This is a genomic window from Sphingobacterium zeae (genome assembly GCF_030818895.1).
GTDB classification, from domain to species: Bacteria; Bacteroidota; Bacteroidia; order Sphingobacteriales; family Sphingobacteriaceae; genus Sphingobacterium; species Sphingobacterium zeae.
The window spans coordinates 230,687-692,059 of record NZ_JAUTBA010000001.1; the positions used below are offsets into that span (position 1 = coordinate 230,687).

Annotated in this window: 394 protein-coding genes, 9 tRNA genes, 3 rRNA genes and 2 pseudogenes (1 of these 408 running past the window's edge); 223 read left to right on the plus strand and 185 right to left on the minus strand. The window is 39.7% G+C overall.

Annotated features, from left to right (window positions below; translation table 11 throughout):
* Positions 1–32: 32 nt before the first annotated feature.
* The 3 genes from QE382_RS00970 to uvrA form a co-directional block, all read right to left on the minus strand.
* Positions 33–473, minus strand: coding sequence for an RrF2 family transcriptional regulator (locus tag QE382_RS00970; protein ID WP_307184325.1), 441 nt, complete (start codon positions 471–473; stop codon positions 33–35).
* A gap of 143 nt (positions 474–616) precedes the next feature.
* Positions 617–2,260: an alkaline phosphatase PafA gene (gene pafA / locus QE382_RS00975; RefSeq protein ID WP_307184326.1), complete on the minus strand. Its 1,644-nt coding sequence runs from the start codon at positions 2,258–2,260 to the stop codon at positions 617–619.
* A gap of 140 nt (positions 2,261–2,400) precedes the next feature.
* Positions 2,401–5,202 carry an excinuclease ABC subunit UvrA gene (gene uvrA / locus QE382_RS00980; protein WP_307184327.1) on the minus strand — a complete coding sequence of 934 codons (2,802 nt, stop codon included), beginning with the start codon at positions 5,200–5,202 and terminating at the stop codon, positions 2,401–2,403.
* Positions 5,203–5,622: 420 nt separating this feature from the next.
* On the opposite strand from uvrA, the gene QE382_RS00985 reads away from it, so the two are divergent.
* Entirely contained in the window at positions 5,623–6,129 is a 507-nt protein-coding gene (locus tag QE382_RS00985) for an ecotin (RefSeq protein ID WP_307184328.1), read from the plus strand.
* A 99-nt stretch (positions 6,130–6,228) separates the two neighbouring features.
* On the opposite strand, the gene typA is transcribed toward QE382_RS00985, so the two are convergent.
* From typA to QE382_RS01005, 4 genes are all read right to left on the minus strand, one after another.
* Positions 6,229–8,034: a translational GTPase TypA gene (gene typA / locus QE382_RS00990; protein WP_112375271.1), complete on the minus strand. Its 1,806-nt coding sequence runs from the start codon at positions 8,032–8,034 to the stop codon at positions 6,229–6,231.
* Positions 8,035–8,112: 78 nt separating this feature from the next.
* On the minus strand, positions 8,113–9,303 hold the full coding sequence (gene kbl / locus QE382_RS00995; protein ID WP_307184329.1) for a glycine C-acetyltransferase: 1,191 nt from the start codon (positions 9,301–9,303) through the stop codon (positions 8,113–8,115).
* Positions 9,304–9,562: 259 nt separating this feature from the next.
* Positions 9,563–10,810: an ABC transporter permease gene (locus tag QE382_RS01000; protein WP_307184330.1), complete on the minus strand. Its 1,248-nt coding sequence runs from the start codon at positions 10,808–10,810 to the stop codon at positions 9,563–9,565.
* 155 nt (positions 10,811–10,965) lie between these two features.
* Positions 10,966–11,391 carry a DUF2147 domain-containing protein gene (locus QE382_RS01005; protein WP_293880058.1) on the minus strand — a complete coding sequence of 142 codons (426 nt, stop codon included), beginning with the start codon at positions 11,389–11,391 and terminating at the stop codon, positions 10,966–10,968.
* Between the two features lie 270 nt (positions 11,392–11,661).
* Here QE382_RS01005 and QE382_RS01010 point away from each other — a divergent pair, with 270 nt between their 5' ends.
* Both QE382_RS01010 and QE382_RS01015 read left to right on the plus strand, forming a co-directional pair.
* Entirely contained in the window at positions 11,662–12,003 is a 342-nt protein-coding gene (locus QE382_RS01010; RefSeq protein ID WP_307184331.1) for a phage holin family protein, read from the plus strand.
* A gap of 169 nt (positions 12,004–12,172) precedes the next feature.
* Positions 12,173–14,089 (plus strand): heavy metal translocating P-type ATPase, encoded by a 1,917-nt coding sequence (locus QE382_RS01015; protein WP_307184332.1) that lies wholly within the window; start codon positions 12,173–12,175, stop codon positions 14,087–14,089.
* Positions 14,090–14,257: 168 nt separating this feature from the next.
* Here the strand turns inward: QE382_RS01015 and pgi are convergent, their stop codons facing one another.
* On the minus strand, positions 14,258–15,925 hold the full coding sequence (gene pgi / locus QE382_RS01020; RefSeq protein WP_307184333.1) for a glucose-6-phosphate isomerase: 1,668 nt from the start codon (positions 15,923–15,925) through the stop codon (positions 14,258–14,260).
* 214 nt (positions 15,926–16,139) lie between these two features.
* Here pgi and prfB point away from each other — a divergent pair.
* The 3 genes from prfB to QE382_RS01035 all read left to right on the plus strand — a co-directional run bounded on the left by prfB (position 16,140) and on the right by QE382_RS01035 (position 20,425).
* Positions 16,140–17,223 (plus strand): peptide chain release factor 2 gene (prfB, locus tag QE382_RS01025; protein WP_307184334.1). Its coding sequence is split into 2 segments (ribosomal slippage): positions 16,140–16,199 and positions 16,201–17,223, totalling 1,083 coding nucleotides; the frame shifts between segments, so codons are not numbered across the junction.
* 420 nt (positions 17,224–17,643) lie between these two features.
* Complete coding sequence (locus QE382_RS01030) at positions 17,644–19,089, plus strand: glycosyltransferase family 2 protein (protein ID WP_307184335.1); 1,446 nt, start codon at positions 17,644–17,646, stop codon at positions 19,087–19,089.
* 34 nt (positions 19,090–19,123) lie between these two features.
* Positions 19,124–20,425, plus strand: coding sequence for a nucleotide sugar dehydrogenase (locus QE382_RS01035; protein ID WP_307184336.1), 1,302 nt, complete (start codon positions 19,124–19,126; stop codon positions 20,423–20,425).
* Positions 20,426–20,535: 110 nt separating this feature from the next.
* On the opposite strand, the gene QE382_RS01040 is transcribed toward QE382_RS01035, so the two are convergent.
* From QE382_RS01040 to QE382_RS01075, 8 genes are all read right to left on the minus strand, one after another.
* Positions 20,536–21,174: a carbonic anhydrase family protein gene (locus QE382_RS01040; RefSeq protein ID WP_294185561.1), complete on the minus strand. Its 639-nt coding sequence runs from the start codon at positions 21,172–21,174 to the stop codon at positions 20,536–20,538.
* Between the two features lie 305 nt (positions 21,175–21,479).
* Complete coding sequence (locus QE382_RS01045) at positions 21,480–21,809, minus strand: hypothetical protein (RefSeq protein WP_307184337.1); 330 nt, start codon at positions 21,807–21,809, stop codon at positions 21,480–21,482.
* Between the two features lie 210 nt (positions 21,810–22,019).
* Positions 22,020–22,562 (minus strand): hypothetical protein, encoded by a 543-nt coding sequence (locus tag QE382_RS01050; RefSeq protein ID WP_307184338.1) that lies wholly within the window; start codon positions 22,560–22,562, stop codon positions 22,020–22,022.
* Positions 22,540–23,160 carry an RNA polymerase sigma factor gene (locus QE382_RS01055; protein ID WP_307184339.1) on the minus strand — a complete coding sequence of 207 codons (621 nt, stop codon included), beginning with the start codon at positions 23,158–23,160 and terminating at the stop codon, positions 22,540–22,542. The genes QE382_RS01050 and QE382_RS01055 overlap by 23 nt, the downstream gene beginning before the upstream one ends.
* A 17-nt stretch (positions 23,161–23,177) precedes the next feature.
* Positions 23,178–23,654, minus strand: a complete 477-nt coding sequence (locus QE382_RS01060) for a LolA-like protein (protein WP_307184340.1) — start codon at positions 23,652–23,654, stop codon at positions 23,178–23,180.
* 160 nt (positions 23,655–23,814) lie between these two features.
* Complete coding sequence (locus QE382_RS01065; RefSeq protein ID WP_307184341.1) at positions 23,815–24,198, minus strand: site-specific integrase; 384 nt, start codon at positions 24,196–24,198, stop codon at positions 23,815–23,817.
* Positions 24,140–24,757: a phage integrase SAM-like domain-containing protein gene (locus QE382_RS01070; RefSeq protein WP_307184342.1), complete on the minus strand. Its 618-nt coding sequence runs from the start codon at positions 24,755–24,757 to the stop codon at positions 24,140–24,142. Before QE382_RS01070 ends, QE382_RS01065 begins: the two co-directional genes overlap by 59 nt.
* A gap of 247 nt (positions 24,758–25,004) precedes the next feature.
* Positions 25,005–25,076 (minus strand) — tRNA-Glu (locus QE382_RS01075).
* A gap of 140 nt (positions 25,077–25,216) precedes the next feature.
* On the opposite strand from QE382_RS01075, the gene QE382_RS01080 reads away from it, so the two are divergent.
* On the plus strand, positions 25,217–27,733 hold the full coding sequence (locus QE382_RS01080) for a family 20 glycosylhydrolase (protein WP_307184343.1): 2,517 nt from the start codon (positions 25,217–25,219) through the stop codon (positions 27,731–27,733).
* A 133-nt stretch (positions 27,734–27,866) separates the two neighbouring features.
* Here the strand turns inward: QE382_RS01080 and nagB are convergent, their stop codons facing one another.
* Entirely contained in the window at positions 27,867–29,795 is a 1,929-nt protein-coding gene (gene nagB, locus QE382_RS01085; RefSeq protein ID WP_307184344.1) for a glucosamine-6-phosphate deaminase, read from the minus strand.
* Positions 29,796–29,938: 143 nt separating this feature from the next.
* Positions 29,939–31,087 carry a methionine aminotransferase gene (locus tag QE382_RS01090; RefSeq protein ID WP_307184345.1) on the minus strand — a complete coding sequence of 383 codons (1,149 nt, stop codon included), beginning with the start codon at positions 31,085–31,087 and terminating at the stop codon, positions 29,939–29,941.
* 72 nt (positions 31,088–31,159) lie between these two features.
* On the opposite strand from QE382_RS01090, the gene QE382_RS01095 reads away from it, so the two are divergent.
* Positions 31,160–31,843 carry a peroxiredoxin family protein gene (locus tag QE382_RS01095; protein WP_307184346.1) on the plus strand — a complete coding sequence of 228 codons (684 nt, stop codon included), beginning with the start codon at positions 31,160–31,162 and terminating at the stop codon, positions 31,841–31,843.
* A 186-nt stretch (positions 31,844–32,029) separates the two neighbouring features.
* Here QE382_RS01095 and radA read toward each other — a convergent pair whose 3' ends face one another.
* From radA to QE382_RS01110, 3 genes are all read right to left on the minus strand, one after another.
* Positions 32,030–33,415, minus strand: a complete 1,386-nt coding sequence (gene radA, locus QE382_RS01100; RefSeq protein WP_293956209.1) for a DNA repair protein RadA — start codon at positions 33,413–33,415, stop codon at positions 32,030–32,032.
* 143 nt (positions 33,416–33,558) lie between these two features.
* Entirely contained in the window at positions 33,559–34,719 is a 1,161-nt protein-coding gene (locus tag QE382_RS01105) for a dipeptidase (protein WP_307184347.1), read from the minus strand.
* Positions 34,716–36,440, minus strand: a complete 1,725-nt coding sequence (locus QE382_RS01110; protein ID WP_307184348.1) for a serine hydrolase domain-containing protein — start codon at positions 36,438–36,440, stop codon at positions 34,716–34,718. The genes QE382_RS01105 and QE382_RS01110 overlap by 4 nt, the downstream gene beginning before the upstream one ends.
* 229 nt (positions 36,441–36,669) lie before the next feature.
* On the opposite strand from QE382_RS01110, the gene xseA reads away from it, so the two are divergent.
* Together xseA and xseB are read left to right on the plus strand one after the other, a co-directional pair.
* A complete protein-coding gene (gene xseA / locus QE382_RS01115) occupies positions 36,670–37,956 on the plus strand; it encodes an exodeoxyribonuclease VII large subunit (RefSeq protein WP_307184349.1) in 1,287 nt (428 codons plus the stop codon).
* Positions 37,957–37,996: 40 nt separating this feature from the next.
* A complete protein-coding gene (gene xseB, locus QE382_RS01120; RefSeq protein WP_293956213.1) occupies positions 37,997–38,218 on the plus strand; it encodes an exodeoxyribonuclease VII small subunit in 222 nt (73 codons plus the stop codon).
* Positions 38,219–38,320: 102 nt separating this feature from the next.
* Here xseB and QE382_RS01125 read toward each other — a convergent pair whose 3' ends face one another.
* From QE382_RS01125 to QE382_RS01145, 5 genes are read right to left on the minus strand one after another with little or no spacing between them, the layout of a single operon-like run.
* Positions 38,321–39,067: an aspartate/glutamate racemase family protein gene (locus tag QE382_RS01125; protein ID WP_307184350.1), complete on the minus strand. Its 747-nt coding sequence runs from the start codon at positions 39,065–39,067 to the stop codon at positions 38,321–38,323.
* 56 nt (positions 39,068–39,123) lie between these two features.
* Positions 39,124–40,107, minus strand: coding sequence for a DUF4973 domain-containing protein (locus tag QE382_RS01130; protein ID WP_307184351.1), 984 nt, complete (start codon positions 40,105–40,107; stop codon positions 39,124–39,126).
* Between the two features lie 15 nt (positions 40,108–40,122).
* A complete protein-coding gene (locus QE382_RS01135; RefSeq protein WP_307184352.1) occupies positions 40,123–42,180 on the minus strand; it encodes a RagB/SusD family nutrient uptake outer membrane protein in 2,058 nt (685 codons plus the stop codon).
* Positions 42,181–42,191: 11 nt separating this feature from the next.
* A complete protein-coding gene (locus QE382_RS01140) occupies positions 42,192–45,305 on the minus strand; it encodes a SusC/RagA family TonB-linked outer membrane protein (RefSeq protein ID WP_307184353.1) in 3,114 nt (1,037 codons plus the stop codon).
* 11 nt (positions 45,306–45,316) lie between these two features.
* Positions 45,317–46,774 (minus strand): IPT/TIG domain-containing protein, encoded by a 1,458-nt coding sequence (locus QE382_RS01145; protein WP_307184354.1) that lies wholly within the window; start codon positions 46,772–46,774, stop codon positions 45,317–45,319.
* A 693-nt stretch (positions 46,775–47,467) separates the two neighbouring features.
* Here QE382_RS01145 and QE382_RS01150 point away from each other — a divergent pair.
* Positions 47,468–48,139, plus strand: coding sequence for a DUF6624 domain-containing protein (locus tag QE382_RS01150; RefSeq protein ID WP_307184355.1), 672 nt, complete (start codon positions 47,468–47,470; stop codon positions 48,137–48,139).
* A gap of 315 nt (positions 48,140–48,454) precedes the next feature.
* Entirely contained in the window at positions 48,455–49,399 is a 945-nt protein-coding gene (locus tag QE382_RS01155; RefSeq protein WP_209577083.1) for a class I SAM-dependent methyltransferase, read from the plus strand.
* Positions 49,400–49,539: 140 nt separating this feature from the next.
* On the opposite strand, the gene QE382_RS01160 is transcribed toward QE382_RS01155, so the two are convergent.
* The 3 genes from QE382_RS01160 to QE382_RS01170 all read right to left on the minus strand — a co-directional run bounded on the left by QE382_RS01160 (position 49,540) and on the right by QE382_RS01170 (position 50,486).
* Positions 49,540–49,782, minus strand: a complete 243-nt coding sequence (locus QE382_RS01160) for a DUF3253 domain-containing protein (RefSeq protein WP_209577081.1) — start codon at positions 49,780–49,782, stop codon at positions 49,540–49,542.
* 91 nt (positions 49,783–49,873) lie between these two features.
* A complete protein-coding gene (locus QE382_RS01165) occupies positions 49,874–50,014 on the minus strand; it encodes a DUF2256 domain-containing protein (RefSeq protein WP_209577080.1) in 141 nt (46 codons plus the stop codon).
* The gene (locus QE382_RS01170; protein ID WP_209577079.1) at positions 50,001–50,486 is read right to left on the minus strand and encodes a DUF4385 domain-containing protein; all 486 of its coding nucleotides are present in this window, start codon (positions 50,484–50,486) and stop codon (positions 50,001–50,003) included. Before QE382_RS01170 ends, QE382_RS01165 begins: the two co-directional genes overlap by 14 nt.
* A 695-nt stretch (positions 50,487–51,181) precedes the next feature.
* Between QE382_RS01170 and QE382_RS01175 the strand changes: the two genes are divergently transcribed.
* The 12 genes and pseudogenes from QE382_RS01175 (at position 51,182) to QE382_RS01230 (ending at position 66,707) form a co-directional block, all read left to right on the plus strand.
* Positions 51,182–51,799: a hypothetical protein gene (locus QE382_RS01175; protein ID WP_209577078.1), complete on the plus strand. Its 618-nt coding sequence runs from the start codon at positions 51,182–51,184 to the stop codon at positions 51,797–51,799.
* Between the two features lie 352 nt (positions 51,800–52,151).
* Positions 52,152–52,922: pseudogene (locus QE382_RS01180) on the plus strand (IS1595 family transposase); the annotation flags it as partial.
* A 126-nt stretch (positions 52,923–53,048) separates the two neighbouring features.
* Positions 53,049–53,909 carry an ROK family protein gene (locus QE382_RS01185; protein WP_104384678.1) on the plus strand — a complete coding sequence of 287 codons (861 nt, stop codon included), beginning with the start codon at positions 53,049–53,051 and terminating at the stop codon, positions 53,907–53,909.
* Complete coding sequence (locus QE382_RS01190; RefSeq protein ID WP_104384679.1) at positions 53,906–55,183, plus strand: sugar porter family MFS transporter; 1,278 nt, start codon at positions 53,906–53,908, stop codon at positions 55,181–55,183. Before QE382_RS01185 ends, QE382_RS01190 begins: the two co-directional genes overlap by 4 nt.
* Positions 55,184–55,345: 162 nt before the next feature.
* Entirely contained in the window at positions 55,346–56,521 is a 1,176-nt protein-coding gene (locus tag QE382_RS01195; RefSeq protein ID WP_233789471.1) for a beta-1,2-mannosidase, read from the plus strand.
* A 72-nt stretch (positions 56,522–56,593) separates the two neighbouring features.
* Positions 56,594–59,740 carry a SusC/RagA family TonB-linked outer membrane protein gene (locus QE382_RS01200; RefSeq protein ID WP_104384680.1) on the plus strand — a complete coding sequence of 1,049 codons (3,147 nt, stop codon included), beginning with the start codon at positions 56,594–56,596 and terminating at the stop codon, positions 59,738–59,740.
* Between the two features lie 13 nt (positions 59,741–59,753).
* A complete protein-coding gene (locus QE382_RS01205; RefSeq protein ID WP_199768724.1) occupies positions 59,754–61,652 on the plus strand; it encodes a RagB/SusD family nutrient uptake outer membrane protein in 1,899 nt (632 codons plus the stop codon).
* A gap of 26 nt (positions 61,653–61,678) precedes the next feature.
* Entirely contained in the window at positions 61,679–62,383 is a 705-nt protein-coding gene (locus QE382_RS01210; protein WP_199768725.1) for a DUF3823 domain-containing protein, read from the plus strand.
* Positions 62,384–62,423: 40 nt separating this feature from the next.
* Complete coding sequence (locus tag QE382_RS01215; protein WP_158656028.1) at positions 62,424–63,230, plus strand: endonuclease/exonuclease/phosphatase family protein; 807 nt, start codon at positions 62,424–62,426, stop codon at positions 63,228–63,230.
* 19 nt (positions 63,231–63,249) lie between these two features.
* A complete protein-coding gene (locus QE382_RS01220; protein ID WP_209577076.1) occupies positions 63,250–64,581 on the plus strand; it encodes an IPT/TIG domain-containing protein in 1,332 nt (443 codons plus the stop codon).
* 47 nt (positions 64,582–64,628) lie between these two features.
* Positions 64,629–65,453, plus strand: a complete 825-nt coding sequence (locus tag QE382_RS01225; RefSeq protein WP_199768726.1) for an endonuclease/exonuclease/phosphatase family protein — start codon at positions 64,629–64,631, stop codon at positions 65,451–65,453.
* Positions 65,454–65,507: 54 nt separating this feature from the next.
* Entirely contained in the window at positions 65,508–66,707 is a 1,200-nt protein-coding gene (locus QE382_RS01230) for an endonuclease/exonuclease/phosphatase family protein (RefSeq protein WP_104384683.1), read from the plus strand.
* Positions 66,708–66,834: 127 nt separating this feature from the next.
* On the opposite strand, the gene QE382_RS01235 is transcribed toward QE382_RS01230, so the two are convergent.
* Both QE382_RS01235 and QE382_RS01240 read right to left on the minus strand, forming a co-directional pair.
* Positions 66,835–67,860, minus strand: coding sequence for a LacI family DNA-binding transcriptional regulator (locus QE382_RS01235; RefSeq protein ID WP_104384684.1), 1,026 nt, complete (start codon positions 67,858–67,860; stop codon positions 66,835–66,837).
* 433 nt (positions 67,861–68,293) lie between these two features.
* Positions 68,294–68,989 carry a hypothetical protein gene (locus QE382_RS01240; protein ID WP_307184356.1) on the minus strand — a complete coding sequence of 232 codons (696 nt, stop codon included), beginning with the start codon at positions 68,987–68,989 and terminating at the stop codon, positions 68,294–68,296.
* Positions 68,990–69,110: 121 nt separating this feature from the next.
* Between QE382_RS01240 and QE382_RS01245 the strand changes: the two genes are divergently transcribed.
* The 5 genes from QE382_RS01245 (at position 69,111) to QE382_RS01265 (ending at position 72,122) form a co-directional block, all read left to right on the plus strand.
* Positions 69,111–69,863: a hypothetical protein gene (locus tag QE382_RS01245; protein WP_209577072.1), complete on the plus strand. Its 753-nt coding sequence runs from the start codon at positions 69,111–69,113 to the stop codon at positions 69,861–69,863.
* Between the two features lie 134 nt (positions 69,864–69,997).
* On the plus strand, positions 69,998–70,276 hold the full coding sequence (locus tag QE382_RS01250; RefSeq protein WP_209577070.1) for a helix-turn-helix domain-containing protein: 279 nt from the start codon (positions 69,998–70,000) through the stop codon (positions 70,274–70,276).
* Complete coding sequence (locus tag QE382_RS01255) at positions 70,269–70,586, plus strand: hypothetical protein (protein ID WP_209577067.1); 318 nt, start codon at positions 70,269–70,271, stop codon at positions 70,584–70,586. Before QE382_RS01250 ends, QE382_RS01255 begins: the two co-directional genes overlap by 8 nt.
* Entirely contained in the window at positions 70,579–71,133 is a 555-nt protein-coding gene (locus QE382_RS01260; protein ID WP_209577065.1) for a BfmA/BtgA family mobilization protein, read from the plus strand. The genes QE382_RS01255 and QE382_RS01260 overlap by 8 nt, the downstream gene beginning before the upstream one ends.
* Before the next feature lie 8 nt (positions 71,134–71,141).
* Entirely contained in the window at positions 71,142–72,122 is a 981-nt protein-coding gene (locus tag QE382_RS01265; protein WP_209577064.1) for a DUF5712 family protein, read from the plus strand.
* A gap of 251 nt (positions 72,123–72,373) precedes the next feature.
* Here the strand turns inward: QE382_RS01265 and QE382_RS01270 are convergent, their stop codons facing one another.
* Both QE382_RS01270 and QE382_RS01275 read right to left on the minus strand, forming a co-directional pair.
* Positions 72,374–73,582, minus strand: coding sequence for a hypothetical protein (locus tag QE382_RS01270; RefSeq protein WP_307184357.1), 1,209 nt, complete (start codon positions 73,580–73,582; stop codon positions 72,374–72,376).
* Between the two features lie 192 nt (positions 73,583–73,774).
* Entirely contained in the window at positions 73,775–74,143 is a 369-nt protein-coding gene (locus QE382_RS01275; protein WP_209577060.1) for a helix-turn-helix domain-containing protein, read from the minus strand.
* Positions 74,144–74,804: 661 nt separating this feature from the next.
* Between QE382_RS01275 and QE382_RS01280 the strand changes: the two genes are divergently transcribed.
* Genes QE382_RS01280 through QE382_RS01290 form a run of 3 tightly spaced genes read left to right on the plus strand, consistent with a single transcriptional unit; the run spans position 74,805 to position 80,150 of the window.
* The gene (locus QE382_RS01280; protein ID WP_209577058.1) at positions 74,805–75,611 is read left to right on the plus strand and encodes a TlpA family protein disulfide reductase; all 807 of its coding nucleotides are present in this window, start codon (positions 74,805–74,807) and stop codon (positions 75,609–75,611) included.
* The gene (locus QE382_RS01285; RefSeq protein ID WP_104384694.1) at positions 75,608–78,805 is read left to right on the plus strand and encodes a SusC/RagA family TonB-linked outer membrane protein; all 3,198 of its coding nucleotides are present in this window, start codon (positions 75,608–75,610) and stop codon (positions 78,803–78,805) included. The genes QE382_RS01280 and QE382_RS01285 overlap by 4 nt, the downstream gene beginning before the upstream one ends.
* A 10-nt stretch (positions 78,806–78,815) precedes the next feature.
* On the plus strand, positions 78,816–80,150 hold the full coding sequence (locus tag QE382_RS01290) for a RagB/SusD family nutrient uptake outer membrane protein (RefSeq protein WP_104384695.1): 1,335 nt from the start codon (positions 78,816–78,818) through the stop codon (positions 80,148–80,150).
* Between the two features lie 76 nt (positions 80,151–80,226).
* On the opposite strand, the gene QE382_RS01295 is transcribed toward QE382_RS01290, so the two are convergent.
* From QE382_RS01295 to QE382_RS01305, 3 genes are all read right to left on the minus strand, one after another.
* Positions 80,227–80,568 (minus strand): hypothetical protein, encoded by a 342-nt coding sequence (locus QE382_RS01295; RefSeq protein WP_104384696.1) that lies wholly within the window; start codon positions 80,566–80,568, stop codon positions 80,227–80,229.
* Positions 80,569–80,708: 140 nt separating this feature from the next.
* Positions 80,709–81,179, minus strand: a complete 471-nt coding sequence (locus QE382_RS01300) for a MauE/DoxX family redox-associated membrane protein (RefSeq protein ID WP_104384697.1) — start codon at positions 81,177–81,179, stop codon at positions 80,709–80,711.
* A 191-nt stretch (positions 81,180–81,370) separates the two neighbouring features.
* Positions 81,371–82,327: a helix-turn-helix transcriptional regulator gene (locus tag QE382_RS01305; RefSeq protein ID WP_104384698.1), complete on the minus strand. Its 957-nt coding sequence runs from the start codon at positions 82,325–82,327 to the stop codon at positions 81,371–81,373.
* Between the two features lie 359 nt (positions 82,328–82,686).
* On the opposite strand from QE382_RS01305, the gene QE382_RS01310 reads away from it, so the two are divergent.
* Entirely contained in the window at positions 82,687–82,968 is a 282-nt protein-coding gene (locus QE382_RS01310; RefSeq protein ID WP_307184358.1) for a hypothetical protein, read from the plus strand.
* A 180-nt stretch (positions 82,969–83,148) separates the two neighbouring features.
* Here QE382_RS01310 and QE382_RS01315 read toward each other — a convergent pair whose 3' ends face one another.
* Positions 83,149–83,481 carry a helix-hairpin-helix domain-containing protein gene (locus QE382_RS01315; RefSeq protein WP_307184359.1) on the minus strand — a complete coding sequence of 111 codons (333 nt, stop codon included), beginning with the start codon at positions 83,479–83,481 and terminating at the stop codon, positions 83,149–83,151.
* A gap of 316 nt (positions 83,482–83,797) precedes the next feature.
* On the opposite strand from QE382_RS01315, the gene QE382_RS01320 reads away from it, so the two are divergent.
* Entirely contained in the window at positions 83,798–84,415 is a 618-nt protein-coding gene (locus tag QE382_RS01320) for a hypothetical protein (RefSeq protein WP_307184360.1), read from the plus strand.
* A 109-nt stretch (positions 84,416–84,524) separates the two neighbouring features.
* Here the strand turns inward: QE382_RS01320 and QE382_RS01325 are convergent.
* Together QE382_RS01325 and purD are read right to left on the minus strand one after the other, a co-directional pair.
* Positions 84,525–84,596 (minus strand) — tRNA-Glu (locus tag QE382_RS01325).
* 86 nt (positions 84,597–84,682) lie between these two features.
* Positions 84,683–85,957 (minus strand): phosphoribosylamine--glycine ligase, encoded by a 1,275-nt coding sequence (purD, locus tag QE382_RS01330; protein ID WP_293880109.1) that lies wholly within the window; start codon positions 85,955–85,957, stop codon positions 84,683–84,685.
* A 122-nt stretch (positions 85,958–86,079) separates the two neighbouring features.
* On the opposite strand from purD, the gene QE382_RS01335 reads away from it, so the two are divergent.
* The 7 genes from QE382_RS01335 to QE382_RS01365 all read left to right on the plus strand — a co-directional run bounded on the left by QE382_RS01335 (position 86,080) and on the right by QE382_RS01365 (position 93,969).
* Positions 86,080–88,764, plus strand: a complete 2,685-nt coding sequence (locus QE382_RS01335; RefSeq protein WP_307184361.1) for a carboxypeptidase-like regulatory domain-containing protein — start codon at positions 86,080–86,082, stop codon at positions 88,762–88,764.
* 35 nt (positions 88,765–88,799) lie between these two features.
* Positions 88,800–89,564 (plus strand): enoyl-CoA hydratase/isomerase family protein, encoded by a 765-nt coding sequence (locus QE382_RS01340; RefSeq protein ID WP_307184362.1) that lies wholly within the window; start codon positions 88,800–88,802, stop codon positions 89,562–89,564.
* Positions 89,565–89,581: 17 nt separating this feature from the next.
* Complete coding sequence (locus QE382_RS01345) at positions 89,582–89,911, plus strand: hypothetical protein (protein ID WP_307184363.1); 330 nt, start codon at positions 89,582–89,584, stop codon at positions 89,909–89,911.
* Positions 89,912–89,960: 49 nt separating this feature from the next.
* Positions 89,961–90,266: a hypothetical protein gene (locus tag QE382_RS01350; RefSeq protein WP_307184364.1), complete on the plus strand. Its 306-nt coding sequence runs from the start codon at positions 89,961–89,963 to the stop codon at positions 90,264–90,266.
* Positions 90,267–90,298: 32 nt separating this feature from the next.
* The gene (locus QE382_RS01355) at positions 90,299–92,035 is read left to right on the plus strand and encodes a phospho-sugar mutase (RefSeq protein ID WP_307184365.1); all 1,737 of its coding nucleotides are present in this window, start codon (positions 90,299–90,301) and stop codon (positions 92,033–92,035) included.
* Entirely contained in the window at positions 92,035–92,577 is a 543-nt protein-coding gene (locus QE382_RS01360; RefSeq protein WP_307184366.1) for an NUDIX hydrolase, read from the plus strand. Before QE382_RS01355 ends, QE382_RS01360 begins: the two co-directional genes overlap by 1 nt.
* Before the next feature lie 78 nt (positions 92,578–92,655).
* A complete protein-coding gene (locus QE382_RS01365; RefSeq protein ID WP_307184367.1) occupies positions 92,656–93,969 on the plus strand; it encodes a nicotinamide mononucleotide adenylyltransferase in 1,314 nt (437 codons plus the stop codon).
* A 205-nt stretch (positions 93,970–94,174) separates the two neighbouring features.
* Here QE382_RS01365 and QE382_RS01370 read toward each other — a convergent pair whose 3' ends face one another.
* Together QE382_RS01370 and gcvP are read right to left on the minus strand one after the other, a co-directional pair.
* Positions 94,175–95,002: an N-acetylmuramoyl-L-alanine amidase gene (locus QE382_RS01370; RefSeq protein WP_307184368.1), complete on the minus strand. Its 828-nt coding sequence runs from the start codon at positions 95,000–95,002 to the stop codon at positions 94,175–94,177.
* Positions 95,003–95,269: 267 nt separating this feature from the next.
* Entirely contained in the window at positions 95,270–98,143 is a 2,874-nt protein-coding gene (gene gcvP / locus QE382_RS01375; protein ID WP_307184369.1) for an aminomethyl-transferring glycine dehydrogenase, read from the minus strand.
* Positions 98,144–98,718: 575 nt separating this feature from the next.
* Here gcvP and ctlX point away from each other — a divergent pair.
* Positions 98,719–99,669 carry a citrulline utilization hydrolase CtlX gene (ctlX, locus tag QE382_RS01380; RefSeq protein ID WP_307184370.1) on the plus strand — a complete coding sequence of 317 codons (951 nt, stop codon included), beginning with the start codon at positions 98,719–98,721 and terminating at the stop codon, positions 99,667–99,669.
* A gap of 160 nt (positions 99,670–99,829) precedes the next feature.
* On the opposite strand, the gene QE382_RS01385 is transcribed toward ctlX, so the two are convergent.
* From QE382_RS01385 to rpmB, 7 genes are all read right to left on the minus strand, one after another.
* Positions 99,830–103,009 carry a TonB-dependent receptor gene (locus QE382_RS01385; RefSeq protein ID WP_307184371.1) on the minus strand — a complete coding sequence of 1,060 codons (3,180 nt, stop codon included), beginning with the start codon at positions 103,007–103,009 and terminating at the stop codon, positions 99,830–99,832.
* Positions 103,010–103,266: 257 nt separating this feature from the next.
* Positions 103,267–104,856, minus strand: coding sequence for a bacillithiol biosynthesis cysteine-adding enzyme BshC (bshC, locus tag QE382_RS01390; RefSeq protein ID WP_307184372.1), 1,590 nt, complete (start codon positions 104,854–104,856; stop codon positions 103,267–103,269).
* A 364-nt stretch (positions 104,857–105,220) separates the two neighbouring features.
* Positions 105,221–106,558 carry a 30S ribosomal protein S12 methylthiotransferase RimO gene (gene rimO, locus QE382_RS01395; RefSeq protein WP_307184373.1) on the minus strand — a complete coding sequence of 446 codons (1,338 nt, stop codon included), beginning with the start codon at positions 106,556–106,558 and terminating at the stop codon, positions 105,221–105,223.
* 18 nt (positions 106,559–106,576) lie between these two features.
* Entirely contained in the window at positions 106,577–107,539 is a 963-nt protein-coding gene (gene ftsY / locus QE382_RS01400) for a signal recognition particle-docking protein FtsY (protein ID WP_307184374.1), read from the minus strand.
* A 138-nt stretch (positions 107,540–107,677) separates the two neighbouring features.
* Complete coding sequence (locus QE382_RS01405; protein WP_070562566.1) at positions 107,678–107,839, minus strand: DUF4295 domain-containing protein; 162 nt, start codon at positions 107,837–107,839, stop codon at positions 107,678–107,680.
* A gap of 51 nt (positions 107,840–107,890) precedes the next feature.
* Positions 107,891–108,073, minus strand: a complete 183-nt coding sequence (rpmG, locus tag QE382_RS01410) for a 50S ribosomal protein L33 (protein WP_002998409.1) — start codon at positions 108,071–108,073, stop codon at positions 107,891–107,893.
* Positions 108,074–108,148: 75 nt separating this feature from the next.
* Complete coding sequence (gene rpmB, locus QE382_RS01415) at positions 108,149–108,382, minus strand: 50S ribosomal protein L28 (RefSeq protein WP_046672597.1); 234 nt, start codon at positions 108,380–108,382, stop codon at positions 108,149–108,151.
* Positions 108,383–108,599: 217 nt separating this feature from the next.
* Between rpmB and QE382_RS01420 the strand changes: the two genes are divergently transcribed.
* The 3 genes from QE382_RS01420 to QE382_RS01430 all read left to right on the plus strand — a co-directional run bounded on the left by QE382_RS01420 (position 108,600) and on the right by QE382_RS01430 (position 110,326).
* Positions 108,600–108,845 carry a signal peptidase gene (locus QE382_RS01420; protein WP_307184377.1) on the plus strand — a complete coding sequence of 82 codons (246 nt, stop codon included), beginning with the start codon at positions 108,600–108,602 and terminating at the stop codon, positions 108,843–108,845.
* Positions 108,835–109,347 (plus strand): DNA repair protein RecO, encoded by a 513-nt coding sequence (recO, locus tag QE382_RS01425; protein WP_307184378.1) that lies wholly within the window; start codon positions 108,835–108,837, stop codon positions 109,345–109,347. The genes QE382_RS01420 and recO overlap by 11 nt, the downstream gene beginning before the upstream one ends.
* A gap of 451 nt (positions 109,348–109,798) precedes the next feature.
* Positions 109,799–110,326 (plus strand): DUF805 domain-containing protein, encoded by a 528-nt coding sequence (locus QE382_RS01430; RefSeq protein WP_307184379.1) that lies wholly within the window; start codon positions 109,799–109,801, stop codon positions 110,324–110,326.
* A gap of 61 nt (positions 110,327–110,387) precedes the next feature.
* On the opposite strand, the gene QE382_RS01435 is transcribed toward QE382_RS01430, so the two are convergent.
* Both QE382_RS01435 and QE382_RS01440 read right to left on the minus strand, forming a co-directional pair.
* Positions 110,388–110,588 (minus strand): quinol oxidase subunit 4, encoded by a 201-nt coding sequence (locus tag QE382_RS01435; protein WP_307184380.1) that lies wholly within the window; start codon positions 110,586–110,588, stop codon positions 110,388–110,390.
* Between the two features lie 168 nt (positions 110,589–110,756).
* Positions 110,757–110,948, minus strand: a complete 192-nt coding sequence (locus QE382_RS01440) for a cold-shock protein (RefSeq protein WP_209577023.1) — start codon at positions 110,946–110,948, stop codon at positions 110,757–110,759.
* Positions 110,949–111,110: 162 nt separating this feature from the next.
* Here QE382_RS01440 and QE382_RS01445 point away from each other — a divergent pair, with 162 nt between their 5' ends.
* The 5 genes from QE382_RS01445 (at position 111,111) to gcvT (ending at position 114,783) form a co-directional block, all read left to right on the plus strand.
* Positions 111,111–111,827, plus strand: coding sequence for an SIMPL domain-containing protein (locus QE382_RS01445; protein ID WP_307184381.1), 717 nt, complete (start codon positions 111,111–111,113; stop codon positions 111,825–111,827).
* A gap of 2 nt (positions 111,828–111,829) precedes the next feature.
* Positions 111,830–112,321 (plus strand): DUF4112 domain-containing protein, encoded by a 492-nt coding sequence (locus QE382_RS01450; protein ID WP_307184382.1) that lies wholly within the window; start codon positions 111,830–111,832, stop codon positions 112,319–112,321.
* Positions 112,322–112,457: 136 nt separating this feature from the next.
* Positions 112,458–112,826 (plus strand): hypothetical protein, encoded by a 369-nt coding sequence (locus tag QE382_RS01455; protein ID WP_307184383.1) that lies wholly within the window; start codon positions 112,458–112,460, stop codon positions 112,824–112,826.
* Between the two features lies 1 nt (position 112,827).
* Complete coding sequence (locus tag QE382_RS01460; RefSeq protein ID WP_307184384.1) at positions 112,828–113,526, plus strand: pseudouridine synthase; 699 nt, start codon at positions 112,828–112,830, stop codon at positions 113,524–113,526.
* Between the two features lie 174 nt (positions 113,527–113,700).
* Positions 113,701–114,783, plus strand: coding sequence for a glycine cleavage system aminomethyltransferase GcvT (gene gcvT, locus QE382_RS01465; protein ID WP_307184385.1), 1,083 nt, complete (start codon positions 113,701–113,703; stop codon positions 114,781–114,783).
* Positions 114,784–114,816: 33 nt separating this feature from the next.
* On the opposite strand, the gene QE382_RS01470 is transcribed toward gcvT, so the two are convergent.
* The 3 genes from QE382_RS01470 to QE382_RS01480 are packed head-to-tail and all read right to left on the minus strand — an operon-like array spanning position 114,817 to position 115,664.
* Positions 114,817–115,047 carry a DUF6358 family protein gene (locus QE382_RS01470; RefSeq protein ID WP_307184386.1) on the minus strand — a complete coding sequence of 77 codons (231 nt, stop codon included), beginning with the start codon at positions 115,045–115,047 and terminating at the stop codon, positions 114,817–114,819.
* 1 nt (position 115,048) lies between these two features.
* Positions 115,049–115,348 carry a PLDc N-terminal domain-containing protein gene (locus tag QE382_RS01475; protein ID WP_307184387.1) on the minus strand — a complete coding sequence of 100 codons (300 nt, stop codon included), beginning with the start codon at positions 115,346–115,348 and terminating at the stop codon, positions 115,049–115,051.
* Position 115,349: 1 nt separating this feature from the next.
* Positions 115,350–115,664 carry a rhodanese-like domain-containing protein gene (locus QE382_RS01480; protein ID WP_209577005.1) on the minus strand — a complete coding sequence of 105 codons (315 nt, stop codon included), beginning with the start codon at positions 115,662–115,664 and terminating at the stop codon, positions 115,350–115,352.
* A gap of 98 nt (positions 115,665–115,762) precedes the next feature.
* Between QE382_RS01480 and QE382_RS01485 the strand changes: the two genes are divergently transcribed.
* Entirely contained in the window at positions 115,763–117,067 is a 1,305-nt protein-coding gene (locus QE382_RS01485) for a M20/M25/M40 family metallo-hydrolase (RefSeq protein ID WP_307184388.1), read from the plus strand.
* Here QE382_RS01485 and QE382_RS01490 read toward each other — a convergent pair.
* The 8 genes from QE382_RS01490 to surE all read right to left on the minus strand — a co-directional run bounded on the left by QE382_RS01490 (position 117,064) and on the right by surE (position 125,344).
* Positions 117,064–117,564, minus strand: a complete 501-nt coding sequence (locus QE382_RS01490; protein ID WP_307184389.1) for a GNAT family N-acetyltransferase — start codon at positions 117,562–117,564, stop codon at positions 117,064–117,066. The genes QE382_RS01485 and QE382_RS01490 overlap by 4 nt on opposite strands.
* A complete protein-coding gene (locus QE382_RS01495) occupies positions 117,561–118,139 on the minus strand; it encodes a hypothetical protein (RefSeq protein ID WP_307184390.1) in 579 nt (192 codons plus the stop codon). Before QE382_RS01495 ends, QE382_RS01490 begins: the two co-directional genes overlap by 4 nt.
* Before the next feature lie 9 nt (positions 118,140–118,148).
* The gene (locus QE382_RS01500) at positions 118,149–119,339 is read right to left on the minus strand and encodes a M20 metallopeptidase family protein (protein ID WP_307184391.1); all 1,191 of its coding nucleotides are present in this window, start codon (positions 119,337–119,339) and stop codon (positions 118,149–118,151) included.
* A 15-nt stretch (positions 119,340–119,354) separates the two neighbouring features.
* Entirely contained in the window at positions 119,355–119,813 is a 459-nt protein-coding gene (locus QE382_RS01505) for an SPOR domain-containing protein (RefSeq protein WP_307184392.1), read from the minus strand.
* Between the two features lie 20 nt (positions 119,814–119,833).
* Positions 119,834–123,121 (minus strand): preprotein translocase subunit SecA, encoded by a 3,288-nt coding sequence (gene secA, locus QE382_RS01510; protein WP_307184393.1) that lies wholly within the window; start codon positions 123,119–123,121, stop codon positions 119,834–119,836.
* A 256-nt stretch (positions 123,122–123,377) separates the two neighbouring features.
* Positions 123,378–124,247 carry a 1,4-dihydroxy-6-naphtoate synthase gene (locus QE382_RS01515; RefSeq protein WP_307184394.1) on the minus strand — a complete coding sequence of 290 codons (870 nt, stop codon included), beginning with the start codon at positions 124,245–124,247 and terminating at the stop codon, positions 123,378–123,380.
* Between the two features lie 46 nt (positions 124,248–124,293).
* Positions 124,294–124,554, minus strand: a complete 261-nt coding sequence (locus QE382_RS01520; protein ID WP_307184395.1) for a hypothetical protein — start codon at positions 124,552–124,554, stop codon at positions 124,294–124,296.
* Positions 124,544–125,344, minus strand: coding sequence for a 5'/3'-nucleotidase SurE (gene surE, locus QE382_RS01525; protein ID WP_293955906.1), 801 nt, complete (start codon positions 125,342–125,344; stop codon positions 124,544–124,546). The genes QE382_RS01520 and surE overlap by 11 nt, the downstream gene beginning before the upstream one ends.
* Positions 125,345–125,810: 466 nt before the next feature.
* Between surE and kduI the strand changes: the two genes are divergently transcribed.
* The 3 genes from kduI to QE382_RS01540 are packed head-to-tail and all read left to right on the plus strand — an operon-like array spanning position 125,811 to position 128,549.
* Entirely contained in the window at positions 125,811–126,656 is an 846-nt protein-coding gene (gene kduI, locus QE382_RS01530; protein WP_307184396.1) for a 5-dehydro-4-deoxy-D-glucuronate isomerase, read from the plus strand.
* 1 nt (position 126,657) lies between these two features.
* A complete protein-coding gene (locus QE382_RS01535) occupies positions 126,658–127,779 on the plus strand; it encodes a BT3233 family polysaccharide utilization protein (protein ID WP_307184397.1) in 1,122 nt (373 codons plus the stop codon).
* A gap of 5 nt (positions 127,780–127,784) precedes the next feature.
* Positions 127,785–128,549 carry an SDR family oxidoreductase gene (locus QE382_RS01540; RefSeq protein WP_307188003.1) on the plus strand — a complete coding sequence of 255 codons (765 nt, stop codon included), beginning with the start codon at positions 127,785–127,787 and terminating at the stop codon, positions 128,547–128,549.
* A gap of 82 nt (positions 128,550–128,631) precedes the next feature.
* On the opposite strand, the gene QE382_RS01545 is transcribed toward QE382_RS01540, so the two are convergent.
* From QE382_RS01545 to dnaN, 9 genes are all read right to left on the minus strand, one after another.
* On the minus strand, positions 128,632–129,495 hold the full coding sequence (locus QE382_RS01545) for an SUMF1/EgtB/PvdO family nonheme iron enzyme (protein ID WP_307184398.1): 864 nt from the start codon (positions 129,493–129,495) through the stop codon (positions 128,632–128,634).
* A gap of 97 nt (positions 129,496–129,592) precedes the next feature.
* The gene (locus QE382_RS01550) at positions 129,593–130,348 is read right to left on the minus strand and encodes a hypothetical protein (RefSeq protein WP_307184399.1); all 756 of its coding nucleotides are present in this window, start codon (positions 130,346–130,348) and stop codon (positions 129,593–129,595) included.
* A 186-nt stretch (positions 130,349–130,534) separates the two neighbouring features.
* Positions 130,535–131,110: a nicotinate (nicotinamide) nucleotide adenylyltransferase gene (gene nadD / locus QE382_RS01555; RefSeq protein ID WP_209576976.1), complete on the minus strand. Its 576-nt coding sequence runs from the start codon at positions 131,108–131,110 to the stop codon at positions 130,535–130,537.
* Between the two features lie 4 nt (positions 131,111–131,114).
* Entirely contained in the window at positions 131,115–131,684 is a 570-nt protein-coding gene (gene gmk / locus QE382_RS01560) for a guanylate kinase (RefSeq protein ID WP_209576974.1), read from the minus strand.
* A 2-nt stretch (positions 131,685–131,686) separates the two neighbouring features.
* On the minus strand, positions 131,687–132,562 hold the full coding sequence (locus tag QE382_RS01565; protein ID WP_307184400.1) for a YicC/YloC family endoribonuclease: 876 nt from the start codon (positions 132,560–132,562) through the stop codon (positions 131,687–131,689).
* Positions 132,563–132,646: 84 nt separating this feature from the next.
* The gene (locus tag QE382_RS01570) at positions 132,647–133,219 is read right to left on the minus strand and encodes a CAP domain-containing protein (RefSeq protein ID WP_307184401.1); all 573 of its coding nucleotides are present in this window, start codon (positions 133,217–133,219) and stop codon (positions 132,647–132,649) included.
* 280 nt (positions 133,220–133,499) lie between these two features.
* A complete protein-coding gene (locus QE382_RS01575) occupies positions 133,500–134,147 on the minus strand; it encodes a DedA family protein (protein ID WP_307184402.1) in 648 nt (215 codons plus the stop codon).
* 24 nt (positions 134,148–134,171) lie between these two features.
* Positions 134,172–134,834: a DedA family protein gene (locus QE382_RS01580; protein ID WP_307184403.1), complete on the minus strand. Its 663-nt coding sequence runs from the start codon at positions 134,832–134,834 to the stop codon at positions 134,172–134,174.
* 13 nt (positions 134,835–134,847) lie between these two features.
* Positions 134,848–135,969: a DNA polymerase III subunit beta gene (gene dnaN / locus QE382_RS01585; RefSeq protein WP_088159749.1), complete on the minus strand. Its 1,122-nt coding sequence runs from the start codon at positions 135,967–135,969 to the stop codon at positions 134,848–134,850.
* Positions 135,970–136,178: 209 nt separating this feature from the next.
* Here dnaN and QE382_RS01590 point away from each other — a divergent pair, with 209 nt between their 5' ends.
* The 5 genes from QE382_RS01590 to QE382_RS01610 all read left to right on the plus strand — a co-directional run bounded on the left by QE382_RS01590 (position 136,179) and on the right by QE382_RS01610 (position 140,785).
* Positions 136,179–137,324: a DNA polymerase III subunit gene (locus QE382_RS01590; protein WP_307184404.1), complete on the plus strand. Its 1,146-nt coding sequence runs from the start codon at positions 136,179–136,181 to the stop codon at positions 137,322–137,324.
* 6 nt (positions 137,325–137,330) lie between these two features.
* Positions 137,331–138,707 (plus strand): PSP1 domain-containing protein, encoded by a 1,377-nt coding sequence (locus QE382_RS01595; RefSeq protein ID WP_307184405.1) that lies wholly within the window; start codon positions 137,331–137,333, stop codon positions 138,705–138,707.
* A 52-nt stretch (positions 138,708–138,759) separates the two neighbouring features.
* Positions 138,760–139,230 (plus strand): gliding motility lipoprotein GldH, encoded by a 471-nt coding sequence (locus tag QE382_RS01600; protein ID WP_307184406.1) that lies wholly within the window; start codon positions 138,760–138,762, stop codon positions 139,228–139,230.
* Positions 139,227–140,276, plus strand: a complete 1,050-nt coding sequence (lpxK, locus tag QE382_RS01605) for a tetraacyldisaccharide 4'-kinase (protein WP_307184407.1) — start codon at positions 139,227–139,229, stop codon at positions 140,274–140,276. The genes QE382_RS01600 and lpxK overlap by 4 nt, the downstream gene beginning before the upstream one ends.
* A 146-nt stretch (positions 140,277–140,422) precedes the next feature.
* Positions 140,423–140,785, plus strand: coding sequence for a hypothetical protein (locus QE382_RS01610; protein ID WP_307184408.1), 363 nt, complete (start codon positions 140,423–140,425; stop codon positions 140,783–140,785).
* A gap of 94 nt (positions 140,786–140,879) precedes the next feature.
* On the opposite strand, the gene dnaA is transcribed toward QE382_RS01610, so the two are convergent.
* Together dnaA and dxs are read right to left on the minus strand one after the other, a co-directional pair.
* Positions 140,880–142,304 carry a chromosomal replication initiator protein DnaA gene (dnaA, locus tag QE382_RS01615; protein ID WP_307184409.1) on the minus strand — a complete coding sequence of 475 codons (1,425 nt, stop codon included), beginning with the start codon at positions 142,302–142,304 and terminating at the stop codon, positions 140,880–140,882.
* 539 nt (positions 142,305–142,843) lie between these two features.
* The gene (gene dxs, locus QE382_RS01620; RefSeq protein WP_307184410.1) at positions 142,844–144,772 is read right to left on the minus strand and encodes a 1-deoxy-D-xylulose-5-phosphate synthase; all 1,929 of its coding nucleotides are present in this window, start codon (positions 144,770–144,772) and stop codon (positions 142,844–142,846) included.
* A gap of 158 nt (positions 144,773–144,930) precedes the next feature.
* Between dxs and QE382_RS01625 the strand changes: the two genes are divergently transcribed.
* Entirely contained in the window at positions 144,931–145,719 is a 789-nt protein-coding gene (locus QE382_RS01625) for a segregation and condensation protein A (RefSeq protein WP_307184411.1), read from the plus strand.
* A gap of 28 nt (positions 145,720–145,747) precedes the next feature.
* Here QE382_RS01625 and thiL read toward each other — a convergent pair whose 3' ends face one another.
* Together thiL and nadA are read right to left on the minus strand one after the other, a co-directional pair.
* On the minus strand, positions 145,748–146,800 hold the full coding sequence (gene thiL, locus QE382_RS01630) for a thiamine-phosphate kinase (RefSeq protein ID WP_307184412.1): 1,053 nt from the start codon (positions 146,798–146,800) through the stop codon (positions 145,748–145,750).
* Positions 146,801–147,017: 217 nt separating this feature from the next.
* A complete protein-coding gene (nadA, locus tag QE382_RS01635; protein WP_307184413.1) occupies positions 147,018–148,013 on the minus strand; it encodes a quinolinate synthase NadA in 996 nt (331 codons plus the stop codon).
* A 3,067-nt stretch (positions 148,014–151,080) separates the two neighbouring features.
* On the opposite strand from nadA, the gene nadB reads away from it, so the two are divergent.
* Positions 151,081–152,673 (plus strand): L-aspartate oxidase, encoded by a 1,593-nt coding sequence (nadB, locus tag QE382_RS01640; RefSeq protein WP_307184414.1) that lies wholly within the window; start codon positions 151,081–151,083, stop codon positions 152,671–152,673.
* A gap of 5 nt (positions 152,674–152,678) precedes the next feature.
* Positions 152,679–153,185 (plus strand): gamma carbonic anhydrase family protein, encoded by a 507-nt coding sequence (locus QE382_RS01645; RefSeq protein WP_307184415.1) that lies wholly within the window; start codon positions 152,679–152,681, stop codon positions 153,183–153,185.
* Between the two features lie 47 nt (positions 153,186–153,232).
* Here the strand turns inward: QE382_RS01645 and QE382_RS01650 are convergent, their stop codons facing one another.
* The 4 genes from QE382_RS01650 to apaG form a co-directional block, all read right to left on the minus strand.
* Entirely contained in the window at positions 153,233–154,912 is a 1,680-nt protein-coding gene (locus QE382_RS01650) for an Ig-like domain-containing protein (RefSeq protein ID WP_209576958.1), read from the minus strand.
* 78 nt (positions 154,913–154,990) lie between these two features.
* Complete coding sequence (mnmG, locus tag QE382_RS01655) at positions 154,991–156,850, minus strand: tRNA uridine-5-carboxymethylaminomethyl(34) synthesis enzyme MnmG (RefSeq protein WP_307184416.1); 1,860 nt, start codon at positions 156,848–156,850, stop codon at positions 154,991–154,993.
* A gap of 92 nt (positions 156,851–156,942) precedes the next feature.
* A complete protein-coding gene (locus QE382_RS01660) occupies positions 156,943–158,808 on the minus strand; it encodes an ABC-F family ATP-binding cassette domain-containing protein (RefSeq protein ID WP_307184417.1) in 1,866 nt (621 codons plus the stop codon).
* Positions 158,809–159,159: 351 nt separating this feature from the next.
* Positions 159,160–159,546: a Co2+/Mg2+ efflux facilitator ApaG/CorD gene (gene apaG, locus QE382_RS01665; protein WP_307184418.1), complete on the minus strand. Its 387-nt coding sequence runs from the start codon at positions 159,544–159,546 to the stop codon at positions 159,160–159,162.
* Positions 159,547–159,695: 149 nt separating this feature from the next.
* Between apaG and QE382_RS01670 the strand changes: the two genes are divergently transcribed.
* From QE382_RS01670 to QE382_RS01715, 10 genes are all read left to right on the plus strand, one after another.
* Complete coding sequence (locus tag QE382_RS01670) at positions 159,696–160,406, plus strand: SAM-dependent methyltransferase (protein WP_307184419.1); 711 nt, start codon at positions 159,696–159,698, stop codon at positions 160,404–160,406.
* Positions 160,407–160,611: 205 nt separating this feature from the next.
* On the plus strand, positions 160,612–161,373 hold the full coding sequence (locus QE382_RS01675; RefSeq protein WP_307184420.1) for an alpha/beta fold hydrolase: 762 nt from the start codon (positions 160,612–160,614) through the stop codon (positions 161,371–161,373).
* A 15-nt stretch (positions 161,374–161,388) separates the two neighbouring features.
* Positions 161,389–161,874: a hypothetical protein gene (locus QE382_RS01680; RefSeq protein ID WP_307184421.1), complete on the plus strand. Its 486-nt coding sequence runs from the start codon at positions 161,389–161,391 to the stop codon at positions 161,872–161,874.
* Positions 161,864–162,964 carry a Nif3-like dinuclear metal center hexameric protein gene (locus tag QE382_RS01685; RefSeq protein ID WP_307184422.1) on the plus strand — a complete coding sequence of 367 codons (1,101 nt, stop codon included), beginning with the start codon at positions 161,864–161,866 and terminating at the stop codon, positions 162,962–162,964. The genes QE382_RS01680 and QE382_RS01685 overlap by 11 nt, the downstream gene beginning before the upstream one ends.
* Positions 162,964–163,716 (plus strand): zinc ribbon domain-containing protein, encoded by a 753-nt coding sequence (locus QE382_RS01690; RefSeq protein ID WP_293955868.1) that lies wholly within the window; start codon positions 162,964–162,966, stop codon positions 163,714–163,716. The genes QE382_RS01685 and QE382_RS01690 overlap by 1 nt, the downstream gene beginning before the upstream one ends.
* A gap of 142 nt (positions 163,717–163,858) precedes the next feature.
* Positions 163,859–167,176, plus strand: coding sequence for a S41 family peptidase (locus tag QE382_RS01695; protein WP_307184423.1), 3,318 nt, complete (start codon positions 163,859–163,861; stop codon positions 167,174–167,176).
* A gap of 284 nt (positions 167,177–167,460) precedes the next feature.
* Positions 167,461–168,264 (plus strand): CPBP family intramembrane glutamic endopeptidase, encoded by an 804-nt coding sequence (locus QE382_RS01700; RefSeq protein ID WP_307184424.1) that lies wholly within the window; start codon positions 167,461–167,463, stop codon positions 168,262–168,264.
* Entirely contained in the window at positions 168,239–168,454 is a 216-nt protein-coding gene (locus tag QE382_RS01705; RefSeq protein ID WP_307184425.1) for a putative signal transducing protein, read from the plus strand. Before QE382_RS01700 ends, QE382_RS01705 begins: the two co-directional genes overlap by 26 nt.
* Complete coding sequence (locus QE382_RS01710) at positions 168,451–169,251, plus strand: phosphatidate cytidylyltransferase (RefSeq protein WP_307184426.1); 801 nt, start codon at positions 168,451–168,453, stop codon at positions 169,249–169,251. The genes QE382_RS01705 and QE382_RS01710 overlap by 4 nt, the downstream gene beginning before the upstream one ends.
* A gap of 7 nt (positions 169,252–169,258) precedes the next feature.
* Complete coding sequence (locus tag QE382_RS01715; protein ID WP_307184427.1) at positions 169,259–169,930, plus strand: DUF2461 domain-containing protein; 672 nt, start codon at positions 169,259–169,261, stop codon at positions 169,928–169,930.
* Here the strand turns inward: QE382_RS01715 and QE382_RS01720 are convergent, their stop codons facing one another.
* Complete coding sequence (locus tag QE382_RS01720; RefSeq protein WP_307184428.1) at positions 169,931–171,127, minus strand: anhydro-N-acetylmuramic acid kinase; 1,197 nt, start codon at positions 171,125–171,127, stop codon at positions 169,931–169,933.
* A 100-nt stretch (positions 171,128–171,227) separates the two neighbouring features.
* On the opposite strand from QE382_RS01720, the gene gcvH reads away from it, so the two are divergent.
* Positions 171,228–171,608 (plus strand): glycine cleavage system protein GcvH, encoded by a 381-nt coding sequence (gene gcvH / locus QE382_RS01725; protein ID WP_293886491.1) that lies wholly within the window; start codon positions 171,228–171,230, stop codon positions 171,606–171,608.
* Between the two features lie 64 nt (positions 171,609–171,672).
* On the opposite strand, the gene QE382_RS01730 is transcribed toward gcvH, so the two are convergent.
* From QE382_RS01730 to mqnB, 3 genes are all read right to left on the minus strand, one after another.
* Entirely contained in the window at positions 171,673–172,428 is a 756-nt protein-coding gene (locus tag QE382_RS01730; RefSeq protein WP_307184429.1) for a DUF6263 family protein, read from the minus strand.
* A gap of 107 nt (positions 172,429–172,535) precedes the next feature.
* Complete coding sequence (locus tag QE382_RS01735; RefSeq protein ID WP_293880276.1) at positions 172,536–173,522, minus strand: pyruvate dehydrogenase complex E1 component subunit beta; 987 nt, start codon at positions 173,520–173,522, stop codon at positions 172,536–172,538.
* Positions 173,523–173,645: 123 nt separating this feature from the next.
* Entirely contained in the window at positions 173,646–174,287 is a 642-nt protein-coding gene (gene mqnB, locus QE382_RS01740) for a futalosine hydrolase (protein ID WP_307184430.1), read from the minus strand.
* Positions 174,288–174,875: 588 nt separating this feature from the next.
* Here mqnB and QE382_RS01745 point away from each other — a divergent pair.
* The 8 genes from QE382_RS01745 (at position 174,876) to QE382_RS01780 (ending at position 180,972) form a co-directional block, all read left to right on the plus strand.
* Positions 174,876–175,289 (plus strand): 6-pyruvoyl trahydropterin synthase family protein, encoded by a 414-nt coding sequence (locus tag QE382_RS01745; RefSeq protein WP_209576927.1) that lies wholly within the window; start codon positions 174,876–174,878, stop codon positions 175,287–175,289.
* Positions 175,290–175,317: 28 nt separating this feature from the next.
* Complete coding sequence (gene folE / locus QE382_RS01750; protein ID WP_209576925.1) at positions 175,318–175,947, plus strand: GTP cyclohydrolase I FolE; 630 nt, start codon at positions 175,318–175,320, stop codon at positions 175,945–175,947.
* 238 nt (positions 175,948–176,185) lie between these two features.
* A complete protein-coding gene (locus QE382_RS01755) occupies positions 176,186–176,821 on the plus strand; it encodes an O-methyltransferase (RefSeq protein ID WP_307188004.1) in 636 nt (211 codons plus the stop codon).
* 22 nt (positions 176,822–176,843) lie between these two features.
* A complete protein-coding gene (locus QE382_RS01760) occupies positions 176,844–177,368 on the plus strand; it encodes a glucosaminidase domain-containing protein (RefSeq protein WP_293886488.1) in 525 nt (174 codons plus the stop codon).
* A gap of 22 nt (positions 177,369–177,390) precedes the next feature.
* The gene (locus QE382_RS01765; RefSeq protein WP_307184431.1) at positions 177,391–178,224 is read left to right on the plus strand and encodes a glucosaminidase domain-containing protein; all 834 of its coding nucleotides are present in this window, start codon (positions 177,391–177,393) and stop codon (positions 178,222–178,224) included.
* 61 nt (positions 178,225–178,285) lie between these two features.
* Complete coding sequence (locus tag QE382_RS01770) at positions 178,286–179,047, plus strand: hypothetical protein (RefSeq protein WP_307184432.1); 762 nt, start codon at positions 178,286–178,288, stop codon at positions 179,045–179,047.
* Between the two features lie 21 nt (positions 179,048–179,068).
* The gene (locus tag QE382_RS01775) at positions 179,069–180,106 is read left to right on the plus strand and encodes a DUF3078 domain-containing protein (protein ID WP_307184433.1); all 1,038 of its coding nucleotides are present in this window, start codon (positions 179,069–179,071) and stop codon (positions 180,104–180,106) included.
* Entirely contained in the window at positions 180,106–180,972 is an 867-nt protein-coding gene (locus QE382_RS01780; RefSeq protein WP_307184434.1) for an N-acetylmuramoyl-L-alanine amidase, read from the plus strand. Before QE382_RS01775 ends, QE382_RS01780 begins: the two co-directional genes overlap by 1 nt.
* 27 nt (positions 180,973–180,999) lie before the next feature.
* Here the strand turns inward: QE382_RS01780 and QE382_RS01785 are convergent, their stop codons facing one another.
* The 6 genes from QE382_RS01785 to QE382_RS01810 form a co-directional block, all read right to left on the minus strand.
* The gene (locus QE382_RS01785; RefSeq protein ID WP_307184436.1) at positions 181,000–182,712 is read right to left on the minus strand and encodes a sodium:solute symporter family protein; all 1,713 of its coding nucleotides are present in this window, start codon (positions 182,710–182,712) and stop codon (positions 181,000–181,002) included.
* 94 nt (positions 182,713–182,806) lie between these two features.
* Positions 182,807–183,016 carry a hypothetical protein gene (locus tag QE382_RS01790; protein ID WP_075990403.1) on the minus strand — a complete coding sequence of 70 codons (210 nt, stop codon included), beginning with the start codon at positions 183,014–183,016 and terminating at the stop codon, positions 182,807–182,809.
* Between the two features lie 7 nt (positions 183,017–183,023).
* Entirely contained in the window at positions 183,024–185,477 is a 2,454-nt protein-coding gene (locus QE382_RS01795; protein ID WP_307184437.1) for a PIG-L family deacetylase, read from the minus strand.
* Positions 185,478–186,127: 650 nt separating this feature from the next.
* A complete protein-coding gene (locus tag QE382_RS01800) occupies positions 186,128–186,382 on the minus strand; it encodes a DUF6952 family protein (protein ID WP_209576910.1) in 255 nt (84 codons plus the stop codon).
* Positions 186,363–186,677, minus strand: coding sequence for a thioredoxin family protein (locus QE382_RS01805; RefSeq protein ID WP_209576908.1), 315 nt, complete (start codon positions 186,675–186,677; stop codon positions 186,363–186,365). The genes QE382_RS01800 and QE382_RS01805 overlap by 20 nt, the downstream gene beginning before the upstream one ends.
* A gap of 84 nt (positions 186,678–186,761) precedes the next feature.
* Complete coding sequence (locus QE382_RS01810) at positions 186,762–187,394, minus strand: peroxiredoxin (RefSeq protein ID WP_307184438.1); 633 nt, start codon at positions 187,392–187,394, stop codon at positions 186,762–186,764.
* Between the two features lie 287 nt (positions 187,395–187,681).
* Here QE382_RS01810 and QE382_RS01815 point away from each other — a divergent pair.
* From QE382_RS01815 to QE382_RS01825, 3 genes are all read left to right on the plus strand, one after another.
* Positions 187,682–187,762: transfer RNA gene (locus tag QE382_RS01815), tRNA-Tyr, on the plus strand.
* Positions 187,763–187,998: 236 nt separating this feature from the next.
* Positions 187,999–188,070 (plus strand) — tRNA-Arg (locus QE382_RS01820).
* Positions 188,071–188,236: 166 nt separating this feature from the next.
* On the plus strand, positions 188,237–188,911 hold the full coding sequence (locus tag QE382_RS01825; protein ID WP_307184439.1) for a phosphatase PAP2 family protein: 675 nt from the start codon (positions 188,237–188,239) through the stop codon (positions 188,909–188,911).
* Positions 188,912–188,944: 33 nt separating this feature from the next.
* On the opposite strand, the gene QE382_RS01830 is transcribed toward QE382_RS01825, so the two are convergent.
* Positions 188,945–190,132: an MFS transporter gene (locus QE382_RS01830; protein WP_307184440.1), complete on the minus strand. Its 1,188-nt coding sequence runs from the start codon at positions 190,130–190,132 to the stop codon at positions 188,945–188,947.
* Between the two features lie 271 nt (positions 190,133–190,403).
* Here QE382_RS01830 and QE382_RS01835 point away from each other — a divergent pair, with 271 nt between their 5' ends.
* The 4 genes from QE382_RS01835 (at position 190,404) to QE382_RS01850 (ending at position 195,567) form a co-directional block, all read left to right on the plus strand.
* Positions 190,404–193,607, plus strand: a complete 3,204-nt coding sequence (locus QE382_RS01835) for a S41 family peptidase (RefSeq protein WP_307184441.1) — start codon at positions 190,404–190,406, stop codon at positions 193,605–193,607.
* A 278-nt stretch (positions 193,608–193,885) separates the two neighbouring features.
* Positions 193,886–194,647 carry a peptidase associated/transthyretin-like domain-containing protein gene (locus QE382_RS01840; protein WP_307184442.1) on the plus strand — a complete coding sequence of 254 codons (762 nt, stop codon included), beginning with the start codon at positions 193,886–193,888 and terminating at the stop codon, positions 194,645–194,647.
* 138 nt (positions 194,648–194,785) lie between these two features.
* Positions 194,786–194,858: transfer RNA gene (locus tag QE382_RS01845), tRNA-Lys, on the plus strand.
* Positions 194,859–195,102: 244 nt separating this feature from the next.
* Complete coding sequence (locus QE382_RS01850) at positions 195,103–195,567, plus strand: response regulator (protein ID WP_209576897.1); 465 nt, start codon at positions 195,103–195,105, stop codon at positions 195,565–195,567.
* 98 nt (positions 195,568–195,665) lie between these two features.
* On the opposite strand, the gene QE382_RS01855 is transcribed toward QE382_RS01850, so the two are convergent.
* The 5 genes from QE382_RS01855 to QE382_RS01875 form a co-directional block, all read right to left on the minus strand.
* Positions 195,666–196,751 carry a hybrid sensor histidine kinase/response regulator gene (locus QE382_RS01855; protein ID WP_307184443.1) on the minus strand — a complete coding sequence of 362 codons (1,086 nt, stop codon included), beginning with the start codon at positions 196,749–196,751 and terminating at the stop codon, positions 195,666–195,668.
* Positions 196,752–196,832: 81 nt separating this feature from the next.
* The gene (locus QE382_RS01860; RefSeq protein WP_307184444.1) at positions 196,833–198,974 is read right to left on the minus strand and encodes a sensor histidine kinase; all 2,142 of its coding nucleotides are present in this window, start codon (positions 198,972–198,974) and stop codon (positions 196,833–196,835) included.
* A 9-nt stretch (positions 198,975–198,983) separates the two neighbouring features.
* Positions 198,984–199,748 carry a methyltransferase domain-containing protein gene (locus tag QE382_RS01865; RefSeq protein WP_307184445.1) on the minus strand — a complete coding sequence of 255 codons (765 nt, stop codon included), beginning with the start codon at positions 199,746–199,748 and terminating at the stop codon, positions 198,984–198,986.
* Positions 199,748–200,557 carry a hypothetical protein gene (locus QE382_RS01870; protein ID WP_307184446.1) on the minus strand — a complete coding sequence of 270 codons (810 nt, stop codon included), beginning with the start codon at positions 200,555–200,557 and terminating at the stop codon, positions 199,748–199,750. The genes QE382_RS01865 and QE382_RS01870 overlap by 1 nt, the downstream gene beginning before the upstream one ends.
* A 229-nt stretch (positions 200,558–200,786) precedes the next feature.
* The gene (locus QE382_RS01875; RefSeq protein WP_307184447.1) at positions 200,787–202,121 is read right to left on the minus strand and encodes a metal-dependent hydrolase family protein; all 1,335 of its coding nucleotides are present in this window, start codon (positions 202,119–202,121) and stop codon (positions 200,787–200,789) included.
* Between the two features lie 209 nt (positions 202,122–202,330).
* On the opposite strand from QE382_RS01875, the gene QE382_RS01880 reads away from it, so the two are divergent.
* The 5 genes from QE382_RS01880 to QE382_RS01900 all read left to right on the plus strand — a co-directional run bounded on the left by QE382_RS01880 (position 202,331) and on the right by QE382_RS01900 (position 206,462).
* Positions 202,331–203,191, plus strand: coding sequence for a LytTR family DNA-binding domain-containing protein (locus QE382_RS01880; protein ID WP_307184448.1), 861 nt, complete (start codon positions 202,331–202,333; stop codon positions 203,189–203,191).
* 102 nt (positions 203,192–203,293) lie between these two features.
* A complete protein-coding gene (locus QE382_RS01885) occupies positions 203,294–204,076 on the plus strand; it encodes a CPBP family intramembrane glutamic endopeptidase (RefSeq protein ID WP_307184449.1) in 783 nt (260 codons plus the stop codon).
* A 179-nt stretch (positions 204,077–204,255) separates the two neighbouring features.
* Positions 204,256–205,386, plus strand: coding sequence for an SH3 domain-containing protein (locus tag QE382_RS01890; RefSeq protein ID WP_307184450.1), 1,131 nt, complete (start codon positions 204,256–204,258; stop codon positions 205,384–205,386).
* A gap of 127 nt (positions 205,387–205,513) precedes the next feature.
* A complete protein-coding gene (locus QE382_RS01895) occupies positions 205,514–205,990 on the plus strand; it encodes a hypothetical protein (protein WP_307184451.1) in 477 nt (158 codons plus the stop codon).
* A gap of 7 nt (positions 205,991–205,997) precedes the next feature.
* The gene (locus QE382_RS01900) at positions 205,998–206,462 is read left to right on the plus strand and encodes a hypothetical protein (RefSeq protein ID WP_307184452.1); all 465 of its coding nucleotides are present in this window, start codon (positions 205,998–206,000) and stop codon (positions 206,460–206,462) included.
* A gap of 127 nt (positions 206,463–206,589) precedes the next feature.
* Here the strand turns inward: QE382_RS01900 and QE382_RS01905 are convergent, their stop codons facing one another.
* The 4 genes from QE382_RS01905 to QE382_RS01920 all read right to left on the minus strand — a co-directional run bounded on the left by QE382_RS01905 (position 206,590) and on the right by QE382_RS01920 (position 211,386).
* Positions 206,590–207,339 carry a LytR/AlgR family response regulator transcription factor gene (locus tag QE382_RS01905; protein ID WP_307184453.1) on the minus strand — a complete coding sequence of 250 codons (750 nt, stop codon included), beginning with the start codon at positions 207,337–207,339 and terminating at the stop codon, positions 206,590–206,592.
* Between the two features lie 57 nt (positions 207,340–207,396).
* Positions 207,397–208,485, minus strand: a complete 1,089-nt coding sequence (locus tag QE382_RS01910) for a sensor histidine kinase (RefSeq protein WP_307184454.1) — start codon at positions 208,483–208,485, stop codon at positions 207,397–207,399.
* Between the two features lie 6 nt (positions 208,486–208,491).
* Positions 208,492–209,106 (minus strand): tetratricopeptide repeat protein, encoded by a 615-nt coding sequence (locus tag QE382_RS01915; RefSeq protein WP_307184455.1) that lies wholly within the window; start codon positions 209,104–209,106, stop codon positions 208,492–208,494.
* Positions 209,107–209,238: 132 nt separating this feature from the next.
* On the minus strand, positions 209,239–211,386 hold the full coding sequence (locus QE382_RS01920; RefSeq protein WP_307184456.1) for a TonB-dependent receptor: 2,148 nt from the start codon (positions 211,384–211,386) through the stop codon (positions 209,239–209,241).
* 406 nt (positions 211,387–211,792) lie between these two features.
* On the opposite strand from QE382_RS01920, the gene QE382_RS01925 reads away from it, so the two are divergent.
* From QE382_RS01925 to QE382_RS01940, 4 genes are all read left to right on the plus strand, one after another.
* Complete coding sequence (locus tag QE382_RS01925; RefSeq protein ID WP_307184457.1) at positions 211,793–212,839, plus strand: PLP-dependent aminotransferase family protein; 1,047 nt, start codon at positions 211,793–211,795, stop codon at positions 212,837–212,839.
* Positions 212,840–213,087: 248 nt separating this feature from the next.
* On the plus strand, positions 213,088–213,372 hold the full coding sequence (locus QE382_RS01930) for an HU family DNA-binding protein (protein ID WP_046673299.1): 285 nt from the start codon (positions 213,088–213,090) through the stop codon (positions 213,370–213,372).
* Positions 213,373–213,390: 18 nt separating this feature from the next.
* Positions 213,391–214,227 carry a tetratricopeptide repeat protein gene (locus QE382_RS01935; protein ID WP_307184458.1) on the plus strand — a complete coding sequence of 279 codons (837 nt, stop codon included), beginning with the start codon at positions 213,391–213,393 and terminating at the stop codon, positions 214,225–214,227.
* Positions 214,228–214,531: 304 nt separating this feature from the next.
* Entirely contained in the window at positions 214,532–216,085 is a 1,554-nt protein-coding gene (locus QE382_RS01940; protein WP_307184459.1) for an Rne/Rng family ribonuclease, read from the plus strand.
* 77 nt (positions 216,086–216,162) lie between these two features.
* Here the strand turns inward: QE382_RS01940 and miaA are convergent, their stop codons facing one another.
* The 3 genes from miaA to QE382_RS01955 all read right to left on the minus strand — a co-directional run bounded on the left by miaA (position 216,163) and on the right by QE382_RS01955 (position 219,076).
* Positions 216,163–217,062: a tRNA (adenosine(37)-N6)-dimethylallyltransferase MiaA gene (miaA, locus tag QE382_RS01945; RefSeq protein ID WP_307184460.1), complete on the minus strand. Its 900-nt coding sequence runs from the start codon at positions 217,060–217,062 to the stop codon at positions 216,163–216,165.
* Positions 217,059–218,231, minus strand: a complete 1,173-nt coding sequence (locus QE382_RS01950) for a Gfo/Idh/MocA family protein (protein ID WP_307184461.1) — start codon at positions 218,229–218,231, stop codon at positions 217,059–217,061. The genes miaA and QE382_RS01950 overlap by 4 nt, the downstream gene beginning before the upstream one ends.
* A gap of 65 nt (positions 218,232–218,296) precedes the next feature.
* Positions 218,297–219,076, minus strand: a complete 780-nt coding sequence (locus tag QE382_RS01955; RefSeq protein ID WP_307184462.1) for a hypothetical protein — start codon at positions 219,074–219,076, stop codon at positions 218,297–218,299.
* Positions 219,077–219,341: 265 nt separating this feature from the next.
* Here QE382_RS01955 and def (QE382_RS01960) point away from each other — a divergent pair, with 265 nt between their 5' ends.
* Entirely contained in the window at positions 219,342–219,923 is a 582-nt protein-coding gene (def, locus tag QE382_RS01960) for a peptide deformylase (protein ID WP_307184463.1), read from the plus strand.
* A gap of 165 nt (positions 219,924–220,088) precedes the next feature.
* Here def (QE382_RS01960) and QE382_RS01965 read toward each other — a convergent pair whose 3' ends face one another.
* From QE382_RS01965 to QE382_RS01985, 5 genes are all read right to left on the minus strand, one after another.
* Positions 220,089–220,700 (minus strand): trimeric intracellular cation channel family protein, encoded by a 612-nt coding sequence (locus tag QE382_RS01965; protein WP_307184464.1) that lies wholly within the window; start codon positions 220,698–220,700, stop codon positions 220,089–220,091.
* Between the two features lie 341 nt (positions 220,701–221,041).
* Positions 221,042–223,642, minus strand: a complete 2,601-nt coding sequence (locus QE382_RS01970; RefSeq protein WP_307184465.1) for a BamA/TamA family outer membrane protein — start codon at positions 223,640–223,642, stop codon at positions 221,042–221,044.
* A gap of 2 nt (positions 223,643–223,644) precedes the next feature.
* The gene (locus tag QE382_RS01975; RefSeq protein ID WP_307184466.1) at positions 223,645–224,538 is read right to left on the minus strand and encodes a hypothetical protein; all 894 of its coding nucleotides are present in this window, start codon (positions 224,536–224,538) and stop codon (positions 223,645–223,647) included.
* A 98-nt stretch (positions 224,539–224,636) separates the two neighbouring features.
* Positions 224,637–226,682, minus strand: a complete 2,046-nt coding sequence (ppk1, locus tag QE382_RS01980; RefSeq protein ID WP_307184467.1) for a polyphosphate kinase 1 — start codon at positions 226,680–226,682, stop codon at positions 224,637–224,639.
* Between the two features lie 158 nt (positions 226,683–226,840).
* The gene (locus QE382_RS01985) at positions 226,841–228,025 is read right to left on the minus strand and encodes a Pycsar system effector family protein (protein ID WP_307184468.1); all 1,185 of its coding nucleotides are present in this window, start codon (positions 228,023–228,025) and stop codon (positions 226,841–226,843) included.
* 398 nt (positions 228,026–228,423) lie between these two features.
* On the opposite strand from QE382_RS01985, the gene QE382_RS01990 reads away from it, so the two are divergent.
* The 6 genes from QE382_RS01990 to rrf all read left to right on the plus strand — a co-directional run bounded on the left by QE382_RS01990 (position 228,424) and on the right by rrf (position 234,263).
* Positions 228,424–228,597 (plus strand): hypothetical protein, encoded by a 174-nt coding sequence (locus QE382_RS01990; RefSeq protein WP_307184469.1) that lies wholly within the window; start codon positions 228,424–228,426, stop codon positions 228,595–228,597.
* Positions 228,598–229,097: 500 nt separating this feature from the next.
* A 16S ribosomal RNA gene (locus QE382_RS01995) occupies positions 229,098–230,627 on the plus strand.
* A 125-nt stretch (positions 230,628–230,752) separates the two neighbouring features.
* Positions 230,753–230,826: transfer RNA gene (locus tag QE382_RS02000), tRNA-Ile, on the plus strand.
* A gap of 11 nt (positions 230,827–230,837) precedes the next feature.
* A tRNA-Ala gene (locus QE382_RS02005) sits at positions 230,838–230,911 on the plus strand.
* 231 nt (positions 230,912–231,142) lie between these two features.
* Positions 231,143–234,026 (plus strand): 23S ribosomal RNA (locus QE382_RS02010).
* Positions 234,027–234,151: 125 nt separating this feature from the next.
* Positions 234,152–234,263, plus strand: a 5S ribosomal RNA gene (gene rrf, locus QE382_RS02015).
* The 16S, 23S and 5S rRNA genes sit together here with 2 tRNA genes alongside, the layout of an rRNA operon.
* A 566-nt stretch (positions 234,264–234,829) precedes the next feature.
* On the opposite strand, the gene QE382_RS02020 is transcribed toward rrf, so the two are convergent.
* On the minus strand, positions 234,830–235,216 hold the full coding sequence (locus tag QE382_RS02020; RefSeq protein WP_307184470.1) for an SRPBCC domain-containing protein: 387 nt from the start codon (positions 235,214–235,216) through the stop codon (positions 234,830–234,832).
* 88 nt (positions 235,217–235,304) lie between these two features.
* Here QE382_RS02020 and QE382_RS02025 point away from each other — a divergent pair, with 88 nt between their 5' ends.
* On the plus strand, positions 235,305–236,672 hold the full coding sequence (locus tag QE382_RS02025; protein ID WP_307184471.1) for an RsmB/NOP family class I SAM-dependent RNA methyltransferase: 1,368 nt from the start codon (positions 235,305–235,307) through the stop codon (positions 236,670–236,672).
* 58 nt (positions 236,673–236,730) lie between these two features.
* On the opposite strand, the gene coaBC is transcribed toward QE382_RS02025, so the two are convergent.
* From coaBC to QE382_RS02040, 3 genes are read right to left on the minus strand one after another with little or no spacing between them, the layout of a single operon-like run.
* Positions 236,731–237,927: a bifunctional phosphopantothenoylcysteine decarboxylase/phosphopantothenate--cysteine ligase CoaBC gene (gene coaBC / locus QE382_RS02030; RefSeq protein WP_307184472.1), complete on the minus strand. Its 1,197-nt coding sequence runs from the start codon at positions 237,925–237,927 to the stop codon at positions 236,731–236,733.
* Between the two features lie 10 nt (positions 237,928–237,937).
* On the minus strand, positions 237,938–238,267 hold the full coding sequence (locus tag QE382_RS02035; RefSeq protein ID WP_075990346.1) for a DNA-directed RNA polymerase subunit omega: 330 nt from the start codon (positions 238,265–238,267) through the stop codon (positions 237,938–237,940).
* The gene (locus tag QE382_RS02040; RefSeq protein ID WP_307184473.1) at positions 238,251–239,180 is read right to left on the minus strand and encodes an outer membrane protein assembly factor BamD; all 930 of its coding nucleotides are present in this window, start codon (positions 239,178–239,180) and stop codon (positions 238,251–238,253) included. The genes QE382_RS02035 and QE382_RS02040 overlap by 17 nt, the downstream gene beginning before the upstream one ends.
* Positions 239,181–239,422: 242 nt before the next feature.
* On the opposite strand from QE382_RS02040, the gene QE382_RS02045 reads away from it, so the two are divergent.
* The gene (locus QE382_RS02045; protein ID WP_307188005.1) at positions 239,423–239,698 is read left to right on the plus strand and encodes a NifU family protein; all 276 of its coding nucleotides are present in this window, start codon (positions 239,423–239,425) and stop codon (positions 239,696–239,698) included.
* A 57-nt stretch (positions 239,699–239,755) separates the two neighbouring features.
* On the plus strand, positions 239,756–240,403 hold the full coding sequence (locus QE382_RS02050) for a hypothetical protein (protein ID WP_307184474.1): 648 nt from the start codon (positions 239,756–239,758) through the stop codon (positions 240,401–240,403).
* Here the strand turns inward: QE382_RS02050 and QE382_RS02055 are convergent.
* From QE382_RS02055 to polA, 11 genes are all read right to left on the minus strand, one after another.
* Positions 240,400–241,629, minus strand: a complete 1,230-nt coding sequence (locus QE382_RS02055) for an FtsX-like permease family protein (RefSeq protein ID WP_307184475.1) — start codon at positions 241,627–241,629, stop codon at positions 240,400–240,402. The two genes, QE382_RS02050 and QE382_RS02055, sit on opposite strands and share 4 nt — an antisense overlap.
* A 5-nt stretch (positions 241,630–241,634) precedes the next feature.
* Complete coding sequence (locus tag QE382_RS02060) at positions 241,635–242,276, minus strand: MBL fold metallo-hydrolase (RefSeq protein ID WP_307184476.1); 642 nt, start codon at positions 242,274–242,276, stop codon at positions 241,635–241,637.
* Between the two features lie 44 nt (positions 242,277–242,320).
* Complete coding sequence (locus tag QE382_RS02065) at positions 242,321–243,067, minus strand: shikimate dehydrogenase family protein (RefSeq protein WP_307184477.1); 747 nt, start codon at positions 243,065–243,067, stop codon at positions 242,321–242,323.
* A 98-nt stretch (positions 243,068–243,165) separates the two neighbouring features.
* On the minus strand, positions 243,166–244,578 hold the full coding sequence (locus QE382_RS02070) for a tetratricopeptide repeat protein (RefSeq protein ID WP_307184478.1): 1,413 nt from the start codon (positions 244,576–244,578) through the stop codon (positions 243,166–243,168).
* A gap of 181 nt (positions 244,579–244,759) precedes the next feature.
* Positions 244,760–246,148: an OmpA family protein gene (locus QE382_RS02075; RefSeq protein ID WP_293957337.1), complete on the minus strand. Its 1,389-nt coding sequence runs from the start codon at positions 246,146–246,148 to the stop codon at positions 244,760–244,762.
* A gap of 243 nt (positions 246,149–246,391) precedes the next feature.
* On the minus strand, positions 246,392–247,402 hold the full coding sequence (locus QE382_RS02080) for an inorganic phosphate transporter (protein ID WP_307184479.1): 1,011 nt from the start codon (positions 247,400–247,402) through the stop codon (positions 246,392–246,394).
* A gap of 36 nt (positions 247,403–247,438) precedes the next feature.
* A complete protein-coding gene (locus QE382_RS02085; RefSeq protein ID WP_209582087.1) occupies positions 247,439–248,086 on the minus strand; it encodes a DUF47 domain-containing protein in 648 nt (215 codons plus the stop codon).
* An 89-nt stretch (positions 248,087–248,175) separates the two neighbouring features.
* A complete protein-coding gene (locus QE382_RS02090; RefSeq protein WP_307184480.1) occupies positions 248,176–249,213 on the minus strand; it encodes a sensor histidine kinase in 1,038 nt (345 codons plus the stop codon).
* 63 nt (positions 249,214–249,276) lie between these two features.
* Positions 249,277–249,930, minus strand: a complete 654-nt coding sequence (locus QE382_RS02095; protein WP_307184481.1) for a phosphatidylserine decarboxylase family protein — start codon at positions 249,928–249,930, stop codon at positions 249,277–249,279.
* A gap of 24 nt (positions 249,931–249,954) precedes the next feature.
* Positions 249,955–251,085, minus strand: a complete 1,131-nt coding sequence (locus QE382_RS02100; protein WP_307184482.1) for a toxin-antitoxin system YwqK family antitoxin — start codon at positions 251,083–251,085, stop codon at positions 249,955–249,957.
* 4 nt (positions 251,086–251,089) lie between these two features.
* Positions 251,090–253,891, minus strand: coding sequence for a DNA polymerase I (gene polA, locus QE382_RS02105; protein WP_307184484.1), 2,802 nt, complete (start codon positions 253,889–253,891; stop codon positions 251,090–251,092).
* A 107-nt stretch (positions 253,892–253,998) separates the two neighbouring features.
* Here polA and rsgA point away from each other — a divergent pair, with 107 nt between their 5' ends.
* Positions 253,999–254,919, plus strand: a complete 921-nt coding sequence (rsgA, locus tag QE382_RS02110; RefSeq protein ID WP_307184485.1) for a ribosome small subunit-dependent GTPase A — start codon at positions 253,999–254,001, stop codon at positions 254,917–254,919.
* A gap of 125 nt (positions 254,920–255,044) precedes the next feature.
* Here rsgA and QE382_RS02115 read toward each other — a convergent pair whose 3' ends face one another.
* The gene (locus QE382_RS02115) at positions 255,045–257,492 is read right to left on the minus strand and encodes a hypothetical protein (protein ID WP_307184486.1); all 2,448 of its coding nucleotides are present in this window, start codon (positions 257,490–257,492) and stop codon (positions 255,045–255,047) included.
* A complete protein-coding gene (locus QE382_RS02120) occupies positions 257,458–258,495 on the minus strand; it encodes a hypothetical protein (protein ID WP_307184487.1) in 1,038 nt (345 codons plus the stop codon). Before QE382_RS02120 ends, QE382_RS02115 begins: the two co-directional genes overlap by 35 nt.
* A gap of 95 nt (positions 258,496–258,590) precedes the next feature.
* On the opposite strand from QE382_RS02120, the gene QE382_RS02125 reads away from it, so the two are divergent.
* From QE382_RS02125 to QE382_RS02155, 7 genes are all read left to right on the plus strand, one after another.
* Complete coding sequence (locus QE382_RS02125; RefSeq protein WP_307184488.1) at positions 258,591–260,486, plus strand: AsmA family protein; 1,896 nt, start codon at positions 258,591–258,593, stop codon at positions 260,484–260,486.
* Positions 260,487–260,604: 118 nt separating this feature from the next.
* Positions 260,605–262,395: a TrkH family potassium uptake protein gene (locus QE382_RS02130; RefSeq protein WP_307184489.1), complete on the plus strand. Its 1,791-nt coding sequence runs from the start codon at positions 260,605–260,607 to the stop codon at positions 262,393–262,395.
* A 126-nt stretch (positions 262,396–262,521) separates the two neighbouring features.
* Positions 262,522–262,917 carry a potassium channel family protein gene (locus tag QE382_RS02135; RefSeq protein WP_307184490.1) on the plus strand — a complete coding sequence of 132 codons (396 nt, stop codon included), beginning with the start codon at positions 262,522–262,524 and terminating at the stop codon, positions 262,915–262,917.
* The gene (locus QE382_RS02140; RefSeq protein ID WP_307184491.1) at positions 262,871–263,209 is read left to right on the plus strand and encodes a potassium channel family protein; all 339 of its coding nucleotides are present in this window, start codon (positions 262,871–262,873) and stop codon (positions 263,207–263,209) included. Before QE382_RS02135 ends, QE382_RS02140 begins: the two co-directional genes overlap by 47 nt.
* A 3-nt stretch (positions 263,210–263,212) precedes the next feature.
* Entirely contained in the window at positions 263,213–263,533 is a 321-nt protein-coding gene (locus QE382_RS02145) for a YbjQ family protein (RefSeq protein WP_209582059.1), read from the plus strand.
* A gap of 323 nt (positions 263,534–263,856) precedes the next feature.
* Positions 263,857–264,873 (plus strand): hypothetical protein, encoded by a 1,017-nt coding sequence (locus QE382_RS02150; protein WP_307184492.1) that lies wholly within the window; start codon positions 263,857–263,859, stop codon positions 264,871–264,873.
* Positions 264,851–266,338, plus strand: a complete 1,488-nt coding sequence (locus QE382_RS02155; protein WP_307184493.1) for a YfhO family protein — start codon at positions 264,851–264,853, stop codon at positions 266,336–266,338. Before QE382_RS02150 ends, QE382_RS02155 begins: the two co-directional genes overlap by 23 nt.
* Positions 266,339–266,368: 30 nt before the next feature.
* Here QE382_RS02155 and rnhB read toward each other — a convergent pair whose 3' ends face one another.
* Positions 266,369–266,965, minus strand: coding sequence for a ribonuclease HII (gene rnhB, locus QE382_RS02160; RefSeq protein ID WP_209582056.1), 597 nt, complete (start codon positions 266,963–266,965; stop codon positions 266,369–266,371).
* A gap of 261 nt (positions 266,966–267,226) precedes the next feature.
* Between rnhB and QE382_RS02165 the strand changes: the two genes are divergently transcribed.
* The 3 genes from QE382_RS02165 (at position 267,227) to fabD (ending at position 272,550) form a co-directional block, all read left to right on the plus strand.
* Positions 267,227–270,064: an outer membrane beta-barrel protein gene (locus QE382_RS02165; RefSeq protein WP_307184494.1), complete on the plus strand. Its 2,838-nt coding sequence runs from the start codon at positions 267,227–267,229 to the stop codon at positions 270,062–270,064.
* Positions 270,065–270,201: 137 nt separating this feature from the next.
* Positions 270,202–271,485: a M16 family metallopeptidase gene (locus QE382_RS02170; RefSeq protein ID WP_307184495.1), complete on the plus strand. Its 1,284-nt coding sequence runs from the start codon at positions 270,202–270,204 to the stop codon at positions 271,483–271,485.
* Between the two features lie 174 nt (positions 271,486–271,659).
* Positions 271,660–272,550 (plus strand): ACP S-malonyltransferase, encoded by an 891-nt coding sequence (gene fabD / locus QE382_RS02175; RefSeq protein WP_307184496.1) that lies wholly within the window; start codon positions 271,660–271,662, stop codon positions 272,548–272,550.
* Between the two features lie 271 nt (positions 272,551–272,821).
* Here fabD and QE382_RS02180 read toward each other — a convergent pair whose 3' ends face one another.
* On the minus strand, positions 272,822–273,553 hold the full coding sequence (locus tag QE382_RS02180) for an RDD family protein (RefSeq protein ID WP_307184497.1): 732 nt from the start codon (positions 273,551–273,553) through the stop codon (positions 272,822–272,824).
* Between the two features lie 116 nt (positions 273,554–273,669).
* On the opposite strand from QE382_RS02180, the gene QE382_RS02185 reads away from it, so the two are divergent.
* From QE382_RS02185 to QE382_RS02215, 7 genes are read left to right on the plus strand one after another with little or no spacing between them, the layout of a single operon-like run.
* The gene (locus QE382_RS02185; RefSeq protein ID WP_294348648.1) at positions 273,670–274,632 is read left to right on the plus strand and encodes a stage II sporulation protein M; all 963 of its coding nucleotides are present in this window, start codon (positions 273,670–273,672) and stop codon (positions 274,630–274,632) included.
* Complete coding sequence (locus QE382_RS02190; RefSeq protein WP_307184498.1) at positions 274,623–275,357, plus strand: ABC transporter permease; 735 nt, start codon at positions 274,623–274,625, stop codon at positions 275,355–275,357. The genes QE382_RS02185 and QE382_RS02190 overlap by 10 nt, the downstream gene beginning before the upstream one ends.
* A 28-nt stretch (positions 275,358–275,385) precedes the next feature.
* Complete coding sequence (locus tag QE382_RS02195; protein WP_307184499.1) at positions 275,386–275,535, plus strand: hypothetical protein; 150 nt, start codon at positions 275,386–275,388, stop codon at positions 275,533–275,535.
* Positions 275,536–275,569: 34 nt separating this feature from the next.
* Positions 275,570–276,406: a DUF4129 domain-containing protein gene (locus tag QE382_RS02200; protein ID WP_307184500.1), complete on the plus strand. Its 837-nt coding sequence runs from the start codon at positions 275,570–275,572 to the stop codon at positions 276,404–276,406.
* Positions 276,403–277,596 (plus strand): DUF4350 domain-containing protein, encoded by a 1,194-nt coding sequence (locus tag QE382_RS02205; RefSeq protein WP_307184501.1) that lies wholly within the window; start codon positions 276,403–276,405, stop codon positions 277,594–277,596. The genes QE382_RS02200 and QE382_RS02205 overlap by 4 nt, the downstream gene beginning before the upstream one ends.
* Complete coding sequence (locus QE382_RS02210; RefSeq protein ID WP_307184502.1) at positions 277,593–278,582, plus strand: AAA family ATPase; 990 nt, start codon at positions 277,593–277,595, stop codon at positions 278,580–278,582. Before QE382_RS02205 ends, QE382_RS02210 begins: the two co-directional genes overlap by 4 nt.
* Positions 278,582–279,910: a DUF58 domain-containing protein gene (locus QE382_RS02215; RefSeq protein ID WP_307184503.1), complete on the plus strand. Its 1,329-nt coding sequence runs from the start codon at positions 278,582–278,584 to the stop codon at positions 279,908–279,910. Before QE382_RS02210 ends, QE382_RS02215 begins: the two co-directional genes overlap by 1 nt.
* On the opposite strand, the gene QE382_RS02220 is transcribed toward QE382_RS02215, so the two are convergent.
* Together QE382_RS02220 and metK are read right to left on the minus strand one after the other, a co-directional pair.
* Positions 279,903–280,307, minus strand: a complete 405-nt coding sequence (locus QE382_RS02220; RefSeq protein WP_307184504.1) for a Dabb family protein — start codon at positions 280,305–280,307, stop codon at positions 279,903–279,905. The two genes, QE382_RS02215 and QE382_RS02220, sit on opposite strands and share 8 nt — an antisense overlap.
* A gap of 168 nt (positions 280,308–280,475) precedes the next feature.
* Complete coding sequence (gene metK, locus QE382_RS02225) at positions 280,476–281,729, minus strand: methionine adenosyltransferase (RefSeq protein WP_307184505.1); 1,254 nt, start codon at positions 281,727–281,729, stop codon at positions 280,476–280,478.
* 303 nt (positions 281,730–282,032) lie between these two features.
* On the opposite strand from metK, the gene QE382_RS02230 reads away from it, so the two are divergent.
* The 28 genes from QE382_RS02230 to QE382_RS02365 all read left to right on the plus strand — a co-directional run bounded on the left by QE382_RS02230 (position 282,033) and on the right by QE382_RS02365 (position 310,750).
* Positions 282,033–282,911, plus strand: a complete 879-nt coding sequence (locus tag QE382_RS02230; protein ID WP_307184506.1) for a diacylglycerol/lipid kinase family protein — start codon at positions 282,033–282,035, stop codon at positions 282,909–282,911.
* Between the two features lie 4 nt (positions 282,912–282,915).
* Entirely contained in the window at positions 282,916–283,266 is a 351-nt protein-coding gene (locus QE382_RS02235) for a translation initiation factor (protein WP_293957311.1), read from the plus strand.
* 431 nt (positions 283,267–283,697) lie between these two features.
* The gene (locus QE382_RS02240; protein ID WP_209578290.1) at positions 283,698–284,522 is read left to right on the plus strand and encodes a MotA/TolQ/ExbB proton channel family protein; all 825 of its coding nucleotides are present in this window, start codon (positions 283,698–283,700) and stop codon (positions 284,520–284,522) included.
* A gap of 110 nt (positions 284,523–284,632) precedes the next feature.
* Entirely contained in the window at positions 284,633–285,295 is a 663-nt protein-coding gene (locus tag QE382_RS02245) for an ExbD/TolR family protein (protein WP_293957310.1), read from the plus strand.
* 24 nt (positions 285,296–285,319) lie between these two features.
* Complete coding sequence (locus QE382_RS02250; RefSeq protein ID WP_293957309.1) at positions 285,320–285,877, plus strand: ExbD/TolR family protein; 558 nt, start codon at positions 285,320–285,322, stop codon at positions 285,875–285,877.
* A 31-nt stretch (positions 285,878–285,908) separates the two neighbouring features.
* Positions 285,909–286,796 (plus strand): energy transducer TonB, encoded by an 888-nt coding sequence (locus QE382_RS02255; protein WP_307184507.1) that lies wholly within the window; start codon positions 285,909–285,911, stop codon positions 286,794–286,796.
* Between the two features lie 328 nt (positions 286,797–287,124).
* On the plus strand, positions 287,125–288,051 hold the full coding sequence (locus QE382_RS02260) for a PstS family phosphate ABC transporter substrate-binding protein (protein ID WP_307184508.1): 927 nt from the start codon (positions 287,125–287,127) through the stop codon (positions 288,049–288,051).
* Between the two features lie 25 nt (positions 288,052–288,076).
* The gene (locus QE382_RS02265; protein WP_307184509.1) at positions 288,077–289,852 is read left to right on the plus strand and encodes a tetratricopeptide repeat protein; all 1,776 of its coding nucleotides are present in this window, start codon (positions 288,077–288,079) and stop codon (positions 289,850–289,852) included.
* 144 nt (positions 289,853–289,996) lie between these two features.
* Positions 289,997–290,371, plus strand: a complete 375-nt coding sequence (locus QE382_RS02270; RefSeq protein ID WP_307184510.1) for an NADH-quinone oxidoreductase subunit A — start codon at positions 289,997–289,999, stop codon at positions 290,369–290,371.
* Between the two features lie 58 nt (positions 290,372–290,429).
* Complete coding sequence (locus tag QE382_RS02275) at positions 290,430–290,981, plus strand: NADH-quinone oxidoreductase subunit B (protein ID WP_046673075.1); 552 nt, start codon at positions 290,430–290,432, stop codon at positions 290,979–290,981.
* Positions 290,982–290,984: 3 nt separating this feature from the next.
* Positions 290,985–291,479, plus strand: coding sequence for an NADH-quinone oxidoreductase subunit C (locus QE382_RS02280; RefSeq protein ID WP_307184511.1), 495 nt, complete (start codon positions 290,985–290,987; stop codon positions 291,477–291,479).
* Between the two features lie 10 nt (positions 291,480–291,489).
* Positions 291,490–292,725: an NADH-quinone oxidoreductase subunit D gene (locus tag QE382_RS02285; RefSeq protein ID WP_294186083.1), complete on the plus strand. Its 1,236-nt coding sequence runs from the start codon at positions 291,490–291,492 to the stop codon at positions 292,723–292,725.
* A complete protein-coding gene (locus QE382_RS02290; protein WP_307184512.1) occupies positions 292,718–293,239 on the plus strand; it encodes an NADH-quinone oxidoreductase subunit NuoE family protein in 522 nt (173 codons plus the stop codon). The genes QE382_RS02285 and QE382_RS02290 overlap by 8 nt, the downstream gene beginning before the upstream one ends.
* 1 nt (position 293,240) lies before the next feature.
* The gene (gene nuoF / locus QE382_RS02295; protein ID WP_307184513.1) at positions 293,241–294,596 is read left to right on the plus strand and encodes an NADH-quinone oxidoreductase subunit NuoF; all 1,356 of its coding nucleotides are present in this window, start codon (positions 293,241–293,243) and stop codon (positions 294,594–294,596) included.
* Between the two features lie 30 nt (positions 294,597–294,626).
* Positions 294,627–295,646 carry an NADH-quinone oxidoreductase subunit G gene (locus QE382_RS02300; protein WP_307184514.1) on the plus strand — a complete coding sequence of 340 codons (1,020 nt, stop codon included), beginning with the start codon at positions 294,627–294,629 and terminating at the stop codon, positions 295,644–295,646.
* An 8-nt stretch (positions 295,647–295,654) separates the two neighbouring features.
* Positions 295,655–296,695 (plus strand): NADH-quinone oxidoreductase subunit NuoH, encoded by a 1,041-nt coding sequence (nuoH, locus tag QE382_RS02305; RefSeq protein WP_307184515.1) that lies wholly within the window; start codon positions 295,655–295,657, stop codon positions 296,693–296,695.
* Between the two features lie 12 nt (positions 296,696–296,707).
* Positions 296,708–297,217: a NuoI/complex I 23 kDa subunit family protein gene (locus QE382_RS02310; protein WP_294186073.1), complete on the plus strand. Its 510-nt coding sequence runs from the start codon at positions 296,708–296,710 to the stop codon at positions 297,215–297,217.
* Between the two features lie 11 nt (positions 297,218–297,228).
* Complete coding sequence (locus QE382_RS02315; RefSeq protein WP_209578303.1) at positions 297,229–297,726, plus strand: NADH-quinone oxidoreductase subunit J family protein; 498 nt, start codon at positions 297,229–297,231, stop codon at positions 297,724–297,726.
* Positions 297,726–298,055, plus strand: coding sequence for an NADH-quinone oxidoreductase subunit NuoK (gene nuoK, locus QE382_RS02320; protein ID WP_209578304.1), 330 nt, complete (start codon positions 297,726–297,728; stop codon positions 298,053–298,055). Before QE382_RS02315 ends, nuoK begins: the two co-directional genes overlap by 1 nt.
* Before the next feature lie 19 nt (positions 298,056–298,074).
* Complete coding sequence (nuoL, locus tag QE382_RS02325; RefSeq protein WP_307184516.1) at positions 298,075–299,994, plus strand: NADH-quinone oxidoreductase subunit L; 1,920 nt, start codon at positions 298,075–298,077, stop codon at positions 299,992–299,994.
* Between the two features lie 14 nt (positions 299,995–300,008).
* Positions 300,009–301,451 carry a complex I subunit 4 family protein gene (locus QE382_RS02330; protein WP_307184517.1) on the plus strand — a complete coding sequence of 481 codons (1,443 nt, stop codon included), beginning with the start codon at positions 300,009–300,011 and terminating at the stop codon, positions 301,449–301,451.
* Positions 301,452–301,468: 17 nt separating this feature from the next.
* Positions 301,469–302,845 carry an NADH-quinone oxidoreductase subunit N gene (locus QE382_RS02335; RefSeq protein WP_307184518.1) on the plus strand — a complete coding sequence of 459 codons (1,377 nt, stop codon included), beginning with the start codon at positions 301,469–301,471 and terminating at the stop codon, positions 302,843–302,845.
* A gap of 206 nt (positions 302,846–303,051) precedes the next feature.
* Entirely contained in the window at positions 303,052–305,592 is a 2,541-nt protein-coding gene (locus QE382_RS02340) for a DUF5686 family protein (protein ID WP_307184519.1), read from the plus strand.
* A 4-nt stretch (positions 305,593–305,596) separates the two neighbouring features.
* On the plus strand, positions 305,597–306,376 hold the full coding sequence (locus tag QE382_RS02345) for an enoyl-CoA hydratase/isomerase family protein (RefSeq protein ID WP_307184520.1): 780 nt from the start codon (positions 305,597–305,599) through the stop codon (positions 306,374–306,376).
* Between the two features lie 151 nt (positions 306,377–306,527).
* Positions 306,528–307,724, plus strand: coding sequence for an ankyrin repeat domain-containing protein (locus QE382_RS02350; protein ID WP_307184521.1), 1,197 nt, complete (start codon positions 306,528–306,530; stop codon positions 307,722–307,724).
* Between the two features lie 17 nt (positions 307,725–307,741).
* Positions 307,742–309,088 carry an ankyrin repeat domain-containing protein gene (locus tag QE382_RS02355; RefSeq protein ID WP_307184522.1) on the plus strand — a complete coding sequence of 449 codons (1,347 nt, stop codon included), beginning with the start codon at positions 307,742–307,744 and terminating at the stop codon, positions 309,086–309,088.
* A 332-nt stretch (positions 309,089–309,420) separates the two neighbouring features.
* A complete protein-coding gene (locus QE382_RS02360) occupies positions 309,421–309,774 on the plus strand; it encodes an ISAon1 family transposase N-terminal region protein (RefSeq protein ID WP_307184523.1) in 354 nt (117 codons plus the stop codon).
* Positions 309,767–310,750: an ISAon1 family transposase gene (locus QE382_RS02365; RefSeq protein ID WP_370877871.1), complete on the plus strand. Its 984-nt coding sequence runs from the start codon at positions 309,767–309,769 to the stop codon at positions 310,748–310,750. Before QE382_RS02360 ends, QE382_RS02365 begins: the two co-directional genes overlap by 8 nt.
* A 113-nt stretch (positions 310,751–310,863) precedes the next feature.
* Here QE382_RS02365 and QE382_RS02370 read toward each other — a convergent pair.
* Both QE382_RS02370 and QE382_RS02375 read right to left on the minus strand, forming a co-directional pair.
* Positions 310,864–310,935 (minus strand) — tRNA-Glu (locus tag QE382_RS02370).
* Positions 310,936–311,036: 101 nt separating this feature from the next.
* Positions 311,037–311,687 carry a 4'-phosphopantetheinyl transferase family protein gene (locus tag QE382_RS02375; RefSeq protein ID WP_307184524.1) on the minus strand — a complete coding sequence of 217 codons (651 nt, stop codon included), beginning with the start codon at positions 311,685–311,687 and terminating at the stop codon, positions 311,037–311,039.
* Positions 311,688–311,805: 118 nt separating this feature from the next.
* Here QE382_RS02375 and dcd point away from each other — a divergent pair, with 118 nt between their 5' ends.
* Both dcd and QE382_RS02385 read left to right on the plus strand, forming a co-directional pair.
* Positions 311,806–312,342, plus strand: a complete 537-nt coding sequence (gene dcd, locus QE382_RS02380; RefSeq protein ID WP_307184525.1) for a dCTP deaminase — start codon at positions 311,806–311,808, stop codon at positions 312,340–312,342.
* Positions 312,342–313,451: an MBL fold metallo-hydrolase gene (locus QE382_RS02385; RefSeq protein WP_307184527.1), complete on the plus strand. Its 1,110-nt coding sequence runs from the start codon at positions 312,342–312,344 to the stop codon at positions 313,449–313,451. Before dcd ends, QE382_RS02385 begins: the two co-directional genes overlap by 1 nt.
* Positions 313,452–313,455: 4 nt before the next feature.
* Here the strand turns inward: QE382_RS02385 and QE382_RS02390 are convergent, their stop codons facing one another.
* Complete coding sequence (locus QE382_RS02390) at positions 313,456–314,691, minus strand: glycosyltransferase (protein ID WP_307184528.1); 1,236 nt, start codon at positions 314,689–314,691, stop codon at positions 313,456–313,458.
* Between the two features lie 123 nt (positions 314,692–314,814).
* On the opposite strand from QE382_RS02390, the gene QE382_RS02395 reads away from it, so the two are divergent.
* The 6 genes from QE382_RS02395 (at position 314,815) to QE382_RS02420 (ending at position 321,878) form a co-directional block, all read left to right on the plus strand.
* The gene (locus tag QE382_RS02395) at positions 314,815–317,409 is read left to right on the plus strand and encodes a phosphatidylglycerol lysyltransferase domain-containing protein (protein ID WP_307184529.1); all 2,595 of its coding nucleotides are present in this window, start codon (positions 314,815–314,817) and stop codon (positions 317,407–317,409) included.
* 21 nt (positions 317,410–317,430) lie between these two features.
* A complete protein-coding gene (locus QE382_RS02400; protein WP_307184530.1) occupies positions 317,431–318,099 on the plus strand; it encodes an AcvB/VirJ family lysyl-phosphatidylglycerol hydrolase in 669 nt (222 codons plus the stop codon).
* A 173-nt stretch (positions 318,100–318,272) separates the two neighbouring features.
* Positions 318,273–319,313, plus strand: coding sequence for an LLM class flavin-dependent oxidoreductase (locus QE382_RS02405; protein WP_307184531.1), 1,041 nt, complete (start codon positions 318,273–318,275; stop codon positions 319,311–319,313).
* Positions 319,314–319,382: 69 nt separating this feature from the next.
* Positions 319,383–319,964 (plus strand): MiaE family protein, encoded by a 582-nt coding sequence (locus tag QE382_RS02410; protein ID WP_307184532.1) that lies wholly within the window; start codon positions 319,383–319,385, stop codon positions 319,962–319,964.
* A gap of 103 nt (positions 319,965–320,067) precedes the next feature.
* The gene (rlmN, locus tag QE382_RS02415) at positions 320,068–321,138 is read left to right on the plus strand and encodes a dual-specificity RNA methyltransferase RlmN (RefSeq protein WP_370877872.1); all 1,071 of its coding nucleotides are present in this window, start codon (positions 320,068–320,070) and stop codon (positions 321,136–321,138) included.
* A gap of 41 nt (positions 321,139–321,179) precedes the next feature.
* On the plus strand, positions 321,180–321,878 hold the full coding sequence (locus QE382_RS02420; protein WP_307184533.1) for a ComF family protein: 699 nt from the start codon (positions 321,180–321,182) through the stop codon (positions 321,876–321,878).
* A gap of 155 nt (positions 321,879–322,033) precedes the next feature.
* Here the strand turns inward: QE382_RS02420 and QE382_RS02425 are convergent, their stop codons facing one another.
* The gene (locus tag QE382_RS02425; protein WP_293957282.1) at positions 322,034–322,417 is read right to left on the minus strand and encodes a VanZ family protein; all 384 of its coding nucleotides are present in this window, start codon (positions 322,415–322,417) and stop codon (positions 322,034–322,036) included.
* A gap of 153 nt (positions 322,418–322,570) precedes the next feature.
* On the opposite strand from QE382_RS02425, the gene QE382_RS02430 reads away from it, so the two are divergent.
* The 3 genes from QE382_RS02430 to QE382_RS02440 all read left to right on the plus strand — a co-directional run bounded on the left by QE382_RS02430 (position 322,571) and on the right by QE382_RS02440 (position 327,144).
* The gene (locus QE382_RS02430; protein WP_307184534.1) at positions 322,571–322,939 is read left to right on the plus strand and encodes a PadR family transcriptional regulator; all 369 of its coding nucleotides are present in this window, start codon (positions 322,571–322,573) and stop codon (positions 322,937–322,939) included.
* Positions 322,932–324,602 carry a PspC domain-containing protein gene (locus QE382_RS02435; RefSeq protein ID WP_307184536.1) on the plus strand — a complete coding sequence of 557 codons (1,671 nt, stop codon included), beginning with the start codon at positions 322,932–322,934 and terminating at the stop codon, positions 324,600–324,602. Before QE382_RS02430 ends, QE382_RS02435 begins: the two co-directional genes overlap by 8 nt.
* A 133-nt stretch (positions 324,603–324,735) precedes the next feature.
* Positions 324,736–327,144 carry a TonB dependent receptor gene (locus QE382_RS02440; protein WP_307184537.1) on the plus strand — a complete coding sequence of 803 codons (2,409 nt, stop codon included), beginning with the start codon at positions 324,736–324,738 and terminating at the stop codon, positions 327,142–327,144.
* An 83-nt stretch (positions 327,145–327,227) separates the two neighbouring features.
* Here QE382_RS02440 and QE382_RS02445 read toward each other — a convergent pair whose 3' ends face one another.
* Complete coding sequence (locus QE382_RS02445; protein ID WP_307184538.1) at positions 327,228–328,238, minus strand: LacI family DNA-binding transcriptional regulator; 1,011 nt, start codon at positions 328,236–328,238, stop codon at positions 327,228–327,230.
* A gap of 218 nt (positions 328,239–328,456) precedes the next feature.
* Here QE382_RS02445 and QE382_RS02450 point away from each other — a divergent pair, with 218 nt between their 5' ends.
* The 4 genes from QE382_RS02450 (at position 328,457) to QE382_RS02465 (ending at position 335,851) form a co-directional block, all read left to right on the plus strand.
* Positions 328,457–331,651 carry a SusC/RagA family TonB-linked outer membrane protein gene (locus QE382_RS02450; RefSeq protein WP_307184539.1) on the plus strand — a complete coding sequence of 1,065 codons (3,195 nt, stop codon included), beginning with the start codon at positions 328,457–328,459 and terminating at the stop codon, positions 331,649–331,651.
* A 4-nt stretch (positions 331,652–331,655) separates the two neighbouring features.
* Positions 331,656–333,437, plus strand: a complete 1,782-nt coding sequence (locus QE382_RS02455) for a RagB/SusD family nutrient uptake outer membrane protein (protein ID WP_307184540.1) — start codon at positions 331,656–331,658, stop codon at positions 333,435–333,437.
* A gap of 16 nt (positions 333,438–333,453) precedes the next feature.
* Positions 333,454–335,013 carry a DUF5123 domain-containing protein gene (locus tag QE382_RS02460; RefSeq protein WP_307184541.1) on the plus strand — a complete coding sequence of 520 codons (1,560 nt, stop codon included), beginning with the start codon at positions 333,454–333,456 and terminating at the stop codon, positions 335,011–335,013.
* A 70-nt stretch (positions 335,014–335,083) separates the two neighbouring features.
* The gene (locus tag QE382_RS02465) at positions 335,084–335,851 is read left to right on the plus strand and encodes a rhamnogalacturonan acetylesterase (protein ID WP_307184542.1); all 768 of its coding nucleotides are present in this window, start codon (positions 335,084–335,086) and stop codon (positions 335,849–335,851) included.
* Between the two features lie 143 nt (positions 335,852–335,994).
* On the opposite strand, the gene QE382_RS02470 is transcribed toward QE382_RS02465, so the two are convergent.
* The 12 genes from QE382_RS02470 to QE382_RS02525 all read right to left on the minus strand — a co-directional run bounded on the left by QE382_RS02470 (position 335,995) and on the right by QE382_RS02525 (position 351,297).
* On the minus strand, positions 335,995–337,614 hold the full coding sequence (locus tag QE382_RS02470) for an NADP-dependent glyceraldehyde-3-phosphate dehydrogenase (RefSeq protein ID WP_209578345.1): 1,620 nt from the start codon (positions 337,612–337,614) through the stop codon (positions 335,995–335,997).
* A gap of 71 nt (positions 337,615–337,685) precedes the next feature.
* Positions 337,686–339,128 carry an MFS transporter gene (locus QE382_RS02475; RefSeq protein ID WP_370877873.1) on the minus strand — a complete coding sequence of 481 codons (1,443 nt, stop codon included), beginning with the start codon at positions 339,126–339,128 and terminating at the stop codon, positions 337,686–337,688.
* Positions 339,129–339,225: 97 nt separating this feature from the next.
* Positions 339,226–339,873, minus strand: coding sequence for a beta/alpha barrel domain-containing protein (locus QE382_RS02480; protein ID WP_307184543.1), 648 nt, complete (start codon positions 339,871–339,873; stop codon positions 339,226–339,228).
* Positions 339,870–340,895: a sugar kinase gene (locus tag QE382_RS02485; RefSeq protein ID WP_307184544.1), complete on the minus strand. Its 1,026-nt coding sequence runs from the start codon at positions 340,893–340,895 to the stop codon at positions 339,870–339,872. The genes QE382_RS02480 and QE382_RS02485 overlap by 4 nt, the downstream gene beginning before the upstream one ends.
* 5 nt (positions 340,896–340,900) lie before the next feature.
* Entirely contained in the window at positions 340,901–342,301 is a 1,401-nt protein-coding gene (uxaC, locus tag QE382_RS02490; RefSeq protein ID WP_307184545.1) for a glucuronate isomerase, read from the minus strand.
* Between the two features lie 13 nt (positions 342,302–342,314).
* Positions 342,315–343,961: a UxaA family hydrolase gene (locus QE382_RS02495; RefSeq protein ID WP_307184546.1), complete on the minus strand. Its 1,647-nt coding sequence runs from the start codon at positions 343,959–343,961 to the stop codon at positions 342,315–342,317.
* Positions 343,962–344,054: 93 nt separating this feature from the next.
* Entirely contained in the window at positions 344,055–345,326 is a 1,272-nt protein-coding gene (locus QE382_RS02500; RefSeq protein ID WP_307184547.1) for a tagaturonate reductase, read from the minus strand.
* Positions 345,308–345,574 carry a hypothetical protein gene (locus tag QE382_RS02505; RefSeq protein ID WP_307184548.1) on the minus strand — a complete coding sequence of 89 codons (267 nt, stop codon included), beginning with the start codon at positions 345,572–345,574 and terminating at the stop codon, positions 345,308–345,310. Before QE382_RS02505 ends, QE382_RS02500 begins: the two co-directional genes overlap by 19 nt.
* A 16-nt stretch (positions 345,575–345,590) precedes the next feature.
* Positions 345,591–346,628 carry a pectate lyase gene (gene pelA / locus QE382_RS02510; RefSeq protein WP_307184549.1) on the minus strand — a complete coding sequence of 346 codons (1,038 nt, stop codon included), beginning with the start codon at positions 346,626–346,628 and terminating at the stop codon, positions 345,591–345,593.
* A 5-nt stretch (positions 346,629–346,633) separates the two neighbouring features.
* Positions 346,634–348,550, minus strand: a complete 1,917-nt coding sequence (locus QE382_RS02515; protein WP_307184550.1) for a glycoside hydrolase family 88/105 protein — start codon at positions 348,548–348,550, stop codon at positions 346,634–346,636.
* A 7-nt stretch (positions 348,551–348,557) separates the two neighbouring features.
* The gene (locus QE382_RS02520) at positions 348,558–350,228 is read right to left on the minus strand and encodes a glycoside hydrolase family 28 protein (protein WP_307184551.1); all 1,671 of its coding nucleotides are present in this window, start codon (positions 350,226–350,228) and stop codon (positions 348,558–348,560) included.
* An 88-nt stretch (positions 350,229–350,316) separates the two neighbouring features.
* On the minus strand, positions 350,317–351,297 hold the full coding sequence (locus QE382_RS02525) for a pectinesterase family protein (protein WP_307184552.1): 981 nt from the start codon (positions 351,295–351,297) through the stop codon (positions 350,317–350,319).
* 193 nt (positions 351,298–351,490) lie between these two features.
* On the opposite strand from QE382_RS02525, the gene QE382_RS02530 reads away from it, so the two are divergent.
* The 3 genes from QE382_RS02530 (at position 351,491) to QE382_RS02540 (ending at position 355,577) form a co-directional block, all read left to right on the plus strand.
* Positions 351,491–352,792 carry a UDP-N-acetylmuramoyl-tripeptide--D-alanyl-D-alanine ligase gene (locus QE382_RS02530; protein ID WP_307184553.1) on the plus strand — a complete coding sequence of 434 codons (1,302 nt, stop codon included), beginning with the start codon at positions 351,491–351,493 and terminating at the stop codon, positions 352,790–352,792.
* A 241-nt stretch (positions 352,793–353,033) separates the two neighbouring features.
* Positions 353,034–353,789 (plus strand): tRNA pseudouridine(38-40) synthase TruA, encoded by a 756-nt coding sequence (gene truA / locus QE382_RS02535; protein ID WP_307184554.1) that lies wholly within the window; start codon positions 353,034–353,036, stop codon positions 353,787–353,789.
* A 24-nt stretch (positions 353,790–353,813) separates the two neighbouring features.
* Complete coding sequence (locus QE382_RS02540; RefSeq protein WP_307184555.1) at positions 353,814–355,577, plus strand: ABC transporter ATP-binding protein; 1,764 nt, start codon at positions 353,814–353,816, stop codon at positions 355,575–355,577.
* Here the strand turns inward: QE382_RS02540 and QE382_RS02545 are convergent, their stop codons facing one another.
* Positions 355,578–356,099, minus strand: a complete 522-nt coding sequence (locus tag QE382_RS02545; RefSeq protein WP_307184556.1) for a PglD-related sugar-binding protein — start codon at positions 356,097–356,099, stop codon at positions 355,578–355,580.
* A gap of 189 nt (positions 356,100–356,288) precedes the next feature.
* Between QE382_RS02545 and QE382_RS02550 the strand changes: the two genes are divergently transcribed.
* Together QE382_RS02550 and QE382_RS02555 are read left to right on the plus strand one after the other, a co-directional pair.
* The gene (locus QE382_RS02550; RefSeq protein WP_209578370.1) at positions 356,289–356,771 is read left to right on the plus strand and encodes a DUF4293 domain-containing protein; all 483 of its coding nucleotides are present in this window, start codon (positions 356,289–356,291) and stop codon (positions 356,769–356,771) included.
* 66 nt (positions 356,772–356,837) lie between these two features.
* Positions 356,838–357,302 (plus strand): hypothetical protein, encoded by a 465-nt coding sequence (locus QE382_RS02555; protein WP_307184557.1) that lies wholly within the window; start codon positions 356,838–356,840, stop codon positions 357,300–357,302.
* Positions 357,303–357,371: 69 nt separating this feature from the next.
* On the opposite strand, the gene QE382_RS02560 is transcribed toward QE382_RS02555, so the two are convergent.
* Entirely contained in the window at positions 357,372–357,911 is a 540-nt protein-coding gene (locus QE382_RS02560; protein ID WP_209578373.1) for a tetratricopeptide repeat protein, read from the minus strand.
* A 205-nt stretch (positions 357,912–358,116) separates the two neighbouring features.
* On the opposite strand from QE382_RS02560, the gene ung reads away from it, so the two are divergent.
* Positions 358,117–358,791: a uracil-DNA glycosylase gene (gene ung / locus QE382_RS02565; protein WP_307184558.1), complete on the plus strand. Its 675-nt coding sequence runs from the start codon at positions 358,117–358,119 to the stop codon at positions 358,789–358,791.
* Between the two features lie 130 nt (positions 358,792–358,921).
* Here ung and QE382_RS02570 read toward each other — a convergent pair whose 3' ends face one another.
* Positions 358,922–359,392, minus strand: coding sequence for an Lrp/AsnC family transcriptional regulator (locus QE382_RS02570; RefSeq protein WP_046673117.1), 471 nt, complete (start codon positions 359,390–359,392; stop codon positions 358,922–358,924).
* Positions 359,393–359,723: 331 nt separating this feature from the next.
* Between QE382_RS02570 and sufB the strand changes: the two genes are divergently transcribed.
* From sufB to sufD, 3 genes are all read left to right on the plus strand, one after another.
* A complete protein-coding gene (sufB, locus tag QE382_RS02575; RefSeq protein WP_293957259.1) occupies positions 359,724–361,175 on the plus strand; it encodes a Fe-S cluster assembly protein SufB in 1,452 nt (483 codons plus the stop codon).
* Between the two features lie 63 nt (positions 361,176–361,238).
* On the plus strand, positions 361,239–361,997 hold the full coding sequence (gene sufC, locus QE382_RS02580) for a Fe-S cluster assembly ATPase SufC (protein WP_307184560.1): 759 nt from the start codon (positions 361,239–361,241) through the stop codon (positions 361,995–361,997).
* Positions 361,998–362,056: 59 nt separating this feature from the next.
* Positions 362,057–363,364: a Fe-S cluster assembly protein SufD gene (gene sufD / locus QE382_RS02585; protein WP_307184561.1), complete on the plus strand. Its 1,308-nt coding sequence runs from the start codon at positions 362,057–362,059 to the stop codon at positions 363,362–363,364.
* Between the two features lie 557 nt (positions 363,365–363,921).
* Here sufD and QE382_RS02590 read toward each other — a convergent pair.
* Both QE382_RS02590 and QE382_RS02595 read right to left on the minus strand, forming a co-directional pair.
* Positions 363,922–363,994 (minus strand) — tRNA-Gly (locus QE382_RS02590).
* A 59-nt stretch (positions 363,995–364,053) separates the two neighbouring features.
* Positions 364,054–365,598 (minus strand): NAD(P)/FAD-dependent oxidoreductase, encoded by a 1,545-nt coding sequence (locus QE382_RS02595; RefSeq protein WP_307184562.1) that lies wholly within the window; start codon positions 365,596–365,598, stop codon positions 364,054–364,056.
* A 166-nt stretch (positions 365,599–365,764) separates the two neighbouring features.
* Here QE382_RS02595 and QE382_RS02600 point away from each other — a divergent pair, with 166 nt between their 5' ends.
* The 5 genes from QE382_RS02600 to QE382_RS02620 all read left to right on the plus strand — a co-directional run bounded on the left by QE382_RS02600 (position 365,765) and on the right by QE382_RS02620 (position 369,641).
* Positions 365,765–366,343: a LemA family protein gene (locus QE382_RS02600; protein WP_209578555.1), complete on the plus strand. Its 579-nt coding sequence runs from the start codon at positions 365,765–365,767 to the stop codon at positions 366,341–366,343.
* 152 nt (positions 366,344–366,495) lie between these two features.
* Entirely contained in the window at positions 366,496–366,924 is a 429-nt protein-coding gene (locus QE382_RS02605; RefSeq protein WP_307184563.1) for a TPM domain-containing protein, read from the plus strand.
* 139 nt (positions 366,925–367,063) lie between these two features.
* The gene (locus tag QE382_RS02610; protein ID WP_307184564.1) at positions 367,064–367,867 is read left to right on the plus strand and encodes a TPM domain-containing protein; all 804 of its coding nucleotides are present in this window, start codon (positions 367,064–367,066) and stop codon (positions 367,865–367,867) included.
* Positions 367,868–367,941: 74 nt separating this feature from the next.
* The gene (locus tag QE382_RS02615; RefSeq protein ID WP_307184565.1) at positions 367,942–369,081 is read left to right on the plus strand and encodes a TlpA disulfide reductase family protein; all 1,140 of its coding nucleotides are present in this window, start codon (positions 367,942–367,944) and stop codon (positions 369,079–369,081) included.
* Positions 369,082–369,278: 197 nt separating this feature from the next.
* Complete coding sequence (locus QE382_RS02620; RefSeq protein ID WP_307184566.1) at positions 369,279–369,641, plus strand: hypothetical protein; 363 nt, start codon at positions 369,279–369,281, stop codon at positions 369,639–369,641.
* 194 nt (positions 369,642–369,835) lie between these two features.
* Here the strand turns inward: QE382_RS02620 and pfkA are convergent.
* The 4 genes and pseudogenes from pfkA to QE382_RS02640 all read right to left on the minus strand — a co-directional run bounded on the left by pfkA (position 369,836) and on the right by QE382_RS02640 (position 374,185).
* Positions 369,836–370,812 (minus strand): annotated as a pseudogene (pfkA, locus tag QE382_RS02625) (6-phosphofructokinase).
* Positions 370,813–371,014: 202 nt separating this feature from the next.
* Positions 371,015–372,721: a protein-disulfide reductase DsbD family protein gene (locus QE382_RS02630; RefSeq protein ID WP_307184567.1), complete on the minus strand. Its 1,707-nt coding sequence runs from the start codon at positions 372,719–372,721 to the stop codon at positions 371,015–371,017.
* Positions 372,722–372,807: 86 nt separating this feature from the next.
* Positions 372,808–373,257, minus strand: a complete 450-nt coding sequence (locus QE382_RS02635; RefSeq protein WP_307184568.1) for a protein-disulfide reductase DsbD N-terminal domain-containing protein — start codon at positions 373,255–373,257, stop codon at positions 372,808–372,810.
* A gap of 157 nt (positions 373,258–373,414) precedes the next feature.
* A complete protein-coding gene (locus QE382_RS02640) occupies positions 373,415–374,185 on the minus strand; it encodes a biotin--[acetyl-CoA-carboxylase] ligase (RefSeq protein ID WP_307184569.1) in 771 nt (256 codons plus the stop codon).
* A gap of 47 nt (positions 374,186–374,232) precedes the next feature.
* On the opposite strand from QE382_RS02640, the gene rsfS reads away from it, so the two are divergent.
* Genes rsfS through QE382_RS02660 form a run of 4 tightly spaced genes read left to right on the plus strand, consistent with a single transcriptional unit; the run spans position 374,233 to position 378,066 of the window.
* Entirely contained in the window at positions 374,233–374,607 is a 375-nt protein-coding gene (rsfS, locus tag QE382_RS02645) for a ribosome silencing factor (protein ID WP_293937979.1), read from the plus strand.
* 44 nt (positions 374,608–374,651) lie between these two features.
* Positions 374,652–376,733, plus strand: coding sequence for an ATP-dependent zinc metalloprotease FtsH (gene ftsH, locus QE382_RS02650; protein ID WP_307184570.1), 2,082 nt, complete (start codon positions 374,652–374,654; stop codon positions 376,731–376,733).
* 53 nt (positions 376,734–376,786) lie between these two features.
* Positions 376,787–377,434 (plus strand): LutC/YkgG family protein, encoded by a 648-nt coding sequence (locus QE382_RS02655; RefSeq protein ID WP_293885165.1) that lies wholly within the window; start codon positions 376,787–376,789, stop codon positions 377,432–377,434.
* Between the two features lie 8 nt (positions 377,435–377,442).
* Positions 377,443–378,066, plus strand: a complete 624-nt coding sequence (locus tag QE382_RS02660) for a rhomboid family intramembrane serine protease (protein WP_307184571.1) — start codon at positions 377,443–377,445, stop codon at positions 378,064–378,066.
* Here the strand turns inward: QE382_RS02660 and QE382_RS02665 are convergent.
* A complete protein-coding gene (locus QE382_RS02665; protein WP_307188008.1) occupies positions 378,063–379,607 on the minus strand; it encodes a YifB family Mg chelatase-like AAA ATPase in 1,545 nt (514 codons plus the stop codon). The genes QE382_RS02660 and QE382_RS02665 overlap by 4 nt on opposite strands.
* A gap of 235 nt (positions 379,608–379,842) precedes the next feature.
* Here QE382_RS02665 and QE382_RS02670 point away from each other — a divergent pair, with 235 nt between their 5' ends.
* The 3 genes from QE382_RS02670 (at position 379,843) to QE382_RS02680 (ending at position 381,212) form a co-directional block, all read left to right on the plus strand.
* Positions 379,843–380,112: a YtxH domain-containing protein gene (locus QE382_RS02670; RefSeq protein ID WP_070561440.1), complete on the plus strand. Its 270-nt coding sequence runs from the start codon at positions 379,843–379,845 to the stop codon at positions 380,110–380,112.
* A gap of 187 nt (positions 380,113–380,299) precedes the next feature.
* Entirely contained in the window at positions 380,300–380,719 is a 420-nt protein-coding gene (locus QE382_RS02675) for a hypothetical protein (protein ID WP_070561438.1), read from the plus strand.
* Positions 380,709–381,212: a hypothetical protein gene (locus QE382_RS02680; RefSeq protein WP_307184572.1), complete on the plus strand. Its 504-nt coding sequence runs from the start codon at positions 380,709–380,711 to the stop codon at positions 381,210–381,212. Before QE382_RS02675 ends, QE382_RS02680 begins: the two co-directional genes overlap by 11 nt.
* A gap of 16 nt (positions 381,213–381,228) precedes the next feature.
* On the opposite strand, the gene fcl is transcribed toward QE382_RS02680, so the two are convergent.
* Positions 381,229–382,164: a GDP-L-fucose synthase gene (fcl, locus tag QE382_RS02685; RefSeq protein ID WP_307184573.1), complete on the minus strand. Its 936-nt coding sequence runs from the start codon at positions 382,162–382,164 to the stop codon at positions 381,229–381,231.
* A 203-nt stretch (positions 382,165–382,367) separates the two neighbouring features.
* Here fcl and trmB point away from each other — a divergent pair, with 203 nt between their 5' ends.
* From trmB to QE382_RS02710, 5 genes are all read left to right on the plus strand, one after another.
* Positions 382,368–383,024: a tRNA (guanosine(46)-N7)-methyltransferase TrmB gene (gene trmB / locus QE382_RS02690; protein WP_307184574.1), complete on the plus strand. Its 657-nt coding sequence runs from the start codon at positions 382,368–382,370 to the stop codon at positions 383,022–383,024.
* 430 nt (positions 383,025–383,454) lie between these two features.
* Positions 383,455–386,718, plus strand: coding sequence for a SusC/RagA family TonB-linked outer membrane protein (locus tag QE382_RS02695; protein ID WP_307184575.1), 3,264 nt, complete (start codon positions 383,455–383,457; stop codon positions 386,716–386,718).
* Between the two features lie 12 nt (positions 386,719–386,730).
* Entirely contained in the window at positions 386,731–388,263 is a 1,533-nt protein-coding gene (locus QE382_RS02700) for a SusD/RagB family nutrient-binding outer membrane lipoprotein (RefSeq protein WP_307184576.1), read from the plus strand.
* A 10-nt stretch (positions 388,264–388,273) separates the two neighbouring features.
* Positions 388,274–389,800 (plus strand): DUF5689 domain-containing protein, encoded by a 1,527-nt coding sequence (locus QE382_RS02705; protein WP_307184577.1) that lies wholly within the window; start codon positions 388,274–388,276, stop codon positions 389,798–389,800.
* A gap of 126 nt (positions 389,801–389,926) precedes the next feature.
* Positions 389,927–390,622, plus strand: coding sequence for a DUF937 domain-containing protein (locus QE382_RS02710; RefSeq protein ID WP_307184578.1), 696 nt, complete (start codon positions 389,927–389,929; stop codon positions 390,620–390,622).
* A 128-nt stretch (positions 390,623–390,750) separates the two neighbouring features.
* On the opposite strand, the gene trhO is transcribed toward QE382_RS02710, so the two are convergent.
* From trhO to QE382_RS02760, 10 genes are all read right to left on the minus strand, one after another.
* Positions 390,751–391,737: an oxygen-dependent tRNA uridine(34) hydroxylase TrhO gene (gene trhO / locus QE382_RS02715; RefSeq protein ID WP_307184579.1), complete on the minus strand. Its 987-nt coding sequence runs from the start codon at positions 391,735–391,737 to the stop codon at positions 390,751–390,753.
* A 95-nt stretch (positions 391,738–391,832) separates the two neighbouring features.
* Positions 391,833–392,048 (minus strand): DUF3820 family protein, encoded by a 216-nt coding sequence (locus tag QE382_RS02720; RefSeq protein WP_046673143.1) that lies wholly within the window; start codon positions 392,046–392,048, stop codon positions 391,833–391,835.
* Positions 392,048–392,803, minus strand: a complete 756-nt coding sequence (locus QE382_RS02725) for a glycosyltransferase family 2 protein (RefSeq protein ID WP_307184580.1) — start codon at positions 392,801–392,803, stop codon at positions 392,048–392,050. Before QE382_RS02725 ends, QE382_RS02720 begins: the two co-directional genes overlap by 1 nt.
* 6 nt (positions 392,804–392,809) lie before the next feature.
* A complete protein-coding gene (locus tag QE382_RS02730; protein ID WP_307184581.1) occupies positions 392,810–393,724 on the minus strand; it encodes a glycosyltransferase in 915 nt (304 codons plus the stop codon).
* Between the two features lie 3 nt (positions 393,725–393,727).
* Positions 393,728–394,600 carry a glycosyltransferase family 2 protein gene (locus tag QE382_RS02735; protein WP_307184582.1) on the minus strand — a complete coding sequence of 291 codons (873 nt, stop codon included), beginning with the start codon at positions 394,598–394,600 and terminating at the stop codon, positions 393,728–393,730.
* Entirely contained in the window at positions 394,601–396,061 is a 1,461-nt protein-coding gene (locus QE382_RS02740; RefSeq protein ID WP_307184583.1) for a lipopolysaccharide biosynthesis protein, read from the minus strand. It abuts the gene before it with no gap.
* Between the two features lie 23 nt (positions 396,062–396,084).
* The gene (locus QE382_RS02745) at positions 396,085–396,828 is read right to left on the minus strand and encodes a DeoR/GlpR family DNA-binding transcription regulator (RefSeq protein ID WP_046673148.1); all 744 of its coding nucleotides are present in this window, start codon (positions 396,826–396,828) and stop codon (positions 396,085–396,087) included.
* A 65-nt stretch (positions 396,829–396,893) separates the two neighbouring features.
* The gene (locus QE382_RS02750) at positions 396,894–397,976 is read right to left on the minus strand and encodes a hypothetical protein (protein ID WP_307184584.1); all 1,083 of its coding nucleotides are present in this window, start codon (positions 397,974–397,976) and stop codon (positions 396,894–396,896) included.
* Positions 397,977–398,096: 120 nt separating this feature from the next.
* Positions 398,097–398,822, minus strand: coding sequence for a YebC/PmpR family DNA-binding transcriptional regulator (locus QE382_RS02755; protein ID WP_209578414.1), 726 nt, complete (start codon positions 398,820–398,822; stop codon positions 398,097–398,099).
* A gap of 2 nt (positions 398,823–398,824) precedes the next feature.
* Complete coding sequence (locus QE382_RS02760) at positions 398,825–399,772, minus strand: NAD-dependent epimerase/dehydratase family protein (RefSeq protein WP_293889309.1); 948 nt, start codon at positions 399,770–399,772, stop codon at positions 398,825–398,827.
* A 574-nt stretch (positions 399,773–400,346) separates the two neighbouring features.
* Here QE382_RS02760 and QE382_RS02765 point away from each other — a divergent pair.
* Positions 400,347–401,336: an aspartate-semialdehyde dehydrogenase gene (locus QE382_RS02765; RefSeq protein ID WP_307184585.1), complete on the plus strand. Its 990-nt coding sequence runs from the start codon at positions 400,347–400,349 to the stop codon at positions 401,334–401,336.
* 120 nt (positions 401,337–401,456) lie between these two features.
* On the opposite strand, the gene def (QE382_RS02770) is transcribed toward QE382_RS02765, so the two are convergent.
* Positions 401,457–402,683, minus strand: a complete 1,227-nt coding sequence (gene def, locus QE382_RS02770; RefSeq protein WP_307184586.1) for a peptide deformylase — start codon at positions 402,681–402,683, stop codon at positions 401,457–401,459.
* Between the two features lie 629 nt (positions 402,684–403,312).
* Between def (QE382_RS02770) and ruvX the strand changes: the two genes are divergently transcribed.
* Together ruvX and ybeY are read left to right on the plus strand one after the other, a co-directional pair.
* Positions 403,313–403,726 (plus strand): Holliday junction resolvase RuvX, encoded by a 414-nt coding sequence (gene ruvX, locus QE382_RS02775; RefSeq protein ID WP_307184587.1) that lies wholly within the window; start codon positions 403,313–403,315, stop codon positions 403,724–403,726.
* A gap of 48 nt (positions 403,727–403,774) precedes the next feature.
* Complete coding sequence (gene ybeY, locus QE382_RS02780; RefSeq protein ID WP_307184588.1) at positions 403,775–404,203, plus strand: rRNA maturation RNase YbeY; 429 nt, start codon at positions 403,775–403,777, stop codon at positions 404,201–404,203.
* A gap of 144 nt (positions 404,204–404,347) precedes the next feature.
* On the opposite strand, the gene QE382_RS02785 is transcribed toward ybeY, so the two are convergent.
* The gene (locus tag QE382_RS02785) at positions 404,348–404,767 is read right to left on the minus strand and encodes a nucleoside-diphosphate kinase (protein WP_209578426.1); all 420 of its coding nucleotides are present in this window, start codon (positions 404,765–404,767) and stop codon (positions 404,348–404,350) included.
* Positions 404,768–405,046: 279 nt separating this feature from the next.
* On the opposite strand from QE382_RS02785, the gene QE382_RS02790 reads away from it, so the two are divergent.
* From QE382_RS02790 to galK, 5 genes are all read left to right on the plus strand, one after another.
* Entirely contained in the window at positions 405,047–405,895 is an 849-nt protein-coding gene (locus tag QE382_RS02790) for a 4-hydroxy-3-methylbut-2-enyl diphosphate reductase (RefSeq protein ID WP_293957227.1), read from the plus strand.
* A gap of 91 nt (positions 405,896–405,986) precedes the next feature.
* A complete protein-coding gene (gene hemH, locus QE382_RS02795; RefSeq protein WP_307184590.1) occupies positions 405,987–407,021 on the plus strand; it encodes a ferrochelatase in 1,035 nt (344 codons plus the stop codon).
* A gap of 12 nt (positions 407,022–407,033) precedes the next feature.
* Positions 407,034–408,308 carry a metallophosphoesterase gene (locus tag QE382_RS02800; protein WP_307184591.1) on the plus strand — a complete coding sequence of 425 codons (1,275 nt, stop codon included), beginning with the start codon at positions 407,034–407,036 and terminating at the stop codon, positions 408,306–408,308.
* 69 nt (positions 408,309–408,377) lie between these two features.
* Complete coding sequence (locus tag QE382_RS02805; protein WP_294348517.1) at positions 408,378–409,427, plus strand: UDP-glucose--hexose-1-phosphate uridylyltransferase; 1,050 nt, start codon at positions 408,378–408,380, stop codon at positions 409,425–409,427.
* Between the two features lies 1 nt (position 409,428).
* Entirely contained in the window at positions 409,429–410,580 is a 1,152-nt protein-coding gene (galK, locus tag QE382_RS02810; RefSeq protein ID WP_307184592.1) for a galactokinase, read from the plus strand.
* Between the two features lie 84 nt (positions 410,581–410,664).
* Here the strand turns inward: galK and QE382_RS02815 are convergent, their stop codons facing one another.
* The 5 genes from QE382_RS02815 to QE382_RS02835 form a co-directional block, all read right to left on the minus strand.
* Positions 410,665–411,855: a trans-sulfuration enzyme family protein gene (locus QE382_RS02815; RefSeq protein WP_307184593.1), complete on the minus strand. Its 1,191-nt coding sequence runs from the start codon at positions 411,853–411,855 to the stop codon at positions 410,665–410,667.
* A 199-nt stretch (positions 411,856–412,054) separates the two neighbouring features.
* Entirely contained in the window at positions 412,055–415,390 is a 3,336-nt protein-coding gene (gene mfd / locus QE382_RS02820) for a transcription-repair coupling factor (protein ID WP_307184594.1), read from the minus strand.
* Positions 415,391–415,809: 419 nt separating this feature from the next.
* A complete protein-coding gene (locus tag QE382_RS02825; protein WP_307184595.1) occupies positions 415,810–416,268 on the minus strand; it encodes a hypothetical protein in 459 nt (152 codons plus the stop codon).
* A gap of 80 nt (positions 416,269–416,348) precedes the next feature.
* Positions 416,349–417,641 carry an HAD-IB family phosphatase gene (locus QE382_RS02830; protein ID WP_307184596.1) on the minus strand — a complete coding sequence of 431 codons (1,293 nt, stop codon included), beginning with the start codon at positions 417,639–417,641 and terminating at the stop codon, positions 416,349–416,351.
* 174 nt (positions 417,642–417,815) lie between these two features.
* A complete protein-coding gene (locus QE382_RS02835) occupies positions 417,816–418,787 on the minus strand; it encodes an NAD-dependent epimerase/dehydratase family protein (protein ID WP_307184597.1) in 972 nt (323 codons plus the stop codon).
* Between the two features lie 106 nt (positions 418,788–418,893).
* On the opposite strand from QE382_RS02835, the gene QE382_RS02840 reads away from it, so the two are divergent.
* The gene (locus tag QE382_RS02840; protein ID WP_307184598.1) at positions 418,894–420,081 is read left to right on the plus strand and encodes a formimidoylglutamase; all 1,188 of its coding nucleotides are present in this window, start codon (positions 418,894–418,896) and stop codon (positions 420,079–420,081) included.
* 216 nt (positions 420,082–420,297) lie between these two features.
* Positions 420,298–421,620 (plus strand): DNA recombination protein RmuC, encoded by a 1,323-nt coding sequence (locus QE382_RS02845; RefSeq protein WP_293889316.1) that lies wholly within the window; start codon positions 420,298–420,300, stop codon positions 421,618–421,620.
* Positions 421,621–421,709: 89 nt separating this feature from the next.
* Here the strand turns inward: QE382_RS02845 and QE382_RS02850 are convergent, their stop codons facing one another.
* Complete coding sequence (locus tag QE382_RS02850; RefSeq protein ID WP_307184599.1) at positions 421,710–422,786, minus strand: DUF4407 domain-containing protein; 1,077 nt, start codon at positions 422,784–422,786, stop codon at positions 421,710–421,712.
* 168 nt (positions 422,787–422,954) lie between these two features.
* Between QE382_RS02850 and QE382_RS02855 the strand changes: the two genes are divergently transcribed.
* From QE382_RS02855 to QE382_RS02875, 5 genes are all read left to right on the plus strand, one after another.
* Entirely contained in the window at positions 422,955–425,066 is a 2,112-nt protein-coding gene (locus QE382_RS02855) for a M3 family metallopeptidase (RefSeq protein ID WP_307184600.1), read from the plus strand.
* Positions 425,067–425,320: 254 nt separating this feature from the next.
* On the plus strand, positions 425,321–425,506 hold the full coding sequence (locus QE382_RS02860) for a hypothetical protein (RefSeq protein ID WP_307184601.1): 186 nt from the start codon (positions 425,321–425,323) through the stop codon (positions 425,504–425,506).
* Between the two features lie 251 nt (positions 425,507–425,757).
* Entirely contained in the window at positions 425,758–427,761 is a 2,004-nt protein-coding gene (gene dnaG / locus QE382_RS02865) for a DNA primase (protein WP_307184602.1), read from the plus strand.
* 9 nt (positions 427,762–427,770) lie between these two features.
* A complete protein-coding gene (locus tag QE382_RS02870) occupies positions 427,771–428,127 on the plus strand; it encodes a YraN family protein (RefSeq protein WP_307184603.1) in 357 nt (118 codons plus the stop codon).
* Positions 428,128–428,157: 30 nt separating this feature from the next.
* The gene (locus QE382_RS02875) at positions 428,158–429,186 is read left to right on the plus strand and encodes a glutaminyl-peptide cyclotransferase (RefSeq protein ID WP_307184604.1); all 1,029 of its coding nucleotides are present in this window, start codon (positions 428,158–428,160) and stop codon (positions 429,184–429,186) included.
* 283 nt (positions 429,187–429,469) lie between these two features.
* Here the strand turns inward: QE382_RS02875 and QE382_RS02880 are convergent, their stop codons facing one another.
* From QE382_RS02880 to QE382_RS02890, 3 genes are read right to left on the minus strand one after another with little or no spacing between them, the layout of a single operon-like run.
* Positions 429,470–430,324, minus strand: coding sequence for a Kelch repeat-containing protein (locus QE382_RS02880; RefSeq protein ID WP_442475968.1), 855 nt, complete (start codon positions 430,322–430,324; stop codon positions 429,470–429,472).
* The gene (locus QE382_RS02885) at positions 430,284–430,493 is read right to left on the minus strand and encodes a hypothetical protein (RefSeq protein ID WP_307184606.1); all 210 of its coding nucleotides are present in this window, start codon (positions 430,491–430,493) and stop codon (positions 430,284–430,286) included. The genes QE382_RS02880 and QE382_RS02885 overlap by 41 nt, the downstream gene beginning before the upstream one ends.
* A 3-nt stretch (positions 430,494–430,496) precedes the next feature.
* The gene (locus QE382_RS02890; protein WP_307184607.1) at positions 430,497–431,858 is read right to left on the minus strand and encodes a DUF4270 family protein; all 1,362 of its coding nucleotides are present in this window, start codon (positions 431,856–431,858) and stop codon (positions 430,497–430,499) included.
* 119 nt (positions 431,859–431,977) lie between these two features.
* Here QE382_RS02890 and QE382_RS02895 point away from each other — a divergent pair, with 119 nt between their 5' ends.
* Together QE382_RS02895 and QE382_RS02900 are read left to right on the plus strand one after the other, a co-directional pair.
* Positions 431,978–433,411, plus strand: a complete 1,434-nt coding sequence (locus QE382_RS02895; RefSeq protein WP_307184608.1) for a sensor histidine kinase — start codon at positions 431,978–431,980, stop codon at positions 433,409–433,411.
* 121 nt (positions 433,412–433,532) lie between these two features.
* Complete coding sequence (locus QE382_RS02900) at positions 433,533–434,207, plus strand: response regulator transcription factor (protein ID WP_307184609.1); 675 nt, start codon at positions 433,533–433,535, stop codon at positions 434,205–434,207.
* Between the two features lie 41 nt (positions 434,208–434,248).
* Here the strand turns inward: QE382_RS02900 and QE382_RS02905 are convergent, their stop codons facing one another.
* Positions 434,249–436,990 carry a TonB-dependent receptor gene (locus tag QE382_RS02905; RefSeq protein ID WP_307184610.1) on the minus strand — a complete coding sequence of 914 codons (2,742 nt, stop codon included), beginning with the start codon at positions 436,988–436,990 and terminating at the stop codon, positions 434,249–434,251.
* Between the two features lie 217 nt (positions 436,991–437,207).
* Here QE382_RS02905 and QE382_RS02910 point away from each other — a divergent pair, with 217 nt between their 5' ends.
* Positions 437,208–437,750 (plus strand): TetR/AcrR family transcriptional regulator, encoded by a 543-nt coding sequence (locus QE382_RS02910; protein WP_293884240.1) that lies wholly within the window; start codon positions 437,208–437,210, stop codon positions 437,748–437,750.
* Positions 437,751–438,014: 264 nt separating this feature from the next.
* A complete protein-coding gene (locus QE382_RS02915; protein WP_307184611.1) occupies positions 438,015–439,721 on the plus strand; it encodes a glycoside hydrolase family 3 protein in 1,707 nt (568 codons plus the stop codon).
* A 94-nt stretch (positions 439,722–439,815) separates the two neighbouring features.
* Here the strand turns inward: QE382_RS02915 and QE382_RS02920 are convergent, their stop codons facing one another.
* Positions 439,816–441,363, minus strand: coding sequence for a glycoside hydrolase family 10-like protein (locus QE382_RS02920; protein ID WP_307184612.1), 1,548 nt, complete (start codon positions 441,361–441,363; stop codon positions 439,816–439,818).
* A 214-nt stretch (positions 441,364–441,577) separates the two neighbouring features.
* Here QE382_RS02920 and QE382_RS02925 point away from each other — a divergent pair, with 214 nt between their 5' ends.
* The 6 genes from QE382_RS02925 to QE382_RS02950 all read left to right on the plus strand — a co-directional run bounded on the left by QE382_RS02925 (position 441,578) and on the right by QE382_RS02950 (position 449,824).
* The gene (locus QE382_RS02925) at positions 441,578–443,005 is read left to right on the plus strand and encodes an L-serine ammonia-lyase (protein WP_307184613.1); all 1,428 of its coding nucleotides are present in this window, start codon (positions 441,578–441,580) and stop codon (positions 443,003–443,005) included.
* A 72-nt stretch (positions 443,006–443,077) separates the two neighbouring features.
* Complete coding sequence (locus QE382_RS02930; RefSeq protein WP_307184614.1) at positions 443,078–443,890, plus strand: MBL fold metallo-hydrolase; 813 nt, start codon at positions 443,078–443,080, stop codon at positions 443,888–443,890.
* Positions 443,891–444,268: 378 nt separating this feature from the next.
* A complete protein-coding gene (locus QE382_RS02935; RefSeq protein WP_307184615.1) occupies positions 444,269–444,985 on the plus strand; it encodes a DUF4198 domain-containing protein in 717 nt (238 codons plus the stop codon).
* Between the two features lie 111 nt (positions 444,986–445,096).
* Positions 445,097–447,523 (plus strand): TonB-dependent receptor, encoded by a 2,427-nt coding sequence (locus QE382_RS02940; protein ID WP_307184616.1) that lies wholly within the window; start codon positions 445,097–445,099, stop codon positions 447,521–447,523.
* Positions 447,524–447,895: 372 nt separating this feature from the next.
* On the plus strand, positions 447,896–448,174 hold the full coding sequence (locus QE382_RS02945) for a hypothetical protein (protein ID WP_307184617.1): 279 nt from the start codon (positions 447,896–447,898) through the stop codon (positions 448,172–448,174).
* A 6-nt stretch (positions 448,175–448,180) separates the two neighbouring features.
* Complete coding sequence (locus tag QE382_RS02950) at positions 448,181–449,824, plus strand: PepSY-associated TM helix domain-containing protein (protein WP_307184618.1); 1,644 nt, start codon at positions 448,181–448,183, stop codon at positions 449,822–449,824.
* Between the two features lie 194 nt (positions 449,825–450,018).
* Here QE382_RS02950 and QE382_RS02955 read toward each other — a convergent pair whose 3' ends face one another.
* Positions 450,019–451,434, minus strand: a complete 1,416-nt coding sequence (locus QE382_RS02955; RefSeq protein ID WP_307184619.1) for an aminotransferase-like domain-containing protein — start codon at positions 451,432–451,434, stop codon at positions 450,019–450,021.
* A 2-nt stretch (positions 451,435–451,436) separates the two neighbouring features.
* The gene (locus tag QE382_RS02960; RefSeq protein ID WP_307184620.1) at positions 451,437–451,808 is read right to left on the minus strand and encodes a hypothetical protein; all 372 of its coding nucleotides are present in this window, start codon (positions 451,806–451,808) and stop codon (positions 451,437–451,439) included.
* 399 nt (positions 451,809–452,207) lie between these two features.
* Here QE382_RS02960 and QE382_RS02965 point away from each other — a divergent pair, with 399 nt between their 5' ends.
* Complete coding sequence (locus QE382_RS02965; RefSeq protein WP_307184621.1) at positions 452,208–453,329, plus strand: ATP-binding protein; 1,122 nt, start codon at positions 452,208–452,210, stop codon at positions 453,327–453,329.
* Between the two features lie 46 nt (positions 453,330–453,375).
* On the opposite strand, the gene QE382_RS02970 is transcribed toward QE382_RS02965, so the two are convergent.
* Entirely contained in the window at positions 453,376–455,067 is a 1,692-nt protein-coding gene (locus QE382_RS02970; RefSeq protein WP_307184622.1) for a HEPN domain-containing protein, read from the minus strand.
* A 242-nt stretch (positions 455,068–455,309) separates the two neighbouring features.
* Complete coding sequence (locus QE382_RS02975; protein WP_307184623.1) at positions 455,310–456,086, minus strand: hypothetical protein; 777 nt, start codon at positions 456,084–456,086, stop codon at positions 455,310–455,312.
* Positions 456,087–456,267: 181 nt separating this feature from the next.
* Here QE382_RS02975 and QE382_RS02980 point away from each other — a divergent pair, with 181 nt between their 5' ends.
* From QE382_RS02980 to QE382_RS02990, 3 genes are all read left to right on the plus strand, one after another.
* A complete protein-coding gene (locus QE382_RS02980; protein WP_307184624.1) occupies positions 456,268–456,684 on the plus strand; it encodes a hypothetical protein in 417 nt (138 codons plus the stop codon).
* 31 nt (positions 456,685–456,715) lie between these two features.
* The gene (locus tag QE382_RS02985; RefSeq protein ID WP_307184625.1) at positions 456,716–457,096 is read left to right on the plus strand and encodes a hypothetical protein; all 381 of its coding nucleotides are present in this window, start codon (positions 456,716–456,718) and stop codon (positions 457,094–457,096) included.
* Between the two features lie 215 nt (positions 457,097–457,311).
* Entirely contained in the window at positions 457,312–458,532 is a 1,221-nt protein-coding gene (locus QE382_RS02990; protein ID WP_307184626.1) for an SH3 domain-containing protein, read from the plus strand.
* 181 nt (positions 458,533–458,713) lie between these two features.
* Here QE382_RS02990 and lipB read toward each other — a convergent pair whose 3' ends face one another.
* From lipB to recG, 3 genes are all read right to left on the minus strand, one after another.
* A complete protein-coding gene (gene lipB / locus QE382_RS02995; protein ID WP_307184627.1) occupies positions 458,714–459,409 on the minus strand; it encodes a lipoyl(octanoyl) transferase LipB in 696 nt (231 codons plus the stop codon).
* Positions 459,410–459,469: 60 nt separating this feature from the next.
* Positions 459,470–460,660 (minus strand): GTPase HflX, encoded by a 1,191-nt coding sequence (gene hflX, locus QE382_RS03000; RefSeq protein ID WP_307184628.1) that lies wholly within the window; start codon positions 460,658–460,660, stop codon positions 459,470–459,472.
* Positions 460,661–461,087: 427 nt separating this feature from the next.
* A protein-coding gene (gene recG, locus QE382_RS03005) for an ATP-dependent DNA helicase RecG (RefSeq protein WP_209578488.1) crosses the window boundary here: on the minus strand, positions 461,088–461,373 show its 3' portion. Its footprint extends 1,820 nt past the window's final position; only the last 286 of its 2,106 coding nucleotides appear in the window; its start codon lies off the right edge, out of view — the gene reads right to left on this strand; the stop codon is at positions 461,088–461,090.

The following is a 461,373-nucleotide window of genomic DNA, read 5'->3' on the forward strand; positions in this document are numbered from 1 at the left end:
CCATTCAAAATGAAAAAAATATTTTATTTTCTTTATTCTATATTTAAATTCAATTCTTTTTCCTTATTGATTAAATGGGCAATACTTGTATCATTCAATATCTGCAACATGGCATTTCTTACCTCAACGAACGTATCACGTATGCCACAGGCATGCTCTTGGGTACACTCCTCGCAGGAGCGGTAGAAATTTAAACTCACACAGGGTAGCAACGCGATAGGTCCATCGATCAAGCGCATAACCTGCGATAAGAAAACGTCCTCTGGCGCCTTGTTGAGACTATACCCGCCCCCAGCACCTTTCTTGCTATAGAGAATTCCGGCATTTCGCATTTCGAGCAGAATCTGTTCCAAAAATTTCTTGGGAATATTCTCTTCCTGCGCAATCTTTACGATTTGCATAGGCTCATTACCGTAGTTACGACCAAGCACCATCAGTGCCTTTATTGCATATTTTGTTTTTTTGGAAAGCATACTTTATTAACCCCCTGTTGAATCGCAAATTTACGTTTTTTATTCAATAGAATAAAACCCGCACCATTTCATGCGTAGAACAGCTGTAAACACCCAAACGGGGGTTCACTTCGCTATACTGGAAACGTATCTACTGCATTTTCTTATTGCCCCAATACCGCCGTGATGGGTTTTCCAATACTGCCATTTGGTTCGGTAATGTGCAAAAGTGCCGCAATTGTAGGTGCAATATCCACAATATGTACCTCTGTATTGGAAACTCCGGGCTTGATGCCCCAACCCATAAATACCAAAGGAATATGGGAATCGTAGGCAGACCAGGTACCATGGGTCGTACCGGTCGAGCGAGGCGTACCATCGTACCACTGTGGTTCGCAAACAATCTGGATAGCACCACTGCGCTTAAAGTTATAACCATTGATCATTTTTTCCCGAATAGGCGCTGGAATCATCAGGCTTTCACCCTTCTCCATATCAGCAACATAGGCCACGCCTTCGGTATGACGAAGTTCACGAATGATGGTCTCTTTTATTTTATCGCGATCCAACTGTAAAGAATCGATCAACTGATTGTTTAAATGAACCTGATAATTCATCATGCTTTTTACAAGCTTCTCTTGTCCAAATTTATCTTTAAGCGTCTTGTTAAGACCTGTGATAATCTGACGGGAATAGAAATAACCTCCATTTCCTTTCATATCCATAAAAAACCGAGAGTTATAGGAAGCGCCATGATCTGCAGTCAGGAAGAAGGTATAGTTTCCCTTACCCACGGTCTTATCCAGGTAGTTGAAGAAATCGGCAAGTTGTTTATCAAGCTGCAGATAGATATCTTCAATCTCCACCGCTGTCAATGAGTAACGGTGTCCGACGTAGTCTGTTGCTGAAAGGCTCACACAAAGGAAGTCGGTATTTTTAGTCGGGTTATTTCCCATCTGTTCATTTTTGATTGCTTCCATTGCCAGGTCCAAGGTAAACTGATTTCCCATTGGTGTGGTTTTGATCAGCTCATAGCCTTCGTCTTTCATCAGCTTAGAAGTTGCGCGCGGCAAAGTCGGTTTTTCTTCGCCAGGGTATTTACCTTCGTAAATATTATCATCTGCAATGCTGTTGGCAGCATAGGTACTAATATCATACATGGGCTTCCAGTCGCCTTTCAGGTATTTTTCAGCCAATTTTTTCTTGTTGAAGTCTACGACCCATTTTGGCAGTTTATCCATGTAGAAATTAGAGGTGATCCAATCACCTGATTTTGCTTCGAACCAATACGCCGCATCAGCGAAATGCCCCGCAGGCAGAATACCACCACGGTCTTTAATCGCGATACCGATCACTTTGGATTTAAAGTTAGAAGCGAGTTTCAATTGATCCGTTACAGTCGACGCAAGCAAATTACGTGGAGACTGCTGCCCTTCCTTGGCGGTAGTCCCTACACCAACAACATTATCGTCCTGCGTACAGTACATATTCTTACCCGTCTGTTCTTCGATCCAGTCATTACCTGCAATACCATGTATGGAGGGAACTGAGCCTGTATACACCGAACTGTGCCCAATGGCTGTGTATGTCGGAATATAGTTAATCAATGTATTTTCACAGGAAAATCCTTCTTTCAAAAGTCGTTTGAAACCATCATTTCCATATCGATCCGCAAAACGATATAAATAATCCCAACGCATTTGGTCCACCATCAGGCCGACAACCAATTTTGGTCTTTCCGGTTGCTGCGCCATGGACGAAAGCGCTGCTATTCCAAGGACGACACTTAAAAAAAATCTTTTAATCATAATTGTATTAAGTATTAAAATATTAGTTTTTTATTTAGTGTAAAGTATTCCATCAGACCTTAAAAAAGGAACAATAAATCGTAACATATTGGCAGCCCAGGTCTCCTGATATCGATTACTTCACTTCGCTAAAGTAGGGTTTAATCTTTTAAATATGCTTTTAAAAATTGACCTGTATAAGAATCTTTACAATGGATAAGTTCTTCCGGAAGACCCGCAAAGACTAGCTTTCCGCCTTTATTTCCACCCTCAGGACCAATATCGATCACCCAATCTGCCGATTTGATCATATCCATATTGTGCTCGATCACCAATATACTGTTGCCTAGGGCAATCAGTGCATCAAATGATTTCAATAACTTTTTAATATCCTGAAAGTGTAAGCCTGTTGTTGGCTCATCAAAGATAAAAAGTGTTTTCTTGCTGTTATTACCCTTAATGAGGAAAGAGGCCAGTTTAATCCGCTGTGCTTCACCGCCAGACAATGTACTTGACGATTGCCCGAGCTTAACGTAGCCTAATCCAACGTCCTGTAAAGGCTGCAATTTAGCCAATATTTTAGGCTGGTCTTCAAAGAATACAATCGCTTCATCAACACTCAGCTCGAGAACATCTGCGACAGACTTGTTCTTGTAATGTACATCAAGCACAAATTGTTTAAATCGTTTCCCTCCGCAGGCCTCACATGGTAAAACGATATCGGCCATAAATTGCATTTCAATTTTAACTTCACCTTCGCCCTGACAAACATCACAACGTCCACCTTCAACATTAAATGAAAATGCAGCAGGTTTCAATCCAGCAGCTTTGGCTGGCGCCTGATTGGCATATAAGGCCCTGATTTCATCCCAGGCTTTCACGTAAGTCACAGGGTTGGATCGCGAAGAACGACCGATCGGATTTTGATCGACCATTTCAACTTGTTCAACCTGGGTAATATCCCCCTCAATCGCATCATAGACGCCGGTCTGCTCGCCGGAGTAATTGCCGATCGACTTCTGCAGTGCTGGGTAAAGGATACGTTTGACCAACGAAGTCTTACCTGATCCCGAAACACCCGTTACCACAGTAAAGGTATTCAATGGGAATTGTACATCAATCCCTTGGAGGTTATTCTCATGTGCCCCTTTAATGGTTACGCTATTGGACCATGGACGGCATTTTTGGGGCGCTTCAATCTGGCTTTTGCCGCTGAGGTATTGACCCGTAAGACTTTTTGTGTCTTTCAGAATCTGCTGATATGTACCCGCAAAGACCATATCGCCGCCATTGATTCCCGCTTCCGGTCCGATATCGATCAGGTAATCGGCAGCTTCCATCATTTCCTGCTCATGCTCAACCACTACAACCGTATTGCCAACATCGCGGAGAGATTTCAGCACAGAAATCAGGCGCTGTGTATCACGTGGATGGAGCCCGATACTGGGTTCGTCCAACACATAGATAGAACCTACGAGCGAACTCCCTAATGAAGTAGCCAGGTTGATCCGCTGCGACTCACCGCCTGAAAGGGTATTCGACAGCCGGTTCAGCGTCAGATAACTTAATCCAACATCGCACAAAAATTGCAACCTGTTATTAATTTCAGCAAGAAGTCTTTTGGCAATGACCAACTCATTACCGACCAGCGGTAAAGTTTTAAAAAACTCCAAGGCTTCTTCAAGTGGCATCAATACGATATCGGTGATAGACTTGCCCCCAACTTTCACATAGGTAGCATCTTTTCGCAATCGGGTACCGCGGCAATCCGGGCAATCTGTTTTCCCACGGTAGCGCGATAACATCACACGGTATTGAATTTTATAGGTTTGGGCTTCAAGTTCTTCGAAGAACTGGGTAAGGCCTTCAAAATATTGATTTCCCGTCCACAGCAGCTCTTTCTGCGCGGTCGTCAGGTCCATGTATGCACGATGTATCGGGAAATCAAATTTCAGTGAACTTTTAACAAGTTTCTGTAGCCACTCGCCCATTTTCTCTCCTCGCCAGGGTGCAATCGCGCCATCGTAAACCGATCGGCTCTTGTCTGGAATAACAAGATCGGGATCAATACCAATGATCTTCCCGTAACCTTCACATCGGCGACAGGCACCATAAGGATTATTGAAACTGAAGAAATTTGGTGTAGGTTCTTCAAAGGTTATTCCATCAAGTTCAAATTTATGGGAGAAATGATGTCGCTTACCATTTTCCTCCATATAGAGCTCGCCTTTACCCTCGAAAAAACCTGTTTGGACCGAGTCAGAAAGTCGATTGACAGTATCATCGTCCTGTTCAATGCGAACCCGGTCGACGACAATAAGTACTTCACCATCCTGGAGGTCTTTGTTGGCGATGGACTTATCATCGATAATAGTTTCGATTTTCTGCATACTATCACCATAGAAGACACGCACAAAACCTTTCTGTAACAGGAGCGACAGTTCTTCCTTAAGTTTACGCCCATGGGAAGGTATAAGCGGAGCAAGAAGTGTCACCGTTGTCCCCTCTTCTAAATTCAACGCAAAATCCACCACTGAACTCACACTGTCTTTGGTCACCTCGCGGCCTGATACAGGAGAAATTGTCTTGCCGATCCGGGCATACAACAATTTCAAATAATCATAGATCTCAGTGGATGTCCCCACCGTCGAACGAGGGTTGGACGTAATGACGCGTTGTTCTATCGCAATCGCAGGAGCAATACCTTTGATGTAATCCACCTCCGGTTTATTCATCCGTCCCATAAACTGTCTTGCGTACGAAGAAAGACTCTCGACATAACGTCGTTGTCCTTCGGCGTAGAGCGTATCAAAAGCTAAGGATGATTTTCCTGAGCCCGACATTCCAGTGATAACAACTAATTTATTTTTTGGGATATCAACGTCAATATTCTTTAAGTTATTAACTCTTGCACCCTTTATCTGAATATATTCTTTTGGAGTGTGCTCCACCTGTTTACTCATAATAATCCTTATCTCACACAAAGTTACGTATTCTTGGCTGATTATATTCCTGCGAATTAAAAAGCTATTCGGTTTTCTATCACCTGAATTTCAAAAAAAGAGCTGCCGTTCTAAACTAGGCTAAAGTTTACCAAAAGGGTTCATCCTGGCAAATCACTAATTTTAAAATCTGCTTATAATGCAAAACATAATATTTCATTTAGTTTCCCAAACAATTATTTTTTTTTATTTTTCGTTTTACAATTAATCCTTTCGAAAACAATATAGTCCTATAGGTGTTAATCTTCTATAAAAATGTAGCATTTTTTGTAGACACAGCGTTTAAACAACGAATTAATTAAGGCATATTTGATATTATTGATTGAAAAACACAAAACAGATGAATAGCAAATATGTCTTTAAAAATCAAATAACAGTGATATGAAAAAAAATGTATTTCAAGTAATGATGCTATTAGTAATTACATTAGTATCCTCAACAACTATTAGTAAAGCGCAAATGGTTATCGACAAAATAGACTTAAGCATTTTTCCGAGCCCCGAAAAAGGGTATAAAAAAATGGTGATTGAAGTTCCCTATTCGGAAAGTGATAAAAACAAAAAAATAGAATTTTCGGTAGGGAAATGGATGGAAGTAGATGGATGTAACTCCTTTAACCTATCGGGCACGTTGGAGAAAAAGGATCTTCAAGGCTGGGGTTATGACTATTATGTATTCAAAACAAATGGCAATGTTGCCAGCACCATGATGGCTTGTCCAGACAAAGAAAAAAGAAACCTTTTTGTTTCGGCACAACCGGAGACTGTACGTTACAATGGCAGAATGCCGATTGTGGTTTATGTACCGGAAGCTTATGATGTGCAGTTCAAAATCTACACAACGGATGGTGACACCTACCGTGCAGCAGAGGTAAGAACAAAAAAGTAAACCGCTACAGCGATATACTGACTAAAACAAATCACAATGCAATAAAAAAGCCCTCGAACAATGTTCGGGGGCTTTTCTGTTATCGCTTTTCGCTATGGACTATTGAAATTTCTTCGCGTTTACTTTACGCTCGTTTTCAGTCAAATAGATTTTACGCAGACGCATTGATTGCGGTGTCACCTCAATATACTCGTCAGCTTGAATATACTCCATACATTCTTCCAAGGAGAATTTGATTGCTGGTGCAATACGTACGTTGTCGTCAGAACCAGAAGCACGCATATTTGTCAACTGTTTTCCTTTGGTAACGTTGATCGTTAAATCATTGTCACGGATGTGTTCACCTAGGATTTGTCCTTCATATACATCCACACCTGGATCTACGAAGAAACGACCACGGTCTTGTAACTTATCTATGGAGTATGCTGTTGTTGAACCTGTATCCAAAGAGATCAATACACCAGCCAAACGACCAGGAATTGTACCTTTCCAAGGCTCGTAACCTTTCAAACGGTGTGCCATAACAGCTTCACCAGCTGTTGCTGTCAACACGTTGTTACGTAAACCGATGATACCGCGAGAAGGGATAGAGAACTCAAGATGTTGCATATCTCCTCTAGCTTCCATAATCAACAACTCACCTTTACGTTGGGTCACCAACTCAATTACTTTTCCTGACACATCAGAAGGAACGTCAACAACAAGTTCTTCGATTGGCTCACATTTTTGACCATCAATTTCTTTGATGATAACTTGTGGCTGGCCTACTTGCAATTCATAACCTTCACGACGCATTGTTTCGATCAATACCGACAAGTGAAGGATACCACGTCCGTATACCAACCAAGCATCTGGAGACTCTGTAGGAACGACACGTAGTGCTAAGTTTTTCTCCAACTCTTTTTGTAAACGATCGTAGATGTTACGTGATGTTACCAATTTACCTTCTTTACCGAAGAAAGGAGAGTTATTTATGGTAAACAACATGTTCATTGTTGGTTCATCAATGCTGATAACTTCCAATTGCTCTGGATTTTCAAAATCTGCAATGGTATCACCGATATCGAAACCTTCGATACCAACTACGGCACAGATATCACCGGCACTTACTTCAGGCACTTTGATGCGGCCAAGGCCTTCAAATACCTGTAGTTCTTTTACACGTGATTTCACAACTTTTCCATCGCGTTTCACCAAAGAAACCGGTTGGTTTTCCTTGATCGTACCACGCGCAACACGACCGATAGCGATACGTCCTACGAACGTCGAATAATCCAATGATGTTACCTGCATTTGCAAAGTACCTTCAGAGACTTCTGGTGCAGGGATATATTTGATGATGGCTTCCAACAAGTCCGTGAAGTCTTCAGTACGATTTTTCCAATCTGTAGACATCCATCCTTGTTTTGAAGAACCGTACAATACTGGGAAGTCCAATTGCTCTTCAGTAGCACCTAAGTTGAAGAATAGGTCAAAAACATGTTCGTATACTTCTTCAGGACGACAGTTTTCTTTATCGACTTTATTGACAACGACGATAGGTTTGATACCTAATCCCAAAGCTTTACCTGTAACGAAACGTGTTTGAGGCATTGGTCCTTCGAAAGCATCGACCAATAGCACTACTCCATCAGCCATCTTCAATACACGCTCTACTTCACCACCGAAATCGGCGTGACCTGGGGTATCGATGATGTTGATTTTAACACCTTTATATGTTACTGATACGTTCTTAGATACAATAGTGATCCCGCGCTCACGCTCTAAATCATTATTGTCTAGGATTAATTCACCAGCATTTTCATTTTCTCTGAATTGATTGGTAAAATATAAAATTTTGTCTACAAGCGTAGTTTTACCGTGGTCGACGTGAGCGATGATCGCAATGTTTCTAATGTTTTGCATTGAGCAAGAATATTTTTATAAAATTTTAGGGTGCAAAGATAAACATTTTGCACCATAAAATTTATAACTATGTGTATTTTATTTAATTACACCTAATTCTTTACCTACTTTGGTAAAGGCGGCGATTGCTTTATCCAGGTGAGCAACTTCGTGTCCTGCCGAAATCTGCACACGGATACGGGCTTTTCCCTGAGGTACAACAGGATAGTAGAAACCAATCACATAAATTCCCTCGTCCAACATCTTGGATGCGAATTCTTGCGCTAATTTCGCGTCATAAAGCATTACAGGCACGATTGGGTGGAAACCTGGTTTGATATCAAATCCAGCAGCTGTCATTTTTTCACGGAAATAAGTTGTATTTGACTCCAATTTATCGCGCAATGCAGTTGTCTCACTCAGCATATCTAAAACCGCTACAGAAGCTCCTGCAATTGCTGGTGCCAAGGTATTCGAAAATAGGTATGGACGTGAACGCTGACGTAACAAATCGATGATTTCTTTTTTACCGGAAGTGAAACCACCAGAAGCACCGCCTAAGGCTTTGCCCAAAGTGCCCGTAATAATATCTACACGATCGATAACATTGAAAAGCTCGTGTGTACCACGTCCCGTTGCACCGATAAATCCAGTACAGTGCGATTCATCGATCATCACTAGCGCCTGGTATTTATCCGCAAGATCACAGATCTGATCCAATGGAGCTACAGATCCATCCATCGAAAACGCGCCATCTGTAACAATGATTTTATGTCTAGCACCAGATGCAGCCTGCAATTGTGCTTCCAAATCAGCCATATCTGCATTTTTATAACGGAAACGTTGTGCTTTACACAAACGAACACCGTCAATGATAGAGGCGTGATTCAATTCGTCAGAAATGATGGCATCTTCAGCACCAAATAAGGGTTCGAATACACCACCATTCGCGTCGAATGCTGCCGCATATAAAATAGTATCTTCTGTTCCGAGGAACTTTGAAATTTTTGCTTCTAATTCTTTATGCACATCTTGGGTTCCACAGATGAAACGTACGGAAGACATTCCATAACCATGTGTATCAATCGCTTTCTTAGCTGCTTCGATTACTTTGGGGTGCGAAGACAGACCCAAATAATTGTTAGCACAAAAATTGACAACTTCCTGTCCTGTACTCACTTTGATGTCTGCTCCTTGAGGGGTAACGATCACGCGCTCTTGTTTATACAATCCCGCTTCTTTGATTGCTTCCAATTCCTTTGCTAAAACTGGTTGTAATGTTGTGTACATAATTCGATTTTAATTTTTTTGTACAATATTACAGTTTTTTCATTGGAATAACTTGTGTTACCTTCCCAGATGGACATTATTCACAGAGAATTTATCCCAAATCAATGATTTGGTCATATTAAACCGATTGCATAAAATACGCTCTTGCCCCATCTCTGCGCTCCAATAAAAAAAACACGAATACGCGTAAAAGCCATCGTGTAACAACAAGTCTTATCTTTCTTAAAGGCAATTAAATTACTGAAAGCAGAGGGAAAGGTTATTCGTATCGTAGCGCATCGACTGGATCCAGTTTAGATGCTTTTGAAGCGGGGTAATAACCCGACAGCATACCGACTAGTCCACATACCGCAAAGCCCATAATAATCGCTCCCCACGGTATAATAAAAGATGTACCGAGCTGCAGGGCCAGGATATTACCGATCAGAATACCGATAAAAATTCCGGCAACACCACCTATCATGCAAATCACAATTGCTTCCATCAAAAATTGTTTACGGATAACACTCGGTGTTGCACCGATTGCCTTGCGTATGCCGATCTCGCGTGTCCGCTCAGTGACCGAAACAAGCATAATATTCATCAATCCGATTGAAGCGCCCACAAGGGTGATAAAGGCAATCACTACAGCTCCTAAAGTGACCATTGCCATGTTTTGCATCAGCATCTGGGCAACCGCATCGGACTTGGTGATTTCAAAATCATTGGTTTGCCTGGACGCCAATCCACGGATATTTCTAAACACGATAGTAGCTTCGCCAATAGCCGCTTCCAATCGCATAGGATCGTTGGAAGAAACCGTGATCACATAGGAGGGTTCGGCACCCTGCATCACTGACCTTGCCTTGATCAGCGGAATAAAACATGCCCTATCTCCCCCCATCCCCGCAGAGGAACCTTTACTTTTTAATACGCCGATAACCAAATAACGGATGTTGTTAACGGTAATAAACTGCCCCACCGGATCGATGATTTCATTGAAAAGCATTTTACTAACTTCACTGCCGATGATAATAACACCACTACCTGTTTCTACCTCTCTAGTGGAAAAATTACGGCCTTCGCTGATAACATAGCCTGATGTCTGTAGATAATTTTCATCGGTGCCTATCAGGCCGATATTGGGATTTGTTTTTTTGGATTGAAATTTTGCAGTCGTATTCCAGCTCACATTGGCACTGACTGATGTCAACGCGTTAAAGTGAAAATCTTGTTTAAATCGAGCGGACTGTGCATAGGTTATATTAGCGAAGACTTTGGAGCGCGTCCCCTCATTTCCGATGCGAACATTGAGCCCCCGGTTGCGAATGTTAAAAGAGTTTGACCCCATCGATGAAAAGGAATCTGTCAGCGAATTCTTCATGGCATCGATCGAGGTCAACACCCCTATAAGGGCCATCATTCCTATGGCAATAATCAGTGCTGTCAGAAATGTGCGCAGCTTATTCCCTACAATAGATTGTAGTGCAAGCTTGACATTCTCAACATAAGACATTTTTACGGCCATAAAGCTAATATTTAGGATTTGTAGGGATGAAAATACTGTAATTCCCGCACAAAACCAAAAAGGCAATTTACTGCCATGGAATAAATTGCCTTTTTGACTGAGACCGCAGCTGTGCATGCTAGCGGATTATGCCGATTTAGCGGCTATTACAGTTCTTAATGAATTCTTTTCCATGTCTCTGTACGACCGAGCAGGCTCACCCCCATATAGCCCCTGATATCAAGCTTATCTCCCTTAAGCGTCATCTTACAGCTATATGTTTTGCCTGATTTGGGATCGTAAATCTTTCCGTCGACGTAGGTACTTCCATCTTTTTCAAAATTGGTCAAGATCTCCAGGCCTTGTACGTTTCTACCCTGTAATGCTTTATCTGGATTTTTTATATCTTTCTTTGGCTGACCCGCTTCGTTGTTAGGAAATTTCAGCCAATACAGTTTACCAAAAAACTTATCGCCTTTTTTGTAAATTTCAACACGGCCTTCGCCACTTGGATTTTCCCATTTTCCGATGATGGGATCTGTTTGCGCAAATAATGTTACCGTAATCAGCAACATTAGGAATGACATCATAATTTTCTTCATGGGTTTATTATTTTTATGAGCAAGTGAAGCTCTGTATAAATTCTTTATAAATAAAGATAAGAAATATTTACTATGCTCGCATATATTCAATATAAAACTACAGTTAGTTACCAATAAAAAAATGATTATCCGATTCAGCCGCTACCCCATAAAAAAGCCTTTTCTTCGCAATACCCAGAATTCATTCGATAAATAAAGTTTGGCATTGGGTTTGCAACATTATAATCATATTATTTCTTTTTTAACTATTTACAAAAATTAGCACATATTATGAAATTTATTATTAGTCTTTTACTTACCGGGTTGGTCGTGGCAGTTGCCTGCTGGCTCGTCCCCGGCGCTCATGTTGCTGGATTTGGCTGGGCCATAGTTACCGGACTTGTTATTGGATTCGTCAATGCAACTGTGGGATCGATTCTACGGTTATTTACGTTCCCCTTAAATTGGCTGACACTGGGCTTGGTATCCTTTATTATTACTGTACTGATGGTTCTGCTTTCAGATTGGCTACTCGGTTCGAAATTTGATGTTGACGGATTCTGGACTGCGGCACTATTTGCCATCGTCGTTGCCCTATTAGAAATGATTGTTGGCAGTATGTCAAAAGATTAAAATACATTATATTACGTAGTTGAAGGTGTTCGAATCAATTGATACGAACGCCTTTTTTATTTCTTAAACCCAGCCTCAGCCTATTAACATCACATCCCTATCTGCAATCCTCTCGCTATTTACGGCAGAAATCGTTAAATTTAATTTTTTAAAAAGAAAACGCTGATATATGTGTGAACACAACCATGAGCATAGCAATGCCACACACGAGCACGCTCTTACCACGAAGGAGCAGCCTTGGTGGATTGCCCAGAGCAAATTGCTCATCGCTCTTGTCATCCTGCTTACTTTACTTCTATTGAAATATGCTTTCAAGATCACTCTTCCACCTGGCATCAGTTTAGCCTTAAATAGCATCGCTTACCTGCTTGCGGGAATACCTGTTATCCTGATGGCTTTCCGTAAGGCAAAAAGGGGGGATATTTTTAATGAATTCTTTTTGATGACTGTGGCGACCTTAGGGGCATTCGCTATTGGAGAATTTGAAGAGGGGGTTGCGGTAATGGTATTCTACCAAATCGGAGAATGGTTTCAGGACACCGCCGTAGACAATGCCAAGAAATCGATCAAATCACTCTTGGATATCCGTCCCGATACCGTTACTGTATTACGAAATGGCCAACAGCAACAGGTAAACCCAAAGACTGTCACAACTGGCGAAATCATCCTGGTAAAAGCGGGTGAAAAAGTGGCGCTCGATGGTAAGTTAAATACAGAAAAAGCCGCATTTAATACCGCCGCTTTGACGGGAGAGAGTAAACCTGATACAAAATATAGGGGTGAAACGGTTTTTGCGGGGATGATTAATTTGGAAACGGTTGTAGAAATCGAGGTCTCCAACAAATTTGAGGATAGCAAGTTGAGCAAAATCCTCGAAATGGTACAAGATGCTACAGCGCGTAAATCCAAAACGCAGTTGTTTATTGCCAAATTTGCCAAAGTATATGTCCCAATAATCTTTGGTCTTGCGCTATTGGTACTTATTGTGCCCCTATGCTTTGTGCAAGACTATAGTTTTAAGGACTGGTTCTATCGCAGTTTGGTCTTCTTGGTGATTAGCTGCCCCTGTGCGCTGGTTGTTTCTATCCCATTGGGGTATTTTGGAGGCATAGGCTTAGCCTCGCGAAACGGAATATTATTTAAGGGAGGCAACTTCCTCGATGCCATTACCGCAGTTGATACTGTAGTAATGGATAAAACAGGGACACTCACAGCGGGGGTATTTGAAGTAACGGAGGTTGTTGCAGTCAATGGAGATCCCCAAGAATTATTGGATTATGCAAAAGCGATAGAGGTACATTCCACACATCCCATTGCGAAGGCGATAGCCAGTTATAATCCAGGCAACACAGCCCTAAAAACGGAAAATATTCAGGAAATTGCAGGCCATGGACTTTGTGCTACGGTGAATGGAAAGCAAACACTAGCAGGCAACAGCAAGTTATTGGACAAATATAACATTAGCTACCCGGATGATTTGAGGAAAATGGTATATTCCATTGTGATGCTTGCCATCGACGGCAAATATGCCGGTTATATAACTGTTGCAGACCGGATTAAACCAGGATCGAAGGCCGTTATTCAGGCGATGCGTGCGGAAGGTCTTTATACGGTCATGTTATCTGGCGATAAAACAGCGGTAGTAAACGAGGTAGCCAAAGAGCTGGGACTGAACGAGGCCTATGGAGACCTCCTCCCCGAGGATAAGGTTAGCCATGTACAGCAACTGCTCGATCAAGGACGCCATGTTGCCTTTGCCGGTGATGGTGTGAATGATGCTCCAGTAGTTGCATTAGCACAGGTAGGCATCGCAATGGGTGGACTCGGCGCTGATGCGACGATAGAAACAGCTGATATTGTCATCCAGAACGATGAGCCAAACAAGATCTTATCTGCTATAAAAATCGGAAAAATAACCCGCAATATCGTCTGGCAGAATGTAATCTTGGCAATGGGCGTAAAGGTCATTGTTTTGATCCTTGGTGCCGGTGGTGTTGCAACACTTTGGGAAGCTGTCATAGCGGATGTGGGAGTCGCACTCTTGGCGATTTTGAATGCTATAAGAATACAGCATAAAGAAGTATGAAAATGAAGTTATCCAAGAAATTAGATCGTAATATCTATAGAAATTAGATCGTTGAAAAATACTTTAGTGAGATACAGCCATAATTAAAAAAAAGGGGGCTGTCCAAAAGTTGAACAGCCCCGCTTCCTATGTTTCATCCATGATCTATTTCAGATCGAGTAAGAAATTTTAGTCCCGCCAAGCCTTATACGCATTGATCAATCCATTGGTAGAAGAATCATGGCTTGAAACCGTGTTGTCATCACTTAATTCCGGAAGGATTTGATTGGCCAACTGTTTACCTAGTTCAACGCCCCATTGATCGAAACTATAGATGTTCCAGATGACGCCTTGCACAAAGATCTTATGTTCATAAAATGCAATAAGTCTTCCCAAAGTACGGGGGGTCATTTTTTTCAATAAGATGGAATTCGTCGGGCGATTACCAGAAAAAACTTTATAAGCTTTAAGTGCTTCTATATCTTGATCTGATTTCCCTGCTTTCTTGAGTTCGGCAACCACTTCTTCCGCTGTTTTACCATTCATTAGCGCCTCGGTCTGCGCAAAAAAATTGGACAGCAACAATTGATGATGATTTCCAATAGGATTAAGACTATTCGCAGGCGCAATAAAATCGCATGGTATCAACTTGGTCCCCTGATGAATTAATTGATAGAACGCATGCTGTCCGTTTGTACCGGGCTCACCCCAGATAATCGGTCCGGTTTGATATTGAACTTGTTCGCCATTCCTATCGATATATTTTCCATTACTTTCCATATCCCCTTGTTGGAAATAGGCAGCAAAACGGTGTAGGTATTGATCGTACGGAAGAATTGCATGACTTTCTGCTTGGAAAAAATTATTGTACCACACACCGAGCAACGCCAATATGACCGGAATATTGGATTCAAAAGAAGTTTCTTTGAAATGAACATCGGCATCGTAGGCACCTTTTAGTAGCTCCTCAAAACGATCAAAACCTATTGCCAGACTGATAGAAAGACCTATTGCTGACCAAAGCGAATAACGTCCGCCAACCCAGTCCCAAAATTCAAACATATTTTGGGTATCTATTCCAAAGCTTTGTACTGCTTGTGTATTGGTGCTCAATGCCGCAAAATGCTTAGCGACGTCTTGTTCAAGAGCGCCACTTGCCAAAAACCAGTCTTTGGCTGTATGGGCATTGGCCATCGTTTCCTGTGTGGTGAACGTCTTTGAAGCAATCAGAAACAACGTGGTTTCAGGATCAACAGCTTTCAAAGTTTCAGCAATATGTGTACCGTCCACATTGGAAACAAAATGTACATTTAAACGTGTTTTATAAGCCTTAAGTGCCTCTGTTACCATTACAGGACCAAGATCTGAACCGCCAATCCCGATATTGACCACATCGGTTATCTCCTTGCCAGTATATCCTTTCCACTGACCAGATAGGATGTTTTCTGTGAAAGCTCTCATCTGCGCCAATACACGTTTAACATCAGGCATCACATCTTGACCATCCACGTAAATGGGTTGATCAGACTGGTTCCGCAAGGCCGTGTGTAAAACTGGTCTATTCTCGGTGACATTAATACGCTCGCCCGAAAACATCGCCTCTATTGCCTCAGCAAGACCGCATTCCTCAGCCAGCCGCACCAAGAGTGCTCTCGTCTCTTCTGTAATGCTATTTTTGGAATAATCTAAAAGAATGTCTTCAAATGCTATTGAAAATCTATCGAAGCGTGCAGGATCTTCTGCAAAAAGTTGGCGTAGCTCTTTTAAATCATTACTATATGGCCCAAATAAAGATCCAAAATGCTGGGTAAGATCCTTAAAGGCTTGCGTCTGTGTAAAGTTAATTTTTGGAAACATCTGTTTTTACTAAAATATTTGTTTTAAACATCAATAAGAGCCTTCTGGATCGCTATAATACACGGATTGTAGCTTCTCAAATGAAGGCTTATTCTGCTGACAATACCAAAACTAAAAAAAAAAGGTCACATATCCCTATTTACCAACGGATATTCAACGTTAAGTTCTTGATAGGGGCATGAATTTATTAATTAAAATTTATACTTTAGCGGATATGACAAAAGAACAAATTCAAGACTTGAGGGATCGTGTGACTTCCCTGAGGAGGCATCTTTGACATCGATGCGCGCAAAGAAGAAATAGAAAGAGATCAAGCGATTACGCTGGAAGCAAGCTTTTGGGATGATTCCAAAGCGGCAGAGAAAATACTTCTGGCCATAAAAAACCAAAAGGTATGGACAGACAACTTCGACGAAGTCGCAGCGGCGGTTGAAGACGCCTATGTCATGTATGAATTCTACCAATCGGGCGATGCAAGCGAAAAGGAAGTGAACGACCAATATCAACTCGCTTTAGAAAAAGTCGAGGAGCTCGAATTTAAAAATATGCTTAGTGCTGAAGAAGATCAGCTGGATGCAATCTTACAGATTACTGCCGGCGCAGGCGGTACTGAAAGCTGCGACTGGGCTGCTATGCTGATGCGGATGTATATTATGTGGGGTGAGAAAAACGGTTATAAAGTAACCGAGCAAGATTCTCAGGAAGGTGATGTAGCCGGCATCAAGAGTGTTACTCTTCAGATATCCGGCGATTTTGCTTACGGCTACCTCAAGGGAGAAAACGGTGTACATAGGCTCGTCCGGATTTCCCCATTTGATTCCAACGCAAAACGCCATACCTCTTTTGCATCAGTCTATGTCTATCCCTTGATCGATGATAATATTGAGATCGATGTGAAAGATTCTGAAATTGAATGGGATACTTTCCGTTCTGGTGGTGCAGGTGGGCAGAACGTAAATAAAGTGGAAACCGCAGTTCGATTACACCACAAGCCTACGGGCATTATTATTAAGAATCAGGAATCCAGATCGCAATTACAAAATAAGGAAAATGCGATGCGTCTATTGAAATCACAGCTATATGAAATTGAAATGCGTAAACGCCAGGAAGCTACAGCTGCTATTGAAGGGAATAAGAAGAAAATCGAATGGGGTTCCCAAATTCGAAACTATGTTTTACATCCGTATAAATTAATTAAAGATTTACGCACAAATTACGAAACATCCAATACACAAGCAGTGTTAGACGGTGATCTCAATGATTTCCTGAAAAATTATCTCATGGAATTTGGCGGGTAAAAAAATAGAAAATTGATGATCCGAAAGACGCCCGCATTAGCGAGCGTCTTTTTTTTTGCCTTATCCTTTCCATTATAATGGTGGCCGTTTTGCTACACAGTTAGTGACAAAAACTGTCAATTTCGTTTAACAAAAAGATAGCAAATGTTAAAAAATCTTAAAAATCCATCCATTAGAATGAAGTCACATTTTAAGTAATTCCCTTTACAATTCAAAATCAAACAACTGAAAACCAATGTCTTACACATAATCTTTTTGTATCAATAACGTTACAATCATGGATTGCATCGTGTTTTTGGCATGAAATAAAGGCATGTGTTTTGCGTTTATGGAATCGTAATATTTTCATTACAAAAGATATCAGAAGCGATATCAAATTAAAGATTGAAAAAACGAATGTGTATCTAAAATAGAACGGTTATGAATTACATGAAAGAAAACTCGATCGTATCCAAGCAGATGACCACGCAATGGCAGCCTGCTGTATATGATGTAAATGCAGCAGAAAAGCGATCTGAAAATAAAGTTCGCAAAGAGGAAGAAAGTAACTTTGGTCCTAAAGAGTATGGTATCGTTGGAGCAACATTTTTCATTTTATTTGCGTCGGTATTTGGCGTATACATGCTTCAACCCGACTTTGATGCGTTACGTTTCCAACGTTTAGATAGTATCGGCGGTACATTTGTGATCGGATTAGGTATATTACTTGCCGTTATTGCTATCAGTTTTTTAATTTTTCTGATTGTACTCCATCGGAAATATAAGCCAATTGCATCGGTATCTGACGAAGAACTGCCTACATGTACTATCATTGTGCCAGCGTATAATGAAGGACAACTGGTATACGATACTTTACATAGCTTGGCAAACAGCGATTATCCAGAAAAAAAATTGCAAATTATCGCCATTGACGACGGTAGTAAGGATAACACTTTTGAGTGGATACAACGTGCCAAAACAGAACTTGGTGACCGCGTAGACATCTATAAACAGCCTAAGAACATGGGTAAAAGACATGCCCTATACCGTGGTTTTAAATTAGGGACCGGTGAGATCTTTATTACAGTTGACAGTGACTCTATTGTGAAGAAGGACACGATACGCAACATGGCAAGCCCTTTTGTAACCAATAAAGAGTGTGGTGCGGTAGCTGGAAATGTACGTGTATTAAACACTAAAAAAGCGATAATCCCTCGCATGCTTAACGTTAGCTTCGTATTTAGCTTTGAATTTGTACGTTCAGCACAAAGTATGTTGGGTACCGTCATGTGTACACCAGGAGCACTTTCGGGGTACCGCAAAGAAGCTGTCATGAATTGTTTAGAAGATTGGATAAACCAGACTTTCATGGGGCAGCCGTCTGATATCGGTGAAGATCGTGCGATGACAAATATGATTTTGAAACAAGGATATCATGTCTTATTTCAATCCAATGCATATGTTTATACGGACACACCTGTACGTTACAAAAATTTATATAAAATGTTTATTCGTTGGGAAAGAAGTAATGTACGTGAGAATATCGCCATGAGTAAATTTGCATTTAAGAATTTCCGTCAAGGTCCTAAATGGGGAGCGCGCATTTTATTGCTAATGCAATGGAAAAAAGTATTGTTATCTTATCCATTGCTATTGCTTATGCTTTGGACGGTATTTCATTATCCATTGATGTTCTTGAGTTCAACATTGGTTGGTATTTTAATATTCTCGAGTATTCAGGCATATTTCTTTGCCTCTAAAAATGCAAACGCCAAAGAAGCTTTCTGGGCTTATAGCTACAGTATATTCTATGCTTTCAGTTTATTTTGGATTACACCATATGCGATAGCAACGGCGGGACGTAGAGGTTGGTTGACAAGGGGATAAAATTAATGCAAAGAACGTATATTTACAGCTATATATGAGAGATTTTCAGGTAAAAAAAATTGCCGTCATCGGCCAAGGATATGTTGGGTTGCCATTGGCAATAGCATTTTCCGATTTTTTCCCGGTGATTGGATTTGATATCAATAAAACACGTATTGAAGAGCTTAAACAGGGGGTTGACCGTACCCTTGAGACTGATAAGAAAGAACTAGCTCGTGTTAGAGATTTGTATGTTACATCAAATCAAAGTAAGGGTTATGATGCGAGTAGTCTTACTGCAGATATTTCAGATGCGAATGTCTATATCGTTACAGTCCCAACTCCCATAGACCGCTATAATTCACCCGATCTATCACCAGTAATCGGAGCATCAAAAATGATTGGCGAATTGTTAAATCCTGGCGATCTTGTTATTTATGAATCGACAGTCTATCCCGGCTGTACAGAAGAGGAATGTATACCGGTTTTGGAGAAATATTCGGGATTAACATTCAATCAAGACTTTTATGTTGGTTATTCTCCTGAAAGGATTAATCCGGGCGATAAAGTTAACTCGCTTCAGAAAGTGGTAAAAGTAACTTCAGGAAGTACACCCGAAGCGGGGTTAGCAGTGGATGGACTATATAAAAAAATTATCGAGGCCGGAACCCACTTAGCTCCCTCAATTAAAGTAGCAGAAGCTGCCAAGGTAATCGAAAATGCACAGCGCGATGTAAATATTTCATTTATGAATGAGCTTGCATTGATCTTTGATCGTGTAGGTATAGATACACAGGATGTATTGGATGCTGCGGGCACAAAATATAATTTTCTCCGATTCAAGCCCGGACTAGTCGGTGGGCACTGTATATCGGTAGATCCCTATTATCTTGCTCAAAAAGCGACACAACTTGGTTATCATCCTCACGTTATATTATCTGGAAGGGAGGTCAATGATCAGATCGCTTCATTCATTGCTTCAAAAGTTGTGAAGCTGATGATTCAGAAAAACATCAAATTTGATGGAGCCAAAGCGCTGGTATTAGGTATTACATTCAAAGAAAATTGTCCTGATATACGAAACAGTAAGGTTATTGACATGATCCACGACCTTCAGGAGTTCGGGTTAAAGGTAGATGCCTACGATCCGTGGGTCAATGTGGAGGACGTAAAATCACATTTCAATATTGAATTGTTATCAACTCTTCCAGAAATTGGTGACTATGATGCTGTAATACTGGCCGTAGGTCATAGAGAATTTTTACACTTAGATCTCAGCAAACTGAAAAAGGAAAATTCTGTTGTATTTGATATCAAAGGAATACTTGATCGAAAATTAGTAGATGCACGATTGTAAGAATTCTGGTAGAAGATAGTTCAATTTCAATTAAAGTGGCGCCGCATCTAACTTTTCATTCGTTAGATACGGCGTTCCCTTTTTCTGTATCATCGAAGCCGATAGGCACACTAATACAACCAACTTACACTACCGGTTTCAACATCATAGTTGGCTCCGACTATTTTAATTTTACCCTCTTCTTCAAGTTTACGGAGAGTTGAACTTTGTCTACGGATGTCTCTAATCGCATGTTTGATGTTCTGCTGATTAAGCTTTTCAAGCAGCTCATTATTCTTTGATGAACGCTCTTCTCCCTCGTCTATCACTTCGTTAATGATCGGATCAAAATGATTAATTAAATGGTTTAGATTGTCCATCCCCATTCCTTCAATCTGCGCAGCGTCCAACCCTCCTTTTAATGCCCCGCATTTGGTATGACCAAGCACAACAACAAGTTTTGATCCCGCTACATTGCAACCAAATTCCATCGAACCTAAAATATCCTGATTGACAAAATTTCCTGCAATGCGAATACTGAAGATATCGCCCAATCCCTGATCAAATATAAGTTCTGCTGATGTGCGGCTATCGATGCAGCTCAGCACGACAGCAAATGGCCATTGCCCTTCGCGTGTAGCATTCACCTGTTCGAGAAGATCGCGGTTTGCTTTTAGGTTATTAACAAATCGCTGGTTTCCCTCCTTCAGGAAATCCAACGCCTTTTCTGGTGTAATCGTCGATTGTGTTTCGTACGTATGTGCCTTCATAAGATTTTATTATTTGGAATATTAAAAGTAAAATTAATATGTTACATTTTAATTACCAACAGGGCTAAATACGTGTAATTTTTACGGTTCGCTTAACAGCACTCTTGCCAGAATAAAGTAAAGGTCTTCATATGCCCATAGACAAGAATACTATCCACTTTGGCAAATAATACTGTGGGGAAAAGCAGTACACTTATTAATAGAAACCACCAATTTTTATTTAGTATGATGTTATCACTGTGTAAAAATTAAATTAAAGGCGACGTCACGCTTTAGATATGACGTCATGTTAAGATACTTTACTATTACTGAGTTTCACTATAAGTGATATCAATCACCTTGCCTAGGCCATCGAATGAATAATAGGTAGAAATGGGGCTCATTAAACCCGGAATACGTAAAAAGTCCAATGTACCGCTGTCATCTGGAAACGCTTCATCGTAGGTACCCACGATCACCGCATACCTCGGTGACGTATAGCGCGCTTCATTGGTCGCGGTGATACGCGACATCGTCCGGTTGGTTTTCAACATAGAGACTTTTCTGCTGCCATAATCCTTCACCATCTTTACTTGTTTGGTGTCCATGTCATATTGGTAAATTTTGCTACCCACACTGTAAAAAAAAGTATCCATACTGCTCATCCATGGTTAAATGATCGGCATCCTTTATCCCTGTCAGTCTATCGGTGACATCTTCCAGTGCGAATAACTGAGATAATATTTGAGTTTAGCGAACTAGGAGATTAAGAGAAAATCTCACTGTTATATAACTGTACAAAAACTTTCCCTCTGATTTTAAAATGCATCCTTCTCCGAAGGTATAACAATTAAAAACTAAAATAATTACAATAATGTTGCTTTAATTTTTTTTATTATAGGGCCATATTCGTGATCAATTTTCTTATTTACAACTTTAAAGAAATATCCGTAAAGCGCGGCAAATACCCCATAATAAAGGCCTAATATTCCTATGACTACCCTATCACTAAAGAACTTAAAAACCATAACGTGAATTCCTGAGGATAAGAATATGCAAAAGCCCAATGATGTAATTAAAAGAAGCATCTTTTTTGACTTAATCTGTTTATATATATTCTTTAGGTAGTCGAACGTCGCTTCATTTACTTGAGATTTCATATCTACAGCCTTTATACTGTAGTAATTATAACCAATTAAAAATATTGAGCCTAAAAATATCAGGCATATACCCAATACAGTTGATGAGCTTCCAATAGAAAAACTGTCATCGAATTTGGTTAAAATAACTAATATACAAATAATGATGACGCTCATAAAAGGAATAATAATCCATAGATTTACTTTGTGTTTCCGGTTGATTTTTTCTAAATCTGATTTAAAAAAATCAAAATTTTTGGTGTTTCTCATTTCTAGTTTTGTTAATTTTTATTCTTGATTTTATTCGATTTAATCTTACGCCTACATTACTTACAGTAATTCCGGTTATTTTCCCGATTTCTTCGTATTTCATACCTTCCAAATGTAAAATGATTAAAAGCCTATCAAAATCTTCGAGCATATTAATTTGATCGTATATAAACTCCAATTGCTGTTCTTTAATTACAGAAATATCTTCTGCAACTATTTCTGCATCCAATTCTTGCAAAATATTCGCATAATGAGATTTCAATTTTTTCTGCTTTCTGATATAAAGCAAACATGTATTCACCGTAATACGATAAATCCAAGTGCCAACAGAAGATATCTGTTTAAACGAATCAAATTTTTCCCAGATAATAATGCAAATTTCCTGAAAAATGTCCTTTGCATCATCATGATTTCCCACATAATTTAAACAGGTAGCATAAATCCTGTTTTTGAAATCATTAATCAATCCGGTTATAATCTCTTTTTTATCCATTTTAGGTTTAGATGCTAAATCAGAGGTTTTATTACATAACTTAAAAAAATTTTCTTTCGGTCTATTAATGATTAAAGCCTTAAATAAGTTTAAGGCTTTAATCATATATGAAAAAATGTTCTTTACTTTTTTGGAAAGTTAAAAATATTCATATTAATTTTTGGATTAATTTTTACCTTCGTAAAACTAAACAGCATAGTTACATTGCCTGTTTTTATTTCAGTGGCATTTGGAAGTAGGATACCCCCATACTTCTGGTAATCTGAATAATTCACTTCTCTGAATTTATCTCTAATTCTTTTAATTTGATAATTTTTGGCAGACATGTATATCTTTACACCATAGCCGTTTTTATATTTAACATACAGAACATAACATTCATCACCTTCAACTTTTTCCTTCCCAATCAAACTGATTTCATTTCCTTTTGCTTTATATTGATAAAGTGGTCCAGCTAAGTCGGTTTGATATAAGTAAGGTTCTATCTCATTTTTTTTTAGTACAGCAGCTTCTTTATTTTCAATATAAGGGTTAATCTGCCAGCCGCTATTATTTTTAATGGCAATAGGCATGGTCTTTCCCGGATACTTAGTTTGCATCTAATATGCACTGTTGTTTATCAAAACAATTTTCTGAGAAAACTCCATATTATTTGTCAAAAGAGTTTGGTCGAGTTCTACGCTTTCCAATTTTGCTAAATTCGATTCTCCCCCGATTACTTCTAAGTGTTTTTTGACAATTTCATCTACTGTTTGGGCCTTAGATTGATTTTGAAATAAGATCAATATGATAATTAAGGATATAGCTTGCTTTAGGAATTAGTGGAATATTTGATGATGTTTCGGTCTTTTCCCGGCTGATGAAGATCCAGAGTTTTCCGTCCACACCCTCGGCAATATCGGTCCATTTTAGCTTCTTCACATCTGCATAGGAAAGTCCTGTGTAGCAACAAAAGACAAAGATATCACGTACATGACCAAGCCTTGGTATCTTGAACAACTTTTCCTCTATCATCCTGAGTTCCGCATCTGTTAGAAACTCCTTCTCTTTGGCCTTTGCCTTGATCTTGTAGAAGGCAAACGGATCATCGGTGATCCATCTGTGCGCAATACAGATTTTGATGATCTTGCGCAGGTGTTTCATGTATTTCGCCACCGATACAGCTGAACACCCCATCGTTGCGCAAAAAGAATTCGTATCCGCTTACAAAACCATGGTCAAGCTTTCTTGTGTCGATATCCTGCGTCCTGTATTTTTCTTCAAGATACCCACTAACATGTGAAAGCGAGGTTTTATATCCTTTTAGCGTATTGGGCTTAAATCCATTACCTAAAAGTGCTTCCATCTGTTCGTTGTGCTCCTTGAATACATCCAAGAAGTTTTTGCGTTTGACATCTTTTCCCTGAAATCTAAGTTTAAGGGACTCTGCTGTAACTTCTTCTCCTGTCGCTATCATAGTGCTATGGATCGTACTTACTTTACTCACAAGTGTATCAAGATAACTATTGAGGGTTTTGACAGTCTCGGTGGTACCCTTTGCCCGATTGGCTTTGGAATTCCATTTGGAGGGATCACACTCCCGTCCTGTAGACACTTCTTTTGGGATACCATCGACTGTAATCCGCATGTAGATTGGCTTGGGGCCACTAACATAATTTTTTGGTTTCTTCAAGTAGAAGAGCAAGGAATAATTTGTACTCATGACAACATCATTTAAGTGAAACAAATGTAGCCTTGTAACTAAAACGGATCAAGTTGTTCTATTTTTAAATATGTTGATTTTTAACTAGTTAAACCATTTTCAGTGAGTCAGTATATGAGAGGAAATGACTCACTGAATGACTCACTTTTTTATTGGGAGTTCATATAGGTTTTGTAGATACTGAAAAACAAAAAAGCCTGCAAACATTTAATTTGCAGGCTTTTCTATGTGTTGACTTTTAGATCTGTAGCCCGTAGGGGAATCGAACCCCTGTTTCAAGAATGAAAATCTTGCGTCCTAACCCCTAGACGAACGGGCCGTTTTCTGTTTCGGTGTGCAAATATAGAAATATTTGTAAATCTGCCAAAATTATTCTATTTTTTTTATTCATTTTTTTTGAAATAGATTATAAAACTCGCTAGAATAGCTATATTTAAAGTCATTGAAAAAGTAACCAACATGACTAATTTTAAAAAAATTAAAAAACCGCTACTCTATGCTGGACTGGGCTTGGCCTTATTAAGTCAGGATGCCTATGCCCAAAAAACTGGAGCAATCGCCGATCAGCTGCAAATCACCTGGAGGGTTCAGGAAGGACAGCATATCCGTAAAAATCCGGTATCCACCATTATCTTAAAAAACAATGGAACAAGTGCTGTTCAACTCAATGACTGGAGCCTTTGGTTTAATTTTATCCGATCTATTGATCCTGAAAAGGTCGACAAACGTTTCGCAATAGACCACCGAAACGGCGATCTTTTTCAGGTTAGCTTTAAGAAAAATAATTTTGTATTGCCTGCTCAGGATAGTGTACACATCGATTTTATAACAACAGGGCTAGTCAATTACACCGATGGACCCATTGGTCTATACCTAAAAAATAACCATACTGGGCTGGCCACCAATATTTCAGATTATTCTGCTGTTAAAACTGCTCCTCAATCGGAAGCTGAAAAAACAGACTACTTCGCATATAAATACGACCAAAACAAGCTCGTAGAAGGTGTCACCGCACAAAGTATCATCCCCTTACCAAGCCACATTAGTGTCAACATCAACGAAAAGTTTAATGTGTCGACAGGTACAAAACTTTTTGTAGCTAATGAATTTGCTAGCGAAGCGAGATTCCTGACAGATTTCTTTTCAACATATTCAAGTATTAAGCTAACGGCTTCAACTAGCCCGCAGCGCGGTATTGAAATCGTAAAAGTTAACACCTTAAAACCCGAATCCTATCGATTATCAATTACTGCTGATGGTGTAAAAATAGAAGCTTCAGATAAAGCTGGTGCTTTCTATGCCATTCAATCATTAAAATCATTGATTAATCATAGTCAGTGGAATAAAACTACAAAATCCATTGCATTACCGCACAGCAATATTGAAGATTCCCCACGCTATGGATACCGCGGATTTATGCTGGATGCCGCCCGTAATTTTCATAGTAAGGCCGAGGTTTTAAGAATATTGGATCTCATGGCTGCTTACAAGTTGAATAAGTTCCATTTCCACTTCATTGACGACGAAGGGTGGCGCCTGGAAATTCCATCCCTCCCTGAACTAACCGCTGTCGGAGCCAACCGTTCGGCCAATTTTGACGATGGTAAAGCAATACAGCCCGCTTATGGATCTGGAGCGACGACCAAGCCGCACCAATTCTACAGTGTGAATGACTATATCGAAATTTTAAAATACGCTCAGGAACGACATATCGATGTGATCCCAGAGGTAGAAACACCTGGCCATGCTCGTGCAGCGATCAAAGCTATGCGTGCACGTTTTGCGCATTATTCAAAACTTGGCGATAAGCAAAAGGCAGAAGAATATTTACTGGATGATGCAGAAGACAAATCCGTTTACAACTCTGCACAAAACTGGAATGATAATGTTATGAATCCCGCGCTACCATCAACGTATCATTTTCTAAGCAAGGTGATCGATGAAATCAAAGCCATACACGATCAAGCTGGGGTTCCATTGAAAATTATCGATTTGGGAGGTGACGAAACGCCGAGTGGTGTTTGGGAAAAATCGCCAAAAATATTGGCTTTTATGAAGGAAAATAATATCGCCAATGTACTCGACGTATGGCCGCTGTATATTTCCAAGATTAATGCCCTGGTTCAAGAAAAAGGACTGACGATGTCGGGATGGGAAGAGATGGGCATGCGCAACAAAGGCAATGGCATGGTTGTAAATGCGGATCTGGGAAAATCAGGCATCCATTTAAATGTATGGAACAATCTGCCCGGACAAGGACAGGAAGACCTCGCCTATCGATTGGCCAATGCTGGCTACAAAGTTGTTTATACGAGTGCAGCAAATAATTACCTGGATATGTCATGGGATCGTGACTTTGCAGATCCGGGACATAGTTGGGTAGGCACTGTCAATCTGAATAGAACTTATTCCTTCTCCCCTGAAAATTTCTTCATCAACTTAAGAAAGGATGACACAGGAAAAGATTTTAGACCAGAGGCATACACCGATAAAGAACAGCTTACAGCGGAAGGGAAGAAAAATCTCCTCGGGATCAAAGGTGCTTTATGGTCAGAAAAGATCTCTACTGACCAGCGTCTCGAAGAAATGATATTTCCACGTTTAATCGCCATCGCCGATCGCGCCTGGGCCCCAGAACAAGCCTGGGAAAAAGGGAATTCTTTTGACGAAGCTACGTATCGCAAATCGTATACTGCCTTTATCAAAAAGCTGGGCGAGGATGAATTGAGAAAACTGGATAGGATAAATGGAGGCTATACTTATCGACTTCCAAAAATTGGAATTAAGAAAGAGGGCAACCAACTCCTTATCAATACCGATTACCCGGGTTTTAAAGTCTATTATAGCGACAACGGCAGTATGCCAACACAAAAATCCAAAATAGTGAATGGCCCGATATCATTCCAGCCTGGAAAGAAATACGTATTTAAAGTATATGATGCCAAAGGACGATCAGGCGATGTAATCAGCTACTAGTTTACAAAGTGCCCTATTATACTTATAGCGTACTTTTGAACTAATAATGAGGCCTTTATAAAAAAAATCCCTGCTTCGATCTTAAAGCAGGGATTTTTGTTTATAGATAGTCTCGCATATACGAACTAACGTGTTAATCAAATTTCCATCTTACGAAGGCTTCAATAGCCTCATAGTTCGCTAAACCTAATTGATCATATAAAGCTGCTGTTTCGCTCGTACGATCTTCTGCACGTACCCAGAATTCACGTGGATCATCACCTGGGAATACAGGTAAGTCTTTCTGAGACTGATGCTTAAAGATAGCCAAACGCTTGCGATAAACTTCTTGTGGAGATAAAGGAACAGCCATTTGGATTTCATGAATTGGATATTCATGCCATGCTCCTCGGTATAACCACAACCAGCAATCTTTGGTCCACTCATCTGTTTTGCTCAATCTATTTAATGCTTCAAACAAAATGTCAAAACATACTTTATGTGTACCATGCGGATCAGCAAAATCACCTGCAGCGAATACCTGATGTGGTTTTACATGACGCAATAACTCCATTGTCTGCTGGATATCATCTTCGAAAGATACATTTTTCGAAAACTTCTGTCTATCATAGAAAGGTAGATCCTGGAAGTGGATATTTTCATCCGGCAAACCTACTAAACGAGCTCCCGCGATTGCCTCCCCTTTACGGATCAATGCTTTGATTTTACGAACCAGTTCGGTGTCAATCTGATTCGGTTTTTTTGTTGCAAAAATTGCTCGTTCCTCATCGTAAATCCGACCAATCTGGGCAGCCTCTGAATCGGCTCCGATCTGTTTAGCGAGATCTTCGGCAAACTCCAGATAACGTACCACATCATCGTCCCAAACCGCTGTGTTACCACACGTCTGATAAGCAACATGTACATTGTGTCCTTGGTCTGCCAGACGAATAAATGTTCCTCCCATAGAGATCACATCATCATCAGGATGCGGAGAAAATACAATCACATTTTTCTTGGCTGGATTGGCTCGCTCAGGACGTTGTGAGTCGTCGACATTGGGTTTACCTCCAGGCCATCCAGTGATCGTATGCTGAAGTTCATTAAATATACGGATATTGATATTGTATGCAGGGCCAGTTTCTGTAACCAACTTCGCCATACCATGTGCATTATAATCCTCGTCGGTAAGTTTCAAGATTGGTTTCTTGATTTCTAACGCTAACCAAACAACAGCTTTCTTAATGAGCGAAGGCGTCCAAGTAACGTCTTCTGCCAACCAAGGAAGATCAAAACGTGTCAGCAACGAAGCAGCGGCTTCATCCAATATAAATTCAACATGGTCGGACAATTGAAGATAAGTTGCAGGAATCTCTGCGGAGATTTCACCTTCAACGGCTTTTTTAATGATCTCAGCTTTTGTTTCGGTCCAAGCCATTAAAATGATTTCTCTTGCCTTGAAGATTGTTCCCACTCCCATGGTAATTGCTTTTGTCGGTACATTTTCTTTTCCACCAAAAGCACGGGAAGCATCACGACGAGTCAAATCATCCAAGGTGACCACACGTGTGCCTGAATTAGGCGCAGAGCCTGGTTCATTGAAACCGATGTGGCCTGTACGGCCGATACCTAATAATTGAATATCTAAACCTCCTGCCGCTGTAATTTTCTGCTCGTAAGCCGCACAGAAAGCATTCACTTGGTCAGGAGCTAAGGTACCATCTGGAATATTTACATTTGCCGGATCGATATCTACGTGTTCGAACAAGTTTTTGTTCATAAAGGTAACATAGCTCTGATCGGCATCAGGTTGCATAGGATAGTATTCGTCAAGATTGAAGGTAATCACGTTCTTAAAGCTTAAACCTTCTTCTTTATGCAAGCGAATCAGTTCTTGGTAGACTTTTACCGGTGTGGCACCAGTAGCAAGGCCTAGAACAGCCTTCTCACCTTTCTCTTGCTTTGCACGAATAATTTCAGCTATACGATTTGCAACGTTTTTCGAAGCTGAATTTTGATCTGGATAGACGCTCACAGGGACTTTTTCGAAGCGTGTCTCTTCCAATAAATTTAATCTAGCCATTTTCTATGGGTATATTGATAAACGTGAATTACAAATTTATAAAATTAGTGACTCAAGTTGAAGTAAAATTTTAATAAAGTAGTTCTTTCTTAGCAATATTTTAAATAAAACCTTTTAGCTGTATTTTTAGCTTAGAAATAGCATTAAATTTGATTCAAAATCGCTATCGCATTTGCTAATGTTTCATCTTTCTTCGCAAAACAAACGCGCAAAACCTGCTGATTTGTCACTTCCTTATAGAATGCAGACAGTGGAATTGTCGCTATCTTATGTTGTGTCGTTAACGAGCAAGCAAATTCAAATTCCTCTTCATTGCTAATGCCACTATAATTTATATTCAAGAAATAAGTCCCTTCACACGGAAGAATCGTAAAGCGCGACCCCTTTAGCCCATCTCTCAGCAGATTTCTTTTACCCTCAAAAAAACTGGATAATTCCCGGATATAGCTAATATCTTCCAGATATTCAGCAATAGCAAACTGCATGGGTGCATTTACACTAAAAACATTAAATTGGTGAACCTTTCTAAATTCATGCGTCAGCTGCGGTGGCGCAACGCAATAGCCAATTTTCCAGCCGGTAGTATGCAACAACTTCCCGAATGAGGCGACAACAAAACTGCGTTCACGCAAAGTGGGTATTTCCAGTACCGACTGCGAAGATGCCCAGTCAAACACAATATGCTCGTATACCTCATCGCTCAGCAATAGGATGCTAGTCCCCTCCAATAGAGCGCCCAACTTAATCAGTTCTTCTTTACCCAATACTTTCCCCGTTGGATTATTCGGATTATTGATAATAATCAGCCGCGTTTTGCTATTCATTAAAGTTGCGACATAATCCCAGTCAATCCGAAAATCGGGCGCCAATAATCGGACGGGCACAACCTTACCGCCGAACAATTCGACTGTTGGTGCATAGCAATCGTATGCAGGTTCAAATATAATAACCTCATCCTCCGGTTTAACTACGGTAGCAATAGCCGTAAAAATGGCTTGCGTCCCCCCTGAGGTAATGGTTAATTGTTCCGTTGCATCGACTTCAACGTTATAAATCTGATCGTATTTTTTGACTATCGCATCCCGTAGGGCCTGTGCTCCAATCATTGGTGCATATTGGTTGTTTCCTTTTTCCATCGCCTTAGTAACCAATTTTACCAACCTCGGGTCGGTCTCAAAATCGGGAAAACCCTGGGAAAGATTTAATGCCTGATGCGCATTGGCCAGCGTTGTCATTTTGGTAAAAATCGTCGTACCGACATGTGGAAGTTTAGAGGTTAGGTTGAAGTTCATTTTTTGACATTTAATTAATCTACCAAATTAGTGGATTTTCTTATATTTGTAAATATATATAAGAATAGTAATATGATAAAATACATCACACTACTTTTTTTGATGCTGCCATTCTTCGGATTAGCGCAAAAAAAGGAACTTACCAAGGAAGAGTATATTGCGCGTGTTAAGGCTGCTCCCGATTCTATTTCGACGTTGGTTGACTTGCGTAGAGTCGGAGGTTATGATCCTGTTTACACAGAGCTGCAGACACTCTATAATTCCTTGAGCAATACTGTAAAAAACTCAAGTGAAGGGAAAGAGTTTCAAGAGTATTTAAATACGTTAGAAACGGTGCAAATTGGAAAAATAGCACCAGCATTTACCCAAAATGACACCAGCGGAAACCCCGTCAAACTTTCGGATTTTAAAGGGAGATATGTGCTTCTTGATTTTTGGGCATCCTGGTGTCCCGACTGTCGCGTAGAAAGTCCAGATCTTGTAAAAACATACCAACAATTCAAAGGTGAAAACTTTGAAATATTGGGAATATCCTTTGATAAGGACCGCAACTCCTGGATTAAGGCCATTCATGCCGATAAACTACACTGGAGACATGTTTCGGATCTAAAACGTTGGCAGAATGATGTCGGAACATTATACGGCGTAAAATCTATTCCCCAAAATGTCCTGATTGATCCCAATGGAAAAATTGTCGCGAAAAATTTACACGGTGATGCCTTACGTGCAAAATTGAAAGAAGTATTAAAAAAGTAGCCTATAGCTGATCAATTCAAATAAAAAGACCATGCACTTTTAAAGGCATGGTCTTTTTAGGTTTAACGACGACCGTGTTTCTCAAAAAAACTACAGCGAAAGGGGGACTCCACAAACTAATGGGTAAACGCTATCCCGTAATCCTTAATAGGCGCTTATTTACTAACCAAACAACATGCGCTTCTACTAACCAAACAAGGCACTGAATATATCCTCTAACTTGGCGACAGGCCGAATCGCAATATTATATTTTTTAGCGTCCAATCCTTTGGTATTGAATTTAGAAATAAATATACCATCAAAACCCAACTTTTCTGCCTCTTGTATTCTTTGTTCAATTCGATTTACAGCCCTGATCTCGCCCGATAAGCCAACCTCACCTGCAAAAGTCAGATTGGAGCGAATCGGTATATCTTGTTGTGAAGAAATAATCGCTACTACTACGGCCAGATCGATTGCAGGATCTTCCACGCGCAACCCACCGGCAATATTCAAAAATACATCCTGTGCGCTTAACCTAAAACCAAAGCGTTTCTCCAAAACGGCCAGAAGCATATTTAACCGTTTCGTGTCGTACCCAGTGGAAGAGCGTTGTGCTGTACCAAATGCTGAGTTACTTACCAGTGCCTGCACCTCGATCATCATAGGCCGCATCCCTTCGAGCATGGATGCAATGGAAACTCCACTAACCGGTTCGTCGCGTTGCGAAATCATAATCTCCGAAGGGTTAGAAACTTCTCTCAGTCCTGAACCCTGCATTTCATAAATCCCCAGTTCTGAAGCCGATCCAAAGCGATTTTTTACGGCACGCAAAATTCGGTAGACATGGTGACGATCGCCTTCAAATTGAAGGACGGTGTCCACCATATGCTCTAAAACCTTGGGACCAGCAATCGATCCATCCTTGGTGATGTGTCCCACAATAAAGACGGGAGTGCTCGTCTCCTTGGCAAACCGCAACAATTCGGCGGTACATTCGCGGACCTGAGAAACCGAACCCGGAGCGGATTCAATCTGTGCGGAATGTAATGTCTGTATCGAGTCAATAACAATGACATTGGGCTGTACCGTCTCGATCTGCTTGAAAATATTTTGCGTGGATGTTTCCGTCAGGATATAGCAATTCGCTTTGGATGATTGTGATAATCGCTCTGCGCGCATCTTGATCTGCTGCTCACTTTCCTCCCCCGAAATATAAAGTGTTTTGACTTGTGGAATGGATAAAGCTAACTGTAACATTAACGTTGACTTTCCAATGCCAGGTTCTCCACCGATAAGCACAAGTGACCCCGGAACAATGCCGCCACCAAGAACCCGATTAAACTCCTGATCAGGCGTGGATATACGAGACTCATCTTGGTAAACAATTTCGTGAATAATAGCCGCTTTATTCGCCCTTTTCGTATTGCCTCCAGTTGTAGAACTACGCCATTCGGGGACTTTTGAACTCCCTTTTTCGACCACTTCTTCAACAAAGCTATTCCATTGCTTACAGGAAGGACATTGTCCCATCCATTTGGGAGATTCATAGCCACAATTTTGACAGAAGTATGCTGATTTTGATTTTGCCATGCTACGAATTTACAAATTTATAGCCGTTAAAAGCGTAATGACGTGGCCGCAAGCATTACATCTTACCCAAGCTATTAGGCATACTTCAATAATGCGGCATGTATACTGGAACGGTACTGAAAAACCTTAAAAAAAAGAAGTGTTTATTCTTCATTTTCTTTTAAGATCCGTAAGAAATTTTGTCCCATGATCTTCGCTATATCCGCATGTGAATACCCTCGCTCCAGCAATGCTTTAGTCAATAGCGGCAACTTAGAAACATCTTCCAGACCTTGCGGTGAGGATTCTATGCCATCGAAGTCTGAGCCTACCGCAACGTGATCAATACCAACTTTTTTGACCAGATAATCGATATGATCCAATAATTTCGACAATGGAGCATCAGCCTGTCGCTGAAGTTCCTTTGGCAACTTTTCATACATAGACCAGGTACTCAGTTTTGATGTCCCATTATCACCAAATTTACTTAGATATAACTTCTTAAGCCTCGCATCATAGGCAGGATCCAAAAAACCCGAATAAAAATTTACACCAACCACACCCCCATTGCTTTTCAGCGCCTCCAATTGTGCATCTTTCAGGTTTCGGAAATGTGGACATAATTCAAAGGCATTACTATGGGAAACCAAGATTGGTTTCGTCGATACCGCAAGCACGTCATAAAAGGTCTGTTCGCCACCATGGGACAAATCAACCATCATGCCCAGTTCGTTCATCTTGCGGATAACTTTTCGACCTTTCTCCGTCAACCCTTTATCCTTGGGATCCATATCGTCCGATTCCATCGCGGCACAACTTGCCCAAGACAAATTATAGTTCCAGGTCAAGGTTAAATATTTGGCACCACGGGCGTACAGTTGCTCAAGATTATCCAGACTTTCTTCAATCATATTTCCACCTTCCACACCGATTAAAGCGGCAATTTTCCCTGTCTTTAATATCGATTCGATATCTCGTGAAGACTTTGCCAGACTTATTTTATCGGTATTTGCCGCAATCATTTTTTCCAGGGCATCTATTTGGTCATTTGCGTGCTTAAATGCGCCGGTTTTCCATTTCGCATCATCGGACCATACCGCAAATACCTGCACATCGACACCACCTTCCCGCAACCGCGGCAAATCAGTAGCACCTGTCTTTAACCGTTGACCAATATCTTTCCCCTGAAAAATGGATGCATAGATCACATCATTGTGTCCATCTACGACCACCAGATCGCGATGAAGCTGTTTATAGGCTTGGCAATATCCAATAGTATTCCCTGCTGTCATTGCTAGCCCTAGTAGCATGAGGCTCTTTATCATCGTTGACTTTCATTGATCGATTCATAAATAGCATCCTGAATTCTGCTTCTGATATTCAGATCCAAAAGCTTGGTACTCACCTGAGGGTGTACCCGATTGGACAAAAAGATATAGATCAATTGATTCTGCGGATCAACCCAGATACATGTTCCTGTATAGCCTGTGTGACCAAAGACGGAACTATTAGCGAACTTTGATGGATACTCATTTTTAGGATTGGGATCCCAACGGTCAAAACCTAATCCCCGGCGACTGCTTGTTGATTGCCTGGATGTAAATAAGTCAACTGTTTCCGTTTTAAAGTAGCGCTCTCCACCATACTCACCTCTATTTAATAACAGCTGGCCATAGATTGCCAAATCGTTTGCGGTAGCAAATAGTCCGGCATGCCCGGCAATACCTCCTGCCATTGCCGCACCCTGATCGTGTACATAGCCTTCTAACAATGTTTTCCGAAATGAGGTATCTTGTTCGGTAGGAACAATTTCATCTTTTGCAAAACGTATTCTGGGAAGATAACCAGCGCGCTTCATCCCTAATGGCCTATAGAAGTTTTCCTGGACGTAATCTTGCAGCGGCTCAGCCGTTTGATGTTCTGCAACTTCTTTCATCACATACATGCTGATATCACTATATACATAGTTTCCTGTGGGCTTTACCGGAGATTTTAGCATCTCTGGCCACATGAAATCACGGTAATAATCGTTGAGGATATAGCTATTATCCGCCATTTCTACTTGATGGTTAGCATCTGGAACTGAAACAACGTCTCCAGCTTTCAGATATTTATAAAAGGGAATAAAGGGTGTAAAACCGGCCTCGTGCAGCATGACGGAACGAAGCTTGATATCCTTCTTATTGGTATACTTTGCCTGCCATAGGTAATGCCCCATGGTACTATCCAAATTAATCACATTCCGCTCAGTAAGGCGCATAATGACAGGTGTTGTGCCGGCAATCTTACTGACAGATGCCAGATCAAAAATATCATTTGTTTTTGTTGGAATATCTTTGGAATAGGTATGGAATCCATAAGATTTCTCCAGCAGAACTTGTCCATCTTTAACAATCATGACAACTGCTCCAGGTGTCGCTTGCTTATCAATGGCTTCTTGGGCAATAGCATCAATTTTCTTGGTCAATTTCCCTAGATTCAGATGAGCGCTTGACGCAGAGCCATACTGCAGCCTTGTCTGTGTAGTTTTGACATCACCGGCAGTGATGGGAACTCCACCAAAAACTGACATTGCCACGTGACGTTGTCCAGTTTCTGAAAACGGGGCTAATAGTTCGATCAAGTCAGACGACATGCGCTCAGTTAGCCCCTTTTTGCTTTTTTCATTTTCGAAAAAATGACAAAGGATGACTTTCTTATTGTTCAATACAGCCTGTTTCAACTGGGCGAGACAATCTGCATCCAAGTCATCTTCCTTTCCAGCGACAATAATTGTATTATAGTATTTTATATCTTCATCAAATTTACTAAAATCAAAAACTCTAGTGTCTGCATAACGGGCCAACTGCTCTGTAAACACACTATATTTTACTGCATTGGGAACAACAACGGCGATGCGAAGCTGATCTAGGTGCCTCAAAGGCAGCAATTGATCGCGGTTATTAAACAGTATCGTTTCATTCTTAATAGTAGATTTATATTGAGCAAACAAAGGGCTAATACAGAACAAACCTGCAAATAACACCCCAAAAAATCCTTTTTTCATTCTGCTTTTATCGTTTTTTAGGTTTTATCAAATAAAAATACGAATTAAATGAACAAGGAATACAGGACGGTTAAAAAAAATCAACTTTGTTACGTTAAACGAGTCTCTGGATTAAAATCTCTTTTTCTTTTAACCTCGGTAGCACAAGAATCTTTAAGCGAATTGCAACTAGTCTTTGATTACTCGGTTACAGATTGCATCCTGAAGGTTTTTTCTGTAAGTTTGACTAATGCCAGAATTGATTCAAGATAAAACCATATTTTCCTTACTGGAAGTTAGCCGCAGTATCCAAAAGACACTTGCAGAACGGTATAAGAGTTTGTACTGGATTAAAGCGGAAATGAACAAGCTCAATCATTATACCCATTCTGGTCATTGTTATCCCGAGCTAGTCGAAAAACAGGACGGGAAAATTGTCGCTGAAATGCGGTCGATCTTATGGAAAACCGATTACAACCGTATCAACAACAGTTTTCTCAAGATTGCCCAAGAACCGCTACGAGAAGGAATTACGATGTTGTTTCAGGCAAGTATCTCCTATGATCCGATGTACGGATTGAGCCTGCGCATTGTCGACATCGATCCGACATTTACATTAGGCGAACTTGAAAAGGAGAAGTTGAACAGTATTCGAAAGTTGAAGGCAGAAGGAATCTATGAGTCGAATAAACTGTTGAACTTCCCGGCTGTTCCGAAGCGACTGGCGATCATTTCAGTGGAAACGAGTAAAGGGCTTTCTGATTTTTACAAGATTATCAATCAAAACCCTTGGGGTTACCGCATCGAATGCACACTCTTCCCCGCATTATTACAAGGTGACAAGTCAGTGCCTTCTATTATCAACCAGCTTGCTGTTATTGCCGATAAAATCAGTTTTTACGATGTCGTTGCCATTATCCGGGGCGGTGGTGGTGAAGTCGGCCTTTCTAGTTATAATAACTATTTACTGGCTCGGGCTATCGCGATGTTTCCCATTCCAGTATTAACCGGTATTGGACATTCAACAAATTATACGGTTAGCGAAATGGTCGCTTACAAGAATGCGATCACACCCAGTGAGCTCGCCGACTTTTTGATCCAAAAGTTTCACAATTTCGCTATTCCGGTCGATAAGGCAGCAGAGCGAATACAACAACTTATTGCTACTCGGTTTAAAGAAGAGCGCAACGTGCTATCTCAAACGGCAACGCATATTCAATGGGTCGGAAAAAGAGAAATACAAACCACTCGAACGGCCCTTCAGCAATTTCAGCATGAGCTTAGCGCCTTGATAAAATTGCGCTTTTACGAGCACCAGACAGCGCTGGCGCATACCGAGCGAATTATTCAGCTGGCTGATCCAATTCGATTATTAAAACAGGGTTTTTCAATTACCAAGGTGAATGGAAAACTGCTGCAGTCGATTACACAAGTATCACCCGGCGATATAATACAAACCATACTCGAAGATGGAGAATTGCTAAGCACAGCGAAGGATAAATTTCCAAAACAGGAATTAGACGAAGACGGTGCATAATTTAGCAATTGGTAAAAAAATTTAAAGAAAGCATAGCACAATGGAACAGAATTATACCTACACAGATGCCTTTAACGAGTTACAAACTATTGTAAGGGAAATTGAGAATGGTTCAACAAACATTGATGAACTGGCCGAAAAGATTAAAAGAGCCTCAGACCTTATTCAGGTCTGTAAAGCCAAATTAACGGCGACAGAGGACGAAGTGAATAGTTTATTACAAAAAATATCAGCAGCAGAAGAGACCAATGATCAAGAGTAGCTTCTGCAAGATCTGAAAGTCGGCAAAGTAGCGTTACAGCCAACATTTATTTTTGTTGGCTGTAATGCAGGTGCATAACTTAACAATTTTCAGCAGGGTGGATTACAATGGCTTTAATTTATCCGGAGCGACCGCACGAATGAGCGCACGCGCTAAAATTCTATTCGGGTCTATGATAATCATACCATTGTGATCTCGTTCCGGAATAGCCAAAGGTAACTCTGCACATCCCAAGATAATGACTTGTGCTCCCTTTTTCTTCAAGTCATCCATCGCCGATAATAAATCCTCCCTCGCCTTATTCGCAATCGGCACAGGCTGTGCTTTTATTCCATATTCAGCATCATAGATTGCATTGTTTACCTTTTCTTGCTCCGTTCCTTCTGGCGTGACGACATCAAAGCCCTTTTCAATAAAAGCCGCTCGATATAAACTATATAACTGCTCTCCTGCAGTAGAAATAACACCCACCATAGTATCAGGATAGTTCTCGTGCACAAATTGCACGGTCTCATGCACAATATGCAATAGTTGTAATGTACTTCCTGTGCGCGCAATTTCCGCTTTAATGAAAGAAAAAATAGGCTCTGCATGTACGATATTTGACGGAATTGCCGCTACGGTCGCGCCCGCTATTTCCAATTTCCGTAACACCGATGCGATGGCCTTTCCAGGATTTTCATTGGATGTATCCAATAAATACGCTTTCCGATCAGGGATCAAATGAGGACAAGAGAACAATAATAGCGGCAAGTGCTCCTGGTCGGATCTTGCCGCTGTTTCATCAATAATTTTTTTTGTAATATCCAGGCCGCTGTAAGGACCAAGTCCACCTACTATACCAATCATAATGCTATTTTTATATCCAAGATATAACCAATAGCATCAAAAATGGTTTGTAGAAATTACCATTCTATCGATTGATCCTCATCAGGAATCTGTGTATTTAACTGCCGCTCAAGGATCAATGACCCGGAGACCTTGAATTTGATCGCTGTAGTAGAAACCAAGGTATAATCGGTAAATTCATAGTCGACATTGTTTAAAGTAATATAACGATGTAATAAATAAGGACGAACAGCATCCATTTGTTCCGAAATAGTATAACTCGCATCTTTTTTGACAGCAAACTTCATATTTGGGTTTTCGGCTCTAAAAGTCACTCCGCCTGTTTCATTAAACGTTGCAAAGACTTTATAGTTTTTTCTGTCTTTACGATCTTCATCAATATTCCCCGCATAAAAGAAAATGGTATTTTCATCAACCACGTAGCTTCTTATTTGACTTTTCACAATCGGTGTTTCACTTTCATGCCCATCCATCACAACTTTTAAGGCTGTCCCGCTGTACGTTCCTGAATAATTATTAAATGGATTGACACGTAGTAATGCTTTTTTATAATGTTTTCTGGGATTGATTTTGTATTTAGCAGCAGGATCCTCCAAAATCGTCAGCGGAAGTACCCACTTTTCGGCCATATCAATTCCTTTCAACGAAAAATCAATAGCCATCAATGCTGTATTTTCCCCCGATTTTATATTCACTGTCTGAGGAATAGAAAAATAGCCGTTATCCAGCTGTTTGTAGTAAAAGTCTTGCCTAGTCTGAAAACGTTGGTAATTCAATATGCCCAACGTATCTGCATCAACCCCTACACGTACCTCAAGATTTCCATCATTTGTTGTCGATCCACTCACTTCCAGCGGCTGTAAAAACGTAGTTTTTTGTCTGTCTTTATAACGGACATAAATATTGGCGACTCCTTCACTTTCCAAAGGGGCCTTAAATGAGACATAATGTTCAAATTGCTCCTCTTTCCATTCGTCGTTGCAGGCATTGCAGGCGAATAACACCATCAGGAGCAAAAGCTGTATAGATGACTTTTTCATAAATTTTATAATTGATTAATCATTATAAGTCCAACCAGGATTTTGTGTTAAATTCTTGTTGCGTTTAAGTTCTGTATGGCTGATTGGCCAAAACCACATTTTGTCTGCGAAGGTTGTTTTCAGTGTCCAAATCGCAACCGGTTGGTAAAAGAGATCACGTTCTTTTTCATTCATCAAGACATTACAGCCATAAACCGGTAAGGCTTCTTCCACTGGAGCATCCATCCAGCGACGTAAATCATAATAACGTTGTCCCTCGCCCATCAGCTCGATGAAACGTTCACGCTTGATGGTACGACGCAGTTCATTTTTACTGCTGTATACACTTTCAGCGTAATCGGGAACTCCACCGCGGATCCGTACAGGCTGAATACCTTTTTTCATTTCAGCGATATCACGACTTATTGTATAACTTCCCCCGCGCCAGGATGAAATTGTAAAAGAACCGCTTAATTCATTCAATGCTTCGGCATACATTAATAATATGTCCGCGTAACGGATTGCAGGTTCTGCCTTGGGAACTACACGTGATCCAACACCACCTTCGTAAGTATCGCTCGGGTGAACAAACTTTTTAACCCCAAAACCCGTACGCAACCAATATCCATTGGCGGAGTTAAAGCCATTGCCTTTGGGATCTGCACTGTAATAAAACACTTGCTTATTACGATTTTCCTCTTTTGTCTCATTCAGTAGCGTCCAAAAACTTCCGCTGTAAGCTACTGAAGCGTAAAACCTCGGTTCACGATTCGCATATTGCAGAGAAGCACCTGCACGCAGTGGTCGGTATTTTTTTGCATTATAATCGTCCTGAGTAACATATCCCATACTTCTGTTTGAGCCATTACCTCGACCTATTTCCTTATCCTTACCCGGTACATCTGTACCATCACTCATATAATACGCATCAACGAGTTTCTGTGTCAGTCCATGGGTATTCCATCCTGTCGCCGAGCGTGGCAATTGATGAATAACCATTTGGTCAATCCCTTCATTGGGCTGGTTACTACCACGGGTAAATATCAGTTCGGGATTGCCTGAGGCAGACAACGTACCGTCGAAAACCTGTGCATATGATTTCATGGGGTCAATATTTGCCCACCCTTCGGGCCAGCTTTTAGCTGAAAAATTGTGATCTTCGGGAGGTTTGACGGTGGCATCGTCACCAGTCTCCTGAAAAGGTGCTGTATACAGCTTATACACGCCGAGCTCGATTACGTCTCGTGCGGCAGCTGCAGCTTTCGCCCATTTCTCTTCCTTGAATTCTACGGAAAGCAAGCGTTTGCCCTGTTTATCGACCAATAATGCTGCATAACCGGAGTTATTACCATTGGCCAATGGACTAGCGGCATAAAGTAACACTTTGGCACGAGCAGCTAAAGCCGCCCCAACAGTTGGCCGAGCAGAGCCGTCTTGTCCGCGCTTCATCCCTAAAGACTCCATTTCTTTAGCTGCCTGTAGCAATTCATCACTGATATAGCTTGCACACTCCTCATAGGTGCTTCGCGGAATCGCCAGATCATCATAGCTATCGGTATAATCCAGTCCTTCATCCGGCAACAGCGGAATGGGGCCATATTTACGGAGCAACAGCCAATAAAGGTATGCCCGTGCAAATCGTGCTTGGCCACGATAATCCGAAATTTCAGTTGCCGACATCTCGCTGTTCATGTATATGTTCTGAATGAAGGTCGACGCGTTACGAATGCCCCGGTAGGATTGCGTCCATGTGCCCTGTTTGTCACTTTCAGTATATTGGCCCATTTTGAACATATTGTAAGAGAGCTCATTTTTTGAGGGATCATAATCTCTATCTCGATCACCGTAATACATGTCGTCTGCAAAACAATGCGGCGTCATTCCTTTACTGGCAACATCAGCATTCTCTCCTTTAAACTCTTCAAATACATGCGCTAGCCATTCTTCCGAATATACCTTACTTTTAAAGGTCTTCTCTATATTAAGTCGATCCTTAAAATATTGATCCGATTTCAAATAATCCTTTTTGCAGGATGAGACAAAACTTGCTCCTAGCACAAGCAACATGGCCATGCATATTTTATTTCTTTGCATCTTTCTTGATTTTATAGGTTGACATTGATACCAAATGTAAACGACTTAGGTAATGGATAGTCTTCACCCCTCGGCGTCGCTAGCTCCGGATCCCAAAGTTTGAATTTTGACCAGGTCAGCAAATTTGAACCAACTAAAAACAAACGGATGCTATTGATTTTTATCCGGTTGGTCATTTGCTTTGGCAGGGTATACCCGATGTCCAAGGTTTTCAAACGAAGGTATTGCCCATTCTTCAACCAAAATGTTGACTCTCTAAAGTTATTCGGATTAGGACCGTAACTCAACCTCGGATAAGAAGCATTCGGGTTTTCTGTCGATGGATCACCGGATATATCAGCCGAAATCCAACGGTTATCGCCCATTACCCCCTTCAATACTTGTCCCCATTCACCTTCACTAAACGCATAAACTGTTTTTCCATAGGTAAAGAACGTCGATTTACCAGATCCCTGAAAGTGCACACTAATATCCAGGTTCTTCCAGCTTGCTGACGCCCCGACACCGTAGACTAGATTCGGACGTCTTGTTGCTCCGATAGCGACACGATCACCGTCGTCGATGATGCCATCACCATTAACATCCTTATATTTAATATCGCCTGGTTGGTAGTTGCCAAATGTTTGCTTAGGACTATTGCGTATGTCATCATAATCTTGGAATAGGCCTAAAGCAATGAGTCCTTTTGCCTGATCAACCCGATAGCCTTTTTGGTTTTGATAGCCATACACGTTATATTCCTCATCGATCTCCGTGATTTCATTCTTACTATAGGTAATATTACTTCTGGCAGTTAAATTGACTTCGCCCACTTTCTGGTTATATAGTAGGCGTCCATCAAAACCTCTTGATTTTACCGCTCCCACATTCGCGCTTGGTATAGATTCTAATCCTACCAGTGCAGGCAAATAATTTCGAGCCATATATATGCCCGTGCGTTCCTCATTGAAGAAATCTAAATTAACAACTATCTTATCTTTAAAAAGCGCCAGATCAAATCCCAGGTTCTTTTTAGTCGCCATCTCCCAGGTCACATTGGAGGAAGATACCTGACTATATTTCATTCCGCCATAGTATCGGTCGAAACCATAGTCTGCCCACTGATACCCCCCTTCGGGAATCCATACCTGGTCTTCAAAACGTCCGATTTCACTAATTGTCGATAGATAAGGGAAGCGTGCGCCACCGGATAACTGATCGTTACCTACTCTTCCCCAGGAGTACCGGATCTTGAACATATTCATCCACGAAATATTATCTTTCACAAATGGCTCTTCGCCGATATTCCAGGCTGCAGAAACCGCAGGAAAAAAACCATATTGTCGACCCGGGGCAAAATTTTCCGAACCATTATAGCCAAAATTAAAATCAGCGATGTAACGTGACTTCCAATTGTAGGTTACCCGGCCAGCTAAGGCCTGATTTCTTCTTGCAATTCCATTTTTGATATCATCGCCAAGATTGACTGTGCGAATAAGGGCATCACGGGTAAAACGCGCCACGGCACCAACAGTATGATTCCCGATACTACGATCATAGTTAAACATCATATCATAGAATTCGCGTCGCTCGCCACTGGCACTGCTGGCCTGATATAACTCTCGCGGATTTGAAATATGTGTAAAGATCAAATTACCATTCTCATCACGGGCGCGTTCTGCGCGCCATTGTTCAGGCCATTTACGTCGCGATATGGTATTATCGTTATTAGTATCATATCCAATAATTCCCCTAAAACGTAACCCCCTAGTTATAAAGTCAAAATTTTGTTCAATGGAAATATTGGTCTGTATATTGTTTTGCCAATTTTCATTGTATCCTGTCTGCGTAGCAACTACCCAAGGATTGGTCTGATTTCCTGTTCCAATGGCAGGAACATAACCATTTGAATAGATTACCGGCGTGCGAATGGGAGAATATCCGAATAACACACCCCAAAAATCATCGTCTCCTAAACCTGGACTATTTCTTTTATTGAGAGAGCCTGCAATACCTATTTTTAACACGGTACTTTTAGTTACGTTAATATCTGTATTCAACCGATAATTATACCTTTTGTAATTTGCGTTGGTATTGTAATCATTCCGTAGCGTTTCGTCGGTCTTATACATACCACCTTCATCGATATAACTTCCCGACAGAAAATAACGCGCTGTGGCTCCACCGCCTGTCATATTCAGATTCGCCCGGTAAGTCATCGCTCCGTCTTTGAGCAATAAATCTTTCCAATTTACATTGGGATAGAGATCCGGATCCAATCCCAAACGTAGTATTTCCAATTCTTCAGGTTGATAAATCGGGGCAAAATTTCGTGTAATACGTGCCTCGTTCAATAGATTTGCATAGGTAACGCCGTCTTCAAATTCAGGTGTAATGGTACGGCTATTATAGATATTCTCATCTTTAAAATTAATACTGATCTTACCATCTTTACCGCGCTTTGTTGTAATTAAAATGACACCATTTGCCCCTCTGGAACCGTAGATTGCGGTCACAGCGGCATCTTTCAGGATATTAATGGTTTCAATATCTTCGATATTAATGTCATTGATATTCCGCTCGATATTATCGACCAAAACAAGAGCAGAAGCGCCTCCACCAAAGGTCGAAATACCGCGGATCCAAAACTCAGTAATATTTTTTCCTGGCTGACCAGACTGCATCATACCTAAAACTCCGGGCGCATTTCCAATTAAAGCGTTACTAATACTCGATGTTGGATTTCCTTTCATCGTGTTGACGTCAACACTACTGGTCGCTGCAGTCGATGTCAGTGTTCTTTGTGTACCCGTACCGGTTACGACAACTTCATCGAGCACACTGGTCTCCGATTCATTCAGTGTCACATCGATAACGCGATTATCTTTCACCAGTATTTCCTGCTTTTTGTAACCAACAGATGAATAGACCAGCGTCTTGTATCGCTCTACTTTTATCCGATAACTCCCTTTATTATCTGTTGTTGTTCCTAACCCCGGCGCATCCTTCACAAAGATGCTGACACCAATAATTGGTGCCTTTTGGGCGTCGACAACGACACCCGTTACTTCCAAAACATCCTGTGCCAGCGCACCGAAAGTGGCACAGAGGAGTAACATACATGTAAATACTATTTTATTCATCATCTTATCACAGGTTAATCTTGGTTATTTTCATCCATCTCCTCTAACGCGATTTTACGGATGCGTCGATTCTCGCGGTCGCCAATATAAAAAGCTCCCTCTTGCTCATTGTAAGCGATACCTGATGGACGGTCAAATCTCGCTTCCTCTCTCAAATCACCATTGACATAACCATAAGGGTTGCTATTGAGGCTTGAGCTTCCCCGACCAGCAAATGTGGTTACAGCTCCCTCTGGTGTAAGCACACGAATCGCATGATTCATCTGGTCCGTAAAATAAAAGTCATACTGATCAGGTTTTCCCGCTTCTACGTAGGTTTGATTTTTCACGAATACACCTTGGTATGGTTCATTGACACGAGCGGACGACCCCACACCATCTTTGTACCCCGATTCCCTAACTTTTCCGCAAACCAGATAAGGCTGATTAAAACGTTTCTTTTCCCAATTGTAATCGGCACGCATCATATAGCCCTGGTTGATCACCAAGATGTAAGCATAGTTTCCACTGGGATGAATAATAGCCCGGTACTCCCATTGTGGATCCTGAATAACATAAAGAAACTCTGCCTTCGTTGTCTTATCTGTGAAATATTGATTGAGGTCAAAGCGGTAAAATTCCCCTTTCGCGTAGCTATTAAAGTACATTTCACCATTCACGGGATGAATGGATGCACCGTTGCATTGTTTACTTCTTGTCAGGACTTCCTTATCGAGGAAATTCCTTGCTCGCGAAAACAATAAGGTAGATTCATCATTTTCCCCACCACGGTCCTGCGAAACAATCATATAGTTGCCGTCTACAGAAAAGTCGACACTACGGGGGCGATCAAAATCCGAACGTTTTTTAGTAATTGTGCTATCCTCGAAATTGATCAGGTATAGGCCATTATTATTATCGAAGGTCATCCAAAGATGCTTGGGGTTTAGGGGATCAAACTTCATAAAAGAAGAAAGCCAAAAACCACTTGCCATCTTGGTCTGATCAGCATCTTTAAACTTCCCGTCTTTCCAAGGCTCATCGCCACGTGAATTTCGATAACCTGCCAGGGTCGACACCACCAATTTACGCTGATAGTCAAAAGGCTCTTGTGCCTTACCGATAACAGGCTTTTCTTGAGCGCCAACGCGCACTTCGATATCCCCTTTAAACGCCTGTTTTGGTACCAGACAATAAAGGGATTCACCCAAAGTGTTGATTACCACAGCCTTTTTACCCCCGATAAATACCTGCACATTTTTTGGATCGTTTCCAAAATTTTTCCCGTAAATCACCAGTCGTTGCCCCATACCACCTGATTTAGGCGCAAAGTCCGAGACAACAACAGGTTGTGAAGGATCAAAGGGCATACCCTCTGAAATGCTGCCAACATTATCATTCTTACAGCTTCCAAAGCCCAAAATAAGCACTGTAATGGCCCAAATCAACCGATTTAGGAATCCATTATTAGCCGCTATCTGTTTAGTTCTCATAAGGTTGTTAATTGATTAGAGTTTATTTTTATAAACATGAGTATATCACCTTCCATGAATCCTAGACTCACCGATTTGACACATATTCATTCGTTTTTTAGCAATACATACCAGCTATTCTAGGGTAATTTTAGGACGAACGGATTGATGCCCGCCCCATCATTGGGCGAACGCTTAATTTTGACGTATACATAATTGGTTATTTTTTAAAAAGCTAAATGGTATTAGCTATCCTAAGCTAAAAAAAGACTTTACGACAATAGTTTCAAAGTCTTTTGGTTTTTTAAATTTATAGTTCTAATAATTTTCTATTTGATTCCCGCTATTCATATTGACCTCCAACAATACCTTTCCCAAGGTCTGCATTAGCTTCTTCACAAAGAAGATGGATGATTAATTTATAACTCGATTTTCTAACTGCTTCTCTAAGGTTTTTTTCTTTCTATAATTGATTAATCAAATTTAGATATTGTAACGATTCTGATAGGATAGAATTATCTCAATAATATGCGGATTTGTATCATGACTACATTAAGCGGGGTAGTTAAAAAATGTTTTTTTTGATTAATTATTGTATTTGTTTTATATTAAGCTTTCGGAGATAATTTATTAAGCACTTTCAAAATCAACAGTGTTATATCTGCCAAAAACTGGATTATTTAAGCTTTAAGAATTCGGCCTCTCAAGATCACGATGAAAAATTTAGGTAAACTAATTGTTTTGTTTATTGCATTAATATTTGCGACCATAAATGCTTACGGTCAAATAGATACTGTTTTAAGAGACAAAATCATTCAAATGGCCAATAAAGATCAAGACTGGATGATGAATCCACCGAAAAATGTTCATGATAACAGTCAATTCTTTCAAAGAATGGAAGAGATATATCAAGAAAACTATGACGACGCAAAAGTGATTTTTTCAAAGTTTGGTTTTCCGGGATATAATAGGGTCGGGAAAGACGGATCGGATAAGTTTTGGCTGGTCGTACAACACTTGAATAAATGGCCGGATTTTCAAAAATTGGTACTAAAAAAGATGGAAGCTGAAGTAAAGAAAAAAAATGCTTCACCGGATAAGTACGCATATTTATTGGACCGAATAAATCTTAACAAGGGGGAATTGCAAATATATGGTACGCAGATTTGGTATGATGTCAGATATCACAGGACATTTCCATATCCAATTGTAGATATCAAAACAGTTAATAAGCGAAGAAAAGCTGTGGGTTTAGAAGCTCTCGAAATTTATTTGAATACCACAACAGAATCACATTTTGCACTAAGGGAATTTATAAATCTAAAATCCGGGGTCAAAAAACCTTGGCTTTATAAAGTTCCTTCACACATGTTTGGTAAATATTAAAATTGAATCAATGCATTGAAAAATACAATTCTCTTTTAAACAATGTTATTTTCGTTTCCAAAAATTATGGTTTGTGACCTTTAAATGTTCTAATTACGCTCATTATGCAAATTTATAGCACTTTAGCTAAATAAACGGAATATATACCCACGATATCTCCTACATTTTATATTGTTTACAATATTTTAATACGCCTGTAGCATTTTCAAATAATTATCCGTTACAATAAATAAACCTAAAATAAGGTTAAGACCAAGAGGGGATCATTTATTTGTCTGATCAATATCAGATAATGTAACTACTATAAACTTTATTATGGAAAATAATTTACAAAAACAGGATCTATTCAATGAACATAGCTATGACCTTCATGCCAATTGGTACAACAACCTCTATCCTGAAAAAGAACAAAAGGTAAAAGTAATCAATTCACTAAATAACTATAAAGGAAGTATAAATCACTGGCTGCAGGAACTTTTTTTCAAATGCCTCACTCCTTTCACGAAGGACAAAAATGCGAAATGGCTTACTCTTGGTGATGCTTATGGACATGACGCGCGCTACCTCCTGGACCAAAATATCCACCATGTCACCGCCAGTGATCTAGATGACAGTTTCCTGAAAATCTCCCATGAACAAGAATTTATTAAGGATTTCTCAGCCCAAAACGCTGAATCATTAACATTGGAAGACGATAGCGTAGATTATATACTCTGCAAGGAAAGCTACCACCACTTTCCCCGCCCCTACGCAGCACTCTACGAAATGATCCGAGTAGCCAGCAAAGCCATCATAATTATAGAACCGCAGGACCCGATATCCAAAATGCCAACCTTATTGTATTTAGCCAATCTGCTGGCAAGAATCAACGACAAAAAGATCAATAAGATCTGGAAAAATAGGTTTTCTTATGAAAGGGTGGGAAACTTTGTCTACAAAGTTTCAGAACGGGAATTTGAAAAATTCGCTGCCGGACTCAATCTTCCCATGATTGCTATAAAAAAACTTAATCCAAATTTTTGGTTTCCCGGAAGCGAACATATCAAAGCTGATAGAAAAGAGAAGGCTTTCAGGCGTATTCTTTTCCGAAAGAAAATACGTGATTTTTTTTCCCGTTGGGGTATAATGCCTAGTCAGACACTTTCCATTGCCGTTTTTAAGAATATGCCGAATGAATCCCTGAAGAAATCACTTATCGACGAAGGATATAGATTGATCGAGATCCCTAAAAACCCATATATTAAAAACCTGCCGTATTAATACCTTAGAAAGAGAGCTATGAAAGATTATTCTATATTATTTTTGGTATTAGTGATTTTTGTTTAGCGAATTCATGTAAAAAGGAGAAGAACCATTTGCGGGCAATGGGTCATTCTAGAGGCAGATTGAGTTTGATTACGCTAAGTTTTTCTTATACGAATGGGACCTTTTATATGATTGATATCAATGGTCTTTCCTTTTTGGGTGATTAAAACTTTCCCCTGCTTCTGCAATGAAATTGCTACATCAACAACTTCTTGCATATGTGCACGCCAATCCTTTGGAAAAAGTTCCCTGGCAATTTCAGAAGGACAGAATGTCTTTTCGCGACCACGGGCTTCGGCAGCTGATAAGATGCTTTCAATTATTGCCTCTTGCTTCATAGTGTAGTAACAGACAAAAGCTTCTTGAAGTTTTTAATAGAACACTTTAGGTATCGTTTTTAAGTATGTCGTAGAGTGAATAGACAAGTTATTATGTCTTCTTTTTTTTGCATTGCTCTGAACAATATTTGACGTCCTCCCAATTTTTCTCCCATTTTTTACGCCAGGTGAATAGCCTGCCACAGGCCGCGCAAATCTTCTGCGGTAGATTTTGCTTTTTAACCCCTTTCATCTTTCCATCGTTTTTTCATCGAACCGTATTGCACATTGGCTTCTGCCTGCTTCCATCGTTTATAGAACACTTCTGCCGCTGCAGCCTTCTCCCTATCACCCGTTCCACGTTCCAATAGCGCATAATCATCTTCTTTATCGTACTTTTTCCCTCCTTTATAGTTGGCGTAGCGACGTGCACGCGTGTATCCCATCTGCAGATACTTGCGTGCCATGTCTGCTCCAACAAAGTCATCCGCTTTTAGATAATTTTCGAACAAATTGAAAATCTTCTCACTGCTTTCCTCGGCAATGGCCTCAGTTTTAAAGCGCCAATAACGACCAATTTCCGATTTATACGGTTCACATATCAACACTCCCTGTTCTCCTTTACCAACTCGGTATTCGGCTGGTTTCAAACGATAATCAATATCGGGCTTCCACGGGTAGTGCTTTTTATCAAAGTTCAGGTAGCTCGGCTTTGGGGTGCTCATACGTATATTTTAGATTTTTACCTTTCTTTTAATAGGGCTGTGTGTTTTGTGCAAGTTTATGTTCACTATATTATGCTCATTTCATAAAGCTACCCCTATTTAGTTATGTAAAAAACTGCATTTCGGCCCAAATAGTTTGGCTAGAGCTACCTTATTTTGATTCTGCTCATTTTTTTGCAAACAAAATCAGCTCCTATAACCAGAACATTGATATACGGGAATCTCTACAGAACAAGGTGAGCCAACCTTGTCTCGAACGCTTCTCAAAGAAATCCAGAGGCGGTTTCAACGGCTATCCGACGGGGTAGCGATATCACATTCAGGGGACTGTTTCATCACTAACTCCCTATTAACTTCTACCTTTTATCGAATTGGACTCGGCTTTTAATCGGCTTTTCCTCGAATTTTTCCCGAGGCAGATCCGAAGCCCGCCCGAAGAAAGTTCGAGCAATGCTGGGAAAAGAGCAGGAATTGGTCGGGTATTGGTTGACTGTAGGTTTTAATCGCAGATATGGCATGGCTTCCCTTTTCTAATCGATAAATTAAATAATAAATTTCAAAATTATACCTACCAAAAGCGTCCCAATTAAAAAATCTTCTATCCCCACTACCGCAGCCCAAAAGCTAAGTCTCCATAGATTTTGAACTCATATTTAAGTTTCTTATTTTAGCCATTCAAAAACCGTTATTATGCCATGAAGAGAAACCGATTGATCCTTGTGTTCGTTTTTGCCCTATTGTTTGTTTCCTGCAAAAAAGAAAATTCTGGACAGGATATGACTAACCTCCTGAAAGGAAAATGGAACTTAAAAAGTTATGAAACTACCCTTTCCACCGGTGATAAAAATGGAAACAGTAATGTTCAGACAGACAACCTGCCTTACCAATATCTGATTTTTGATGGTCGTGACAGTGCTTCATTACGGTTGATGGAGCCGTATTTTATCGGTTCAATTAGTACCGAAGATGGCGGAAAATGGGATCTACCAGGCGCAGATGTAAGCATTAAAGACGGTAGCATCCAGACCAGAGAACCTATTTATTACCGCGAATATTATTATCAGGTCGCAGGAAACCATCTCTTGCTTAAGGAAAACAAGACATTTAATCCATCCGCATGGGTAGAGAAATGGGGAAACCCTGCGACAGGAATTGTCGATTCCCTCGCAGATTATTACCCAAAGCTTAGGAAAGATATAGATTGGTGGGATATATCCGTCGATGAAAATTCATTAAAATTGCAGCAGGAAATCAGCTATAGCGGCAAGGATAGCTTTCGTTCCAAAGTAATAATGGTCTTTTCAAGAGATTAGAGAAGGGCCACTATTTCTACCCGTATGCTCTGCAAGAAGAAGTTGAAAAACCAAAAAGCCTGCAAATATTTAATTTGCAGGCTTTTGTATGTGTTGACTTTTAGATCTGTAGCCCGTAGGGGAATCGAACCCTACTTACATTAATCTATTTATCAATAATTTACAAACCTATCAAGATCTAACTCCTCGAATAACTCACTGGTTTGACATACGTTTTAGTTGCAAGCGCTTTAAACTTTAAAATTAAGAAAATTCAAATAAATAAACTATTTATAATGAATTTTTCTTTGCAGCCTATTACTAAGAGACTATAATTTAGATCTTAAAGGTAAATCAATATTAGCGTTTAGGCAAATGGAGCTATGAGTGCAAGATTGCCATTTTAGGACCTCATTACGAAGCAGTGCGATAATGGAGAGTTTGAAGTTATTCTTCTTGATTTGGTACAAGACGATGTTTTTGATGAGTTGTACCAAGAAGGGGTTTTCGACCAATGAGATTCAGAAGCAACTGGGGCTAAAGCGTTACAAACCAGTCTGGGCCATGGTTCACGAAATACGTAGAACTATGCGTAACCGAGATTCAAGATATACCTTAGAAGGTAGGATAGAATTTGACGAAGGATATTTTTCTGTTGCGAGCAAGGAAATAAAAAGGGACAGGGTAAGCGGGCAAGCAAAACGTGGCTATCATGGCGGAAAGTGTAACTTTAGAAGATCTTTCTACAGGCAAAAAAGAGAAACGTCCGTTTTTTCAAGGCTAAAGTGATGGAAAGCCATTTTGGAAAAGAGATCAATGAAGTCGTCAAAGAATCAATAAATGATCCTGTATCGTATTTACGGATAAAAGTTCTTCTTATGTAGATATCCCTAGTTTTGTTGAATTACATATCACTGAAAAATCGGATGCCAAAACCATCAAAGAAACACTTAAATATGTGCGCATAGCGATCGTTAACGCAAAAAGGAAATTTGTTAGGAAACTATCATAAAATAATCAAAAGTATCTACAGCTGCACTTGGATGAGTTTATTTACAAGCTGAACAGAAAATATTTTGGTGATATACTTTTTGATAGACTCATTGTGGCAAATATTAATGCTGCTAAACGAAGAATCAGTTAGGAATATTATAAAAATCGTTAAAAAAAATAAAAAATATTTGTTTTTAAAATTTATATACTATATTCGCAATATATAGCAAAACCGGTTTTGCTATATCTTTTACTAATAACCAATTTTAAAAACAAAATGCCTCATACTGACAATTTATTTTTATGTGCTGATTTAGGCGGTACACATTGTTCATCGGGTCTTGTGCAGGTGTCATCTGGGTATGTCATTGACGGATCCTATTTCCGGGGGAATGTAAATAGCCATGCGGAAAGAGGGCAGATCTTGTCTGAGATAAAAGAAACGATTGATAAGACGCTGAGAGCAGCCACGGTTCGTCCATCCAAAATTTTTATATCCTGTCCCGGTCCTTTCGATTATGAAAATGGCATATCTTTAATGGACGGCATGAATAAATATCAAGCCCTGCTACATGTTAATCTAAAAAATTTTTTTTCGGCTATCACTGGTGTTGATGTAGCGTCGATCTACTTTTATAATGACGCTTCGGCCTTTCTGCTGGGTGAAGTTGTCAATAAAAAAATCGAAACTAAGCGGGTTGTAGGCCTGACCTTAGGAACAGGACTGGGCTCTTCGCTTTATGAAAATGGGACAATCGTAGATCTCAATTTAGGATCAGCAATATTTCATACAGGTATCGTTGAAGATGTGCTCTCAACCCGCGGGATGCTGTCGCATTTAAAAGAAGTATTTGGATCCGCGCCGGTAAGCAATATAAAAGACTTGGTACACCTGGATGGCCTGGATGAGTACAGAAAGGAAGCTTTTGGTTTCTTAAGCGAGCAGCTGGTTGCTTTCATTAAGGAATATATCTGTCCATTAAACCCTGACTCAATTATCATTGGAGGCAGTATTGCCAAAGCACACATCTATTTTTTTGATAAGCTCCGGTCTGCCCTTGATGTGGATCTGTCCATTGCATCATTTGATGAACGCAACTTATTTCTTGGATTAACCCTTAAGACATTTAGTATATGAAACCCATCTGGAAATTTACATTAATCGCTTCTTTGGGCGGCTTTTTGTTCGGTTTTGAAACAGCCGTCATCTCGGGTGCAGAACAGATTATACAGAAACTCTGGCATCTGGATGCTGTCCGTCATGGACTTACCGTATCGATCTCCCTGATCGGGACCATTATAGGAGCCATAGTCGCCGGACGTATGGCCGACCGTTATGGGCGCAAACCCGTGCTTTATTTTGTTGCCTCTTTATATCTGCTCTCGGCATTGGGCTGTGCATTAGCTTCCATATGGGAACTTTTCCTGCTCTTCCGTTTGCTGGGCGGACTTGCTGTCGGCATCAGCTCTGTGGTCGGACCGGTATATACGTCTGAAATAGCACCAGCAAAAGACCGGGGCAAACTTACAGGAACCTTTCAGATTATGATCGTACTTGGCATTTTTACTGCCTACCTGACCAATTTTCTCTTTATGAGCGTTGAATCTGGCGGCTGGCGATACATGCTCGGTATCATGGCGGTTCCTGCCCTATTATTTGTGCTCTTATTGAATCTCATTCCCGAAAGTCCCAGATGGCTGCTGCAGCGGGGACAGGCCGATAAAGCGCGTGCAAGTTATCTGCGGCTAGAAACGCCGGCTGAGATGTTGGGCAACCAGTCCCAAATACCAGCTAAAAATGTCAGCCTTTTTCAAAAAAGATATGCCAGGCCGATACTTTTTGCTGTTCTGCTGGCATTCTTCAATCAAATGACAGGGATCAATGCGATCTTATATTATGCCCCGCGGATCTTTGAAATGGCTGGTTTTAATGCAGAGCTGGCCTACCTTCAGCCTATTTTTATCGGCGGTACCAATTTGCTCTTCACCTTGGCCGGCATGAGCATTATCGATCGTTTTGGCCGGAAGAAATTGCTGCTGACGGGCGCAATCGGCATGTTCTTATTCCTGCTATTGGCTGCATTTGGCCTAAAAGGAGTAAATCCGCAGTTTTTACTTTTTTATATCATGGGCTTTATAGCATCTTTTGCCTTATCACAGGGGGCTGTTATCTGGGTGTTTCTGGCCGAAATTTTCCCCAATGAGGTCCGCGCACAAGGCTCTTCACTGGGAAGTACGACGCATTGGCTGTTCGCGGCCATTATATCCTGGGTGTTTCCCATTATCGTAGAAGGGAGCGTGCTCGGCGGTTATTATGTTTTTCTTTTTTATGCACTGATGGTCGTTGCTTCGTTCGTTTTTATCCTGTTTATGCCCGAAACGAAAGGTAAAGCACTTGAGGAAATAAATTGAGCCCTATCCATATTAAATAATTATTAATTCTCCATCATGATGCGATAGTGTAGTATAAACTTCTTAGTTTCGCTTTGCAAAACCGGTTTTCTATAGTCGTTTACTTGTTTTGATGACGATAAATATATTTTCAATAACACCCTATATTAAATTAGCTGAAATATGATAAAACAAATTAAAAATCTGTACAAGCCCCTATCCATAATGACGATTATGTTCACTTTTTGGGGCTGCAGCACGCAAAAACAACAAACCCATCCTGCCCAAGACTGGGTGATGGGCGGTTTTGTTCGTCCAATAGGAGTAAACCCAGTCATTGAGCCGGATAGTACGACAACTTTTATGGATCCCATGTATGGAAAAGCAGTGCACTGGGAGAATAATGACACTTTCAATCCTGCGGCCGTTGTAAAAGGCGATAGCATTTATGTGCTTTATCGGGCCGAAGATAAAACTGGTATAAAAATCGGACATCGGACTTCCCGGCTTGGACTTGCCTCGAGTGCGGATGGGACACATTTTAATCGCCGGCATACGCCTGTTTTTTATCCCGGAAATGATAGTCAGCGTGAATTTGAGTGGCCAGGCGGAACTGAGGATCCCCGGATAGCAGAAGCTGCGGATGGCACCTATGTGATGTTCTATACGCAGTGGAACCGAAAAGTACCCCGCTTGGGTGTGGCCACCTCAAGGGATCTTAAAAACTGGACGAAATATGGCCCTATTTTTAAAAAATCGAAAGTACTGCCTGACCTGGTCAACAGATCGCATAAATCAGCGTCGATCGTCACCAAACTGGAGCACGGCAAGCAGCTGATTGCTAAAGTAAACGGGAAGTACTGGATGTATTGGGGCGAGCATGGGGTATATGGCGCCACCTCAGACAATCTGGTAGATTGGGAACCGATTGTCGATGAAAGGGGTGAACTGAAAGCATTCATCTCTCCCAGGGAGGGGTATTTTGATAGTTCTTTAACCGAATGCGGCCCGCCAGCCATCCTGACAGATAAAGGAATCCTGCTATTGTACAACGGTAAAAACCATCCTGAAAAAGGAGATAAGCGGTTTAACAGAGGCACTTATTCGGCGGGGCAGGTTCTTTTCGACAGCAAAGATCCGGGTAAAGTATTGGCAAGGATGGACGTGCCTTTTTTAAGGCCCATGGAAGCGTTTGAAAAAAGCGGACAGTATGTAGACGGTACAGTGTTTATTGAAGGTCTTGTATATTTTCAGCAGAAATGGTTTCTCTACTATGGCTGCGCTGACTCAAAAGTAGGAGTGGCCATTTTTGATCCTGAGAAGCCAGCTGCTCTGGATCCGCTGCCTAAAGTGAAATAAGTTTAGATGTATATCGCCAAATTGAAGAACATCTACGTTTACAAAATAATAACCATATAGAAATCTTATAGTATGATACAGCGTGATTTGAATGTACCCTACAAAAAAGCTTTAAAAGCGAGCTTGTTAGGGATTGCACTAATGACATCCGCGGCTTACGGACATGAGCGTTGGGACAATAGTCCCATACACGTGTCCATTGCCAAAGCTCCCGTCCAGATAAACGGACAAGTTGTGGATGCCGCCAATAATCCGATTGCAGGAGCTACTGTACAAATAAAGCGTACGCCATCCATCGGAACCAGTACGGACGGTACTGGGAAATTTTCCATTGCAGCAGAACCCGATGAAACGCTGCTGATATCTGCCACTGGCTATAAAAGTCAGGAAATCATGCTGGGGGGAAGAACAAACTTATCCATTATATTGCAGGATAGTGTAGCGATGATGGACGAGGTGGTCGTGGTGGGATATGGTGTGCAGAAACGTGCTTCCGTAACAGGCGCTGTTGCTTCGATACAGGCCGATGAACTGATCAAAGTGAAAACACCGAATGTAACAAATATGCTGGCAGGCAGACTGCCGGGGATCCGCGCTGTACAGCGCAGCGGTGCTCCGGGCGATGATGGTGCCTCGGTGGATATCCGTGGATACGGCAGCATGCTTGTTATCGTCGACGGTGTACAACGGGATTTCGCGCAGGTCGATCCAAATGATATTGAATCTATATCGATATTAAAGGACGCTGCTGCTGCGGTGTACGGGTTTAAAGGCTCAAACGGAGTATTACTGGTCACCACCAAAAAAGGGACTAACGCGAAAACCAAAGTGGAATACAATGGGTATTATGGCATCCAGCAGGTAACCCGCTATCCACGCATGATGAACGCTTACGAATATGCATCACTGTATAATGAAGCGATCTATAACACCAATCCGTATACAGGGGTGCCTGCCTATAGCCAAGAACAGCTCGATAGTTATAAAAGCGGATCGCAAGGTACCGACTGGTGGGATGCCATGGTACGGAACAATGCTCCACAGAGTTCGCACAATGTCAGCATCTATGGCGGGAATGATAAGGTCAAATATTATAATTCCGTCGGATATGTAGATCAGGGGGGGATTTTGAGATCAGATGACTGGAACTTCAAAAGGTATAATTTACGTTCCAATATAGACCTGAATGTCGCGCCAAATTTTACGGTCGGATTTAAATTGACAGGGCGTCTTCAAGACCGTGAGAAACCATATGGCGCTGATGATCTGTTTACCCAGGCTCAGATGGCTATTCCGATTTATAATATTTATGCCAACAATAATCCGGATTACTGGCAGGCAATCGGAAATATGGCCAATCCTATCCATAGTTCCTACATTGATAATAGTGGCTATGAGTCACGCCTGAGAAGAGAGTTCAATGGCTCGCTGGACCTCAATTGGAAGCTGCCTTGGGTATCCGGTCTTTCATTGCGCGCCATGGTGGCTTATGACTACAAAAATAGCGAATGGAAAACCTGGCAAAAAGCTCTGAGCGATTACCAGTATAATCAGACGAATGAACAGTATACGGAGGTCGCTTTGCGAAAAAAGGCCAGTCTAGAGTCCAAGATGGAAAATCTGTATATGCCCACACAGCAGTATTCGATCAATTACAACCGTGTATTTGGACAAAAACATGATGTAAGCGGTTTACTGTTATGGGAGGCTTATCATGACCGCTTGACCGATATTCTAGGATTTAGGGAATCTTCCATCGGTATCATTGACGATATCAGTAAGGGGGACACCGAGAACCAGAATACAAGCGGCAAAAGTGTGGAAACGGCTCACGCTGGTCTTGTGGGACGGTTTAATTATGCCTATGATCGAAAATATCTGCTTGAACTGAATTTTCGCTATGATGGGTCTTATAAATTTCGACGCGACCGGAGATGGGGTTTTTTCCCGGGGGTATCGGCCGGCTGGCGGATTTCGGAAGAGAAATTCTTCAAGGAAAACCTCTCCCACTTTGACAATGTAAAAATCCGGGGTTCATACGCCAAAGTCGGCGATGAGGGAGATTTTTCTGCATTCCAATATCTGGATGGATATGTTTATGGCGGAAGTTATGTACTTGGGACTGGTGGCTTATCTTCGGGGCTGAGAAGCAGTGGGATGGCTAATCCTTGGTTGACATGGTATGAATCTAATATCATGAATTTAGGGTTTGAAGCTTCTTTTAAAAATGGATTGATCAATACCGAGTTCGACTGGTTTAGAAGGGAACGTTCTGGATTACCGGCGACAAGACAAGGTACTTTTCCGACAACATTTGGCGAGTCTATGCCACAGGAAAATCTAAATTCTGATATCAATACTGGATTTGAATGGACTGTCGGCCATAAAAACAAGATCGCTGATTTTGCCTATAATGTTTCGGCTAATTTTTCCGTTACACGGATTCGATATGGCTATGTTGAACGTGCCGCGTCAACCAATCTTTACGATAACTGGCAGAAAAATAATAACGATAGAAATAAAGATATCCGATGGGGAAAGACGGTCTTAGGCCAATTCTCATCTTATGAGGATATCTTAAACTCTCCCGTTCAGGATAATAATGGCAACCGTTCTCTGCTTCCGGGTGATTTAAAGTTCAAAGATGTAAATGGCGATGGGATCATAGACGGCAACGATGTGGAACCAATTGGGCACGGTGCAACGCCAAGAATGTATTATGGTCTTAATCTAGGAGCTAATTATAAGGGCTTTGACATGACGTTATTCTTTCAGGGGGCCGCAGGTCATGACATCTACATCAGCGGTGATATCCTCGATCCATTTATACAGCAGGGACTCGGCAATGGCTTTGCTTTTATGACCGACCGATGGCATCGAGCAGATCCTTCGGATCCCAATAGTGAGTGGATCCCCGGAACTATGCCGGCTGCTCGTGTAACAGGGCAGGTAGACAACAGATCCGATAACTCATGGTCCTTACATAAAGCGGATTATCTGCGCTTAAAAACTTTGGAAGTCGGATACTCGCTCCCAAAAAGCTGGATACAGTCTTTAAAAATTGACCGGTGCAGAATTTATTTCAATGCCAATAACTTGCTGACTTTTACGGGAAGCGATGAATTATTAAAAAATATCGACCCTGAAAGCAATCAAAGCCGATTACGTTATTATCCGCAATTGAGAACATTCAACTTGGGTGTTAATTTAGTTTTATAAAAACCGTTATACTATGAAAATGAAATATTTCAGTCCTCTCTTTGTGAGCTGTGCACTTACACTGAGTTTATATAGCTGTAATGATTATCTGGATCGGGAACTCACTAGCGGTGTCATAACTTCTGATTTGATCTGGGAAAGCCCGCAGGCGATACAGTCCGTGCTGGTCACCATGTACGATGAAGGATTAAGATTAGATGAATTTGACGACTGGTTTACAGGAAAATCTAATCTGCTCAACTTGACTTCCTTGTCGGACGAAGCCACAGGGGCGTACCAGAAGGATTATGCGTTCAGTAATGCCAATTCGATATATACCTATAGTGATTATGTATTTGAAGATCCGTTTGCGACCAGATACGTACAGATACGCCGCACCAACGACTTCCTCAAGAAGCTGAACGAGACTGCTGTCCTGAGTACGGAAGAAAAACGTGTGATCGACGCTGAAGCACGCTGGATAAGGGCAATGCAATATTTCGGACTGGTTAAACGCTATGGAGGAGTTCCTCTGCTGACAGCGCCGCAGGAATATGTGCCCGGAGATTTTGAAGGATTGCAGGTACCTAGAAATAAGGAGTCAGAAGTGTATGATTTTATTATCGCTGAGTGTAAGGCAATCAGTGATATCCTTCCCGCATCCAGAACTGCTGAAAGTAAATATAGGGCATCTAAAGGTGCCGCGCTTGCTCTATGTTCGCGAGCTGCGCTTTATGCTGGTTCAATTGCAAAATATGGTTCGAACGCCAATTTAAGCGGTGAGGCGGTCACACGTGGATACGTGGGAATAGCATCCAGTGAGGCAATGCGGTATTTTACGGAATCATACAATGCTTCAAAAGCATTGCTGGACGCAGGTACCTATAGCCTTTACAATAAAAATGCCGACAAAGCGGAGAATTTCTATGAACTGTTTTCCAAAAGTGTTAATGGTAATAATGGGGAATATATCTTTCAGAAAACATTCAATGTTTCAGCGGGAAAAGGTCACATGTGGGATAAGATGAATGCTCCTTTTTCCTATCGTGGTGACGGATGGGGATGTGGTGTAACTCCTACGCTTGAAATGGTCGAAGCATTTGAATACAGCGATGGAAGCCCCGGTAAATTGGCCTTAAAAAATACGGATGGGACACCACGTAGTTTTGATAGTCCCTATGATCTTTTCGCTGGCAAGGATCCGCGTCTATTTGCTTCCATCTATGTACCCGGAGCTCCTTTAAAGGGCAGCAAGGTCGAATGGATACGGGGGGTGATCAATGGACAAAATGGCTCGGGACAAAAATATCAGGCACAGAATCAGCCGGACAAAGATAATGTGGCTACAATCGATGGCGTGAGGTACAATACTTCAGGTAAAGATGGTGGTGCAGACGTGGGAGATGCTTCAAAAACGGGGTTTTATATGCGAAAGTTTTTTGATGAAACGCTTACGGATATGACTAATATTGATGCCAAACGCTCGGAAACACCTTGGGTAGTATTTCGCCTTGGTGAAATTTACCTCAATCTTGCCGAGGCCTGTGTAGAGCTCGGCGGAAGAGACGCAGAGGCTCTCCAGGCGGTTAATGCCATTCGTTCGCGGGCCGGGATCCAGCCTCTTGAAGCGATATCCACCGCTAAAGTAAGACAGGAGCGAAAGGTAGAGCTCGCTTTTGAAAAGCTGCGTTTTTGGGATCTCAAACGATGGCGGGTGGCCCATTTGGATGAATCTCAGGGCGGACTTACCAACTATAGGGGGACCGCATTATACCCTTGGTTCAATGTCAAAAGTAAGAAGTTTACTTTCGAAACCGGAGTTCCTCCTAAGCAAAAGAGATTATTTCTGGAAAGAAACTATTATATCCGCATCAGTCCGACGGACTTGAGCACAAACCCGCAACTGGTTCAGAATCCGGGATACGGTAATTAATTGAGATGTATAAAATTATGATAAATATGAAGAATATTTTTTTTATGCTCGGTGTTATGCTGATTGCTGTCATGAACAGTTGTGAAAATGAGATCGATAATCTGGAGGCTCCAAATGGCGGACTGCACGGAACCGTTTATGATATGGAAACAAACAAGCCTATTCCGCTGCCCGTGGAGGGATCGGGTGGCGTACTGGTTTCTTTATTTGAAATAGGGACAAATGCGACTGCTTCTGTCGATTTCAGAGCGAATGCAGACGGATCTTATACCAATAATAAAGTGTTTAACGGGAAGTATAGGGTGGTCGTAAATGGTCCTTTTATAGGGGTTTGTGAAGGCTATACCACGGTTAATGGGCAGACGCAGTACGATTTGAAAGCTACCCCTTTTTCCCGTATTGCAGCGTCGGCGACCATTTCCGCAAGAAATCAGGTCGAAATAGCATTTAAAGTCAATAAGGCGGATGAATCCTTTACGTTTACCAATGTATCTGTCATGTGGAACTATACACCGCGAGTAGATGAAAATAATGCTAATTATGTCACAAAGACCGCGAAAGGCAAAATAGAAGAAGGTACACATGTCTTTGAACTGGCCAATGACAAACAATTTGTCGAGAACTTCTACAAAATCAAGGCAAATGGCAACAAAATCTACGTCAGGGTAAGTGCGACGGTAAACGGTGTCGTGAATTATAGTGATACCATAGAATTGATAGCAAATGACTGATCAAATAACACGCAAAGTGAAACCTACAAAAAAGTCACTGATGAAAAAAATTATAACATTAAGTATCCTAGGTTTTTTATTGGCATCATGCAGTAAAAATGATACCAAGGTGGAAGAGCCACCTGTCACTGGTGTTTCTGTCAAAACTATGACTTACAACATCTATGCGGCGCAAAAAAGAGGCATTGAGGCCATCGCCGAAGTGATCAAGAAAAATGACCCCGAACTCGTAGGACTACAGGAGGTAGAGGTAAATTCTACCAATCTGAATTTTGATACTGGTAAACGACTTTCGGAACTCACGGGAATGCCTTATTATTATTTTGTTAAGGCACGTAACTTGGCACAAGGTGAGTATGGAAATTTGATCCTGTCTAAATTTCCCCTCAAAGAAACGAAAACATATTTGCTGGATGTACTTACATCGGAAGCCAATGCATACATTAGGGCGCTCGGAACTGTCAAGGTAAGCAAAGAAAATAAGGACTTTTATTTCGCCGTAACCCATCTGGACCATTTGTCCGATAATGCAAATAGGCTCCATCAAATTGATCTGATCCGCCAATATACCAAAGATCTTGCATTGCCGGTCATTCTGTCCGCAGATTTAAATGCCAAACCTACGGAAGAAGCCTATAAAGTGCTGACCAAATGGTTTACATCTGGGTGCCTCAATGGATATTGCGGTTTTACGGCTGGGACGCCTAAGCCTGATGGAACCATAGATTATCTGATGTATGCGCCTACAGATGCAGCAGTGACAGAGACATATGATGTTGATTATAGTTCTTATTCGCAATCTGATCATTTTCCGGTCGTTGCAAACTTTTTGATCAAAAATCCATAAAATTTTTACCTAACAAACCATGACAATAATTAGTTTTTTTAAACGGTCAGGTGCCAGAAACCTCTGCTTTGCGGCATTGATGGCATTCAGCATGGGCGTTGTGAGCTGTAATAAAGATCAAGGCAGTGACATGTCTTACCCTGATAAAACTGATGGGGCTCAAATTACACAGTATACGCCGATCTCCGGAGGGTCCGCAACTGAGATATCGCTGTACGGAAGCAACTTTGAAACAGATCTGACAAAAATTAAGGTGACCATAAATGATAAGGAAGCGGCGGTATTGAGTTCGAATGGACGTATCATTACGGCCCGCATTCCACAGAATGCCGGTTCTGGAAAAGTCAAATTGACCATTGGCGGGAAAGAATATATTTACAAACAGGCTTTTGAATATGGCTACCAGACTGTAGTCTATACGTACTTGGGAAGTACCAAGGACGATATGGATGGGGACTATGCCCAAGCCAAATTGTCGGGGCCACGATATTTGAAATGGAGCAAGGATAATGCGCTTTATTTTGTCGAAGAGGGGGCAAGCAGCCGAGATAACTTCGCAGCACTCCGTGTAGCATCAAATAACAATGTGACGACCTTACTCAAGGCTTCTGAAAGTACGCTGTTTGAACGCCTCCGGGCTTTTGACTTTTCAATGGATCAGAGTACATTGTTTCTTACTAATGACAATAACGCAAATGGCTCCATGGGCCTGGGCAAAATGACGAAATCTTCAGGTAAGTACAACAATTTGACAGCTTTGTCAGCGCAAGGGGGATTAACCACTGTCGCAACTAACCCAGTGACAGATGAGGTATTCGTGGGAGTATATTCCGGGGGAAAGATATGTCGATTAAAACCCGATGGTAGTCTGGAGGGACTGTTTGGTGTCAATTCAAAAAACGTGAATATCATGGACATCATTTTCTCTAAGGATGGTCAAACCATGTATATTTCTGGCGCTTACAATGCACACAGTGTTTATCGTGTTCCTTATGACATAAGCACCAAGAGTTTTGGAACAGTACAGGTACTTGCTGGACCAAATGCCAATACAACAGGGAATGCGGTGGGAAATGGAGAATCTGCCCGGTTTAACACTCCTGCACAGATGGATCTGGATAACGAAGGAAACTTATATGTTGCCGATCGTAAAAACCATTGCATTCGAAAAATTACGACCACCGGTACGGTAACTACTTACGCGGGTATTGCGGGTACAAATGGCCTGCAGAACGGAAACGCTTTATCAGCAAAATTTTATGAGCCCGAAGGCCTGCAATTTGGTCCTGACGGCGCATTGTACGTCGCTGACACCTGGAATCACGTTATTCGAAAAATAGTTATAGAATAACTAAAATATGTTTTACCAAATTCTTACTTAAATTAAAGAATAGGATCATGATGATAGCTTTGTCTAAAGCAAGAAATCTAAACTTGCGTCTTCTACTGTTTGCTTTAATCACTGCTGTTCTGGTGGCTGTAAGCGCGAATGAAACTTCTGCTCAAAAATTGAGCGGTGAAGTTGAGATCAAAACGATGACCTACAACATCTACAGTGCTCGAAAAATGGGTATTGAAGCTATTGCAGCGGTAATCAGAAAGGTCAACCCCGATGTGGTCTCTCTACAAGAAGTAGAACGCAATACCGATGTGAATCCGATGGATTTTCCAAAGGAAATAGCGGCGTTGACGGGAATGAAATATTATTTTTTTGCACATGCGCTCACCCTGAAGAAAGGAGACTATGGAAATGTTATCCTTTCAAAATATCCGCTTTTGCAAACAAAGTCCATTCATTTGGGGGTTGCTGATGATGGGGATGATACGCGATCTTTTGGATATGCGTTGCTGGAAAAGGATGGTAAACAGTTTTATTTCGCCACGACTCACCTGGGCTATAAAAAGGACGATGCCACCCGTTTAAAACAGATCAACGAGATTTTGAAGGAAATTAAAAATTTAAAGCAGCCGATCATTTTAGGGGCTGACTTGAATTCTCGGCCTAATTCGCAGACGATGCCGGCTTTGCAGAAATGGTTTACTTTGCCTTGTCAAATCTCAAATTGTGAATGGACCGTACCGACTCCAAAGCCTACATATACCTGTGACTGGTTAATATATGCACCTCACCAGGCTTTTGAAGTTAAGGACTACGCGGTTCAATTTTGGGCGGACAAAGAGTCAGACCACTATCCAGTTGTGGGAACATTTAATCTGAAATAGTCTTAGTGAACGCTATCGTCGTAATTGTTTCATGTTAACCAAAAGATATAAATTGTGAGAAAATTAATTTATGGACTGCAGCTGGCACTTCTGTCCGGCTGCATCTTTGCAGCTTGTGCGAAAGATTTAGCAAAGTCATCACCGGCTGACGAAACGCTGTCCTTACCAACCGAAGTACAAAGTTCAGCAACAATAGCCGGAAGCGGGGGGTACGTCATGATGACTTTTAATATCCGGCAGGATGCACCCGATGCGGGAAACCGTGCATGGACGGTCAGGCGATCTTTGGTCAAAGAAAGAATCTTGGAACATGACTGTGATATAGTCGGAGTTCAGGAAGCTTTAGGAAATCAGATGGACAATATGGCCTCAGATCTGCAAGGCTACAGCAAAGTGGGCACAGGACGAGAAGGAAATAGTTCTTCTGAGCACTCTGCCATATTTTATAAAAACACAAAATTTAATGCTTTGGAAAGCGGTACATTTTGGCTGGCGCCTGGAGCACCTACAGCTCCGGCCGGACCAGCCTGGGATGCTGCATACAAGCGCATCTGTACCTGGATAAAGCTTCAGGATAAACAGACGGCAATGATCTTTTATGTATTTAATACGCATTTTGATCATAAAGGTGCTGATGCTAAGGTTAATAGTGCGAATCTTTTGTTAACCTATATGCAAAACAAAATCGGCGATCTTCCGGCGGTACTGATGGGCGACCTAAATGCAAATCAAAATTCTGCCGCATATAGTGTGCTTAATAGTCCGTCATGGTTAGAAGAAAGCTGGAATATCGCTGGTTCTAAGTCGCCTGCATTACGTGTTACCGGTAATGGATGGAACATTAGCCCAAGCGGGGATAGTCAGATCGACCATATCTTTGTTACCGGTCAATGGTCAGTTTCCTCCAGGTTAGTCGATTGGTACCATAAAGATCCCGGAGGAATATTGCCTTCTGATCATTTTCCTGTTATTGCGCGACTACAAGTAGACGGGGTAAGTATTTTCAAAGATGCACACTATGGTGGTAAGGGAGTTTTCTTACCGAGAGGGACTTATAACTTAGCTGATCTCAATGCCCGAGGCATTGAAAATGACTGGGCATCTTCGGCTAGAGTACCAAATGGGCTTACTTTGACGATCTATGAACACCAGAATTTCTTAGGGATCAACTGGGTGTTGACGACGGATACACCACTGTTTTCTCAATTAACACCATCGGGCAATGATAAGGCCTCTTCAATGAAAGTGCAATAATAACTGATTACACTCTTTTTTTTAATAATCTTCTTTCGATTAGTTATTGCTACCTATCGGAAGAAGATTATTTTAGTACTCATGATATCTTAAATTTGAGGAGTCTTTTTTTCCCTTTAATACGATTCTATGTAAAACTTTTTCTTTCAGATGATTTTCTTGTTTTTATCACTGAGGGCAATACCACATGACTAGCATTATCCCTTGTTGGCTTTTCTATTTGCTTTAGCAATAATTTTATGATGTTATTACTTAGTTCTTCCAACGGCTGGCGTACGGCGGTGATCGTTGGAGAGATCAGGTTAAACGCCTCATGATCGTCAAAGGACACAATTCCGAAATCCGTTTTCGTGTTAGTCGTTAGGTTATTTATTGCAGCCAATCCTGCTAGACAAAGATAATTGGTTGCAAAGATGATAGCATCCAGTTCCGGATTATTCTCAAGAAAATCTTTAATAAGCTGCTGTTTGATTGCTTTTTTTGATTCAAACGGTATAAAGGCCACTTTAGAATCAATAGCTAATTTCACCATAACCTGTTCATAACCTGATAATCGCTCATGCATTTGGCTTTGTGTAGATTCGAGTGTAACGAATCCAATCTGACGAAAACCCCTATCATAAAGATGCATACAAGCTTCTATCGTTGCTTCCTTGTTGTTCGTTCCGACGAAATCTACCCCTTCGACCGGATCCCGATCAAATAGAACAATTGGGATATGTTCATCGACCATTTCTTTCACTATATTTTCTATTCCTTTGGTTGGCGCAATAATATAACCATCTAATTGGCTCCGTCTGAAAAAATTGATAATCTCAATGGCTGTATTGGTGTCACCGAGCGTACTACTATACATTATTCTATAACCTTTCGTTTTGGCTAGATTTTCGATCATAAGTGCTATTGGTCCAAAGAATGAGTCAGAAATATCTTCAACAATAAGTCCGATACTGTTGCTCCGTCCTGTTGCAAGGCTTTGCGCTAAGTGATGGGGATAAAAACGAACCTCTCTGACATAATCTAATACCTTAGTCTGTAATTCTTTACTGATGCGTCTCTCATCAGCTTTTCCGTTAATGATCAATGACACGGTTGACTTTGCAATATTTAAGTGTTTCGCAATGTCATTTATTGAGATCTTTTTATTTTCCATAAGTTCTGAAGCTTAAAAATATACATTTTTATTTCAAAAATGGAAGTTGAGTTGCATTTACACCCATTAATTTTGCAGAAACATTTCAATAGATAAATATATATAATTTGAATGCTAATCAAATTGTAAAGGAATTCAATTATCTTATTAAACAATTGTAAACCCCATAGTAGGACGAGACATTAGAGCAAGCAGAAGTTGGGCAGAGCCCTACTTTTCTTGCCCCATTCTCTAGAAATGGGGGTTAGAGTATCCTCCGGGGATACTCTCTTCGCTTAATACTTTCATTAAGCCCTTTTTTAGTATACTGCGCAGTATAGTTTATAATTCAATCCAACATGGGAAATAATAGGCTGTATATAGAATAGACAATATATCTATTAGGCTATCAATATAGATAAATATATCGCTGGTTATCTGAATAAGCATTCATTTAGCTATATCTGATGTAGCTTTTACCCCCCATCTCTTCGAATATGAAAACTTTGAACACAATTTTTGACAATAATTCCATCACTTGATTGGTTAAGGTGTTAAGCTCCAATCCCAAATACAACAAAGTTTCTCTTGCATCCCATTGGAACCCCATTCGCTGCAGAAGGCTGATCTGATGGTTTCCGATAGCGTTTCTATTTCTGAGAGTTTTTATTTTGGGAATTCGTAGGTATAACTTTCTACCGCTGGTAATTATGATACCAAGATCCTGTTCACTATCGAACATCAGTACGACTTTTTGAACTTCCTTCCGTTTCAATTTCTCTAGTAGATCAGCCAAAACCCTGGAAAAGGGCGAGTCTGGGTTCACATTACTATTCAGTCCCTCCAACTTCTTCTCGGCATCTCCTATCCACTGCTCGTAAAGTTCCCTTAATTTTTTTTGACCCGCCAATGAGCGATTCTTTTTATAGTGGGTAATCTGCCTAATCAGGATCTGTTTTTCACCATAATCGGGGTCAAGGATTGTCTGCAATATCTGTAACTCCCTATTGACCTGTCGCAACCTCTGTGCATAATAATCTGCCATCATATACTCCCATTCCTTAATGCTGGTAGAAATTAACTTTTTCAAGTCCCTTGCTTCCTTCTGGTACAATCCGATCAACATTTTTAATCTGTCTAAATCATGCATAGTATTGGTCGTTTACCAAATTTACTTATTGTTTCTCGTTAGAAGAGCGTCACCAGATAATATTATCCATATCCAAAGGATTGATTCATATCTATTGTGATGATTTTATTAAATTAGTTATATGACAGCAACTTACTTTAAAGCAAGAAAAGCGTTTGATTTCAATCCGAACCCTTTTGATTTAGGAAATATTTTGGGACTCAAAATGGGTTATGAAGACAATCACTTCCTGTTGAAGATCTATGGTCTAGAGAAAGGGGCTTTTAGTGACTATTACCGATACCATCTGAAATTTTATCTCTCCGGTAGCAACCGCTCAGAAAAGGAGTTCTTTTCCCATGCCTGGCATGTCGTTTCGGATAGGATAGATTATTTTAAGGGAAAGGATCCGTTTTCATCAAAGCACGCGCTCCATATCTCAAATATTAAGAAGCTGGGTGAATTCCTGGATTTCCTCGCACCGCTCGACAAATGGAACATCCGGCCCAATGACATGCTGCTAAAAGAGAAAGACGAAGAGATCGTAAAACTACGTTCAGAGCAAGAGATCTTACGGAACAAACTTGCCGATCTGGAGAAATATGAAGTCTCCGTAAAGCCAATGATACAGGACGACCATCTTCCCACATTTATCGATCTGCTGCAACAGATGAAAAACCTGTCCCTTCCCAACGGAAGAAAACTACTGGTCAGTGACCACGAAAGCCCATATTATAAAATGGTCTCAAAATATTTTGTCTACAATGGCAAAGATATACCGGTCAATACCGCCCGAAACTATTTTGTACAGAAAGACCCGAAAGATTCCATGAAAGGAGTCAGGATCCCGGAGGAAAAAAAACTGTTCGAGATTATTCCCAAAAATCAGAGTTAATGACAGTCCTGTCCGATTAATAAACATGACCAGCGCAGTCCAATGGTCATCCAAACCCCTCTCCCAGCCCCCAATTTTGTAGCACTGGCCCGGCATATAGCTGGATCCCATATTGTTCATAAAATTGGTTTACTATGCTACTAGACATTCTGACAAAAGAAGATTTACAGGTATTTAAAAAAGAGCTGCTCGATGAAATCAGACAGATCGTAAAAGGAAAGACCTTAGCGGAAAACGGAGAAAGAGAATGGCTCCGTAGCCGGGAGGTTAGAAAGAAACTGAACATATCCCCCGGAACATTGCAGAACCTTCGGATAACCGGGTTACTGCCCTTCAAAAAGATCGGCGGCAGTATGTATTATCGCAGTAGTGATGTAGATATGATGATGGAAGGAGGTGACGGCAATGGTTAATAATAAGCATGACCATAACTTTAGCGCTTATTTTAAATACATCACGCAGGATGATAGACTACTGCCTTCACATATCGGGCTTGTCATGGCCCTATGCTATTTTCAGCAGCAGGATAATTACAATGATTTTTTTCATTCTAGCCGCAGGAAACTGATGCATTTTTCGCGCATACGTTCCATTGCTACCTATCATAAATGCCTTTCCGAACTTGTCAGGTTTGGTTATCTTGAGTATATCCCCTCATGGCATCCGACCAGGGCAAGCAGGTTCAGGTTTATCATGGACAATATTCCCGACAGCAATGGCTAGGTCCGATGAAAACACAAGGTCCGTCCGCTTCCCCATGGAAGTGGACGGCAAACTCGAACATCTTTCCCTTAAACTCGGTCGGACAAAACGCCTGCTGGTGATACAGATGGTCGATTATTTCTACAGGAACAAGAAGGATCCGGCCGATCTGAACGATGAGGTGCTGAAAAAGGAACTTTCCAGTGGAGTAAGCCGTATACTTTCCTTTATCCGAAAGCAGGAAACCGACCTGTTGGTACCTGTCTATTCCATGCTGGATGAGCTGATTGCCATAAACAAACAGCAATCAGGAACGATAGACGTCATTTCTGATGAACAGCAGCAATCGTCAAAATTTCTGAAAGCAAATACGGAGTATCTCGGGAGCCTCGATAAAGTCCTTAAGAAATTACTTTTGGGGATCGCAGAAAAGCAGGAGCTAAAAGATAATTTCAGAAAGATCCTTGAACATTACATCAGTCAGCGGGAAACGCTTGGCTGGCCAGTATCCGCCGCCAGAAAGGAAGAACTGGCCAAACAGGTCCGGGAAGCACTGGATAATCTTTAGACATTGCTATGTATATCAACATCACAGACTCAGCGACGGGAGACAACAAAGGAAGCTGCGGGAATTTAGTTTCTTATCTTGAAAAGGAAAACCGCCTTGCCGAAAACAAAGTACCCCAGCATTGGTTCAATGGGGATAGCAATAACATCAGGCCTCATGAAGTCCGTATCGGTATAGATGGCAATGTCGCCAAGCTGGGAAAAGATGACAGTAAATTCTTCCTGATCAACATCAGCCCCAGCAGGAAAGAGATCGACTTTCTACTGGCTACCTATGGCGAGCAGGGCGCAAGGGAAAAGCTGAAAGAATATGCCGTAAGGATCATGGATGAATATGCACGCAATTTCAGGCGCCCGGGAATAGAAAACAATAAGGATCTTTTGTGGTTTGGCAAACTGGAAAACTACCGGTATTACATCCATAAGGACAGAGAGGTAAAAAATGGCACAAAAAAAGTGGGGGATCGTAAAGAAGGACCGCAGTTCCATGTACAGGTCATCGTTAGCAGAAAAGATTTAACAAACAGGATCAAGTTAAGTCCCCAGAACAGGTCACGTGGAAGGAATGTGGAACATTCAAAAAAAATGGGACAGTTTGACCAGATGGCTTTCAAACAGTCAGGTGAAACAGTTTTCGATAGGATGTTCGGCTTTGACCGAAAATTGAAAGATACACTGCTCTACGCAAATACGATGAAGAACGGAAATATTGACCAGCAGGCGGCACTGCATACACTTGACAGACAATTGAAGAACGGAGCAGATACAACAGGAGAAAATCAACAGAAGGAACCGATTCTTTCAAAGGTTGATTTAGAGAAATTTCCGCAGTTAACAGGACGGGTACCTTCATTTGCAGAAGCCGGTTGGGGGCTATTGGATATTTTACTTGCTCCAGCTCAGGATTTCGGAGGACATGATACCGTTGCTGCTGAGGAGGAAAGAAAAAGAAAGCGAAAAAAGAAAAACAGGGGTCGCGGTATGCGCTAACAATAAAGAATTTTATTCCATATATCTGGATATATAGACAACTGTACATATGGATATCTATTGTCGACGCAAAAGCAAATCTAGCCACGATGGTCCAAAGGTCAAGGGTTTAGTGAACGCTCAAGCACACTGCCCCTGCTAGCGCCCTTGACCCAATTGTACCATCTTGCCTTTTGGTGGCCTAAGCGCTGGCAATAGGATCGTATGTTCAAATCAAAGTACCGTTAAGAAGAAAAACTCTGGTATTTTCTTTATTTCAGCATAGCCATATAACGGTATATAAAATCAGGACTTTTGAGGCTCTCCTTTCCATGTTTATTGATCTGATCAGCATATTTCATCAAGGATCCACATCCAGCTTTGTTAAAGAGTTTGCGTAGCCCTTTATCTCCTGCAATATCGTAAAGCAAAAAAGCGTCCATGCAGTCTATCATCAGGTGCTTCCTGTCGAGCAATTTCAGGTTGGTCATCTCTTCAAGTTTATTGCCCTCTGGTGTTCCTGAGTTGGTCAGGAACAGGAAAGTCCGGATCAGCCACTTGTCCCGTTGGAGCGATATGACAAAGTAACCCACCTTGTGGGTAGCGAGATAACATTCCAGCAGCAAATAATCCTTTTTAACAATGGTACGGGCACTTCCTTCCCGTATTATATATCCAATATAGGCCTGCACGTATCCTCTCCAAAACACCGCACGCTCTTCAAAGCGGTCGAGTGCATGCTGCTGGGCATAGATTGGAAGCGGTATATCTTCATCAACATTGGTCAGTCCCAACTGGCTCGGTTTGATAGAAATCCAGTCAAATTCATCTATTTTGACCGGAGAGGGAACCCCCATACGGACTATTATCCTTTTCTTTCCGTCTATGTTCTGTAAAGTCGTGCTATGGACCAGCCGGTGAATATAGATTTCATTGGTCCCACCAAATTGTTCTATCGCCATCCGGTCAAAACTGAACCGTACTGTACCCCTGTAAAAATCATAGAGCTGTAGATCATTGATACTCATGATCTGTATAATATTCGTGCGCTGCTGACCAAACCACTCTGTCGTGGTAAAATAAGGCGCGAACACCTCCCGTAACTTGGAAAACCCTTTGATCCTCGTGCCCACTCTGTACTGTATATAATGAAGCAGGACAAGCGCATCAGTCAAAAAGCGTGCATAAGAGATCTTTTCTCCCAGCAGGGTTTCGATATATTGACTGCTGAGCAGTTCGGCCAAAGTTTGCTTATAATTTTTGAGCTCCTCTTCATTCATGACACGATTACCACGCAGGATCACCTTGATCTCGGGATATCTATATAGGTATAATAGTCGGAGGCTACTTTCAGGAAGAAGCTCAAAATATCCCTTGCCAACCATTTTTTCACAGATAATGCGTAACCTGTGGTAAAATACCCGACGGCGGGCCTGTTCCTTCTGGCCGTAACTGATTTTTCGATGGCTCGATTTAGTCATACCCCTCCATTTAACTTAAATTCTCGAAATATGAGATCCCTTCCTAATAAAAAGAGGATTTAAATATTCCTTAAGTTAATAAAAATCAGGTCAATTTCCAACATTTAGAAGTTGAAATGAGCTAATCCTGATGGATTCTATATCGTTAATGTCAATTATGCCTAGACTCCTAGTTATTATAAAAAGTCTATATTACTTTTTGCCTAGCTTTTGTTCCAGCTCAGCTATATATTTCCGCTGCAAGAGAAGAATTTCTTCGTTTTTGCCTAATAAGATATCCTTCAGATTTATCTGTTCATTGAGGTCATCTACTTTTTGTTCCCAATTACTGACTTCCAACTCTTTAAAAACTTTAAAAGGAGCATCTTGGTAATAATACGATAGAAAATCATGATTTAATACCAAAGCTATTTCCTTAAGGAGTTCTATATCAATTGTGGAACGTCTATATATACTTGCCACTCCTTGCTTAGTTTTGTTAATTTTATCACCTAATTGTTTCTGACTGATTCCCTGTTCAGTCGCAACTTTTTTTATTATCTGTCCAATGTTAATCTTCATAAGACAAATATTAGTTTACTAAAAATCTTAATTGACACCTGAAAGAATCTAATAAATTTACTTTCGGATGTTTTTATTTTACTTATTTAAATATTATTCTTATATTTGAATAGGAATTTGATAGTGCTTTACTAGTGGATCACATTTGAACAAGATTTGAACCCAATACATTAGCTATCGTTCTGGCTTTATTAAAGTATTGGTTAGTCCTCCCCAGGCAAAATAGGAAGCTAATCAAGGCAAGTGAAGCCCCATGTCGTGCATGTTAAATTTTATCATAAATTTGCATGATTGAGCGGCATGGTGTGCTCACTCGCTTTTCCGAACCTGCCTGGGGAGGGAGCGAGCAGAGGCCCATGTCGCTTAATTATTTTTTAGCCTCCTCGCTCATAACTTATAAAACAAGAAGTTATGATAGCATTAAAGAAACAATTACTTCAAAATTTAGCCTGTCCACCAGAATAACCCTACGGATACCTATATACCGTCCCTTCTGTTCCGGTCGAGTCCATCATAAATTTTCCAAGGGCTAAGGGATGGTTATTTTATAATTATAAGCCAAAAACAAACCAATTTTCTATCGAAAAATAAACGCAAATAGCGTAATGGGATAAATACGTCCTTTCGGTATCGGTAATTTCGATCATAAACAGACCAGATTATGTTCACACTCATACTATTACTAATAAAAGATATTATAAAAACACGTCTTTATAGGGAAAACAACCTGTTAAAGACGTTAACGGCGGTTTTCGTTTCTATGTTTAGTTTATGTTCCGCACAGTCCGTGGAAACACGGGCTGATGCCGGGCAATCCGCTAAGAAAATAACACGGGAGAACATTCCTTTTTTCGTCGATATAATCGACAAAAAGGAAAATTCACGGGAACAGTTAATGTACTATCCAAATGCCGATCTGGAGAAGTATCCGGTATTTCAGTATCGCGCAAAAATAGATAGAATAAGACCTTTAAAGGTCGGTAAAAATGTCCCCGACGAAATATGGGATCTGCCGGTCAGGATTGTTGGTGACATCCGGGGAAGAGATAGTATAACCCTGCGGGAACTTGCGGCAGATAAGATCCTCGTGCTCGATTTCTGGGCGAAATGGTGTTCTCCCTGCCTGAAATCCATGAATAAGTGGAAAGAACTACAGCCAAAATATAAAGGGGAGGTCCAGGTGGTCGGGCTGATGCTCGATTGGGATTACAAAGCCGAACTGATGATCCATAAAATGGGCTGGAATATGCCGCAGCTGATCGGACCGGAGGTATATTTACTGAATTACTATTTCTGCGGAACGCCAGTTACCGGTCCGTCAGCTTGGATCAACAAAGGCAAATTCATTGGCCTTTCTGATGCCAGGGCTGACAGCGAAAAAATTATCAATAACCTATTGCTCGGTCTACCACCCTCATTCTCGGAAAATGGAGACCGCAAACTAAAGAAGGGAAAGGAGGAGCTATGAAAAAAATAATACTCTTCTTTTTTTTAATCTCTTTTCTGGAAGGAAAAGCGCAGATAGCCGGAAAGATCATCGGAGAAAATAATATTCCGCTATCTGGAGCGACTGTGGCCCTCAAAGAGGCTAGGCAAACGATGCTGTCTGATGAAAATGGCCATTTTTCTTTCGGCAAAGTATCCTTTCCCGATACATTATCCGTCCGCTTTGTTGGATACATTGAACAGAAAGTCGCGGTAAATTCGGCAGGCCGGAATCTGCAAATCCGATTGGTCCATGCAACGCAGGCAATAAGTGAAGTACAGGTCGTAAACACAGGGTTTTACCAGATCCCCAAAGAAAGAGCTACCGGATCATTTACTACCATAAACAATGAGCTTTTAAACCGCTCTGTGGGAGCGAACATACTTGAAAGGCTCGACGGTGTTGCCTCAGGGGTTCAGTTTGTCACACCGAACGGAACAAAACCTTCGGATATCCGTGTTCGGGGCCTCGCAACGATCCAATCGGATGCCAGTCCACTGATCATCGTGGATAATTTCCCATACGATGGCGATATCACATCCATCAATCCGAATGACATAGATAATATTACAGTTCTAAAAGATGGAGCATCCGCTTCTATCTGGGGAGCACGTGCCGGCAATGGAGTGATCGTGATTACAACAAAAAAAGGGCGGTATAATCAGAAGGGAGTACTTTCCGTTAACAGCAATCTGTCCATCGGCCGGAAACCCGACCTGATGTACAGCCGAAACCGGCTGCCGAGTGAAACCGTAATGCAGATAGAAAAGGAAAAATACCTTCATGGCGGATTCTATATTGATACTGATAATCAGGTACCATTCCCCAGGTACGTGGAAATGCTGATCGCCCGGGACAATGGTTCCATGACGGAAGAGGAGTTTCTCGGCCAGGAGAATATGCTCAAGAAAACGGAAGTCAGAAAAGAGGCCATGCGGTACTTGTACCAGCCATCAGTCGTCCAGCAATATGCGCTGAATGCCCGCGGAGGGGGAGAAAATTATACTTATTTCCTATCGGGAGGCTATGACAAAAATAGGGGCGAAGTAATCGGAAATACAGGGAACCGTGTCAGCTTTAGTACACAGAACACGTTCAGGCCATTGAGGAACCTCGAGGTGATGAGTTCGGTGTGGTATAGTCAGCAGCATGGAAAAGAAAACGGGATCACCCTGAACGACCTAAAAGGACACGTAACAAGCGTAGGCCTGTCTCCTTATACAAGATTGATGGACGAAAACGGGAATCGCCTGACCCTGATAAAGGAATATCGCCAGAGCTATATTGATCGGGCCAAAGCTGATGGACTGCTGGACTGGGAGTACAATCCTTTACGGGAGCGTGACCTGATAGATAAACGTAGAAAAAGTGAGGAACTGCGGTTAAATGCCGGCCTCCGGTATGATTTTCTTCAAGATTTCCATCTGGACATTACTTATCAGTACACAAAAGGAAGTTCTTTTCGCAGTGTGTTATACGACAGGGACAGTTATTTTGTGCGGGATATGGTCAATCGTTTCACGCAGGATGACGGAAAAAAAATCATACCCTATGGTGGGATATTCATAAATGAATCCCCTGAATCGCTTCTGAGCCATTCGGCAAGGGGACAGCTGAACTATAACGGCAGTTATGGGAAAGACCATCAGGTCTCCGGGCTGATCGGCGGCGAGATACGGGAATTCAGGCGGACCATTACACCGGGCTCAACACTTTATGGCTACAATCCCGATATAGCAATGGGCCTGACAAATCTGGACTATTCGCAGGGCTACAACCTGCGTCCTGACAGCTACGGCTATATATCGTCTCCCGATTATACAAACAGAATTTTTGTGGACCGTTATCTTTCCTATTTCGGGAATGTGGGATATACCTTTAAAAAACGGTATATCCTTTCAGCCTCGCTGCGATGGGATGGCTCCAATCTTTTTGGTGTAAAGACAAATCAGAAAGGAACACCGCTGTATTCCCTTGGTACGAGCTGGGACATTTCGCAGGAAAACTGGTTTGCGGTAAGAAATCTGGAATATCTCCGGATACGGGCAACCTATGGCAGTGCCGGAAATGTCAATAAATCCGTGAGCGTATATCCAACGGTCAGGCACATGGGGGCCGACCTGACAACGGGGGTGGACAATGCTCAGATATTATCTGTCGGGAACCCGTCGCTCCGGTGGGAAAGAGTCAATACATTCAATATGGGCATTGATTTTCGTTCATTTGGAAATAGGCTGTCCGGTACTGCCGAATATTTCAGAAAGAACGCTTCCGACCTGATCGGCGAAGATATACTCCCCCCCAACACTGGTATTATTGAAGGTGGGAGCGCCAATAATTCCAGGCTTATAAATTATGCGGATCTGGTTACAAACGGGTATGAACTGCAGCTAAATTCCATAAATACGGATGGCAGGCTAAAATGGACCTCTGCACTTCTGCTGAATCTTGTCAGGAACCGTGTCACCAGATATGCGCAGAACAATAATGTGGTGATTTCCGATTACCTGGACGGAAAGGTTCCCGTAGCCGGCATGAGCAGGGACGCCATGTTCACTCTTCCATGGTATGGACTGGGCAATACGGACGGTCTGCCCATTGTATATGTTGATGGCAGGGAAAGCAGGGACTATACCAAATTTTATTCGGGGCTGGCTTTTAATGACCTAACAGCAGCGGGCCTAAGTGTGCCCCCATTCTATGGAACGCTCCGAAATGCCCTTAACTATAACGGGGTTGGCCTGGAATTTACATTGAGCTGGAAAACAGGCCATTCCTTTCGTGCAAATTCAATGAATTCCGGGGGCGAGTATACGCTTGACTATAATATGGATTATTTTAAGCGGTGGCAGAAACCCGGAGACGAAAACAGTACCGATGTTCCTGCCACTCAGGAGATCGGCAAAACCATTCCCTATTCGAATATCATATATAGCAATTCTGCCATATTGATCAAAAGGGGAGACCAGATCCGTCTTCAGGATATCCGGTTATTTTATGACCTGCCGATTTCGGTGGCAAAAAAGCTTAAATTCAATAATATGCGCTTCTATGCAATGGCACGTAACCTCGGTGTTTTATGGCAGTCCGGTGACCGCAGTGTTGATCCCGATTATTCCGGAGCGGAATATGTAGCGCCAAAAACAATCACATTGGGAATGCAATTGGACTTTTAATAAATACATTATGAAACAGATACTTTTTATATTCCCCTGCTGCTTTCTTTTTTTTGCCGGCTGTGGAAAGGATTTTCTGAATGAGAAAAGGGAGACCAATCAGGTTATACCAAGCAACATAAACGATTATCAGGCGATATTGGACAACAGTACCGTGATGAACAAACAGGCAGCATTCCGTCTGGTGTCCATCGGGTCTGATGAATATATTTATCCCGACGACGCATGGGAAACGCTGAGCCCAATATCCTATTTTTATTATAAAAACGGATACATCTGGGCCGATGATGTCTATGAAGGAAAACAGGTTGCAGACTGGAACAATGCTTATCAGGTGATTATGTATGCCAATCTCGCACTGGACATAAAGAAACTAAAACCTGATGCCCAAAACCTTGAGAGCTGGAAAAATATTCAGGGACAGGCGCTATTTCATCGTGCCTTTGCCTATTATCAACTGGCGCAGGCATTCTGCAGACCGTATGTCCCTGCAACAGCAAAGCTGGACAGGGCCATTCCATTACGTCTGGATTATGATGTAGCGGTCAGTCCGCAATACGGCAACCTTGAAGATATGTACGATAAAGTAATATCGGATCTGCTGGAAGCAGCCAGCCTGCTACCGGAAACAGCAGCTAATAATTATAGACCGTCGAGACTTTCATCGTACGCACTGCTGGCCAGAATTTTCAGGGAAATGGACCGTTGGGATCAGGCCCTTGAATATAGTGAAAAGATCCTTTCGGTAAAGAAAGACCTGCTTGACTATAACAAGATCAGCGGATCCCCTTCATATCCTTTTGACGCCATGAAAAAAGGAATGAAAAACAGCGAGATCCTTTTCTATTGCCAGTCCTTCGGAGCTCCCATTATGAGCAAGGGGATCGTCAGTGAAGATATCCTGAGGTCCTATGAACAAAATGATCTGAGAAAAGCCCTATTTTTTAAGAATGGGCGACGGTTTTATGGTTCCTATGCGGGAAGCATCTTCTTTAACGGACTGGCCCTGGATGAAGTTGTCCTGATCCGTGCTGAGGCCTATCTCAAAAAAGGCCTGCCCGAAAAAGCAAAAGATGACCTGGAGTTTCTACTGTCCCATCGGTATAGGAACGGCGATTTTGGCTCAATCGCCTCAGATGAAAATTCCCTTCGGGAGCGCATCGATGACGAACGGATAAAAGAACTTTATATGCGGGGAACCAGATGGTCGGACATCAGGAAACAGAACTTAACAGGTGACGATGGGATCACCCTGACACGTCAGGCAGGCGGAAAAACGTATTCACTGCTCCCTGATGATGCCCGATGGGTTTGGCAATGGCCGGACAGTGAGAAAAACTATTGATCAGAAATGATAGATGGCGGATAGCTATATCCGCCATCTAAAGGATCGGGCCCTGTGAAAAAATATGTTAATTTGCTTATTCCTCTTCTCTATAAACAGGTTCACCTACAAGGATCTTACCTTCTGTCTGTAGCTGGTAAGCATGGGCCAACGTATTGATCGGGCCGGTATAGGATTGTCTGTCGATAGGAACGGCACACATGTTACCTTCAGGCTCCTGACATTCAGTTCCGGGTGTTCCTCCGGGATAAGGACCGTCAATAACCTTGTTGGTATTGCCTGATCCATTATCGGAAACCTCAAACCATTGGAAAGTCAATCGCTTGCTTTCATGGTTTTTCCAGGAAACTGTCAGGGCCACAACTGATAGAAGTACCACTAATGCGCCAAAGTTCAAATTTTTAAATAATGATTTCATAACAAAAAATTTAATGGTTAGCATGCGCTGATTTCATCAGGCCCATTGCATGGCCTGCCCCATATACCATCCGAGGTCTTGGCCTGGGGATATTCCTTGATCTTGGCAGGGCAGACCTTCAACCTGCCTTATCGGCTGAGTTATGATAAGATGGTATCCTCCTTCCTGCCGAGATCGGAAACGACGTCTTTTTCCGTATGGCTTTTGTGGGCCGACACCCAATATATGATACCTATGGTAATAAATATGCTGTTCAGTGCAATATGCAGCCAGTGGTTGTTTGTCGGCCATATCCCAGCGCAGGCGCAGGGCGTATAACCGAGTACCCCCGAAACTCCAACCAAAAGATAGATAGTAAAAATAACAATCACGACCGTAGACAGCCTCAGGCCCAGTTTCGTTGTAGGTCTATATAGCAATATTAAGGTCAGGCCTATATACAAGGCCGGGAGTCCCCAAAGAAGCAGTTGCTCCATCCAGTAGGGAAATGACTGCAATGCCATTTCACTTTTGGTCGTATCCCAGCTACTGAGCTTGACAGCAGCTGTAACTCCCCAGAGCAGTAAAAAGCCGTATTGCGCGATAGTCTCTATTTTCTTTTTTGTTCTCATTTCCTTATTGTTTATATCGCTGTTCCCTATTCAGGGATAGCCGGTTACAAAACCTTTAATACAAAGTTCAGGTTTGGGTATAGCCTGAAAAAGGAAAAAACGGACAATTTTTGGAGACTTTTGATCAAAAATGTCCGTTTATTCCCTTTCTGGGTAACAAAAGAGATACAATAGAAAAGATCTACATGAGGTTATTTCTTTCCTCCATTTCGGTAGTAGCTACGATAGATACGTGAAAAGCTACCAAGATCCGTGTAGCCAACCAGGGAAAATACTTCTTTTTGGGTCAGTCCCTGTTCATCGATGAATTTTCGGGCCCTCTCCATTCTTAGCCTTACACAATAGTCATAGGGCGTAGTTCCAAATATGACCCTGAACTTTCTGCGAAAAGTTTTATCGCTCATCGGTAGATCCTGTAGCAGCGACTGGATATCAATTTCTGGATCTGTAAAATTTTTCATTATATATAATCCTGCCAGATAGATCCTGTCCAGTCCCGAGCTGACCAGCATTTCGTGGTAAGACTTCAAGACCATAGCAATCTTCTTGCGCATTTTGAGCTTGACGATCCCGATATTGGCATCATTGAAGTCCAGTATCTCGTCAAGTTCTTCTCCCAGCACATGATCAATCCTAAGGCGCGGAAGGATGCTGAACTGTCTATCGGAAAGCGCTATTTCACTTAACGCCTCCCATAGGACCCTATAGGGCCGGACAATACTTTCTGTCCATTTCGGATCAAATGAAATAATGAGAGCCTTTACTACAGACTCTTCTACAATTTCTCCTCGGTAGACTCCGGCCCTACTATGTGAGGGATAAAAACTGTTTTCGTTTGCCGTGGTAACTTCTGTACCATCTTCTGTTGAAAACCTGAGATCTCCCTGCATCGTAAATAAAAGGAACAGCCTGTCACGGTCCAACTGAAATCGAAGTCTGAAAGGTTCTTCTGTACGGATCTGTAAAAGCTCAATATGGTATTTTTTTAGGAGTAGCTTCTCACGGAGGACTTCTGCTTTCGGAAAAAAATACCTTAAGGACGAAGTTGCTGACTTCAAAGCATTTTCCGTCCAGTCAGCAGGACAGCTACCTAAATCAAGTACGGAAAGGGGCTCAGTGGGAAAAATAATATTAAAATGATCCGTCATAAACGCAAAAAAATAATTGTATACTGTTCTACTTGGACTACTTTAGGGGTACGAAATACATTAAATGTAGGGTGTTACATTTCACATTTGCAAATTTTTTCGATAAACAGACATTTCACCACTATAAGTTGCACGATTTCCTCGATATCTGCCTTTTTCGCACAGCCTTTCTCCTGACCTGACAACTGTCCGCTTCGTCTTCAGCAGCAAATTGGTTAGATTTAGGAAGCTGTTAATACCTATGATCGAAATAGGGAGTGACCTGAACATGCTGACAGGCAGAAAATATTTTCGAAGGATATTGCCTCAAAGGACCTATTTACAACCGAAGGGAATACAGAAAAACAAAACTTGTTTCTATGGCGACCAATAAAAAATGCAGGGAAACAGGAAAGGTGATATTTGCTTCATGGATAGAGGCCCGCCTCGTTATGCTCGACATTAAGTGGAACTACTTTTTCAAAAGGGACGAAACAGGCCGCCGCATCAAGCATCGGCAGGGACAGCCCGTACAGCGGCGGGCATATTACTGCACATGTTGCCGCGGGTACCACCTGACCAAATGGAAAAAATCAAATTTTAACTCCTATACCGAGAAAAAATGGAGAAGGGATAAATGGGAAGAAAATTTAGATTTATAAAAGCTTTGCCCCATACCATGACCCTTAATCACGATTGAAACGGCCACTGTGGAGGATGCATCGTAAAACGGCCATCCTTTTGGGACAGCCGCTTAAGGATTAGTTTATGGGGATTGTTTGAAAAAAAATATCAAATTACGCATTTCAAGGAAGTTTTCAAAACCCGGAATTAAAAGCTTCCTATTTCCCCAGCTGCTTGATGAAGTATACAATTTCGGAAAGGGATTTGTTTCCCAGTCCATCTATTGCTGCGAGCTTCTCATACGAACAGGCCATCAGTTCAGCAACGGTCATTATCCCATGCTTCTGGAGAGCACCCACAGTCTTTGCACTGATCTCCTGCCGAAAATAGTAAAGGTCGCTTTCAAGGATCACCTCATGGATATATTCATTGTCACCCAGAATCCGCCGCAGTTTCATGGAAAGATTTCGAAGCGAAATATAATCCATCTTTCGAAGATCGAGCCTCGTTTTCACACCATCCAGATAGATATCAATTTCGTGTTCTTTCATGTTTTCAGACGATTTGGTTATGTATTAATGGCTATCTGTTCCGACCGTTATCCTGTCCAAGATCAACATTTAAATTAGGTAAACTTGAATAATAATTCCAAATTTATTCGACCAACTCCCATTTGACCATAACCAATGATACAATATGCCCGATTACTTAAATTTTTAAGGCAAGCACTTCGCAATTTTACCGACAAAAAGAGTCTCATTAATAAGGTTCTGCATCTTCGCTATCGCAGTCCGGTACTTAAACCCTCATAGATTGTGAACTCCGGTTTAAATTATTTATTTTAGCCATTCAATCCTTAATTAGGCCATGAAGAGAAACCGATTGATCCTTTTATTCATTTTTCCCCTATTGTTTGTTTCCTGCAAAAAAGAAAATTCTGGTAAGGATATGACTGACCTCCTGAAAGGAAAATGGAACTTAAAAAGTTATGAAACTACCCTTTCCACGGGTGATAAAAATGGAAACAGTAATGTTCAGACAGACAACCTCCCGTACCAATATCTGAGTTTTGATGGACCTGACAGTGCTTCACTACGGTTAACGGTACCGTATTTTATCGGTTCAAGTAGTGCCAGCGATGGCGGAGAATGGAATCCTCCGGGCGCAGATGTAAGCATTAAAGACGGTAGAATCCAGACCAGAGAACCTATTTATTACCGCAAATATTATTATCAGGTCGCAGGAAACCATCTCTTGCTTAAGGAAAACAAGACATTTAATCCATCCGCCTGGGTAGAGAAATGGGGAAACCCTGCGACAGGAATTGTCGATTCCCTCGCAGATTATTACCCAAAGCTCAGGAAAGATATAGATTGGTGGGATATATCCGTCGATGAAAATTCATTAAAATTGCAGCAGGAAATCAGCTATAGCGGCAAGGATAGCTTTCGTTCCAAGGTAATAATGGTCTTTTCAAGAGATTAGAGAAGGGCCACTATTTCTACCCGTATACTCTGCAAGAAAAAGCTGAAAAACAAAAAAGCCTGCAAATTAAACATTTGCAGGCTTTTCTATGTGTTGACTTTTAGATCTGTAGCCCGTAGGGGAATCGAACCCCTGTTTCAAGAATGAAAATCTTGCGTCCTCACCCCTAGACGAACGGGCCTTTTAGGCAACTCCAATCACATTGTTGTTTTTGGAGTTGCAAATATAGACCTTAAAATCAGTATTCCAAAATTATTTTAATATTTTTTAAATAAGATCGAAACCGATATCTCTTCGGAAGTATTTTCCTTCAAAATAGATCCTGCCCGCATCTGCTGTAGCTTGTTGAAGAGCTTCAAACAGCGTATCTTGCAATGTGGTCACGGCAATGACACGTCCGCCTGCTGTGACGATCTTGCCCTCTACTTCCTTCGTACCTGCTTGAAATACGATGGATTCTTTGACATTTTCAATATTGGTGATCTCTTTTCCAGATTCATAATCTCCGGGGTAACCACCGGCAACCAACATCACTGTTACTGCAGTTTGAGGCGATACGGTATAAGAGCGTTGATCCAAATTGCCTTGAGCAACACCTTCCAATAAATCCAACAGATCCGATTCAATACGTGGCAATACGGATTCAGTTTCCGGATCCCCCATACGAACATTATATTCGATCACATAAGGTTCACCCTCCACATTCATCAGCCCAATGAAGATAAACCCTTTATAAGGAATACCATCCTTTTTAAGTCCCTCTACCGTTGGTCTGATAATGCGCTCTTCCACTTTATTCAAAAAAGTCTCATCCGCGAAAGGAACAGGAGATATCGACCCCATGCCTCCAGTGTTTAGACCTGTATCGCCTTCCCCAATACGTTTATAATCTTTTGCAGAAGGAAGCACTTTATACGAATTGCCATCTGTCAAAACAAAAACTGACAATTCAATTCCTTTTAAAAATTCTTCAACAACCACAACCCGGCTCGCTTCCCCAAATTTAGAATCTGCAATCATCGCCTTTAACTCAGCTTGAGCATCCTCTAGGGTCTCGCAAATCAGTACCCCTTTACCTGCAGCCAAACCATCCGCCTTCAGCACAATAGGTAATTTTTGCGTTTCAAGATACGCCAGCCCTTCGTCCAAGGATGTAGCATCAAAGGACCTCGAAGCTGCTGTAGGTACACCATGGCGATCCATAAACTGCTTTGAAAAATCTTTTGAGCCTTCCAGCTGAGCACCCTCCTGTTGCGGTCCTATAACGGGGATATGCTTTAAGTCTTCCCGGTTTAAGAAGTAATCATGAATACCTTTAACCAAGGGCTCCTCCGGACCTACCAGCACCATGTGCACATTATTTTCCAGAACGAAGGTAGCAAGAGCTGCAAAGTCAGTAACCTTAATATTTACATTCTGACCATACGCCCCCGTTCCTGCATTGCCTGGAGCAATAAACAATTGATCTAAACGTGGACTTTTCGACAATTTATAGGCAAAGGCCGATTCACGACCTCCTGAACCGATTATTAGGATATTCATAACACAAAGATATTTTTTTTATGCTAATTTAAGGTATCAGTTGATTTTAAATGGGACTAATATTTAATTTATAAATTGATTAAAGGAAAAATATTTTCTAATTTTCATGAAACATTAGTCATATGTATCCTAAATTACTGCTTTTAATAAATTTCCTGTTATTCGCTTTATTAGCACCGGCTCAGATCGATCAAACGCTACAAAAGCTAGAAACCTACCACGAACAACACGTGAAGGAAAAAATCTATCTCCATGTCGATAAAAATGACTATTCGGCAGGCGAAACGATCTGGTTCAAATTATACTGCACCACAGCTCCTTTTAACTATTTGAGCAATATCAGTAAAATAGCCAATATAGAATTGATCTCACCCACAAATAAAATTATTAAAAGCATCAAAATTCCGGTCACAATCGGCCTCGGCATAGGAGACCTCAACTTGCCGGATACACTGGAAGAAGGCTCCTATCGAATTAGATCATTCACCAGATGGATGCAAAATGACTCGACAGCTAATTTCTATGAGCGTGTCATTCCTGTCACAAATGGCCGATCGGATAATGTAATGACGAAAAGTAGCCTCATTAAAAACGGAACTGAAAACATCTTCCAGATCAATCTCAAAACCATCCAAGGAGCGCCCCTAATCAACAACAGCATTAGTTATACCCTACAACAAAATAATAACAAAGAAAAATCTGGGCGATTAAAATCAAATGAAAATGGCACCATATCACTGGAATTGAAAGATGACTTTAAGGGAGGAACGCTATCATTACAATTCCTTTCTCTAGACAAAAGACGTGTGTTAAAAAGTTTTATTATCCCTGACCCAAACAGCCAAAATAGCCTACAGATTTTCCCCGAGAGTGGTGATTTCGTCAATAACATCTTATGCAAAACAGGCTTCAAAACTCTCACACCTACAGGCTTAGGAAAAAAGGCAAAAATAACCGTAAAGGAGGAAAACCAAACGACCATTGCCGAATTTGAAACTAATTCATTGGGAATGGGAAGTATCCCCCTACTGCTGCAGACAGGAAAAAAATACATAGCCACGGCATTTTTTGAAGACGGATCTTCAACGAGCACTGCTTTGCCCGCTGTATTAAACTCGGGGTATGTGCTAACAGTAAATTCAGCACTAAAGGATAAGATTGCTGCCCAATTTTCCACGACGGATGATTTAGTCAATGGCGAAGAAATTTATTTAGTCGCGCAATATAATGGTCTTGTCTTCCATGCTGCCAAACAAAAATTAAATGCAGCAGAGGTCTTATTTAATATTCCGAAGAAAAACCTTCCGTCCGGTGTATTACAGCTAACCATTTTGAGCGCGCAAATGGCGCCCCTTGCAGAAAGGCTTGTATTTAACTACAATACCGAATCAACTTTACTGCCCGTTTCAATAGCTCTCAATAAATCTAGCTTCACGACCCGCGATAAGGTAACCGCAAACCTCAACGTCCACTACGACGATCGTGACACATCAAAAGTTGCCGCACTCTCGGCTTCGGTTGTCAACCTGAATAAGGTGGACTCTACAACAGACCGCTATTATTCGTCTATTGTCTCTGAACTCTTGCTGAAAGCTGATCTTCGCGGCTTTATCGAACGCCCCAATTATTACTTCGAGGATTTAACAAATATCAAGATTAACGATTTGGACAACCTCATGTTGATCCAAGGCTGGCGCAAATTGGATTGGAAAGGCTATGAAAATACCGCGCCCACATCGTTTCTTCCAGAAAAAGGACTTACGGTATCGGGAACCGTCAAGAAAACGGCGCGTAAGGCTGTTGTACCAAACGCTAAAGTAACCATTATACCCACAAGCAACATGTTGCTAAGTTTAGATACACTGACCGATGGAAATGGACGGTTTGCTTTTGACGAGCTATTCTTTGCTGATAGTGTCAAGTTTATTGTAACAGGCGATGGTCCCAAGGAGAAAAAAAGAGTGGATATTATCATCGACGAACCGCTTAACCCTTCACTAAATAAAAGTAAAGATCAACCACTGTTGATTAATGACATCAATACCAATCTGCTTACACAACTAAAAAATAGTCAACAATTTCTTGGCGAATTAGAAGCAGCAGGCATTATCCAGAAGAGTATCCGATTGGAAGAGGTTCAGGTCAATAGGGTAAGAACAACTAAAGCTGACAAGAATTCCAGAAACCTGAATGGTCCGGGAAACGCCGATCAAGTCATATCCGCTGAAGATCTTTCCGCATGTACAACACTGGAACAATGCCTTTCAGGACGATTAGTCGGTGTTATGTTTCGAAATGGTGTTCCGTATAGCACAAGGTCTATGGGATTAAATGGCGGTAACCCTATGCAAATTGTCCTTGATGGCATGTATATTGAAGCTGATCAAATTAATATGATTAATGTGGCAGATATCGCAAGTATAGAAGTGCTTCGTAGTATCGGCAATACGGCCATATATGGCATGTATGGCGCAAATGGTGTGATTGTGATAACAAGCAAATCGGGTGATGCGCTTTCTTCATCCTATACCCCTACAGGAATCGTCACAATTGTACCCAAGGGATTACATGTAAACCGAACTTTTTTCAAACCTCAATACGATGTGACAAACAAAAATGAACTACGACGTGATCTAAGAACGACAATCGCCTGGGAACCCAATCTGATTACTTCCAAAGACGGAAAAACACAGTTTGAATTTTTCACATCGGATGAACCGGGGAAATATAAAATAATTGTAGAAGGAATAAGCATGGATGGAAAAATTGCGCACTTCGAATATTTGATAGAGGTAAAACCACAATAGCAGCGCAAACAAATCGTTATCTTTAAAACAAGAATATGCAACATATTAAAACCACAATAGACGATCATATTTTAAGTATTTTCCTCGACAGAGGAAAGTCTAACGCCATCGACACGCAACTACTGAAGGAGCTGATCAATACATTGGAAGCATCCCAACAAAATGAAGCTATCTATGGCACCATATTGATTGGAAAGGAAAACTTCTTCAGCGCAGGACTCGATCTTATCACTTTATTCCAATATGATGAAGAACAAATTAGGGAGTTCTGGAATTTATTCCTAGAAGCGACATCACTTTTAGCTGCCTTTCCAAAACCGCTCGTTGCTGCAATATCAGGCCACAGCCCTGCTGGAGGGTGCGTACTCGCTCTTTGCTGCGATTACCGGATTATGGCCGAAGGTAATTTTGTAATTGGTCTCAATGAAATTCCTGTCGGGCTCATTGTCCCCGAAAGTATATTTGAGCTATATGCCTTTTGGATCGGAAAAAGAACTGCATATCAGAATTTGCTCGAGGGCAAACTGCTTTCTCCCGTAGAAGCCAAAAATCAGGGACTTGTAGACGATATTGTTCCGTCAAATATACTCTTCAATACAGCAACAAAAAAAATAAAACAGATTACACAGTTCAACCAAAAAACCTGGACGACATCAAAACTGAACTTCCGAAAGGAAATAATCCTTAAATTGCGCGAGAATAGAGAAGAGACAATCCAGCGTATTCTCGAACAGTGGTGGCTTCCGTCAACACGCTCTATTTTAAAGTCAATCATCGAAAACTTGACTTCAAAGAAGTAATTTAAAACAAAATCATCATGAGAAATGTCTTTTTCTTTATTCTTATTTGTTTCACAGCAGCAACTATCTCCTGTAGAAATAACAAAAAAGAAGATAAAGCTGTAAAAATCATTCAGGATTCAGTTCCTGTGGATACGATACAAAAACGCGATACTCTTGAAAAAGAAGTAAAGAAACAGAACTCAGAAACATTGGAAGAAGTGCTCGAAAAACTTGCAAAGGCTTATTCAGAACAAGACAGCAAAAACAATAAATTCGTATGTACATCCCAAATTGGGGATTTACATTATCTATCGCCCAGGCGCACTAGACTCTTATGTACATCAAAACAGTTTCAATTTTTCTAAACCCGTACCGGAATACCACGCGTATGAAAAGTTAATATACAAGGGACCATTGAAGTCAGGAAAACTACCTATTTTTGATTGTGGTACGATGAAATGGGAAAAACTCGGATTCTATTATGATAGAAAAACTCGACCGAATGAATTGTCGCAAACGGCAAAATTCATGAATGAAATTCTTGATGCCAAAATAAATAATACTGAAATGCAGCGCCTAAGAAATTTAGAATCCAGAAGTTATAGAGCCATCATGACCTCTGATGAGCACGAAGAACCATTTGTTTTTCATGTAACAAAAGAAGGCGAAAAATGGTTTATTACAGTGATAGACCGCGCCTATGCCGGATGCGATGCATAATACTTTGTACATTTTAGCCAAACTTAACGATAATGAAAAATTTAGATAAAGACATACAAAAGAAAATCGAAGATTGGTTAACCCCAAGTTTTGATGAAAGAACTCGACAAGAAGTTCAGGATTTAATCGACAGTAATGAGGAGACAGAACTTACCGATTCTTTTTACAAAGATCTGGAGTTTGGAACCGGAGGTTTGAGAGGCATTATGGGCGTAGGCTCCAATCGGATGAATAAGTATACGATTGGTAAGGCAACCCAAGGTCTGTCTAACTACCTCAAAAAACAGTTCCCAGACCAGGAGATCAAGGTAGCGGTATCTTATGATAGCCGCAATAATTCACAGGCTTTTGGGCAGCTGGTTGCCAACGTGTTTGCAGCCAACGGCATCAAAGTGCATCTTTTCACGTCTTTACGACCAACCCCCATGTTGTCCTTTGCCATCCGTCATTTTGGCTGTCAGAGCGGTGTGATGCTAACGGCTTCGCACAATCCAAAGGAATACAATGGTTATAAGGCCTACTGGAATGACGGCTGCCAGCTAACTGCCCCGCACGACAAAAATGTAATCGAGGAAGTAAATGCAATCCGCTCAGTCGATGACATCAAATTTGACGGAAATACACAAAATATCATTCCCGTCGGGGAAGAAATCGACCAGATCTACATCGACGCCAATAAAAAACTAAGCATTCATCCTGAAGCTGTATTAGCGCAAAAAGACTTAAAAATTGTTTTCTCTCCAATACACGGCACGGGCATTACCATAGTCCCTAAAATGCTAGCAGCCTGGGGCTTTGAAAATGTGTCCGTTGTTTCTGAGCAGGCTACTCCTGATGGCAACTTTCCAACGGTAATTTATCCGAACCCCGAAGAGGAAGATGCCATGGCCTTAGCGAAGAAAAAAGGGGAAGAAATTGATGCTGATCTTGTATTGGCAACAGACCCGGATGCTGACCGTGTGGGAATTGCCGTAAAAAATAACCAGGGACAGTTTCAGCTGCTCAATGGTAATCAGATCGGTAGTTTATTGATCTACTACGTCCTTAGCGCTAAAAGTGATCTTAAGCAGCTGGGATCAAATCCATATATTGTTAAAACGATTGTAACAACAAACCTGGAGGCAGACATTGCAGAACATTTTGGTGTGCCCTGCTATGAAACGCTCACTGGTTTTAAATATATTGGCGAACTGATGACCAAATTAGGCGATTCAGCAAACTATCTGGCGGGCGGGGAAGAAAGCTATGGTTACCTTGTCGGTGATCTTGTACGCGACAAGGATGCTCCCAACGCCTGTGCTTTTCTCGCCGAGATGACCGCCTATTTCAAATCAAAAGGCAAAACAGTCTATGAGGTACTCATGGATATCTATAAGGAATTTGGCTGCTACCAGGAAAAACTAATTTCTTTGACAAAAAAAGGAAAAGCTGGAGCCGAAGAAATTCAGGCGATGATGTCGGGATTACGCGCTAATTTACCGACTAGCCTCGGAGGTGTTCAGGTCAAGGAGATCCGTGATTATCAACTGTCCCAAACCACCGATATGCGTACCGGCGAGAAAACTGCGATCTCGTTGCCTAAATCGGATGTGCTGCAGTTCATCACAGTAGACGGTGACGTGATTTCGGCCCGCCCATCGGGTACTGAGCCTAAAATCAAATTCTACTGTTCTGTAAAAGAAAGCTTAAAAGATACCGCAGACTATGCCGATGTACAAAAAGCTTTAGAAGAGAAGGTCGACCGTATGATGAAAGATATCGTAAACTAATGGAAAAGTGGAAGCTATTATCTTCTGAATATATCTGTAAAGAACCTTGGGCGACGTTGCGAAGAGATGCATGTGAGCTCCCTGATGGAAGAATCAACGACCATTATTATGTACTGGAATATCCAGATTGGGTAAACATGGTCGGAATTACCGAGGAGAATGAGCTCCTGGTCATTAAACAATACCGCCACGGAGCCGGCATTATTTCATTGGAGATTCCCGCAGGAACGACAGAACCAGAAGAAGATCCGAGGAATGCAGCTGTGCGCGAGATGCTCGAAGAAACAGGCTATGCATTTGACAAGATGGAAGAGATCGCCACGCTTTATGCCAACCCCGCAACGAGTGGTAATATTACCTATACCTACCTAATGACAGGAGGTAAAAAAGTTCAGGAACAGGCATTGGATGAAAATGAGGAAATCGACGTCTATCTTATTCCACTCGAAGAGGCAAAAGAAATGCTATTGAACAACAAATTCAGTCAGGCATTACACGCTAGTGCTTTATTCTACGCTTTCAATAAATTAGGCTTGTTATAAAACAAGCCTAATTTTATTCTGTTTTTTTCCTTCATACTTTAATTTTCACTAGCCTTTTGATTTTTGTACCTTTGCATCATGGCAAGAGAAATTTTTGAAACTAAGCGAAAGGCCTTGAAAATAAATCTAAACCCAGAGATTTATGGTACTTTCGCAGAGATCGGTGCTGGACAGGAAGTCGCACGCAACTTTTTCAACGCAGGCGCCGCTTCAGGCACAATTGCTAAGACAATGTCCGCTTACGATATGGCATTTAGTGATGCAATTTATGGCGAAGAGGCCGATGGACGATATGTCAGCAGAACGCGGGTAAAAAAGATGCTCTCTCACGAGTTTAATCTTCTTACGCAAAGACTTCACGGCGATAAATATTGTAACAAAAAATTCTTTGCCTTTGCAGATACCGTAACAACACTCAATTTTACGAAGACCAATGAACCTCACGGTTGGATAGGGCTTCGATTTCAGCACGAAGTTGGCGGTCCTACCAATGACATCATTGTCCATGTTAGACTCCTAGACAGCGACAACCAATTGCAACAAAAGGTATTGGGCATCATTGGTGTCAATTTACTATTTGCTGCTTATTACTACGCGGAGAATGTGCAGACGATGATTGAATCATTAGTTGACAACCTTTCTGTTGGGTCTGTAGAAATTGACTTGGTCAAACTCAATGGGCCACTCTTTGAAAATGTCAACCAACGGCTCATTAACTTATATCTGATTGCAAAAGGATTTGCCAAAGCTGCAATTTTTCAACCTGATGGCAGAGCTGTACAAATCAAAGATTACCTGTACAAAAAGAACATTATTATACTCCGTACTAAATACCGCCAAAAATCTCTTCCAAACTTTGATCTTTTCAATCTTGCCGTTGAACAGTTCAAAAAAAACACGGGCGCCACAGACGCAGATACTATTGTATTAATTGAGGTCCTCATGGGAAATGTCTTGGAAGATACACATGAAATTACAGATCAGGATTTGCAAGAATTTGCTTCTAGAGCGGATGAATTATGTGCTACCGGAAACAATATTATCGTAAGCAACTTTAGAAGAAACAATCACTTGGCGGAGTTTATCAGTAACTTTAAGCCCAAACACATCGGTATTGCCACAAACGTTTACAATTTAAAGAATATTTTCAATTCCGATAATTATAATAAAGAACTATATACTAATGAGCTTCTCTCCTATATTTCGGGAATGTTCAATAAAAATGTGAAATTATACGCCTATCCTTACCTCCTTAAAAAAGAAAATAAGATTATTACCACGCATAATATGCCAGTTTCCGAAGAAGCCAAACCGCTCTTCGAATTTTTGATCAAAAATGGCTATATTATTGATATTGAAAATTACGACGAAAAATTTGTAAAAACCGTATAAGCGCAGACTATCTTTTAACTATTGATAATATAGCCCAATTGCGCAAATTGGGCTATATTATTTTTGCCCTACAATGAAGGCCGTAAACGTATTTACCGCTGTCCCGGATGAGCAAAACGCTTGAGTACATCAACGTCATCCGGGCTGGTTGGATAACGTTGGCTATTATCCAGTCTAAAAAATTAAAAAATAGCGTATTAGCTGACTACAAAAATTTCTTATAGATCGAATAGAGTATTTTAAGATCCTGATCACTCATGAACGCGGTATGAACATCCTGCTGGATGTAGTGAATCTTAAACGCCTTGATTGCCGCATCGACATTGCTTACGTCGTATCCGATGATACGTAATGCCATTTTAGGATTAAAGTCTGCCGGAGGCGTCTCTAAATAGTCTTCATACCAAAAACCGAAGCCTTGATCGGCCAACTTTTTCCATGGAAAACGCGATGGATCGTTTTTCCGAGTTGGAGCCAGATCCATATGTCCTATAAAATTGGCCTGCGGAATTCTGTAGGTCGTCTTTAAATAAGTCAACAACTGCATCAAGGCATTTATCTGTGCATCAGTCCAAGGATCGGTGGTCCCATTATTGTCCAGCTCGATGCCAATAGAAGAAGAATTAAGATCCGTATCGTTGCCCCATTTTCCTAATCCAGCATGATGCGCACGAAAGAGATTATTGACCATCTGCACGATTTTTCCATCTCTACCGACCACGTAATGGGAGCTTACACCTGCTTTCGCGGAATGAAATGTGCGAACGGTCTGTCCTAAAGAATCCTGAGCTGTATGATGAATAACGACAAAATTGGGTTTACGGATACCAAAATTAATCGATGCAATCCATTGTTGATCGTTGACATTCACCTTCTCTAATTGACCGGTAACAGGCGATTGTTTGTATAGTTTTGACAACTCCTTTGCCTGCTTCTTATATACCTTTTCAGTCTTCGCGTATTTCCCTCCCGCACAAGAGGCTAAGAAGACTGTCGCGACACAAAAATTGATGGATAATTTTAGTATGTTCATATTGAAATGTTTCAGCACAAACTAAGACAAATTTGCCAACAATACCAAATTTATTCCCCTTATACAGTTGCCTGCAGACGCACAACATCTTATTTTTATTCTCCTTCTCCTTCTCCTTCTCCTTCTCCTTCTCCTTCTCCTTCTCCCGAGGAACAAAAATGGTTGCTTGTCGTAAAAAGTTAAAGCTGTTATTTGAGCGCACATATCAAATGGCATAAAAAAAGGGCAATCCAACTTTGGACTGCCCTTTTCATATAGTATCCGAAATTATGCTTCGGCGTACTCTTCAATAGATGGACACGAACAGATTAATGTACGGTCACCTTGAGAATCATTTACACGTCCTACAGAAGGCCAGAATTTACGATCTCTAACATACTCCAACGGATATGCAGCTGTTTGACGACTGTAAGGTCTATCCCACTCATCTGCCGTTACAACCGAAGCGGTATGTGGTGCATGTTTCAGTACATTATTCGCTCGGTCTACCACCCCGGTTTCAACCGCAGCGATCTCTTCGCGGATAGCAACTAAAGCGTCACAGAAACGATCCAATTCAGCTTTAGACTCTGATTCGGTAGGCTCAACCATCAATGTTCCCGCAACAGGGAAAGAAACGGTCGGTGCGTGGAATCCATAGTCCATCAAACGTTTTGCAATATCTGCAACCTCAATACCAAAGTTTTTAAACCCGCGACAATCTAAGATCATTTCGTGTGCGCAACGTCCATTTTTACCCGAATAAAGTACTGGATAGGCGTTTTCCAAACGTGCTTTGATATAGTTTGCGTTTAATATGGCCGTTCTAGTTGCATTTGTGAGACCTTCGCCACCCATCATGGAGATGTAAGCATGCGAAATAAGTAAGATCGAAGCCGAACCAAATGGGGCTGCCGAAACAGCAGAGATACCTTCTTCACCAGAAGTAGAAACCACTTCGTGGTTAGGCAAGAAAGGAACCAGATGTTTTGCAACACCAATAGGTCCCATACCTGGGCCGCCACCACCGTGAGGAATACAAAATGTTTTATGGAGGTTTAAGTGACAAACATCGGCACCAATATGGCCTGGGCTTGTCAATCCAACCTGTGCATTCATGTTGGCTCCATCCATATAAACCTGTCCGCCATTAGCGTGTACGATTTCACAGACTTCAATGATAGACTCTTCAAATACACCGTGTGTAGATGGGTAAGTTACCATCAGTGAATTCAAGTTTGCAGCGTGTTCAGTCGCCTTCGCTCTTAAATCTGATATATCAATATTTCCAAATTCATCGCATTTTACGACAACCACTTTCAAGCCTGCCATAGAAGCAGACGCAGGGTTCGTTCCGTGCGCTGAAGCAGGGATCAAACAGATATTACGTCCGTGATCACCGCGGCTCTCATGGAAAGCGCGAATAACCATCAAACCCGCATACTCCCCTTGCGCCCCTGAGTTTGGTTGGAAACTCATCTTCGCAAAACCTGTAATCTCAGCTAACCAATCATTCAATTCGCCAATCATTTGCATATATCCAGAAGTTTGATCTGCTGGAGCAAATGGGTGCAAACCACCGAATCTAGCCCAAGTAACGGGTACCATTTCCGCTGTCGCATTTAATTTCATCGTACAAGAACCCAATGGAATCATTGAATGACAAAGTGATAAATCTTTTGCTTCCAACGATTTGATGTAACGTAACATCTCGTGTTCAGAGTGATAGCTATTAAAGTTTAGATGGGTTAAGTAAGCAGAAGTACGTACTAGATCGGCAGGGATTGAAGAACCTAAGTTTTCTTCCAATGTATCGAAATCGACATCATTCAATGTTTTACCTTGAATTTTAGCAAATACTTTGACGATTGTTTTGATATCTTCATAAGTCGTTGTTTCGTCGATAGCAATTGAAACTTCTGGACCATTATAATAAAAGTTCAATTCATTGTTTAACGCTTCAGATTTCAAAGCACCCGCGTGAGCACCTAAGTCTACCCGTAACGTATCAAAATATGCCGTATTCATTTGGCTATAGCCCAATGATTGCAATGCTTGATCCAAGAGATTCGCCAACGCATTGATGCGTGATGCGATATTTTTGATTCCTTGAGGTCCATGATACACGGCATAAAAAGAAGCCATAATCGCCAAAAGGGCTTGTGCAGTACAAATATTTGACGATGCTTTATCGCGGCGAATGTGCTGTTCACGCGTCTGTAAAGCCATACGCAATGCATATTTGCCATTCGAATCGGAAGTAACACCGATAATACGACCAGGAATGTTACGCTTAAAGCTATCGCGTGTCGCAAAATAGGCTGCATGAGGACCGCCAAAGCCCATTGGAACACCAAAGCGCTGCGAATTACCAACAACAACATCTGCGCCCCATTCTCCCGGAGGCGTCAATAAGGCTAAACTCATCAAATCTGCCGCAGCACACACAGTAATGTCCCTGGTGTGCGCTGACGCTGTAAACGATCTATAATCAACAATGGAACCGTCAGCTGCAGGATATTGAACGAATGCGGCAAATACATCATCTGTCAATTCAGATTCAGCAATAGCTGCAATTCTAAGCTCAATACCAAAAGACAAGGCACGGGTCTTTAATACATCAACCGTCTGCGTATAGGCATTATCAGATACCAAGAATACATTTGCCTCTTTATTTTTTCGAGCTGAATACAGCATAAACATCGCTTCAGCTGCAGCTGTAGCTTCATCCAACAGAGAAGCATTGGCAATTTCTAAACCAGTGAAATCACAAATTACAGTCTGGAAGTTCAATAATGCTTGCAACCTTCCTTGTGCAATCTCGGCCTGATAAGGAGTATACTGTGTATACCATCCTGGGTTTTCAAATACATTTCGTTGAATCACGCCCGGAAGGATTACATCGTAATAACCTTGACCAATAAAAGATTTAAAAACCTTATTTTTCTCAGCGATTTCCGCAATACGCTTTAAATAGGCGACCTCAGACAATGCTTTAGGAAGATTTAAAGGTTTTGGAGCACGAATTTGAGAAGGGACCGTTTGGTCAATAAGTTGGTCAATTGACGAAACGCCTAATTTGGCCAACATTTCATTCGCTTCAACTGGACTTGGGCCATTGTGGCGATTTTCGAATTTTTCTTGGAAGTGTATATTGCTCATGTGTGCAAAAAGTTAACGCTTATAGATAGTTAGCGACATAATAATTAGGCAATTAACTCTCTTATAAACAGTCGTTTTTTGGATGAGCAAAGATAGCAAAATAAATGACTGAAAACGAAGCAAAAAAGTGGTTAAAAAGTCAGTTTTACTGGACTATTAAAATGCAATCGATTGTCTTTAATACGTTATTTTTGGAATAAACACAAACATACCGATTGATCATTGTAAATATAGCAAACAACCGCGCGATCACTTGCTACAATTTTAAAAAAAATACGATTATATGCAGAGACGCCCATGAATCTTTTCCTGTACATTACCATTCTTTTTTGCAATGCCAATGAATTTTCAATAAATTAGTATATGTACCAATTGTAAAGTGGCTTCGAAATAACGATAGGTAGTTTTTGCCAAGAAATCCTGATATCAGAGAAGTATTCCGTTATCAAGAAATCTTAACGAAGAAACCAATATCCAGCGAGGTAAGCCCCTCTTTTGACAAATTATAAATGTTCAAAAAAAAATGAATATCATTTCTATTTAACAATATAACAGCGAAATAACGATTATAAATCATGAGAAAGCAGGTAACAGACAGTGTCCTTTTAGTAAGGCCGGCTGTCTTCCGTAAAAATGAACAGACTGCGGTCAACAACTTCTTCCAAAAGGATATCGAAAATCTCAGTATAGAAGAAGTCAACAAGGAAGCGCAAGGAGAGTTTGATGCGCTAGTACATGAATTGAAGTCACATGGAATTCTGGTGACTGTAATTCAGGACGACGAAAAATCAGAAAGTCCCGACAGTATCTTCCCCAACAATATTGTATCCTTTCATCAGGATGGAAAAATAATCTTCTATCCCATGTTCGCTCCAAATCGCCGAAAAGAACATTTATTGGATTTCGAAGGTCCATTGAAACAGAACGGCTATTACGTAAAACTGACCAAAGATTTGAGTGATGCTGAAAACAATAAACAATATTTGGAAGGGACCGGCGCACTTGTCCTCGACCGAGCCAACCGTGTAGCCTACTGCGCTTTGTCGGAAAGGGCAGACCGGGATATGCTCGATGAATATTGCAGGACCGAAAACTATACACCGGTTGTATTCCATGCTTTTCAAACGGTCAATGGACAACGGAAGCCTATCTATCACACCAATGTCGTGCTCGCCGTAGGTGAAGATTTTGCCATCTTATGTCCACAGGCAATTGACGATCCGTCTGAGCTAAACACCCTCTTGAAAAGCTTAAAGGAGACAGGCAAGGAGATTATAGAGATCAATGAAAGCCAGCTTGAATCTTTTGCGGCAAACTGCCTCCAAGTGAGAAATAAATATGGTAATCGTTTTATTGTCCTGAGCAATCAGGCATTATCTTCACTGACTTTGTACCAAACCGCGCAGTTAGAAAAGCATGGTAAAATCATTCACCAGGATCTCCATGTTATTGAAACATGCGGTGGGGGAAGTGTACGCCACATGATGGCCGAAGTTTTTCTTCCAAAAGAAAAAGTCATGAACTAGCCCTCGAGCATGATGATGCAGATAGGCTGCTTTTTTTAAAATAAGCCTATTTTGCCTAATCGGGATGATTTAATAGACAAATAGAATGCACCTAGGAGCGAGCAGAGGTTCCTAAGTGCATTTTATTTTCTAAAATATAGTGTTCTTATTTTTCATTCTTTTAGAACGAATACCGTAATCCCAATTGGAATTGATACGGGTTACCCGAAGGTGATACGATACCAGAATTGTTCACATTATAATTAAACTGTTGTTTCGTGACATCAAAAGGCAGCAATTTCTCTCCCGCGGCGTCCTTTCCGCCTAACGCATATAGATTTTGATTACCTAAAGACTCATTCACGCCCCAAGTCTTTTTGAATAAATTGGCAACGTTGAAAAGATCGCCCGATATTTCCAATGCGTGGTTTTTATATAAACTGAACTTTTTCGCAATTCTCAGGTCAATCAAACCGTAAAAACCATTCACACCACCATTACGTTCGGCTATTTTTCCTTCATATTTTTTGATAAAATCTTTAAGACTTTGACTCGCTTCTGGATTATTCAACAAATTATTCAGTCCTGTAATCAATTGTTTTGGCGTATTGGAACTGTTGGGATCAAAGATAAAGGCCAGATCATTGTCTCCCGCCACAAAGTCTCCATTTATATTTCCTCCGGCCAATAAACTATATCGTGTACCACCAATACCTGAGTAACGTACCCCCACACTAACGCCATAAAATGTTGGCAAGGTACCGTAGATCACAATCTTGTTGCGGAACTGATTGTTGGAATAGCTCATCTTGCTCAAATCGCGCGGATCGTCTTTCACAGCCAACGATAAGGTTGCTGTATTCGCCACGTTTCCGTTAAACGACGTATTATCTTTCGCATCATTCCAGGTATAGCTCACAGAGATCGATCCATCTCTGTAATATTGATAACTCGCATCCAATACAACGGCAAACTGATTCACTTTTCCTTCAGAATTCAATTCCAGTACACGTCCGAATTTATTGGAAATCCGTCCTTTTTTCCAATCTGGTGCTCCGTCAACAATCGATGCCGCGGGAACAAACACACCACGGTTATCTTCATTCGTCAATCTGAAAAACGGATCCTGAACCATGTTACGATCCACATACATGTAGTTGTTACGCCCTAAATTCATATATCCCGAAAGACTTGCTTTCAACTTTTCAGTAAAGAAATGTGTATAGGATACATTGGCCTTGTATACTACTGGAATTTTCGCATCAGGGCCATAGGTATTGATTGTAGGCACCTGAAATTGTGCTAAGGTCGGTGTTGTTGACGGATCTTTTCTGTACCCCACAAAATCAGGTGTGGGCACATCACTGCCACGAACATCCACCGTTGCAAAATGCTTCCCATCAAAAGTCAAATTGTTGATGGTCATATAATTGTTAATATCAGACGCAAAGACACCTGCTCCTACACGGAAAAAGTCCTTGCGCTCTTCATTCACATCCCAAGTCATCTGGAAACGAGGCTGTACCACAAAGGATTTTAACTTGTGATCTGTACGCACCCCCACTTCTTTCAGCAATTCCTCGTTTAGTGGAGAGGTCGGATAATGTCCGTAATCCAATCTTAGGCCAGCAACTAGATCCAATCCCTGCGCCAACTTCGTTTGTAATTGCCCATATACACCGGCGTTGAATATCTTACCGGCCACAGCTGGGTCACTTACCAAAGGAACCTCACGATAGTAAGCATATGGCTTCATGTCGTCAAAGTTTTGCATGGCCGTCTTTCCGTCACTCGGTCTAAAGTGAAAGCGACCATTAACTTCACTTCCATAAATAGAATTTGCATGGGTATACATCAAATCAACACCAAAGGTGTAATTGATATTGTCGGTACTATAATAAATATTATCAACAAGCTGAAATACATTGTTTTTAAATGATTCCTGCGCAAAACGATGTCCACCCAATTGCAGTGTGGTCTTTTTATCTTCTCCAGCTACCTTGGAGACGGCATCTTCCACAATTGCACGGGGAATATTTTGACTGGGTAAAAGATCTCCCGGACTACTTTTTTGATAGGTATAGAGATGCTGTACTTTCAATTCATTCGTTACCTTAGGGGAGATGGTCGTACGCAAAGTTGCCAATAGACTATTATCGATGTTTTTGTCATTCCCATAAGACTCATACAAGGTTATTGGTTTATTATCCTGCAAGCCCAACTTATTGTTGTCACTTGTGAAGTTATTTCGTACCGTCAATAGGTTATTTTCATTGATCTGCCAGTCAATTCGTCCAAAAATCGCATCAGACCCTCGCTTCTTATCAAATGCGCCATATTGCCGCTCATTGCCCAATCCGTATTTTTTACGTCCAATAGAGACAAACTCATCCAAGGTCGAGTTTGTCACATTAAATCTCTTCTCATCGGCTTCAGAATTGATATCGGCAATAATCAAGGGGCGGGCATCGCGCTGATGATCCCAGGCTATAAAATAATGCAATTTGTCTTTAATGATCGGACCGCCCAATGTAAATCCGTATTGATAGGTAGAGAAATCATTATTCCGTTTATTCCCCCTAATATCGTATGGACTGGACAACCAATCGGCCCTTGAATAAAGCCATGCGCTTCCGTGCGTTTGATTTGTTCCCTGTTTGGTAACCGCACTTACGGTTCCGCCTCCCGCTCTTCCGTAGGTCACGTCATACTGATTGGTAACCACTTTAAATTCACGAACGGCTTCTATTGAAATGGAGAAAGGAGCGCCACTACGGCTGGTTGTCGAACCTGCAGAAGTCGGATTTTTGGCATTCATACCATCAATGGTAAAATTGGTAGATGAACCCAGCTGGCCACCGATATTATCTCCCTTGCTTAGAGGAGACAGATCCATCAATGAAGTAAAATTGCGACCGTTAACAGGTAATTTGGCTATATCTTTTGCTGTAACAGCCGTAGCAGCACCGAGATTCTCGATTTTATTCTTTAGGGTACTTATTCCTGTTAATTCAACCGTTTCTAATACATTCGACGTATTTTGGATAGGAATGATCAGGCGGACAATATCGCCTTGATTTAAATTAAATCCCGAACGAACCTGTTCCCCATATCCTATATAAGTGACTTTGATTGTATATGGACCACCTAAAGGTAATTCCTTAAAGTTAAAATCCCCATTTGCATTGGTGGATGTCTTCGTTGTAAAGCCTGTTGATTCATTACGCACTTCAATGGAAGCGCCATGAACCCCTTTGTTGTGCTCGTCTGTGATCTTTCCGGAAAACCCTGCTTGCGTCGTTTGGGCATAAAGACCGGTTCCAAGCGCAACAGCACAGGTTGTGAGTAGAAATTCTTTCATTTAGTTGTTGATTTTTATAATGAAAGCAAAACTAAACTGAAACTATTAACAGAAACTAAACGAAGTATTATGAAATTATAAACAAAACATTTTAAAGCTTGTACACCTGAAATGCAATCAATCTGCCCACAAATAATGCACTATCGGAACATGCAATAAAACCTTACTTATCACGCTACACAGCCAGAAATTGAATGAAGATTCTTCGCCAATAACATCAAAAACACTTCAGAAAAAAGTCAGCCGAAGCTGACTTCCTAATACAAAATCGTAAACTTAAAATCCAAAGGATTAAAATATTTGTAAAGATCCTTAAAGAGGTTATCGCCATGTTTAATGTAAAGTAAAGCGAAATTCTCAGATCTTTCCTGCAGCCCTCCCCCCGGGAAGAGTTTTTCCTTAACATGATCGATATCGGTTAAAGCATGTTGGTGATTTCGCTTCTCGGCTTTCAACAGTTTTTTTTCTAAATTATTGATCGCTTTTTTTAACCGTGCTTTTACCGCCTCTGTACTCGGTCCTAAACTTGGATCAATTTTATGGGTTCGCAACTTTATCTTACCAAAAATGGCATTCAACTCCATCCATTCGTCATTGAGATTCAGACGTTCTTTGGTATGGCGCCGTACATATTCCTTCTTCAGCACTTCTGCTGAACGAAAGATACTCTTAAACGTCAGATCAACACGAAATAATTTAGCCGCTATTTTATCGTCTGTTATCATCGCGGAATTGCGTGGTATCAAAATTGGAAAATCCACCTGATAGTGGTCAAAGTTAGACTTTAATTGCATCCAATAGACCATTTCGGCCCCCCCGCCAATGTAAGCAAGATTAGGAAGTATAATTTCTTGATACATCGGACGCATAACCACGTTGGGACTGAACCGCTCAGGATAACGCTCGATTTCCTGCTCCAGCTCCGCCTTTGTAAAATAAATATTCCGATGCAATACTTCGTATCGACCATCAGCAGTGAGCACTAGGCGTTCTCTAAATTCATCCGTTAAATAAAAGAAATTAATTTCACGTGCATGTACTTGAGTAGAAAAACCTTTTGACTCCAACTCCTCCGATCGAGAAGTTATTGCCTTAAAGCTATTTTCAGAGAAGATATCTTCCTTAATAATTGGCTTGAACAGTTCCTTCAATTCCCGGTCATCCGCATCAATAATCAAAAGACCGTAAGACTTAAACAACTCATTGACCATATAACGTGTTGCATCGGCTAAACGATCATGGTTTAAATAGGCTTCTTCTACAATGCGTGTCAGCTTGGTCGAATTTTCGGAAAGCCCTAAAATATTGGTGTACTGTTTCACAGCATCAACGATTGTTGCGGTATCCATTCGCCCCGTAGCAGAAATAGCAGGAGTATCCCAACTAATTTTCTTACCGAAGACTTTCGTATGGTTGATTTCTTCAAAATCGTGATCTTCCGTCGCCATCCAATAAACTGGAATAAAATTTTTATCAGGGTGCTTGGCATGTAAATCTTCAGACAAACGTATTGCCGTCATGATTTTAAAAATAAAATACAAAGGCCCCGTAAAAATATTAAGCTGATGCCCAGTCGTAATGGTATAGGAATTCTGGTCGAGCAACAGTTCTATATTGGCCGCTACAGCAGGAGAATCCTGTAAGAGTTCGCCATACTGCTTTTTAAGACGGTCAACAAGAATCTCCCGGTATTCAAATTTCTTCTTTTCGTTCAATTGCTTTTCAAAACCGGCCCAGGTAGGCCAATTCCCAACAAAAGGTTTTAAGGCTTCATCATGTGCCAAATAGGCTAATAAAGTCTTGGAGAAGCTATTTGTTTCACTATATTCAATATAAGTTGCCTTCATCTGCAAGTTTTATTAATTATTCTCTATCCTTAATTGATAACGAAAATCCCCCAAAGCAAGCTGACATAGCAGTGCATCTTTTCGTTAAATAGAACCTATTTTCAATTTTTAATCAGAAGGCTGATTCACCCATGAAACGACAGGCTTTCTTGAATCTGATTTTAAACGGCTATAGATTGTTTAAAATGGGGATTGTACGCTTACAAATGTATCGAGTTTGCGTCGACAAAATAGTGAATTTTCACAAAAAGCTTCTCTAGCTTTTAAATTATATCATTTTACTGACAATTGCCTAGAAATAAACGGGCCTCCTTTGAATAAAGGAGGCCCGTTTATTTCTATTATCATCTATAAGCTTTTAAACTTATTTCCTTACAATTTCACCATATAGATCGAAATCTTCGGCACGGTCGATTTTTACCTGAACAAAATCACCAATACGTGCATAAGAATCTGCAGCAGGAATCAAGACCTCATTGTCAACCTCCGGGGAGTCGTATTCTGTGCGGCCAATAAAGTAATCGCCGTCTATACGATCAACCAGCACTTTATAAGTATGACCAACCTTAGACTGATTGATATCATAAGAAATCCCTTGCTGTACTTCCATGATCGCTTCGACACGCTCCTCTTTTACTTCCTGGGGCACATTATCCTCCAAAGTATGTGCGTGTGTTTTTTCTTCGTGAGAATAAGTAAAACAACCTAACCTGTCAAAACGAGTCTCTTCAACCCAGTCTAACATCTCCTGAAAGTCCTGTTCAGTTTCACCTGGATAACCACAAATTAATGTTGTACGCAAGGCGATATCCGGAACTTTGTCACGTATTGCATTGACAAGATCTATCTGTTTCTGTTTTGTTGTACCTCTGCGCATAGACTTCAACATCGGATCAGATATATGTTGCAGTGGCATATCCAAGTAATTACAGATATTTGAACGTTCATTCATGGCGTCCAAAATATCCATTGGGAACCCCGAAGGATAGGCGTACTGCAGTCTGATCCATTCGATACCATCGACATCAGATAAATGACGCATGAGATCAGAAAGATTACGCTTGCCATAGATGTCGAGGCCATAATAAGTTAGATCCTGTGCTATTAAAATTAATTCTTTGGTACCGTTCGAAGCAAGGAATTTAGCTTCTTTAACCAGATCGTCAATGGACTTGGAAACGTGCTTACCACGCATCAAAGGAATTGCACAGAAAGAACATGGGCGGTTACACCCCTCGGCAATTTTAAAATAAGAAAAATGAGAAGGTGTTGTCAATAGTCGCTCACCGAGCAATTCATGCCGATAATCAGCACCAATGGAAGACAATAGATCCGGCAGATCGTTCGTACCGAAAAAAGCATCAACATTCGGGATTTCAGACTGCAGCTCTGGTTTATACCGTTCTGAAAGGCAGCCGGTAACGATCACTTTATTGATTTTTCCTTGTTCTTTTAGATCCGAATATTGCAAGATGGCGTCAATAGATTCCTGCTTGGCATTATCAATAAAACCGCAGGTATTGATCACGACAATATCATTCGCCTGTATATTTGATGCTTCATGAACAACTTCCATCTGATTGCCTTTCAACTGGCCCATCAGAACTTCACTATCGTGAATATTTTTCGAACAGCCCAAGGTCACCACATTGACACGTGGTTTATTAACCAACGGGGCTGGTTTCGCGTATTTTGTCTTCATATAATTTGAAGGCAGACTCTATTTAAAAAGGGAGTCTACAAATTCCTTTTTGTTAAACAACTGAAGATCACCAATTTTCTCTCCTACACCAATATATTTCACGGGGATCTTAAATTGATCGGATATACCGATAACTACGCCCCCCTTAGCTGTTCCATCAAGCTTCGTCAATGCTAAGGCGTTCACATCTGTTGCTTGCGTAAATTGTGTACACTGCTCAATGGCATTTTGCCCTGTCGAGGCATCCAAAACCAACAAGATTTCATGTGGAGCCCCTGGAACAACCTTTTGCATAACATTCTTGATCTTAGTTAGCTCATGCATTAAGCCAACCTTATTATGCAAGCGCCCTGCCGTATCTATGATACAGACATCTTCACCATTTGCGACAGCGGATTTTACGGTATCATAAGCCACTGAAGCAGGGTCTGACCCCATGGCCTGAGCGACAACACGAACGCCAACACGCTCGCCCCATAATTTAAGTTGATCAACGGCTGCAGCACGAAAGGTATCCGCAGCACCCAATACAACTTTGCTGCCAGCTTGCTTCAGCTGATGAGCCAGTTTGCCAATAGTTGTTGTTTTACCAACCCCATTAACACCCACAACCATAATAACATAGGGCTTATGCTCACCATAATTGAAATGTTCGAAATCAGCGCTATTGTTCTCTGCCAGTAACGTTTGAATTTCCTCCTTCAAGAGATTATTTAGCTCTGAAGTAGAAACGTATTTATCTCGGGCAACACGGGCTTGTATGCGATCAATGATTTTTAAAGTCGTCGTAACCCCCACATCAGAAGTAACTAAAACTTCTTCCAGATTATCCAATACATCGTCGTCTACAGTTGACTTACCAACTACAGCTTTTGTAATCTTGGATAAAAAGCCTTCCTTTGTCTTTTCCAAACCCTTATCTAAGGCCTGTTCTTCTTCTTGTGTTTGCGGTTTTTTCTTAAAAAAATCAAATAATCCCATGGAATGTGTAGTGAAAATTGATGTCCAAATATAAACAAATGTCCTAAACAAAAAAAGCCCTTTCGGTAGGATACCAAAACGGCTATTTTTATCGAATTCTTTTTAAAGAAAAACTTTAAAAAAGGAAAATACTACTCGTTATTTTTGAGCTGCTGCAACTACGTCTTTCACTTTATCATTGTGAACCATACCTTCTTTGAAAGTATACGCGCCAGTTTTTGCAGATTTAGTAGTAATAATAACCTTTGTAAATTCTTTACCGCCACCTTTTTGTAACGATGCAACTGCTTTCTTTGCCATGGTATATTAATATTTTACTTAGCATCTCTTTCAAGTGCCAAGATATGTGACTTACTTAATTTCTTTATGAACAGTAACTTTTCTCAATACTGGGTTGAATTTTTTCAACTCTAAACGCTCAGTCGTGTTCTTTTTGTTTTTAGTAGTGATGTAACGAGACATTCCCGGAAGACCACTTTCTTTGTGTTCAGTACATTCTAAGATAACTTGTACTCTATTTCCTTTTTTAGCCATTGTTTTACTTTATTTTGAATCCTATTAGGATTGAAATTTCATGAATAATCTTAATGTAACAGGCGCGACAATCAATTAGATTGAGCCTTTAACGATAAATTTATTGATCGCTGCTGTAATCCCGTTCTTGTTGATAGTCTTGATAGCAGAAGTAGATACTTTCAACGTAATCCAACGATCTTCTTCTGGAATGTAAAAACGTTTAGTTTGTAAATTTGGATAGAATTTACGTTTAGTTTTAACGTTTGAGTGAGAAACGTTATTCCCTGTTAACGCCGCTTTGCCTGTTAAATCACAAATTCTTGACATGATATTATTTTTTTGTTGTCTTTATTACAATATGTTAATCCTTTGCACTCTCTGCAAAGAGTTTGCAAATATCTATATTTTTTTTTAGATAAGCAACAAGATAATTGGAATTATTTTTAAAAATAGTTCTACATAGGATGGGTATTGGCAAAAATAAAGGATTTTATTGTATTATATTTGCTCTGTAAAGAAAAATAGTTTTCAACAATTCACATTTATGAACAAATATCTTCGCAAGGGTATAAGGGAAATCATCATCGGTGTGGTACTGGTGATAGGGGGATATTATCTCATGGAACAACGCTCTAACTGGTATAAGCTCGCTATGCTGATTGGAGTAATTGTATTTAGTGCAGGCTTCCTCACTTTAATCTATCGCATGATTCGTAAGGTAGACCGAGATGCCCTTATCGAGATGCGTGAGGAAGGACATAAAAAAGATAAAGAAGGGAATGCTGAATAAAACTAGAGCTGTAGTCTTAAAAACAACAAATTATTCGGAAAGTAGTCTCGTTGCCCAACTATATACCGAACATTTTGGCATGCAATCTTATCTTATTGCCGGAGCAAGGAAGCCTAAAGGAAAAATCAAGGCCAATATTCTCCAACCTTTACATTTATTGGAAATAGTCGCCACACATAAAGATAATGGTTCGCTACAACGGATCTCTGAAGCACGTCAGGCACCCGCACTGCAAGAAATACCTTATGACATCGTCAAAAGTTCGTTGGCTCTTTTTCTGAATGAGATACTTTATAAAATACTGAAGGAACAAGAACATGACAGCTACCTTTTCGAATTTATTCATCAATCTATACTGTGGCTGGATCAAAGTCATTCAAACCTCGCCAATTTTCATCTCGTCTTTTTAATAAAACTCACACGCTTCCTTGGGTTTTATCCGGCCAAATCGAAACAAGTACTCCCGCTATTTCAATCTTCACGAAGCAACCTTTTCAAATAGCCTTCCTGAACATCCGCTTGTATTACAGGAACCACATACGTCTATATTCAGAAATTTAATCGAATCCGAATATTCAAATTGCGATCGAATTAAGATGACCAGCTCAGATAGACAATTTTTGCTAGAAAAAGTTCTTGATTTCTATCGCTTGCACCGTACAAATTTTAAAGAAATAAAATCCCTCTACATTCTCGAAGAGATTTTTCGATAATTAAGTCCAAGTTTCTTATTCAAAAGGTCCAACAGGCGCTCTTTGGATAACAGGAAATAAATATTATCCCAGAAACGTGAAACAACCAAAACAAGATATCCGGCAATTACCTACTTGGTAACGATCCGCTTGTCTCTAATAATTGTTCTATTGGATAAATTCTTGGTACATTTATTGTAACAAAGCTGAAATAACATATAGTTTACTAACATAATTTTCACCAAAAAAAGTATTAAAGATATGGAACTTAAAGAAGTCTTTTTAAAAGTTGTTCGAGACAACTACGCTAATTTTGAGGGTAGAGCCCGTCGAAAAGAATATTGGATGTTTGTTCTCGCTGTATTTGTCTTGTTTTTTGCACTCGGCATCGTTGGCGGTATTTTGTCGGTTGTAAGCGATACCTTAGCGGGTTTGTTTTATGGTATCATGGGGTTAGCGTATTTAGCGTTATTGATTCCAGCGATAGCAGTGACCGTAAGAAGACTTCATGATACAAACAAATCGGGCTGGTTTATACTGGTTTCCTTAATTCCATTTGTTGGAAGTCTATATTTACTTTACTTAGAAATTCTAGAGGGTGATAAAGGTCCAAACCAATATGGACCAGATCCTAAGGCTGTTGAAAATGCTTCAAATCATCCTTTTAATCAAAGCCAAGATCCATTTGGTTCTTCTCGTACGCAAGATCCATTTGGAAGTTCACAAATTGGAAGTTCGCAGCCTTCAAATCCAACACCGCCGCCACCTGACAAAGATCCCTTCGCTTAAATTCTAAAATCGTATAAAAAAAGCTTTCACAGGAATGTGAAAGCTTTTTTTTGCTGTTTTATTAATGTCTATGCTTTTTCTTTTGCTGCCCCGGAGCAAATTCCCGTGCAGACCGTTCTCCATAGTATTTTTTAGCTTGCCCTGGCGGCATTTTTTTCGGTCCACGTCCATGACCGTGACCGTGACTATGGTGTGTTGTATAACATGCCGACATCGAAATCATCATCACCGCAGAAAGAACTAATGCTAAAGTACGCTTCATTTTAAATTGAAATTTTAAGTACATTATAAACAATTATCAGTCCAAACTCAATTAGCAAAGCCTCAGTCTGATTTTTTGCTACCGAAAATCTTAAACAACCTGCTAAAAATAAAAAAAGCCTATGCTGTGCGCATAGGCTTTTTCACAATAAATATATCTTCAATCTAATTAGATAACTCTTACATTTACCGCATTAAGACCTTTACGGCCTTGTTCAACTTCGTAAGATACACTATCATTCTCACGAACTTTGTCTACTAATCCAGAAACGTGAACAAAAATTTCGCTCTCGCCTGAGTTAGGGATGATGAAACCGAAACCTTTGGTCTCATTAAAGAATTTTACTTTACCTTCTTGCATGGCACTATGTTATTAATTTCCCTAAAGGTATAGAAATAAAATCAAAAATTTTAACCTTTTTATTTTTTTTACCCGTTAAACTTTTTCATCAACTTTGGCTCCAATCTTGTAGCAATGCGATAATAGCAATCGTATTATTAGAAAAACTTTAAGACAAAAAATATGAAAAAAATAGTGTTAGGACTTGCCTTTTTAGGCTTTATGACTCAATTAAATGCACAACAAATGGTTAATAAAGAGTTTGTATCCACGGTGGGACGTGCAGAAGAAGAAGTAACTCCCGACATCATCTACATCGATGTGACGCTAAAAGAGTTTTATGAAAACGGTAACACCAAGAAAAAAGCTGCAATAGACAAATTAGAAAAAGATCTGTTTGATTCGGCAACAAAAGCTGGTATCAAAAAAGAAGATTTTACCATCCAAAACATCTGGAGCTACAATGTACCGGACAAAAAGAAAAAAGACACCGATATACTGCTTTCTAGACAATATCGTATTAAGGTAACCAACTTAAATAATTTGGATCAACTACTCGATGGCGTCGACAAAGCGGGTATCCAAAGTACTTATATCAGTGAGTACGATTACTCGAAGAAAAAAGAACTGGAAAAAAGCTTAAAGACCAAAGCAGTATTGGATGCCAAAGTTAATGCACAGATTTTAGCAGAAGCAGCAGGACAAAAAATCGGAAAGGCTATTGTATTGTCTGAAACACCGCAGCAGATTATCTTTGGCGTTCAGCCGATGATGCGCAATGCAATGTATAAAGGTGCAATGGAGCAAGCAGCAGATAGTGCTGGCAGTGGCGGACTTGACTTAAATATCAGACCAATGAAAGTGACAAGTGAGATCAGCGCTTCATTCGAATTATTGTAATCATGCATCGAGAGAAAACTCCCGCAGATAAATTAAAACAAATTGACCAAGATTTCGGTTGGATAGACCGAATATCTTGGTTAATGGATAATCAGTTTAAAATTGGAGGCTTTCGGTTTGGCCTAGATCCGCTATTAAACCTTATTCCCCTAGGCGGTGCGATAGCAGGCTTTGGCACATCTTTAATTCTTGTACTTGCCATGTGGCGTAACGGCGCCAGCCCCAAGCTCGTTATAAGGATGCTTTTGAACATCTCGCTGGACGCAATTCTAGGTAGCATTCCGCTACTCGGAAACTTGCTCGATTTCTTTAGCAAGGCCAACGAAAAGAACATCAAATTACTCAGACAACACTATTACGAAGGAAAGCATACCGGATCGGGCATTGGCATCATCATCACCATACTAATTGTTTTTTTCCTCCTCATCTCGGTTACATTATATCTTATTTGGATCTTTTTTTCTTGGGCTTTCTCACTTCTTAATGGCGTCTAGAAACTACTATTCTTAACACACTCCAACTAAAATCGCTTCCTTTCTGGGAAACAATTGCATATATCCAATATCTATTTAATAATTTTGATGTCGATAGTCATCCCGTATGATGTCAAAAACTTAATCCCGATTTAAAATGAGTAAAAAAAGAATATTTGCACTGATTGTAATAGCCGTCATGTTGACCGCTATTTTGACTAACCCAAGCAAAGAGGAGCACGAAAAGATTGTACGAGCTAAAGCTGAACAACTATTGAAAAGCCAGCTTCACGCAAAGGATCAGCAGTTCTTCGGATTGGGGATGCAGCTCTTTGGTAACGATATTGTCGATAAATTCATTCAGACCTCAGTCGTGGTTGACAACTACTACTTATTTTCCTTGACAAAAATCAAATGGCAAGGTACCGAACAGACCATCGGTGGAGGAGCTTTCAAACATATTTTGCTGAGTCCAAAAATCGATGAAAAAGCAGACGAAATTATTGCAGCACTCAAAAAGATCTAATATGCCTTTAGAAATACTCTACGAAGACGAATCTATCGTTGCCATCAACAAACCGCATGGACTATTGGTACACCGGTCTTCTATCGCGCGCGATGCTTCAGAATTTGCGCTACAGCTACTTCGGGACCAATTAGGGAAACCAGTTTATCCTGCACATCGTTTGGACAGGAAGACCGGGGGCATACTGCTATTTTCACTCAATAAGGAGACTGACCAATATTTACAAAAAAGTTTTCAGGAGCGTAAGGTCGACAAAAAATACCTCGCCGTCCTGAGGGGCTTCGCGCCAGCAGCAGGTCTGATTGATTATCCCTTGAAAAGAGACGATGGCACAACTCAGGAAGCACAGACATCTTTTCGTTTGCTTGCTCAAAGTGAGCTGTCCGTTTCTTACGGAAAATTTCCGACATCGCGATATAGTCTCGTCGAGGCCAATCCCATTACGGGACGTATGCATCAGTTGCGTCGCCATTTTGCGCATATCTTCCACCCTATTATTGGCGATCGTCCGCATGGATGCAATAAGCAAAACAAGTTTTGGAAAGAAACATACCAAATGGACACCATGCTCTTACATGCGTCGGAGCTCACCTTTAAACATCCTCTATCGGGTGAAGACGTGCATATCAAAGCGACCTTGCAAGCTGATTTCGCACGAGTATTGGATATACTAAACCTCAACGAAGTATGTTACAGCTAATTTTAGAAGCCGTCATCAGTATATCTGGCATTAATGCAGCTGCTGGGATTGCCTAGATAACCTAACCCGCTATTCCCTTAAAGCCAACAATTAAATCGATTGTTCTAAAATAGATTCACAGTGAGGAATCACGTATATTTTATTAAATTTGCAGCTGACTAAAACTTAATTTTTATGTTAAAAAATACCGCCCTTTCGGAGACGCACATTGCTTTAGGAGCAAAAATGGTTCCCTTTGCAGGCTTCAACATGCCGGTACAATATACGGGCATTAATGATGAGCACGAAACAGTTCGTACAGGTGTAGGAGTTTTTGATGTAAGCCATATGGGTGAATTCATCCTAAAAGGTGAAAAAGCCCTGGACCTACTTCAAAAAATCTCTTCCAATGATGTGTCAAAATTATACGATGGCAAAGTTCAATATGCTTATATCCCAAATGAAACTGGCGGTGTAGTTGATGACTTCCTAACTTACCGTATAGACGATAAAACGTATTTTTTGGTTGTAAACGCGTCGAATATTGAAAAAGATTGGAACTGGATATCAAAGTATAATACGGATGGTGTAGAGATGAAAAATATCTCAGATCAAACTTCCTTATTTGCTGTTCAAGGTCCTAAGGCTGCTGATGCACTTCAATCGCTGACCGATATCGAATTAGCTCCCATGGAATATTACACTTTTGCAAAAGGTACATTTGCGGGTGTAGCGAATGTTTTGGTCTCTGCAACAGGATATACTGGCGCTGGAGGTTTTGAAATCTATGTGGCCAATGAAGATGCTCAGAAAGTTTGGGACGCTATTTTTGAGGCGGGTAAGCCTTATGGAATCAAACCAATTGGTTTAGGGGCCCGCGATACCCTACGCTTAGAAATGGGCTTCTGTCTATATGGAAATGATATCGATGATAATACATCGCCTCTAGAAGGGGGCTTAGGGTGGGTAACGAAGTTTACAAAAGACTTTGTGAACGCTAAAGCACTCAAAGCAGAGAAAGAAACTGGTTTAAAGAACAAGCTCGTCGGTTTCGAAATGATTGACAGAGGCATCCCACGTCATGATTACGAAATTGTCGATGCCGATGGAAATGTAATTGGACGTGTGACTTCGGGAACGCAATCACCAACATTAAAAAAATCAATTGGATTGGGTTATGTGGATACAGCTTTTTCAAAAGATGGCACTGAAATCTTCATTCTCATCCGTAATCAAAAAATCAAAGCAAAAGTGACAAAACCACCATTTGTGAAGTAATAAAAAAAGCCTGCTTAAAGCAGGCTTTTTTTATTACTTCTTCTTTTGTTTTGCAGTAGTTTGCTGTTTACCATTCTCCTTCTGCTGAATAAGCGACCGAACTCTTTTGCTCAAAACCACACGCAGATAGATCAATACGACCAAAAAGGCAATAGACAATCCTGTTACCAGCATATTCCCGGCCTTATATCCTTCAAAACCACTGTAAATCAAAAATACAATGGCTAAACTTAAAACTATATTTAGAAAAAAATACTTTAACATATTATTTTTTTATTACGCCTAATACCCGTTCTCTCCATCCACCAAAGAAATAGAATGCTCCACCAACAATATTCAATAAAACAATTGCCAAAGCCATAACCATCCGTTCAGTATTGGAGATCGTTCTTGAAAGCATGATTTCCCGTAAAACCAAAATTACCCATAACAGCGATAATAAGATCGAAAGGCTCCCTAGTATAGGGAAAATACCAAGGTTAAATATTCGCGCCAACATAGCAACGCTGTAAAAAGCAAGACTAAACAGGAAAGCTTGTTTAGTCTGATGCTCTAAATTCTTCATCTTAATAAACGTCTAACTCGGGATCGATCTCTTCTTTCCAAGCCAGTATACCGCCTTTTAGATTTGCCAGGTTGTCAAAACCCTGTTGCTCCAATAACATGATTGCCTGCGCAGAACGTTTTCCTGAACGGCATTGTACGATAACTGGCTTATCCTTTGCGATCTTATCCGCCTCGATCAATATGCCCGAAAGGGGTATATTCAATCCATTGAGATTTGATACTTCATATTCAAACGGTTCGCGAACATCAATCAATTGAAAATCCTCGTTGTTATCGATTTTATTCTTTAATTCTTCTACAGATACTTCTTTCATTTTCAAACAATTTAATAGTCAAATATACTACATTTTTTCCGCCCTCTGTCCACTTATAGAATTTTCCTTATCTTCATGCAGATATTACTAAGCTTTATATGAATTCAATACCTAAAATTATTTTCTCCTTATCTTTGCTGGCAATTTCGGCAATTACCTATGGACAACAGGTTATTTCCAACCAGGAACGCCAAGATGTTAGCCGTATACTCACTACCTTGGCTGCTGACGGTATGCGTGGTAGGTCTGCGCTCGCCAAAGACATTGAAAAAGCAGCAGATTTTATTGCCGGCGAGATGAAAAGAATAGGTCTCACACCCTATGCGGAGCAAAGCTATAGACAATCTTTTGAACTAGATAAAATCTCTCCGTTGAGCAAATCTGCAACGGTAAATAACCAGATTATTCCTGTAGATCACATTATTTCACTTGGCCAACAGGTGGATTTGGAATGGGATAATAAAAGCGCTATAACTATTGTGAAAATAAAATCAGGTGATGATTTTTCGAAAGTATTTAGAGAACATTCTTTGTCCAAAGAAAATACACTTGTATTGGTGGATCCCTCTTTTGAAAACTATTTTGTCCGTTTTGGTCAAATGCTTAACGCTCCTAAATTTATCGAAGAGCCTACTGTACAGAAACCTTCAATTGTCTATCTCCTGACAAAGGAAATCCCGACAACTTATAAAATTCAGATTAAAAAGGCCCTTCAAAAATTTCCATTGTTTAATGTGGCGGGCATTATTCCTGGAAAAAGTAAGCCTAACGAATATGTCATCTTTTCGGGACATTACGACCATATAGGTATTCTTCCGGCTGTTGGCCAAGATTCCATTGCCAATGGAGCAGATGATGATGCCTCGGGCGTGACAGCAATGCTGACCCTCGCAGATTATTACAAAAAACAGAATAAGAATGAAAGAACGCTTATTTTCGTTGCCTTTACAGCAGAAGAACTGGGTATGTACGGCTCAAAATATTTTTCCAACCATATTGATGCCGATCAAGTAGTTGCCATGATCAATATGGAAATGATTGGAAAAGATTCAAAATTCGGCCCTAATACCGTGTACATTACCGGATACGATCAATCCAATCTGGGCCAATTGATGCAGGAGAATCTGAAAAATACGACCTTCAAATTCTACCCCGATCCTTATACTAAACAGAATCTGTTTTACCGAAGTGACAATGCAGTGCTTGCGGCCAAGGGGGTCCCGGCACATTCGTTCTCAACCTCCCAAATGGACAAGGATGAATACTATCACACCGTAAATGATGAAGTATCTACGCTAAACGTTCAAAATATCATCTCCAGTATAGAGGCTATCGCGATAGGTGCCTCAGGAATTGTAGAAGGCAGGCAAACACCTTCCCGCGTCGAAAAACTAAAAGATTAAGAAACAGCAGTCGCTTTGACTTCCTTTTGCATGACATAGTCGTTCAGTACATAGTCATAATAAGGAATATCAACGGTTTGAACTACTTTAAAGCCCTGCTTCAGATAAAAATGATAAGCAGGGTTATTCCTGTTTACATTCAGTTCAAGAATACCTCTTCCTTTTAAAACTGTTTTTTCTGAAGCGAACTCTATCAGTGTTTTTCCGAACCCTTTACCCTGTACACCAGGCATCAAGTAGAGTTTTTCGATACGTACGCGGTCTTCGAGCGTCTTCAATGCGATAAATCCTTGCCCGATACCATCTTCCTTCAATACATAAAAAAACTGACCATTGACCATACTTTCCGCAAGTCCTTCCACTGTATAATTTTTTTCCAGCATAAAGTCGATTTGATCTTGCGAAAGTACTTCAGCATAAGTAAGCGGCCAAATGATATAAGCCATATTGGAAATGCTTCTGATATCGCTTTGCTCCGCCAGTTCGATTGTTATCATGTGATCTTCTCTCCTATTAAAATGTATTTTACTTGGGAAAATTCAAGAATAAATAAGCCATCCTTTTCCATTTCGTATTCCTTATCGTTTATCTTGATCAATCCCGTATACTTATTATCTTCGTCCTTATCAGCGCTAACTATCAAAATTCGCTCGCCTTCTGCCTTCCATTTGGTAAACCCTGTTGTCACAAAATAATAACGAAAGCCGTTGGAAAAAAGGACAATATTGATCTGCTCAAGATAGGCCCGATAATAGCCTAAATCCAACTGATCCGAAACGATATTTACCGCTTTATATTGATGTGCTATAAGGTATTCGATCGCAGCTTTTAGAAAAGCAACATCATAAGAAATCACCTTCAGGTTCTCCTGAGACGCATCAATGGCATTTTTTGTAAAAACAATATCGAACTTATACCCTCGTGCATCCAGTAAATCCATTGTTCTTTCTTCGATTACAATGGTTGGGCTCCATTCCAACAGCTGGCCCAGATCCTCTTCATCAATAAGGAAGAGATCTTCAATCAGTAATGCCGGTTCCTGATTTTCTCGGACAATATGGTGCGATGACATGGGATGAATTTAATATCCGAGCCTACGCAAGGTGATGTAAGCCATTAATCCCGTGCTAATCTCCAAAGAAGCCTCATCCACGTCAAATGTGGGCGTATGTACAGCAGAAGATATCCCTCGTGCCGCATTACCTGTACCCAAACGATAAAAACAAGCGTCGATTTCCTGCGAATAATACGAAAAATCTTCCGCCGCAGGCCACAGATCCAAGTCAACAACGCTTTCTTTTCCAAGATATTCCTCTGCAAAAGCACGCGCACTTTTAGTGAGTTCAGGCTCATTGATTAGAAAGGGATATCCTTTACGAACTTCAAATTCACAGGTCGCCCCCATGCTTTCGGCGATTCCAACAGCAATTTTCACCATTCTTTCGTGGGCTTCAGCCCGCCATTTCTCGTCAAATGTGCGAAATGTACCTTCCAAATAAACCTGATCGGGGATAATATTTGTAGCCCCATTAGCCATTATCTTTCCAAAAGATAATACCGTTGGTGTACGCGGGTCTGCAAAGCGACTGGCTACCTGTTGCAAAGCGGTAATAATCTGAGCTGTGATCACAATGGGATCGATATTCTGATGTGGGTGAGCTCCGTGTCCGCCTCTTCCTTTTACAGTCATAAATAGTTCGTCGCATGAAGCCATATATTTACCTTCACGGAATCCAACTTTTCCCACTTCAATAAAAGGCATTACATGCTGTCCTATAATTGCCGATGGAGCAGGATCTTGTAACGCCCCTTCTTTTATCATCAAAGAGGCACCGCCTGGTAGGCGCTCCTCGCCGGGTTGGAAGATCAATTTGATGTTTCCTCCAAATTCAGCTTTTAGGCTATGCAATATTTTAGCTGTCCCCAAAAGAGAAGATGTATGTACATCATGGCCACAGGCATGCATTACTCCTGGGTTTTTGGATGCATATGAACGACCCTCCACTTCTTGAATGGGTAAAGCATCCATATCTGCACGCAATGCAATTACTTCATTGGAAGATAGGTTACCCGTGATTAAAGCGACAATCCCCGTATCTGCTTTAGTCTCATAGGGAATTCCCAATTGATCCAGCTGCGATTTTACAAAGGCCGAGGTATTGTATTCTTCAAAGGAAAGTTCAGGATTCTGATGAAGATGTCTACGATTGGAAACCGTATCTTCAAAATATTGATGAGCTAGGGCCAGGACTTTTTCTTTCGTACTTGCCATAAAAGGTTGATTGATTTATTGATAGACAAAAACGTTCTCCGAAAATACAAAGACATTGCTAAAATATTGACGTAACTCGCGCATGAAGGCATTTGCCTCCGATCGACTTCTAAAATCTCCTACCTTGACGCGATAATTGGGTTCATCATAGGTGATATAAGTATCAATATCTTTATACATGTTTCGGAAACGTGTCTGTTCCGAAAACGCTTGATTTCTGCTCGATCCAGCAAATATCTGGACACGGAAGCCTCTTACTTTGACCCGCGATGCCGCAGATCGGACAATGGGCTTAGAAGGTACTACTGTCGCTTTGCTTTCGACAGGATTGATTCCCATAGCTGCCCTGAAATTTTGAAGCTGTGTAATCAACGTATCTTTGGTTACAATTACTCCACCTTTTTCCTGCGCGTTCGCTTGAACAACAGAAAACAACACAAGTACATGTACGAAAATCAATCCTCTCTTCAGCATAGTTTAACCGTTCTTATCGATTAGTTATTTGCGCCGTGGCAATTTTTATATTTTTTTCCTGAACCACAAGGACACTCGTCATTGCGTCCAACCGTATTTTCATTACGAACAGGTTCTTTTGGTCCATCGTTCACATCTTCTTCACTGACACCTGTAGGTGATGTCAACTCCGCTTTTGTTTCAACAGTTTTAACTGGAGCCTGTTGCACTTGTCTTGCTTGCATTGAAGTCGGCTCTTGACCAGGGATCTCCCCTTTGAAAATAAAGCTTACCACATCCTTATTCATGGAAGCCAACATTCCTTTGAACAAATCAAATGCCTCCATTTTATAAATGATAATCGGATCTTTCTGTTCATAAACAGCATTCTGAACGGATTGTTTCAAATCATCCATTTCACGCAGGTGCTCTTTCCAAGCCTCATCGATTAAGGCCAAAACAATTCCTTTTTCAAAAGACTTAAAAACTTCTTTACCGTTGCTTTCAATCGCTTTTTTCAAATTGGCCGAAACCTGAATGCCACGGATACCATCGGTAAATGGAATGACTACGTTTTCGACAATTTGACCTCTTTCTGCATATACATTATTCAGAACAGGTACCGTCAAAGCACCAACGGCTTCAATTTTATGATGATAAGCATCGAGTGCATGCTCGAAAAGACGTTCCGTCAAGGCTTCAATTTTACCTTGAGCAAATTCTTCTGCGGTAATTTCTGGTGTGATTGCAAAAATACGGATTACTTCAATTTGAAAATCTTCGTAGTTACCTTGTTCTTTTGCTTCAACGACAATTTCTTCGGCTACATCAAAAATCATGTTGTTCAAATCCACGTCTAAACGTTCTCCAAACAAGGCGTTTTTTCGCTTTGAATAGATGACGGTACGTTGTGAATTCATGACATCGTCATACTCCAATAGGCGTTTACGGATCCCGAAGTTATTCTCTTCCACTTTACGTTGCGCACGCTCGATGGATTTGGTCAACATACTATGTTGCATCACTTCGCCCTCTTCGACTCCCATTTTCACCATGATGTTAGAAATCCGCTCCGAAGCAAATAAACGCATCAAGTTGTCTTCAAGTGAAACAAAGAATTGCGATGAACCTGGATCTCCTTGACGACCAGCACGACCACGTAACTGACGGTCAACACGACGAGATTCGTGTCTTTCGGTACCGATAATGGCAAGACCTCCAGCTTTTTTCACTTCCTCGGTCAATTTAATATCCGTACCACGACCAGCCATATTTGTAGCGATAGTCACCTGTCCGGGACGTCCAGCTTCAGCAACGATATCAGCTTCTTTTTGGTGTAACTTAGCATTCAAAACATTATGTTTGATCTTACGCAGTTGGAGCATACGACTTAACAACTCCGAAATCTCTACAGATGTCGTTCCGACCAATACTGGACGTCCTGCATCTGTCAATCGTTGAATTTCTTCGGCTACTGCATTGTATTTTTCACGCGCAGTACGATAAATCAAATCTTGACGGTCATCCCGTTGAGCCACACGATTGGTTGGAATCTCGACTACATCAAGTTTGTAAATTTCCCAAAGCTCACCAGCCTCGGTTGATGCCGTACCAGTCATACCCGAAAGCTTGTGGTACATGCGGAAATAGTTTTGCAATGTAATCGTTGCGTAAGTTTGTGTAGCATCTTCTACTTTCACATTTTCCTTTGCTTCGATCGCCTGGTGCAAGCCATCCGAGTAACGACGGCCGTCCATGATACGACCTGTTTGCTCATCAACAATTTTTACTTTACCTTCATCAACGATATATTCAACGTCATTTTCAAACAAGGTATAAGCTTTTAACAGCTGGTTGATCGAGTGAATACGCTCTGCTTTGATTGAATAATCACGCAACATGTCTTCTTTCTGAGCTGCCTTTTCTTCCAAAGTCAACGAAGACTTTTCAATTTCAGCAATTTCAGTACCAACATCTGGTAAAATAAAGAAGGAAGGATCCTCTCCAGTTGCTGTAATCAACTCGATACCTTTCTCTGTCAATTCTACTTGATTGTTCTTTTCGTCTATAACAAAATAAAGCTCTGCATCTACTTTAGGCATATTTTTATTTTGCTCCTGCATATAGTAATTCTCAACTTTTTGCAAGATAGATCGGTTTGCACCCTCACTTAAGAATTTGATTAAAGCTTTATTTTTAGGTAAACCTCTATAAGCTCTCAATAGTGCTAAACCACCGCCTTCAACATCAGAATCACCGGAGGCCAATGCTTTTTTAGCATCATTCAAAACGGTATTGATATATGCTTTCTGAACGTGCACCAAGCGCTCAATACGTGGTTTCAATTGGTAAAACTCATGTTGATCACCACGTGGAATTGGACCAGAGATAATCAAAGGCGTACGGGCATCATCAATCAATACGGAGTCAACCTCATCGACCATGGCAAAGTGTAATTTTCCTTGCACCAATGCGTCCGGAGTCTGAACCATATTATCACGTAAATAATCGAAACCAAACTCGTTATTCGTACCATATACGATATCCGATTGATAAGCTTTACGACGTTGCGGAGAATTTGGTTGATGTTTATCGATACAGTCAACAGATAGCCCGTGGAACTCAAATAATGGAGCATTCCACTCCGAGTCACGACGAGCAAGGTAATCGTTCACCGTTACGATGTGCACGCCTTGACCAGAAAGAGCATTTAAATAAGTAGGTAACGTTCCTACCAAGGTTTTACCCTCTCCCGTGGCCATCTCAGCGATTTTTCCGCTATGTAAGACAATACCACCAATCAATTGGACATCGTAATGAACCATGTTCCAAGTGACTTCAGTACCAGCTGCCATCCATTTGTTTTTCCAAATTGCTTTATCTCCATTGATGACAACATTTGGTTTGTAAACAGCCAGTTCTCTATCAAAATCGTTGGCAGTAACCTCTAATTCTTCGTTTTCCGTCAAACGTCTGGAAGTTTCTTTAACCACGGCAAATGCCTCCGGCAAAATATCCTTCAATACCTCTTCCAACTTCTTATCACGGTCTTTGGACAGTTTGTCCACTTGCTCGTAAATAGAAGTTTTCTTTGCCATATCATCCTCATCTTCTTCCGCTTCCTTCTTTAGCGAATCAATTTCTTGGTCAATATCTGCTAGGTAATTCTTAATTCTTTCTTTGAAATCAACGGTCTTGGCACGTAACTCGTCATTGGTTAGATTTGAAAGCTTCTCATATTCAGCTTTGATTTGGTCTACCACAGGCTGAATTCCCTTGATATCTCTCTCGGATTTACTTCCAAATAATTTACTTAAAAACTTTAACATAATTTTTTTTCTATCTCAACTTAAGATTTTGTACAATAATGACTCCAAAGTAAAATTGCAGACAATTTGACACTAATCGGGCAAATTTAGTTATTAGATATGATATCTAACAGCTTAGACCCATTTTTTTTACGTTATTTTTTTGAATATGTCAGTTCCCTAATGCTATCAGGAGGCCAAGATATATTTGTGTTCGTTTAGTGCTTTTTACAGGCTTTTTTGAACACAATATAAGGACCTACTGGTAGCAGCTAACTTATGACAAAAATAATTTCTTTTCCGAATGCGGTATAAAGCCAAGTTCCTGAGCCTTTTCAAACATCTTGGTAATTGCGTTACGTCCTTCAATGCCCAACGCTACTGAATATTTATTGACATAAAGTTCGATATGCTTGTACATCACCTCTTCACTCATTTCCTGTGCATGTGCGCGAATAAACTCAAGACCAGACTTTGGATTGGCAAATGCAAACTCCACACTATCTTTCAAGATTGCATTCAATGTATCTTTCACTTCTTCCGGTAGACTACGTTTTACAACAATTCCGCCAAGAGGAATCGGAAATTTTGTCGTTTTCTCCCAATAGTCCCCGAGATCGACAACTTTATGCAATCCTTTTTCCGCATAGGTGAATCTATTTTCGTGAATAATCAATCCTAAATCAATAGAACCATCCAATAAGGCGCCTTCGATATCAGAAAAAACCAGTTCTACTTTATTTTTCAATTCAGGGAAAGCCAAGCTCAATAAAAAATTAGCCGTTGTATATTTTCCTGGATAGCCAACTTTCAATTGATCGAATGCTTCCATGCTTTCTGCCCGTTCCAATTTTTGTTGCAGCAATTTTGCTAATTTGGGATCCTTGGTAATCAGCATAGGCCCCACACCGAAACCCAATGCGCTTCCCGCATCAAGTAATTCATAGTCCTCAACAGCATAGGCGAAAGCATGATAACTTAGTTTGGTAATATCAAGCTCGCCTTGAAAAGCTTTTAAGTTTAAGGTCTCCACATCGTGATATTCCACTTCAAAATCCAATCCCTTAGTATCTATCTTATGATGAATCAATGCATCAAAAATAAATGTATCATTGGGGCATGGAGAAAATCCTAATGTTAATTTCATGTTGTACAAATTTTTCCCATCAATCCGATGAGTTTTACAAATTTAATCAAACCGTAATTTTATGCGTTATCAGATAGATAATCATCGCCAAAAAAGTACTTGCAATAATTCCCTTTCCAAGATGATCGCTTCCCGACCGATAAGCAAAACGTAATAGCACTAAATTTATCAGTACGGCTATGGTATAGATAGCCATAGGCTTCTCGGGTAAAAAGTGAAGTGCAAGATCCGTGAAACGTACCAATACATGAGCCAATACTGGAAATGCAGCACCGATACCCAAACCTATCCAGAAATTATTTTTCACGTTTCCGACTGCTACTCTTTTCTTCAAGATGGTCAAAACTCCACGAATTCAGTTCAGGAATGGCATGATGCGCCGTCATATCAAACTGTGTAGGAACGACAGATACATAGCCATTGGCTAAAGCAAAACAATCGGTATCTTCCCCTCTGTCCTGCAACACAAATTTACCCGTTGTCCAGTAATAATCGCGATTATGTGGATCAATTCGTTCATCAAACTCTTCGACCCAATGCCCTCCAGCCTGCCTACAAATTTTAATGCCTTTAAAACCCGAAGTTTGTGGAAAATTGACATTCAACAGGGTATTTTTAGGAAGGCCGTTTGCCAGTACCTGTTCAGTAATAGATATCACATAAGGCCTGCAAGGGCTAAAATCAGCATCACGGGAAAAATTATCTAGCGAGAAGCCAATGGAAGGAATCCCTTCAATCGCTCCTTCTACCGCAGCAGACATGGTGCCGGAATACAACACATTAATGGAATTATTGAGACCATGATTAATGCCCGATACACAGATATCCGGCTTTTGACCTTTGAAAACTTTATTGACAGCAAGCTTAACACAATCTACCGGCGTCCCTGAACACTGATACATTTCAACCCCTTCATATAAATTGATTTTATCTAAACGTAACGGCCTGCCAAGTGTGATGGCGTGCCCCATACCAGATTGTGCAGAATCTGGAGCAACGACGACAACATTTCCTATTTTCTGCATTTCCTCCAACAACACCTTGATACCTGGCGCTGTGATACCATCGTCATTAACAACTAAAATATTGGGCTTCATATGTAAATTATTTTTTATTCATCGGGTCAGGGTGTATATCTACCTCATTGCGATATTTCTCTATTCCCATTTACGAAGTTAGTAAATCTGAAACCGAGATGTAAATAATATTCATACAACCACCAATTCTTCTTTCTAACTATGCGAATACTACCAACATCCTATCAAAATAATACCAAATCTACCATTAACCCCGCTATTCAATCATCTTTATAGGGTAGTAGCAGGGGGTTAACAGGGGCGTACCCCTGTTAACCCCCTGCTATCCCCCTGCAAACCCCCTGTTATTTCCTTGTTAATATAGGAATTGGTGGCAAGTTGTTATACAAACATCCGGGCGTTAAATAGAAGCATACTGAGCAAAAATAAAACCTAAAGGTGCTACGACATCGTTTGCGTAACATTGTATCGTTATTGATAAATATTAGCCTTAAATTTAGCATTCAAACAAAAAAATAATTCAGTTATGAGCGTTAATTTTGAATCCCGCTATGCAATAGGGCCCAAAGAATACAAAACTTTAGACACACAAGGATTAAGAGAAAATTTTCTAATTGAAAAAGTTTTTGAGGCAGATAAAATTCATTTTGTCTATACCCACTATGACCGCTATATGGCTGGAGGGGCGATGCCTGTCAGTTCAAAAATCAAATTAGAGACCATCTCGGCATTATTAAAAGAACCTTACTTCCTTTCGAGAAGAGAATTGGGTATTATCAATGTCGGAGGAAACGGCCAGGTCGAAGTTGACGGTGTTACCTACGATCTGAATACCAAAGAAGCGCTCTATATTGGACAGGGAGCTCAGGAAGTATATTTTTCAAGTAAAGATGCGGCGCAGCCCGCAAAGTTCTATTTAAACTCGACACCTGCACATTCCAGTTACCCTACTAAAAAAGTAACGAAAGAAGATGCAAATAAAATAGAATTGGGATCATTAGAAACGTCCAACCACCGCACAATTAATCAGATGTTATTAAACAAAGTGGTACAAACTTGTCAGTTACAGATGGGGATGACCGAGTTGAAGCCTGGGTCCGTATGGAATACCATGCCATCGCATACACACGATCGCCGTATGGAAGTTTATTTCTATTTTGAATTACCCGAAGGACAGGCTGTATCGCATTTCATGGGGCCTATTGATGAAACAAGACATATTTGGATGCAAAACGATCAAGCTGTCATTTCACCGCCATGGTCTATTCACTCAGGAGCGGGCACTTCAAATTACACCTTCATATGGGGCATGGCCGGCGAAAATCTAGATTATGATGATATGGACAAATGTGCTATTACCGAATTGAAGTGATATGAAAAAATTATTCGTATTAAGTTTAGCGCTTGGGCTTTCAACGGTTGCCTTATCGCAGAATAACAAAACAATTACCGTAAGCAACCCCAGTGCTAGCACTAGAACGGAGCTGATCAGTATTCCCTATGCAACCTTCGAAAAACATTTCGATCTAAAGGGTGCTGTGTTTACAATTGTCGATAAGGATCAAAAAGAATTCGCTTATCAGCTTGAAAAATTAGGAAAGACCACTGTACAAAACGTATTGATCCAGGTGGCCATCGCACCCAAAAGTTCCTTGACATTTGGTGTAAATGGCAGTAAGCCCACAGCATTTGCTGCCAAAACCTACGCGAGATATATCCCCGAGCGGAAGGATGATTTTGCTTGGGAAAATGACATTGCAGCATTCAGAGCCTATGGAAAGGCACTAGAGGGTAGTTCCGAAGATGCACAAGGTTTTGATTTTTGGGCAAAAAGGACCAATGATCTTGTTATTGATGAATGGTATAAAACCGGCGATTATCACGCTGATCACGGAAAAGGCTTAGACTATTATTCCGTCGGACAAACATTAGGGGTTGGCGACGCAACGCCATTCTTTGGCCAAGAGGTCGTGTACCATAAACATTATCGCCAGTACGAGGTATTAGATAATGGTCCATTACGCACTACATTCAAGCTTATTCATGAGCCTGAGCGTGTAAAAGGCCAGCAGTTACAAGTTGAAAAAACGATTTCTTTAGACGCTGGCAGCCAGTTAAATAAAATAAGCTATTCGATCAAAAACACAACGTCGGGTTCCACTCCAGTTGTGGTGGGAATCGCTAAAAGAAAAGAGGAAAAACCTCAAGTTTTAAACGATGAAAAAAATGGAATTTTAGCGTATTGGGAGCCTGCCGAAGGGGACAAGATTACAGGCACTGCAGTTATTCTTCCAGGTGTAAAGTATGTATTTAAGGATAGCCCAAAACAATTTTTACTAGCAACAACGGTGAAAAACAATAAACCCCTTATTTATTTTACAGGTGCTGCTTTCAACAAAGCTGGTAAAATAACAAGTTTTGACCAGTGGCAGTCCTATGTCAAAACATTCAGAAATAATTTAGATCAACCATTAACAATAAAATATTCAAAATAATGTCCATACTGCAATCTTTTGATTTGAGCGGAAAAGTAGCCTTGGTGACTGGCTGCAAAAGAGGAATTGGCAAGGCAATTGCCGAGGCATTGGCTGAAGCCGGAGCAGATATTATTGGGGTCTCAGCGACCTTAGAAATTGAAGGCTCTGCAGTAGAAAAATCCGTAAAAGCATTGGGCAAAAATTTCTATGCCTATCAGTGCGATTTTTCTAAGCGGACAGCGCTTTACAGCTTTATTGAGAAAGTAAAATCAGACCATCCAACGATCGATATTCTGTGTAACAATGCTGGAAATATACTCCGAAAACCAGCCGCTGAACATCCGGATGAATACTGGGATGAAATCATCGAAATCAATCAAAATGCGCAATTTATATTAACCCGCGAAATTGGGAAGGATATGATTTCACGTGGAACTGGAAAGATCATATTTACAGCGTCTTTATTAACGTTCCAAGGAGGTATCAATGTTCCAGGATATGCTGCCTCGAAAGGTGCCATAGGATCTATGGTCAAGGCTTTTGCTAATGAGTGGGCATCCAAAGGTGTCAATGTAAACGGATTCGCCCCAGGCTATATTGCTACGGACAATACCGAGGCCCTTAGAGAAGATCCCGAACGTTCGAAGTCCATTTTGAGTCGTATCCCTGCAGGCCGCTGGGGAACACCGGATGATTTTAAAGGACCGGCTGTATTCCTAGCTTCCAGAGCTTCCGACTATGTCCATGGAACCATTCTTACCGTAGATGGTGGTTGGATGGGGAGATAAATGATCAATCAATAGTAGATTAGTTTGTTTTAAAAGTCTTTATCTCTCGGGATAAAGGCTTTTTTCCTTAAAATGTCTGTTTTCAACGGCTATCAAGAACTTTCATGCCCGTCTTTGATCCAAAGGAATCATGAGAGTTTTTTACGGTTCTAAATCCCAGATTGCTAAACGATGCATTTGGATGTACAGAACCTATATAAACGGTATTGAAAGCTGCACAGCTATTTTTACTACACCACCAAGAGCCTCCACGGGCGTGGGCAACAGAACGGTCGCCATCTCTTTCAAGCCTTCCGGTGCAAAACTCAAAAACATTTCCGAAGATATCATAAAGCCCCCATGGATTGGGTTTGAATTTTCCAACAGGTGAAGTATAAAGATAACCATCGGAATAATCGGCTTTCAAATGATCTTTTCCATGCCAAACATTGGCATAATCGACCATATTCTCCTTAGTGAAACCGTCGAAATAGGGGCCTTCGCTTCCTGCCCTAGCCGCCACCTCCCATTCGTCAAAAGAGGGCAATCTGCAATCTGCCCATGTACAATAGGCCAGCACATCTTTATAGGAGATACAGGTAACAGGATGATCCATTTTGGTTTCGATTCCGCCGCGACTTATACCATTAGGAAAGCGCCAATAAGCCGTACTATCCTGTAGCCAACGAAACTCCGCCAAGCCAGGCTCAAAGACCATGGCATTGTGATAACGTTCCGCTAAGGTCTTATAGCCTGTAGCTAGAATAAATTTCTCAAATTCAGCGTTCGTCAGCTCAAACTCCGAGATCCAAAAGGAATCAATATGTACAACCCTTTTCGGATTTTCTACACTGCTTACTTCACCCAAATGATAATTTCCTGCTGGAATTTGGATATATTTTCCAGCTTGCGCTTCACAACGGAGATATAAAAAAATCATAGCGATCACATAGCACAGCTTTTTCATACTCCTTAGCATTTGTTATAACATACTTTCACTGCTTCTATACTATACCTTTTATTTGACCCTATTTATCATACTGCGATTTTTAAAACCGAATCGCTTATTTACCTTTTCTATCTTTGTAATAATTCAGGGCCCGTTTAAAGATCAAAGCCTCATTCTCTTTATTATAGTTTAGATAAGCGTAATAGTTGCTATTTTCACCATATAGCTTTGTAAAAGAAGTAGACGTTGTAAATTCCTGATATTCGCCACGCTTCATGAGTAACATCAGCAACGTCAACGCATCTTTATCTTTTGGTGTTTTCTTGGCATAATCAATAATAAAAGGTATCATTTCCCAAGCATTGATCTCCGCTAGTGCATGCTTATAATTTACTCCCATTCGTTTGCTCCGGAGCACAGATTCCTGGATAAGCTTCATTACTGAATCCCTATTTTCATTTAAAAAACCGGTCTGTCTTTGAGACCAGGAAGTTTCATTAAAACCGTCCAATAATGTTCCAAATATTTTTTTTTCCACTTGAGTCTGATACTCAGGTATAGCGCAATTCTGCGCATATAGTTCTGCATGAATCATGGTATAGGTAAACTTTTCGCGCAGTGATAACCTGCTGAAATCTGTTGCTGGAATGGCATTTATACTGGCATCGGTTGTTTCGTTATCTTCCTGAGGAATAATCTTGGCAATTAATGCTTTTACTTTGGTCAGACCATAGGGTGGTATGGTCATTTTACTACGCATTTCAATCGCAGCAGGATCCATATAAAGTTCATTTTCATCCTCTTGAGCCGTTTGCGCAGAAACATTCATCCAAAACAAGAAAGAAATAAAAAATAAAATTCCCCTTTTCATAACGTATGATTTGTTGTATTTTAAAAATAAAGAAATTATTGCTACAAAAACTATTCCTTTTATATGCTATTATCTGCTAGGTTCCGGTTCCGCCTACCGTATTTACAATGATCCCATGCTGTATAAAAAAAAGCCCCAGATTTAATGAAACCCGGGGATAGTATATTTTATGTATACGTTTATATATCAAGAATATAAACCTTTTTTATCGATAAACTCAATCACCTTTTGGGGTGTAAAAAATTGAATATTTTTATTTTCTTTAATGGCTCTTCGTAAAAAAGTAGATGACAATTCCATTAATGGAGTATCCGTCAGTGTGATAGCGGGGTGATCTTTAAATTTTTCGGTATCGTACCCAGGCCTTGGATAAACATAAATCTGATAATCACGCAAGATAATATCTGCATTCTTCCACTTCGCTAAAGAATCCAAATTATCTTGTCCCATGAGCAGTACAAATTCCCTGTTTGGATATTTTTCTTTAAGATGTGTTAATGTATCAATTGTATAGGACGGTATTGGTAAATGGAACTCAACATCACAGACCCGTAAATGATCACAATCTTCCAACGCTAGATTTAACATTTCTAATCGGTCGTATGGATCTGCCAAGGTAGATTTCTTTTTAAATGGATTCTGTGGAGAGACCACAAACCAAACTTCATCCAACCCAGTAAAATTGGCCATATAATTGGCTATAATCAAATGCCCTATGTGCACTGGATTAAAAGATCCGAAGAACAAACCAATCTTTCGCATGAATTTATTTATTGATAAATTCCATGACAATATCTTCAGCTTCGGCACAGGCTGTAGCTAAATCAAAATTCTTCAAGATAACATCAAATTTATTGGCATAGGTAAGTTCCAATTCGGCCTTAGCAAAGCGTTCTTTTAATTTATCCTCAGAATCCGTTCCTCTTCCTGTCAAACGTTCTTTAAGAACTTCCAGTGACGGCGGTTGGACGAAAATAGAAATCGCCTGTTCAGGAAATTTTGATTTTAAACGTAATCCACCGACGACATCGATATCAAAAATAACATGTTTACCCTCTTTCCAGATACGTTCTATTTCCGAACGCAAAGTTCCATAAAATGTTCCAGAATATACTTCTTCAAATTCAATGAACTCTTGTTTCGCTACTTTATGTAAAAATTCTTCTTTGGACATAAAATAGTAATCTTTTCCATTCACTTCCTGTCCTCTTGGGTCACGGGTACTTGCTGAAATGGAAAACTCGATCTTATCACCATGTTTACTTAAAAGATCTCTTACTATTGTTGTTTTTCCAGCTCCCGACGGTGCTGAGAAAATAATTAATTTACCGCTCATTCTTACAATACGTTGAGCAATTGCTCTTTTATTTTTTCCAATTCTTCTTTCATTCTGACCACAATCTGCTGAATGCTGGCATGATTTGCTTTAGAACCAAGGGTATTGATTTCCCGACCCATTTCTTGTGAAATAAAACCTAATTTTTTTCCGTTTGAATCGGCTGAATCAAACGCTTTCAAAAAGTAGTTGCAATGGGAACGCAGCCTGACTTTTTCTTCGGTCACATCCAATTTGTCGATGTAGTACACCAGTTCCTGTTCGAATCTATTTTGATCAACATTTTCTTTGCCAATGGTGTCATTCAAAAATTGCTCGATACGCTGTCTGATCAAAGGTATACGCTCAACTTCCAACAATTCTACTTCGGCAAGATAAGCTAAGATTAGCTCCGCGCGCTTTTTCAGGTCTCCGGCTAGTACATTTCCCTCATCCTCACGGAAGGTATTGAAGCGTTTTACGGCATCATAAAAAGCATCCATCAATACTTTAGCCTCTTCATCATCGACCGAATCATCATTGTTGGTAATTACCTCCGGCATATTTAATGCAAGTTCAAACAGATTGACATTCGTATCATTGAGTTCCACAGCAATTTGCTGCAACTGACTATAGTATTTTTTGAGTAAATCAGCATTAATGGAAGAAGCTTTAGCGGTTTGATCCGTGTATTCAACCATCACAGTCAGGTTCACTTTACCTCGCTCAATAAGTTTACTACATTCAGTACGCAGGGTCAATTCCTTGTCCGAAACGATTTTGGGCAAGCGAAGATTTAATTCAAGAAATTTTGAATTTAAGGACTTTATTTCGACACTATATTTGACTATACCGTTATCGGCAGATGCAGTGCCATATCCTGTCATGGATTTTATCATATGCAAAGGTATGACTTTTCAGTAAAAATTGAATACCCTAAAGGGATTAATTGCTGATACTCCCTAAATTAAGGCTCGTCTTATTTACCAATCGTGTTTAGCAATGATAACGACTAAGTAACTTTCATAGGGCTTTGCCCCTTTGCATTCGACATAACCAATTCCAATATCATATAAAGAAGCATTCCACTGATCCATACCCAATAAATGGGTACGGTGGTGATAGCCCGGAGACTCTTTTCCTATAATCAAAGCTTTAACCGCAGCTGTAGCGCTCGCTCGATTGGCAGCAATCGATTCAAAATTGTTTGCGCTTCGTTTTAATAACCATTCGGGATTAAGTTTATAACCGGCCTCTTCGATGAAATAATTAGGTCCGAAGCCCTCCGGCGATACGTGGTCAAAATACGAGCGCTTGGCCATATCTTTTGCGCGATAAACTGCAACCTCTGCCAACTGTTTATTCCAATTGAGTTTAGTCCGTTTTATCTTCTGCAAATTAAAAAGGTTCAGTTCTTTCGTATACTCCTCTGGATTTGTACGAATGTTATTCAATAGTTCATAGGCTTCCTGCGCTTGACGGTGATCGACAACAACACGCTGTGCTAAAGCGAACTGTGTAAAAAACATGGTGAATGCTAAAACCAAATAATTCATACCTAAATCGTTATTTTCATAAGCGCGTGATGCACAACTTTCTTGTATAAAGCAATATCCAGATCATTCACATTACCCTATTTAGATGCGAGCATGGATCAATCATACCGAAAAAAATGTCCCTCCAATGGTAGATACGAGTATACTGCCGATTTTATTTGCCTCGTTTACTCAAAAGCTTTTTAAAACAATCGCTCGGCCATCAACCTGAGTACTTCTCAAGTAACAATAATTCGTACTTACCCTTTAACCCTAAAAGACGATATTTAGTATGCAACGTTTAATCTTTTTTTGAATTTTTAGCCGATAAAAACTGTACAAGCATGGGTATTAAGCTCATAAAAATAACGGCCAAAATAACTAGCGAAAAATTATGCTTAAAAAATGGGATCTGCCCAAAATAATAACCAGAAAGCGTAAAAACTAATACCCATAATGCGCCGCCTAAAATATTGTATTTACCAAAGGTTTTGTAGGACATTCTGCCAATACCTGCTACAAATGGTGCAAAAGTCCTGACAATGGGAACAAATCGCGCATAAATAATGGTCCTCGTTCCGTGCTTCGCATAGAAATTTTGTGTTTTTTGAAGATAAGAAGGTCTGAATATCTTCGATCCTGAATTAAAGACCCTCATTCCTACATATTTACCAATTTCATAATTTACGAAATCTCCGGAAATAGCCGCAAGAATTAGGATCAAAACAATCAACAACAGAGAAATATGACAATCTGGAAGAGCGACGATAGCTCCCAAAGCAAATAAAACAGAATCTCCGGGTAAAAATGGGGTAACCACCAATCCTGTCTCTGCAAAGATGATTAAAAATAAAATCAGGTAGGTCCAATTTTCATAACTATTGATCAGCTGCAAAAGATGCTGATCAATATGCAATATAACATCTATGAATTGTGAAACGATTTCCATTTTCCATATATAAAAAAAGGAGTCTTATAAGACTCCTTTTTTTGATTTGATTTTTTCTTTTATTAGCTCAAAGATTATGGGCAATACAGATAAAAAAATAATGATCAATACCACTTTCGAGAAGTTTTCGCGTATAATAGAAAAATTCCCTAAAAAAAATCCAGCAAGGGTTATACCACCTACCCACAATACAGCTCCTACAACATTATAGGTGATGAAGGTACCATAATTCATCTTTCCAATACCACCCACGAAAGGAGCTAGCGTGCGAACAATTGGTACAAAACGCGCGATAACGATAGTTTTACTACCATATTTCTCATAAAAAGAATGCGTTTTGGCAATCTGCTCGTCTTTGACAACTTGCTTACCGAAGAGTTTAAATTTTGTTAGGCGCATACCAAAATGCTTTCCGATAGAATAATTCAGGGAATCACCTGAAACTGCAGCTACTAACAAGATAAAAATCATCAGCCATACATTAAGATCATTTGGCTGCGCGGCTAGCATACCCGCTGCAAATAATAAAGAATCTCCTGGCAAAAAAGGCATCACAACCACACCCGTTTCCACGAAAATAATAAGAAACAGAATAAGGTAGGTCCAAGTCTGATAATCATTGACTATTTCAACCAAATGTTTATCAATATGGAGAATAAAGTCTATAAGATGCGTAATTAGTTCCAAACCCTGACGAAGATTAAGCGTTGTTTAACATAACGGGCATCACCAACATCAAAATATCTTCATGATCTTCAGATACGGCCGGAATCAATAAACCGGCACGATTTGGCGTACTCATCTCCAAAACAACTTCTTCACTCTCTAAGTTATTTAACATCTCCACGAGGAATTTGGCGTTAAAACCAATTTCCATATCATCCCCTTCAAATTGACAGGATAAGCGTTCATGCGCTTCATTTGAGAAATCTAAATCTTCTGCAGAGATATGCAATTCACTTCCTGAGATCTTCAGACGAACCTGATGGGTTGTTTTATTAGCAAAAATCACCACACGTCTCAAGGTATTTAAAAACAATAATCGATCTACAGTTAACTTGTTAGGGTTGACTTGAGGGATTACAGCAGCATAATCTGGGTAACGTTCATCGATCAAACGACAGATCAAATTAATATTTCCAAAGCTAAAGAACGCATTGGTTTGATTATATTCTATAGATACGGTAACATCATCGGATGGTAGTGACGATTTAAGCAATGAGAGCGCCTTTTTCGGTAAAATAAGGGACGCTGGCTTCTCTGCACCAATATCCGTTCTCGAATAGCGCACCAATTTATGCGCATCAGTAGAAACAAACGTCACATTTTTTTCTGCTAATTGCACCAATACACCAGACATAGCCGGTCTTAATTCATCGTTACTGACAGCAAAGATCGTTTTACTGATAGCTTCAGACAAAATAGGTGCTGGCATCTGAATAACCGAACCATTATCGATGGAAGGAATTTTAGGAAAATCGTCCGCATTTTCTCCACTCAATTTATATTTTCCATCACCCGCACTGATCTCAATAGCCAAAGTATTCATGTCTACTGAAAATGCCACAGGTTGATCCGGCAAGGTTTTTAAAGTCTCAATCAATATCTTCGAAGGCATGGCTACTCTTCCTTCTTCTTTTGCTTCGATCTGTAAAGAGGTAACCATACTTGTTTGCAGATCTGTAGCAGAAATAGTCAAGTTATTGTCTTTTATTTCAAAAAGAAAGTTTTCCAAGATAGGCAAAACAGTACTTGTACTGGATGCGCCATTGATAGCTTGTAACTGCTTTAATAAAATTGATGTTGATACAATGAATCTCATTTCCTGAATACTAATTATTATGTGCAATAATACACAAATTAATCAATATTTTTCAGTTTTATAGGCTGCTTTCTTTCCACATAAACAGATTTCAGTAGCTCAAATAAGCATTTGTATTTCAATCAATAAGCACGGCACCACAAGTATAGAAAGCAAATTCGGCCGGATAAATCACAATATTTATTACATTTGTATAATAGCGGTATTGTATGCAGTTTAAAGAGATCATTGGGCATAAAGACATCAAAGAACATTTAGTTCGCACGGTTCAGGAAAATCGTGTGAGTCATGCGCAATTATTTCTTGGTCCCGAAGGTTCGGGCAGTCTTGCTTTAGCCTATGCATATGCGCAGTTTTTAAATTGCGAAAATCGACAGGAAACCGATAGTTGTGGCCAGTGCCCCTCCTGTAGAAAATATAACAAGCTGATCCATCCCGATCTACACATGTCGTACCCTTTTATAGCCAAACATAAGGAAGACACAGCAACAGATTATGCAGACAAGTGGAGAAAATCCTTTTTATCCAATCCATACATGGGATTGGAATATTGGCGCAGCCGATTGGATGCAGACAACAAACAAGTCAATATCAATATCGCCGAAGCCCATGCTATCATCAAGAAGTTAAGTCTCAAATCTTTTGAAGCTGATTATAAGGTTTTAATCATGTGGCTTCCTGAATACCTCGATACGCAAGGCAATGCCTTATTGAAGTTGATCGAAGAACCACCCGAGAAGACACTCTTTATCCTCGTTGCAGAAAATCAGGACAAAATATTAAATACAATCATATCGCGCACACAATTAGTCAAAATTAAAAAATTAGATCATAGTGAGGTCACGCTGCATCTAAAGAAAGCACATCAGCTTTCAGATCAAGAGGCAGCAGAAATTGCTTTTATTGCAGATGGAAATCTTCAGGAAGCAATGAACCTATTGCACGCGCAGACTAATAATCATTTTGGTATTTTAGTAAACTGGCTTCGTTTTATCGTCTCGGATGCTGGGACCAATATGATTTCTTTGGTGGAGGAAGAGCTATCAAAAATTGGTAGAGAAAACCAAAAAAGCTTTCTTTTTTATGCAATCAGTATGATGCGTCAAATCATATTAATCAAAGAGGGGCTTTCCAATCTCGTATTCTTACCTGCAAAAGAACTGGATTTTGTTCAGAAATTTGCAGTACATTATACCCTTGAACAAATTGAAGCAACTATAAATCTATTGGAGGAAACACATTATTTTATAGAAAGAAATGCAAATCCCAAAATATTATTTTTAGATTTATCTTTGCAGTTAACATTAATATACAAGTACAAAACGTTTCCGAAAGGAACTCAATATATAATATAGAAAACTATGGGATGTGGCAGTTGCTCATCCGGCGGAGGTTGCGGTACTACCACGGCAAATGGTACACCGGCAGGATGTCAGAACAATGGCTCTTGCATGACTAGCGGATGTAATAAATTAGATGTATATGACTGGCTTTCCGATATGGATATGCCTTCAAACTATAAACCATTTAATATCGTCGAAGTACGATTTAAGGGATCGCGAAAAGATTTCTTTATTAATGTAGACAATATCTACCTTGAAATGGGTGAGATGGTTGTTGTTGAACCCTCTACAGGGGGCTATGATGTCGGCCATGTCTCCTTAACAGGCGAATTGGTTAGACTACAGCTCAAAAAGAATAATGTTACCCCTGAAATGGTGACAAAGAAAATCTATCGGAAGCCTAATGAGGTTGATGTTGAGAAGTATAACGCGGCAAAAGATCTCGAATGGGAAACCATGCACAAGGCGCGCAAACTCGCCCTGGATCTGGGTTTATCGATGAAAATATCCGATGTCGATTATCAGGGGGATAAAACGAAGGCTACCTTCTATTATACCGCTGAGGGTCGTGTAGATTTCCGGGAGCTCATTAAAAAAATGGCTGAAGCGTTTAGGATACGCATTGAAATGCGCCAGATCGGTATGCGACAAGAAGCCAGTCGCCTTGGTGGGATTGGTTCATGCGGACGTGAACTCTGCTGTTCAACCTGGCTGACAGATTTTAAAACGGTATCCACATCGGCTGCACGTTATCAAAACTTATCCTTGAATACATTGAAGCTAGCTGGACAATGCGGAAAATTAAAATGTTGCCTCAATTATGAATTGGATAGCTATATGGATGCACTTAAGGATATTCCAAATAACATAGACCGCATCGAAACGCTAAAAGGAGTCGCATATCTTCAAAAAACTGATATCTTCAAAAAACTGATGTGGTTCTCGTTTCCTGGAGCAGAAAATTGGATTGCATTACCTGTTCAACAAGTCAGAGAATTTGTAGAAATGAATAAGCAGGGCATTAAACCGGAAGCAATTTCAAGTGTAATGGATACTGATGAAATCAAAGAAGAAAAAAATATCAAGCACGATTACGAGAATGTAGTCGGACAGGATAGCTTAACTCGACTTGATGATCGGAATAAAAGAAAGAAAAAGAGAAAATCCAAAAGCAATACTGGCAGACCTGAAAATAAGACTGGACAAAAAGCTGAAAAACCCGAACAGAGTGCATCAAAACAAAGTGGTAAACCTCCGCTAGCGACCGATGCGGTTAGCCCAATCGTGAATAAAGACAGCAAAGAAGGATCTAATAATAGGCCCAAAAAGCGTTTCAATCGTCATCGGAATAAAAACAAAGGCAGTAATAACAATAATACACCGAAAGCAGAATAAAAGAATATGCCTAATTTTAACCCATTAGGCATATTCTTTTATATAAATAGACATGAAACTCAAACGCACTCCTCTCCTCCTTGGTTTGTTATGTATTGGCATAGGGTATTCTTGTGACCAACCGTTTGTTATAAATGAAAATAAACCTATTGGTAATAAAGCTTGGCTAAATACATCATTGCCCAGTTTTCAATTTCATATCGCCGACAAAAACAAACGATATGATGTATTGATGGATGTCCGTCATACGCCAGAATATGCCTACTCCAACCTTTTTGTACTTATTTATCAACTCGGTCCAGATAAAAAGCAATACACTTTTCGTAAAGAAATAAAAATGGCCAGAGCTGATGGAAAATGGATAGGAAAATCTTCCGGCAGCTTGTACAATAATCAATCCGTCATCCATAAAGATTACCTATTTCCGGATACAGGAACTTATACTATTGCTATCGAACAGCACATGAAAGAAAATCCGTTGAAAGAAATTACAGACGTAGGGCTAACCGTTGTTCCAAAATGATAACCTTGTTACGATATCTATTATTTCCTTTTACGATGATCTATACGGTGGTAGTCTGGATAAGAAATAGATTATATGATCATAAGCTGCTTGCGTCGCGCTCTTTCAATATTCCAACTGTTGTTATAGGAAATCTTTCCGTAGGGGGAACGGGGAAAAGCCCAATGACTGAATTTGTGGTTTCTATCCTTAAGAGTCGCTATAAAACAGCTATACTCAGCCGAGGATATGGACGCCGTACAAAAGGTTTTTATCTAGTACAGACGGATTCAGTGGCCCTGGATGTCGGCGATGAGCCCTTACAATTCAAAAATAAATTTCCAGATGTCACAGTTGCAGTTTGTGAGGATCGTTGCACCGGAATTGAAAAACTTGAGTCCGCTCATCAACTTATTATTTTGGACGATGCGTATCAACATCGAAAATTATCACCACTTTTCAATATATTATTATTTGATTATCTATCGTTTTCACATCCTATGCTCGTATTTCCTACAGGAAATTTTAGGGATCTCCTTATTGAGGCTAAGCGTGCTCAGATCATAGCCATTACGAAATGTCCAATTGAACTTCCGACCAAAGACAAAAGACAAATAGAGAAGAAAATCAGGTATTATAACAAAGAAGCATTAATCGTATTTAGCTATATTGATTATCTTGAACCCATTGATAGTAAGGGAAGGGTAGTTGATATCAAAGGAAAAGACATTATTTTGGTCACTGGTATTGCCAAACCTGAACCGATGGTAGATTATCTCCAAGACAAAACGAATTCAATTACACATATCTCCTTTGGAGATCACCATTCCTTTAACGAATCTGATATTAATAAAATTGTAAAATCTTACCACAGTTTGACTAGTGGCAACAAGATCATATTGACAACTGAAAAAGACTTTCAACGTTTGAAACCTTTTAGAAAATACTTTGCTGCTATCAATTTGGTATACTTACCGATCGGACTTCGATTTCACGACGCGCTCCAACAGGACTTATTCTGTAAAAGACTGCATGATACAGTGAATCAAAGTGTTAATCAACCTTAAATTTTGTTAAGAGCAGCTGCTATACTAAACCTTTTCATCAAATTTATATTCTATATGAAAGCGGAGAAGCTCAAAAGTTCTTCTCGGTCTTTAATGAACAAATGATTGTGCCACGACAAACACTCATGATATAAACTATACAAACGATGAAAAAGAAAATTTTAATGGCAGTAGCATGTTTATTTTTAAGCGCTACAGGTGTTGTTTCCGCTCAACAGCGTCAGCAACGTAGTCCGGAAGAACACGCTAAAATGCGTGTAGAGCATTTAGACAAATTATTAAGCCTCAATCAAACCCAAAAAGATTCAATCTATAATCTTACGCTAAGTCAGGCTCAACAACGGGCTACACTAAGAAATGATGGTGGGGATAGAAAAGCGAATATGGAGAAATTTAAGCAACTTCAAGAGATGCAAGCTACTAAGATCAAATCATGGCTAACTCCTGAACAAGTTAAGTTATTTGATGAACAACAAGCAAAAATGAAAGAAAGAATGTCTAAACGCTAGAGTTTTCAATGAAATATAGAGCTTTTAGGTAAAAAAGCAGAAAGGGCCATCCATTTAGGATAGCCCTTTCTGCTTCTACTTAAAGTAATCGACATTAAGATTTTAACTTTTTCATAATGTCACTCACGTAAGTTTTGAATTTCTTGTCAGTTTCAATTAAATCCTCTACGGTTTGACAGGCATAAATAACAGTGGAGTGATCTCTTCCTCCGAAGAATGCTCCGATCGATTTGAGTGAAGATTTGGTATGTGCCTTTGCTAAATACATGGAAATTTGCCTGGCCTGCACGATTTCTCGCTTTCTAACTTTCGACTTTACCATATCCACAGGAACTTCAAAATACTCACAAACTAATTTTTGAATAAAATCCATTGAAATTTCTTTGTGTGTATTCTTTACAAAATTCTTCAACATCGATTTTGCTAACCCCAAATCGATCTCTTTCTTGTTCAATGTAGACTGAGCCAAAAGTGAAACCATTGCCCCTTCTAATTCACGAACACTGTTATCGATCTGTGTGGCGACGTATTCAACGACATTTTCTGGTAAGTCAATACCATCGGAATACATCTTCTTCTTCAAAATTGCCATCCTTGTCTCAAGATCCGGAATCTGAATATCTGCAGACAATCCCCATTTAAAACGACTAAGCAGACGCTCCTCCAAACCAGCCAAATCTTTAGGTGCTTTGTCTGAAGTCAAAATAATCTGCTTACCAGATTGATGCAAATGATTAAAAATATGGAAAAAGATATCCTGTGTTTTTTCTTTACCTGCAAAGTTGTGTACATCATCCATAATAATGACATCCATTGCCTGATAAAAGTTGACGAAATCATTGATTGTATTATTTTTCAATGAATCCACAAACTGTTGACAGAATTTCTCACACGACACATAAATGACCAGTTTATCGGGAAGATTTCTTTTGATCTCATTTCCGATTGCTTGAGCAAGGTGTGTCTTTCCCAAACCAACATCTCCATAAATCATCAACGGATTGAATGAAGTACCACCAGGCTTATTTGCGACAGCATATCCTGCTGATCGTGCAAGACGGTTACATTCACCTTCGATAAAATTTTCGAATGTATAGTTTTGATTCAATTGCGGATCAACCTGCAATTTTTTCAATCCAGGAATAACAAATGGATTTTTGATATCTCTATTTAAAGATACCGGTACAGGGATCGATTGCCTTTTCCCCTCTGCTCCATTGCCATTCGATGGAAGATTAGTCGTATAAGGATGAGAAGCTGAAGACTTCTCTACTACAATATTGTATTCCAATCTACCTTGTTCTCCTAAAAATTTCTTTACGGTCTTGCGAAGAATTCCCACATAGTGTTCTTCTAGCCACTCATAAAAAAATAAGCTAGGCACTTGAATAGTCAAAACGTCACCCTCCAAACGGACTGCTTTCACAGGTTCAAACCAGGTCCTGAAACTTTGTGCTGGTATATTATCTTTGATAATCGAAAGACAATTATTCCAGACACTTGAATACGTTTTTTCCATTCTAAAATTGTTAATAAGTTGATTTACAATACGCGACAAAAAATATGTTGATAACTTTCTCTGAGAACGAAGATGACAAAAAAATATCAGCTAAAAAACTAAAATATAAAATAATTAATAAACTATTATATGTCAGCAATTTACAGTGTAAAATTGTGGAAAACTAGCGCTAAAATTGATCTCTAAAAATAATTATTAACATTCCAAATTTATTTAAAAAAAAGAACCAAAAGATGTGTAAACTTACTACTTCTCGCTTCCTAAGGTGCTGATCTAAATTAACCAAAATAATAGCTATTTACAATCTTTGGTTCATATATTTTTAATAATAAATTCATAATAATTTAAAGCCAACTTAACATCATTGCTTATGTACATTTCACCAAATTAATACAGATCTATAAAATAAAAATCCGTATAAATAACCTGAAAGAAAAAACACATTGTAACATGTGATGTTCCTGATAAATTTAAAACTTGGAAAAATAAAAAAGGAGATCCATTTAGATCTCCTTTTTTATTTTTCAAGCGCATCGTTTTTATCCGACCATTGAACTGGTCAATTTTCCATCGCAAAGTTTTTTAGTTTCTGCTATGATTGCAGTTGCATCATAGCGTGCGTTCTTCCACTGAGCATTTTGTTCAGCATGTTCAATGATCTTATCTGGAATACCTAAACGAACCACTTGGCTGTGATATCCATGATCAGCCATAAATTCTAATATAGCGGAGCCTATCCCCCCCTGTAAACTTCCGTCTTCCACTGTAATAATCTTATTAAACTTCTTAAAGACTTGGTGGAGTAGGGATTCATCCAATGGCTTGGCAAACCTAAGATCATAATGTGCTGGATGTATACCTAATTCATTCAAATGCTGTACAGCTTTGACAGCTTCGTTTCCTATAGCTCCAAAACTTAAGATAGCAAGTTCTTCTCCCTCCGTTATAAGACGTCCTTTTCCAATTTCGATTTCCATAAATGGGCGGCGCCAATCTGGCATAACACCATTTCCTCTAGGATACCTGATGACAAAGGGTCCTTTGTTCGGCAATTGAGCTGTGTACATCAAATTACGTAATTCTTCCTCGTTCATTGGAGCAGAAACAGTCATATTTGGAACACAGCGCATAAATGCGATGTCATAAGCCCCATGGTGAGTGGCACCATCTGCTCCTACGACGCCCGCACGGTCCAAACAGAAAACGACGTTCAGATTCTGCAACGCAACATCGTGGATCACCTGATCATATGCGCGTTGCATAAACGACGAATAGATATTACAGAATGGCAATAATCCCTGAGTTGCTAGTCCCGCACTGAATGTGACAGCATGCTGTTCCGCTATACCCACATCAAAAGCACGTTCAGGCATAGCTTTCATCATAATATTCATAGAAGATCCTGATGGCATTGCAGGGGTTATCCCGACGATCTTATCATTTTGTTCTGCGAGTTCTACCAGGGTATGCCCAAAGACATCCTGAAACTTGGGAGCTACCGGTTTATCACTGAGCGATTTTTTGATCTCCCCCGTAATTTTGTCAAATAAACCAGGAGCATGCCACTTTGTCTGATCTTTTTCAGCCAGCGCAAAGCCCTTTCCTTTAACAGTTACTGCATGTAATAATTTGGGGCCTGGTATATGCTTAAGGTCTTCAAGCGTTTTTGCTAATTTCTTTACATCGTGCCCATCAACGGGGCCAAAATATCTAAAATTTAGCGATTCAAAGAGATTAGCATTCTTCAGTAAAGTTCCTTTTATACTTTTTTCTAATTTCTTGGCAATCCCTAAAGCGTTGGGACCAACTTCAGAAATCTTAGTTAATACTGCTGCTATATCGTCTCTAAATCTATTGTACCGTTTTGACGTGGTAATACTTGTTAAATACTCCTTTAACGCACCAACATTGGGATCTATCGACATGCAATTGTCATTCAGAATTACTAAAAGATTGGATTTAGAAATTCCTGCATGATTCAATGCTTCAAATGCCATTCCTCCCGTTAAGGCGCCATCACCGATCACAGCGATATGCTGGCGGTCTTTTTCACCCTTTATCTGAGATGCAACTGCCATACCCAATGCAGCAGAAATAGAAGTCGATGAGTGACCAACTCCAAATGCATCATACTTGGATTCAAAACGGTTGGGAAAACCCGAGATTCCGTTCTCGATTCGATTGGTATGAAATATATCGCGACGCCCCGTTAGAATTTTATGCCCATAAGCCTGATGACCGACATCCCAGATTAATTGATCATAGGGGGTATCCATTACGTAATGTAATGCTACCGTTAATTCGACAACTCCTAAACTTGCTGCAAAGTGACCACCATTAACAGAAACTTGATCAATAATAAATTGACGTAATTCCTGACTTAATTGTTCTAATTGGTCTTCCTTTAGTTTTTTAAGATCAGAGGGATCGTTTATTTTACTTAATAGTTCTCCAGTCTCAAACTGCATAGTATGCTATTTACATGATGTATACTCACAAAGTAACGACAAATTTATTTAATGTTTAAAATAAATCGCATTTACATATTGAGGTACAACAAATAAAATAGTGAATAGTTTGCATAAGCGTTACTGCAAAAGAATTTATATGTAAATTTGTATAAGATATGCAAGTAGAAGAAGGCTACGAAATCAAGCTTCCTCAATTTGAGGGACCTTTTGATTTACTATTATTTTTTATCGAACGGGATGAATTGAATATCCATGATATACCAATTTCAAAGATTACAGATGATTTTTTGTCTTATGTGAGCCAAATGCATGCGCTCAATATGGAAATGGCAAGTGAATTTATCTTCGTTGCCTCCACGCTGATGCGTATTAAAGCTAAAATGCTACTCCCTCGTCCAGATTTGGACGAGAATGAGAATGAAATTGACCTTAGGGAAGATCTTGTTCAAAAACTTATTCTCTATAAACAATTTAAAGAAACCTGTGAAGATCTTAGAATATTGGAGGAGGATCGTCTAAAATGCTATAGCCGAGGCAATATACGTTTCGATATCCAGCACAGACTTAAGCTAGATTCTAGCGGCGAAAATTTGGATAACTTCGATCTTTATGGCCTAATGATGATCTACGAGCAAATGATGTATCAATTCCGTAATCGTCCGCCAGAAGTAACGCATACGGTTGTCAAATATCCGTACACCATTGAACAACAAAAGAAAGCAATAGCCGAACTCATTGAGATTAACAAGAAATTGGATTTTCAGGAAATTCTTAAAAACTCAGAAAATAAAATTCAGTTTGTCTATAACTTTTTAGCCATTCTTGAAATGCTTCAGCAGCAGTTGTTACAGATTGAAGTAGGCTTGGGCTACAACAATTTCAATGTTGGTGGAAGAGATCCTAATGTAGAGGAAGAATTTATCTTAGAAACTGAAGAAGCATAAAAAAGACCCGTCTAAGACAGGTCTTTTTTTATTCTTTCTTCTTAAAAGCATTCCATCCTTGTGCTGTAATCGGATAAAGATTTCCAGATTTAGAAATCATCTCACAACCTTCAGATCTGGGGGTCATATAACCAATAATACTGATATCCGGCAGATTCTTAATTTTATCGTGATCTGCTTGAGCAATTGTAAACAATAATTCGTAGTCTTCACCGCCATTCAACGCCGCTACAGTCGGATCAATTCCAAATTCCCGTCCAGTATCGTAAGTCATCTGATCCAGCGGAATTTTTTCTTCGTATAGCCGACATCCTTTGTCCGATTGTCGGCAGATATGAAGAATCTCAGAGGCAAGCCCATCGGAAACATCCATCATAGCTGTAGGCTTAATTCCCAGATCAGCAAATAAAGCTACAATATCTTTACGGGCTTCGGGTTTTAATTGCCGCTCAACGATGTAATCTTTCCCTTCCAGATCAGGTTGTACATTTGGATTTTCTAGATAAATATCTTTCTCACGTTCAAGCAGCTGTAAGCCCATGTAAGCCGCCCCCAAATCGCCAGAGACACATAATAAATCTCCTTCCTGAGCACCGTTACGATAAACGATTTGATCTGCATCAGCGTAACCTATACTCGTGACAGAAATTACTAATCCTTGTGCTGAAGCAGACGTGTCTCCTCCAATTAAATCCACATTATATTTCTTGCACGCAATTAAAGCTCCCTGATAAATCTCCTCTACGGCTTCCAATGGAAATTTAGAGGACAAACCTATTGAAAAGGTGATCTGAGACGCTATTCCATTCATTGCGTAAATATCGCTCAAATTGACCTGAACAGCTTTGTAACCTAGATGCTTTAAAGGAACATAACGAAGATCAAAATGAATTCCCTCCAAAAGTAAGTCAGTGGATATCAATGTTTTCTTACCCTCAAAATCCAAAACAGCGGCGTCATCACCTATACCTTTGATGGTAGACTTCTCTGTTAATTCTACAGCTTTGCTTATATAATCAATCAGTCCGAACTCCCCCATTTCTTCCAAGTTGGTTCGTTCGGTATTGTCAAAATCAAACATGTTAAAAAGTTTAAAAGTTTATTATAAATAATGCAAACAATCATCTCAACGATTGATCATACTGACATTACAAAAACAGTTGTCGCAATAAAATCCAACAGTTTCCCACACGTGTTGAGTCGTAGTACTCTTTTCTGTTATGGAAAAAATAAAAGCTCATGCTCGCTATCGAAAATCACTCCTTTTTTTCTATTGCTAATAACAATTGTGCTAATCGTTATAGTCCCAAGCTCGCCGATATTTCCAGCATGCGTTCAATCGGACGCTGGGCACGTAGAATAACATCTTCAGGAAGAAGAATTTCAGGCGATTCAAACTTAAGGCAATTGTAGAGCTTCTCAAGCGTATTCAGCTTCATGTGTGGACAATCATTACATGCACAAGCATTGTTGGGTGGCGCTGGTATAAAAGTCTTATGAGGACTCGCTTTCTGCATCTGATGGAGAATGCCTGATTCTGTAGCAACGATATAGGAATGAGCCGCATCATTTTGAGTAAATTTCAGCATTCCAGCTGTAGATCCGACATAATCTGCGTTCGCTAGAATATGATCTTCACACTCGGGATGGGCAATAAATTTCGCATCCGGATATTCGGCTCTCAAACGTTCAATTTTTTCCTGGGAAAAAATCTCATGCACCATACAAGCGCCGTTCCAAAGGACTAGATCCCGGCCAGTTTTCTTTTTAACGTATGTCCCTAGATTACGATCGGGACCAAAGATTATTTTTTGGTCCTCAGGTAAGCTCTCCACAATTTGAACAGCATTACTTGATGTACATACAATATCTGAAAGCGCTTTCAATTCAGCGGTACAGTTCACATAAGTGATGACCAGATGATCTGGATATTGTTCTTTAAACTTCGCAAAAAGATGTGGTGGACACGAATCCGACAACGAACAACCAGCTTTGGCATCAGGTAAAATAACCTTTTTTGTAGGCGAAAGTATCTTGGCTGTTTCCGCCATGAAATGCACGCCAGCAAAAACAATTAAATCCGCATCCGTCTTGGCTGCCTCTTGTGATAGTCCTAGGCTATCTCCAATATAATCGGCTATATCCTGAATTTCAGACTCTTGATAATAATGAGCCAATATTACAGCATTTTTTTCTTTCTTCAATCGTTGGATTTCTTCAACCAAATCCAATGAAGGATCGATCGGAGCATCGATATAACCTTTGGCTTGAAGCTCATAATTTACAATTTCCATGCGGGTAGTTTCAACTTTTGTGAATGACAAAAATAAGCATTGTTGCATATATAAAAGTCAATTAAAAGCAAATTAATCTAATGATCGCAATTTACCTTTCACATCTGCATGAAATAGTATCTAGCATTCGGATATTAATCGTTGATAATGAAAATATCAATTATTCTTTCGGCTACAACTGATTTGTATTAATTATCCGGGTTACTGGATGGTACCAATTCCGAAATCTGATCCGATAATCGCTCCCAGTTATGATCTGCATGAGCAAACAAGGAAGAAAACCGAATAGTTCTTCCACTATAAAGCTTTTATATTTAAAAATAATAGTTAAATTATTATCTCTAAAAAATAATAAACAAATATCATTTCAAAATAAACCCTTCTAGAATCGAATATAAAGCATGTAATTAAGACATATATCCTTTATCAAAAGCTCAGCGGGTTTATTGTAAACAATTTCTATGTTAGAAAATCAGTTTCGCTAATATTCCTCTTTCGGAGCCTAAGGAACGTTCTTCGCCACATTACAAAACAATGAAAAATATGCCACAAAACGAAGCTTTATTTATTAACATTTAATACGACTCGCGGATTTAAAGTCATTATAAAACTGATTTATGGTCTAGGACTTGATCAATAAATTTTTATTGAATTCTCAGGGGGTTAAATCAGCCAATACGCTATGTATTTGAAACGGTGAAAAGAAAGAATACTGAATATGTGTAGCAAAATGGAGAATAAAGCGCTTGACAATCGTCTGTAGCTCTATTTTTCATTCTAACTCTCATTTACCGCAAGCTGCCTATTAAGCGCTGCAGATTTATTATTGCTTTGTAATTCGAACTAATTCCAGATAATATTAAACACAGCGCTAACAACTGTTGAACTGCAAATACACATTCAACTAGTTGCATACTATACAATCAAAATTTACGCAATAAAGTAAGGGCGCTAGAAGAGCATATTTTGAAAAAAAACTCACGTTGTGGTAAATAGTATAATCTTATAAGGACAAATCAATTGCGACCAAGTAGGAACTGGATCTAGGAAATGTATATTTATAATAAACTCGATAAGAATTGAATATTTCTATATATATAAAACGAATTCAATTATAAACTAATCTCAAAGCCTATTTCTCAAAAATAATAGCTTATTATCGCATTCTACCCAAAATCGATCATGTTTCTTTTCTAAACAGACGCTACGAGAATCGAATATTAACGCTATAATCCAATAAATGGGTATTTACTCAATTGTAAAGAGGTTTAATATAAAAAATGAACTAAATTAATCCAAAATCTGTAGATCAATGTCTGGCACTCGAATTATAAAATCATGCTGAAAGGCGCAGCTTGTTATTTCTAAAACTGTTAGACGTAAATATAAAATCGCTATTAAAAGGAATTAAATATTGTAGCGCACCAATTACTTACCAAAATCTATAAATAAACCAGCTTTTAAAATAATAACCCAGAAAATAATATAAAGTTAAATACATAAATTTTAGGATTAAAATAAATATCAATTCGATAAAAATTTTAAAAATTATAAAATACACTTAATCGCTTAGGATTGAATAGGGGATAAAATTATCATTTAATATTAATCTATTCGATCTGTAAAGCGTTTATTTAGAAAATAAACCTCTTTAGAATTCTTTATAATAAAACTTCTAAATCATCATTCAGAATACTCAAATCTCACAAGTCAACATCCACTAATTCCAAATACAAATTGACGTTGGGCAACAAATATAACAAGATTGTTTGTACTACAATAAATTATTCGAACAAATTATTTTATCTAAAAATCTCAATCCCTTTAATTATCTACTTCAGCGTTTAAAATCAAATTTTCAAATAAAGTCGTCTACAATCTTACAGAAAGTATTTGAATCTGATTATAATTGAATACTCAATTGTAAAAGCGTTTATATTAGAATTTGACGACTATAGATTTGAATATAAAATCTACATCGTAGAAAACAGTTAAATATCTTAACTAAAAAGTGCTTAAAGCTCAAAAATTTCTATCAATACTCCTCAAATCTATCAATCTGGAAGAATTTCAATGATTTGATTGCTTGAAAAATCAATGCCAAAAAATCCAATAGCTCAGAATGAGTTATTAAATTTCCATTTTTATAAAAATAGAAATAGACAAATCTAAAGCACACTAAAATTAGTTTTCTAAAACATAAAGTCAACAGATAAACTATTTGGAACAAATCCAGACACTTTACAATCCAATAAAATGCACTATTTTCTTTAAAATAGCGAATATTGAAACCTCACAGCATCTAAGCTAAATTTACAAATAGCATTTTTAACAATTTGAGCCCCTTAGAATTGCATAAAATCCATAATAAAAATTAAAAACTTAAAATATCTAATTATATAAGCTTTCGATTGCAAATATTGAAACAGATTTTGAAATTAAGCCTCTTAAAATTCCATTAAAACCATATCAAAAAAAAATTAAATAAATATTGCTTTCTAAAACCACTTTAAAAAGCGAATAGAATGAATAAAAACTAAACAAACTCGATCAGATTCGAATATTTCAATGGGATCTTTTACAATTTCCAAATATCGAAACGTAGAAGCGTCTGATTGAACTTTACAAAACTAAACAAAGATTTTCGAACGTATTCCACAATCTTTTTTTTCAATAAATACTAATTATTTTAAATAGAAGATCTCTTATTGTTTATTATGGTGTGGAAAAGTGGTATAAATAGCTTTGCTTTCATTTTGATTTTAGGTTTTTACAGAGTTTTCAACAATTTTTCAACAGTATTTTTATATTAATCAGCTGATTTTTAAAATGCTAATTTTATTCATTTTTTATTTTCCATATTTTTTTGTTGAATAGTTTGTGTTTAAAAATTGTGGAAATCTCAAGAGTTTTATGCGGAAAAGTTTCAAAAATTTAGGTGGAAAGTAGGGGACTTGGAAATTGTTAAATACTTTTCATTTTTATTTAACCTTTTATTTACACGTTTTCCACATTTTTTGTTAATTTGAATCGTCACTTTTGGGGATAGTTTGTGAATTTAAAATATATGGCAGATAGAAAGGTCGATTTTTTGGTCATTGGATCAGGTATAGCGGGATTAAGCTTCGCATTAAAAGCTTCTAAATTCGGTAAAGTGTTGATAGTCACGAAGTCTAATGAGGATGAGTCAAATACAAAATATGCGCAAGGGGGGGTAGCTGCTGTTGTGGATAAGTCCGATAGCTTTGAAAAGCATATTGTTGATACTCAGATAGCTGGGGATGGATTATGTGATGTTGAAATTGTGGAAAACGTCGTTCGCGAGGCTCCTGATCGTATTGCAGAGCTGATTTCCTACGGAACATCGTTTGATAAGGAAGAATCTGGACTTTATGACTTAGCAAAGGAGGGGGGGCATTCGGCGCATCGCATATTACATTACAAGGATATCACCGGTTACGAAATAGAACGGGCACTATTAGAGCAGGCACATGTCGATCCAAATATTGAAATTGTAACACATTACTTTGCCATTGATTTAATCACACAACACCATTTGGGTGAATATGTAGATAAGAATAAAACGGATATCACGTGTTATGGTATCTATGCTTTCAACACATTTTCTCATCACGTAGATAAAATTTTGAGTAAGGTTACGGTAATGGCTTCCGGTGGAGCTGGGCATGTATATTCAAGCACAACTAATCCGACCATTGCCACTGGCGATGGTATTGCGATGGTGTATAGAGCCAAAGGGAAGGTGCGTAATATGGAGTTTATGCAATTTCATCCCACGTCACTATATAACCCTAAGGACTCACCTGCGTTTCTCGTATCCGAAGCAGTGAGAGGATTTGGAGGTATTTTAAGAAGAGTTAATGGAGAGTCTTTTATGGAGGACTATGATGAGCGAGCTTCGTTGGCTCCGAGAGATATCGTGGCTAGAGCTATTGATGCGGAGATGAAGAAATCTGGTATTGATTATGTATATCTCGATATCACGCATAGGGATAAGGACGATATTATCAAACACTTTCCGAATATATATGAGAAATGTCTTTCTATTGGACTTGACATGTCCAAAGACTTTATACCGGTGACACCTGCAGCGCATTATCTTTGCGGTGGAATTTATGTGGATGATTTTGGGCGTAGCAGTATTCTCAATCTTTATGCCTGCGGAGAGTGTTCTTCTACAGGCTTGCATGGCGCAAATAGACTGGCTTCCAACTCGCTGCTTGAAGCACTTGTATTTGCCCATCGTATATTCTTAGATGCGACGCAATTGGTTGAAACAATCAGTCATATAAGTGATGTTCCCGAATGGGATGATTCTGAGACCTCGCGTTCTAATGAAGATATTTTGGTGACTCACAATTTGCGGGAATGCCAAAAGATCATGAGCGATTATGTTGGTATCGTCCGTTCTGATTTTAGGCTTGAAAGAGCGCTTAAGCGGCTCCATCTATTATATGAGGAGACTGAGGAGTTCTACCGGAATACAAGGCTTTCGGTAAAACTTTGCGAATTGCGAAATGTGATTCAAGTCGCTTACATTGTGACGAAATCGGCAATGTTGCGAAAGGAAAGTCGAGGATTGCATTATACAACTGACCATCCGCAGCACTCGCAAATACTAAAGGATACAATTTTTTAAACGTTATGGCGCTTATTTTACCCGTTTTGGATAAGTCACCGAAAATTGCTGAAGAGTGCTTCTTAGCACCTAATTCGACGATCGTAGGTGACGTTGAGATTGGACACCATTGTTCGGTCTGGTTTAATGCTGTTGTACGTGGTGATGTCAATTATATTCGAATAGGAAACTATACAAATATTCAAGATGGAGCTGTTTTACATTGCACTTATAAGAAATGTGGTACTTCAATTGGCAGTTATGTAAGCATAGGACACCAAGCTATGGTACATGGTTGCGTTGTTGAAGATCACGTACTTATTGGTATGGGCGCTATTGTAATGGATAATGCTGTAATCGAATCGAATGTAATTATTGCTGCTGGGGCTGTCGTTTTAGAAAATACGCGCTGTGAGTCAGGATTCCTATATGCCGGTGTGCCAGCAAAAAAAATAAAAGCGCTAACTGAAGAACAGAGGGATCTGTTACTACAGTTACCGCATAATTATGTTCTATACAGTTCTTGGTTTTAGCTTAAACGACTTTGCAATATATAAAAGGCTGTTTTTAGTGGCCTCGATTATTCTTTCTTTAGGCCACTTAATGAAAAACTGTCTTTTTGCTCCCAGTTTGCTCGTATCGTGAATACTTTGTTTAAGTATACAACGGGCTCCGGAAAAGTCTTTTTTTCTACATCTCCGGTATCCCATATACCGTTATCATTATCGTCTCGGATTACACGCAAACTGTATTTACCGCCTGGATATTGTTTATACACTACTGCTGGGTTATCTGTGCTTATTTTGTCTAAGCGATAGACTTTGTCTTTTTTCTCATTGATCAATTCGACTAAGTATGTTGTATTGCTATCGAGGTCCGTGAAATCAAAGGTAAGATCCCCATAGTTTTCACTATCATCATAAGTAAGATCCAGTTTTTTTTCTTTGTTTTGTTCTCCAAAATAGCCCGTAATAGCGCCTTCTGCAAATTCAATTTGGTATTTTTTATCCTTCCTCCAATTATATCGAATGTGGTAGATGTTTGAATTCGCTGTATCCACAGCCAGCTGATAATTGGTCCGCACCAACGAATCTTCCTTGAATTTTAATTTTGTCTTGTCTATATTTTTTATTGGTGTGAAAGCGGACACTTGAAGGTGAGTGATGCGATCGACCCTCCCGTTATTTGGTGTAAAAATAGGGTCTATTGTTTGTTCTATTTTTACGTTTCCTTTTCTAACCAGGATGGTATCCAGTGGCTTCTCATTTTCCGTTAAGACCAATTTTAAAGAGTCTATTTTTAAATTTGGAATAAACAGGGTCGCAGAATCAGAGGTTTTTGCAAAGCGTATGATTTTATCTTTATTATTTACTTCATCATCAAGAATATTTAAGTTGGGTTTTTCTACTCTTCTATTAAAAATAAGGAGTACACTTCCATTTTTTTCAAATTTTTTTTCTAACGTTCTAAACTTCTTTGGAGTGGCCTTGAATATTTCAAGATTAATGTTGCTCAGATCCCGCTCTAGTACGATAGAATCTTTTAAGAAACCTATTTCTTCGTCGGCACCGTTATAGATTCTGTCATTATTTTTTTCCTGGAGTGCGTAAATGCGGTATGTTCCCTCCCTTAGATTATTTAGTTTGTAATTGCCTGCAGTATCTGTTGTCGTAAATATATTTGCCTTCTTTTTACCAAAAATAGAATCTTGGCTAATGGGAATCAATAAGACTTTAACTTCTTTCTGTACCTCTTTAGTTATTGCACTTTTTACATTACCAGATATGCTGAGCGAGTCAATTTTGTCTCCGGTAGCAAACACGTAAGCATAATTGACCAATGCATTTCCTGCATTATAATCGACAAGTCCTTTACCAAAGTAGATGCTATATGTGGTATTCTTTTCAAGAGAATCTGGAAGGGTGATTTCAAGATTTTTTTTCTTGACTTTAAATTCCGGATTGCTCCCCATATCGGGCGTCACACTAAATTCTTTTTGTTGATTGGCGAGTTTAATGTATTCATCAAAAGTGATGACTATTTTTTTTTCTGTAAAATTCTTCGAGAAATTCGGCGGATTTTCCAATAAAATCTTAGGCGGAATAGAATCTTTTGGCCCTCCAGTTGGTTGCTGTATACTCGCACACTGTATTGATAAGGCAATAAGCATGATAAACAAGCTTAAAATAAGTAATCTTGGCGTAAAGCTATTTTTTAGCCTTTCTGAGCTACTTTTATTTTCTTTTGAAGAAGTTGTCATAAAAAATAGAATATTGTCTTAAATCGCTTATTTTAAGCTTATATATGTATTTATATTAAAACTCTGTAAATCAGTTATTTAACTCATGTGAACCATCAATACGCTGATATCCGAAGGTGAAACGCCCGAGATTCGTGAAGCTTGACCCAATGTACGTGGTTTAACCTTCGATAATTTTTGCCTTGCTTCGATGGACAGTGAATTTAACAAACTATAATCGAAGTCCGGATTTATTTCTCTATCTTCCATCTTTTTCATGCGATTTACAATCTCTATTTCTTTTTCGAAATAGCTTTCATATTTAAGATTGATCTCTGCTTGTTCTATGGTATCGTTATCGAATTGTGCTACAAATTGCGCAAAACTTTCATCCCCTTTGATGATATCTTGAATACTAACCTGAGGTCTTGCCAATACATTACTTAATCTGGTTTTTTGAGCAAGTGCACTTGAACCTACATCAGCCAGTACGGTATTCATCTTTTCAAGATTAGTGGAATTTTGTTTTAAGTAGGCGATTATATTTGTAGAGTTATCTATTTTATCCTGTACTTTCTTTATTCTTTCTTCACCTACCAGTCCCAATTTATGCGCTAATGGAGTAAGACGAATATCCGCGTTATCCTGGCGGAGTAACAATCGATGTTCTGCTCTTGATGTAAACATCCGGTAAGGTTCTTCTGTTCCCTTTGTTACGAGGTCATCAACCAATACACCTATATATGATTCGGATCTTTTTAAGATAAGTTCTTTATCATCATTGATACGTTGATGTGCGTTAATACCCGCTAGGAAACCTTGAGCAGCCGCCTCTTCATATCCTGTTGTACCATTGATTTGGCCGGCAAAGAATAGATGTTTTACCAATTGCGTTTCGAGTGTAAGATCCAATTGCATGGGCGGAAAATAGTCATATTCTATGGCGTACCCTGGGCGGTACATCTTAGCATTTTCAAAGCCCGGGATGAATTGCAGTGCTTTTAGTTGAACATCTTCTGGTAGTGATGTGGAAAATCCATTTACATAAATCTCTACTGTTTTGAAACCTTCAGGTTCCACAAATATCTGGTGGCGGTCACGTTCTGCAAAACGGTTAATTTTGTCTTCTATCGAAGGACAATAGCGAGGTCCCAAACCTTTAATACGTCCCGTAAACATGGGTGATTTCTCGAAACCGGTCCGTAGCATTTCGTGTACTTTATCATTGGTATAGGTGATCCAACAGCAACGTTGTTCTGTGGGTATATCTACATCTGTATAAGAAAATCTACCTCTTTTTTCGTCACCCCATTGTTCTTCCATCAGCGCATAGGTGAGACTTCTGCCATCTATCCTTGGTGGAGTTCCGGTCTTCATTCTACCTGATTCGAAGCCGAGTGAAACAAGCTGTTCGGTCAAACCTGTGGCAGCCTTCTCTCCTGTTCTACCGCCACCAAATTTCTTATCACCAATATGGATAACGCCATTTAAAAATGTCCCGTTGGTTAATACCACAGCATCGGATTCTATTTCAATTCCCATTGAAGTGATGACGCCACATGCTCTACCATTTTTTACGATGACCTCTTTGACGGTATCTTGCCACATATCTAAATTTGGTAGAGACTCTAATTGTAACCTCCATTCTTCTGCAAATCGCATCCGGTCATTTTGCGTACGTGGGCTCCACATAGCTGGTCCTTTAGATAGATTGAGCATGCGGAACTGAATTGTTGATTTATCCGCAATGATACCTGTGTATCCACCCATCGCATCAATCTCTCGTACAATTTGACCTTTCGCAACTCCACCTATAGCGGGATTACAGCTCATTTGGGCTATTACTCCCATATTCATTGTGATGAGTAATGTTGACGAGCCTAAGTTCGCAGCAGCGGCTGCAGCTTCACAGCCAGCATGACCTGCACCAACTACTATTACATTATATTTTTTAAACATTTTCCTATTCTTGTTCCACGTGAAACGTGGTGTGTTATTTGTTTACAAATTTAAGCTTTCTCTTCGTTCCACGTGAAACGCTTTATGAAATTTTACATAAAATCAGCAAGATATAACCACCTCTCTGATTTCTCATCTATCTTCTTTTGGATGGATTGAATTTCTTCCGCAAGGGACGATAGTTTTAAGTGATCTGTTACTTGATTCAGTTCTTCCGTTTTTAACTTTATACATTGCTCCAACATTTCGATTTCCTCTTCCAGCTTAGTATACTCCAATTGCTCTTTGTAAGAGAGTTTTTTCTTCTCCTCTTTTACAACTGGCTTTGTGTGTTCTTGGATACTTTTTTTCTGCTTTTCTTTTTCTAACTTTTGGATCTCGTCTTGCTCGAGTTTAAAGTCAGCGTAATTTCCGTTATAGATTTGTACATTCCCTTTTCCTTCGAAAATAAAAAGTTGATCTGTTAACTTATCTAATAGATATCTATCGTGGGATACCAAGATAAGGACTCCCGTATAGTTGTCAAGAAAATCTTCCAGTACGTTTAAGGTGTCGATATCTAAATCGTTTGAAGGCTCATCCAGTATAAGAAAATTCGGGTTCTTCATTAATACCCGCATAAGCTGAAGACGTTTTCTTTCTCCTCCACTCAGCTTATTAACAAAACCAAATTGTTTTTCAGGAGGAAATAAGAAATGGGTCAATAACTGGGAAGCCGTGATTACTTCTCCGTTTGCCATCTCAATGTAGTCCGCTACATTCTTCACAACATCTAATACACGATCGTTTTCATTCACTTCCAATCCGCCTTGTTTGTAGTAACCGTATACAGTTGTTTCTCCGATAGCGATTATTCCTGTCTCAGGTTTTTCTTCTCCCGTGATTAAGTTTAGAAAAGTAGATTTACCAGTTCCGTTTTTTCCAGCTAGACCTATACGATCGCCCTTTTTGAATGTATATGAAAAATCCTGTATGATTACTTTTGCCCCATACCGTTTCGAAACTTTATCCAGTTCTAATATTTTTGATCCCTGTCTGCTTACTTTTACACTGAGTTGTATGGAATCATTTCCCTTTATTGCTTTCGATTTTTCTTCTAATTCATAGTATGCATCGATACGCGATTTGGATTTGGTACCGCGCGCTTGTGGCTGGCGTCGCATCCATTCCAATTCGCGGCGAAGAAGATTTCTGCTTTTCTCTACCATCACCGAATCGATCGCTTCTCTTTCAGATTTTTTCTCTAAAAAATAAGAATAGTTTCCTTTATAATTATAAAGGTTTCCCCTATCTAGCTCGCGAATCTCCGTACAGATGTTGTCTAAAAAGTAACGATCGTGGGTTACCAAGAGAACGGTTTTATTTCCTGTTGTCAATAGCTTTTCCAGCCATTCAATGGTCTCTATATCCAAATGGTTGGTAGGCTCATCCAATATATAAACATCAGGTTCGTCTATCAGAAGTTTGGCTAGTGCCAGGCGTTTTCGTTGACCTCCTGAAAGACTTTTAATATCCTGATGAAAATCCATAATGTTTAAACGATTGAGAATCGTCTTTATATTATGTTCATATTCCCAGGCATTCAACGAGCTTATTCTTTCCGTCAAATCTTCCAGTTTATTTTGGTCGATGTCAATATCCGAAAGAAGTTCTTCGTATTCGCGGATAAGACGCTGCTGGTCGTTGTCTGCACTATAGATAAAATCATTAATAGATTTTAGTCCTGTGAAATCAGGATCCTGTTCTAGGAAACCAATTTTTATGCCTTTTTCTTTTACAACTTTTCCTAAAGTTGGTAGGATCCGTTCTGCTAAAATGGAAAGTAATGTTGATTTACCCGTTCCGTTTATCCCGACCAAGGCTACTCGATCTCCTTTTTGGAGGCCGAAATGCAAATCTTTAAAAAGCCATCGATCGTGGAACGAATGGCTTACTTGTTCTGTAGCTAAAATACTCACGTTATATCACCCTAAATTATATTCAGTCAATTTACACAGCAAGATACTTCCAGGAGATTTCTGCTCTTGGTAGTTTGCATTGTGTTGATAATCAGTATTTTAATATAATTCTGATTGTCAGTAATTTATATATTAAATCAATAATCTTTTTGATTGCTGATTAATTTAATCTATTGGGTGGCGTTCTGCACCAGGTTTAGCTCATACCATTCAATGAATGACTAACTCAAGTGGTGTCTTTATAACCAATAATTTGGAACGCTCGCAAAAATAAAGAAATAGTTTCTTATTCGATGCTAAAAAAGCTTCGTTGTATTATTAATCGGCAATAATGATACTGCCTTGATAAAATTAGTTCAACGCGTAATCTGCGATAAGATTGAAACGAGGGATTTCAACTTGAAAGCTGTTGTTGTCTAGAGTTCGGATCATATTATAATATCCTTCCATAAATCCGAATTCACTATTGAGATTGCAACCTGAAGTATATTGATGGGTCTGTCCAGGCTCAATAATGGGTTGTTCGCCCACTACACCATCTCCCGATACTTCTCTATAATCTCCTTTCGCATCAAAAATTCTCCAATAGCGGCTTATCAATTGAACCGTGTAATCGCTGAGATTTTCTATGCTGATATGATAAGCAAACATAAAATGCTCACGGTCCGGATTCGAATACTCCGATTGATAGATAGTTTCAACCGAAATTTTTACGCCTTCTGTAATTTGTGTGATCATTTGGATGATGTTTATTGTTGTACTAAATATGTATGCTAAAATACTAATAATGAGTTTAAAATTCGAAATTATAATCACTTTAATAGGTTAAATAATGCTAAGTTTAAAATTAGTATAGTCAAATGGAGCTTAATTAGTACGTTTGTATTATGGCAAATGGCATATTATATTTAATTCCTGTTCCATTGAGTGATGATGCAGCTTTCCAGTCGTTTACTCCTTATTTGGTGGAAACGATAAATTCATTGGACGAATATATTGTGGAAAATGAAAAGACAGCACGTAAATTTCTAAAACTTGCGGGTTTAAAGATTCCGCAGAGCGAACTCAAAATTCATGATTATGGAAAGCATGCGCGGGATAAAGGAAATATTAATGATTTTTTTGAAGGTCTCACCCATGGTAAGAATGTCGGTCTGATGTCGGAAGCAGGATGCCCTGGTGTGGCTGATCCTGGTGCTTCAATTGTTGCGCGTGCGCATCAACTGGGAATTAAAGTTGTTCCGCTTGTTGGCCCCAGTTCTATTTTACTGGCTCTGATGGCTTCGGGTTTCAGTGGTCAGAAATTTACATTTCATGGTTATCTGCCGATTGATAAAATAGAACGGGCCAGAGAAATTAAAAGTCTCGAGATGCAGTCGGGGCGTGAAAAACAAACGCAGATTTTTATTGAAACTCCCTTTAGGAATAATCAGCTTTTGGCAGATCTGCTGAAAACCTGTAAGCCTTCCACCTTACTTTGTGTAGCATCCAATGTGACAGCTCCAGATGAATCCATTCAAAGTTTCACCATTGCTGAATGGCGAAAACGAAAGGATGATTTTCATAAGAGGCCTACTATATTTTTATTATATGTTTGATAGTTCTCCCCTACCCTACTTATTTAATACTATATAATACGCTCTTTAAATTCGCTAGAAAACGACGTTAGGCTATTTTTACAAGTTGAGTGAGTGCTTACATTTTATCTTTTATCCATCAATTTTATTCGAGAATAGCAAGAATATATTGATTCGCTGTAAAACAAAGATAAATTGATATAAATTTACTAAAAAATATAACGATATGAATTACTGTAGATTATTGTATTTAATATTTTGTTTTTCATTATGTGTTTTAGGTAAAAGTCTTTATGCACAGTCTTCTACCTATGTGATAGTTCATGGCGCATGGGGCGGTGCCTGGCAGTTTAAAAATACGGCCAGCGAATTAGAGAAAAAAGGAAACAAAATTTATTGCCCCACACTAACTGGTTTGGGGGAACGTTATCATTTGTCAGATACTGCTATTGGATTGCAGACGCATGTGAATGATGTTGTGAATACAATTTTGTTTGAGGATCTTCATGATATCATACTGGTTGGACATAGTTATGGTGGTATGATTATAACGGCTGTAGCAGACAGCCTTCCGGATCGAATCAAAAAAATGATTTATTTGGATGCTATACTTCCTGCAGATCAGGAATCAGTGATAAATTTGATGGGGAAACCGGGTAAAGATAATGGACTCTTGAAATTTGAAAAGGATGGCTATATTCTTCCTTTTTGGGTAAAGGATGATACCAAATTTCCGAGAGACGTCCCCCACCCTTTAAAAACACTTAAAGATAAGATTCATTTGATAAATCCGAAACGAAATAAAATTCCAACGAGCTACATCTTAACGTATGAAGATGGCACAGCATTCGAGAATGATGATTTTTATCCTTTTTATAAAAAAGCAAAAAATCTTGGTTTTAAAACGATCGAATTTGTTGGTGATCATAATCCACAAATAAAAAAGCTGAAAGAATTAGTAGATTTGTTAGAACGTGAAAATAAATAAGCAATAGAAATTTCAATGACGCAAGAGGAACTAATAAAAGAATTAAGTAAGCCGGAGGTAATTTATACAGCCATGGCTATCGTCGCTATACGTATTATGGTATGGCTGCTGTTTGCAAATACGATCCGGAAAACGTTAAAATTAGTCGCCAGTGAAAATCGATTAATGACCCCTAATCAATCCTGGTTGGTCGCAATCCCTTTGGTGAATATTTATTGGAATTTTCAGGTCGCTGCACGTTTGCGTGATTCGTTGATCAATGAATTCTATGACCGAAAAATTGCCGTTGAGGAGAATCCTACCTTTAGAAAGGGATCATTATATGCCTGGATTTATTTGGCGACAAATATTCCGTTGCCATTATCTATTTCAGGCGTGTTAATTGTCATGCATTTTGTGACATTAGCTAATTATTGGTTTGAAATTAATGCCAACAAAAGAATTTTAGAAGAACATAATAAATTTAGAGAAAAGGAGGTAATTGTAGACCATGAGAATTAAAGACGTCATTGACTATTTGGAGCGGCTTGCTCCTTTAGATTTACAAGAATCTTATGATAATGCTGGACTTATTGTGGGAGATGCAAATAAAGAGGTTACAAAAGTGCTCATTTCATTGGACTGTACGGAGGCTGTCGTGCAAGAAGCTATTGATAAAGGCTGTAATTTAGTTATTTCACACCATCCTATTGTATTTAAAGGACTGAAGAAATTCAATGGAAAAAATTATGTGGAGCGTACGGTTATTAAGGCGATCGAACATAAAATAGCATTGTATGCCATTCATACAAACCTGGATAATGTTACTGGCGGCGTGAATACAAAGATTGCGACTACGCTAGGTTTGGAGAATCAGGCGATTTTGGAATCTAAAACAAATGTTTTACGGAAAATGGTTGTTTTTGTTCCCAGAAGTCACGTTGAAGATGTTCGCCAGGCCTTATTCGATGCGGGAGCCGGAAAAGTCGGAAAGTATTACGATCAATGTAGCTTTAATACGGCAGGTTACGGTAGTTTTAGACCATTGGCTGGTGCGGACCCTGCCATTGGAGAAGTTGGCGTTCAAGATCGTGTTGAAGAAACCCGGATTGAAGTGATTTATCTGAAAAGCATCGAGAGAAAGTTGCTTTTGGCGCTTTATGACGCCCATCCCTATGAGGAAGTAGCCTACGATCTGATTGATATTGCGAATAATGCCAGTGAAATTGGGGCTGGAATGATCGGAAATTTACCAGAACCAATGGATGAAATGGATTTTTTAGCTTACCTTAAAGAAAAACTTGGACTTCATGTTATTCGTCATACAGCGCTATTGGGTAAAAAGGTTGGACGAGTAGCTGTGTGTGGTGGCTCAGGTGGATTTTTACTTGGGGCTGCCAAACGCTCGGGGGCTGATTTTTTTGTGACGGCCGATTACAAATATCATGAATTCTTTGATGCAGAAGGTGAAATCGTCATTGCTGATACAGGACATTTTGAGAGCGAACAATTTACGCAAGAATTATTGTACGACATTATTACGAAAAAATTTCCTAACTTTGCAACCTTAACAACAGAAATAGATACAAACCCTATAAAATACTACAGTTGATGGAACAAACCGTAGAACAAAAATTGAAAGCATTATGGCTTTTGCAAGCCATTCATACTAAAATAGATAAAATTCGCCAAGTTCGTGGCGAATTACCTATGGAAGTTGCAGATCTTGAAGATGAGATTGCGGGTTTAGAAACTCGTATTGAGAAGATCAGAATAGACTTAGACGATTTAGAAGATTCGATCGTCAAGCGTAAAAACATGATTAAGGATGCCCAAGCTGCTATCAAAAAATATGAGTCGCAGTTAAATGAGGTAAAGAATAATCGCGAATATGACGCTATTTCAAAAGAAATTGAAATTCAAGGTCTTGAGATCCAGGTTTGTGAAAAGAGAATTAAAGAAGCAGAATTCGAGATTCGCAACAAGACGGAAAACTACGATACTACTGTAGGTAATCTTGAGTATAGCAAAAACGAGCTTGAGGGAAAAAAGAAAGAATTGGAAACAATTACTTCTGAAACTCAAAAGGAAGAAGATGGATTATTGGCTAAAGCTACTGAAGCTGAGGCTAATATAGAGGACCGGTTGAACAAAGTATACTACCGTCTTCGTAATTCATTCAAAAATGGACTTGCTGTGGTTTCAATTGACCGCGATAGCTGTTCAGGATGCCACAATAAAATTCCTGCTCAAATGCAGTCGGAAATCCGCCAGCGCAAAAAAATTATTATTTGCGAACATTGTGGACGTGTTTTGGTCGATGAAGGTATTGTATTGGAAATCGAACAAGAGTACGGTTTTTAATTGTTCATAAAGAAAAGCCCTGCTATTTTTAGCAGGGCTTTTTTTTTAATCATTTTTTTATGCAACTTTGTTGATATACTAACTAGGTCCATTGTGCAAAATCGTAGTTTTGTATGTGGTAAATTTTAACCTTAACATCTTTATGAATAGAACTCACTTCAAGCTAATTGCAGCATTTTTGGTCGGAGCAACTTTTCTGTCAGCAAAAGCGCAAGAAACCTTATTGCTTAGAAATCCAAGTATAAGCGCTAATAATATCGCTTTTGTGTATGGTGGAGATATTTGGATTGCAGACAAAAATGGCAGTAATCCGAGAAGATTAACAACCAATCCTGGTGTAGAACAGAATCCGATGTTTTCTCCTGATGGCAAGAAAGTGGCATTTACAGGCAACTATGACGGAAATACCGACGTCTATGTAATACCTGTAGCAGGAGGTGAACCCAAGCGTATCACTTATCATCCCTCTTCGGATGTATTACGTGGATGGCTCAACAATGATGAAGTATACTATACAACATCGCGAGATTTTACCTATGCTTTAAGTCCGCGATTATATAGTTCCAATATACAAATGTCAGGAATGGATAAGGCATTGATGATGCCTGAAGCCACGCAGGGCAGCCCTTCTGCAGATGGTCGCTATTGGGCCTATATCAAGAATACCGATCCTACAGAAAGAGACCGGGTAGCCTTTAAACGTTATCGGGGTGGCGGTATGCCGACTATTTGGATCTTTGATACGAAAACCAAAGAAATAGAAGCTATTCCGCAAGTTAAAAGCAATGACGTTAAGCCATTATGGTTAGGTACTAAGGTTTATTTCTTATCTGACCGCGATAAAATTGTTAATATCTTCAGTTATGATACCAAGACCAAGAAGGTAGATAAATTAACAGATTTCAAAGACTATGATGTGCGTTCGCTAAATGGGAATGCCACAGATTTGATTTTTGAATATGCTGGAGCACTCAATACGTTGAGTTTAAGCAATAATAAAGTAACTCCGCTGCATATCAGTGTGAACACGGATGTGATGTATAAAAGGCCGTATTATAAAGATATCAAGGATGATATACGCTATGCTACACTATCACCAACCGGTCAGCGCGCACTATTTGAGGCGAGAGGAGAAATATTTACAGTGCCCAAAGAAAAGGGCGAGGCTCGAAATCTATCAAATTCACCGGGTTCTCATGAGCGTTTTCCAGATTGGTCTCCAAACGGGAAGTGGGTATCTTATATTTCAGACAAAAATGGAACCTATCAGTTGGTGCTGACAGATCAGTTCGGAAAAGATAAACCATTATATTTTAATTTGGGTGAGACTAATTTCTATTTTGAGCCGACTTGGTCGCCCGATTCAAAGAAATTATTTTACAATGATTCGCATCTCAATCTGTATTATATTGACATCGCTTCTAAAGCAGTTGTTAAAGTTGCTGATGATAAATTAAGTGGCCAGACAGGGCGGGTATCTAATCATTTTCAGCCAAGCTGGTCTCCAGATTCTAAATGGATATCCTTTATTCGTACGCTTGAAAATGGAGTACCTGCTGTATTCATGTACAATTTGGATACAAAGAAAACCCAACAGATCACCGATGGAATGAGCTCTGCTCGTAGTACGGCATTCTCTCAAGACGGTAAATATTTATTTTTTACGGCAAGTACCAATACAGGTTTAACGAATTCTGGTTTACATATGTCCGCTGTACAGCGAAATGTAGACTATGCCGTTTATGCTTTTATTCTTTCGAGCAAAACGCCATCTTTCTTTAAAAATGATAGTGATGAGGAGCAAATCCGTGAAGAAAGCGCAGATAAAAAGGAAGAAAGAGAAACTAATAAAAAGGAGCGCTTAAAAGAGAACGATAAGAAATCTCCTAAAAAAGAGAAAAAGGAAGCAGTAGTGATAAGCAAGCCAATCGACAAATCTATTCAGGTTGATTTCGATCGTATAGAAAATAGAATTGTTGCGCTTCCTTTGCCGGCAGGACCTTATTGGAACTTGAATGGTTTAGTACCTAATCAATTGACCTATCAACGCGGTGGAACGATTGGTGCCTATGATTTTAAGGAACTTGAAAACAAAACCTTAGTGGAAAATGCACGGAGTTATGTGATTAGTGCTGATGGTAAGAAAATGTTGTTCCAAACGGGAAATGGGTTTAATATCGTAAATGCTGGACAAAAAGTTGCTTCACCTACTGCTGGAGAAATCAAATTAGCTGGAATCCAGCAACTGGTGGATCCTGCAGCGGAATGGAAGCAAGTGTTCAATGAAGTTTGGTCAATGCAAAAGGATTATTTTTACGTGGAAAATATGCATGGCGCCGACTGGAAGGCAATGAAAGCTAAATATGAAAAATTCCTACCTTTTGTCAACCATCGTTCTGATCTTGGTTATTTATTGAATGAAATGATGGGAGAAATGGTCGTAGGACATAATTATATTTATCCTGGAGATCAGCCTTCTACGCCTTCAGTTTCTGTTGGTGTGCTTGGAGCAGATTATACGCTAAAGAATGGTTTCTATCAGATCGCTAAATTATTTACGCGCCTAGAATGGAATCCGTCTTTCAAAGCACCATTGGCTGAACCTGGATTGAACATCAGGGAAGGAGATTATATTGTTGCTGTCAATGGTATAGAACTGACTGAAGATAAAGATATCTATAGCCTATTTGACAATACTGTGGGCAAGCAAGTGATGCTCAAGATCAATTCAAAACCTTCATTGGTTGGCGCACGTGAAGTCATCGTTAAACCGATTTCTTTTGGTGATGAAATGAACTTGCGTAGCATGGAATGGGTAGAGCGGAACCGTAAAAGAGTGAATGATTTGAGTAATGGCCAAATAGCTTACGTTTACATGCCGAACACCGGTCCTGAGGGGTATACTTATTTCAATCGTTATTACTTCGCTCAGATGGATAAAAAGGCTCTTCTGATGGACGAAAGGAACAACGGTGGCGGATGGGTTGCTGATTATGTGATCGACCTCTTGTCCCGCGAGTTAATTGCCGGCTGGGGCATTCGTGATGGAAAGGGATTCACAACACCCGGTAACGGTATTTATGGACCGAAAGCCATGATCATCAATGAAAATGCCGGTTCGGGCGGTGATATGATGCCTTACATGTTCCGTTTTAAAGGATTAGGCAAATTGGTGGGGCGTACCACAATGGGAATCTTAGTAGGCATCAGTGGTTATCCTCCATTGCTGGATGGAGGCCGGATAACATCTCCAAACTTCGGTGTGTATGACCTCAAAGGAAATTGGATCATCGAGAATGAAGGAATTGCTCCGGATGTATTTATCGAACAACTGCCGAAAGATCTTTTGGAAGGCCGTGACCCTCAACTGGAGAAAACAGTGAAACTACTGTTGGATGAAATGAAAACTTATCCATACAAAAATCTTCAGAAGCCAGCAGATCCCATTCGGGTAAATTAATGAGATACGTACCAAAAAGGGCTTTGAAAATTTTCAAAGCCCTTTTTGATGTTATTAGCTGCTATACAATAGCAGCTCTTGATGATTATGCACGGGGATCAGCATTCGGCTAATTATTGGCTTTACCTGCTTTTATTGTTATCTTTAGCGTATATTTAATACATATGTTTCCAGCGCAAACTACCCCCCCTTTTCAATCGTTGCTGCGGTTGATTTTAATGGTTATTGGTTTTACTTTCATATCACAAGTAGTCTATTTTATCGCGTTGTTTTTTTATTATAAAATGACGGGACAGGTTTTTTCATTAGCGGCGGTCATGAATGGATCGGCCAATGAAATGCGCCTTTTATTGTTAATGAGTAGTTTAGGGTCATTTGTGATTCCTGCTTATTTGATGGATACTCGGGAGGGCTATGGAATTAAGTATTTCCGTCTTGATGGTAAACCTAACGCAATAGAGTTTGCCTATATCTTTCTGGCTATGCTTGCTTTTATGCCGGTGATGAATTTGATCGGCCACTGGAATGAGTCGTTAAAACTTCCAGAGAATATGAAATCGGTACAGCTTTGGATGGAACAGAGTGAAAAGGATTCGGGAGATCTTATTCGGGGTATTATTATGGAATCGAGCATTCTTGGTTTTCTGTTCAACATTATTGTGTTGGCGCTAATACCTGCCATCGGAGAGGAATTGTTATTTCGAGGTGTTTTACAAAATATAGTCGGAAGATGGTTGCATAATCCGCACGTTGTTATCTGGATTGTAGCGGTTATTTTTAGTGCCATACATCTGCAATTTTTTGGTTTTGTACCTCGCTTGCTCTTGGGCGCTTTTTTTGGTTATCTCTATCTATGGAGCAAAAACATCCTATTGCCCATCTTCGGGCATTTTGTTAACAATGCGGGAGCTACGGTTATCTCATTCTATTATACTAGGCAAGGAAAAACCTATGATGAGCTTAATGCATTTGAGTTACAATCTTGGTGGATATATCTTGTAGCCTTCATTTTTACTCTTATTTTTGTACTCTTATTTTATCGAACAACGCAAAAAGAAAACAATGGAGAACGATTGGAAAAGAATTAAAACATATACAAACGCTATTCAGGCGGAGATAGTCAAACAAATGTTGGAAGAGCATGGAATTCCTGCTGTTGTTTTGAATAAGCAAGATTCTTCTTATCTATTTGGAAAAATTGAACTTTATGTCAACGAAGGATCTATCGAAATGGCTGAACGACTAATTGAAGAAGCAGAAGGGGATATTAATTTATGAAAACAAGAGCAATAACAGGAGTAATCTTTGTAGCTGTCATGATAGCAGCCACTCTTTTTGGGGCATACGTTTACTCCATCTTTTTTACATTGCTCAGTACATGGTGCCTTTATGAATTTTATGGGATCGTTTCGTCGGATGAACGCGCTCCAAATAAATGGTTAGGCATATTATTGGCTTTGCTGCTATTTATTTTAGGTTCATTGATTTCATTGGACCTATTAAATGTAAAGTTTTTGGCGCTGATGATTCCTATTGTAAGCGTGACTTATATTGTTTCACTTTTTCAGAAACGAAAGTTCCCTTTTAACGACATCGCCTATACTTTTTTGGGAATAGCCTATGTTACACTGCCTTTTTTCCTATTTTCCAAACTAGGCTTTATGCAGGGTAGTTTTAATTATGTGCTTCCCTTAGGTTTTTTAATTTTATTGTGGACAAATGATACTGGCGCATATCTGGCTGGACGAAGCTTTGGAAAGCGTAAATTATTTGAAAGAATTTCGCCTAAAAAGACATGGGAAGGTTTTTTCGGAGGATTGATTTTGGCTATTGTTGCCGCGGTGAATCTGGAGAAGTATTTCAGTTATTTACCGCTTTGGCAATGGATAACTGTTGCGGTAATTATTAGCGTTGTGGGTACATTGGGGGATTTGGTCGAGTCTATGTTAAAGCGTAGCCTACAGGTCAAAGACTCGGGTAATATATTACCTGGGCATGGAGGGTTTTTGGATAGATTTGACGGATTGTTATTGGCGGCTCCAATGGTCTATGTTTTCTTACTTTTAATTAATTGATCGTAATATGAGTCACATTCAAAAATCTACTTTTGATTTTTTGACGGAATTGAAAGCTAATAATTCTCGGGAATGGTTTGCTGATAACAGGGCAAAGTATGAAGCCGCATTAGTTGATGTAAGAAGTTTTTTAACGGATTTAATTGCGGCTTTAAGTGAGTTTGATCCTAAAATTAATACCACCATACAGGCTAGCAAATGTCTATTTCGGATTTACCGCGATACGCGTTTTTCAACGGATAAAACACCTTACAAAAGCTGGTTTGGTGCAGGGATATCCGTAGATGGGAGAAAGCTACAAGGAACAGAGTACTATATCCATATCGGTGCAGAAAATTCATTTATAGCATGTGGCTACTGGCGACCTGAAAAGCAACATTTAGAAGCAATTAGACAAGAAATCGATTATAATGGTGGTAAGCTAGATGATATTTTGAAAGAGGTGTTGTCCGAAAAGAAAATTGCGCTATTTAAAGAGGATCTGTTAAAACGTGCTCCTGCTGGTTATAACGAAGATAATCCTTTTATTGACCTGATCAAATTAAAGAGCTTTGTTTTGGACAGATCTTTAACTGTAAAAGAGCTATCTGCGAAAAATGCACTGGATAATATCGTGGCGTCTTATAAAAGTATGCTTCCTTTCAAGGAGTTTTTACAAGACGCCATCGATACAGAATAACTATTCGGGTAAGCTAATCTTACCCATACATACAGCGGGAGAATCTTTGATATCCGCTACATTGGATTTGTTGCCCGCTAGGGTTTCGTTTGCCAATAGCGCAAAGAGAACGGCTTCTTTTGCATCAGGATCTATACCTAATGTTGCAAAACTTTGCACCTTACACGCTGGTAAACTTGTTTTGATATAATCAAACAGCAAAGGATTATGTAGCCCTCCGCCGCTGATATAAACGGCGATATCGGTTAGACCTTCAGTCTGGCTGCGAATTCCATTAACCATCGCTTGAGCAGCGAAACGATTAAGGGTAGCCATGACATCTTTGTGAGGCAGATCCGTTGTCTTAGAGCTATGCTGTGCTCGTTGGAGATAGATCAGATTAAATAGTTCTGGGCCAGTAGTTTTTGGAAAGGGTAGTTTTAGAAACTCTTCCGCCAAAAGCTGATTCAATAAATCTTCATTTACACAGCCAGTTTTTGCCATCTGAGCATCCTTGTCCATTTCTGTATCAAAGTGCGTCTTCATGTATTGATTCATCATAGTATTTCCAGGGCCTAGGTCAGTAGCATATGCTTTTAACTTGGTTTGGTGGCTTGGGATAAATGTGAAATTAGAAATCCCTCCAATATTCAGTAAGAAACGATTTTCTGTCGGATGTGAAAAAAGTAGGTAGTCGCCATAAGCTGCTAAAGGTGCCCCCTCTCCCCCTGCAGCGATATGCTTCTGTCTAAAGTCTGATAGGGTTATGATACCTGTATGCACTGCAATATGATCCCCATCTCCGATCTGTAAGGTACTATTTGGCCAATTTTGATCTTTTGTCAACGATTTGGGAGCATGGTAAACCGTCTGTCCATGACTGGCTATACAATCAATCTCACTGTTCGCAATATTCCATTGTTTTAAGGCTGCATTGATTAAATTTGCATGGGTTATTCCAATGTAGGCATTGAGTCCGGAAAAGAGCTGCTGATCGATATGGCGTTTTGCAAAAACTTCTCGAACTCGTGTCCTAAATTCGTCGTCGTACTCCATGGTAGAAAATTTCTCCAGCTGTATTTTTGTTATTTTTCCTGCATGCGCTATGCGGCATAGTGCAATGTCTAACCCATCTAGTGAAGTGCCGGACATCAGGCCAATAATGAGTCGCGCTTTCTTTCGTGAAATTTGGTAAAGTCTTTCGATTTGAAGATTCATAGCTTAAAATTAAGCACAAAAATGTTATGATGAATATCATTTTTGACAATTGAAGATATTTTGTAACTTCACGGCATTAAAAATCAAAAAATTAAATACAATGAATTTTCCAGCAGAATTGAAATACACCAAAGATCACGAATGGATTCGTGTTGAAGGTGATGAAGCAGTTGTAGGGATTACTGATTTCGCTCAACGTGAATTGGGAGACATCGTTTTTGTTGACATTAACACTGTAGGTGATGAAATTGCCGCAAATGAAGTTTTCGGAACAATTGAAGCGGTAAAAACTGTTTCTGATTTGTTTTTGCCTGTATCAGCTACAATTTTATCTGTGAATGAGGCTATTGATGCATCTCCTGAGTTGGTCAATTCTGATCCGTATGGAGAAGGTTGGATTGTTCGTATTAAATTGAACAACGCTGCTGATGTAGACGCTTTGTTAACCGCTGAACAATACAAAGAAGAGATTAATGCGTAGTTTTAAAACTATCTATATGAAATAGGGACCAACAGGTCCCTATTTTTTTGTTCTAATTGAGGGTTTATTGACTTTTTAATGTGGTCTTTATTTTGGCTTCCGGCATGTCTACATCGCTTATCATTTCAGTTGCCTTGGTAAGACAGGTTTTTTTATCCAAAACATAAAAACCTTGGAGATTACCGACCTGGTTTGCATCAGGGCCAAACATCTTTCCTTCCACATTTACTTTGTAACCAAGCTCATTTGCCTCGATTAATGTCATTTTGCTTTCTACCATTATTCCTGAATCATCAGATTCTGTTTTTGATGTCCATGAATCTCCGATGGTAACAGGTTGTTCAGGTAATACAGTGCTGATATTTTCGAACATACTTTTGTCAAACGGCATATTGATTCCTTCAGGTAATTTGATATCCGATGACTTACCAAGTTGGTTTACATTGAAGGTTATATTATTTTCTAGCAGCTTGCCTAACGTCGCATGCATCTGTTTAGAAAAATCATTAGCTTCTGGATTTTTTGAGTCATATGCCATGTCCATTCCTGCCATATTCATTTTCATATTGATTCTTGTGTATTTTAAATCAAATGCGAATGAATCATCTTTTGTTGCTGTATTGGTTATATCAAACCCCATGTTGAGATCTGTAGTCATTTTTTGACCAGCGGCATCGATGTCCATGGTCATACTCAGATTTTGTGAAATCTTTTTTCCTGCATCGGGATTTACGCGTAGTGTATATTTCTGTTGTGCGGAAGCCGCGAGAACAAAGAAAGCAAATACCGCGATCAATGAGGTTATTCTTAATTTTTTCATATCTATAATTTTTATGTTTCTATCAGTAATAATTGGGCAATTTAAATATATAAAAAAATCCCTTCTACGTAGTAAAAGGGATTTGGGTTTTTTATAATTAACAAAAATTACTTTTTGATATAAGATACTTCTTTAACAGCTTTTACAACTTTTTCGACGCTAGGCAGAGCCGCTTCGATTAATGTTGGTGCGTAAGGAAGGGGTACATCTGCACAATTTACGCGTATTACAGGCGCATCTAGGTAGTCAAATGCATTGCGTTGAACATTGAATGCTAAATCTGTAGAAATAGATGCCAATGGCCATGCTTCTTCTACAATCACTAAGCGATTGGTTTTCTTAACAGATGCGATGATTGTTGGGTAATCAATTGGACGTACAGAACGCAAATCGATTAATTCAACGCTGATACCTTCTTTTTTCAATTCTTCCACTGCAGGAATGACAACGCGAGGAAGCATTTTACCGAAAGATACAACCGTTACATCTGTACCTTCCTGGATAATATTTGCTTTTCCGATTTCCAAGTAATATTCTTCTTCAGGAACTTGCCCTTTATCGCCGTACATTACTTCAGACTCCATAAAGATGACAGGATCTGGATCTATAATCGATGATTTTAATAAACCTTTAGCTTCATATGGGTTAGAAGGGACCACGACTTTTAAACCTGGTGTATTTGCAAACCAGTTCTCGAAGTTTTGAGAGTGTTGAGCTGCAAGTTGGCCAGCATTTCCTGTAGGACCACGAAAGACCATTGGAATAGAGAACTGTCCACCACTCATTGAGTGGATTTTTGCAGCTGCATTGATCACTTGGTCGATAGCAACAAGTGAAAAATTGAATGTCATGAATTCAACAATTGGCTTCAAACCATTCATTGCAGCACCAACAGCAATACCCGCAAAACCAAGTTCAGCAATAGGTGTATCAATGATACGTTTTGCGCCGAACTCATCAAGCATACCCTGACTCACTTTGTAAGCTCCGTTATACTCAGCAACTTCTTCTCCTAATAAAAATATTTTGTCGTCTTTACGCATTTCTTCGTTCATTGCTTCACGAAGTGCTTCTCTGAATTGTATTTCTCTCATCAGTTGTAAAATAGTGTCAATTTTTAGATTACAAATCTACTATTTAAAATTGATATTTTGAAGATTTGAACACGCTAATTGTATAGTTTTATGTCATTTTTTAAGATGTAAATGACTTTCATATTAAATTTTTAAATATAAGTTGCTCAGATATTCCAATGTTTTTATAAGTGCCTTATTACTATTCATGATAGCTAACGGAATGTTCCACGTGGCACGGTTCCTTTTTTCTACGTAATTCGAAACACCGCGAATCTCTATAACGGGAACAGTCATTTTGTCCGCAGCATAGAAAACAGCAGCTCCCTCCATACTTTCTACGAGACTATTGGGATGGAGCTTTTGAACTTTTTCGATGCTTTCTGTATGACCATGTACTTTGTTTACGGTAATGCCCTCACCCTGTTTTAGAAATGGAAGACGAAGCTCTTTGTCAGCTAATGAGCAGGAGGAAAATTTAGACTTTCCGTAGCCCAATTGATCTATTGGAATAAAGTTATGACCGTCTTCCGCCCCAAGCTCAACGAATGACTCTGAAACCACTTGGATGACTGAACCTATTTCAACATGCCGATCCAGACATCCCCCTATTCCTATATTAATAAGAAGATCATATTTTTTTTCATGAAGTGCTCTTCCTAGCGCAAAGGCTGTGGCCACCATGCCAACACCAGTGATGAGGGTATCGCATCGATCGTATGTTGACGCCACTTCCAGGAACGGCTGCAATTCAAATGAAGTAGCCGCAATAACTAATATTCTCATGACGAACTCTTTTTTGAGGGAAAAATACAAATTATCTTGCGCGCAAAAGTATTTTAAAACAAAATATAGTACTTGGTATTCTTCCAACTGACAGATCTGACTTTGATTTTATACATAGGATGATTTGGCTTTTGCTAACAATATCATTGCTGATAAGAGCGGTGAAACGGCATTCTTTTCAGCATTTAAAAGTTAGGAGTAGCCACTGCTTTATTATACATTAATAGCGATTTAATAGCTATTTAGTTTAGCTTTTAAATAGGGATAATATAGGTTATACCTAAACTAACCCTAAGCTAACCCTAAGCTAACCCTAAACTAAACCTAACTAAAAACGCGATCAAATAATAAGAAAAATTACGTAAAAGAGCCAATACTATATAAAAACTGCTATTCTCATAAAGAGTAAGCAACGTTCGGTTTCAAATTTTAGCCATGCGTTCTCTAATAGTTAAGACTTAGACTACGGAACTTTTATCGGTTTTGAATGAGGAATGGTATAAGCACTTCATTATATTACGGTATTCTGACGGCATTCCTCAAATTGAAATGTTAAAATTGCGCCTAAAGCCTTATCTTTGTATTATTATGGTATTTATAACTCGTCGTGAACGTTTCTGTGCTGCGCACAAGCTCTATCGTGAAGACTGGAGTGAGGAGCAGAATGAACAGGTTTTTGGTCTTTGTGCCAATCCAAATTGGCATGGACATAATTATGATCTTTATGTCACAGTTAAAGGAAATGTTAATCCAGAAACTGGTTTTTTGATTGACCTAAAGATGATGAAGGAAATTATCAATCGTAGCATCATCGATAAGGTAGACCACCGTAATTTTAATTTAGATGTTGATTTTATGCAGGGTGTGATGGCTTCAACTGAAAATATCGCAATCGAGATATTTAAGATTCTAAAACCCTTGTTTGATGAACAGGGAGTAATTTTACATAGTGTCCGTTTGCACGAAACAGAAAATAATTACGTCGAATATTTTGGCGATTAAACTTTAATACATTTAAATAGTAGAAACTATGAGTCAGCACTCATTTGACAACGAAGAGTTGGATGGATATATTAAGATCGACAAATACAATACTGAAAAGGTAGAACGAATCGCTTCTCATTATACCGATATATTGGCATGTCTTGGGGAAGATCCCAAGCGTGAAGGTTTAGTAAAGACGCCAGAGCGTGTTGCGAAAGCGTTGCAATTTTTGACACATGGCTATGATATTGATGCTGGAGAGGTATTACGTGGAGCGATGTTTGAAGAAGACTATAGTCAAATGGTTGTCGTCAAAGATATTGAAGTCTATTCTCTTTGTGAACACCACATGTTGCCTTTTTTCGGTAAAGCCCATATAGCTTATATTCCTAACGGACATATTGTTGGATTGAGTAAAATACCTCGTGTCGTTGATATTTTTGCACGTCGTCTTCAGGTTCAGGAGAGGCTCACTAATGAAATCAGGGACTGTATCCAAGAAACTTTGGGGGCGCTGGGCGTAGCTGTAGTCATGGAATGTAAACACATGTGTATGGCAATGCGGGGCGTACAGAAACAAAATTCTGTGACAACAACTTCTGCATTTACAGGAGCTTTTCAAAATGATGTAACGCGATCCGAATTCTTACGCTTGATCACAGCTGATCTTGCGTAATACCGTTATGGTGTAGTAATAAAAAAGCCTTCTAAAATATCATATTTTAGAAGGCTTTTTATTTGGGGAAATTGTGATCTGAAATAAAATTTTAAAATTGACGATGTTGGGTTTTTATGCATTTGAGGCAATTTTAAAAAAACGTCCTTTACAAAAGGTTTATTGTATTTGATTGATAATCAGGTTTTAGTAAAAAAAAGTTTTTATACTAAATATGTTTTTTGGTACCTTTGCGGTTATGGAAATTGTTCACAGCGATTTAGAGTCCTATTTGGAACATACTACAGACGAAGAAAATTCGTTACTGAAAATGGTAAATCGGGACACTTATTTGAAGGAAACAATGCCCCATATGTTATCTGGACATTACCAGGGAAGAGTTCTTTCTTTATTGAGTAAATTGGTTGCTCCCAAGCGTATTTTAGAGATAGGGACTTTTACGGGATACGCAACTTTATGTCTCGCTGAAGGGCTTAAGGAAGATGGTCTATTACATACCATTGATATCAATGCAGAGCAGCAAGAAAGGGTTCAAGGTTATTTTGATGAATCGCCATTTGCTGACAAAATCAGGTATCACATTGGCGATGCGGCGGTGATACTACCTACATTGAATGAAACATTCGATCTAGTATTTATCGACGCAGACAAGAAGAGAAATTTATTTTATTTCGAAACGATAATAAATCAAGTCCCGTCTGGGGGACTTATTTTGATTGACAATGTCTTATGGAAAGGTAAGGTATTGGATTCAAAACCAGACAACCAAACAAAGCAGATCATTGATTTGAATGCACGTTTAGCTCAGGACAAGCGCGTAGAAAAGGTGATATTACCAATTCGAGACGGACTTTTTGTATTACGCAAGAAGTAATTTGTGAACTAAAACATTCTTCATGAATTTAAAACAATTAAAAAGCTTTGTACTGATACTAGCTTTGGGAACTTTTGGATTAACAAAGGTTTCGGCTCAAAGTAATGCGGCATATGTCGATAAGTACAGTCCAATAGCAAAAGAAATGATGGAGGAACATGGTGTTCCCGCATCGGTTATCTTAGCCATCGCCATGCATGAAAGCGGAAATGGTGGTAGCAGGGTAGCAAAGAATTTGAATAACCATTTTGGTGTCAAAGGAAAGAACAATAGTACCGTTATTCGGTCAGCTTACAAAGGTTATCGGTCAGTATTGGACTCGTATGATGATTTTGTAGGAATAGTGAAAAGAAAAAAGACTACTCAAAGTCTTTTTGATAAACATCCGGGTGAAAAATACGAGGCTTGGGTAAAAGCGATAGCTCGTTCGGGGTACTCGACGAGTAAAGGTTGGACTGCAAAAGTACTCGCTACAATTAGACAATATCATTTGGATATGTTTGATCATGATGCTAAGCAAAACAAATTCTCGTCAACAAAAAAATAAGCACTAAGCACAACATTACTGCATGAAGAAGTTTTTTTATGGCATGTTTGTACTCATGATGTTGGTTACATCATGTTCAAGTCGGAGGGGCACGTTATCGTCCCCTAAATCTGGCTCCAATTCAAAAACTTCTTCATCTCCTTCTGTTGGGCGGCCCACCATGGCAGGGAACGATTACATCAGTCATTACAAACAGGTGGCCATTGCAGAAATGAACAGATACGGTATCCCCGCCAGCATTAAACTTGCTCAGGCACTGCTTGAATCGGGCAATGGGAATAGTTATCTGGCGCGTGAGGCGAATAATCATTTTGGTATTAAATGTGGCGGAGTGTGGAAAGGAAAATCCGTAACCCGCCCTGATGATAATATTAATGATTGCTTTCGTGTTTATGACAGTCCCGAACAATCGTTTCGAGATCATTCTGAATTTCTGTTGAGACCTCGGTATGCAGCGCTCTTTAAATTGGATAAGAATGATTATAAAGGTTGGGCTAAAGGCTTGAAAGCAGCCGGGTACGCCACCAATCCACGTTATCCCGAATTGCTCATCGAAATGATCGAAAGATATCATCTTGATCAATACGACCGCGGTGAATCGCCGCGTGAAAAAGTTGTTCGAGAAGAAACGGTGCAGGTAGAAATCGTTCAGAATGTACAAGAAGCCCCCCCCTCGGTTGTAAAAACAGAAGCCATCAAGAGCCCCGTAGCCATGCGTATTCATGAGGTTAAAGCTCAAGATACGTTGTATTCCCTCAGTAAGCTATATAATGTATCTGTCGATCAGATTAAGGCTTTGAATGGTCTTACCGATGATGCGCTATCGTTGGGTCAGCTTTTGGTTATATCTAAATAGTTACGTTTTAAAAGATGTTAAATATTTCACTTTTGTATCGCTATATAGTAGTTTTACGATAGTGATATTCATACGATATATTTTTCTACTTATTGCCATTGGGGCTTCCACTTCTGCACTTTTTTGTCAAGATAAAAAAGTGGAGGGGATTGTTTTTGATAAAAATACCAAACAGCGTATTGGTAATGTCAAGCTTGCCAACTTGCGAACAGGAGAGGTGAATTATAATACAATCAAAGGTGAATTTGTCTTTAATGCACAGTTAGGAGATCATATCGTCGCGATGAGTAAGGGGTACTTTTCAGATACGCTTCTTGTAGATGAACGTGGATTATTACTTTTTCATTTGGTACGCGAAACTTTTTATATAGAAGAGGTTCAGGTTTACGCACGCAAAAGTCCCGAAGAAATTTTAGAAAAGGCAAAAGTGGATTATGAAAAGGCATATCGTTTGGCAGGTTATGGTGATGTATTTTCTGTAGGACCAAATGGCGCTGGTTTAAGTATCAATTCAATCTACAGCTTATTTAGCAAAGAGGCCAAACGAGCACGCCGATTGACTAAAACCATTGAAAACGATTATAAGGAAAATGTGATCGATTATAAATTTTCGAAGGAACTTATCAGTAAAGTAACTGGACTCAATAGTGAAGAATCGGAGCGATTTAGAAGGATATTCAGACCCTCCTATTTCTTTATTCTTGCAGCAAACGATTATGAACTGGCAAATTACATCAAGAATTGCTATTCACGGTATCAATTGAATCCTTCACAATATTTTATTGAGCCTTTTCCAACAATTAATTATAAATTAGTACCGTAAACAAAAATAGACGTTTTCAGAATGAAGTTATTTAATTTTGTCGGCATGGCTATGCTCTGCCTTTCTATTACTGGCATACAGGCACAGGATCTGAAAGATCTTAGGGCAAAACCAGATACCGTAATTTCCGTACAGAAAGAGCAACCTTTAAATATTAAAACCATTCGTCCTGTCGTTCCCAAACTGAACCTAGAAGTAGACTATTGGAAACATTGGACAAAATTTGGGATCAATTTAAATCAGGCATCATTTAATGATAATTGGAAAGGGGGCGGTGTCGGTTCTATTGCTGTTGGGTTGAATGCCAATCATAAATCGGATTATACCAGAGATAATTTCAATTTCGTGACTGAAGTTGATTTACGTTATGGAAAAATAAAGAACACCAATAATATTGCGAAGAAAAATAATGACCGTATATTTTGGGATAATAAGCTTTCTTATAAATTGTCTGCCAATTGGGCTTTGTTTACATCGGTGACCTTTGAGTCTCAGTTTGACGCAGGGTATAAGTATAAAACGATCAATGGTAGGGATACCATTGATTATATCGAGAATGCTTTTATGGCGCCAGCCTATCTGACGGAGTCTTTCGGTCTTGAGTACAAGCCCAGCAATGAATTCTCGTTACGTTTTGGTACAGGTACTGCTCGTCAGACCTTTATTTTGGATGAGCGCGTTAGACCTCGCTCTGGGGAGGGTTTCTTCGCAAAGTATGGATATTATAGAGATCCAAACAATCCAAGTGTAGGTACCGGCGAAAGATTCGGTGTAAAGGAAGATCGAACTTTTGCAAATGCATTGGCATTCCAGCTAACGGGTAATTTGGACAAAAACTTCACAGACAAATTGAATGTAAAGGCGCGTTACAATCTTTTTGCGGATTATGAGAAACTTTCCAATCCAACGCACCGTTTGGATGTAACCGTAACAGCGAAAGTTACCCGTGTAATCAATGTGAACTTGAATGGTATTATGATTTATGATCCGGATGTTATTTCAAAAGTGCAATTGAGTCAGTCCTTGGCAATGGGAATTGTATATAGTTTACCAAAATAATGATTAGACCTGTGTCAGTAGGAATATTACTGTGCTCATTGCTTTCTTTGGCAAGTTGTAAGTCGAAGGTACAGCCGGCGATTTTGAAACCGTTAGTAACATCTTTTGCTTCTCCGGTGGTTTTGGAGCCGCAGATTGTGACGAAGCCGGATACCAGTTTATTGACACCAGAGGAAAGAAAGATCATCTTTTTGCAGAAATCGGGAAGCCATTCTTATTGGCGTCAAGAAGAGGCTATTCATTATGATGTACGCAAACCAAACTTTGTTATTATCCACCACACCGCGCAAGATAGTATCAGTCAGACAATTAAAACTTTTCAGATCCCGAGAACTAAGGTGAGTTCACATTATGTTATCGGCCGAAATGGGGAGATTATACAAATGTTAAACGATTATGTCCGCTCTTGGCATGCTGGGGTTGCTAAATGGGGTTCCATCGTAGATATGAACTCATGTTCTATTGGTATTGAGCTGGATAATAATGGTAGAGAACCTTTTCCTGATGCACAAATTAATTCACTAATGACGGTGCTGGATACCTTGAAGTCTCGTTATTTAATACCGACAAATAATTTTATTGGGCATGCCGATATCGCTCCTGCAAGGAAGAACGATCCAAGTGTGTTTTTCCCCTGGAAAAAGCTGGCGGACCGGGGTTTTGGAATTTGGTATGATGAAGGGCAACTTGTTGCCCCCCCAGATGGTTTTAATGCGATAGATGCGCTTAAAATTATCGGTTACGATACGTCTAACCTTAAAGCTGCGATTGTTGCCTTTAAAAGAAAGTTTGTTGTAAGGGATACAACACCCGAACTGACCATATACGATAAGAGCGTGTTGTACAGCATTTATAAAAAATATTAAACCTGTACAATCGTGCTTTTCGTTTTATTAGTATTGAATTTTATCATCTATCAATGCACTTTTATTTACTCCTAACTGTAAGAGATAAGCGATAAGCATGACGGCGAGACAGCCAATAAGATTTAACCATAGAAACGGTATTTTATCCATTAACCAAATACCAATCACGATCACTTCTGAAAGTATGGCGGCAATAAAAACTGCTTTTCCCCTGATTTTTCTCATATAGAAGGCTACAATAAAAATACCTAGGATCGTCCCATAGAATAAAGAACCTAAGATGTTGACTGCTTCGAGAAGATTACCCAACCTATTTGCATATAAGGCTACGAGGATAGTAAATATGCCCCAAATCAGGGTAAATAGACGAGACCACAGCAGATCTTGTCTTTCAGATGATTTACGGTTAATGAATCTTTTGTAGATATCAATTGTCGTTGTGGAAGCTAATGAATTAATAGCGCTTGCAGTTGATCCCATTGATGCGAGAAAGATAACTGCTATAAGCAACCCGATTAACCCTTTGGGAAATACAGTCGTTACGAAAGACAGAAACACATAATTATTGTCGTTCGTTTCCGCACTGGGATTGTTTTTTTTAATCAAGTCTACTGTTCGGTCTTTAACCTGCTGCATTTGAGCGTTTAGTTGGCTCAATGCTGTGCGAGCATGAGCGATACTTTTTTTGTCATCCTGCTCTAAGGCTATATTAAGCTGCTGAACGGCAGATTCACGTGCTTTAAACAGTTCGTTATGTTGCTGTTCGAAGATTTGATACTCCGGAGCGTATTTGCTTTCCTTGAGGTTTTTGACTTCAACTTGGTTAAAAAAGATAGGCGGCTGATGAAACTGATAATAGGCAAATACAAGGATTCCGATCAGGAGAATTGCAAATTGCATAGGTATCTTTAATAAACCATTCATAATTAATCCCATCCGGCTTTCTTTGATGGATGCTCCAGTTAAATACCTTCCGACTTGGCTCTGATCTGTTCCAAAATAAGAAAGCTGTAGAAAAAAGCCTCCAATTAACCCTGTCCAAATTGTATAGTTATTGTTCAGATCAAAAGTAAAGTCCAACGCATTTGTTTTCCCTGATTTTCCTGCTATATGCAGTGCTTTTGAGAGGCCAATATCCTGTGGTAGCAGATGAATGACCAATATCCCGGCAATAAGTAAAGAAGCAAAAATAATGCTCATTTGGAGCAATTGAGTATGGGATACAGCTTTGGTTCCGCCATAAGTTGTATAGATGACAACAAAACTTCCAATGGCCAAGGTGGTCCAGGTAAGGTCAATATGTAGTATGGTCGATATAATCAGCGCCGGAGCAAATATGGTAATACCTGTTGAAATACCACGTTGAATGAGGAAAAGAATAGCGGTGAGACCTCTTGTTCTTACATCAAAGCGCTTTTCTAAAAATTCGTAGGCTGTAAATACTTTCAGCTTATGGAAAATAGGGATAAATGTTATACAGAGGACAATCATGGCCAGAGGTAGGCCGAAATAGAATTGAACGAAACTCATTCCTGAAGAATAAGCTAGTCCGGGTGCAGAAAGGAAAGTAATGGCGCTTGCTTGAGTCGCCATTACTGACAATCCGACGTGATACCAGGGTAAAGAACGATTACCCAGAAGGTATCCATCAATATTTTTTATGCCTCTACTCTTGTAAACGCCATATATGACAATAATTAAGAGTGTCAGAAATAAAACGATCCAATCTGCTGTACTCATGAATAGTAGTTCGTGAAAATGTACAGAAAAAGGATGAATACAAATAGCCAGATAACGACCAACCAGTAGAAACGTTTCCAGCTATTCATCGTTGTTATCTATCGGAAGGCTTCTGAGGATAGATGACGCTATTAAAAATAGCGGCAATAATCAATCCGACAGCGGCACCTCCAAAGATGCTTAAAAATGTCTCGTTTGCAGTGAACCCAATTAATGCACCAAATACTACAGCAACTAAAAGAATGATTCCTTTTGCTTTGCCAGCATCAATTGTCGTGCAGCTGTTGTCAATCTGATTTTCCATTATTCTATTATTTTGATTTTGATAACAAATTTACAAATAATCTGTAAGCTCCGGGAATTCCTGCAGGTAATTGTCTGAAAAAAGACAAAGATGTATAAACAAATTTACCTTTTCCATAGTGTGCAACTAGTAATGATCCATTATGTAGCGCCTCACCCGGGTCTTGCATGGTAATAGGCGTACGATATCTTTTATCAATATCTTCGGCAAAATATAGTCCCCGCTCCTGTACCCAGTGTTTAAAGTCAGCTTCGCTGATTTTGTTTGGGTAATTGAAAATAGGATCGTTTTTATCAAAATGCACTGTTGCTTTTTCGTCCGTTACCCGGCTTCTGCCAATACTAAAAGGAAAGGGGCCAAAGTTTTTTGCTATCATTCCGTTATTTACATTGTATTGTTCTAGAACTGTACCCCCCATTTTCACATACGCAAGTACTTTGTTTTGAAGCTGCGCAATCTGTTTATTGACGTTGAATATCCGTACACCAAAAATTACAGCGTCATAGGTGGAAAGATCTGCTTTTAACGCCTGTTCGTTACTTAGCACATCAACTTTTATACCAATGGCAACAAGCGATTCAGGAATTAGATCTCCTGCCCCATGAATGTATGCGACGTTCTTTACGTCGTTGATCAGGTTGATGTTGCTCATTTTTATAGCCGCATCTGGGAAATAAACGATATCAGGTATATGGTTGTACTCAATGGACTTTATCTCTTTCAAGCGTTCTTTATTATTCAAAAGAAACCCAAGGGTATCTATGGAAGATTGGGTAGCATCGGATGGTTTTATGCTGATTTCCCTAGAGATTATACGTTCACTTTCTTTAAAAGATAAATCAAAAGATGCTGGTAAAACTTCCCAGCCTTTTGGTATGTTGGGTTTTACATGAAATGTAGTAGCGCCTATTTGTCCGTTTTTCTGAAAAGTCAGATTCACTTTGACCGTTCGGGCATTTTGGGTAAGCGCTAGAGAACTCGAACTTTTCGCCGTTAATGGTGGCAGGATTACGATCGGGTTGTAAATTTCACCACGGACAGGATCGGTATATTTATACTTTATAAGCTGATTGATTATGATGGGCTGGCCATTGATCCGAATTTCAATAGATACACTTGGAGCATCAGGATTTTCGGGATATCCGGTAAGATTGAAATCACTGATATTAAATTTACCTTTTCCATGCGGTTCCATCAGCCAGTAGGGTTGTGTTGTCCTATCGGCGATGACAAGCATAGTGTCTTTTTGCAACCTATTTGTTTTCAGTGTGTCATGAATGCTATTTCCGTTTAGCTGAGTCAGCTCAACTGTTATATTTGGACGGCGGACAATAATAGAATGATCCACTTTTATCTCATCTCCCAAGGCATAGGATGAATTTCTAGCAACACTTTCGAACCAAATTCCACCACAAGCAAGAATCAGTTTTTCAACTTCCTTTTTCTTCTCCGTTTTCCAGTATTCATCATCAATTTCATCCAGTATTTTGTATAGTTTGATCAGTTCGTTAATGATCAATTCCGGTTTATCAATCTGATATATCTGATTAATGTGGTCAATTAAGGGTTGGACTTTATTGCCGTTTTTCACTCTTTTCCAGGAAGTGTCTACATTATCTAGCAGTGTCTTTTCTGCAGGTACACCGTCGACGAATTCGAAATATTCAATTGATGAGCCGCGTTGGCTTGCCGACCCGAAGCCTTGACTTTTGTGTGAAGAGCGGCTGTGGGCAGCAATCTCGCCATAGGAGGCTCCTAATAGGGAATTGTAATCTCCAATATCTATTTTTAACTGATCTTCACGGGTATTGTTTTGACCGCCAAAATTAGCCGTATTCCAAAGGAGACGTTTCGCCTGCCAAGGACTTACAAATTGAAGTTGTTCTGAAAATTGATTAGGATCTGCAGCGGCTTTAAAAGCTTCTTGCGCTAGAATAGCGGAAGCTTGATGATGGCCATGGCCCCCCCTTGAATCGGGAGGAAAACGTGTAATAATTACATCGGGCCTAAATTTTCGGATGATCCATACGGCCTCTCCAAGAACACGTTTTTTATCCCAAAATTCGAAAGTTTCTTCTGGTGTTTTCGAGAATCCGAAGTCATAGGCGGAAGAAAAAAATTGCTCACCTTTATCAATTTTTCGAGCAGCCAGTAATTCTTGCGTTCGAATCAAGCCAAGCTCAATACCCTGTTCTGTTCCGATCAGATTTTGTCCCCCATCGCCTCTAGTTAACGATAAGTAAGCTGTCTTATATTTCTTTTCTTGGGCTAACCATGCAATCAATCGGGTATTCTCGTCATCGGGGTGTGCCGCAAAATAGAGTACCGATCCCAATGTGTTAAGTTTTTCCAGATTAAGTTTTATTTCAGCAGCATCCCACTGTGGATTTTGTGCTTTAACGCTTGAAGTTGACAAGATACCCGCCAAAATTATGATAACAGAGATAAAAGGTCTTCGCATTTTTAAAGATAAAGATTTTGCTTAACAACAGATTGTTGATTATTGTAATTTTATTGAAAGTCTTTACAAAGTTTGATTGATCCGTATGTATACCATTGCGCAAAGGTTATTATGCTGATTCGGCTTAGGCTAATATAAAATGTAGATTTCAGTTGTCCGTAAAAGCCCTGTAAAATCTTAGTTGCCGATGCTAGAACGGATAATATGGAATAGATAAAAAAAAACGGAAATCCCAATCAAGTTGGAATTTCCGTTTAACAATTAAAATATTTTTTCCTGAAACGAATTTTTAGAGAATAGTTATTTTGTCGCTTCGCTCCAAGTGGCAACCTTTAACATAGTAAATATATGTAGAAAATATTGAGTTCTGTCAGATTACTTTAATTAGTTTTCCACATCGCTAAATTTTGTCAACATTTTAGCTTTTGGGAAATGTATAATATATCGTTACTATATGCTTAAGCGACTATAGTACCGCGACACTTATTGTTTAATAGACAGACTGCTATCTTCATGACATATAAACAACGTCATAAGATTTGCTTCATAGTTTGGACAAATTGGAATTGATATTCATCGCTATACTTCAAACGTTCAAAAAAGATTTAGACACATTAAAGAAAGTTTCAAAATCATGCTTTTAAGCAAAACTATTTATCAATGGCACCAAGAACACGTTTCATAAATAAATTTAACGCGTCTTTTTTAGAATGACCTTCTTTAATTAATTTATCAACCTCTACCGCTCCATAAAGGTTTGAAATCAATTCACCAAGAACGTCTAGTTCCTCATCTTTTAAAGGAGCCTCTGTTAATGCTTCCAGTGTCTCTATGGTCTCTAAGACGTAGTCTACATCATTTTGCTCGATGAATTCTGTTAAATGCTTAATTACTGGAAGTTTCATTGAATAATTCTACTAATGCGTCCAACTTATTTGTTTGTACTTGATTAACCAATTTACCATTCTTAAAGGCAGCAAAAGTTGGTAAATTATTCACGTTTGCTAATTTGCGAGATTCAGGAAATTTTTCTGCATCAGCGATTACAAAAGGCACACTTTCATTTTCGCCTGCTAACTTTTTGAATTTTGGTTTCATTATTTTGCAATTACCACACCAGGTAGCGGAATATTGAACCATAACAATATCGTTGCTATTTACAATTTCTTGTAAATTATCGTTTTCTAATTCTTGTAACATGATTTTATTATTAAGGTGATTGATTGAAGTCAACAGGAATCAGGAGCGACTCCTGTTGACGAGACTTTTCGTCTTCGTATTTTGTTAGTGTTTCGCTAAATAGTCAGCTACACCTTTTCTATCTGCGTTCATGGCATCTTTACCTTCTTCCCAATTTGCAGGACAAACTTCACCGAATTTTTGTACGTGTGCATAGGCATCGATCAGACGTAAATATTCTTTAACGTTACGACCTAAAGGCATATCGTTTACCGACTCGTGGAATACGCGACCAGTTTCGTCGATCAAATAGGTTGCTCTGTAAGTGACAGCAGAACCTTGTGCTAATGTGCCGTATTCAGGGTGTTCAACTTCTTGAACATCTAATATTCCCAATATACTTGATAAGTTACGGTTTGTATCTGCTAAGATCGGGTATTCAACACCTTCAATACCGCCGTTATCTTTTGCTGTGTTTAACCAGGCGAAGTGCACTTCATTTGTGTCACAAGAAGCACCGATTAAGATTGTATTGCGTTTTTCAAACTCGGCAGCTGCCTCTTGGAAAGCGTGTAACTCAGTAGGACATACGAAAGTGAAGTCTTTCGGATACCAAAATAAAAGCACTTTTTTACCTTCTTTGACTGCTTTTTCAAAAATGTTAATTTGCAAACTATCGCCTAAATAATCGATTGCATCTACTGTAATGCTTGGAAAACTTTTACCTGTGAAACTCATAATATATCTTTCTTTTTTTGTTGCTACAAAGATACGGCAACTTCGGCCAAAAAGCGAATTGATTTTGCCAATACACTATCGTCAAAATCTATTTTGACTCGTTTATAACAATAAATTTTTATTATAATAATGATACGTTAATCCAATGATCAGGCGATCGATTGAATACCTTTAAAAAATAAATAGATTAATAATGCGGCAGTTACAAATTTATGAACTTAAATAATTGCAGTTTTGCAAATCAAAACCTACTTTTGCGCTGTTCAATTTGAGAACAGCACAATGCTGGAGGGGTTCCAGAGCGGTCAAATGGGACGGACTGTAAATCCGTTGCTTCGGCTTCGAAGGTTCGAATCCTTCTCCCTCCACATTTTTTCTTTCTTACCAAATTCCATTTTATCGTATAAGTATTAAGTTTGTTTGCGTGGTAATTATTGCAGTTACATGAAATTCTTTGATGAGGTTTTTGGGAATAGCCAACGTCAATGGCTTGAATAAAGCTAGCTCATTTAGGTCGAGACCTTCTTAAGGTAAAAAATATGTCCCGATTTGAGACTTACTATTGACTTATTTATAAAATAAGATTAAGTTTGGCTTCTGAAATGGCCCCGTAGTTCAACGGATAGAATAGATGTTTCCTAAACATTTGATAGCAGTTCGATTCTGCTCGGGGCTACAATAAAGAAAGCGTTGGATTACCATCGCTTTTTTTGTCTCGTAGGCTTTTTATTTTGGCATCAAAATTAAATCGTAATAGAATTGTCAATTTTTAATAATATTTCTATATTAGAATAATCGAATGATAATACAACAATTTCATCGTTGGCTTTAATATAGATCGAATGGGAAAATTTTTAGTATACCAATTTAGAAGGGTATATGCAGCTAATCCTGCTTTTTTTGTTTTCTTTTCCATTTGGGTGGTTCTATTGACCTTTTTGGTGGCTTTTGTTCCCAAGAATGATTCGTTTCATTTTATAAACTCACACCACGCTTTTTGGGCCGATATTCTCTTTACCATCTACACCTATTTTGGGGATGGTCTGTTTGTTATCGCTGTTTTTATTGCTTACTGCTGTATGCAGCAATGGAATTGTGCTCGAGCTATACTCGGTACATATATCTTTTCGGGCGTCATCTGCTGTATGCTTAAAAATCTTTTCCATGTGAATAGGCCGGCCAGCGTATTTCATGGAGATCCAACATTCCATGTCGTCTCTTGGCTGCCTGTAGCCTACTTCAATTCGTTTCCTTCAGGCCATACAACTTCAGCCTTTGCGATGTCAGCTACGATAGCAATTGTCTCAAAAAATAGATCTTTTGGGATTCTTACCTTTGTTTTTGCGGCATTAACTGCATACTCCCGTGTGTATTTGGGGCAGCATTTTTTGATAGATGTATGGTTTGGCTCGATGTTGGGCACGGTTACGGCTTGCATTTATCTGCTGGCAATGCCCTATGTTTTAAAAAGTAAACGCATGTCATTTAGCCTACGATTTCTTCAGGTCAAGTTTTAAATTGAAATGTTGATCAGCTGCTTCTTCGAAAAATTAGGCGGGGCTTGTTTCTTTAAATAAAGAGAGCCGCCCTACCATAAAAAACATTAAAAGGCCGAAGCAGGCAAAAATACCGTAGGAATAGCGCAGGCTAAACGCTTCGGCAATATAGCCAATTAAAGGTGGCCCCATTAAAAATCCTAGGTAACTGATGCTTGAAACCATGGCTAAAGCTACGCCAGAAGGAACATTTTTGTTTTGTCCGGCAAGGCTATAGATCGAAGGAACGTTGCAAGCTACGCCTATACCTACCAACATAAATGCTAAGGTACAGATGATAAATTCAGGATAAATAACCGAGGTCATCATTCCGATGAACATTAACAGTCCACTGTATTGTAGCGTTCTTTTTCGACCTAATTTACGGATGACTGCATCGCCAACAAAACGACCTGTGGCCATCATGATCATAAAAGAAGCGTATCCAACGACAACGAATTTTTCGGGCGCTTGTACGATTTCTTTAAAATATACCCCACTCCAGTCAAACATTGCTCCCTCTGTTGCCATACTGAAAAAGCCAATAATACCGAGTTGAAGTAGTCCGCCTTCTGGTTTAGCGAAGAAACTGCGTTTTTCTTTTTGGGGAGATTTTCCTGGCACCAGATACTTGTGGTTGATTAACGTATTCCCGATGACAATGATTAATATGAGTAAGAAATGGGAGAGCGTATTCAGTCCAAAGTTCATCGTCAATAAACCGACTAAAGCTCCAGTAAAGCCTGCGATGCTCCAAGCGCCGTGAAAAGAGGTCATAATCGATTTTTTAAAAATCTGTTCGGTGGCAACTCCTTGCGTATTAACCGAAATATTACACATATTACCGCTTACCCCGAATAGAAGCAATATACCTCCCAATTGCCAGGCATTCTGTGCAAACGGTATAGAACATAATACCAGCGCATAGGCAATGGGTACAATGCGTAATACACTGGCGCTACCATATTTTGTGACCAGCTTTCCTGAGAGTGCCATCGTGGCGAGTTGCCCCACGGGGAGCATTAGTAATATGGTACCTAATTGCCCTTCACTTAATTTGAGATGTGCTTTAATAATTGGAATGCGACTTGCCCAGGATGCAAACGCAATTCCCTGGCAAAAAAAGAAAAGTGAAACCGCGATTCTTATACGATTTCGCTTCTTATAAAGTTCTTCTTCTGAGTGAGTTAACGTTGCGTCCATAGTTTCTGATTTGAGGGTGCAAAGTTAAGGATAAGTATTTCATTAAAGAATATATTGAGTCAAAAAATACATAAACTTTTAGATTTAGAGATAGGTAAGTTACTATGCCCCTACTTTATTGTTGGTCTAAGCAGAAGATAATTATATGCGACACATTTGATTTGGCTTATTTTAAACACGATCGGATTAAAATCTTCTTTATTTCATGCTGTTTTGTTCGCTACCTATTTTACCTTTGTATTGGCAAACAATTATCAGCCTTCTAAATAACATGATAAAAAAACTATTTTTAAGTATACTACTGGGCTTTGCTGGAACAGCTTCTGTTATTGCCCAGCAACCCATATTTCTGTCTCATCCGACACTAAGTCCCGATGGTAAAGAAATGGTATTTAGCTACGAAGGCGACCTTTGGAAAGTGGGGAGTCAAGGCGGTGTTGCTGTTCGGCTGACGGGAATGGAAGGAAACGAGATCAATCCGCGCATTTCTCCGGATGGAAAATGGCTGGCATTCTCGGCCAATCAAAATGGTAATATGGACATCTATGTGATGCCGCTGACGGGTGGAGATATTCGTCAGCTTACTTATCACGATGCTTCGGATGAAGTGGACAGCTGGAGCTGGGATAGTAAATCACTTTATTTTACCTCATCCCGTTACAATAGAATGAGTGCCTTTCAGGTTGCTTTGAATGGCGGGACGGCAACAAGATTGTTTCCCCATATCTTTAATTATATCAGCAACGTGGTGCCAACACCCTCAGGCGAATTATTGTTCAATGACAGCTGGGAAGGTTATAGTTCAGCCAACCGCAAACGCTATAAAGGAGCTTTCAATCCTGATATCAAATCCTATAATCCCAAAACAAAAGTTTTTCAACAATATACGGATTATGTAGGCAAAGATTTTTGGCCGACAGTAGACCAAGAAGGCAACATATTCTACGTGTCCGACGAAAGCAATGGTGAGTACAATCTCTACCAGATCGCTGGAAAATCGAAAACCCAGTTAACGTCTTTCCCTGAATCCATCAAGCGCCCTTTCGTTGCTGCTGACGGCAGTAAAGTGGCATTTGAAAAGGGCTATCAGCTCTATATTTACGATGTCAATGAGAAGAAAACAACACAACCTAGCATCGCACTGAACCGTAATCAAGTACTGGGAAAACTGAAAGAGTTTAACATTTCGGGTAACATCAGTAATTTCGATGTTTCTCCAGACGGGAAGAAGATGGCATTTGTATCCCGTGGCGAGCTGTTCGTTTCGGATATCGAAGGCAAATTTGTGCGCCAGATGCCAAGGCAGGGCGAGCGCGTTATGGAAGTTAAATGGCTCAAAGACAGTAAAACGCTCCTCTTTAGCCAAACTTATCAAGGGTATCAAAACTGGTTTTCGCGCAGTGCAGATGGTAAAGGTGAGATCAGGCAATTGACGCAAGATCTGCGCAACAACCGTGATATTGCATTTAACACAGATAGAACAAAAGCGGTATACCTCAGTGGCCGTGATGAAGTTCGTACATTGGATTTAGTAAGTTTGAAAAGCCAGACAGTGGTTAGAGATGAAATCTGGGCATTTCAAAATTCTTCACCTTCATTTTCTCCGGACGGGAATTATCTTTTGTTCACGGCTATACGCAATTTTGAACAAGATATCTTTGTGCATAATCTGAGAAATGGGCAATCGACAAATTTGACAAATACAGGTGTTACGGAGGCTGCACCATATTGGTCTCCTGATGGTAAATACATTTATTTTGCGAGCAATAGAACCAAACCGTCCTACCCTACCGGTATGCAAAACTCAAGTATTTTCCGGATGGCATTGACCAATTTCGATCAGCCTTATCGTAGCGCAAAGTTTGATGAACTATTTTTGACGCCTACAAAGAAAGATACGGTTGCAAGTAACACCAGTCCATCTAAGAAGGATAATGTCACGAAGGATAAGAAGAAGGCTGATACCAATAAGGTTAAACCAGCTACAGCTCCGGCTGCCGAACCAAAGAATACTGTTTTGGTTCAATTGGATTTGGAAGGATTGCGTGATCGGATTGAGCAAGTCAGCCCGGCATTTGGAACACAATCCGATCCATTAGTGATACAAAAAGGAGGTAAATCTTATTTGTTCTACTCATCCAATCACGAAGGGAAATATAGTGCATATCGTACCGTATATGAATTGTTTACTCCATCTAAAACCGAGAAGGTCGCTGACGGAGGCATGGGCCAATTTGTAGAAGCTGCTGGTAAATACTTCGTATTGAGCCGGGGAACAATTCAGAAATATAACCTGGATCTGAATAAACTTGATGCAGTCACAATGAGTTTTAAATTCAATCGGGATCTTGAGAAGGAATTCAGTCAAATGTTTTATGAAACATGGGCCAATCTGGAGGAAAATTACTACGATAGTCACTTTCATGGGGTAGATTGGGTAGCTGTTAAGAAGAGGTATGAACAGTATCTTCCTGGGATAAACGATCGGACAGATTTGCGTATTCTATTAAATGATATGTTGGGTGAACTCAATTCTTCGCATTTGGGTTTTAGTTCAATGGGGCAGGAAGAACGTAAACCGTTTGGTTTTGTAACGAATGAAATCGGTGTACTTTATAATGCCACTCACCCCTACAAGGTTAGCTATATTGTTCCAAATGGCCCGGCTGCAAAAAAAGAGGTTGATATTCGAGAAGGGGATGTCCTCGTTGCTATCAACGGAACAAAATTAAACACACAGGCCGACCGAGATAATTATTTTACCTGGCCTTCTTTGGAGGAAGAGATCCAATTGACCCTCGATCGCAAGGGAAAGGAAATCCAGACAAATATTCGCCCGGTATCAAGTGCAGCTTTTAAAGATCTGCTTTATGACCAATGGATTAGAGACAATCGCAGCCGGGTGGACCAGTTGAGCGGGAGCAAGATTGCTTATACCCATATGAAGAACATGTCTGATAGCGAGTTGCAACGCTTTTTGATTGACATGGCTGAGCAGGAGAACAACAAACAGGGGATTATTTTAGACTTAAGGTATAATACAGGAGGAAATGTTCATGATGAAGTTTTAAGGTTCTTGTCTCAGCGTCCTTACCTGAAATGGCAATATCGTGGCGGTAAGCGTGCACCACAAAGTAATTTTGCACCGGCAGCCAAACCGATTGTCCTGTTAATTAATGAGCAATCTTTGAGCGATGCAGAAATGACCGCAGCGGGCTTTAAGGCATTAAAACTGGGTAAAATCATTGGTAACGAGACCTATCGTTGGATTATCTTTACGTCAGCAAAAGGTTTAGTTGACGGATCAAACTATCGACTTCCTTCTTGGGGATGTTACACCCTGGATGGTCAGGATCTCGAGCAAACTGGAGTTGCGCCGGATATCCTTGTGAAAAATACAGTCCAGGATCGGATGGAAAATAAAGACCCGCAATTGGAAAGAGCAATTAAGGAAATTCTTGATAATATAAAATAAACAGGTCTTTTCTAGCCCTGCTTCAATATAAAATAGGCTGTTCGGAAAAATTTGGACAGCCTATTTTTATAAATTCATTTTTTTTCGGTTTTTAACGTTTATCTCTTACCTGATTGTGTTTCATCTTATTCTCTGCTATCTAAGCGTCTTAAAACTTTTTTTTAAAGTAAATTTATTTTAACCCGTTGTTTGTCAGTTGTTAATAATTTAATTGTTGATTGTGTTATGCAATCCCTGATTTTCCTGCATCCCTTCTCAAAATATAAACAGGAGGTAACATGGAAAAGATGATATTGCAAGTAAAAGAATCTTGCTCTGCGGAATGGAACAATATGAGCCTGCAAGAGCAAGGCCGTTTCTGCAGTCAATGTGAAAAGATAGTTGTTGATTTTTCACAGATGAATGATCAGGAAATTGTTGATCAAATAAAAAAAGCCGGCAAAGGCTTATGTGGCCGATTTTATGAAGATCAGTTGATGCGCGAATTGGATGCCACGCTCTCTTTTTCTAAGAATCCGATTTGGCGAGGAAGGTGGACACGTATCGCCGCAGGACTTATGTTGGTCGGATCAATGAGTTTTCAAGCCACTCAGGCGCAAAACAAATTGACAGGAGAGGTTATTGTTGTACAAACAAAACCAAAAAAGGATAAAATAGCACAGCAAGGTCGAAGCAATCTATCCGTAAATGATGAGCCTGTGTTAAAAGGAAATCGGGATAATCGTAAAGTAAGTATAAGGGGTAAAGTTGTTTGCGCTGGAAGTGATGTGAGCATGTTGGGCACAGAAGTTACCTTAGGAAGCTATCACACAGAAGCAGATGAAAAGGGATATTTTCAATTATGGATACCAAAAGCTTTTTTTCAGGTAGATCAAGAGCTTCGTGCACAAATGATCGGCTATAAAACAGTTGTTATTCCGATTAAGAAAGGGGGCAAAGTGCAGTTGGATAAGCCTGTAGAGATGGAATTTAGACCGATGATTATGGGAAAGATAACTGTTCCAAAGACAAAGGACAATATACAGCGAAGGAACAAATAGTTTAAGGGTGCTCTCTTCACAGTTCGCTCGCTTATTACAAATGCCTCAACAATCTCGCTTGAATGTCATAAAAGTCAAAAAAATATTCTTTTCCACTTGACTTTTTCTGCGGTGAATCTTACATTTGGTCTATCGAATGACTTCGTAGCTCAGTTGGTAGAGCAACAGACTCTTAATCTGTGGGTCCTGAGTTCGAGCCTCAGCGGGGTCACTTTCAAAAAAGCCTTTTTACGTAAGTAGGATGGCTTTTTTGTTTCTAAATAATCCGGAGAGGTTACTTTTTTCAGTTATTAGGTTAATGTTACGACTAGTGTGGGATGTTACAGAACTTGGCTATGGGACCCAAATATTGTATTGGTCATCGAATATTTTCTGCTAAGAAAATATAAAACTCTTTAATCTGTTATTAATTCAGGAAATTAATTGCGTAAATTTGTATTTCAGAAGATAAGCTTATGGAAGACAAGAAGATTTCGATATTGTACGTTGATGATGAAGAAAACAATTTGTTTTCTTTTAAAGCGACATTTCGACTAAAGTATACCGTATTTACCGCCATAAGTGGCGCTGATGCAATCGATATTGTCAAAAACAATCAAATACACATTATTATTACGGATCAACGTATGCCAGAAATGACAGGTGTAGAGTTTTTGGAGCAGATTATCAAAATTAATGCCGCCCCTATGCGTATTCTTTTGACAGGATATACGGACATGGCTGCTGTTGTGGACGCTGTTAATAAAGGAAAAATCTTTCATTATCTCAATAAGCCTTGGAGTGAAGAGGAGCTTGATCAGACGATTCAGCGCGCTTATGATGTATATGCAGAACGCCAAAAGATTGTGGAGACAAATTCTCAACTAGAGACTTCTAACGACCAATTGGAATTTTTGTTACGCCAAAAGCTACTTTCGTAAAAATAAGATAAGTTTAGGAAAGTAAGCTTTTACGCTTTGTTGATGTTTTATGGCATTTGATAAGCTTTCCATTCTCTTTGGTGGTCACTGTAAAACGCTTATTTGCTCGGTATGACGACTGTAAAGGTCGTTCCTTGATCGGGTTGTGATTGCACTTCAATTTTTCCCTGGAGCTTCAAGAGTGCATTTTGAACATTATAGAGTCCAAATCCCATCCCTTTAGCTTGATCACTAGCTCTGAAGAATAGTTTGAATATATCGTCAACATACTCTGGCGAGATCCCTATTCCATTGTCGCTCACAACTATTTTCGCTTTACGTTCTGATACCAAAACAGAAAGCTTGACAAACTGATTCTCTTGCCCCTTACTTTGGTATTTAAAAGCATTAGAAAGAAGATTATGTAAAATGAGTTCAAGAAGCGCCTTGTCTCCATTAAAAGTTTCCTTTTGATCCACTAAAATTTCAAAGGCTACATCTTTGTTTTGCGTATACATGCTATAAAATTGACGTATATTGCCAAAGAGCTCTTCAAAATTTATCTCGGACAGGAGTAGCTCACCTCTTCTTAGTAAATAATAGTCACGTAAGCTGTCAATATAAGCATCTAAACTAACTAATGAGTTATCCATTAGCGATAGCAACTCATGAATTCGATCTACGCTGTCAAACTCCAGCCCAAGTTTCACGGCGGAAAGAACTCCGGTCAATGGATCACGAAGATCGTGGCTAACGCTATAAGCAAACTTATCTAATTCATCATAAGCTTTTTGTAGCTCGCGATTTTTTACCTCAAGCATGGAGTTTGCAACATAAAATTTATTTGCCTCTTCTATAGCGGAAACAATCTCTTCATTCATCCAGGGTTTGCGAACAAATCTAAATATATGTCCTTTATTGACTGCTTCAATTACAGTTTCCATATTGGCATAAGCTGTTAGAAGAATACGGATTGGCTTTGGGAAGTCTTTTTTGATGCGGTGTAAAAAATCAATGCCCATCTCATCAGGCATACGCTGATCGCAGAAGATAATACGGATATCCGGATGAGTATGAAGTATCTTTTCAGCTTCAGTTGTGTTCGATGCTGTATAGATCGTATAATCGTATCTAAAGTTCGCTTTAAAGCTAACTAAATTGTTGGCTTCGTCATCGATATATAGTATTTCAAACTCACTCTGCATAATTTTATTATATGGTTTTATTCCCTTACAAAAGATATGAAAAAATAATAGTTAATTGACTATTTTAAGTTTATAGTTACACTAATCATTTTGTTGAATGGGAATGATTAGTGTAAAACTTGTACCCTGTCCCACTTCTGAATCTACAACAATCCGACCATGATGTTTTGCAATAGTATTGTAGGCAATGGACATTCCCAGACCAGTGCCCTCGCCAACGTCTTTCGTTGTAAAAAATGGTTCAAAGATGCGTTCATGAATTTCTTTTGGAATACCAATACCATTATCGACGATTTTAATAAAAACCGAACTGTCATCGCTATAAACTCCGGTCTCAAGACTTATTTTTCCACCAACTTCATGATTGAATTTTTTATTTACAGCATAAATAGCATTTGTAACAATATTTAGAAATACTTGATTAAGTTTACCTGCATGACATTCTACTTTTGGCATATTTCCATAGATCTTATCAACCTCTATTGTGTTATTCAATAGACTATTGAGAATAACCATCGTTGATTCAAGTCCCTCATTTAGATCGGCAAATTTTAATGTATCCTCATCCACACGAGAAAAAATCCGTAAACTTTTGACTATTTCCGCGGTACGGTGAGCTCCATCGTGCATACCTTTTAATAAAAAATCCACTTCTGTTTTTAAATAATCAATATCTAGATCGTCTTTAAATTTTTTGATCTGAATTTGTTTTTCTGTATCCGATATACCTTCTTTAAAGGCGATACGTTCCACTTCCTCCAGTGTTTCCCAGATCATCTTTATGTCACGTTTTAATGGGGCAACATTCGATGTAACAAAATTGATAGGGTTATTGATTTCATGAGCAACCCCAGCTGTCAACTGACCAAGGGACGCCATCTTTTCAGCCTCAACAAGCTGAGATTGTGTTTCCTTCAGGTGCGTAAGCGTGGTTTGTAGAGACTCGTTAGATTGTGTCAATTCACGTGTGCGCTCATCCACTTTCTGTTCCAACACTATGTTTTGCTCGCGTATCAATCTTTCGTTTTCTAATGAAATCGCTAATTCCCTGACTTGCGAGGCTTCTTTCTCTTCTTTTAAGATATTTATACTATAAGCTAGACCGAATGATAATAGAGCCATTTCAACAACGGAAGCAATTTGTACAGCGTTGCTTGTAAAATCGTTGTACTGTAGGATGCCATAGTCCTTAAGTAAGAATACTACTGAGCCCAACAGTAAGACCGTCCAACCATAAACAAAATATTTAGCGGGCTTATAACCATTTATCATCACGCGGTAGGATAAGTAAAGGACGAATAAAGACCCCGCTCCCGTTGTTAATTGCATCACTGTAAATGCCAGTTGGGTAAGGTTTAGCAGTGTTAGAATTGCGCCAATGACAAAGAGGACGATGAAAAATGTGATCACACGGCGTGATCTAGGGGCATTTTTGGATAATTGGAGGAATGAATCTGCAAAAAGTAAGGCACATAATCCTGATAGACATCCAAAAATAATCGGCCCTTTTGTTGCGAAATACGTCCAATTTGGCCATAAATATTGAAAACTGTAACCTTTAATTCCCATTTGTGTTATTCCTGCACAAAGAACATATAGTACATAGTATAGATATCCCCTCTCCCGAACAGAGAAAAATAAAAATAAATTATATATTGCCATAATGCAGACAATTCCGATATAAATACCGCTTAATAAGCTATCATCATTCATTTCTTTTAAGAAACTTCGTTCGTTACTTAAATAGATTGGTAGAATAATCTGTTCGGTACTCTTAACTCGAATAAAAAATATGGTTTTCTTATTCCCTGTTAATTGAATGTCAAATGCGTAATTGGGTACCTTATACTTTCTAGCCGAAAAAGGGCGATGTTCTCCCAACTTGATCGATTTATAACTCCCATCTGATGATGGAATAAATAATTCGATCTCGTCAAGAAGAGGATAGGCGATCTCGAGGAGGAGCTCAAGTTTATCTTTGCCCTTATTTATCATCGGCAACCGGAGCCAGATATCAGACGATGACGTACCTAAATTGGGGACTTTGCTTCCCAAAGGTCGGAAGGATGAATCCGAAGTATCTGAAAAGTCAGGCCGTCCATTGCCTTCGTAGCGCTCTAGGCCATATCCGACCAATAAACGCTGCGTTGGGTGTTCTATAATAACCTCACCAAAGCTATATGTGCAGATCAATAGGAAAATTAGGTTAAGCCAGCATCTCATCACAATATGCTATTTTTTTGCTTCGGCGATAACTAAATTCATAGAGACAAGGAAGCAGCCAGCTTCGTCAGCTTGATCCAATGTTTTTTGAAATTCCTCCATCTCGGCGGTGCTCAATTGCTCTTTTTCTACCATTTCTAAAAGGATTTTATCTAAAAATAGATAACGATTAGCTTCCTCTTTCGAGCGGGCCACCATACAAAATGTTTGCAATTCTACATGTTTAAAACCTTCTATTAATAGATCTGAGGTTAATTTATTTCCGGCCCAGCCATTATTAACTTTTTCATCGGTCAAATAATGGCATATTTTTGCCTCAATACTCACGTGTTTGCTATAGAATGTCAGACTATTCCAGATGGTCTCAACGATAACCAGAGGTTTGCCCTCAATCAAAACACGGTGAACCTCGGCAAACATTTTTTTTGCTTCCGATAGATGTTGTACAACGCGTTCCATTCTAATACCGGAGATGGAATTGTCTGCAAAGCTAAGGTTGTAAACCTCACCTTGAACGAAGTCCACATTTTTTATGTTTGCAGCGCTTGATTTCGCATGCTCTATTAGGTTGTTATCATGATCTAAACCAACGACTAGTACATTATCACCCAGCATGTTCGCCAAGTTGATGGCATCCATTCCAGTGCCACAACCAAGATCGACAACCACACCCTCTTTAATCGAATTAAAAGGAGTGTATGAATGTATTTTCAATTGTTTAAGAAAATCACCGGTATCCATCAAGTATCCGGCATTATAATGCTTATTGTCCATCACAAAATATTTAAATTACGATCATCTGGCCTATGGTCTAATGATGTATGTTTCAGGTTTTTAATAATCTCATTTAGATCCCATTGATTCAAATTCGGAATATCAATTTGATAATGGATTTCAATTTCTTTATTCCGCAAAGTTTCTATGCGGACAATATTGGAATTATTACGAAGGGAAAGAATTGCATCTTTGTTTTCTTGATCGGCTTCTGTTAGGGTTTCTAGGTTTCGCATAATCATCACCGTTGCAAGCAGGTCCAGCTTAGGGTAATAAAATGTACCATTATTTCCAACACTGGTGTCGATCCTGTAGCCAACACTTTCTGCCAATTTCACTGTATAAGGAGCGCATAAAGCAAATAGCGATTTAATGCCGACCTGTGTACTGATTGCAGCTCCAGCCCGTGTTAGAAATATGCTACCAATTCCGTATCCAGCAATCTCTCGCGAGTTCCATAGCCCACAACCTTCACCTGTTCCCTGTTGCGCGTGCTCATAAACAAGATCTAAAATTTTAGCATCCATCGATCCGGTTGCTTGTTCAATCGGAAGAGGTTCGCTACCACCAGATACGTGTATGCGTACTCCTCCATAGACTTTGTCGCCATCAAGGGATTCTACGATCAGCACGAATGATGCTGGATTATACATCCACTCATTTTTGGAGGAAGTCACCTTTTTTACGCCTATAGCAGTTAATACATGCGCGTGTCCTTCTATGAAACGTTCACAGGTTTGGGGATCGTCGATAGCCCGAAATGCTCTTAGTCTTACTACTGGACGTCCTTCGTTGAATAATAATGCCACCGAATGCTTGATTTATCGTTTAAACGCAAATCTAATCAATTAAATGCAAAGCTGTTTATTCTTCAAATAATTTATATCTTAAAGAAATTATCTGTACTTCTCCATGATGAAATTGTTCGATTTTTTTCATCTACAAAAGCAAAAATTGCCATTTTAACCGATTTCATCGAAAATATTTTATTGTCTTATTAAACTATATTTTTGACATCATAGTGTCCACCTCACAACATTAATGTTTCTGCAGGGTATTTTTATAAATCTGACCATCTTTCATAATTACCAAAAAGTTTTTATCTGGATCTGTCAACAGCTTTAGATCCTTGAGCGGATCGCCATCAACAAGGATGAGATCTGCCAGCGCGCCTTCCTCAACACTTCCTAGTTTGCCCGGATATGGACTTCTTAATCCTGAAAGCTGTAGAAGTTCACCATTATCGTGTGTAACCATTTTAATGATTTCGACATTTGTAAACCACTTTTGAAGTCGCAATATAAAAGCATTCTGCAATTTATTCAGATCAGGTTCAAAAAGGAAATCTGTACCCCAAGCTAGTTTTACGCCATATTTTTTAGCCATAGGCCATACTTTTTCCTGACCTTCTATGACAGGCTTACGCTTAATTCTTCGTTGCGGATCCATATCCGGCGTATCTTCCACAAGATTTTGTAAACTTAGCCATATATTGTTTTTTGCGATTAGCTGCAACGTTTCTTCGTCAAGCAATTGTCCATGTTCGATACATCTTACGCCAGCTTCGATCGCTCTTTGAATCGCTCTTGGTGTATATGCATGTACGGTGACATAGGTTCCCCAATCTTCTGCCGCTTCCACTGCCGCTTTCATCTCGTCAAGGGTATATTGGGTTACATCTACTGGATCGTATGCAGAAGAGGTGCCTCCGCCTGCCATAAGTTTAATTTGACTCGCTCCAAATCTCAAATTTTCTCTCACTGCAGTCAATACCTCTGCACGCCCGTCGGCGATAAATGTGGCACCATATCGTTCTGCACGAGAGACTACTCCAAAAAAGCGACGTGATTTTTCCTCAGGCGTACGAAAGTCACCATGCCCCGCCGTCTGGCTTATTGTAGCTCCAGATGGCCATATCCTTGGTCCCAAAAGTTTGCCCTTATCAATGGCAGCTTTTAATGGGAATATTGGACCACCCACATCACGTACGCTTGTAAAACCACGCATTAACATCTGTTGAGCCGAACTGCCTACTGTATTGAACAAGAACTCTTCCGATAAGTCATTTGTCATCATCTGTGGCATCGTCAAAGCGCCAAATACCAGATGTACATGGGCATCAATCAAACCCGGCATGAGTGTTTTGCCTTTACCGTCAATTCTAATGAGATCGTTATCTTTCGCTTTAATAGGAGATGCGCTTATGTGCTGAATGGTGCTGCCTTTTATTAAAACATACCTTGGAGAAGTTAGCATTTGACTCGTAAAATCAATCAGTTTGACATTTTCTATTAAAACCTGCTTCTCCTGACCTTGGATAGCCTGTAGAAAAACTATACAAAGAAATAAAGTTAGTAATTGACCTAGACGCATAGTATGAAGAATTAAGGTGATATATAATATGACAAATAAATTTTGATTTCAACGAACTGGTGTCAGATCGAAAAGTATCTTCTAAGTTAAACTATAAATTTAATATAATGTAGATGTTTCGTCATAAATATTTTCTCGACTCCTTTTTTAGGGTAAATAGGAACCAATAATACTCGCAATCATTAAAAAAGAGTTAATTTTATTCCATTATGATGTATAAAAAAATCATTCGAAGTTATTTAAGTGGTGTAATTCCTAAAATCAGTACTAAAAAAGAGCTGTTCACCTTGTCTTTCTTGCTCGGTTTATCAGCCTATCTCTTCCTGATCGTTTTTCAACCATTTGGAACGTACAATTTTGATCATATCCATAAATTTGTTTTGTTATCCGGATATGGGGCAATATTATCTGCAGCATATATACTAGTTTCTCTTGTCTTACGTACAAAAATCGAAACGATTGCTATGGAGTTGTTTCGTATCACCCTTGTGCTACTGGTGACAATTTTTTTTAATTTCATCTATCATGGTTGGATTATTAATGGTGCTCCTCTACAATGGAGCAACCTCCCTTATATTGGATTTTATACACTGTCACTCTATAGTCCAATTGGAACGATTTATTTTTTGCTTCGAATAAATAGGTGTAGTCCACATCCTATACAAAATAATCCGCTTAATATTGGAATGCCGATAAACTCAGATGCGATATCAAGTCAAGGTAATGATTGTCATTTTTTGACATTAGTCAGTATTCCAAATGGAAGCCAAACATTATCATTACAGCCGGATGATTTTATTTTCGCAAAATCGATGGACAATTATTGCATGATCTACTTCAGAAAAGAGGGTATACTGAAGAAGCACATGATACGCATAACATTGACGCACTTGTCTCAGCTTCTACATACGGGGGCTATCCACCGGTGTCACCGATCATATCTTGTCAATTTTGAAAAGATATTGGTAAAGGAAAGAATTGCACAAGGCTTTTTGTTGCGTTTTGCAGATGTTGACGATTTCGCCATCGTTGCAAGGTCTGCCATTGAATCCGTTCGACCCTATCTATAATCAACGGCCAGCTGCGCTATTGTCAATCATCCCTAAAACTTGCCATACACCACATAATTTTGTGTATTCCTAAACTGGAGCATAATTTCGCTTAAAAAAAAGATGAAAACTAAAAATTTAAACCTGCTCCTACTATTTCTTTTTTTCGGAATATATTTTATTCTTGATTATTTGTTCTTTTCAACACTGCAATCTACTCTAATTAACTATATTCCTAGCCGATTTTTAGGGCATGTGTTCGCTTATTCTATAAGCCTTTTACCACTATTTTTGGGAGCAATGCTGCTTAAGCCAAAAGAATCAGATAAAATCTTCACAAAATTCGGGTTAAATGGTTCTTTTCTACAAGGGATTTCTTTTGGGCTAATGACAACCTTGCCGATGTTCTTGGGTTACGCCTGTATTTTTACCATAAATCGCAAAATAGATCCAAACACGCTATTAATAAATAGTGTATCTTCAGGATTCTTTGAAGAGATCATCTTTCGTGCCTATTTTTTTGGTTTAGTTTTTCGCTATACCCGACTTGGGTTCATTCCATCCATTTTTGCGACGTCATTCCTATTTGCCTTACTGCACCTTTATCAGAGTCAGGATTTGGTAGAATTGGTTTTGATATTTGGCGTTACGTTCTTCGGCGGTATTCTTTTTTCGTGGTTGTATGTCGAATGGAAGTTCAATCTATGGATCCCGATCGCACTTCATATTTTTATGAATTTAGCCTGGATGATTTTTGATGTTGCTGACAATGCCGCTGGAAATGTATGGAGCAATTTCTTTCGTTTTTTTACTGTTTTTATGGCGATTGTATGGACGATCTTGCATGCGCGGAAAACGAATGCTGGTCTACAGGTCAAGTTGAGAAATTTATGGATGAACAGTTAATTGTATATCTCATTTCAAAGGGCATTTGTGGATGTACATGTGTTGTTGCAAAATGACCCTCTTTAAGATTATTTGACCATTAGTTGTGGACACAATAGATGCTTTGGTGGCCCCAAACTCTTGAATAATCCCTGAAAACCAGTATTTTTTTTGGCATAAGATTGGCTAACTTGATGTTTATGAATAGACTGTTATTTTTACCACTATTGCTCTTGATCGGATCAATTTTAGCCATTGGAACATTGAGTTGTGATCGCACTACAAAGGATAAAGGCACAGGTGCAAAAGATTCATCTATAGTTAAAATAGTAGCTGTAAAGGATACGATCACCCCTGCGCAATTCCCTCCTTTGCCAATTGACTATGAAAAGACGAAGGTTTTAAAAAGCAGCTATGTGGTTGATCGGTCAGGCGTTGAACTTCGTCAGGGGCCTGATCACTCTGCGCCGGTATTGGGAAAATATCCCTATGGTACCAAACTCGATGTTATTGCTGAGGAAGGGGATTGGGTTGCCGTCATGGATCGCATTCAACGGGATTATAAAGGAGGACAAGGTGAAAAGGGTGATGTAACGCGATGGGAAAAGATATATGTCGCAAAGTCGAAGCTGGGAAAACAAGACCAAATTACAATATCACCAAAAGATTTAAACTTAATCGTTTCTATTACGATAAATGGTCGAGAAACCTATTATGAAAAGGGACATTCTTTAGATAAATATCTCCGGTTAGAATTGATCGATGAGCAAACTTTTTCTGCAGCTCGTAAAACTTCGAAAGACTACTTGATAAAGGATACCATGTCTTATTTTAAAAATGGGAAGGTATTGGAACTGCCTTTGAAAAATGGGGAAAAACTAATATTTACGGATAAGGGTACCGATAGTGAATTGGAAGAGCGGTATTCGTACAAAGGGCATTATGATTTTCTAAATGCTTATGCAGTGGAAGGGGATTATTGGGAAAGTTCTGATGTACGCCTTTTTGACAAACTGGACGGTCATTTAATTGTGGAGTGTGGTGCCTCCCCCTTCTTTTCATCGGATAAAAGTTACCTCATGACTTTGCTGGCTGATCCTTATGAGTCCACGGGCGACTTACAACTCTTCCACGTGAAACAAGGTAAGGTTTCACCAATGCTTTTTGTCAGGTTTAAGAAGTGGATGCCAACTTGGAAAGAGGACCTGATATTCTGGGGAAAAGATGGTTGCATCTATACCGCTGCTAACCATATCAATGGTTATTGGGGGGATGAAGGTGCTTTAAATGAAAAATCACAATTTATTAGAATCAGCATATTACCGCAATAGAAAATAGCTAAGCCCTACTTTTATTGACCGGAATACTTAGATTGTATTATTTTTCTGTCCACTAAAACTATTCTAACCTGTACCTGTTGTATTCATAAAATTAGATTATAGTTTGTAATTTAGCTGGATGAAATTAAGAATATTATCATTATTTACAATCATTTTTATGTTTTCCATGTCTTCTATGGCACAAGAGCAACCATGGAAGGAGCATAATAAATGGATTTGGGGACCTTCCGTAGGTTATCAGTATCAAAGTGGTAATTTTCTGAAAGTTTCAGGCTGGGGATTGTTTGCCCCTAATGATTTTCAATATATGAAAATTGATGCCGGCGCTAATTTCAGCTGGATGGGAGGTAAAACAACTGTCATTCCAGAATTGGGGTTCACCTATTACCTAAATGATTTTGTTCTGTTCCCTTTTGTGAAAGCAGAACTCACCCCTTACACGATAACCCCTAAAGTCGGAGCTAGTCTCTTTTCTATTGTTGATCTCGGTATAGGTTATGGACTTGACTATAACACAAAGAAAAATTTTAAGCCAATTGATGGGTTTACTGTGTCGGTCGGTGTCAATATCCCGCTTAATTTTCATATTTATTAATAGAAGCATGCAAAGTAAGATTCCCTATCTTTTTCTCGTTGTATTTATTTTATTGGCACTTATTGGACGTGTTAGAGCACAAGACTACTTAATCGGCCCTACCTTGAGCTACCAATTTCAAAAGGGAAGTATAATAAAAAGTGGAGCTTATTTTGCTTTTCCTCTTGTTGGTGATCATATTTTGCGAGCCGATGCCACAGCTAACTTTACCTGGACTCAAAAGAAATTTGCCGTCATCCCTGAGGCTGCGGTAACTTATTATCCTCAAACATATGTTCTGACTCCGTTTTTGCGTACAGAACTTAGTCCCTATACTATAACACCGAAAGTTGGGCTGAGCTTAGCGACTTTATTGGATATTGACTTTGGATATGGATTTTCAATCAATGAGAAAAAAGATTATAACCCTATAAAGGGATTCGCAGTATCTTTACGATTCAGTATTCCGCTAAATTATCGAATCAATATGTAGTTAGATTTTCTTTGTGTCTCGTTAGCCTAATTAAACACTTCAAAAGCCTACTTTGCCAAGATCGTTTTTGATTATGGTCTGTTTCTATTTTAATTTATTGTACTACAGTGTTCTAATCTCTTTTGGGCTAGATGTCAAGCCACTTCTTGAATGCAGTGACTCTTTCCCGTGAAACAATGAGCTCATCCGATGTATAGTGCTTAAGGTATATTTTCAACCGGGCATTGGAATGTATAGCAATACTTTTGATGGCATCAAATTGAACGATAGTGCTTCGGTTGATCCTGAAAAAATCTTTAGGGGACAATTGCGGTACCAGGACGTCCAGCGTCTGATCCAAAAGATAATTTTCATTTTCATTGGTATAGAGATAGGTGCCTTTGTTCTCACTATAAATACATTCAATATTCTGGGTTGTCACTAGTTTTATGTTTTGGCCAAGTTTTATTGTAAAGCGTAACTTATAGGTGGGTAAAGCGTTTCTAAATAAAGCTTCTAATGATATTAGGTCGAAATGGGTATTAGATCCCCTAAAATGAAGGAATTTTTCAACTGCATTTTTCAATTCTTCATCATCAATCGGCTTAAGTAAGTAATCAATGCTGTTTTGCTTAAACGCACGTAACATATACTCATCGAATGCAGTGGTAAAAATAATAGCCGCACTTGGCTTAACCTGCTCGAGGATATCAAATGAAACCCCATCTGCGAGTTGCACATCCAAAAAAAGTAGATCAGGTTCCGTATTTGACATAAACCATTCTACAGACTCCTCGACAGTTTGCAGTACAGCAGATACGGTGTAACCCATGTTCTCCAATTTTCTTTGCAGTAGTCTTGCTGATGGAAGTTCGTCTTCTATGATTAATATTTTCATGGCTTGTATAGAATGCTTATTTGTCGTCGGATCTTTGTGTTCTTAATTTAGTGTCCGTTACAGCGGAAGAGTTTGGGGGTGGGGTGCAATTTCTTTGATAATCGGTAGCCCAACTGAAAACAGGGTATCGCTTTCCTCAATATACACAGGTAAATCGGAGAGTATTGCATACCGCTCCTGAATATTTTTTAGGCCGATTCCCGAGTGGCCATGGAGCACCTTCTTCTTTTGCAGATTATTGTCAACATAGAGGTAATCATTTTTTCGATAAATCTTTAATAAAAGAGGTTTTCTAAGTGAAACAACATTGTGTTTGATCACGTTTTCGATCAGGAGTTGAAGTGAAAGAGGTAGAATAAATCCTTTACGCTGCTCTTCATCGATCTCTAAATCGATCTGAATTCCCGCTTCGAATCGAAGGCTTAATAGATTCAGATAAGCTGTTGAAAAAGTGAGCTCATCCTGTAGTGAGACGAAACTTTTCTCTTTGTGCTCCAAAACATAGCGATAGATTTTAGAAAGATCAGTGGTAAACATGCTGGCCTTTTTGGGGTTTTCTTCAATTAAACTATTTAATACATTTAGACTGTTGAACAGAAAATGCGGATCGAGTTGATTCTTTAGCGATTCAAATTGTGCAGTTAGTAGTTGCTTTTCTTGTTGAGATTCCTTGATTTGATAGTCTTTGAACCTTTTATAAAAGTAGAGACCAAAAAAAATCATTGAAATGCACCATGATATCATCGCCGTTTGGAAGTAGTATGCAACGCGCTGCTGATGAGTAAAATGGTGAAAGCGTTGAGCGAAGCTTTTAGTAGCATCTGGGTAGAATAAGCCGGAGAAAAAAGCATTCACAATAAAAACGACTACTATGGTCAGGAAGAAACTGACACTATAAAAGATAAGCATCTTTTTCCCAAAATCTTTACTGCTAGGGTATTTATTCCCTACCCATTTCGACAGATAGTTATGGCCTAGGAAAAGAAAAAATCCGTATAAAAGACCTCTGGCCATATTAGGGTGAAAAATAATGGATGTCCAAGGGACATCGTTATGGTCAAGCTTGGCCATAACCACAAAATAAGTGCTTACGACGAAGCTTGCCAATAACGCTTGTATAATTGCTTTAAACGGTGCTTTTTTCACAAAGTATTAATTGCATTCTTTTAACAGTTGTTCTGCCCGATCTTTGCCCCATGATGGTGCAAAGGGAATGGAGACTTTTTGTTCATTGAATAAAGATAGTGCTTTCTTGACATCCTCACATTCTTTACGGGTATCTTGATTGAAATATTTTTTTGCGTTCATTTGGAATTCTGCGAGGCCCAATACTGCTCGTGGATTATTGGGGGCCAATGCAAGTGCTTTCTTATAAAGGGCTATGATGATAGGCGACAGTTCCCTACCTTTTGTCATTGGATCGGTTATCATTAATGCGGTCTTGTTCATCGCCCGTAAAATAAGCCATTCAGGATTATTGTCTTGTGCAGTGCTGTTCAAAATATCTTCCGCAGATTGTATATATTTCGCTTGTGTTTCTTTATTTTTCTCTTTAAAAGAAGCAGTTGTAAACACCATTGCCTGGTAATAAGCAGGTATCCAGTTGTCTTTTTCTACCTGTGAAATACGTTCTAGAAGAGCTGTCGCCTTTTGTGTCTCTCCTGACTGCCATAAGCCCATGGCCTGCCCCATGCTTTTTTCAAAATTGCTCTGTGCAAATGTTGTACTGCTTATTAAGCAGATAATGACGATAATAATCGATTTCATAATTTTTAGTTTAGTAGTAAGTATTTTTATTATTGTTTTTTCTAGTTTACAGGGGTGAAGTTGCGTATCGTTGCTCTCAATTAAAAACAAATTTGGATGAACTGACGTATTTCCCAGATGAGCTGTTGCTTCCTATAGATTATTCAGTTGATTGTCTTTGTCGTTTTTACTGATCGTCCAGAAATAGCCAAGAAAAACAAATCGTTTGGCTGTAGGGACAATCGGTCTACGGTTATAAATTCCCTGTGTATTTGGTTGATCTGCATACTGATAACCGTAGATAGGTGAAGCGCCGAGAATATTACTGACGGAGAAATGGATTATTTTTTGTTGACTAAAGAGAAATGACCAGCTCATGGATAGATTATTATAACCCCTGATGTGACCATCCATAAAGGAGCTTTGGTTAGGGTCGTTATAATTTCTGCCCGATACGTACGCGTTCGTCAAACTGAGTTGTGAACGAAGGCTAGAAAACCAATATTTTCCAACGATATTAAAACTATGTTTATAAACATAAGGCGGAGTAACAGTCGACGGATAATTCGCTTCATTTCTCTTGCTGTCTGTGAAGGAATATGATATCCAGTACTGTAGATTTTTTACACTGCTGCTGTTTTTGTAAAATAGGTCAAAGCCTTTGACATCTCCGCTTCCATTATTGCTATATTGGCTATTATATTGGGGCGTTAAACTATTGTATTTAACCAAGTTGTTGTAAGTTTTGTAATATGCCTCTAAACGAAGTAAATGTCCTCCACGCGCATAGAAATAATTTGCGATATAATGTTTGGCCCCTAACCAGTCGAGTTGAGGAGCATATTTTAATACTGGTGTAGGTGCCTGCTGATGGAATTTCCCGTAAGCAACAGAGAGCTGGGTATATTTATTTAACGCGTAGCCCAGCGAAGCCCTCGGTTCTAACGTTTTCTTGTTTTGCAAATTGGAAGACGTTTCTCGTAGGCCGATCTTCCCGATCAAGTTTGGTAAGAAGCCAAAGGTCGTTTCAGTATATAGAGCAGTCATTTTGTTCTGGAATCCATACATATAGTCAAGGTCTTGCCGGTGGTATTCTTCTTGATAATTTGTGTCAAAGTATTCTATTCCCCCAATGCTTTTAATCTTATTGTTCCAGATTTTACTCAATGTTGCTTTTAAGTGAATGCTCTTTTCATCATGAGGTAGGTAAACCTCATCGTAATGAACCTTATCGGTCAGATAGCCTAGGCCCATGCCCGATTCGAACGTCCAGCGGTTCCCTAAATTCTGGCTGAAGCTGATATTAGTATAGGCGTTGTTGGATTTCTTTTTCACCGGGACAGGGTGTGGGTAATTGATGTCTGCTTGGTAAAGCCCCATATTTTCGAAAGTGTAAGCGCCATAAATATTTAGAAAGCCTTCTTTAAATTGATGGCGATAAATCATTTCTCCAGCGGCATTTTCATAGGGTTTCGTCCAATTAATGTCTGGTGTAATAATTTTTGAATAGGGGCTTAGGTTTGTATAATTGCTGTTGAAGGTTAGCGAATTTTTGTCCCATTGTAAAGTATGCCCTAACCCTAATCCAACGGAAGATAGCGAAAGTTCTGTTTTTGGTTGTTCTATCGTGTTTTCGGTATTCAGGGCTAGAATGCTCGACAGTGCATTTCCAAATTCTGCAGAATAGCCCCCAGTAGAAAAATTCACGCCCTTAAACAACATGGGCGAAAACCTGCCCCTGACAGGAATTTCATTAGGCGTTGCGGTATAAGGTTGGGCGACTCTGATACCATTAATGTAAGTCTGTGTTTCGGAAGCATCTCCACCGTGGACCATAAGACGTCCATTTTCTCCTCCAACCTGTGCTCCAGGCAATGTGGCCAGCGCGCTGATGATATTGCCCATACTTCCTGCGGTAGTAACGATATCTAAAGGGCTCATTACGGTGTTTTTACCAGAACTATTTGCTTGCAGAATACCTGCTTGAATGGTGACTTCCTGTAAGCGATTTTCTCTTTCTAGCATTTGTATAGTCAGAAATTCTTTTTGTGGCAGTTGGATAGACTTACTATATAGGGGAAGGCCAACAACGGATGCTTTGATGATTTTGACTCCTTGCTCATTCGTTTCAAAAGCAAAGTTGCCAAGTGAATCTGTGGTGCCGCCATCGTAGCTACCATCGATATAAATATTGGCCAAATAAATAGGTTTACCATTTTTGCCGACTACTTTTCCTTTTAGAATAGACTGTGCAAATAGGATGTTAATGGAGATAAATAGTAAGGATAATAACAGCTTCATTTTTCTTTATATTTTGGTCAAATATGGGTGATAGTACCATTTACTGCTAAAAAGAGTGGATGGAATGTCAAAATATCGTGATGAATTGAGGTATCCCAATTTTATGCTGTAAATTGATGCCGAAAAGTACTGTTTGATAACAGAAGTGTGCGCTGTAATTTAAGTCAAGAAAAAGCGAATAACTATTTTAAATGACTGTTAGTTTGCTGTGCGAATGTTGACTGTGTTAGAATTCTTGATGGCTATGATGTACCAATAGTGAAACATTCCCAAGTGATTGGCTAAGTGGAAAATAGCTACGAGCAATCATTTAAACTGGCTTTCGAAAATATTATATTTTTTTTCGATTCATCCACAATATATAGCAAGTCCCGAAGCGCAGGGCAAAAGAATAGGTAACACCAACATGAATAATTTTACGCGTTTAGAACAACCAACAGGCCGGCTTATTACAGTCGATGACAAAGAATATCTTTTTTTTGGAGGAACCTCGTATTTAGGTTTGGCAACCGATCACACATATGCAGCTATTTTTATAGAAGGTATAAAACGCTATGGCATAAATAACGGTACCTCGCGGAATAATAATGTACAACAGGCAATCTATGACCAAGCGGAAAGATATGCGGCAAGGCGTTTTGATTTTGAAGCGAGCTTATTGCTTTCCAGTGGATATCTGGCTACTCAATTTTTGATTAAAACATTGGCCGGCGAAGGAGAATTGCTGTATGCCCCCTCCTGTCACCCCTCGCTGTGGTTCGACGAAAAACCTGACGTAGCGGGAAGTTTTATTGACTGGGCCAATTCAACTGTTGCATATATTAACCAATCGGCGCAAAAATCCTTTATTATTGTCAGCAACAGTCTCGATAATATGAAGCCGGAGATTTATGACTTTACTGTCTTTGCACAGATTGATCCAAGCAAGCGGGTGTTGTTGCTGCTGGACGATTCTCATGGAATTGGTGTTATACGAAAAAATGGCATTTCTTTCGATAAGAGCCGTTTTAATTTGGCTAATATTGAACTGATTGTCGTGGCTTCATTAGCGAAAGGGTTGGCAACAGATGCGGGGTTGATTCTGGCAGATGAGAAACGCATCCAAAACCTAAAAAAATCTAATTTCTATAGCGGTGCATCTCCGAGTTCGCCCGCGAGCTTATATGCATTTGTACATGGAGAGGAAATCTATTTACGGCAATTCGAAAAAATGCAATACAACAGCAGTTATTTCAATGCACGTGTAATCTCCAGATTAAATGCTGTACCTAATTTTCCTATCTTTTCATCAGCGGATATCAACCTTTATGAAAGACTGATGGCGTTAGGTATATTGGTTTCGAGCTTTCCCTATCCGCTTGCTACAGACCCGCTATTGAACCGTATTGTGGTGAATGCACATCATACCGAAGCGGATTTGAATCGGCTAAGTCATGCTATTGGCATATATTAGGTTTTATCGCGCAACTAATGAGTCAACATCTTGTAAATTAGCTAATTGTTTTTATTTTTGCAGTTTATTTTAGTGGTTGAAGAAAACTAGGGTCTCGTTAAATGATTGTAAATGTTTGGCTTTTGGAGGCTTATTTATCAAAAAAGTATTTAAATAATTTCCATTACTCATTTTAAAACAATACTTTTGCATCCCCAAACATTAGTTGGCTTAAGGGTTGAAAAATAAATAATTACAGTAAAATAGATATGACTAAAGCAGAAATTATTGCAGAGATCTCTACCAAAACTGGCTTAGAGAAGGTAGATGTTCAAGAAACCGTAGAGGCGTTCTTTAAAGTTGTCAAAAACGCAATGATCGGAGGAGAAAATGTATATGTCAGAGGTTTTGGGAGCTTCGTAGTCAAAAAAAGAGCTGAGAAGACTGCAAGAAACATTTCAAAAAATACAGCAATCATTATCCCTGAACACTTTGTTCCTAGTTTCAAGCCAGCTAAAATTTTCGTAGAGAAAGTAAAGAATGGCAATAAATAATCTTTAAAATAGATTAACATGGCAAAAACCAAACAGATAATAGTAATAGGATCAGTAGTAGCCTTGGTTGCTGTGCTTTTGGCGCAGCCTATTAAAGGTTTGGTGAACAAAGAAAAACAAACTGCTGCAGCATCTGAATCGAAGCCTTCCAATGAAATAAATTTGGAAAATATATCTTCGATGACAAAACAAGGTTTAGATGCTAGTTTAGTCAAAGAAATTTCCGATATTGAGGGCCAAGTTGCAAAAGCTTCTGGAGAGGATAAGGTAAAGCTGTTGCAACAGTTGGCAGATAAGTGGGATGATGTCGCTAAACCAGCCCCTCAGGCTTTCGTGTATGAGGAAATGGCAAAGGTTTCACCCAAGTTTGAGTATTGGTTGAAAGCAGGTAATGCGTATCGTGCTGCTTATACAAATTTGCAAGATTCTACTTTATCGCAGGCGTTGAATCAAAATGCTATTCATGCCTATGAGGCGGCGTTAAAAGCGAATACAAGTAGTTTGGACGCAAAAACAGGATTAGGTGCCGCAATGGTATCGGGAACGAATAACCCCATGGCAGGTATTGCCTTATTGCGGGAAGTCATTGCTGCAGATCCTAAAAATTTAGAGGCAAATAAAACTTTGGGATTGTTTTCATTACAGTCCCGTCAGTTTGACAAAGCTATCGAGCGTTTTAAGACCGTTATCGATCAAAAACCCGATGCTGAGTCATACTTTTACTTAGCCACGGGCTACGAAAATATTGGGATGAAAAAGGAAGCTGTGACTGCTTTTCAAAAAAGTAAGGAACTGGCAGCCGATCCTTCCCTATCACAATTCATTGATCGAAAGATTGCTGAATTGAGCAAGTAATTAATTTATTATTTTATAATCATTAAAAAATTTAGCTATGCCAAGCGGAAAAAAAAGAAAAAGACACAAGATGGCTACTCACAAACGTAAAAAACGTTTAAGAAAAAATAGACACAAGAAAAAATAGTCTTGTGATGAGCTTTTAAACATCTTGGCCCATTTTGCTGAGATAGCTTTACGAAACGATCTACATGTCTGTGAAGGGTATGTAGATTGTTTTTTTCGTAACAACGTTCTTTAAATGTTTAATCGGATACCAAAGATTGCGATAGGATATTGCATAGGTATCAAAAATGAGTAGCTTTTGGTAAAGGAATTAATTATCGATTCAACTCCTGATAAAGGGGTAACTATTGCTTTACTTCAAGATAAGCAGCTTGTTGAACTTAACCGTGAGCCCGCAAATAATAACTTCGCCGTTGGAGATATCTATCTCGGACGTATTAAGCGAATTATGCCAGGGCTTAATGCAGCATTCGTAGATGTAGGCTACGAAAAGGATGCTTTTCTACATTATTTAGATTTGGGTCCTCAAGTTCAATCTTTGCTAAAGCTTACCCGTATAGTAAAGAATGGCAGTTATCAAGAGAAACTGCTCAATAGTTTAAAACTTGAAAAGGATATCGATAAAGCTGGTAAGATCTCTGATGTCTTGAGCAAAAATATGCTCGTGCCAGTACAAATCGCCAAAGAACCCATTTCAACAAAAGGACCGCGTCTGAGTTCAGACCTTTCAATAGCAGGTCGTTTTGTCGTTCTGGTACCTTTCTCAAGTACTGTTTCCATTTCCAAGCGTATCAAAGGTAGTAATGAGCGCAACCGCCTCAAGAAGATTGTCGAAGGAATTAAGCCTGCAAATTTTGGCGTGATTATCCGCACAGTCTCTGAAGGTAAGGGGGTCGAAGAACTACAACGTGACTTATTGGACCTGATCTCAAAATGGGAGCTATTTACCAAACGTCTTCGTAATGCCGAACCGCCGCAAAAGGTTCTTGGAGAAATGGATCGTGCATCCACTATTCTACGGGATATTTTGACCGACGAGTTTTCGCATATTTATGTTAATGATCCTTCGATCTTCGAAGAAACAAAATCATATATACACGATATATCTCCAGATTTGGAGAAAATTGTCAAGCTTTATAAACATAAAGAGCCAATTTTTGATCATTTTGGAGTTGAAAAACAAATCAAGGCAGCTTTTGGCAAAACGGTGACATTACCAGGTGGTGCGTATCTCGTTATTGAGCATACCGAAGCCTTACATGTTATTGATGTCAACAGTGGTAACCGCTCTGCAAATAAGGAGAATCAGGAAGACAATGCATTGCTTGTTAACATGGAAGCAGCAAAAGAAATTGCGCGACAGCTGCGTTTGCGTGATATGGGCGGAATTGTAGTCGTCGATTTTATCGATATGCATAAACCCAATCATCGAAAAGAGCTGTATACGTTCTTAAAAGAATGTATGGCGTCGGATAGAGCTAGACATACGATTTTACCACCAAGTAAATTTGGATTGGTACAAATTACACGTCAGCGCGTCAGACCTGAAATGAATATTGTCACAAACGAAAAATGTCCGGCTTGTGATGGTACAGGTGAGATCCGATCTAGTATTGTCGTGATGGATGATATTGAAAATAATTTGAAATTTATTCTTCAAGAACAAAACGAAAAAAAGGTGACCTTATGTGTTCACCCTTATATAGACGCCTACATTAAGTCTGGTTTGATTTCTAAAAGAATGAAATGGTTCATGAAGTACGGAAAATGGATTAAAGTAAATCCAATGACGTCATATTACCTAACTGAGTTCCATTTCTTCAATGCGAAGGATGAAGAAATCAAGTTATAATAGAAAGAGATTAACGAAAAGGGTTAGTAGTGATACTAGCCCTTTTTTGTTTTTATATGGCTTCTATTTGTCTGTTCTTAAACCCAATGGATCATTATGCCATCTTTCTCCATTTTACGGAAATAAGTCATTTGCCGTTTTGCATAGCGGTGTATTTCGGTCTCCAGTTTTGTGGTGAAAGCAGTGTAATCGAGCTTTCCAAGCAGATGTAGCGAGGCATATTTATATTCCAGACCATAGTATTGAAGTTGCTCGTGTGTAATACCTTCTGTCAAGAGCCCGTACACTTCTTCCAAAAAGCCTTCTTTCAACCGTTGTTCTAGTCGTTGGCTAATGTGCGCACGTCTTGTTTCCAAGGGCGGATTTAATCCGATAACAATGCTGTCAATCGCCCGTTGCGGACTGAGGTGATCGGGATGAAGCTTTAAAAATTCGAGTATTTCTATTGCTCGGATCATACGTTTTTTGGTGGAGAGATCTATCTGAAAATTTGCTGGCGCTGCGTATTCCTGAAGGCGCTTTAATAGCTCAACTTCTGAATACTCAAGCAAGGACTCTTTCAGTCCTTCGACTGAGGGGATCAATGCATACGGATTTTGTTGGATAACACTTTGGATATACAAGCCCGTGCCACCACAAAGGATGGTATATTTTCCCTTTGCTGCGATTGATTGTTGGGCCTGGTGGAAATCTGTTATAAACTTTCCGAGATGATAGCGTTCTCCCGGCTCGAGAATATCGATGAGATGGTAGGGAATGTTTTGATATTCGGATAGGTCTTTTCCCGTGCCGATGTCCATTCGCCGGTAAATCTGACGGGAGTCTGCACTGATAATTTCAGCGTTAACTTGTTGCGCCAGCTGTACAGCTAATTTGGTCTTTCCTGAGGCTGTTGGCCCTAGGATAACGATAACTTTCTCCTTTAGAACAGCCTGCTGCTCCAAAAGAGAAAGTATAGGATTTAATCTGTCTATCACAGAACAAATTTAGTCCATTTTTCTGTTCCTTCGTTATTTTTTACGACAGTATCGATAAAAGCCATACCTCTTACGCCATCATATACTGTTGGAAAATCTTGTTGTTCAGGAGTAGGAGTTTTTCCTTCACGCTTTGCAGTCACAGTCGCAGCAAAATTACGATAGATATTTGCAAATGATTCCAATAAACCTTCCGGGTGACCAGCCGGGACACGGGTGTTGTGTGTTGCAAATGAGCTTAATGTATAGGGAGCACCATAAGCATTTCCTGTACGATAAAGCTGACGCGGCTGATCAAGCATTTTAATGATTAAATTGTTAGGATCTTCATTAGCCCATTCCAATCCACCTTTTTCACCATAGATACGGATGCGAACGGCATTTTCTTCGCCTGCAGAAATTTGGGAGGCCATTAATACACCTTTTGCTCCATTTTCAAAACGTAAAAGTACCGAACCATCGTCATCCAATAGACGGCCTTCAACAAATGTTGTTAGGTCTGCACATAATTCTTCGATTTTCAAACCAGATACATATTCTGCCAAATGTGCAGCATGTGTACCGATATCACCCATAACCAACGATTTACCTGAGCGTTTTGGGTCTGCACGCCAGGCTGCTCCAGCATTACCTTCGCGTTCTGTTAACCGGCTTAACCAACCTTGAGGGTACTCAACAACAATTTTTCTGATCTTTCCGAAGTGACCCTCTTTGACCATCGCTTTTGCTTGTTTAACCATCGGATAGCCAGAATAAGTATGTGTAAGGCACAGTGTGCGACCTGTGCGCTCTACAGTTTCTTGTAATTCTTTTGCCTCTTCAACAGATACAGTCATCGGTTTCTCCACCACGACATCAAAGCCTTTTTCCAGGGCTAATTTGGCTGGAGCGAAATGGAGAAAGTTCGGTGTTACGATCGTTACGAAATCCATGCGCTCTCCTTCAGGAAGCAAAGATTCTTTCTCGATCATCTCTTCATAGCTTAAATAGACACGCTCAGGTGCTACAAATAGGTCTTCTCCAGATTGTTTTGAAATTTGTGGATCGATACTAAAAGCACCACAAACTAACTCAATCTTGCCGTCCATAAAAGCGGCAATACGGTGTACAGCTCCAATAAAGGCATCATTACCGCCTCCAACCATACCCATGCGAAGTTTTCTCTTCATAACGTTATTATTTTTTGATTATTTATTTTTCAAACCCTTACAGTGTACAATATACACAATTTAGCTTATTTTAGGTATAAAATCATCTTGATGCTACCCATATTTTCCTTTGGAAGGCCATGCGGATATTGCTTAACTAATGCATTTAACTCTTCTTTATTGCGATAAACATGTCTTTTTGTGTCTGCTACCCAAAAGTTGATCGGAGCTATTATTTCCTTCACAACAAAGCCTATTTTTTCCAAAGAGGAGTGCTGACTCCAATCGCGATCGGTGAAGGTCATAATATCTCCAGGTGAGAAGTCTTTGCAGAAAGCCTTGATTAATTTGCTTAACCCGCCAATTACATTAAATCCCGCTTTGTTACAAAAGCGTATAAGCTCGAACGAACGATAGTCATCCTCCCTGTCCATCATGCGGCGCCCTCCAGAAAATATAGCGACAGCAACAAGCTCGCCCTTCTCAAAAAGTCCATAACGGTATTTACCTGGCAGTGCACTCTGTAAATGATGTTCCACGAGGAACTGTAAGCTTGTCTTTTTGTCGATCCGTGCCACCACAGTCTTGCGTGCGAAGATAGATTTGTTATTTTTAGTTCGCGAAACAATACGCTTAACGAGGAGTTCAAATTTGGTTGTTAATAGGTCTTCATCGATATGGATACAAGGTTCGGAAGTTTGGCTCCTAATAGGTTTATTGTTAGGATATAACAAGATGATTGTTGTTAATTCAAGGGAGGATATTTGTAAAAATCCATCAATTTCAAAGAGTTTTAATGAGACTTCAAGCGCTTGCTCAAGTCTAAGCTTAAACTGTGTTGACAGATGTATAAACGATGGATCCATAAAACAAAAGTAACTTTTGTGGATGTCTCCACGAAATATTCGATTTTAATAATTATCCGTACCTTTGTAAGCGAGCGTATAATGGAGCTACAACGTATCCTTGGTTTAAAAGCAGAGCGAATCAGGTTCAGAAATTATTCGGACATGAACCAAAATTTAATTGTGCAAAATTTCAATAGGTACGAAATGATCTTTAAGAACAAACGACGTGTAATGAACTCCTATAATTGGAGGTATCTGCACTTAAATAAATAATTATTTATATATGAAACTTCCGATAGTGGCGTATGGCGATCCTGTATTAAGAAAGGTCGCTGAAGAAATAGATGAAGACTATCCTGATTTAAAGAAATTGATTGATGATATGTTCGATACCATGTATGCGGCGCATGGTGTTGGCTTGGCGGCACCGCAGATAGGCTTGCCTATACGTATGTTCGTTATCGATGCAACCCCTTTTGCAGAAGATGATGAAGAAAATAAAGAAATGCTCCAATCGTTCAAAAAGGTTTTTATCAATCCCATCATGGTAGAAGAATCTGGTGAGAAATGGGCTTTCGGAGAAGGATGCTTAAGTATTCCAGATATCAACGAGGATGTATTACGTCATCGTAATATCCGCATCAATTACCTGGATGAAAACTTCGAGGAACACGAAATGGATCTCACTGGTTTGGCTGCGCGTGTGGTTCAGCACGAATATGATCATATTGAAGGAAAGTTGTTTACCGATAAATTGAGCACGTTTAAAAAAACGATGTTGAAAAGTCGGCTGGATGCTATTTCGAAAGGAAATATCCGCGTTGGTTATAAAATGCGATTCCCACAGCAAAAGAAAAAGCGTTAGTACAGACTAACGCTTTTTCTTTTATCACATTTCCTTGTTTAGCGATTGGAGTTTCGAAGCTCAAGGTTCGATCGTTCCATTCCTTTTTAAAATTTACTGTTGAAACCGAATAAATAGTCCATCAAAACCTCTGACAGCGAATCTAATCGGTGTAAGGGATTCCACTCAATCCAGGCGAGGTAAGTATAAACGATATTTAACGGCCGTCATTCGTATAAAAAATACGACTGCAGCTCCGATAAATGCTGCCCATGAAATATCAAAATCAAGGTGCACCAATAAAATATAGATGAGACCACCACCTAAGCAGGCGGTAGCATATACTTCTTTTTTAAAGATGAGTGGTGTTTCATTCAAAAGTACATCGCGTGTCATGCCTCCACATACTGCGGTAAACATTCCAAAGATAATGGCAGCATAGGTATTACTTTCATAGTTGAGTGACTTTTGTACCCCTAGTATGGTAAAAAAGCTAATTCCGATGGCATCAAAAAGTGTTAATGTACGATAATAACCATACAACTGTCTATTGAAGATAATGGCAATTAAAATTCCGATGAAAATAGCGATGAGATAATTGCTGTCATTTACCCAGACTGGGCGCAGATTTAAAAAAATGTCCCGCATTGATCCCCCGCCAATGGCGGTAACAAAACCTAAAAAGGCCGCTCCAAAAATATCAATATCCTTACGTTTTGCTGACAGGGTACCTGATATTGCAAAAAATAAAGTGCCAAGCAAATCGCTTAGATAAAAATAGTTGGCATCTGTAATCATGGTAATCCTTTTAAGTAATTTTCATTATAATCTCCAGTTGGTGCCGCATTGTATAGAAGCACTGCCAATTGGAACAACTTCCCTTCCATGGACAAATTTAAGAGAAATCCTGATAGTTTAAATTCACCTAAAAGCAAATTGCTTTTAGGCTGACAGGGCCTTGTGCATCCTCCAATCTTAAGTGCTCGATGATCCCATCAATGATGTCCGTATCATGCAGGGGGTGTATACATAATATAAGATCTTCTAGAATTTCAACTGATCACTGCATTTGAAAAAAATTACCATTAATATACTTTTTTTTGTTCGTTCCAATGGAAAGAGCAGAAAGATTTAAAATTTTAGAAGCGGAAACCTGTACTGAAATAAGGGTACCAGCCTTCATCCGATCTTGTCATCACAAAATGCAAGGGAAGTGCATTTGCGACGATGTAATATACGCCCCCACCCACACCTTGATGAAACTTACCACTATTGTAGCCTTTTGCCCATACTTTACCAATATCGTACATGCCCATGAGTCCGAATTCACCTGGAAGAACATAGCTCTTGACATCCTTTATTTTAAGACGTGCCTCTAAATTATTGTAAAGCATCTGCTGTCCTGCAAATCGATATTGGCGAAACCCTCTAAGGTTTTCGTGACCGCCTAGAAATAAATATTGATAGAATGTAGGATTTCCGACAACTGCTCCCCCGCCCGTTCTGTTGGCGAATATAATGCCTTTATTGAGTACACTAAAATATCCAGTTATCGCAGCATTTAACTGCGCCGAATTTTTTGAATACTGATTGAGTCCAAAATAAGAATTCAAATCGGCTTTGATATAGATTCCTTTACTTGGATTAATCTTTCGATTGCGTGAGTCTTGTGTTAAAAAAGCATTGATACCTGCAAAAGCTTTGTCTTTTGTAATTGACAGGCTATCGTAAGAATGTAAAGCCTGAGGATTTAGAATAAATCGATCTTCATTCTCATTTGGATCTAAGTGATAAAATTGGATATGTGGACCTACGGCAATGTTTAATGTGGATGAAGGTTTCCATCTTAACTGTGGATTGATATTGAAGATATTAAATCTGCTTCGGTAATATTTTGCACCATACTGTTCCTTTAAAAATGGTGAGTTATTTCCTACGCCGAAGAAATTCTGTGTGTTGTCAGGAGCTTTTGCTAAGGCATCGATAACAATATCAGCATCGCCGGCGGCAGCAGTCCATTCGCCTCTATAGTGAATTTTATACGCTCCAGTGCGAAAGGCGGTTGCTACGGTGAGCTGTTGCCTATAGGTAAAGGGGCTTTTTCTAAAGCCACGCTGATGTGTGTAAGCTGCTCCGAGTCCGAGGGAAATACCGTCGTCTGCATTATAGCCGGCAGTAACCAAGGGAAGCCAAGTATTGTACAAGTTTACCGGAACAAATTGTGTATTGATGCTATCTTGGGCATAATGAAGCTTTATTTTGTTCTTTTCACCGAGCATAACAGAATTTTTAGTGTTTTCGTAAAGATGTATCCTTGATCTGCTCTGATTGATAGTATAAGTCTTTGGTGTGCTATCGCCTATAATTCTTAGTTTGATGGGAGATTGTGCATTGTCGATGAAAACAGAATCTTTTCCATCACCTAAATAAAGGCGAATCTCTTTTGTAAGGGTATTTTTGTAGGTTTTGTCCATCAAAGTTTTGGTGACTTTGCCCACTTTGTTGATCTTCGAAACTTTGACTTTTAAGTTTTTACTTCCGGTGCTCCATATTTCTACTTTTTCGTTTTTGTCGCTGAGATGAATATCGACAATGTTATTGATAAAATTGTAATACTCTTCCATCGCAGTGGGCAGTGCATCACGGCGGCTTTGAAGTGTTTTGAAGATTTGTTCTCCACGAATAGTAATGGATGACTGCGGGAGGCTGTGTACGGATTGCCATAACACAGAATCTGTGAGGCGTGCTACAAATTGCTTGACCTCTTTCGTCCATTCCCTGTGGGAGAGCTGGTTGCTCGGATGAGCATTTAAGAATCGCGATTTGAAAAGAGAATAGCGAATGTCGGGAATGCCCATTGTGAATCCTTGCATGACCGGATTGACAAATTGCTGATAGATGTCTTTCATCAGGAAACCTTGCGTGACACGCAGTGCCTGGTCGCGATCGCGGGGAATAGGAATATAGTCTTTATCCTGATCTGTGCTATCTTGATTCTCATCGTACCATCGCCATTGATCCTCATGTCGGTCCCAATCACTGACCAGTACATCCAACATCCTTGCGCGTAGGTACGCTTTGGCTTTAAAATTGTCGTCATTATCTTCCTGCAACTTTCGCACAGTTTTAGGACTATTGTCTGAATCTCCGAGCGGTTCACGCTCCTCCAGTAGAGCTACTGTATGTTCAAAAAGTGGAGCATATTCGCCTAATAGGCTATCTTGTGCTACAACGCCAATGATTGGATGAGCGTGTGCGACGTTTACGGCATTGGCCAAGGCGGGTATCATCAGCGCGGAATAGGGATGCTGGGCACTGGTGGCATCATCCAATACATCCTGCACAAAGGTACCATGCAATTCTTCTGGTATAAGGGATTCAGTTCTTTTATTGACCGATCGCAACGCCCATTCCCTTCCCATAGAATCTGTTAGTCTTAAAGAAACCGATTGCATTCCACCGCCTTGTTTAACAGGACGCAGACCCCCATATAATGTTGAAAGTTGAAGCAGCGGCAGAGTGGTTTCCGCAGCCCATTCTTTGCGGTAGTTTTCGCCAAGGAAGAACTTTTTGAATTTACTGGCTTTACCATATTTTGCATTTGCAACGATACTTACACTGTCCTTGATGACGGTTTTAGCAAAGGACTTACCCTGCTGTGCAGGTGACTGTGTATGTTTTTGTTGTGAATAAACATGACTAGCAAGAAAAATAAGAAAGAATGGTACAACCTTTTGCATGCCTATTTTTGTTCAAATTTATAAATGATCCCTTTATCCTGATTACCGGCTTCGCTGCTGACGTAAAGATTGAATTTTGAATCAAAGTTAATGCCTTCAGGTTGAGGGAAGATCTTCGGATCTAATGGAGAGAGCGATTTTACACGAAAATTCTCATCGGTGACCACAAGGGTTTTGTCGACAGAAGATAAGATATACCATTCCTTACTGTCTGCTTTTTTAGCTAACGCGGAGGGTTTGAACGTTTTCTTAATTTTAGCATCAAATGCCTGAAGTTGATCAAGCTGGATGGCAAATTCTCCTTTCGGCTGAAATTGACCATGCTCGTCAATTGAAAAGACATAGCCAGAGGTTTGCGGTTGTTTTCTATCGACCTTGCATTCTTTACATAATACGTATGCCTGGTTACTTTCGCGGTCAACAAAAAGTCCCTCGTACTCTCCTTTTGGGAGTAAATTTTTCTGTTCAACAACGTTTTTTATATCGTCCTTTTCGGCAATCGGAAAGGAATAGATGCTGCCATTGCTCTTTAAGATAAAGAAATGTGTATTGCTTATCGAGATATCCTCATAGTCGCCATCTTTTCCGAAAGGGTTGAACGTGACTTTTTGTGTCGGTTGGTTAAACTTATAAAGAAAGCCCTGCTCGTCTTGGATGGCATAAATATCGTCATCCTGTCCCGCGAGGAAGGCTATTCCGGATATTTCTAACAATTCGTCTGGCAAACTCATTTTTATGCCCGAAGATAACGCATAGGGTATTTGTTGCGGTTTTTCAGCTTGAACATGAGCGAGCTTGTTGTTATTTTCCTTGGCTGTATTATTCGGGTTGCAGGCGAGAAAAATAGCCGAGACTAGACTTAAGATAGCTGTTGTATGTAGGATGGGCTTTTTCATATTTCTATTATTATATTTTCAATTGATGTGGTCGGGGCGTTTCAGAACGAGCTTAGATGCCATGTTTTTAGAGTCGGACTTTCAAGTTACTTATGTTGTTATGAATTACTTAACTGAATAGATATACGGTTCCATTTAGCTTTTAAATAATCAAGGATTTGCTGTTGCGAAACATTTTTATGCTGTGTTTCTATCGCTTGGTTTTGCCCCTTGTCATTCAGTGATGTAGCTTCGGTGTCGTCCGAAAACTGGATATCGAACATCTCCTGTATTTGATGTGCCAATTTCGGATCCAGTAACGGAAAACAGGTTTCTATACGGCGGTAAATGTTACGGTTCATCCAGTCTGATGAGCCGAGATAAACGAGCGTTTGGGTCTGATATTGAAAAATAAATATTCTTCCGTGTTCTAAATATCTTCCTACAATCCTTTTCACGGTGATGTTTTCACTTAGTTCTGGTACCTGCGGTTTTAGTCTGCAGATACCCCTGATCAACAACTCTAGCCGTACGCCTGCCCGGCTCGCTTCATATAATTTCTTGATTAACGATTCTTCTTCCAGATTGTTTAATTTAATTTTTATTGTTGTTGGAGCTCCAGCTTGAGCTGCATGGATGGCTTTGTCAATCAGCTCTAAAAACGTAAGCTTGAGGTTGAACTGTGCTACTAGTAGATGCTTAAATGATAGTTCATTTGGGTTGTGGGGTTTCCTTCGGGCTGGAAGAAACTCAAATAGCAAATTTAATTCTTGGGTCAGCAGCTTATTGGAAGTGATGAGGAAATAGTCTGTATAAACCTTAGCTGTTTTTTCGTTTAGATTTCCTGTACCCAGTAAAGCACTTTGTAGACCTGCCTGACGTTTGACCAGTGCTATTTTGGCATGAACTTTTAAGTTTGGGATACTGTAGGTGATTTTGACGCCCTGTTCTTTCATTAACCGAGCCCAATGAATATTATTCGCTTCATCAAAGCGCGCTTTCAATTCGACAAATACATTGACTCTTTTTCCATTTTTTGCTGCGGTAGCGAGTGCCTGTGCAATACGCGAATCACCGGCGATACGGTATAAGGTCGTGTAAATCTCATCTACGGTTGGATCTATCGCAGCTTCATTAAAAAAACGCAGTATGGGGTCGAACGATTCATAGGGAGCACAGATTAACAGATCTTCTCGGTCTATTTGGTCAAAGATAGATTCCCTGAAATTCTGATTCTTATTGATTTGCAGCTGTTTTGGATAAGAAAGTTCCGCTATTTTAATCGGAAATGAAAACAGATCTTTCAGATTGTGATAGTTTCCGCCTTCAACAATGCTACTTTTCCGTAGGTCGAATAAGGTTGCCAGTCTTTCAATTAGCCGCTCTGGTAGATTAGGTTGATAAAGAAAGCGCGTCGCATAGCCAAGATCACGTTTATTGAGCTCCGCTTCGATTTTCTGTGCAATATCTCCTTCAAATTCGTCTTGAAGATTTAACTCGGCATCTCTTGTGATTTTAAAGGAATAGAAACTTAATGATAAATTTCGTATAACCGTGGGCAGAAATGCTTTGATAATATCATCTATTAGGACAACATATTTGCCGCTATTGGTCTCGCAGGTGAAAAATCGACTGATATAGTTTGATGGGATGTTTAGAAAAGTTACTGCTCCTGTATTTTCATCCTCAACGGCGAAGTATAGCTGATTATTGTCTGGAAAAAATGACGTATCATCGATCGGAATAATTTGCAGATAGGAAGCAATTGTATTGAAGAAATAGTGTGCAGTTAGGCCATTTATTTCTGCTGGGATAGCTTGGTTGTAAATAAAAAATATACTTTCTTTCGCTAATTCTTGAATAATATCAGTGAGTAGGAACCCGAATTTTTCCTGTTGTTTGTGGATGAATTTTGACGCTTTTTTATATGTAGCGATGTCTATGTTAGGGATGAGCTGCTGCGGATTTTGTTTTATTATCTTTTTTCCAGCCATCAGTACAGGCATTCTAACGCGATAAAATTCATCGAGATTGGATGAAAAAATAGCTAGAAATTGCAGTTTTTCCAATAGAGGGACCTCTTTACGACCGGCTTGGTCAAGGACCCTATCGTTAAACGACAACCAGCTAATGTCTCTGTTGATATAAAGATCTTTCTTCGTCATCCGTATAAGTTTTTTGTTATGGCAGTTTATTTGGGAAAACATCGATACTTGATGTTGGCCTATTGTAAGCTAATGATTGAATTCATTGGAATTTTTGGATAAAAAAAAGAAAGTACATAGATTTGATTATGAAGTATTTAGACAGTCTTTATCGGAAATTAAAATAGGGTGGCTCCGATAAAAGAAACGACTGATATTACAAGGCCAAACATAAAAACTCCATATGCGTATCGTAGAAGTTTGTATTTCCTTCCTAATACCACCCCTTGTGAATAGACATCCTTTGTGAGCATGCCATATAGAAACTCAGAATCGACCATTACCTTTTGCATACCCTCGTTGTAATCATCGAGTTTCATTTTGTAAAAATTACCAAAAAAGAGCAGATTGACTGATTTTTGTTGAATTTCGTCTTTTGAAAATTTACCGGATGGAATTTTAGGAATTGTAGAGAGTATAGCCATCACCATGGTGGCTACCACGGCAGTTGTTAAGATAATTGTTGGGATTATAAGGTGTTCGTTTGCATCTAGTTTTCGAAATAAAACTGCAATGACGACAGAAAGGATAATAGAATTCACGGTTAATAAAATATTAGCCTTATTGTCTGCCATATCACTTAATCGCTGATTGTTTGATGAAGTAATCCGGAACATGGTCTCTATTCCGCGTTCAGGCTTGCCACTTTTCTCTTTGTCTTTCTTATCTTCTTTTTTATTTTCTTTGTTTTTCTTGATGGATTTCTCTTGTTTTTTTTCCAGTTCTTTTAAATTCATCTCCTTTTTGGCATTAAGTTTTTGTTGTGCATATTCGGTATGGTAATGATGGCTCATTAGGAGTTTGATCGTACCGGCTCGCCATACATCTTTGTCAATCTCTTTTCCTAACACCGCTTCCGCTTCTGCTTTCATAAGTTTATTTCTAGTAACAAAATCATCACTTCCAAAATGAAATAAGTCAGCATCGCAGAGAATTTGCTCAAGCAGATTTGTTGGATCCTGAGGCATTCGAGTTGCTAAAATACAACCTTTAATTTTTTCCTGTATGCCCTGCGGTATACCTTTTTCTCTCAGAAATTCCAAAGCAATTTCGACACTTCTCTTTTCATGGCCAATGGCATTGTTGGATTGAACGTATCCAAGATCATGAAAGTAGGCCGCGCTAATAACAATAAAGTGATCCTCCTCTCCTAATTGATAATTCAGTAAAATTTCCTCCGCCGAACTTACAACGGAACGTGTGTGTATCGTATTATGGAAGCAGTGGCAGACTGAAATATTTTCTGTAATATAATTTTCAGCGTATTCTTCTACCTGTTTTAAAAGCTGAGCATAATCTATCATGGATCAATATGATTTTATTTCGAATAAAGGTATCTTTAATATCTTTAATTTCTTAAAAATAAGGCCTTCTTATTATGTATTAACCTACATCAAATTTACAGAAAAAAGAGCTATTACAATAGCGATTAATTCTCTGCGCTATAATAAATACATTATTGGTATAACCAGATGGCTAATCCACTAATATTTCCATATAATACATCTCCTTGATGGGGTTTTGCCTAGATAAAGATGAAGTGAATACGATGTTTCAGGCTAATAATGTATCAATTTTACTCTTTTTATCCCTTAGTGTAGTTTTTGTTTACCTATAGCTTAGCCTTAAGTTAGGTTTAGTATGGGTTAAACCTATACTAAACCTAAACTAACCCTAACTAAACCCTAAACTAACCTATAACATGATAGCGTCTTTGATGCCTTCGATCGGCCGTCCTATACTACGCATTCGGCAGGCCGTTTACATTCAGCTCGGCGCTGTCTGCTGCATACAACCTGTGAAAGATACCTCGCTGTACTCCCCTGCCCGCAGAACCTTTCACCGGCCATCTTTCCCTGCAGTTCTGCTCCGGTAGGGCCCTTTCGAAAAAGAATCTCCCATCCTTCCAGGCAGTTATGTCCAAAATGAAAGAAATAAGAACAAAAGGCTTGGAAGTTTGTTTGTAAACTTCCTATCTTTGCACCACTCCGCAAGGGAGGAACGGTTGCTTCGAGAGAAGAAACCTTGAAAAAAGAAGGGTTTAATGTGAGTTAAACGCGGAAATCGAAAAAAAAGAAAAGAAAAAAAAGTTCATAATTTTTTTGGAAGTTCAGAAAAGATTTCTACCTTTGCAGTCCCAACGGAAACGGAGGGAAAACAAAAAAGATAAAGAGGGGCGCAATGTCCATCGGAATATAGCGGATACGGAAGTTGAAGCGACAAAGTTCTTTAAGAAAACACAATCATGTAAGCGTGACGAGTAGACAGACGAAAGTCATGAACAAATTCAAGTAATTGTTCCATTCGATCCAAGATCAGAGATATAAAAAAGAATTCTGATTATTTATAAATAGTTGGAATCAAAAACTTCATTTTACAATGGAGAGTTTGATCCTGGCTCAGGATGAACGCTAGCGGCAGGCCTAATACATGCAAGTCGGACGGGATCCGTCGGAGAGCTTGCTCGAAGATGGTGAGAGTGGCGCACGGGTGCGTAACGCGTGAGCAACCTACCTCTATCAGGGGGATAGCCTCTCGAAAGAGAGATTAAGACCGCATAACATCAACAGTTCGCATGTTCGGTTGATTAAATATTTATAGGATAGAGATGGGCTCGCGTGACATTAGCTAGTTGGTAGGGTAACGGCTTACCAAGGCGACGATGTCTAGGGGCTCTGAGAGGAGAATCCCCCACACTGGTACTGAGACACGGACCAGACTCCTACGGGAGGCAGCAGTAAGGAATATTGGTCAATGGGCGGAAGCCTGAACCAGCCATGCCGCGTGCAGGATGACTGCCCTATGGGTTGTAAACTGCTTTTGTCCAGGAATAACCCCAGATACGAGTATCTGGCTGAATGTACTGGAAGAATAAGGATCGGCTAACTCCGTGCCAGCAGCCGCGGTAATACGGAGGATCCGAGCGTTATCCGGATTTATTGGGTTTAAAGGGTGCGTAGGCGGCCTGTTAAGTCAGGGGTGAAATACGGTGGCTCAACCATCGCAGTGCCTTTGATACTGACGGGCTTGAATCCATTTGAAGTGGGCGGAATAAGACAAGTAGCGGTGAAATGCATAGATATGTCTTAGAACTCCGATTGCGAAGGCAGCTCACTAAGCTGGTATTGACGCTGATGCACGAAAGCGTGGGGATCGAACAGGATTAGATACCCTGGTAGTCCACGCCCTAAACGATGATAACTCGATGTTGGCGATAGACAGCCAGCGTCCCAGCGAAAGCGTTAAGTTATCCACCTGGGGAGTACGCCCGCAAGGGTGAAACTCAAAGGAATTGACGGGGGCCCGCACAAGCGGAGGAGCATGTGGTTTAATTCGATGATACGCGAGGAACCTTACCCGGGCTTGAAAGTTAGTGAAGGATGCAGAGACGCATCCGTCCTTCGGGACACGAAACTAGGTGCTGCATGGCTGTCGTCAGCTCGTGCCGTGAGGTGTTGGGTTAAGTCCCGCAACGAGCGCAACCCCTATGTTTAGTTGCCAGCATGTCATGGTGGGGACTCTAAACAGACTGCCTGTGCAAACAGAGAGGAAGGTGGGGACGACGTCAAGTCATCATGGCCCTTACGTCCGGGGCTACACACGTGCTACAATGGATGGTACAGCGGGCAGCTACATAGCAATATGATGCTAATCTCTAAAAGCCATTCACAGTTCGGATTGGGGTCTGCAACTCGACCCCATGAAGTTGGATTCGCTAGTAATCGCGTATCAGCAATGACGCGGTGAATACGTTCCCGGGCCTTGTACACACCGCCCGTCAAGCCATGAAAGTTGGGGGTACCTAAAGCATGTTACCGCAAGGAGCGTGTTAGGGTAAAACCGATAATTGGGGCTAAGTCGTAACAAGGTAGCCGTACCGGAAGGTGCGGCTGGAATACCTCCTTTCTAGAGTATCGCGGATCGGTACTCGTCACGTTACATATGATTGAATAAGAAGAAAAAAACATCAGAAGAAAGTGCCCGCCCCTAAGGGAGCAGGACCGAGAGAGACAGATGAACAGGAAATAGCTAGTCCCGTAGCTCAGTTGGTTAGAGCACTACACTGATAATGTAGGGGTCAGCAGTTCAAATCTGCTCGGGACTACGAAAAGTTAAGGGGAATTAGCTCAGCTGGCTAGAGCACCTGCCTTGCACGCAGGGGGTCAACGGTTCGAATCCGTTATTCTCCACATCTCCGGTAGGAACATCGACAGATGCTCCGAAGAAACAAACCGGAAAAAGAGTTCTTTGACATATTGAAAGAGAAAAAAAATTACAAGAGAAGACAACAGTATAGAGACAATACGTGTATGTGTTCGATGTAAAGAGGAGACCCTCGGTCCAGGCCGAACGAATCTTTACGTAGCATACGGGTATATATATCAAAAGCAGCCGCATAGTAGCAAAAGGCTATGCCGGTGAAGAAAGTAAATAAGGGCACACGGGGGATGCCTAGGCTCTCAGAGGCGAAGAAGGACGTGATAAGCTGCGATAAGCTTTGGGGATTGGCAAATGCGACTTGATCCAGAGATTTCCGAATGGGGCAACCTGGCTATTTGAAGAATAGCCGTATAAAACGCGAACGCGCTGAACTGAAACATCTAAGTAGGCGTAGGAGAAGAAAATAACAATGATTTCCCAAGTAGTGGCGAGCGAACGGGAAAGAGCCCAAACCGTTTATGTTACGGCATAGACGGGGTTGTAGGACCACGATATTGTACAATGCTATGAACTGGAAGCAGGTGGGAAACTGCGCGACAAGGGTGAGAGCCCCGTACAGGTAAAGAATGTTGACATAGTGGTATCCTGAGTACCGCGGGACCGGAGAAATCCTGTGGGAATCCACCAGCACCATCTGGTAAGGCTAAATACTCCTGAGAGACCGATAGTGAACCAGTACCGTGAGGGAAAGGTGAAAAGAACCCCGAACAGGGGAGTGAAAAGAACCTGAAACCGTGTGCTTACAAGCGGTTGGAGCAGGCAGGTCCTGTGACAGCGTGCCTTTTGCATAATGAGCCTACGAGTTACTCTTGTCTGGCAAGGTTAAGTCCTTCAGGGACGCAGCCGAAGCGAAAGCGAGTCTTAATAGGGCGGATAGTCAGATGAGGTAGACGCGAAACCTTGTGATCTACCCTTGGGCAGGTTGAAGTTGCAGTAACATGTAATGGAGGACCGAACCGATAAACGTTGAAAAGTTTCCGGATGACCTGAGGGTAGGGGTGAAAGGCCAATCAAACTGGGAAATAGCTCGTACTCCCCGAAATGTTTTTAGGAACAGCGTCGGCGTAGAGTTTGATAGAGGTAGAGCTACCGATTGGGTGCGGGGGAGTCAAATCCTACCAAATCCAGACGAACTCCGAATGCTATCAAATATAGCCGGCAGTGAGGCTTTGGGTGCTAAGGTCCAAGGCCGAGAGGGAAAGAACCCAGACCATCAGCTAAGGTCCCCAAATTCGTTCTAAGTTGAACTAACGAGGTCCGGTTGCCCAGACAGCTAGGATGTTGGCTTGGAAGCAGCCATTCATTTAAAGAGTGCGTAACAGCTCACTAGTCGAGCGGCCGGGCGTGGATAATAAACGGGCATCAAGAACGGTACCGAAGCTATGGATTTGCACTGAAAGATGTGCATCTGGTAGGGGAGCATTCCATCGCCGGAGAAGCAGTTTGGCAATGAACTGTGGAGGTTATGGAAAAGCAAATGTAGGCATAAGTAACGATAAGGCGGGTGAGAAACCCGCCCACCGAAAGACCAAGGTTTCCTGATCAACGTTAATCGGATCAGGGTCAGTCGGGACCTAAGGCGCACCCGAAGGGGGCAAGCCGATGGACAACTGGTTAATATTCCAGTACTCTTCATAACTGCGATGTGGTGACGGAGTAGTGACACTGCCGCGAACTGACGGAATAGTTCGTTGAAAGGCGTAGGTATTGGGGTTGTAGGCAAATCCGCAACTCCAGCTGAAACCCAATAGTACAGCAAAGCTCCGGTGGCGCTGATAGAGCAGGTAAACAGACTTCCAAGAAAACCCGCTAAGCTTCAGGTTATGAAGACCCGTACCGCAAACCGACACAGGTGGTCGAGGAGAGAATCCTAAGGTGCTCGAGTGAGTCATGGCTAAGGAACTCGGCAAAATGGCCCTGTAACTTCGGGAGAAGGGGCGCTGTCTCTGAGAAGAGCAGCCGCAGTGAAAAGGCCCAGGCGACTGTTTAACAAAAACATATGGCTTTGCAAAATCGCAAGATGAAGTATAAGGCCTGACACCTGCCCGGTGCTGGAAGGTTAAGAGGGGATGTCATCGCAAGAGAAGCATTGAATCGAAGCCCCAGTAAACGGCGGCCGTAACTATAACGGTCCTAAGGTAGCGAAATTCCTTGTCGGGTAAGTTCCGACCTGCACGAATGGTGTAACGATCTGGGCGCTGTCTCAGCCATGAGCTCGGTGAAATTGTGGTATCGGTGAAGACGCCGATTACCCGCAACGGGACGGAAAGACCCCATGCACCTTCACTATAGCTTAACATTGAGATTGGGTACAGGATGTGTAGGATAGGCGGGAGATGTTGAAGTGGCTTCGCCAGGAGTCATGGAATCAACCTTGAAATACCGCCCTTTCTGTATCCGGTTTCTAACTCCATTATGTGGAGGACATTGTTTGGTGGGTAGTTTGACTGGGGTGGTCGCCTCCAAAAAGGTAACGGAGGCTTTCAAAGGTAAGCTCAGTACGCTTGGTAACCGTACGTGGAGTGCAATGGCATAAGCTTGCTTGACTGTGAGACCGACAAGTCGAACAGGGTCGAAAGACGGACATAGTGATCCGGTGGTTCTGTATGGAAGGGCCATCGCTCAAAGGATAAAAGGTACGCTGGGGATAACAGGCTGATCTCCCCCAAGAGCTCATATCGACGGGGAGGTTTGGCACCTCGATGTCGGCTCGTCACATCCTGGGGCTGGAGAAGGTCCCAAGGGTTGGGCTGTTCGCCCATTAAAGTGGCACGCGAGCTGGGTTCAGAACGTCGCGAGACAGTTCGGTCCCTATCTGTTGTGGGCGTTGGAAGTTTGAGTGGATCTGACCTTAGTACGAGAGGACCGGGTTGGACAGACCTCTGGTGAACCTGTTATGCCGCCAGGTGTACGGCAGGGTAGCTACGTCTGGAATAGATAAGCGCTGAAAGCATCTAAGTGCGAAACTAGCCACGAGATGAGACTTCCTTATAGGGTCGTAGAAGATGACTACGTTGATAGGCCATAGGTGTAAAGGTTGAGAGACCAAAGCCAAGTGGTACTAATAGCCCGAAGCTTTCTCAAGCAGACAGACACTGTTGTCTTCCTCTTTAATTTTTGAAACAGACAGAAACGTAACTCTTTCAGTATATATGTCATTTGGCATGGATAACATGATATGGATATCATATATCAGCCAATAAAGATTTTTAGGTGCCTATATCGGCGGTGTCTACCTCTTCCCATTCCGAACAGAGCAGTCAAGCCCGCCAGAGCCGATGGTATTGCCGTAACAGGTGGGAGAGTAGGTCGGTGCCTTTTTTTACACGGAAGCCCTTGCTGGAAACAGTCAAGGGCTTCTTTCGTTTGTATGCTGCCCCCGACCGTCGGTGAGGTCGGTCCAGCGTAGGGCAGCCATCTGCCGTGTTCCTTTCCCATCCTTAACCCGATTCGGGTAGCAACAGCATGTACAATTCTGCCTTCTCTAAGATGAACATATTAAGCTGAACATATTAAGTGGAGGTTCGCCATTTCCTAATTTGAAGCTATCCTGCCAGTATTGGTTTACAGCAACAGCATATATAATCATACCTTCTCAGTGTTTATCTTGTCAAATCTAAAGTTTACAAGATCAACGTATACTAAGAATGGCACTATAAAATTAGCGAAGGATAGATCGAATTGAGAACACTCGTCAATGGATATCTCGCTAATACTTATACATGCTTGCTATGTTGTTAACTTTTATTCAGCGTATTATATGAGCGAAAATATAGCTACAAATTGTTTTCGCATTATATAAAGCATACAATGAGTCAGGTTACTAAAAAGCTGGAGTCGAAATCAGCGGGGAATATTTAGTAAAAGATATTGAGGGCTATGGGAGTTTAATCTTCCTCCGTATAAAAATCAATTAATGAAGATATATAGGGATCTTCCCAACCGCCCGAGATGTTTTCAAAGTCTTCATCGGGTATATTTGTCTGCCTAATTTCTAGGGACGTTCCTCTCTTATGTTCATGGAGTTTTAGTGTAACAATAGAGGGAGTGTCTGTTTCTCCAAAATACCATTCCTGTACGATTTTTGTCGAAGGTTGTAGTTCCAAGAACCGGCCAGTAATAGCTCCATCCCATAGAGAGAATTCTCCATTGACAGTAGCGTCTATGGACACCAGATCACCTGTCCATAGACGGGCCGTAATTTCAGTCGTTAATGCGAGATACAGCTCCTCTGGAGTTGCAGGAATAATAGCATATTTCTTGAATTCTTTCATAATGCAAAGTTACGCTTTCTTGTAATTTACCACTTATTTTGACTTCATTTTTATTTATCTTAATTTTATCCTAAACTATTAGGACAACATGAGTAATTTTCTACCAAATGCTTTAGTGAAAAAATTAGGAGTGAATCCGTTATTTGATAAAGACGCATTTATTAAAGTACATGAGGAGGGGATTCGGGCTACAGCAATACGCCTTAATCCAAATAAATTGGAAGAATGTCCATTTGACAGTAAGGGTAAAGTGCCTTGGTGTAAAGCAGCTTATTATCTTCAGGATCGTCCAGTGTTTACATTAGATCCTTTATTCCATGCAGGTGCTTACTATCCGCAAGATGCTTCTTCCATGTTTATAGATCATATTATTCAATGTTTGAAGCTAAATTTACATGCTGTCCGCGCGTTGGATTTATGCGGTGCTCCCGGTGGAAAGTCCACGTTATTAAATAGCAGCCTCCATCCCGATTCGCTCTTGGTTGCCAATGAAATTATTAAGACCAGAGTTACAATTTTGCAGGACAATTTAATGAAATGGGGAAATGCTAATACAGTAACAACAAATAACGATCCAGCGGCCTTTAATCGTCTTCCTGGATATTTCGATTTAATGGTAGTCGATGCGCCTTGCTCTGGATCCGGTATGTTTAGAAAAGATGCCGATGCCATAGAGGAATGGTCCGAAGCTAATGTGAAACTTTGTAGTGAAAGGCAACAACGTATTTTGGCTGAAAGTTTGAAGGCCTTGAAGGAGGGGGGCTATCTATTCTATTCAACCTGTTCATATTCCTCAGAGGAAAATGAAGACATCATTGATTGGCTACTGGATAGTGGCGATTTCGAATCTGTTGATATAACCGTTGAAGATAATTGGGGAATTGATCATACATTCTCTATGAAGCATCGCGGACACGGCTATCGGTTTTATCCCCATAAATTAGGGGGGGAGGGTTTTTTTATTGCTGTTCTTAAGAAAGTTGGTGAACAGGAGACGTTCAATAGAAAAAGAATTAAACCCGAAAAGTCAGATGTGCCTAAAGGGATTTTGAATGATTGGATTTCAAATAGCGATAGTTTGCACACCTTCCTTCATCATGAAGATGTGTATGTTTTTCCAAAAATTTACGAAAATGATCTAAAATATCTTCAAAATGTACTGTATCTCAAGAATGCAGGAACTAATGTCGGAAAGCTCAATAGAAAAGAGCTAATACCAAGCCATGCATTGGCTTTGAGTAATTATTTAGTAGAATATAAGGCGGTTGACTTATCGCTTGAAGACGCGCGTAACTACCTTCGAAAGGAAAATATCTGTGTGGATACATCATTTGCCGATGGTATTCAAGGGTGGGCAATAGCAAGGTTTCAGGGCCAACGATTGGGGTGGATGAAGGTATTATCTAACCGAATCAATAACTATTATCCCAAAGAGCTTCGGATTGTAAATTTATAAGATCTGCTTGTAGATCGCTGAATTGAATTTCGGGAGTGCTTTCTTATAAAAGCTTTGCTTAAGAAAGGTTGACGATAATTGAACAGATATCTTCGGCAACCTCTTCTTTCGATTTTAGGCTAAACTCATGGATATTCCCTGATCGTTCAATTATAGTAACTTTATTAGTGTCGGTCGCAAAACCTGCTCCTTTATCCTGCATGGAATTGAGAACTATAAAATCTAGGTTTTTTCGAATCAATTTATCTTTGGCATTTTCCAGCTCATTATTTGTTTCCAATGCAAATCCAATAAGCAGTTGTTGCTCACTCTTTTTAGCTCCTAAAGTAGCCAAAATATCAACTGTTTTCTTTAGTTCAATAGCGAATTCGTTTTCTTTCTTTTTTATTTTTTGGGTGGCTACATTAATGGGAGTGTAGTCTGCGACAGCAGCGCTCATCACAACAATATCGGCGGCTTGGAAGTGTTCTTCACAAGCAACTAACATTTCGGCTGCTGAGGTCACTGAAATTTTAAGAACACCTTCAGGATTTTTCAGAGCGCAAGGTCCTGAAATAAGCGTGACATCCGCTCCAAGTTCTTTGAGTTGCGCAGCGATGGCATAGCCCATTTTTCCACTTGAGTGATTGCCAATAAAGCGGACTGGGTCTATAGCTTCATAAGTAGGGCCAGCAGATACTAAGGCTTTCTTTCCAGATAAAGCGAGGCCTCGCTCTGAAAATTTAACTAAAAAATCCATTATTTCTTCTGGCTCAGCCATGCGCCCTTCACCTATCAATCCGCTAGCTAATTCCCCGTTTCCCGGGTGAATTAAGATATTCCCGTAAGAACCTAGCTTTTTAATATTAGATTGTGTAGAGGGGTGTTTCCACATATCTAAATCCATCGCCGGAGCAAATAGCACTGGACACTTCGCTGATAGATATACGGCTGTTAGCAAGTTGTCACACAATCCATTGGCCATTTTGGAGATGGTATTTGCTGTTGCAGGAGCGACTAAAATGTAATCTGCATTTAAAGCAATTTCAACATGATTATTCCATTCCCCGGTATTCGGCTGATAATAATCTATTAAAACGGGAGTTTTGGAAAGTGTGGAAAGCGTAAGCGGGGTAATAAAGGCTGTCGCTTCTTTTGACATGACTACGTTAACTTTAGCTTCCGCTTTTACCAAAAGGCGGATAAGGGATGCAATCTTGTATGCGGCAATACTGCCGCATACAGCAATTACAATATTTTTCCCAGCTAAAGCCATTTTTTAAGGATTAGTCCTGCTCTTTCGAAGGATTTCTGTAATACACTTTATCGTGTAAAAATTCATCGATTGCAACCAAAGTAGGCTTTGGCATACGCTCATAATGTTTTGAAATCTCTATTTGCTCGCGGTTTTCGAATACCTCTTCCAAGTTATCGTTATTACTTGCAAATTCTGCAAGCTTTCCGTTCAATTCTTCTTTAATGTCTACTGCAATTTGGTTCGCGCGTTTAGAAATAACTACAATAGATTCATAGAGATTGTCAGTGCCTTTGTCCAATTGTCTCAAGTCACGTGTAACTGTAGAATTTGGAATTGAATTATTATTTTTTTGACTCATCTTTTTGGGTATTTTCTTGTTCTTTTTTCGCCTTTTGTTCTTTGATATATGCTTCCTGTTCTGAAAGAGCCTTATTATACTCTTTCACCTGGGAGAGTGCAGTTTTAATACCTTTTTCAGAATTTTCCCGAAGGGATTCTGCCTCCTTCATATGCTTGCTGTTTGGAAAATTACTTGCGAAGTTACGGTAATAATCCAAAGCTTCATCAAATCTACTTTCTTGTTTCAGGAAGATACTTTTGGATGCATAGATGTATTGAGCCTTTAATGTCAAAAACTCAATTTCTTCTGCATATTTTGTGTCAGGGTATTCTTTTAGGACATTTTGCAAAGCAATGACCGCCGCCCTATAATCATCGTTAAGGCCCATGTCGTAATACAGTCTTGCATTGGCAAAAGCTTTAAGCTCTAGCTTATCTCTTAATTTTTGAATAAGATCCGACGCTTCTTTAGATCGCTCAGATTCAGGATAAAGATTGACAAAGAGCTGTAATGCGTCAATTGCTTTTCGTGTATTTGCTTGATCCAATGTTGATCTTGGCGAATCCAAGTAATAGCAATATGCATGCATAAATCTACATTCTTCAGCTCTTGCACTATTGGGATATACATCAGCAAAATCTTTAAAGTGAAATGCCGCTGACGTATAATCTTTCAGACGATAGTTGGCAAATGCCAAATAATAGTAAATATTTTCTGCTTCAGCTTGTCCACGGAATTTCGTCCGCAAGTCATCAAACAAAACTAACGCCTTGGTATATTTCTTTTTTTCATAAAGTTTTACAGCCTCTTCGTACTTTTGAGCGATGTTATTGCTTGCTCGCAATTTCTCAAATTTACTCTTACAACCAGTAAATACCAATAGAAACATCATGCCGGCACAGATAGCCGCTATACGCCTATTTAAAAACATTTTACAAAGATAAGTGAATTTGTTATACTAATCAATTAAATTTTATTGCGCAATATAGTTTAATAATTTTTTGATCGCAAAAACAAGATTTCTTATTAACATACTTTAACTCGATGAGCAACCTACGAGTAAGATATTGTCATATACTTGTTGTTTTTGTGGGGGTAGTTAGGCCTAAGAATATACATTTTAAAATATTTGACTATCTTTACATATTACAATCATTGAATAGCATTAAGAGTATGACATTAAAAGAAAAAGTTGAGCAAGCATTAGATACCTTGAGACCATATTTGGAAACTGACGGCGGAAATGTGAGTGTCGAAGAGATCACAGCGGATAATGTCGTGCGTTTAAAATTATTGGGAGCATGTGCTTCATGTTCAATGAGCATCATGACCTTTAAAGCTGGCTTAGAGCAGGCAATAAGGAAGGCTGTTCCTGAGATTACAGCTGTTGAGGCAATTAACTTAACGGATCCCGACTCTCCTGACGCGACTCTACCCCCTGTTAATTAGTTGAGCTCTTAACACAATTTAACGGCAAGTTCGGCTGCTTTTGTTTAATTTTGTTCTATGAAGTTGCTGGTTTCAATATTTCTTATTTCATCTTTTACTTTTTTCTTCTCTGCATCACATGCTCAGGAGAGGAAGATTGTTCAATATTCAGGTATTGTCACAACCGTTGGATCTGGGCTTCCAGTTGGTTATGCAACAGTCACTAATTTATCATTTAGAAATGAAGCATTTGCCGCAAATAATGAAGGTTACTTTTCTTTTGTAGCACATGTCGGAGATACCATTCGTTTTACATCTGTGGGGTTTGATCCTTTAGTGGTCACTATTCCTGAAGTCAAGGGAGACAAATATACTGCAAATATCGTTATGCAAAATCTCGTTACCGAACTACCGATGGTCACCCCATATCCCTGGGCAAGCATTGAGGAGTTCAATATTGCCTTTATGAATCTGGACGTTTCCGAAGATAATATTGTGAGAGTAAGAAGATCATTATCTTATGAATCCTTAGCTGCAATGGCTGCAGTAATACCGCGTGATGGAAACGAAATGCGATCAATCAACAATGCACAGAGCTTCAATACAATGAATAATAAGGTTATCAATCAACGATATGCTAATCCGTTGTTAAATCCTTTTGCTTGGGGTAATTTAATCCAACAGATTACTAAGGGTAGTAAGAGTCGAAAAACTTCAAATTATTAATTTGTTGTCTTTAATTTGCTTAATTCTTTGACGCTTACTTTGGCAGAAAAGTAAGAGACTAGCGCAGAAATTCCAGTTACCGTTACAAACACTAAAAAGTAGTCGCTCCATTGATTTACCATAGGGTAACTGTCAATAATCGTATTTGCACCGTCTTCTACGCGAATAATTCCATAAGTTGATTGGATATAATTAAATATAGCGCCTATCAATAGCCCTAACAAACAACCTATAATAGCTATCATGAGTCCTTCGTAAAAAAAGATACGCTGAATCAGATCATTACCACCGCCAAGACCTTTCAGAATTGTCATATCCTTTTGTTTGTCTAGTACCAGCATCGTTAGAGAACCCACAATGTTAAATATGGCGATAACGCTAATCAAAGTCAATATAAAGAAAACCACCCATCGTTCTACGCGTACATTTTTATATAAAGTTGGGTTTTGTTCTTCTCTATTCTTTACGGTATAATCAGCTCCGATTTTCTTTTGTAGTACTCGCTCGAACGCATTGATATCTACGCCCTCTTTTAGATAAAACTCAATTGAAGAAACCCGCTCATGTTCTCCAAGAACCTCTTTGGCGAATGAGATTGGGGTAATGATCAAATTGTCGAAATCTTGTTGATAACGCAATACAGCGCTTGGAGTGATTGACCGTATATTAAATTCCTCAGCAGGATTTGATGAATTCTTTACCCCTTTTCTTGGGGAATAAACTTGAATCTGCTCAGCAGGGTTTTGCAATGGAATGCCTAGGTTGGCCTGCACACTTGCGCCTAGAATGGCCAGATTAGTAGAATCTTGTGTAAGCTTGTATTGACCGTCTACAAGAACACTGTCTCCGGTTGTTTTACTTAGTGATTGCGGCTCAATTCCCTTTATATTGGCAATAAATTGTCTGTTTGAATATTGCAGTAATACCTTTTCTTGCAGAACTTCAGTGTAATGAATCACATTGGGGTCTTTTCTTAATTCCTCAAATGCTGTACTTTTTGTATCGAAAAGTTTTCCTTTGGAGGGTTCTATCTTGAGTTCTGGAGCAAACTTACTGTACATAGACAAAATAAGTTGTTCCATTCCATTGAAGGAGGAAAGCAATATAATCAATGCAGCACTACTTACCATTACACCAATTACACTAATGGATGAGATAATATTAATGGCGTTGACAGATTTCTTGGAAAAAAGATATCTTTTAGCAAATAGAAAGGGCAGATTCATGACTCTTATTGTCGAATAAAAGGATTGGAATTTTTTTCAAAGCCAATCGTTGTGGACGGGCCGTGCCCAGGATATACAACGGTATCATCGGGCAAAGTATACAGTTTTGATGTTATACTATCTAACAGCTGTTGATGATTGCCTCCTGGAAGATCTGTCCTACCTATGCTGTTGCGAAAGAGTACATCTCCTCCAATTAGAAATTTTTGATGAGCTGAATAGAAGCAAATATGTGCTGGAGAATGACCGGGCGCAAGGATGACTTCTAGTGCGTCATTATCCAAGTAAATGGTATCACCGTCATTTAAAAATGTTTCTCCAATTGGGGAGATGTCATATCGGATGCCCATTTGAGGGGCATAATTCTGAACAGCTACTAAGATAGGTACTTCACCTTCATGAAACTGTGGCAGCAAACCAAATTTTTCATAGACAAAATTATTTCCTAAAACATGGTCAATATGGCAATGTGTATTTAATAGAAGTTTAGGTTGAAGTTTATTGTCGGCGACAAAACGTGCTACTTCTTGCTGCTCTTGCTCGCCGTACATGCCCGGATCAATGATAATTGCATTTCCTGACTCGTTGTATAGTAGGTAAGTATTTTCCTGATATGGATTGAAAGTAAATGATTTGATCGTAAGCATAGTGGTAAAATTACAGATTTTATTGATTTCTTACTATGGAAAGATTAACTATTCCAAATTTCCCAATTCTTTTCCGCTTGAAGGACCAACATTTCATATCCATTTTTGATTCTTGCTCCCATTTGTTTACTTTTTCGTAGAAATGTAGTTTCCTCTGGGTTGTAAATGAGATCATAACAAAGATGGTTCTCATTTAAAAATTCGTAAGGGATTTTTGGCGATTGTTCTGTATGGGGAAAAGTACCAACAGGTGAACAGTTAATAATCACCGTATGGTCTGCTAGGATAGCAGCATCCAATTCATCATAAGTCAACTGGTCCGCTTTCTTGCTTCTACTTACAAGGGAGTGCATTATTCCAAGTCGATTCAGTGCGTAAATTACTGCCTTTGCAGCACCACCATATCCCAATATTAAGGCCTTTTTATCAACTTGGGGATCTATTAGCGGTTTTATTGAAGCCTCAAAACCATAGGCATCAGTATTGTAGCCTTTTAGCCTTGTTGTGCCATCTGCTGTATGGCTGATTCGAATACAATTGACGGCTTGAATTGCGCTAGCCTCTTCCGAAAGCTCATCCAAATAATTCATAACTTCAATTTTATAGGGAATGGTCACATTCACACCATAGAAATCTTTATTGGAGGCAATTTTTGAAAAATCAGCTATCTGAGGGATAGGATATAAATCATAATCCACATCGGTAATTTGCTCTTGGCGGAATTTTTCTAGATAATATTTTTTTGAAAAAGAATGCCCTAATGGGTATCCTATTAGCCCTAGTTTTTTCATTTAAAGTGGGAAAATTAGATTATTGGAATATAAATGGCTCTTTAATTTTTATATCCGGTCATCCTTTGACGATGACCGGATAAAATGCCTATACTATATTAATCTTTCGGCTTTGTATATTTTTTCACAATTTCGATGATAATCTGATTCCCTTGAAGCTGTGGGAGATAATCAAAAAGGATATGATACTTATCCGGATCAGTTGCTAAACCAAGTTCCAAAAAGTTCAGTGCGTCGTTATATTGTCCATTGGCGAATAGATAAGCAACGACCCGATAGTATAATTCTGCCGCATTCGGATTCTGTGTAATCGCATTGGAAATCACATCAATAGCCTCTTCAATTTTAGTTTGTTCAAATAGAATTGAGGAATAATCCAGCCATGCATCGATATCTGTTGGATTCAAGCTAACGACTCTTTTATAAGCTTCCTCTGCTAGATCTATTTGCTGTAATTTATATCGTGCATCGGCGATGGCAAACCAGTAATCTGGATTTGTATCCTCCAATTCCAATGCTTTTTTATAAAAGTGTAGCGATTCAAAGTAACGTTCTTCGAAATCTAGGGTAACACCAATGCCAAACCAGGCATCCGCAAGTTCCGCATCTAATTTGACCGCCTTTTTATAATAGTTGCGAGCTTCTTCCATCTGCTCCAGTTTTTCATAACATTCACCTATTGCGCAATAGGTATCAGCACTGGGTTGCTCATATTCAAATGTTTGCTTGTACACGTCCAATGCTTCTTGGTAGCGATCTAAATTGACCAGAGCATTTCCCTTATTGAAATAAGCTGAAGAAAAGTCATCCTTGATCAATATTGCATAGTCATAAGCGTCCAATGCTTCTTCAAACCGGCTGATCTTATGATATGAATTGCCCAAGTTATACCACGCATAATAGGAGTAAGGGTCTGAATCTATATATTTCTTATAAAAGGAGATACTTTCTTCTTGCCTATTCAATACGTCATAACAATAAGCCAATTCATAAAGTGCTTCTTGGTAATCCATATTGAGTTCAAGAGCTTTTTTTAGATAAATGATAGCTTTATCATAATTCATTTGGGCCTGAAATATCATCGCAATATGGAAATACACCTCATCCTTATTGTCCAACAGGGGAAGAGCTTTAAATAGCTGTTCCAAGGCATCATCGAATTTTCCAATACTCCCCAGTATACCGCCGCGGATCAAAAATATATCTCCTTCGGAGGCTTCTAATAGTTCCGCTTTATCCAATGCTGCGAGTGCATTCTGATATTGTTGAATCGTTGAAAACAGTTGCGCTTGTTTCAATAGAAATGTAATATCAAACGGATGCTGGCTGATTGCGAATTCCGCGACCTGTAGCGCCTTAACAGGATCATTTTTTTCTGCGTAGTAGTCAATAATTCCTTCAAAAGCTTTGGAGTCAAAAAAATACTGATCCTCGTTTCGAAGCATTTCCTCATATCTGTCCACCGAGATTTTTCTTTCTTCGGGGTTCTCAAATTCAAAATCCTCTTCCATTCTCAAAAGTTTAAAATCAGTATCCTGTTCTTTAATTCAAAATACTAATTTCTTATCTAATTTGATGGAACTAATTTTCCACAAATTGGATATCGTTGACAAAGTTAAGGATAAATACGTGTAAAATGAAAAAGCCGGCTATAAAGCCGGCTTTTACTATAATGGTATATATTGTATACAATTATTTTTTGATCTCAACGCGACGGTTTTGAACGCGACCTTCTTCAGTAGCATTAGATGCAACTGGGTTTTTCTCTCCATAACCGTTAGCAGTGATGCTTGATGAAGAAACACCAGCGTTTACTAAATATTGTTTTACAGAGTTAGCACGGTCTTTAGATAAAGTCATGTTATAAGCTTCAGAACCTTCAGCAGACGCATAACCATCTAATTGTACAGATGCATTGTTATCACGTAACTCTTTAGCCAATTTGTCTAATGTAGAGTAAGATGAAGTTTTCAATACAGAGCTATCAAATTCGAATTGAATTGGCGCATAGTAACCGTTAGAAGTAGTTGAGCTAACAACTGGCTCTGGGAATTTGATTGGACATCCTGAACCATCTACTGGAGTACCAGCTGGAGTTCCAGGGCATTTGTCAAATTTATCAGATACACCGTCACCATCAGCATCAGCGCTTAATGTGTTAACAGTACCTTCTAAAGTGCTTACACGTTGTTTTAATGCTTCAACTTCGTTTCTCAATGAAGGATCTTTCAACTCATCGTACATTGTAGCAACTGGGTTAGCAAAAGTCAAGTTTTGTTTGTCTCTTGAACCTAGAGTAAATTCTAAACCAGCCATTACTGTAGAGAATTTACCTTTATAATCTGTACGAGCTGGACCATACAATAAGTTATCATCAGTGAAGTTCATGGTGTAACCTAAGTTCAACGCAACTACTTCAGATAATTTAAATTTAGCACCAACACCTACTGGAACGAAAGCTGTTAATTTGTTATCGCGGTCACCTTTGCGTTCGCGATCTCCAAAAATACTTGATCCCCATTTCTGACCATCAGGATTGTTCGCTACATTATATACTTCTGTACCTGTGAAGTCATTATTAGCAAATTGAATAGGATTATTTGCTAATACTCCTAAACCTACTTTAGCATAGAAGTTAACTGCATTTTCTCTTCTCAAGAAATCGATAGTACCCAATTGGAATACACCGTTCAAGCTAGCAGCCCAGTTTACGTCAGTTTGTACCGATTTTGCACCCAAAGAATTTTCTGCAATAGGTCCAGATTGATTGTGATTGTAAGTTTTGATCTTACCACGGTTTGCTTCTAATTCTAAACCAAAAGTGTGAGAGAATTGTTTACGAATAGTTAATCCGTAGTATTCACCAACTTTGTTTTGGAAGTAACCAACTTTTTGTCCAAAAGCATTTGATCCAGGAAGAATTGTGTTTGGTGTAGTAATACCACCTTGCACTCCGATAGACCAAGTTCTGTATTGTGATCTACCACCGAATACTTGTTGAGCTTGCGCTGTACCAGCAAAACCTAAAGCGGCAACTAATGTAGCAGCAACAGCTGTTTTTTTAATTGTAGAATAGTTCATACTCTTGTTTTTAAGGTTATTATTAATTTTAATTGTTTTCAAACTTAATTATCTTGTATTAACACTTTGAACAGTACAATTGCCGTGCCAAAGTCTTAAAGTTATGTTAAATATTTTGTTTCCGCTATATTTTGTACTAAATTAAGGATTTAATGTGAAACAACAAAACAAAAATCCGCTACGAAAGTACCAAATTTTTGTTTTGTTTCAATACGTTTAAGAAAAAAATTAAGGTTTTTTTTTCTAAAGCAAATAATGTACAACCAATAGCGACAATCCACCTAACAAGGCTGAAACCGGAATAGTTAATATCCAAGCCCATAACAAACTGATTGTAACTCCCCAGCGTACTGCAGAAACACGTTTAACGACACCAACACCTATGATTGCTCCGGTAATGGTATGTGTGGTAGAGGCCGGAATTCCAAAATGTTCTGTAATACCTAATGTTACCGCTCCCGCTGATTCAGCACAAACTCCTTCCAATGGTGTAACTTTTGTGATTTTGGTTCCCATTGTTTTAACTATTTTCCACCCACCACTCATCGTTCCGGCTGCAATAGCCGCATAACAAGTTAATGGAATCCACTCGGGCATGTGTTCAGTTGTTGGGACATAGCCACCTGCTACCATAGCGACCAGGATAATTCCCATCACTTTCTGAGCGTCGTTACCTCCATGTGCAAAACTTAGGGCGGCAGAGGAAACAAGTTGTAATATTTTGAACCATTTTTCGGCAACACTTGGTCTGGAGTTTTTCGCCAGATTAATGACAAGTAGTGTAATGATGACGGAGATGGTCATACCGATGATCGGAGCGAGCACGATAAAAGCAATAATCTTTAAGGTAGCATCAATATTGATAGCATGAATTGGGTCTGCGCCCAGAATAAAGGCATACGCCATACCCGAACCAGCAAATCCCCCGATAAGCGTGTGTGAAGAACTTGACGGTACGCCGTAATACCATGTGAACAAGTTCCAACCAATTGCTGCTAATAAACCCGCAAAAATTACTTCTAATGTGATATATTCTTCCAATACTGTTTTTGCAATGGTATTGGCGACCTTATGGTCTGTAAAGTAGAAGTATGCGGCAAAGTTGAATATTGCAGCCCATAAAACTGCCATTGCTGGCGTTAAAACTTTTGTTGATACAACTGTCGCAATTGAATTGGCTGCATCATGGAATCCATTGATGTAGTCAAAAGCAATTGCAAGGACAATCACGACAACGAGTAATGTTGACATCATAATCTCGTAAAATTTTTGTGCACTTATATCGAATGATTATGCGTTTTTAACTAGAATGCTTTCTAATACGTTAGCAACATCCTCACATTTATCCGTTGCATCTTCCATTGCAGACAACACTTCTTTGTGTTTAATTAATGAAATTGCATCTTTTTCAAACTCAAATAGGTCAGCTACAGCCTTATCGAAGATATAATCTGCTTTGTTTTCAACACTATTGATACGCACGCAGGAATCTGTAATGTTTCGGATATTTTTTAAGTCTCTGAGTTCATGAATAGCTTTTGACACATGTTCAGTGGCTTCAACCAACAAGTCCGCAATTTCTATCATTGGTTCAGTAGCTTTTTCAACCTTATAAAGGTCCATTCTGTTGGCAGCACCGTGAATAAAATCGGCTACATCATCCAATGAACTCGCCAAAGAGTGTATATCTTCGCGATCGAAAGGAGTGATGAAATTCTTTCCTAACTCCAAATGAATTTGATGTGTGATATTGTCGCCCTTGTGCTCCAAATCTTCCATCTTGCGCGTAAAATCTTTTTTCTTCTCAGGATTGCTTGAGTTAACAATATCTTTTAACAACTTTGACATCTCGATCAAATTGTTGCCGGCTTGTTCAAACAAAGGGAAGAATTTTTTGTCCTTTGGAACGAAGTACTGAAAAATGCTATTTAAAGACATATCTTAAATTTATTTTTACAAAAGTAATACCTTAATGTTAAGTTAATGTTAACATTGATTTTGTTTAAACACAAAAGTGTCATCATTGTTTAGTTTCCAGCTTGTACTTTTTGTAACGTGAAACCAAAAGTGGTTCCGATACCTTCTGTACTGCGCACATTGACATTTTGTTGATGTGCTTCAACAATATGCTTAACGATCGCTAACCCTAGCCCAGATCCTCCTATATCGCGTGATCGGCTTTTGTCAGTTCGGAAAAAACGTTCAAACACGCGGCTGAGATTTTTTTCCTCAATGCCATAGCCGTCGTCTGTAATTTCGATAAGCACCTGCTCAAATAAGGGAAAAATCTTAATTTTTGTTGTTCCGCCTTCTTTTCCATATTTCAAAGAGTTGTCTATCAGATTGTACAGTACCTGATGTATTTTATTGCGGTCTGCCTTCACCCAGTGTGGTGTGCCGGCCTTGGGTCTGAATTCGATTTTGATGTTGTGCTGTTTGGCTTTGTCTTCAAGGGATTCTGCGGTGTCTTTGATCAGGTCGACAATATCAAATTTCTCGATATTAAGGACCATTTTGCCAGATTCCAATTTGGATATCTCATCAAGATCCAGAATTAGATAATTAAGTCGATCAAGATTTCGTGCAGCCTTGTTGAGGAAATTTTTTGCCATTTCCATATCCTCTTCCATAAGGCCATCCTGCAGTGTCTCAATGTAGCCCTGTGTAGCAAAGAGTGGTGTTTTGAATTCATGTGAAATGTTGGATAGAAACTCTCTTCGAAATTTTTCCTGTGATTTTAATTGTTCTATCTCATTTTTTTTATCTTTTGCCCATGCTTTCACTTCGTTTTCAGCATCTGTAATAGGATCCTCGCTAATATGTTCTCCGATGGCATCTTTAAGATCTTTGCCAAGTTTGAGATTGTGAATGAGTTTATACATCGTGTTGAGACGGCGATATATATATTTCTCAAATAAATAGTTAAATAGAAGAAAACTCGTTACCACTGTAACACAGAAAATGATCAATGCTGTCTGCAGCTCGTGTTTATAATAAAAGCTGATCGTGGATATTGCAACACCAACCGCTGCTGAGTTTGCTAATAATAATTGTCTAAAATTCATTTGTTGAATAAAAAAGGCCCCTGATTTGGAGCCTAAGTTACTTATAATGATATTAATAAATTGTTAAAATTTTCCGATAATGGTTTTTGCTCCTGTAACTTTGTCACCAATGTTGACATTAATTTCAGTACCTAACGGCAGGAATAAATCTACGCGGGAACCAAATTTGATAAAACCAAACTCATTACCTTGCACCACTTCGTCCTTTTCTTTTATATACCATACAATACGGCGCGCCAGGGCTCCTGCAATTTGACGGAAAAGAACCTCTCTCCCTGCTTTATCTTTGACAACGACCGTCGTTCTTTCGTTATCTGTGGATGATTTGGGATGCCAGGCCACTAAAAATTTTCCAGGATGATATTTAAAGAAAGTAACCAAACCACTAATAGGATTTCTGTTGACATGTACATTAACTGGCGACATAAAAATCGAAACCTGAATACGTTTATCGTGGAAATATTCATTTTCTTCAGTTTCTTCGATAACAACAACTTTCCCGTCAGCCGGACAAAGAATTATGCCATCTTCAGGATTGAACACTTTTTTAGGACTTCTGAAGAACTGAACAACTGTAATAAACAGGAATGCTGATAGCGCATAAATAAACCATTTGACATATTGCGAAGCATCATAATAATCCGCAACTGCATTGATAATAAAGATAAAAAGTACAGCGATTGCTAATGTGGTGTATCCTTCTTTATGAAATTTCATATCTATTTATTTCTGCAAAGATAGTTATTTACTCGAATTGTCTATTTGTCTTTCAATTTTAATTGAATGGGTGTATACTTTTGCATCATTCCCCGTTGTAATACTACCAGATACTTTAATGAGGTCATCCTGTGGCTTATTCTCTCTATATGTAGGGAAATAGAAATCAATGCTTTTTGCAATGCCGCTTAAGATTCCGTCGAAAGACTCACTCCCAGAATCCGAAACTAACTTAAGGTTTCTCAGATTAGCCATTCCTGTTTTCTTTACCTCCACCATATAAGAGAAGCTTACTTGTTGGCTAATTTCAATTCCCTTTTTATTGAGATTATCGTTAAATCTTTTCGCGAGGAAAGCATAAAAGTTAGCATAGTCATCAAAACTGCACGATTTGCTGTTAAACAGTTCTGCCCGCATGAAATAGTCATAAGGTAGGATACTTAGCGACAAGAAATCTTCATTGTTAAGTTCTCCATTGTCATCATATGTCGTCGTAAGCACACCATTCAAAAACCGTTGTGTCATCGCATACACAGGCTGCTGGCCAACATTATAAAAATAAGTATTCCAGTTTCCTTGTGGCTTGCCATTTTTCACCTTCCCTTTACGTAGGTAAAAATCAAAGCCAAATTCGGTAAAGCCTTCAAAGGGAATGGAAAATTCATAGTTACCTTCACCATCCATTACCTCTTGCCTTCCCCTATTGTCCCAGTAATCTTTAATAAAGTAGCCTTGCTCGCTATATGTGATGGTTAACAACGGCTTTCCGTCAGGATAGTAATATTTCCAGTCACCAGTAGGAAAATTATTTCGGAAAGTTACCTCCCATTTTAGCACGCCGTTTGGATGATAAGCTTGAAACAAGCCCTCTTTTTTACCGTCTGTGTAATTTCCGACGAGTATTCTATTGCCATTGGGCGCAAAATCGCGAAATTCACCTTCGAATGACTGTTTGGTAAAGTCGAATCTACTCACACGCTCAATGGATTTAAATTCGCACTCCTTCGAAACCAGATAGTAGTATTTGTCGAAATAAAAACGAATCAGCCCTCGATCTAATTTTTCGTAGAATACAGGCTTCTCATCCTGTGCGTGAAGGTTTGTAAAACTACACACAGAAATGAATAACAATAGATGGATGAGTTTTTTTATCATAATATTAATGCGCTTCGAGCCAATTTTTGCCCTCTCCAATTTCTACAACCAAAGGTACATTTGTTTTGATTGCATTGGTCATTTTATCCTGTATGATTTCCTTAAAAAGCTGTATTTCGCTTTTAGGTATGTCAAAAACCAATTCATCATGTACCTGCATGATCATTTTACCCGATAAGCCTTGCTGCTCAATTTCATTTTGGATGGCAATCATGGCAAGTTTAATCAAATCTGCGGCCGAGCCCTGGATAGGTGCATTAATAGCATTTCTTTCCGCAAATCCACGAACCGTCATATTTGCCGAATTGATATCTCTAAGATAACGCCTTCGCTTTAAAATTGTTTCAACATAACCCTTCTCTTTTGCAAACTCGATCGCATCACTCATATACCTTTTTATGCCTGTATATTGATTAAAATACTCGTTGATGATATCAGATGCTTCTTTGCGTGAGATACCAAGATTTTGGGAAAGACCAAATGCCGATTGACCATATATAATTCCGAAGTTAACGGCTTTAGCGTTGCGTCTTTGTTCAGAAGTAACAGCATCAAATTCGGTATGATATACTTTTGCGGCTGTTGCCCGGTGGATATCATGACCTTGACTAAATGCCTCCATCATATTTTGATCTTTACTTAACTCGGCGATCAGGCGCAGTTCAATTTGCGAATAATCGGCTGATAGAATCACATGCTCTTCAGATCGTGGAATAAACGCTTTTCTTACCTCTCTACCTCTCTCGGTACGTATCGGGATATTTTGTAAATTTGGATTAGTCGAACTCAGACGTCCGGTTGCAGCAACAGCTTGATTGTAAGATGTGTGAATTAATCCTGTTTCCGGGTTTATTAACTCTGGCAGTGCATCCACGTAAGTTGATTTTAGTTTTTGCATTTGCCTGAAGTTTAAAATATCTTGAACGATGTCTGATTTATGCGCTAACGCTAGTAATACATCTTCTCCAGTTTTGTACTGTCCCGTTTTTGTTTTTTTCGCTTTGGGATCCAACTGGAGTTTGTCGAATAAAACTTCACCCAATTGTTTTGGGGAAGCAATGTTGAAATTTACACCTGCTTTCTCAAAAATAGACCCTTCGAGGTTTTTGATGTCCTGCTCCAAAGTTTTAGAAAATTCTTCAAGTGCCGGAACGTCAATTTTTACACCATTTCGTTCAATTTCAGCCAGTATATATACTAATGGGAATTCAACATCCTGAGCGAGTTCCATGGTGTCGGTCTCGATAAGGAGAGGTTGAAATATATTTTTTAACTGTAATGTGATATCTGCGTCTTCGGCTGCATATTCTTTTATTTTTTCAATCTCCACATCGCGCATGTTTCCTTGTTTCTTGCCTTTTTCACCTATCAGTTCAGTGATGGATACTGGACTATAATTAAGATAATTTTCTGCGAGGAGATCCATACCATGTCGGGTATCTGGATCAATCAGATAATGTGCAACCATCGTGTCAAAAAGAGGCCCTTTTACTTTTACACCGTATCGTGCCAAAAGTAAAATATCATATTTAATATTTTGTCCCACTTTTTCGATGTTCGGATTTTCAAATACTGTTTTAAAAATATCGATTACAGCTTGCGCTCCTTCACGGTCTGCTGGAGTGGGAATATAATAGGCCCTAGCATTTTCGAAGGAGAATGATAAACCTACAATGTCCGCAAGATTAGCATCCAATCCTGTCGTTTCCGTATCGAAACAAAAACTATTCAAAGAAGATAGCTTTTCGGCAAGCTCTTTTTGTTTTTCTCGAGTATCGACCAAAATATAATCATGCTCCGTATTATGGATATTATTTACTTCAGTATTATCAACGGTTGTTTGCGTAGTGACATCGACTGTTGTCACCGCAGTTACTGTTGTAGAAAATAAATCCATTTGGCCAGTTGTGGAGGGGCTTCTGTCAAGCACGGAGAAATCTTCGCCGAAAACCCGCTTTCCAAGTGTTCTGAATTCTAGTTCCGCAAATAGTGGTTCAAGAATTTCTTTGTTTGGATCTTCCAGTTCAAGTGATTTTTCGTCCAGGTCAATTGGTACATCCAATAAAATGGTAGCTAATTTTTTGGAGATAAGTCCTTGTTCAGCAAAATTTTCTACGTTTTCACGCATTTTTCCTTTGAGTTGATCTGCGTTAGCAATAATACCTTCGACAGATCCGTATTCTTGAACAAGTTTTTTTGCTGTTTTCTCACCGATGCCCGGTATACCCGGTATATTGTCTACAGCGTCACCCCAAAGTCCGAGGATATCGATGACTTGACAGACATCAGAAACTTCCCATTTTTCCAAAATCTCTTTGACACCTTGTACTTCTGCTCCGTTACCCATCCGGGCAGGTTTGTAGATAAAGATATTGTCCGATACGAGCTGGCCAAAATCTTTATCCGGTGTCATGCAATAGACCTGAAAATCTTGTTTTTCAGCTTTTTTTGCTAAAGTCCCTATAATATCATCTGCCTCGTAGCCATCCATTGTAATAATCGGGATATTGAAGCCTTCGATTAATCGGTTTATATAGGGAATAGAGGACGCAAGGTCCTCGGGCATAGACTCACGGTGCGCTTTATAAGCTTCAAATTCAATATGTCGGGCGGTAGGAGCTGCGGTGTCAAACACTACTGCTATATGAGAAGGTTGCTGATTTTTCAATACGTCCAAAAGCGTATTGGTAAATCCCATGATTGCTCCTGTATTTAACCCATTTGAGGTAATTCGGGGAGTTTTGCTCAATGCAAAATAAGCTCTATATATAAGAGCCATTCCATCTAAAAGAAATAGTTTTTTCACAAAATTGAATTTTAGTGTCTATTGCAAAGGTAAGAAATTCATTAACGGGTAAGTTTAATAAATTTTTCCGATTTTTGCAGCATGACACATTTAATGCAGCAGGAGTTATGAGAGGATTGGTAACTAAATCGACCGGTAGTTGGTATCAGGTTTTGGGCGAAGATAATCGAAGATACGATTGTCGGATCAAAGGTAAATTTCGCACCAAAGGGATAAAAACAACGAATCCTGTCGCTGTTGGAGACTGGGTTCATTTTGAGGTGGAGCCGGATCAGGAAAGTGCCGTCATTCATGAATTAGAACCTCGCCGGAATTACATTATCCGGAAGTCCGTCAATCTCTCCAAGCAAACCCAAATTATAGGAGCAAATTTGGATCAGGCATTTTTGGTGGTTACCTTGGCCTCTCCACCGACTTCCTTGGGATTTATTGATCGTTTTTTAGTGACCACAGAAGCATATGGTATTCCGGCAGTAATAATATTCAATAAATTGGATCTATTCAGTGATGAAGGATTGGAGGTTTTGGCAGACTATAAGGCAATTTATACGAGTATCGGATATCCCTGCTTTGAGGTCTCGGCCTTAACGCGGACAAATATCGACGTGGTCAAGGAACTGCTTAAGGATAAAATAACATTAGTGTCAGGACATTCAGGAGTGGGTAAATCAACATTAATCAATGCGATTGTTCCAGCATATGGATTAAAGACCGGTGAAATCTCGGACTGGTCTGACAAGGGAAAGCATACGACCACTTTTGCAGAGATGTTCGATCTCCCTTTCGGGGGGAAGCTGATTGATACGCCAGGCATTCGTGAACTGGGCATTGTTGACATCGAGAAACAAGAATTATCTCATTTTTTTCCAGAGATGCGTGCTTTGATGAACCAGTGTCGATTTAATAATTGCAGACATATCAACGAACCTGGCTGTGTTATCATGGAAGCTGTGGAAGAAGGGCGGATCGAAAGTTCGCGCTACGATAGCTACCTCAGTATGTACCATAATGAAGATAGCAGAGCGTAATTAAGATAACGGGCTTCTTTTTCTTATTCATAAAGAAATGTTCCCAAAAAGTGGCTAACGTTTTGGGAACACTCCATACATGGGAAGCAATTTCTATTCATGTGATTGAATTCTAATACAAATGCCTAGCGTATCGCTTGGGTTAAATTTAAAAAGTCACGAAGATAGGTGCACTCCCTCGAAGCGATCGTAAAGAATGGTGTGTCTTTGTATTGTGCTCCCAATTCCTTGAAATATTTATTTTGCATCGCAAAGCGATAGAATGGATTCTTTAAAGGTGAGTCGTAGTATTGCCAACGGGACTCACTGGTATAAACAAAATCCTTCTGCTCACATTTGGCGAGCATAAAAGTGCATTTAGCTTTGAAATCCCTATCTGTACTGAGCGAACGGGCCTTGCTGTACCATTCTTTTGCTGATTTCGTTTGCAGGTAATTCCGTTGCCAGTGCAGTGTAGAAGCTGCGTGATTATCTATAGACGACCATTCATAAGACACCATCGACCATGCATTTCCATAGGTACTTGTTTGGTAGATTCCTGTTGCCATTTGGAAATAATATTCGGCTTTTTTCTGGTTGTTCTTTTCCGTTTTTAGGGCATTTTCCAAGCGTGCCATGCGTTCGGCATATTTTAGCTTAGTGGTGGACTCTTTGCCATATTTTTTGGGGTAATCATTTATAGTGACAATAAACGGATTGGGCTTGAGGTCTTCTTGCTCCTCGCTATACCAATTCTTAATTTCCATTTCCTTATGATCTTTAGGTAGCCCTGCTAGGGTTTTAGCGGCTTTCTGAAAGTCAAGTTCGCGCAAATACGTCGTCCCTAATAATTCTGTGAGATAGTCTCGATTGAAATGCTTGATATCTTTTAGCAAAAATTTGGATAAGGTCTGCTGCTGGCCGTTATCTGTGAGCAAATTTCTGATCTTTAGTAACGTTTTGGGCGTTAAGCTATTTTCCCAGAAATGCATGGTTGACCATTGCATATTTTCCTCCAGTGAATCCTGCGCAAAACCATAGTTGTAAAAGATGTCAGCTTTCACTGCTGCCAAGCTTGCCATGGCCGTATCCTGAGTATTCAAGTAATGTTTTACCACGAGGTTCTGTAAGATATTGCGGCATATTAAGCTATAGTTGCTGTGTTCAAAAGCATTATAATTCCATCTTGGTTCTTTAGTGTCATTTTTACCGTCAAGTTTGGCCTTCTCTTCCAACCAGGTCAATGTTTGGGTCAACTTGATCTCATCCAGTTGCTTGCTATTTTGCCAGTCGGTCAGTTGGGTCAGTAAACGAGTAATTTGAAGCTGGTCAACCAATTTGGAGTTAAGCTCGGATTCTTTAATTTCTGAAAGATATTCCTTTGCCAAGGTGTTTTCCTTATTTATCCAGCTTAAGTATGCTGCGGTGATAAGTCCTAATTGCGGTTGCACATATTTTTTATCACGATAGAGCTGCAAGGCAAATGTGCGAACAGAATCCAGGTATTTTTTGGCGCCCCCTTTGTCCTCATTTCTTGAATAATAGGTATAGCTATCTCTATTGAGATAAAAAGACTCGTTCATTTCAGCTTCTATTTTGTTGACTTCGCGACCTAGTAAAACTGCATTTATGGTATTTGCTGGGTCAAGCTGATAACATTCGCTTAAATATTTCAGGGCACGACCGCTATTGCCGAAGCCTATAATGGCGTTAATATTGAATTTGTCTGCATCATTTTTGGCGTATTGAAAAATCTCGGCATCACTCGCAGGGATATAATGGAAATTGGAGTAAGCCAATATACGTCGTTCGGGACTCATGGTAAAGAGTTTAGAAAAGAGGTATGCAGCTTTTGCTCCATCACCATTTTTTCGCACAGCACCGGCATAATTCGACAGTGCCCAATTGAGAATGGCATCGTTCCCTTTTACAGGCTGCAGATACTTCTCATAGGTGGTCATACTTTTGGTATATTCTTGCCCAAATAGGTATAAACGGGCTGCCTGATAAGCGTAGCGGATATAGAGGAAACTATTTTTTGGGTATTTGGCGATCTGCTGCTCGGCAAGTTCGGCAAATTGTATAATTTCTTTAAAATTTCGTGTATCAGGATCCCAATAACTATGTTGTATATTAGTAATAGGCTCCTGTTTTTTGGTAAATATAAAATAAGCCCGCTCTGCCTCATGTTTTCCATCAATCAACGTCTTTAAGAAGGTGTTTCCACGAACAGAATCTGGTAAGTTTGACCAAGTAGATTTCTGTTGATTGCTCGCCAAATTGGCCGTTTCAGTATTACTCTTATACATCAGTTGTTCGACATCACTAACTTTTACTGCCGATCCAAGATGCTTAACCCAAGCCTCTGCATTAATCAAGCTTTCTTTAACGGGCTCTTCATCACTATAGAGAAATTGGTACGGTATAAATTGAAAAGCCGAAAATCCATTGTCCTCAAGATGCGGCAAGTAATAGGTCGTTTGATTATCATAAGGGTCTATTTCTGGACCGCATGCGATATTAGTTGCTATCTCTCCGAAGAAGAAAGCAAGTGTTGTGCTAGAAAGCAGCAATAATTTTTTGTAATTCGGCATTGCTATGGTTTGCTAGTGTAGCTTGATCTAAATGATAAAAAATAATTCGATGTTCTTTTCCTTTTAATTCCCCCTTCAAAAATTTTGCCGTTTGTAAGAGATCTTCCTGATTTACGGACTCAAATCGGATGATATCATCTTTTTTGAGATTGGCTTTAGGAAGGTCTTTTGTTAAAATATAAAGGTTGGTATTCGGGTTATGGGTGAATAAGGAAGCGTCTTTTATCTCTTCTTCACTGATATGTTTTGAAATGCCGATGTAATTATTATTTCTAAAGACTACAAACCATTGAAATAAGGGTAAAGCAATGTCCGTCTCAATAGGATATTTGTGTAATGTTCCGCTGAGATAGGTTTTCAGATCTTTTTGGTTTATAATGGAATTCTGAGGGCCAAATTGTCTCAGATTTCCCATATTATAACACATCAACATTACTTTCCGGACAGGGGGGACTCCACTCGTGACTATGTTTTTTACTTGATGTAATCTTAATGTTGAACTTACAAGAATGTCTTTCAATGCGGGTAGCTGCTGTAGGTAATTGAGAAGATAAAAGAATTTATCACGCGAAGTTTTTGTCCAATCGCAATCCAATTGGAGTTCCTTAAAATTCTCCTTTCCTGCCTGTTTTATTTTCGCTACAATAAATGGTACAATCTTATTAGCCAATCCCCTAATCTGAAGACTATCCATTTCCGTAAAAATACGCTGATTGACAAAGACTACGGGGATTACCTGCAGCTCTTTTGGTACGGTTTGGGTAAAGGTAATTGGGCTAATAGGAACGGCCTGTACACCCGAAGGATCAAAGTCAATATCCATTATTCTCACATAAATAGATTGCGCTTTAATCTCTTCTAGAGATCGATTTTCTACAGTATCTAACTGAAATACAGTCTTCCAGAAATAGAAACCTGTCTCATGCGATGTTTTAGAGCAGCATATGAAAAAAAGTGATGTGAATAGTAAAAGAAATAAAAATAGTTGTGTTTTACGCAGCATATTTGCTTTATTTAGTTGTATGTCAAACAAAATGGGATTAATTTTGTTTGTTATTCAATAAAATAAAGACGAAATTACGAAGAGATTATGACTTTATGAAGCCTATTTTAAAATGGATCCTTGGTGTTATAGCATTTATCCTGTTGGTTTTGGCTGGCGGTATTTGGTATTTTAGCCACAAGTGGAAGCCACTTTTGGACACAAAACTCAAACAATTGGTGTCACAGGCAACAGACAGTCTGTATTCCATACAATACGACGATATCCATGTCAATTTAGTCCTTGGCAATGTAACAATAGATAATTTACATCTCGTTCCAGATAGTACAGTTTATAGGAAACTCGTACTGGCACAAAAAGCGCCCGACAATCGTTTTGAGGTCGCTGTAAATAGATTAAAAATAAAAAGCTTTGGCATCCGGAGGGTTTTGATGGACAAGGAGCTTTTCTTACATGATATTACAGTGGAGACGCCAAAGATCCATGTGATCAATGAGGTTCATAGCTACAATGACACAGTCAGCAGCGGGCCCAAAAAGCCGCTTTACGAAAAGATAAAAGACAATCTTAAAAAAATTCAAGTGGAGGCGGTTAACCTCAATAATATTGATTTTAAATATACTCAGGTTCAAAAGGGTGTTCATCAGGATTTTGAGATCAAAAAGGTAATGGTCCGAATAGATGATGTATTAATAGATTCGACCTCCGAACAAGACAGCCAACGCTTTTATCACAGTAAAATGGTGGATATTCAAGTACCTGGTTTTACGTATAAAACTCCCGATGGCTTTTACAAGGTGAACTTTGATCAGTTGAAAATTAATAGTAAAAGCCGGAATGTGCTGTTAACAAAAGTTGCTTATCAGCCAACATTGAATAAAGCTGCCTATTACAGGAAGAAAGGTGAAGGAGGAAGTTATATGGTATTAAAAATGGACACCTTGCTCCTGACAGGCTTCAATTTTGCAGCACTTTCGCGCGATAAAAAAGTATACACAAAGCATGCGCTTGTGAAGAATGGAACACTTTCGATTTATAGTGACAAGCATTATAAAAGCGCGCCCACCAGCCATATTGGACATGCTCCGCACATGAAGTTGATGAAGCTATCAACACGAATGGGAATTGATTCATTAATCCTCGAAAATATGGGTATTTCGTATTCCGAAATGAGCGATGAATACAGTCAGATCGGTACAATTACATTCGATCATACTTATGGTACAATATCTAATATCACAAATGACTCCACAAAACTAAAAAAGCAGAAGCTGATGCGTGCAAATCTGCATAGTAATTTTATGAATGCAGGTAGGCTAAATGCCAACTTTGTATTTGATATGACATCCAAAGTGGGCGCTTACACCTACAAGGGAACGCTTGGAAAGATGGATCTACCTGTAATAAACAAGATGATTCGCCCATTGTTGAATGTTGAAGTCAAATCTGGAAATCTAAAGCAGATTAGTTTTGACATTTTTGCCACTGATTATCGGAGCAAAGGAACATTTAAAATGGATTATGACGACCTCAAGGTAAATATACTGACTGAAGTCGGCGACGACGGGCGGCGTGAAAAGAAAGGCCTGCTTTCTTTTATGATTAATCAGGTTCTGTTTAATCCCAGTAACCCTGATTTGTATGGAAAATATACGGTCGGGCATATTAATAAGCGGCGCGACCCGAATCATCCGTTTTTTAAAGCATTATGGCAGACGTTATTGGTTGGGATCAAACAATGTGTCGGTCTTGGCCCAGAGCGTGAGGCCAAATTGATGAATACCGCTGGAAAGGTTGAAAAAGTAGTGAGTGGAGTGAGCAAGGCGAAAAAGATGATTTCAAGTATATTTAAAAAACACAAAACTCCTGAAGAGCTCCTGAAGGAAGAGAAGGAAGATGATGCCAAAGCGGCTGCAAAGATTGAAGAGAAACGAAAGCGTAATCGTGAAAAGGCTGAAAAAGAACTTGAAAAAGAAGGTACAGATAATTGATCGTCCGTTTCACGTGAAAAGCTTTCGTAAACGCTGATTGAATGGAGAATTCAGTGGCTATGGCAAGCATAGAAGACAGATTTGCATTTTTTAGCAGATTTGTCTAGTTTACGGTATCATGATAGATTCGATTTTAAGTTTTATTCGATTTGTTTTCAAGTACAAAAATGGCCTTGTGGACAAAGTCATGTTTTATGCAAGCATGATGTGCGCTGCGATAGTCCTCTTTAATGTGGGATATGTCACGGACAAAGTGCTCGGGGAGTTGCTGGGTACAATGATCCATCATCTTTTTTTTATCCTCTTTTTTATGATTGCGCTGCGCGAATCGTCCTCCATTTATGCGCTTCGAAAAATTGCCGTGGAGCATTATTCGGGAATAGTTATCCTCGCTTATTTTATATTTATTCTTATCGCACGTTTTTCGGGATTTGGAGCGCTCGCAGTATTTTCCAGGGAACAATGGATCTATTTGGGCATCTACTTAATTTTCATTGCCGAACTGTCGAAAAGTACCCTTTTCTTTGATAATTTTTATTTTAATCCAACCATACTGTTTGTCATAAGTTTCCTGGTGCTAATCTTAATTGGAACAGTACTGCTGATGTTGCCAAGGACCACGATGGAAGCTCCGCTGTCCTTCGTCGACGCATTGTTTATGGCGACGAGTGCCGTATGTATCACAGGTCTGTCCGTTGCCGACATTTCAACTAATTTTAGTATGTTCGGGCAGACAGTGGTGATTGTTCTAATACAGGTGGGCGGATTGGGCATTATGACCTTCACAGGCTTTTTTGGCTATTTTTTTTCCGGGGGATTTTCCTATAAGAACCAGTTGATGTTTGGTGAAATCTTAGGCGAAAGTAAGGTTGCCTCGGTGATTAAGACATTACTCACAATGATCTTTATCACATTATTGTTCGAGTTTCTTGGGGCAATACTCATCTTCAGTACTTTAGATCGTGCAAATTTTCCAAATTTGGGAAGTATGGTTTTCTTCTCTACCTTTCATTCCATATCTTCTTTCTGCAATGCTGGTTTTTCAATTCTATCAGGAGGAATTACCAATGATGCCTATAAATTTAACTACCCTTTTCAATTGGCTTTGTCCGCATTGTTTATTCTTGGCGGACTGGGCTTCGGAATTGTATTAAATTTTTACACCTATATCAAAGAGTCCATCCTGCTTTATTATCATCGCTGGGTGACAAAGAAAAGCTATAAACACAAAGCCTGGAATTTTAGTTTCAATTCTAAGTTGGTCTTAGCATGTAACGCGGTTATTATTGTAGCAGCGACTTTATTCTTTTATTTTTTGGAACATGGAAACACACTTTCTCTCGAAAAGGGGCTTGAAGGCGAATGGGCGACTTCTTTTTTTATGGCTAATGCAGCACGCTCAGCAGGATACAATAGTGTCGACCTGAGTTTTGTGACTGCCCCTACTGTTTTTATCATTATGGTTTTAATGTGGGTGGGAGCTTCTCCGGGATCGACGGGAGGTGGGGTGAAAGTAACAACAGTGGCCGTGTCACTGATGAATATTATATCGTTGGCTAAAGGAAAGGAATACATCGAGATTTTCAAAAGACGGATAGCCAATGAATCTGTTCATAAAGCATTTGCAATTATCCTGCTTTCCCTGTTTGTTGTCGGATGTAGCTGCTTCTCTTTGATTTTTACGGATCCGGATAAGAGTATGAAAGCATTACTGTTTGAGGCGCTATCGGCCTATACTACCTGTGGGTTAAGTTTAGGAATCACAGCATCATTAAGTATGGGTGGTAAATTAATTATCGCTATAACTATGCTCATTGGACGGGTGGGAATGCTAACCTTGTTGGTCGCGTTCATTAAAAATTCAAAGCGGAGAAATATTGTATTTCCGGAAGAAAAGATCTTGTTTTAATCAGACTGAAAAGCGTTTTGACGAACTTTTGATTAACTTATCCCAGCAATTAGCCTATAGGTTGAAAGGAAGCTGTATGTCGAAATATAGCTTGGAAATAACAGTAAATTTATTTTAGTTTGGGATATGAAGTATATTGTTTTAGGATTGGGACACTTTGGACGTTCTTTGGGGGTACACCTAACTGAACTTGGCCACGAGGTGATTGGAGCCGACCGAAAGCTCAGTATCGTCGAACAGTTAAAGGACAAGATAACACACACCGTTTGTTTAGATACAACCGATCGAGAAGCGGTTTCGTCATTACCGCTTAAAGATGCGCATGCTGTTATTGTAGCTATCGGAGAAGATGAAGGAGCATCGCTTATGACCGTAGCGCTCTTAAAGCAATTGAAAGTAAAAAGAATCATTGGGGCGTATTGTTTCAGAGCTTCAAAAAACTGTTCTGGAGGCAATGGAAATCAACGAGTATATTATGCCCGAAGAAGAAGCCGCCGAGCGACTAGCCATGCGATTGGATAATATTGATATCGTTGATTCGTTCAAGGTTTCGGATAAATATTCTATTGTAGAAACTAAAGTGCCGGCCCGTTATGTGGGCATGACATTGCGTGAAGCGAACTTGACCAACATATACAAAGTGATTGTACTGACGACGGTCAAGATCACAGACGTAAAAAAGGATGGCGTGACAAAAGAGCAAAAAGAGGCTTCGGGAATAGCAATATCCGAAACTATGATGGAAGAAGGCGATATTTTGGTTGTTTTTGGCGAACTATCCAATATTAATAAGTTAATTCAAAAAGGAGAATAAAATATGTTATTGACAACAACAAGTACTATCGAAGGGCACCAAATTGAACGTTATCTGGGAATTGTCTCTTCCGAAGTAGTTTTAGGTGCTAATGCGATAAAAGACATGATGGCCGGATTTCGTGATTTTTTTGGTGGCAGATCCAATTCGTATGAACGCGCTTTTCAAGAGACCCGAGAAGCGGCGCTACGTGAGCTTGAAGACCGGGCACGCGCGTTGGGGGCAGATGCTGTTGTTGGAGTGCGACTGGATTTTCAAACAGTTGGAACAGGGGGCATGATGATGGTAGGAGCCACTGGGACAGCTGTTAAAATGCGATCTTAACTACACAGCGCCCTGAATAATGTTAGGGCTGTTTAGGGATATTAAAGGGAGTCATATTGCGCATTCAGCTTTAATAGCGGGTGTAACTCGATCTCGTTAGCAATCTACGCGATAATTATAATTGTATATAAAGCCAAATTTATCTAAGTTTGGCTTTTAAGACTTTTAAACAACCTAAGAGGATAAATGAAATCATCTGGATTTATCAGAATCACGTGTAATGCGTTCATACATACATTGGAATATGAACGACGAATGGACAGTTATATCGTAAGTTGAATAAATTAGATAGCTTCATCAACTTTAAAGACAAATTTATACGGATGAAAAATTGGTTTAAGGCAAATTCGGCTCATTTGATTGTTATAGCGATATTCATTGTGCTGGTATTTTTTTATTTTACTCCTGTTTGGCAAGGTAAAACACTCGCCCAGTCGGATGTGGTACAAGCACAAGCGGCGCAGAAGGAATTATTTGATTTTAAAGCGAAGGATGGACAAGCGCCTTTGTGGACAAATTCCATGTTCGGGGGGATGCCAACCTATCAAATTTGGCAAGAAAATGAAAATAATATTGGTACCTATTTCTTAAAAGCCGTTAAGTTCGCCTTTCCGAGCCCAATGGATACGGTTCTGTTTTATTTGTTGGGAGCTTATTTTCTCTTTAGCGTGTTACGCATCAAGCCCTGGCTGGCTGCGATTGGCGCTGTAGCCATTGCTTTTACGTCCTACAATTTTATCTATATTGAGGCCGGGCACATCACTCGTGCAAATGCAATTGCATTTATTCCGCCTGTTATCGCCGCGGTCATTATGTGTTATCGCGGAAGTAAGCTGTGGGGACCTGTATTGTTAGCCTTGTTTCTTTCTCTTGAAATTCGTGTCAACCACTTGCAAACGACCTATTATCTTTTGATGCTCCTTATGGTATATGTGATTTTTACATTCATAGATGCGCTGAAACAAAATCAACTGAAGGCGTTTTTTATTGCCTCCGGGAGGCAGGTTTTGGCAGTTGTCATTGCTTTGATGGTCAATGCTTCTATTTTATTGCCTACCTGGGAGTATAGTAAATTAAGTACCCGAGGACATGCCAATATCACAAAGGTGGATAATGCCAATACCAAAGAGAAAGGGCTTGATAAAGAGTATGCTTATGAGTGGAGCCAAGGAATTGGTGAGACGATTACCTTTTTGATTCCTAATGCCTATGGCGGTTCGACTGGCGGGCAGTTGAACGAGAAGTCACATGTGGCTAAGTTTTTAATGGAAAAGAGGAGGGGTCTCGGAAGTCCAGGCGGGGCAGTTTGCAGAAGGCATGCCAACCTATTGGGGCGATAAGCGCTTTACCTCAGGGCCATGGTATTTTGGCGCTGGGATCTTTTTCCTATTTGTTTTAGGTCTCGTTATTGTCAAAGACCGGTTTAAGTGGTGGATTTTGGCAACAACCATTCTAGCATTGTTGCTTTCATTTGGAAGAAATTTTACACTCGTATCGGATCTTTTCTTTGATTACTTCCCGATGTATAATAAGTTTAGGGCGGTTGAATCCATCTTGGTTTTGGTTTCTATTACGGTGCCTATGATGGCAATTATGGCTGTCAACGAGCTTTTGATACGTGCGAAGGAAATCCCTAACTTAGATAAAAAAGTCCTGTATACCTTTATTGGAGTCGGTGGGTTCTGTTTGTTGATTGCTATTATGCCCGATCTATTTTTAAACTTTAGAAACGCCGGACATAGCAATCTAATTGAGATGTTAGAGCATAATATAGGCGATAAAGCCTTTGCAACAGAATTAGCAAACCAGTTAGTGCTAGACCGCAAAGATATTGCGAGCAAAGATGCCTATCGTTCTTTTTTCATTATCCTATTAACATTCGGTTTTGTATGGGTATTTCTAAAGAAAAAGTTAAGCGAGGGGATATTATTAGGGGCATTATTGGTGTTGTTCCTGTTTGATTTATGGAGTATTGATAAACGTTTCTTAAATGATAAATCGTTTATGGGTAAAGGAACTACTGCACAACAGGTATTCCAACAACGTGAGGTAGATCAATTGATATTAATGGATAAAGATTTAAGTTATCGCGTACTTGATCTGACGTCTGATCCATTTTCGGATGCGCGACCCTCTTATTTCCATAAATCGCTGGGGGGATATCATGCTGCAAAATTGATGCGCTTTCAGGAAATTTTAGAAAATCAATTTAATGGGGCTCTGAATGAAGATGTTTTAGATATGTTTAACGTACGTTATTTGATTACGACAGATCCTCAGAATCAGTCCCAACGTATCGTTAGAAGAAGCACAGCAGCAGGAAATGCATGGTTTGTCGATAAGGTAAATTTTGTAAAAGGGAATGCAGAGGAAATGCAGGCAATCAGTTCTTTTGATCCCCGTAAAGAGGCTTTCGTCAATCAACAATATCAGAATGAAATTAAAGCGAAGACTTCGAGTGCTTCAACAACTGGGCAGATTAAACTAACGTCTTACCATCCAGATAAAATGCAATATGAATATACTGCAGCAAATGATGCATTTGCTGTCTTTTCGGAAGTATTTTATGATAAAGGGTGGAAAGCATATGTGGATGGGAAGGAAACGCCTATCATTCGTGCAGACTATATCCTGAGAGCCTTACAGTTGCCGGCAGGTAATCATAAAGTTGAATTCATCTTTGATCCAGAGTCGCACAAAATGGGGAATCTATTGACTTTGATCTCCTCCTTCATTCTTGTTGCAGGAATAGGAGCAGCGATTTATCTCACGTTTAAACGAAATCAAAAGGAAACAGCGGTTTAAAGCTGTTCCTTTTTTAAGCATTTTAGAGCTTTAGAATAATTTGAGCTGCGGATCGGTTATTCTAAAGCTCTTTCTATGATGCGGTGTAGAGCCGTGTGCCAATACAGCTGTTCTGTGCTTAATTGTTGGATACCCTTTGTTGTTGAGCCAGTCGTAATCTGGATACGCTAATGCGATGTTGTTCATATACTCATCGCGATAAGTTTTAGCCAGAATTGAAGCTGCGGCGATGGATAGATACTTGCCATCTCCCTTGACAATACAAGTATGCGGAATTTGCTGATAAGGAATGAACCTATTGCCATCGACAATGATATACTCCGCTTTTGTCTTTAAGAGATCAAGAGCTTTGTGCATGGCTAAGTAGCTCGCATTGTGAATATTTATGCGATCGATCTCTTCCGCTGAGACACTGGCAACCGCATAAGCAAGGGCTTCACGTTCAATAATCGGCCGTAGTGCCATTCTTTTTTTCTCGCTTAGTTGTTTGGAATCATTAAGCAGCTCGTGATGATAGTCTGTCGGGAAAATCACCGCGGCAGCGAAAACAGGTCCTGCCAAACAACCGCGGCCCGCCTCGTCACAGCCAGCCTCTATCCACTCTTCCTGATAATATGATAATAGCATGTTCAGTCTTTAAAATAGCCGAAAGTACAAATAAATTTAGAGTTATCTATTGTAACTTCTGTGTGAAGATCGCCCATTTACATTAATTAACACTAATAATCCCTTTTTTTGTAAGAATTTGGAGCACCAAACTATGAATTGTAATAATTTCAATCATACAATAAAGAGGTGTTTCTTTTTTGGATCATATTGGTTTATAAACTTAGGCAATAGTTTTAGAGTCAAGAAGTTATCAATTATAGCAATATAAAAATACGTATTATGAGAGGCTATATGCTTTTTTTGTTTAGTATGCTGATGGGGTGGACTGTTTATGGCCAGACGAAAAGTGTACAAGGTATGTTGAAAGACGACAAGAATCGAATTGTCGCAGGTGCAACGGTGAAGTTGACATCAAAGTTAGATTCCATGACTACAGGATCCAATATGGCGGGGATCTTCATCTTTGATAAAGTTAAAGCCGATACGTTTAAAATCACGGTTTCCAACCTTGGATTCGAACGTTTTGAGCAAGAATTTGCAATCCCTAAAGGTGAATCAAAGCACATTATTCCAAGTTTAACGCTACAACAGAACTCGCAGATGCTGGAGGAAGTGGTGGTTGATGGAGTCCCTACAGTTGTTGTCAAAAGTGATACCCTCGAATATACGATGAAAGATCTAAAGCTCCGCGATGGGGCTGTCGCCGAGGATGCTTTGAAGAAGTTACAAGGGGTCGAAGTAGATAAAGATGGTAATGTCACAGCACAGGGTGAATCCGTCAAGCGCGTTCGTATTAATGGAAAGGACTTTTTTGGTGGGGATGTTAAGACTGCGACGCAGAATCTGCCGGCCAATATTATTCAAAAAATGCAAGTCATTGACGATTATGGTGATATGGCGAATGTGACCGGCAATAAAACGGGTGATTCAGAAAAGATATTGAATATTCAAATTGACCCCAAATATAATACAGGTCATATGACCACACTTCGGGCGGGTGTGGGGACAGAAGATCGCTACCAGGCTACGGGGATGTGGATGGGTATGCGCGAAGGCGAACAAATTTCTGTATTGGGAAATTTAAATAACACCAATGCCCCATTATTTGATTTTAGTACCGTGGGTGGCGGTGCGCGTCGTGGCCAAGGTGGTGGCGGTCGCCGCGGTGGTGGTATGTTTGGCGGTTCGGACGGTTTGACTAAAATTGGCTCCATAGGACTGAATTACCGTAAAGACTTTAGTGATAAACTGACAGTTTACGGTAGTTATAGTTTTAGCCATAGCAATAATACCACGCTATCTCAACGGTTTCAGGAAAATACATTGCCAAATATTATGCAGACGGACAGTGTAACATCCAACTCGAACACCATTGGCGATAGCCATCGTTTTGAAGCTAATGTCGAATGGAAGCCAACTACAAAGGATTATATCAAAATTTCACCGCAGTTTGGATATGACAATAGCGATGTAACGACAGGTACCAATTCGCTTACTTACCGTAGTGGAGCATTCAATAATTCGCAGGTTCAAGATGTTTTTGCCAATTCCAGTGCACCAAGATTCGGTATTAGTGGATTGTACAACCATAAGTTCAACGATAAGGGGCGTAATGTCTTTGTAAATATGAACTTTAATAATGCAAAAACAACGAAAGATCAAAATGCAATCTTAGACAGGCTATTGGCTGATCCCAACAATGCAAATGCTCCTTTAGATTCAATTTATGAAAAAACGATCCTGGAAGCAAATAATAAAAGTTGGAATGGCGGGGCTTCGGTGAATTATACTGAACCTGTTTCTGAGAAGGGAAAAGTCGAATTTACCTATGACTTCAACAAAAATAAATATGACAATTCGAATAAACAACAAGGGTTTGATCGAGCTGAAAAACTTATTGCAGAAGATCCCAAATTGAATTTTGATTATAACTATGATTACTCCTTTACAACACATAAAGTTGGGGCAAACTATTTGTATAGTGGTGATAAAATAACCTATTCCATTGGTGCTGCAGCTCAACCTTCTCAATTGAGAGGTGATGCTATCAGCTCGGGATTAGTCGTTCCAATTCGTCGAAATAACATGAACTGGATGCCTATTGCGCGATTTGAATATAAGTTTTCTAGGCAATCGAATATTACCGTCAATTATTCCGGAACACCTAATGAGCCTTCGGTAACCCAGATCTTGCCGTTTGATATGAGTACAAACCGGACCAGTATCGTAATAGGTAATGCAAATTTGAGTCCGGAGTTCAGTCATCAACTGAATGTGAGATTTCGTAAGAATGATTTTCAAAAAGGGAACAATTTCTTCGCTTTTGTAAATGCTGGGCTGACCAACAATAAGATTGTAAGTTTGAGCAAAAGCTATTTTGATGATTTAATCGATTATCAAACAGGTCAGACAAACTCAACCTTAGTTGCCGAGACCCGTTATCTTAATGAAACAAGCGATAAACCATTTAATGTGAGTTCTTTTTACCACTATGGGAAATCCTTAAAAGAAAAAACATATAATATTATGTTGATGGGGGGAATATCCTATAACAAAAATATTGGATATGTATCTACGGAGAAAGATGATGACATCGGTCAAAAGAATGTTGCACGCAATATCGTGTTGAATCAGGGGTTGATGTTTAGATATAACCCTTCGGAAAACCTAGAAATTAATCCAGGCGTTCGCTATCAATTAAATCATACAGAAAACTCAGTGACAAATCGCAATACGAATGTTTCGTCCTGGACGCCGACCTTAATTGGTTCGGTCAATATTACAAAAACAACCATTTTCGGAGCAGATCTATCTAAACAGTTCAATAATGGGTATGGTGCTGGTATCAATGCAAATCCTTTTGTCATAAATACGTACCTGGAGCAGAAATTTTTAAGTCAGCAACGAGGGACTGTACGTCTACAGGCGTTTGACTTATTAAACCAGCAAACGAATGTCTCCCGTACCTTCAGTGAATCGATGATTACAGATAGCCGTACCAACCGTTTGGGACGATATTTTATGATTCTGTTTACCTATAAATTCCAAAAATTTGCGATGGGTAATCCAGAAGGAGAAAACAGATTTCCGGGCGGGATGAGACCTCCCCGTATGTAATCTGATTCCTATAAGATATAAAAACGGTCATAGTGATTTCGCTATGACCGTTTTGCATTTAAAAATGCCTAGTTTTGTGACGACTTCATACCCCATACGATTTGAAGATTGAGCGAAGTGGCAAAAATATCGTAAATATGGAGCGCACAGAAAGAGATAAACTAAAAGAAGCTACAACAAGCTTGTACTGCATGGAATACGAAATTATTAGACTTTCAAACGGAATACGCGTAGTATTTCAATATCAAAATTTACCGGTTACACATGTCTGTATGGTCATCAACGCGGGGTCTCGGGACGAGTCTGCTGGAAAATATGGTGTAGCCCATTTTATCGAACATCTTTTATTCAAACGTACTGAGAGACGCTCTACGCAACAGATAATAAATCATTTGGAATCCGTTGGCGGAGATCTGAACGCCTATACGACGAAGGAATATACCTGTGTACATGCTTCCATTCTACAGCCTTATTTAAATCGAGCGTTAGATCTTTTTGAAGATATCTTTTTTCATTCTACTTTTCCCGACTTAGAAATGGAAAAGGAGAAGTCGGTCATTGTTGATGAAATGGCTTCTTACCTGGACAGCCCGGAAGAGTCTATTGTAGACGATTTTGAAGATCTTGTCTTTCAGGGATCGGGACTGGGACATAATATTTTAGGATTGGAAGATCAGCTGCTCGCACTGCAAAAGGCAGATATCGTTGATTTTATGCGGACGAATTATGATACAAATGAAATGGTTATTGGTATCACTGGGAATTATACGCTAAAGGAAGTGGAACGATTGCTGCACAAAGTGTTCGGCACGGTTCCCGCAAATACGATAGAGCGGATGCGAAATGATGTAAGACCGCTCATTCAGCAGCATGTTACCGTAGGCAAACCAATCAATCAAGTGCATTATATGCTCGGTTCATTGGCTTATAGTTATCGTGATGAGCGTAAAACGGGGCTGCTGCTTTTGAATAATATGCTTGGTGGAATGGGAATGGGATCCATTCTGAATCTTTCCATACGGGAGAAATATGGAATAGCTTATACCATTGAATCTAATTATACTATTTTTTCAGATACAGGATTATTTAGTATTTACCTTGGTACAGATGAAGAAAAGGTCGAAAAAGCGAAGAGGCTCGTGTTTAAAGAACTCGCTAAGCTGAGCGAGCAACCGCTGTCTGAAACTGCTGTAAAAAGAGCGAAGCAAAAATTTATTGGGCAAATTGCTTTGACCGAAGAAAATCGTATGAGTATGATTATCTCTGCTGCGAAAAACGTGATGGACTATGATCGTGTGATCTTGTTGGACGAGATCATTGAAAAAATTCAGGACTTGACTAGCAAACAACTATTAGGAATTGCACAAGATGTATTTGATCCGAAGAAGATGTTGTCGCTTAGTTTTGTTCCCGAGGACTAATTGTTATCGGGAAGGGCCTCCTTTTAGAGATAGATGGTATTGAAATTTATTGCATATAAAAAGCAATTTATCTAAGTTTGCGCTTACGGGAATTCGTTCTCATCAAACATGGATTGCCGAAGGCAGATTCAATACCTCTGGTAGCAGACAAATAAACGAATAAAAATATAAGGGATGAAAACAGCATATGTATTTCCTGGTCAAGGAGCCCAATTTGTTGGAATGGGACAAGACCTGTATAATTTGAATGATGAAACGAAAGCTTTGTTCGAACAGGCAAACGATATTTTAGGGTTTCGCATCACGGATATTATGTTTTCCGGTACAGATGAGGAATTGAAACAAACGAAAGTAACCCAACCAGCTATTTTTTTGCATTCGGTCATTTTGGCGAAAGCATTGGGAGATTCTTTTCAGCCTGACATGGTTGCTGGTCATTCTTTGGGCGAATTTTCGGCTTTGGTGGCCGCAGGTGCATTGAGTTTTGAAAATGGGTTGAAATTGGTCGCACAACGTGCCAACGCGATGCAAAAAGCATGTGAGCTTCAGCCATCAACGATGGCTGCTATATTAGGTCTGGAAGATGTTGTGGTGGAGGATATCTGCGCTCAGGTTGATGAAGTTGTTGTGGCTGCAAATTATAACTGCCCTGGACAATTGGTTATTTCGGGATCTATCGAAGGTGTGGATAAGGCTTGTGCTTTGTTGACCGAGGCTGGTGCTAAGCGGGCATTAAAACTAAATGTAGGTGGCGCATTCCACTCCCCATTGATGGAATCAGCTAAAGTCGAATTGCAAGCAGCTATTGAGGCGGTAGAGGTGTTGTCGCCTAGCTGTCCGATTTATCAAAATATTGATGCTAAACCACAGACAGATCCAGTGGTTATCAAGCAAAATTTGATCGCACAACTAACGGGGGCTGTTCGATGGACACAAACGGTACAAAATATGTTGGCCGATGGTGCGACGGCATTTGTTGAAGTTGGACCTGGTAATGTATTACAAGGATTGGTCAAAAAAGTCGATCGTCAGGTACAAACTTCTGCGGCTTCAGTAACTGGCTAAGGGCAGCATCGGATAAAAAAAGGGTCGTATGATCCATATGTGGTCGGAAGATTTCTTCCGACTTTTTTGTGCCGATAACAAAATAAAGTAAGAATTTTTCCTGTAACAGCGAAGTATCAAGTTGACACCTTTTTCGCCCTTTGTTCGGAGCTTGTTCGGTACTTGGTCGGAGCTTGTTCGGTCGCAACCGAACAAGCTCCGTTGTATATACGTATGATATACGTTGAAGAATCGGGTGAAGGGCGAAGTTGGTAAGCGGGAAGTTTTAAGGTTATTTATCTTTAAACATGGTATAATGATCTTTCATCACCTGTAAGACAAAATCATTGGGAGTCATTACATCAGGGTGTTTAACGTCCATGACTTTTTCCAGACGTTGAACCAACGCCGTTAAAATTCCCACATCTCTTCTGTCAAAAGCTGTCTGATAAATCTCTTTAATCGAGTTGGCATCTTTGTCACTCAGTTTTATTACTTGAGGAAATAAAATCGGATGATTATCTAATGTTTCCTCATAGATGGTGTCGCTCAATTTTAAGGCTGGTTTGAGACTAATAACAGATGTTTCTCCGGCAATATCTCCAATGCGTTGCCCATTTTTTGATAATACGATTGATGTAATGGCGACTCCACCCATTGTCATCCAAATATCTACGATAGATAAACTCCATCTGGACAAGTACTGATAAAAGTTGGCCCGTGAACCGTCGAGCTTAACAACTTTTATTTTCATTATTTTCTTGCCCACCGTTTGCCCGCCAAAGGCCGTTTCGGTAATCAACGTATAAAAAAAAGCCGGTAGAGTCAGTGCCATCATGATCCCATAAAACAGATAGGGGTCATTACTGGTGATATTTAAAGTGTCCAAGAGGAAGAAACAAAAGAAATAATAGCAGACTATAATGAAATAGTCTATTGCAAAGGCTATCATTCTTGAGCCAAGACTGGCAAGATTATATTCGATTTTTACATTTTGTGCTGTATTTATCTCAAGCTTATTCATCTGTAAAATGATTTGAATTTAGGGGCAATATAGAATATATAAGTCAATTTTGCAGTTGTTTGTGCTTTTCAATCACGGATATTTCCTATATTTGGTTGAGCCAGTTAAAAAAATTAATGAGAGAAGCATCATTTGTAGAACGAAATAAAGAAAAATGGACGTTAATTGAAAATAATTTGTCAATTAATACAGCGGTTGATCCGGATGAGCTTGCCTCAAATTATATTGAGTTAACAAATGATCTGGCTTATGCGCAAACTTTCTATCCTGAGAGTAAAGTGAAGGTTTACTTAAATGAATTGGCGGTGAATGCGCATCAGAAAATCTATAAAGATCAAAAAGCTTCCAATAATAAGTTTAAATCTTTTCTTAATGAAGAGATACCACAAGCAATTTGGTGTATTCGTAGGCCGCTTTTGTATTCCTTCTTAATTTTTGTTCTGGCTTCAATTATCGGTTTTTTGTCGTCTGTATACGATATTGATTTTGTTCGTCTTATTTTAGGCGACTTCTATGTGGATTCAACGATAGAAAGTATAAAAGCAGGCGATCCTGCTGCGGTATACGGAAAGGGAAGCAATTTTGGTTCGGCAATTTGGATTACGATTAATAATGTGCGTGTTGCTTTTATGGCTTTCGCTGCCGGACTATTTTTTAGTGTTGGGACGGGATATGTCTTGTTTAGCAATGGTATTATGCTAGGTGCATTTCATCATATGTTTTTCCAATATGGCGTTATGGGGAAGGCTATGTCAGCAATCTGGATCCATGGTACCATAGAGATCTCGGTAATTATTGTGGCCGGTGGATGCGGATTAGCACTCGGTAATAGTATCTTATTTCCAAAATCTTTTACCCGTTTAACTTCTTTTGTCCGTACGGCAAAGATTGCGATGAAAGTGTTGGTCAGCACAATTCCTTTTTTTATTATTGCGGGTACATTGGAAGGCTTTGTAACAAGATATTATAATGTTTCAATTTGGTTATGTGCATTAATTATCGTTTTATCGCTACTGGCAATCCTCTATTTTTACGTTATTAACCCATATCGACTAGCAAAACGATTTCAATGGAAATAAACTTTGAATTTCAAAAAGAACGGAAGGTAGGGGACTTTGTGCAAAGCTTTATAGATCTTTTTAAATTGATCTATAGGCATTTTGTATCTACTATTTTTGGTTTATCTGCTGTTCCCCTAGCCGGGATTGCTTTGGTTTATTATTTTCTGTCTACAAAAATTACGTTCTCTGCTAATAGTGATTCTTTTGAAGACATCGATGCTCTGACTTGGGCTGGTTTACTTATTGTGGCGCTGACCGCTTTGGGACTGTACGTTTACGGTATTTCTATCGAATATTTTCTACTGCTAAAGGAGCGCAAGAGTACAGCATTTTCGGGTGTGGAAGTACTGAAGAATTTTAGATCAAACCTTGGGAAATACTTTATGTTTTTGATTGCCATGATATTGGCATTAATTGTCGTGTTTATTCCCTTGGCCATCGTAGCTGCGATTTGTGCATTTATCCCTTTTGTCGGAAGTTTTGCTATCGGAATATTGGCGTCCATGGTTGGTATTTGGTTATTTTGCTCATTTTTATTTTATCGCGAAGGCTATTCGGATCTCGGAAGCTGTTTTACAGATGCCTATGTGATGCTAAGCAAAAAATTGATTCAGTATGGTATTGCTACCTATATCGTAAATTTTATTTTCCAAATGGCTGTGATGATGATTTCTATTGTACCATTGGTTATCATGGGGGTTACTGTCATTCAACTTCCTCGGAATAGATGCTGCTTTTTTTGACTCATCCTGGGGAAAACTGCTGATGACATTGGGCGGTTTATTTATCACATTGTTTACGTTGTTTCTTTATATGTCCGGAGTTTTGGCCAACGGTATTATTTATGAAACAGCGAAGGATCTCAAATTCGGAGAACGGATTTATGGGATGATTGAAGAGATAGGAGGAAAAAGTGAATAAACTCTTGTCTTTTTTATGCATTGCCGGTTTGTCAATGATGTATGCTTGTGATCCGAAACCGAACAACGTAGATTCCGACAGCAAGAGTGCCGATTCGCTCTATGTACAAAGAGATTCTACCTTAGTGACCGCCGATTCTGTTGCTATTGACTCGATAACTTTAAAAGCACCAAATGGCCAACAGAGAAAAGATGAAATTGATCTGTGGGATCCAACATTATTTGACTCCATTCCAAAATATACCGAAGAGCGTTCGTTTAGAATGGATCCTTATCAGGATATCATCAAAAGGTACGAGACGGACGATTTTGTTTATTCAGAGAATATTAAAGATCGGGTAAGTGCGTTACAGCGGATTCTTGCCAGGCTCGCGGATTGGATTGGGAGCATCACCCCAGATAATCCTTATAAATTTCGGGAAGAATTTGGATATGTTTTTGCTTTTTTAGCTGTTATCGCATTAGCCTTTATCCTCTATAAAGTACTTTACAACAAGAATCAATATTTTATCAAACATCGTGAGGAAGAAAGCGAATTGGACGTTTTAGCTTATGTAGAGCGAAATCTAATGAATAGTAACCTAGAACCGTATATTGAGGAAGCTATTACAACTAAAAATTATGCATTGGCAATTCGGTACTTACAGCTGCTCAATATTCAAAAGTTGGCTCATGCTGATCATATCAAGTGGAAGCAGAGTAAGACAAATGCTGAATTTGCACAGGAAATACGGAATGAACAACTTCGTCGGGGATTTTTGGAGTGTGCACGGATTTTTGATTATGTCTGGTTTGGTCAGTTTGAATTGACGGAAGCTAATTTTACCCAATATCAGCAATTGTTTACCCAATATCAAAATCAAATTAAATGAAAGGATCGGTAAAATTTGGATTGATATTATTCGCAGTCGTTTTGGTGCTCATTGCGCTAATCGATGCCACAAGTAAAAAACCGATTATATGGGATCGCACATTTGATGCAAAAGATAAAAATCCCTTTGGAGCCTATGTGCTACGTCAAGAACTTAAGCATATCATCGATCAAAAGAATACAACGATTGAGCGACCATTGTACGAGTATCTGGACAGCGCAAAGAAAACGGACGCTAACCTGTTTTTTTATACCTCTTATTTTTCAATGGGTGAAGCTGCAGAAGATAAATTATTGGATTATGTGAATCGGGGAGGGAAGGCAATGATTGTCGCTGAGGCGATTGATCGTTATATTTTGGATTCCTTGGGGGTAGAAACGGATAGTTTCTATGGCTACAAAAAAGGGGTAAATATAAAAAACCAAGTACGCGTTCGGCTAATGAATGATAACAATAAAATTCATTACGGCAAATCGGAGCTTGGTGAAGTATTCAAAAAACTTCCTAAAAATGCAACTATTTTAGGTGCGATTACCTATAAAGAATTTGCACTACCTAACTTCGTGGCGATTCAATTTGGTAAAGGAACAATTTATCTGCATCTGACCCCGGATTTATTTGGAAATTATTACCTGCTGAACTCGGCGTCGCAATATGCTTATGTTGCCAAATCATTATCGTATTTAGATGATAAGCCGATCGCGTGGTATGATTTTAAAGCAAATATGGATCAGTATCGTACGCCTTTGCGTGTATTGCTTCTAAATGATGGTCTTCGGCAAGCCTGGTATATTTTGTTGGCGGGACTGGTTTTTTTACTTGTGTTTAGAAGTAGGCGTGAACAGCGTGCAGTGGCGGTAGTGGCTCCTGAGCCGAACCTATCAAAGGATTTTTGTGAAACGATTGCTACTTTATATTATGAAAATGGTGTACCCGGGAATATGGTTGCCAAAAAGATAGATTACTTTCTTCACAGCCTTAGGAACCGTTTTCATTTAGATACGTTGGCGTTGCGTGAAAACGACTTCAGTGAAGAACTGGCTGAACGGTCTGGAGTTTCTCTTGTGGAGACACAAAGTTTGATCAAGTTGATTGTACGCATGCAGGATGCTAAACAACATGACTTGGTCGATCTTAAATTGATTAATGATACTATAGAAGAGTTTAAACATAAAGCAAAAATGATATGAGTGACTTGGATAAATATATATCTTTTGAAAACCGAATAGATGTATCGGTTTTGTTTGATAAAATGGCTCAGGTAAAGGCAGAAGTTAAAAAAGTAATCGTTGGGCAGGATCAATTGATCGATATGCTCTTGATTTCCATCTTAGCGTCAGGACATTCCCTGATTGAAGGATTGCCAGGGGTTGCAAAAACATTATCTGCAAAATTGATCGCCAAAACTATCAATAGCGAATTCAAACGTATTCAATTCACACCAGACCTAATGCCTTCGGATGTAACGGGATCTTCGATATTGGATCTGAAAAGGAATGAATTCGAGTTTCGTAAAGGTCCTATTTTCGCAAACATCGTTTTGATCGATGAAATCAACCGTGCTCCGGCAAAGACGCAGGCTGCGCTCTTTGAAAGTATGGCCGAGCAGCAGGCATCAGTTGATGGAACTACTTATCGATTACCCGCTCCCTTTGTTGTTTTTGCGACGCAAAATCCAATAGAACATGAAGGAACTTATCGCCTGCCAGAAGCTCAGCTCGATCGTTTCTTGTTTAAGATCAATGTGAATTATCCTGAACTTGAACAGGAACTGGAAATATTAAAGGAGCATCATGCTCAAAAGGCAGTCAATAAAGAGGATCAGGTTCAGGCAGTAGTTTCCGCAGCTGAAATTTTGGGGTTCCAAAAATTGATTAAGTCTATTTTTGTTCATGAGGAGCTGATAACATATATTGCTCAAGTTGTTATAAAAACACGAACTAATCCAAGTTTGACACTTGGAGCGTCACCTAGAGCTTCTATTGCTTTACTCGAATCAGCCAAAGCTTCAGCAGCGGTCAGCGGTAGAGATTTTGTTACTCCTGAGGATATTAGAAGGGTAGCATCGGCCGTGTTAGGACATCGTGTTATGTTGACGCCAGAAAGAGAAATGGAAGGATTTACCACGGCCTATGTCATCGAACAAATCATTAATTCTGTTGAAATTCCAAGATAATGAAGAAATTAAGTCAGCTCTTTCTAACAAATCAATTTTTCTACTCGCTATTAAGTATAGCAACCCTCTTTACATTGTCTTTTTTCGTTAAGGGCTTGTTGGTTGTAGCATGGATTGTTTTTTGGATATGGCTGGCAATTTTGGTCTTTGATTTTATAGTCTTATTTTCTGGAAAGGGGAAAATAGAGATCACAAGGATATATCCGGAAAAGCTCTCCAATGGAGATGAGAACCCAATGAGACTGATTGTGCGTTCTTTTTATCCATTTAGTACAAAAGTGGAGATTCTGGAGGAGTTTCCTGTTCAGCTTCAAATTCGCGATAAGGACTTTATGACCCATTTACCGAGCTTTCAGCAATCGGAGATATCATTTTCGCTGCGACCGACCCAGCGGGGGATTTATAAGTTTGGACGTTGTATGGCACTAGTGATGCGTCTTGGATTTTTCAAAAGAAGGTTTGTTACCAATCAAGAACAGGAAATATCCTGTTACCCATCTTATATACAGTTAAGGAAGTATCAGCTTTTGGCGACAAGTAATAGACTGAATGAACTCGGGATAAAACGTATTCGACGGATTGGTTCGGCCATGGAGTTTGACCATGTTCGCGATTATGTTCAGGGCGATGACTACCGTCACATGAATTGGAAAGCATCTGCGAAAGTGAAAAAGTTGATGGTCAACCAATATGAAGAAGAGAAGTCGCAGCCAATCTATTCCTTTATCGATCTAGGGAGGGCGATGCGTATGCCTTTCAACGGCCTGAGCTTATTAGATTATGCTATCAATGCTTCGTTGGTTCTTTCGAATGCAACGATATTAAAACAGGACCGTGCTGGCTTATTAACCTTTTCAAAGGATATCAATGCATTTATACCCGCGGAAAAAAGAAATAATCAGATGCTTAAAATTTCAGAGTCACTCTACCAAGTATCGACTAAATTTGAAGAATCGGAATTTGGAAAGCTGTATAGTTATGCCAATGCGCATATCAACAAGCGTTCACTAATTTTTCTTTACACCAATTTTGAGACCTTAGACTCCCTTAAACGACAGATAAATTACCTGACTATGCTGAATAGAAGTCATATAATCGTCGTCGTCGTATTTAAAAATGTGGAGGTAGAGGATCTGGCTAAAAGTGTACCCAAAAAGACGATAGATATCTATAATCAAATCATTGCAGAGAAGTTTATCTATGAAAAGCAGCTTATTGTACAGGAGCTTATCCGTCATGGATTTCAGACTATTTATACTGCGCCGGAAAATTTAACCATCAATTCCATCAATAAATACCTTGAGATTAAGGCACGAGGCCTTATTTAATGATCGAGGTGTCTTTGACCATAACTTTCGTCCAAAGATGCTGATATTTTTCAATTGCTTTTAAATGGATTGGATGTGTCTCATAGTTCGTTATATCTTTAAGATCTTTAAATGTAACAATCAACGTGTAGTCAAAACTGTTGTCTACTACAGGTCTCGGGTTTGTTTGAGCAGGTACGCCGTAATGAAGTGTTTTGATGACGTCGATTTTCCGAAGTTCCTCAAAAAACTGGGTAAAATTCATTTTGTCTTTTTCACTGATATCTTTCTTAAGCCAGAAATTAACCACGTGGACGATGGTATTGCTCTGAATATCTTGGCTCGCGCGAACTGGAAGAGCCCATGTTGGGGCAGTCATAAGCACCATAGGTGCAAGAAGAAAATTGCGTCTTTTCATGATTGAAACGGTTTAGAACTATGAAGATACAAAACGTTACTGATTCCAACAGTATCAATTAGGAGGAAATCGCAAATTGGCTTTTTTTTGCGTGAAAATTAAGCCTGCTCATTAAAATACAAAGGGGGACATCATGTCCCCCTTTGTATTTTAATGAGCTTGGAGGTCTTATAGACCAAATTCTGCTTTTACCTTCTCGATATAATCCAGTTTTTCCCAAGTAAATAGTTCAACTTCAACCTGCTTTTTCTCGCCTGTTGAGCTTTCAAATTCTTTTATTACTTTCTTTGGTGTTCTTCCCATGTGTCCATAAGCGGCTGTTTCCGAATAAATTGGATTCCTCAGTCCCAAACGCGTTTCAATTCCGTATGGCGTCATGTCAAATAAATGTGCAATTTTTTCAGCAATTTGACCATCGGTTAAATTTACTTTACTCGTTCCATACGTGTTTACATAGATTCCCATCGGATCTTTTACACCAATCGCATAAGAAATTTGTACGAGAATTTCATCTGCTACACCTGCTGCCACTAAGTTTTTGGCAATATGGCGTGTTGCATATGCCGCAGACCGGTCCACTTTAGATGGATCTTTTCCAGAGAAAGCACCTCCACCATGTGCACCTCTACCACCGTAGGTGTCCACAATTATTTTTCGGCCCGTGAGACCGGTGTCTCCATGAGGCCCGCCGATTACAAATTTTCCAGTAGGATTGATATGAAACTTAATTTCATCGTTAAATAACAATTGAAGTTCTGGCTTTAATTGTGCTTTGACACGAGGAATCAAGATCGTTTTGATGTCGTGTGTAATTTTGTCCAACATCACTTGCTCGGTATCAAAGTCGTCATGTTGCGTTGAGATGACAATGGCGTCAATCCTTTGGGGTTTGTGATCGTCGCTATACTCCAGTGTAACTTGAGATTTCGCATCTGGACGCAAATACTTGATTTCGTTATTTTCGCGACGCAACTCCGCCAATTCATAAAGTAAGCGATGAGATAGGTCCAATGCCAAAGGCATAAAATTTTCTGTTTCGTTATTCGCATAACCAAACATAATCCCTTGGTCACCCGCCCCTTGCTCTTGCCGTGTTTTACGGTCTACACCTTGATTAATGTCTGCAGATTGCTCGTGAATCGCCGATAATACGCCACAGGAATTCGCTTCAAACATGTATTCAGATTTGGTATAGCCAATCTTTTGAATTACCGAACGTGCGATCTTCTGAACATCGAGGTAGATGTTTGATTTAACTTCCCCGGCGAGGACCACTTGTCCTGTTGTTACCAACGTTTCAATAGCGACACGAGAATCCTCGTCCCATGCTAAAAAATTGTCTATTAATGCATCTGAAATTTGATCCGCAATTTTGTCTGGATGTCCTTCAGAAACAGATTCCGACGTAAATAAATAAGCCATGCTTTACCTGATTTTAAATATTGGATTTGCGCTAGAATGAATTAACAGCAAAGTGATAAGAGCCGTGATAGCGAGGGGTTTTTAGCACTTTTTTACTGTGGTTGCAATCTCCTTGTCGTTGCTTTTAACGCAACAGCACGCAAATCAGTCCACATTCTATTTTTTATGCGACAAAGCTACAATACTTTAAGGATTATTTAAAATCAAATTTATATTTTAATTTAAAAAGTATAGTCATATACTTTAGGATGCACAAAGATTACATTATTTTAAGAAATTCGTAATTTCCGCTATCTTTGGGATATGTCAGAACGTAAACAAATATTGTTTGTTATTAATCCGATTTCAGGAGGAAAGCACAAGACATCCTTTAAAAAACAGGTGTTAGATGTGCTTGATCTACAAAAATTTGATCCTACTTTTCAGCAGACTGCGAGACCAAATCACGCCTATGAAATTGGTTTGAAAGCAATCGAAGAGGGATACGATGCGGTTATAGCAGTGGGAGGCGATGGAACAATCAATGAATTGGGATCAGCTTTGGTTGGGTCTGGAATTCCATTGGGGATTATTCCTGAGGGTTCGGGCAATGGTTTGGCGCTTTATTTGGGCGTACCTATGAATGAAGCTGCAGCTATCCGCCGAATTAATCGTTTTGAATCAATCGAGGTGGACTGTGGTGTTATCAATGAAAGGAGATTTTTTAATATTGCTGGTTTAGGATTCGATGCATCCGTGAGCGAAAATTTTGCTAATGAAAATATTCGTGGGCCGTTGGGATACATGAAATCAGTGTTTAATGTGCTCAGTAAATATCAACCTGCACATTACAAATTGACCATCGATGGAAAAGTGTACGAAAGACAGGCTTTTATGATCAGTGTAGCGAATTCTCCCCAATATGGAAATAACGCTTATATAGCACCGCAGGCATCAGTCAATGATGGTATATTAGATGTCTGTATTGTGCACAAATTTCCACTCTATATTTTGCCAAAGATGATTTTTCATCTGTTTAACAAATCGGCCGATCAATCCAATTATGTAGAAATTATTCCAGGGAAGAATATACAGATTGAGGTGGATAAGATTTCACCGGTACACGTCGATGGGGAACCAATCGAACTAGGAGATAAACTGGATATTTCCATTATGCCAAAAGCCTTAAAAATAATTTGCTAAGATCATGAGTAAAAATAAAAAACAGTCTTATGAAGGGGTTGTCTATTCCACAGATGATAACTTCAATTATCAATTATCTGATTTTTTTCAGGAACAGGACACTTTACCAACGAATCAGCAAAACTTGAAAGTACAGCTTGATCGTAAAATGCGGAAAGGAAAAGTTGTTACGTTGATTACAGGGTTTGTAGGAAAAACCGAAGACTTGGAAATTTTAGGTAAATTGTTGAAACAGAAGTGCGGAGTGGGCGGAACCGTAAAGGATGGCGAGATCATCATCCAGGGAGAGTTTAAACAAAAGATCTACGAGTTGTTACTTAAAGAGGGGTATCGCGTAAAATTAGTGGGTGGTTAAACAAGTATTGTGAGAATATTCAGATTAAATCTAATGAATTGTTTATTAGGCAAGTATGGTTTGTGCACAGACTGTGTGTTTGTTTGATAATATGAGTAATCACTTACTTTTTGTAATTTAAAATCTTCTATTTTCTTGCATATCAAAAAAAAAATGGCTTTCATTGTAAAATAATTATTGCGAATAAGCGATTTAGCAACGAGAAACAATGATTATATAACGGGAGCTGCTGAGAAAAATAACACACATTAACGGTGTTTCAGTTTAAAAAAACAAATTTGATTTTTTTTACATATTTAAGAGGAATATTTTAAATTTGACATTAGATATTAAATTTGCTTTGCAAATTGATTTCAAAAGCGAACAAGAGTGCATATAATTTAAACAACATTATATATTTAAACAACAGTAAAAAACTAAAAATTAGAAAAATGGCAAACGCACCTAAAACTGCTGCAAAACAAGAGAGCAACAACGGAGGATCTTTCTTTGCTCAAGCTGCAATCATCATCTGTTTCATCGTGGGTTTCTGTGTATGGAAATTTGTGATGGGTAATCCAACTAACTTCGTTGATAACAATCCGGAAAATGCTCCTAATCCAGGTAACTATTTAGGAATGGTTTACCATGCTGGGGCTATCGTACCTGTTTTGCTTGGTTTATTCTTAATGGTATGGGTTTTCTCGGTAGAACGTTTTATCGTTATCAACAAAGCTTCTGGTACTGGAAACGTTGGAAACTTTGTTCGTAAAATCCAAACGTTGATTAATGGTGGAAACATCGATTCAGCTATTGCTGAGTGTGACAAACAAAAAGGTTCAGTAGCAAACGTTGTGAAAGCTGGTTTATTGAAGTACAAATCAGTATCTGTAGATCCTGAAGTGAACACTGAAAAAGCGGCTATTGCAATCCAAAAAGAAATCGAAGAAACAACTGCATTGGAAATGCCTATGTTAGAGAAAAACTTAAACGTTATCGCTACATTAGTTTCTATCGGTACATTATGTGGTCTATTGGGTACGGTAACAGGTATGATCAAAGCCTTCTCGGCATTGGCAACAGGTGGTGCTCCAGATTCAGCTAAATTGGCGAACGGTATCTCTGAGGCCTTGATCAATACGGCAACTGGTATCGCGACATCAACTTTCGCTATCGTATTGTATAACATCTTTACTGCAAAAATCGATAAATTAACTTACTCTATCGACGAAGCTGGTTTCTCAATCGTACAAACATACGCTGCAAACCACAAATAAGAACTGTGATGAAAATATTTGACTTTTTTAAATTTAGTTTATGGAAATCAAATATTAAAATCATCATAGGATAGAAGATTGAGTATTTAATTTAAAAGGAAGAATTTAAAATGGGTAAAGCAAAAGTAAAAAGAGCCAGTACGTCGATCGACATGACAGCGATGTGTGACGTATCGTTCTTACTGCTTACGTTCTTCGTCTTAACGGCGACAGCGCGCCAACCGGAAGCATTGACGGTGGATACCCCAGCATCGACTACGAAAGATAAGTTACCTGATTCAAATGTAGGTATGATCACAATAGGCGATCAAGGTAAAGTTTTCTTCGGTACGACTGATCAACAGGTTCGCGTAAAAGCACTAGAAAGAATGTCAGCAAAGTATGGCGTTGGCTTTTCGCAAGAAGATTACGATCGTTTCAAATTGATGGAAAACTTTGGTGTACCAATGTCTAAATTGAAAGGGTTATTGGCCTTGGATGGAAGTAAGCGTACAGAAAAAGGTGTGCAAACTGGTATACCGGTTGATAGTACAGAGAATACTTCAAATGAGCTGTATTACTGGGTTCAAAATGCCCGTCTGGCCGCCGAAGAAGTAAATAAGGAAAAGGAGGCATCGGATAAAAATTTCGTGCACCCTGGACCTTTGAAGATGGCTATCAAAGCAGATGCGAATGAAAAATATCCTTCGGTTAATTTAGTTATTGAAACATTGCGTAATCAAAAGCAAAACAAATTTAGTTTCATAACAGGCATGCGTGCTGAGGACAAATAATTGACGATTTAATAAGAACAAACGATGGCAGAATTAAATCAGGATAGTGGTAAAAAAGGAAAAGGCGGGAAAGTAAGATCCAAGAAAAATGGGGGTAAGGTAGACCTTACAGCCATGGTGGATCTGGCATTCTTGTTGATCACCTTCTTCATGTTGACCACGTCCTTAAATAAACCGCAGGCAATGGATGTGGCTATGCCAGACAAAAATAAAATTAAAGAACAACAAAGCGATGAACTGCTTACGGCAGATAATCGTTCCCTTACAATTTTATTGGGTTCTGACAATAAAGTCTCGTGGGTATATGGTCAAGTAGCTAATCCGATCGAAGGCCCTACTGTTGCTGGTTATGGCGCAGATGGGATCCGTAAGGTCTTGATGGAGAAAAAGGCTTATGTACCTCGCGTTTCAGGCGGTAAAGACATGATTGTAATCATACGTCCTAGTGAAAAATGTACACAACGCAATCTGGTTGATATTCTTGACGAGATGAAAATTGTAGACGTTAAACGCTATATGATCGGAAAGATTACACCAGAAGAAGTCGAAGTGTTAAAACGTGACAATATCTATAATGATTAGTTATTAGATTGACACATAAAACTAAAATAAAATGATAGGGTCAAAATTAGATATTTTTAAGAAAGAATGGCTTGATGTCGTTTTTCAGGGCCGTAACAGGGAGTATGGAGCTTACGAGCTTCGCAAACTTGCGCCCAAAGCGACTAACAGGGGGCTTCTTGTCGTTATCGGCATTGTAGCCATAGCTAGTTTCCTTAGTGTATTTGGAAGTAAGCTGTTCCCGAAGAAAGCTGTTGAGGCACCTCCGGCAGTAACCGAAGTTACGTTGGAAGACCTTGAAGAAATCAAGCCACCAGAACCACCAGAAGAGGAGCCACTTCCACAAGAACCGGAAGAAAAACCTCAACAAGTGGCCATGGATGTACCAAAAGAGGATTTGGTTCGTTTCCCTGAACCTAAAGTAGCTCCTGCAAACAAAGTTGTAGAGGAAGTTGCTTCTCAGGAAGAATTGAAAGATCCAAATAAAACGCCAGCGCGTATTACTTTGAAAGGTAGTCCGACAGGTACTTCGGTTGCACGTGGCGAATTTGGTTCAAAGAAACAAGATGGTGCGATCACGGGTGCTGCAAAAGGAGATCCAAATGGTAATGGAGATGAAATTCTTCCATTTAATGCCATCGAGGTTCAACCAACGCCTGTAGGTGGTATGCAAGCATTTATGTCTTGGATTGCTTCAAACTATGAGTATCCGGCTGCGGCAACTGAAAATGGTGTAAATGGTGTCGTTGAAGTATCCTTCGTTGTAGAAAAAGATGGTAGCTTGACAGACATCAATATCAAACGCGATTTGAAATATGGTACTGGAGATGCAGCTGTAAGGTTGCTTAAAAAAGCGAAGAAATGGAAACCTGGTATTCAAAATGGTCGTCCAGTTCGCGTAGCGTACACTTTACCAATTCGATTGAACCTTCAAAATTAGAATGACAAATTTTAATTCGAATAATAGTTCAAATTATAGACAGAAATCGCCTCTGAAGCGGTTTCTGTCTATTTTAGGACTTTTTATGTTTGGCTTTTACTTTGTTTTGGGCCTATTGATTATATTCTGGGATAATTTCCCCATTGAGATTAATCCAACTTACAAAACAATTTTTGGCGTCGTATTGATTCTGTATTCATTTATGCGGTTTGTACGGCTTTGGCAAAATAATTTTAATTAAGCGCCTCTTTCTTTTAGTTTTAACCAACTCTCTCTTCAAAAGTTAAACTATTCTTTATTTAAACTGTCTTATTTTATGATGTATCGTATGAGAAAATATAAAATGGTTCTTATGATGCTAGGCGTCTGTATGGGAGTATTTGTTTCGTGCAAAAATAAAACGAAGAGTACAAAGGAAGGAGAGGATATTCTAACGGGTAAACTCCCGGTTATTGTTGATCAGACTTTATTGCCGATCATTCAAGAATCTGCGGATGTTTTTGAAAGTTCTTATCCAAATTCAAGTTTGGAATTGATCGCTAGGCCCGAGATTAAAGCAGTAAATGCCTTGCTTTCTGATTCGGCTTATGTCGTTGTATTGACGAGAAAGTTGACGAACCAGGAAGGTAGCTACTTTCAGAAGCGCGGTATTCAGCCGAAAATCTTCCAAATAGCTTCCGATGCAGTCGTACTGATCAATAATCGGAATAGTAAGGATACTATTATGTCACAAAAAGACGTTAAGTCTTTGTTGGAAGGTAATTTAGCAGGACAACGGTTGATCTTTGATAATGCCAATTCGAGTACACTGCGTTATTTGAAAGATTATTTCAAATTAAACAAAATTGATCCGAAAGCTGTTTCTGCAATGAAGGATAGTGAGGAAGTGATGAAATACGTCAGTGATAATGCAAATACAGTGGGTGTTATTGGGTACAATTGGTATCTGAAAGCTATAGAAAAAAATTCGAATTTATTGGATAAAATTCGTACATTGAGCATCGGAAGCAGTGATCAACGAGGTGAAAAGGTCAATTTCTATAGACCATCTCAATCGACTATCGCTGATGGCGTATACCCCTTTGTGAGGCCTGTCTACATTATGAATTATCAGCCAAATATGGGCTTAGGTTTAGGTTTTAGTGCATTTTTGACAGGCGATCGCGGCCAGCGTATCGTTTTGAAAGCGGGATTGGTTCCAGCTACAATGCCTGGGCGTGAGATCATTATTAGAGATGAAAGTTATATTAAATAGATAATAAATAGTACAAAAATAGATTATGACAAACAGCAAATTATTATTTAGTCTTTTATTGGCCGGATCTGTGGGCACAGTAAGTGCACAAAGTTTGAAAGATGCTAGAGCAGCCATCGAGGCTGAAAATTATGGTAAAGCGAAAACTATCCTTCAACAGTTAGTGACTAAGCAACCTAAGAATGGAGATAATTATTTCTATTTGGGTCAAATTTATTTGGTAAACGACAGAGCGGATTCTGCCGCTACGATTTTCAACCAAGGTTTGGCCGCTGATCCAAAGGCTACAATCAATAATGTAGGTTTGGGTTATGTTGACTTAATGAAAAAGGATAAGGCAAGTGCGGAATCTAAATTCGCTTTGGCAACGGCAAAATTAGGTAAAAAGGATTATGAGCCATTACTGGAGATCGGTCGTGCATATATTAATGCACCTGAACCTGATTATGCAAAAGCGTTAGAATATCTAACACAGGCGAAGGAAAAAAACAAAAAGGATGTTGCTATTCCTATCGCATTAGGTGATGCGTATCGCGGATTAAAAGAGGGATCTTTGGCTTACACAAGCTATGGTGACGCGACGGATATCGATCCAAATTCCGTTCAAGCTAAAGTTGGACAAGCGGTAATTGTACGGGGTGCACAAGCTTTTGATGAAGCCATTACGCAATTAGAAGCTATCGCGGCGGAGACGCCGACCTATGCTCCAACCTATCGTGAGTTAGCTGAGACTTACAACCAGTGGTCGAGGTTGCCAGGCACGTCTGATGAAAAATATGTTGAGTTAAATAAAAAGGGTGTTGAGCAGTATAAGAAATATCTTGAAGTTGCTGGTGATAACTCGTTGGAAGCAAAAATTCGCTATGCCGATTTCCTTGTATATGCACGTCAGTATGATGATTTGAAGGTCGTTTCTGAGGAATTGGCGCAAAATCCTTCTGTAGATCCAAAAATCTACCGTTACTTAGGTTATATCGCTTTCCAAAAAGCTAAAGATTATCCAAAAGCATTGGAGTATTTGAATCAGATGTTCAGCAAAATGGAGAAAGATCGTGTAATTCCATTGGATTATATGTATCTGGGTATGTCTGAAATCGCTGCTAATAGTCCAAAGCATGCAGAAGGTGGTGCCGATAGCACGGCCACAGCAGCACCAGTGTTAACGGCAGAAAATACGGCAAATATCCAAAAAGGTATTGCTGATATTAAAAAAGGAATTGATTTAGACAAAGAGCTTTTGGGCGAAACTGCAGAGCTGGCTTTTGCTAAATATCAAGAGCAAGAATTGCAGACAGCGGCCTCTCTTTTCGAATTGGTCGCGTCTTACACAGATAATAAAACATATTTGTTTGATGCAAATTATTATGCTGGTGAAGCTTACTATCAAATAGGTGCTAAAGAAGATGCAGCTAGTAAAAATGAAGAGCAAGTTGTAGTTAATCAGGAGCTTAGAGATAAAGCGATTGCTGATTTGCAAAAAGCTCAGACATTCTTGACTGTAATCGAAACTACTGATAATAAAGAAGCACAGGATAAATATTTGATCAACGCGCTTTATTACAAAGCTTTTGCAGCATTGACGGCGGATAATTTGGAACAACCAAAAGGTGATTTCGTTGCATCATTTCAAAAATTGATTGAAACAATCAATCAACGTGGTGCGCAAGAGAAAAATAAAAATTATTTAATCGATGCGAATACCTATATCGGTCTTTACTATTACGTGAAACAAGATCTTCCTAAAGCGAAGGAAAGTTTCCCAAAAAGTATTAGCCATAGACCCAGCGAACGAAGCTGTTAAAGGTTACTTAGAAGGTTTAAAGTAAGCTTAAGTAAAATCATTCTAAATTAGGCGTAGATAGTAATATCTACGCCTTTTTTGTTTTGTTTTTTACCGTGGAATCTCTATATTTAAAGATAGTTACCAATATAAATTTTAGTTAAGATGGAGCAAGCCAATAGTATGCCGATAGACTACTTGCCGATATTTTTACAGCTTTTAGTAGCTGTGGGATTTGGAGTAAGTACGATAATTATTACACATCTTATCGGGCCAAAGGTCCGCACAGAAAACAAGCTTGGAGCTTTTGAGTCAGGAATCGAAGTGATCGGGAATGCGTGGCAGCCATTCTCCATTAAATATTTCTTGGTGGCTATCCTATTTGTGATATTTGATGTTGAGGTCATTTTTATGTACCCATGGGCTGTCAACTTCCGTGATATGGGATTTCAAGGCTTGATAGAGATGTTTATTTTCATGGGACTGCTTTTATTAGGCTTTATCTATGTGATTAAGAAAAAAGCATTAAACTGGGACTAAATGTCCTCATTATGGTTGGTTTTTGGCCAACGATACTAAACCTATAAATCGACTTTTCATGAGTGATATAAAATTAGCAGAAGCTCCTCCGGGAGTAGAAGGCGCAGGTTTTTTTGCGACGAGTTTAGATAAAGCCATTGGCTTGGCGCGAGCCAACTCGTTATGGCCTTTGCCGTTCGCCACATCCTGTTGTGGTATCGAGTTTATGGCGACAATGGGTTCAACCTATGACTTGGCAAGGTTCGGTGCCGAAAGGCCTAGCTTTTCACCGCGGCAGGCAGATATGCTATTGGTTATGGGGACTATTGCTAAGAAGATGGCGCCTGTGCTTAGGCAAGTGTATGTGCAGATGGCTGAGCCACGTTGGGTCATCGCTGTCGGTGCCTGTGCCTCTAGCGGTGGAATCTTCGATACCTATTCTGTGCTGCAGGGGATTGATGAAATTATACCGGTCGATGTTTATGTACCGGGTTGTCCACCCCGCCCTGAAGCAATTTTGGATGGAGTATTGCGTTTGCAGGACATCGTGAAGAATGAATCCTTGAACCGGAGAAATACACCAGAATATAAGGCATTGCTTGAAAAGTACGGAATTCATACAAATAAATAAACGATGGTGAACAGTTTTTTATTGGATAAGCTCGAAGAGAATTTTCCCACAAAGATTCAAGAAATTCCGGATGCTCACGATTTATTGACCGTCATTGTTGACAAGGAAGACTTGATCGAAGTGCTTCGTTTCCTGAAGTCGAATAGTGAGTTGCAGTTTATCCATCTGACCGATATTACAGCAGTACATTATCCGCATTTGGAAAAGGAATTTGCTGTCGTGTATCATATACATAGTCTAGTTCATAATATACGGATACGGGTGAAAGTGTTTTTGCAAGGTCCGAATCCTGAGATTCCGACAGCGACTGTGGTTTGGAAAGGTGCAAATTGGATGGAGCGTGAGACTTTTGATTTTTTTGGCGTCAATTTTATAGGGCATCCCGATTTGAGAAGGATTTTGAATGTAGATGATATGGAGGTGTTTCCAATGCGTAAGGAATACCCTTTGGAGGATCCAAATCGCGTAGATAAGAAAGATTTGTATTTCGGCCGTTAAAGTACATAATATGAGCGAATTTATTAGCAAGATCACACCTAATCAACCCGTTTTTGAAGATAACGATCCACAAGATGAGTTGATTACCTTAAATATTGGGCCCACGCATCCCGCTACGCATGGCGTGTTTCAGAACGTGGTGCAAATCGATGGCGAGCGTATTGTGAGTGGCGTATCGACGATCGGTTATATTCACCGCGCATTTGAAAAAATTGCTGAGCATCGACCGTTTTATCAAATTACTCCATTGACAGACCGTTTGAATTATTGTTCGGCACCGATCAATAATATGGGCTGGCATATGACCGTTGAAAAGCTGCTCAAAATAGAGATTCCTAAAAGGGTGCAATATATGCGTGTTATCATCATGGAGCTTGCACGCATTGCAGATCATATTATTTGTAATGGTATTTTGGGGGTAGATACAGGTGCTTTTTCGGGCTTTTTGTATGTGATGCAGGAACGCGAGTTTATCTATGAAATCTTTGAAGAAATCTGTGGTGCTCGTCTGACAACGAATATTGGTCGTATTGGAGGCTTCGAGCGTGATTTTAATGCGATAGCCTTTGAAAAAATACGTGAATTTCTGAAACGCTATCCTCCCGTATTGCAAGAGTTTGAAGAGTTGTTTGTTCGTAACCGCATTTTTATAGAACGAACCTCCGGTGTTGCTGCTGTAACAGCAGAAGATGCCCTGGATTATGGCTGGTCTGGCCCTATTTTGCGGGCTACCGGCGTAGATTATGATATCCGCGTACAGAATCCTTATTGCTCCTATGACGAATTTGATTTCGATGTGCCTGTTGGCACGACAGGGGATGTCTATGACCGATTTATGGTACGGAATGCCGAAATGTGGCAATCTCTTCGGATTATAGAGCAGGCATTGGACAAAATCGAGAAAGAGCCTAAAGGGGTATTTCATGCCGAAGTGCCTGATTTTTATTTGCCTCCGAAAGAACAGGTGTATACCAATATGGAAGCTTTAATCTATCATTTTAAAATCGTCATGGGTGAGGTGGATACACCAAAAGCTGAAGTCTATCATGCCGTCGAAGGGGCAAATGGTGAACTTGGATTTTATTTGATTCACGATGGTGGACGCTCACCTTATCGTCTGCATTTCAGGAGACCTTCTTTTGTCAATTATCAGATGTTTGCGCCAATGAGTGCAGGAATGCTGATTTCAGATGCTATTATAAATATGAGTAGTCTTAACGTTATAGCTGGAGAATTAGATGCTTAGTGTAAAACAACATAATGAAAATGTAACGTTTTCTCCAGAATTGTTAGCCAAGTTTGGAGAAGTAGTAAGCCGTTACCCCGAAGGAAAGCAGAAATCGGGCTTATTGCCCATTTTACATTTGGTTCAGGCGGAATACGGCTGGGTCAGCGCAGATGCCATGGATAAGGTTGCTGTTTACCTGAATATATTGCCGATTGAGGTGTACGAGGTGGCAACTTTCTATACCATGTTCCTGTTGCAACCTAAAGGAAAATATGTCCTGGAGATTTGCCGTACAGGGCCTTGTTGTTTGGTCGGTGCAGAGCGTATTATGGGGCATTTAGAGCAAAAGCTTGGTGTGAAGGAAGGCGAGGTCACAAGCGATGGGCTCTTTTCGTGGCGCGGTGTGGAATGTTTGGCTGCCTGTGGTTTTGGACCAGTCTTGCAGATCGGCCCTGAATATACATTCTATGAGCATCTGACAGAAGATAAAGTCGACGAATTGATTGATAATTTAAAAGCTAAAACAGAATAATATGGCACGTAAACTTTTGTTGACTCATATCGATGTTCCTGGCATCAATACCTTTGAGGTCTATCGACAAAAAGGTGGTTATGTTGCTGTTGAAAAAGTAGTAAAGACAATGTCTCCTGAGGATGTTGTCGAAGAGGTTAAGAAGTCTGGATTACGTGGCCGTGGGGGAGCTGGTTTTCCTACGGGGATGAAATGGTCCTTTTTGGCTAAACCTGAGGGCGTGCCACGCTATTTGGTCTGTAATGCCGACGAGTCTGAGCCAGGAACATTCAAAGACCGTTATTTAATGACACATATTCCGCATGCACTTATTGAGGGAATGATTATATCGAGCTTCGCTTTGGGGGCTCACACGTCGTATATCTATGTGCGTGGAGAGATGATGCCACAGATCAGAATTCTGGAGCGTGCTATTGCTGAAGCCAAGGAAAAAGGGTTCTTGGGTAAAAATATTTTAGGTTCGGGTTATGATCTAGAAATCTATGTTCAACCGGGGGGCGGAGCCTATATCTGTGGTGAGGAGACGGCTTTATTAGAGTCCTTAGAAGGCAAACGAGGTAACCCACGTATAAAACCTCCTTTTCCCGCAATTGCTGGCTTATATAATTGCCCCACCGTGGTGAATAATGTGGAGTCAATCGCAGCGACGGTTCCGATTATAAATTTGGGTGGCGATGAGTATGCAAAGATCGGTATAGAACGTAGTACTGGAACAAAGTTGATTTCTGCGAGCGGAAATATTGTAAAACCAGGTGTCTATGAAATTGAACTTGGTCTGCCTGTGGAAGAGTTTATTTTTTCAGACGAATATTGTGGTGGTATAGCCAATGGGAAGCGACTAAAAGCTGTTGTGGCTGGGGGCTCTTCGGTCCCTATTTTACCAGCCAACTTAATTTTGAAAACTGCCGCTGGAAATAGTCGATTGATGACCTATGAGTCGTTGGCTGATGGCGGCTTCCAGACGGGTACAATGCTTGGATCGGGTGGTTTCATCGTATTTGATGAGGATCAATGCGTGGTGCGTAACACGTGGAACTTTGCGCGATTCTATCATCATGAAAGTTGTGGTCAGTGTTCGCCTTGTCGTGAAGGAACGGGTTGGATGGAGAAGGTGCTGCATAAGATCGAGAGCGGACATGGCTCGATGTCAGACATTGATTTGCTGTGGGATGTGCAGCGAAAAATTGAAGGAAATACAATCTGTCCACTCGGTGATGCTGCGGCATGGCCTGTGGCAGCAGCAATAAGACATTTTAGGGATGAATTTGAATGGCATATCCTTCATCCGGAAGAGTCACAAACACGGAATTATGGACTGGCACATTATGCTGATCCTTTACAACCAATAGTATCATAATAGAAGCTGTAACGCTAAATAAATCATATCATGGCAGAAGCGGAAGATGTAAAGTTTAAAGTTACCATCGATGGTATACCTGTAGAGGTTGCTCCTGGGACAAGCATATTAAATGCTGCGAGACAGATCGGTGGTGATATTGTCCCTCCGGCAATGTGTTATTACTCCAAATTGGAGGGAAGTGGCGGTAAGTGCCGTACGTGCTTGGTAAAGGTATCGAAGGGATCGGAAAAAGATCCTCGGCCTATGCCAAAATTGGTTGCATCTTGCCGTACAACGGTGATGGACGGTATGGAAGTACAAAATATTACTTCGCCAGAGGTGGTGGAAGCAAGAAAAGGTGTTGTTGAAATCTTATTGATCAATCATCCCTTGGATTGTCCAATCTGTGATCAGGCAGGTGAATGTAAATTGCAAGATCTTAGTTACGAACACGGTAGTGCACATACGCGTTACGAATTCGACAGGCGTACTTTTGAACGTATCGATCTGGGTGATAAGATCCAATTGCATATGAATCGCTGTATCTTATGCTACCGTTGTGTGTATGTTGCCAATCAGTTGACCGATCAGCGTGTACACGGTATATTAGGGCGAGGTGATCATTCAGAGATCTCTACTTATATCGAAAATGTGATTGATAATGATTTTTCTGGGAATGTCATTGATGTGTGTCCTGTGGGCGCTCTGACGGATAAAACCTTCCGATTTAAAAATAGAGTATGGTTTACCAAACCGGTTGATGCACATCGCGATTGCCCCACTTGTTCAGGTAAGGTAACGTTATGGTATAAGGGGGAAGAGGTTATTCGGGTGACCGCGCGAAAGGATGAATTTGGCGAAGTGGAAGAGTTTATTTGTAATACCTGCCGCTATGATCAGAAAAAAACAAGTGATTGGATATTGGAGGAGCCAACAGAAATAGACCCACATTCGGTTATCTCGGCTAATCATTACGAGTTATTTAATCCACCTAAAGTCGTTAAGGAAAATCCGGTACTGCAGGAAAAAAATCGCGAACAGTTGGCTAGAACAGAAAAATTGAAATAATCACGAATATGGAGTGGTCTTTTGTCATAGAAAAATTAATACTGGTGTTTATCATCTTCGTAGTTACTTTGTTAATTGCGATGTATTCTACGCTAGCAGAACGTAAAATTGCCGGTTTTATGCAGGATCGATATGGTCCCGACCGGGCTGGTCTATTTGGAATTTTGCAGCCCTTATGCGACGGCGGGAAGTTCTTCTTTAAGGAGGAAATTATACCCGCTGGTGCACACAAGGCACTTTTTATCCTAGGGCCTACCATTGCTATTATAACGGCCTGTATCAGCTCGGCGGTTATTCCTTGGGGACAGGAGTTACAGATTGGAGATCGAACGATTTCTTTGCAGGTGGCCGATGTTAATGTCGGTATTTTGTATATGTTTGGTGTCATAGCATTGGGTGTATATGGAATCATGTTGGGCGGCTGGGCGTCAAATAATAAGTTTTCATTGATGGGTGCTATTCGCGCAGCATCACAGAGCATCAGTTATGAAATTGCGATGGGGCTTTCGATAATCGCTTTATTAATGGTGACACAAAGCCTCTCCCTGAAGGAAATCGTTGCGCAACAGTCGGGTTTTGTCAATTGGAATATCTGGGCGCAACCATTGGGTTTCATCATCTTTATGGTTTGTGCTTTTGCAGAATGTAATCGGGTACCTTTTGATTTACCAGAATGTGAAACGGAGCTTGTTGGTGGTTATCATACGGAGTACTCTTCTATGAAATTGGGGCTCTATATGTTCTCCGAATACATCAATATGTTTGTCTCCTCGGCACTTATGGCTTCACTTTATTTTGGTGGTTATAATTTCCCTTTTATGAATGATCTGGGATTGTCTGCCAATATGATCACGATCCTCGGAGTGGTTGTATTCTTCATTAAAATATTGCTGTTTATCTTTTTCTTTATGTGGGTGCGCTGGACATTACCGCGCTTCCGCTATGATCAACTGATGAATCTGGGCTGGAAAATGCTGATCCCATTGGCGATTGCCAATATCGTACTTACAGGTGTATTTACATTGATTAAAGACACATATTTCTCATAAGAAAGGACTTTTATGCAACTAACCAATCGTAAAAAAGTAATTGAACAAAAACCGATGACATTCGCCGAAAGAATCTACTTTCCGGCTATTGTAAAAGGTTTGCGAATTACATTAAGGCATTTTTTTAAAAAAATACCAACCATTAAATATCCTGAGGAAATAAGACCTTATTCGAAAAATTTTAGAGGGCAGCACTCGCTCAAACGTGATGAAGAGGGGCGCGAACGTTGTACAGCCTGTGGATTATGTGCCTTATCCTGTCCTGCGGAGGCGATTACCATGACCGCTGCGGAGCGTAAAAAAGGGGAGGAGCATCTTTATCGCGAGGAAAAATATGCGTCAGTATATGAAATCAATATGTTGCGTTGTATTTTCTGTGGCCTTTGTGAAGAGGCTTGCCCAAAAGAAGCGATCTATTTGGACGGTCCCCATGTGACCGCAGATTATCTCCGCAAGGATTTTATCTATGGAAAAGACAAATTGGTTGAACCGACTTTTGATATTACCAAATTAAAGAGCTAAACCAGGAAATTATGACAGTATTTTATTTTGTAGCCTTCTTGTCTATTTTCTTTGCGCTGATGACCATCTTTACCAAAAATCCTGTGCATAGTGTATTGTATCTGGTCATTACGTTTTTCACATTTACAATACATTATATTCTTTTGAATGCGCAGTTTTTGGCTGTGGTGAATTTCATTGTGTATATGGGGGCCATTATGGTTTTGTTTTTATTTGTGCTGATGTTGCTCAACCTGAATAAGGATACCGAACCCATGAAATCGAATTTAGTCAAGTTTATGGGCGTTATCGCAGGCTGTTGCTTACTGGTGACTTTTTTCGGCGTGTACCGTGTATTCGATATTTCAAATCCACTGACCGTCGTAAATCCAGAGATCGGATTGGTCAAAAATCTGGGAAAAGTGTTGTTTAACGAATTTTTGCTCCCGTTTGAGTTATCGTCGCTATTGTTATTGACAGCAATGATCGGAGCGATATTATTAGCTAAGAAAGAACCTAAACAAATCTAATGGAAACAGTTGTTCAACAGTTGCAAGGGGTGCCAATAAATCATTACTTGATTTTCTGCTCGATTATTTTTGCTATTGGTGTTATTGGTGTTCTTATTCGCCGTAACGTCATCATTATCATGATGTCCATTGAATTGATGCTGAATGCGGTCAATCTTCTTTTAGCAGCATTTTCTGTACAGCATGGCGATTCATCTGGACAGGTCTTTGTCTTTTTTATCATGGCGCTGGCAGCGGCAGAAGTTGCCGTAGGCCTAGCGATTATTATTATGGTATATCGGAATACGAAGTCTGTGGATATCGATTCCTTAAATAAACTGCGTTGGTAGAACTTAAGAAATAAATACGATGAGTGAATTAGTTTGGTTGATTCCCCTTTTGCCCTTAATCGGGTTTATTGTGAACGGATTGGGTAGGAATGCCTTATCCAAAGGTATGATAGGTGCTGTTGGCAGCGCTGTAGTGCTTATTTCTTTTGTGTGCAGCTGTATTCTTTTCTCCGAAGTCTATCAAGCGAGACAAGCTGGACAAGCAGGTATTATTGAACAACATGTATTTGACTGGATTGCGGTGGGCAATCTCAAGATCGGTCTGTCCTTTTTAGTAGACCCACTAAGTGCCATCATGCTGCTGATCGTTACAGGAATCGGTTTTCTTATCCATGTATACTCCATCGGTTATATGCATCATGATCATGGATTTGGTAAGTTCTTCGCCTATTTGAATCTCTTTATCTTTTTTATGTTGCTATTGGTATTGGGATCCAATTACCTGATCATGTTCATCGGCTGGGAAGGTGTAGGGCTATGTTCTTATTTATTGATCGGCTTTTGGTATAAGAATAGTTCGTATGCAAATGCGGCCAAAAAAGCATTTGTGATGAATAGAATAGGTGATTTAGGTTTTTTACTTGCGGTATTTTTAATACTAGGCACTTTCGGCTCGTTAGAATTTTCGACTGTATTTCCTGCGGCTAAGAATTTTGCTGTTGGTGATATCACAGTCGTTAGCATTACTATTTTGTTGTTTATTGCCGCAACAGGTAAATCGGCGCAGATACCTTTGTTTACTTGGTTGCCGGATGCCATGGCTGGACCAACGCCGGTATCAGCGCTGATCCATGCGGCGACCATGGTTACGGCGGGTATTTATATGATTGCGCGTTCCAATATATTATTTATCCTTTCACCATTCACCTTACAACTTATTACTGTCATCGCTATTTGTACAGCCCTGCTGGCTGCTGCGATTGCACTAACGCAAAATGATATAAAGAAAGTATTAGCTTATTCCACCGTTTCGCAATTGGGCTATATGTTTCTTGGCCTTGGTGTAGGTGCATTTACAGGAGCATTTTTCCACGTATTGACACATGCCTTTTTTAAGGCATTGCTTTTCCTTGGGGCGGGATCTGTCATACATGGTATGAGTGAGGAACAAGATATGCGTAAAATGGGAGGACTAAAGAGCGCTATGCCAATTACTTATTTAACGATGTTGATGGGAACAATCGCGATTTCAGGAATTCCACCATTCTCTGGCTTCTTCTCCAAAGACGAAATATTGGCCGGGGCATTTGCTGCTAGTCCAGTCTTATGGGGTTTAGGGTTTATCGGCGCATTAATGACAGCATTCTATATGTTTAGGATGTTATTTATGACATTTTTTGGAACTTTCCGTGGTACGGAAGAGCAAAGGCATCATCTGCATGAATCTCCAAAGAGTATGACCTCACCACTCATTGTGCTGGCTGTACTTTCGGTGATAGGGGGTGTGATCAATTTACCAGCGGTTTTGGGGGGTAATCATTGGCTTGAGGATTTTCTGGCACCGGTGTTTATAGAGGGAAAGGCTATAATGCCAGCAACACATCATTTGGAACATAGTACTGAATACCTATTAATGGCCGTTTCGGTAGTTGGTGTATTGATTATGGTTGCTTTAGCCTTTAATAAATATGTTAAAAGACAAAAGTCACCTGAAGAGGGAGAAGCGAGAAGTTTCTTGGCTAATCTCTCCTACAATAAGTTTTACGTCGATGAGCTCTATGATAGCCTCATTGTACGTCCGATAAATTGGCTCTCGGCTTTCTTCGGGAATGTTGTGGATCAACGTGGTATTGACGGTGTTGTCAATGGTGCCGGTAAGGCGACATTTGATACAGGAAAAGTACTGCGTTTGCTGCAGAATGGTAATGTTGGTTTTTATTTATTGATGATGGTAATTGGGGTGATTGCCATTTTCATCTATGGATTGTTGAGTCTTTAATTTTGGTATAATCGATGGATAACTTGTTTTTACTTATTTTATTGCCGTTAATAAGCGCATTGATTCTAACGTTCTTAAAGACCAATGCCGCAAAGTCTATTGCCTTGATTTTATCATTACTATCTTTGGCTTTGACTATTCCGTTCCTCTGTACTTTTGACGCAAATGGCGGAATGCAATTTGAACAAAATTGGCTATGGATTTCTTCCTTGCATATTCATTTTCATATTGGCGTTGATGGAATTAGCTTGCCGTTGATCTTATTGACGAATGGATTGATGCCTCTAATTATTGCTACAACCTTTAAAAAGGATTATAAAGGAAACTTTTATGCATTAATGGCTTTTATGCAAGCGGGCTTATTGCTCGTGTTTATGGCCTTGGATGCCTTTACTTTTTATGTAGGTTGGGAGATTGCCTTGATTCCGATTTATTTTATTTGTGCACTTTGGGGTGAAGGAGATCGTATTCGTGTCAACTTGAAATTCTTTATTTATACTTTCTTGGGTAGTCTTTTGATGTTGATCGCGATTCTTTATCTCTATCAACAAGTACCTAACCGTGATTTCGAGTGGACCTCGTTTATCGCATTAGATTTGGGGGAAGATACACAGCGGTGGTTATTTTGGGCATTCTTTATCGCTTTCGCTATAAAAATTCCTATTTTCCCTTTTCATACCTGGCAACCGAACACCTATACCAATGCACCTGCAGCAGGTACAATGTTGCTGGCTGGTATTATGCTCAAAATGGGTGTTTACGGTTTAATGCGTTGGCTACTGCCTATTGCGCCAGCTGGTGTTGCACTGTATGGTCATTTCGCGATGATCTTATGTGTAATTGGGATCGTTTATGCTTCCATTATTGCCATTAAACAAGACGATGTGAAGCGATTGATCGCCTATTCATCAATAGCCCACGTTGGTTTAATTAGTGCTGGTGTCTTCACATGGAATACCAATGGCCTAAGTGGAGCAACTATTCAAATGTTAAATCACGGTATTTCGGTGATGGGGCTTTTTTATGTGTTGGATATTATACAGCAGCGCACACAGACACGTAGTCTCACTGAACTTGGTGGAATAGCAAGCAGGGCGCCTCGGTTGGCCATCTTCTTTATGATTATTTGTATGGGAGCAGTGGGGTTACCATTAACGAATGGATTTATTGGTGAGTTTTTATTATTGAAAGGCGTTTTTCAATATGGATTTTGGTTTGCTGTGTTTGCAGGTTTAACCTTAATTCTTGGGGCAGTTTATATCCTTAGGCTTTATCAAAAGACCATGTTAGGGGAAGCGACCGAAAGAACCAAACAATTTGAAGATGTGAAAAGTACCGAACTTGTCGTGTTAACGATAGTCTCCGCCTTAATTCTTTATATTGGTATATTCCCTAATTTCCTATTGAACCTTTCTGCAAGTTCGGTGGAAGTTTTAAGTACATTTTTAGGCAGATAATAGATTTATTTAATTGTATGGGTGCAATAATTACACTTTCGATATTAGCATTGGTGGTCCTTTATCTTGGCTTATTCAAGGTAAAATCTATGCTACTGCCTGTTTCTATCCTTGGATTTCTTGTCGCTATCGGTTTCCTATGGTTTGACTGGAATTCGACCAGCGGTCCACTTTATAGCGGGATGGTTCATTTTGATCATTATGCTATCGTTTTTTCAATCTTATGTATTGCCGTTACCTTATGTATCTTTGTTGTTTCAAAAGGGTATTTTGACCAAGAGGGACAAGTCGCGGAATATTATTCACTATTAATATTTTCCCTCACAGGAGCTGTTCTTGTAAATAGTTATCATAATTTTTCGATGCTCTTTTTAGGCATTGAAATTATGTCAGTAGCACTTTATATTTTGGTCGGAATACGTAAAAGAGATAAAGCATCAAATGAAGCTGCGCTAAAGTATTTTATTATGGGTGCTTTTTCAACCGGTTTTCTTTTGTTTGGAATTGCCCTCCTATACGGAGCAACAGGCTCATTTGATCTAAGTGAAGTCAAAGAATATGTTGTTAATAATCCTCAGGCGATTTCACCTTTATTTTATGGCGGGATATTATTTCTAATCGTAGGGCTGACCTTCAAAGTTGGAGCTGTTCCATTTCATTTCTGGACACCTGATGTTTACGACGGGGCTCCGATTTTGATTACAAGTTATATGAGTACGGTGGTTAAGGTAGCGTCTTTTGCTGGATTATTGCGTTTATTCAGTTATAGTCTATTGCCTTTACAAGATTTTTGGACACCCGTATTTTTAGTTATTGCCATTCTCACCTTATTTGTTGGAAATATTTCAGCGTTAATGCAATCTTCTTTCAAACGAATGCTTGCCTATTCGAGTGTTTCTCATGCAGGTTATATGTTGTTTGCGATTATAGCTGTGGGTGCCACGTCAGCCAACAGCATCTTTGCGTATGGTCTTGCTTATTCGCTGGCAACGATTGTTGCTTTTACGGGATTGATCCTTGTCAAAAAGACAACCGGTTCCGAGCATTTTGAAGCGTTCAATGGATTGGGTAAACGTAATCCCATGCTCGCCTTTGCAATGACAGTTGCTATGCTATCTCTTGCCGGCATACCTTTGACTGCCGGATTTATTGGTAAATTTATGATGTTTTCTTCTGTTATGGAGAACTATCATATTGTATTGCTCGTGCTAGCCGTCGTTAACGCTGCCATTGCCGTATATTACTACTTAAAGGTTGTTGTTGCGATGTACTTTAGAGATAGTGAGGAATCTTGTGTCAATGTGCAGTGGAATTATTCAATTGTACTATTCCTTGCAGTCGTGCTTACAATTATAATTGGAGTATATCCAGATTATCTTTTAAAATTAATATAAAGTTTTTATTCAACATACATGTTTTAAATGCGCATAGCGACTTTTAGTAATCGGCATTGCGATTACGTGGATTAAAAGTGAAGATTTCTGTTAGAATACTTGTTGTTTATTAAGCATGGCGATTCGCTGTGCTTTTTTTACTTTTATTGGTATAACTCTTGCATACAAATTGTATATTGTAAAAAAGAAATCCTATCAATTTGCAGATGGTGTTTAAAGTGTGTGTTAAATCTTTTTCTATTCATTTTTTCGGTGTATTATTATTCCTCTTTATAGGAGGGCGGGTAATTGCGCAGGAATTTATTCGTGGAAAGGTAGTGGATGCGCATACAGGAAAAGGTATCGCAAGAGTCTCAATTAACTGGCTTGGGGAAGATCGAGGAGGTAGTAGTGATACGCTTGGAAATTTTAAAATTCAGGACATTAAGAAGTATCGCCAGTTAATCTTCGGTGCAGTGGGTTATGAACGCAGGACAATTGATGTTCGCCGACTGCAAGATTCGATTTTGACAGTTCGTTTAGTAGCCTCTAATAATACGTTAGAGGAGGTTGTCGTCAGTAGAAAAAATAAAAAATTCAAAGATCCTGCCATCGCCTTGATTGAAAAGGTGATAGCAAACCGTCCCCAGAACCATTACACCCGTATTCCTGAAATTCGTTTCGACGAATACGAGAAAACACAGTTTGGTTTTGTCAATCCGGAAGATAAAGCCAAGAAATTTCCAAAACCATTTCGGTTTCTTTTTGAGAATGTTGACTCCACTGCTTTCCGGGGGCTCACAATCGCGCCATTCTATCTGGAAGAAAACTATGCAAACGTCTATTCATCACATAATCCAGACCGAAGTAAGAAAATTATCATTAGCCACAATCAAACAGAATTAAATCCACGCTTTTTTAACAATGATAATTGGCAGACCCGGTTTCAGACAATACTCCGTGATGTTGATCTTTACGATAATACGATTCAGATTACAAACAAAGGTGTGTTGAGCCCAATTGCTACGGGTGCAACGGCATTTTATAACTATCAGATCAAAGATACAATTCAAATCGATGGTCAGGATTATATAGCGCTCCATTTTGAAGGCAAATCTGCGATTGATTTGCTTTTCTACGGTGATCTCCTGATCTCGGATGATACGAGATATGCGGTCCATCGCGCGACATTGAATATAGGACGTGCCGCAAACATCAATTGGATAAATGACGTACAGATAGAGCTGAACTATCGCGAATTTAAAAATGGTGGTATGCTCCCTGTTCATGCAGATCTGAAAATGTTATTTGGCGGTAGTAAGTCCGATGTATTATATGGACGCAGAGAAACCCAATACCTAGGACATCGTACGGATTCCATATCGAGTGAGAATTTTGCCGGAGTACCTATTGAAAAAAGGTATCTTCTTAAATCTTCGGCACAAGTGCCCCTAGTGCGGATTAGACCGAGTCCCTTAAGCCATGCGGAATTAGGGGCCTATCAAAAAGTTGATTCGGTACAAAATATGCGATCTTTTAATCAGTTGGTTGCATTAGGTTATTTACTGGCAAAGGGCTATTATAATGCTGGCAAAGTTGAATTTGGACCTCTTGAATATCTATACAGCCGTAATAATTATGAAGGTAATCGGTTCCGCTTAAGTGGTCGAACAACTCGTTTATTCTCCGAAAAAGCTTATATTGAAGGGTATACTGCTTATGGAGATAAAGATAAAGAACTTAAATATTACTTGAGTACGGCCTTTACGTTGAATGGTGAACGTGTTGTTCAGTTTCCTGCAAATTATTTGCGCTTTACTGTACAACATGATGTGATGGAACCAGGGCGGGGTTTGGGCTTCTTGAAAGGCGATGGATTCTTCCGTTCTTTTGGGAGAAATAGGCCTAACAAATGGCAATTTAATGACATCTATCGCGTAGATCATCTGATCGAATTTGGGAATCATGTTAGCGTGGGAACGGCATTTACGCACACCCGTAGACAGCCCCGTGGTGATTTGTTCTATATCAATAGTTTACCTTTGCCCGATACAGTTCGCCAGGTAAATACAAATGATCTGCAGCTGATTTTACGCTGGGCTCCAAATGAAGAATTTACCTATCATAATTTAGACAGGGGTACTGTAGAAAATAAGTATCCCATCTTTACCCTGCAATATAACAAAGGTTTGAAAGGCTTTTGGGGAGCTGATTATAGTTATGATGCATTGCGGTTCAGTATTTTCAAACGATTATTCTTATCTCCGGCAGGTCAGGCCGATCTCGAATTTTCAGGAGGAAGAATTTGGGGTAAGCACCTGCCTTATACCTTGCTTGAACTTCCAGAGGTCACAAAAGATAAGCACGGACCTTTGGTGAACTTTGATCTGATGGCATCTTCGGAATTTGCTTCCGACCAGTTTTTGAAGCTAACTTATTATCACAATTGGAACGGTTTCTTTTTCAATAGAATTCCCTTGTTCAGAAGGTTAAAGTGGCGTGAAGTAACAGGGTTTAAGACTTTTTATGGAAAGCTGAGTGATGCGAATAATCCATTTGTTACTCCCGAGAATATTCAATTTGAAGCAGATAAAGAAGGCATTATTCAAACAAAGGCATTCCGTAACAAACCTTATGTGGAAGGGCTTGTGGGGGTGGATAATATCTTTAAATTGATTAGATTAGAGTATAAAAAGAGATTAAGCTATAGAGGCGGCGAAGGGGTTCCTTCCGATACCTTTACGGCATCTTTACATTTTAATTTTTAGCAATATGGTTCAATATTCAAGTTTAAAATACGCTATTAAAGATAGTATAGGCTACATCTTTATTAATCGCGAACCACAGGTGAACGCCTTGAATCAGCAAACACTGGATGATTTACAAGATCTTTTCAAACATTTCAATTCCGACGATCAAGTACGAGGCATAATCCTGACTGGCGCTGGGGACAAAGCATTTGCGGCAGGAGCAGATATCAAGGAATTTTTGGATTTGTCTGTTATTCAGGCGCGATGGCTGAGTGAAAGGGGACATATTATTTTTTCGGATCTTATTGAGGACTCTCCGAAGCCAGTTATTGCTGCTATCAATGGGTACGCCTTAGGTGGAGGGCTTGAACTCGCTTTGGCCTGTCACATGCGTATAGCTTCTGAGAATGCTAAAATGGGGCTTCCAGAGGTTTCTTTGGGCTTAATTCCAGGTTATGGCGGTACGCAACGTTTACCCAAATTGATTGGAAAAGGGCGAGCCATGCAAATAATTTTAACGGGTGATATGATTGATGCTCAGCAGGCTTATGAAATAGGATTGGTAAACGAGGTGGTCGTACAGGATAAACTCATTGCCCGAGCGGAGGAAATACTTCAAAAAATATTTACGCGCTCTCGCGTTGCAGTAGCAAATGCAATAACTTCGATTAACGCTGCAGAGGATAAACAACAAAATGGAAGCAAAGTTGAAATGGACGCCTTTGGACATTTATTCGGTACAGAAGATTTCAAAGAAGGTGTTTCTGCATTTTTAGCCAAAAGGACACCCAATTTTGAGTAGCGTCCTAAAGAAATTTTTTATTATCCTTTTAGGTTACAGTTTTATACCGATTCCGTAGCTTATATTAAATGGTATTCATACTATTTTTTTTGTTAAATCGTTTTTAATTGAACCATATTGGTTTCGTGTTTAGATTGACACCAGTAAAAAAATGACAAATAACGAACTAAGAGCACTTGCTGAATTTTCGCGCAAAGATGAAATTGCAAAGATGGAACAGACTGTCGCAGCAGCAGACAGCAGAATTGAGTTTCAGGAGTACGAATTGAATAGTTTAGTGAGCCAATTGATTCGATCTCAGCATTATGAAATCCTAGATCGGTTTTTGCACAAGGGGCTAATCTCAACTGATCTATACGATTACGATCGTTTGAGCACATCTGTGATCAATACCTTATTTAAGCCTCAGCTAACATCCGAAGCACAACTTGACATCCATTTAAATTGGATCAAAAGTTATTTGGCTCAGGTTGATGATATTGATGAAGAAGTGGACGGTAGTACCTTATTGGAATATGCTGTGCAGGAAAATGTGGCAATGCCTTTCTTAAAACTTATTTATGAGGCAGGTGCTGACTTGCAGCGAATGGACAAATATGGACAAACATTGCTTTTTAAAGTGTGTAGTTTACGTATGCAGCCCAACGAGCGTATTAGCGAGCTTGTCGATTGGTTATTAGCGGAGGGCTTAGATCCGAATATTGCCAATGTTGAACAGAAAACAGCGTTACATATGGCTGTTGATACCTTGAAAACTGACGCTGTAGTTAAATTACTGGATGCTGGAGCAGACCCAGGCTTAAAGGATTGGCATGGGGAAAGTGCTTTTCATTATGCTGCGATTAGGCACTTTAATCCAGGTTTACTGCTGACGCTCTTCAATTATGGAGAGCCAGATTTTCATAGCGTCGATAAGCAAGGTGAAAACTTGCTCAATGCATTCCTTCGCAGAATGCATACCGACAGTGAGGCTAATCTAACCGTTCTAGTCCTGCTTTTGGAACACGGTGCTGATCTGACGACAGCCTCGACGTGGTACCAGAAGGAAAAAACAGGAGTTGATTGGCTGGCAGAAAAGTCACTTTTGGTTATACAAGAAATTGTGGACAAAGGATTTTTAGATCTAAATTATATGGATAATGAGGGTAATACCTTATTGCATAAGGTTTGTCAAGAAAATCTCAATTACGATGAAAATAAAGCCCGTGAGCTTTATAAAAAGGTGAAATATCTTGTTGGCGAGGGGATCGATCCTCAATCAGAAAATAGATTGGATAAAAAGGCTGTTGATTACGCTATGGAGGATAACCTCAAGATGAAGACAGTCGAATGGTTATTAAAACAATAAATAAGTGTAAAAAAGTTATGTCTCAATCATTTATAATTGCTTGTGAAAGTGGGAAACGTAAGATAGCGGAGATCTTACTGGAAAAGCATCAAGTCGATGTATCTTACACCGATGAAATGGGCCGTACAGCATTACATTATGCGGCGCATCGGGGGTATCTAGATTTGGTGAAAAAGTTAGTGGAGGCAGGTGCTACCTTGGACTACGAAGATCATCGGGGTGAAACCCCTTTGTATTTTGCCCTTTTACAGAAGCAAAAGCAAACGGCAGTCTATTTATTGGAAAATAATGCCAATATGTTAATCAATGATTTTTTGGGGAATAGCTTGCTTCATATTGCAGCGCGTACAGGACAACAGGAAATGATGGAAAAACTGATTTCACAGGGATTGGATGTAAATGCTTTAAATAATAGCGCTGAATCACCCTTACTGTTGGCTGTCCAGGCAAAATATCCACCCGTAGTACAGTTGCTTGTTGAAAATGGCGCTCGTGTAGACACAACAGACAAAGAAGGCAACACCGCTTTAAATTTGGCTGTGGCTTTGGGCTCTGTTCCTATTGTGAACATGTTATTGGATAATGGTGCGTCTGTCAATATACTCAATGACATAAGCGAGGGCCCCTTACTGCTTGCAGTAAAAAATGGGAATCGCATTCTTGCCCAAAAATTGTTGGAACAGGGAAGTGATATTTTTGCTGAATCTGCGGAGGGCATTTCTCCAGTATGGTATGTATGTAATAGCAATCAAAAGGAGTTGCTTGCATTATTCTTAGAAAAAGGTCTTTCTCCGGATTACGCACGTCCCGTGGATTCATTTGACGGAAAGGATGGACAATATTTGGAGAAGTTGATTGCTAGGACAGGCGGCCGTACATTTATACTCGGATTTGAACCACATTATGCGGGGGAGACATTATTACATACGGCCACAAAAATGGGCTACCTATCTTTGGTCAAACAGCTTTTGGATAGTGGTGCAACGATCGATAAACAGGATGCAGCAGGCAACACCGCGCTTCATTATGCTGCTGCTTATGGTAAAAAAGATGTGTTGCGGTATCTCTTGTCCAACGGGGCGGTAACAGATATAGCGAATGTTTTGGAACAGAAAGCAATAGATTATTCCAATATGCAGGGGTATAATGAAATAACCGCATTACTGATTGATTTCGGTGCGCAAACCAATGCTGTGGGGGACGGGCCGGTCAGCGCCAGTAAAAAGGTAATACCTGAAAGGCCTGCAGGAATGGATATGACACAAAAAAAGCAGGCGCTATTTGATCTGAAAGATTTATTAGACGCAGGAATTATCAATCAAGAAGAATTTGATACCGAGAAAGCTAAGATCTTGAAGAATTAGCATCTTGGCCGATCGCTTTAAATTTGCGCTGTTAAATTCTTCTCAATCACTTTCAAATAGAACTTTTCTTCGGTCGGTTATTACTGTTTCATATCTACTGTGTCATGATTATGTTGAAGCTGGTGAAGTTCATCTTATCTTAAACAGTCTTTTAAGAAATCAGGGTATTCCTTGTTTGCGATAAGGTATAGAAGATTTAGTTAACAGCATATAATCACAGTCCACATGGATTAATGGATTTTTAAAAGGATCCCAGTTGTTTAGGATCAAGTTGAAAGTTTGGGGGGAATGTCAAAAATTTCTTAGTTTAGCGTTTTTAATACAGATATCTCTTGGAAGAAGCCGAACGTAAATTATTGTCTCTATTGATGCCCGAAGGGCTTTTGGAATACTTTCAGATTTTAGCAGTCGATCAGGTTGACAATCAGCTCCACATTTATTTAGATGAGCTTAATATTGCACCGACAGGCTATGAGAACAGCAAGTTGGAGTCAAAGGGCTTCATTCCTTCCACTGAGATTTCAGACTTTCCCATTCGAGGTCAGAAAGTTACGCTACATATCCGCCGCCGTCGATGGACAGTCCTTGATACCGGAGAGATCATCACAAGAAATTGGAACCTAGTACGTGAGGGTGCTCGAATGACTACGGAATTCGGGCTTTTTTTAAAGAAGATATTTGGATAACCATCCTGTAAGTGCCCAACTGGTAGGATTATTCTTCCAGATGGACGGTAAACAGCTACAGGATCAATACAAGAACCATCTCAGTGATTTCCATGACTGGAACCAGAAGGCGCATGCCGAGAGCTGGACATTGTTTGCAGAAAACATCTCCGAACAGCCAAGCATTGATGAGACCAGCTTTAGTAACGGTGAACTTTACACGATCATAAGCAGTAAGTCGGCTAAAGGCCGAAAAGGGACTATTCTGGCAACTATCAAGGGAACAAAGGCCGAAGATATTATCACTGTTCTTGAACGGATTCCCCTGCGCTCAAGGAATAAGGTAAAAGAAGTGACCATGGATATGGCGCCGAACATGGCTAAGGCAATCCGTAGATGTTTCAGGAATGCTAGACGTGTAGTCGATCGCTTCCATGTCCAAAAGCTTGCATATGATGCCGTGCAGGAACTCCGTATCAAATATCGATGGGAAGTCTTGGATGCAGAAAGCAAGAAAATAATGGAATTGCGAAAACGGGGTATTCCATATGAGCCCGAGTTGTTACCTAATGGTGATACGCTCAAACAGCTATTAGCTAGATCGAGATACCTGCTGTTCCAGCATTCAAGCCGATGGTCAGAAAGCCAAAAACGCCGTGCAGAACTGCTGTTTATCAGGTTCCCCAAGTTAAAACAGGCTTATGATCTTGGAATTGCCTTAGGTGATATCTTCAATAAATGCAGCGATAAAAAAGTTGCTTTCACAAAGTTAGGCTTGTGGCACAACCAGGTTGAGAACGCGGGTATTGCTTCATTCGAGAGTGTCGCAAGATCCATTGCAGCGCATCATCAATACATTCTCCACTACTTCGACAACAGAAGCACCAATGCATCCGCAGAGTCCTTCAATGCAAAACTCAAAGCTTTCAGGAGCGTATTCCGCGGCGTAAGAGACACAACATTTTTCCTATATAGGGTAATGAAATTGTATGCTTAAAAATGATTACCCCCCCAAACTTTCGGTATGATCCCCCAGTTGTTTAAACAGGCATGGCATTGGGAAGATAAGGGCATAAACTAAAAAAGCGACTCCTTGGAAGTCGCTTTTTGTAGCCCGTAGGGGAATCGAACCCCTGTTTCAAGAATGAAAATCTTGCGTCCTAACCCCTAGACGAACGGGCCATATCGTTTTCGATGATGCAAATATAGAAGCTTTTTCAAAAAGCGCAAAAAAAAAGTGCAGTTAGAAAGCTAATTCATTGAAATTGAGAAAAATTATTTTTTTAAATGTCCTGTTCCACAGCGTAAGCAAGCATATATGCATTGAATTTCTCGTAATACACATCATAAATTTGCTTCTTTTGATTGCTGTCTAGTTCAAGTTTTAATATACCCTGCGTTTGATAGTTGAATGGCTGTATGGTCATGTTGTTTAGGAAAGAGACACCCGCATTCCCTTGGAGCTTGTAAATAGCTTCTTTGGCACACCAGCATGCATAAAGTTGCTCATATTGGTTCTCATCACGGGTGATGAAAGCGAGCTCTTCAGGCTTTAGAAATTTGTGCTGGATGCGCTCTACTTTTGTGTTGATGATTTCCATGTCAATACCAACCTCTCCCTTGGTACTGATCATTGCAGCCGCATACTCAAATGAGTGCGAAAGTGATATTTTCTGAGGAAAATTAGCGAGATAAGGCTTGCCATTCGGATCGGAAGGACACTCAATATAGCGGGATGTATTTAATAGCGTTCGCAATAACACACGAGTTGCAAGCCAATGGAGCCTTCTTTTTCCGATATGGAAGGAACCCAATATTGCTTTTTCACGTTCATCCAACTGAAGCTTCGACATCAAATCATCGTCAGATTCTTCAATTCGCCAAATTGCAAATTTGGTTTGGCTATCAATTTCACGTAGATATACTAGACTCATGTCCAAATTTAAAAACAAATCGCAGATTTTTGTTTTGAAAAATGAAGTAAAATTAGTGGGAGAACTGTATTTTTGAATTTGTATAGCATGGCCTGATGCCTTTGCTATTTTGATACACATGATTTTATCTGATAAAAGAATTCTCGAAGAGATTGAAAATGGCAGTATTGTCATTCAACCATTTGATCGTAAGTGTTTGGGGACAAATTCATACGATGTACATTTGGGCAAATATTTGGCGACGTACGCAGACCGTGTACTGGATGCAAAAAAGCACAATGAAATTCAACATTTTGAAATTCCTGAAGATGGATTCGTTTTAGAACCCAATACGCTCTATTTAGGTGTTACACAAGAATATACCGAGACGCATAAGCATGTCCCTTTTTTAGAGGGTAAATCGAGTACTGGCCGCTTAGGGATTGATATCCATGCAACCGCAGGAAAGGGCGACGTCGGTTTCTGCAATACCTGGACATTAGAAATTTCTGTAGCTCAACCGGTCCGCGTTTATGCAGGGATGCCTATAGGACAGTTAATCTATTTTGCGGTAGAAGGGGAGATCGAAACATTTTATAATACCAAAGGTAATGCAAAATATAACGGTAAGACAATTCGTCCGGTCGAATCCATGATGTGGAAGAATAATTTCTAATGAGAACGATTGGGTGGATTATATTAGCGACGCTATTGATTATCCTTATCAGCGGCATACTTTATTATTTTATTCATCCTATCTTTGGTGGAAGTTTCAAGGGTGCTCGACTTGAGCGGATGAAACAGTCTCCAAATTTTAAAAATGGTAATTTTCATAATCTCGAAGTAACGCCATCGTTGAAAAGCGATGTCAATGTAGTCGCTTTGTTTTGGGATTTTCTTTTCAACAAAAATCCCCGCTTGAAACCTATCGATGTGTTGCCTGTTGTTGCCTGTGATTTAGAAAATCTCCCCCCAGACGATGTTCTGATATGGTTCGGCCACTCCTCATATGTGTTAAAATTAGATGGAAAACTAATATTGGTGGATCCTGTTTTCAGCGAAAATGCTTCCCCTATGCCAGGTAGCAATAATGCCTTTAAGATGTCAGTTGACTATGCGACGATGCTTTTTCCTAAAATCGACTATTTGTTTATCACTCACGATCATTATGATCACTTGGACTATGACACTGTTGTGAAATTGAGGAATAAAGTTGGCCAGGTTATTTGTGGGCTTGGTGTTGGAGCACATATTGAATCTTGGGGATATAAGGCTGATCAGATCATAGAAGGCGATTGGTACGACCACATACAACTAGGAGCTAATTTTCAGGTCACCTTTACCCCAGCAAGGCACTTCTCGGGGCGAAGAATTACACGAAATACTACCTTGTGGACATCCTTTGTGTTAAAAACCTCCAAGTATACTATTTTCTTGGGGGGCGATAGTGGTTATGGTAAGCATTTCAAAAAAATAGGTGATCAATTTGGGCCATTTGATTTAGCAATCTTGGAATGTGGGCAGTATAATGATGCTTGGCATTACATCCATTCTTTACCAGATGAATGGGCTGCGGAAACGAAGGATTTGAAGGCCCAAGCTATTTTACCCGTACATTCTTCGAAATTCGCTCTGGCCATGCACGATTGGAAAGAACCAATGGAGAAATTTTACGAAATAGCTGATAAAGAAAATATCAATCTGCTTACGCCTAAAATAGGAGAATTAGTGTATTTTAATAGATTGGATAAAGTATATCCACCTTGGTGGCGGGAAGTTCAATAAAAATCTATTTATTTTTTTCCTCAATCCATAACGACATATATTTTGTGCTCTGCATCGTGTGGTGTAATAAGATCTGACTAATAAAATTTTGTTGGCGATGTTTGTCAATCTGCACCTTTAATAAGGATAGGTTTGTCATAAAGTCAGCCTGGTACTTTCGTTTTTCATACCGTTCGTTGATGATTCGGATGCCATTTTCTTGAGCGGTATACCAAATCTTTTTGTTTTCATATAACTCAACGGTTTTGACACAAAATGTTTCGGGATCATCTTCTATAAAACCATTCCAGTCCAAACTGCCCTTCATGGCTTCTGCTCCAATAGTCGTCGTGACCGATGGAGTGCCGGTCTGCATGGCGTCAATAAATTTCCCTTTTACACCCGCGCCAAATTGAATTGGTGCGAGGAGCACCCGGTAGTTTTCCATAGTAACACGAGCAGATTCTGCCCGCCCCTTAATCAAGAATTGCTCTTTTGGATTGTTTAACTGTAGTACTTTCTGCGTTGCATAAGCTCCATAAATATGCAATTCCGCTTTAGGAAGCATCTTCCTTAACTGTGGCCATATTTGTGTTTTTAGGTATTGCACGGTATGCCAGTTGGGTTCATGAATGAAATTCCCGATAAATAATAAATTCTTGCGCTCTTTGAAAGGCTTCCATTGTATAACCTCAGAAGGAGTGATCTCCTTTTCAAGGAACGGAAGATAATAAAGGATATCCGGTGAAATTCGAAATTCTTCGATAAGAATTTTCATTTCAGATTCGGAGATAATCAAGGAGAGATCACTCCGCAGTATGGCGGCAAGTTCTCGTTTGGCGGTATCGGTAAATAATGCTTGAAAGGAAAAATTACCTTTATTTTTAACAGATGTCTGTCTTGCTTGGCGCAAGAAATGCAAATCTTCTGTATCAAGTACACGAAGTGCGTTGGGACATTGCTGAGCAACACGCCAACCATATTGCTCCTCCACCATAAAACGATCAAATACAACAATGTCAGGCTGAAGCTGCGTAATAAAATCATCAAAGCTGCTGCTATTAAGCACAATTGCCTCTTCATGTATCCCCAGAGATTGCAAAAAGGCACTGTAGGGTGATTTGGCCGCGGCCGAAGCAAATGTAATCTGGTAGGAGCTCGCAAGGAATGTTTCAATCAATTGCATCATGCGAAAGCCCGCCGCAGAAGATGTTGGCTCTGGCCACACAAGTCCGATGAACAAAACCTTTTTCTCTTTCATGCCGGAAAATTACAGATTAATGTGAAAAGAATTGACGAAAAATTAACAATTAGTCATTTTCAAACGATTAGCTTTATTCAGTGTTTATAAAATATGTAAGGTTATCTACCATTAAACAACTATATGGTCAAAACTATTGCTCAACGGATTCGACATTTTTCACCAAAAACCTATTGGAAGGAACTAATAGCTGTTTTGGTAATCTTATTAGCCTTTGTATTTTTTAGAAATGAGCGAAAAGAGCTCGCTGCAATTATTCCGCAATTGCGTGCGGCCAATTTAACCTGGGTATCCGTTGGGGTGGCCATAACCATCATCTATATTGTGCTCCAGGGATTAATGTATGTACAGAGTTTTAAGGCTATTGGTCTTTCCATTAATCTGCGCATTGCAATTGACCTTTTCTTAAAACGCAATTTACTCAGTGTATTTTTGCCTGCAGGTGGAATTAGTTCGCTTGCCTATACGACCACTCAGTTGCGGAAAAGAAATTTAAATACCACTCAAATTCATCAGGCTGGCGCTCTTTATGGTTATGTTGGTTTATTGACTGTCTTTATAATTGGCGTACCTGTAATATTATACACGATCTGGCACAACAAAAATTTTGGGGATGCCTGGATTTCATTGGTGATTTTAGGATTGCTGTTGAGTATTGTATTTTGGATAGTCTGGTCTTTTAGAACCCACAGGGGGATCTACAGCTGGGTAGAAGCAAAGTTTCCTGCTGTTTCTTCCAATATTGACGAAATATTTTCAGGAGAAGTCAAGCTGAAGTATCTCTTAGGGACGATGCTTGCCTCCATGGTGGTGGAATGTTGCGGTATAGCACATGCATTTGTTAGTATGTATGCCCTAGGTTTGGATCATTCCTTTGAAGCTGCGGCTATTGCTTACACTGTATCGGTTGTATTAATGATCGTTTCTCCTTTTTTGCGCGGGCTTGGGGCTGTCGAACTGACCATGTTATATATTTTTAAAGCGTATGGCTATTCCCAGGCAGAGGGTTTAGGCATCACGATCCTCTATCGGGCATTCGAATTTTGGTTACCCTTGATTTTGGGACTTCTGGCTTTTGCATGGCGTGGCAAGCAATTGCTGGCGAGGATTGGACCTGCCTTGCTTATTTTCTTTTTGGGCGTGGTGAACCTCGTCTCCGTACTAACACCACCGTTGGCCGATCGTATGAAACTTGATCGATTTTATTTACCGCTGGAAGCAATTCACGCATCTAAATTCATGGTATTAGTGTTGGGCCTCGGGTTATTGGTCACTTCGGCCTACTTGATTAAAGGCTTCCGTATTGCATTTTGGATAGCTGTAGTATTCAGTGCACTATCACTGTTTGGGCATGTTTTTAAAGCCCTGGACTATGAAGAAGCTTCGGTGGCTTTATTGACCTTGGTTTTATTGGCAATGAGCTATAAGCAATATCGCATTAAGAGTAATATTCGATGGATGCGTATTGGGTTTATCACATTTTTTGTTGCTCTCATGGCTATATGCCTATTTGATGTGTTGAGCTTTTACTTTATTGATAAGCAACATTTCGGGGTCGACTTTACCTGGAGACAATCCATTTACCATACCGCAAGAAGCTTCTTATTGTTTGCCGACGATGAATTGATGCCGCAAACAAACTTTGGTCAAGAACTCTTGCGGATCACTCAGGTCCTCGGACTTTTTTGCTGGTTCCTTTTGATCTATGCGTTAGCCCGCCCCCGTCTTTTAGCAGATGAGGACTTGAACCAATCTGAATTGGAGCGTGCGGAGCAGTTGCTAATCGAATTTGGACAGTCTCCGATGGATTTTTTTAAACTCGGAAAAGATAAGAGCCTATTTTTTTCGGAAATTTCAGAAGGATTTACGGCTTACCGCTTGGCTAACGAATTTGCAATTGTATTGGATGAACCTGTGTGTGAACAAGGGGATAAGGAAGAATTGATTCGGGAATTTGATGCATATTGCTATGCAAATGGATTGAAAGCTATTTATTATCGTGTTGATGAAAATAGCTTAGTTCACTTTTCTTCCCTTCGCAAACAGAAGATTACGATTGGACAGGAAGCTGTATTAGAACTCGAAACATTCAAGCTGGAGGGTAAGGACCGTAAGTCACTGCGTAACGGATTGAATGCAATTCATAAAAAGGGGTTTACGACGGAAGTGTTGACAGCACCGCAGAACAAGGAAATTATAGATCAATTGAAAGCGATCTCCGATGAGTGGTTGAAAGCATTTGATAAAAAGGAAATGGTTTTTTCACAGGGTATGTTCTATGGAAAAGATCTTGTCTCACAAGATCTTGTCGTGCTGAAAAATGAAACAGGTCAGATCGTTGCTTTTCTCAATATTATTCCTGACTATGCAAAAGATGAGTGTACCTATGATATGATTCGGAAGTCTTCGGAAGCTCCAGGTGGAAGTATGGATGCATTGATCGTGGAGCTTATTGCCTATGCGAAAGCCCGAAAATACGCGTATTTAAATTTGGGTATGGTACCGATGACAGGTTTAGGAGCAACGGATAGTCCCGCAGAGAAAATTATGAAATTTGCCTCAAAGCGATTAGGCAATTTCAAACACTATCATAGCCTGCGCGATTTTAAAGAAAAGTATGCGACATTTTGGGAAAATAAATACCTTATATTTGATAACGATTTCGATCTCATACAACTTCCTGCAGCACTGATAAAAGTAATGAAGCCAAATGAATAGCTTCATATAGCGCTCATACAGATGAAAAAATTAGCCACTTTATTTATAATTGGAAGCATCGCGTTTCATGCTTTTGCTCAACAACGTTTGATTGACATGAAATATTGGAATAATAAAGCTGTACTACCTTTGGTTCTCTATCTGAGCGGAGATGGCGGGTTCAATTCATTTTCAAATAAACTCTGTGAGCTGATTGCTGGAGCAGGGTATACGGTGGCTGCTATCGATTCAAAAAGTTATTTCTGGAAGAAGAAAAGTCCAAATGAGATTGCTGCGGATGTGTCAAACACGCTTAAAAACTTGCTTGGAGGACGACATAATACCCGCCTTTTTGTGGTTGGTTATTCATTCGGTGCGGATGCAGTTCCTTTTATTGTTAATCGCTTGGATCCTGCCGTTAAAAAAAACCTAAAAAGTGTAGTGCTTTTGGAACCTTCGGGGTCGACTGATCTTGAGATCCATATTGCAGATATTTTGGGGCGGAGTAATGCAAAACGAAGTCTTGATGTCGTCTCGGAAATCAATCGAATGGATGGAGTGAAAACGAGTGTTATTCTTGGTGACGATGAAGCCGACTTTTCTGTAAAGAAGATAACCCTTAAAAATTTTAGCAAAGTATACCTTTCTGGCGGACATCATTTTAGTGGAAATGCAGAACAGGTAGCGAAGAATACTGTCGCCCTATTTTAATGGAGCCGCCTTCATATACGCTGACTCTCTTCTACGGTGGTTATACGGTAGCAACGGTCATTTATAGTGCTAAGATAGGTAAAAGCTTTGATGCTATTCGTATTTCTTGTCCTACATCAATTTAATTAAATAATAAAGGGCTTAATTTTGATTTAGAATTTAAATAGACAATTATGGAATTAGGAATAGGAATGTTTGGTGACTCTCGGATAGATCCAGTTACGGGTCAGATCCAGGCAGCACAAGACCGAATGAAAGAAATTATTGAAGAAATCAAACTCATGGATCAAGTAGGCTTAGATTTCTTTGGAATAGGAGAACATCATCGCGCAGATTATGCAGTAGCGGCACCAGAGATAGTCTTAGCGGCGGCATCTACCGTGACCAAGAATATTAAATTGGGTAGTGCAGTTTCGGTATTGAGTTCTGCTGACCCCGTCAAATTATTTCAGGATTTCGCTGCAGTTGATTTATTGTCAGATGGAAGGGCTGAGCTCATGGCGGGGAGGGGATCTTTCATCGAATCCTTTCCCTTATTTGGTTATGATCTAAAAGATTATTCCGAGTTATTTGAAGAGAAGTTAGCGCTTTTGCTTAGATTGAATAAGCAAAATCCAATCACATGGCATGGAAATTTTAGAGCTCCTCTAATCAATCAAGAAGTTTTCCCGCGGCCTAAGAACGGATCACTGCCGATTTGGGTTGCCGTAGGGGGCACAACTTCTTCTGTTATCCGTGCAGGAAAATTAGGTTTACCAGTTATGTTTGCCATCATTGGTGGTATGTATGAAAGTTTCGATCATCTATTTGACATGTATCGCCAAGCGTATGAGGATAATGGTCATGATATGGCTAATTTTCAAGTTGGAGTACACATGCATGCATTTTTTGGCGACAACAGCGCTCAGGTAGCAGATTATTACTATCCGATTTATTCCGCACAGATGGATCGCATAGGGTCAAGTCGAGGCTGGCCTCCTTATCAACGCACGCAATATGATTTCGGAAGGTCTTCAAGGGGCCACCTGATTGTTGGAGATGCTAATTATGCCGTAGATAAAATCTTGCAGATTCAGGAGAAATTTAAGCTGACACGTTTCTCTGCTCATATGGATGTAGGTGCCCCTGGACATAAAGAAATGTTACGATCTATAGAGATTTATGGCGAAAAAATAGCACCAGAAATTAGGAAGGCATTGCATAGAGATAATTAGCGTTATTATCATTTTTTTAACGTTTAGATATTACATACCTTTGTGGAATAAATCATTTTAGAGAGTAAGATGCTTGGATTAAAGTTATTGACAGATCCGCGGTGGGCAAACATCGCAGAAGGTAATTTAGAGGAGATTTTGACAGATCATGCATGGTGTGAACAAAAAGCTGCTTCAAATGCAATATCCTTAATTACAAATAACTCGGAGTACGAGGATTTAGTACATGAACTGACCGCAATCGCTATCGAGGAAATGGAACATTTTAAGATGGTCATTGATATTATAAAAGAAAGGGGTTATACTTTAGGGCGTGAGCGAAAAGATGATTATGTTGGTCAGTTGATGAAATTCTCTAAAAAGGACGGGAGCCGTAACATGGCTTTTATAGACCGATTATTATTTGCAGCGATGATTGAAGCTCGTAGCTGTGAACGTTTTAGAGTGCTGTCGCAAAATATTCAAGATAAAGAATTGGCAAAGTTTTATTATGATTTAATGGTTTCTGAAGCAAATCATTATACCACATTTTTAAATTTTGCACGTAAATATGCTATAGATGTTGATGTAGAAAGGCGTTGGAAAGAGTGGTTGGATTTTGAAGGTAAGCTTATTCAGTCATATGGAAATAAAGAGGCCATTCATGGCTAATTGGATATCGCCCTACCTATTTTAAAACACATACATAACAGATGTCCCGTTCTATTTCGTAGAACGGGATTTTTTGTCACTTAATTATTCTTATCTTTGTAACGTGATTGAAAAAAGTAAAAGAATAGATATCAGGAGTTTGTCTTTGGATCAGATCAAAGACCAACTTACAGCGTTGGGGGAGCAAGGTTTTCGTGCAAAACAGATTTATGAATGGATTTGGGTTAAATCGTGTGTAGATTTTGATCAGATGAGCAATCTAAGTAAATCCCTTCGCGAGAAGCTAAAAGAGCATTTTACAATCAATGCAGTTACAGTTAAAGAATCACAGATCAGCTCGGATAAAACCATTAAAAGTAGTTTTTGGCTCTATGATAATAATATCATTGAAGGCGTATTAATCCCTGCTCCCGAGCGTATGACAGCCTGTGTCAGTTCACAAGTAGGCTGTAGTCTGACCTGTAAGTTCTGTGCAACAGGCTATATGGATCGCAAAAGGAACCTCAATGCCGATGAGATTTATGATCAGGTTGTTCTAATCAGCAAGCAAGCCGAGGAGAATTATGGTCAGCCTCTGACAAATATTGTCTATATGGGAATGGGAGAGCCCTTGTTGAATTATGCCAATATGATGAAATCGGTAGAACGCATTACGGCTCCAGATGGATTGAATATGGCTGCCAAGCGGATTACAGTGTCCACGGCGGGTATTGCAAAAATGATTAAGAAATTGGGTGATGATCAGGTGCGTTTCAACTTAGCGCTTTCTTTGCATGCGGCAAATGATAAAAAGCGAAATGAAATTATGCCGATTAACGAGCAGAATTCCCTAAAAGCGCTGGCAGAAGCCCTCAAATATTTCTATGCCAAAACAAAAAGTCCGATCACATTTGAATATATTGTCTTTAATAATTTCAATGACGAATTGGAGGATGCAAAAGAACTTGCTAAGTTCTGTAAACACGTTCCTTGTAAGGTCAACCTGATTGAGTATAATCCTATCGCATTGGCCGATTTCTTGAATGCTGAAGCAGATAAAATCGAAATTTTTGCAAATTATCTCAAAAGTCAAGGAATCATCACGAATGTCAGACGTAGCCGTGGAAAGGATATTGATGCCGCTTGTGGGCAATTAGCTATCAAGGATAAGAAAGAAGAGGAATCTGAAGCATAATCTGTTGGATTATTCCTATCTTTAATAGGATAGTTAACCAGATGAAGTCCGAACTAAATAAGCTTTTTGGCGATTTTTTATCTATATTTTTTCCGAGAGAATGTGGATGTTGCGGTTGTGTGCTAAAATATCAGGAAAAGTTTATCTGCATTGCATGCGATTTTCATTTGCCCTATACGAACTATCACGAATATTCAGATAATGATACCGCAAGACAGCTCTGGGGGAAAGCACCATTGGAAGAGGCATGCTCTTTCTTGTTCATGCAAAAGGATAGCCGTGTAGAGCGTCTAATCTATCAGATTAAATACAATAACCAACCTTTTCTTGCGGAATACTTTGGCTATCAATATGGCTTAAAATTAAGCGAAGTAAAGGCATACCAAGACATTGATTTTGTTATTCCCGTGCCGTTACATAGTAGTAAACTACGAAAAAGAGGATATAATCAATCTACCTATTTTGGACGGGGAATAGCCAGAGCGATGGAAATTCCATTGCGGGAAGATATTTTGGTTAGAAAGAAAGCAACCATCAGTCAAACGGGTAAGGGAAGGCTCGAACGCTACGAAAACGTCAGCGATATCTTTGATTGTCAAAACACTGTTTTAATGGACAATGTGCACATACTATTGGTGGATGATGTGTTGACAACCGGCGCAACAATCATTTCAGCAGCGTTAGTGCTTTTTGAATCTTTTGACTGTCGGATTTCTGTTGCCACTTTGGCTAGGGCCTAACTCACTCTCCAAGCCTAGCTTATTGGGGCAAACGATCACAATTAAAATCTACACCTACTTCTTCCACAGCAATTCGGATAATTTAGACGGTCGAGCGTGAGATCTTCTCGTATTTCAAAAAGAACCAAACTATCGAAATAAACCCATCTACCGCTCTATGACCTCCGGTTAACATAATTCAGAAGATAAGCAAATCCTGCCATGCCTATTCCGACAGTGTCAGCAAATAAATCCCACCAATCGCCACTGCGATATGTAAAAATGTAAAGCTGAAGTAATTCCGTTAGCCCTGCAAATAAGAATCCGAGTATAGACACAATAAAGAAAGGAACCCAACGTGTAGGTTTGCCGCTGAATTGTTGGATCACCCCATTATATAGCAGCGTGCAGAAAACAAAGAACATACCGCAATGGACTAATTTATCCATACCTGGATAAGAAGGAACTGCGTCGAAATTGTTGCCCGGGAGTGTGCATAAAACGATAACTATGATGGCCCAAATAAAACACCATTTATAGTCTAGCAAGATTTTAATCATGGCAATAAATATCCAAAAATTTCCTGATAGAAATTAAATTATTATTTATTTAAAAATTATTTGTCTGTAAGTCAGTCCTTTGCGTATTTTTATTGTTTTGGATGGTACTATGTATTGCATGGTACCATAAAATACATATATCTTTGTATTGTTATGATAGCTGAAAATACACAAATACAAATGAGGAAAGGGATACTTGAATATTGTATCCTATCCATAATTTCTCGAGGAGAAATTTATGCCTCCGATATTATCAGCGAACTGAAAAAAGCTCAATTATTAGTAGTAGAAGGTACCTTATATCCGCTTTTGACCCGTCTAAAAAACAACGGACTGTTAAGCTATATATGGAAAGAGTCAACTTCAGGTCCGCCTAGAAAATATTATGAAATCACACAAGAAGGACTGCAAGTCCTTTCTAGATTAGATGTTACCTGGAATGAGTTGGTGTTTGCTGTAAACACTTCATTGGTGGGTAGAAACAATGATTCTAAACCGGTTAAAGATAATAACGATGAATAAGACAATAATTATCAACATAAATAGTATCGTCTTTCATATCGAAGAGGATGCCTATGAGGTGCTTCGCTCCTACATGATTGATATAAAGAAGCACTTTGGACAATCAGAAGATAGTCGCGAAATTTTAGAAGATATCGAGAATCGTATTGCTGAAATGTTTACTGAGAAGATTCAGGCAGGTAGTAAGGAAGTGCTTAATATGGATGACGTAAATGCAGTGATCGAGCAAATGGGAAGCGTTAGCGATTTTGAATCCGAAGATCAGGATGGTTATTCGTCTTTCCAGCAACAGTCGAATGCAGATGAGTTTAAAGTAGGGAAAAAATTGATGCGCGACCCTGATGACAAGGTTTTTAGTGGAGTATGTAGCGGACTTGGGCACTTTTTTGGCATTGAGGCTAAATGGGTACGTTTACTTTTTGCTTTATTTGTTGTGATCGGTGGATCAGGCGTATTGGTCTATGTCATACTATGGATTGTAATGCCTTTGGCTATCACGCGTGCAGATAAAATGGAGATGCGTGGTGAGGCCCCCAATATTCATAATTTTAAACGTTCGTTCGACGAAGAAATGAGTGGAGTACGTGACTCATTTTCAAGGGGTATGGATCGTACAGGCGATAGTGTTGCTAAATTATTGCAGATTATAGTAAAAGTCATTGGTGTATTCTTTGTTATAATCGTTGGATTGACCCTCATTGGTTTGATCATTGGACTTATTTTCTTTGCATTAGCTATTCTAAACGTCATTCCAGACGTTATGGATAATTCTGGACCTTTTTATTTAATGGATCCGAGCGATGTACCTTTTGCGTTGATAGCAGGTTTCTTGGCCATTTTTATCCCGTTTGCTGGATTGTTCTATTTACTCCTCCGTGTTCTTTTCGATAAAAAGCCAATGAGCAATTATTTGACTACAACATTATTTTTGGTGTGGTTGGCTTCGATAGGTGCTATTATTTACTATTCTACATCCGTAGCGAAAGAATTCAAAGAGTCAAGTACAATTGTTGAAGAGAAGCCGCTGCAAAAGCAAGCTGTTTATTACTTAAATGAAAATGATATTCGGGTGATCCGCTTAAAGAACGGTGTAAAAAGCGGTCTGGGCATAAAAAGTGAAAACCTATCTACCTATTTAAGACGTAATATTCGCATCCGCATCGAACGTATCGACTCCTTACAGGAACCTTACGTGCGTTATGAATATTCGGCTAAAGGAAACTCCTATAAAGTTGCAACGGATAGAGCAAGTAACATTCATTATACGTTGAGGCAAGATAGTACATCTCTAGTATTTGACAATGCTTTTCAATTAAATGAAGGCGAACTCTATCGGGATCAAGAAGTCAATATAACCTTGTTTCTTCCAGTCGGAACCAAACTGATCATTAACGATAAACTGGAAGATAAATTAAGAGATATTTCATTTTATGAATGCCGTGACCGGTACAGTGAGGATTTAAGTGACGTAAAGGATGTCGAATTTATGGTCACTTCACTCGGGTTGAAATGTGCCCTGTCACCGAAAAAATCTAATGACAACGACGAAGTAGATGCGGAAGACAGTGAAGTAGCCGCAAACGATACGTCTATCGTCATCCGTCGTGATACCATTATCAAAGTGAAAAAAGATGGTGTCACGGTAGAAACAAAAAAGAAATAATCGATACTTTGTCTTCTGCCTGCGGGCGGAAGACAAGGTAGCTTTAGCCAATCGAAAGTCAGTACTCAACCGCGTGTGATAAGCCTATTAAATACCATCAACATATTTGCTTTTGCACCTATTATATAAACGAATGAAAAGATATTTTTACCTCTTACTCTTAAATTTATTGATTGCTTCCTTCGCCTGTGCGCAAGTTAAAGTCACAGGTAAAGTACAGCTGGAGAACAACGCGCCTTTGGCTTCTGCAACGGTTTACCTCATGAGCGCCAAGATGGACGTTATGTTGAAAACAGGCGTTACAGATGAAAATGGAAAATACGAGTTTTCAGATATAAAACCTGGACGTTATTATGTCCACATCAAGATGGTCGGGTATATAAGCAATAAAAGTAATGTTTTTGATATTGGTAAGTCAGATTACAACGCGCCCATAATTCTGTTGAACACCGATACACGAAAACTGCAAGAAGTTGCAGTTGAAGGTAAGCGGCCGATGGTTGAAAGCAAGCCCGGTAAATTGGTGCTAAATGTGGAAAATTCTCCCTTAGCAGCAGGGAATAATGCCCTAGATATTGTACAACGAGCTCCGGGAGTAAGCTTGGATAACAACAATAATTTACAGTTGATGGGGCAATCTGGTGTCTCCGTTACTATTGATGGACGGCAGACCTATATGTCGGGTGAACAGTTGGTAAATTTCCTGAAGAGTACAGATGGCAATCAGATTAAGTCAGTCGAAGTCATAACCACTCGCGCAGCTAAAGATGATGCTGAGGGGGCAGTGGGAACTATAAATATCGTTTTAAAAAAAAATCGGATGGAAGGGTTTAACGGAACCTTTAATATGACGGCAGGGAGGGGAGAAAAATTCAGAGGAAATAGCGCTTTGTCGTTAAACTATAAAAAGAACAATACAACCCTATTCGGATCGTATGCCTATTCCGATGAAAAAAGCTACCGGAAGCTTCTGCTCGACCGTATCATACAGAATGAAGGAGTAAAGACCTATTTCAATCAACGATCACTATTGCATGAAAAGGAACGAAACCATTCTTATCGTTTTGGGATAGAGCAAAAAACATCAGCTAGAAACACAGTCACAGTACAGTTTAATGGATCAAATAATATCGAATACAATGATAACGATAGTAAGACCAATGTGGGAAAGTCTTTTACAACATTGGATTCCCTTTTGATTTCGACGTCTGCATTCAAAGAATTATTTGATCGTTACTCTGCTAATTTGAACAACGAGTTTCGAATTGATTCTAATGGACGAAAACTTACTTTTGATCTGGATTGGAGTAAATTCAATAGCAGTAAACGTGTCAGTTACAATAATCAATATTTTGATGGTCAGATGGACGCAATTACGCCTGAGGAGATCCAACGAAGTAGAATGCCCATCGGAATCGATATTTATGTCGCCAAACTGGATTATGAACAACCGTTATCTAATGTCTCCAAGCTTGAAATGGGAGCTAAATATTCCAATGTTACGTCAGATAACGATTTAACGTTTGAAGACTTTTTGAATAATTCTTGGATTAGCAATGAAAAGCGTACAAATCATTTTGTGTATAAAGAGCAGATTGCCGCGGCATACATAGACTATAACAATACGATTGGAAAATGGGGAATGAAGGTGGGAGCGAGAGGGGAATATACGTTTTCCGATGGAAATTCATTAACATTAAATAAGCAGGTGAAACGGAATTACTTTAAGCTTTTTCCGAATGCAAACCTGACGTATACCTTCCATGCAAGTCATATTCTTGCCTTGGGTTATGCAAGAAAAATCATCCGTCCAAATTACCGTCAGCTCAATCCTTTTGATTATTTCATTGATAAACTAACCTTTGAACGCGGTAATCCTTATTTGAATCCACAATTCTCCAATGAATTCACCCTAAATTACACGCTAATGCAACGGTATAATATCACATTGGGCGTTAATAATGTGCGGGATGCGATTGTAGAGAGCATGGGACAAGATTCAGTACTGAAGCAAACTTGGGTCATACGTGAAAATTTGGGTAAGAATTTAACGGCTTATCTGAATCTGAACATTCCAGTGACGGTGTCTAAAGTTTGGAGCATGAATAACAATATGACAGGCATCTATTTTAATTTTGATGGTATGGTGGGCGGTCGCCCATTAAAAAGAAAATCTTTACTTTTGCAAGCTACATCCATGCACAATCTTAAGCTGGCAAAAAGTCTGTCGGCGAATGTCAACTTAAGGTATTTCTCTCCTTTCAAATATAATGTGTACGACATGGAGAGCCGCTGGGATATGGAAGTTGGAGCAACAAAGACATTTAAAGATCAACGAAGTTCTTTAAAGCTCGCCGTGACCGATGTGTTTAATACAGGCAATCAAAATCTGAAAACTAATTTTGGAGTTTTTGACTCCAGTATTAGGCAATACCAAGACCGGCGTGTGCTGCGACTGACCTATTCCTATAAATTTGGAAATTTAAAAAATAACTACCGTAAGAAAGATACGAGTAACGAAGAGAAAGAAAGGGCGCAATAGGACAACAATGTCTTATTATCCAACCGTAAGAATATCATTTCTTACGGTTTTTTTGTTTGATGTAAGTTCAGCGCCCCATTGATTTAATCGTTGTTGATCAATTCTGTAGGTAATACGCGTGTTTCAAACTCAGCGATTGGATATTTGGTTTCTATCAACTTAATCAGTAATTCTGTCGCCATTTTCCCCATTTCGAAAGCAGGCTGCCTAATTGCTGTTACTTTGGAAGAAAATAAGTCGACAACATTTGAATTTGTAAATCCAGCAATAGCGAGATCTTGTTGTATTGCTAAAGGCCTTTGTTTTATTACATGAAGATATCCTGTGGTTAATTTGTCTCCCGAAATGAAAATAGCATCAAAACCAATGCGGATAAGTTCCTCCACAGCTTTCTCAATTTCCGCTGCGTGTAGTCCGCCATGTTGACAATACTTGACCAAATTTGGATCAAAATCGATATGATTCGCCATGAGCGCCTTTTTATAGCCAATTAATCGATCCTTCGTTATAGACAATGATTTGGAGTTTGTCAGATGTGCAATTTTTTTCTTTCCGAGTTTTATAAGGTGCTGCGTCGCGTCATAGGCACCTTGCTGATTATTTACAACGACTTTGTAGGTGTCAAACTGCTGCGGCACGCGATCAAAAAAGACAATTGGAAATCCCCGCTCCTTCAGCTGCTGCAAGTAGGATATATCTTCGGTTTCCGACGATAATGCAATCAATAATCCGTCGATGGATCTGGAAGTTAAATATTCAACATTTAGTCGTTCGCGTACAGACGATTCATGCGTTTGTGATATTATTATTTGAAAGTTCTTGTCATAAGCAACAGATTCTACACCGTTGATGACCTGTGAGAAAAAATTATTGGCTATTTCGCTTACAATAACACCGATTGAATGACTACGACGCTCTTTCAAACTTCTAGCGATAGGGTTGGCACGATAGTTTATCTTTTCGGCATATTCCAATACAATCTTTTTTGTTTCGGGGCTTATTTCATAACTATCTCTTAGAGCTCTCGAGATCGTGGAAGTGGATAAATTAAGCGCTTTAGCAATATCTTTAATTGTATAGTTTTCGAATCTCATAATCGGCAAAATAAACTATAATATTAATCAATAAAAATTACAAAACCTAATTTATCAGGATATGCAAACGTTGCCGGCAACGTTTGCATAACTTTTTAATGATACTTGCATGAACAAGTGAAATATACTTTGTAAACTTGACTGTATGATAACCAATTAAATTTTGATGCAGTTCCTGCAACAGCAATTTAATCATTAAAATTTTAAACCCTAAAAATATGAGTAAAGCCTTAGTAATCTCTACTGCTATCTGTGCTTCGTTATTCACATTAAATGTACACGCTCAAACCCGAAAAGTCCAAGGAACAGTCGTTGGTACAGGTCAAAAAGCATTGGTGGGTGTGAGTGTGACCGTGTCTGGGACAAAAGTTGTTGCTGTGACCGACCAACGAGGGAAGTTCAGTATCGAGATACCTGGTAACAATCACGAACTTCAATTTAGCTATGTCGGATTCCAGACTAAAAAAGTTTCAATTCCTACGAATCAGAAAATGCTAAATATTGTTCTAGAAGAACAGTCTAATGCGCTCGAGGAAGTAACCGTTAATATCGGATATGGAACCGTTAAGAAAAAAGATCTGACAGGGGCTGTAACCTCCGTAGGTGCAGAAACTATCTCCAAAGCTCCGGTATCTTCTGCTCTTGAAGCGATTGCAGGGAGAATGGCGGGTATACAAATTTCTTCAACAGAAGGCTCCCCTGATGCCGAGATGAAGGTTCGTGTGCGTGGCGGTGGCTCCGTTACGGGAGATAACGCCCCTTTGTATATCGTGGATGGATTTCCAATGTCTTCGATATCAGATATCGCACCTGCTGATATTGAATCGATTGATGTATTAAAAGATGCATCTTCTGCAGCTATATATGGCTCCCGGGGTGCAAATGGGGTTGTCATCGTAACCACTAAAAGTGCCAAATCTGGGAAAACGTCAATTAGTTATAGTGCGTTTGGAGGAATTCGAAATTTGGCAAAAAAGCTTGATGTATTGTCTCCATACGATTATGTAACATGGCAATACGAACAGGCCTTATTGGAAAATAACCTGGATACCTATGTCAAATACTTCGGTAACTTTCAGGATATAGATCTCTATAAGGACGTAAAGCCAAACGATTGGCAGGAACTTGTATTCGGAATAACAGGAAATACTTTCAATCAGAATTTCAACCTGTCCGGAGGCACTGATAAAACGAAATATTCTATTTCACACTCCTTTGTAAAAGATAAGGCAATTATGGAAATGTCAGGCTTTCGGAGACAAAATATTAATTTTAAACTCAACCATAAACCATCAAAAAGCACATCAATAGATCTAGGAGCACGATTTTCTGACGTTCGCATTTCAGGTGGAGGCATGAATGAACAGAATGAAGCCTCATCAGCAGACTCCCGATTAAAATTCGCAATGATTTATCCTCCTTTTCCGGTGGGAGGTTTGACAAATAGTGATGAAACCGATGATGAATTCAATTTATATAATCCACTAGAATCCTTGGTCGATAATGATCAGTTGCAGCGAAGACGAACGTATAACCTAAATGCTGCATTTAGCTGGGATATTGTTAAAAACTTACGGTTGAGGACAGAATTTGGCTTTGATGATTACCGCAATTATAACGATCGATTCTACGGAACAACCACTTATTATGTACGGAATGTTCCCGCTGCGTTAGAACAAAACAAGCCTGCTCTTATCTCATTGAATACTTCTACCCAGGGAATACGTTCAACAAATACACTGAACTATAACTTTCAAGATTTGCTCCCTAAAGGACATAGTTTAAGTGTGTTGGTTGGTCAAGAATATCTGTTTACACAAAAAACATTAAATACGAATACAACACACGGTTTTCCGAAAAGCTTTAAACTGGATGATACCCGCAGATTAACACCACAAGGCGCCTCCAGTACGATAAACAATTATATGTTTGCTGACGAAAAATTACTGTCATTTTTTGGCCGGGTAAATTATGATCTAGATTCGAAGTATTTATTTAATGCAACTTTTCGGGCAGATGGTTCGTCGAAGTTTTCTGCAGATAATTATTGGGGATATTTCCCATCCATGGCAGCTGCTTGGCGGATTTCATCAGAACCATTTATGAACAATACGCAATCTTGGCTGGATGACCTGAAGCTTAGGGCAAGCTTAGGTACATCCGGAAATAATAATATTCCATTAGAGCAGATCTATCCCATATTCTCAGTTAAGAATACAGAATGGGTTAACGGGTATAAAAATTATTGGGCTACGTCAAAAACAATGTCTAATCCAGATTTAAAATGGGAAACGACCATTTCAAGGAATATAGGGCTGGACTTTACCCTGTTCAAGAAGAAGCTATCGGGAACGATTGATGTCTATAAAAACAAAACGAAAGACCTTTTGATCCTTTTCCCAATTGCCGGATCAGGCTATGATGATCAATACCGCAACTTGGGAGAGACCCAAAATAAAGGTATTGAGCTTACGCTAAACTGGTCCGCAATAAATAAGAAAAACTTTGATCTTAATTTTAGCGGTAATATTAGCTTCAATCAAACGAAAGTTAATTCTTTGGGGACCTTGACTTCGATTCCAATGGCTTCGGGCTGGGCTTCAACAGAAATTGGAACGGATTACATTGTGGAGACCGGGGGGCGAGTTGGAAAAATGTATGGTTACATGAGTGATGGGCGCTATGAAGTTTCCGATTTTACAGGCTATGACGCAGCATCAAAAAAATGGATTTTAAAGGATGGCGTCGCAGATGCCTCTGCTGTCGTTGGAACCATAAGGCCGGGGACAATGAAATTGAAAAATTTAGCAGGTGAAGATAATAAGATAAATGCGAGCGATCAAACCATTATTGGCGATGCAAACCCTTTGCATACAGGAGGCTTCTCAATCAATACGCGTGTCTATAACTTTGATATGACGGCATTATTTAACTGGAGCTATGGAAATGATATTTACAATGCAAATAAGATTGAATACACATCCACAAGCAAGTATAATAACCGAAACATGCTTACTGTGATGGAAGAAGGACAACGCTGGACCAATTTACTGCCCGATGGAACAATCAGTAACGATCCTAACCAATTGGAGGATATGAATAAAAATACAAGTCTTTGGTCTCCGCTTACAAATAAATTTATATTCAGCGACTGGGCTGTGGAGGATGGTTCGTTTTTGCGCTTAGGAACTGTTACGATAGGATATACACTCCCTAAGGCATTTACAGAAAAGTTGAAAATCCGGAACTTCAGAGTATATGTTTCCGGCTATAATCTTGCCGTTTGGACAAATTATAGTGGTTTTGATCCTGAAGTCTCTACACGAAGGAGGACAAACCTAACGCCAGGGGTGGATTATTCGGCTTATCCAAAAAGCAGAACTTTCGTAGCAGGTCTTAATTTAAACTTCTAGTCTTATGAAAAAAATACTTTTGCATATAACAATAGCTTTAATATTTGCCGGATCCGTATCTTCTTGTAATAAAATATTGGAAGCACCGTCTAAATCTGCATTGGATGAGTCGGTTATCTTTTCCAATCAGGATCTTGCGGAGGGGGCAGTTGCAGGAATTATTCAATCTTTTGGTGAAACAAACTCCTACCGGGGAAGGTACCTCGTATTTTATGGCATCAATACAGACACAGAAGTCAATAATAGCTTAAAGAATACTGGCGATGAAAAATCACTATTGTCAAACTATAACACAAACGTGAATAATACCCAAATGAATACCGATAATAATGCTTGGGCGAAGTTCTATGAAGGAATAGAACGAGCGAACTTGGCGATTAGAGGGTTGCGTAAGTACGGCAACATAGAACAACGTCCAGAAATGGCCTATATTCTAGGGGAGATACTAACTCTAAGAGCTGTTGTGTACAACGATCTCATCAAGGCATGGGGAGATGTACCAGCCCGTTTTGAACCGCTTAGTACAGCAACCATCTATATCGAACGTAGTGACCGTGACGTAATTTACAAGCAATTACTTGCCGATTTGGAGGAAGCACAAAAATATTTGCCTTGGCCAAATCAAAGTACTAAAACGGCCAATGTTGAACATGTCAATAAAGCGTTCGCTAAGGGGCTGCGTGCTCGTTTGGCTTTGGCCGCCGGAGGTTATTCGCAACGCACAGATGGAATTCGAAAAAGTAATGATCCAGAACTGGATTCAAAAAAGATGTATGCGATAGCAAAACAAGAATGCTTGGATATTATTACTAGTGGCGCTGCAAAACTTCTGGGTTTTGAAGAAGTTTTTAAAACATTATGTCAAGAAAAAGGTCAGGCTGGCTTAGAATCATTATGGGAAATTCCGTTTAGTGAAGGCCGTGGCCGCGTTATATTTGACCTTGGCGTTAAGCATACCACAACAGATAAGTATACCGGACAAAATAAAGGTGGGACAAATGGACCTAATCCAATCATGTTCTATGAGTATGAGAAAGAAGATGTGCGCCGGGATGTGAGTTGTGTTCCCTATGAATGGACGAGCGGGGTGCAGGTGCCAACAAATCTGGGTAAATGGTATTTTGGAAAATATCGCTATGAGTGGATGTCGAGAATTGTTACTTCTACAAATGATGACGGGTTGAACTGGATGTATATGCGTTATGCTGATGTGTTGCTAATGGCTGCAGAGTCGATTAATGAATTGGACGGCCCAGTTGCTGCTGCCCCTTACTTTAAAATGATCCGTGATCGAGCATATCCAAACAATCCAGAGAAAGTGACAGCTTACATGCAGCAAATAACCACAAGTAAAGACGTATTCTTCAATGCTATTGTCAATGAGCGGGCATTGGAATTTACGGGAGAAATGTTGCGTAAAGGGGATTTGATTCGATGGAATCTGCTGGGGGCCAAATTGGCTGAAGCTAAACAAAAACTACAGCAGCTGGAAAATAGGCAGGGTAAATATGCGACATTGCCGGCCAATATTTACTACAAGACAGCGGCTGATGGTGAAAAAGTGGAAATATATGGCTTAAACTATGGCGATACAGATGCAACGGGTGCCGCAGCAGGATACCCTTCATCGAAAAAATGGACAATGGTTGCGAGTAGCGACCTAGCAACCTTTTGGGATGCTTTGTATCTACGTGATCCCAATACACAGCAATTCTGGCCTATTTGGCAATATTTTCTGGATAACAGCAACGGTAAGTTGACAAATAATGGTTTTAGTTTTCAATAGAAAAATAAGCAAACGCATGAAAAGAATCAATATATTGCTATATCTCGGTCTTGGCCTCATAGTGGCAGGTATAAGCTGTTCCGATGATCGCGTAAAAGAATTAACGGAACTAACGACAGACCGTTATTTTTCTCCTACTGGGATGAGTGCCCAAATAGTCAATCAAACAGGAGTCCGATTGACCTGGAAGAAGAATTCAGCAGCCGAGAGTTATACCTTAGAACTATTTGCGAATGGTGAACTCAATTTTGAAGGTAGCCCGGTCAAAAAAATTGAAGGGATTAGCAATGACCAGATTCCCTATACTATTGTCGGATTGGATGGGGCAACAAATTATTCTGTCCGCATCAAGGCTATCGGAATGGAGATTGCAGACTCCAAATGGAGTGCCGTTACTTTTAAGACAAACGAAGAACAGATTATGAAAGCTGTCAGCCCAGAGGGCATACAGGCAACTTCAGTTCGTCTTAATTGGACCCCAGGGGAAGAGGCTACGACAATAAGTGTTAACCCCGGGAATATCATCCATACCGTCACTCCGCAAGAGATTGCAGCAGGGGAGGCAACCGTCACAGGGCTAACCGCAGAAACAAGCTATACAGCGACATTGTTGAAAGGAAACAAAATCCGCGGGTCCGTCACATTTATGACATTGCTTGACTTGGGTGATGCAGTTGTTGTGCAGTCTACAGATAATTTAGCGGCTGTGATCGGTACAGCCAAAGCGGGGGATGTGCTCGCTCTAATGCCGGGGGTCTATTCGCTAGCGGCGGATGTACTAATCGACAAGGCGATATCCATCAAAGGGGCAAAACCCACCGATCGTCCAATGGTAAAATCTGCTTATTTTAATTTGGATAAGGGCGCTTCATTGGCATTAAAAGATCTGATACTTGATGGAGAAAATAAGGCGGGGGGAAACTCTTTCATTAACTTGCAGACAGGTGCATTCGGAAATATCCGCCTGGAAGATAGTAAATTGATAAATTATCCGAAAGGAATCATTTCTGGTAGCGTCAATGCTGTGATTGAGAGCGTAAGCATAAATAATACTATTTTTGATAATATCGTCGGTAATGGAAATGATTTCATTGATTTTAGAAACGCGATTACCAAAACACTTGAATTTACAAATAATACCGTTTCTAATGCTCTTTTGTCAGGGCGTGATTTTATTCGCATGGATGCAGGTGGATCCACAGCTTACCCGGCTATTACGAGTATCCTTAAAGTAAACAATAATACTTTTTATAACGTCATACAAGATGCTTCTAAACGCTTTTTATATGTCCGTTTAGCAAAGAATGAAATTACATTCTCCAAAAATTTAATGGTGAAGTCGCTGGCAATGACTGCTAATCAGTCTGCTACTAATCTGGTCGAGCGCAAAAGCAATAATTACTTTGATGCGGTAAACTTTTACAACAGTTCTGCCTCTGGAGTGAAAAACGATGCAGTAGCCAACGGCTATACACTCTTGGACCCTGGATTTAAGGACGCTGCCAAGGGAGATTTCACAGTAACAAACCAGACATTAAAGGAGAATGGTATTGGCGACCCGAGGTGGGTAAAATAAAGGATTTGAGTAAAATTTAGGACAACTCGCCTTCGATAATAAGAAGGCGAGTGTTTTTTTGACCGATGTAATGAAAAAACAATTTTTACTAATTTCTGGAGGGCTTATTCTCATTTTTCTATTTGCTTTCCAGCGCGAAAAACCAGTTACAATCTATATCATTGGCGATTCTACTGCTGCCAACAAAGACAGTAGTACCTTTCCTGAAACTGGATGGGGAATGGCCTTTGCAAAGCTGTTTAATCAACAGGTTAAAGTCGACAACCGGGCTCTAAATGGGCGTAGTACAAAATCCTTTAAACGGGATGTGGGCAAAGATGGAAGCTTTGTGAATCATTGGAAACCTATCTTTGAGCATCTCCGAAGCGGAGACTATGTATTCATCCAGTTTGGGCATAATGACGAAAAGATCGATAAGCCTAACGTGGGAACATCGCTGGATGAGTTCGAACAAAATCTTATTTTTTATATCGATCAAACGCGCGAGAAAGGAGGCGTCCCAATTCTATTAACACCAATCGCAAGACGTAAGTTTGAAAATGGCACGCTTATTCATACCCACGGCCAATATCCTGCCATTGTACGTAAGGTAGCCGATCATACGCACACCGCGTGGATTGACATGGAAAGTAAAACAACGAAACTTTTAACGCAATATGGAGCTGAAGGGAGCCGGCAATTGTTTTTATATGTAAATAGCGGCGATAGAAATTACCCCCACGGCAAGAAAGATGATACGCATCTAAACACTTTTGGAGCAGACGAAGTGGCGAAGCTCGTGGTCGACGGAATTCGAGAATTAGCACTGCCTATCCAAAAAAATCTGATTCTGAAGTAACCTAAGGGTCTTACATGATCAGAAAAAACTAGACGCAAATCAATTGGATAGATAGGGGGAGGATTTTCATAAAAAAAAGCGACATCGATAGCTGACGAATGCCAGTCAGATCGATGTCGCTTTTTCAACGAAGTCGTAAGAGACTAGAAAATGTATTTCGTACTTAAGAAATTGGATTCATTTTCACTAACAATATCGTTCAGCAACTTTTTGTTTTCCTCAGTAAACTTTGTTGCCACTAGCGAACGAATAGAGAACGAACGCAATGCGTCGACTACCGATAATGTTCCTTCAGCACTATCTTTTCTACCGGTGAAAGGAAAAGTATCTGGACCACGCTGACATTGGCAGTTGATGTTAACACGGCTTACTTGATTGACTAATGGATCAATCAATGAAGATACAACAGCAGCATTGTTACTGAAAATACTCACCTGTTGGCCGTGAGAGGAACCAATTAAGTATTCAATAGGTTCTTCGAGGTCATCAAAAGGAACAACAGGGATCACTGGGCCAAATTGTTCTTCTCTGTAAAGTTTCATTTGTGAGTTAACAGGGTATACAATTGCCGGGTAGAAGAATGATTCTGCAACCTGCCCACCGTGCTCATTAATCACTTTTGCGCCATAGGCTTTTGCATCTTCGATGCATTCCGTTAAATAAGCAGGTTTATTGACTTCTGGAAGAGGAGTAAGCGACACACCCTTTTCCCAAGGCATCCCATATTTTAATTTTGCCACTTCTGCCGAAAGGCGTTTTAAAAATTCCTGTGCTAAGCTTCGGTGCACGTAGATAATTTTAAGTGCTGTACAGCGTTGACCATTGAAAGAAAGAGAGCCTAGAACGGTTTCCGAAACCGCTAAATTCAAATCCGCATCTTTCGTAATGATAGCTGCATTTTTTGCATCCAGCCCAAGGATAGCACGAAGACGGTTAACTTTCGGGTGCAATTTTTTAAGTTCATCAGCAACACGGCTCGAACCGATCAAAGTCAATACGTTAATCTTACCAGATTGCATTAAACTAGGAACAATCTTATTCCCACGGCCATAAATTGTATTGACAACGCCTTTCGGGAAGCTTGTTCTGAAAGCCTCTAATAGAGGATAATGTAATAACGTACCATGTTTAGGTGGTTTGAATAACATGGTGTTTCCCATGATTAATGCTGGGATCAATGTGGTGAAGGTCTCATTCAACGGATAATTGAATGGCCCCATACAGAGTACTACTCCTAAAGGAGATCTCCTGATTTGCGCAACGATACCTTGTTCGATTTGGAAACGTGAAGAGTCGCGGTCTATATCTTTCAATGCGTCGATCGTTGCGTAAATATATTCTACAGTACGATCAAACTCTTTTACCGAGTCTGCATAGGATTTGCCAATTTCCCACATAATAAGCTTGACAACAATGTCTTTTTTTGCAATCATCTTTTGTGTGAAATTTTCAACACAGGTAATACGATCGGCAACGCTCATTGTCGGCCATTCTCCACGGCCGTTGTCGTATGCTTTTACAGCAGCTTCCAAGGCTTCCATGGACTCTTTTTCTGTACAAACAGGAAAACTACCGATGCGCTTACGTTTCAAGCCATCCTTGGTCTTTACACATATTGGTGAAAAAACCTCGTTTACCTGACCCGTCCAAGAAATCATTTCTCCATTGGAAAGGAACTCTCTTTGATCGACCTGTTCGTCTAGCGTAAATTCTGCGGGAATGTTATTCTCCTCGTAGAAGATACCTTCTAAGTTTAAGCTCATTGTTTTTAAAAATGGTTTAGATTGATATTTATAAAGATATTGCTAATATAATATAAATTTTGCAATATATGTTAATTTTTTATTAAAATTAGTTTAGGTACTAGTGTTTTCATTACAACCCATGCAATTAGATATGCTATAGCGCAAAAAGAAAAGATAATGAAGTATCCTGCTTCCTCGCCTTTAAAACCCATAAAAATGAGCTGCGTTTCATTTGCATAATCGAATAGCCAGCCTGATGTTTTGTTAATTATAAATGCGCCTATGCCCCCAGCAAGGCCTCCGATCCCTGTAACAGTCGCAATAGCACGTTTGGGAAAAGAATCTCCTATGGTTGAGAAAATGTTGGCAGACCACGATTGGTGTGCCGCTCCTGCAAAACCGATTAGAATGACAGGTATCCAATAAGATATGTGACCCAGAGGTTGAGCAAAAAGTACAACTAACGGGACAAAAGCAAACAATAGCATGGCTTTCATACGCCCTTCATAAGCATTCATTCCCTTTTTGTCAACAAAATAGGTGGGTAACCAGCCCCCATAAATAGATAACATGGTGATGGCATAAAGCACAAAAATGGCGAGCTGACCTTCAGTATCTGATGATTTGATGTCGTATACTGCCGAAAGATAGGCTGGCATCCAAAATAAGAAGAACCACCATACACCATCCGTCATAAATTTACCAAAAACAAAAGCCCAAGTTTGCTTGTATTTTAGACATTCAGAGATCGTCGTTCGGGGTTGCTTTGTTAGACCAGTTTGCTCCGGCGCATGTTCATGATCATCCTGGTGGATGTAAGCCAGTTCGGCAGCGTTTACTTTCGGGTTTTCATGTGGTTTTTTATAAAGAAAGATCCAAAAACCCATCCATACAAACCCCAATGCACCAATGATGATAAAGGACATTTCCCAGCCCCAATGGGCTGCGATAACTGGGATGGTCAATGGAGCAGCTAATGCCCCAATAGTTGCTCCTGAATTGAAAATACTGGTGGATAGAGCCCGATCTTTTTTAGGAAAATACTCTGCCGTAGCTTTAATAGCCGCCGGAAAGTTACCCGCTTCACCCACAGCAAGAACGAACCGGGCAAAGATAAATAGATTGACACTGACGCTCAATACCAAACCCACGTTGTTCACATGAGATATTGCTTCTTTTGCCCCTTCAAAACCAACAAACCATTCTCCAGCCACGATGCCTGAAGTAGCGATACCACAAAATGCATGTAATATCGCGCCAATGGACCAGATCCCGATTGCCCATAAAAATCCCTTTTTTGTATCCATCCAGTCTACAAATCGACCCGCAAAAAGCATACTGACTGCATAAAAAATCGAAAATAATGCGGTAATATTGCCATAGTCGGTGTTTGTCCAATGAAATTCAGGACTGATAAAATCCTTCCACGTTAAGGAAAGCACCTGACGATCCAGGTAGTTGATGGTAGTTGCAAAAAATAGTAGCGAGCATATTACCCAACGGTAATTACCCTTTTTCTCCGTGTTAATCATAATGGGTTTAATAGTTTATTTTTAATGTACTTGTCTGTTTGCCCCTGCCAGTATAGGCGCTTAGTACGCCCGCTTTTTAAGGGTAACACCCGAGTTTTTATTGTCTTGCTTCTGCAACGAATTCAAGCGCTTTTTGTGTATTTTCGACTAAATTACTGGTGTCTTTAGGGTCAATTAACTTGCTCCCCATGCCCACAGCACATACGCCTGATTTGAACCATGCCTTTAAGTTATCCATTTCGATTTCTACACCCCCCGTCGGCATAAATTTCTGACCTTTAAATAGGTCCCGGATTGATGACATAAATGCTGGCCCCAAAATATTTGCAGGAAACAATTTGATAAGTGCCGCCTCTTGTTCTTGAGCCGTATAGATTTCTGTCGGTGTCATACAGCCAGGAATCCATAGCTTACGCTGTTCGTGCACTAACGAGCCAACCAGCGGATTGACCAGTGGTGAAACGATAAAATCCGCACCAATTTGTAGAAATTGGTGTGCTTCGTTAACGGATTTAATCGTCCCGATACCTAAATAAAGATCCGGCATCTCCAGGTCTCTTGTGGCAACTAAGTGCTCGAAAACAGCCAAAGCTTCGGGACCTCGATTTGTAAATTCAAAAACACGTATCCCTGCTTGATATAATGTGCGTAGAATCGCGATGCTTTCTGCTTTATCGTGATGGAAGAACAGGGGAAGCATCCCTTGTTCAATGATTTTATCTAATACAATCTCTTTTAAATTCATGCTGTTATTCTATTTTTTATATCGTCTACAGAACTTGTTGTTGCATCGCTTGCAATAAATAGTTTATCAAATGCGGCTAGCGTGGCAAACTCTAATGTTGCTTTTGGAGAAAGATTGGAGTATAGTCCATAAATCAGACCTGCCATGAAGCAATCGCCGCTGCCCACTTTATCCAAAATCTCGTCCGCAATATATGTTCTTGATTTAATGAGGCTGTCTTTGTCAAACAGTGTTGTATAATACTTTATTCCTTTATTCTGATGGTCAAAACGAAAAGTATTGGCTACATATTGACATATCGGATTGGTGACAATGATTTCTCTGCTTGTACGATCCGCCTGCGCCAACAAATCTTCTTCTAAATAATCCGATGAAGAGTTTAGAAACCTTTCGTCTAGTGGCGTACCAAGCATTTGATGTGCTGCCCAGATATTTCCCATGATTAAATTGCAATATTTGGCAATCGCAGGCATAATCTCCTTCGGAGATTTTCCGTATTTCCAGAGCTTTGCGCGATAATTCAGGTCTAGTGACACAAAAATACCCCTTTCTTGTGCTTTTGTTACAGCTTCTAAACAGAGGTCGGCAATATCTTGGTTGATTGCAGGGCATATCGCAGAAAAATGAAACCATTTGACGTCAACAAAGACCTCGTCCCAATTGACACTGCCTACTTTGAGATTGGAAAACGATGAGTTTGCACGATCATAAATTACTCCTGCATTTTTTAGATCCTTCCCTTTGGGAAGATAGTAGATGCCCAATCGTTCTCCACCCCATAGCATTGCTGATGTATCGATATTTCTACATGTTAGGTAGTTGTCAATACTCTCGCAGATGGCATTTTGGGGAACAGCAGAAAGATAGGCTGATGGCACATCCCACAATGCCAAAGCTGTGGCTACATTCAATTCTGCACCGCCCACATAGAACGGCAACTGATGTTGTTCGATCCAATCCTGTTCGATATCGGGGCAGATTCTTAGCAGCAATTCCCCAAAGCTTAAAACTTTACCCTGCATGTTCATTAAAATTGAAAATATTCTTTCGCATTATTATAGCTGATATCCTGTATGATTTTCCCTACCCATTGGATATCATTTGGTATTTCTCCCCTTTCGATGTCTTCCCCAAATATGTCGCAGACTAATCTCCTGAAATATTCATGCCTAGGGAATGAAAGGAAACTTCTGGAATCGGTTAGCATACCCACAAGTCGGCTTAGTAGCCCCATATTTGATAGCGTATTGAGTTGTTTTGTCATGCCATCTTTTTGGTCCAAAAACCACCAAGCTGAGCCAAATTGAATCTTCCCTTTGATAGAACCGTCATTGAAATTACCGATCATGGTGGCAATAAGTTCGTTGTCGGCAGGATTGAGATTGTACAAGATGGTTTTGGTTAGCTTATCTTGATTGTCTAATTTATTCAAAAATTTTGACAATGCACGTGCCTGACTAAAATCTCCAATAGAATCCCATCCAGTATCTGGGCCTATCAAACGATGCATACGCGCATTATTATTGCGTAGTGCGCCCAGATGGTATTGCTGAACCCATCCTTTTTCATGGTCCCATTCGGCAAAATAAATCAGCATCGCAGATTTAAACTTTAGGTTTTCTGCGACAGAAATTTCCTTTTTTGTCCGAATCTTATCAAAGATTGCTACGATTTCTGTCTCAGTATAGTCTTCCGAGTAGATTTGTTCCAATCCGTGATCCGATACTTTGCATCCGTTGGCAGCAAAGAAATCATGTCTTGATTTTAATGCTTCTAAGTATGTTGCTAGGCTATTGATTTGAATGTCACTTACCTCTTCAAGTTTATCGATGTATTGATTTAAAGCAATAATATCGTCCGAATTCATCGCTTTGTCGGGGCGAAATGCAGGTAGCATCTTGAACGATTCGTGTTCTTTTGCAAACTGTTGATGAAATGCTAGGGTATCGATCGGGTCGTCTGTTGTGCAGACAACTTCTACGTGCATCATCTTAAGCAGACCACGTACAGAATAATTGTCTTGGCTCAATTTGGATGCAGTATCTGCATATATTTTAGAAGCAGTTTTTGGCGACAAGATATCCGTAATTCCAAAATAACGCTGTAATTCAAGATGTGTCCAATGATAGAGTGGATTACGCAAAGTATAAGGCACTGTTTCTGCCCATTTCACAAATTTTTCCTCATCTGGTGCATCGCCAGTGATAAAACGCTCATTGACCCCATTTGCGCGCATGGCCCGCCATTTATAGTGATCACCATTTAACCAAACCTGACTGATATTTTCAAATTTAACATCGTTTGCGATCTGCTCCGGAATCAAGTGATTATGGTAATCAATGATGGGCAGCTGTTTTGAATAATTGTGATACAGCTCAATCGCTGTATTCGTGTTCAATAAAAAATTGTCGTCTAAAAAAGTTTTCATGCTATATGCTGATTTATAAACTTACACCTCTTTTCCAAGGTATAAAGTCATCCTGATTTAATAACACAGCTTTAGGAGTTACTTCCCCGCTTGCTGCCTTGATACAATATTCTAATATGTCTTCTCCCATCGTTTGGATCGATTTATCTCCATCTATAATAGGACCGGTATTGATATCGATAATGTCAGCCATTTTAGCTGCCAGGACATTATTTGTCGCCACTTTGATGACGGGGCATATTGGGTTACCAGTAGGAGTGCCCAAGCCTGTGGTAAACAGAATAAGTGTTGCACCTGCAGCAGCTTTTCCTGTAGTAGCTTCCACATCATTCCCTGGAGTGCAAACCAGATTAAGACCTGGCTTCGTCGCCTCTTCTGTATAGTCCAGAACATCAACCACGGGAGATGTCCCGCCCTTTTTAGCTGCACCATTGCTTTTGATCGCATCAGTAATAAGACCGTCACGAATATTACCTGGAGAGGGATTCATGTAAAATCCAGAACCAACGGCTTCGGCGGCATGGCTATAGGCCGTCATCAGATCAATGAATTTATTCGCTGCATTGGGGTCGATAGTGCGGTCTATTAAATTCTGCTCGGCTCCGCATAACTCCGGAAATTCAGCTAAGAGAACTTTCCCGCCCAGCGCAACCAGAAGGTCAGCTGTGTAACCAACGGCAGGGTTGGCAGAGATACCACTAAATCCGTCACTGCCGCCACATTTTACCCCTAGGGTCAATTTACTCAATGGAACAGGCTGTCTCGAGAATTTATTGATTTCCGTCAGTCCAACAAAAGTCTGCAAGATCGCTTCTTTAATGAGCAGTTCTTCGCTTTTGGATTGTTGTTGTTCAAATACAAAGAGGGGTTTATCGAAAGCAGGATTGCGAAATTTGATGTCATTAACAAGGTCATTGAGTTGAAGGTTCTGACAACCCAAGCTCAAGATTGTCACACCGGCCACATTTGGATGATCAGCATAGGCAGCCAATAATTTGCTCAATATGGCTGCATCTTGGCGTATTCCACCACAACCACCCTGATGATTTAGGAATTTTATACCATCAACGTTTTTAAAAATGCGATCACTTTGATCTGTTGTACTATTTAGCCGTTCCAGAGAGGCTACAGATAACTCCTCCCCTTTTTCGTAGGCTGTTAATAACTGATGAGTGAAGTTTTTATATTTTCCAGTCACAGAATACCCAAGTTCATTATACAGTGCTTCTTTGATGACATCAAGATTTCTATTTTCGCAAAAAACAGTCGGAATGAATAACCAGTAATTTGCAGTTCCGGCACGACCATCTGAACGTAAGTAGCCTTGGAAAGTTCGACCCTCGAACTTGGAAACATCGGGCTTTTCCCAATGATAATTTGATGGTCTGAAATGATAGGGCTCCGCAGCATGTTTGGTATTGTCCGTATTCATGATACTTCCTTGCGGGATATCAAATTGCGCTTTCCCTACCAGTAAACCATACATGTAGATTTCATCACCAAAGTGCATGTCTTGCATAAAAAATTTATGCTTTGCAGGAATATCCTCCTGCAAAATATAATGATTTCCCTCAAACGAGATCGTATCACCCTTTTTAAGATCTTGTAAGGCAACTAAGACGTTGTCTTTGGGGTGTATTTTTAATACTTTATTTTTCATTAAAGCTTCTTTTTTTAAGTCCCCATTGAAATACACGGTTGTTTTTAATAGCGTATTGGATTTTCAAGCGAGCGTATTTCATGTGGTAACTTGTTATACTTTCTTATTATCAAAGGTTAATGAAAGCTCAACTGCTTTTAAAGCTCCTTTTTCAGCGATCAGTTGTAATTTTTCTTTAACTGTTTCTTCAAAACGTGCAAATTCCGTTAAATCTTCACCCCATAGGTCTATTGCAGAAAGTAGGGTATGCACAATCTGATCCTGATTCGCCCATGCAGCGTATATTTTTGGCGCCAACTCATCTTGAAGCTCGATGGTATGCCCATTGATTACACGGATATAATGATCATCTTTCTGCTCGGATTTTAACAAATAAAGATAGGCCGCAAAACCAAGCGCAAAAAGCTGCGGTGCTTCATGATGCTTTGCATACCATTTTTTTAATAAAGGGATATTCCGCATGGCCATTTTTGAACTGTAATTCAAAGCAATGGATTCCCATTTGTGTTCAAGATGTGGATTAGCAAAGCGATCAATCACTTTGGATGAAAAATCGTTAATATCTGAAACGGAAATAGTTTCGCTTACGATAGCGGGACCTATTTCATCGCGCATTAGGGAACTGACAAATTGATGGAAAGCATGATTTTTCATCGCTTCTTTTACCGTATTGAAGCCTGAAAGAAGGGCAAGAGCACAACTCAACGTATGTGTCCCATTGAGCAGTCTAAGCTTGATTTCCTTGTATTTTTCAATGGACGGAACCAATAATACATTGGAGTCTGCTAAAGCGAAAGAAAGACGTTGATTCACACGTTCAGACAATGTTTCGATTGCCCACAAGCGAAAGGGTTCTGCCATAATCATCAATTGATCCTCATAACCTAATAGCTCGCAGGTCTTTTCATACGCTGTTAAGGGGAGCGCTCCAGGAACGATACGGTCAACTAAGGTGTTGCAGAAATCGTTGGCGGTATCAAGCCAATCCATAAATGAATCAGGTAACTCGTTAAGTTTCGCTAGCGCCGTGATAATAGATTTTAGTTTACTCCCGTTTTCAGTAATCAATTCGGTAGGAACTATAGTTAAACCCTTGTTTGTGTCGCCATTAAAATAGACAAATCTCCGGTGTAGAATGGCGAGAAGTTTACCTGGAAAAGAGGCCGGCGGCATGGCATTGACGTTGTCATCGCTCATGGTAATACCAACCTCCGTTGTGTTGGAAAAGACAATTTCAAGATCTGGATTTTCTGCGCTTTTTAATATTTCTTCCCAATGCTGATTTGCAGATAGCACACGAGAAATAGCATTGTTTATTTCGTAATGCGCAACTTCCAACCCGTCTTCTATATACCTTTGATGCATAATGTGTATAAACTATTCTGCTGTTCGAAGGCATCGGCAACAGCGGATGCGGTCGACTTTACAACCAACACTCTTCCTTGGAACAAGTTCTGCTGATTGGCTTTATGAACAAAATAGTCAGGTAGACCCCTGAGCAATACACCGGTACCAAATTGTAGGATCTTTTCCGGATAGGAGAAAGAAATTGCTGTGGGCTTGTGCACCAGATCAGCATTAATCGTTTGTATAGTATGTTGCGTTAGTAACATGTGATGCTATTTTTATTTATTGAATTTGATGTTGTTTTTTCCACTTTGGATAATCTTTTTGTATAAGTTTTTCGGGCCAATTTCCAAACCATGCATATCCATTTCTGCGTTCTTCAGATACTTCATCGAAACGGTATTTGACCGTGTTATCTCGATCACCAAAAAGTGGACGGTTGTCCTTTAGATGATAAAATCTGGCCCATATCGTGGACGAACTATCAGCAATAAGTTTACGTTCACTCTTGCCCGTCAACGTATTTTTAACGTGATCAAAACGGTAACCTTCGATATCATTTCGTTGAAACCAATTTATGGCCTGTTCAATGGCCTGTTGAATCTCGGGCGTTACAGGCTGTAGCATTAAAAAACGGACGATAGCAACCGATTCACTGGTACTCAATGAAGGCGGTTCGAATTTTCGGGCTTGGGCAGGTATTAATGTTTGCTCATCGTATTGAGCAGCCCATATAGTCCGCTCTCCCTCTTGGATGACCTGAGTTTTTAGAATACAAGCTATGCCCTTCGCTAAGGCGTGTTGAGCTTTGGATACAAAAGCAAGATTAACAGCGTCAAAACCAGGCCGCTTATTGGCCACATGGTATAGAACGGTCAATGCATTGATCATCGCATTATCGTTATAGGTAATCTCAGCTCGATAAAGCGATTTATTGGGATAATACTGTGGGAACCCGCCGTTGTCATATTGAGCTGATAGGAGATATGAAATGCCTTTTTCGGCAGCCTTCAGGTAAATGTCATTGTTTGTCTCCTTAAAAGCGTTTATTAACCCATTTATTTCCCGGGTTGTCGCACCATTGTCAAGCGTGGCATGATTAATATCCGTCTTTTTGATCTCTTGCAGTAGCTCTTTTGTAAGTGGAAGCTTATAGTCGACGACACTTTTGTCGGCCAACTGCTTAGGCCAGGCACCATTTGTTAGCTGATATACAAGCATCTTCTCTGCAAGTGAATCTTTGGCAGCCAGGGCTTGTGCAACGCATGGTCTACCCAGTAAGAAAGCCGCGATGAAACTTACAATAGCGATTTTTTTCATAGTCCTTAGTTATTGACCTGTTTAAATAACCATTGCACTAAATCATTGGCAGCAGTAAAATTTTCGTATTCTTTCGGCAACTTTCGCCCGTCTGTATACTCATTATACAACCAGGGATCTCCGATGGCAAATACCGTTCCTTTTCCATATTTTGCTGTAGCAATGATCGTGTCACCATGGTCTTGAATCAATGCCTGAGCGGGAGCTTTTACCTGTAATGTTGAAATTTCCTTGATATATATTTTGGATGTATTTGGAAATACGATATTACCTTTCGGGATAGGTATTGCGCCTGTTTGAAATTCATTTCCTTTTACGCGATTACGGCTATCTTCATTGAATGTAATGCCGAACTTTTGCGCTAGCATATTGAATTTCTTAATCTCGCAGTTACCGCTATCATTTAAGAAGAGAACAAGTACACCTCCCTTGTTCACCCATTGAGCAATCTGCTGTGCATGGGTTTCGTTCATAAAATGTGGCTGTTTGGTTTCTTTCTCTGTGTCAGGATCCACAATAATGTAAACATTGGATTTCAAGAGATTTTTTAATGTAGGTGCTGACTTTAAAGTGTTTAACTTCCCTCCATTTTTTTCAAATGTCCTACCCAATAAGGAAAACCCGTTGTTGTCTTCACCATCCCAAAGGTAGTGATAGGGTTTAAGCTCACCTGATGCCGTCTTTTTATATTCATTGTTGAAATAATTATCCAGTGTGACGACATGTTGTTTTTTGCCTTTCTTTTCCTGAGCAAATTCAACTTCTGATGCGGCAAGGATAAAGGCACCAATACCTTTTGGGTCGTTAGTAACAACGGGTTCACTCATGTAATATGCAAAACTACCGTCGCGATATTTTTTTCCGCCTAAACCAGAAACCTGCACCGTTTTGTTGAGGTCTACGCGGTTATCTCCAGCAACGCTAATAAATTCCTTTACGATCCCTTGATAGCCCCGATCCAAATATTTCTGAAACGATGCTTGAATATACCCCTTACGTAATGATTTCGCTAATCCAAATACGAACATACTGGAAGCTGAAGACTCTAAATAATTTCCCTTTCTCGTTCCCAAATCCACAATATCGTACCAAACTCCAGTTTTGGTGTCCTGGTATTTAACAACGGCCGATAAGGTTCGATCTAAGATTGCGATCAGTTCCTGTCTGCGCGGGTGATCTTCCGGAAAATAATCCAACACGTCTACCAAAGCCATTACATACCAGCCCATACCGCGGGCCCAAAAATGTGGTGATAGACCCGTTTTTGGATCGGACCAGCGTTCCTTTTTTGATTCGTCCCAACCATGATACAAAAGCCCAGTTTTTGGATCACGGGCATTTTTTTCCATGTAAACAAATTGGTTTGCGATATCATCAAAAGCGGATGGAATATTCATAAGGCTAGCGTATTCAGCATAGAAAGGCTGGGCCATGTAAAGGCCATCCAACCACATCTGATAAGGATAAATCTTCTTATGCCAAAAACCGCCCTCATGAGTACGAGGATGTTTTTGAAGTTGTGCATATAACCGATGGCATGCCTGAAGGTATTTTTCTTTGCCTGTTACTTTATATAGCATTAATAGGGTTGTACCGTTTTTGATATTGTCAATATTGAAGTCTTCGACATCATAATTTTTAATAGAATCAGGTATACTCAGGTAAGCATCCATGCGGGATTGCATATAGTTAAAATAATCTGCATCTCCTGTATTGCGCCATACCGCTGTTAAGCCTTCAAAAATAACGCCCATATCGTAAGACCATTTTGGAAATTTACCCGCCTTATCAAATAAAGAATCTGGATAAAGTTTTTCAAGTACTGTGTTGGCCATTTGTTCAGAAAGAGGTTTCTGTTGTCCAAACCCAGCGAATGGAATAAACATCGGCAGGACTAAAAAAAATAAAAATAACTTTCTCATCACGTTCCTAATTTTTAATTGTTAAGGATTTGTCTGTACTTCCTGCAATAAATTGACTGACAACTTTAGCCGAGGAAGTATTGGATTTTGTTAATCGTATATTATCACTTTTATCGCCAGCTACTTGGACATACACCTCAGGAGCATCCAGCGCTTGGATATTGTCCAAATGTATGTCGCTGCTGTTTTCAATAGTAATGAGAGGATTACTTTGCTGTGTTTTTAATACAATATTTTTAAGATTGATTTGCGAAGCTTCAATGATTTCAATTCCTTTATTTGCCTGCAATGTTGCATGCTCAATCCAGATGTTCTGAATGTGCATTTCAGGAAGACCTCGGAAGAAAATGCCTTTTGAAGCTCCCTTAGCTACAATATTTTTGATATAGAAATTCTTGAACTGTGGTGTCTCTTCTGTGACTGGAATGTTGACTGATTTTATCGCCGGTCTCTTTTCTCCAGCAAGCGGTACTGGATCTACAGCAGCATAATACATATCGAATAAAATCGCTTCACCAGGGATATCAACCATATTGATGTTATTGATAAATATATTTTCAACAATTCCACCTCTGCCCCTTGTTGTTTTGAAACGAAGTCCAATGTCAGTACCAATAAATGAACAGTCTTCAACCCATATATTGCGTGCTCCGCCACTCATCTCACTGCCAATCACAAAGCCGCCATGAGCGTGATAAACAACACTGTTGCGGATAATGACATTTTCTGTTGGTTTACCTCGTTCTCGCCCCGCCTTATCGCGGCCGGACTTAATACAAATGCCGTCATCACCAACATCGAAAGTGCAATCTTCAATGAGGACGTTCTTACAAGATTCAACGTCTACACCATCCCCATTCTGGCCATACCACGGGTTGCGGACAGATACTTTACGTAAGGTAAGGTCATCACATAAAAGCGGATGTATATTCCAGGCTGGCGAGTTTTGGATTGTAACCCCTTCTATTAATACTTTTTTACAATTTGTAAATACCAAAAGATTGGGGCGTAAAAAATCTTTAACATCTTTGAAGTCTTCGGCGGTCGTACCCGGACGGATTACGCCCGCCTTCTTTTGTTTTGAACCTCTAAGAGAACTTTCCGATGGGTACCATATTGCGGCATCGCTATCGACTGTACCGCCAGATGCTACAAGGTTTTTCCATTGAGAGCTTGTGAGTTTGCTTTTTTTGACCATCCGCCAGGCATCACCGCTTCCATCAATAATACCATCACCAGTAATAGCAATATTGCTTAGATTTTTACCCGATATTGGGTTTTGATTCCGCCATGCTGGCTCTCCTTCCCAATTTGATTCAACAAGTTTGTACTGATCAAAATCCTTGGTAAATAGCAGGACTGCATCTCGTTTAAGGTGTAGATTTACATTACTCTGCATCTCAATAGGGCCTGTTAGCCAAATCCCTGCAGGGATCAATACCACGCCCCCACCACGCTCACTACATGTGCGTATGGTTTGGTTAATAGTCGCCGTATTCAGAAATTGACCATTTCCTTTGGCTCCATAATTACTAATATTTAAAGTGTCTTTTTTAAATTCGACCTGCTGTATAATTGGACGAGCCGGTTCTTGCGACATGCCAATCTGTGGCAGCATAAGAAACAAACCGAGTGCGAATTGTAATGTACGGGAATAGTACCTTTTAAACGGAGTCATTTTTTTACATTTTGGTTTAAAAACGGTTATTTGCAAAAGCAATTGTACATTCTTTGTTCGTAACTTAGATGAAAAACTTATGCAATCGTTACCGGGCATCACTTACGCTATCGAATGAGAGATTTGGCGTCCAATCCTTGAAAATATGCGGAATAGTAATGTTTTTTACTTCTCTATCCGTTAGGATATGACTCCATTTGACACGACTTTGTGACATGGAACCCGCTCCTTTACTGTTATATTCTGCAAAATACGCTGTCTTTTCGTTCGATTCCTTTCCCCAGTTGTGCCAGCCTTTGCTTTCTATAAATTCTGGTAGATTACAATTCATGAAAATTACTTTGGCATAAGGCCGCCAGGGCCGACCTAAGTAGAAACTATTTGTGTCTTTATTTCCTGTTACCTTGCAGTTGTTAAAAATATAGCCAAAGTCTGCTTGCTCTGGAGTTGCGGCGGCGGTAATATATCCGCTGTTTTTGCAATGGAGTTCGCAGTCCTCGAACCAAGCTGTGGACGCGCCGAAGATAAAATCCACCGTTCCTTCGATATAGCATTGAAAATAAAACTGCCTCGCACCTTTCCCATAGGTATACAAGGTGTCTTGAAAACCTAAAAAGCGACAATGGAGAAACAAGTTGCGATCGCCTGCTATCCAGGCTGCAACAGCCTGCCCCACGGGGCCAGATACGTTCTCAAAAGAGAGGTTTATAGCTGTAAAGTCATCGCCATAACAATAGAATGTTGCAGAGCCAGAGGTACCCATTTCTTCGCCAAAACGATTTTTCTTTTGTGCGTAATCATCGTAACTGATAACCGTTCGAAATTTATCTTCACCAATCAAGGTGACAAACTGCTTACTTCCCGGCACAATGATTTTTTCGCGATAGGTTCCATTTTTGATAAATATTTTAGTCTCCTTTTTTCGAAAATCAGGAACAGCATTGACGGCGTCTTGAACCGTAGTGAAATCTCCAGTACCATCCGCCGCCACGGTAAAGTCATAACGCTTTATGTCCACAGCAAAAAGAAAAAAAGGGATTAAAAAAAGAGAAAGTATAGTTGCTCGCATTCCAGATTGTTTAATTGGTGAATGAAATTACCAATATTAAAGCCTTCGTTAAAGAAAATCCCTCAAAATAAATGCGCAAACGTTATCGGTCACGTTTGCGGAAAGGTGTTAGCTGCTAAATTGTTTAGACGAAGGATAATTGTATTGCATATAAAAAGCAATTTCTCTAAGTTTGTTCAACAAATTGCTCAACATGGATATCCAATCACTCTATCAGATTTATAAACAGTATCCGAATATTACAACAGATACACGTAAAATTGGAAAAGATAGTATCTTTTTCGCTTTAAAAGGGGCTAATTTCAATGGCAATACGTTCGCCGAAAATGCGATTGAAATGGGCGCTAAATATGTTGTTATTGACGAAGATATTTACCAAAAAGATGAAAGGTATATTCTTGTTGATGATGTGCTTAGCACATTACAGCAGCTCGCGAATTATCACCGGCATCAATTGCATATTCCCATTATTGGCGTGACTGGTACGAATGGAAAAACAACAACCAAAGAGCTGTTATATGCAGTGGTTTCACAAAAGTTCAAGGCATATGCAACGAAAGGAAATTTAAATAATCACATTGGAGTTCCGTTAACTTTATTAGCAATAGACGATTCGATCGAACTGGCAATCATAGAAATGGGAGCAAATCATTTAAAAGAAATTGCTTTTTTATGTGGTATTGCCGAACCGACACATGGTTTGATTTCTAACGTTGGTAAAGCACATCTTGAGGGGTTTGGATCTTTTGAAGGTGTAAAGACAACCAAAGGCGAACTCTACGACTGGTTGCAGGATCATCAAGGTGTATTATTTTTGCAGGCGGACAATCCACATCTCAAGGAAATGGCTGCCGCCCGCCAGATAACCGATATTGTTACTTATGGTTTTTCGGAAAATAATCAGGTCATAGGGAAGCTTCTGAAAGCAAATCCTCTGTTGCAAATTGAATGGCAAAAGAAGGGTATGACCGACTCTTATGTAGTAAATACCCAATTAACAGGATCTTATAATACCGAAAATTTTCTAGCTGCTATTGCCGTAGGGCTGCATTTTGACATTTCTGCTGAAGCGATCAATCGGGGGATTGAAGGGTACACCCCAACGAACAATCGTTCTCAGGTGATGAAAACAGCACACAATACACTGATCTGCGATTATTATAATGCAAATGCAACGAGCATGTCCGCTGCACTAGATAATATCCGTATTATTGATGCAGCTAAGAAAGCAATTGTATTGGGAGATATGTTCGAATTGGGAGAAGAATCTTTTGAAGAGCATAAAAAAATTGTCGAAAACGTAAGATCTATCCCCGCTGATCGCAAGATCTTTGTTGGAAAAGAGTTTTTTGTGCATCGATACGAGGGGGGAGAGTTTTATGAAACTACTGCCGAAGCAAAACAAGCCATCCGTGACACGCCAGTAATGAACAGCACGGTTTTACTGAAAGCCTCAAGGGGCATGGCTTTTGAAAATTTAGTCGAATTATTGTAAGCTTACCTCACGTAAGATAGCAGCTGGATGGTACACCAGTGTCTTGCCCGTGCAAATGGGGATCATGCTAACTAAAATTAATAAAGCGACACGCGACATATTCTTGGGCCCACCGATTCCAGCAAAGCAATTTGGAAATAAATAGTTTTGTCATGTCAGGATTAAATAATGATCAAAATGAGCAAATTTCTTCGGCGGAGAAATGATGCTCATTCGGAAAAATGTACCTTTGTGGCTTATAATGAATAAAAAACGATTTTTTTTAGAAATAGCCTATTTTGGGCAGGCTTATCATGGTTGGCAGATTCAGAATAATGCAATTTCAGTGCAAGAAGTACTGAATAATGCGCTTGAAATCCTATTGCGGGAACCTATCGAAACAACCGGTGCTGGCCGCACAGATACCGGTGTTCATGCCAAACAATTGTATGCACATTTTGATGCTGTTCCTGTGGGCATTTTGCAAAAAGCAGATCGATTTATTCATTCACTCAATGCCCTATTGCCTTTTGATGTGGCAGTAAAGCGCTTGATTGACGTGGGGCCTGAAGCGCATGCACGTTTTGATGCGACACAAAGATCATATGAATACCACCTTCATTTTCATAAAGATCCTTTCTTATATCCCTATTCATGTTTTATGCGCGATCGCCCAGATGTAGAAAAGATGAATGAAGCGGCACAATTCTTATTAGGTAAGCAAGATTTCGAATGCTTTAGTAAGTCTCATACGCAGGTGTTTACAAATATTTGCGATATTCGTAGAGCAGAGTGGGTATGGCATAATGAGCAACAATTGGTTTTTCACATTTCAGCAGATCGTTTTTTGCGTAATATGGTGCGTGCTATTGTGGGCACATCGTTAGAAATCGGATTAAAGGGGAAGCCAATTTCGTTTATGCAAGAGGTAATTCAGAGCAAGAACCGAGGTAAAGCTGGCGTTTCCGTGCCGGCACATGGCTTGTATTTAACAGAAGTAGCATATCCTTATTTATAGTATTTAATACATATAGAATTTAACGTGAGTCAAGATAAAATAACTGGTAAAACCTACGATATCAATCTGGTAAAGCGCATGAGTCGCTATATGCGGCCGTATCATGTCGCATTTTGGATATCGGTCGTTCTAACGATATTATTAGCCGCTGTGGCGCCCGCTTTGCCCATGCTCATTCAGCATACACTAGATAACTACATTTTAAACTTCGATACAAGCGGATTATCTTTTATGTTGATAGCGATGTTGGCCCTGGTCATCCTGCAGACTTTGATCCGTTATTATCATACCCTAATGACGAATACCCTGGGGCAATCCGTAATTCGCGATATTCGAATTCAGGTATTTAATCACATCGTACAACTCAGACTGAAATATTTCGATCGTACGGCATTGGGGAAATTGATTACACGTACCATCTCTGATCTGGAAACCCTTTCAAATATTTTTTCTGAAGGGTTGATTCAAATTATTGGTGATCTATTGCAGCTGATTGTTATTCTGGTTGTCATGTTTTACTCCGACTGGAAACTGACATTGATTGTTTTGATTCCAATGCCTTTGATGGTGGGCGCGACTTATGTGTTTAAAGAGGCGATGAAGTCTGCTTTTATTGATGTGAGAAAATGGGTTTCCAACTTAAATACTTTTCTGCAAGAACACATTACGGGAGTCGGTATTATCCAGTATTTTGCGCGCGAAAAGCAAGAAATGGATAAGTTTAAGGAGATTAATGCACAACATCGAAATGCACATATCCGGACGAATTGGTACTTCTCCATCTTTTTTCCCGTTTTGGAAATTATCATGGCCATTGCCCTGGGCTTATTGGTCTGGTTCGGTTCCAAGCAGATTATGGGGGATGTGATCTCTCCAGGTGTCGTGGTCGCCTTTATCATGTATATCAATATGATCTTTAGACCCATCCGGGAGCTTATAGATAAGTTTAATACCCTTCAAATGGGTATGGTGAGCGCTGAGCGCATCTTTGAAGTGCTGGACACTAACGAAAAGACACCAAATTTAGGGACTTTGAAACCCCATCATATCAACGGAGAAATTACATTCAAACACGTTTGGTTTGCCTATAATGAAGAAAACTGGGTACTGAAAGATGTGAACTTCAATGTCAATCCAGGGGAGACTTTGGCTTTAGTGGGTGCTACTGGTGCCGGAAAGTCTTCTACGATCAACATTCTGAGCCGGTTTTATGAAATAAATAAAGGTGAAATTTTGTTGGATGGCCATAACATCCGCGATTATGATCTTGATTACCTGAGAAATACAATAGCAACGGTATTGCAGGATGTATTCCTTTTTTCAGATAGTGTTCTCAACAATATTACGCTCGGGGATCCTAGGATCTCTCGGGAGCAGGTAATTGAAGCCGCGAAAGAAGTTGGAGCGCATAATTTTATTATGCGGCTGCCTGGCGGCTATGATTATGATGTGAAAGAGCGGGGAGCAACTTTGTCTGCCGGACAGGCTCAGTTGATTTCTTTTATACGGGCACTGGTGCACGATCCCCGGATTCTTATCTTGGATGAAGCGACCTCTTCGGTGGATACCGAAACAGAAGAGCTAATCCAATATGCAATTGACAATTTAATGAAGGGGAGAACATCAATTGTTATTGCTCACCGCTTGTCCACCATTCAAAAGGCGGACAAGATTATTGTGTTGGATAAAGGCGAAATAAAGGAAATCGGAACACATCAAGAATTGTTATCTTTTGATGGTTATTACAAAAAACTATACGACTTGCAATTTCATTCCGCAGGAATTTAATTAAGCAATAATACTCTCTTTAGGAATAGTTTCTTCATCCTCAATACGTGTATTTGCTTTAATTTCGGAACCTCGTCCTACAAGAACATTTGATCCAATTGACACATTTGGTCCGATATTGACAAAATCTTCAATAATGGTATTACTTTCGATAACAGCAGAGCCCGAGATAACGCAGTGGTCTCCTATTTGCACATCAGGAGCGACAGAAGCGCCAGGAAGGATAATAGTACCCTCTCCGATTTCGGCTCTCTTTGATACGAAAGCTTTCGGATGTATGAGCGTCTTGTAGTTCCAGCCAGCATTTTCCGATACAATCCGTTGACGAAGACCCGGATTTTTGACTGCAATAAAGAACTCTTCTTCCCTTTCTTTACCTTGATGATGAAGTTGAACCTCATAATCGAATACATCTTCAATGAGCAGCGATTTGTCAATAAGACCACCAATATCAATCGCTAGGTCTTCTGCTACATCGACTGCAGTTTTTGCGTGGGCAGTTGCACCGTATATATATAACATATTTTTTTTCCGCAAAGATAAAGCTTTCTAAAAAGATGCTCTTTGGTATCCGGTAAAAAATTGCAACAAAATGTTGGCTTGATTGTTTTTCTACTGAAAGAGCTATAAAGTTGATTGTTTTTTCGGAAGCAATTATATTGCATATAAAGATCAATTTATCTAAGTTTGTTGCTATACAAAAATTAAACTATGATTCAACGTATCCAAACTGTTTATCTGCTGATAGCAGGATTAGTCATATTCGGCTTGTTTCTATTTCCCTATGTTAATTATAGCGATTTAGTGGGTTTAGGGAAAAATGTAAAAGTAACTGGCGTGTATGGTGTGGCTGCAGGCCAGTCTGTACATGAAGGGGGATTCGGGTATATCCTTCAGACTGTAGCAACCGTTTTGTTAGGAGGACTTCCGATATTTACGATATTTAAGTTTAAAAAACGTAAAGTCCAACTTTTGCTAATCTGGGTAGAGATTGTGGCGATTATACTATTTGCAATATGGTTATATTCATCTGCAAGTACCCATTTAGCTACAGTAAGCCAATTTTTGGGTGCTGGAAATATCGGCGTAGGCTTCTTTTTATTGCCAATTTCGATTATTTTCTGTGCGTTAGCCATGGGGGGCGTGCGTAAAGATGAAAAGTTAATCCGATCTGCGGATCGCTTACGGGCATAATTTTAAAATAATAGTACAATAATAATCAAAGCTACGGTCTTCGTAGCTTTTTTAAGTATATATGATATGAATGTTTTTGTTCGATATATTTCCATCTTCATACTTTTCCTTGGGGGCAGAATAGTACAAGCGCAGTCTGCAGATTCGTTGCTGGTTGTTGACGATATTCAGTTTGATGTCAAGGGATATTATGTAGATGAATCTAAGAAAGAATTGGTGATTAATCTATTTGCTATATCGTACAGTACTGATCCGAGGGAATATAAAATGAATACGTTTTCCACGCAAGTGTTCGATCAGAAAAAACAGCCCCATTTTTTTTCAAGGATCCAAATGGGCAATGTTTTGGTTAAGTTCGAAGATAAACAGAATTATCTGCATTATTTATTAGAAGAAGATAAGCCTGTGGATATACAGGTGGTTGTTAAGGATTGGAAGAAAACGGATAAGCCGCTTATGATCAAGCTAGTGTTTGAGAGCAGTACAGAAGAAGGCGAGTTTTTGGATGTTCCTATTCCATTAAAGAATTAGTTGATTGAGGCATCGTTCAAAAAAAAGCTTCGAAGTTATAACTTTGAAGCTTTTTTTATTTGGTCAATATTATCGATTATATCGGATCTGTTGCCTGTCCATCATGCCCATCTGATCTTTCATCATTTTGATCTGATCCGCCAATAATTTGTTTTTATCTGCTTTTTTCGCTTCTTGAAGAAGTTTTTCTGCTTCACGCTTATTGCGTTTTGCCATTGCTACCCCTGCTAGGCTTAATTTTGCTAAAGCAATATTATGGTCCATATGTAAACCTAAAGCCAATGCTTTCTTAAAATATTTTTCAGATTGCATGGGTGCACGTTGTGATTCGATCAGCCCAATCAGCATATTGTAGTAACCGTGCTGTTGTGGAATCAATTGCTTTTCGTAATTGGTGATTTTTCCTAGCCATTTTTCTGCTGCGACCATATTTTGTTTACGCATATGCCATTGCGCAATCAGCATATATTCATGGAAAAATACAGTAACGAAGCCTAAAATCGTGACGAAAATACCTAATATTCCCCAGCCCCAGTTCCCAGTCCAGAATAAGGCAACTGTTCCGATAAGCAATGCACTGCAAATAATGATTCTAACGAGATTTGACATAAATCTTTGTTTAAAATATTTTTATTCAATTTAATCTTGCAAATATCCGTTTATTTCACCGTTTAAGCAACTTGTTCAGGTGGTTATTTTGTAAAAATGTATTTTTATAGAAGTCAGCGGCCCTAAATTAGTTAGGCATCTCGAAAGAGAAAGGAGGGGGGCGGATAAATTTGCCTTTGTATTGAACTTTATCTATGTTTGAATTATGGAAAAGCAATATGATGATTCTTGGGCGCCTGTGTTAAAGCCGTTGTTCGCCCAACCTTATATGAAACAGTTGTCTACTTTTGTACAAGGGGAGCGTCGACAAAAGAAAGTGTTTCCACCGGCAGGTCTTGTGATGAATGCTTTTAAACTGACACCACTGGATCAAGTGAAAGTTGTCATCTTAGGACAAGATCCGTACCATAATGACGGACAGGCGCATGGTCTATCTTTTTCCGTTCCGGAAGGAATTGCGGTGCCGCCGTCCTTGAAAAATATTTTCAAGGAATTGCAAGATGACATACCTGGTTTTGTTGAGCCACAATCTGGTAATTTGACTTCTTGGGCCAAACAAGGAGTGCTGCTGTTGAATGCGACATTGACCGTAGAAGCGCATCGCGCAGCATCCCATCAAAAGAAAGGTTGGGAGATTTTTACAGACAGCATTATTCACGCCATTTCAGCGCATTGTGATCACGTCGTATTTCTATTGTGGGGAAGTTATGCCCAAAAGAAAAATGTGCTTATTGATCCGAAAAAACACCTTATCCTAAAGGCGGTACACCCCTCACCTTTATCTGTTTATCGCGGCTTTTTTGGTAGCAAGCACTTTTCGAAAGCAAACCAATACTTGGTTGCGCAGGGTAAAACTCCAATTGATTGGCGCCTGCTTTAAATTTTGCGAGGAGTTTCTTATACCATTGCCGATGTTCGCTTAGAAGAGTAAATGTTTTCTAAAGGTAAGCTGCCGGTAAAGATGTTTTTGATAGAGACTAGGTGTCTTTGCCTAATCATTCATATACCACTTAATATTCCAAAGGAATAATAGGCTCTTTTTTGCTTGTAGACATAATCATCATGGTTTGGAATGTCTTTACAAAAGGTATTTTGGATATTTTTTCCATAATAACACCTTCGTAAGCTTTGATATCTTTCACGTAAACTTTGAGGATAAAATCGCAATTTCCTGTAACGTGGTGGCACTCGGTGACTTCAGGTATCATTTTTACTGCGGCAACAAACTCCGGTATCGCATTGTGTGTATGGAAGTCGAGTGAAATTTGGATGAATGATTTGATTCCAAGGCCTAACTTCTCTTCGTCTACAAATGCATGATAACTTTTGATGAAGCCTGAATTTTCCAGCTTTCGCACACGTTCTAATGTTGGAGCGGGAGAAAGTCCAATGCTGGAAGCAAGCTGCAAATTTGTTATACGACCATTCTCTTGTAATAGTTTAAGAATTTTTAAATCAGTTTTGTCCGGTGCAAAGGGCATATCTTAAGTCTTAATAATCAATACTATTTGTAAATATACAAAATTAAATTTGGAAATTTGCAAATATACGAAATTATTGATGATTAATAGATTTTAGTTATATAATTAATATTGACTTATAACTTTAATTGATTGAAAATCATTTGACTGTCATAATCGATTGAAATGTGTTCATTTTAATTAAATAGAGTGACAAATATCATTTTTTATTAAAAATGCCAGCGTATAGCCGTATAAAATGCTGTTTTATTGGCTTTGAAATTGTAACTTTGCAGTTCGATAGGTGGGGAGGTGAAGCCCTCCCAAATTAGTTAAACCGTGAGAGCGCAATATGAGTACTAAAGACGACGATTTGTTAAAAGAGCTGGAGCTCGAAGAATATAAATACGGGTTCACGACAGATATCGAAATGGAAATTGCAGCCAAAGGCCTTAGTGAGGATACGGTGCGTTTTATTTCGGCAAAAAAGAATGAGCCTGAATGGTTATTGGAGTGGCGATTAAAAGCTTTCCGTCATTTCTTGACGTTGAAAATGCCTACTTGGCAGAATTTTAAAGCACCTGAAATTGATTTTCAAGAGATTTCTTACTACGCGGCTCCTAAAGCAAAACCACAGCTGAATTCGATGGATGAAGTTGATCCTGAGTTAATTGCTACTTTCGAAAAATTGGGTATTCCTTTGGATGAGCAGAAAGTGTTAGCTGGGGTGGTTGCCGTAGATGCTGTCTTTGATTCTGTATCCGTCAAAACAACGTTTCGTGAGAAGTTAAAAGAACAAGGAGTCATCTTCTGTTCGTTTGGTGAAGCTGTGCAAGAGCACCCAGAGTTGGTGAAAAAATATTTAGGCACAGTTGTCCCACAGACCGACAATATCTATGCGGCCTTGAATTCTGCTGTTTTCTCCGATGGTTCATTTGTTTATGTCCCAAAAGGAGTAAGATGTCCGATGGAATTATCGACCTATTTCCGTATCAATGCACAAAATACTGGACAATTTGAGCGTACGTTGATCGTTGCGGATGAAGGGGCTTATGTATCTTATTTGGAGGGATGTACAGCGCCTATGCGTGATGAAAATCAACTGCATGCTGCAGTCGTTGAACTGATTGCGGAACGCGATGCGGAGATTAAATATTCAACAGTACAGAACTGGTATCCTGGTGATAAGGATGGAAAAGGCGGGATTTATAATTTTGTGACTAAACGTGGAATCTGTAAGGGGGACAACAGTAAAATTTCCTGGACTCAGGTAGAAACTGGTTCTGCAATTACGTGGAAATATCCGGGGGTGATTTTAAAAGGTAATAACTCGATTGGTGAATTTTACTCTGTGGCCATGACGCGTAATTATCAGGTGGCCGATACAGGTACGAAAATGATTCATTTGGGTAAGAACACAAAATCTAAAATTGTCTCTAAAGGTATCTCTGCCGGTAAGAGCCACAACAGTTATAGAGGTTTGGTAAAGATTGGACCGAATGCAGACAATTCGCGCAATTTTACACAATGTGATTCCTTATTGATTGGTGATAAATGCGGAGCGCATACGTTCCCCTATATCGAAAATAGAAATAAGACGGCTAAGTTAGAGCATGAAGCGACTACTTCTAAAATTGGTGAAGACCAAGTATTCTATTTGAATCAGCGTGGTATAGATTCAGAAAAAGCTGTTGGTCTAATTGTCAATGGTTATGCGAAGGAAGTATTAAATCAGTTGCCGATGGAGTTTGCGGTAGAGGCTCAAAAATTATTGGCAATTTCATTAGAAGGTTCAGTAGGATAGATAAAAAATCATTGGAAATGTAGTTTAATAATACTGCATTGCACCATACTCAATACGAATAAAATGTTAAGCATTAAAAATTTACATGCGTCTGTAGAAGACAAACAAATATTAAAAGGGTTAAACCTAGAAGTAAAAGCTGGAGAAATTCACGCGATTATGGGGCCAAATGGTGCTGGTAAAAGTACTTTGGGCAATGTATTAGCGGGACGTGAATCGTATGAAGTAAGTGAAGGTTCGGCACTATTGGATGGTATAGATTTATTAGATCTTTCACCTGAGGATCGTGCGCGTGAAGGGCTGTTCTTGGCTTTTCAATACCCTATTGAAATTCCGGGTGTATCGAATATCAATTTCTTGAAAACAGCTGTAAATGATATCCGCGAATACAAAGGCCTTCCCCCTATGGAAGCAAAGGAATTTTTACAGATGGTTAAAGACAAGCAAAAACTAGTAGAGTTTTCAGCTAATTTAGCTAACCGTTCTTTAAACGAGGGGTTTTCGGGCGGTGAGAAAAAGCGTAACGAGATTTTTCAATTGGCCATGTTAAATCCAAAATTGTCTATTTTGGATGAGACCGATTCTGGTTTGGATATCGATGCACTACGTATCGTTGCAAACGGGGTGAATCAATTGCGCTCTAAAGCCAATGCTTTTATTGTGATTACACACTACCAACGTTTGTTGGATTATATCGTTCCAGATTTTGTTCACGTATTGTACAATGGCCGTATCGTGAAATCGGGACCTAAAGAATTGGCTTTGGAGCTCGAAGAAAAAGGATACGATTGGTTAAAAGAATATGATACACAAAACGCCTAATCTTTTACCTGAGTAAATAGGATTGGAAGAGAATTTTGGCGATTTGATTAAAAAATAACATGAGTACATTAGTTTCAGAATCATTACTTCAACAAGTGTTGGGAGCATACAGGGAGCAAGGCGTTTCGGACGAACCTTCGTTTTTTGTACAGGCCCGTCAACTTGCATTCGAGCGTTTCGAAGCAGCAGGCTTTCCCACCGTTAAGAATGAAGAATGGAAATATACAAACATCCACAGTATTATCAATAAGTCCTATGCGCTTGATGTTGATGTGGATATCGAAGGCTTAGACTTTAGTGCTGGTGAGATTCCTAAGCTGGATGCCTATCGCATTATCTTGGTAAATGGCCAATATGTATTGGCAGTAAGCGAACTAGAGAGTGTGAAAGGACTTTCGGTTGTTCCTATGGATGAAGCCGTGTCGGACCCTGCTTTTGAAGCGCATTTTGCCAAGTATGCCGATAAGTCAGACAATATTATGGTTGCGCTGAATACCGCTGCTTTCACGAATGGTGTTTTTATCCATGTAAAGAAAGGCGCCGTAATTGATAAACCAATTCAGATTATTCATGTCGCAACAGGCAAGGAAGATTTCTTTGCGCAAACACGTAATTTGATTGTTGTCGAACCAAATGCAGAGCTAGAGTTGATCGAAAGCTTCATCACTGCAGAAGGTACTGCAAATAACGTTCACAATAAGGTTTCTGAGATTATCGTCAAAGAGAATGCAAAGATGCAACATTATTATTTGCAACTCGCTGGATCTGTAAGCCGGTACTTTAATCATACAGAGGTACACCAAGAAAAATATAGCCTTTATAATAATTACAATTGTAATTTCCCTGGAGCACCATTTATTCGTAACAATATCAATGTACGTTTGGACGCAGAAAATGTGGAAAGTCATTTATATGGCATTAACTTAACTGCTGGAGATCAGCTGGTCGATAATCATACCGTTGTAGATCATCTTAAGCCGCACTGCGAGTCTTATGAATGGTATAAGAATATTACGCAGGATAAATCTGTAGCGGTTTTCAATGGGAAAATTTTCGTTCGCGAAGATGCTCAAAAAACCAATGCTTTTCAACAGAACAATAACATGTTGATGTCAGATAATTCCACTGTGTACACTAAGCCTCAATTGGAGATCTTTGCAGATGACGTAAAATGTTCGCATGGATGTACGATTGGTCAGTTTGACAACGAAGCGCTGTTTTATCTAAGAGCAAGAGGGATTGGTGAAGAATCTGCGCGTATCCTGTTGGTTCATGCATTTGCATTTGATGTAACCACACGTTTCTCTAACGAAGTTGTTCGGAAATATGTTGAAGAGCTTGTAGAGGAAAGTCTGAGAACAAGTTAAATCCATATTGGAATATATCGCTTTTAAAATATGGCGTTTACTAATGAAGTAGACGCCATATTTTTTTTATGCGACCGATGGAATCGTAGTCATTATATCAATTGACATTTTTCTTTTTGTTGTTTTTAGTTAGATGGAAGAGTTTCTAATTGTATTGAGAAGAAATGCCCAAAAGATGTTGTACATCGCGGGGTATATATGGTATGATCCATAGGAACCAAATTCGCCCTTCTCACTGTGTTACAACGGATCTTAGTCGGAGTTTTAACGTTACTTGTTCGCTTGTAACCGAAGAAGCACCGAGCAAGTACCGAAGAAGCACCGAGGAAGTGTCGAACCTGATACCTATTAGGTCTTTCTTTCCTCCCTAGATAGAATCACAATTGAAATTATACTTTCTTTGGTATCCGGTCGAAGTTGTGCTAATACTTCTTTTGTAAATTTTAAACTCAAATTTGGCAAGGAGAGAAACGATAAAGCGTTACTGGATGTAAATAGAAGGGAAAGGAGACTATTATTAAATGCAAAAAGCTTCCAAATTTTGGAAGCTTTTTTAGAGCGAAAGACGAGATTCGAACTCGCGACCCCAACCTTGGCAAGGTTGTGCTCTACCAACTGAGCTACTTTCGCGTTGATGCTACAAAAATAACGCATTCATTCCTATTCTGCAAGAGAAAAAGCAAAAAATGTTAACTTAAATCGATCGCATCAACGCAATTAATACCATCTATTGCAGCAGAAATGATACCTCCGGCATAACCAGCACCCTCACCACACGGATAAAGCCCCTTGACCTGAGGATGTTGTAAATCTTCTTTATTTCTAGGAATACGGATCGGTGAAGACGTACGGGATTCGACCCCAACCAAAATAGCTTCATTGGTGTAATAACCTTTCATCTTTTTGCCAAAGATAGGCAGGGCAGCTTGTAAGGCTTTGTGAACAAAAGACGGCAATACTTCGGTTAGGTCTGCGGAGGCTGTTCCGGGTTTGTAAGAATTCTCTGGTAGGTCGAAAGACACTCGTCCTTCGACGAAATCCACCATGCGTTGTGCTGGAGCGACCAGATTACCACCGCCTATCGCAAAAGCTTTTCGTTCAATCTCCTTCTGAAAATTGAGTAATGCAAACGGATCCGTTTGTGTGTTGGCGACATCCGCTAGGTTTATCTGGATAACAGTACCTGAATTAGCGTGCGGGTTATTTCGTTTAGATGGGGACCATCCATTGACAACAATTTCGTTTAAATCAGTCGCACAGGGAGCAATGACACCTCCAGGGCACATGCAGAAAGAAAATACACCACGGTCATTAACCTGTTCCACCAAGCTGTAATAGGCAGGCGGCAAATGCTCGCTTCTAACCTGACAGTGGTACTGTGCCTGATCAATAATTGTCTGTGGATGCTCGATGCGCACTCCTAAAGCAAATGGTTTGGCTTCAATCAGCCAATTATTACGGTGGAAAAGCTCGAAAATATCGCGAGCAGAGTGCCCTGTCGCTACGATAACGTGATCGGCTTTGATGTGTTCGCCACTGGCTAACTTAACGCCACGAACCTGCCCAAAAGATTCTAAAATGTCGTCCACACGCTGGTCAAAGTGAAATTCACCACCAAACTCAAGGATACTGTCGCGCATGGCTTCAATAATATGCGGTAGTTTGTTTGTGCCAATGTGTGGTCGGGCATTGACTAGAATATCTGTGGTGGCACCATGAGAGACAAAAAGCTTGAGCACTTTGTCTACATCCCCCCTTTTATTGGAACGTGTATATAGTTTTCCATCCGAGTATGTCCCTGCGCCACCTTCACCAAAGCAGTAATTCGATTCGGGATTCACAATGCCTTCACGGTTCAGCTTCGCAAGATCACGTCTACGGTCCTGTACTTTCTTACCACGCTCAATGACAATTGGTTTGAGGCCACGTTCAATGCAGCGGATCGCAGCAAATATACCAGCAGGCCCTGCGCCTACAATGATAACTGATTTTCCATCTTTGACCGACTTGAAATTATTTTCGTAGATTTCAGGGATAGGCAGTTCATCGATGTAGTAAATAATGCGGGTGCGGTAGACTACCTGCCTACTGCGGGCATCAATTGAACGTTTTCTGATTTTGTATCCTTTGATTTGCTGGGGTTGAACGCGTAGGGTTTTTATACCTTGTTGTAGAATATAGTGTTCATCCTCCATTTTTTCAGGTGGTATCGCAATTTCGATTTCTTTTTGCATAGTATAAGGGGCTGGGTTTTTATCCCAAAACCGATACAAAGTTAATGAATATTGACTATTTGGGGATTTGGAAATAAAAATATTCTTATCTTAGTAAGAGCTTGGTATATGCTTTGATAGTGTAACCGTATAATTTGAATAGTATTTAATTCTTTGAACAATGAAAATTAAAAGATTTTTGGTCGCCCTATGTGGTTTATTTGCATTAGTATCCTTAAACTCCTGCGGCTATAATACAATGGTCTCGCAGGATGAAAATGTTAAAGGAAAATGGGCGCAAGTTGAAAATGCGTATCAACGTCGTGCGGATCTTGTTCCGAATTTGGTCAATACCGTAAAAGGTGCAGCAAAGCATGAAGAAAGTACCTTGACCGCAGTGGTCGAGGCAAGAGCTAAAGCAACCTCTGTAACGATTAATGCTGATGATCTGTCTGAAGAAAATATCGCTAAATTTCAAAAAGTTCAAGACGAATTCAGTGGCTCATTGAGTCGCCTTTTGGCTTCCGTTGAGGCTTATCCTGACTTGAAGGCGAACCAAAACTTTTTGGAACTTCAAGCGCAATTAGAAGGTACTGAAAATCGTATTTCGACAGAACGTAGAGCCTATAATGAAGCTGTACAGCAATATAACACAACAGTACGTAGCTTTCCCAACAATTTAATGGCCGGCATGTTTGGATTTAAGGCAAAAGGTACATTTACTGCTGCCCCAGGTTCGGATAAAGCACCAACGGTATCATTCTAAGCAAATTGACAGCAATGAATGGGATGATGGATGATGCGGCTTTCGTAGAAGCTCATCATCCATTTTTTTTCGTTTTTTAATTAAGAAATATTTTTTGGACATCGATCAACCCTTTGGTGTCTCATCAAAGAATACACATGTACATATAGATTATGGCTTTAAATTCTGAAGAACAAGACAAAATCGTCCACGCCATTAATGTGGCCGAAAATGAGACTTCCGGTGAAATTCGTGTGGTAGTAGAAAATCATTGCCCCGATGAGGTACATGATCGCGCAACTTATTATTTTTCCAAATTAGGCATGCATAAAACAGTATTGAAAAACGGTGTCCTTATTTATATCGCGTTGGAAGATCACAAGTTTTCCATTATTGGAGATAAAGGAATACACCAGCGCGTGGAAAGTGATTTTTGGAACAGTACCAAAGATCTGATGGTGGCTGAGTTTAGGGAGGATCGTATTGTTGAGGGCTTGGTTAGCGGGATCGAACATGCAGGCAAACAGTTGGCAAGATTCTTTCCCCGAGAGCATGATGATATCAATGAACTGCCCAATGATATCGTGTTTGGGGATCGTTAATCGTCAATTAGCAGGCAACAGCAACGCACCTACTGCTTGTGGCATAAATGAATAAATATAAATAGCCCCGAAATTTCGAGGTTTACCGATTGCCGATAGAAGCACGAAGAATTGCTTAAGGCGCACAAAAAAAAATAGGATGAAATTTGTATTGAAATTATTTTCCCTGATTCGAATACCTGCTATGGCAATATTGCTTTGCACATTGTCGATAGCCTCCGTATTGGGCCAAGATTTCCCGGAAGCACCAAACAGACTTGTCAATGATTATACCAATACGTTGACAGCGAATCAAAAGCAATTATTGGAACAAAAGCTACTGGCTTTTGAGGATTCTACATCCACGCAAATCGCGGTGGTTATGATGAATTCTACGGGAGGCTATGATATTTCTGATTACGCAGTACGATTAGCGAAGAAATGGGGAATTGGCAATAAAAAATACAACAACGGTATTTTATTGTTGGTCGCACTTGGGGATCGCGCGGTGACCATTCAGACTGGATATGGGATAGAGGGAGCTGTTCCCGACGCGATTGCCTACCGCATTATCGAGAATGATATTAAGCCTGCATTTCGCCGAAGAGATTATTACAAGGGAGTGGATGACGCTACCAGTTCCTTAATATCCTATACCAAGGGTGAATACAAAGCTGATCCAAAGCAACCAAAAGGAAAAGGCTCGGGATCTGTTATGTTTGTCATCATTATTGTGATCATCTTGATCGTTATTTTTTCGAATCGCGGCGGCGGTGGTGGCGGTGGCCGGCGTGTCATGAATGGGCGCGGTGCTTCTGATGTGTTTTGGTGGACATTGCTGAGTGGCCTTGGCGGCGGTGGTGGACGAAGTGGTGGCGGCGGATTCGGTGGTGGATCGGGCGGTGGATTTGGCGGTTTCGGCGGTGGTGATTTTGGCGGTGGCGGTGCATCTGGCCGTTGGTAACATCTTTGCTAAAAAATGTTAAATAGCGCTTCCATGAACTGGAAATGTTTTACATTTATGTGGAGTATATAATTATGAAAAAGAGAATATTAATGGGTTTAAGCTTTTTACCAGCCTTATTAATGGCGCAAGAAAGCTACACCGTGACAGGGAAAGTAAACGCGACGTCGGACAAAGCGAAGGTGTTTATGCAATACATTACCAATGCGACCCGGCAGACAGATTCTGCGATGGTCGTAAAAGGTGAGTTTAAGTTCAATGGGCAGGTGACCTCACCAACCAAAGGTATGATGATCTATTCACCAGAAGGCTTATCTTTCGCTGAACTTAGAAATAGTCAAAAGCAGCCTGAAACGGCACAGCTATATCTTTCTAAGGGAGTTATCAAAGTCGATGCAACTAAAGGGTTTAAAGATGCGACTATTTCGGGTACAACGCTTAACGACGATCTTATGCAGTATAAGGCTTTTGTAAAACCTTATTCGGACGCATTCGAAGCGTTGAATCAACAGTATTATGCTGCTTCTGATACTCAAAAACAGGATCCTACTTTCATCGAAGGTTTGCAAAAGCAAGCTGGTGAGATTTCTGAAAAAATGGAAAAATCAGATGCAGAATTTATAAACAAAAATCCGAAGAGCTGGTATACATTGGATTTATTGTCCGACAATCTCAATGGGGAGAATGTTACTGAATATGTAACTTCTTTCGAGAAATTGTCTCCTGAATTGAAAAGTTCCGAAAAAGGGAAGGAGTTGGCTGATCGCATTCAGAAATTGAAAGCCGTGGCTGTTGGTGCAATAGCACCGGACTTTACGTTGCCGGATACCACAGGAAAAAATATTTCCTTATCATCTTTAAGAGGTAAATATGTCTTGTTGGACTTTTGGGCGAGCTGGTGCGGTCCTTGCCGTCACGAGAACCCGAACGTGGTCGCAGCCTTCAATAAGTTTAAAGATAAAGGGTTTACGGTATTTGGTGTATCTTTAGATAATCCTGGTAAAAAGGATGCCTGGGTGAAAGCCATCCATGATGATAATTTACAGCAATGGCCGCATGTTTCAGACTTACAAGGCTGGAAATCTGCTCCGGTCAAATTATATGAAGTGCGTGGTATTCCACAAAACTTCCTGATCGATCCGTCGGGCAAAATTGTCGCATCAAATCTAAGAGGTGAAGCTTTGGAAGCTAAGCTGGCTGAATTGCTGAAATAACTCAATTCGTTTTCGGCCGCCATTAGGCCTTTAATAGCCCCTAATTGTTAAACTCATGTGATATGAGGATGCAATTAGGGGTTTCTTCTTAAGGGAACAAAAAAATTATAATAATGAATAAAATAGTATTTCTGAGTATATTTTTGTGGAGTGTGATTGCCTAGTGTAGTGGTGATGAAGATAAGGGTATTCCTGTTGTGAACTTAGAAGCACTTCATGCCATTTCTCTGGATCATTCTATTGATCAATTGGCGAAGGACACTACCTTTATTGACGTTACACTTCCGCCAAATGCCAGAATCGATCAGCTCTCCCAAGAAGAACTGGGAAAGCTAAAAGCTGCTGCCTATCGCTTTTATCAGCATGTCACCTTAGAAGATAATCAATATCGGGTTAACCTTAAAAGCCCTGAGGTTTTACACTTATCTGATCAGGTGGTTAGAGCCTATGAACAGGCTATCAGTAATACGAATCATTTCGCTGACTCGATGGCAAAAGCAGGTCAGGCCATACAATTGCCCCCTGTATCTGAGCAATACCTAAATAATTTGCTTAAGTAGTAGTTTTTATAAGATCGTGTGCTATAGTTCGTTTTGTGCTAATAAAGCGAAAGAGTTTAAAAGTCAAGTAAGTTTCTTTTATAGCTGCAATAGTGTTTTGTGGAGATCTGTATAAAGTCAAAAAAAACGTGGCTGTCCAAAATGTTGGACAATCCACGTTTTTTTTGTATGAAGTTGAGACTAAACGATATCTTTTACAGCGAAAGGATCTCGATGATACGCAGCAGATCTTCGTTCATTTTTACATGGTGTTTAATGGCGCTTTTAAAAGGAGTAAATCTTACCTCACTGCAGATTAGTCCGGCCATTTCACCTCTGCGGCCTTGTAGTAAAGCCTCAACGGCAGCTACGCCAAGCCTGCTAGCTAAGACACGATCCATACATGTTGGACTTCCACCACGTTGAATATGTCCTAAAATAGAAAGCCTAACATCGTAATGTGGGAAATTTTCCTTGATTTTTTCTGATACAACCATACCCCCTTCTTTATCACCTTCAGCAACGATAATGATACGGGATGATTTATTTTTACGCGTCTTGTCGAGCCTTTTCATGATTGCGTCATAGTCCACTTCAAACTCAGGAACCAAGACTGCTTCTGCGCCGGTACTGATTCCTGAACGGACGGCAATAAGACCTGAATCGCGTCCCATTACTTCTATTACAAATAGAGCCTATCGTGAGACTCGGCAGTATCGCGAATTTTGTCTACAGCTTGGATAACAGTATTAATGGCTGTATCATAGCCAATAGTAAAGTCTGTGCCGGCCAAATCATTGTCAATCGTGCCTGGAAGGCCAATAATAGGAAAATCAAATTCTTCAATAAATTTGGATGCGCCCGTAAATGTACCATCCCCGCCGATAACCACCATGGCATCAATACCGTGGCTGCGTAAGTTTTCATAAGCCTGTTTACGTCCCTCTGTCGTTTTAAAGGCTTCGCTACGGGCAGTTTTAAGGATAGTGCCGCCACGTTGTATGATATTCGCTACAGATTTGGCATCCATAGGGACAATCTCTCCATTAACAAGACCATCATAACCTCTTCTTACGCCAAATACTTCAAGATTATTGTAGATTCCCGCCCTAACAACAGCACGGATACCAGCATTCATTCCTGGAGCATCTCCTCCAGATGTCAAAACAGCAATTTTTTTAATGTTACTCATACGTACTCAAACTTAGCTATTTTCAAGCGTATATACAATTATATTTCCTTTATTAGCTCTATCGCCAATCATGCTATTGGCAACTGGTAATGGCTTTTTTAAACCGTTTTATTTCGGGTTAAGCTAAAGATAATGCAAATTTAATAATTACCTATCTGATCATGTATGCTATTCTTGTCGAATCTCCCCAATCGTATACGGACTATTTCTTTGCCTTAAAAGCGTCAATTCCACTTTGAAGGAAAGCAATATATTCTGTAACGTTATAGTTTGCACCTGTTTTCGGGACCAATACGGTTCCGGATGAATCGACGATCACGTATAGTGGTTGCGAATTGCTGTCGAAAGTCGAGGCTTGGAAATCACTGTTTTTATTTCCTATCGTTTTTATCTTTTTCCCACTGTATTTTGAAATAAACTGCTCACTTTCTGGTAATTTGGTTTTGTCATCGACAAATAATTCAGCCATAATAAACTCTTCCTTTAATAGTTTGGCAACTGCGGGATCAGTCCATACATTGGCTTCCATTTTTCGACAATTAACACAATTCCAGCCTGTGAAATCAATGAGTACCGGCTTATTTTGCTCTTTTGATGCTGCTAGAGCTTCCTCATAATCGTAATAAGGATCAAAACCTTTTGGCGTGCCCCGTTCATGAAATATTTCAGCGTATTTTTTGACCTTACCATCACTATGCGTTGGTGAACTGCCTACTCCAGTAGACAGGTCAAAATCCTGAGTTGCCGAAGGGGGAAGGAATGCCGAAATGGATTTCAATGGCGCACCCCATAATCCGGGTACCATATAAATGACGAAAGCGAATACAATGACGGCCAAGATGGTTCTTGGTACAGAAAGAAATTTTAGTTCACTGTCATGGGAAAACTTAATTTTTCCAATAAGATATAATCCCATCAGGCCAAAGATAGCAATCCATAGCGATAAGAATATTTCTCTATCTAACCAATTCCAATGGTAAGCCAGATCTACATTTGAAAGGAACTTTAAGGCTAGTGCGAGTTCTAAGAAGCCGAGTACGACCTTTACCGAATTTAGCCATCCGCCCGATTTGGGGAGGGATTTTAGCATCGATGGGAACATCGCAAATAAACCAAAAGGAATAGCAAGTGCTATGGAGAAACCGAGCATACCGATTGCGGGAGCTAGGCGCTCTCCTTTTGAGGCAGCCTCTACCAATAGCGTTCCAATAATGGGGCCGGTACAGGAGAACGATACCAGGGAAAGGCTAAAGGCCATAAAGAAGAGACCTACTATGCCGCCCTTATCGGATTTGGCATCCATCTTATTGACGAAAGAGCTCGGTAAAGTGATTTCAAAGGCACCAAAAAAAGACGCGGCAAAAACAACCAATAACAGGAAGAATAAGAAATTAAATATCCCATTTGTCGATAAAGCATTTAACGCGTCGGAGCCGAAGGAAATGGTTATAATCATTCCTAAAGCGACATAGATGACAATGATGAAGAGGCCATAAAGTAATGCCTTGCTGATACCGCTAGTTCGACTTCCTGCCTGTTTCGTAAAATAACTCACCGTAAGGGGCAGCATTGGAAATATACAGGGCATAAGTAGTGCTGCAAAACCTCCTACTAATCCGGCAATAAATATGCTCCAAAGTGATTTCTTTCCCGTTTCTGGATTGCCTGAGGAGGCGTTTATTTTAGCTGGCGCGGCTTTACTGCTATCCTGGCTAACCATCGTGTCGGGTGAGGCTGTAAAATTAAGGTCTTCCGGTACTGCTTCAACTGCATTAGATGTGTCCGGTGATGATTCAAATTGAAGTCCCTCTGTACTTGCTAAACTATCTTGTGTCGATGCAAGCGTCGCTGTTGTTAACGAAAGACTGAAAAGAGCAATCAGAAGTAAAATGAATGTATTTTTTAACATGCGTATGTATTTCAGATGTTAGGTTCAAAAATAAAAAAAGGCGATGAGAATCGCCTTATTAATTTATCCTTATAGAATCATTTTTACTATTTGATTGTCACAGCAAAAGCATATTCATCTGGAGGAAGACATTGTGAAGCATCACATGCTTGCCACTCGACTGTACCTTTAACTGTTGCAGTACCTTTGTTTAACGTTACTTTTTGTTGAAATATCACTTCATTTGTAAAGTAACCTACATCCATTTTAAATACGTCTTCATGTTTCACTTTTGGTTTTGGCTCAGCAGTTTTACCAACTAAGGTATAATCAGCCGCTTTAGCAAAAGTGAAAGAAGTTGGGATTGGTCCACCATCCTTTATATTTTGTGAATAAATGTGCCATCCATTTTGGATGGTAGCTTTTACATATACGACAGCTTCTTTGTTATTTAACTTTTTGCTGGCCACTGTCCATTTTACTGGTTTGTGAATTTGAGCGAATGCTCCTGTAACTGCAAAAATCACTGCAGTCATTAACAGTATTAATTTTTTCATCAGACTTTAATTTGTTCTTTCTTTTTCCGCTACAATTATTGCAGTGTGTTATTTTTATTAGATACGCTGGGTGAATAAAGGTTTAATCACGCTTTTGACAAAGTTAGAACAAAGCTTTGATATTTCTAAAAATGGGTTATGCCTTTTTTTGTAAAGATTAAGAGATAAGATGCGTAATCTCTTTGATATCAAATTCTTGTAATCGGTTATCTAATAAAATCTTTAGTTTACCTTCGGCAGATACCTGCTGAATAATGCCCTTTTGCTCGCTTCCAGCGATTAAAAATGGTTTTTCTTCGCCTTTCCAGAATAATAATTCGTTGTATTTGTTTAGCTGATGGTGGGATCCTTTGTGAAAGAGATTCAAATATTCCAGTTGTATCATTAGATACAGCTCACGCGCTAAATCCTTTATGTCGTAATCGGTTCGATCGGTTAGGCATGCTAAAGAGGTTATTGTTGATGTTGTGTCAAAATTAGTTTGATTGATATTTATACCGATTCCTATGATGGCGCTATTGATATTATGGCCTTTTAATGTATTTTCTATTAAAATACCGGCTATTTTCTTTGAATTGACGTAAATATCATTGGGCCATTTTACGGCGACAGGCTGCTCAACTTTGGTTTTCAACCAGTTGGCGGTGGCAATGGCGATAGTAGCCGAAAGTGAGAATTGTTGGGCTATTGGTAAGAAATAGGGCCTTAAAAGGATAGATGTCGTGAGATTTTTCTTTGGTTCACTGATCCATAAGCTTCCTCGCTGGCCTTTACCTTGAAACTGTTCTTCTGCTAAAATGGCAGTCCCTTCCGCTAGTGGCTTGAATTTTGACAATAATTCCCTGAGATAATCGTTTGTAGAGGCGACTTTGTCAAGATATATTGTATTTTGGCCGATGATAAGTCCCGAAATATTGTTATTTTGCAAACTGAAAGTATTAAATAAATATTAAGTCAAAACTATCATATTTTTTAATGAGTAAAAATAAAAGTACAGAATTGTCCCAACGTCTATCAGAAATTATCGTTTACGGTATGCAAGAAAAGAAAGCAAACGAGATCGTTCGTTTGGATTTAAGAGATCTTCACAGTTCTGTTTCTGATTATTTTGTTATTTGTCATGCTGATTCCAACATTCAGGTCAATGCGATAGCAAAAAGTGTCGAAGACGAAGTTTACAAGACATTTGGTCAAGAACCCCAATATAAAGAAGGACAATCCAATGGTGAGTGGTTGATTTTGGATTTTGTGGATGTGGTTGTACATATCTTTAAGACCGAAAAAAGGGCGCATTATGGTATCGAAGAATTATGGGGAGATGCAGAGATTCAGCATTTCCAAAGCGCTTAATTGTCTTCAATAAAAATTTATCAAGAAAATATAATTACGATATAATGAAAAAAATCCCGAGTAGTAAGGTAAGCCCGAAACCGCCGAAATTTAATTTTGTGTGGCTTATGATTGCCATGTTTTTAGGTTTTTTTGCCTTACAGTACGTTTTTGGAGAAAACCCAGCTAAGGAAGTTAGCTATAGCGATTTTGAGACACGCATGTTGAACACAGGCTCTGTAGAGCGCCTTGTCGCTTATAAGAAAAATGATCTTGTAGAGGTTGAGGTGTATCTGAAGAAGGGCTGGAAAGATAATCCTAGTTTTAAGGATGCTGTAAAGACCTCCGATCCTTTACCAAGTTTGTCTGGACAAGAGGACAAAGGACCACAATATATTTTTAAAGATGCTTCTCCCGATGTTTTGGAGAAAAAGTTAGCTGCTTCTCAAGCTGAGTTAGCGCCTGGTACACCGAAGGTACAATTAACGTATGATGATCGTTCTAATCCATGGGCGAGCTGGTTTATTACCTTTATGTTGCCATTATTGGTGTTGGCTGCAATCTGGATTTTCTTGATGCGCCGTATGGGCGGCGGTGCCGGCGGTGGTGGCGGTGCTATCTTCAATATCGGTAAGTCGAAAGCTCAATTATTTGATAAAGAAGCTCAGATTAATATCACATTTAACGACGTGGCGGGGCTTGAAGAGGCGAAGCAGGAAGTGATGGAAATTGTCGATTTCTTGAAAAATCCGCGTAAGTATACAAATCTTGGAGGTAAAATTCCAAAGGGAGCATTGCTTGTAGGGCCTCCAGGAACAGGTAAGACATTGTTAGCAAAAGCTGTCGCTGGTGAGGCTCAAGTGCCATTCTTTTCACTATCGGGATCCGATTTTGTGGAAATGTTTGTGGGTGTAGGTGCATCTCGTGTTCGTGATTTGTTTAAACAAGCTAAAGAGAAAGCGCCTTGTATCATTTTCATTGATGAGATTGACGCAATTGGCCGTGCGCGGGGCAAGAATTCAATGATGGGTGGAAATGACGAGCGTGAAAATACGTTGAATCAATTGTTGGTAGAGATGGATGGTTTTGGCACGGATTCGGGTGTTATTATTTTAGCAGCTACTAACCGTATCGACGTATTGGATACGGCATTGCTGCGTCCGGGACGTTTCGACCGTCAAATTTCTATTGATAAACCAGATTTGATCGGCCGTGAGCAAATTTTTAAAGTGCATCTTAAACCACTGAAATTGTCGGCTGAGGTTGATGCAAAAAAATTATCTGCACAGACTCCTGGTTTTGCAGGAGCAGAAATTGCCAATGTATGTAATGAGGCCGCACTTATTGCTGCCCGCAAAAATAAACCAGAAATTGATATGCAAGATTTTCAGGATGCAGTCGATCGCGTGATCGGTGGTCTTGAGAAAAAGAATAAAATTATCTCTCCGGAAGAGAAACGTATTGTTGCTTATCATGAAGCTGGGCATGCTATTGCTGGCTGGTTTTTGGAACATGCAGATCCATTGGTTAAAGTATCTATTGTGCCGCGCGGTGTGGCTGCTTTGGGATACGCGCAGTATCTTCCCCGAGAGCAGTTTTTATATACGACAGAGCAGCTTATCGATAGCTTATGTATGACCATGGGAGGGCGTGTAGCTGAAGATATTACTTTTGGAAGAATTTCAACTGGTGCTCAAAACGACTTGGAGCGTATTACGCAGCTTTCGTATGCAATGATCGCGATATACGGTATGAATGACAAAGTGGGAAATGTTTCTTTCAGAGACAGCTCGGAGGCATCGTTCCAGAAGCCATATTCTGACAAAACGGCAGAGTTGATTGATGCAGAGGTCCGTAACTTGATCAGTGATGTTTATGCACGTACTAAACAGTTATTGCTGGATAAACGTGAAGGACTGATCAAAATAGCGGAGAAGCTATTGGAAAAGGAAATCCTCTTTCAATCGGATTTGGAAGAGATACTGGGGAAGCGTCCATTTGAAACCAAGACTACTTACGAGGAGTTTGTGAATGGTGCAGATGGTGGTGGTGTACCACAAACTGATTTACCCTTAGATATTCATCCGGATGAAGCGCGATCCAGCGATGGTCCGATTTCAGACAATCCGTTCAATAATTTGAATTAATTTGAATGTTGCAGCGCTAGAATTATCTAGCGCTGCATTTATATATTTGCGCCATGAACGTGAAGAACGCAACTGCGAAGGAGGTAATGTTAAAACGGGTACGTCAGGCATTACTACAAAAAAATGATAATCCCCATCCGAATTTTAAGGAAACTGCTCTTTACCATGATGAAGATGAGTTAGTGGATCTTGTTTTTGTGCGTGAATTGACCGCTGCGGGAGGCAAATTTCTATATTGTGATGGCGAGATTGGTCTGATTGAAAATTTGATTTCATTGACCGAAGTAAATAGCATAAAAAATATCTATGCTTGGGAACAAGGTATTCAAAATTTACTCAGTCCCTACGGTTTTCCCTTTTTGAAAACAGAGAAGGATTTTGAATTGGCAAATGCAAGTATCACCTCCTGTGAGGCTTTAATAGCTCGTAATGGAAGTGTTATGGTGAGTAATGCAAATGCTTCCGGACGGCGGTTGAGTATATATCCCCCCATTCATATTGTTGTTGCCAAGGCTTCGCAATTGGTCTGGGATTTGAAAGATGCTTTAGCTTATATGCAGAAGCGTTACGGTCAGGAGATTCCGACGATGATTTCTACCATTACAGGTCCGTCCAGAACGGCTGATATTGAGAAGAGGTTGGTTTTGGGAGCACATGGGCCAAAAGAACTTTATGTTTTACTTTTAGAGGATCGATTCTAGAAATTATTATGCTATTAACTTATTTAACAGAAACGCCTGTTGCGAGTATTATCTTCTTTTTTACGATTGCCATTAGCGTCTATACTTTTTCACACGAACAACTTTTCGGCAAATTGATGTTGCATCCCTACAGTATTGCACGCAACCGCAATGTCTTTACGATCCTGACAAGTGGTTTTGTGCACAAGGATTGGGGACATCTGCTGTTTAATATACTTACCTTTTACTATTTTGGGTTTGGTTTAGAACGTATACTTGCTGCTGCAAGTCCCTATGGCCATATCTTATTTGCTGTTATTTATGTAGGCAGCTTGATACTGAGCGATATTCCAACCATCGTACAGCATAAAAATAATCCAGGTTACTATAGTTTGGGTGCTTCAGGTGCCATCTGTGCGGTGCTGTTTAGTTATATTCTTTTCGACCCTAAAGTGACCATTGGAGTAATGATGATTATTCCCATGCCAGCTTACTTATTTGCATTTCTGTTTTTAGGTTATTGTGTATGGGCATCCAAAAAGGGGCAGGACGGCATTAATCACGATGCCCATTTTTTTGGTGCGCTGTCTGGACTAATCCTGACGATCATCTGTTTTCCTTGGGTTATCAAACATTGTCTCGCACAGTTCTAAAATTTTCCGTTCCATGTTTCCCGATCTAAATTTCTGTATTGGATTGCTTCAGCGATATGGTGGTTATCAATTGTAGGGCTATTTTCCATATCAGCGATTGTGCGGGCAACCTTTAGTATTCTATCGTATGCTCTTGCGGATAGGCTGAGACGCTCGATTGCAGTTTTGAGCAATTTCCTTCCGGCTTCGTCAATCTGGCATATTTCTCGCGTTAATCGGGTACTCATTTGTGCATTACAATGTACGTCTGGGAAGGATTTAAAACGTTCTTTCTGGATTTCGCGTGTCTGAATGACCCGACGGCGTACCGTGCGGCTATCATCTATAGAACGTGTTGTACTCAATTCATCAAATAGCACGGGGGTGACTTCGATGTGGAGGTCTATACGGTCTAAAAGTGGTCCTGATATTTTGCTTAGATAGCGCTGGACGGTGTTAGTGCCGCAGATGCATTCTTTCTCGGGGTGATTGAAATAACCACAGGGGCAGGGATTCATGGCAGCAATGAGCATAAAACTTGCGGGGTACTCGACGGTAAGTTTAGCTCTTGATATCGTAATTTGACGCGATTCAAGTGGCTGACGCATGACTTCGAGGACGCTCCGTTTGAATTCTGGCAATTCGTCAAGGAATAATACGCCATGGTGGGATAAAGAAATTTCTCCCGGCAATGGATTTGAGCCGCCCCCTACCATGGCCACATCGGATATTGTATGATGTGGAGAACGAAAGGGCCGCGCAGTGACGAGGGAGTCTTTCGCCTTTAGATTTCCAGACACAGAGTGTATTTTGGTCGTTTCCAGCGATTCGGTCATATTGAGCGGGGGAAGGATCGTTGGTAGTCTTTTTGCCAACATGGTTTTTCCTGCTCCTGGTGGACCTATTAAAATAAGGTTATGTCCACCAGATGCTGCGATTTCCAGCGCTCGTTTGATATTCTCCTGTCCTTGTACATCAGAGAAATCGACGTCATAAATGGCCGTATCATCCTGAAAAAATGTTTGTATGTTAACTTTTGTAGGCTCGATTGTTACAGTATGATTGAGAAATTCCACTACTTGGGTCAGATTTTCTACACCAATAACATCGATTTCAGTGACGATAGCTGCCTCTTTTGCATTGGCTTTAGGTAATATTATTCCTTTAAACCCTTCTTTGCGCGCCTGTAATGCAATTGGTAGAACACCACGTATGGGCTTAATACTTCCGTCTAATGATAGCTCGCCTAAAATAAGATAGTCTTCCAGACGGATATTTGTGATTTGGCCGGAAGATGCTAATATGCCTATTGCAATTGATAGGTCGTAACTTGAACCTTCTTTACGAATATCTGCGGGTGCCAAGTTGACAACGATCTTTTGGCGTGGCATGTGAAGTTGACAGGAATTAATGGCACTTTCGATACGTCTTAAGCTTTCTTTAACGGCATTGTCAGGCAGGCCAACGATATAATAATGGAGGCCAGTAGATACGATTACCTCGACGGTAATAGTGCAGGCATTTATCCCATAGACGGCGCTGCAATAGGTTTTATTTAGCATAATTTTCATAATCGACTGATTTAAAGATACTAAAAAATTGAGTAAGTTAATAATTGTCGGGTGAAATATTGATGGAGGATCCAAGATTACCGAAAAAAATGATTATATTGTTAATATAGTTCCTTATTAATAACGGATAAAAAGCATTGTTTGGCAAACGATTTGCTTTGTTAATTGTATTATTAACGAGGACTAGATTCTTCGTAATAGATTTAGAACTTTAAAAGAAAAAGAAATGAATGACACAAGTAAAGTAGCTTTGGCGTTATTAGCCGGTCTTGCCGCGGGTGCAGCTTTGGGAGTTTTATTTGCTCCAGACAAAGGGTCGGATACAAGAGATAAAATTAATGATTCATTAAGCGATTTGAGTGATGCTATTCGGGAAAGAGCAGAGGAGCAATTTGATCAGTTGAATGATTTCAAAGAGAAGATTGTTTCTACGTTAAAAGGGAAGTTAAATCAGGCAGAAGAAGTGCTGGATGATGATATCATCGAACATGCATAGTTCGCAGATTATTCAAAAGAATAATTGGTGTAGAGTACATATTATCAGGCTATTTCGCGAGATAGCTGTTTTTACGATAGCTGCGCGCTCTTCATGGGTATAGAGTAGTGCTGTGTTGCGGTTATAAGATACAGCGTTTTCGTTTTTTTAGTTATGGGCTGAAATAGCCTGAATAAATTTTAGATGCATGGAAGAAGAAAAATTTTCACTAAGTGGTACGTTTCAAAAGACCAAGGAGTATATTGACTCCCAATTTAAACTTGTTAAATTAAAAACAATTGAACGATCATCTCGTTTAATTGCAAGCTTAGTGGTAGATGCAACTAAGCTTATTTTTACTTTATTTGTTCTGTTTTTCTTATGCTTAGCACTAGGTTTTTGGCTCGGAGAGTTATTGGGTAGTTATTCATTAGGTTTTTTGGCAACAGCAGGTATCTTCTTAGTGATCATTATCCTAATCCGCGTTTTTGAGCCTATGCTGGAATCAAAATTTATGGATCTCTCCATTCGACGTTTTTTGGCTAAATGGAACGATGAAATTGAGGAAGAAGAGGAAGAACTGCATAAAGAAAAACTTGATAGAGAAAGGGCTACAAATGAACAATAAACAGACCAAAATACGTAATTTACAGGAACTTAAAGCTGAAATATTGCGCTTAAAGACGTTAAAGAATGAGCAGGAGCTATATCTAAAGGCTCAATTTACATTGCTTAACAATAAAATAGAGGCCCCCATCCGTTTTTTTAATTCCTTAAAAAATAATATCCCGGGTGCGAATATTATACAGCAGATGTTTGCCAAAAGTAATAATCCAGATTCTGATTGGTTAACGAAGATCTTACGTATTGGGGTTCCCTTTGTAATGAACAGATTGTTTCTAAAAAATACAGGTGTTTTTAAAAAAGCAATCATGTTGTTGTTATCGGAACGTGCAGTAGGCCAGATCAATCAAGATAAGATTAGTGGTCTTATTGGAAAGTTTACGAGTTTTATTCGACCTAAGAAGAAGAAGAAAAATAAATTTGCTCAAACGGAAAGTGCTTCTATAAAGGACGAAGTAAATGAGTACGGAATCCCTTCTTATAGCGAAACATATTAATTTGATATTGATTTCCCTATTTGGTTGCTTCTTTTTTCAAAAAGTCAGTATAAGCGAGTTGAATGCCCTCCCGAAGGTCGACTTTGTGCTTCCATCCGAGTGCATGTATCTTTGATACATCCATGAGTTTACGTGGTGTGCCATCCGGTTTGGAACTGTCGAAAGCGATATTACCTGTGTAACCAATTACATCTTTAATCAACTCTGCGAGATCTTTGATGCTTAGATCTTCACCTATACCGATATTGACAAATTGCTTGTCGTTATAATGATTCATTAAAAAAATACAGGCATCTGCCAAGTCATCGGAAAATAGAAATTCCCGTAACGGGCTTCCTGTTCCCCATATAATAACTTCAGCGATCTGATTGATCTTAGCTTCATGGAATCTTCTAATCAACGCCGGTAATACATGTGAGTTTTGCGGATGGTAATTGTCGTTAATTCCGTAAAGATTTGTTGGCATTACGGATATATAATTGCAGCCATATTGATCCCGGAAGGCTTCTGTCATTTTTATACCGGCAATTTTGGCGATTGCGTAAGGCTCATTCGTCGGCTCTAGGGTGCCTGTTAACAACATGTCTTCTTTTAAAGGCTGGGGGGCCATCTTTGGATAGATACAGCTGGATCCTAAGAACATTAACTTTTTAACCTTATTATCGTAGGAAGATTTGATGACGTTATTCTGTATAGCCATATTCTCGTAGATAAAATCTGCGCGATAGGTATTGTTCGCCATAATCCCACCAACCTTAGCGGCAGCGAGAAAAACATAATCAGGTTTTTCTTCGTTGAAAAATTCAGCTACTGCTTGTTGATTGCGCAGATCTAATTGTTGAGATGTCCTGGTCACGATGTTGCTGTATCCAAGTTCTATTAATTTGCGATGTATTGCTGATCCGACCATTCCTCGATGGCCTGCTATGTAAATTTTAGCGCCTTTTTCCACGATAAGTTATTGAGTTCTGCAAACTTAGATAAATTGCTTTTTATATGCAATATAAATCGCCCGTATGAAAGTGATTTATTGATTGCTCTTTCTTTAGTCTATTGGCTTCATGATTTTTGGCCAATCAATGGTATGTTTCCTAGGATAAGATTTATTTTTTTAAGCGGGAATATAAGGTTATTTTTGCGGGATATTTATTGAAAATGGGAAAGGACAAACTACGTAAATTTGCTGAAGTTGCTACTTTTGAAAATGTAATCCAACTTGACGCAGGCAAAGAATATAAAGGGAAATGGGCAGAGAAACAATTTGGAAATAATAATCCAGTTGTTTTGGAACTTGCTTGTGGCAAAGGAGAATATACTGTTAATCTTGCGCGACTGTTTCCGGAGAAAAATTTCATTGGTATTGATTTTAAGGGTAATCGTATTTGGCGTGGTGCTAAAACAGCTTTGGAGGATGGCATTCGGAATGTTGCTTTTCTTCGGATACAGATTGAAACAATCCTTGAATATTTTGCCGAAAATGAAGTTGATGAAATTTGGATTACCTTTCCGGATCCTCAGCCTCAGGATAGCAGAGAGAAAAAGCGGCTGACAGGCCCAAAGTTTTTGGAGCGTTATAAATTCATTATGAAACCTGATGGGATGATGAATCTGAAGACAGACAACGACGGCTTTTATGCGTATACGCTGGAGCAGATCGATTTACAGAAGCTAAAAAAATATAAAGAGACTACCGATCTTTACCATTCGGATTTAGTGGATAATGTTTTATCAATCAAAACTTACTATGAAAAAAAGTATTTAGCTGATGATAAGAATATAAATTATGTGAAATGGAGTTTCGAAAAAAGCTAATGAACGAATTTATTACAAAATAGAAAGTCCAAACGAAAGTTTGGGCTTTTTTTGTTTGGTGGCGATATTACTTATTGCTATGTTTTTGGTTGTCAATTGATTTATAGGGCTTTTTGAAGGCCCTTTTTTTGTTTGATCGCAACTTAAATAATTTCGATTTATTTCGTTTTGTAAATATTATTAATTATTTTCGATTTGAAAATTAAGAATAACCAACGAAATATCGTGTCAAAGCAAGTCTAATGCATGATAAGACCTTCAAAGTGGATCTCAAAGCCTTTTAATTACAATTGAAACCATAATAGTGTGATGAAAAGAAATGCTATTCGAAATGATTGTTAACAAAAAGAAAACATTAAGTTAAAGCAAACTTTTTGTTAGGGATATATTTTTGTGCCAAATTGAAAATTAACAATTTACACCAATAACTATGTTTAGTATTAACCCTATCCAAATTAATCTGCGGCACGCCTCCTCGAAAGTGCTATTTGCGGCTTTAGCAATTGCGTGCAATATGGATGTAGCTGAGGCGATGGTTCCATTAAAACGAGGCCATAGCGTTTTTCATGATTTTAATCAGGGGAAGATTAAGATTAAAGGAAAAGTTGTCGATAATCAAACGAAGGAGCCTCTGGCATCTGTGTCGATACTTGCAGGTGGAGTGACGAAGGGGTCTACGGATCGTTACGGAAATTTCGAGGTAGATATTGAAGTAGGGGGAAAGATCCGTTTTCAGATGATCGGTTATGAAGCTCAAACGCGAACTTACGAGGCAGCTCAAGGAAATATCCATATTGGTTTAAACCCAACATCTGAAGCACTTGATGAGGTTGTGGTCACTGCTTTGGGGATTAAACGTGAAGAAAGAGCCTTGGGATACTCAGCAACAGTACTAAAAGGCGATGACTTGACAGGAGCGCTTTCTAACAATTGGATGGATGCATTGTCAGGTAAAGTAGCAGGTGTTAATCTAATGCGATCTAATGCAGGACCAGTAGGTTCGACAAAAATTATCTTGCGTGGGGAAGCAAATCTAAATGGTGATGCGGGAGCGTTAATTGTTGTAGATGGAATTGTGATAAATGGGGGAAGTGGTAGACGTGTAGGAGGATCTTCGGGCTCTGTTTATGGTACAGGTTCAGATAACATGCCCGCCGACTACGGGTCAGGTATGGATGACATAAATCCGGAAGATATTGAAAATATTACCGTTCTGAAAGGTCCGGGCGCTGCGGCACTTTACGGTCAGCGTGGGGCGAATGGAGCAATTATTATAACTACGAAGGCTGGAAAAAAGGGAAAGGGATTAGGTATAACTCTTAATAGTAATACAGCATTTGAATCGGTCAATCGCTGGCCAGATTTTCAGTATGAATATGGGCAAGGTACTGGGGGAGCTAATTATTATTCCTTCGGAAGTTCAGCTGATGGAAATAGTACGGGTGGGACTAGCTCCGCTTATGGTCCAAAATTTGATGGGCAATATTTTTTTCAGTATGATCCGCTAACGCAAGCTCAGGGTACCGAACGTACGTTATGGCAACCCTATTCAAATAGTAAACAGTTCTTCCAAACAGGAAGAACATTTACAAATTCCCTAACAATAGACGGAGGTTCGGAAAAAACATCTGCACGGTTTTCTTATACTGATGTTCGAAATAAATGGATCACTCCAAATACGGGTTTCGATAAGACTGCATTCGCACTATCGGCAACTTCAAAAATTTCAGACAAGTTAACCATAAATGCAAAGATTAATTACAATAGACGGTGGTCTGATAATTTGCCTGGAGCTGGATATGGCAATCAATCACTGATGTATTGGTTTATTTTTTGGCAACCTAATGCTGACTATAACTGGCTGCGCAATTATTGGAAGCAGGGATTGGAAGATAAAGCCATCCAATATCCATTTAGTTCATATCCTGAAAATCCATTTGCAATATCTCATGAGTTTATTAACAGGAATGATCGTAATACATTTACGGGTAATGCATCGGCCAACTATCAATTTAACAAAGAGCTCAGTTTAATGGTGCGTTCATCATTAGACTTCTTTGTTGAAGATCGTGCGCAAGAAAGACCGTATGATTCTGGGACGAAGCTGCCTGAAGGTAGTTATCGTTCGCAATCTTTGTTCTCAAAGGAAACAGTATTGGACTTTCTATTAAAGTATGAAAAGGATCTAAAAAGAGATATTAAATTCTCAGCAACACTTGGCGGGAGTACACTACACAATCATTATAAAAGGGAGGCATATACTGCAGATGGCCTGACCTACCCAGGGGTATATAATTTGGCCAATAGCAAATATGGCGTGATATCCGATCAAAAGTTTTATAAGTTTGTAACCAATAGTGCGTATGGAATGGTCACAGCTTCTTATAAGAATTTTCTTTACTTAGATGCGACTGGACGGATGGATTGGAATAGTACTATGGCTACACCAGTTAACCCGCAAAAAAAATTGGGATTAATCTATCCTGCATTAAATGGTAGTTTTATTCTTTCTGAGGTTGTGAAATTGCCCAAAGTCATTAATTATGCAAAATTGAGAATTTCAGTTGCTGAAGTTGGAAACGGCGGTCAAGATCCTTATATGCTACAGCAATTGTATGAACGAGGTAATGGATTATTACCTGGTTCTGTTACCGCTTCAAGTCTATTGAAGAATCCCAATTTACAACCATTAAAAACGAGGTCTTATGAGGTTGGGACTGAGGCAAAGCTTTTCAAGAATAAATTAAACTTTGATCTAGCATTATATAGTTCCAAAACCTTTAATCAGCAACTAAATCGTTCATTAGATCCGTCATCCGGTTACAGGACGTTTAAGACTAATATGGGGGCGGTTCGAAATCAAGGTATTGAAGTGTCGGTGAATACAAATCAGATTAATCAAAAAGATGGTTTCAGGTGGTCGAGTTTAGTTACCTATACAGCGAACCAAAACAAAATAGTTGATTTACCGGATTCGTCATTGGTATTACAATATCGGTCTGTAGGTTCAGGGCAGATCGTTGCAAAGCAAGGTGGAAGTATGGGAGATCTTTATGGGATAGGCTACGAGAGAGCTCCCGATGGTCAGGTTATCTACGATCAATCGACGGGATATGCCAAATTAACGAGTAATATTATTTATTTAGGTAACACACTACCTAAAGGTAAAATTAGTTTTGGTAATACTTTTGGCTATAAAAACTTCAATTTAAATGTTCTTTTTGACACCCAATGGGGGGGCGTGGGACATTCACTTACCCACTACAAATTAGCAGAACAGGGTAAAACCAAGAATACATTGCCAGGTCGTTATAGTGGGATAATTGGCAATGGTGTTATTGATAACGGCGATGGAACATATCGAAAAAATGATGTTATTGCGACTAATATTGATGAGTATTATCGATCTCATTTTGGGCAGGATAATGCAGAAGGAAGTACCTATCCAACTGACTTTATTAAATTCAGAGAAGCGAGGCTAGATTATTCTTTCAACAAGAAAATTATATCAAAATATGGCTTACAGCGCGTGACAGTAGGATTGTATGGTCGCAACTTATTTATATGGTCTAAGTGGCCCGCTTTTGATCCTGAATTTGGAACCTTAGATAATGGGGATATCGTCAAAGGATTTGAGATTGCTCAATTTCCTTCCACCAGAACTTATGGTTTTAACCTAATTGTTAGTTTTTAACATCTTATAGTCATGAAGAATTTTAAAATAATATTAATTGCAATTCTTGTAGTAGGATTAATGCAATCCTGTACAAAGAATTTCATAGAGACCAATACGAACCCGAATGAAACAGAAAATGCTTATCCTTACCAATTTATGGCAAGCGCATTTATTAATTCGGTTTCTGCAAATATGAGCAGAAATAGGTCATTTAACAACGAATTAATGCAAGTTACTGTTTCAATTGGGGATGGGGATGGAAAAGTATTTCGCTATGACTTTAGAAGGAGTTGGGCAGACTACATCTGGGGTGCACATTATTCGGAGATTACAAACTTCAAGGAAATGTATAAAAAGGCGATGGAGCCGGTCACTTTCAATAGATCTTATCAGGCTATCGCCATTATTGGTCAAGTATGGCTTTATTCTATTTTGACAGATATGTATGGGGATATCCCTTATTCGCAGTCTAACTTGGCGGGAGATTCACTGATAGTAGAACCGAAATTTGACAAACAAGAAGATATTTATTTTGATATGTTGCAAAGGTTGGACTCTGCAAATACGTTACTTCAAATAAAGGCGACTACCGAAACAATTGATGCGACTAATGACCCAATTTATAGAGGTGATTTGGTTAAATGGAGGAAGTTTAATAACTCTTTGTTTTTAAGGTTGTTATTGCGTGTCGCTGATAAAAAAAGCCTTCATCAGGATTATGTGTTGGACAAAATTAAAACAATTCTTTCGACTGAAAAAGATCGTTATCCCATCATGGCTAGCAATGATGACTCTGCAATTTTACGATGGACAAACGATGGAGCATATGTCTCGCCTTTCAAGTCAACCCGCGCACAGGATTTTAGAGCAGTTGCGTTGTGCTCTTTTTTCTTAGATTATTTAAGGGATACAAACGATCCTCGTATTGATATTCCAACCTATGGAACAGCAGGAATTAATCGAATGGGAATTGCTCCTGTCTCAGGCAATTATGTGGGTGTTCCTAGTGGATATGCAGCTGGATCAGAAGATTATTCTAAAATGTCGTATTTCTATTCTTTTGATCAAAATAATGGTGTTAATAGTTTACAGACGGAGCCAATAACTGGTATGATCATGCCTTTTGCTGAATTGCAATTTATCAAAGCAGAAGCGGTATTAAAGGGATGGATTGAAGGAAATATAGAAGATCATTTTTACAGTGGAGTTGAAAATAATATAAAATTATGGATACCAAGTTGGACAGTAACTGCGAAAGAGCATTTAGAGAAATCAGATAGAGAATGGAAAGATAACGTACCGTTTGCTGAAAAGATGGAGCAAATCCATTTTCAAAAATACCAAGCATTATTTATGGCTGATATGCAACAGTGGTATGAATATCGCAGAACAGGACATCCTATATTGCCAAAAGGTAAGGGGTTACAAAATAATGGAGAAATGCCAGCACGGATGTATTATCCAGTGATTGTGCAATCGGCTAATCCGACGAATTATAAACTTGCTGTCCAGCAACAAGGACCAGACGAAATTAATACCAAAGTTTGGTGGCAAAAACCTTAATTAAGAAGACATGACAAAGCATATATTTTTTTTAATAATAGTAGTTTTTGGAGTATTCAGCTTCAATTCCTGTAAAAAAGACAGTCCTAGTTACCCTGGAGGTGAAGTTAGTGCTTACATTGGGATTTATGACGTGCGTACACTATTCAAAGGAACTCCAATTGAGTTGAATTTAGAGACTCTGGGTGGATCTTCAAAAATAACAGGGATTGTTACTTCAGATCATAGCGCAGGTAATTTACCGCATGGTGTGTTAGTGATTCAGGATCGTAGGAGGTTGGATTTATTGCGCGGAATTTCAATCCAAATGGGAGAAAAAGCCAGCGAGTATTCTCCAGGCGATTCTATTGTAGTAGATTTGATAGGAGGAAAATTGCAGCGGTTAAATGGAATATTGCAGATAACAGGTATTTCCAGTAACAAAATTGAAAAAATTTCTGATGGAAATCGCTATCAGGCGCTCCGCGTTACCGCTGATCAAATTTTGAAAGAGCCAACAAAATATGAAAGTACTTTAATTGTTCTTGTCAAGGGGGGATTTAGTTATACCCCAAGGGAAGGTCAAATACTTTCTGGTGATCAAAAAATAAATGACGGTTTCGGTTTTATTACGGTAAGAACTAATCCCGAATCTGAATTGGCGAATTTGCCTCAATATAAAATGGCGAACTATCTGGGAATATTATTTAACGAGGCATCAGGAGATAGTCTTATTCCTTATCAGTCCCTTAGAACAAAGTCTGATCTTGTACAGATTAGGTCGGAATACAAAACACCTAAGGTGGTTGTAACGGGGCTTCTGAATGATCCTAGCGGCTCAACAGATGCAAACTATGAGTATATGCAGTTTTTAGCAACGGAGGATATTGATTTTTCCAAAACACCGTTCAGTGTTGTTACAACAAATAATGCAAATGCATCAACTCCTACCGGTATACCAATTAACGGTTGGGCCACAGGTGGCTTAAGAACTTACAAAATTAATCTGATAGTTGGTTCTGTAAAAAAAGGACAGTTTTTCTATGTAGGCGGCACAAATAAGTTAATTGCTGGTGAGAAATCTACGAGTATATCCGACGCACATTGGGTTGCCAATTACGATTATGCTAACAAAGCGGGATATGACTTTGGAACGAAAACTGGCAATTTACTCGCAAACAGCGGAAATGCTTTTGGAGTAGCTGTTTTTTCAACAATTCAAGTAACAGCTACAACTATTCCAGAGGATTTGGTATTTGTGAGTACAGGAGGCTCTCTAGTAAGTGCCAATGCTGGGTATCGTATCGCTAACACTGATTTTTATGATATTGTTAATCCGGTTACCTTAACTAATCAGCCATTCTATAGAAATGGAGATAATACCAAGGCATTTGTGTACGCATCTCCGTCGGCGGATACCTTTATCCAATTTAATGGGGAATTTAATATGACACTAGGAAGGTGGACAAAATCCCGCGTGCAAAATAATGTTTTGTTAACAAAAGAGTCTAAACTACAGGAAGTTGAAAATGAGTGGTCGACGAAGCTAGTTGAATAATTCGATTTGTAATAAATACATTTAAAGCCGTTAATAGTTATTGTTAGCGGCTTTCTTATCATCAGCTACTATCTCAACTCACCGAAAAAATCGTTATCTTCATTATATAACTATAAACGAAGACTTATGAACTTAATAGATTTAGTTACAGGTGGAGTAGGCTCTAAAGCGATAGAGACTATTTCAAAAATTACTGGTGTCAGTGAATCTAAAGCAAAATGGATTGTAGCGGCAGCAGTTCCCTTGATGATTGCAGCACTGAATTACAACGCGAAAAACAAAGGGCAGGCAGAAAATATTGATAAGGCTATTGATCAGCATAGCAATAGCGGGATACTCGATAAAATTGGCGATCTATTTGGACAAGGAGGAGCGGAGCAGAATGGTTCTGAAGATGGCAATAAAATTGTTAACCATATGTTTGGTCAAAATACCGAAGTAGTAACCCAGAATATTGCGGATAAAGCAGGCTTGAGTTCCTCACAGGTAACAGGGGTACTGGCCACGCTGGCTCCTATCGTAATGGGATATTTAGGGCAACAAAAGCAGGCTTCAAGTGGCGGTGGTATTGGCGATCTGATAGGTTCTGTGCTAGGAGGTGGAACACAACAAAATGTAGGTGGCGGTATGTTGGGTGGTATATTAGGCTCTTTTTTAGGCGGTAGCCAAGAAGAACAAGCGCAAGCAACTGAGCAACCGGCATCGGGAGGTAGTGTTACCGACATGTTGGGTGGATTGGCAGGCAGTTTTTTTGATAAAAATAACAATGGGCAGGCAAAGGGCAATATTCTTGATTCAATCGCCGGTATGTTTGGCAAGTAAACTTTGTTAGGCTATTATTTTTCTTGATAAAAAGCTAGTATGGGATTAAGCTAAGATGGTACAGATCCTAAACAGGAAGCGGTCGGAAGTTCTGCACTTCCGACCGCTTCCTGTTTGTTCAATTTGTATTAATCTTCGGCCGATACTTTCGGTGGAAAATTTTTATGTTTTCTTTTGCTGATTTTGTCAATATTGACGGGTTGAGGTACCTTGACATAATATCCTGTTCCGTCATATTCACGTTTATTGGGATTTTCCTTACATGCTGGCGAACAGCATCCATCCATCTCCCAGCCGCACTCATCACATTGTGTGAAATGTTCATTACAAGTTGGGTTGGCGCAGTTGATCATTTTGGTGGTTTGCTTGCCACAGTTAAAACAAGTTGATACCACGGATGGGTTGACAGAATTTACATCGACAGTAACACGATTGTCAAAGACGTAGCATTGACCTTCAAAATCTTCACCACCTGCTTCCTTTCCGTATTTGATAATGCCGCCATGTAATTGATAAACATCCTCGAAGCCTTCTTTTAACAAGAGAGCAGATGCCTTCTCACATTTGATACCGCCTGTGCAGTACGTTAATATTTTTTTTCCTTTATATTGTTCGAGCTCTTTGATTTTCTCCGGAAACTCGCGGAAATTGTCAATATCTAGGGTAACAGCATTTTTAAAATGACCAACATTGTGCTCGTAATTTGAGCGTACATCCAATACAACCACATCCTCTTGGTCTTTCATGGCCAAGAAATCCTTCGGTTCAAGGTGCACACCGGTTTGGCGGTTGGGGTCAATTTCTTTTGGATCACGCAAACCAGAGTGAACGATTTCGGCTTTGTAGCGGCAATGCATTTTAATGAATGATGGTTCATCTACATCGTCAATTTTGAACTCTGTTTTATTGAAACGACCATCGGCATAAATGGCATCCATATAGCTTTTACATGCTTCTACAGTACCCGAAACAGTTCCATTAAGACCTTCATCAGCTACAATGATACGGCCGACTAAGTCCAGTGATTTACAAAATTCTAAGTGATCTGATGCGAATTTTTCGGCATCCTCAATAGGGCTGTAACAATAGTACAGCAAAGTTTGATATTGTGTCATGATATTCATTGATACCGCTGCAAACGGCGTTTAATGCTAAAAATAAATTTAGTGCAAAGCTACAGAAAATAATAAGTGGAATAAAATGACCCTCGTCACCTTTTCTTCAAAGGTTCGAGGAGGTATTCCAAGCCATTAAGCTTTATTTCATAGAGTGTCGCTAGCTGCTGGCCTAGTTTTCCCTTTGGAAAGCCTTTTTGGTTATACCACACAAGATAAGGCTCAGGAAGATTACATAAGGTGTATCCCTGGTATTTGCCAAACGGCATCTTGACTGTAACAAGCTCGGTTAAAATTTCAGGATTTAACATTAGTCTTGAGGTTTTCCATAATTAAGACGGTGCCATATGGCTTTAAGTGCAATAATCCCATGGTTGAATAGATTAGGAATAGCCCCATAATAGTGTTTGAAAATAGCAAAACGCTCTTTTAAAGATTCCTTATGTTTTTGCTTTGACATTCCACCAACAAGATAGCGGGCCACATATTGCTGTGCATTAACTGATTTTTTTGACTTTTTGGCACAGCGAATAACCCAGTCAATATCGGCGCATAATTTATAATTGAGATCGTATGGCTCGGCGATTTCCCGCTTGATGTAGATCGCCTGATGACAGATATTCATGCCGTAGCGAAAGCTTTTCCAGTCGAAATGAGCCGGAACCTTGTGCCTCCGTTCACCAACAATATTTCGATGTTCGTCTACAAGTATAGTTTCGCCATAAAGAATATCGGCGTTGTCACTCAGTTTAGCAAGGTTCTCAATGCTGTTGAGATCATATATTTCATCACCGGAATTTAGAAAAAGAACATAATCACCTGTTGCTAGGGCCAACCCTTTATTCATCGCATCATAGATGCCCTTATCTTTCTCGGATAACACGACAGAAATCTGATTGCTATATTTTTGGATGACATCTAATGTACCATCGGTTGATTGTCCGTCTATGACAATATACTCTATATTGTCATAGCTTTGATTAACAACAGATTTAAGGGTGTATTCTATGTCACGCACATTGTTGTAAACGACAGTTATAATCGAAAATTTAGGATGAGCAGACATGTTTCTTTATGTATTGAATGTGTTTATTTTCTTTTTAAAGAATCGGATGGCACGGTTGAACAATGATCCTTTGCGATGTGCATAAAAATGCTTGATGGCTTCGTAAGCTTGTTTGTTTTCTGAAATTTCCGTTGGAAAATACGCTACAGGATGTTCAGCTAGTGCAACCTGATAAGTTGATTCAGAAGCTGTATGTGTGCCCGAACCGTCGTTCCCAATATTCTGGGTCATCGAATTCCTAGGATACAAAACTAACCCATTTTTTCTGAATATGGAAGCATACCAGCGGATCGCCCAAGAGTTGATCTTTCCCGCCTTCAATTCCCGTACTTGTTTCCAAAAATTTTCTTTACCCTCTATACTAAACTGATGGATCTGCGCTGCTGTAAAATCCGATACAATTTCATCAATGTTTGGGTTGAAATATTTCCAGGCGCGATCCCAGGTTGCCCAACCCCAACTGTTTGCTACTCGGAAAAAGAACGTCTCTGGCAGCTTATTTAAATCCTTTACCGGATAACTGTAGCCACTGATTTCCATGACCTGTTCTTGATCTTTATACCGCTCCAATGCTTTGTTAAAATAATCCAGGGCAAAAACTGAAGTTTCTAGATCGTCTTCTAAGACAATAATCTTTCCATGTGCATGGACCACTTTTGTAACACCATCGATCACATTGGCTGCCAAACCCCAATTTTCTGTCCGTTCTACAACAATAACCTCTTTAAAGTTCCATTGCTTATTGATAATCTTTCGTACTTCAGTAACTGCCTGAACAGATTTTTCGTTTTTTGCAGCATCCGAATAGATGTATAGCGTGGTCTGGTCTGCTAGTTTATTATTTTCTAAAGCTGAGAGTGTCCTTATTGTATGATCAGGACGATTGTACACAAAAAGTATGACTGGAGCAATATTGTTCATTTATCAATAGATTTTGTTGAAGACTTTTTTGTTAGTCACACGGGTACGGTAAACTGCTCCTGTTTTGCCCAACAGCCTAAAAGCAATGTTTAAGTAGCTTTTTGCTTCAAAAGTATGACCTTTAGAAAATGAAGACGCCATTTTCTTTAGACTTGCCAATATTGCCATGGAAAAAGCTTTTACAAAAGTATAATTGATATTGCAATATTCTGTCAAATGATAGACAAATTCGCTTTTCATAAAAGCTTTGCGGTCTATTTTACGTTGTTGCCTATCGTGGTAGGCTTTGGCTCCTTCAGCGAGAACAATGATTAATCCGTAGTACTTGATTCGGTTGGCATAATCTTTATCTTCTCCATAATGGAAAAAGATCGGTGCGAAACCACCAACTTTTCGGATTACTGGATTGGGGATAAACCAAAATGCAGCATTGACGAACGTGCAAATTCGATTAGAATTTTCGATGATAGCGTTTTTTGTATAGACAGCAAAACCATAGTCCAGCGTTGTTTCGGTTCCATCGTAGTGAATAGGTGAGATAATTCCGATATTGTCTGCGTTGACTTTCACTAAGTTGGCAATACAGTCCCGATCTAGCCAGGCGTCCTGATTGACTAAAAATGCATAATCATACTCTTCTTTCAAAACAATATCAAGTCCAAGGTTGTTGGCCTTTCCAAAACCTAAATTTGCGGAACTTTCTATCAGTCTTATTGTTGGATACGTTTCTTTTATGATCTGTGTTGTGTTGTCTGACGAATTGTTGTCTACAACTAAAATATCTGTTGGGTAGCTTGAATCCAATAAGCTGGGTAAGCACTTGTGGATCCAAGGCTCAAAATTATAAGAGACGATTATGGTGAGAATCCTGGCCATCTATTTTTTTCGGATAACTGTTAGGAAATAGTTGTATAATTCCAACAAAATACTGGGTTTAAAGATTCTATTTACGATGATATAACTGCATACTGCAATTCCAATTGTACTTGCAAACCGAAGATAGAGGTTGGCGATGGCTGCGGTGGCATAATGGGCTGCTAAGCAGCTTATCGCTGCCAATAGTGCATAAGCGAAAATATCTGTTAGCAGATAACGAAATGAATAGTTCATATAAGGTTTGGCTGATATGTACCAAACGAATATCCAGAGGGCATTTAATGCCGAGGTTAATCCAATGAGCAGTTCTAGGCCTAATGATTTGCCGAAAAATAGGATGGCAATTTGGAGTAGGCCAAAAACAATGATATTCCGCATATAAACTTCAGGTTTCCCCTTGCTAATGATTAAGTTAGAGAAAACATTGCTTACAGAATCAAATGCGGCACCAATACAAAATATTTGAAGAAATATGGCGCTTTGCGCCCATTTGTCGGTGATCGCAATAGTAATAAAATCTTGTGCTACCGTTGTTAAACCAAATAACATTGGAAAGGCTAAAAAGGCTGTAAAGGAAATCAGTTTGCGAAAAATCCGAACTTGTCTATCCTTGTCATCTTCTATCTCCTTTAAAATAGGCTGTGTCACGTTATTGACCATATTGGTCAATATATTCTGGGCCATGATGCTCCAGCGATTTGGATTAACGGTGTAACCTAATTCTTCTGCGGTATAATGACGACCTAAGATTGCCGCATAGATATTTTTATTTAGGTTGATAAAGATGTTGGTAACCAGTATCTTACTGCTAAATCCTAAAATGTCACGAATGGGTCGGAAATCGAATTGAAAAGTTGGCCTAAATTTGGAAAAATACCAGAATCCGAGCATATTAAAGCCACTGTAGGATACAATTTGAATAGCGTACGCCCAATAAGCATAATCTTTATAAGCAAGATAAACCCCGACCACATTGGATACAATAAGTGCAAAAGTGCCCGTAATAACGCGTTCTTTTATTTTTAGATTTCTGAAGAGGTAGGCGTTATGGGCGATACCAAAACTTCCTAGCCAAAAGGACAAGAAGGTAAACCTGCTTAGTTCTATAAGTACTGGTTGATTATAATATAGAGCGATAAGAGGAGCTGCGAAAAATAAGACGATATAGATGAATGTTCCAATCCCGACACTTGTCCAGAAAACAGCATTATAATCCTTATGTTCAACCTGCTTTTTATTGACGATACCGTAAACAAACCCACTTTCTTGAAAGGCAGAAGCTAGAACGGAAAAGATAGTGATCATCGCTACTAAACCGTAATCTTCCGCTGTTAGTTTACGGTTTAGAAGGATGCCGAAGCCGAAGCCCAAAAACTGCTGGATGATACTGGCCATACCACCCCATAGCAGTCCTTTTGTTGTTTTTGATTTTAAAGAGTCATTTTTCGTTTGCGATGACATGCTAAATTAAATGAGCGGCAATATTAAAGTATTGCAATTGTATTCGCAAATTCTTTTAGGGAAACATCAGTCGGATTGACATCGGTAATCAAATAGGAAATATCACGTAACGGAACTACTTTCATTTTTTGAACTGAATTAAGTTTTTCCGCAATGCTCAGAATAGCTACCTTTTTCGAGCATTTAATCATAGCGCGTTTGATTTGTACGACCTCCCAGTCCGAGTCAGTAACCCCGTCTTCTACGGAAAGAGAATTTGTTCCCAACAAACAAAGATCGACTTTAAGATCAGCCAATTCATTGGCCACTTGAGCTCCAGAAACAATGTTTGTGTTGCGTGAAAGCTTTCCGCCGACCAAAATGACTTCCAGGTTTGGTTTTTCTGCCAGTTCTAATGCAACTAACGGGCTTATAGTGAAAAATGTACACTGCAGGTGATCAGGTATTGTTCTTGCCAATTCGATTAATGTTGTCCCGCCGCCGACTAAGACTGTCATGCCATTTGAGATTAATGTGCTTGCTTTCTTAGCAATTTCTTTTTTTGCTTCCTTGGCATACACATTCCCATCCTGGAAGGGAAATTGAAAAGATTTGGATAATGCTCCACCATAGACTTTTAAAACTTTACCGTTCTCTGCAAGTTCGTTTAAGTCTCGTCTAATTGTATCCTCAGATACATTCAGCTGGACACTTAGATCTGAAGATAAAACTTTGTTATGTAGGTTAATCTGATGTATAATGAATGCTTGTCTTTCTTCCTTTAACATTGGTCTGTGGTTTTTAATCGGAATTTAAAAATTAATTGAAAAAATCACTCTAAATGTAGTGAAAATTATTCTTCCTTTTTGTCAATTTTTGTTAAGCCAGCTTTGAACCTTGGTTTGAAGCCCGTTGGTTTACTGGTTGCAGTTTGCTGTTCGTCAATGCTATGGTTTTCGGGCGCTATTGCTGGAGTTTGCTGCGTGTCTGAATCGTCGCTTTTTTGTTCAGCATTTATGGTTTCTTCTGACTTGACTTCGGCTTTCGGTGCGGCCTGAGGCGCTTGTTCGGAAGTTTCTATTTTCGTCACCCCCGCTTTAAACCGTGGTTTGAAGCCCGTGGGTTTACTGGTTGCAGTTTGCTGTTCGTCAGTGCTACGGTTTTCGGGTGCTATTGCCGGAGTCTGCTGTGTGTCTGAATCGTCGATTTTTTGTTCAGCATTTACGGTTTCTTCTGACTTGACTTCGGCTTTCGGTGCGGCCTGCGGCGCGGCCTGCGGCGCTTTTTCGGACGTTTCTATTTTAGTAACCCCAGCTTTGAACCTAGGCTTGAATCCTGTTGGTTTTGGCGCCGATGAAGTAGTTTCGTCAGTTGTTTCTTCGGATATAGGAGTGCTTGTTGCTGTATCAGAAGCTTTAGTAACCCCAGCTTTGAACCTAGGCTTGAATCCTGTTGGTTTTGGCGCCGATGAAGTAGTTTCGTCAGTTGTTTCTTCGGATACAGGAGTGCTTGCTGCTGAATCCGGAGCTTTAGTAACACCTGCTTTAAACCTCGGCTTAAAGCCTGTAGGAGCAGAGTCAGTCTCAATTTTAGCAGAATCAGGTGCTTCGGTGGTTTTACCCTCATCAACTGCAGGTGTAATTGCAGCTTTGAACCGAGGTTTGAAGCCCGCGGGTTTTATCGCCTTCGAACCAGAAGTCTCCGTTGGAGTATCAGCCACGGCCTGTTTTACTGCAGGTTTTGCGGCTGGAGTTTCTTCCTCTTTCAGATGGAAGCTTTTTCGAAGCTTATTGAACCAGAACTTCTTGCTGTGGTCAAAGCTTTTTTCTCCCATCGCAGAATAATGTGCTTTGAACTCCTCAAATAAGGGTTTATCTGCAGCTTGTAAAGCTTTTAAATCAATTTTCTTTTTTATGAAAAATTCTTCAAAAGTCATTCTGATACGAGTTTGATTTAGTCTATTACAAATGTAGTAATTTTTCTGACGGAGCTAGACGGTGTTTTAAACAAAAAAGAGCGACGAGCGCTCTTTTTTGTTATTTGACAGATTCCTTAACTATGCCATATTATGGTAAACGGCTTGAACATCATCATCTTCTTCGATTTTATCAATCATCTTTAAGACATCCGCTGCTTGTTCTTCGGTAATATCTGAATGCGATAAGGCGATGCGTTCCAATTTCGCAGATTTCACCTCAATTCCTTTCTCTTCCAGTAATTTTTGCATATTACCAAAGTCTTCAAAAGAAGTTTGAACGACAGCAACATCATTGCCCTCTTCATCAGATTCCACGTATAATTCTTCTAAGCCCCCATCGATCAACTCTAATTCCAACTCTTCTAAGTCCAGTTCTTCTGTTGCAGCAAAACGGAAAATGGATTTGCGGTTAAAAATAAAATCCAGTGATCCTGTTTTTCCCAGTGAACCGCCAGCTTTCGTAAAATAGCTGCGAATGTTTCCTACAGTTCGGTTGGTATTATCGGTAGCAGTTTCAATTAAAACAGGTACACCGTGAGGGCCATAGCCTTCGTATACATATTCTTCATAACCCTTGGAATCTTTCTCTGAAGCACGTTTGATTGCAGCTTCAATACGATCCTTGGGCATATTAACAGCCTTGGCATTGTGTATTGCTGTACGAAGTCTCGAGTTGGTTTCGGGATGAGGGCCGCTTTCTTTAACCGCCATAGCGATTTCTTTACCTAAACGTGTAAATTGAACGGCCATTTTGGCCCAGCGTTTGAATTTCCGCTCTTTTCTGAATTCGAAAGCTCTTCCCATTGTTATATTTTGTTTTTAAGATTTTCAATCATGTCGACCGTCATCTTTTGGATGTCAAATTCTGGCGTCCAATTCCAGTCTTTTCTTGCATAGGAGTCATCTAGACTAGCAGGCCATGAATCGGCAATCTGTTGTCTCGGATCGTTCTCTACGTAAGAGATTGCAAAATTAGGAAGAATTTTTTTAATTTCTTGTGCAAGTTCTTTTGGAGTAAATGTGATACCTCCAAGATTATAACTGTGGCGAATGCTTAGTCTTTCTTTTGGTGCATCCATTAATTCGAGTGTACCCCGAATGGCGTCCTCCATGTACAACATCGGTAATGCTGTGTTTTCAGATAGGAAGCAAGCATAGGAACCGGTTTTTAATGCTTCATAAAAAATGTCTACCGCATAATCCGTTGTACCGCCCCCTGGTTCAGTTTTCCAAGAAATGATGCCGGGATAACGGAGGCTGCGAATATCAAGACCACGATGTTCTTGATACCATTCAATGAGTCGCTCGCCTGCAAGTTTGCTGATACCATAAATTGTGTTTGGATCCATTACACAATATTGTTCGGTATTATTTTTTGGAGAATGCGGTCCGAAAACGGCAATTGAGCTTGGCCAAAATATCTTCGAAACTTTATAGCTCACAGCTAAATCAAGAACATTTAATAAGCCATTCATATTCAATTCCCAAGCTTTTTCAGGGTATTTCTCTCCTGTAGCCGAAAGCATGGCCGCTAGTAGGTATACTTGAGTAGGTTTATATTGTTGAAATAATTTCTCAAGTCCATTTTTGTCAAGAACATTAGCGATTTCGAAACTTTCGTCAGGGCTTTTAATCTGTGGTTCTCTAATGTCAGTGGTTACAACATTCTCTGCACCAAACTTTTTGCGCAATGCGATAGCTAATTCTGTGCCGATCTGGCCATTTGCACCAATGATAATAATGCTTTCTTTCATTTGTAAGTTTAATTTATGAAGCTACTACTTTTACCATCTTGAGTGTCCATGCTCAACAGTGTAAAGGAATCGCTCCGCTCATTTGTTCCCATCGATTAGGACAGGATCTAGCCTGACATAATTTACGTTTCATCGTGTAATGAAAATGAAATTTCAACCATGGCGGTTTATGATGCAAATATAAAGGCTTTTCAGTATCTATCAACTGTGGGATGCTGGATGATGTGTGTAAAAAACGTTAATTTATAGACTCTTGGGGCTGTTTTTATGAGATTTTAAACTGTTTCAATCGTTTGTTCTTTTTTTTTGAATAAGCAGCGAAAATTTTTACTTTTTTTGAATTGCTTTAATATTAAATTTTATCGGCTGGTAAGTGATGTAGAGATCGTTCTTCGGCAATTAGCGCCAATAAACTCTAAATGTTGTGACATTTTTAGTAGAGGGACTAATATTTTGTTATTTTAATAGTGAAATTGCTGAATATTTTTTAAATTTGAAGAATTCATTCTTCGAGAATCAACTAAAACAAAATCAAATAACAAATTTTATATACACAATTTAAACACAGACAAAAATGAAAGTGGCAGTAGTCGGCGCAACAGGCCTTGTAGGTACTGAAATGCTAACCGTGTTGGCGGCGCGAAATTTCCCAGTAACAGAATTAATTCCGGTAGCTTCAGAGCGTAGTAAGGGTAAGGAAATTGAATTCAAGGGAAAGAAGTATAAGGTGGTTACACCATCTGAGGCTATTGCTTTGAAACCTGATGTTGCGTTATTTTCCGCTGGCGGTGATACATCGAAAGAATTTGCGCCTAAATTTGCTGAAGCTGGAATTACGGTGATCGACAATTCTTCGGCTTGGCGTATGGATCCTACAAAAAAACTGGTGGTTCCGGAAGTAAACGGTGATGTGTTATCTGCTGACGACAAGATTATTGCAAATCCAAACTGTTCGACGATACAAATGGTAGTGGCATTGAAGCCATTACACGATAAATATAAAATTAAGCGTGTGGTAGTTTCGACTTACCAATCTGTGACAGGTACGGGTGTAAAAGCCGTCAACCAATTAATGGATGAGCGTGCCGGAAAAGATGGTGAGAAAGCTTATCCTTATCACATTGATCTCAATGTAATCCCTCATATTGATGTTTTCCAAGAAAACGGCTATACAAAAGAGGAGATGAAAATGATTCTTGAAACAAATAAAATCATGCGTGATGATTCTATTAAAGTCACTGCAACGACAGTGCGCATTCCTGTAATGGGTGGACACTCTGAGTCGTTGAATATCGAATTTGAAAATGACTTTGATTTGAAAGATGTACGTGCAGCTTTAGCGGCACAAAGCGGTTGTATCGTTGTTGACGATCCATCTTCACTGCAATATCCGATGCCGAAAGATGCACATGGTAGAGATGAAGTGTTTGTAGGACGTATCCGTCGCGATGAATCTCAACCAAATACCCTTAACATGTGGGTAGTAGCGGATAACTTACGTAAAGGTGCTGCAACCAACGCCGTTCAAGTAGCCGAGTTATTAGCTGAAAAAGGATTGATCTAACTCAAGTAGATTCCATAATAAATATGGAGCCCTCATGATGAAGTTCATGGGGGCTCTTTTTTATAAGCGATTAATAATTTAGGGCACTTAATGGTTGACTCTGAATTGTGTCCTAAAAGATTACGGCATCAATGTGCTGGGCTTGATAGAAAACTCAATCTTATCATTTAATGGGGAGTATGCTTCTTTACTTTGCTCCTCAAGTCGATCCGGAAACAAGATGCCGAAGAGATGATCGGTTTCGTGTTGAAAAATAACAGCAGTAAAGCCTTCAATATTTTCTTCGATCACTTTCCCTTCTTTATCGATGTATTGCAAGCGGATCGCGTAACTCCTCAATACGTCTTCTTTACGGTTAGGAATAGAAAGGCAACCTTCGGCACCCGTACGTTTTAATTTGGAGCGCCATAGAATTTTAGGATTGATATAGAACTCAAAAGGTTGATCTGGTTTGTCAAATCGCTGTACCCAGATTAGATTTTTATTTATACCGATTTGTGGCGCAGCGATGCCTACACCCGGGTGATTGGGATCACGTACCGTCGCAAACATTCTTTTGGAAAGTGATTCAATCAATGGGTCGTTGTATTTGACATCAGTGCTTGTCGCTTTTAAAACTTTCAGATCTTTTTCGTCCGTTGTCTGCAATACACGAAGAATTGCATTTTCACCTCCAGATGAAATGATTTTCTTGTCGGCAGCACTGAATTCCTGGCCTGCATTAAGATTGACCGGCCTTTCGTTTTTTGACTTTTGAAATGCTTTTTCTCCTGCCATAATTTTTGTTTCTAAATTGTTTTCAACTGGGGGAACCGGACAACGGTAACCGTTACTATAAGCGCAATAGGGGTTATATGCTTTGTTAAAATCTATCTCAACGTTGTCTCCTATTATATCTTCTGTGGATAGATCAATATATCGGCCACCACTATAACTTTCCTGGCCATTTGTTAAATCTAGAAATGGCAAAAATAAATGCTTTTTGTATGCTGGGTTTTGAAATAATGCGACGCTTTGGTAGACATTCAGTACACGTTTTTTACCTTGAAGGATAAATGTTATGATTCCGTATCTTTTGTATTCATTGCTTGTGCCGTCGTAGGTCGGCATCCGAAAAACTGGTTCATCAAACAGAACATCAATTTTGCCCTTGACTTTGTAGCTGACGTCTACAGGAAAGTAATCCAAAAATGCCACTTGATCTGATTTCAATGGGCCATATTGTTCTTTCGCCAATTCAGCGGCTTTTTCTTCACGAAGAGTGGTAATGTATTGCTCGTATTTAGTTTGTGCATGCGTATTCAAGCATAAGGCCAACAGGAAACTGGCGACAAGTGTTCTTTTCATTTGTTTAAATATCTTTCTGTCCGATTTTTATGATTTAATACTGTGCCACTTCTTGCCAACATTAGAATTTGACAAAGCGTAAAGGAAGAGAGTATAGTTTCAAAAATCAATATCTTTTGTCGTAGCAAAATCGACAATCAAAGTTATTACTTGATTTCGATTATTCAAAACGTTGTTTTTCATTGTTTAACACCATTGTGCCCAATCTTAGTGAGTTTAATTTGACGTATTCACCCATCCATTTCCATGCAATAGCTGTGATCATTTGCCCAGTGAGTCAATTTCGCTCTCAAGATCAATGTCTTCAAGCTTAAAATCGTCATTGGGATTTGATGAGGTATACAATGATATAGTAAAGGTCTGTATGTTCCTACATTACCTTAGGATTTGTATAGCTATAAGTTAGATTTTAGTTAGGGTTTACTTAGGTTTTACCTATACTATACCTAAACTAACCCTAACTAAACCCTAAACTAAACCTAAGTAAACGTGGAACCAAATAGGACACAAAAGAACGTTATTTTAGTGTAAGTAATTTAATCCGATTTTGTTAACGTATAAATGGAACTTCATGCATATATCTCCCAATACTCATATCTAAATTGTACTTTTGTAAAAAAAACATATCCATGAGACTGATGGCATTTGATTACGGTACAAAACGAATAGGGGTTGCAGTAACCGATCCAATGCAAATTATTGCGACGGCATTGACGACTGTACATCCAGAGGATATCTGGACATTTCTAGCAGCGTATTTACAGACAGAGCAGGTAGAAACTTTTGTTGTCGGCAAGCCGCGTCAGTTGGATGGTACCGACTCTGAATCCGCACAGCATGTTGTCGGTTTTATTCGAAAACTGAAAAAGACTTATCCAGCCATTGCTGTCGCTGAAATAGATGAGCGTTTTACTTCTAAAATGGCTTCTGCAGCGATCGCGCAAAGTGGGAAAAAAAAGAAGGACCGTCAACAGAAGGGGTTGATTGATACCGTGTCTGCAACAATCATTTTGCAAAGCTACATGGATGGCCGTAATTTTTAGATACAAAACGACTAATACGTCAAACAAGAATGAATAAAAAATAGAAGGATGAAGAGCATATTATTTTTTACCGAGGATACGGATTTCAAATTAAAAGAAAAGGGAAAGATTCGCCAATGGATTGTTGATGCCATCAAAGGAGAAGGATTTAAACGTGTTGGCGAATTGAGCTTTATCCTTTGCTCGGATGCTTACTTGCTTGAAATCAATAAGCAATATTTAAATCACGACACCTATACTGATATCGTTACTTTTGATTCTTCCGAATATGATGACACCATCGCCGGCGATATTTTTATTAGTGTGGAGCGTATTCAGGAGAATGCTGAAAAATTTAAAGTTGATGTGCGTGACGAGCTTCATCGGGTTATTATTCATGGTGTCATGCACCTGTGCGGTTATCCCGATAAAAAACCGGCAGATAAAGCCAAGATGACCGCCAAAGAGGATGAGTATCTTGGTAAAAGAAACTTTTAAAGATTCCTACGCGGCTTTTTAAACTGCGACTACTGGTATGAGAACGGAATTGAACGCTGGAGCTTGTCGAGAGAGTGGAGGGCAAAACATAAAAAAAGGTCTTTACAAATTTTGTAAAGACCTTTTTTTATGTTGTTCTAAAGATTAAAATCTTTCAAATTGCGAGAAGAAGAAGTTACCCTCGATAGCAGCATTATCATCTGAATCAGATCCATGAATAGCGTTTGCATCGATTGATTTTGCATATTTATTACGGATTGTGCCTTCAGCCGCGTCAGCAGGGTTAGTTGCACCGATCAGTGTACGGAAATCTTCAACAGCATTGTCTTTTTCCAAGATGGCAGCAACGATAGGACCTGAGGTCATAAATTCCACCAATTCACCATAAAAAGGACGCTCTTTGTGTACTGCGTAAAATGCACCAGCTGTCTCTTTAGAAAGTTGAATGTATTTCATTGCGATGATTTTAAAACCACCAGCAATGATATCGTTTAAGATTGCACCGATGTGACCATTCGCTACAGCGTCAGGTTTGATCATCGTAAAAGTTCTGTTAGTTGCCATTATTTTAATTTTTATGCAAAATTAGATAAATTGCATTTCATATGCAATATCCTTACGATTCAGATATACACAATTCTTGATAAACTCAACAGGTTCTTACGGTTGAAATCTTTGTGTGTCACTTCCGATCGCTATTGATATTGAGATAAATGTTTCTTTCTGATCCGTTACCATTGTCTTTTTTGCGCAGACGGTAACAAGCTTTACATTTTATCGATTGTAGAAAAGTAAAAGAACAATTGATCTAAGTTCAATATGAATATGTAACTTTGTGATATTATGGCATTAAATCTAACAGTAGACATCGATAAGGATTCAGGCTTTTGCTTTGGAGTAGTATACGCTATTGATATGGCGGAAGAGATCTTAGAAGAGGATGGTTATCTTTATTGTTTGGGTGATATTGTTCATAATGATGAGGAAGTTACTCGATTAAAAGCAAAAGGTCTACGAATTATCGACCATGCTGCTCTGCCCAATTTGAGCAATGAAAAGGTATTGATCCGTGCCCACGGTGAAGCGCCAGAGACCTATCGTATTGCTTTGCAAAATAATATTACTTTGATAGATGCCTCTTGTCCAGTAGTCCTTAAATTGCAGAACCGTATAAAAACGTCCTTCGATCAAAAGGAGAAGATTTTGATTTTCGGTAAGCATGGACATGCTGAAGTGATTGGTTTGCAGGGGCAGACGAATAATGAAGCCCTGGTTTTTCAGGATATTTCCGAGCTGGATCAAGTCGAGTTGCCATCTTCATTTACACTATATAGCCAGACAACAAAAAGTGTGGATAAATTTTATGCGATCAAAGACGAGCTTATCAAACGTGGGTATGAAGTGAAGGCAAATGACACTATTTGCCGCCAGGTCTCCAATCGATATGAAGATCTGGGTGCTTTTGCGAAACAATATGACAAAATCGTTTTTGTGTCAGGCAAAAAATCGTCCAATGGAAAAGTGCTGTTTGAAGTTTGTCAAAACGCAAATCCAGCAAGTTATTTTATTTCTGATCCAGCCGAATTGGATGCATCGGTCTTCGCTGAGAACGATCGTATTGGTATTTGTGGTGCCACATCAACGCCAATGTGGTTGATGAAAGATGTAAAGGCAACTTTAGAAGCCTTATAAGGGCAATTACCCGTCACAGATATTTCATAATTCCAAGGTTTAGATCCCGGGTGTATTCTTGGTGTATTCTTTTTGTGTAGCTTTGTAAGCTATGAGCAATAAAGGCAAAAAAGGTATTCTTTTGGTACAATTGGGTACACCTGATAGTCCCACTACTCCTGATGTTAGAAGATATTTAACGGAATTTCTAATGGATCCGCGTGTAATTGATATCCCTTACGTCCAACGAACCTTGTTAGTAAAAGGAATTATAGCACTGACACGTGCTCCGAAATCCGCAAAGGTATACAAATCAATCTGGGATAAAGAAACTGGATCACCTTTGATGCATTATAGTATCTTGCAGCGTGACCTGCTTCAAAAAGCGTTGGGAGATGACTACCATGTGGAATTGGCGATGCGCTACCAGAATCCATCGATTGAGTCTGCTTTGAAAAATATGGAAGGTCTATTGTTGGAATCTATTCGGGTCATCCCTTTATTCCCTCAATATGCCTCAGCAACATCGGGATCAGTGATAGACCGTGTGATGGAATTGATTCGCAAATGGAATTATTTGCCAGAAATCAGTTTTGTGAGCAATTTTTGTACGAATGATTTAATGGTAGAGACCTACGCAGATCATGCCCACAGGCATGATTTAGAAAGTTTTGATCATTTTGTTTTTAGTTATCATGGCCTTCCTGTGCGGCAACTTGGAAAAGTTGATCCTACAGGTCAGCTAAAATGTCCCGAATCAGGCTGTGAGTCCTGTAAAGCGACAGTTAATTCATACTGCTATCTTTCTCAATGTTATGCAACAACACGTGCTATTGCTACCAAACTAGGTTTAAGAAAGGAGCAATATTCGCAGTGCTTTCAATCCCGTTTGGGTAAAGAACCCTGGATACAGCCTTATACTTCCGATTTATTGCATGATCTTGCCGCCAAGGGATATAAGAAATTATTAATTTTCAGTCCTGCATTTGTGGCGGATTGTATCGAGACCATTGATGAAATTGGCGTGGAATATGCTAATGAATTTAAACAGTTGGGCGGAGAAGAAGTGTGTTTGGTAGAAAGTCTTAATGATGATCCCAAATGGATTGAATCTTTAAAACAAATGGCACTCAATGCCAAAAATTAAAACAAGTAAAAGATGTTGTTAATAAACGCGTGTGTATTACTCCTATTAGATTTTTATATTTTCTTTGCGCTCCGTGCAACGAAGATTAAGTTCCCCAAAACAAAAGTATTTTCGATCTTGTGGTGGTCTTATTCTGCTTTGCTTCTACTAGGTGTTTTTATCTCCGCAAAATATAGTATTCCTTTAATCGTAAGGTCGGTTATCTTGGTGGCCTTTTTTCTAACGGCGGCATCCAAGATATTTTTCTTTTTGATTCTGTTAATTGATGATATCCGACGTGGCGGTGTATGGGTAAAACGTCTTTTTGTAAAAAAGAAATCGGTCGAGGATTTGGTTGAAGACGCCGGAGATCCTTTGCCAGAAAATCCAGTCAAAGGAATTAGCCGATCGGAGTTTTTGACCAAAGCAGGTATTCTAGTAGGTGCCTCTCCCTTGATCCCGCTGAGCTGGGGTATTATTTCAGGAGCTTACGATTATCGTGTCAGAAGAGTTCCTTTGTATTTGCCTAATTTGCCGAAGGCATTTCACGGTATGACGATAGCGCAGATATCGGATGTGCACTCTGGATCTTTTTACAATAAGAAAGCTGTCAACGGAGGGATTGATATGCTATTGAAAGAAAAGGCTGATGTGACGTTTTTTACTGGTGATATTGTGAATGCACAAGCTTCCGAAATGCGCGGTTATCAAGATATTTTTGCACGTGTAAAATCTGATTTAGGCGTATTTTCTACACTGGGTAACCATGATTACGGCGACTATTATTATGGTAAAGAAGATTCTCCTGCGAAACGTAAGAATCTACAGGATGTGATCGATGTTCACAAAATCATGGGCTGGGATCTTTTAATGGATGAAAATCGTAAAATTAAAGTAGATGGGGAAGAACTTTGTATCGTAGGCGTTCAAAATTGGGGTACAGGCCGCTTCCCGAAGCACGGAGACATTCAGAAAGCTTTAATGGGCACCGAAGAACAGTCTGTTAAATTATTGTTGTCGCATGACCCTTCTCATTGGCGTGCTCAGGTATTGGATACAGATGTGGATGTGATGTTTGCCGGTCATACGCATGGTATGCAATTTGGTGTCAGGTCTGAAATGTTGCAATGGAGCCCGGTACAATACATCTATAAAGAATGGGCGGGATTGTACCGTGCAAAACAGAACAAACGACTATATGTCAATGTTGGCTATGGCTTTTTAGGTTATCCAGGACGTGTTGGCATTCTTCCTGAAATTACCATATTCGAATTGTTAAAAGCGCAGGACCCGAAGTTTAAAGCATAAAAAAATCCCCTTTGACTTTTCAGTTAATATAGCTATAATTGTGTATTCTGTACACCAGTTATACATGACATGCAATCAACTTTAAACTTTGGGGACTCTCCCCACACACGCGTTAATATTCTTACCGGGGAAAAAGTACTTGTGTCTCCACATCGTAGTAAAAGACCATGGCAGGGACAAGTGGAAGATCTTCCGGGAGATAACAGACCTGAATATGATCCGAAATGTTACTTATGTCCCACCAATCAACGGGCAGATGGTGATATCAATCCAGACTATAAAGAAAGCTTCGTTTTCGTGAACGATTTTTCAGCTTTATTAAAAGATACAAGCCAGCAAGAATTTAATGAGGACGAATTGTTTGTCGCAGAGACTGAAAGAGGGATCTGTAAAGTCATTGCATTCACGCCCCGCCATGATCTCACTCTGCCAGAAATGGATCAAGAGGCAATAAAAGCTGTGGTAGATCTTTGGCAAAAGGAATTTGTGGATCTCTCCAAGGTTGAATGGATCAAATACATTCAGATTTTTGAGAATAAAGGTGCAATTATGGGATGCAGTAACCCACATCCACATGGACAGATTTGGTCACAAAACCATTTGCCTGTAGAAATTCAAAAAGAATGTGTTCAGCAACAGAAGTATTTCGATAAATATCAGCGCACCATCCTGTCAGATTATGTTAAAGCTGAACTAAGTAAGGAAGAACGAATTATCGACGAAAATGATTCATTTGTTTCCCTGGTTCCTTTTTGGGCGGCTTGGCCTTATGAGACGATGATCGTCAGCAAACGGGCTATTCAGAATATTGCTGGCTTTGACGATAAAGAAAAGGCCGATTTTGCGGCTATACTCAAGCTTTTGACGACACGTTATGACAATCTTTTCAAGACATCTTTCCCTTATTCCGCTGGAATGCATCAGGCTCCAGTCAATGACGGCGACCATCCCGAGTGGCATTGGCATATGCACTTCTATCCACCATTGCTGCGTTCTGCAACAGTGAAAAAATTTATGGTCGGTTATGAGATGTTGGCAAACCCCCAACGTGATATTACACCAGAAGTTGCCGCTGAACAGTTGCGAAATTGTTCGACAGTACATTATAAAGCTAAATAAGATGATAACAAAAGATACAATTGTAAACAAATTTAAAGAGCACTATCAAGAAGAACCGCTTGTGGTTACTTCTCCCGGACGCATTAATATTATCGGCGAACATACCGATTATAATGATGGCTTTGTATTGCCTGCAGCGATTGATAAGGCAATTTATGTTGCTGTAAGTAAGCGATCGGATGATACGATCGTATTGTATGCAGAAGACTATCAGGAACGGCACGAGGTGAAAATGGCAGAGATTGCTATTTCGGAAAAACATTGGCCAAACTACATCCTCGGAGTGGTCGATCAGTATCAGAAACGAGGAGCAGTATTAGGTGGATTTAATCTTTATATCGATGGTGATGTGCCGCTAGGAGCAGGCTTATCATCCTCGGCAGCTGTTGAATGTGCGGTTACCTTGGCCCTAAGCGAATTATTCAATCTGCAGGTAGAGCGACTTGATATTCCTCAGATCGCGCAGAAGGCTGAACATACATATGCCGGCGTGATGTGTGGTATCATGGATCAGTTTGCGTCGGCTTTTGGTAAAGAAAAAAATGTTATTAAGCTAGATTGCCGTACGTTAGGATTTGAGTATGTTCCGCTAGATCTGAAAGGATATGAAGTTGTATTATTGAATACCAACGTAAAACATTCATTGGCATCTACCGCTTATAATACACGCCGAGAGCAGTGCGAGCAGGCTTCTGCATGGATACAGGAGAAATACCCTGAAGTCAAAAACTTGCGTGACGTAACTGTCGAGATGCTAGATGAATTGGTGAAAGAAAAAGATGCTGATATTTATGCGAAAGCAAGTTTTGTTGTCCGTGAGAATGAGCGCGTCGAAAAGTCATGCGATGCACTACGTTCTGGCGATGTTGTTCAGTTGGGGCAATATATTTTCGAAAGCCACGAAGGTTTGAGCAAAGTATATGAAGTCAGTTGTGCGGAACTGGATTATTTAGTGGATTATGTCAAGCAGTTTCCGGAAGTGATCGGAGCCCGAATGATGGGCGGCGGCTTCGGCGGCTGTACCATCAATATCATTAAAGAGGGAGTACTGCCTTCCATTTTGCCAACACTCGAAAAGGAGTACAAGCAGAAATTTGATAAAGAACTCTCTGTGATTCAGGTCAGGATTGCGGATGGTACTCGTGTACTGTGATTGGATAGTATTAAAGAGGGGGATAGCAAGTTCATGTTATCCCCTTTTTTTTGTTCTCCGCGATAACGATCTCATGGATAGATCCTAGTTAATCTGGTCCAAGGCTTGTTTTAAGTCGGCGATTAAATCATCGATATGTTCGATCCCAACGGAGATGCGTAGCATTCCAAGTGTGATTCCCGAAGCTTCTTTCTGTTCCTTTGTATGATGGCGTCCCCACATACTCGCTGGGTGTACAATAAGGGATTCAACACCACCTAAACTGGCAGCATTGATAAATATGTGCAAGCCATTGATGAGTTTCTGTGCATTTAAAAATGCCTCCTCCTCATTTTTACCATCAACATCGATGCAAAGCATGCCCGAAAAGCCTTTCATCTGTTGGGCTGCAAGCTCATGTTGTGGATGGTTGGCTAATCCAGGGTAACTGACCTTTTTTATTTTTGGATGTTGATCCAAAAATTCGGCCAGCTTCAGCGCATTGGTATTGATCTGTTTGACCCGTAGACTTAGTGTTTTTAATCCGCGTAACAATAACCAGGAGTCAAGCGGTGCAAGTGATGCCCCTAAAGCGACAGACCGTTTCCATACACGCGCAATATAGTCCCGTGTGCCGCATACGATACCGGCAGTGAGATCACTATGTCCACCCAAATATTTCGTAGCGCTATGGACAACGACATCAATTCCAAAATCTGTCGGTGTTTGGTTAATGGGGGAGGCAAAGGTATTATCGACCATGCTCTGAATCCCATGCTTTTTGGCGAGTTCTCCGATCGCTTTTAGATCCGTGATATAGAGATTGGGATTGGATGGAGTCTCTATATATATCAGCTTGGTATTTGCCTGAATAGCTTTTTCAAAAGCTGAAATATCTGTTTGATCCACAGCAGTAACTGTAATGCCATAATCCGTTAAGAACTCCTTAAAGAAAATAGCCGTTCCGGAATAATGTGCATGCTGGGCGACAATATGATCTCCCGATTTAACGATAGCCAATATGGCCGTACTGATCGCTGCCATACCAGTTGCAAATACCAGTGCATCCTCTGTTTTTTCCAACTTCGCTAAGATGGTAGCCACTTGACTATTCGTTGGATTGCCATGGCGATGATAAAAATAAGGATGCTTTGGTTCGGTAGCGGCTTTAATATACTCCATTGGATCTGGGTCTGCAATGTAGGTTGATGTCTGATAAATTGGAGTGGTTACTGCAGATGTCTGGTTGAATTGCTGTCCTTCATGAACGAGGATTGTTTCAGTATTGCTTGTCATGCTAATGGTGTTTATTGATGCTTATGATTCCTTATTCCTCCATAACAAGATTGCTCAATAGCGAGAGTAAGTAAATTCCCATTTGTGTGGAAGTACTTTTGGTACTAGTCGGAAAGAATAAGGCGTTTCCTGCATACCAAATATAAATAAAATCTACAGAAGGAGTAGATTTTATTTATACCTGAGACATTTAAATGTCTTATAACATTTCTCTCAAGAGGTTCAGTGCATATCCAATGGTATTCACATTGTTCAACGCCAAACGGAGCTGGCCTTTAACTTCTTTCAGGTTGCTGATCTCTGGATGGCTTTGTACAAAAGATAATACGCGGCCGAATTGGTCTGACTCAAAGTAGCTTGATTTAGGATTACTGACAAAGTAAGCTTTCAGCGTATGTTTTTTGTACGCTATTTTTTCGAAGCCGATCGTTTTACCAAACCACTGCAAACGGAGTGTATTGAATAATTCAAATACTTCACGTGGAATAGGACCAAAGCGATCTTCAAGCTCCTGCTCAAAGGCTGCCAATTGCTGCTCGTTTTCCAGTTTGGACAGTTCGGTATACAGATTATATCGCTCCGTAATATTTGTCACATATTCGTCGGGAATCAATACTTCGAGGTCTGTATCAATCTGTGTAAAGGAGACATATTTTCGTTCTTTTTCATCGGCGAATACTTCCGAAAATTCGTCTTCTTTAAGCTCCTGAATGGCCTCGTCTAAGATTTTATGATACATTTCGAAACCAATTTCGGCAATAAAACCCGATTGTTCGCCTCCTAGGAGGTTTCCCGAACCGCGTATATCCAGATCGCGCATGGCAACATTAAATCCAGAGCCCAGTTCAGAAAATTCTTCTATCGCCGAAAGTCGTTTGTAAGCCTCCGGTGTTAAAGTTGACAATGGTGGACTGAGGAGATAACAAAATGCTTTCTTATTGGAACGACCTACCCGACCGCGCATTTGGTGTAGATCGCTCAGGCCAAACATATGTGCGTGATTGATAATGATCGTATTGGCATTTGGAATATCAAGACCCGCTTCAATAATCGTAGTTGCAATTAAGACATCAAAATCATGGTTGATAAATTTGAGCATTACATCCTCAAGTTCATCGCCTTCAAGCTGGCCATGAGCCACACCGACCCGGGCTCCGGGGACCAGTTTACGGATTAAATTGCCCAGCTGCGGAAGATCCGCCACACGATTATGGATAAAGAATACCTGCCCACCTCGATCAAGTTCGTAGCTGACTGCCTCGCCGATCAATGTTTCATTGAAAACGTGCAGTTCTGTCTGTACAGGCTGCCGGTTGGGGGGAGGAGTGGAGATAATACTTAAATCGCGGGCCCCCATCAATGAAAAGTGCAATGTCCTTGGAATTGGTGTTGCTGTCAGTGTTAGCGAATCTACATTCGCACGCATAACTTTCAATTTTTCCTTTACAGCAACGCCAAATTTCTGCTCTTCATCAATAATCATCAGGCCGAGGTCTTTAAACTTAACATCTTTGCTCACAAGACGATGTGTGCCTATAATAATGTCTATTTTTCCTTCGGCAAGCCTTGCTAAGGTATCTTTAATCTGTTTGGTCGTTTTAAAACGATTGATGTAGTCTATATTGCATGGAAGACCCTTCAGTCGCTCCGAAAATGTACGGAAATGCTGCAGTGCAAGAATTGTCGTCGGTACGAGTACGGCAACCTGCTTACTGTCTGCTACAGCTTTGAAAGCCGCACGGATGGCAACTTCCGTTTTTCCAAACCCGACGTCCCCACAGATCAATCGATCCATTGGATGTGGAGATTCCATATCTTTTTTTACATCAGCAGTAGCCTTTTCCTGATCGGGTGTATCCTCATAAATAAAGGAGGCCTCCAATTCATTCTGTAAGTAGCTATCCGGTGAAAAAGCATTTCCGTGCTGCGCTTTGCGTTTGGCATAGAGCATAATCAGGTCCCGCGCAATATCTTTGACCTTTTTCTTGGTTGTCTTCTTGAGTTTGTCCCAAGCATCCGTACCCAATTTATTCATTTTGGGGACTGTGCCCTCTTTGCCTGAATACTTTGAGATGCGGTTTAAGGAGTTGATGTTTACATACAAAAGATCATTATCTGCATAGATCAGACGGATCATTTCCTGAGATTTACCGTTAACATCCACTTTTTCCAAACCTCCATATCGGCCGACACCGTGGTCAATATGGGTAATAAAATCGCCTGGTTTGAGATCTCTTAAATCCTTCAGCGTAATTGCCTGCGAACGCTCGTAAGCCTTCTTACGTTTGTATTTATAATACCTGTCAAATATTTGGTGATCCGTATAGCATGCCAGTTTTAAACTGTCGTCTCTAAAGCCCTCCCTTAAAGCTTTATGAATCGGGATGAAGGTTGCCGATTTGTCAAGATCTTCTAGAATGGTATAAATACGCTCAACCTGTTTGGTTGAATCTGAAAAGATAAGGTTTTGGATACGTTGGTCTTCATTCTCCTTGAAATTATGGATTAAAAGATTAAAATCTTTATTGAAAGAGGGTTGCGGATGGATATCGAACTTAAAGGTATTCTCTGCTTTATAAAAGAATTGTTTGCCGAATTCGACGATCGGGAACTCAAAGAATAAGGCATTGAGATTCTTCTCATCTGTAAACTCATGGGCAGGGTTATGCCATTCGGGATTATCCTTTTTCTGCTTATCTGTTAGCCCCACCCATAATTTTTCCGCTTTCTTTAATCCATCTTTTACAATATCTAGGGTGAATTGAGCGTCTTTTATCCAGATCGTGGCGCCCTGATCAATATATTCTAGCAGCGAAATGTGCTGTGATGTCAAGAACTTAGCCTGAACGTTAGGAACAATGGTTACTTTGTGGATCTTTTTGACGGAAAGCTGCGACTCAATGTCAAATGTCCGTATGCTTTCAATATCGTCGCCAAAGAATTCAATACGGTAAGGAAGATCGTTAGAAAAAGAAAAGATGTCTACGATGCCTCCTCGTATCGCGAACTGTCCAGGCTCATACACAAAATCTACGCGATCAAAATCATATTCAATCAAGAATTCATTGATGAAATCAATACTCAAAGCAGTATTCTCTGTTATCTCCAACGTATTCTTATCCAAATCATTTCGGTTGATTACTTTCTCCGCAATCGCCTCAGGGTACGTAACAACCATTTTAGGTAATTCTGAGGTATGATTGAGCGAACTTAAAGTCTCTGCACGCTGCAATACGTTGGCAGAGTCGGTCTGTGTAAAATCAAATGCTTTTCGATAAGACGAGGGAAAAAAAAGGACCTGCTTATCCAGCAGGCTTTCCAGATCGCTTAAAAAATAAGATGCGTCTTCATGGGTCGGTAAGATAAACACCATTGGACGTTCCTGTAAGTTGTAAGAAGATACGGCTATAAATGCATCCGATGATCCAATAAGTCCTTTAAGCTGAATTTTCGGATTTTTGGATTGCATAGCCTTGGTTAGCGACTGGACGGATTCGCTTTGGCTGTATTTTTCTAATATTTCTTGAATTCCCACGAGCAAAAATTTCGAATAATTGCGAATTTAGTGAAATACTATTAAGTATTGGGTATGAAGTGCTAAATTTTTTGGTAAAAAAAACAGCAGGTTTGCTCGTTATAAGGGTGTGGTTTTTGTCCGGACTAAATTAACTAACCGATGAGTCTTGACGAACGTTATCTCGCTAGGTAAAAGGTATAGGCGAAAGCGAGTAAAACTAGCAATGTAACTAGGTAAATTAATTTATATTGCTCGTAGGCAGTAACATGGAAGGATCCAATTTTAACGCGGTTTTTGCTATTTCTCATAATTAACTTAGGTTGATATCAATCTTCTGTTCACTAATATAGCTTTTTAGCGTCGTATTACCAAAGGCATTCAATGTATTTTGGAAATCTTCCCGATAGTCGAACTGAAAGTCCTCATGAAGTTTGCTGCTATTTGCCTACTGCATGCTTTATACGTCCTGTGATATATTTATGTAATTTGTGCGCAGCAGATTGATAAGAGGAATCAAAAAGTCTGTCGTAATCCAAGATCGTTCTTTTCAGAATATAGATCCTAAATTCAACCTCACTAACTTTATCCTTAGTGACTTTTTCATGCTCATTAACCAGGCCACTCGCCTGTTTGACAAGTTTACTTAGTGTAATAAAATTGCTGTGATGTGGCGTATTGCCAATTTGGCTTACACTAGTATCGAACAGTTGTGCCAGTTGCTTGCGTAGTTTTTCAATACGTTCCTCTAGGTCATCTGCATTCTCCAATAATTGGAAATGCAATTGTTTGATCAGCATTTTGTCCTTGCTTATCAGACGTACGAGAAGCTTGTCCTTCTCCTTTTGTGGCAAGTCAAGGACAGCCTTCTTTAATTCGGGATCCTGATGTAAAGACATAACACGTTTTTTTATGTGAAAGAGAGCGATTGAAATATAATTCAGGCCCCCCATAGCGGTGCCTGAATTATACCAATCTTTTAATATAAGATTCTAAATTTTATTGTATTCTCGATCTGTTTGAGTTGTTTCAAAAGATCTTTATCGTATTCTCCTTGTATATCTGTTACCGCATATCCGATATCGCTTTTGGTCATTAAAAATTGGGCCACAATATTGATGTTATTTTGAGCATATACCTTATTGATTTGAGCCATGATTCCAGGAACGTTTTTATGGATATGGAGCAATCTGGTTACCTGTTTCACTTTGGGTAAAATCAGATTCGGAAAATTACGGCTAAGGTATGTGTCGCCATTATTAATGAATTCAGCCATTCGACGAGGAATAAACTCTGAATTCTTCTTTTTATTCTTCTTGTCGTCGAAAACGACAATACCTTTGGCGTTACAGATGTCCTTATTGATATGCCCTTTGATATCGCCCAAATACCCGATTGTTTTTAATTTGTCAGCTTGCTGAAGCAGCTCATCACTGATATCAATATTGCCGCCCAATAGTAGCATACCGACATCTTTGATGTACTTTTCTTCAATGGTATCCTTTATCCGGATTGAAAAGCCATCTCTTTTTAAGATATGAGCTGCTATTTCTGGTACATCCCCCACAATCAAACATAGGATACGATTCTTGGGATAGGATATTGCACGGGGAAGATCATTGACATAGAGGAACTCATCAAAACTTGGTGTAATGAAATCGGCTTTATCAGTCACGCTTTTACGTTGGATATTCTCAGTGAATGCAAAAAACTTTTCAATTAACCCCGACTCTTTTAATTGGAAGTCGGAATATCCGTCGCCAATGCCAAATAACTTTCCTTCAATTTTTAATTGTCTCAATAATTGCACTTTTCCACCTTCATTTGACAGTGGATTCTCTTCGTCAAAACCGATAATATTGCCTTCTTCATCGAATCTGAATGTGTTGGCATAGATATTTTCGGTCTTTATATGGTAAGGGGTAACGACAGGTGTTATAAACTCTTTAAAACCTCCTGAGACAATCCACGCGGTGTCAGCATTTTTTTTGAAGAATTCACGATTTCGCGAAAAAGAGGTTGATACCTTCTTTTTAAGATGTGAAACAAGTTTATCTAGATGAGTTTTATTGGCATTTAAAAGCTTTACACGGCCGGCCAAAGCTTCGCGAAAAGATAGTTTACCCTCCATCGCAAGATTGGTGTACCGCTCGATTTCCAGGTAGATAGCCTCGCGGTCGGGGTGATGTTCCAAAGAGATTCGTGCAAGCTCATCAAGCGCTTCTACTTGCGTAAATGTACTATCAAAATCAATGATGTAATAGTTTTTCATTGTATTATTTTTTTATGAAACAATGGTGAATAATGCATCCAAATACTAATCTTCCCTATTGGCATTTCCCTTAAAAACATATTGATTAAGGGAAATAAAAACTAGTTAAGTGATCGTTATTGGATGTCTAGTACGCACGATGAATCAAGGTTTGGTTGTTTAATATGTTATAGTTTACTGTTTGTTATATAATGCTGCAATTTCTTTTAAGGTTTGTTCCAAAGGGCGATAACTGTGATTGAGAAGCGCCTGGATTTTAGCATTGGAATAGTGCAATTTAGCGCTGGAAGCAGCTGCCGTTTCTTTTGTTAAGGTTGCATTTGATTTTTTAAATATAGAAAGCAAGCTGGATACTGTAGACACAATTTGAAGCATGGTCTCTGACACTTCGATTGTCGGTTCAGGCTTGTTCATTAATACACTCGCCACACTCAAAAGATCTTTGTTGCTAATATTCAGATTATTGATGATATAGCGTTCAGCAGTGATCTCCTCTCTTTCCATCAACTGAATCATGATTGAAGCAACGTCTTCTACATCAACAACGCCAACACTTCCTGTCGGATAAAATCGTAAGCCTTTATCGATCTTCGAAAATATAGCTCCAGAGCCTTTATCGCTAGCAGAGGCTCCTAAAATTAAAGAAGGATTCACAATAACTGCATTCAAACCTTCTGTTATACCGCGCCACACCTCCATCTCTGCCTGATATTTGGACAGCGAATAGTTAGATGTCAGTGAATTGTATTCCCATTGATCTTCTTCGGATACAGGAATGTTGTCACTGTTTGTACCCAAAGCGGCAATGGAGCTCACATGTAAGAGACGAATGCGCTTTTCAAGGCAAAGGTTGACTACGTTTGTCGTTCCTTCAACATTCACCTTAAACAGTGATTTAGCATCCTTTTTTTGGTAGGAAACCATTGCAGCACAATGATACACTTTGGTGACCCCTTCGAGAGCATCCTCAAGTTCAAAATAGTTGTTGATGTCTGCGTCGACCCACTGAATCAAAGAAGAAGATAACAACGGGGTGGGAATAGTCGATTGAGCTCTTTTAATGGCAATTACGTCAATTCCTTGGTCTATCAACTGCCTAATTAGTGTAGACCCTAAAAAACCTGTTCCTCCAGTTATTAATATCACTTGATAAAGATACTGTTAAAAATAAATGTTTTCAAAAGTTAGTTAATAAATGGATATTTGTGTGAATTGTATCTTGAAAAATAAGATATTTTACAAATTATAGCTTATGTCATCACTTTCCGTATTCTTTCGTCCAATTTCAGTTATAAGTTTTGCGCCCGAGCATGGCTTCTTAAATTCTCAACTAGGAAACGTTATTCAAGCCTATGAAACAGACTTTCCAAACTGGGAAGGAGATAAAAAGCCGCACTTAGCGATTGTCGGGGTAGAAGAAGACCGGGCTTCTGTGAATAATAACGGAACAGATAAAGCGCCAGATGCCGTACGAAAACATCTATATGCGCTGTATCAGGGGGATTACAAGATGAATATTGTTGATCTGGGAAATATCAAAGCAGGCAATACAATTCAAGATACCTATATTGCTTTAAAATCCGTAGTTGAAGAGCTGGTGAAAGAAAATATTGTCCCCATTATCATTGGAGGAGGGCAGGATCTTACTTATGCACAATATTTGGGGTACCAAAATTTGGAACGGAAAATAGAACTTGCTGTTATCGATTCACGTTTTGATATTGATCAGGAAAATGCTGAAAATGTAAGCTTAACGTCTCGCTCTTATGTGAATCATATTATCCTACATCAGCCAGACTATTTGTTCAATTTGAATTCCATAGCCTATCAAACCTACCTCGTCAGTAAGGAATCTATCAATATGTATGATAAGCTATTCTTCAACGCAACACGAGTAGGTATGATTGCTGGTAAAATGGATCAGTCAGAACCGCTCATTCGCGCAGCCGACCTCATTAGCTTTGACATTGGTGCCATTCGATCTTCCGAAGCGCCAGGAAATGCTAATGCAATTCCGAATGGCTTATATGGCGATGAAGCTTGCCAACTTGCACGTTATGCTGGGATGTCAGATAAATGTTCTTCCATTGGTTTTTATGAATTCAATCCAACATTTGATCCAATGGAGCAAACAGCGATGTTAGTATCGCAAATGATATGGTGCTTTATTGATGGCTATTATAACCGTAAGCAAGATACGCCTTTGTATCCCAAATCATCTTATATCATCTATCGTACGACGCTGGAACACGAAGCGCACGAGTTGGTCTTTGTGAAGAGCAAAAAATCAGACCGTTGGTGGATCCAAGTTCCCTATTTTGGTTCAAAATCCGTCAATGAGCGCTATTATCTCGTCCCATGCCGTTATGAGGACTATCAATTAGCGATTTCTGGCGAAATGCCCGACCTGTGGTGGAAAACACATCAAAAGTTACAATAATGTGGCTTTGAATGAAATCTCGCTGTTATACTTTCCCATAAAGGGTAGCTTTAGATTAAGAGGAGTGTTGACATGCTGTGTGCGCCGATAAAGGATTAAACTTTATTGCTCTTTAGAATCGTGCTCCACCCTTAAAATATGGTCAGTTATATGTAATTAAACGTAATGGCAAAATATCATCAAGGATAATTTTAGCCATCTTAAGAAATACAAATCATGGAAATAGTTTTCTTTGCAGGAATCGTCCTGTTGTTAGTCATTTTGATAGTCTTGGTGCTCAAAAAGAATAACCAAGCCACTATTGAGCCTGGGTATAGTAAAGAAGTGGAAACACTGAAAATTGAGCTCGCTAGATCCCAACAGCGGGAGCAAAGCTTGTTGGAAGAGCGTTCGATGCTAAGAAATGAACTGGAAAAGGAACGAGAAAATCTTTTGGTTGCCGAACGTTCTTTAGAAAGTACACGTTCATTTTATGAAGCACAGCTTGATAAATACCAAGAGCAAAAGAATGAAATCGCCGAAATCAAACGACAGTTCAATAATGAATTTCAGGTTATAGCCAATAAAATATTAGAAGAAAAGACGCAGAAATTTACAGAAACTAACCATCGTTCACTGGGCTTGATCTTGGATCCATTGAAAGAAAAGATCAAACTTTTTGAAGAAAAAGTTGAAAAAAACTACAATCAAGAAGCAGCAGAAAGGAATTCTTTAAAGGGGGTTGTTCTCCAGCTGGTTGAACAGAGTCTGAAAATCAAAGATGAAGCCAATAGCTTGACCAAAGCCTTAAAAGGAGATACCAAAAAACAGGGAAATTGGGGCGAAGTAATTTTAGAAAGGGTGTTGGAGCGTTCGGGACTTATGCGCGATCGTGAATTTAGATTACAGGTATCTCTTATGGATGCTGAGGGAAGGAGAATGCAGCCGGATGCAATTATTGATCTCCCCGAAGATAAACACTTAATTGTAGATTCAAAAGTCTCATTGGTTGCCTACGAACGTTGGGTCAATGCCGAGACAGATGAAGATCGAGCAATTTTTTCAAAACAGCACATACAATCCGTAGAGAACCATGTGAAAGAACTTTCCGCAAAAAACTACCACGAGTTATATGGTATTGAATCACCGGAATTTGTATTGTTATTTATGCCGATCGAATCAGCTTTAAGTATGTCAGTGGTTCAGAAACCAGATTTGTTTAGTGATGCCTGGGATCGCAAAGTCGTCATTGTTAGCCCTTCAACGTTATTGGCAACCCTTCGTACCATCGCTAGCATATGGAAGCAAGAACGTCAAACTAGAAATGTGATTGAAATCGCCAAAGAAGCAGGAAGTCTTTATGACAAATTTGTAAGCTTCCTAAATGATATGGAACAGGTACAAAACCAGTTGGAACGTGCATTAAAAAGCCATGAAGATGCGACCAAAAAACTGTCCACCGGAGCAGGGAATGTGATTGGTAAAGTGGAGAAATTAAAACGGCTGGGGGCTAAAGCAAATAAACAAATAGATGCTAAATTCCTGGACGAAGAAGATTAACATAAACGGGCTTAACAAATAGTAAGCCCGTTTATAATTTTATCTGTCAGTTCTAAAATCTGTTTGTCTACTAATAATAGTGGTTTTCATTAGAGCTCTTTCATTCGCTTATTGATGGAAACATCAACATATGTATCCTTTAATCGGTCAATAGCTTCTTTCTGAACCGTTACATTGGTGTCTGACTCATAATCATGAATAGTCCTTTGGTTTTGGAGTTCATTATCATAGGGATCTTTCCCTGCCAACAGTTTAACAATTACCGGCAAGCATTCAAGAAAGACAAAAAGCAAAGCAATAAAAAATACAGCGTTCGCATTTGACTCGTTGACTTTACCATTGGCATCATACCGGAGATTGCCTAAGGCCGAGTTGCGATCGGCAAAACCAGCTACATTCACGGCGCTATCCAGCGAAGCGTTCGATAAAACTTTTTGATCCAATATACCTTCAAATTGTTGCTTTTGGCGTATCGCGTTCTGCTGGAGTGTTATTTTGTTGCGTAGCGTGTCCAAGTAGCCCTCTTTTTTCTTCAATTCCTCTTCTTTCATCTTGGCGTAAGGGCCATAGCCCATTACACCCGATGTTTCGGTCGTTTTGTTTCCAAAAATTTCATAATTCAATTTTGTTCGGTCATTTTTTATGCTAGATTCCAACGAATCCCGTTCTGTCGTAATCGATTTTAAAAGGGCCACCTCATTGGCATATTTCTTATTGAATGTACTATTAAGCGTATCAATTTTAGCACGTTGATCGGCGAGAAACCGTACTCGGAGGTTTTCCCGGATCTCTTTGTCAAAGATTTTTAATTCTAATGGCCTTGAGATTACCAATCCAATCAAAATAGCCAATAGAATGCGAGGGAGAGCCTGCAGAAGTTGCATAAAGCCACTTTTCGATTTATTTATACTCAGGACAATATAGCGATCCATATTAAATATCGCTAATCCCCAAATAATACCAAATACAAGTGCTAAAAGCCAGTCAAAAGCTCCCCCACTAAATACAAAATACATGGCATAGCCGCCAGAAAGGCTGGCAAATAATCCCGTGAAAAAAATAGTAGCACCTATGGCTGTGTACTTACTATGTTCTTCTGGATATTTTTCAAGAGTTTCTTGATGCACTCCGGCACATCTCCAAAAGAAACGGTTAATATCGCTCATTAAAATATTTTTACTCAAATTGACAGATTATTTTTAACAAGATTGCGAATAAGTTTTTGTTTTACAATAGGATGACGTTTTACCGTTCTAATTTTACAGTGCCAGTTCAAAGCCGTTCATTTGTCTAATTTTATTATCTTTGAAAAATAACAGGAATAATCAGATAATATGAAGAAAAGACAACTTTTGCCCTTCTTTGCGATAGTGGCAACTGCATTTGTTGGTTGTGAGGAAAAAAAAGTGATGACAGATAATCCTCTTTTATTGGCTTATGAGACCCCATTTAACGTCCCTCCTTTTGACAAGATCAAGACAGAGGATTTTAGGCCAGCTTTTGATGAAGCTATAAAAGTACATAATTTGGAGATTGACACAATAGTCAATAATTCGGATAAAGCAACATTTCAAAATACGATAGTTGCACTTGAAAATGCAGGTAGGTTGTTGAACAATGTATCTACTGTATTTTATAATCTAAATAGCGCCAATACAAATGACAGTATTCAGGCGATAGCAAAAGATCTGGCGCCTATTTTATCGAGTCATTCAGATGAAATCTCGATGAATAGTAAATTATTCGACCGTATTAAAACCGTATGGAGTAACCGAAATACATTGGCACTTGATGAACAGGATAATAAGCTCCTGGAGGAAACTTATAAGAGCTTTGTACGTTCTGGAGCAAATCTTAAGGATGCCGATAAGGAAAAAATGAAAAAGCTTAATGCTGAACTTTCAACATTAACAACCCAATTCGGACAAAATTTGCTTGCGGAAACAAATGCGTATATGCTCGTAGTTGACTCAGCTAGTCAATTGGAAGGATTGCCAGAGTCGTTGAAAACAGCGGCTGCTGAGGAGGCTATAGCAAAAGGTAAGAAGGACAAATGGGTTTTCACTTTACAGAATCCTTCAATTATGCCTTTCCTACAATATTCAAAAAATCGCGAGTTGAGAAAGCAGCTTTGGGAAGCATATCAGCTTCGTGGGAATCAAGATAATACAAACGATAACAAAGCAATTATTCAAAAAATTGTCAACCTTCGTCTCCAGAAGGCAAAATTGTTGGGCTATTCATCCCATGCAGCCTATGTACTGGAGGAGTCCATGGCCAAGAATCCAGCAAATGTGTATGCGTTGTTAAATAAGTTATGGAGTCCAGCGTTGGCGAAAGCGAAAGGTGAGGAAGCAGATATTGCGAAAGAAATAGCCGCTGAAGGTGGGAATTTTGCAGTAGCACCCTATGATTGGAGATATTATACAGAGATTATTCGCAAAAAGCGATTTGCCTTGGATGAGGATGAGATTAAACCATATTTAAGTTTGCCTGCTGTCCGAGAAGGCGCATTTGGTGTAGCTAATAAATTGTACGGTTTGACATTCGTCGCTTTAAACAATGTCCCAACTTATCATAAAGATGTGGAAGTATATGAAGTCAAAGATAAAGACGGTTCACATTTAGGTCTTCTATATGCTGATTTTTTTCCGCGCGAGTCTAAACGCGGTGGAGCTTGGATGACCTCTTACCGTAGCCAGTCGACAGAAGACGGAAAACGTGTCGCGCCGGTAATTTCCATCGTATGTAACTTTACAAAGCCAGTAGGAAAGAATCCAGCACTTTTAACATTTGATGAGGCTACTACGCTGTTTCACGAATTTGGGCATGCTTTACATGGGCTCCTCTCCAATGTGAGATATAGATCGATGGCCGGAACTTCCGTACCACGTGATTTTGTTGAACTGCCTTCGCAGGTGATGGAAAATTGGGCCGCAGATCCTGAGGTGCTCAAAACGTATGCAAAGCATTTTAAAACCAAAGAGGCAATGCCAGATTCATTGATTCAGAAAATGGAGAAGGCGGGTACCTTTGATCAGGGATTTGCAACAGTTGAATACCTTTCGGCAGCATTGCTAGATATGGATTACCATGCTACGACCAAGCCAATTTCAAAAGACATCAATGGTTTTGAAAAAACTGCAATGAAAAAAATAGGTATTATTGATGCGATTATCCCACGCTATAGAAGCACGTACTTTCAGCACATCTTCGCGGGTGGGTATTCAGCCGGTTACTACGCCTATATTTGGTCTGAAGTATTGGACTCGGATGCTTTTGCAGCTTTCAAAGAAAAATCATTATACGATCAGGTAACAGCAGATTCGTTCCGCAAAAACATTCTTGAGAAAGGTGGTACAGATGACCCTGCTAAAATGTACCGCACGTTTAGGGGTGCGGATCCAGATCCAAAATATCTATTGAAGAAGAGAGGTTTAAACTAATCTTTAATGACTAAAAGGCGATATAGAAATATATCGCCTTTTTTTTGTTGATCTACTTGTTATTATAAAAACTATTCTTACATTTGAATATTATTTATAACAAGTCTAAATAAATAAATATGTGTGATACGAAGATACTAAGCCAAAGAGGGGATACCCATATCAGTGTTTGTCTCAAGTGTCAAACCTATTATATCTGGCAACAAAGTTTTGTACTAACATTTACAAAGAATAAGTTTGTTGATTTTTTGAACATGACACGAAGCACGGGTGATGAGCTCTTTTTTAGTTCTTTTCCGGACGGCGAATTTCGATTAATCATGAAGACACCCTATCCAGATATTGTATTTTCTTTTGACGAAGAACAATGGCAAAATTTTCGAGACGCACTCCAAGAATCTTATTATATGAATGAGTTTTATGGAATGCTGAATAATTAAGACAAAAAGTCCTGTTGCATCGCTTGTGTTTCATCTCTCTTTCCTTATGCGTTGACAACAGGCACAAACAAAACCCTCAGTTATACTTGCATAAGTTCATGCGGATATATCCTGAGGGTTCTTATTTATATCTATAATTCTTTGTATGTTTCCGAAGTATCAATTTTTAAGCAGATAGATGGTGCCATTCAATATAATGGCATAGCTTTTTAAAACATTTTTATCTAATTTTACATTAAAAAGCAAACGGTTTGATAAAGCAGGAAGTTATTGACAAGGTACTGGAAACAGCACGGATAGAAGAGGTGGTGGGCGACTTCGTTGATTTAAAGAAACGGGGGACGTCTTTGATAGGAAATTGCCCTTTTCATCATGAAAAGACACCGTCCTTTCACGTCTCTGTTTCGAAGGGTATCTATAAGTGTTTTGGATGTGGTGTTGGTGGAGATTCCCTTAAATTTGTGATGGAACTGGAAAAGTTTTCTTATCCGGAGGCCATCCGTTATTTAGCCGATAAATATTCGATTCAAATAGAAGAGGTTGAGCGTTCTCCTGCTCAGCTGGCAGCACAAGATAAAAGGGAAAGTCTGTATGTACTGAGTGCGTGGGCCGGTAAGTTTTTTGCCGAACAGCTCTGGAAAACTGAAATGGGGCAGGTCATTGGACTCAACTATTTTAAAGAGCGGGGCTACACTGAGGATATCATTAAAAAATTTGAATTGGGCTATTCGCCGGAGGAATGGACCGCATTGGTCGACAAGGCACAAGTAGCCGGCTTTCATGCCGATTATTTAGCAGCAAGTGGCTTGGCCATTGAACGTGACGATAAATCATTATATGACCGATTTCGTGGTCGGGTTATGTTTCCTATACATAACTTGACGGGGCGCATCATTGGCTTCGGGGGGCGGACGCTAAAGACCGATAAAAAGATTGCCAAATATGTAAATTCTCCGGAAAGCGAAATCTACCATAAATCAGATGTTCTATATGGATTGAATTTTGCAAAAAAGGCAATTATGGAGGAGGATAATTGCTATTTGGTAGAAGGCTATGCAGACGTTCTTTCTGTCCATCAAGCTGGAGTAGAAAATGTTGTTTCCTCCTCTGGAACGTCATTGACAACCGGTCAGATCAAGCTTATTTCTAGGTTTACAAAAAATGTGACCATTCTTTATGACGGAGATGAAGCGGGTATTAAAGCTTCTCTACGCGGTACAGATATGCTGCTCGAGGAAGGTTTAAACGTCAAGGTATTGCTTTTTCCTGATGGCAATGACCCCGATTCTTACGTGCAGAAGTTTGGTGCTGCAGCCTTTAAGGATTATGTGAAATCCAAGCAGCAGGACTTTATCTTTTACAAAACTAATATTCTACTTCGCGATGCCAATGATGACCCAATAAAGAGGGCTGAGGTAATTCGTGATGTGGTCGAAAGTATTGCATTGATTCCAGATGAGATTAAGGTCTCTGTTTTTATTCGGGAATGTAGCAGCCTTTTGGATATCGAAGAACGGATTTTATTGGCCGAGCTCAATAAAATACGGCTAAATCGGGCAAGAAAAGCAGATAAGGATGCAGCACGGAAACCTCAAAGCTCACTGCCAAACGCCGGCGTGTCGCATGTTGGAATGGATGGTCCGCCTCCGGATTTCTTTATGACTGACGATGAGCGAGGCGGAGTTGCCCCTATGGAGTCCATTGAGCAGCCGGCACAGCTGACATCGGAAATTCTCCAGGAACGTGAGATTGTACGTATCTTAATCAACTATGGTGACTATCTAGCTACTTGGGAAGGCGATGGAGATATTCCTGTAGCAGGCGTATTATTGGGAAATATAAGCGACATTGAGTTTAAAGACAAAGCCGCAGCCTATATTTTGAAAGTGTATCGAGAGGCTGCAGCAAAGTACGAGATTCCTGATGCCAAGCAGTTCTATTCCAACCCGGATCCGTCAATCTCGGATTTGGCAATTAATAGTGTTGCCAGTAAATATTCGCTCAGTGAAAATTGGAACGACGATAAGCGTAAAATTTATGTAACGCAAGAATATGAGCATTTAAAACCGCTTGTTGTTACGGCGATCTATCGAATTAAAAAACGTAAAATTGAAACCGAAATGCATCATATTCGTGAAGAGATGAAACACGAAAAAGATGAGGCAAATTTGGAAGTCCTTATTTTTAAATATCAGAAGCTAAAAGAAGCTGAAAGGTTGTTGGGTGGGTTTCTGGGAAATACTATTGTAAAGTGATCAACTGTTATGGCCAAGCATCTTGAAACGGGCAACTGGGGTGAACAAATGGCGATGGAATACCTCGTAGAGAAAGGCTATAAAATAGTGTTAAGAAATTGGCGATTTAAGAATTTAGAGGTAGATTTGATCGTGAGGGACAAGGATACACTTGTATTTGTTGAAGTTAAAACACGGTCGGGAACTGATTTCGGCGAACCTTACGAATTTGTAGATGTAAAAAAGCAACGTCGACTGATTCGTGCTGCCCAGGCTTATATCCTTAAAACCCATTACACCGGTGAGCTTCGATTTGATGTTGTCTCCATAACGAGAGCCCCCAAAGTTGAACTCAATTATATCAAAGATGCGTTTTGGGATAGTTGATAATACGTACTTATAAATAACTATACATAGATGAGAAAAATCACTTATTTTATGGCAATTGCAGCACTTGCTTTTGCTTCTTGTAAGTCAAAAAAATCCAGTTTGGAATTTGCGTCTCCTGGAGCAAATCAAGCTGTTTTAAAAGGTGCTCAAGTGCAATTGAAACTGAAATTTGAATCAGTGACAATGGACTCTGTAGCTTATTTTGTAGATAATAAACATGTGGGCTCATCAACCGACACCACGGCGATTACCGTAGATACAAAGGACATGGCTTATGGTACACGGAATATTTCCGCTTTGGTATACAACGCCGGAAAACCTGATTCTGTTTCCAGTACCTTTTACGTTGTACCCGCAAGCGCAAAAAACTATGGTTTTGAGGTAGTGAACAAATATCCGCACGATACGACAGCATTTACACAAGGTCTACAGTTTGCAGATGGTGTTCTCTATGAATCGAATGGGCGCTATGGCGAGTCTAACCTGAGAAAAGTTGATCTAAAAACAGGTAAAGTACTGAAAGAGATTAAATTTGATGAAAAGACATTCGCTGAAGGAATGACCTTGGTTGGTAATAAGTTATTTATGTTAACTTGGCAACAAGGAGAAGGCTATGTCTTTGATAAAAACTCTTTTGTAAAGGAAAGTTCCTTTAAATATGAAAATAGTAAGGAAGGTTGGGGTCTAACCTACGATGGTCAGCACTTGATTAAATCTGATGGCTCCAATAAGCTATACTTTTTAGATGCAACAACCGGTAAGGAGTTGAATGCTATCGGAGTTTACGACGAAGCCGGCCCAGTGGATGAACTTAACGAACTGGAGTATATAGACGGCAAAGTCTATGCAAATGTCTATCAGAAAGATGTTATTGTTATCATCAACCCACAAACAGGAGCAGTAGAGGAGCGGATTAATTTGGTGGGCATTTATGAGCATACGTCTGCTTACGATAATGAATTGAATGGCATCGCTTATGATGAGGTGGGCAAACGCCTATTTGTAACAGGTAAGCTATGGGATACGTTGTATGAAATCAAAACCGTTGAAAAATAGCGTTCCAACAATATACTTTCCTCATAAACATCATGTGATGCAATCAATTTATAAAAACGGAATGGAGGTGTGGTTTTAATAAAAGTGAAAGGGGTTATCCAAATGGCATTTGATAACCCCTTTTACTTCGAGAAGTTTTGCATTCACCATTTGATATATGCATTCCCCTAAAAAGTCGTCTATATACCACTTGATAGGTAAAGCTAATGTAAAAACGTACCGACATTAAAAAAGGAATGCAGATAGACCACATTCCTTTTTTCTTTTGATTCCTAATTATTTACTAGTACACAGGTGTAAACATCCATGTGTCGTCAAGTGGATTTGTACCATTTAATCCGGTAGAGATAAATCCATTTGAACCAATAGCAAAGCTGATTGCGTTATACCTTGCGGAGCCAGCTAAAGCAGTATTTTCTGTCGTCCAATAATCTCCACTTGCTACATATTTATATGTTGTGTTTTGAGCAACAGAGTTCTTCAATCCACCTACTAAAAATCCATTGCCACCAATCGCAAATGTAGAAGCATTAGAACGCGTCAAATCGTATGAATAAGTTCCGTCCGAACGTTTAAGTGAATTTTTAGTAATCCATCCGCTTTTGCCATCGAATTGGCGAAGAGCTTCTCCATAACCATAAGAAGAAACACCACCACCTACGTAAGCTACGTTATTGATTACAAAAGCAAATGCACCAGTTACTTTATTAGGAAAAGTAACAGCATCAATTTCTGTCCATACGTTTGTTGCTGGATTATACTCAAAAAATCTATTTTCATTTTTTGAACCACCCTGCGTACCATTTGTGGCACCAGTACCTACATATCCTTTTCCACCTACCGAAAAAGCAACTGCACCATTTAATGCGATTGGTAAATCAGCTATTTTCTTCCATGTTTCTGTTGCGGAGTCAAATGAATAAAAATCACTTAAAGCGTTTGTACCATCATCAGTTCCGCTACCGACATAGCCAATTTTTCCTATAGAGAACCCCACTGCGCCACTTCTTGCGATACCCGGGAAATTAGACGAAGTTGGAAGAGATATCCATGATTTTTTATCTGCGTCAAATTTTTGCACATCAACTGCTCTAACCTTATTGTTGATTAATCCAGTCGTTGCATAATACCTTATTATCGATCACGAAACTCGCAGCACCAGATCTAGGATCACCACTAAATGCTGCTTGAGCAGACCACTCTGTAGTTTTGTCGGTTTCATCGTTGTTATCTTTTTTACAAGAAGAAAAAGATGAAACGGTCAATACAAGAGCTGATAGAATGAGTAGCCAATTTTTCTTGTTCATAAATTATTGAAATTTAGTATAAAGGATGTTTAATTTAATTTTTGGTTCATTACCCTGTTTGGACAAGATCAATCTGTCGCCTGTTGCAAAAAGATTCTGCAACGGTAGAGATACGTATAACGACGTATTTTTATAAGTTGTCTTAAATCTGGTTAAATATTCAATCAAATTAAAAGTATATTTACCATAATTTGTATTGTCGGAGACAGCAACTGCTTGTTGAACTTCATTAGGATTACCGAAAGGTGGATGCAGTAGACCAATTGGGTTACCTAAACTATTTGCAATCATGAGTACCAAACTTCTTGGTTGCGCAAAATTCGTTTGAGCGCTATTTTCTGCCTCAATGACTAATTCAGCTTTATTGATTGCAATCGTCGGATCATTCACTAACTGTAGTAACGTAGGAAATTCTATTTTTGCTACAACACCTGTAGATCCTTCTATAAAGGTATAACCATCTGTTTGGCCGCTAGCTATCTCCGGGTTTGATAAAGTCATTGAAGCAAACTTGGTTGCTGAACGATCCGCTTCAACATGATTATACTGAAAACCTCTATTATCAATGTTAAAATATTGTTTCCCTGAAGTCTTTGCGCCCTGCGCATTCATGAAGGAGTAATGTACCTGTAGATAAATTGTATCTTTAAGTCCGATCATTGTTGTGTTCCCTGCATCAGGAACGAGCGCTAAACCTTTAAAATATTCTTGAAAACTTGAACTAGTAGAAACTCTATTATCTTTATTTTTGATCAGTGAAAACAATTCATTACTGATCATATCGTTGAATCTAAAATGAAGTGAATCAATCGATCTAACACGGGGTCTGAAAGAAATTTCCGCTAGATTATTAGTCTCGTAAGCAAATTTTTTCGTGCTTGCAATACTTAGTGAAGGCAGATAATAAGGACGCTCATAAATAGGTTTAGTAGGGTCGAGCTGAGTTTGCGTGATATCTTCCGAAACACGGTGAACCGAAATTTTTTGCATTTGAGTCGTATCACCATAATAATATTTGTTGAGCGGCATCACCAATGAAACAGAATCCAGTACCGCATCATCCGGTAAGGTAGCACTGTTAATCGTACCGATTCCCAAACGCATATAAGAAGTCGATTTCACGCTTCCTGTGACATCATTTTTATTGTTCCCGACTAAAATCATCCCGGTAGCAGACGATGGGACGATATTCAATTGATAAGTAGAAACTTTGACGGAAACGCTATCAATAGGTACTAAGCCGATTGTTTCATTTCTCGAACTATCCAAGGAGAGTGAAACGTCTTTATTACAACCAACAAAAGCGGCCAATGTAAAAAGTGGAAGTAAAAATTGTATACTACGTCTCTTAAAGTCTTTAATCATATTAATTTTTGAATAGTGCAAAAGTAATCAATGACAACTGTTAATCAGTGTTATATTTTGTTAAATATGGTTAATTACCACAGCGATTGCAAATCTAGTAATTTAAATTTGTTTTAGTTATGGGTAGAAGATTTAAATTACTGATCAGTTTGATCGTTTTAATCGGGGTAGGAATTACTGTAGTTCTGGGGATTTGGCTCTATGGAAGTTATACCAATCGGCGGGATCTATTTCTATCCACAGCTGAGCGTTCACTATTCAACGCAGTTCAGGAGGCGTACCAGGCTCGCAATGGAGACCGGCAATTGGATGGGCGGGAGGCTGATCGGAATCGCCTCCTACAAGATGTAAAACGAGAGCTTTCGGGATTATTGCCCGCTTCAGAGCTCGATAGGGCTTTACAACGAGTAAATGCCGAACGGCCTAAAAACGAGCATTTTGAGCGTGAGAGCCACAACAGACGAGAAAAAATATTTCCTAAAGATCGCGAAGGACAGGGTGCAATCATTCCGCCCTTTTTGTTCCGTGACTTTGATATGAATACAGCTAATCTCAATTTGATCGAAAGAAAATTCAAAGAATCTTTAAACAATAAGAGCATATCAGTGCCATTTGAAATGGCTATTGTTACGATTCCTCATGATCAAATCAAAGACGTGCGCCGCAAGTACCGTGAAGCAAATCTCGCTTGGACTAGGCCGATGATGGTCAATCCGCAAAAAAATGAATTTCTTGTTATCAAATTTCAGGAGGATTGGAAGTATCTCTTGTATAGCTTGAGCTGGCAGCTACTCATCTCGTTGCTATTGATAGGGCTGCTGCTGGGCACATTCTTCTATCTGATGAAAACGATTCTAAACCAAAATAAAATGGCCGAGCTCCGTAAGAATTTTGTCGACAACATGACACATGAGCTTAAAACACCAGTGTCTACAGTCATGGCAGCCATAGAAGCTATACAAATGTATGGTGTAAAGGATGATAAGGAAAAGATGAATCGGTATCTGGATATTTCTAAAAGAGAGCTGGAACATCTGTCCAATATGATCGAAAAGGTTCTTCAGATGGATATTGATGCCAACAGGGGGATTGTTTTACAACGTTCGGATTTCGATCTTGTCGCCATGGTGGAAGGAGCTATTCAAGTTGCCCAACTGAATAAAGCCAAAAAAGTGGATTTTAACCTTATTACGATACCGGATAAGATCATGATCAATGGCGATGAAGCCCATTTAAAAAATGTGGTCAATAATTTGCTTGAAAATGCGATAAAATATGCTGGACAGGAAGTTTATATTGAGGTGGAAGTAAAGGAAATGAAGGAAAATGCCCATATTCGTATTACAGATAATGGCAAAGGGATTAGCTCCGAATACCATAATCAGATTTTTGATATGTTTTTTCGGGTCCCGTCCGGTAATCTACACGATGTAAAAGGATTTGGTTTGGGCCTTGCCTATGTCAAGCAGGTGGTAAAAAGACACGATGGGAAAATTACTGTCGAAAGTGAGCTTAGCAAAGGAAGTACCTTTCGTATTCTTTTACCTCATTAATAAATAGTGATATATACGTCTGAAAGCAAATGCCATTATATAGTGAGTTGTTAACAAGTGAATTTCACCAAATGGTTTTTGAAACGAGGAAAAAATATATTTTAATTGGATCATTTACGCTATGATTGAAATTTTATATGTAGAAGATGAGCCGAGTCTCGGAATGATCGTTGCCGATAGCCTAGAAGCAAATGGGTTCCATGTCACCCATTGCAGCAATGGGCACGAAGCCCTGGAAGCATTTACAGCGACTCGGCCAGATATTTTGGTTGTTGATGTGATGATGCCAGTCATGGATGGCTTTACATTGGCAACAAAGATAAGGGAATCAGATACCCAAATACCCATTATATTTTTGACCGCCAAAGTGCAGACAGAGGATGTTGTGAAGGGATTTCGTCTGGGCGGAGACGATTACGTCAAAAAACCATTTAAGATCGAAGAATTGGTTGTGCGGATAGAGTCCCTATTAAAAAATAGCCCCAAAATGCTGTTCGGCCAAAAGCTGATGATAGGAGACTATAGCCTCGATAGCCTAAAACATCAGTTGACCTATCAAAGTGAGGTGCTTAAGCTGTCTTTCCGCGAAAGTGAACTGCTGCGGAAGTTATACGAACAAAAAGATAAGGTCATCCCACGCGAGGATATCATGCGGGCCTATTGGAGCCATGATAAGTATTTTACAGGACGTAGCCTGGACGTGTTTATCAGCCGGATACGAAAATACCTCAGTCAGGATGAACGGATCAAGATTATCAATGTCAGGGGAGTGGGATATATGCTTACCGTTGATTGATCGAAGTGTTCCACGTGGATTGATCTAATGGGCATTTTAGGCTAACGACGATTTTTCATCACCGATTTTCCGCCAAGACCCCGAATATGATAAGTGAAACTTAATACCGCGTAGCGCGTTATGGCATTGGATTGCGAAACACGTACCCAAAGATCGTTGACCTGCTGATTGATATTTTTATTGTCATTAAATAGATCAAATACCGTGAGATTGATTTCAGCGTTCCTGCGCTTAAATAGTTTTTTGCCAACAGAAACGTTCCATAGCAAACTTGTTGTACTCGGTGAATTCAGGATACTACCATTGTAGAGGTAGTTGAACGTTGAATTGAGCGTCCAGGTTTTTAACAGGGTTAAAGCGATAGAATTACCGATGGTATGCTTATAGACTGAATAATTGGACTTCTCGGTCGCTGAGTTCTTGGAAAATGCTATATTTCCATTGTAATCCAATCCAATGATAACGTCTTTACTGAATGCTGTATTGACGCCAACGCGTTGACCCATTCCATATGTTTGCGCGTTGATCTTTTCGAGATTTAACAAAGTGTAATTCTGGTTGAAATACATATTGTTGTTCAGGTTTAAGTTGAGCTTCAACGGTTCAAAGCGATACCCAAGACTGTTCTGCCATTTCAGGTTATAAACTCCATCGAAGTTTTCTGGCCTGATATACTGTCCTCCTGGTCCCAATACGACGTCCTCCGTAATTGTGAATGCCGAATCTGTGGTGAAAATGGTGTTGGCGATTTTATGTTGAATGAAATCTGCTGTAAAATCAGAGGTGAAGCTTTTCCCCGTGCCCTTATTGATTGATCTGAATTGCAAAACAAGGTTATGGTCATACTCCTGTTTGAGATTTGGGTTTCCGGAGCTGATACGAAGTGGGTTTTGATTGTCTATAAAATCCTGCAATTGCTCGATTGAAGGTGTGTTTGTCTTTGTATTATACCGAAACTCAACCCGTGTGTCCTTATTGAAGTTATACTGGAAGTTCAGATTAGGCAGCAGACTGGTAAAGTGACTTTTTGTTGTCAGCGTATTGGGGAATAATTTGTCATTGACTTGCGCTGCAGTCTGATAATCTAAGCCAATCTGAAACCTTATGCTGTCTTTTTTGCTAAATAAGTAGGAGACACCACCGCTATGGTAGACAAAATCATTTCGAAATTCATTGGAAAGACGGTTTTTTAATTCCCCGAGCTGACCTGTTTCAGCTAGGAATTCATAGGTCTTCCGGTCCGAATAACGTGCAGTATTCCGAAAAGTATAATTCCCCTGAACTCGGGAATATTTACCTAACATTTCTGTATAGGCAATTTTGGAACGAAAACCATTATTGTCACCAAGGGAATAATTTCTGTTGTTGACCGTATCGACCCGGCTGAATAGCCCATCTTTATAATACGAGTTTAGCGCGAAATTTTCAGCATGGCTTTTATTGCTGCTAAATGAGCCATTGATATTAAAACTGATCGTGCGACCGGGTTTGTTAAGTCTTCGCATATACGTGAGGTCTCCGCCCCAGTTGAAATTTTCTACAAAGCTCTTATTCCTGCGGTCAGAACTATTTAGCATCTCGGCAAGATTTAATAAGGTATTGCCCGTGGAGCTACTGTTCCTGTCATTATTTTGATAGGAGAAATTAGGTTGAAAGTCCAGCTTTTGAATAGAATCTATCTTCCAGTTCGCGCGGACCGACAGCGCATGGCTGTTGCTGTAAGTATTGTTAAATTGATTCTGGTTGTTGATTTGGTTGGCCCGGTTGCCTGCAGTATATTCTGTTTTGCTTTGGCTGAGTACATTGTTGTCGGTATAGTTGTAGGTGTAATTTGCATTGAAGTCCATCCGGTCATCAAAAAAACGGTCCAAATAATTAAACCCCGCATTGAAACGTGTGGTCACTCCCTGACCGGTGCGGCCTCTTGTGTTTCCGCGAGGGGCAAAACCATTGGGCTGATTGACATTGTTGGTATTAATGTCAATTGAATATTGCCGTTTAGGATTCATTTTCGTTACCTGTGTATTGATGGCATATTTTCGGTCAGGACCTGCCCCCCCAGAGAGCTTACCGAAATAGGATTTTCTTTTATCGGGTTTGGTGACAATATTGATCACTTTCATCCGTTTTCCATCATCAAAACCACTAAATTTCGCTTGTTCTGTTTTATCATCGATAATTTGGATCTTAGCAATAACATCGGCAGGAAGATTTTTCAACGCCACTTTAGGATCTGTGCTGAAAAACTCCCGACCATCAATAATAATCTTATTGACGGACTCACCCTGAGCTTTAACATTGCCATCGTCATCAATTTCAACCCCAGGAATCTGTTTGATCAATTCGTCGGCATCTGCAAAATCTTGTGTAACATATTTCTTCGTATCAAATTCGAGCGTATCTCCTCTAACCTGTATACTGCTCGCGGCGATACTGATTTCATCCAATACAATTTCAGTACTACTGAGTTTAAACGTAAGGTCAACGGTTTTACCAAGCAGCTTAACGCGCCGAAGGTCTGTCGTATAGCCCATCGCTTGTGCTGTAACCAAATAGTCGCCGTCGGAAAGTTTGCTGCTGCTAAACTTCCCTAAAATATCTGTAGGAACCTGAAATTTAATTGAATCTTTCACCGCGATGAACGTGATACTTGCAGCTTGGATAGGGCGTGATGTTCTATCATCCAGCAGCGTGCCCATAATATAGTGCTGGGCTAAGACATTTTTTCCCAATAACAACATACTGATCGCTAGGAGCGAGATAGTCCACAAGTTGATCTTCATTGATTGAACAGCGAATGTGTTTTAATATTCGGTTAATGGTTACATAAATTGATTTGCCAAAAATAGGGTACTATTTGTTACGAATTATTATCATTTTGGTTACAATACCCCCAAGAGAATGGAAAGATTAGATATATTTGCAGTGGAATTAAAAGTCAGCTAAACAAAACCGTATAGCAGATGTAGTGTTATAAGGTTTTGATAAAAGGAATAAAAGATGAAAGAAAGTGTTTTGAGTAGAAAAGAGCGTATTATGAAAGAAGCATTGCTGCTTTTCTCAGATCAAGGCTATACGAATACCTCTACCAAAACGATTGCCCAAAATGCTGGAGTTTCTGAAGCCTTGATCTTTAAACATTTTGGAAACAAAGATGCGTTGCTGGTTTATTTGATTAAATCAGGATATCGCAAAGTGCTTACCCATCACCGCGGCATGATGACCTATCGTGAACCAAAAGAATTTCTGCGCACAATGATCAATCTCCCAAGTAAGCTGGTGAGTGCAGAACCCATATTTTGGCGATTGCAGGAGCGTTTGTCTCATCATCCATTTTCAAAACAGCAGCATGAACAGTTTATGAAACCGGTTCAGCCCATTATTCATCGTGCTTTTAAAGAATTAGGTTATGAAAGTCCTGAGTTTGAAACCGAATTCTTATTGCTGATTATAGATACCTTATGGAAAAAAGAAGCTATCGGCGAATTGGAGAATACCATGGAACTGACCCTGTTTTTAGAGAAAAAGTATAACCTGATTTAGCATACAAGATTCAGTGATTGGTTTTTGCCAAAGAACTGTTTCGTTAATCGCGGTAATCAATTGCCGCCCCGCGTTTTGCTCCCTTAATCCGTAGCGTCAGTACTTTTGCTGCCCCTTCCAAATCTTGAGAAGTTCTTTACAGCCAGTTATGTAATAAAAATGCCGTTTTATGCGTTTTTATATAAAAATATTGCAAAAACAATTTCTTATTCTCCAAAATAATAGCGTTCTTAGTACTTTTAAATACATTATACAAACTAATTTATGTTCAAAAAATTCGGTCTGGCAATATTGGCACTAGTCGGCACAATTCCTTTTTTGAAAGCTCAGGATAAAAAAGATTTTGTGCGCTATATTAACTCTCAGCATGAATGGGTCGATTCGGTATTCAATACTTTGACCCCAAAAGAAAAAGTTGCTCAGTTATTTTTAGTTCGTGCACACACCAATCTGGGGCAAAAGTATATTGACTCCGTCGCACAAGTGGTAAAAGACGAGCATTTGGGGGGACTGGTCGTATTTCAGGGCGGTCCAGTACGCCATGTGGAGATGTTTAATCGGTATCAGTCACTAGCTAAGGTTCCTTTGATGATGACATTTGATGGCGAATGGGGTTTGGGTATGCGCATGCCGGATTCTACCTTGTCTTTCCCTTATCAAATGACATTAGGCGCCGTGCAGGATAATAAGTTAATCTATCGTATGGGACGTGAGGTTGCCTTAGATTTCCATCGCATAGGGATGCATTTTAATTTTGCGCCCGACGTAGATATCAACAATAACCCCAAAAACCCAGTAATAGGTATACGTTCTTTTGGTGATAATAAATATAATGTGACGCAAAAGGCAAAGGCTTATATGGAGGGTATGGTGGATGGCGGAATATTGGCTTCCATCAAACATTTCCCTGGCCATGGTGATACCGACGTGGATTCACATTACGATCTGCCGCAGCTTCCTTTTGATAAAAAGCGATTGGATAGCCTTGAAATGTATCCTTTCAAAGAGTTGATCAAGGCTGGTGCTCCCGCTGTTATGGTGGCTCACATGAATATTCCGAGTTTGGATGACACTCCTAATATGCCATCCTCTATTTCCAAGAAAGTTGTTACCGATCTTTTACGCAATGAACTTGGCTTCAAAGGGCTAACGGTTACAGATGCAATGGACATGAAAGGCGTGAAGAAATTTTTTCCAAACGGTGAAGCCGATGTACAGGCCATTATTGCAGGCCATGATTTACTTGAAGTGTCGGAAAATAGCAAACGCGCAATCGATTTAATAATAAAAGCGATTGAAGCGGGACGTATTTCCCAGGCCGATATTGATGCGCGCGTCAAAAGAGTGCTCGCCGCTAAATTATGGCTTGGTTTAGATAAATACCAGGCAACTGCTTTACAGAATCTATATAGTGATCTACACCGTGCCTCGGCAGTTCAGCTTATTGATGAACTTTCAGATGCAGCAATAACCGCATTGAATTCGACAGAAAAATTAAAGTCATTCAAGAAAGATTTACCCACCGCTATTATCAATATCGGAATCACCGCCAACCAAACTTTTCAAAATGAATTAGGAGCAGCGCTGACCAATGAAACACAATATTTCATCACCGATAGCATGAGTAAAGATGAGATTAAGCGTTTGACAAAAGAAATTAAAAAGCATAAGCAGTTTATTATCGCTGTACACGATACAAGACTTCGTCCGCGCCCAACGATGGTGTTGAATAAAGATGTGCAAGGGTTGATGAAGAAATTTGCAAAAAAATCAATCTTGACCTTATTCACTAACGCTTATGCATTAGATGGTTTTGAAGCTTCAAAAAAGGCGAAGACCATTTTGCTTGCCTATCAGAATGATGCATTCATGCAGAAAGCAGCAGTAAAAACGATTTTAGGGCAAAATATCCCTAAAGGCAAGCTCCCTGTCACAATTAATAAGAAATTTAAATACGGGCAGGGAAAATAAAGTTTATAGCATCACACCCAAAAGCGCCTCTTCCCAAAATGGTCTCCCTGCAAAGCAAAACCGTTTAGGAAGAGGTGTTTTTTTAAGGGTTGGTTTAATTCTCTTCGATGGCTGTCCTACTATCAGACGGCTTACTTTCATTTTTCATTCGGTCTATTGCCGTCACGACATATTTATACTGTTGGTGCGGTTTGATGTCGTCATCGGTATACTGAAGCTTATCTCCGTCAAAGGTGATAAAAATAATTTTTCCCGGATCCTGGATACCGACTTTTTCATCGAGGTTGAATCGATAGATTACATAACCATAGGCAGACTCCCCATCGCTTGCCATATCTGGCTTTTGCCAAAATAGGGTGTTCATTTTAGCATTGGGCGATTTTTTCACTAAAAGACCAAAAGGTGCATTCGGTGGAATACTGTCTAGCCAAGGCATCGCAGGCGGTAAAGCAGGGCTTCGGTATAGGTCATTCCGCATAGAGTCCTGCAACCCAGCAAGGTTATCAGTAAGCGATTTGGAACTAAAATAAATACTTCCTTCCACATTGTGTTCCTCCCTTAAGTGGCGTACCTGTCTCGGAATTTGGCTTCGGTCTGTCCACCCGATCTTATTTTCGTTAACACGGTAAGCTCCATGGCCCACATAAAAATGGCGGCCATAGGTGTGTTTCTGCCACCAGTCAACTAAGATCTCATACGCCGCTGCTCGATTTTTGAAAGGAAAGTAGATCTGCGGATTGATATAATCAATCCAGCCTTCCTGCATCCATTTGACGCCATCAGCATATAACTCCCGATAAGCACTCAGCCCACGGGTCTCCGAGCCAGCACTATTGTTTTCTTTGTTGTCCCATACACCACAAGGACTGATACCGTATTTGACATAGGGCTTTACTTTTTTGATAGCAACACCAAGATCGCGTACCAACAGGTTGACGTTGTTGCGTCGCCAGTCGTCAATTTTTTCAATCCCATTATTATATTGACCAAAAGTAATCTGATCCGGTACGGGTGTATTTCTGTTATCAGGATAGGGGTAAAAATAGTCATCGAAGTGGACTCCGTCTACATCGTAGTTCTTAACCACATCCATAATCACATCAATTATATATTTACGTACTTCAGGAATCCCCGGATTGAAAAGTTTTTTACCGGCATAAGTGAAGAACCATTCAGGGTGACGCTTGGTAATATGGTCTTCCGAAAAATGAGCGGGATTTAACGTAGTTGAAGCACGATATGGATTGAACCAGGCATGAAGTTCCATTCCTCTCTTGTGTGCCTCATTGATTGCAAATTCCAAAGGATCATAAAATGGAGAAGGAGCCAATCCCTGTTTTCCGGTTAAGTATCTACTCCAAAGCTCTCTGCCTTTTGCATAGAAGGCGTCTGCCGCAGGACGCACTTGCAGAATAATCGCATTCAGTCCCGCACTACGATGTTGGTCCAGCAAATCGATGAATTCCTGTTTTTGCTTTGCAACATTATTGCCAGCTTTCACGGAGGGCCAGTCTATGTTACCTATCGTGGCAACCCATACACCGCGAAACTCCCGCTTAGGGAGCAGCTGAGAATGCGATCTAATCGAAAAGAAACAAATAAAAAATGTAAAAAAAGAATATAAAACTGTTTTTCCCGTCATCCTATAAATTATAGCCAACAAAGATAGGGAAGCATTTCTTACTTTTTCGCTAAAAAATGTAAGATGTTTGTTGGATACTTGCTAAAAGAACGTGAGCTTGGTTTTCAAATTGATAATAATGCAATTGCAGGTAACATTGTACTTTATTTGTACTAATTTAGATGCGGTTTTTAATAAAGCATGACTTGATCGGCTGACCGCAATAAAAAAAATTATGAGCAAAGAACAAATATCCGTTTTTGATATGTTTAAGATTGGTATAGGACCCTCTAGTTCGCATACCTTAGGACCGTGGCGTGCGGCGCAGCAATTTACCGCTGTGCTCAAGTCAAATGGTGTATTAAACGAGGTCGAACAGGTTAAAATTTTGCTTTATGGTTCTTTAGCTAAGACGGGGGCTGGGCACGGTACTGATATTGCTGTTCTATTAGGATTGAGCGGAGATGATCCCGTTACCTTTGATGTTAATCAAGTTACGCCTAAAGTGGACCATATCAAGGCAAGCGGTAAACTCCAAGTCGCTGGGGAACGAACCATTCCATTTTCCTACCCAGAAGATTTACTTTTTTTATATGCTGAAAGCTTGCCTTTTCATCCGAATGCTGTTACTTTTCAGGCTTTTCTATCCAATGGGAAAGCAATTAGTGAAACCTATTATTCTATAGGTGGCGGTTTTGTCGTGCAAGAAAATGACACCGAAGGTGTTTTATCGGAAGTAGACCTTCCATTTCCTGTAGATACTGCACAGGAACTCCTGCATTGGACGATGAAAACCGGATTGAAAATTTCCGAGCTGGTCCTCGAAAATGAATGTGCATGGCGTGAAGAAAGCGAAACGCTGGCGGGGGTATTAACTATTTATCAAACGATACAGGAGTGTATCTACCGGGGCTGCCATACAGGAGGGACATTGCCCGGAGGATTAAATGTCGAACGTAGAGCGGCTAAGCTAAATAAAAAATTAATGCAGGGGCGTACCTATCAGGATTATACGTCTTGGGTTGGCGCAATTCGCGAAGGAGGGCAAAACTTTCAATATATTCTGGATTGGGTAAGTTGTTTTGCACTTGCCGTCAATGAAGAAAACGCCTCTTTCGGACGTGTGGTGACAGCTCCTACTAACGGCGCATCAGGTGTTATCCCGGCTGTATTGCAGTATTATATCACATTCCACGACGGAATGCGTGAAAATAAAATTATACAGTTTATCCTTACAGCATCTGAAATTGGTTCAATTTTTAAGAAAAATGCAACTATTTCTGCTGCAATGGGAGGCTGTCAGGCAGAGATCGGCGTTTCCTCGGCCATGGCTGCCGGAGCGTTGACCGAAGTGCTGGGTGGATCGCAGCGGCAGGTGCTAATGGCTGCCGAGATTGCTATGGAGCATCATCTTGGATTGACATGCGATCCAATCGGTGGGTTGGTTCAGATCCCATGTATTGAACGCAATACGATGGGGGCTATTAAAGCGATAACTGCAGCACAGTTAGCGTTACAATCGAATCCGGATAAAGCAAAGGTTAGTTTGGATACTGTGGTTAAAACGATGTGGGAGACGGCTCTTGATATGAACGCTAAATATAAAGAAACAGCCGATGGCGGACTGGCCGTCAATATTCCTTTGAGTTTGCCGGAATGTTAATGATTGTCTGAGTCTTTTTGTTTTTTGTATCTTTGAGGCGATAATATATATTCTTAAAAATAAATTCTACGAATGAAATATTGCGCAATCGCCTCCGGAAGTAATGGGAACTGTTATTATGTCGCTAAAGACGATTCTGCCATTTTGATAGATGCTGGTATCAACAGTAAACATATTCACCTTCGGATGTATAATTTGGGTATTTTACCCACGCAGATCAAAGCAATTTTCATTACACACGAGCATTCTGATCATATAAGGGGGCTATCCGTATTCGCTAAAAAGTATAATCTACCGGTTTATATCACTAAAGGTAGTTATGAGGGTACCAGGTTGCAACTTCCATCTCATTTGGTACATATCATAAGTCACGATGAAGTTGTTGAAATAGGAGGGCTCAAAGTGTATGGTATTCCCAAATATCACGATGCCAAAGAACCGTGCAGCTTTCTTGTTTCGGATGGCACATACAATATTGGTATATTGACCGATATAGGGCGGCCCTGTGAAAATGTACAACATGTTATCCAGCATTCGGATGTATTGCTTCTGGAATCAAATTATGATGAAGATATGTTGCGGATAGGCCGATATTCCTATTTTCTTAAAAACAGGATTAGTAGTGGATGGGGCCATCTTTCAAATCGGGTTGCCGTTGAACTGTTTAATGCCCATAAAACAAAACGTCTTAAACATCTTATTCTTACTCACCTCTCCGGTGAAAACAATACGGTTGATCTTGTACAGCAAACTTTCGAACCGCATTGCGAACGCATCAAGCTCCATGTCGCAACACGATATCAGGAAACTGAATTGTTCGATCTGAAACATGTGCTCGAACAACATTTAGCTGCGTTTTCAATGCCTGTGGCTCTTTCTTCTTAAACTTTAACTCCATTCGCTTCGCAGTTTTTCTTAACCCAAGAAGATAAAATACTGTAAAATAAAAAATATACTTGATTTAAAAAGATTTCCTGTTATATTTGCTCTGTTTTTAATCAGTCTAAATTACATCGGTGTAATAAAAGACGGCTAACAAATACCATGCAATAGACGGCAATCTATTACATGGTACAAATCTACATACAGCGGCAACTGCATGTAGGTGACTGAAACAGTATGCTGTATCAGTTACTCCCGATATACGATATGGAAGAATTTACAAGATAACGAATTTTATCATTTATTCGTTGTTGGACTCCAACAAAACCTGGAATTCTCCCATAATAAGTTGAAGAAAAACTAAACATCAATCAACATATTATGAAAATTTTAATTTCATTCTTTACCTTTTTAGCGGTACTGCTGTGTAGTAATAATAGTTATTCACACGCACTCTGGATTGAAGCATCTTCTTATGGGACACTCAACCAAGCCCATGAAGTAAAAGTATATTACGGTGAATTTGCAACAAACGAAAGAGATCAGGTCGACAAATGGTATTCCGACGTGAAGGACTTCTCACTAATGTTGCATACTCCTGGAAAAGAACCCATCAAACTTCAGCTGACGAATAAAGGTGATCATTTTAGCGGCTCATTTCAACCTGACGTAACCGGAACCTATTTTCTATCCATTGTCAAGGCACCTAAAGATTTGGGTGGTAAAACGAAATATGAATTTTCTTCGCTTGTACCGGTTATCGTTGGAAAACCGACAGTACTTGATTATAGCGTCGTAAAAAATCCATTGCAGATTGAACTGCTTACAGCGAATAACTTAAAAAAAGGTCAAAGCTTGCAAGCAAAGATCACCAGTAATGGCAAAGTCGTACCTCAAGCCAAAGTATCCGTTTTTTCTGCGACAGGTTGGGGGAAAGAGTTTGTTGCCGATGAGAATGGCCTGCTAACGTTTGATGCCCTCTGGTCGGGTCCTTATGTTTTGGAAGCAAGTACCTTTGCGGAGGTTGCGGGTGAACATGAAGGGAAACCCTATGCATCTGCATGGCAGGGTAGTACGACTTTTATTACCGTGAAATAGCTGCAGACCCGAAATATGCTGAATAATCAAAAGGATCCATTGAAACGTCGAAACATTAATGGATCCTTTTGAAAAAAGAAGATCTAAAAAAACATCTACCATACTACATTCATGAATAAAACATTATCCTTTTTAGCCATTCCTTTGATAAGTTCGGTTTTTTCTGTTGCACAGGCACAGACGAACAAAGTTATTGAAGGGGTTCTTATCAATGAAAAATCTGAGCCCATTTCCGGAGCGACCGTAAAATTGACGAATACTGGTGTCACGACAAGTACGGATAGTGAGGGACACTTCATCTTCGATAAGCTTGCTTCGAAGACCTACCATTTGGAGATTAAAGCGATCGGTTATAGCAAACACGTGATGGAAGTGAACGTGAAAGATGTACCTACAAACCTAGGCCCCATCCTATTAAAGGACCAATCGCAAGCAATCGATGAAGTTGCTGTGTATGGTAAATACTATGAACACTATAAATTCGATAGTATATCGGGATCTTTGCGTCTTAAAACACCAATCTTGGAGTTGCCTCAGAATATACAGGTTATTTCATCCGATTTAATGGCCGATCAGCAAGTATTTGATATTGTCGATGGTATCACCCGGAATATTAGCGGGGCTACACGCCAAGGTCACTGGGACAATCAGTACGCTAACATACGCATGCGCGGATCTAAGATTCCGGCATTTCGTAACGGTATGAATATCGAGGCCTCTTGGGGACCAACTGCCGAAGATGCGAGCATGATCGAACGAATCGAGTTTGTAAAAGGACCAGCAGGTTTTATGCTAGCGAATGGTGAGCCAGGAGGGTTTTATAATGTTGTTACCAAGAAACCAACAGGAAATACTAAGGGATCGGCGACATTTAATGTGGGAAGTTTCAGTACCTATCGCGCCGCGGTTGATTTTGATGGTAAATTACGGAAAGATGGCAAGTTGTTATACCGTTTAAATATGGCTGCCCAGCAAAAGGATTATTTTACAAAATACAACTACAATAATCGTGTTGTTGTGGCTCCAGTTGTGACTTATAAGGTCGATTCTTTGACGAATTTAACATTTGAATACACTTATCAAGGATCTACCTATCTGGCAAATGGTAATTATACTTTTTCGCCTAAGGGATTTGCCGATCCAGATATTTCCAATGATTTTTTCTATGGTGACCCTTCCATGGAACCAGGTAAGCTTAAGGACCACAGTGCATATGTTTATTTAGATCGAAAGTTGAGCGATCGCTGGAAATTACATGCGCAGATGGCGTACTTCAATTTTGATATGAAGGCGACAAGTACCTGGTTGAATTACATGACTGCGAATGGTAACATGCCTCGTTATTACAGTATTGCGGACGAGCATGGTGAAAATCGCTTCGGTCAGGTTTCTTTAAATGGAGAAGAATATACCGGTAGTGTTCGTCACCGAATATTGGTCGGAGCGGATTATGGAAATAAGAAGTTTTGGGGCGATTTTGGAACTCTACTCGCTGAAATTCCAGGTACGCCATTGAACGTCTATAATCCACAATATAACATTCCGGGAACAGTTTTTCCTGTTGTTGACCGATCAAAGAATATCAAGGTGCGCGCCGGAGGTTCCAACTATGTGAATTTAACTAGCTATATGTCTTTCTACGCACATGATGAGATGGCTTTTTTAAATGAAAAGTTACGTCTTTCTTTAGGATTGCGTTATACTGTGGCAGAGACGCTGGGAAAAACAGTAGGCACGCAGGTAATACCAGACCAAAATGATAAGGCATTTTCTCCACGTGTCGGGTTGAGTTATTCTATTGACAAATCGACAAGTGTTTATGGGTTATTTGATCAATCTTTTGTTCCTCAGGCTGGTTCTGATTGGGAAGGAAATCCTTTCAAGCCAGTTCGTGGGAACGATCTTGAAGCTGGTGTGAAAAGAGAATGGGGAGGTGGAAAGTGGATATCGACTTTAAGTGCCTATCAGATAAAAAGAAAAAATGCACTAGCTGATGATTTTGATCATCCAATACCAGGAAGTACAAATAGTTTCTTTAAAATAGCTATAGGTGAGACAACATCGAAAGGTATCGAATTTGATGTAACTGGCGAAGTGCTACCCGGATTAAATGTGAATGCCAACTATGCGTTGACGGACTCTAAAATATCAAAAGATTCAAGAGAAGAGAAGATTGGTGATATTACGCCAAATACTGCAAAACATACTGCCAACGCTTGGGTATCCTATCGTTTGCAGCAGGGTCCGTTGAAAGGTATCGGCTTTGTCGGTAGCGTTCAAGGAATGTTTGATCGTGCTATCGGAACCACGAAAGAAAGTAATTTCAAGAATTATTTGCGAACCGATGGTGGTATTAGTTACCAAAAAGGCAGATATAATATCTCTGTAATGGTTAATAACTTGTTGGACAATAGAAAGCTGCTTACAGCAGGCTCTATCACAGCAAAAAATGCTAAAATAGCAGAAAGTGTGAGCTATTATACCTACATCGTAGAAGCGCGACGTAATTTCCGTATGGGAGTTACCTATAAGTTTTAAACAAACGATCTAGCTAAAATATATAACTGATGTATAGTACATTGCTTATCGTGATACTTTGTGGAACCTATCTTTTTTACAGTTCAAGTAAAAAAGTGAAGTTCGGGTCTAGACCACCTTGGCTAGAAAGAATGTGCGCACAAACGAAGTTTGTGCGCATTTTAAGCATATTACTGCTACTCATTCCCTTTGCCGTCGTGCTTTATCTGCAAGGTTTCGGAGCGGGCTTTTTTGCTTTTTTTGCTTATTTCATGTGCATGATGAGTCTCGTGGTTTTATTGAATCCTTACCGCTATTTTAAATTGTATCCGATTTTGGGCCTCTATTTATTTAGCCTTTGTGTTGAATTGTTGATTTCCTAACCGATAAAATATGCCTGCCAATAAAAAATATCTCAGTACACCCTTTCAACGGTTCCTGAAAATTACAGCCGGTTTTGTCGGTGGTTATGTTGTGATGCTCTCATTTCATGTCTTAGTCACACATATTTTTGAGAAAAAAGATGTTGTTGCTACAGCGTGTCTCACCGGTTATCTATTATGGGCAATATTGCTCTTATTGGCCTTCCTTGCTAAGAGCGGATGGAAGATATGGGGGATATACTTGCTTTTGGCAGCAATTTTCTCTTTGCCTTATTTCTTTAAAATGTAATTCGTCATGAATAACCGAAATTATAATATTTACTTCAATACACATACCATCAGTGGCATTACCATTTGTGCTATCCTCTATGTGATATTCTTTGCGGGTTCATTTGCATTTTTTAGACATGAAATTGCTGCCTGGCAGAATAATACATCCTATAAAACCTACCGTGAAGATCATCAAAACTTTGACCGATTGCTAGATTCAATCAAGGGGCAGACCAATTTACAAGGACGTGATATCACCTTTTATATGCACCGCGAAGGCACAGCAGCTTATGTAGCACTTAGTGCATCTAATGATACAATCGTAAACAAAGAAAATTTAGCCAAGATAACGCCCGAACAAAAAGCCGCAAAAAAAAATAGCCGAAGAAGAGGAGGAGAGGATGATTCGAAAAACTTTACCTACAATTTCGCCAACAAAAAATATGGTGATTATGTGCAGAATTACGATATGGGAGAGTTTTTATTCCGTTTACATTTCTTGGCCCAACTCAATCAAGTACCGATTAGGGTAGGCATAGCACCATTTGGTTATCTTATTGCAGGCATAACCGCTTTTATTTTTCTATTTGCTCTTATCACTGGGTTATTGTTACATTGGGATAAGATTGTATCGAACTTCTTTGTATTCAGGCCTTTCAGCAAATGGAAAACAGTATGGACCGATATGCATACGGCATTGGGTGTTATCGGTTTTCCATTCCAATTTATCTTTGCCGTGACCGGAACCTTTTTGATTATCAATTCGGTATTGGCTTTACCACTTAGTAAGCTGCTTTATGACGGTGATCAACAAAAAATGTATCAAGACATAGGTGTTAGTGCGGATACAAATTTCCCTTATACCTATAAGCACCTTGATGCACAGGTTAAGATCGCTCCATTTTTGGATTTGGCAAAGTATAAATGGCCAGAATCCGATTTTCAGCGCATCACGATCAAAAATTACGCAGATTCCAATATGCATGTTGTTATGGAACTGGAGCCGCATTTTAATAAGAGTTTTGCTGGTTCGGGTATATTATCCGTGCGAGTTGCCGATAATACAATTGTTGCCGAAAAATCCCCTGTAAGCCAAGCTACCTATGCAGATGGGGTCCGCAGCATTATATATCGGCTGCATTATGGCGATTATGGAGGCTACCCGCTCAAGATGGTGTACTTTATTTTAGGCGTTATGGGCTGTCTCGTTATTATCTCCGGTATACTGATCTGGTTGGTCGCGCGTGACAAAAACAACGTAATTCCACGAAAACGAAAATTCAATTTCTGGGCGGCCAATATTTTCACAGCAATATGTCTGACGATGTTGCCTGTCACTGCATTAACTTTCATTGCTATTAAATTGATTCCGGAAGTCAATCAGGATTTTATATACCGCGTTTATTTCTATAGCTGGCTCCTATTTTCACTGTATTATATTATCCGGAGAAGCATTCGCAGAACCAATCGCGAAACATTGCTTGTGGGAAGTATCTTGGCATTTTTTATTCCACTTGTCAATGGTTTTATGACTGGTAACTGGATCTGGGATACCTTCCGCAATGGACAGCGGGATATTTTTGTCGTCGACTTTTTATGGCTGATGATTGGTATAATTGGTTTAATCGCCTATAACAAGACTAAAAAATTCTTTGAGACGATTCGTTAACAAAAATTCTTTTCTCTCTGCGAGGTAAATATATTTCGTGCTTTTAGATTTCAGCGCGCCAACAAGGTATCCTTGGCGCGTTTATAGGATAAGGGTTAAATACTTTTAAGGTCAAGATCTGGGTAGACAACGCCTCGCGGCGCAGATCAATTTTTATCCAATGATACCAAACTGATGATCGCGGAAATTTCCTCTTACAATACAGCCTTAAAAAATCGCCCGAGGCGCATCAGATCCTGTGCCGTCTTTTCGTTCCAGTCCACCGCATAGTTAAGCCGAATACAATTCTTAAACTGATCGTGCTGCGTAAACATCCTTCCAGGTGCAAAACTCAACTTTTGTCTGAGCGCATAATCGTAGAGCACCGTTGAGTCTATCTTTTTGTCCAGCTCTAACCAAAGTACAAAGCCACCTTCGGGCTGCGACATTTTGGTGTTTTCAGGAAAGTGTGCCTCAATGCTGTTTCTGAAATTGACATAATTGTTGTACAGTTTTTTTCTGAAACTATTGAGGTGATGGTCGTACCGGCCGATCTGTAAGAATTTAGAGACCGCCTCTTGATAAATTGCAGGCTGCGAAATCGTCTGTATGAGTTTTTGTTTTAGGATCTTATCCTTGTATTGCCCGGGCTCAACCCAACCGAGCCGAAAACTTGGGGCTAATACTTTGGTAAATGATCCACACCACATTACCAGTCCCTCTTCGTCAAAATATTTGCATGGCTTGGGCCGTGACGAACCGAAATAGATGTTCCCATAGAGGTCGTCTTCAATCAATGGAATATGGTGGTGTGCCAGTAGTTTGACAAGCTCTTTCTTGTGCTCCTCAGGCATGAGTGCGCCCAATGGATTGCTAAAGTTGGTGACAAAACAACAGACATCAATTTTATGAATAACTTTTTTCAGAGCATCCAATTCAATTCCCGTAATAGGGTGGGTAGGAATCTCGATGGTTTTGAGACCCAATAGTTGAAAAGCCTGAATAAAGCCAAAATAAAGGGGACTTTCTACCGCTATGGTGTCGCCGGGTTTAGTGACGGCACGAAGGCAGCTGTAGATGGCATTCATGGCACCCGACGTGATAATAAGATCCTCGTCACTTATTTTTCCTTCAAGTACCAATGACCATTTGGCAATTTCTTTCCGTAAGTTCGGACTTCCCTGTACCTGTCCATATTGATCACCGTAATCATGCAGCTCATGAACCGACTCTATAATGCATCGATTAAGTTTTTGAATCGGAAGTAATGATGCACTGGGTAAACCCAGTGAAAAGCGTGTAATTTCCTTGTCTTCCAGGGAGTGGAAAACTTTATCGATCAATGCCGCGGGATCTTGTTTCTTTTCGTCGATTTTGAAGGTAGAAATGGACGGGATAGCCATCCGACGAAGGCCGGATCGACTAACGAAATAGCCTGATTTGGGACGTGATTCAATTAGCGATCGACTCTCTAGTTCCATATAGGCACTTTTTGCCGTATTTAAACTTACATTGTATAATTTCTGAGCGCTGCGGACAGAAGGTAAACGATCGCCATATACTAAAGAACCATTTTTGATCTGGTTCTCGACAATATTGGCTATTTTTTTATATAACAGTTGCTGTTCCATCCTTATGCTAATTTACTGTTTCTGCTTTGATTTAACCAGTTATTATATCGGTAGATTCCTTTTCTGAGCGATTCTTCCGAACCAAATAGGTCCATCAACTGCTGCTCAAAGAAGGATTGCGCTTTGTCCGTGAATACTTTGAAGAGCGTATCCGAAATAGGACCCTCGTAGGTCATTTCGACCGACAGTAAATTCTTTTTGCAGAGTATTACAGATGAAAAGGCTTTTAATTGATTGCCTTGTTCGAGCACTAGGAAAGGCATGCTTATCGAGTCTGTATCCAGGTGTTTTTTGTTGAGTATTTCTTTGATAAGCGCTAAATCAGAAAGATCCACTTGTCTGATCAGATACGGTTGATGTGCAGTTGTCGGCATAAGAATAAATCTTTTTGCTAATTTAAGAAGGGTACAGGATGCAGTTTAGGTACAGAGTGGTGTTAAAACAGGGGTACAGAAAAAAATTAGGTTGTCCTGTGATTTTTGTAATTTCCATTTAAGATCTTTAGACTTTATCTGGATACTTGTCGGTGGCGTGGTTAGCTATTGGTTAGAAATTTTCTTACAATAGCTTTCCATCTCCTAGTTACATTCTTCGATAAATGTAATGGTGATTTCTTAAAGGCTTCAACTGATCAATTCTGCGTATTCCATCGTATTTAAGGCAGTATTTAATAGTATACAAAAGTTTAATAATCTTGTTATTCACCAAAAGTAATGCTTTTTGGTGAATAAACTCACCGAAAAGCATTACTTTTGGTGAATACAGAATGTACTATGATACAGCGATTAATCAAAAATAAGTTGGAGCAAGCACTTTTTAAGGGGAAGACTATCCTACTAATTGGTCCGCGGCAAGTAGGTAAAACTACCCTGATCAAAGAGATACTTTCTGGTGACGATTATTTATTTTTGGATGGGGATGATCCCTTGGTAAGGACTTATCTCAACAGTCCTAACACAAAAAAGATTGAAACAATTATTGGTCAAGCTAAAGTGGTATTTATTGATGAAGCACAGCGCATCGAAAATATAGGTTTAACAGCAAAAATTATACATGACCAATTTAAAGATGTACAGCTTATCCTCAGCGGATCCTCGGCGCTTGAGTTGAAAACTCATACGCATGAACCATTGACAGGACGTAAGAGAGAGTTCAATCTTTTCCCTATTTCTTATGCAGAATATGAGCATAGTAGTGGCTTTCTTAATGCTGCAAGCGATCTGGAAACCAGACTGGTTTATGGATTTTATCCAGAATCGATTACTAGCCGCGGTGACGAACGGGAAGTACTCAATGAGATCTCTCAAAGTTATTTGTATCGGGATATTTTAGCCTTAGCGAATATAAAAAAACCAGAAGTTCTCGAGAAGATCCTTCAAGCCCTAGCCTTTCAAATTGGATCCGAAGTGAGCTATAATGAAATTGCCCAGCTGACAGGAGTTGATAAAAACACTGTTGCCAATTATATTCATCTCTTGGAAATTTCTTACATTATATTCCCCTTGACTTCCTTTAGCCGAAACCTGCGTAATGAAATAAAGACAAATCGAAAAATATATTTTTATGACAACGGAATCCGCAATGCTGTGATACAAAACTTTAATCCAATCGAATTAAGAGATGATGTGGGTGCACTTTGGGAGAATTTTCTGATTTCAGAACGCTTAAAACACAACAGTTATAGCCGACGTTTTGTCAACAAATACTTTTGGCGGACGAAACAGCAGCAAGAAATCGATTATGTAGAAGAAGCGGACGGCAAAATAACTGGTTACGAATTTAAATGGAACCCTAAGGCGAAAGCAAAAATACCGTCAAATTTTGTAGAAGCCTATAGCGCAGATGTTCAGGTAATCTCAAAGGATAATTTTAGAGCGTTTATTGGTCTTGAATAATCCCTTGAAATAAGGGTGCCCAGGCTTCTATTTTTGATAGCCCGTTCTATTCAACTTGTTCGACCAGCTGTTGGTTAGAAATTTTCTCAAAATAGCTTTCCATCTCTTGGTTACATCTTTCCATAAACGTTTTTGTGCGTTTTTGCAATTCTATAATTGTTAATGGATCTCCTTTATAATTTGCATTGTGCGTAAATTGTTGTTGTGCTTCCGTAATGTTTTTAAAGGCCTTAAGCGACTCTTCACGGTCCAAGCAAAATGTGGCGTAAGCATCAGGAACTATCAATTTGCAGAGTTGCATGAGGAAAGTGAGATTGATCCGTTGCGGTTTGTATTGAAGTACGGTATTGATTACGCCAAGACAAACTTGTTCCAGCGCTTGAGATAACATATAATATATGGCCTCGATGCTTATTGCTAAGTAGTCTTCCTCACAAGGTAAATATAATGTGCGCGCGTTATTATAGCGTGTCTTCCATTGTTGACGTACATAACCTAGATTTAGCTGTGGGGCAATGATGCTTTCCCGATCGATATTGGCTATGGATGGATTCTGAAACCAGATGTCGCCCACTTTGATGAGCGAGACAAAAAATGGATGCCCGTTTGAGAGCTGTTTGGTGAAAGCTTTCGTGTTTTCCGCGACCATCGTAAGTGATACATTGTTGGGAAGCATACCTGTTATGAGCTGCGTTAGATTATTGATGTCGGTGCTTAAAATATCATAAGCGACCAAGATATAGTAAGCATGCGTTATGCAATCATTTTTTACCCTTTTCAGCGCATTATGATAGTTGTGATGATCAGAATCATAACCGAAACATACGACCAGCGCAGGGGTGCAATAGCGCTCTATAGCATTTAAAATGAGGTCCCGATAATTAGCGTTACAATAACTTTGATTGTATATTTCATTGTTATTTTTGCAATTTTCAACTTCGAAGTTAGTGACTGCAGGCGAGTTAAGTTTTGACTTAATTTCTTTGAATAAAATATTCGAATAATCGTATATCCAGTTTAATGTATTGATAGCAATCTGATAGGCTGTTTCTAATACATCTTCATCGATAAAATAGTCAAAGTGATATCGATAGTCAATGTAAGCCTTATTAATTTTCTCCAAAGCCTGTTTGTTTTCGTTATTATCGGCTAGTGTGCCGAGGCGATCGTCGAAAGCTTTGAGATAGTTTATATGGTTTTTTAGCGAATGCGACTTTTTATCCTCAACGACGAGGATGTTTTCTGCTGTTCGAAATGCAAGTTCTAAAGCTTGGTGTAGCATAAATGCTGCGTGTGCATGATTTTTATGTTCGAAATAGAAATTGTAACCCTCTATAAAAGATCGAATCTTGCCCTTTTCCTTATCGATATATGTTCGTGTTTTTTCGATGACTTCGTCACTTTTATTATCTGGTAAGACAAGGGGGATGTCTTGCACAGGATTCAGATAAATGCGGTTTTCAGGTTGGCAAATAAGGTATGCCCGACCTAAACCTTGATCTATTTTTTGTTGTATTTCGTGCGTGAAGTTCACATTGATATATACATTGGGATAGGAACCAACAGTTTTGTTTATAAGACCATTGGCATCGGAAAATCGGATTCCGGCATTTGAGCTAAGATTGACCTGTAACATTTGATACTTTTTACCATCGTGGTCAAAAGTCCATTGGTAAATTTCATCGACGGCAACGGCACGAAGGATTGCCTCGATAATAGGGGTAAGTTCGGTGTTCATAATTAATTTGGTTTGGTGTTCTGGTTATTATCTATTTTTCCTTCATACCTCTTTGTCGACGCACAAATTAGGTTTTTATTAAGCACTGTTTTAAGCGGTATTCAACGAGCCTGATACCATTTATTAATTCCCTTCTTTAATTAATCATGAATAGTTTATTTTTCAACTGTATTCATGAATTGGTTGCACTTTGGTAAAATAATTTATGCGGGTTTCATTGATCTTTGGTGATTTAAAAGAGATTAGTCTATCGTTTCTAAAGTGCTATTTTCGCTTACGGGGATTTCTGATGTGTCCGAGCTTTGGCTGTCTTCAATATCACTACTATTTTTCTGCGCTTCTTTTTGAGCATATTTTTTATCAATACTTTCTTCCATGATTTGCCGTAATATAGGTTTCTCTTTGGTAGACTGATGAGGTTCATCATTGATAGCTTTTACATAAGATGGAACATTTAAGGATATTCCCTCATCTTTATAAATATAGTGTAGGGCGAATGCGAGGCGCATCAGCAATTCTCGTATGGCCATAATTTGATCGCCAAAATATTCGTAGTTACCGGAGTCGGATACCGTTAGATAGTGCATGATATCATCCATTGTATCGTACCATTTTTGAAGAGATTGGTAGGAGAAGAACTTACTGATGGTGTCAGAAGGATCTATATGTCCATGGGTCGTATATTCCAGTTTAAATACGTAGTTGTGGTAGTCTTCTTTTGTCGAAAAGAAATTCAATGGATTTTCTTGTTTCGGAAGTTGACATTGGTGAAAAATTACATAAGCCACCTCAATCTGTTTGATCATTTCTTTGCAATAATATCCGTTTTCAGCAAAATTGCGATTTGCCATTTCGGGGACAGTTGCTGCGTTGACAAAAAGCTGAATATGATTCATCCAACAAATAATATCCATTTCATAGCGATAGAAATCCCTGATATAGATCATTGGATTTTTGACTATATCCTTGCATAAATAGCGAAAATGTTTCGCTTTTAGTTTCTTTTCCGTATTTTTCATCAGATTATAATTTTTTAGTCAATGAAACCGCTGTTAGGGCTAATGCTGATCCGTGCACTGATTTAAAGCCTTGTTGGTTTCATATTTTTTGGTTCGTAAAGTAGTTTATAATTGTCTTCGATGACACTAAATTAAGAACTATTTTTCGGTAAAGCAAATATTTATATTAAAATTTTCGGTAATGGGTTCTGTTTTGAAGAGAATTAAGATTGTTGCGGATAGGGAGGGGATGAGTGTTTCAGCTTTTGAAGCTACAATAGGGGCAAGTAAAGGGGTTTTTACCCGTGCGCTTGCCAATGGAACTGATATACAATCCAAGTGGTTAATAAATCTTGTTGAAAAATATCCGCAATATTCTTCCGAGTGGTTACTAAAGGGGGAAGGCGATATGCTAAAGCCTAATCTCATATTAAAAGAAGAAGAGGGAACTTATTTAACACCTGAATTGGAGGGAATTACGAATTCTGTAATCAATAGTTTGAGACAGGTTATAGCTTCGCAAAACATCACGATTAAATCTCAAGAGAAGACAATTATGTCCTTGGAGAGATTGTTGTCTTCATTAGAAAGAGAGCTCGATTTACTAAAGAATAAATAAAGCACAAAACATTTTTTAAAAAGGGGCAAAAGTGAATGTAAAGGAACGCGTGCTGCTGATCGCCGAAACCAAAGGCATCAGTAAAACCAAATTTTTCAGAGATGTGCAACTTTCCTATGCAAACTTTAAAGGAGGGCAGAAGAATACCGCACTCAGTTCGGATGCCATGATCGCTATATTGTCCAAACATCCCGATATTAGTCCCGCATGGTTGTTGATGGGCGAAGGAACCATGATGCGGAAGGATGAGAAAGTGGAGGTAAGTGCGCCGCCTGTCGAAACACCTCCAACCACAGCCGAAGGCCTTGGGATTTATAAGCAGTTGGTCAATGCTTTAGAGCAAACGGTCAAAGCACAAGAAAAGACAATCCTCTCATTGGAAGTTCAGGTGAGTTTACTGCAACGCAAATAGTGACATACGGTAGTTTATACATCTGATCGTTCCCTAGCTCAAAAAATACCTGACCCCCGTGATTTCATTGGCTTCTTTTTTGTTTTAATTTCGATACTAAGAAGCTGTTTGTTTAACTGGCATTTGGGAACGCTTCAATTGCATTTAGAGAAAGAGTATTCCCTGCTGTTTGAGCGATATTAAACGTAGCTCATATCTGAAAAAGAATTAAATGTATGTCAAAAAAAGGATTACTTATACTCTGCTTTTTTGTTAGTTGGTTTATCAATTACGCAGTAGCACAGCCAGCAGGTCAGCGGCCAATGTATACCTCAACATGGGGGCACCTTTACCGTGAAGCAGGAAACAGTAAAGACCTCTTGGGAGTTTTTCCGACGGAGGCACCTGTCTACCTGCTAGATTCCACCAATACACAGTATAAGGTGCAGGTGAGTAATGGGGATATCGGGTATATAAACCGTCAGCCCCTCAAAAGTGCCATGTTCGGAAAAAAATCTGCTGGCGAGCCAAAACAATATTTCTATAGTGGAACAACAGATGCCCAATGCCCACATTTCTATATACAGGTCTCGCAATTGCGCGTGCATAAGGCACCCAATACAACAAGCACCGCTGTGCGTAGGGCAGGGCTCAATGAAATGGTATGTGTCGATTATGTGCCGCTGTATGCTGACGGATGGGTGTATATTGGCGATCACTTTCATGAGCGACCTGAATATATTCAAATGAAATATCTGGGGGCTCAACTCACCTATGAAAAGGTCTTAAAAGATTACTTGGACGTCAAAGGAAAGGATCAGGAAAAGGAGCTGGCGGCGGTAGGTCGTCTGCGGGAAATAGGCTGGACCAAGTATTCCAAATTGAAAGAAGCCCTTACTTATTGGAAGGAAACCTACACCAAAGCAGGAGTAGTGGATCCCAAAGTTGATATCGATTTTGAATTGGTCTTGGCCGATAAGTTTCACAATGAACTCCAGTCTGAAGTATATGCAAAGAAACTAAAAGCTTTAAACTTTCATTTCGAGTGGAAAGGCGTGTCTTTATTTGACGGAAAGATCACAGATGCTCAAATGAAGCAACTGGCTTTACAACGGGTTTCCGAAATCCCGGATATGCCCGAATGTGGGTGGGAGCCACAGTACTATTATAAAACACCCAATATGATCGTCGCTTTTGAAAAAAATAGTAAAGGGCGAGTGGCGGGTAGTTTGTACCAGCTATTTTTTAGTGCTGGCGAAACCATTGTCATGGGGAGTGAGCGGATGGGTGCTAATTATGCAGAAAAAGACTTTGTAGACCACTTTGGCGACCTGCTTTCGGCGAATTGGATCACTGATCCGCATGTATATTATATCCAGAACGGCGATGCTGGGCTATTTATCTTCAGATTCGCCGATGGGAAACTCGCCAGCTACGAATGTATGTTTTACTGTTAATATTCGAAAATAGCGTCGGGGGCACGGAAAGACCACTAAGTGTCTGAAGATGTCCTTCGTCTGTGTCCTTAGCAGGAATTTTATTAAACAGGAGGAACGGGGATGCTCAGAAATAAGGCCCTTTGAAGGGAAATTAAAATTCCGCTTTCAAAGGGCCTTAGTATGTTGTTGAAAACTTAAATTACACTATTTGCATTTCAAAGAGTTTCGCAATATGGCCTTTCAGTTTTTCTTTCACATCTTCCATGTCGACTTCTTTGCCAAGTTCCCGCTTTAACGACGTAACATCTTTATCGTCAATGCCACAAGGAATGATATTGCTAAAATAGTCAAGATCTGTATTGACATTGAAGGCAAAGCCATGCATGGTCACCCAGCGTGAAGCACGTACGCCCATCGCACATATTTTGCGCGCTGTTGGCTTATCCGGTTCAATCCATACACCTGTAAACCCGGGATATCTTCCGGCTTCAATACCAAAATCAGCACAGGTCAATATGATCGCTTCTTCCAGTGTGCGCAGATAAAGGTGGATATCCGTAAAGAAGTTGTCAAGATCCAGAATCGGGTAACCGACAATCTGCCCGGGGCCGTGATAAGTAATGTCACCACCGCGGTTGATCTTGTAGAATTTGGCCTCCTTCTCTTCGAGCCCTTTTTCATCTAACAGCAAGTATTCCTCGTGCCCGCTTTTCCCCAAGGTGTAAACATGCGGATGTGCTGTGAAGATCAAGTAATTTGGGGTAATGGTCGTTGTCGCATTGACCCTATTGTCGTGCTTGATATCCAATACTCCCTTAAAGATGGATTCTTGTCTGTCCCATGCTTCTTGGTAATCGACAAGACCCCAATCTTGAAACTGCACCTCTTTGTTCATTTCGTATTTTTTTAAACTTTGAATGGGCATAAGGCCCATTCACAGGATTGTTTGTCAAAATTAATACAATAAGTTATTGTATGGATAACGTTCATTGTGCATCTTCACAATGATATCGTACAGTTTTTGTTTGAACTCTTCAATATTCGTTTTATTTTTTGCTGATAGGAAGATTGCGGGATCTGCATTTTTTGCCATCCATGAATTACGGAAATCATCCAATGTGACCTCGATCTCTTCGCCATCATGCCCTTCTTCAATAGCCGGTTTGTAAAGATCAATCTTGTTAAATATCGTAATCACTGGTTTGTCCAATGCCTTAAGATCTTTCAATGTCTCATTTACCGCCTGGATATGGTCCTCAAAGTTGGGGTGTGAGATGTCGACTACATGGATCAAGACATCGGCTTCCCGAACTTCATCCAATGTGGATTTGAAACATTCCACCAAATGGTGCGGTAGTTTACGGATAAAGCCGACCGTATCTGAAAGCAGGAAGGGGAGGTTGTCTATCACAACTTTGCGTACTGTGGTGTCCAGTGTAGCAAAAAGTTTATTCTCGATCAGTACGTCAGACTTGGAGATCATATTCATAATCGTCGATTTTCCTACGTTGGTATAACCTACCAAAGCTACACGGATCATCTCACCACGGTTTTTCCGTTGCGTCTCGTTTTGCTTGTCGATTGCTTTTAGGCGTTCTTTGAACAAAGAAATTTTGTCCAGGATGATACGTCTATCGGTTTCAATCTGTGATTCACCCGGACCACGCATACCAATACCCCCGCGCTGACGTTCCAAGTGGGTCCACATACGGGTCAGACGTGGTAAAAGATATTGCAATTGGGCCAATTCTACTTGTGTCTTTGCCTGTGCAGTTTTGGCATGTCGGGCAAAGATGTCCAAGATCAGATTGGAACGGTCCAGTATCTTGCGTTTTAATTCTTTCTCAATATTACGCAGCTGCGAAGGTGAAAGCTCATCGTCGAAAACAACGATGTCGATTTCTTCCGCTTCGACGTATGCTTTTATTTCTTCCAGCTTTCCACTACCGACAAAGGTAGCTCGGTCAGGGAAACCTAGTTTCTGTGTAAACATACCTTTGGTTTCACCACCGGCAGTCTGCACCAAAAATTCAAGTTCCTCCAAATATTCCTTTGCTTTTGTTTCCGTTACGCTTGGGGTGATGACACTCACCAAGACGGCTGTTTCGGGTTTTATAGCTGTATCGTGTATTTTAAATCTGGCCATTTTGTACTATTAAGTCTTTTAAGTGAAATCGAAAGGTGATTGAACAGTGCTGTGCAAGCTATTTATTACCTAACTCTTGTTATTCATTCACTTTTTTAATTATTGTTCAATGAGCCCGAAAGCTCGATGTTTGTTTGAAAAGGTAAATTTAAGAATTTATGTATTTGTACACCACACAAGACTGATGCCGATTATGACATAATTCTCCATTAACCAATAAATTTCCTGTGATTTGCTTACCAGGGCAACTCAAAATATGTAAGCGTTCGGTCGCCATCTTTTGCCTAGTAAAAGAAGGGATATTTTCTATATCATGTTCATAATGATGCAAAAGTAAATAAATTTGGTTTTATAAACAAAAAAGATAAGGGGCTTTTAGGAAGCCCTGCCCTGATGGATCAATTTTCCTAGCGAAAATGACATGCGGTTAAGAAATCTTGTCCCAGGCAATGCCATCTGATTTTCTTGCGAGGAAGCTTCGGAGCAACTGATTTTTTTCGCTCTGGAGTGTTGGATCTTCGTTGAAGATTTCAATGACTGTGTTGCGGCATTCCGTTAGCAACGCTTGATCGGTGGCCAGATTGGCCATCTTGAGGTCAAGTACACCCGACTGTTGCGTGCCGGAGATGTCGCCCGGGCCACGTAACTGTAGATCGACTTCTGCAATTTCAAACCCGTCATTGGTACGCACCATGGTATCCAGCCTTAATCGT

Excerpts from the sequence above, each read along its gene's own strand:
- QE382_RS00970 (WP_307184325.1), bottom strand. The coding sequence starts at position 473 with ATGCTTTCCAAAAAAACAAAATATGCAATAAAGGCACTGATGGTGCTT.
- pafA (WP_307184326.1), bottom strand. The coding sequence starts at position 2,260 with ATGATTAAAAGATTTTTTTTAAGTGTCGTCCTTGGAATAGCAGCGCTT.
- uvrA (WP_307184327.1), bottom strand. The coding sequence starts at position 5,202 with ATGAGTAAACAGGTGGAGCACACTCCAAAAGAATATATTCAGATAAAG.
- QE382_RS00985 (WP_307184328.1), top strand. The coding sequence starts at position 5,623 with ATGAAAAAAAATGTATTTCAAGTAATGATGCTATTAGTAATTACATTA.
- typA (WP_112375271.1), bottom strand. The coding sequence starts at position 8,034 with ATGCAAAACATTAGAAACATTGCGATCATCGCTCACGTCGACCACGGT.
- kbl (WP_307184329.1), bottom strand. The coding sequence starts at position 9,303 with ATGTACACAACATTACAACCAGTTTTAGCAAAGGAATTGGAAGCAATC.
- QE382_RS01000 (WP_307184330.1), bottom strand. The coding sequence starts at position 10,810 with ATGGCCGTAAAAATGTCTTATGTTGAGAATGTCAAGCTTGCACTACAA.
- QE382_RS01005 (WP_293880058.1), bottom strand. The coding sequence starts at position 11,391 with ATGAAGAAAATTATGATGTCATTCCTAATGTTGCTGATTACGGTAACA.
- QE382_RS01010 (WP_307184331.1), top strand. The coding sequence starts at position 11,662 with ATGAAATTTATTATTAGTCTTTTACTTACCGGGTTGGTCGTGGCAGTT.
- QE382_RS01015 (WP_307184332.1), top strand. The coding sequence starts at position 12,173 with ATGTGTGAACACAACCATGAGCATAGCAATGCCACACACGAGCACGCT.
- pgi (WP_307184333.1), bottom strand. The coding sequence starts at position 15,925 with ATGTTTCCAAAAATTAACTTTACACAGACGCAAGCCTTTAAGGATCTT.
- QE382_RS01030 (WP_307184335.1), top strand. The coding sequence starts at position 17,644 with ATGAATTACATGAAAGAAAACTCGATCGTATCCAAGCAGATGACCACG.
- QE382_RS01035 (WP_307184336.1), top strand. The coding sequence starts at position 19,124 with ATGAGAGATTTTCAGGTAAAAAAAATTGCCGTCATCGGCCAAGGATAT.
- QE382_RS01040 (WP_294185561.1), bottom strand. The coding sequence starts at position 21,174 with ATGAAGGCACATACGTACGAAACACAATCGACGATTACACCAGAAAAG.
- QE382_RS01045 (WP_307184337.1), bottom strand. The coding sequence starts at position 21,809 with ATGGATACTTTTTTTTACAGTGTGGGTAGCAAAATTTACCAATATGAC.
- QE382_RS01050 (WP_307184338.1), bottom strand. The coding sequence starts at position 22,562 with ATGAGAAACACCAAAAATTTTGATTTTTTTAAATCAGATTTAGAAAAA.
- QE382_RS01055 (WP_307184339.1), bottom strand. The coding sequence starts at position 23,160 with ATGATTAAAGCCTTAAACTTATTTAAGGCTTTAATCATTAATAGACCG.
- QE382_RS01060 (WP_307184340.1), bottom strand. The coding sequence starts at position 23,654 with ATGCAAACTAAGTATCCGGGAAAGACCATGCCTATTGCCATTAAAAAT.
- QE382_RS01065 (WP_307184341.1), bottom strand. The coding sequence starts at position 24,198 with ATGAAACACCTGCGCAAGATCATCAAAATCTGTATTGCGCACAGATGG.
- QE382_RS01070 (WP_307184342.1), bottom strand. The coding sequence starts at position 24,757 with ATGAGTACAAATTATTCCTTGCTCTTCTACTTGAAGAAACCAAAAAAT.
- QE382_RS01080 (WP_307184343.1), top strand. The coding sequence starts at position 25,217 with ATGACTAATTTTAAAAAAATTAAAAAACCGCTACTCTATGCTGGACTG.
- nagB (WP_307184344.1), bottom strand. The coding sequence starts at position 29,795 with ATGGCTAGATTAAATTTATTGGAAGAGACACGCTTCGAAAAAGTCCCT.
- QE382_RS01090 (WP_307184345.1), bottom strand. The coding sequence starts at position 31,087 with ATGAACTTCAACCTAACCTCTAAACTTCCACATGTCGGTACGACGATT.
- QE382_RS01095 (WP_307184346.1), top strand. The coding sequence starts at position 31,160 with ATGATAAAATACATCACACTACTTTTTTTGATGCTGCCATTCTTCGGA.
- radA (WP_293956209.1), bottom strand. The coding sequence starts at position 33,415 with ATGGCAAAATCAAAATCAGCATACTTCTGTCAAAATTGTGGCTATGAA.
- QE382_RS01105 (WP_307184347.1), bottom strand. The coding sequence starts at position 34,719 with ATGATAAAGAGCCTCATGCTACTAGGGCTAGCAATGACAGCAGGGAAT.
- QE382_RS01110 (WP_307184348.1), bottom strand. The coding sequence starts at position 36,440 with ATGAAAAAAGGATTTTTTGGGGTGTTATTTGCAGGTTTGTTCTGTATT.
- xseA (WP_307184349.1), top strand. The coding sequence starts at position 36,670 with ATGCCAGAATTGATTCAAGATAAAACCATATTTTCCTTACTGGAAGTT.
- xseB (WP_293956213.1), top strand. The coding sequence starts at position 37,997 with ATGGAACAGAATTATACCTACACAGATGCCTTTAACGAGTTACAAACT.
- QE382_RS01125 (WP_307184350.1), bottom strand. The coding sequence starts at position 39,067 with ATGATTGGTATAGTAGGTGGACTTGGTCCTTACAGCGGCCTGGATATT.
- QE382_RS01130 (WP_307184351.1), bottom strand. The coding sequence starts at position 40,107 with ATGAAAAAGTCATCTATACAGCTTTTGCTCCTGATGGTGTTATTCGCC.
- QE382_RS01135 (WP_307184352.1), bottom strand. The coding sequence starts at position 42,180 with ATGCAAAGAAATAAAATATGCATGGCCATGTTGCTTGTGCTAGGAGCA.
- QE382_RS01140 (WP_307184353.1), bottom strand. The coding sequence starts at position 45,305 with ATGATGAATAAAATAGTATTTACATGTATGTTACTCCTCTGTGCCACT.
- QE382_RS01145 (WP_307184354.1), bottom strand. The coding sequence starts at position 46,774 with ATGAGAACTAAACAGATAGCGGCTAATAATGGATTCCTAAATCGGTTG.
- QE382_RS01150 (WP_307184355.1), top strand. The coding sequence starts at position 47,468 with ATGAAAAATTTAGGTAAACTAATTGTTTTGTTTATTGCATTAATATTT.
- QE382_RS01155 (WP_209577083.1), top strand. The coding sequence starts at position 48,455 with ATGGAAAATAATTTACAAAAACAGGATCTATTCAATGAACATAGCTAT.
- QE382_RS01160 (WP_209577081.1), bottom strand. The coding sequence starts at position 49,782 with ATGAAGCAAGAGGCAATAATTGAAAGCATCTTATCAGCTGCCGAAGCC.
- QE382_RS01165 (WP_209577080.1), bottom strand. The coding sequence starts at position 50,014 with ATGAAAGGGGTTAAAAAGCAAAATCTACCGCAGAAGATTTGCGCGGCC.
- QE382_RS01170 (WP_209577079.1), bottom strand. The coding sequence starts at position 50,486 with ATGAGCACCCCAAAGCCGAGCTACCTGAACTTTGATAAAAAGCACTAC.
- QE382_RS01175 (WP_209577078.1), top strand. The coding sequence starts at position 51,182 with ATGAAGAGAAACCGATTGATCCTTGTGTTCGTTTTTGCCCTATTGTTT.
- QE382_RS01185 (WP_104384678.1), top strand. The coding sequence starts at position 53,049 with ATGCCTCATACTGACAATTTATTTTTATGTGCTGATTTAGGCGGTACA.
- QE382_RS01190 (WP_104384679.1), top strand. The coding sequence starts at position 53,906 with ATGAAACCCATCTGGAAATTTACATTAATCGCTTCTTTGGGCGGCTTT.
- QE382_RS01195 (WP_233789471.1), top strand. The coding sequence starts at position 55,346 with ATGATAAAACAAATTAAAAATCTGTACAAGCCCCTATCCATAATGACG.
- QE382_RS01200 (WP_104384680.1), top strand. The coding sequence starts at position 56,594 with ATGATACAGCGTGATTTGAATGTACCCTACAAAAAAGCTTTAAAAGCG.
- QE382_RS01205 (WP_199768724.1), top strand. The coding sequence starts at position 59,754 with ATGAAAATGAAATATTTCAGTCCTCTCTTTGTGAGCTGTGCACTTACA.
- QE382_RS01210 (WP_199768725.1), top strand. The coding sequence starts at position 61,679 with ATGAAGAATATTTTTTTTATGCTCGGTGTTATGCTGATTGCTGTCATG.
- QE382_RS01215 (WP_158656028.1), top strand. The coding sequence starts at position 62,424 with ATGAAAAAAATTATAACATTAAGTATCCTAGGTTTTTTATTGGCATCA.
- QE382_RS01220 (WP_209577076.1), top strand. The coding sequence starts at position 63,250 with ATGACAATAATTAGTTTTTTTAAACGGTCAGGTGCCAGAAACCTCTGC.
- QE382_RS01225 (WP_199768726.1), top strand. The coding sequence starts at position 64,629 with ATGATGATAGCTTTGTCTAAAGCAAGAAATCTAAACTTGCGTCTTCTA.
- QE382_RS01235 (WP_104384684.1), bottom strand. The coding sequence starts at position 67,860 with ATGGAAAATAAAAAGATCTCAATAAATGACATTGCGAAACACTTAAAT.
- QE382_RS01240 (WP_307184356.1), bottom strand. The coding sequence starts at position 68,989 with ATGCATGATTTAGACAGATTAAAAATGTTGATCGGATTGTACCAGAAG.
- QE382_RS01245 (WP_209577072.1), top strand. The coding sequence starts at position 69,111 with ATGACAGCAACTTACTTTAAAGCAAGAAAAGCGTTTGATTTCAATCCG.
- QE382_RS01250 (WP_209577070.1), top strand. The coding sequence starts at position 69,998 with ATGCTACTAGACATTCTGACAAAAGAAGATTTACAGGTATTTAAAAAA.
- QE382_RS01255 (WP_209577067.1), top strand. The coding sequence starts at position 70,269 with ATGGTTAATAATAAGCATGACCATAACTTTAGCGCTTATTTTAAATAC.
- QE382_RS01260 (WP_209577065.1), top strand. The coding sequence starts at position 70,579 with ATGGCTAGGTCCGATGAAAACACAAGGTCCGTCCGCTTCCCCATGGAA.
- QE382_RS01265 (WP_209577064.1), top strand. The coding sequence starts at position 71,142 with ATGTATATCAACATCACAGACTCAGCGACGGGAGACAACAAAGGAAGC.
- QE382_RS01270 (WP_307184357.1), bottom strand. The coding sequence starts at position 73,582 with ATGACTAAATCGAGCCATCGAAAAATCAGTTACGGCCAGAAGGAACAG.
- QE382_RS01275 (WP_209577060.1), bottom strand. The coding sequence starts at position 74,143 with ATGAAGATTAACATTGGACAGATAATAAAAAAAGTTGCGACTGAACAG.
- QE382_RS01280 (WP_209577058.1), top strand. The coding sequence starts at position 74,805 with ATGTTCACACTCATACTATTACTAATAAAAGATATTATAAAAACACGT.
- QE382_RS01285 (WP_104384694.1), top strand. The coding sequence starts at position 75,608 with ATGAAAAAAATAATACTCTTCTTTTTTTTAATCTCTTTTCTGGAAGGA.
- QE382_RS01290 (WP_104384695.1), top strand. The coding sequence starts at position 78,816 with ATGAAACAGATACTTTTTATATTCCCCTGCTGCTTTCTTTTTTTTGCC.
- QE382_RS01295 (WP_104384696.1), bottom strand. The coding sequence starts at position 80,568 with ATGAAATCATTATTTAAAAATTTGAACTTTGGCGCATTAGTGGTACTT.
- QE382_RS01300 (WP_104384697.1), bottom strand. The coding sequence starts at position 81,179 with ATGAGAACAAAAAAGAAAATAGAGACTATCGCGCAATACGGCTTTTTA.
- QE382_RS01305 (WP_104384698.1), bottom strand. The coding sequence starts at position 82,327 with ATGACGGATCATTTTAATATTATTTTTCCCACTGAGCCCCTTTCCGTA.
- QE382_RS01310 (WP_307184358.1), top strand. The coding sequence starts at position 82,687 with ATGGCGACCAATAAAAAATGCAGGGAAACAGGAAAGGTGATATTTGCT.
- QE382_RS01315 (WP_307184359.1), bottom strand. The coding sequence starts at position 83,481 with ATGAAAGAACACGAAATTGATATCTATCTGGATGGTGTGAAAACGAGG.
- QE382_RS01320 (WP_307184360.1), top strand. The coding sequence starts at position 83,798 with ATGAAGAGAAACCGATTGATCCTTTTATTCATTTTTCCCCTATTGTTT.
- purD (WP_293880109.1), bottom strand. The coding sequence starts at position 85,957 with ATGAATATCCTAATAATCGGTTCAGGAGGTCGTGAATCGGCCTTTGCC.
- QE382_RS01335 (WP_307184361.1), top strand. The coding sequence starts at position 86,080 with ATGTATCCTAAATTACTGCTTTTAATAAATTTCCTGTTATTCGCTTTA.
- QE382_RS01340 (WP_307184362.1), top strand. The coding sequence starts at position 88,800 with ATGCAACATATTAAAACCACAATAGACGATCATATTTTAAGTATTTTC.
- QE382_RS01345 (WP_307184363.1), top strand. The coding sequence starts at position 89,582 with ATGAGAAATGTCTTTTTCTTTATTCTTATTTGTTTCACAGCAGCAACT.
- QE382_RS01355 (WP_307184365.1), top strand. The coding sequence starts at position 90,299 with ATGAAAAATTTAGATAAAGACATACAAAAGAAAATCGAAGATTGGTTA.
- QE382_RS01360 (WP_307184366.1), top strand. The coding sequence starts at position 92,035 with ATGGAAAAGTGGAAGCTATTATCTTCTGAATATATCTGTAAAGAACCT.
- QE382_RS01365 (WP_307184367.1), top strand. The coding sequence starts at position 92,656 with ATGGCAAGAGAAATTTTTGAAACTAAGCGAAAGGCCTTGAAAATAAAT.
- QE382_RS01370 (WP_307184368.1), bottom strand. The coding sequence starts at position 95,002 with ATGAACATACTAAAATTATCCATCAATTTTTGTGTCGCGACAGTCTTC.
- gcvP (WP_307184369.1), bottom strand. The coding sequence starts at position 98,143 with ATGAGCAATATACACTTCCAAGAAAAATTCGAAAATCGCCACAATGGC.
- ctlX (WP_307184370.1), top strand. The coding sequence starts at position 98,719 with ATGAGAAAGCAGGTAACAGACAGTGTCCTTTTAGTAAGGCCGGCTGTC.
- QE382_RS01385 (WP_307184371.1), bottom strand. The coding sequence starts at position 103,009 with ATGAAAGAATTTCTACTCACAACCTGTGCTGTTGCGCTTGGAACCGGT.
- bshC (WP_307184372.1), bottom strand. The coding sequence starts at position 104,856 with ATGAAGGCAACTTATATTGAATATAGTGAAACAAATAGCTTCTCCAAG.
- rimO (WP_307184373.1), bottom strand. The coding sequence starts at position 106,558 with ATGAAGACAAAATACGCGAAACCAGCCCCGTTGGTTAATAAACCACGT.
- ftsY (WP_307184374.1), bottom strand. The coding sequence starts at position 107,539 with ATGGGATTATTTGATTTTTTTAAGAAAAAACCGCAAACACAAGAAGAA.
- QE382_RS01405 (WP_070562566.1), bottom strand. The coding sequence starts at position 107,839 with ATGGCAAAGAAAGCAGTTGCATCGTTACAAAAAGGTGGCGGTAAAGAA.
- rpmG (WP_002998409.1), bottom strand. The coding sequence starts at position 108,073 with ATGGCTAAAAAAGGAAATAGAGTACAAGTTATCTTAGAATGTACTGAA.
- rpmB (WP_046672597.1), bottom strand. The coding sequence starts at position 108,382 with ATGTCAAGAATTTGTGATTTAACAGGCAAAGCGGCGTTAACAGGGAAT.
- QE382_RS01420 (WP_307184377.1), top strand. The coding sequence starts at position 108,600 with ATGAACAAATATCTTCGCAAGGGTATAAGGGAAATCATCATCGGTGTG.
- recO (WP_307184378.1), top strand. The coding sequence starts at position 108,835 with ATGCTGAATAAAACTAGAGCTGTAGTCTTAAAAACAACAAATTATTCG.
- QE382_RS01430 (WP_307184379.1), top strand. The coding sequence starts at position 109,799 with ATGGAACTTAAAGAAGTCTTTTTAAAAGTTGTTCGAGACAACTACGCT.
- QE382_RS01435 (WP_307184380.1), bottom strand. The coding sequence starts at position 110,588 with ATGAAGCGTACTTTAGCATTAGTTCTTTCTGCGGTGATGATGATTTCG.
- QE382_RS01440 (WP_209577023.1), bottom strand. The coding sequence starts at position 110,948 with ATGCAAGAAGGTAAAGTAAAATTCTTTAATGAGACCAAAGGTTTCGGT.
- QE382_RS01445 (WP_307184381.1), top strand. The coding sequence starts at position 111,111 with ATGAAAAAAATAGTGTTAGGACTTGCCTTTTTAGGCTTTATGACTCAA.
- QE382_RS01450 (WP_307184382.1), top strand. The coding sequence starts at position 111,830 with ATGCATCGAGAGAAAACTCCCGCAGATAAATTAAAACAAATTGACCAA.
- QE382_RS01455 (WP_307184383.1), top strand. The coding sequence starts at position 112,458 with ATGAGTAAAAAAAGAATATTTGCACTGATTGTAATAGCCGTCATGTTG.
- QE382_RS01460 (WP_307184384.1), top strand. The coding sequence starts at position 112,828 with ATGCCTTTAGAAATACTCTACGAAGACGAATCTATCGTTGCCATCAAC.
- gcvT (WP_307184385.1), top strand. The coding sequence starts at position 113,701 with ATGTTAAAAAATACCGCCCTTTCGGAGACGCACATTGCTTTAGGAGCA.
- QE382_RS01470 (WP_307184386.1), bottom strand. The coding sequence starts at position 115,047 with ATGTTAAAGTATTTTTTTCTAAATATAGTTTTAAGTTTAGCCATTGTA.
- QE382_RS01475 (WP_307184387.1), bottom strand. The coding sequence starts at position 115,348 with ATGAAGAATTTAGAGCATCAGACTAAACAAGCTTTCCTGTTTAGTCTT.
- QE382_RS01480 (WP_209577005.1), bottom strand. The coding sequence starts at position 115,664 with ATGAAAGAAGTATCTGTAGAAGAATTAAAGAATAAAATCGATAACAAC.
- QE382_RS01485 (WP_307184388.1), top strand. The coding sequence starts at position 115,763 with ATGAATTCAATACCTAAAATTATTTTCTCCTTATCTTTGCTGGCAATT.
- QE382_RS01490 (WP_307184389.1), bottom strand. The coding sequence starts at position 117,564 with ATGATAACAATCGAACTGGCGGAGCAAAGCGATATCAGAAGCATTTCC.
- QE382_RS01495 (WP_307184390.1), bottom strand. The coding sequence starts at position 118,139 with ATGTCATCGCACCATATTGTCCGAGAAAATCAGGAACCGGCATTACTG.
- QE382_RS01500 (WP_307184391.1), bottom strand. The coding sequence starts at position 119,339 with ATGGCAAGTACGAAAGAAAAAGTCCTGGCCCTAGCTCATCAATATTTT.
- QE382_RS01505 (WP_307184392.1), bottom strand. The coding sequence starts at position 119,813 with ATGCTGAAGAGAGGATTGATTTTCGTACATGTACTTGTGTTGTTTTCT.
- secA (WP_307184393.1), bottom strand. The coding sequence starts at position 123,121 with ATGTTAAAGTTTTTAAGTAAATTATTTGGAAGTAAATCCGAGAGAGAT.
- QE382_RS01515 (WP_307184394.1), bottom strand. The coding sequence starts at position 124,247 with ATGAAATTAACATTAGGATTTTCTCCATGCCCCAATGATACATTTATT.
- surE (WP_293955906.1), bottom strand. The coding sequence starts at position 125,344 with ATGAAGCCCAATATTTTAGTTGTTAATGACGATGGTATCACAGCGCCA.
- kduI (WP_307184396.1), top strand. The coding sequence starts at position 125,811 with ATGAGCGTTAATTTTGAATCCCGCTATGCAATAGGGCCCAAAGAATAC.
- QE382_RS01535 (WP_307184397.1), top strand. The coding sequence starts at position 126,658 with ATGAAAAAATTATTCGTATTAAGTTTAGCGCTTGGGCTTTCAACGGTT.
- QE382_RS01545 (WP_307184398.1), bottom strand. The coding sequence starts at position 129,495 with ATGAAAAAGCTGTGCTATGTGATCGCTATGATTTTTTTATATCTCCGT.
- QE382_RS01550 (WP_307184399.1), bottom strand. The coding sequence starts at position 130,348 with ATGAAAAGGGGAATTTTATTTTTTATTTCTTTCTTGTTTTGGATGAAT.
- nadD (WP_209576976.1), bottom strand. The coding sequence starts at position 131,110 with ATGCGAAAGATTGGTTTGTTCTTCGGATCTTTTAATCCAGTGCACATA.
- gmk (WP_209576974.1), bottom strand. The coding sequence starts at position 131,684 with ATGAGCGGTAAATTAATTATTTTCTCAGCACCGTCGGGAGCTGGAAAA.
- QE382_RS01565 (WP_307184400.1), bottom strand. The coding sequence starts at position 132,562 with ATGATAAAATCCATGACAGGATATGGCACTGCATCTGCCGATAACGGT.
- QE382_RS01570 (WP_307184401.1), bottom strand. The coding sequence starts at position 133,219 with ATGAATTATTTGGTTTTAGCATTCACCATGTTTTTTACACAGTTCGCT.
- QE382_RS01575 (WP_307184402.1), bottom strand. The coding sequence starts at position 134,147 with ATGGAAATCGTTTCACAATTCATAGATGTTATATTGCATATTGATCAG.
- dnaN (WP_088159749.1), bottom strand. The coding sequence starts at position 135,969 with ATGAGATTCATTGTATCAACATCAATTTTATTAAAGCAGTTACAAGCT.
- QE382_RS01590 (WP_307184404.1), top strand. The coding sequence starts at position 136,179 with ATGCAGTTTAAAGAGATCATTGGGCATAAAGACATCAAAGAACATTTA.
- QE382_RS01595 (WP_307184405.1), top strand. The coding sequence starts at position 137,331 with ATGGGATGTGGCAGTTGCTCATCCGGCGGAGGTTGCGGTACTACCACG.
- QE382_RS01600 (WP_307184406.1), top strand. The coding sequence starts at position 138,760 with ATGAAACTCAAACGCACTCCTCTCCTCCTTGGTTTGTTATGTATTGGC.
- lpxK (WP_307184407.1), top strand. The coding sequence starts at position 139,227 with ATGATAACCTTGTTACGATATCTATTATTTCCTTTTACGATGATCTAT.
- QE382_RS01610 (WP_307184408.1), top strand. The coding sequence starts at position 140,423 with ATGAAAAAGAAAATTTTAATGGCAGTAGCATGTTTATTTTTAAGCGCT.
- dnaA (WP_307184409.1), bottom strand. The coding sequence starts at position 142,304 with ATGGAAAAAACGTATTCAAGTGTCTGGAATAATTGTCTTTCGATTATC.
- dxs (WP_307184410.1), bottom strand. The coding sequence starts at position 144,772 with ATGCAGTTTGAGACTGGAGAACTATTAAGTAAAATAAACGATCCCTCT.
- QE382_RS01625 (WP_307184411.1), top strand. The coding sequence starts at position 144,931 with ATGCAAGTAGAAGAAGGCTACGAAATCAAGCTTCCTCAATTTGAGGGA.
- thiL (WP_307184412.1), bottom strand. The coding sequence starts at position 146,800 with ATGTTTGATTTTGACAATACCGAACGAACCAACTTGGAAGAAATGGGG.
- nadA (WP_307184413.1), bottom strand. The coding sequence starts at position 148,013 with ATGGAAATTGTAAATTATGAGCTTCAAGCCAAAGGTTATATCGATGCT.
- nadB (WP_307184414.1), top strand. The coding sequence starts at position 151,081 with ATGGCAGATAGAAAGGTCGATTTTTTGGTCATTGGATCAGGTATAGCG.
- QE382_RS01645 (WP_307184415.1), top strand. The coding sequence starts at position 152,679 with ATGGCGCTTATTTTACCCGTTTTGGATAAGTCACCGAAAATTGCTGAA.
- QE382_RS01650 (WP_209576958.1), bottom strand. The coding sequence starts at position 154,912 with ATGACAACTTCTTCAAAAGAAAATAAAAGTAGCTCAGAAAGGCTAAAA.
- mnmG (WP_307184416.1), bottom strand. The coding sequence starts at position 156,850 with ATGTTTAAAAAATATAATGTAATAGTAGTTGGTGCAGGTCATGCTGGC.
- apaG (WP_307184418.1), bottom strand. The coding sequence starts at position 159,546 with ATGATCACACAAATTACAGAAGGCGTAAAAATTTCGGTTGAAACTATC.
- QE382_RS01670 (WP_307184419.1), top strand. The coding sequence starts at position 159,696 with ATGGCAAATGGCATATTATATTTAATTCCTGTTCCATTGAGTGATGAT.
- QE382_RS01675 (WP_307184420.1), top strand. The coding sequence starts at position 160,612 with ATGAATTACTGTAGATTATTGTATTTAATATTTTGTTTTTCATTATGT.
- QE382_RS01680 (WP_307184421.1), top strand. The coding sequence starts at position 161,389 with ATGACGCAAGAGGAACTAATAAAAGAATTAAGTAAGCCGGAGGTAATT.
- QE382_RS01685 (WP_307184422.1), top strand. The coding sequence starts at position 161,864 with ATGAGAATTAAAGACGTCATTGACTATTTGGAGCGGCTTGCTCCTTTA.
- QE382_RS01690 (WP_293955868.1), top strand. The coding sequence starts at position 162,964 with ATGGAACAAACCGTAGAACAAAAATTGAAAGCATTATGGCTTTTGCAA.
- QE382_RS01695 (WP_307184423.1), top strand. The coding sequence starts at position 163,859 with ATGAATAGAACTCACTTCAAGCTAATTGCAGCATTTTTGGTCGGAGCA.
- QE382_RS01700 (WP_307184424.1), top strand. The coding sequence starts at position 167,461 with ATGACGGGACAGGTTTTTTCATTAGCGGCGGTCATGAATGGATCGGCC.
- QE382_RS01705 (WP_307184425.1), top strand. The coding sequence starts at position 168,239 with ATGGAGAACGATTGGAAAAGAATTAAAACATATACAAACGCTATTCAG.
- QE382_RS01710 (WP_307184426.1), top strand. The coding sequence starts at position 168,451 with ATGAAAACAAGAGCAATAACAGGAGTAATCTTTGTAGCTGTCATGATA.
- QE382_RS01715 (WP_307184427.1), top strand. The coding sequence starts at position 169,259 with ATGAGTCACATTCAAAAATCTACTTTTGATTTTTTGACGGAATTGAAA.
- QE382_RS01720 (WP_307184428.1), bottom strand. The coding sequence starts at position 171,127 with ATGAATCTTCAAATCGAAAGACTTTACCAAATTTCACGAAAGAAAGCG.
- gcvH (WP_293886491.1), top strand. The coding sequence starts at position 171,228 with ATGAATTTTCCAGCAGAATTGAAATACACCAAAGATCACGAATGGATT.
- QE382_RS01730 (WP_307184429.1), bottom strand. The coding sequence starts at position 172,428 with ATGAAAAAATTAAGAATAACCTCATTGATCGCGGTATTTGCTTTCTTT.
- QE382_RS01735 (WP_293880276.1), bottom strand. The coding sequence starts at position 173,522 with ATGAGAGAAATACAATTCAGAGAAGCACTTCGTGAAGCAATGAACGAA.
- mqnB (WP_307184430.1), bottom strand. The coding sequence starts at position 174,287 with ATGAGAATATTAGTTATTGCGGCTACTTCATTTGAATTGCAGCCGTTC.
- QE382_RS01745 (WP_209576927.1), top strand. The coding sequence starts at position 174,876 with ATGGTATTTATAACTCGTCGTGAACGTTTCTGTGCTGCGCACAAGCTC.
- folE (WP_209576925.1), top strand. The coding sequence starts at position 175,318 with ATGAGTCAGCACTCATTTGACAACGAAGAGTTGGATGGATATATTAAG.
- QE382_RS01755 (WP_307188004.1), top strand. The coding sequence starts at position 176,186 with ATGGAAATTGTTCACAGCGATTTAGAGTCCTATTTGGAACATACTACA.
- QE382_RS01760 (WP_293886488.1), top strand. The coding sequence starts at position 176,844 with ATGAATTTAAAACAATTAAAAAGCTTTGTACTGATACTAGCTTTGGGA.
- QE382_RS01765 (WP_307184431.1), top strand. The coding sequence starts at position 177,391 with ATGAAGAAGTTTTTTTATGGCATGTTTGTACTCATGATGTTGGTTACA.
- QE382_RS01775 (WP_307184433.1), top strand. The coding sequence starts at position 179,069 with ATGAAGTTATTTAATTTTGTCGGCATGGCTATGCTCTGCCTTTCTATT.
- QE382_RS01780 (WP_307184434.1), top strand. The coding sequence starts at position 180,106 with ATGATTAGACCTGTGTCAGTAGGAATATTACTGTGCTCATTGCTTTCT.
- QE382_RS01785 (WP_307184436.1), bottom strand. The coding sequence starts at position 182,712 with ATGAGTACAGCAGATTGGATCGTTTTATTTCTGACACTCTTAATTATT.
- QE382_RS01790 (WP_075990403.1), bottom strand. The coding sequence starts at position 183,016 with ATGGAAAATCAGATTGACAACAGCTGCACGACAATTGATGCTGGCAAA.
- QE382_RS01795 (WP_307184437.1), bottom strand. The coding sequence starts at position 185,477 with ATGCGAAGACCTTTTATCTCTGTTATCATAATTTTGGCGGGTATCTTG.
- QE382_RS01800 (WP_209576910.1), bottom strand. The coding sequence starts at position 186,382 with ATGAAACTTCCAGTAATTAAGCATTTAACAGAATTCATCGAGCAAAAT.
- QE382_RS01805 (WP_209576908.1), bottom strand. The coding sequence starts at position 186,677 with ATGTTACAAGAATTAGAAAACGATAATTTACAAGAAATTGTAAATAGC.
- QE382_RS01810 (WP_307184438.1), bottom strand. The coding sequence starts at position 187,394 with ATGAGTTTCACAGGTAAAAGTTTTCCAAGCATTACAGTAGATGCAATC.
- QE382_RS01825 (WP_307184439.1), top strand. The coding sequence starts at position 188,237 with ATGGGAAAATTTTTAGTATACCAATTTAGAAGGGTATATGCAGCTAAT.
- QE382_RS01830 (WP_307184440.1), bottom strand. The coding sequence starts at position 190,132 with ATGGACGCAACGTTAACTCACTCAGAAGAAGAACTTTATAAGAAGCGA.
- QE382_RS01835 (WP_307184441.1), top strand. The coding sequence starts at position 190,404 with ATGATAAAAAAACTATTTTTAAGTATACTACTGGGCTTTGCTGGAACA.
- QE382_RS01840 (WP_307184442.1), top strand. The coding sequence starts at position 193,886 with ATGGAAAAGATGATATTGCAAGTAAAAGAATCTTGCTCTGCGGAATGG.
- QE382_RS01850 (WP_209576897.1), top strand. The coding sequence starts at position 195,103 with ATGGAAGACAAGAAGATTTCGATATTGTACGTTGATGATGAAGAAAAC.
- QE382_RS01855 (WP_307184443.1), bottom strand. The coding sequence starts at position 196,751 with ATGCAGAGTGAGTTTGAAATACTATATATCGATGACGAAGCCAACAAT.
- QE382_RS01860 (WP_307184444.1), bottom strand. The coding sequence starts at position 198,974 with ATGAGATGCTGGCTTAACCTAATTTTCCTATTGATCTGCACATATAGC.
- QE382_RS01865 (WP_307184445.1), bottom strand. The coding sequence starts at position 199,748 with ATGGACAATAAGCATTATAATGCCGGATACTTGATGGATACCGGTGAT.
- QE382_RS01875 (WP_307184447.1), bottom strand. The coding sequence starts at position 202,121 with ATGCGTCTAGGTCAATTACTAACTTTATTTCTTTGTATAGTTTTTCTA.
- QE382_RS01880 (WP_307184448.1), top strand. The coding sequence starts at position 202,331 with ATGATGTATAAAAAAATCATTCGAAGTTATTTAAGTGGTGTAATTCCT.
- QE382_RS01885 (WP_307184449.1), top strand. The coding sequence starts at position 203,294 with ATGAAAACTAAAAATTTAAACCTGCTCCTACTATTTCTTTTTTTCGGA.
- QE382_RS01890 (WP_307184450.1), top strand. The coding sequence starts at position 204,256 with ATGAATAGACTGTTATTTTTACCACTATTGCTCTTGATCGGATCAATT.
- QE382_RS01895 (WP_307184451.1), top strand. The coding sequence starts at position 205,514 with ATGAAATTAAGAATATTATCATTATTTACAATCATTTTTATGTTTTCC.
- QE382_RS01900 (WP_307184452.1), top strand. The coding sequence starts at position 205,998 with ATGCAAAGTAAGATTCCCTATCTTTTTCTCGTTGTATTTATTTTATTG.
- QE382_RS01905 (WP_307184453.1), bottom strand. The coding sequence starts at position 207,339 with ATGAAAATATTAATCATAGAAGACGAACTTCCATCAGCAAGACTACTG.
- QE382_RS01915 (WP_307184455.1), bottom strand. The coding sequence starts at position 209,106 with ATGAAATCGATTATTATCGTCATTATCTGCTTAATAAGCAGTACAACA.
- QE382_RS01920 (WP_307184456.1), bottom strand. The coding sequence starts at position 211,386 with ATGAAGCTGTTATTATCCTTACTATTTATCTCCATTAACATCCTATTT.
- QE382_RS01925 (WP_307184457.1), top strand. The coding sequence starts at position 211,793 with ATGAATAATTTTACGCGTTTAGAACAACCAACAGGCCGGCTTATTACA.
- QE382_RS01930 (WP_046673299.1), top strand. The coding sequence starts at position 213,088 with ATGACTAAAGCAGAAATTATTGCAGAGATCTCTACCAAAACTGGCTTA.
- QE382_RS01935 (WP_307184458.1), top strand. The coding sequence starts at position 213,391 with ATGGCAAAAACCAAACAGATAATAGTAATAGGATCAGTAGTAGCCTTG.
- QE382_RS01950 (WP_307184461.1), bottom strand. The coding sequence starts at position 218,231 with ATGAAGAGAAAACTTCGCATGGGTATGGTTGGAGGCGGTAATGATGCC.
- QE382_RS01955 (WP_307184462.1), bottom strand. The coding sequence starts at position 219,076 with ATGGATCCATCGTTTATACATCTGTCAACACAGTTTAAGCTTAGACTT.
- def (WP_307184463.1), top strand. The coding sequence starts at position 219,342 with ATGAAACTTCCGATAGTGGCGTATGGCGATCCTGTATTAAGAAAGGTC.
- QE382_RS01965 (WP_307184464.1), bottom strand. The coding sequence starts at position 220,700 with ATGATTACAGATGCCAACTATTTTTATCTAAGCGATTTGCTTGGCACT.
- QE382_RS01970 (WP_307184465.1), bottom strand. The coding sequence starts at position 223,642 with ATGCAAAAGGTTGTACCATTCTTTCTTATTTTTCTTGCTAGTCATGTT.
- QE382_RS01975 (WP_307184466.1), bottom strand. The coding sequence starts at position 224,538 with ATGAAAAAGCCCATCCTACATACAACAGCTATCTTAAGTCTAGTCTCG.
- ppk1 (WP_307184467.1), bottom strand. The coding sequence starts at position 226,682 with ATGACGAAGAAAGATCTTTATATCAACAGAGACATTAGCTGGTTGTCG.
- QE382_RS01985 (WP_307184468.1), bottom strand. The coding sequence starts at position 228,025 with ATGATAGATTATGCTCAGCTTTTAAAACAGGTAGAAGAATACGCTGAA.
- QE382_RS01990 (WP_307184469.1), top strand. The coding sequence starts at position 228,424 with ATGATAGCGTCTTTGATGCCTTCGATCGGCCGTCCTATACTACGCATT.
- QE382_RS02020 (WP_307184470.1), bottom strand. The coding sequence starts at position 235,216 with ATGAAAGAATTCAAGAAATATGCTATTATTCCTGCAACTCCAGAGGAG.
- QE382_RS02025 (WP_307184471.1), top strand. The coding sequence starts at position 235,305 with ATGAGTAATTTTCTACCAAATGCTTTAGTGAAAAAATTAGGAGTGAAT.
- coaBC (WP_307184472.1), bottom strand. The coding sequence starts at position 237,927 with ATGGCTTTAGCTGGGAAAAATATTGTAATTGCTGTATGCGGCAGTATT.
- QE382_RS02035 (WP_075990346.1), bottom strand. The coding sequence starts at position 238,267 with ATGAGTCAAAAAAATAATAATTCAATTCCAAATTCTACAGTTACACGT.
- QE382_RS02040 (WP_307184473.1), bottom strand. The coding sequence starts at position 239,180 with ATGTTTTTAAATAGGCGTATAGCGGCTATCTGTGCCGGCATGATGTTT.
- QE382_RS02045 (WP_307188005.1), top strand. The coding sequence starts at position 239,423 with ATGACATTAAAAGAAAAAGTTGAGCAAGCATTAGATACCTTGAGACCA.
- QE382_RS02050 (WP_307184474.1), top strand. The coding sequence starts at position 239,756 with ATGAAGTTGCTGGTTTCAATATTTCTTATTTCATCTTTTACTTTTTTC.
- QE382_RS02055 (WP_307184475.1), bottom strand. The coding sequence starts at position 241,629 with ATGAATCTGCCCTTTCTATTTGCTAAAAGATATCTTTTTTCCAAGAAA.
- QE382_RS02060 (WP_307184476.1), bottom strand. The coding sequence starts at position 242,276 with ATGCTTACGATCAAATCATTTACTTTCAATCCATATCAGGAAAATACT.
- QE382_RS02065 (WP_307184477.1), bottom strand. The coding sequence starts at position 243,067 with ATGAAAAAACTAGGGCTAATAGGATACCCATTAGGGCATTCTTTTTCA.
- QE382_RS02070 (WP_307184478.1), bottom strand. The coding sequence starts at position 244,578 with ATGGAAGAGGATTTTGAATTTGAGAACCCCGAAGAAAGAAAAATCTCG.
- QE382_RS02075 (WP_293957337.1), bottom strand. The coding sequence starts at position 246,148 with ATGAACTATTCTACAATTAAAAAAACAGCTGTTGCTGCTACATTAGTT.
- QE382_RS02080 (WP_307184479.1), bottom strand. The coding sequence starts at position 247,402 with ATGATGTCAACATTACTCGTTGTCGTGATTGTCCTTGCAATTGCTTTT.
- QE382_RS02085 (WP_209582087.1), bottom strand. The coding sequence starts at position 248,086 with ATGTCTTTAAATAGCATTTTTCAGTACTTCGTTCCAAAGGACAAAAAA.
- QE382_RS02090 (WP_307184480.1), bottom strand. The coding sequence starts at position 249,213 with ATGAATTTTAGACAATTATTATTAGCAAACTCAGCAGCGGTTGGTGTT.
- QE382_RS02095 (WP_307184481.1), bottom strand. The coding sequence starts at position 249,930 with ATGAAATTTCATAAAGAAGGATACACCACATTAGCAATCGCTGTACTT.
- QE382_RS02100 (WP_307184482.1), bottom strand. The coding sequence starts at position 251,085 with ATGATAAAAAAACTCATCCATCTATTGTTATTCATTTCTGTGTGTAGT.
- rsgA (WP_307184485.1), top strand. The coding sequence starts at position 253,999 with ATGAGAGGATTGGTAACTAAATCGACCGGTAGTTGGTATCAGGTTTTG.
- QE382_RS02115 (WP_307184486.1), bottom strand. The coding sequence starts at position 257,492 with ATGCCGAATTACAAAAAATTATTGCTGCTTTCTAGCACAACACTTGCT.
- QE382_RS02120 (WP_307184487.1), bottom strand. The coding sequence starts at position 258,495 with ATGCTGCGTAAAACACAACTATTTTTATTTCTTTTACTATTCACATCA.
- QE382_RS02125 (WP_307184488.1), top strand. The coding sequence starts at position 258,591 with ATGAAGCCTATTTTAAAATGGATCCTTGGTGTTATAGCATTTATCCTG.
- QE382_RS02130 (WP_307184489.1), top strand. The coding sequence starts at position 260,605 with ATGATAGATTCGATTTTAAGTTTTATTCGATTTGTTTTCAAGTACAAA.
- QE382_RS02135 (WP_307184490.1), top strand. The coding sequence starts at position 262,522 with ATGAAGTATATTGTTTTAGGATTGGGACACTTTGGACGTTCTTTGGGG.
- QE382_RS02140 (WP_307184491.1), top strand. The coding sequence starts at position 262,871 with ATGCCCGAAGAAGAAGCCGCCGAGCGACTAGCCATGCGATTGGATAAT.
- QE382_RS02145 (WP_209582059.1), top strand. The coding sequence starts at position 263,213 with ATGTTATTGACAACAACAAGTACTATCGAAGGGCACCAAATTGAACGT.
- QE382_RS02150 (WP_307184492.1), top strand. The coding sequence starts at position 263,857 with ATGAAAAATTGGTTTAAGGCAAATTCGGCTCATTTGATTGTTATAGCG.
- QE382_RS02155 (WP_307184493.1), top strand. The coding sequence starts at position 264,851 with ATGCCAACCTATTGGGGCGATAAGCGCTTTACCTCAGGGCCATGGTAT.
- rnhB (WP_209582056.1), bottom strand. The coding sequence starts at position 266,965 with ATGCTATTATCATATTATCAGGAAGAGTGGATAGAGGCTGGCTGTGAC.
- QE382_RS02165 (WP_307184494.1), top strand. The coding sequence starts at position 267,227 with ATGAGAGGCTATATGCTTTTTTTGTTTAGTATGCTGATGGGGTGGACT.
- QE382_RS02170 (WP_307184495.1), top strand. The coding sequence starts at position 270,202 with ATGGAGCGCACAGAAAGAGATAAACTAAAAGAAGCTACAACAAGCTTG.
- fabD (WP_307184496.1), top strand. The coding sequence starts at position 271,660 with ATGAAAACAGCATATGTATTTCCTGGTCAAGGAGCCCAATTTGTTGGA.
- QE382_RS02180 (WP_307184497.1), bottom strand. The coding sequence starts at position 273,553 with ATGAATAAGCTTGAGATAAATACAGCACAAAATGTAAAAATCGAATAT.
- QE382_RS02185 (WP_294348648.1), top strand. The coding sequence starts at position 273,670 with ATGAGAGAAGCATCATTTGTAGAACGAAATAAAGAAAAATGGACGTTA.
- QE382_RS02190 (WP_307184498.1), top strand. The coding sequence starts at position 274,623 with ATGGAAATAAACTTTGAATTTCAAAAAGAACGGAAGGTAGGGGACTTT.
- QE382_RS02200 (WP_307184500.1), top strand. The coding sequence starts at position 275,570 with ATGATGTATGCTTGTGATCCGAAACCGAACAACGTAGATTCCGACAGC.
- QE382_RS02205 (WP_307184501.1), top strand. The coding sequence starts at position 276,403 with ATGAAAGGATCGGTAAAATTTGGATTGATATTATTCGCAGTCGTTTTG.
- QE382_RS02210 (WP_307184502.1), top strand. The coding sequence starts at position 277,593 with ATGAGTGACTTGGATAAATATATATCTTTTGAAAACCGAATAGATGTA.
- QE382_RS02215 (WP_307184503.1), top strand. The coding sequence starts at position 278,582 with ATGAAGAAATTAAGTCAGCTCTTTCTAACAAATCAATTTTTCTACTCG.
- QE382_RS02220 (WP_307184504.1), bottom strand. The coding sequence starts at position 280,307 with ATGAAAAGACGCAATTTTCTTCTTGCACCTATGGTGCTTATGACTGCC.
- metK (WP_307184505.1), bottom strand. The coding sequence starts at position 281,729 with ATGGCTTATTTATTTACGTCGGAATCTGTTTCTGAAGGACATCCAGAC.
- QE382_RS02230 (WP_307184506.1), top strand. The coding sequence starts at position 282,033 with ATGTCAGAACGTAAACAAATATTGTTTGTTATTAATCCGATTTCAGGA.
- QE382_RS02235 (WP_293957311.1), top strand. The coding sequence starts at position 282,916 with ATGAGTAAAAATAAAAAACAGTCTTATGAAGGGGTTGTCTATTCCACA.
- QE382_RS02240 (WP_209578290.1), top strand. The coding sequence starts at position 283,698 with ATGGCAAACGCACCTAAAACTGCTGCAAAACAAGAGAGCAACAACGGA.
- QE382_RS02245 (WP_293957310.1), top strand. The coding sequence starts at position 284,633 with ATGGGTAAAGCAAAAGTAAAAAGAGCCAGTACGTCGATCGACATGACA.
- QE382_RS02250 (WP_293957309.1), top strand. The coding sequence starts at position 285,320 with ATGGCAGAATTAAATCAGGATAGTGGTAAAAAAGGAAAAGGCGGGAAA.
- QE382_RS02255 (WP_307184507.1), top strand. The coding sequence starts at position 285,909 with ATGATAGGGTCAAAATTAGATATTTTTAAGAAAGAATGGCTTGATGTC.
- QE382_RS02260 (WP_307184508.1), top strand. The coding sequence starts at position 287,125 with ATGAGAAAATATAAAATGGTTCTTATGATGCTAGGCGTCTGTATGGGA.
- QE382_RS02265 (WP_307184509.1), top strand. The coding sequence starts at position 288,077 with ATGACAAACAGCAAATTATTATTTAGTCTTTTATTGGCCGGATCTGTG.
- QE382_RS02270 (WP_307184510.1), top strand. The coding sequence starts at position 289,997 with ATGGAGCAAGCCAATAGTATGCCGATAGACTACTTGCCGATATTTTTA.
- QE382_RS02275 (WP_046673075.1), top strand. The coding sequence starts at position 290,430 with ATGAGTGATATAAAATTAGCAGAAGCTCCTCCGGGAGTAGAAGGCGCA.
- QE382_RS02280 (WP_307184511.1), top strand. The coding sequence starts at position 290,985 with ATGGTGAACAGTTTTTTATTGGATAAGCTCGAAGAGAATTTTCCCACA.
- QE382_RS02285 (WP_294186083.1), top strand. The coding sequence starts at position 291,490 with ATGAGCGAATTTATTAGCAAGATCACACCTAATCAACCCGTTTTTGAA.
- QE382_RS02290 (WP_307184512.1), top strand. The coding sequence starts at position 292,718 with ATGCTTAGTGTAAAACAACATAATGAAAATGTAACGTTTTCTCCAGAA.
- nuoF (WP_307184513.1), top strand. The coding sequence starts at position 293,241 with ATGGCACGTAAACTTTTGTTGACTCATATCGATGTTCCTGGCATCAAT.
- QE382_RS02300 (WP_307184514.1), top strand. The coding sequence starts at position 294,627 with ATGGCAGAAGCGGAAGATGTAAAGTTTAAAGTTACCATCGATGGTATA.
- nuoH (WP_307184515.1), top strand. The coding sequence starts at position 295,655 with ATGGAGTGGTCTTTTGTCATAGAAAAATTAATACTGGTGTTTATCATC.
- QE382_RS02310 (WP_294186073.1), top strand. The coding sequence starts at position 296,708 with ATGCAACTAACCAATCGTAAAAAAGTAATTGAACAAAAACCGATGACA.
- QE382_RS02315 (WP_209578303.1), top strand. The coding sequence starts at position 297,229 with ATGACAGTATTTTATTTTGTAGCCTTCTTGTCTATTTTCTTTGCGCTG.
- nuoK (WP_209578304.1), top strand. The coding sequence starts at position 297,726 with ATGGAAACAGTTGTTCAACAGTTGCAAGGGGTGCCAATAAATCATTAC.
- nuoL (WP_307184516.1), top strand. The coding sequence starts at position 298,075 with ATGAGTGAATTAGTTTGGTTGATTCCCCTTTTGCCCTTAATCGGGTTT.
- QE382_RS02330 (WP_307184517.1), top strand. The coding sequence starts at position 300,009 with ATGGATAACTTGTTTTTACTTATTTTATTGCCGTTAATAAGCGCATTG.
- QE382_RS02335 (WP_307184518.1), top strand. The coding sequence starts at position 301,469 with ATGGGTGCAATAATTACACTTTCGATATTAGCATTGGTGGTCCTTTAT.
- QE382_RS02340 (WP_307184519.1), top strand. The coding sequence starts at position 303,052 with ATGGTGTTTAAAGTGTGTGTTAAATCTTTTTCTATTCATTTTTTCGGT.
- QE382_RS02345 (WP_307184520.1), top strand. The coding sequence starts at position 305,597 with ATGGTTCAATATTCAAGTTTAAAATACGCTATTAAAGATAGTATAGGC.
- QE382_RS02350 (WP_307184521.1), top strand. The coding sequence starts at position 306,528 with ATGACAAATAACGAACTAAGAGCACTTGCTGAATTTTCGCGCAAAGAT.
- QE382_RS02355 (WP_307184522.1), top strand. The coding sequence starts at position 307,742 with ATGTCTCAATCATTTATAATTGCTTGTGAAAGTGGGAAACGTAAGATA.
- QE382_RS02375 (WP_307184524.1), bottom strand. The coding sequence starts at position 311,687 with ATGAGTCTAGTATATCTACGTGAAATTGATAGCCAAACCAAATTTGCA.
- dcd (WP_307184525.1), top strand. The coding sequence starts at position 311,806 with ATGATTTTATCTGATAAAAGAATTCTCGAAGAGATTGAAAATGGCAGT.
- QE382_RS02385 (WP_307184527.1), top strand. The coding sequence starts at position 312,342 with ATGAGAACGATTGGGTGGATTATATTAGCGACGCTATTGATTATCCTT.
- QE382_RS02390 (WP_307184528.1), bottom strand. The coding sequence starts at position 314,691 with ATGAAAGAGAAAAAGGTTTTGTTCATCGGACTTGTGTGGCCAGAGCCA.
- QE382_RS02395 (WP_307184529.1), top strand. The coding sequence starts at position 314,815 with ATGGTCAAAACTATTGCTCAACGGATTCGACATTTTTCACCAAAAACC.
- QE382_RS02400 (WP_307184530.1), top strand. The coding sequence starts at position 317,431 with ATGAAAAAATTAGCCACTTTATTTATAATTGGAAGCATCGCGTTTCAT.
- QE382_RS02405 (WP_307184531.1), top strand. The coding sequence starts at position 318,273 with ATGGAATTAGGAATAGGAATGTTTGGTGACTCTCGGATAGATCCAGTT.
- QE382_RS02410 (WP_307184532.1), top strand. The coding sequence starts at position 319,383 with ATGCTTGGATTAAAGTTATTGACAGATCCGCGGTGGGCAAACATCGCA.
- QE382_RS02420 (WP_307184533.1), top strand. The coding sequence starts at position 321,180 with ATGAAGTCCGAACTAAATAAGCTTTTTGGCGATTTTTTATCTATATTT.
- QE382_RS02425 (WP_293957282.1), bottom strand. The coding sequence starts at position 322,417 with ATGATTAAAATCTTGCTAGACTATAAATGGTGTTTTATTTGGGCCATC.
- QE382_RS02430 (WP_307184534.1), top strand. The coding sequence starts at position 322,571 with ATGATAGCTGAAAATACACAAATACAAATGAGGAAAGGGATACTTGAA.
- QE382_RS02435 (WP_307184536.1), top strand. The coding sequence starts at position 322,932 with ATGAATAAGACAATAATTATCAACATAAATAGTATCGTCTTTCATATC.
- QE382_RS02440 (WP_307184537.1), top strand. The coding sequence starts at position 324,736 with ATGAAAAGATATTTTTACCTCTTACTCTTAAATTTATTGATTGCTTCC.
- QE382_RS02445 (WP_307184538.1), bottom strand. The coding sequence starts at position 328,238 with ATGAGATTCGAAAACTATACAATTAAAGATATTGCTAAAGCGCTTAAT.
- QE382_RS02450 (WP_307184539.1), top strand. The coding sequence starts at position 328,457 with ATGAGTAAAGCCTTAGTAATCTCTACTGCTATCTGTGCTTCGTTATTC.
- QE382_RS02455 (WP_307184540.1), top strand. The coding sequence starts at position 331,656 with ATGAAAAAAATACTTTTGCATATAACAATAGCTTTAATATTTGCCGGA.
- QE382_RS02460 (WP_307184541.1), top strand. The coding sequence starts at position 333,454 with ATGAAAAGAATCAATATATTGCTATATCTCGGTCTTGGCCTCATAGTG.
- QE382_RS02465 (WP_307184542.1), top strand. The coding sequence starts at position 335,084 with ATGAAAAAACAATTTTTACTAATTTCTGGAGGGCTTATTCTCATTTTT.
- QE382_RS02470 (WP_209578345.1), bottom strand. The coding sequence starts at position 337,614 with ATGAGCTTAAACTTAGAAGGTATCTTCTACGAGGAGAATAACATTCCC.
- QE382_RS02475 (WP_370877873.1), bottom strand. The coding sequence starts at position 339,128 with ATGATTAACACGGAGAAAAAGGGTAATTACCGTTGGGTAATATGCTCG.
- QE382_RS02480 (WP_307184543.1), bottom strand. The coding sequence starts at position 339,873 with ATGAATTTAAAAGAGATTGTATTAGATAAAATCATTGAACAAGGGATG.
- QE382_RS02485 (WP_307184544.1), bottom strand. The coding sequence starts at position 340,895 with ATGCAGGGTAAAGTTTTAAGCTTTGGGGAATTGCTGCTAAGAATCTGC.
- uxaC (WP_307184545.1), bottom strand. The coding sequence starts at position 342,301 with ATGAAAACTTTTTTAGACGACAATTTTTTATTGAACACGAATACAGCG.
- QE382_RS02495 (WP_307184546.1), bottom strand. The coding sequence starts at position 343,961 with ATGAAAAATAAAGTATTAAAAATACACCCCAAAGACAACGTCTTAGTT.
- QE382_RS02500 (WP_307184547.1), bottom strand. The coding sequence starts at position 345,326 with ATGCATCAAAGGTATATAGAAGACGGGTTGGAAGTTGCGCATTACGAA.
- QE382_RS02505 (WP_307184548.1), bottom strand. The coding sequence starts at position 345,574 with ATGTTACTAACGCAACATACTATACAAACGATTAATGCTGATCTGGTG.
- pelA (WP_307184549.1), bottom strand. The coding sequence starts at position 346,628 with ATGAAAAAAATCGCTATTGTAAGTTTCATCGCGGCTTTCTTACTGGGT.
- QE382_RS02515 (WP_307184550.1), bottom strand. The coding sequence starts at position 348,550 with ATGAGAAAGTTATTTTTATTTTTTTTAGTCCTGCCGATGTTTATTCCA.
- QE382_RS02520 (WP_307184551.1), bottom strand. The coding sequence starts at position 350,228 with ATGACTCCGTTTAAAAGGTACTATTCCCGTACATTACAATTCGCACTC.
- QE382_RS02525 (WP_307184552.1), bottom strand. The coding sequence starts at position 351,297 with ATGCGAGCAACTATACTTTCTCTTTTTTTAATCCCTTTTTTTCTTTTT.
- QE382_RS02530 (WP_307184553.1), top strand. The coding sequence starts at position 351,491 with ATGGATATCCAATCACTCTATCAGATTTATAAACAGTATCCGAATATT.
- truA (WP_307184554.1), top strand. The coding sequence starts at position 353,034 with ATGAATAAAAAACGATTTTTTTTAGAAATAGCCTATTTTGGGCAGGCT.
- QE382_RS02545 (WP_307184556.1), bottom strand. The coding sequence starts at position 356,099 with ATGTTATATATATACGGTGCAACTGCCCACGCAAAAACTGCAGTCGAT.
- QE382_RS02550 (WP_209578370.1), top strand. The coding sequence starts at position 356,289 with ATGATTCAACGTATCCAAACTGTTTATCTGCTGATAGCAGGATTAGTC.
- QE382_RS02555 (WP_307184557.1), top strand. The coding sequence starts at position 356,838 with ATGAATGTTTTTGTTCGATATATTTCCATCTTCATACTTTTCCTTGGG.
- QE382_RS02560 (WP_209578373.1), bottom strand. The coding sequence starts at position 357,911 with ATGTCAAATCTCGTTAGAATCATTATTTGCAGTGCATTGCTTATCGGA.
- ung (WP_307184558.1), top strand. The coding sequence starts at position 358,117 with ATGGAAAAGCAATATGATGATTCTTGGGCGCCTGTGTTAAAGCCGTTG.
- QE382_RS02570 (WP_046673117.1), bottom strand. The coding sequence starts at position 359,392 with ATGCCCTTTGCACCGGACAAAACTGATTTAAAAATTCTTAAACTATTA.
- sufB (WP_293957259.1), top strand. The coding sequence starts at position 359,724 with ATGAGTACTAAAGACGACGATTTGTTAAAAGAGCTGGAGCTCGAAGAA.
- sufC (WP_307184560.1), top strand. The coding sequence starts at position 361,239 with ATGTTAAGCATTAAAAATTTACATGCGTCTGTAGAAGACAAACAAATA.
- sufD (WP_307184561.1), top strand. The coding sequence starts at position 362,057 with ATGAGTACATTAGTTTCAGAATCATTACTTCAACAAGTGTTGGGAGCA.
- QE382_RS02595 (WP_307184562.1), bottom strand. The coding sequence starts at position 365,598 with ATGCAAAAAGAAATCGAAATTGCGATACCACCTGAAAAAATGGAGGAT.
- QE382_RS02605 (WP_307184563.1), top strand. The coding sequence starts at position 366,496 with ATGGCTTTAAATTCTGAAGAACAAGACAAAATCGTCCACGCCATTAAT.
- QE382_RS02610 (WP_307184564.1), top strand. The coding sequence starts at position 367,064 with ATGAAATTTGTATTGAAATTATTTTCCCTGATTCGAATACCTGCTATG.
- QE382_RS02615 (WP_307184565.1), top strand. The coding sequence starts at position 367,942 with ATGAAAAAGAGAATATTAATGGGTTTAAGCTTTTTACCAGCCTTATTA.
- QE382_RS02630 (WP_307184567.1), bottom strand. The coding sequence starts at position 372,721 with ATGTTAAAAAATACATTCATTTTACTTCTGATTGCTCTTTTCAGTCTT.
- QE382_RS02635 (WP_307184568.1), bottom strand. The coding sequence starts at position 373,257 with ATGAAAAAATTAATACTGTTAATGACTGCAGTGATTTTTGCAGTTACA.
- rsfS (WP_293937979.1), top strand. The coding sequence starts at position 374,233 with ATGAGTAAAAATAAAAGTACAGAATTGTCCCAACGTCTATCAGAAATT.
- ftsH (WP_307184570.1), top strand. The coding sequence starts at position 374,652 with ATGAAAAAAATCCCGAGTAGTAAGGTAAGCCCGAAACCGCCGAAATTT.
- QE382_RS02655 (WP_293885165.1), top strand. The coding sequence starts at position 376,787 with ATGAACGTGAAGAACGCAACTGCGAAGGAGGTAATGTTAAAACGGGTA.
- QE382_RS02660 (WP_307184571.1), top strand. The coding sequence starts at position 377,443 with ATGCTATTAACTTATTTAACAGAAACGCCTGTTGCGAGTATTATCTTC.
- QE382_RS02665 (WP_307188008.1), bottom strand. The coding sequence starts at position 379,607 with ATGCTAAATAAAACCTATTGCAGCGCCGTCTATGGGATAAATGCCTGC.
- QE382_RS02670 (WP_070561440.1), top strand. The coding sequence starts at position 379,843 with ATGAATGACACAAGTAAAGTAGCTTTGGCGTTATTAGCCGGTCTTGCC.
- QE382_RS02675 (WP_070561438.1), top strand. The coding sequence starts at position 380,300 with ATGGAAGAAGAAAAATTTTCACTAAGTGGTACGTTTCAAAAGACCAAG.
- QE382_RS02680 (WP_307184572.1), top strand. The coding sequence starts at position 380,709 with ATGAACAATAAACAGACCAAAATACGTAATTTACAGGAACTTAAAGCT.
- trmB (WP_307184574.1), top strand. The coding sequence starts at position 382,368 with ATGGGAAAGGACAAACTACGTAAATTTGCTGAAGTTGCTACTTTTGAA.
- QE382_RS02695 (WP_307184575.1), top strand. The coding sequence starts at position 383,455 with ATGTTTAGTATTAACCCTATCCAAATTAATCTGCGGCACGCCTCCTCG.
- QE382_RS02700 (WP_307184576.1), top strand. The coding sequence starts at position 386,731 with ATGAAGAATTTTAAAATAATATTAATTGCAATTCTTGTAGTAGGATTA.
- QE382_RS02705 (WP_307184577.1), top strand. The coding sequence starts at position 388,274 with ATGACAAAGCATATATTTTTTTTAATAATAGTAGTTTTTGGAGTATTC.
- QE382_RS02710 (WP_307184578.1), top strand. The coding sequence starts at position 389,927 with ATGAACTTAATAGATTTAGTTACAGGTGGAGTAGGCTCTAAAGCGATA.
- trhO (WP_307184579.1), bottom strand. The coding sequence starts at position 391,737 with ATGACACAATATCAAACTTTGCTGTACTATTGTTACAGCCCTATTGAG.
- QE382_RS02720 (WP_046673143.1), bottom strand. The coding sequence starts at position 392,048 with ATGTTAAATCCTGAAATTTTAACCGAGCTTGTTACAGTCAAGATGCCG.
- QE382_RS02725 (WP_307184580.1), bottom strand. The coding sequence starts at position 392,803 with ATGTCTGCTCATCCTAAATTTTCGATTATAACTGTCGTTTACAACAAT.
- QE382_RS02730 (WP_307184581.1), bottom strand. The coding sequence starts at position 393,724 with ATGAACAATATTGCTCCAGTCATACTTTTTGTGTACAATCGTCCTGAT.
- QE382_RS02735 (WP_307184582.1), bottom strand. The coding sequence starts at position 394,600 with ATGGCCAGGATTCTCACCATAATCGTCTCTTATAATTTTGAGCCTTGG.
- QE382_RS02740 (WP_307184583.1), bottom strand. The coding sequence starts at position 396,061 with ATGTCATCGCAAACGAAAAATGACTCTTTAAAATCAAAAACAACAAAA.
- QE382_RS02745 (WP_046673148.1), bottom strand. The coding sequence starts at position 396,828 with ATGTTAAAGGAAGAAAGACAAGCATTCATTATACATCAGATTAACCTA.
- QE382_RS02750 (WP_307184584.1), bottom strand. The coding sequence starts at position 397,976 with ATGACTTTTGAAGAATTTTTCATAAAAAAGAAAATTGATTTAAAAGCT.
- QE382_RS02755 (WP_209578414.1), bottom strand. The coding sequence starts at position 398,822 with ATGGGAAGAGCTTTCGAATTCAGAAAAGAGCGGAAATTCAAACGCTGG.
- QE382_RS02760 (WP_293889309.1), bottom strand. The coding sequence starts at position 399,772 with ATGAAAGAAAGCATTATTATCATTGGTGCAAATGGCCAGATCGGCACA.
- QE382_RS02765 (WP_307184585.1), top strand. The coding sequence starts at position 400,347 with ATGAAAGTGGCAGTAGTCGGCGCAACAGGCCTTGTAGGTACTGAAATG.
- def (WP_307184586.1), bottom strand. The coding sequence starts at position 402,683 with ATGAAAAGAACACTTGTCGCCAGTTTCCTGTTGGCCTTATGCTTGAAT.
- ruvX (WP_307184587.1), top strand. The coding sequence starts at position 403,313 with ATGAGACTGATGGCATTTGATTACGGTACAAAACGAATAGGGGTTGCA.
- ybeY (WP_307184588.1), top strand. The coding sequence starts at position 403,775 with ATGAAGAGCATATTATTTTTTACCGAGGATACGGATTTCAAATTAAAA.
- QE382_RS02785 (WP_209578426.1), bottom strand. The coding sequence starts at position 404,767 with ATGGCAACTAACAGAACTTTTACGATGATCAAACCTGACGCTGTAGCG.
- QE382_RS02790 (WP_293957227.1), top strand. The coding sequence starts at position 405,047 with ATGGCATTAAATCTAACAGTAGACATCGATAAGGATTCAGGCTTTTGC.
- hemH (WP_307184590.1), top strand. The coding sequence starts at position 405,987 with ATGAGCAATAAAGGCAAAAAAGGTATTCTTTTGGTACAATTGGGTACA.
- QE382_RS02800 (WP_307184591.1), top strand. The coding sequence starts at position 407,034 with ATGTTGTTAATAAACGCGTGTGTATTACTCCTATTAGATTTTTATATT.
- QE382_RS02805 (WP_294348517.1), top strand. The coding sequence starts at position 408,378 with ATGCAATCAACTTTAAACTTTGGGGACTCTCCCCACACACGCGTTAAT.
- galK (WP_307184592.1), top strand. The coding sequence starts at position 409,429 with ATGATAACAAAAGATACAATTGTAAACAAATTTAAAGAGCACTATCAA.
- QE382_RS02815 (WP_307184593.1), bottom strand. The coding sequence starts at position 411,855 with ATGACAAGCAATACTGAAACAATCCTCGTTCATGAAGGACAGCAATTC.
- QE382_RS02825 (WP_307184595.1), bottom strand. The coding sequence starts at position 416,268 with ATGTCTTTACATCAGGATCCCGAATTAAAGAAGGCTGTCCTTGACTTG.
- QE382_RS02830 (WP_307184596.1), bottom strand. The coding sequence starts at position 417,641 with ATGAAAAACTATTACATCATTGATTTTGATAGTACATTTACGCAAGTA.
- QE382_RS02840 (WP_307184598.1), top strand. The coding sequence starts at position 418,894 with ATGTCATCACTTTCCGTATTCTTTCGTCCAATTTCAGTTATAAGTTTT.
- QE382_RS02845 (WP_293889316.1), top strand. The coding sequence starts at position 420,298 with ATGGAAATAGTTTTCTTTGCAGGAATCGTCCTGTTGTTAGTCATTTTG.
- QE382_RS02850 (WP_307184599.1), bottom strand. The coding sequence starts at position 422,786 with ATGAGCGATATTAACCGTTTCTTTTGGAGATGTGCCGGAGTGCATCAA.
- QE382_RS02855 (WP_307184600.1), top strand. The coding sequence starts at position 422,955 with ATGAAGAAAAGACAACTTTTGCCCTTCTTTGCGATAGTGGCAACTGCA.
- QE382_RS02860 (WP_307184601.1), top strand. The coding sequence starts at position 425,321 with ATGACACGAAGCACGGGTGATGAGCTCTTTTTTAGTTCTTTTCCGGAC.
- QE382_RS02870 (WP_307184603.1), top strand. The coding sequence starts at position 427,771 with ATGGCCAAGCATCTTGAAACGGGCAACTGGGGTGAACAAATGGCGATG.
- QE382_RS02875 (WP_307184604.1), top strand. The coding sequence starts at position 428,158 with ATGAGAAAAATCACTTATTTTATGGCAATTGCAGCACTTGCTTTTGCT.
- QE382_RS02885 (WP_307184606.1), bottom strand. The coding sequence starts at position 430,493 with ATGAACAAGAAAAATTGGCTACTCATTCTATCAGCTCTTGTATTGACC.
- QE382_RS02890 (WP_307184607.1), bottom strand. The coding sequence starts at position 431,858 with ATGATTAAAGACTTTAAGAGACGTAGTATACAATTTTTACTTCCACTT.
- QE382_RS02895 (WP_307184608.1), top strand. The coding sequence starts at position 431,978 with ATGGGTAGAAGATTTAAATTACTGATCAGTTTGATCGTTTTAATCGGG.
- QE382_RS02900 (WP_307184609.1), top strand. The coding sequence starts at position 433,533 with ATGATTGAAATTTTATATGTAGAAGATGAGCCGAGTCTCGGAATGATC.
- QE382_RS02905 (WP_307184610.1), bottom strand. The coding sequence starts at position 436,990 with ATGAAGATCAACTTGTGGACTATCTCGCTCCTAGCGATCAGTATGTTG.
- QE382_RS02910 (WP_293884240.1), top strand. The coding sequence starts at position 437,208 with ATGAAAGAAAGTGTTTTGAGTAGAAAAGAGCGTATTATGAAAGAAGCA.
- QE382_RS02915 (WP_307184611.1), top strand. The coding sequence starts at position 438,015 with ATGTTCAAAAAATTCGGTCTGGCAATATTGGCACTAGTCGGCACAATT.
- QE382_RS02920 (WP_307184612.1), bottom strand. The coding sequence starts at position 441,363 with ATGACGGGAAAAACAGTTTTATATTCTTTTTTTACATTTTTTATTTGT.
- QE382_RS02925 (WP_307184613.1), top strand. The coding sequence starts at position 441,578 with ATGAGCAAAGAACAAATATCCGTTTTTGATATGTTTAAGATTGGTATA.
- QE382_RS02930 (WP_307184614.1), top strand. The coding sequence starts at position 443,078 with ATGAAATATTGCGCAATCGCCTCCGGAAGTAATGGGAACTGTTATTAT.
- QE382_RS02935 (WP_307184615.1), top strand. The coding sequence starts at position 444,269 with ATGAAAATTTTAATTTCATTCTTTACCTTTTTAGCGGTACTGCTGTGT.
- QE382_RS02940 (WP_307184616.1), top strand. The coding sequence starts at position 445,097 with ATGAATAAAACATTATCCTTTTTAGCCATTCCTTTGATAAGTTCGGTT.
- QE382_RS02945 (WP_307184617.1), top strand. The coding sequence starts at position 447,896 with ATGCCTGCCAATAAAAAATATCTCAGTACACCCTTTCAACGGTTCCTG.
- QE382_RS02950 (WP_307184618.1), top strand. The coding sequence starts at position 448,181 with ATGAATAACCGAAATTATAATATTTACTTCAATACACATACCATCAGT.
- QE382_RS02955 (WP_307184619.1), bottom strand. The coding sequence starts at position 451,434 with ATGGAACAGCAACTGTTATATAAAAAAATAGCCAATATTGTCGAGAAC.
- QE382_RS02960 (WP_307184620.1), bottom strand. The coding sequence starts at position 451,808 with ATGCCGACAACTGCACATCAACCGTATCTGATCAGACAAGTGGATCTT.
- QE382_RS02965 (WP_307184621.1), top strand. The coding sequence starts at position 452,208 with ATGATACAGCGATTAATCAAAAATAAGTTGGAGCAAGCACTTTTTAAG.
- QE382_RS02970 (WP_307184622.1), bottom strand. The coding sequence starts at position 455,067 with ATGAACACCGAACTTACCCCTATTATCGAGGCAATCCTTCGTGCCGTT.
- QE382_RS02975 (WP_307184623.1), bottom strand. The coding sequence starts at position 456,086 with ATGAAAAATACGGAAAAGAAACTAAAAGCGAAACATTTTCGCTATTTA.
- QE382_RS02980 (WP_307184624.1), top strand. The coding sequence starts at position 456,268 with ATGGGTTCTGTTTTGAAGAGAATTAAGATTGTTGCGGATAGGGAGGGG.
- QE382_RS02990 (WP_307184626.1), top strand. The coding sequence starts at position 457,312 with ATGTCAAAAAAAGGATTACTTATACTCTGCTTTTTTGTTAGTTGGTTT.
- lipB (WP_307184627.1), bottom strand. The coding sequence starts at position 459,409 with ATGAACAAAGAGGTGCAGTTTCAAGATTGGGGTCTTGTCGATTACCAA.
- hflX (WP_307184628.1), bottom strand. The coding sequence starts at position 460,660 with ATGGCCAGATTTAAAATACACGATACAGCTATAAAACCCGAAACAGCC.